Below are 442,685 nucleotides of genomic sequence, written 5' to 3'. Positions count from 1 at the left end.
GATTACGCGGATTTGCACGGATTGCGAGCAGGGGCATAAGAGCGGGGCATGTCTGTATGGCGGCATCGGATTGCAAAGATCAGTGCCATCAGTGTACTTTTGTCCTGTGTGGCGTGAGGGAACACTGATTGGACTGATTACGCGGATTTGCACGGATTGCGAGCAGGGGCATAAGAGCGGGGCATGTCTGTATGGCGGCAGCAGGATTGCAGAGATCAGTGCCATCAGTCAGATCAGTGCCATCAGTGTTCTATTGCGTTACGCGGCGTTTGGGGGACACAGATTAGACTGATTTCACGGATTTTCACGGATTGCGAGCGGTGGCATGCTAGTATGGCGGCACCGGATTGCAAGATCAGTGTGATCAGTCAGATCAGTGCCATCAGTGTTCTATTGCGTTACGCGGCGTTTGGGGGACACAGATTAGACTGATTTCACGGATTTTCACGGATTGCGAGCGGTGGCATGCTAGTATGGCGGCACCGGATTGCAAGATCAGTGTGATCAGTCAGATCAGTGCCATCAGTGTTCTATTATGTACCCCCGCTTTCCAAAAAATTGCCAACGGGTTTCCTATTTTTACGAGGAACCAGCATTTACGCTTATGCCCAATACCATAACCTACCGTGCCGCCACTGGCGATAATGACTTGCAAGCCATTATGCAACTGCAAAAGATCAACCTTCCGGCAAAAATTACGGCGGAAGAGCTGAAAAAGCAGGGCTTTGTCACCGTAGATCACGATATGGAGACGCTGCGGGATATGAACACGCCCTTTGGGCATAGCACAGCATGGGATGGAAACACCCTGGCAGGCTACGCGCTGGTGATGGAGACTCGCTTTCGCGACCGCATTCCGATCTTATTCCCTATGTTTGAACTGCTCGACGGGGTTGTTTGCCAAGGTAAGCCACTACAGGAATGGGCTTACTTTGTGATGGGTCAGGTGTGTGTGGCTAAGCCCTACCGGGGCAGTGGCGTTTTTGCCGGATTGTACCGGGATATGCAGGAGCGCCTGTCCGGGGATTTTGATTTTATCGTTACTGAAATCTCTACCCGGAACCCCCGGTCGATACGGGCGCATGAGAAGGTCGGGTTCCAAAACATACACGAGTATACCGACCCGTGGGGGGAGCATTGGGTGGTGGTTGCTTTGGGGTTAAGAACTAAGACTTAGCCGCCGGGCTCTCCTTAGCCGGGCGCAACAGGAAGAATAAGCCTACCAGCATAAAGGGAATGCTCAGCAGCTGTCCGGTGCTCAGGCCTGCGTTCACCGCCGACTCAAATCCGCCCTGACTCGTCTTGAAGTACTCCAGCCCAAAGCGGATGACGCCCAAAACCAGCAGCAGGAACAACCCGAACATGCGGCCCAGGCGGTTCTTCGCATCGGTTTTCCAGTACACCCAGTAGAGCAGGAAGAAGGTGAGCAGGTAACTGATGGATTCATACAGCTGCACCGGATGGCGGACCGGCACCTCGCTGAGCTCCACGCAAAACTTACCACTCGCCATTTCTGCCACTTCCACGCAACCCTGGCCGGCACGCTCAATGCAGGCCGAGCACTTTTCCCAGAGGTTGGTCTCGTTGCGGGGAAATTTAAAGCCCCAGGCGACGTCAGTAGGCTTGCCTACAATTTCGGAGTTCATCAGGTTGCCCAGGCGGATGAAGCACCCGGCAAGGGCAGTGGGGACCACCACTTTGTCCAGTACCCAAAGAACGGAGCGCTTTGACTCAAAACGGGAGAAAATCCAGAGGGCGAGGATGATGCCTATCGCTCCGCCGTGGCTGGCCAGCCCGCCTTTCCACACCATAGGAATTTCGGTAAGATGCTGGGAGTAGTAGTCCCAGTCGTAGAAGAACACATGCCCCAAACGGGCGCCCACCACAGCGCCCACGACCATGTAAATGAAGATACGGTCCAGCCACTCTTCGGGCGCATTTTCGGCTTTGAACATCGCCTTCACAATGTACAAGCCTGCCAGGAAGCCGGCAGCGAAGAGCAGCCCGTACCAACGCAGGGTTAGCGGGCCAAGGTTAATGATTTCAGGGGAAGCCGTCCAGGTGATGTAGGCCAAAAGATCTTGCATAGGTATTGACTTGTGCCCCAATATTAGGCATGTTTTAGCGGTTTTTGGGCGCTTATCGGTTAATTTTTTGATAATTTGGATGCCCACGGAACGGAGCGGTTCCACTGTTTATACTGACGATTAAGTGGTTTGCCACAGCAAACCTACTCAATGTCAGCATTTACGCTGGGAAGTGGCTTGCTCCAATGTCGCAAACCACTTCGTATCGCGTATAACGCATCAAACCCTTTCAAATGCCTGTGATTGACAAAGAACGCCCTGTACTCGTCACCGGAGCTTCCGGCTACATCGCTTCCTGGATTGTCCGCTTCCTGCTGGAGGAGGGCCACGTGGTACACGCTACCGTAAGGGATAAAACCCAAACGGAGAAAGTCGCTCACCTTACTGAAATCGACAGCCGGGAATCGGGCCAGCTCAGGCTTTTTGAGGCAGACCTGCTGAAGCCCGGGTCATTCGCAGAGGCGATGAAAGGTTGTGCGTTGGTGATACACACGGCCTCGCCATTCCAACTCAACACCAAAGACCCGCAGCGCAGCCTAATCGACCCGGCACTGAAGGGCACCCGCAATGTGCTGGAAACGGCCAAACATACTCCCGGAGTGCAGCGGGTGGTACTGACTTCAAGCGTAGCAGCAATCTACGGGGATGCGATAGAGCTGGAAAGCGCTCCCGGGCAGGTTTTTACGGAGGACCAATGGAATGAAAGCAGCTCCCTCAGGCACCAGCCTTATTCTTACTCCAAGACGGTAGCCGAACGGGAAGCCTGGAAAATCGCTGGTACGCAGTCTGAGTGGGACCTGGTCACTATCAACCCAGGCTTTGTGATGGGACCATCCCTTAGTCAGCGTACCGATGGCACAAGTACACAGTTTATGCAATCTATGGCCAACGGGCAGTTCAAAGCAGGTGCACCGGACTTATACTTCGGTGTGGTAGACGTCAGGGAAGTAGCCCGGGCACATCTCCTGGCAGGATTTATATCCGAAGCGGAAGGCCGGCATATCTTGTCTGCTTCAGAGCATAGCATACTGGAAATGAGCCATATGCTTCGGGAAAGCTATGGCGATAAATATCCCTTCCCGAAAAAATTACTCCCCAATATCTTCCTTTATCTGTTTGGTCCCTTCCAGGGCTTTTCCTGGAATTTTTTGCGCCGCAATCTCGGCTACCCCCTGCGTTTCAACAACCGAAAAAGCCGGGCAAAGCTGGGGCTGAAATACCGTCCGGTGGCGGAGACCCTGCGCGAGCACATCCTACAATTGGAAAAAGACGGGTTACTGTAAGCTTAAGCCAGCTTTTTCATACGGACATAGCCATTGACGGTCAGCAAAAGGATAGCTCCAATGAATAACCAAATAAAAGTAGCGTTTAGTCCCGTCTGATGCCCCAATCCAATCTGCAAAATACCCCAGTGAATATATGCCAACAGCAGGTTAGTCACGAACATGATGGCAGAGACCAACAGCCTCGACTCCCCGATCAGCGCTACCCGGTTCTCGTCAGTGACCTTAACCGGGAAGTTGTAATTGTTGGGGTCGCGCCCGATTAGCCCCACCAGCACAGAAGTCGCAATAGCAATCCCCGGCAACAAGAAAATCATAGCTCTGGGGCCGTAATCATCCGCCTGCCCACCCGCATTAAAGTGTATTGGCATTTGTTCCGGCAGGGAGCCATAGTAAAATAGCCCGGTAGCCAGCATGAAAGCGATGCAGGCCAGGCTTAGCACATCCAACGTAAAAAACAGTTGCCGATTCATAGGTTAAGTCTTCATTGTAAAAAGGGTATCCGATTAAAATTACTCAATCCTTGCATCATGACGCCTCCCGGGGATTGACCCTCAGCCCCCGCAGCCGGTTCAGCGCAGCTGCCAGCTCCAAGGGGCGGAATGCCGCATAATCGCCATGTGGCTCCTTCTGCAAAACGCCAAGCCCCTGCTGTTCGATATCCTGCATGATCCGGTTTAGAGCTTCGGGCAGAGTTGCTTCGCCCAGGTAGCGCCGGAGGTAAAGCAGGGCATCCGCAACAGCGTTCAGTTGCCCGTTGTCTACCAGTTGGGCGACAGCGGACAGGTCGATGTCATGTTGCCCAAACTGAATGCTGCGGGTGTCAAAAGCCCGGACTTTCTCCCGTTTTCCTTTTTGGGCATTCAGGCTTTCGGGCAGGGGTATGCGCCGGGATTGAGTGGGAAAGGCAGCGGGCGTTTCCACTGACCGGGGCTGGGGGAACTCCTGCGCGACGGACCTGGCACGCGCGGTCAGGTCTTCCGGCCGGTAGGCATTCATGCCGATGACGGTGTCTGCAGCATCGAGGTAGAGCCCGGAGCCGCCGAGCACCAGCACCGTACTGACGCTCTGCTCCTCGTACAACTGCCGGATGCGGTCCACAAAAGGCGTAATGGGTTCCCGCTGCTGCGGAATAAGCGCCTGCATGCGCTGATCTCGGATCATAAAATTGGTGGCGGAGGTATCTTCGTCAATAAGCAGTGCCGTTGCCCCGGCTTCCAGGGCCTCCATCACATTGGCGGCCTGGGAGGTGGAGCCGCTGGCATTAGGGGTGGAAAACTGCTGCGTGGATTGTCCGCCCGGCAGGTTATTGATGAAGGGGGAGATGTCTACCCGTTCAATGTAGCGCCCGTCCTCTGCCCGTATCTTGGCGGCACCTGGCTGACTGACTACAAAGGAGCGGCCGTCACCGGGAATATGGTTGTAAATGCCGAGCTCTATTGCGCGCAGCAGGGTAGACTTGCCGTGAAAGCCACCACCGACAATGAGGGTGATGCCTTCAGGAATGCCCATCCCTGTTATGGTGCGGTTGGGCAGCGCCACTTCCACCCGCAGGCTTTCGGGCGATTGAAAAGGCAGCCCGCCGGGCATAGGGCGGTCATCCACACCGCTGGCCCGGGGCAGTAGGGCACCATCGGCTACAAAAACGACAAGCCCTAATTCCGGTAGGCGGACCCGAAGCGCATCGGCATCCTCATTGGTGAAGATATGCTCCTTCAAAATAGTTTCGTCCTGCACGGCAAAGGGCAGGCTGTGGGCTACGATTTGAGGGATTTCCTCCCCAAAGATAGCCGCTGCCTGCCGTCCGGCAATACGCCGCCCAAAGGCTGGCAACCCCACCCGGAAGCGGGCTTCAATCCAGTCTTCGCCGAGCACCACCGCCGTACGTTCCAGAATTTCCTGTCCGGGCTGAGCGATGAATACCGCCCCGCTTTTGCCACTGCCCCGGTTGCCTTTGCTGAAGCGCCGGCACGCCCGGCTAAACTGCCGGTTGAGGTAGTCGCACAGGGCGATCCTTCGGCTTTTGTTGACCTGCGCCCAATCGGGGAAGGTGTTCCGGATGCGCACCCGCACGCGGCTTGGAGCCGCAAAGGGATCGCCCTGCACCTGATCGATGGACAACTCAAACCCTTCAAAGGCATATGACCCACGGATGTCCTTGTAGGCTTTGTAGCTTTTGCCGTCGAGGTGTTGGAGAGTGGATTGTAGTTGTTGGGCGGTTTTCATGTGCACAAAGTTAAGAATTTGGCGCACTACCCTACTCCACCTTCACCACCTTCTCCTGCTGCAGCACCCGCCCGGCAGAGGAATACTGCAAAATATACAGCCCGCTGGGCAAGCCGCTGGTAGACAGCTCTGCGGATTGTGCCCCGCGCTGTAAGCGTTGGTGCAAGACCTGCTGCCCCTGTAGATTGAATAAGCGCAGCGCTGGCTCCTCGTAGCGGATGGCGTTGAGGAACTCCACTTGTATAGGGCCCCGAGCCGGATTTGGGTAGGCTTTGAAGAAGACTTCCCTGAGCGCCGTTTCTCCGGTGCCTGGTATTTCTTCTACGCTGACGTAAATCAGGCTGTCCTGACAGCCGGGGGTGATGCAGCCATCGGCATCGGTCTTGACCAGCCATACGTCGGGATCGGGGATGGGGGTGATGCTAAAATCTTGTATATCTGTACAGGCAGCAATTCCGCCATCAGAAGTTTCGACTACAGCGTTGAAAGGCTTCGTATGAGTAGGCAGGTTTAGCCCACGATAGTATCTTCTCCACAATAGTTCCCCTTCGGATGTTACCCGGGCAAGCCAAGCCCTTTCTGCATCATCGGGGCCGATACTCGTAGATGGTGCGGATCCGCACATAATGATGTCGCCGTTTTCCGCGATTGTCAAATTAGTGATCTCCGCACTGCGGTAGTCTAAATACCGGTATTCCCAAATGATTTCTCCGTCTGCGTCAAGGTATCTGAGGAAAGGTCCTTCGTCAGGGTGTACCCCTGGCTGTCGCAATGTATCAAATGCCCAGCCAGTAATAACCCCTCCATTTGGATGAGCGGCGATTAAAGAAGGATGAGTGCTAGAATTTTCAAGCACGTCATATTCCCGCCACCATTCCTGCTCGCCATCCGCATTTAGCTTGGCTACAGAATAGGCACGTTTTCCCTCGCCTAGAGGGGGGGCAAAGTAGTTCGCCATCATAATGGAATTGTCCTCTAACACGGCAATTCTTCCATAATAGGTATAATCAATAGTGTCCTCTATGGTCGTGCTCCAAAGCATCTGCCCGGCTGTATCTGTTTTGATGACTGACCAGTTGCCAAATTCTCCAAAACTCCCGCCGTTGATACTTACAACAAGGTTGCCGTCGTGATCTTGTTCTATGTCAAAGGCAACATCCCAATAGGGCTCATAGTAGGTCTTTAGCCATAAGGTATCCCCCCATTCGTTCATTTTCACTATAAATGGCAATTGGTCTTCATCTGCAATCCTTCCACAGGCATATAGATATTCTTCATTGGGGTCAATAACATAATCCCAAATAGAATAATCCGCAAGATTATGATCATACTGCCTATGCCAAAGGCTATCCCCATTATTATTGACTTTAAACAGGATAGGACAAGATTTAAAATCTTCGCTGCACCAAGTGCCACAATTTAAATAAAGGCCATCCTGTACTACGACCATATTGAATGCATTCTCCGAAAAACCGTTCGTAATGTCGTAAATGTTATGGAAAGTAGGTTGTCCAATTAAAAGAAGGCTCGTAGCGACAGAAAAGAACAAAAAAATAAGCTTTTTCATTTTTTTATGGAATTAAAAAAGCTCCGCCCTTAACTTGAAAAGTAAAAGCGGAGCGTTTTATTAATTAAAACTTATTGTATGATCAAAGATTGCTGAATTTGGAGCGGTTCAACTTTGTTGATGGCTCTGACTACATAAAATCCAGCGGGTAGCCCCTCCAGGTTAAAGTCAACCTGGTTTGAATTGATGTCATGGGACTGAATAATAGCACCGGTAGAGCTCCAAAGTTCTACCCGCCAATCAGGTTCAGCATTTACAGGCAGTATTGCTGTCGCAATATCCTGTGCAGGATTAGGCAGGATAGAAATTGTTTCCTCAAGACTTTTATGGCTCTGGGGAACTGCCCAGCCAGGTTGTTGTTGGACCAGGCCGTCAATAGGAGAATCTGGAGGAACAGGAGGGGCAAATTGTGCTCCGGTAATTAATCTAAGCAAAGCACGGCTAAAGGTATAGGTCGAAGATAATGTGTCTTGGCTGAGCAATTGGAGATAAGCCTCATCTCCGCCTGATAGTGAATAATCCACAGGATTAGAACGGTAGGCTACTTCCAACGCTAATAAATCAGCGATTGTAGACTCCTCATCATTTTCAGTTGTCATTGCTTGCACGTAAGCATCGGCCTCGTCAAATTCCCCCATTCGCAGCTTTAGGCCAACGAGCTTACGCATGGAGGAAAAGGAGCCCTCTTCAATTAATAGGCTTTCGGCGGTTGCCCAGTCTCCTTCTATGAATGCAGTGCTGTAAATATGGTTAAATGCCTTCGCCTTTTTTGATTCTAGTCCACTGATTTCTGCAATCAAGACTTCCATAGCCGAATACCCTTCAGATGCTCGGATATCTAGCAGCGCATGGTAAGTATCATCGGTAATCAAACTTTGGGCGGCACTTAGTACCGAAGCAGAGACTGGAGCATTTTGTAATAAAATGGCTTCTTTTTGCGATAGCTCCATGTCAACCGAAAGCATGGTTAACAGGACTTCATTTGAAAGGTAGGGTGCTGCACCTGATAAAGCCCCGTAGGTATCTGGTACAGCTGGAGATTGTAAAAGAGCATTAACCAATTCTCCTGTATCTCCGCCATCAATAAAGCTACGCTTGTCAGCTAAAAGGTTGTTTAAGGAGTCCAAGCATTCTTCTGTTTTGCATTCTCCTTCACGTGGACGGTCACCTACACCTTCGAGTTCAAGGCAGCCGTCGTCATAATCTGCAAAACTTAATGTATACCCTATATTAACAAAATTCTGCCCAGTATTATCGGGAATGAAGGTAAGGGTTGGGAATGCAGTAGTAAGGTTAGACCCAGGGTGGAAGTAAGTAAATGAGTTTGTTTGTGGGGCGGGTGAAATAATATGCTGGGTTCCGGAAAATAGATTGAGTACAGGATCCCCTAAGCCGCCTTGTGCTCCATTGATTTCACCTAGTGTCGCTCCAGAATTAGCTAATAGCATATCCTGCCCGGAAGGAATGTTGAAAGTTTCCTTTTCGAATAAAAAGTTACCATTATTCCCCCAAACATATACTCCTCGGGTCAAGCCCAGATCATCATAGTGATTACAATTGTAGTCTGCTTCAGATAAGTTATCAAACGTGTTTTGCAGTATATTCCCCCAAATGAAGTTATCAAACGTATTTTGGGTAACTGTATACTGACTAGGCCCTGCAATAAATATTGGATTATAAGTCGAATTGAATTGATTGTTGTGCACTTGCAGTTTAACTGCATTATCCGCCCAAATACCTATTGGCCTGCTAGCTCCTAATGTGGCAAATTCAAACAGGTTTCCTTTTGAGGCGTCGTTCTCATCGCCAATAATGGTTTGAAATCCTGTTGTATGCCCAGCTGTGTTATCAATTCTTATCCCATAAACAAAATCCTTAAATTCACATTCATACACCCTTCCGGTTGCATCATCAAAAGATAGAGAGTAACCAATGATATCTAGGAAATTTGTATTGTCAAAAATTACATTTTGACTGCCCCAAACTGAAATTCCTTGAGTGCTGACATTTGCAGGGTCGTCAATAACACAGTCTATAAAGCGGGAGATGTTTGGAGCGTTGGGAGGTGCCCCAGTAAGGTTTGCTGGGAATGCGGCGATATGTGCAGCTCTCTTATTGTCTGTAAAGTTAGACTTCAATGCGTATACGATCCCACCGTAGTGCTTGCCCCAGGTCCCATAAGGCTGCCAGTAGGTCTCATGCCCATTGTTAGCCAAATTATCCGTCAGTACACCAATATGTGCTTTAGTAATATCACAGTTAGCTAAAATAACAACACCATGGTGATCTGGCAAATAGGGATATATAGAAGATGTAATCTGAGAAAGAGGAGGATGGCTGACGAGCCCATTGCCCCAGACTTCAATACCACTCCAATATTTGCCAGGTTGTGTACAACCAGTTGTCAGGGTGCTTTTTATTGCTTCTAACTTTGCGCCCCTTTCCACATAAATTTTACAATCGGGGGCCATGTTCAGTGTCATTAGGTCAAGCTCCAGGGTTCTTCCTGTCCTGATAATCAGATTATGGTTCACCGCCTGATCAGAAGTCCAGGTCTGGTCAGCATTGATTTCAAGCGGGTCATCCAGGCAATCACAGAGTGGCTGGGCGACAACGCCCTGACAGTGCTTCGCTGTACATCCGTTCTCATCCTTGATAGTAAGGCAAACGGTGTAGGGCTGGCTGTCCGGGAAAGTGTGTACCGGGTTTTGGGTATAAGCATAGGTGCCATCGCCAAAATCCCAGCACCATTCTACGGCACTATTGGTGGCGGTAGTAGAGGTCAAGTCGTTAAACTGATAAGTGAAGACTCCAACTTCATTGGCTACAAAGCCTGGGTTGAGGTCTGATTCGCATACCTCAACCGTAACCAAGTCAATCAATGTCCGAAAGTTGATGGAAGAATTAGTTGAAGTGGCGAAGATGACCAGTTGATCATCACCCGCTTCGGCAGGGATATTAAAGCTATACTGGGCCCAGGTAAAAGAATTAATCGTATGCGTTTCCGCATCCATAGGGGCGCTGAGGCAGCTCTGAGGGCCGGTTGCGCCCACCGCATTCGTTATTCCGGAAGTAAAATAGACGGTCAGCTCTGAGGACTCACCTGTAACTAGGGGCTGGTCGTAAATCCTTGACCAAAGCGTAATGTCGTACGAGCAGCCCGGGTCTAGCGTAAGGTCTAAGACCAGCGCTTCGTGTTCGCACAGTGGGGGCGTATTGTTCGTTGTAATAGAGTGAAGGTCCGCATAGTAACTGCCACCGCCCGATGGCGTGTTGATCACTCCGGAGTTATCCGAAACAGTACCGGTCTTAATTAAAGTTGGTGTCCCTTTGCCGGCAAACCAATCGCCCATGCAGCCATCGTTAAAGGCCTCGTTGTACTGATTTTGACCCGGCGTGCAAGGCGATTGAATAGATTCGAAACTGCCATCGCTTACTGTTGTCGGGCTATCGCACTGCCCGGAGGCGCTCCAATAGCTAAACATAAGCAATAACATTGTCAGAAAAAGCCCGCGGGGAGGGGGGGTGAAAAAGCGTAAAGATTCATGTTCAAATAGTTTATTAAGGTAAATAATTGGTTGAGCGGTGTAATTGAGCTTTTGCGTAGGCTAAATTAAGCGCTTGTCTTTGTCTTGCTTAAAGGTACACTAATTACAGTGGCATTTCAGGAATGGGGCGCTGTTTATTTTGCTCACCCTGTGTTTTGTCACGAGGATGACAATGTTAAAAAGCAGGTTGAGCACAGATTGGTTTATTCAATCTTTCGGGAGATACTCTCTGACGAGGTTCATGGCTATCTCTTGCCGATTTTTCCTATCTTCCCCACAAAAATGCTCGATCAGCCCAGCCCAATCCGTGAAGGGGAAGCCCTCGATCAGGAAGCCCTGCAAACCTACCTGCGTCAGCATTGGGATGGCTTCCGGAAAATTGAGGGCATCCAACAATTCCCCGGCGGCTATTCCAACCTGACCTACCTGCTAAAAACTAATGCGGGGGAAGCGGTTCTCCGCCGCCCGCCATTCGGTGCCAATATCAGGAGCGCCCACGATATGGGGCGGGAGTATCGGGTACTGTCCAAACTCAGACCTGTACTGAAAACCATTCCGCAGCCCATCGTCTACTGTGAGGACGAGGCAATCATCGGCGCACCCTTTTACCTGATGGAGCGGGTGGAAGGCATCATCCTGAGGGGCAATTTAGCCAAACAGTTGCAATGGGCACCCAAACAAATGCGGCAAGTCTCGGAATCGGCAGTAGATACACTGGCAGCCCTTCACCAGATTGATATTGAAGCGACCGGTCTCATCGAGCTGGGCAAACCCGAGGGCTACGTCGGCCGGCAGGTAGAGGGGTGGATCAAGCGGTACTACAAAGCCGAAACGGACAAGGTGCCTGCTATGGACGAGCTGGCACAATGGATGCAAAAAAATAAGCCTGCAGAGGGCCCCGCAGGTCTGATCCACAACGACTTCAAATACGACAACCTGGTGCTCGGCCCGGACCCACCCCATAACATCCGCGCCATCCTCGACTGGGAAATGGCTACGGTGGGCGACCCACTGATGGACCTGGGCACCACCCTCGCTTACTGGACCGAGCCGAAAGAAGCCCGCCTCATGCCCCTCGCTGCCGCCAACCTCACCTGGCTGCCCGGCAATCTCAACCGGCAGGAGGTGCTGCACCGCTACGCACAGCAGCGGGAAATAACGATCACCAACCCGGTCTTCTACTACGTCTTTGGCGCCTTTAAGATCGGGGTGATTGTGCAGCAGATTTACGCTCGCTACCAAAGAGGGCATACGCAGGACCCGCGTTTTGCGAATTTGCTGCAGGCGGTGCAGTACTTTGGGCAGCGGGGTGCTGCAGCACTGGGGAAAGGCAAAATTTCAGGGCTGGATTAACATCAAAATATTAATAAAATGATAATTAGCCCTATCTTTTAGACGTTACCGGCGACTTTCGCGTTTACAACACAACCTTTACCCCAAAACAATTTGGCTATGAACCGATCATCATTTTTTCTCCTCTTCTCCCTGAGCCTGGCCTTTTGCCTGCAGGCACAAGGGAATACGCATCAGGAATACCTGGAGCGTTTCAAGGAAATTGCCATTCTGGAAATGGAGCGGACCGGCATCCCGGCAAGCATCAAACTGGCGCAGGGGCTCCTGGAGTCTGGTGCAGGTACAAGCGACCTGGCCCGGCGTGCCAACAACCACTTTGGCATTAAATGTGGCAGTGGCTGGAATGGCCGGACATACTACAAGAAAGACGATGATGTCAACGACCGGGGGGAGCTGATCGAATCCTGCTTCCGCAGCTATAAAAACCCCGATGCCAGCTACCGGGCGCATTCCGAATTCCTGCGCGACCCGAATAAGCAATTCCGCTATGGGTTTCTTTTCCGGCTGGACCCCACCGACTATAAAGCCTGGGCACGAGGGCTCAAGCAGGCCGGCTACGCCACCAGCGCGACCTACGCCAGCAAGCTTATCGATATTATTGAGCGTTATGAGCTGCACCGCTACGACCGCATGACCTCCACCGGTATTATCGCGGGCGGTGAGACGGGTGTGCCACAACTGGGCGGCGACGGGACCGATGCTCCTAACACAGTGGTGGCCGGGCAGGTCTTTACCAACAACGATGTGCAGTACGTGTTGAGCATGTCCGGTGAGACCCTGCAGGAAATTGCTCTTCGTACCGACTCCGACCTCACCGACCTCGTGCGCTACAACAACAACCAATACAGCCGTAACCGCCAACTGGAGCAGGGCACGGTCATCTACCTGCAGTCCAAGCGTAACAGCTTCAGGGGGCAGCGGCAGTGGCATTATGTGAAAAAGGGCGAAACCATGTTCAGCATTTCCCAAATCTACGGTATCGACCTCGACCGCCTGTACCGGCGTAATCAGTTGGAAAAAGGTCAGATGGCAGCCGTTGGCGAGCGCCTGAAGATACGGGGCTGGAATGTAGGCGATCCTCCCAAATTGGGCCGGGAAGTGGAAGCGCCATCCTCGGTGCCCGACCGCGACGACGTGATGGACTTCCCGGAACCTGAGCCACCATCCATTGACGAAGGCCCAGTTAATCCTATCGTAATCGAAGATGAAATCTTTGAGCCCGATAGTGACTTCGACTTTGATGATGACTTTCTGGACCCCATCACCCCGCCACCGGGCAACCGCCCTGACCCCAGGCCCGATAACCGTCCGACCTGGAATGACCGGCCCAGCCAGCCAGATACCGATAATGGGTTTGACAGGGATGACTGGTTCAACTCAGATGATGATCCGGCGCCCAATCCGCCTCAGCCCGATCCACGCCCCGTACAGCCTTCCAATAGCTTGCATACTGTTGTGAAGGGGGATACGCTCTTCAACATCAGCCGCCGCTACAATCTGACAGTTGACCAGCTCAAAGCACTGAACGGGCTGACCAGCAATACCATATTCATTGGTCAGCAGCTGAAGGTGCGGTAAGGCAATGCAAGTGACCGGAGCCCTATTTCCTGTATGGCGCTCCGGTTATACGCTTAACAAAGTGGTTTGCTGTGGCAAACCACTTAATCGTCAGTATATTTCGTAATAATTCAAGACCTTTGCACAAAACTGGAATGATGAAGCAACGGATACTCATGATGATAATCGCCGCGCTGAGCGTGGCAGGACTACAAGCCCAGGGCACCGTATACGGCATCAAGGGAGGGTTCACCCTGGCTACCCAACAGTGGGACGCCATTAACACCAATGCCCTGTTTTTGCCTCAGGGCGATTTTTTTATTGAAGATGTGCCGGAAAGCAATGCCTTCTCGCTCTTTGCTTCTCTGGGCTACCACCCAAAGGGCAGTGCCCTGCGGAACCGCTTTTTCAATAACGTCCTCAACGGGCAGCTCACCCGCGTGCCACCGGAGCGCTTCATTTTCCACAATGCTTCTCTGGTGCTGGGCGCCAAGCAAAAGTTTGACATCGGCAGGGGGGAAAGCCGTTTTTTCTACTCCATCGGGGTACGGGCAGATTATACCTTTGATACCAACCTGAATGAATTTGATGAGATTAACAATTTCTTCTTTTCTACACTTCCGGTTAATGACCCCACCTACATCCGGGAATTCAACTATGGTGTGACCATTGGTGGCGGAATGGAGTATAGCCTGGGCGATTTTGTTGGCATGTCTCTGGAGCTCAACCTTCACCCAGACTTTTCGTTCCAATACGAGCAGCCGGAAATCGGGAATGTAACTGACCCCTTCACCGGCAACCAAACTACGATACCGGAGCGGCAAATCCGAAATATAGCCTTTGAAGTGAGCCTTGGGTTTCGCTTCCTTCGTGAGGTCATTTATATCGACTAACAGATTCTTCCATTCAACCATACACATGCGACTTAGAAGCGACGGGCTGGAAAAAATTTACGGTAAGCGGAAAGTAGTCAAGGGCGTTTCCCTGGAAGTCAATCAGGGGGAAATTGTCGGGCTGCTGGGGCCCAATGGTGCCGGGAAGACGACCACGTTTTACATGGTGGTGGGTTTCATTAAGCCTAATGTCGGACAGGTTTTCCTGGAGGGGGACAACATCACAGACCTGCCCATGTACAAACGGGCACAGCGGGGCATCGGCTACCTCCCGCAGGAGCCTTCCGTTTTCCGCAAACTTAGTGTGGAAGACAATATCGCCGCCGTACTGGAAATGATGCCCTACCCCAAAGCAGAGCAAAAGGAACGCCTGGAAAGCCTGATCAGTGAGTTTGGCCTGGAGAAGGTCCGCAAAAGCCGGGGGGACACTCTTTCTGGCGGTGAACGCCGCCGTACCGAAATAGCCCGTGCCCTCGCTACCGATCCTAAGTTTATCCTGCTGGATGAGCCTTTTGCCGGTATTGACCCCATCGCCGTGGAGGACATTCAGTACATCGTAGCCAAGCTGAAGACCAAGAACATCGGCATTCTCATCACCGACCACAATGTGCAGGAAACCCTCTCCATTACCGACCGGGCCTACCTCATGTTTGAGGGGAATATCCTCAAGGCCGGCACAGCTGAAGAACTCGCTGCCGATGAGATGGTCCGTAAGGTCTACCTCGGTAAAAACTTTGAACTCCGAAGAAAAGTCATCGACCTCAATGAAGAACGCTAACCTGGTCTTCCTACTGTTGGGCGTTTTGCTATGGCCGTCCTGCGAGTCTCAGGAAACGGGCATCCGGCTGACTTCCAGTGAGCGCATCCGTATTGACAGCCTCGCCAAAAAGCAGATTGACAGCCTTGTCCCCGTACTGGACAGCCTGTGTACGGCAAATAAGGACAACTTGATTGAGCAGGCGCTGGATTCCATCATTGAGTTGCGGCAACAGGAAGAGCAGACCCTTCGCGAGCGCATCATGCGAAAACAGCAACAGCAATGAGCAGACTTTCCATTCTCCTCGCCCTAATTGCCTTCCTGGCCTCCTCCTGTGGCGAGGACAACCGCAACCGAATTGCCGTAGAAAAGATGATTCAGGAAGAGGTCACTCAGCGCGTCGCCACTTACCGGGGCAACCGAACCCAACGCTGTTATCAGGATGCCGTTAAGGAAGCCAGCTCCCTCGCGGATTCTATCTTGTTACTGCAGGCCCGCCTCAACCGGGATACCGCTTCCAAACCTCCGCGGCCCACCCGCCCGGAGCGGCCCGCTGCCAAAAAACTGCGCGACTCCCTATTGAAGGTCGCCCCACTGCTCTCAGAAGACAGTATCCTCAAGCTCCTGAGGCTGGATTCACTGCAGCGGGACTCCCTGCAGCCTGATACCATCGGGGCGCCTCTCAATCAGTAGGGCCCGCGTTCCGGTAAAAGTATTTGTATAGCTTTTCATTCAGCTTGCCCACAAGGCGCAGTGCATCAAACTCATCCTGATCTTCCCGTGGAAAAATACTGCCCCAGAATTTCTGAAAGTCATTCAAACGCTGATAGTAGGGAAAAGGCGGAGGCGGGCTTTTCAGTTGCTCGCCCAGTATAACCATCGCTTCCACCCCGTCGGAGTAGTCCTTGTTGGTCCTGCCAAAGCTGAGGATGAATGCCGGTTTTTGCGCCAGCGTAATGCTCGCGTCCGGCTCCAGGTCTGCATTCAGCAGGTGCCCCTGAAAATTACCGGCTTTAAGCTCAGGCGTGAAGTAATCGTAGGTGAACCGAATGTCCGAAAAATCATACGACTCCCGGAATGCCCGGTACATGTTATTGTTGAAAGTCCGGGTCTCTTCCCGGGTGGCCGCCAGTTCTTTTTCCAGCCATTTGGCCCGCCGGTTCGTATTGTCATCATTTTCCAGCGCATCCTGCAGAGCTGTCATTTTGCGCTGATTGGACGGCAGGCGGATGATCAGGGTGCCGTTGCGCAAGTCTTTGATAGCCGCAACCGGAGCACTTACAGGAACGGCTGTGGTATCCTGAGCGTACGCAACGATGCCAAAAGCCAAAAGTGCAAGCAGTAGCGTCAATCTGGAAAGCATAGTGGAATGTTTAATGTTAAAAAAGTATTATTTGCCGGACAAAATTGAGCCTTTTCGCTTAAGTAATTGTATTAAGTGGCTGATGTTGCGAATTTAGGGCAAGGACCCGAACACCCTGCCCAATTGTGTGAAAAAATTAGCAACTTTGCAGACCTGAACAACGAAATGACCATGCAATCAGTAGACATTGAAGCCCTCAATCAGCAAATTTACCTGGACAGCGCTTTTGTAGACCGCCTGAACCAGGAAACCGCGCAGGTAATCGTGGGGCAGAAGCATATGCTGAACCGCCTGCTCCTGGGGCTGCTCACCAAAGGGCATGTCCTCCTGGAAGGCTTGCCGGGGCTGGCCAAAACGCTGGCGATTAAGACCCTTTCTCAGGCTATTGATGCCCGGTTCAGCCGTATTCAGTTTACGCCCGACCTGCTGCCGGCCGATATCATCGGTACCATGATTTACAATCCGCAGCAAAATGAGTTCACCGTGCGTAAAGGCCCGGTCTTTGCCAATTTTGTGCTGGCTGACGAGATCAACCGGGCGCCTGCCAAAGTACAGAGTGCCCTGCTCGAAGCCATGCAGGAACGGCAGGTCACGATCGGCAATCAGACCTTCAGCCTGGAGGAGCCTTTTCTCGTACTGGCCACCCAAAACCCCATCGAACAGGAAGGGACGTACCCCCTGCCCGAGGCGCAGGTCGACCGTTTCATGCTCAAGGTGAAGATTTCCTACCCCAACAAGGAGGAGGAACGCGAGATCATCCGTCGGGTACTGGGCAGCGACACCTTCGGCAAAGTCAGCCCGGTCGTAAAGCCGGAGGAAATACTGAAGGCGCGGCAATCTGTGCGCAAGATTTACATGGATGAGAAAATCGAGCGCTACATTCTCGATATCGTTTTCGCCACCCGTGAGCCCGACAGCTATCAGCTGGGCCGGCTGAAGCCCCTGATCAGCTACGGAGGCTCGCCCCGGGCAAGCATCAACCTGGCTCTGGCTGCCAAAGCCCAGGCTTTTCTCAACCGCCGGGGCTACGTTATCCCTGAGGATGTGCGCAATGTATGCCTGGACGTCATGCGCCACCGTTTGGGACTGACTTACGAAGCGGAGGCTGAAAACATCACACAGGAGGACCTGATCAACAAAATTCTCGATACCGTAGAAGTACCCTAAATCATGGAAACCAGCGAACTGCTGAAGAAAGTCCGCAAGATTGAAATCAAGACCCGGGGGCTGAGCCGGCATCTCTTTTCCGGAGAGTACCACTCAGCTTTCAAGGGGCGGGGCATGTCTTTCAGTGAGGTTCGAGACTACCAATACGGGGACGATGTCCGCAATATCGACTGGAACGTAACCGCACGCACCGGCACCCCTCACGTCAAAATCTTTGAGGAAGAGCGGGAACTGACCGTGATGCTGCTGATCGATATGAGCCCTTCCTCCTTCTTCGGCACCGTCAATCAGCTCAAAAACGAAATCATCACGGAAATTTGCGCCGTGCTGGCCTTTTCCGCCATCAACAACAACGATAAAGTGGGCGTGGCCTTCTTCGCCAATGAAGTAGAGTTGTTTATTCCGCCCAAAAAAGGTAAGCAGCACATCCTGCGCATTATCCGGGAGCTCATCAATTTCGAGCCTAAAGGCAAAGGCACGGAAATTGGCGCTACCCTGGAGTACTTCAACAACCTGGTCAAAAAGCGGAGCATCTGCTTCATTATTTCCGACTTCCTGTCGATGGAGTACGAACAGGCACTGCGGGTGGCTGCCCGCCGCCACGATGTGATTGGTGTGAATATCATCGACCCCCGGGAGGAAAACCTGCCGAATGTGGGGCTGATCCGGGCACAGGACGCCGAAAGCGGAGCCATACGCTGGATTGACACCTCTTCCCAACGGCTAAGGGAGGAGTACGCCCGCTGGCACCAAAACCACCTGAACTACTTCACCCAGACGTTCCGGAAAAGCGGGGCTTCAGTGGTCAATATCCGAACCAACGAATCATACGTGGATGCGCTGCACCAGTTTTTCCAACAGCGCTCCTGATCAAAAAACGCAGGGTAATTTATGATCAACCGACACCGAAATCACTGGCTGCCCCTTTTGACCCTCCTGCTCCTGGGCTGGTCTGCTTCGGCTTGGGCTCAACCCAGCATTTTGGTGGTCCTCGAACAGGAAACCGCCCTGTTTGGCGAAGCTGTTCCCTTGCAGATTGTAGCGGTGGCCGAAGCCGGTACCACGATTGATGCCTTCGACTACCGGGCATTGGAAAATCAGGACAACATGGAAGTCCTCGACGCCAAACGCCTCGATAAAGCAGGCGAAGGCAACAGCTCCATCAGTACCCTGGACCTGAAGCTAATCTTCTGGGAAGAAGGCCGCTACACCATCCCCCCCGTCACCCTGACCTACACCACGAACGGTCAACAGGAACAAATACAAAGCGACAACGCATCCATTCTAATCCGCACCATGGATGTGGCCAGCGACACCACCCGCCTGATGCCGATCAAGGATATTATTGAAGAACCACTGGGCTTCAGGGACTTCTTACCTTACATATTGGTGGGGCTTGTGGCAATCATCATTATAGCGCTGATTTTCTATTGGATAAGCCGGGGAAAAAAAGGTAGACCGGCTCCATTGTCACCTGAGAGAGAGGTAGCCTTACGTGTGTATATGGAGGAAGAGCTCCAACGCTTAGAGCAATCAGAATCTTGGGCTAATGGTAACGAGCATGGCTTTCAGATAGAGTTGAACCACCTGCTCCGTTTCTATCTTGACTGCTTGTATGACCTCCACACCCGAGAAAAGACAAGTCCACAAATTGTCCAGAGCTTACGTGAACAGGCTTTTCCACATGAGCTATTGCCAAAGCTGAATGAGCTATTGCAAAAGGTCGATTTGGTCAAATTTGCGAAAGCAATACCGTCTGAGCAATTCCATCGGGATGCCCTCCAGCAAATACGGGAAGTGATCCAACAAACAAAGGATGAACAATTATTCCTCCGCTTTTATCCGAATAACAGCGTTACAATACACCGTAAACAACAGGAAAAACAAGAAGGAACATACACAAATCAAGCTCCAATGGAGCGAGTCGTATTGGAAGGCACTCGCCAAGCATTATATACGCTGTCTAACAAGACTACTGCAACAGAACGTATAGCGACAGGCAGCCTGAAGGGCAAAAGCAGCAAACCCAGCACCGGTTCTATTGCCCCACGTTTAGACCTCGCCCGATTCTGGCCACGTTTCTTTGCACGCCTCATTGACATTAATTTAATTCCGCTGCTCTATCTTGCTATTTCATTCGGGATTGGGGAGTTAGTCTCAGCAGCTGAGCTCGAAACCGATAATAATTGGTTCTTACCTACATTCATCGTTTTTTCGATAGTCTTCTTTTGGCTGTGCTACGCTTATATGGAACATCGATTTGGAGGCACTATGGGAAAATTGATCCTGGGAATACGGGTAGTGGATAAGCAAGAGCAATACCCAAGCCTTAAGACAGCATCAATCCGCTTCATTGGTAAACTCATATCCGAAGCTACATTTTGGCTAGGCTATCTGCCTTATTTCTTCGACAAGCAAGGCAGGCAAACGTTGCACGACCGTATGGCTGGCACCTATGTCATTCGAAAGCCAGATATAAACTGGAGCAAAGACACTCTACTAGACAATGATCTGAACGCATGATATTCAGCCCCAACATAGAATTTGTCAATCCGGAGTTTTTCCTCCTCTTGCTGCTGTTGCCTGCAGTAGGCTGGCACTATTTGCGCAAGCGCCGGCAGCACTATGCAACGCTGCGTATGCCCAGCCTGGCGAGTGTGCAGGGCATGCAGTCGTGGCGGGGCAGATTGAGAGGGCTGCTGCCGGTATTCAGAGCGCTGGCTTTTGCGTCGCTTGTGATCGCCATGGCCCGGCCCCAGGAAGTCCTGAAAGAGGAGGAGGTGAATGCAGAGGGCGTGGACATTATGCTTGCCATCGACCTCTCCAGCAGTATGCTCGCGCAAGATTTCGAGCCCAACCGCCTGGAAGTCAGCAAAGCGGTGGCCAGCGACTTCGTTGATAAGCGCCCGTACGACAGGATCGGGCTGGCCATTTTTGCCGGCGAGGCCTTCACCAAATGCCCCCTTACCGTTGACCACCGCATCCTGAAAGGCTTTTTGGGTGAACTGGAATGCGGAGAGTTGCAGGACGGTACAGCTATTGGCATGGGGCTAGCTACGGCCGTGCGCCACCTGGAAAGCAGCGAAGCCAAGAGTAAAATCGCTATCCTTCTAACCGATGGCGTCAATAACGCAGGGTACATACAACCAGAAATGGCCGCCCAAATCGCCCAGAAACTCGGCATCAAAGTCTATACCATTGGCGTGGGCTCCACCGGCGACGCCCTGACCCCCATCAGCCGCCGCAGCGATGGTCGCTACATTTTTGGGCGGGCCAGGGTGGAAATTGACGAAGCCCTGCTGCGGGATATTGCAGAAATGACACAGGGCGCTTATTTCCGGGCTACTTCTGCGGAAAGCCTGCAGCAGATTTACGCTCAGATTGACCAACTGGAGAAAAGCGAAATTGAAGTGACGGTGATCAAGCGCTACAACGAGGCTTTCCACCCCTTCGTTTTTTGGGGGCTCGTTATACTGCTGATGGAAGCCCTGCTGCGGTATACCGTACTGCGCACGATCCCGTAAAGCCCATTTTTTTGGCAAAACAACCAAGGCATGCTACAACTCGAACATCCCGAACATTTATACGCACTGCTGCTGCTACCGCTGCTGGGCCTGTTTTTTTGGGCGGCATGGACGGCCAGGAAGCGGGCCATCGGGCGTTTTGGCAACCACAGCCTTATGGAGCAGCTCATGCCACAGGTCTCCCGCTACCGGCAGTACCTGAAATTCGGGCTGCTGATGCTCGCTGTAGCCCTGCTCGTCGTCGGCTGGGCCAATCCTCAGTACGGGGCCAAACTGCAAAAGTACAAGCGCAAGAGTGTCGATATTATCATTGCCTTTGACCTCTCCCAGAGCATGCTCGCCACCGACATTACTCCCAGCCGGTTGGAGCGGGCACGGCGCTTTGGGCAGGAACTGGTGGAAGGGCTGAGGGCCGAACGCCTTGGCATGGTCGTCTTTGCCGGGAGCGCCTTCCTGCAATCACCAATTACCACCGACTACAACGCCATTCAGCTATCCCTGCGGTCGGCCAGCCCCGATATGATTGGCAATCAGGGCACCGCTATTGCGGAAGCCATTGAGCTGGCGGGAGAGTCTTTCGAAGACAACAACAAGAGCCACAAGGCGTTAATTATCATTACAGATGGCGAAAACCACGAAGAGGAAGCCCTGGCTGCTGCCGAAGCTGCTGCAGAGGAAGGGCTCATTCTCTACACCGTGGGAGTAGGCACGACTGAAGGGAGCTTTATTACCATCCGGGAAAATGGGCGGGAGATGTATAAGCGCGACCAACAGGGCAACCCGGTACGCTCCCGCCTTAATGAAGCGGTCCTCCGGGACATCGCCAAAGTCGGCAATGGCAATTATTTCAACCTCTCTGCGGGAAGCGACGCCGTAGTCAATGCCCTGAAGGAACGCATTGACAAGATGGAAAAGCGCGCCTTTGAGCAGCGCAGTTTCTCGGAGTTTGAAAGTTCTTTTCAGTGGTTTGTCGGCATCGCTATACTGCTGCTCGTGTTGGAATTCCTGATGCCGTACCGGAGCAGCGGCAAAGGCAGAAATCAAAATTTATTTGGAGAAAATGCGTAGCACCATGAAATGGCTTATTGCAATAATTCCGGGGCTCTTTTTGGCGCAAGCCACCCTGTCTGCGCAGTCGGTGCACCGGCTGCTGCGCGAAGGCAATGAGGCCTACAAGGAAGAAGCCTATGCCGACGCGGAGGAAGCTTACCGGAAGTCTCTGGAAGCCAACAGCACCGCCCGTGGACATTACAATCTCGGCAATGCCATCTACCAACAGGGACGGTACGACGAGGCAGTACGGCGCTATGAGCATGTGATCGAAAATGCCGACAATGCCGAGGTACGGGCGCAGGCCTACCACAACATGGGCAACGCGCACTTTGAGGCCCAGGAATACGAAAAAAGCGTGGAAGCCTTTAAAAACGCACTCCGGGAGCGCCCCGGCGACCGGTCCACACAGTACAACCTCGCTCAGGCGCAGCGGCAGCTGAAGATGCAACAACAGCAGCAACAGCAAAACGACGAGCAGAACGAGGACCAGGAACAACAGAAACAACAGGAACAGCAGCAACAACAACAACAGAACAATCAGCAGCAGAATCAGGACGAGCAGCAGCAACAAAGCCAACAGCAGGAACAACAATCGGAAGGCGAAGACCAAAACCCGAGCGAACAGCAAGCCGCCGAGCAACAACAGGGCGAAAGCGACCAGCAAAAGAATATGGAGAAACGGGAACTCTCTGAAGAAGAAGCCCGCCGCCTGCTGCGCATCATAGAGGAAGAAGAACTACAGGTACTAGAAAAGCTGCGCAAAGCCGAAAAGGGGCAACCCGTGAAAAAGGAAAAGGACTGGTAACAACCCTTTGGCCGGAAACGTTGTCATTGTAAATAAAACTATTGGAATCATGAAAAAGGTACTCTTTGTTACATTGGCATTGCTGAGCCTTTCCATGCTCCGCGCTCAGCAAAGTGAGGTGCGCTTCACCGTTGAAGTCAACACCGATTCTCTGCTCATGGGCAATATGCTGCAGGTCCGCTTCATTCTCGAAAACGGACAGGGGCAGGACTTCCAGGCGCCCTACTTCAATGGCTTTAGCGTAGTGAGCGGGCCCAATTACGCCTCCAGCATGAGCATCGTCAACGGCCGTACCACACAGCGGCTCACTTACACTTTCCATCTGATGCCCGAGGATATTGGCAACTACTACATCGAGCCGGCCAGCATCAAGGTAGGTGATCAGTATCTGGAGACGGCCCCACTCGAAATCACGGTCGTCTCTAACCCGGATGGCATTAAGCAAGGGCCCGCCCCCGGGCAGCAGCCGATGCTGCAGTTCAGTATGCCGGGCTTTGAGCAATTTGACATGCGCAGCTTTGGAAACTTTGATTTCCCTGGCTTTGAAAACTTCAACATGGAAGATTTCATGATGCCGGGCTTCGGCGACTCCTTCAACCTCGACAGCCTGATGCGCGAATTTCATCAGTTGCAGCCTTACGAACTGCCGGAAGGCGAGCAGGAAGGCCAGCCGGGCAAGAAGCGTAAAACTTTTAAATTGTAAATCATATCTGCCATGGCTATGATCCGAATGTATGTTACCGCGTGTTTAGCGATACTCCTGTCAACAGGTGCCCTGAGCGCACAAACTACATTTGAGGCCACTGCCGATGCCCGCCGCGTATTGGAAAACAGCTATTTTGAGGTCACCTTCACGCTTTCCAATGCGCAGGGCGGGCAGTTTTCACCTCCGTCTTTTGAAAACTTCCTGGTGGTTTCCGGACCGAGCCAGGCGGTCAGCACCTCCATGATCAACGGACAGGTAAGCCGCACACAGGCCTATTCTTACACCCTGAAGCCAAGGCGCACCGGTACGTTCACTATTGGCAGTGCGAGCATAAAAGTGAACCGCACCACCCTACAGACCAAGCCGCTGACAATAGAGGTCGTAAAGGGGCGAAAGGGCGAGCCCGGAGCAGCAGAACAGGTCTTCATCCGCGCAGAGCCTTCTACCGAAACCGCCTACGTGGGCCAGCAAATTCTGCTGGATTACAAGCTCTATACCACGCTTGATGTGGAAAGCTTCAACATCTTGGAAGAGTCCGGCTACCAGGGCTTTTTCGCCCAGGACGTGCGCCGCTTCAACGGAAGGGTAATGCGGGAAGTCATTAATGGCGTGCAGTACACCACGAAAGTACTCAAACGCATTGCCCTCTTCCCACAGCAGACCGGGCAGCTGACCATCGAGCCTATGAATGTTCAACTGGGCGTGGTCAAGGAAGGCGCCAAACGCAGCCGCAGCTTTTTCTTCACACCCGAAGTGCGGCCTTATCCGGCGGCTACCGAGACCGTCAACATCGAAGTACTGCCCTTGCCCGCCGGTGCGCCGGAAAGCTTCACCGGAGCTGTGGGCGACTACCAGATCCGCCCCGACCTAAGCTCCAAAACCGCAACCACTGATGATGCTCTCACCCTCATCCTTACCGTTCGGGGCTCCGGGGACATCAAAAGGGTGGAAGCGCCCGCGCTAGACTTGCCGGAAGGCTTCGAGGTATATGAGCCCAAAGCTGTGGAAGAAACCAATCTGGAACTCAATGCGTCTATCGAAGGAAAAAAGGTTTTTGAATACCTGCTGCTGCCCAAAGTACCCGGCGATTACGAGTTCACGCCCAAATTCACTTACTTCTCGCCCGACAGTGCAAAATACGTCACTCTCGCGGATCAGTCCTTTTCGTTATATGTGAAGCAGGGTACCGGACAGCCGGGCCGGGCAACAGCAAGCCTGAACGAAACCGAAGACATCGGCCCACTGATGCTCAGCCCCGTGCTGACTCAAACCCGTACGCCTTTTTTGGGAAGTGCGCTGTTCTGGGGGCTGCTGGCAGCACCTTTATTGCTGTTTGGCGGGCTATTGGGATGGCGCAGGCACCGGGCCAGACAAGATGATATCGATCCGAATGAGCGGCGGATGCAAGCTGCCCGGGGCGTGGCGCAGGAACGCCTGAGCCTGGCCAAATCTCATCTAAAGGCGGGCGACAGCCGGGCGTTTTACGATGAAGTGTCTAAAGCCATCTTGGGCTACGTAGGCGATAAATTGCAAATCCCCCGGTCTTCCATGAGCAAAAGCTCCCTGCGTCAGCGCCTGCAGGAGTTGGATTTGGACGAAAGCTTAATCGAAACCGTGATGAGCATCGTGCAGGACTGCGAAATGGCACTGTTTGCCGGACAGGCAGATGCCGGCAAAATGGAAACCGTTTACGAGCGGGCTACGCAGGCTATTGCGGGTATGGAGAAGGCGGTGTAGCTTATTTGCTATAGTACTCGCTATAAAACTCCGGCAAATGCCGCAGCGCTGCCAGCTCCCGGTACGCCATGCGCGCCTCCTTGGCCGGATAGCCAAAGTAGACTTTCTCTCCCTCCAGGTTTTTGGAAACGCCCGACTTGGCGAGGATGACCGCCTTTTGGCCAATGACCAGGTTTTGGGCAATGCCGACCTGCCCGTAGAGCACCACCTCGTCTTCTACTTTGGTATTCCCCCCTATGCCCACCTGCGCGGCAAACAGGCAGTGCTTGCCGATCACCACATCGTGCCCGATATGCACCTGACAGTCGAGCTTGGTGCCCTCGCCGATGATGGTGTCGCCGGAGACGCCTTTGTTGATGGTACAACCGGCGCCAATCCGCACCCGGTCTTCGATGATGACCCGGCCACCGGAGCGCCATGGCTGATAGCCAGCCTCCGTTTTCTTAAAGTAGAAGGCATCCGAGCCAATGACGGAGCCGGACTGAATCTCCACATGCGCGCCGATATGGGTATGCTCGCTGATCGTCACATTGGACTGTACGAAGGTGTGCGCCCCAATTTTCACATGGTGCCCGATAACCACATTAGGCTCAATGATAGCCGTGGGGTGGATCTCCGCCGTCTCGCTAATGGCCGCAGTCATGGGCTGCACCGGCCGCTCTGACAGCACCAGCTGATTGTAAGCCTCGAAGGGGTTTTCACATAGCAGCAGTGCTTTGCCCTCGGGGCACTTGGCGTGCTCGTTGACCAGAATGATCGTAGCGGCAGAGTTGAGCGCTTTGCTGAAGTACTTGCGTACATCCACAAAAGTGATGTCGCCCGGCTGTACCTGATGGATTTCATTAATGCCGGTAGCCTGCAGGGATTGATCGCCGATGAGCTCGGCTCCCAGGCGCTCAGCCAGCTCAGTTACGGGGATGGGCGTAGAGAACTTCATGGTCTATTGTTTACTTTTGTCAAAAGTAAAGATTTCCAACCTATGATAACCGGCGTGGTACAGTTTTTTCTGCAGGACAAAGGCTACGGCTACATCCGGGTGCCGGAGACCCGGGAGGAGTTCTATGTCCACCGCCGCAACCTCCTGCAGCCCGTCGAGCGTGGCATGGCAGTCCGGTTTGTGCTGCGGGAGAACAAGCAGGGCACCTATGCGGATGAGGTGCAGCCGGTGCCGGAAAAAGGTTAGCCTACCGGCTCCTCTCCTGCAAAGTACGCCTCCAGCTCCTCCAGCGTCCGTTCAGGCGCATCCTTGATATCGCGGATGACTTTGCCATCTTCCAGCAGTACAATGCGCTGACAGACCTCCGTGACGTGCGCCAGATCGTGGCTGGAAATTAGTACCGTTAGCTCCGGCGGCAACTCGCGGATGAGGTTTTTCAACCGGATTTGGGAGCTGGGGTCGAGGTTGGCGAAGGGCTCGTCGAGAATAACGAGCTCGGGGCTGCCCAGGAGGGCCGCCGCGATACCGATTTTCTTTTTGTTGCCCTTGGACATATTGCGGATGTACTTGCCGCTGTCCAGTATCTCCCCATTGAAAAACTCCGTGAAACGCTCCAGGAAGAGCTTCACATCCGAAGGGTTCATGCCGTACAGCTGCCCCACGAAGTTGAAATACTCCTCCGGCGTCTGATAGCCAATCAGGAAGCTTTCGTCAATAAAAGCGCCAGTGTAGTCCTTCCAGGCATCGGAGTTGCTCACGGCCGTCTCCTTGGACCAGACGGTGCCCGTAGTCGGGCGGATGAGGTCGAGGAGGAGGCTAAACAGGGTGGTTTTACCTGCACCGTTGTTGCCCACCAATCCGAAGCGCTCGCCGGCGGAGATATCCAGTTGTTCAATATCCAGGGCGACTTTGTCACCGTATTTTTTGCTGAGTTGTTCCAGATGTATCATTTATACTTCTTGTTTGTAAGCGTCAATCAAATCATATTTGCGCCGGCTCAGTTGCCGGACAACGGCTTGCATGATGGGGCGGTGGAGCAATATACCCACTATGCCAATCATACCCAGCACTGCCAGGCCCCATTGCCAGCCCAGTATCCACTGCAACAGCAAATGAATGACCACCGGCAGGAAAAACGCTGGCAGCACCAGCAAAAACTGTGATGCCCCTACGCCTTCCCAGTTCATAAACGCGCTCTTTTCCGGATTCACCGGTCGGCTGTTGTAGGTACTCAGGAAAAGAATAATATAAGCAGTAATCCCCATATTGACCAGGAAGGAAACCACCACAATCGGAATCATGCGGATATCTGCCAGTCCGTACAGCAGGCACACACAAAATGCAGCTACATTGAAGAGGGTAAAAAGGTAGTACTTCCCCTTCATGTATTCCATCAGTGGTACGCGGCGGGCCATCAGCATATTGAAGAAGCTGCTCTCCCAGGCGATGAGGAATTGCCCGTATGTGGCCATAGGAAAAGTAGTAGCCATGAGGGTGAACAGAAACACCATACTGAAGGACTCCCCGTTTTCCAGGTATTCCAGAGAAAAGAAAGGATAGAACAGAATGAGCACCGCCATCAGCAGCATCGTTTTCGGCCGTTTGTTGCGGGCGATTTGCAGCAGCTCCATTTGTACAAACTGCCCGGCCATGCCCAGCCGGCGCAGGGCCGCAATGCCCTGCGTGCTTTCCACCCGGCCTTTCCGGCCTTCCACTGTATCCAGGTAGGCATTGGAGCGCAAGGTCCGGAACGGCAGTTGATAAGCCAGCACCACCAGAGCAACCGGGATGAGCGACAGCACCGGATTGGTAAGTATCGCCATAAAAGTATTCGCGAAAGCATCTGACAGCGTCAGCCATTCCTGCGTGTCCGCATAAGCAATGCCACACAGCACCAAGAAAGCGCCCAGTATGGCAAATGGGCTCATATTGAACTGACGCTTGAGGTAAAAGCCCACGAAGTTATTGAACAGCGCCAGGCACATCACACTCACAATCCACGCCAACTGCGCCACTGCCCCGTATTCCGTAGACACGACCTTGAAGGTAAAGGGCAAAATGAAGACCAGCGGAAAGAGGTTGATGACATTGAACACCGAGCGGAACAGCAGGTAATGAAAGAGCTTACTGCGCCTGACCGGCAACAGTAAATAGGGCTGTATATCAATCACCGGAAAACTCTGCATCAGGAAACGAAAGAGCAGCCCGGCGATCCAGGTAAAGAAGAAAATACCGCTCAGCGCAGCGATAGGGTGCTCGTCGGGAACGGAGTTTTGAAGGATGACATCCAGGAAGTACCCTGCGAAGAGGAAGTTGGCCAGCAGATAGAGCGCCAGGAGCCCCAGTAGGATATTGACTACAAGGCCACGTTCCCAGAAGGGCGAGCGCACCTGTGCCTGCCAGCTTTGTAACAGTAAAGACCGTATCATGAATTGGGTGTTCTGATTTCCAACTCAAGATACGGTCTTCGATAGTTTTGCTGGCAATTTCCCGATTATTCAGGATGGAATTTCGACAAATGCCTAGTGCTCTGCCAAGTATGAAAAATGGATTAAGGTTTCAGCAGGTTTTTGTCCAGTTCAAGAAGCGCCCGGAGCCTGTTAGCCTAAGCTACCAAGGTGAGGACGTGACGCAGAAATGGGCAAAAAGATGCCACAGATTATACCCGTTATTTGATACTTGACAGAGCACTAATACAGCACCCGGAACCAGATTGTCGGCTCAATCTGCTTGAGTTCTTCCAGCAGGTCATCATCGTAGGCCCGGTCCACATCCGTAATCACATAGCCAATCTGCTCGTTGGTCTTGAGGTATTGGCTGAGGATATTGATGTTATGCTTAGCCAGAATCTGATCGATATGCGCCAGTACCTTGGGCACGTTGTGGTGGATGTGCAGCAGGCGATGTGCGTGGTGCACGGGCTGCAGCTGCAGGTTCGGGAAGTTGACGCTGCCTGCGGTGCTGCCGGTATTGATGTACTGTATGACCTTATTGGGCACAAAACTGCCAATATTTTCCTGTGCCTCTGCCGTAGAACCGCCAATGTGAGGCGTAAGGATGGTATTCGGCAGCCCCATCAACTCGGATTCGAAAGGCTCATCGTTGCTCTTGGGCTCGCGGGGAAAAACATCCACGGCACAACCCTTGAGCTTTCCGGAAAGGATATTCTCCCGAAGCGCTTTCACGTCCACGACCTTGCCACGGGCCAGGTTGATGAAGATCGCACCGTCCTTCATCATATCAAATTGCTTCGCACCGAAGATGTTATTGTTTTCCGGGCGGCCATCCACGTGAAGAGTCACTACGTCCACCAGCCCAAGCAGTTCTTCCATGCTGTCGCACTTGGTAGCATTACCCAGGGCCAGCTTTTCTTCCAGGTCATAGTAATAAACGTCCATGCCCATAGCCTCCGCGACTACGGAGAGTTGCGCACCGATGTTGCCATAACCCACGATGCCCAGCTTTTTGCTACGGACTTCCTGAGCACCGGCAGCAGATTTTTCCCACTTCCCATTGTGCATAGCACGCGCTTTATCCGGCAGGTTGCGCACCAGCATAATGATCTCAGCGATCGCCAGTTCCACCACCGAGCGCGTATTGCTGTAGGGTGCGTTGAAGACGGCCACGCCATGCCGGGTACAGGCATCCAGGTCGATTTGATTGGTACCGATGCAAAAGGCTGCTACATTGATCAGGCGCTTGGCACTTTTGATCACCTTTTCTGTAATATGAGTCTTCGAACGAATACCAATGACATTGACATCCGTGATTTTCTCGCACAGTTCGTCCTCAGAAAGCGAGGAAGTCATGTACTCCACCTGGTAGCCTTCTTTTTCGAATAGCTCTACAGCTTGCGGATGCACGCCCTCCAACAGGAGCACTTTGATCCGGTTTTTCGGATAGGATAGAGATCTGCTCATCTTCAGTTCGTATAAGATTTCATCTAAATTGGGCGCAATGTGGTCGGCTTCTGCCATGACCTTCTCGCGCTCTACATTTTCTGTAAACAAGTAAAATTTATTGGCATATCCGGCCTTGCGGATTTCCAGATCGTTGGCTCCGTCACCAATGACGTATACATCGCCTTTGAGGTCCAACTGCTTAATCACTTCTGATTTACCACCATTTCTGGACAGGGGGTTGTCTTTGTTAAAATCAATGATTCGGCCGGCCTCATCATAAATAAATTCGTTGGCAATAACGCGGTCCGGATTAAGCCCGTAGTGGGCCACCACAGGCTTGATAAAGTCCGTAAACCCATTGGAAACAATGAAGATGGACTCCCGCAGTGATTTAAAGTACTCCTGATTGCGCAGAAAGGAACGGGAAATCTGCCCTTTAAGGCGTTCGGCCAGCTCCTCAATGTCACGCCGGTCAGCCTGTAGCAAATCCAGCCGCTGCTCCAGAGAAGCCCGAAAATCAAGCGAGCCATCCATGCCCTTATTGGTGATGTCCTGAATTTTGTCCAGCACAAAGCTTTGCCTGGGGTCGCCCTCCAGGACGATCTCAGCCAGCACGTCCAGCGCTTCTACCCGTGTAAAAGTGCTGTCAAAGTCGATAATGAGGTTAATCGGCTTAATCATGCGGGCAAAACTAATACGCTTCGGGCAAGGATTACGTAATCCTACTCACTTTCAGCATTAATTTTTCATTAAGTCTACGATTTGTAAGTGGCGAATAATTTTTTTTGCCCAAAAGTGAAAGAAAACCCAAAAGGCCGCGTAGTACCCACAACAGCCTCAAACAACAATCACCACAAAAAACATTCAGCCATGAAAAAGCAAATTTTGAAATCCATGATGTTATCCACCCTTTTGATCAGTGCGGCCTTCTTCTTCACCCAGTGTGAGTCCGATGTCACCGGCACCTCCCCCGAAGACCTCACGGTTATTGAAACCCGGGATGCAGCCACTGACGTAACTGCGGACCAATGTACCTGCCTGAAGGACCAATTCCCGGTAGAGGAGTTATCTGAAGCTGAAGCGCAGGCCCTGACTTTTATGCGGGAGGAGGAAAAGCTCGCGCAAGACGTCTACCTGTACCTCTACAACCGGTGGAAAACCCGCATCTTCTCCAATATCGCGCAGTCCGAGCAGCGGCATATGGCTTCCGTGCTCTGCCTGATCGAAAAATACGAACTGCAAGACCCGGTCGGCAGCAACCCCGCCGGCGTGTTCCAAAATGAGAACCTGCAGGCGCTTTATACCACGCTCACAGAGACGGGCAGCGAAAGCCTGGAAGCCGCTTTTATCGTAGGTGCAACCATCGAAGACCTCGATATCAATGACCTGAATATGGAAATTGCAGCAGCGGACAACGAAGACCTCATCGCCGTATTCAACGAGCTCAACCGGGGCTCCCGCAACCACCTGCGTGGCTTTATGAAGAACCTCACCAATATCGGTGCCACCTATGCCCCTCAGTACATCAGCGCCGAATTGTTTGAAGAAATCACCAGCAGCGAGACCGAGCGCGGCAGCGACCTGAGTGCAATCTGCGGCATTCAAACCGGTAATGGCAGCGGCACCTGTGATGGTACCGGGCAACAACAGGGCGGCAATGGCAATGGTCAGGGCAACGGCAGCGGCACCTGTGATGGCACGGGCGGGCAGCAGGGCAATGGCAATAACGGCGGCGGTAACGGTAATGGCAAAGGCGGCCACTAAAAAACCATAAATTATAACATCAACCTCCCCGCCTTCCGTTTGGGAAAGCCGGGAGGTTGGCTTAATTTTCCACTTTGTTACTAATCAGGCTCCATGCTAATCGCCAGCAAAAAATGCAACGAACTCACCGACCAGGAAGTAGTCGACCGCGCCCTCCGGGAAGTCGACTACTTTTCCTGTCTGTACGAGCGCTATGAGCCGGCTTTACTGCGGTACGTACGCCGCATTACCGGAGCAGGCCAGGATGGTGCAGAGGACATCCTGCAGGATGCATTCATAAAAATCTGGCGCAACCTGAGAGGGTACGACCCTGGCATGAAGCTAAGCAGCTGGCTCTACCGAATTGTACATAACGAAGCTATCTCTGCCCTGCGCAGGCAAACTTCATTTGGCAAAAACAGGACGGTAGACTGGGCAGACGCAGAGCCCCTCTTGCTGCACTCCCTTCTCAGCGAGGTGGAAACAGAAGAAAAGAATATCCCAGCCGAACAGCTCCATCACTGGGTCAGCCAACTCCCCCAAAAGTACCGGGAAGTCATTCTCCTGCGTTACTTTGAAGAACTCGACTACGAAGCCATCTCCGATGTTTTGCAAATTCCGGAAGGCACCGTAGCCACCCGCCTCAACCGGGCCCGGAAAGCACTCGAAAAAACGGCACGTGCCACTCCCGCAACTAACCAGAAAAAAATAAGGCCATGAATACTGCTCATAAACTTGTGAAACAGATCAAATCCCGGCACATAGAGCCGCGCCCCCAATGGCAGTACACTGCACTCAAGTGGGCGGTATGGACGGGGTTTGGGCTCACCGTTCTCATTGGCGCACTGGCATTTTCGGTCATCCTGTTCACTATACAACAGGTAGACTTCCGCTTGCTGCAGCACTTTGGGCATTCCTTGCTCGAAGGGCTACTCAGTCTGTTGCCTTTGATATGGATATCCTTCCTGGCCCTGGCCCTGATGCTGTCTATGTACACCCTGCGCTACTCCGAACGGGGCTACAAATTCACCCTGGCCCGGCTGGCCGGCTACAGCACAGCCTTTAGCATACTACTGGGCACCGCTTTTTTCATCAGCGGTGGCGCACAGCAGCTTGAGCAGGCATTTGCTATTCGGGTCGACCTCTATCAAAGCGTACAGGAAAAAAAGGAGCAGCTTTGGAACCGGCCCGAAGAAGGCTACCTGGGCGGCACCATCGTCAGCGTTACACCAGAGGCTCTGCAAGTGGAAGACTTCGACGGACAAGCCTGGACGATTGACTACGCCAACGCAGATTGGCCACCCCGCATACAACTGGAGCCGGGTGAGCAAGTCAAGCTCAGTGGCGAAAAAACAGGGGCAGCCCGGTTTGAAGCGACCTTCATCCGACCCTGGGGTGGGCAACCGCTCAACGGGCCACGCCCCAAAATGAGCCCAAAGGAATAATTCTTATTTGTCTGGTTTCTGCCGCAACCTCCTTACCTTTGCGCAAAATTTGGAAAAGGAGCAATTCACGTGGCGAAGGAACTTTCTTATCAAGAGCGAAAAAGAGTCATCAGCGAACTCCCCCATGATACCTACTGGGTACTGGGCGTGGTGAGCATTTACGGGTACCCCCTGGCTAACTACAGCATCGAAAAAGCCCTGGATAAGGCTGGGTTCCGCCCCGAATCCCAACGGACGGTGACCCATACCTTCGTGCGCAACCAATTGCGATGGCTGCAGGAAAACGGCTACATTGACTACGAGTACAAAGACCCCTACACCAAACGGGAATGGCGGGATGTTGCCGCCCGGCACTTCTTTCTCCATGCCGGGAAAACCCTCAACCGCATCATCAGTCAGCTGCGGCGGGAAGAACGCCTCGACCGCCCGGTCTACTCCTTCCGCATGCAGGAAGCCGAGCTCCAACGGCAGTTCAAGAAACTCCGCCTGCTGCTCTTCGAAAAGAGCTATTACGACTACAGCCACCTGGCCGAACAGCTCAACAGCAACTTTACCTTCGACGAGCAGCAAAAAGAGCAAACCTTAAAGGCTACCTTATCGAATTTTTTGCCGCTTGACCCCGACTTCATCCTGGCGCTGCCCGCTCCTTTCCACGGTGAAGCCTGCCATTACATCTTCCATCACCCCCACCTTTGGGAGGGGGCTACCGCTCAGGATTTCAATAAACTGCTCAAAGCTCTGCTGAAGGAAACGCCCCGCCGGGAGGACTACTTCGAAATGCACTACGCTACCAATCTGGCCATGCAGGGCATAAGCCGGGAAAAACTGACGGAAGCCCTGCCCTTTCTGGACCGCACCCACCACTGGTACGGTTTACAGGCGATGCAGGCCCTGCTTCAGGGCAATACCGAAAGTGCTGGCGACCACTTCAAAAACCTATCGCCAAAAGCCCGGCAAGCCTTGCACAATGACTTCTGGGGTGCCATGTTCCTGGTTTGGCAGTGCCGCCATCAAAATATGAAAGGGCTGGAAGTCTTGCGACAGATGAACCATAAGGTGGAATCCAGCTTCCTTCCGGGCATTTTCAATGCGCTGCGGGTCTTTTTCCATTTCTTGCTGGAGGATGAAGACATAGCCATCGAAGGGCTGCAACAGTGCGCCCGCACTTCCACCCACCCTATGGAACTCCTGTTTGTGCTTTGGGTCGCCTACTGGATTGGGGCAGAGCTGGATATGCAAATGGCAGACGAACTCCACACTGTTTTTCCACTATGGGAACAAGCTGAGCTGAAGTGGATGTGCGGTGAAATGGCCAACGCTCTTGCCCTTGTCTTCCCTGATCACCCCAAACGCCGCGAGTGGGAAGTCCTCGCCCGCTACTATCAGGATGAAATGGGCTTCCAATACCTCATACAATTGCTGCCCCGCCAATCGGCATGGGAGCGCATCCTCAACTCCCTCGACGCACTAAGCAATGGGGCCAGCGACAACCACTACCCGCCCGGCAGCACCCGCCTGGTCTGGTTTGTGGATTTCGAAAAACGGGAACTGCAGCCCAAAGAGCAAAAGCGCAGCAAGCGCAACAGCTGGTCGGCTGGCCGAAAAGTCACCATCAACGATCTCTACGAGGGCAAAGTCGATAACCTGACCGAGGAAGACCAACGCGTACTTGATGCCGTTACCTCCGCTTATGACAATCGTTCCAACCCCATGTTTTACTATGGGCCCGACGACCTTCGCCTGGACTTCGACCACGCCCTGTACCAACTGACCAACCACCCTTTTGTTTTTCTGGAAGGCAAGAACGAAATCCCGGTTGAACTCGTCCGCTCCAAGCCAGAGCTGCTGATCACAGAAGAAGGCGACCAACTGCGCGTCAACTTCCGTCCTGTAACCAAATCCGGCACCTACGTCACAGAGAAGGAAACCCCAACCCGGTATCGGATCTACAAGCTGAATGACGAAGAGCGGAAGGTCGCCAAACTTATTGGCCGCGGAGCACTGATGCCGGAAGAAGCCCGCCCACAGATGGAGCGGATCACTAAACAGCTGCAGGGGCGCATACAGGTGCAATCCCCTAAAACCATGCTGGAGGAGGGGCTGGAATCCGTGCCCGGTGACCCCATGCCCTGCCTGCATCTCCTGCCTTTCGGCGAAGGCTTTAAGCTCGAATTTTATGTCAAACCACTTAAGGAGGAAGCCCACTACTTCAAACCGGGCGAAGGGCTGTCTATGCGCATCCTAAGTACAAAAGAAGGACGGGTAGCCTGCGAGCGCCGGCTCGACAAAGAGCGGGCACTGGCGGCAGAAGTTATTGAAGCTTGCCCTACGCTGGCAGAGCAACCTGCTCAGAGCTACGAATGGCAAATCGAAGACACACGAGCTTGCCTGCAAATCCTTCTTGAGCTACACCCTCTTCGGGAAGCCGGCCGCATCAAAATGGAATTCCCTAAGGGGGAAAAGGTCAAGCTGCTGGGCATTTCCAATACCGATCAGTTGTCGGTACGCATTCAGGAGGAGTCCAACTGGTTTGCTGTGGATGGCAGCCTGAAGCTGGACGAAGAAGAAATCCTGCAATTCCAGCAACTCCTGGACCACGTCCGCGAAGACGACAGCCCATTTGTTGAACTCGGCGAAGGGACTTTCATCGCCCTTACCGAAACTTTCAGGGAGCGCCTTCGCGAACTGGACGGTTTGCTCCAAATGCGGGGGCAACAATACGAGCTCAACCCACTGGCCGGGCTCCGCATTGATGAACTCGCCGGGGAGCTGGCGGAGCTGGAAGCCGATCAGAGCTGGGCTAAAAGCATGCAGCGCATCCAACAGGCACAGCGCATCCGTCCGCGGGTGCCCAATACTTTTCAGGCCGATCTGCGCGCTTATCAGAAGGAAGGTTTCCGGTGGATGATGCGGCTGGCGGAATGGGGTGTCGGCGGCTGCCTGGCTGATGACATGGGCCTGGGTAAGACCGTACAAGCACTGGCTATGCTCTCAGCGCGCAAGGAGGAAGGGCCCGGACTGGTCATCGCACCGGCTTCCGTTACCCGCAACTGGGTAAGGGAGACCGCGCGTTTTGCTCCTGACCTGACGCCAAAGCTACTGGGCAACAGCAAAGAAGTGGACCTCATCGACGAGGTTGGGCCCGGCGACTTGCTCATTATTAGCTACGGCTTGCTGCCTTTTGTAGAAGAAGCGCTGACGCGAAAATCCTTTGGCTCACTTGTCCTGGATGAAGCCCAGGCCATCAAAAATGCCGCCACCAAGCGCTCAAAAATTGCGATGGAGCTCCGGGCAGACTTCCGGCTGGCTACCACTGGTACGCCTATTGAGAACCACCTGGGTGAACTCTGGAACCTGTTCCGCTTTCTCAACCCCGGCTTACTGGGTTCACAGAAACGCTTCAACGAAAAGTTCACTAACCCGATCAGCAGGGGAGACGAGCCGCGCCGGGAACAGCTCCGGCGGTTGATTCAGCCCTTTATTTTGCGCCGCCACAAGCGGGACGTACTTACCGAGCTGCCGGCTAAAACGGAAATTATCCTCTCGGTTTCCCTTACCGAATCGGAGCACTCCTTCTACGAAGCCATACGCCGCAGTGCATTGGAGGTTGTGGAAGCTGCAGATGGCGCATCCAAACGGTTTGCCATCCTGGCGCAGCTCACCAAGCTCCGGCAGGCGGCCTGCCATCCCCGTCTCGTGATGCCCGACAGCCGGGTGCCCAGTTCCAAACTCGACCTTGTGGGAGAGACCATCCTGGAATTGCTCGACAGCGGGCATAAAGCGTTGGTGTTTAGCCAGTTTGTGAAACACTTGCGCATCGTAGAGCAGTGGGTCAAGGCACAGGGTATTCCCTATCAATACCTCGATGGGCAGACACCGGGCAAAAAACGGGAAGAAGCTGTGCAGGCGTTCCAAAACGGAGAGGGTCAGCTCTTCCTCATCAGCCTTAAGGCCGGGGGCACAGGCCTCAACCTTACGGAAGCCGATTACGTCCTCCACCTCGATCCCTGGTGGAACCCCGCCGTGGAAGATCAGGCAAGCGACCGTGCCCACCGTATGGGGCAGCAGCGCCCGGTGACCGTTTACCGCTTCGTCAGTGAAGACACCATTGAGGAAAAGATCGTACAGCTACACCAAAACAAGCGCGAACTGGCGGATCAGCTCCTCTCGGGAACGGATGTAAGCGCCAAGCTGTCAGTGGATGATATGCTGAGTTTGCTCAAAGGAGAGGCCTGAAAATATACGCAATAAGAAGTGGTCACCTACTGGCGCTGACGGCCAGCACGGGGAACGATAAATGTCGGGTCTTGGATCCAGACATTCATCGTCTGGAATCTTGGATTTGTGACATCGGCCCGTGACGAAGCATAGCTTATCAGGGCAAGCGCAAGCCACTTCCCAGCGTAAATACTGATATTGAGTAGGTTTGCTGTGGCAAACCACTAAATCGTCAGTATAACAAAGCACAGCTGCGTATTTATAACGGCTGTGCTTTGGAAGGTGGCAGGATGTAAGTGTTACTGCTTATGGAGCCGCTGAGTAGTCAGTACGTTATCGTTTGAACCCTTGATCTGTACGAGGTACATGCCTTTTGGCAAATCCCCAACATAGAACTGCTGCTTGGCATAATCGAGTTGGAAGCGCTTCATCGCACGCCCAACAAGGTTAAAAACGGTGATTTCTGTAACGCCTTGCGCCTCAGTAAGGCTGATATAGTCCACTGCGGGATTAGGATAGACTTTCAAATCTGCAGGGGTAGACGCTACTGTGTAGGGAGGAAATGGCTCAATATTATTTTCCAGACCGGTCGAGGCAGAGAGGCTAAAGGTGGCTAACAGTAAAAACAGCAGGGGTAAAGTATGCTTCATATCGTGGGATTTCTAAACGTGCGTCGGGATAAAAGTCGATTTTGATAAAAATAAGCGAAAATCTATTAAAATTCAAGCGATATGTTAAAATCGCTTAATTTGTTTATGCTTTACACAATAAACCGAAATCAGCGCCTGCAAGTTCAGCCGGCAGTCCGGGATTAAAGTAATTTTAAAGCTTTTGCCGTGTTTCCGGCATTTCTGACCGCCCGCCCGGCTGAAGACAGTACTTCAGCCGGGGAGGAACGATCTATGTTATACGCAATACGAAGTGGTTTGCGACATCGCAGCAGGCCACTTCCCAGCGTAAATGCTGACATTGAGTAGGTTTGCTGTGGCAAACCACTTAATCGTCAGTATATTTAGTACAGATGCTCCTGGAAGTACTTTGCGAACTCAGCGACAGACATGGAGCCGACATCACCATCGCCCTGCTTCCGCACGGATACAGCACCTGTCTCTGCCTCCTTCTCACCTACGATGAGCATGAAGGGCACTTTCTTCACCTCGGCGTCCCGGATTTTCCGGCCCACTTTCTCACTGCGGTCATCCACCGTGCCGCGGATGTCATACTTCGCCAGTTCCTGCTCGATCTCAGCCGCGTAGTCATTGAAGCGGTCGCTAATGGGCAGGATGGTGTATTGCTCCGGTGCGAGCCACAGCGGAAACTTACCGCCGGTATGCTCAATCAGTATACTGATGAAGCGCTCCATAGAACCAAAAGGCGCCCGGTGGATCATTACCGGCCGGTGTGCCTGATTGTCGGAGCCGATGTACTCCAGCTCAAAGCGTTCGGGCAGGTTGTAGTCTACCTGAATAGTACCCAGCTGCCAGGAACGCCCGAGCGCATCCTTGACCATGAAGTCAAGTTTAGGGCCATAGAAAGCTGCTTCGCCCAGCTCGGTTGTGGTCTTCATGCCCGCCTCAGCAGTAGCCTCAATAATGGCCCGCTCAGCATTGTTCCAGTTTTCGTCTGAACCAATATACTTTTCAGGCTTCTCCGGGTCACGCAGGGAAATTTGCGCTGTAAAATCAGCAAACCCCATCTTAGAAAGTACCGTCTTGGTCAGGTCAAGCACGTTCAGAAACTCGTCCTTGAGCTGATCCGGCGTACAAAAAATATGGGCATCATCCTGCGTAAACCCGCGTACGCGTGAAAGGCCGTGCAGCTCACCGCTCTGCTCGTAGCGATAGACCGTGCCAAACTCTGCAATACGGAGCGGCAGATCGCGGTAGGAGTGCGGACGGTGCCCAAAAATCTCACAGTGGTGCGGGCAATTCATCGGCTTGAGCAGGAACTCCTCGCCTTCCTTAGGCGTAGTGATAGGGTGGAAGCTGTCCTCCCCGTACTTTTCCCAGTGGCCGGAAGTCACGTAGAGGTCCTTTTTGCCAATATGTGGCGTGGTCACGAGTTGGTAGCCGCGCTTCTCCTGCTCTACCCGCAGGAAATTCATCAGGCGGTCGCGCAGCTGATTGCCCTTGGGCAGCCACATCGGCAGGCCCTGCCCCACACGGTCAGAGAACATGAAAAGCTCAAGCTCTGTGCCCAGTTTACGATGGTCACGCTGCTTGGCTTCCTCAATCATCGTTTCGTATTCAGTCAGCTCCTTCTGCTTGGGGAAGGTGATGCCGTATACACGGGTCATCTGCTGACGGTTCTCATCGCCCTGCCAGTAAGCGCCCGCCACTTTGGTGATTTTGATGGCTTTGATGTAGCCGGTATCGGGCACGTGCGGGCCACGGCAGAGGTCGGTGAAATTGCCCTGCTCGTACAAGGTAATTTCCGCGCCTTCTTCCTTGCGTTTCTCCAACAGCTCCAGCTTGTATTCGTCTCCTTTTTCCTGGTAGAACGCAATGGCATCCTCTATGGAAATCGGCTTGCGGACATAGGCATTCTTCTGGCGGGCCAGCTCCAGCATTTTCTGCTCAATCTGAGGGAAGTCATCGCTGGAAATGGTATGCTCACCGGGATCTACATCATAGTAAAACCCACCGTCTGTAGATGGCCCTGTACCGAACTTCACGCCTGGATAAATGTCCTCCAGGGCTTCAGCCATCAGGTGGGCGGAAGAGTGCCAGAAGGTCGCTTTCCCGTCCTTGTCGTCCCACGTCAGCAACTGCACTGTAGCGTCTTCGGTAATTGGGCGGGTGGCATCCCACACCTCACCGTTTACTTTTGCAGAAAGGACTTTTTTGGCCAGGCCGTGGCTGATCGACTTTGCGATGTCGAGCCCGGTTACGCCAGCTTCGTACTGTCGGACATTACCGTCCGGGAAAGTGATGTTAATCATGGTGATTTTAATGATTTTGTTACTGCTCCTTACGATTGGGCAGCAAAATTAGTTTCCGGCACTCAGAAAAAGTGCGTTTTAAGGTGCGCAAAATTAAGGGATTTTGGGAGAGCGCCTAAATTTTACAGTGCTGGATTTTTACCTATTTTCGCCTTGAGCAATGGGGCAAAAAGAAAACACACAACTTTCGAGCAGCCCTAGTAAAAACCCGTGAATCGGCATGCGCAAAAAAGATGGGCTCCTGATTATTCTGGTCTTGTTGCTGCTGGCAGATACGGTCTACTCCTTCCGGCAGCACCTAATGGCGCCGCTCGATGGCGATATGCCGAGTATTATCCTGCCTGCCCCACACTACGAGCCTGTGCTGTCGGCACCCTTTGGCTGGTCTGCTGCAACCGGCGAGGCTACTTACGCTTCCCCCAACCGTTTCTTTGTACACCGGGCGATGTACCACTATTTCCGGTGGGCACCGGCTGCGCTGAATAACTTCGTGGAAAAAGTGGACAGCATCACGCTGAGCTCGGCTATAGCCAAAAGCGGGGCGCATATTTTGTTACTCCTGCTACTCGCAGGGGTTGCTTCCCGTGGCAAAGGGTGGTCCTCTTTTTTGCTTGCCGCCGTGCTGTTGGTTCCACTCTTTCAGTCTGCCGGGTACTACAATCCTGTGATGGGCATCATTGAGCCTTCGCCCACTTACACTTTCTTCTACGCCTGGCCTTCTGTTTTACTATTGAGCTGGCTGGCTCTGGTCCGGCGGGCTTACGACAGGGGTGGAGCAGCACCAGCTTGGGAGACACTCAGTTTGTATGCACTAACGCTGATCCTGCCCTTTACCGGCCCGTTAATTCCGGGGGTTATTGCGGTCGGATGGCTCACTGGTGCGGGTTATGGCTTTCGTCAAATCCTGGGGCACACCTACGAAACAAGCGTGGGACGTATGCGGGCCAAACTGCCACTCAGCCACTGGGCAGCCATTGCCCTTATTGGCATATTAGGGGCATACAGCCTTTATCTTGGTACCCTTAGCACCGAACAGCAGCACAGCTTTGGGCTCTGGGAACGCTACCAAAAACTGCCGGCGGGCCTGTGGAAGATGCTGACCAATAAGCCGGGGCTGTCCATCCTTATCTTGGGTATACTATTACAATTTGGGCTGTTGCGCTGGCTACAGGTGGAGGCCCGCAAGCCATGGGTGAAGCAGGAGGTCCGTTTCCTCCTGGTGTTTATCCTTCTCTATCTTTTGCTGATCCCACTGGGCGGCTACCGGGATTACCGGCCAGATGTCGTACGCCGGGATACACTCCAACCGGTATTGCTGATCCTTTTTTACCTGTGGGGAAGGAGTAGCCTGCTGCTTTTTGAATCCGCCCGGAATAAAGCAGCCCACGTCCTTCCTGCGCTGGGACTGCTGCTCCTTTTCACCATCGCGGATGTAACGGAAGTTGGGCACCCGTCTTGCCAGGAGCGCACCCTGAGGGCGATGTCACAGTCAAAAGAAGATACCACTGCAATAAGCCCTGACTGCCGGATACTGACCTGGCCCGCAATTCCCGGTCAGGACACCCGCCTGTCCAGTGAATTGCTGGTGATGTGGGGCATTTTGGAGGAAGGGCAGCACTTCAAATACGAAGACTAATTTTTCTTCTTGAACTCCTGCAAGTTGGTAGCGATGCTGATGTGATTGAGCCCGCCCCCCAGGTGGAAGCTCTGATGCCCGTAGTCGATGCGGAAGCGGCTGATTTTCACGCCCACTCCGAAACTAAAACCAGCCAGGCTGCCGAAGTTATCCAGCCCGAGCTCCCGCCGCATGAAGTGGTTGTACCCAAAACGCAAGCGGAAATTCTCCCGAGCGCCCAGCAAAAACTCCCCGTTGAAGACCAGGTGGCGGAAAAAGTTATCAAACCAGATGCTCGTTGGGCTCTCTTCTGTTTGCTCTTCGCCAAAAAACAGAATAGACGGCTCTGCATTCGGGTCATCGTAGCGGATATTCCAGCGGTCGAGGAACCGGTAAATCACCGAGAAACGGAAGGGCAGGTACTTCAACCGCTTGGAAATCCCAAACTGCATCTCAAAGGGCAGGGGCTCCAGGTTGTCTTCGGTATAGTAGGTCACCTGCCGGCCCATATTGCGGAAAACCAGGGTGGCGGTCAGGTTGCGGGCGGTATCAATGTAGGTAGCCGCTGCGTCTGCCCCCAGCCCGAAGGAAGAGTAGCCGGCCATTTGAGAGGTGATGACTTTCAGGTTGGCCCCGATCGCCAGGCGGTCGTAGACTTGTTTGCCCACGCCAAAGTTGATGGCATACTCGGCGGCATCAAAGGTGCCCAGCACTTCGCCCCGGTCGTTGGTCTCATCGAAGGTGCCGTAGCTAATGTACTGTACGCCCAGGTGGGAAGTCAGCCCCAGAGAATCGAAATGATGCCCAAAGGCGGCATACCCATGGCTAATGCCCGCCACATGAAAGCTGTGGTTAATGGCAATCTGCTGATGCATATCGGGATTGAGCGCGGCCGGGTTGCCCAGGGCCAGGTTGACATCGTCATCGCGCACCGTAATCAGGTTGCCACCCAGGGCAGTGAGCCGGGCGGAAGGCGACAGGTTGAGGAATTCGTAGGTATGCAGCCCGCCCAGCTGCCCGTGCGCATGCTGCGCAAGGAGCAGAAAAGCCAGAGCCGTAAGGGCGTTGGGTAGAAATCTAAATTGCATGCTGTTGGTTTATCTCCAAAGTCCGGTTATTCTTCTCCTTCTCGTTTCCAGATGGTGCGGCAGATGCCCTGCTCGCAGTTCATTTTCCGCTTGAGCTCGCCCTGCTCATCGTAGAGCTTGAGTAACCCGTGCTCGTTATCACCATTGAGGTAAGCGCCTTCTGCTTTCAGGTTGCCATTCTCATGGTACTCTATGAAAGGACCATTCTCGGCATTGTCTTCGAAGCGGACCCGCTCCATGAGCTGCCCGTTTTCGTAGTAGCGATCCCAGTCGCCTGTCATTTCGTTGGCTTCGTACTGACCGGAAAGGTTGAGCTGCCCGGACTCGTAATAAGACCGGTAAGGACCATCAAAAATGCCCTGCCGGTAGGTCTCTACAATTTGGGTATCTCCCGTTTCAAAGTAAAGAACCCGGAGCCCGTTAAGCGTATCGTTTTCGTAGGTCGCTTCCTCCATCAGGCGGCCCTGTTCGTCAAACTTCTGGTAGAGGCCCTGTTTGGCAAAGTCCTCCTTACTGCGCTGATAGCGCTCGGTGTAGCCATAGCTGTCTATATTTTCAACTTGCTCAATCTTCGACTTGCACCCTGTGGCAAGGAGGAGTACGGCAGCGATGGCTATCCAAATGTGCTTCATAGGTGTCTCTGTTTTTATGTATTCACCCTCCAAACAAACGCAAAATCGCAGGCTTCATTTTCGCCGGCCGAAAAATAACACTTTTAACTGTCTTGGACCATTCGTAACCGATCTGTAGAAACACTGGCATCAGAACAAGGAATTCCGTATTTTGGAAATACCATGATGCAAAAACTCCGCAACGTTTACCATTCTTTTCCCGTACAGCTCCTGGTGTTGCACATCCGCAGCAACCACCTGCTGCTGGCGATGTGGGTGGTTTTCTTCCTGCTCGTTTCCGGTGCATTGGCCAGTAAGCTCGGCTTTCAGTACCTTTTCCTGGATCCGGAATACCTTGGGGCCGTTAACTTTTGGAGCTTTTTCTTCGTGGGTATCGGATTTGGCAGCTTTTTCATGAGCTGGAACCTGGCTCTTTACCTCCTGAGCGCCCATTATTTCCCATTTCTGGCATCGCTTGCCCGGCCTTTTACCAAGTTTGTGATTAACAACCTATTATTACCGCTGTCCTTTCTGGTGGTATACCTGGGCATCATGGTCTACTTCCAGCGCTACTACGAAGGGCTTGTCTTCCGGGAAGTCACCCTGAATGCCGTAGGTTTTCTCAGCGGGATGTTCCTGCTGATTATCTTGTACTCCATCTATTTCCAATTCACCAACCGCGATATCTCGTACTACGAAAGCCGGTCCGAGCGCCCGCCCCACCTCACCCGTGCCTATACGCCCGGCCGCCGGCAGGTGGACCTGGAGTACATCAAGCTGGACAGTACGCGGTGGCGGGTAGATACCTATTTGTCGGAATCGCTGGAACCCCGTCTGGTCAGAAGTGTGGCGCACTACGACACCAAGATGCTGATGAGCATTTTCAAACAAAACCACCTCAATGCGCTCATCCTTCAGCTCATCAGTATGCTGGTGCTTTTGGTGCTCGGCTATTTGGTGGATTATCCGCCCTTTCGGATCCCGGCCGGTGCCAGCCTGTTCATTCTGGCCAGTGTGCTGACGGCCCTCATCGGTGCGGTTATCTACTGGTTCGGAGAATGGAGCATGACAGTCATCATTGCCCTATTGCTAGGCTTGAATATCCTGACCCGCAACGACAACTTCAACTACACCAATAAAGCCTACGGCCTCAATTACGAGACTGCCCCCGCCGAATATTCTCTAAAACGCCTGCAGGAGGCCTCCAGCAGTGCCCGGATTGAAGATGACAAAGCCGCCACCACGGCCATTCTGGAAAAGTGGAAAGCCAAAACCGGGGAGGAAAAGCCCTGGATGGTCATCCTTTGTTCCAGCGGGGGCGGGCTGAAATCGGCCACCTGGAGCATGCAGGTGGTCCGTACGGCAGACAGCCTGCTCAACGGGCAATTGCTGGATCATACCGTGCTCATTACCGGCGCCTCTGGCGGCATGATGGGCATGACGTACCTGCGGGAGCTTTATTTGCAACAGCAGCAGGGGGAATGCGTAGATGTCCACGATCCACGTTACATTGACGACATCGCCAAAGACCTGGTCAATTCTATCGCTTTCACCATCGTTTCCAATGACCTCTTTATCCCCTGGGCACCCTTTGAGATGAATGGCTACACTTACTACAAGGACCGGGGCTATGTCTTTGAGCAGCAGCTCAATGAAAACACCAATGGCATACTCGACCGGCGCCTGGAGGAATACCGGGAGCCGGAGGCATCGGCCACAATCCCCATGCTTTACCTGACCCCCTCCATCGTCAATGATGCCCGTCGCCTGATCATTTCCCCACAGGGCGTTTCCTACATGATGAAAGCGCCGGTGGGGCAGCGCTACCCCAAAGCGGTGGAAGTGGACGCAGTAGACTTTCGGTGGATGTTTCAGGATCAGGATGCCGGCAATCTGCGCATGCTCTCGGCAGTGCGCATGAACGCAACCTACCCTTACGTGCTGCCCAATGTACACCTGCCCAGCCGCCCCGGTATTGAGGTGATGGATGCCGGGTTCCTGGATAACTACGGTATCGTTTCTGCCACCCGGTTCATTCAGGTTTTCCGGGAGTGGATACTTGAAAACACCCGCGGGGTAATGCTGTTGCAAATCAGTAGCTCGGATAAAGTGGAGGAAATCACACCAAGCGGTGGGCAGGGTATTGTGGAGTCCATGTTCAACCCGCTCGGTATTGCCGGCAAGGTACTCGTGGTTCAGGAGTTTGAGCACGACAACAGCTTAGGATTTATGTATGACCTGCTGGGCGAAGAGCGCTTTGTGCAAATCCCGTTCTTCTACCGCCCTATAGAAGAGAATAAGTTGGAAGCCTCCATTTCCTTCCACATCACGCAGCGGGAAAAAGCGGATGTGATGCGCGCCATGAACCATCCGTCCAATTTGTCGAGCCTGGAACAATTACAGCAACTCCTCAGCCCTCCTGCAAAACAAAAGTAGGGGTTAAGCGCTTCCCTTTACTACATACTTGAATCGGAGCGGCTAAAGCTACAGGCCGGACTCCTTAGAAATCGAAAAGTTAACCAGAAAAAATGAAGACGATACCTGCCTCCACCCTGGAGCAAGCAATGCACTACAACAAATACCGCCAGCTTATTGAAGAATTGCGTGCCGATGGTAAAACCACAGGTTCTAACCACAGCGAGGCGATGCTGAACTATACGGATCTCAACCGCACCCGCATGAACCGCCTCGATAAGACCACCCGGCTTACGCCCGAAACGCTTGAAGCACTGGAACAACTGGAAACGCCCATGACGATGCTCGTCCTGACCGAAGCCTGGTGCGGGGATGCAGCGCAGGTCATTCCGGTGCTGAATAAAATAGCAGAAGCGACCCCCAACCTTTCTCTACGGCTTATCCTAAGGGACGAATATCCCGATATCATGGATGCCTTTCTCACCAACGGCGGGCGTTCCATTCCGAAAATCATTTTCCTAAAGGGAGCCAACAGGGCCGTAACAGGTAGCTGGGGCCCCAGACCTGTAGCCGTACAGCAAATCGTCATGGATTACAAAACAAAACTAAAAACACTGGAAGATGAGGCCGCTAAAAAAGCGCTACAGCAGACCACTATGACAGAAACCCAGAAATGGTACGCCCGCGATAAGACAAAAAGCATACAGTCAGAGGTCATCCAGGCCCTTTTCCAACATCAGGAAGCCCTGGCCCAATAGACTTACTGCCCCTTGACCATTCCCGTAATAGCCCGATGAAAGCCATCCCTTGTATTTTTTTAAGGAATAAGTCGGAAATCCTTGGCTCGTCCTGTATTTTCGCATCATATTCCAATCAAACGACTTTAAAACCGCTTATATGATCAACGTTGAGCTGCTCAAGAAAATATGCGAAACACCCGGCGCACCAGGGTACGAACAGCGTATCCGGGAGTTTATCCTTGCTGAAGTCACGCCACTGGTAGACAAAGTAGAAGTGGATGCCATGGGTAACGTAGTCGCCATCAAAAAAGGGCAGCAAGACAAAAAGGTCATGGTAGCTGCTCATATGGACGAGATTGGGTTCATCGTTACGCACATCGACGAGGATGGGTTCATCCGATTCCACACCCTGGGCGGTTTTGACCCGAAAACGCTGACCTCTCAGCGGGTCATCGTGCACGGCCGCAAAGACTTCATCGGTGTTATGGGCAGCAAGCCTATCCACCTCATGAAACCAGAAGAGCGCAACAAACAGCTTCCCATCAGCGAGTACTACATTGACCTGGGCATGCCGCGGGATGAAGTGGTAAAGTATGTTGCGGTCGGCGACTCCATCACCCGGGAGCGGGAGCTCATTGAGATGGGCAATTGTGTCAACAGTAAATCCATGGACAACCGGGTATCAGTGTTTATCCTGCTGGAAACCCTGCGGGCGCTGAAAGACCAAACCGTACCTTACGATATTTATGGTGTGTTCACCGTACAGGAAGAAGTCGGGCTGCGCGGCGCCATCTCTTCCGCCCACCTGATTGATCCTGATTTCGGGTTTGGGCTTGACGTGACCATCGCCTTTGATGTGCCCGGTGCCCAAGCGCATGAATACGTCACAAGCCTTGGCAAGGGTGCCGCTATTAAGATTTTGGATGGCATGACCATCTGCGACTACCGCATGGTCAATTACATGAAAAAGACGGCTGATGCGCACGACATCCCCTGGCAACCCGAAGTACTGCCTGCAGGAGGTACCGATACGGCCGGTGTTCAGCGCTACGGCAAGAAAGGAGCGATAGCAGGTGCCATTTCCATCCCGCTCCGCAATATGCACCAAACCATCGAAATGGCCAACAAGGCTGACATCAGGCACTGCATCGACTTGCTGACCCATTGCCTGAGCGAACTGCAACAATACGACTGGAGCTTCGAAAATGTGGACGGCAATCGCTCCAAACCAGCAGCTGATGACAGCTATGACTTTCTTTAATCCACTATGAGGGCAAAACAAATCTTTATGGGCACCGTCATTCTAGGGGCGGGCATATACTTTGGGTCCAAGTACATGGACACGGTGGAACGGCTTTTTGATGATGCGGCTTCCGGGTTCTTCGTTATCCTCATTCTACTGCTGTTAGGCCTGATGGTTTATCGGGTGTTGTCCAATTAGTAACCCATGTGGCAAACACAGGTTCACCAATTCGGGAGTCACCGTTTTTGAAGGATTTTAGCCTTAATCAGAAAGGGTGTAAGCCATCAGGACGATACCAGCCCTGAACGTTCGGCTACTGCCAGCAATTCACTAACCATCATAGCCGTAGCGCCCCATAGGATTTTGCCCTCCACATCAAAATAAGGTACGCCCTTGAGCGTAATGTTAGCCGCCAGTTGCAGGTTCGTTTTGCGGCGGGTGGCAGGATTGGACAGATGCCTGAATGGGACTTCCAGGATGGTGCGCACCTCCTCGACATCCGGCACAAATGCCGGGCGGCTATCCGTGAAGCCTACATAGGGGTGCACCTGAAAATTGCTGACCGGGATATACAGCTCCGTCAGCTTGCCCAGGACTTCAATTGTACCAACAGGGACGCCCACCTCTTCCTCGGTTTCCCGCAGCGCTGTTTCCTCCAAAGAGGCATCCGAGTCTTCAAACTTCCCGCCCGGGAAGCTAATCTGCCCCGCATGCCGGTCGTGCCCGTGGTGGGGCTGCCGTTCGATAAAAACCAGGTGCCAGTCGGACTGATGAGGATAAAACAAAGCCATAACGCCGGCCTGCCGGGCCCCCTGAGGTGGCGTCACCGCCTGCTGCCGTACAACATGCGCCATACGAAACTGCGCCTCCTGCCCGGGCAACGGATGCCTGAGCTGCTCTGCGATCGCCTGAATAAATGAATGCTGCATATCCATTTAACTCTGAAGGGCATTGAATAGTTGCGCAACAGCACAGCCCCAAAACACAAGTTATGCTTTGGGGCTGTTCAGCGTTTTTTCCGATCAGGGAAAAGCCTTTATGATTAAAGGTCTTTATTGGAAATTTCCAGATACTTCTCCAGAGCGGTAGCCATGGAGGTGATGCCCGGTGCAGGTACTTTGATATTGATGGTCAGGCCCTGCTTTTCTACCTCCTTGCTGGTGGAATTGCCAAAGACTGCCATGCGGGTATCGTTCTGCTTGAAATCCGGGAAGTTTTCGTAGAGCGATTTGATGCCAAGCGGGCTAAAGAACACGAGGACATCGTAGGTCACATCGCTGAGGTCAGACAAATCGCTGCTGACCGTTTGGTACATCATCGCATCCTGCCAGTCGAAGCTGTTTTCCTTCAAATACGAACTGACCTGCTTAGCCCCTAAATTGGAGCAAGGCAGCAGGAACTTTTCTTTTTTATGCTTCTTCAGGGCAGGTGCCAGGTCCTGAATGGTGCGCTTGCCCACAAAAACTTTTCGTTTGCGATAGACGATGAACTTCTGCAGGTAATTCGCTATTGCCTCAGAAAGGCAGAAGTACTTCATGTCCTGTGAGACCTTGATCCGCATCTCTTCGCAAATACGGAAGTAGTGATCGATCGCATTTTTGCTGGTCAGGATCACCGCAGTATACTCATTAGGTTTTATTTTGGCTTTGCGGAACTCCTTAGCCGAGACGCCCTCTACATGAATGAACGGCCGCCAGTCGATGGTCAGTCCGTATTTCTGTTCTAAATCATAGTAGGGAGATCGCTCCGGCTTAGGCTGGGATATCAGGATGGTTTTTACCGGCTTGTAAGTCTCTTCTTGTACTTTGCCATTTGCTGCCATGCAACAACAATTTTTGGGTTTTGCCCACTGTGCGTTTGATCTAAAGCAAGCTGTAGCACAGTTCCTGAACGAGGTTTTTAAATTAGGAAGTTGTTAATCCTTTTACCAAGATCAGGACAGGAGCGATTTCAACGGTGCAAATATACAACAAAAAGTGAAACTTATGAAAGGAGAGAAAGCGGCCGGCAGAAAACAGGCTACGTAAAAACATGAATAAATAAACGCCGGCAATGACTGCAAAAATCAGATAAAGTATAGGCATTTTCAGGCTGTCGGGCCCGTAGGCAAAGAGCCCGTTGCCAATGATGAGGGCGATACCCAGGATCAGATTGAAGACCACAATCGTCATGTTGTAGATCCGGACTTCCTTTTCTACGGGAAACACCACACGAATGTAAGTCAGCAGCAGGTGCTTGCCCATCCAAAACACAGCAATGCCCAGCACGCACATCAGCAGGCTACGCCAGGGCGCTACCGCAACCGGGACCTCAAAGTACTCCGTCAAAAGAAAAACGAAAAAGCCGGCAGACAGCATGAAAAGCGCGTAGAAAAGGTAATACGGCAGGCCGCCGCCCCCTTCTCTTTCCCGCTGTAGCTGGTTGAGCAAATTATCATTTAGAAATGCCCGGTATGCCCGGCCCAACTGCGCCCGGAAGAGCGTTATCAAAACGGTGAGCAGCAACAGGCTTGCAACGGTCGTAATAAAAACAACCCGGTTAAAACGGCTGTCAATCGTCACAACCGGCTTGGAAGAAAAACCTGCATCAGGAGGAGGCAACACCGGTTCAACGGCCTGCTCTTCGGGGCTGGTGGGCACTATATCGAAGGGGTTGCCGGTCACCGGCACAACACTTGTCAGGGTATCTGCCCCTACCTGGGCAGAGAGCCGTGGCGTCAGGTCAAAGGGGTTGGCTTGCGCAAAAGCACCTTTAGCTATCAGCACTGACAGCAGGCTAACAAGCAGAAAACGGGTCGATATGTGGAGCACCTTATTCACAGTTCTTACAAAGGTAGCGCACTGACTGGAATTATCCATAGCTTTTCTCCGGACATTATGCCTCCTCTGCCGTACGGAACTGAACCCGCCCGGGTTTGTTAAAGAGCTGTTAAGCGTTTTTTTATCCCCTACCGGACTGGTAACTTGTACAGGATTTTATTTTAGCCACCATCTATGAAGAACAGCCTGATCTTCCGGGTCATCCTTTTGGGCGCCATCGCCATTGCCGGCATCATTGGCATGCAAGCCTATTGGGTGATCAATACCTGGAATATAAACGAGGAGGAGTTCAGCAAAAAAGCAAGCCTTGCGCTTTACCGTACGGCCTGCGGGCTGGCTGACCTGAGCGGGGGCGATCTGCCGCCCCGCAATATCGTCAATCAGCGCACGACCAACTACTATGTCGTCAATATCGATAGCGAAATCGACGACGACCACCTGGAGTACTTTCTGCAAAAAGAGTTTGAGCGCCTGGCCCTTTACGTCGATTTTGAATACGCCGTTTACGATTGTACGACCAATGAGATGATGTATGGCAACTACTGCAGTTTCAACCCTGGCAAACAGACGGACCTGACCGAGCTTGGCGACCTGCCCAAGGACGATAAGTTCACCTATTACTTCAGCGTTAAATTCCCCAACCGGTCCGGCTATCTGCTGGGCAAAATGCAGCTTTCCATTTTCTTCTCAGCCATCCTGATGATCGTCCTGATCTTTTTTGCCTACTCCATGTATATCATGCTGCGGCAAAAGCGGCTGTCTGAACTGCAGAAGGACTTTATCAACAATATGACACACGAGTTCAAGACCCCTATTTCCACCATAAAAATTTCGGCAGATGTGTTCCAAAACGCCCCTGAGGTGCAAAACAACCCGCGCCTGCTGCGCTATGCCACCATCATCAAGGAGCAAAACAAACGCCTCAACAGCCAGGTGGAGAAGGTCTTGCAGCTGGCCCGGATCGAGCAGGGGAACTTTGAGCTCAAACTGGAGCAGTTTCCCGTTGCAGAAACCCTAAATGCCATCGTCAACAGCACGGCGGTACAGGCAGAAAAGCAGGGCGGCACGCTGGAAAGCGACATCCGGCTCGGAGATATTCATATTGAAGCTGACCGCCTCCACTTTACAAATATCCTCCACAACCTGCTTGATAACGCGATCAAGTACTGCTGCGAACGGCCGGTAATCCGTCTGTCGGCCTATGCCTCCGATCAGCAGGTTACCATTAAGATCGAAGATAAAGGTGTGGGGATTTCCAAAGAGCATATGAGCCGAATCTTTAGCAAATTTTATCGCGTACCCACCGGCAACGTCCACAAAGTCAAAGGTTTTGGGCTTGGGCTGTACTATGTAAAAAGCATCTGTGATGCTCAGGGCTGGCAGTTGGATATGGAGAGTACCCCGGGCGAAGGCACTAGCGTTTATTTGCACATTCCTGTTCTGCAGCCAGGCTTCCAAAGCTGGTGGTATCAACTTCGTACCTATTTTTCTAAGTATCTTCGCAAGACTGCCACCCGGCTGACCAATGCCTAAAAGCCAATTGCATTTATGAAAGCACACCTTCTGTACGTTGAAGATGACGAAAGCCTGAGCTTTGTGACCCGCGACAACCTGGAGCTTCAGGGGTATCAGATCACCCATTGTGCGACCGGAAAGGAAGCCCTGCACCTGATCGATGCCCAAACGCCTGACATAGACCTCTACATTCTGGATGTGATGCTGCCGGACATCGACGGTTTTGCCATTGCTCGTCGTATCCGCGAGCAGGACACCCACACCCCGATTTTATTCCTGACTGCCAAATCGCTGAAAGAAGACCGGCTCAAAGGGCTGCGCCTGGGCGCTGATGATTACATTACCAAGCCATTCAGTATTGAAGAACTCCTGCTTAAGGTCGAAATTTTTCTGAGGCGCAGTCAGATAACGCTGCCGGATAATGCTTCAGAGTATGCATTGGGGCAGTTCCGGTTCGATTACCAAAACCTGCTGCTCAAAGGGGATGGGGAGCCGCGGCAGCTTACACAAAAAGAGGCAGACCTGCTCAGGCTTTTTGCAGAGCAGCGCAATCAGGTGATCCGCCGCTCCGATATCCTGAAAAAACTGTGGGGCGAAGATGACTACTTCCTGGGGCGCAGTCTTGATGTGTTTATCTCCCGCCTACGTAAATACCTGCGCAAGGATACGCAGCTCAAAATTGAGAACATTCACGGGGTTGGATTCCGGTTGAAGGAAGGAAATTAGTGGCCAGTCATCGCAAAATGCCCCGAGCTACTTCAGGCGTACACGGGTGCCAATCAGAACCGACAGCGAATTAATCCGGTCGTTGTTTGGCCCCAGGCCATCAATATTCTTGAAATAGTGTACGGAATGCTGATAAACCGGCTGCACAAAAAGGCTCCACCGCTCTGAGAAGTAGCGTTCGGCTCCAAAGCCGAAATTGACCGTCAGATAGGCATTATCCTTAAAGCTGCCTCCTTCAAACCACCCCTGCCCATTGCGCCGGATGCGGTCAATTTCAGACTCACCACCCGCCGGCCCATCAGTCACCGGTGGCGGCATAGCCGGCAGGAAGTCAAACTGAGGCGCTTCTGCTGTATAGTAATTGGTTTGGAAAGCGACCTGTACAGAACCGCCGCCCAAGACGTAAGCACGCCATTTGTTATGCTGGAAGTAATCATAGCGAACATGCAGCGGAATGCTAAGCATATTCAGCTCTGTAGTGCGCAGCTCGTCCCCACGCAGCCCCGACAGCAGGCTACCCCTTACGTAAACAATACCCACCGGATAGTAACGCGCGGCGTAAATGGCTCCGGTTTCAACCTCCAGACGGCCGAAATCAGCACTAAGAGATAAGCCTCCTCCATATCCTATTGCTGCCCGTTCCAGGCTTTCCGTCAATCGTTTTTCGGAGCTTGCCGGTACCAGGATGTGGTTGTAATCCGCACTGCCAAACATACCGACCAGTAAAGCAGGGCGCTTCTTTATGCGCCTGACCTTGGTGTCTCCCAAATCAGCTTCAGGCACAGCCAGGGTTTCAAAGGGCAATCCCGGAAGCAAGGCAGAGGCAGCCAAACCGAACGGAGGGCCTTCTTCCATTGCAGCCACAGGGCTCATGAGGGAAGAGACCGGCAACTCTGAAGTCTCTGCCATGGTATTGGAGCGTAGGCTCTTCGGGCGTTCTGAACCCAAAAGCGGGGGCATGGGAGCCCAGACTTGGTTTTTCACGCCTGTTAAAGCTTGTCCAGGGGCTTCTTTGGCCGGTTCGGGCAACGCGCTTGCCGTTAGCAGGTTGTTGCTGTACTTGTCTACCTCCCGGGATGGTTGCCCCTCTTCTTCTGCCAACCGGTTCGGGCCAGGCGTTGCGTTATCTGTAGAGGGCTCCTGTATTTCGGCAGGTGTTACATTTATGGACTGATGATCGGTGGCAACCTCGGTGTAATCAGACTGACCGGCAGGCTGACTGCCCGCGACCGGTGCACCCAGTTTCGGCAGGTACTGCCAGCAGGTGATGAAAAGTAGCAGGAAAAGCGCCAGTTCCATCGTCTTATAGCGCAGCACGTACTGTGGCCAGGTAAACCACTCATTAAGCATCGCTTCCATTCTGAGCCAATGGGCTGGCTCGTAGGGCACCTCATACTGATGCATCTTGCCAAAGATCACCTCATCCACCTCACGTGGGTCTGCTTCTGCCGGGCCTGCATCAAGGGCCTCCGCCGCATCGAGCTGCTCCTCAAAAGCCGACCAATCTGGCGCACCGGTTTCAGGCCGGAGATTGGTCATCTTCTGGCGGATTTGCTCATCAAACTGGTGATCTTCTCTTTTCTTCATATCCTCTATAGTCGTTCGCTCAGTATTTCTTTCAGTTTTGACCGAGCTTTTACCAGGTTCGACCTGGAAGTGCTTTCTGTTATGTCAAGTAGCTCCGCAATTTCCTTGTGTGCGTACCCTTCGATCACATACAAGTTGAAAACAGCACGGTAGGAAGGCGTAAGCTCCTGAATGGCTTCAAGTATTTCCTGTTCCGAGCAGCGGCTGATCGCATCCGGGTCATTGGTACTGATGTCATACGCCTCGTCCATGTCCTCAGTGCGGCGGCGGCTGTTTTTACGGAAATAGTCAATCGCCGTGTTGACCATAATGCGCCTAATCCATGCAGAAAGTGAAGTCCCCGGCTTATACTTGCCGATGTGGCGGAAAACTTTGATGAACCCTTCGTGCAGGATATCAAGTGCTTCTTCCTCATCGGTAGCATAACGGAGGCATACGCCCATCATCCGGCTGTAGTACTCTTCGTACAGCACCTTCTGAGCCCAGCGCTCCCGGCGAACGCAGGCCTGTATTAAGCCTTTCTCATTGTTTTCTAAGGGCAAAGCGATATCCATGTATGTTCAATTAGCCCAAATTACCCTAATTCAGCAAAAGATACAACCGGGAAAGCGCGAACACTTTGTCTTTTCTTGTGCTAAATAGAGGCAGATGATGACGTATATTTCAAATATTCAGGCGTAGTGTAGCTAACCTACAGCTAAGAACGCTTTGCAGATCGGATCCGCTGCCCGCTGCATCAATTTCTGCCGCCTTTTGCGAGCCTGTGGAATTTAAATTTGTTTTAAATATGTTTTTATGTAAATTTTTTGTTTATTTTTTTGGCGGTATTTTTGTACTTTTGAGGAAAATACATACAGGCAATAAGCCAGTCAAAATATGAGTGAGACAGCTGAACAGAACGGTCAGGAGAACATCATCACCCTTAAGGGGATGTATGAGGATTACTTCCTGGACTATGCTTCCTACGTTATTCTGGAGCGCGCCGTACCCGGCATTATTGACGGATTGAAGCCCGTACAGCGGCGGATACTCCACGCTATGCGGGAAATGCACGACGGGCGTTACCACAAAGTCGCGAACATCATCGGGCAGACCATGCAGTACCACCCGCACGGAGATGCTGCCATTGGCGATGCCCTGGTCAATCTCGGGCAAAAGGACCTGCTCATTGACCCGCAGGGCAACTGGGGCGATGTGCGTACCGGCGACAGCGCAGCCGCTCCCCGTTACATTGAGGCGCGCCTGACCAAGTTTGCACTGGAGGTGGCCTTCAACCCTCAGACCACTGACTGGCAGCTGAGCTACGATGGCCGAAAGAAGGAACCGATCGGGCTGCCGATGAAGTTCCCCATGCTCCTGGCACAGGGTGCTGATGGTATTGCCGTGGGGCTTTCCACTAAAATCCTGCCGCACAACTTCAACGAGCTCATCAAGGCTTCCATCAAGCTGCTGCAGGGGAAGAGGGTCAAAATCTACCCCGATTTCCAAACCGGCGGCATGATAGATGTATCGGACTACAGGAGCGGCAAACGGGGCGGCCGGGTTAAAGTCAGAGCCAAAATCGAAGCGGTGGACAAGAGTACCCTCGCTATTCGGGAGCTGCCTTACGCCACGACTACACAGTCCCTTATTGACAGCATCCTCAAAGCTAACGACAAGGGCAAAATTAAGATCAAAAAGGTGGTGGACAACACCGCCGAGCATGTGGAAGTGCTGGTCGAACTCGGCAGCGGCGTTTCTCCTGACCTCACCATCGATGCGCTTTACGCCTTTACCAACTGTGAAATATCCATTTCCCCAAACGCCTGTGTGATCATTGAGGACAAGCCCCACTTCATGACCGTGGAGGACATCCTGGATATTTGCACGCAGCAAACCAAAGCCCTGCTGAAGCGGGAACTGGAAATCCGCAAGGCGGAGCTGCTGGAAAAACTGCACTTCGCCAGCCTGGAAAAGATCTTCATCGAAAACCGCATCTACCGGGACATCGAGCAGTGCGAAACCTGGGAGGCCGTTCTTGAAGCGGTAGACAGCGGCCTGCGGAAGTATGTGCGTGTCCCCGGCGAAAAGCCAAAGAAAAACGACGACCGGCTGGAACTCCTGCGGGACATCACAGAGGACGATCTCGTGCGCCTGACCGAAATCCGGATCAAGCGGATTTCCAAATACAATACCTTCAAAGCCGAGGAACAAATCAAAAAGCTGGAAGAGGAGCTCAAAGAGGTACAGCACCACCTGGACAACCTCACGGACTACGCCATTGCCTACTACGAAAACCTGCTGCAGAAATTCGGCAAAGGCAAAGAGCGGCGCACCATCATTACCACCTTTGAGAACATCGAAGCGACAGAAGTGGTGGCCAAAAATGCCAAGCTGTATGTGGACCGGAAGGAGGGCTTCTTCGGCACGGGCCTGAAGAAGGACGAATTTGTCTGCGAATGCTCGGATATTGCGGATATCATCGTCTTCCGAAAAGATGGTAAATATCAAGTATCCCGGATTGCGGATAAAGTCTTTGCCGGCAAGGATATCATCCACATCGACGTCTGGAAGAAGGGCGATGACCGGACCACTTACAACGCCATATACGTAGACGGTAAGACCGGGCGGACGTTCGCCAAGCGCTTTCAGGTACAGTCCATTACCCGTGACCGGGAGTACGACATGACCACCGGTGAAAACGGTTCAAAACCGCTGTATTTCACCGCCAATCCAAACGGAGAAGCCGAAGTCGTCACCGTGCAGCTCACACAGGGCAGCCGGGCGCGCAATAAGGTCTTTGATTATGACTTCAGTGAGCTGGAGATCAAAGGGCGAAGCTCCAAAGGTAATACTGTAACCAAGTACCCCGTACGTAAGGTTTCCCTGAAAGAAGAGGGAGAATCAACGCTTGGCGCAATCAAAATATGGATGGATGAAGTCAGCGGCCGGCTGAATACCGATGAGCGGGGGCTGCTTCTGGGCGAGTTCAGCTCCGGCGACCACCTCTTTGCCATTTACAAGGAAGGGGCTTACGAAGTGATAGAGCTCGACCTCAATAAAAAATTTGAGCCAAAAGAGATTGTTTCCATCGGCAAGTTTGACCCGGATGCTGTCATTAGCGCGGTCTACTACGAGGGCGAACGCGGCTGGTCCGTGGCCAAGCGCTTTCAGGTGGAGACCACCTCTACCAATCAGCGCTTCCTGTTCATCACGGAGCACAAGAAGAGCAAGCTGTTGTTCGCTTCACCTGAACCGGGCGCCGCTATCCAATATCAGATCAAAGAGGGCAGCCAGAAAATTGACCAGGAGCTCGACATTGAGGATTTTATTGACGTCAAAGGCTGGCGCGCCATGGGCAACAAAGTCGCCGATCAGCGCCTGCTGTCCGTGAGTCCTCTGAAAAAAGAAACGGCTGCCTCCTCAAAGGACGACGGTGGGGAAAAACTCAAGCCGGGGGACAGCATCGACTTTGATGTGGAAGACGATGGGCAAACGAAGATGTTTGATTAATCTCTGATCAACAGCCCGAAAGCGAAGTCTTCCAGTAATTCCTCGACCTGGCTCAGGTCCCCCTCCTTCACTTCGATGTCCGTGAGGGAGGGCAGGTGCTGGGCGAAGTAGATGTGGTTGTTCGCCATTTCCAGCAGGGTGCTGGCCAGTGCTCGGGGGTAAGGGTAGTTGGGATTGACTTCTTTGATGATTTTTGCGATGCGCTTGGCCAGGCTTTTATAGGTCAGGAAAAAGCCCTCCTTATTTTCTTCGTCCACCTGTTTGGTGTGGTATGCCTTGGTGGCTTCTGCTACTACGATGCGGTGCAGCACGTCTTCATCCACAAACTGAATGGAGGTATTTCGGCGGGAGGTATCCACGATAGCGGAGATGGCAATTTTCAGTTTCTGCTTCGGGTCTTCAATATTCATAGTATTGTAATCGATGTGGAACTTCATCCACTCCCAATACCAGCACAGCAGGTAGACCAACAAGCGGTGCTTATTCTCAAAGTAGCGGTAAACGGATGCCTCTGTGGAGTTGATCCGCTCTGCCAGCTTTTTGAAGGTAAAAGCCTCAAACCCGATCTCATCAATCAGGATAATGCTGTACTGAATGATCTTTTTGCCCAGCTTGGTGTCCTGCGGGTTTTTGAGATACAACCTTTCGTTGAGCTGCATCTGAATGAAAATTGACATCGCTATTGCAGTTTTTGTAGGTGTGGTCAACCACCTGTGTAATTGTGCTTTCAGGGCTGCCTGTCCTGTTCTTCAGCCAGGTCGCCGAGTTTTTCCTGCTCAAGGTAAGGCTTCAGCCAGCAAAGGCAGGATTCAAAATCTTTAAAAATATAACTTTCGTTGATAAGGCCCGGAATCACGTTGATCCGTTCCAGCATAAGCAGAGGCTGATCCTGTAACCCGGAGAAGGCCACTACGATGCCTTCCTCCCGTAAGCTACGGATCGCATCATCCATCGCATACAGGCCCGATTGGTCCATGTAAGGCACCCGCTCCATGCGCATGACGACTACTCTAATACCGGGCAGGGCCTGCATGATCTCCTGGAAGCGGTCAACAAAACCAAAAAAGATCGGCCCGTCAAAGTGCCTGATGTATACCGAGTCCCCCAATTTTCCAATATGGGGCGCTTCATCTTTCCAGGGTACCTCAGGACCAAACGCATGCAAAGGGGCAGAGTTCATTTTATGCTCTACAACGTCTGCAATTTTCTTCATAAAGAGCAAAGCGGCAAGTATCATGCCGGCAGCAACCGCCACAAGCAGGTCTACAAATACCGTCAGCAACAACACAGAGACCATAATGAGAGCATCAGAGCGGGGGACGCTCCGCAGGTGCCGAAGCCCTTTGTAATCAATAATCCCAATGCCTACAGCAATGAGAATACCTGCAAGTACTGCACTGGGAATGTAAGCCACCACCTGGCCAAGCCCCAGTAAAACAGCCAGAAGGAAAAGCCCGGCAATAGCACCGGAGATTTTTGTCTTCCCACCCGACTGGGCATTGATCACAGTGCGCATGGTAGCCCCTGCACCCGGCAGGCCTGCAAACAGCGCAGCCCCCATATTGCCCAGCCCCTGCCCGATGAGCTCCTGATCACTATCGTGCTTTGTCTTGGTGATATTGTCCGCCACTACGGAGGTAAGCAGAGAATCCAATGCCCCCAGCGCCGCCAGAGTTATGGCGAACTGCAGAATAGTACCCAGCATGCCCATATCCGCATAAACGGAAAAGAAGCCCAGGTGGATGGGCGGCAGCCCGCTTTCAACCGCCCCGATTACTGGCACCTGACCGGGCAGCAAAAAATAGGCTAAAGGTGTCAGCACCAGCAAGGCAGCCAGCGAACTGGGCACCGTGGTCGTAATACGCTTAAAGCCAAAAATGATGATGACCGTAAGTAGGGTCAGACCAAGGTTGAACCCGTTGATGAGCCCGGGATTGCTGAAAGGCCGGTGCAGGTTGTTGATAGTACCCACCGTACCGCTCGCCTCCCTTGCTGCCAGCAGTTTTGCTTCCGCCCGAATTTCCTGAGGCGTAATCGCCTGAGCACGCCGGGAAGTCTCATCCAGGTCTTCCTTGCTCATCACTCCGCTGAGCAGCCCTTCGGATTCTTCCTGACGGAGTATGCCCTCCAGGATTTGTTCTTCAGCATGTGGCATAAGCTGCTCTACCAGTACCTCATCTGCTGACGGATTATATCCCAGAGCCGGAAACAGCTGCGTGATAATAATGATCACCCCGATTCCACTCATAAAGCCGGATACCACCGGGTAGGGAATGTACCGTATATACCGCCCCAACCGTAGTATGCCAAACACAGCCTCAATCAGCCCGGCCAGAAAAAAAGTAGCCAGAATAAAGGGCAATGCTTCCTCCACCGTAGAGACGCCAGCTTCCAGAATGGCGCTGGAAATGACTGCCGTAGACACCACCGTCATCGGAGCGGTAGGGCCGCTGATCTGAGTGGGCGTACCCCCAAATAATGCTGCCAGTATGCCTATAACGATTGCACCGTACAGACCAGCCATTGCGCCGAGAGGAGTCTGAGCCCCAAACGCCAGCGCCAGAGGCAGGGCTACGATGCCTGCTGTAAGCCCCCCGAAGAAATCTCCCTTGATATTGGAGAAATCAAACTTAAGTATGTTATGCATTTTTGCTGCTTAATCGATGTGCAAAACGCTTACCCGGCAAAAGTAAAGCTTTGATGGAAGGAGGTTGGTGCTGAAAATCACTGTCGTCTGTCGGCAGGATCATACAAACCTGACCTGCTTGTAATCATCGCAAAAAATCAGACGTTACAATACCATTCGCTGGTTGAAAAGCCCCGGAGCGCACAAGACCATAAAACCGATAGAAAAGCTATCAAAAAAAAACAATAAAAAAGGAGAGGCAATGCCTCTCCTCCAAAAGCCTCAGTCACCATGTAAATTCAATTCCAGTGGATAACCGGAATGAACTACAACAGAAATTCTTGTCACTATCTTTTGAGTAATTCAACTCGAATCGATAGTAAAACTACCAATAAACAGCGTGTTCGAATTTTTGTTTGCAGCGGTGACTTATTTTTTTTGTGCTTACCAGCCGTCCCCGTCGAGCAGGTCGCCAAGGCCGCCGAGTACACTGCCTTCGCCCTTTTTGCCACCACCGTAGTGTTTGGACGCCCGCAGGACGCGGTCAGCCAGGCGGCTAAATGGCAGGGATTGTACCCAAACGCTGCCCGGGCCCTGAAGGCGGGCATAAAACAGGCCCTCGCCACCAAAAATAGCGTTGCGCACACCGCGCACCATCTCAATATCATAGTCTACATCCTGCGTGAAGCCCACGAGGCAACCGGTGTCTACCCGCAGCGTTTCGCCTATGGCCAGCTCTTTGCGGGTAACGGTACCTCCGGCATGCAGGAAGGATAAGCCATCGCCTTCCAGCTTTTGCATGATGAAGCCTTCACCCCCGAAGAAGCCACGCCCCAGGCGCTTGGAAAACTCAATACCGACAGACACCCCTTTGGCAGCGCAAAGGAAAGCATCCTTCTGACAGATGACTTTGCCGCCGTGCTCTGACAGGTCGAGGGGGATAATCCGCCCGGGGTAGGGCGAAGCAAAAGAAACACGCTTCTTCCCGGTCCCGGCATGCGTAAATGCCGTCATAAACAGGCTCTCCCCGGTAATCAGGCGCTTTCCTGCTGAAAGGACTTTGCCCCAAAGCCCGGAATTTTCTTCCCGGTGGCTGCCATCGCCAAAGATGGTGGCCATCTCGATGCTGTCGTCCATCATCATAAAGCTGCCAGCTTCTGCGATGACCGTTTCATAGGGGTCAAGCTCAATCTCAACGTACTGCATTTCTTCACCGAAGATCTGAAAATCTATCTCGTGTGCATTCATGGATAAGGTGTGGTTTATTAGAATTAATGCCTTAAAATAAGTTTTCTCGCTTAGAAGCCCCTAATCCTTTCGAGGGATACGCGCAAATTAACGACAAGCGCCCCACCGGAAAACTCCAGCGGGGCGCCTGATTGAATGGAAAACCCATTCGGGTTTTTAGTTATACACTACTTGGCAGTAGATTACTTCTTCACAAATGGCATCGTCTGAATACCCTGCTCTGTGCGGATCATCAGGAAGTACTGACCGGCAGGCAGTGCCTCTACATTGAACTCTGCCTGCTCGCGCTCACCTACACTGCTGTCGCGCTGACGCAACAGCACCTGTCCGTTAGCAGAAGTGATGTTGTACTCTACGAAGCTTGTGCTCTCCTTGAAAGTAAGATTGGTAGTCAGCTTCTCCGCAGTTGGGTTCGGGAAGATGTCCATCTCAAAGGTTTCTGCACCGACCACGTCCTCTGTGCTGCTGGCGATTGGAGCGGTTTTGATGGCCAGCGCCAAACCTGCAAATACATCTGTAAACAAACCTGCTGTCTCAAAGTCAGGGGAGTTATTACCCGGATCGAAGGAACTAACTACGAAGTAAGGGAAGTCTGCATCTGTCAATGCTTCATTAGCAGTCAGGAATTCAATGTACTGTTGATGGCTGTAGCTCTCATCCACACCAATGAAGGCCTGACCTTCTCCAGTGTAACGGATGCCAACGAAGTAAGAAGTTGCATCTGGATTAACAACCGGGCCTGGCTCAGAGAAGGTGTTAAAGTCAATGATAGGCAATGTCAGTTCGCCAACCTGGTCTGGGAAAGTGTCTGGGAAGGCAACGGTAGATACACCCACAGTCAGCACTTCGGTATTTGCAATGAGCCCATCCTCATCAGCATCGTTCCACTCATATACATAAGCTTCGAACGGCTCGCCAGCCAGTGTGGAACCAGATGGAGAAAGTACATCGACGATTATCGTATCAATACGCAATCCGCTGCCGTTCGGGAATTTGAAGGAGGAAATCATCTCAAATACACCACCCCCACCAACAGAGTAGTAGATTGTCACATTAGGACGACCAGCAGCAAAGTCCCATCCACCTTTGCAGTAGATTGAATCGGTCACTGCGAATGTAGTGGTAACGGAGTTGTCAAAATTAAGCTGATCTGTGCTATCACTAGCCACCTGGTAAGTAGTGGTATAACGACCAATACCGTTGGCAGGCGTAAATCCAGCAAGCGTCAGCAGGCTGGAAGTAGAGTCCGGATCAATGGTTTCATCCAGCATACCTGCTTCGCTGTACACTTCCGTTGGGTTAGAGCCGTCAAGCTCTGCGTACTCGATCGTAGCCGATACGTTGAGATTAGAAGCAGCATTGGAGCCGTTATTCACCATATTTGCACCAGGTACGAACGTAAAGTTCTCAGCAGTCACCTGATCAATAGGCACCACACCGTATGGGGCTACCATTACGTTTGGTGCACCTGCACCGATATCGTTTGGCAGTACCAGGTTACCCATTGTGATGTTCACCGCACCACTCTCCAGAGCAGTACGGATGGCCTGACCAGCTTCGTAGTCCAGCATAGCCACAGGCACAGTCACCATGCCTCCGTCATTACCACCTGCCATGTTGATGACACCAACACCCGGCTGATTATTAAAGATGATGACACCAATGGCACCTGCCATTTCAGCGTTCAGGCACTTTGTACCAAACTGGCAGCTACCGCGGTCCACCAGTGCGATTTTGCCTTCCAGCTCGGCACCGTTTACAGCAGCGCCACAGCCCTGAGTAGCCGTCTCACCACTGCCGTCATCTACGAATACCGCATCAGCAGTGATCACAGTATCCGTAAGCTGCGTACCGAAGTCACCCGTGCCAAAGGTGTACCCCCCCACCAGCTCAGCCGGTGAGTTGACATAAACTACCTGCGCATTGGCCATAGTGAGGGCCAGGAACAGGGAAAGGATTGTAGTCGTAAAAATTTTCATAGAAGCAATTTTGATTACTAAAGCGTTTTAAACATACGATATAAAGACCGCCGGAGCGGGCTAATCCAAGTCTGATTTTGGTTGATGGGGCTTTCGGAAAACTTCAGTGCGTAGTATCAAACTGCCGACAAAACAGGCTCGGCTTCGAATTTCAGGTTGCTAAATTAATCATTTTGTCATACTGTCCGAAATGAAATCTTTTTCAACCCCAAACTCTTTTGACAGCAAAGGAGAAACGGGCGAATTGAACACCATTAGAATAATCGTTTAAGCCATTCGGTTCGCTGCGGGGCTCGCTTTATATTTTTCCGCGAAACGTCAGGCTGCTGACATTTAACGCTGCGACCAACGGCTCTCCTTCCCGCTCCATCCGGCTCAAAAGTTGCAAACTCTGCCCAAGCTGCAGATTGTCTAACTGACGATAGGCTGGCTTAGACCGGTTGAGATGGTTGTACCAGCAATCCTGAAACAAGTCGTCCAAGACCACGCGTTGCAGGCAATGGTCTTGCTGAATAGGCCATTGCTCCACTTGTGCCTGCTGCGGCAGTTTCTCCCGGGTAAGCAAAAGGTACCATTGCTCCAAAAGCTGCCGGTGGCTTTTAAGTGCTTCGAAGGGCACCGGCCGCACCTGTAGGTAATCGGTTTTGCTATACGCCACGTACAATTTCCCGGTAGGTTTATCAAAATCGGCAGCTGTAATCTGATAGTGGTTTTGCTGCAGGCCTTCTTTTTCGGGCGTTAGTGTTGAGAATTCCTTCCAGTCTTCAGTTGCTTCCGCAAAAAGCAACGGAGCTTTTCCACTGGGATGAAAAAGCTCCGCGCCCTGCTTTAGCAAATGCTGGAGTTGTTTAGTGAGGTCAGCCATTCGAAGGTTTTTACTATCCAAATGGCTGGGTTGCTGCTTTGTTTAGCTACCCTTCCGCGTAGATGGCTTCGATGTCTTGCTGGTACTTGTCACGGATGACCCGCCGCTTGAGCTTCATCGTTGGCGTCAGTTCAGCAGCTGTACCGTCTGTACGGCTGGGCTCCCAGGAAGCTGCAATCAGGCAGAACTTCTTGATCTGCTCTATTTTGCTGAAATTCGGATTGTACTGATCAATGATCGATTGGTATTTGGCAATAACTTCAGGTTGCTGTACGGCGTCCTGCATGCCTTTCCACTCCACCCCATGACGGGCGCACCAGTCTTTGAGTGCGTCTTCGGCGGGCAGAATGATGGCAGAAACAAATTTGCGCTGCTCACCGACCACCATGACCTGCTCCACGAGGAAGTCTTCCTTGAGCTTATTCTCGATCGGTGCCGGCGCTACGTACTTGCCACCGGAGGTCTTGAGCAGCTCTTTCTTGCGGTCGGTGATTTTCAGGAATGGTTTGCCGCCCGGACCAGGCACCAGGGTACCTACATCGCCGGTACGGAACCAACGCTCCCCGTCAATATCTTTAAAGACCTCGGCGGTCGCTTCGGGCTTGTTGTAGTAGCCCATCATCACGTTTGGCCCTTTGGCCAGGATTTCGCCCTCACCGGGGTTGTAGGTGCCTTCGGAGTCGTCAATGCGCAATTCCACGCTCTTCAAAGCCGGCCCAATCGTGCCCAACATGCCTCCGCCCGGTGTGAAGTGCCCGATAGCCAGGCCCGGTGAAGTCTCCGTCAGCCCATACCCTTCACGGATCGGCACGCCGGCAGCCGAGAACACCTTCGCCATTTTGACCGGGCAGGGGGCTGCCCCGGTAATGATACCTCTGACGTTGCCGCCGAGCGCTTCCCGCCATTTGCTGAAAATCAGCTTATCGGCGATCTTCATTTTAATGGCTTTTAGGCCACTGTAGGATTTATCGTATTCATAGTCCTCCGTCAGGCTGAGCGCCCAGAAGAAGAGGGATTTTTTTACGCCCGTTAGTTCCAGGCCTTTGTTGTAGATTTTTTCGTAGACTTTTTCCAGCAGGCGGGGCACTGTAGTAAAAAAGTGCGGCTGCACGGCTTTCAGGTCGCCCTCGTCCCCACCGAGGTTGTCCGTACCGGTAAAGGTGATGCTCGCGCTCAGGAAAGTATAGGCGTAGAGTGCAGCCCGTTCGAAAATATGGCACAATGGCAGGAAGCTCAGCACTTTGTGCTCATTGTCTATCGGGAAGATGTCCATCACATCCATCACGTTGCTCACGATATTGCGGTGCGACAGCATGACGCCCTTGGGCTCACCGGTAGTGCCTGAGGTATAGATGATGGTCGCCAGCTCGCTGGGCTTGATTTTAGCCATGATCGCTTCCACTTCCGCCTGCCCTTCATCGGAGAAGATATCTTCCCAGTAGGGCCGCCCATCCTGACGGTCAAAGGTGTAGATATCCAGGAGGGAAGGGACATTAGCCTTGGCCGTGTTTACCTTATCGTACAGGTCATCTTTGCCCACGAAGGCGTACTTCACTTCTGCGTCGTTGAAGATGTACTCATACTCCGCAGGGCTGATCGTTGGGTAGACCGGCACGTTGATGGCCCCGATTTGCTGTATGCCCAGGTCCAGCACCGCCCATTCCGGCCGGTTTTGATAGACCGCCATGGCAATTTTATCGCCTGGTTTCACCCCAAGCTTGAGCAAGCCCCGGCTGACCTTATTGGCTTTATCCACTGTTTCCTGAGTGCTGTAGTACACCCATTGCCCGTTTTGGCGGTACCCGTAAGCCTTGTCCTGAGGACTGTGCTTGAGCTGGTACTGTATGAAGTCAAATAGCCTCGTTGGATGGTCCATAATGTCCTGCAAGTTTTGGTTAGGTATCCGAAAGATAATTGGCAGAAAGCAAATGTGCGAAATAAAGCAGCAAAAAAACGACTGTCTGCCAACATTCTTTTAAGCCAAACAATCAACCCCGAAGGGCGGCACCCTGTTCGTAGAGGGCATCAATTTCTTTTTGGAATTTTTCTGCTATACGTTCCCGGCGGGGCTTTAGCGTTGGCGTAAGGTCGCCACTTGCTGCGGTCCAGGGCTCGTGGAGCAGGTGGATTTGACCGACCTGTTTGTAATGCGGCAATTGGGCATTCACAATAGCCATTTGCTCCTGCATGAAGTTGACCACCTTGTGGTTGTGCACCATAAACTGGGGGGCGGTCCAGTGTACGTTGTGCGCCTCGCACCATTGCTTCAGCAATCCAAACTGAGGCAGGATGAGTGCAACCGGAAACGGCCGCTGTGCACCAAGCACCATGCACTCCTCTATATAAGGTGTGCTTTTGGCCAGGTTTTCGATTTCTTCCGGAGCGACGTACCTGCCGTTGGTGGTTTTGAAAATGTCTTTTTGCCGGCCTGTTATTTTCAGGAACCGCTTATGCACCCATTGCCCGCGGTCGCCGGTTTGCAGCCAGCCATCTTCCGATAGCACGCGTTGGGTGTCCTCCGGCCGGTTGTAGTAGCCCAGCATTACATTGGGGCCGCGCACCAGTATCTCGCCCTCTTCCTCCCCTTGCCCTTCAATTTTCACTTCTATGCCCGGAATAGGCCGCCCCACGGTGCCAAAGCGGGTGCCGCCCGGCTCAAACCGGTTGAAGGCAACCACGGGCGAAGTCTCGGTCATGCCATAGCCCTCATGAATGGAAAGCCCGGCAGCCGAAAACAGCCGTGCCAGCCGGGGCTGCAGGGCGGCAGCGCCGACCATGATGCCCTTTACGCGCCCACCCAACAAGCGCCTCCAGACGCTAAACACCAGCAGGTTGGCCACGCCCAGTTGCATACGGTACAAAAGATGGCCACGATGCCGAATCCGGTACTGCATCCCTAACCGAATGGCCCAATGCGCCACCCAGCGGGGCAGCACGGGCAATTGCCCTATGCGTTCCTGAATTTCGTCGTAGGCGCGTTCCAGCAAGCGGGGTACTACCGTAAAGTAATGCGGCTTCACTTTGCGCATCAGGTAGCGGGTTTCTTCGGGGTTGTTGGAGTAGTACACCGAAGCGCCGCAGGCCAGGTAGGCGTAGTTGACCATGCGCTCGAAGATGTGGCTTGGCGGCAGGAAGCTGATCACCCGGCTGTTCGCATTGACCGGTACAAGGCTGATGGTGGCTTTGATGTTGCTGACGATATTGCGGTGGGAGAGCATGACGCCCTTAGGCTCGCCGGCAGTACCGGAGGTGTAGACGATGGTCGCCAGGTCTTCTTCGTGGATAGCGGCCCGGAGCACCTGCAGCTTTTCCTGATCGGAGGCGGTAGGCTCGGTCAGCAGGTCGTCCCAACTCGGATGATCGGGCAGGGGCTGCATGCAATACACTTCCCTCAAATCCGGTAATTGCTCCTTGATCTGCTGTACTTTTTCGGTAGCCTCCCGGTTGGCCGTTACGACGTAGCCTACACCGGCATCTCTGAGGATGAACTGTAACTCCCGGTCGCTGCAGTGGCTATGTACAGGCACAGAGATGAGCCCGGCCTGCATCAGGGCGATATCCATGAGCAGCCAGCGCGGGCTGCAGCGTTCGGCCAGGAGTGCCACACGGTCGCCCCGCCTGAGCCCCAGCGCCAGCCAGCCGGCACTAATACGGGCAGCAGTCTGCTCGCAGTCTTGAGTGCTAAAATATTGCCAACCTACGCTTTCGCGAATGGCAAGGGCTCTCTTGTTGGGAAAGCAGTCCTGTTGATAAGGCAAGATGTCGAATAATCGCCGGAAGTCCATATCAGGGGGCTTAGGTATAGGTTTCGACTTGGGGCTCCCTGAAAGATAGGGTTTTTTGTAGACTTCACGGTGTTTTGTAAAGCTTGAAATGGGTAGCTATTTTTGGGGCTGCCGCGCCATTGGATGCCCATCGCTGAACCATGCGGAGCTGCTGCCCCTTCAGGGGCAATATATCGGTAACCCAAATGCCAACGCACAGGTGCCGCGCCGTTAGGTGCGGAAGGTAAGCTACTGAACCTGTAGAGGCGACTGCGCTCCATAACTTTTTCATGCTGATCGGGCTTGGCATCAACCCCTTGGGGAAAACACATTCCGCACCTATGGCGCGGGGAGAGACTTTAGTAGATTGGAGATTACCCACATATAGTCCCCAAAGGGACTCGGCACCCCTCTGTCAGCAAAGCCGATCGGGCAAGAATCTAACTACTGCATCGAGCCGAACGCTCTTTGCCTTTAAAGCTCAGGCAACACAAGCTATTTCCTTCCACGGATGGAGTAACCTGTAGCTTCTCTGAATTCTTATTGCCAATACAATTTGCCCTTAGCCTTCATCCACGGTTAACAAAGCTCTAGCAGCCTGTCGGAGATATGCTGCTAGGATTTCGGCATAATCCAGCGGATCAGCAACGGGATAAGCAGCAAATCGCTAATCAAGGCGCTCAAAAGGGTCAGGCTGATCAGCAGCCCAATCGTCACACTCGGCGGGTGGATGGAGAACAGCATCACCAGGAAGCCAAAAAACAGGATAATGGAGGTCAGCACGATGGCCTTCCCCGTTTCCAAAAAGGTGATGCGCATAGCGGGCTCCAGTTCCAGCCCCTTGTTTTTAGCTAGTTTGTATTTACTTAGGAAGTGTATGGTATCATCTACAGCGATGCCAAAAATCACGGCAAAGACAATGGACACACCAGCTTCCAGCTCAATGCCCAGGAAACCCAGCAGCGCCCCCGCCAGTATCAGGGGGAAAATATTGGGCAACAAGGAAATCAGCAGCATCTTGATATTCTGAAAAAGTATGGCCATCAGCACGCTCACAATCAGAATGGCCATGCCGAGCCCATAGAGCAGATCGCGGCGCACATACTCGGCATTTTTATCGATAATCAGCCCGGTGCCGGTCCGCTGAAAGGCCACCACCGAAGTATCCGTATTCATGGTGATCCATCGGTCGATGTCCTCGCCTATGGCTTTGATGCTGTCTGCGCCGATGTCCTGCACCCGTGAAGTGATGCGGGCTTTGGTCTCATCTTTGCTCAGTAGCACATTTACATTCAGCTTGGGCACCCGGCGGGCCATCCGCTGATAGCGCTCGAAGTCTGCCTCCGTTTCGGGCATGGCGTAGGCCTCGGGCGCGTTATTTTTCATCATCTGATTGATGCTCTTGTAGACGGCGGTAATGGAAGCTACGGCTTGCACGGAGGGATACTCCTTCAGGTGGTTTTCCACTTTGGCAATTTCCCGCATCACAGCCCAGTCGGTGGCTTTGTAGCCCTCTTTGGCAAATACTGCGAATTCCATGGGGCGGAAACCGGTCAGGTTTTTCTCAAAAAATTTGAAATCCTCAGTAATTTTCTCACCAATCGGCATATTGTTGATGATGCCGTAGTTGGTCGTAATGCGGGAGATGCCCCAGAAGGCAATGCCCAAAGTCACCACGGCAGCCAGTGCAATGCGGCTGGGATGGCGCAGGGTGAAGTGGTATGCCCAGTCCATGGATTTTTCCCAAAAAGCCTGCCCCTTGCCCAGTTTGATAATCTGATCGGCACGGAACCAGGAAAGCACCGCTGTGGTGAAGAAAATTACGGTCACGTAAGCCACCATTACTCCGATGGCTGCATTGATCCCGAATTCACGAATAGGCCCCACCTTGCTGGTAAGCAGGGAGGCAAATCCGATCGCCGTAGTGATGGAAGTCAGGAGCGTGGCCAGCCCGATTTCCTTGATGGCGGTTACGATGGCTTTGTCCTGCCGCTCGCCTTTCCGCAGTTCATCGATGTATTTGGACATGATGTGGATGACATCCGAGGTCCCCACGATAATCATCAGCACAGGGTAGAGCGCAGCCATAGCATTCAGCTCCCGCCCGGTAGCGCCCAGCAGCCCCATAAACAGCAGCATGCCCAGCCCGATAGATACCAAAGCCACGAAGATGCCCCAGGGCTTGCGGAAGATGACGAACATGATCAGCGTGACCAAAATACCCGAAATGATAGCAGATACGGTGATTTCCCGCTTTTGCATATCCACCAGTTCCTTTTGAAAATAGGGCCGCCCGAGGTAGTGGTATTCTTCGAAATCGTAGGTATTGATCTGCTCATCCAGGGCGGCCATGAGCTCGCGTGCCTGATCGAGTTGTATGCTGGGAATGGTCTTGAGGAAGACCACTAGCGTTTTCCCGTCCTCTGAAATCAGGTTGTGCACAAAGCGCTCGTCCGAAAGAATACGGGCACTATCGGCCGGGAGGCGTTCCGGTTGATCGATGTGAATGGCTGGTACGGTAGTGATCGCGAATGGCGTACGTACCGGGTAGGAAAACTTAGTCAGCGACTGGCTTTCTTCGATATAAGGCAAATCGCGGGTAGATAGCGTAAAATCGTGAAACCGCTCCAGGAAATCCTGTTCAAAGACGCCCTGCTCCCGGCGTACTGCGACGAGCAGAAAGTTGTCATCCCCCTCGAAGTTCTCCACAAAGTCCCGGAAGAACTCCAGGTCTTCGTCCCCTTCCGGGAAGAACTGTTCGAAATCGAAAGAGAATTGCAATTGGGTAACGTAGTACCCGCTGATGGCTGCCAGTACCAGAAAGGTGGCGACAGAGATAATCCGCAGTTTGCTTTTCATGCGAGTTTGATGCTCAATTTTTGACTTGTTCGACGGTATATACTGACGATTGAGTGGTTTGCCACAGCAAACCTACTCAATGTCAGCATTTACGCTGAGAAGTGGCTTGTTACGATGTCGCAAACCACTTCGCATTGCGTATAACCACGCCGGGCAAATTTAGTTGAGCACATCAGGCAGGTGAAGGAACACAACAGGCCGTATGCATCTTTTTGCACACGGCCTGCGGGTTCATTCCTGCTGAGGTTTTACACTACACGAAACGCTGCATGTGGTAAGCCACCAGCGTATGCAAAGCAGCGAGTGCCAGTGCTTTGGCTTCTTTGGGCTTATACCCCTTGTCCATGAAGTAATCTTCAAGCCGCACCTGGCTTTGGAAATACATCGCCTGGAAAGCCGTACCCAGCTGCTCCGTAAGCGGGTCTTTTTTTGACCAGTTGCTGACACCTTTCATCAGGTTTTCGTGCCAGTTTTCCACTGATTCCCGCTCCTTGTCATTGAGGACCTTGGGGGCGGTGTATAAACGGGAGCGCTCTGTAGCCGCTTGCGCCAAACGCTTCTGGTCGAATGAGCTCCGGGCACCCAAATCTGCAGCCAGCGTAACCATAATGCGAACCTCCGGCCAGCTTTCGAACTGTCCGCAGCCCTGTAACTTCAATTCATCTCCGATCAAAGTAGACAATGAGGTGTAGGCTTCTGCTGATTCTGCCGGATGGCGGGCTGCCAGCCAGCAGGGAGCCGCTTCTTCCGTACCTGGTGCGGCGTGTACAAACAAGAGGTGCTGAATCAACTGTCCGTTATTCTCGTAAGCATAGGTAAAGCTGGGATCAAAAGCCACGCCTTCGAGTTTTTTGCCCTGGAAAGCCTCCCGGATGGCGGTGTTCATACGCTTGTTGACTTCCTGGCCCGGGCCAAAATTCTGGAACAGCTGGTAAGCCTGGTAAGCCTTAGCCAGCGGGTCGGCGCTGTAGTCGTCCAGGCGGGCAGCAGCGGCAGCGCTGTAGCCCATTTCATTGATTACCTCCTGTAGCTCACTATCTGCGCCTTCCTGTCCGGGCAGTGGCGATTGTTCGGCGACAAGCTGATACTGCTGCAAGGTGCGGTTTTGAGCAAAGTATTTTTCATACCCTGCCTGGGTGCCCGGCCCGTAGTAGCCATCCAATGATCCGGTATAAGTTTTGGCGGCCTTGAGGATACGTTGCAGATCAAGAGCAGAGCCTCGCTTTACGCTGCCATCAATGGCTGGAAGCGCGGGGGCGGGTGCTGTTCCTGTTGTCGGGGCGACATCCCCTGCGTAGTAATCGTAGCTGGAAGGGAGGTCAGGCACAGCGGGAGGAGGGGGCGGTATGGTGGGCTGACGAGCCTGAAGCACTTCATTGGCATCGGCAGGTGTAGTATAGGGTTGAGTGGAATTACTGTTGTTCGGCAGGCGTTCGCCTTTTGTCTGGTCATAGCTCTGCGGTGGTGCAGCGGAGCCAGGGTTTTCGTTCATTGACAGAGGGATGAGCGGTTTTTTTGTACCGGTTTCGAATTCGGTAAGAGGAAGCAGGTATCCACTGGGCACATTTTTGACGAAGGCATCTTTGTAGCCTAATTCCTGAATACCAGGCAGCACCGCCTGAGCAGCCGCTTCGCTGGTGAAGGGGCCGGTGACGATTTTTATCAAATTGCCCTGCAGTATGCCATATAGCGGACCTGCTTTCATCAGGCTTTCCCACTCTATGGGACGGTTGATTTGGCGAGTCGCCATTTGCACAATTGCTGCCGGGGCATTGGGGTCAATGGTACGCTCCTGCACGAAAGCATTGGCGTAGCCATTCTGGCGGACACTGGCGGCAAGCTGTTCGGCAGGCGGCCGGCTCTCAAACCCGCCAACATAAACCTCCATCAAGTTACTCCCCAAGTCTTGAGCGTGGACAAAGCCCAATTCGCGCAGCGCACTGAAGTCTTCTGGTTTTGCGTCAATAAATGTCCCGACCTGAACCGTGTAGAAGGATTCATTTTGAGCCTGTGCCAATGAGAGGGCGAGGAACAAAACGGCTAAAGTGGTTTGCCAAAGTTTCATCATGGTTTTCTTATTTTTTGAAAAATGGCTGTACGCGTTCGTTGTTCTTTTTTTGCGTACACCGGTGCATATGCTGCGGGATTGTTGCCCGGTACATCTCCAAAACGGAAATCAGGCTATGCAAATTTTGCATTCTCCTGATTGATCAGCCCATTGCATCCAAATTTCAATAATTTTTCCCTCTTTTTCACTATTTTGTTTAAAACAAATTCAGCGCCCGGTACGAACCATATCCATTAAGCCGGGTTTATCTCCTAAATGCCTACCAATATGAGCCAGGAAAAACCCATAGTAAAAGAGTACAGTAACGGGGAAATCACGATCGTATGGAAGCCTAAGCAATGCATGCATTCCAGGCTCTGCTTTAATGGTCTTCCGGAAGTATTTGACCCTAAAGCCAGGCCATGGGTAAATGCGGAAGGGGCTGATAGCGAACGGATCGCTGAGCAAGTCAAAAAGTGCCCGTCGGGAGCATTGACCTTTTACTACAACGACGAGAATAAGCAAGCCGTACAGGCTAACAAACAGGCGCCTGCAGGAGCAACCGAAGCTGAAGTGATCCCTAATGGCCCGCTAATGGTCAAAGGGACAATCGCGCTCAAAGATGGGCAAGGCAATACTTCTGTGCAGGAAAAGCTAACGGCCTTTTGCCGCTGCGGTGCTTCCTCCAATAAGCCATTCTGCGATGGTTCTCACAAAAAAATCGGGTTTGAGGGCTAATCCTGTTGTATTCCAAAATAGAAAAGGCTGACAGTACATCACGACTGTCAGCCTTTTCTAATTGAAGTTCGGACCGATTAGGTCTTTCTAACAAAATTCATGATCAGGGATACGACTAACAGTACCAGGAAGATGTAGAAAATGACTTTGGCTATCGCTGCGGCTCCGGCAGCAATACCACCAAATCCGAACACAGCTGCAATTAAGGCAATAATGAAAAAAATCAAGGCGTAACGTAACATAATCATTTGGTTTTGGGGAAGGATTACCCCTCCTGTTTTTGAATCACCTTTTAAACGGGCGCTTTTATGCCATGTTCGCTACTGCAATGCCTGCAACTCCAGGGCTGGCAAAAGTGTTTTCTAAAGGAACCCATTCCACTGTACTATGAAGTATCGTTCTGTCGCTGCCATACTGCCAGGTGAGCCCATCGAAATGGGCAATATTACGGTAAAACAGCCCTTGCCCACCATTAAAGTAGAACGAGTAGACCCTTTTCTGCTCCTGCATCATTTTGGCCCATATGAAGTCGAGCCCCCGTTCGATCCTCTCGATATCGGCCCGCACCCTCACCGGGGGTTCATTCCTGTCACCTTTCTTTATCAGGGCGAGCTAAGGCATAAAGATAGCCGGGGCAACAAGGGTGTACTCCGTAGCGGTGATGTACAGTGGATGACGGCCGGCATGGGCATCATTCACAGTGAACGCACCAGCCGTGATTTCCTGGAGCAGGGCGGTATATTGGAAGGCGTTCAACTTTGGATCAACCTTCCTAAGAAGTACAAGATGGTACAGCCGGATTACCAAAATATCAGATCGTCAGATTTGCCACTGATAGAATATGATGATGCGAAGGTCCGTATTAAAGTGGTGGCAGGGCCCTTCAATGGCATAAAAGGTGCAGTACGCTCTCATACCGAATTGACAGTGCTACAGGTCGCCCTTTCCAAAACAGGATATGTGCAACTACCTGTCCCCCGGGAGCACAATACCATGATCTACATCGTCAGCGGTAAAGTTCAACTCAATGAGAACTGGTCTTATGCAAAAGAACATGCGATACAATTCCGTTCAGACGGAGAGGGCATTGCACTCCAAGCTGAGGCGGATAGCGAGGTGCTCTTCCTCTCAGGCCTGCCCATCAACGAACCGGTCGCCCAGTGGGGCCCCTATGTGATGAACACTCAGACCGAAATCATGGAGGCCATGCGGGATTATCAAATGGGTAAAATGGGCTTTTATACCGAATATTGAAATATGCCTGGCCCTACGTAGTATTTGTCCGAGCCCGGTGAGTAAAGTATGTAGACGTAATGCATGCGCGATGGGGTAAACACAAAAGCCCCGAAGCTTTACGCTCCGGGGCTTGGCGCCTCAGATAGGACTTGAACCTATGACCTACGGATTAACAGTCCGCCGCTCTAACCAGCTGAGCTACTGAGGCAACTTTATTTCAAAGCTCTTTTGCTGGTGGTTACAGGACTTGAACCTATGACCTGCGGATTAATCCCGGTTTACCGGGACCGCTCTAACCAGCTGAGCTACTGAGGCAACTTTATTTCAAAGCTCTTTTGCTGGTGGTTACAGGACCTGAACCTATGACCTACGGATTAATCCCGGTTCACTAGGACCGCTCTAACCAGCTTCCCGATAGCTATCGGGAATGAGACAATTTAATCTGACTACCTCAAAATCCATTAGTTTTTGAAGCAACTGCCTATACTTAAATCCTCTTTCTTTCAAAAGGCGAGTGCAAAGTTATACCATCTAAAATAAATGTGCAATCTTTGTAACAGAAAAATTTTAAAAATAATTCAGATGAGCCTATTAGCCGTTGGAACTGTAGCTTTTGACGACATCGAAACCCCTTTTGGGCGAGCCGAAAAGGTGGTGGGCGGTGCTGCAACCTACATTACACTCGCTGCTTCTTACTTTACAGACCACCTCAAAATCGTATCTGTTATCGGGGATGACTTCCCGCAGCAGGAACTGGACTTTATGGCATCAAGGGGCATTGACCTTGATGGACTGCAGGTAAAAGAGGGGGAGAAATCTTTCTTTTGGGCTGGTAAGTACCACGACAACCTGAACGACCGTGATACCCTCGACACCCAACTCAACGTGCTGGCAGATTTCAAGCCGGTCCTCCCGGACAACTATAAGGACGCAGAATATCTGATGTTGGGCAACCTGACACCATCTGTACAGTCAGAGGTGATCGACCAATTGAATAACCGGCCGAAGTTTATCGCGCTGGATACCATGAATTTCTGGATGGACACAGCGATGGAAAGCCTGTTGCAGGTTCTCAAGAAAATTGATGGCCTGATCATTAACGACGAGGAAGCCCGGCAACTATCGGGAGAACACTCCCTGGTGAAAGCAGCGGAAGTGATCCACGGCATGGGGCCTAAGCACCTCGTGATTAAGAAAGGAGAGCATGGTGCTCTGCTCTTTGAAGGCGGGAAGGTCTTCTTTGCACCGGCGCTGCCACTAGCAGAAGTTTTCGACCCCACCGGTGCCGGAGATACCTTCGCGGGTGGCTTTATGGGCTACATTGCCCGTACCGGCGACCTTTCCTTCGAAAATATGAAGCGTGCCGTGATCTACGGTTCTGCTATGGCTTCTTTCTGCGTAGAGAAGTTTGGCATCGAGCGGATGAAAGAGCTCAACAACAAAGCCATCAATAAGCGCATCGCCCGGTTTGTCGACCTGGTCAACTTTGATGCCGATATCGAACTCTAATCAGCGTAGTTCTGAGCCTGTAATACAAAGCCCCTGCAAGCAACAAATGCCTGCAAGGGCTTCCTTTTTTAGGAAAACACAGAGTTTTACCCTTCCATTTCCTCCAGAATTTGCTCCGTGTGGGCTTTGGTCTTCACTTTTTTGAAAACCTTCTCAATTTTACCCTCCTCGTCAATAATGAAGGTAGTGCGGTGTACTCCATCGTAGGTCTTGCCCATGAACTGCTTTTCGCCCCATACTTCGTAGGCGTTCAGTACTTGCTTTTCAGTATCTGCCAGCAGCGGGAAAGGCAGGTCGTGCTTTTTGATGAAGTTTTGGTGCTTTTTGGCACTATCCGGGCTCACACCAAGCAACTCGTAGCCTTTAGCTTTGAGGTCTTCAAAGTTGTCGCGCAGGTTGCAGGCTTCTGCCGTACAGCCGGGCGTATTGTCTTTGGGGTAGAAAAACAGGATGAGCTTCTTTCCCTTGTAGTCGGATAAGGAAATGGTATTTTCATTCTGGTCAATACCCGTGAAATCCGGTGCCTTATCACCTTCCTTCAAAGTTGTCATTTTTGATGCATTTTGGTTTGCAATGCCATTACAACAAAGGCGGTAGATGGAGGTTCAAAAGACCGCTTAAAGCCGGTGGTACAGTTGCCGCAGGCTCTCCACACTATGCCCGGGCGCAAAAACATCGATGTACGGCATCGCCGCCTGCATGCCCTGTGTTTTGGCCTCATATTGGGCACTGCCCGCCAGGGGATTGAGCCAAATGACTTTTGCGGCTTTGTGCTGAATGCGGCGCATGCTGTTTTCCAACTGCGCAATATCGCCCGTATCCCAGCCATCGCTCATGATGATGACCACGGTCTGCCGGTTGAGCAGGCGGTTGCCATACTGCCGAAAAAACTGATGAAGGCTGGCGCCGATCTTTGTCCCTCCGGACCAGCCGCTGACCTGAAGGGCCACCTCCTCCAGTGCCGATTTAAAATCACGCTGCCGCAAGGCAGGCGTCACCCGGTACAATTGGGTGCTGAATGCAAAAGCCTCTATGCGCCGGTAGTTAGACTGAAAGGCATACACGAATTGCAGGAGAAAACGGCTGTACAAATCCATCGACTTGCTCACATCGCACAACAGCACGATTTGCTTCTTTTGACGGACCGGTTTGAAGTGGGCGAGTTCCAGGAGCTCCCCTCCACGCCTCATATTTTGGCGAAGGGTGCGGCGCAGGTCCAGCTGAAGCGGTTTGTTGGAAGCTTTGCGCCGCCGGCTTTCCCTTAGGGCGAGGGTGCGGGCAATGCGGTGGATCATCGCCGCCATTTCACTCAACTCTTCCTCGGCAAGGAGGGAAAAATCTTTACGGCTCAGCACTTCCTGCGTGCTGTACGTTGCCATCTCAGTCTCTTCTGTGGAAGTGTTGCCCTGCAGCCAGCTTTTGATCGACTGCAACCCTGGCGTGCCGGTCTTGCGGGTGCTTTGATCGCGCTTCTCTTTTGCATGTTTTAGCTTAGAATCTACAGCCTTGTCCAGCTCCCGCCAGTACTGCATGTACAATTCATCAAAGACCCGAAGCTGAGCGTAGGTGCGCGCAAGGGTGGCCCGAAGGCAAAGCTGCAATTGCTCCGGCGCATCGAAAGCGCCCAGCGTGCTTAATGCCCGTAGTGCATCAGCTTCTTCTCTTGATCCTATAGTAAAGCCTTTTTGCCGGAGAAAACGGCAGAAAGCCACAATATTCGCCGAAAGGGAAGTCTGTCGCTGAATCAAGGGCGTGCTCATTGCAGTGCTGTTTCCAGTTCCACCATAAAATCCTGAGCATCCCGGAAGCCCTTAAAGCGGCTAATGGTCTGCTGCTGTTCATCAAGGATGACGTAGGATGGGTAGCTGATGTCGCCTTTCATGAGCGCATAAGCCAGGCTGTGCAGCGATTTCCGACCAGTGCTTACCAGTTTAAATTCTTTCCCGTTGATGTCGATAGGCGGGGCCTTTTCTGCGTTGAATTTTACCGGATAGAAATTTTCCTGCAGGTACCCGGCTACTTTGGGATCGGCAAATGTTTTCTGGTCCATCACCTTGCACCAGCGGCACCAATCGGTGTATAGGTCAATGAATATGGGTTTGGGGCGGTGGCGTTGTTGTTTTAAAGCATCCTCTAAATCGAGCCAGGTGACTTCAGCCGGTACGACGCTTTCAGGCTGGCTAGTTTCTTCCTTTGGTGCCTCTTGAACGCAACCGGGTAACAAAAACAGGGCAAAAAAGGCGTAGATACTGTACTTCATCTTATCGGGCAGGTTGGTGGGTAGAAGGCAGTGTTTTTTCTTTGGGTTGACTGCTCATCGGGCAGCCGCAGTTATAGGCTTTACAACCTGATAGAAGGGAAAGCCCCAAAAATAGCAGCCCGGCTTTGAAGGTGTTGCGCATAGATTTACGATATTGTTGTTGTGGAAAATTAATCAAAATCTTTCGTAACGCCATGCAAGACCGCCCCCGTGTTCTTATCGCCTGCCTGGATTGGGGGCTGGGGCATGCCGCCCGGAGCCTGCCGGTAGCGGATGCCTTGCTGGAACTCGAGGCAACGCCTATCCTGGCATCAGCGGGCAATGCGGGGGCTTTTCTGCGGGCAGAACGACCGGAACTTAAGTATCTGCCGCTGCCGGCTTACAATATTCACTACCGTAGTAAAAGTATGGCGGCCAACATGGCCTCGCAGGGGCCCAAACTCGCCTACACCGCCTGGCGTGAGCATCAACTACTACAGCGCTACATTAAAACGCACCACATTGATGCGGTCATTTCGGATAACCGCTTTGGCTGCTTCTCCGGTAAGGTGCCGGGGGTGTTCCTCACTCACCAACTTCACCCGATTGTACCGATGCCTCTGCTGCAACCTGTTGCCAATGGGCTCAACCGGGCGTTCCTTTTCCGCTTTCAAGAATGCTGGGTGCCTGATTTGACGGTTGACCACGGGCTGAGCGGTGCACTGAGCCATCCGCCCCTTTATGGTATTCCAACCCACTACATAGGTTGGCTTTCCCGGTTTAACGGGCAACTTCCAGCAATTTCTCAAGAGGTACATATTGGCACCCTCGCTGTCCTTTCCGGCCCCGAACCACAGCGCACCTACCTTGAGCAGGCTTTACTGGCACAGTACCCTCAACTACCGGGCCGGCATACGCTTGTACGGGGCATACCGCAGGAGGCGCCTCCCCGGCAGGAAGGAAGGGTTACTATCATCAATTACTTAAAGGGAAAAGCCCTTTGGGAAGCCATTCAACATGCAGCGGTAGTGATTGGAAGGCCCGGTTACAGCAGCCTTATGGACTGGGGTCTGGCACGCAAAAAGGTGCTTTGCATACCTACGCCCGGGCAAACCGAGCAGGAGTACCTAGCACAGCGCCTGTACAAAAAAGGCAGGATTGCCATGCAACAACAAAGCACCTTGCAGTTGATCCGGGGCATAGAGGATGCCAAAGCATCGTCAGGCCTGCAGGCCGCAGACTCCGGAAAATTACTCCAACAAAATTTAAAACGCTTTTTGGCTACCCTTCCTGCTGCTTCAGCAGATTGAGCAGGTACTCGCCGTACCCACTCTTGAGGTATTTGTGCCCCAGGCGCTCTAGCTGTTCGGCATCAATAAAGCCGCGCTCATAGGCGACTTCTTCAATACAACCGATCTTCAGCCCCTGCCGGTCTTCAATAACCTCAATGAACTGTCCGGCCTGCATGAGCGACTTGTGGGTACCGGTATCCAGCCAGGCAACGCCCCGGCCCAATACCCCCACCTGAAGCGCTCCTTTGCTTAGGTAATGCTTGTTGACATCAGTGATTTCGTACTCGCCCCGGGCGCTCGGTTCCAGGTTTTTGGCGATGTCAACTACCTGATTGTCGTAGAAATAAAGGCCCGGAACGGCATAGTTGGATTTAGGCTTTGCTGGCTTTTCCTCAATGGAAATGGCAATACCGTTCTCATCAAACTCGACTACGCCATAGCGCTCAGGGTCAGCTACCCAATAGGCGAAAACCACCCCGCCTGTAGGGTCATTGCTCTTGCGGAGCAGTTCTTCCAGCCCGGCACCGTAGAAAATATTATCCCCCAGGATCAGCGCTGCCGGGTCGCCATCAATGAAGGATTCGCCCAGGACGAAAGCCTGTGCCAGCCCGTTGGGCTCGTGCTGCGGGATGTAGGAGAAATTACACCCCAATTCACTACCATCACCAAGTAGCTTTTGGAAATTAGGCAAATCCTGGGGCGTGGAAATGATGAGGATATCCTTGATGCCCGCCGACATCAGGGTCGATAGCGGGTAGTAAATCATTGGTTTATCGTAAACCGGCATCAGCTGCTTACTGACAGCCATGGTGAGCGGGTACAACCTCGTGCCGAGGCCGCCAGCCAGAATGATTCCTTTCATGGGTATATTTTCATTTGTTTAATGTTCAAGTGCTTGAAAGATACAACGAATTCTCAGAACGAGCTCTACCGGCTTGAAAGGTTTGGTGACAAAATCGGTGGCGCCCGCCATTTTAGCTTTCAGGATGCCTTCGCCTTCTTCCATCGGGGCAATCATAACGATGGGGATATCCCACTCCAGATCCTGCCGTATGAAATCGACCAGTTCCAGCCCATTTTTAACCGGGACATCGATATCTGTGACCAGCATATCTGGTTTTTCCTTTTTGAGTAAGGTTTCGGCTTCAGCACCATCTGCAGCGAGGAAGAGTTCATACCCTTGTTTTTGCAATCGGAATTTGAGCGCGGTAAGCAGGATTTCCTCGTCTTCACAAATGAGGATTTTTTTGATATCTTTCATAGGAGCATTTTGGGTAGGTATGAACCAAAGATAGTAAAACAAAAATTAACCTTTCCCGAGCTCCTCCTGTACTTCTGCCCGCACAGCCTGGCAGAACGCCTCTACCTGGCTTAGCTGTTTGGGTAGTTCGGCACGGTTAATGGCATCTTTTACGTTCTGATAAACGGAATGATGGGTTTGAATCAGCGCTTCATAACCCGTAAATGGCAGGGTAGACTTGAAATAATGAGCCTGACGCTCCAGCTTTTGCCAGTCTTCCGCCTCCAGCGTCTGCTGCATGAGGCGCGGGTATTCCGAAAGGTCTTTTTCCAGCATTTCGAGCAGGCGCAGCCGGTCGGTTTGATCTCCGCCGGACATGAGCTCCAGGTAATCCAGGTTTAGAAATTGGTAGGCCATTTTGAGGCTTTAGTTCGTTTTTCGGAGATTTTGCTTTAGCTGGCGTTCCACGGCCGCAAACAGCTGATCCGGTTCGAAGGGCTTGAATACGTGGTCATTGAAGCCAATTTGCTGGAACTGGGCCTGCTGGGCAATATTCGCATGAGCGGTGATGGCCAGGACCGGCAGGCTTGCCACTGGCTCTGGCATCTGACTGCGGATAATCTTAATGGTTTCTATACCATCCAATACCGGCATTTGGATATCCATAAGCACCAGGTCGATCGATTTTGACCCCAGGATGTCTAAGGCCACCCGCCCATTATCAGCAACTTCAACCTGCACATTAGGCCATTTTTTCTGAATGGTCCGCTGTGCCACCATCTGGTTCATTTTATGATCCTCTACAATTAGCAAGTTAAAGGACAGGTCTTCAGGCACCTTCACCGCTACATTTTGGGGCACGGAGGGCTTTTCTGTGTAATCCAGCCAAAGCTCAAAGAAGAAACGGGAGCCTTTACCCTGCGTACTTTCTACCCTAAGCTGCCCTCCCTGAAGCTCTACCAGCTCTTTCGCAATGCTCAGTCCCAGACCGGTGCCTTCATAAATCTTGTCAGCGACCGGTACACGGACAAAAGTCTCGAATATTTTGTCCTGCTGCTCTTCAGGAATGCCAACTCCTGTGTCCCGGACTTCAAACAGCAGTTTCACACGGCCTGGCTGCTGCTCGCGATTAGCAACCCGGAGCTCGACTTCGCCCCGCTCTGTGAATTTTATAGCATTCCCAACCAGATTGTACATAATCTGATTGAGCCGCAAGGCATCTCCTATCAGCGTCTGGGGCACATCCGCATCAATATTTAATTCGAACTTTAACTCCTTTTCACGAGCCTTATATCTTAGTACACTCATCAGGCTGCACAGGAGCTCCCCCGGGCTGAAAGACTTGCGTGCAATGACCACTTTGTCATTCTGAATGGTAGACATGTCCAGAATATCACTGATAATGCCAAGCAATAAATCTGAAGACCGCTTGATCGCATCTACATATTCAAACTGCTCTGTATTAAGTGGGGTCTCAATGAGCAGATTACTCATGCCCAAAATGGCGTTCATGGGCGTACGCATTTCGTGGCTTATGCTGGCAATGAATTGTTCCCGGACCTTAGCAGCCTGCTCTGCCACATCCCGCTCTTTCTTGAGCTCCTGTGCCTGCTTACGTTCTGTGATATCCTGTATAATCCCATTGAAAAAAGCTTCTCCGTTGGAAAGCATAGCGGACGTACAAATCATGGTTACAAAACGGGGACTGCCGTTTTCAGGGCGGATCCAGGTATCAATTTGAGCTTTTTTATCTTCCAGTGCCTGGTTTTGCAACGTCATGAAAATAGTGAATACCCCTTCCTTTTCCAATAGGTCTCCGCAGGTGATTTTTTGGTGGAACGGCCGGCAGAAAATCCGGTATAGCTCTTCTGACCCGGAGAAGTAATGCTCACTCGGGCTGCACTCCCAATGGCCGATTCTTGCCATCTGCTGGGTCTCTTCCAGGCGGTTGAGAATGCTGCTTCGTTCTATCGAAAAGCGCAGGGACTTGGCCAGTCCGTCTTCATTGAATTCTCCTTTCACCAGAAAGTCCTGAGCGCCGGCTTTGACCGCCTCCACACCAAGCGATTTGTCATTTTGCCCGGTCATGACGATGACGTTCAGCTTGGGAAACTGGTACAATAAAGTCTCAAGGGTAGTGAACCCACGGCTGTCTGGCAGGCTCAGGTCAAGAAGAACAGCTGCATAGTTATTGGGGTGTTGCTGAAGCTCAGCGATACCGTCTGCCAAATTGCTAACATGGGTGATGGTGCAGTTGAGAAGCTCTACATCTGAAAGGTAGACCTGCACCAGGCGCGCAAAAACCGGATCATCTTCAATCAACAGAATCTGATGTGTCTTTTCGATTTTGGCGCTACTGTCCATACATTCTGTTTAGCGGGAAATGAACATAAAGTTAGCACCCAGATCGCTAAGGACAAAAAGGCAAAGGTTTTCTCTTGGATCTTTATAAACTTCCCGAAAGTTATCCACTTTATTCATTTCTATCACTTTCTTGGTGGCAAGCTCTTCAAGCGTACTCGCATGCACCGACCACGCGGGGCCATCCTGCGCTTCGTGGCTTAGCAGGGCAATGCCAATATCCACCGCGTCCATCTGGTGTACGATAAATATGGGATAAGACGAGACATCCTGATCAAGGATGGTATCCGCAGCCTTACCAATAACGGGAAGGTAAGGCTTAAGCTCCGTTTCCAGACGCTCTATTTTGGCGTGAATAAATTCCTTGTTCATAACAGCACTAATTAACGCAGCTCCAGCAGGGCTACATTTTCAATATGATGGGTATGGGGAAACATGTCCACCGGCCTGGCTTTAACGACCCGGTACTTCTCGCTCAGCAATTGCAAATCTCGGGCTTGTGTGGCCGGATTACAACTCACGTACACCATGCGCGGGGCAGCGAGCTCCAGCAGCATGTCCACCACCTTAGCATGCATACCGGCACGGGGTGGGTCGGTAATGAGCAGGTCAGGCTTCCCATGCCGTTCGGCAAAGTCAGCGGTCAGTATGTCCTTAACATCCCCTGCGTAAAACACCGCATTCTCAATATCGTTGAGGCGGGCATTGACTTCCGCATCCGCGATGGCTTCCGGAATTTCCTCAATCCCAACTACTTGTTTGCAGGCCTGAGCCACGTACAGTGCAATGCTACCGATACCGGTGTACAGGTCATAGACGTTTTCCGTGCCACTTAGGCCAGCAAATTCCACTACGGTATCATACAGCTCCTTAGCCTGATAGGTATTGGTCTGGAAAAAGGACTTGGGCCCTACTTTGAAGCGGACATCGTCTAGCTTTTCTTCTACATAGCCTTTGCCTGCATAGGTGTGCATCTCCAGGTCGTAAAGGAAGTCATTGACCTTGGTATTGATACAGTAGCAGACCGTTGTGATTTGTGGGAAGCGCTCCATCACAGCATCCATGAATGGTTGATACTTCTTAGGCTCGTCTTTATGGAAGCTGAAGAGCACGAGGATTTCACCCTGCGTGGTAATCCGGAACATCACCTGCCGCATGAAGCCCTTGTGCTCCCGGGCATCATGGAAAGTCAGGCCCTGCTCCAGAGCAATTTCCTTAATACCGTTGCGCAGGTCATTGGAAGGGTCGGGCTGCAGCCAGCATTTATCAATATCAATGACCTTATCGAAAGCGCCGGAACGGTGGAAGCCCAGCACATCGGCTTTATTGGGGATGCCTGATTCAATTTCGGCCCGGGTCAGCCAGCGCTTGTTGGAAAAGGAAAACTCGAGCTTATTGCGGTAGAATGTGGTCTGTTTGGCTGCAAGGATGGGCAGGAATTCTTCGATCTCCACTTTGCCAATGCGGCTAAGGGTATCGCGTACCACTTTTTCCTTTTCGCGTGCCTGTGCCTCGTAGCTCAGGTGCTGCCACTTGCAGCCACCGCATAGCCAGAAGTGCTCGCAAACCGGCTCTGCCCGGTCAGGAGAGAAGGACTTGATCTCCTGAGCCGTCCCCATGAGCACGCCTTTCTTTTTGCGCTTGACCAGCACATCGGCCACATCGCCCGGTGCTACCCCATCTGCAAAAATGACTTTCCCCTCGGCATCTCTGCCTACCGCCCGGCCTTTATCGGCTATGCCCGTAAAGCGGACGTCGGTATATACTTTTGGCTTTTTTCTCCTGCCCATTTTTTCCTGATTTTCGGGGCAAAGGTAGGCAAAATGATGAGCGTAGCTAAGGATAACTTTCTGAAAGGCACGAAGGTCTGAGACAAGTATCGTATATTTATTGCAATTAAAAGTGCTCACTCCAAAAAAAACATATCGGTATGCTCACGCGCTTACACCACATTGCTCTTTTTCTATCCGGTCTCGGTCTTACCGCCTGTAGCTCCTTTTCCAGCGTTCAATCCAACCATCCCAGCTACAGTGAAAAGTATGCAGACCGAATAGAAGACGGGTCGACACACCTCATTAGCAACTACTACACTTCCTGGGAACAAACGTTGGACGGAGTCTTTGTTTTCAAACAATATTACCCATCCACGGGTGTCATGACAGATTATGAGACCTACCTGGATCGCAGCCGGGAGACCGCTCAAGGCCCTTCAAAGCGATGGTACGATGATGGTACACCCTGGTGGGAGGGTCAGCATTTTCAAGGTCAGGCCGAAGGTCAGTGGAGATATTATTACAAGAGTAATGGCAAATTAGAAAAAACTGGAAACTATAAATCCGGGAAGAAAGAGGGCTCATGGGAAACCTACAATAAAGAGGGAAAGCTAGCGTCTGTTTACCATTTCCGGGAAGGGAAGGAAGATGGCGACTTTCAGGTATATCATGACAATGGGAAACTTTTTAAAGAAGGAGAGTACCAACAGGGAGAGCTGCTCTGGCGTACCACCTACGACAGCACAGGGCAAGAGATAGACCTGCCGGAAATGGAAGAGCAAATGCCCATGTACATGGATGCGGCATGCCTGGAGCTCGAAGGAAAGGAGCGAAAAAGGTGCGCAGATAAACAAATGCTCGGGGTCATTTACAGAAGTATCCGCTATCCTGAGTTTGCAGTGAAAAGAGACATTGAAGGCACCGTGATTGTACGGTTTGTGATCAGGAAAAATGGTCAGGTTAATGATATAGAAGTACTCCGGGGGCTTTGTGACCCTGTCCGGGAAGAAGCCATCAGAGTAACTCAGCTACTGAACGAATGGCAACCCGGTCAGCAGAATGGTGAACCTGTAAATGTCCAGTTTATGCTCCCGATCCGGTTTAAGCTCAGATAATGATCAGGCCACCTCGCTCCCTTTCCTCACCGGGGGCAACTGCGCCAGTTCTTCATCCGTAAAAAGACGGGAGCGGATGATAAACCGAATGCCCAGGGGGATTTCCAGTGAAAAGCTGGAGCCCCTGCCCCTGGTGATGCCTACAGTAAGCTGTGTGTGCTTCCAGTATTCAAACTGGTCATTAGACATTAGGAAGGGGCAGCCGTGGATCTCTCCAATCCAGACATCATTATCGTCCAGTAGCAATTCGCCCCTCGCAAAGCACATGGGCGCAGAGCCATCACAACAGCCGCCACTTTGGTGGAATAGGAGCGGGCCGTTTTGTTCCCTCAATTGATCAATGACGTCCCGGGCCTCGGGAGAGACCAATACGCGATGTACCATTTCTTTAGCTTTTCTGGTTAGGAAAAAAAGACAGGCTCACCATACACGAATGCCTGGTAAGCCTGCTCTAGTTTTATTGATTTACGTCCTAAAAGAAGCCAAGGGCTTTCTTGTCATAGGAGATCAGCATATTCTTAGTCTGACGGTAGTGGGCGAGCATCATCTTGTGCGTCTCCCGGCCAATACCTGACTTTTTGTAGCCGCCGAACGGGGCGTGAGCCGGATAAGCGTGGTAGTTGTTCACCCATACGCGTCCTGCTTCCACAGCACGGGAAATCTGATAAGCCTGATGCATATCACGTGTCCAGACACCAGCGCCCAGCCCGTAGAGCGTATCATTGGCAATCTCGATCGCCTCCGCTTCGTCCTTGAAGGTGGTCACACAAACCACAGGCCCAAAGATTTCTTCCTGGAATACCCGCATTTTGTTATTGCCTTTCAGGATGGTTGGCATGATGTAGTAGCCGCCCTGCAGCCCTTCGTTGTAAGCCGCTTCGCCTCCGCAGAGTACTTCTGCGCCTTCCTCTTTTCCGATTTCAATGTAGTTGAGGATCTTCTCGTACTGATCGCTTGAAGCTTGTGCGCCCATCATAGTGGATGGGTCAAGCGGGTGCCCCAGTTTGATAGCCTTAGTGCGCTCCACGACCCGCTCGATGAAAGCGTCAAAAATGCTTTCTTCCACCAGCAAACGGGACGGGCAGGTACAGACCTCACCCTGATTGAGGGCGAACATAACGGCACCTTCCAGGCATTTGTCAAAGAACTCATCGTCGGCATCCATGATGCTCTTGAAGAAAATGTTGGGCGACTTGCCACCCAGCTCCAGGGTAACCGGGATGATATTCTTGGATGCGTACTGCATAATCAACTGCCCCGTGGTGGTTTCTCCCGTAAAGGCCACTTTGTTGATGCGGGGGTTAGATGCCAGAGGCTTGCCGGCTTCGATACCAAAGCCGCTCACGATGTTGAGCACACCAGCTGGCAGGATATCCTGAATCATTTCCATCATTACCAGAATACCGACCGGAGTCTGCTCGGCAGGCTTCAGCACCACACAGTTGCCGGCAGCAAGTGCAGGGGCCAGTTTCCAGGCCGCCATCAGGATGGGGAAATTCCAGGGGATGATCTGTCCGACTACTCCGAGGGGCTCCTCTACGTTGATACAAACCGTATTAGCGTCGAGCTCGCTCATACTGCCTTCCTCTGCCCGGATGACTCCGGCAAAGTAGCGGAAGTGGTCAACAGCCAGAGGCATGTCCGCAGCCATCGTTTCACGGAGTGGCTTTCCGTTGTCCCAGGTTTCCACGCGGGCGAGCGTTTCCAGGTTTTGCTCCATCACATCAGCGATTTTGAGCAAAAGGCCGGATCGGTAAGCAGCAGCAGAAGTGTTCCAGGCTGGAGCAGCTGCCCAGGCAGCATCAAGTGCCAGCTCAATGTCTTCTGCCGTGGAACGGGCAACCTTAGTAAAGGTGTTGCCATCTACCGGTGAGGTGTTTTCGAAGTATTCTCCTTTTACAGGGGCCGTCCATTTGCCTCCTATGAAGTTATCGTATTGCGCTTTAAACTTTGGCGGGCTCAGTTTATCCTGAGCAATAGTGGATGCACTACTCATAATTTTAATTTCATTTTCTGTTTTTGTAATACCTGAATTCAAAATCGAACCATGCATTTTCCGGAGCAACGCCGGTTTGTCGAATTCAAATTTTCAACCTTACAGCTATTCCGGAATTTTTTTACGGAACAACTTCCTGAAAGCAAAATTATGAGGGTTTTCCTCCGTAAGTTTGACGTATTCTCTCACAAACTTGTACTATCCTAGCAAAGAAGGTATGATATACCGCCTAAATCGTAATTTTATTTGGTATGTCCGGTTATGAATAGGATATTTGAAGAAGATCAGGGAGGATAAAAAATTTACTTCGGAAATAACGGCGGCGAAATTACTTAGGCTGCTGAAACTAGAAAAATACCTCTTCCCCAGCATAAAAACAGCGACTTAGTATGCAGTTACCTCAAAACTTCTCCTTGTACCGCCGCCTCGATACGTTGGTAGAGAACAAGACTTCCTTCACCATGGAACAAGCTGAAGTCAATGTTTTTGAAACCCATCAGCAAGCCGAAGAGGTATTGCTGAAGTTCCACCAGCCGGTTTTTGCCAGTATGATCCGAGGTAAAAAGGTAATGAAACTGCGGGAGCAACCGTCCTTTGAATTCCTGCCCGGCGAGTCGCTGCTACTGCCGGCAGATGAGACCATGTGCATCAATTTTCCGGAAGCCGAAATTGACAACCCCACGCATTGCCTGGCTATGACACTTTCGGAGGATCAAATCCGGAAAACCATTCAGTCCCTCAACGAGTCAGCACCTAAGGGGGATGGGGAAGAATGGGCTTTCACCCCCAGCAGTTTCCATTTTACGAATACGGTGGCGATCAAGCAAATCATTCAGCGACTGCTGTTCCTATGTACGGAAGACCACCCGTCCAAAGACCTGTTTGCCAATCTGATGCTACAGGAGCTGATTGTACGGATACTACAGGCGGAAGCACGGGCCAACTACATTGAGCAGGGGCAGGTAGATGACAACAACCGCTTGTCCTTCGCCATAAGGTTTATACGCGAGCACCTGGGGGAGTCACTGACCGTGGAACAAATCAGCCAGAAAGTCTACATGAGCGAATCCAACTTTTACCGGGTGTTCAAAGACCACTTCGGGGTCACGCCAGTGGAGTTCATCAACAATGAGCGGATAAAACTGGCGCGTCGTATGCTGGAAGACCCTACCCGAAAGGTACAGGACGTCTATCTTTCTGCTGGTTTCAACAGCGGGTCGTACTTCAACCGGGTCTTCAAGCGCAAATACGGGCTGTCGCCAAAAGCCTACCGGGAGCAGGTGATGGGGAAATGCTAGGGCCTGATCTAAAGCCTTAGTAAGCGCTTCATATCCAGCACCAGCCCTTCTTCCAGGCTAATTGGACCTGCTCAGTTGTAGATTTGCCCTGCTTTTGTGGCTATCTCAATTTAAGGGAATAAACTTGAAATGGCAACAAAAGACGAATGGCCAGCCCATCACAGGCGGCCATTCGAAAATATGTAGTAAAATTACTGTCTTCCTTACTCAGGCTTGATCAGCTCGGCCTGCTTGGCGTAAGCACCGGACTTCAGCTTCTCAGAAATCGCGGTAAAGGCTTCAATAGTCTGATCAATATCGTCCTGGTTGTGCGCTGCCGTCGGAATGAGGCGCAGCAGGATCATTCCTTTCGGAATCACGGGGTACACGACCACGGAACAGAAGATGTCGTAGTTATCGCGCAGGTCTTTCACCAGCACCATCGCTTCTTCCACAGAACCATGCATGTAGACCGGCGTCACACAGCTGGACGTATTGCCCAAGTCGAAGCCGCGGTCGCGCAGGCCTTTCTGCAGGTTGTTGGCATTTTCCCAGAGCTTATCTTTGAACTCCGGTCGGGTGCGCAGCATCTCGAGGCGCTTGATATTACCGATGGTTAATGGCATCGGCAGCGACTTCGCAAAAATCTGAGAACGCAGGTTGTAGCGCAGGAACTCAATCACTTCGCTATCGCCACCTACAAAGGCACCGATACTGGCCATAGACTTCGCGAATGTGCTGAAGTACAGGTCGATGTCATCCTGCACACCCTGCTCTTCACCCGCACCGGCACCAGTGGCACCGAGGGTACCGAAACCGTGCGCATCATCTACCAGCATACGGAAGCCGTACTCTTTTTTGAAGGCAACGATTTCCTTCAGGATACCCTGATCGCCGCGCATACCGAATACGCCCTCTGTGATCACGAGGATACCGCCGCCGGTTTGCTCCTGGAAGATCTTCGCCTTCTTGATTTGCTTCTCGAAGCTTTCAATATCATTGTGCTCAAAAGGCAGCCGCTTGCCGATGTGCATGCGAATGCCATCGTAGATACAAGCGTGGCAGTCTTTGTCGTACACCACGATATCCTTGCGCGTCAACAGGGAGTCTACGATGGACATGATACCCTGGTAGCCGAAGTTGAGCAGAAGGACTTCCTCCTTGTCAACAAATTCTGCCAGGTCCTGCTCCAGTTTTTCGTGGTAGGAAGTCTCGCCCGACATCATGCGGGAGCCCATCGGGTAAGCCAGGCCCCAGTCGCGGCTGGCCTCTTCGTCCACTTTTCGGATTTCCGGGTGGTTGCCCAGCCCCAGGTAATTATTAACGCTCCAAACGATTTTTTCTTTGCCCTGGAATTGCATACGGCTGCCCAGCTCGCCCTCGAGCTTTGGGAAGGTATAATAACCGTGCGCCGTACGGGACCACTTGCCCAGCGGCCCTCTGTCTTCCAAAAACTTTGCAAATAAATCCATAAAGAATTTGATTTGATGATGATTACCAGACTTTTTCAGCCTGTTTTTTGTCCACCCACTTGCCCCATTTAGCATTGTAGGTATGGACTTTTTTGGTTTGTTCGCCGGTGGTATCCACAACGGGGTATCCCTGATTCACCCACTCGAAAATACTGCCGTACAAATTATAAACCTTGGTAAAGCCCCGCTCCCGGAGCTGTTCCGCCACTTTTTCGCTGCGGTAACCAATAGAACAGTACAGTACCACCGTGCTATCTTTGGGCACTCCGTTGAGTGCTTGTTCGTCTAAATTTTTATAGCCGAGAAAACGGGCGCCCTCAATATGGCTCACCTCATATTCTTCCCGGTTTCGAGCGTCAAAGATATAAACTTCATCCTGAATATCCCTAACCTCCTGAACGCCAATTATTGGGACCGTAAAGCTCAGCATGCTGCTGATCGTCTCATCAAACTTCGGATTGCCTACTGGCGGGCGGTCCTCCGGCGGTTGTGTACAGCCCGGGCGGCCCAGCATCAGCACTCCAATGATTACGGAAAAAAAACGCATGGTTTTTACTTTTAATTGACGAAAATCAGAGCTGAAGCGGGCCTTTACCGACCTTATCAGCAATCCAGCGCCCGTCTTCACAGTATGGTACCAATTCGGCATGGATAAAGTTTTCAACTTCTTCCTTTATTCGGTCCGGGAAGAACAAATGCAGGTTCGGCCCGGCATCCAGGCTGAAGTACAGCGGATGCCCCGTTTCCTTTCGGTACGCCTGCACCTTATTAATAAGTGTAATGGTATGAGGTTGCATCAGGATGTAAGGTGGGTTGGAGGCCATCATGAGAGCGTGCAGGGTGAGCGCCTCGCTCTCCAGAATGCGCCCAAAATGGTCCTCATCGCCCGTACGGAGGGCGCTTAGCAGGTCGTGCATGTGCTGACGAGCCTGCTGATAGCGGTTGGTGGCGTAGATATTGCTTTCCATCAGGCCGTGCCCGGCCCGGCTTGACACTGATTTCTCTCCTTTGCTCACAATCAGGATGGCATCGTGGTAGGTCTTGAACACCTCATGCACCTGATTGGCCATAGGGATGGCGTACAAGTCAGAAGACCCAGGCACTTCGCCCATTTCCCCCCACAAGGCCAGCCCTGCGTATACCGAGCGGCTGGCACTGCCGGAGCCCAGGCGGGCTACATAGGAGGCTTTTTGCCGAAAGGTGTCATCGTCACTGAGCGTGCCGAAGAGTTCATCCTCTATGGTACACAGGCACAGGGCCAAAGCACTCATACTTGATGCTGAAGAGGCAATACCTGAAGAATGAGGAAAGGAATTCGTGGAACGTATCGTCCAATCCAGCTGGTTCAGAAAGGGAAAAATCTCCGTGATGCTTTCCAGGAACGCTTTGACTTTTTTGGCGAAAGCTTCGTTGGGGCTTCCATCAAAGTAGAAATCAAGAGCGATACCCCGGTCCGCACCCTTTTTGGGCGCATAGGCTACCTCCGTCTCGGTATAGGCGCGGTCCAGGGTGAAACTGATGGAAGGGTTGCGCGGCAACTGCCGCCCGTGCTTTCCCCAGTACTTGACGATGGCGAGGTTGGAAGGGCTGCGCCATACACTACGCCCAGGCTGAACCTTGGCCGTTTCGAGTACCAATTTTGGGTTTTTATAATCCATTGACATGCGTTGCGTTTTGGGTCTCACAAAAGTAAGGTTTAAACCCTTACGATAAGAAAGTCGGAGAGGAGATACTGGAAATTTAGCCTGACCTGTACTTAGCCTGACCTGTAGCCGACCAATCAGAATGTTTTCGTTTGATTTCCTCAACCAAAATGGCATTTTAGTGTCTCTTGTTTACCAATCGGCGCTTTATGCCTGATTGATTTCAATCGGGACAACCAACCTGAGCAACACCTTATTCCGAGGCACACCTATTAATTGACCTAATAATCATCTCAACAAAATGAAACCACTCTACTTATTTATTGCCCTATTTGTTTCGCCCTTCCTACTGTTGGCTCAGTCGGAATGGGACACCATAGCTCCCTTACCAAACAACCTGGTGACAGACCACTCTTATGCCTTTGCGCTGGATGGTAAAGGATATCTTGTTGCCGGCGCGGATGAATTCAGCTACCTGGATATTTTCTTTCAGTATGACCCCGAAGCCGACACCTGGACAGAGCTGGATGACTTTCCCGGTGGGTTCCGGGGCTTTGGCATTGGCGATACCTGGGACGGTAAAGCCTACTTTGGATTTGGATTTAGCGGTTCATCCTACATGCGCGACCTTTGGGTCTTCGATCCTCAAACCGGTGAATGGACGGAGCTGGCACCATGCCCCTGCCAGGCCAGAATACATCCGGCATTTATTGCGCACAACGATAAGATATTTGTAGGCATGGGTGGTTCGGCCAATGGCAACCTCCGGGACTGGTGGGAATATGACATGGCTACAGACAGCTGGAGCCAGAAGCCTAGCTTCCCTGGTGCACGCAGGCACCACCCTTTTCAATTTGGGCTGGGCGACTATATCTATACCGGCTTTGGGCATGGCGACAACTTTATCTCCAACCAATGGTATCGGTATGACCCGGCAACAGAAGAATGGACTGAAGTGGCCACGCTGCCCGCTGAAGGGCGCGTAGCCGGCACTCAGTTTTCCTACAACGGCAAAGGCTATGTGCTGAGTGGGGACGGAGGAGACCATACTTCTATGGAAGAAGGTGAGTTCTGGTCTTATGAGCCGGAGTTGGACCTTTGGGAAGAATTGCCGCCGCACCCGGGCGTTTCCCGCTGGGCCCCTGCCTCTTTCCTGCTTGATGGATGGGTTTATCTGCTGGGCGGCCCCTCAAATGTAAATGGTACACTAAATTATTCCCCTAGCGATAACTACCGCTATCAGCTGGAAGAAATCAGCAATACGCCCGAAGAGCTGCCCACTCAGCCGGAACTGTTTGAAGCTTTCCCTAATCCGTTTTCCAGCCAGGTGCAGCTCAACTGGCTGACCAACGAAACAGAAGGCCTCGTCCGCGTACTGAACAATCAGGGGCAGGAAGTTTATCGTGCCAGGGAACTACTCCCCAACCTGACACTCGACTTTTTGCCTGCCGGCATTTACACTATTGAGGCGACTATTGGGCAGGAGCGTACCGTAAAACGCATCACTAAGCAGTAGAAAAACAAGCCAGCCTGGAGGTAATGCCGGGCTGGTATTTTTCTTTTTTTGTACAGAAAAGGGGCATTTGCCCCTTTTTTTTATGTCAAATTTAAATATTATCGAGCATTTTTTCGACTACACTTATGACAAAAAACACTAACAAATTAAAATATTAAATAATATAATATCATTTTGAAGGGTTTTAGAATCTAGTTCACAAAAAATACATTTTTATTGTTTTGACAAATCACTCTTTTTGTAGTTGTGAGGGTGTTTTTCTGCCTGCATCTTTGTATCGTAATCAAAAGGGAAATACAATCCCGACCAAAATTCAAATCTTTATCAACTTAATTTGTGCTATGAAAAATTTAATGTTTGGAGCCCTTGCGCTCATCACCGCCCTCACACTTGGAAGCTGCAACCTGCTTGACGACAACAGCTCGCCCGGTGGCAACCCTTTTAGTACTGTTTTTAACCCAGATGCTGTTTTCAGCCCATGCGATGACGGTGTGGACGCCAGCTACAGCGATCTGCCCGCTGCCGCTCAGGATTATATTCAGGCCAACTTCGCCAATTGGGAGGTAGACGATGTGGACCGCTACCTGGAAAATGGCGATGTACGCTTTGGTGTAGAACTCGACAGCCTCAACCTGGAATACGAACTGCTCTTTGATGCCAATGGCAGCCTCATCAGCTCAGGTCCAGATGATGACGATACCTATATCAGCATCAGCGACCTGCCACAGGAAGTACTCGACTACCTGGAAGCCGAATTCCCGGGTATGGCAATCGACGAGGTCAGCATCGACGTGGAGTACGGACTCGAGTTCTTCGAAGTTGAACTGTACGATAACCTGGAAGTCTACTTCTCTATCGATGGCATCTTCGTATGCAGCGAAAACAGCGATGGCAATGACGATGATGGTAACGATGATGACAATGGTAACGATGATGACGACGACGATGACAACGGCAATGATGATGACGACGATGACGATGACGACCAAGTTAATAACCTGCCTGCAAGCGTGACCGAGTTCATCAACAGCAACTACCCAGGCTACCACATTGACGAAGCGTACACTGAGGAGTTCTGCAACAACACCAACATCCTTGAAGTCGAAATCGAAATGGGCAGTCAGGACATTGACCTGTACTTCGACCTCAACGGTAACTTCCTCTTTGAAGGAGACGATATCAGTACGTCCTCCCTGCCCGCAGCAGTAGTGGCTACTCTAAATGCGGAGTACCCCGGCTACCACATCGATGATGCAGAAATACTGACCCTGCCTGATGGCAGCATTCAGTACTGGGTAGAAGTGGAAAATGGCAACGATAATGACGAGGACGAGGACGATGTGGTACTCACTGCAGATGGCAACATCATCTGTAGCTTCGAAGACTAAGCGACACAAAATGCTATAAAAACGAAGATTTAGTTTTCCCCCGTATTCAATTGCAGAAGGAGTCATCAGAGATGGCTCCTTTTTTTTGCTTTTTTAAGCCCTTTTTCTTTGGCGCAGACAAGCCCCTTGTACAGGCTGATTAAAAATATGCGAATTATTTGGGCTTTAAATAAACCTAAAACAGCCTATTACAACAAAAAACCATTCAATACAAAATACATAAGCATCTAACAATCAAAATAAAAACAAACCACTTTAATAAAAAACATAATACATAACGCCATCCCCAAAAATTCACATCTATGAATCCATTCTCAGCCCAAATTTTAACATTTATCTATAAAAAATGGGAGGAAAGCTGAAAAAACAGCCCGCCTCCCATTCAAGGAGAAAAACCAATAGAAAAGGTTGATTAATTCGTGCCTTCTTCTTTTTCCTTTGCCCGGCGGGCACGCTGCATCGGATTTTCACCACCGCCCCAACGGCTTGTACCCTGACGCTTGAACATTTCGAAGCGGTTCAGCTGGGTACGCGGCGGATAATAATTGTTGCCGGTATCAACATCAGCAGTTTCCAGGTAGGGATCGAGCACTACCTGCGCAATCTCTTTGTCCGTAATGAAAACTTTTTTCACCACCTCATCATTCATTTTCCAAATCTCAGCGGGGATGTAGTGGTCTTCAGTGGTGCCATCTTTAAATTGCAACTGAACGATAATTGGCATCACCAAACCACCTGCGTTCCGGAAAGACATTTGGTAGAAATTCTGACCGGCTTTTAGCATTTCCTGCTCCTCAGCAGTCAGGCTATTGAGGTAACGATCGTAGGCTTCTTTATCAAGGATATCGAAATCCAGCGGGTCGTAGTCAGTGTAGAAATCCCTCAGAGCAGGGTCGATCTCATCCTGTGTCTGTTCAATATCGCGGGCATTCCGGAGGCTGCTGATGTACTGTGGAGACTCGCTACGCTGCTCTTTAGAAATCTTACTTTCCACCAGTGGGTCTTTGGTATCCATGCGGTAGTACTTTACATCATCCAATGCAATATCCACATGATCGGTCGTAAAGAACCAGCCCCGCCAAAACCAGTCAAGATCAACTGCAGAAGCATCCTCCATAGTCCGGAAGAAATCAGCAGGAGAGGGGTGCTTAAACATCCAGCGATTGGCATATACCTTAAAGGCATAGTCGAAGAGCTCGCGCCCCATGATGGTCTCCCGCAGGATATTCAAAGCAGTAGCCGGCTTGCCATAGGCATTGTTTCCGAACTGATAAATGGACTCCGAGTTGGTCATGATTGGTGAGATCTTCGACTTGTCCCCCTTCATATAATCAACGATTTTGTAGGCAGGCCCACGGCGGCTAGGGTAGTCACGTTCCCATTGCTGCTCGGCAAGGTACTGCAGGAAGGAGTTCAGCCCTTCGTCCATCCAGGTCCACTGCCGCTCGTCAGAGTTGACGATCATCGGGAAATAATTGTGCCCTACCTCATGGATAATCACACCAATCATGCCATACTTCACACGCTCGCTGTAGGTCCCATCGCTCTCGGGGCGGCCGAAGTTGAAGCAGATCATGGGATATTCCATGCCAATAGACTTCGCATGAATAGACCAGGCCACCGGATAGGGGTAATCAAAAGTATAGTGCGAGTACCACTTCAGGGTATGCGCAACTGCTTTGGTCGAATAGCGTTCCCAAAGCGGGTTGCCTTCTTTAGGGTACATCGACATCGCCATGACTACACTGCCATCGCTTTGCTCTACGCCCATAGCATCCCAGATGAACTTCCGGGAGGAAGCAAAGGCAAAGTCACGGACATTCTCGGCAGCAAAAGTCCAGGTCTTCTTCTTATCAGACTTCGTTTTTTCGTTTTCGCGGGCTTCCTCCTCCGAGTAGATAATGACCGGTGTTTCTCTTTCCGCACGCGCCTCTTCCAGCTTTTTGCGCTTATCACGGGGAAGGACATCATTGGCATTTTGTAAGGTGCCTGTAGAAGCTACCAGATGATCAGCCGGCACCGTGATATTCACTTTGTAGTCGCCAAAGGGCAGGGTAAACTCGCCACGGCCCAAAAACTGTTTATTCTGCCAGCCCTCTACGTCGTTGTAGACGGCCATACGCGGGAAAAACTGAGCGATGGTGTACAGGTAATTGTCATCCTCTTCAAAGTATTCATACCCGGAACGCCCTCCAATTTCCATACGGTCATTAATATTGTACCACCACTTCACCTTGAATACGAACTGTTCGCCCGGCTGAATAGGAGCGGGGGGGTCGATGCGCATCATTGTTTTATTGACGATATGCGGTAATGGCTTATTACTGGCATCCCGTACATAGTCCAGCTTAAAGCCACCATCAAAGGTAGGCGTCAGGCGCTTCAGTTGCCCGGAGGACATCCGGTCATCCATCTCACTCTGCTGAATTTTGTAAGTATCCGAGTCTTTGGCACGCATATTCTGATCGAGCTGCACCCAGATATACTCCAGTGGGTCCGGAGAATTATTAGTATAGGTAACTGTTTCCTCACCGTATATCCGCTGCTGCTCATCATCAAGTTCTATGTCAATGACATAGTCTGCTTTTTGCTGCCAGTATTCATGCCCGGGCGCGCCTGCTGCATTCCGGTACACGTTAGGTGTCGGCAATTCAGTGTAGAGCTGCCTAAACTTATTGGTGTTGGTATTTTCTTGCTGCGCCCATGCCCCTAATACAAGGCAAGACAGGAGCGGCAGTAACAATAGCTGCTTCATACTAAGTCTGTAGTTTGAATTTAATATTATCGTATGCATGCAAAGGTAGGGTTTGCAATAGTTTTCTAACAGCCTAAAGGAAAGCTTAGTTGTACAAACGCTAAATGTTCCACGTGGAACAAAAATGCCATTCGATAGTACATTCATCGAACGGCATTTAATATATGTTGCAATTGACGTGTCACCCCAAGTGCTCCAGGAGCCACTTCTTCACCGGACCGTACTCAGGCGGCATTAGGTCGGCTACTTTTTCTTTATCGCTCAGCACAGCCAAACGTTCCGGCACGGTTATCGTTTGCTCCAAAATAGCTTCAACATCAGGCAGGAATTTAGCCGGGTGAGCCGTCTCCAGGATGACACCGTTCGCTCCTGGGTTCTTTTCCTGATACTCCTGAAGTGCCAGATACCCCACAGCCCCGTGAGGGTCAATCACGTAACCATAACGGTCATACACTTCCTTAACCGCTTTACGGGTAGCTTCATCTGTGTACGCGTAACCACTGATAGAAGCTTTCATATTGTTCCACGTGGAACGTTCCTCCAGATCATGGTAAAGGTCCTGCATACGCGCAAAGTTGGAAGGGTTGCCTACATCCATTGCGTTGCTCAGGGTGCGCTGAGAAGGGCGGGGTGTATACGCGCCGGACTCCAGGTATTCTGGTACGACATCATTGATATTCGTCGCAGCGATAAAGTGCTGCACGGGCAGCCCCATGCGTTGTGCCAAAAGACCGGCGGTGAGGTTGCCAAAGTTGCCACTGGGTACGCAAAAAACGACGTTTTCCTGATTTTCTAATTGCTTAAAAGCTTCGAAATAGTAGAAAGACTGTGGTACCAGACGGGAAATATTGATGGAATTGGCGGAGGTCAGGCGGATACGGCTCGTGAGCTCTTCATCCAAAAAAGCCTGCTTCACAATCGCCTGGCAATCGTCGAAAGTGCCTTCCACTTCAAGGGCACTAATATTGTGCCCGAGGGTTGTGAGCTGCTTTTCCTGCAGGTCAGAAACTTTGCCCTTAGGGTAGAGAATGACTACCCGCGTACCGGGAGTTTGATAAAAACCAGCTGCTACTGCACCGCCGGTATCGCCGGAAGTAGCCACCAGTATGACCAATTCCCGGGATTCTCCCTGATTGAAATAACTCATGAGCTGCGCCATGAAACGGGCACCAAAGTCTTTGAAGGCTAGTGAGGGCCCATGGAATAATTCCAGTATATGCTGATGCTCATTCAGAGATACGACCGGCGCTTCAAAATTCACCGCATCATCCGTAATTTTCCGCAGATCTTCATCCGGAATAGCGCCCTGAAAAAGGGTCTTCGTTATGGTGAAGGCGATATCCTGAAAAGAATAATCCTTCAGGTTGCGGATGAAAGGCTCGGGCAGAGCGGGGATAGACTCAGGCATGTATAACCCATTATCAGGGGGCAGCCCGCGCAGTACGGCTTCCCGGAGGCTGGTAAATTCGCTTCTGTTTTTTGTGCTGTATAGTCTCATCGCTAAGCTAGTATTTTGGCGCCTTCCTTATTGATAGGGGAGACGAATAAATCACAGGGAATGTCCTGAGTCAAAAAGGCTTGCTGCATGGCAGCCCCGGCTGTCTGAGCTACCTCACGCCCTTTGCATAAGGCAAATACAGATGGGCCGGCTCCGGATATGCTGCATCCCAGCGCACCAGCTTCCAAAGCAGCGGACTTGACGGTGCTGAAACCGGGAATGAGCTGAGCGCGCTGCGGCTCAATGATCACGTCCTGCAAGGACCGCCCGATTAATTCATAGTCTGATTCGTATAGGCCAACAACCAGTCCGCCCAGGTTACCGGTTTGTTGAATGCACTGGGGCAGGGTAGTGGTGGGACTGAGTACATCACGGGCATCTTTGGTAAGAATACTTACGTGGGGATAGACCACAGCGGCATGCAGTTCGTCCGGAATAGGCAGGCTGTGGACGTCTAAGCCCTCATTGGCCCGTATAAAAATAATGCCGCCCAGCAAAGAGGGGGCTACATTATCCGCATGGTAAGCTCCATCTGCAATTTGCTCCCCTAGGACAGCACAGTGCAGAGATTCCATCTTGGGCACAGGCATATCCAGCAGGGCGTTAATCGCCATTACCCCGGCTGCGGCACTTGCGGCACTTGACCCCAGTCCGCTACCGAAAGGCATTTTTTTGTGAATCTCCAGTTCTACGCCGAGCCCGGACTTGCCCAACTGCTCCAGCAAACGAATGGCGGCAAAACCTGCCGTATTCTTTTCTGCCTTTAAAGGCAACTTGCCACCGTCACCGGAAATACTGGTAATCCGAACACCGGAGCCTTCAGCCAGCCGAGCCACTACCTCATCCCCCGGGCCATCAATAGCAAACCCAAGAATATCAAACCCCACCGCTACATTCGCTACAGTAGCCGGTGCAAAAACGCGTACTTCCTTATTCATTAACTGAGGTAGTTTCCAATAGTGATGATTTCAGCAAAAACCCCGGCAGCTGTTACTGCCGCTCCGGCACCAGGGCCTCGTACCACGAGTGGGCGGTCTTTGTAGCGCTCGGTGGTAAATACAATCATGTTGTCACTGCCGCTCAGGTTGTAGAATGGATGATCGGAGTCAACCGCTTCCAGCCCAATAGTGGCTTTAGCCCCTTCCAGCTTCGCAATCATCCGCAGGGCTTTGCCCTCCGCTTCCGCCTCCGCCCTCAACTGCTCAAAATGCGGATCCGAATTAGCCAAAGCACCAAAGAAGGTTTCCACTGTATCCGCTTCCCGGCAAGCCGTGGGCAGGATATTCTCAATCTCAACATCCTCTGCTTCTAAAGGCAAACCTGTTTCCCGGGCCAGGATGATTAGCTTGCGCTGTACATCCAAACCGTTGAGGTCGACTCGTGGGTCCGGCTCGGTGTAGCCAAGCTCCTGAGCTTGCTTTACGATTTCGCTGAAGCTTGTACCTGCTTTAAAGTTATTGAAAATGAAAGATAAGGAGCCCGAGACGACCCCTTCAATCTTCAAAATCTGATCACCGCTGATAATGAGGTCGTTTAAGGTCGAGATAACCGGCAAGCCTGCACCCACATTGGTTTCGTACATAAACTGTACGCCCCGTCGGGCAGCAATCGCTTTCAGGCGCTGATACTGTGCGAAGCCGGAAGAGACGGCAATCTTATTAGGCGTTGAAATGCTGATACTCGAGTTGAGAATGTCCTCATAAAAGCCGGCTACTTTTGCACTTGCTGTATTATCGATAAAAATGGTATTCGACAAATTCAACTCTTTCATCTTACCGATGAAGATGGCAGGGTCCATATCCATACCTTTCTCCTGCAGGGCAGCCTTCCAGTTGTCCAGATCAATGCCCTCTTCCTGGAAAAGCATTTGCCGGCTGTTAGCCATACCCACGATGCGGACTTCCAGGCCCCGCTTCTCTTTAAGGTAAGCCCCCTGATTCTTAATCTGTTCAATGAGCGTACTACCGATGAGCCCGACACCGATCATAAATAAATGCAGTTCTTTGGTGTCAGAAAGGAAGAAAGACTCGTGCAGGGCGTTCAATGCTTTAGCCTCATCTGTCCGGTTGATCACCACCGATACATTCAGCTCAGAAGATCCCTGGGCGATGGCGACTGCATTAATACCATTGTGGCCAAGAGCTTGGAAAAGCCGTCCTGAGATACCCGGCTGATAACGCATATTCTCACCGATGATAGCGACCACCGAAAGGTCCGCCTCTATCTTGACAGGTGAGATGACTTTCATACTCATTTCATACTCAAACTCCTCCTCTACACGCTTGCGGGCTTTATTGGCCACAGCTGGCTGAACAGCAAAGCTTATGGAATGCTCCGAAGAGCCTTGTGTAATGAGGATGATGTTGATGCCCGCTGCCGCCAAAGAAGAAAACAGGCGGCCCGCAATGCCCGGTACTCCAAATAGCCCACTACCCGACAAGGTCAGCAGCGCTACGTGGCTGATAGAGGAAATCCCTTTTACGGCGTGCCCGTCGGGATCTGCATGATCGGAAATCAGCGTACCCTCAAAAGACGGATTAAAAGTATTTTTAATGTAAAGTGGTATCTTCTTGAGCAACGCCGGCTGCAGGGTAGGCGGATAAATGACCTTGGCGCCGAAGTGGGACATCTCCATCGCTTCTGCGTAGGTCATGCTCGGGATGGTAAAAGCCCGTTTCACCTTTCGGGGGTCAGCCGTGAGTACGCCATCGACATCTGTCCAGATTTCAATCACGCTCGCATCAAGCCCGGCGGCAATCAGGGCTGCGGTGTAGTCTGACCCGCCACGTCCCAACGTAGTCGTCAGCCCCCCTTTGGCAGAAGCCACAAACCCAGTGACTACCTGCACATCCGGGTGCTGCGCATAGTGCTCGCGGATTTTCTGATAGGTCAGTTTGAAATCCACCCGTGCCGAGCCGAAAGCTTTATCCGTCTTAATGACCCGGCGCGCATCCAGATAGCTTGCACTAATCCCACTTTGACGCAGAACATTTGCGATGATGAAAGCCGAGTTGCGTTCTCCAAAGCTAAGTACATAATCCATCGTGCGTAAAGACGCCTCCCGGACCAGAAAAACACCATAAAGCAAATTTTTGAGTACTTCGTGGCTACGCTCCAGCTCCGGTAACACAACCGCCCTGAACTCATCCTTGAGCAGTTCTTCCACAGCATCTATATGCCTTTGCCGAAAAGCATCGAATGCAGCCTCGTAGGCTTCATCTCCGCTTGCGGCCAGGGCGCTCATTTCGATGAGTGCATCCGTAACTCCACCAAAAGCAGAGAAGACCACTGTAAATTTTTCACCCTTGGTGTAGTATCCTTTCAGGATGTCCACAATACCTCGTATGCGCTCAGGCTTAGCGACAGAAGAGCCGCCAAATTTTAATACTTTCATGGGTTAACTCAGTTCATAAATCTGTAGATGATGAAGTTTTCCTGGTGCCATCGGAATTCACCCCGATATGACAGCAGCCTGGTATTGGCAAATGTATGCAGGTTTGTTGGATTGTTGGGCAGTCAGGCTATAGAAATGACTCTGCCTTAGCTGTTTGATTGAAGGTTGGCGGCCGTAATTTTTAAAAAATTCGACATCAGCTTGTTAACCGCCTCCAGCCATTCACAATAGTTAGCACAATGATAACAGCTACCACTGCGAATATCCAGGTAAAAGAAAGATTGGCATCCAGAAGTACACCAAAGCTGATGGGCCCGAGGGCCGTACTGATTACCATGATTGTGGTAAAGACACTGCGTACTTTTCCGATAACCTGAATGCCGTAAATTTCTGCCAGCATGGCATTCTTAACCGTACTCCCCGAGCCGTTTGCCAATCCCAGGAGCAGGAGCGCTACAGGATATGCAATAGGCTGATGAAAAAAAACCAGCACGAGCAGGCCGGCCACATAGGGAATCATATAGCCCGGAAATAACTGCCGCCCCGAAAGCCGGTCTACCAGTGGGCCTGCCCCTGCCATCCCCAAAGCACTGGCCAGTGCAAAAGCTGACAAAGAACCGGCTACCCATTCCGGTGTCCACCCCCTCGCTTCTCCCAGCTTGAGCTGGAAGAAAAACAAAGCCGTATTCGTGTAGCCGGTCATGAATACCAAAGGCGTGATAATCCAGAACCGGCGCTCAGCCATCAGCCGCCAAATGCTTTGGTGTGGCATAGCTGCAGCATCCGTATCGCTGGTGGCTTCAAATTTTTTCAACGTGGACCGGGCTCCGCTAAGCAACAGCAGAGTGGCAGGCAACACCACCACAACAATACTCAAAGCGGAGAATTGCAGGGTTGAGCGCCAGCCAAAGCCCCCTATGAGCAAGGTCACCAGCAAAGGCAAGGTCGCCTCGCCGATGGGGTGCCCTAGTGTGGTAATACCAATGGCTTTGCCCCGGTTGGCCTCAAAGTAACGCGCCATAGCGGAAACCGCTGTATGGCTCATCAGCCCCTGCCCAAATAAACGAAGCCCGTAAAAGGCGATCACTACTACCACGAGGTGACGAGCTGAAGAAAGCAACAAAAGCGCTGCCACCAGCCCTGCTAAAACCATGAGCGTGTAAGCACGGATAGGCATATGGTCAAACCGCCCTCCCAGCCAGGGCAGGGTAAATGCACTCGAAAGCGTTGCCACCGCGTACAGGCTACCAAAAACGGTATTACTGATACCCAGCAAAGCTTCAATAGCAGGCACATAAAGGGAAAGCAGAAAGGTCTGCCCAAAACTGGAGAAAAAGGTAAGCAGTAATCCGAACGCTAAAAGTGGCAGGCTGTCACGGAGCTGTCGGGTATGGCGCATGAATGGCGTAGCTTCTGAATGATGGAAATCTGCACAAAGGTACAACGCCAAAGCAGCCTGACTAAAGCATCAGACTTTTTAATCCACTGAAAATCCGGAATTAAGCAGTGCCAGGGCCTCGTCTTCTTTCGAACGCATCTTCCGGGCTTCGGCTTCCGACTTATCGGGATAGCCACAGAGATGGAGTACCCCGTGAATGATCACCCGGTGAAGCTCTTGCTCAAAGGGAATCTTTAGTGTGTCTGCATTTTCGCGCACCCGTTCCACGCTGATGAAAATATCCGAGTGGATGATCGGTATCTCGGTGTAAGGAAAGGTAATGATATCGGTGTAGGTATCGTGATCCAGGTATTCCAAATTAATTTGGTGGAGGTACTGATCGGAACAAAAGATATAAGAGAGCTGCCGGAGCTGACCGCCTTCCCGGTTGATGACTTCTTCAATCCAGGTGTATAGCTTTTCAGGATGGGCAGGCATAAAACCGGCATCTTCATCATAAAAGGAAATACCTGTTTCCAGTTCAGCGTCCGTATCGAAAGGCCAGTCTGTAGTCATTAAAGATTGAAGTGCATTTCAACGGTGGAGCCGTTGTTGTGAAAATACACGCTATCAGAGAGCTGCTGCATGAGAAACACGCCACGCCCGCCTACCTGCAACAGATTTTCCGGGGCGGTAGGATCAGGTACCGCGGAATGATCGAAACCTTCCCCTTCATCCGTTACGCGTACGGACAGGCAGTTATTTTTGCGCCTTAGCTGTATCTGTACTGTTTTGGATTCGTCATTACTATTGCCATGAATGATAGCATTATTGACGGCTTCGGTGAGGGTAATCAGAATATTGCCGTAAATATCCGGGGCTATCTGGTACTGTTCGACCGCACGTTCTACGAAGGATTCTACCAGGGCGATGTTCCTGGTATCAGAGGAAAGTTTCAGCATAATAGGCTCCAAACTCATTGTTACTTCCTGTAATGTAGGTCAAATTTCAGTAAAAAGCAAGTGTACCTGAAAAGCAGGCGGGCTAAAATAGCCTCAGCCTGGCACAATTACCAGACTGAGGCTACTAGTTTAGTCCGTTTTCAGGGTTTTGAAATATTCTTCAACGATAAATTTGTAGTACGGCTTGAGGGAAGGGTTGACCGTTTTATACAAGTCGATTTCAGCTTCCCGCTTTTTGATGTACTCCTCGAGCGAAGGGGGCACTTCCCGTTCCTGCTGACTAGCCTGCTCTGCTTTACGTTTCTCCTCGTATTCGCGTTCGCGCTCGGCTTTCTCATGCTCAAGCAGGCGGGTAAGGATATCCTGCTGCCGGGTCATCATTTCATTGGACAGCCGCTTATTGACCAGGTCTTCTTCAATTTTGTCCATTTGATCCATGATGTTCTCAAGCTCGCGGCTTCCTTGGCCCTGCTCCTTCAGTTTTTGCTGTTTTTCTTTCAGGGCTTTGCGAAGGGCGGCCTGCCGGGCGGCCATCTTAGCAAACTCTTTGGCACCGGGGCCACCCTTGCCCTTGCCCTCCTCCATCTGTTTTTTCATCTGCTGCATCATATCGTTTAGCGACTGCTGCCCCTGACTGATTTTATCCTTAGGCTTACCGCCCGGACCGCTTCCGCCCGGATTGTCGCACATCTGATTGCCCGCCATCTGACCGGCCATTTGCTGCTGCATCTGATTCATGACCTCGCTGAGCATGAGAGCCAAATCATTCAGGTTTTTCATACTGCGCTGCTGATGATTGGCAGCCTGTGGCTTATGGCGCTCTTCCAGCTCGTCGAGGCTTTCCTTGAGGTTGCTCTTGATAGCTGTTACCTTCTCTGTTACGAAGGATTCGATTTGGAACACGCGCTTACTCAGTGCCTGAAGGCTGTCCTCCACCAGGCGGAAATCATCCTCCAGCTTAAATTGTTCCTGCACCAGCTCTACATAGCGTGGCGTATTGATTTCTGCCGCCTCAAACTGATCGATGAGGTCTTCCTGCTCAAAGGACAGGCCTACGATATTCTCTAATAACTGACGTAGGGCATCCATGTCCTCCTCCATCTGCTGCATCTGCTGCGACTGCATTTCCATCTGCATGGAGTTGGCCATGTTCTTCATCTTCTCAGAGGCTTTCTTCTGAGACTCCGATGCCTTTTTATTTTGTTTTTGCTCCAGGCTTTCCTGGCTTTGCTCCATATCCTGCTTGACGTCATCCATCTCCTGCTCCCGGTCTTCCATTTCCTGGGGAGACTCCATTTCTTCGTTTTTCTGCTGAATGTTCTCCATTTTTTCCTGGAGCTTCTCGAAGTCTTTATTGAGTTCTTCCTGCTTTTGCTTCAGCTCTTCCTGTTTGGCTTCCTGCTCTTCAGGAGATTGTTCAGCTTTTTCTTCTTCTGCCTGCTCCGTTTCCTCGCTGAGCTTTTCCTGTTCTTCCGCCATTTTGTTGAGCTCGTCAATGGCCTCGTTCATTTCCTGTTCCAGCTCCATTTGCTTGAACAGCTCCAGCATCCGGTCGAGCTCCATTTCCATTTCCTCGTCTGACATTTCCATGTCTTCCATCATTTCCAGCGCTTCGTCCTTGTTGAGTTCCTGCATCAACTCCTCAAGCTGCTTCATGAGCTCTTTCATTTCCTCGCTCATGACATCTTCCATCATTTCCTGCAGCTTCTCCTGCTTTTCGAGGATTTTTTCATCCTGCTCGCTGTACTCTTCCTGGTTTTTGCGGTTTTCTTCGAAAGCTTTTTTCGCTTCTTCTATTTTATTTTCCAGATCTTTCTGGCGTTCCAGCAGTTTTTCCAACTCTTTGCGCTGCTGCCAGTCCAGTTCTTTTTCCTGCAGGAGTTTCTCCCGCATTTTACGCATTTCGTCCTGTATCTTTTTGGATTCCTCCAATGCCTTTTTCAGCTCGTCCTTGATCTTATTGTCGTTCTGCTCCGCCATCTCCTTGTACTCCTCAACGGTGGGCGTAGCGTAGACCATAAGGTTAGTCCGTGCGGTTTTACTGCCATTAACCCCATCATTATCAGCCACTTCAAAGTAGTAGGTAACTTCATCGCCCGGCTTGAGTCCAAGGGTATTGATATCGAAAACATGATCGTACTGAATCTGCTTACCAGCCGGCTTGTCCAGCACAACGGTTTGCAGTTCCCCCTGCTCTCCTTTCGCAGGCTTAATGCGATAGTTGAACGTCAGGCTGCGCAACCCGTAGTCGTCCGAAGCTTCACCAACGAAGAAAAGCACCTTTTGCTGCGTGCTGTCGATAAACTTTTTGGCAGAGATATTGGGATGAAGGTCCGGCACCACTGAAATGGTGTAGGAAATGGAATCTGCGTTGGGAAGCGCTTTGTTCGAGACGTAGAGCTTGTAGCTTTGATCTTCCATCACCCGTTTTTGGTAGGTGAAAAGGTCATCAGAAAAGCGCTTGGCTTCCACCCGGTCATCAGAACCGGTGAACTTAAGGTCGATTGCATCGGTATGTTCGGCATTGAAAACCCAGTCGATATTGGTGCCCTGCGGAACGACAAGATCGCCGATGCTTGACAGCTTTTCATCTTTGCGCTGTGTGTAAGCCGGGAAGTCAAGTTCCACGTCAAAGCCCAGCACATTGGGCTTGCGGAGTACATTCAATTCGTAAGGCTTAGACTCCACGCCGCTGGAGAACAGCTTAAATTTTGTACTCTTCTGTACATTACTGAAGCGGTAAGAGAAAGTATTTGGAGACTCTTTCACCAGCCGGTACTGCACATTGTCCACATCGATAAAGACCTCATTCGGCAGTTGCTCCCCATCGATTTTTACCGTCAGCGGATAATCCTCGAACTGTACGACTGAAGGGGCTTCTTCCTCCAGGATAAAACTAAAGGGAGCAGGCTTTTCGAACTCCTCATTGTTCTTAATCAAGCGGGTAGTACTATCGGTAATGAGGTTGGCATTGACGAAAAGGATGATAAGCAGCAAGGCAAGCGGAGGCAAAGCGTAACGAAGGTACTTGCGGTTTTTCCGCAGGTCGATAGCTTTTTTGAAAGGGACCGGTTTGATCTCTTCCGACTTTTGGTTCACACTCGCCATGATGAGCTCACGGCTACTGCCTGCTTCTGCCTGTGAACGGAGCTGCAGCACATTGAGCAGCTTATCCTGCACGTTGCCAAAGTGCTGGCCAATGATCTGAGCGGCCTGCTCATGTGAAATCACCTGTCCAAGCCGGAAATAACGGGCCAGCGGCAAAGCCACCCAAAAGCCCACGGCCAGTGCGCTCGCTCCGATAAAGGAGAAGAACATCAGCTTGCGCACACCAGAACTGAAATAATAATAGTATTCCAGGACACTAATGGTCAGGAACAGGAACAAGATCAGCCCCACGCTATACAGCGCGCCCCTGATCAGTTGATTGATATAGTACTTGCGGATAAACTGGTCCAGCTTTTCAATGAGCAGCTGATAATTGTCTTGCGTTGCCATGTTGCTTTTTTCCTCAAAAATCTAATCGTGAACAGACCCACTAATAACGAGCCAAGACCTTAAAAGATTGACAAACAGCCTGCTTTAACAGACTTTTACTTGTCAGAAGGTTGCTTTTAAGCAAAAATACGCTGGTCTTAAGGGGATAATGATGCGTGCTAGTGAATACCAAGGGCCCCGGTGCGCCGGAGCCCTTGGCAGATGAGGGTAAAATAAGCTGCTTTTGTGGAAAAGTCAAGAGATAAAAAAAGCTTACGGCTTTATATCTGATAACATCTGATTGTAGAAAGAAATCAGCTGCGGGTTTTTCTCACTGGCTTTTATGGTTTTGAGCCTTTCCAGCAGGGTTTCAGCGTAGGCCTGTTGTTCTTTTTGTTCTGCCTGTTCAAAGGCTTTGCGCATTTCATTCAGCCCGCGGGTAGCCCCGAATTTAATCCATGGGGAAATGCTTTCACCGAGCGCGAGGGTATTCAGGTGGCCCGCAACAGTCTTCGATGTTTCCAGGTCACTGTTGACAGCCAGTTCCACGCAGGCATCCACAAAATAGATGGCAGAAAACCCACTGACTTCGGTCAGGTTCTTTTTGAAGAACGGCAGGTATTTGGCATCGCCGGTACTGGCGTACAATTCCCCAACCGCCAGGAGGATATCGCTGGAGGAGTGCTGCTCCAGGTCGTCGGCAATTTCCAGGGCCGCCTCCGGATCGAGCACCGTAAGGTACTGAAGTGCAGCTCCAATCACGCTGTAGGCGGAGTCTTGCTGAATAGCTTGCTGGGCAAAGCTGACGGCGCTTGCATCTTCCAGTTCAGCCAGCATAGAGAAAGCCATGGCACGGACCTCAGAATGGGGGTCTTCACTGCCCATTTGCGAAAGCATAGCACCTGCATTAGCAGCAGTCTCTGGCGAAAGGTTTTGCATGGCGGCTACCCGGATAGCCCAAAACGGGTCTTCCAGTGCAGCGGTCATGACTTGCTGTGCCTCCGGGCTCTGCTCGCCACGCAGTTCAAGCACGGCCTCATAGCGGTCCAGGAACAGCGGGGCATTTTTATACTGGAACAGGTATTGTGCTGAAGATTTGTTGTCCTGCATCTCTGCCAGCAGCACCCGGTCTGCATCAAACTGCATCAAAGCGGGCGCTTCTTCCAGCTCGAAGGTGAACGTCTGAGTGCGTTCGTTCACCATAACTTCGTGCCTTACCTTTTCACCATTGGCTTTGTAGATATCGATGGCAGCAGGCAATTGGAAAATAGCGGGCATGATTTCCGGATTCTGTATCTGTTCTACCGTTACGTTTGCTTGCCCGGTTGCTTCGTTGAAGTCGTAAGTAACAGACAGGTCCGGGTGCCCCTGCTCAAAGTACCATTGGTTGAAGAACCAGTTGAGGTCTTCGCCGGTCACTTCCTCGAAAGCCAGCCGAAGGTTATGGGCTTCCACCGCAGTGTAAGCATTCTCAGTCAGGTAAAGATTGAGGGCAGCAAAAAAGGCATCATCGCCCACGTAGTTGCGCAGCATGTGCAGTACAGCACCACCTTTATTATAGCTATGGGCATCAAACATGTCTTCCTTATCTTCGTACCCAAAATGAATCAGCGGGTGGAGGTTACCCCGGGCGGAGCTCAGATAACCTGACCATTCGCCCAACAAATGGTGATCGGCATAGTCCCGGCCGTACTTGTGCTCAAACCAGAGGTACTCGCTGTAATTGGCAAACCCCTCGTTCATAGTCAGGTTAGACCAGCTCTCGGTGGTCACCAGGTCACCAAACCAGTGGTGGAACAGCTCGTGGGCAACAATCCGGTCATTGCCATCGTCGATGAGCTCCCGTTTGTGGCGCTGTACGAAGTCACCGAATATGACAGCAGTGGTGTTCTCCATAGCTCCGGAAACATAGTCGCGCACCACCACCTGTGCATACTTTTGCCAGGGGTACTTTACGCCTAATTTATCCGAAAAGAAGGAAAGCATTTCCTTAGTGTGGGCAAAAATGGCTTCAGCATCCGCCTCGTACTCCGGTTCAACGTAGTAGGTTACCGGCTTGCCTTCCCAGGTGTCTTCCACCACAGCAAACTCCCCAATGGCCAACATGAAAAGGTAGGGCGCGTGTGGCTGATCCATCACCCAGTGCCAGGTTTTCATGCCTGCTTCCTCCTCCACGCTTTCCAGTACGCCATTCGACAGCACCTCGTACCTGTCCTCTACGGTGACGTACATTTCCTGCGTGGTCCGCTCATTAGGCTTATCAATGGTTGGGAACCAGCGGGAATTGTGCTCGGTCTCCCCCTGTGTCCAGATTTGGGTAGGCTTGTCCGGGTCTTCATCCCGGGGGTCAATAAAGAACAGCCCTTTGTCGGAAGTGATGGCAGAACTGCCACCGGAAGCTGCCGGCGTAGCTACGTATTTGATCTCCAGTGTATAAGATTCACCTTTTTTATAGGTTTTCCCCAGATTAATTCTCACCTGACGACCGTCGTAGCCATATTCCAGGTTACGGTTACTGCCTTTCAACCGGATGTATTCGAATTCAAAGCCTTTGGCATCAAGGGTGACCTCATCAGAAGGGTAGAAATAGGGAGACAGCGTGAGTGTAGCTATGCCCAGGACCTGTTCTGCTTCCCAGTCAAACTGCAGATCGAGAATGGTATGCATCAAATCGTGCGTACGGGTATGGCTGGCCCGGTAGGTTGGCAGGGTGAAATTCTCCGGCTCCGGCTCACGGGATGCAGAGACGAACATAGTGTCCAACTGCCGGAATTCTGTTTCTATAATGGGTTCCCCGGCAGGCTGCACGGCTTTCTGCTGGCTGCCGCAGCTGCCTAACAGCACTAGCATGCTGCCAATAATTAAGGTTCTTAAGATAGACATGTATGGTTGTGTTTTACAATACAACAGATATACAGTGCTGACATACAGCATTGCATTCACTTCCCGTAAAGGTAAAGGAATCAGAAGTTAACAGAGCTTTAGTCCCCCTGTAACGCAAAAATTGGCAAGATAGTCTCCCCTCTTTAATTTAAACAGCCTGCTTCTAAGCGCTTTCTTTAGCAACTACTTCAGCCAGAAAGTCCTCCAGGTGCTTATTGAAAACCTCCGGGTGCTCCATCATGGGCGCGTGCCCGCATTCTTCAAGAAAGACCAGGCGGGAATTTTCGATCAGCTCGTGGAACTTCTCCCCTACGAAAGCCGGCGTAATATTATCCTGACGCCCCCAAACAAGAAGCGTAGGCGCTTCAATCTGATGGAGTTTATCCCCAAGATTATGGCGCACGGCTGACTTGGCAGTGGCGATCACACGAATGGCTTTATTGCGATCATTGACGATATCGAAAACCTCATCCACCAGTTCTTTTGTGGCTACTTCAGGGCGATAGAAGGTCGCTTCTGTTTTGGTTTTGATGAAGTCGTAATCACCCCGCTTGGGGAAGCTCGTCCCCATCGCACTTTCAAATAAGCCCGAGCTGCCGGTGAGAATGATTGAACTGATCTTATCCGGCTGAGCCAGCGCGTACAACAGTGAAATATGCCCACCCAGGGAATTTCCAAGCACGTTCACCTTTTCGTAAGCTTTGTAGTTTACGAAGTCCACTACATAATCGACGAGCCCGGTGACAGATACTTTCCGGATGGGAAGTTCAAAAATAGGGAGTATGGGCACGATGACGTTGTGCGTTTTCTTGAAATGCTCAATGATGCCCTCAAAGTTGCTTAGCGCGCCAAAAAGCCCGTGCAATAACAGAAGGTTTGGCCCCTCACCCTGGGTCTCAATGTATTTGAATTTACCTTCTTCCTTAATCCGGTGTTCCATTTAACTATTTCTGGTTAGACAGTAATATAGGCACAAAAATAGGTAATTACAGAAAAATAGTCGTTTTTTGAAGCCTGAGGTATGTCATGCCATAATACATACCAAAAGTAAGGGGCAATATTATTGCGGCTTTATCCCCAATAAGCAAACAAACTGCCCGGCATGACGTTCCACTTTTGAATTTATATGGCCAACCTGGTAATTTTCTAACCCCTTCAGCAATTATTCGAGCCCCTGTCACCAATCAAATCGTAGTATTTGTAAAATATTACAAGCTTTTTTTACCTTTGAGCCATGTAATTCGTCCATTGAGCGGGCAAACGTTAAAACCAATATAATTCACTAATCAAACCAAACGAACATGCGTCTGATAGTAAAATTACTGATCTTCACACTTGCCATTGGCGCGCTGCAGTCTTGCGTTTCTAAAAAGAAATATGACGAACTGGCAGCCGCTAAGGAAGCAACTGATCAAGCACTCGCTGAAACTCAGGCTAACCTGAAGACCCTCGAAGAGGAAAAAGCTGCACTTCAGGAAGAGTTTGAAGCTACAAAAGCAGAAATGGAAGGCAAGATTTCTGACATGGAAGGCAAAATGGCAAACATGGAAAGCCAGATGTCTCAGGTACAGGAGAAGCTGAACATGACTGAGAAAGAACTGAACGCCATCAAGGAAGAAATCAACGGTATCTTCGGTGCTTATGCGGACTCTGGCCTGAAAATGGAAGAGCGCGACGGCAACCTGTACGTTGTCACTTCTGAGGCAATCACCTACAACAGCGGTTCTACTGCACTGAGCGCTGATGAGCGTGGTGCTTTGGAAGAGCTTGCGATGACGCTGAAGAACAACCCTAAGCTGAAAATGATGGTAGTAGGCCACACTGACGACGAGAAGATGATCGAAGGTGCTGCTTACCGTGACAACTGGGACCTGAGCGTTGCTCGTGCCAGCCGCGTTGTACGCTACCTCATCAGCAAAGGTGCTAACCCTGATCAGCTGACTATTGCTGGTGCAGGTGAGTACGAGCCAGTAGGTGACAACGAAACAGCTGAGGGCCGTGCTGAAAACCGCCGCACTGTAATCCAGCCAAATGCTAAGCTGGGTGGCCTGATGAAAACGGGCAACTAATCCCGGACTTTCTAAAAGCCTTTAAGTAAAAAACGAAGCCGGTAGTGTCCTCTTGGATGCTACCGGCTTTGTTATTTTGCGCTCTTCCTTCCCTTTCTAATTTCTCATCACTATATCATTCCGCCTAAAGCTCACCAGGGCAGTGAAAATACCCAGCGCATTGGCCGTGCCCTCCAGGTTGGAAATCACCGGGCTGGGCTGCCCGAAAGGATTGCCATTTGCCGCCGCTGCTCCATCAACACTCTCCAGAAAAGTAGCGTAGTCTTCAGAAATATGGTACAGTGTGGTAATCAGGGTGTCTCCTGCCTTATAGTTAAACCCGGTGCCAAAAGCGATGGTACTGTCTTCCACCAGCCGGTCATCTGTAACAAAGTCCTGCTCCGGCAGGCTATCAAGCGAATTAAGCTGAAGCATGCGCCGGTAAAAATTGTCCGTATTCGGATTGTCCGTAAAGTAAGTCAGGGCACGGGCCAAAGTATCGGCGGGATTACCCGTTTCCGGAAATTCGATCACTACACTGTCTATTTCCACCTGCGGCAGCAAACGGGTTTCGGCCCTGATGGTCTCCCCATTTGGCAGCGTAATATTTAGCTCAAAAGGTAAATCACTTTCGGTAGGTACCAGGTCGTTAGAGCCTGCAGCGTAATTATAAATTTTCTGGGTTGTGGGGTCAAACAGCAGGGTGTTTTCCAACTGATAGGTCACCCCATCGTGAGTAATGCTCACTTCTGCGCTGTCCAGCAACAACTCTTCCAGTAAATTGTCCAGTGAAGGCAGTGGAGCAAAGTAGCCCGCACTTCGTGTGAGGAGCAAACGATAGCGTTCACCAGGTTCTACGTAGGCTTCAAGCACAGGGCGTACCTCGTAGTCGGGCAGGTTGATCTCGACTTCCTGCTCCAGGTTGCAGGCACTTAAGGCAAGCAGGCCCAGCATTAATTTAAGATGTAATTTATTCATAGCACTAAAGGTTGGTCAGGTGGTGGTTAAAATTGGAAATTCCAGGTCAGTGAAGGCAGGATCGGGAACAGGGAAACCTGATTAGCGGCAATCCGGGTCGGAATATTGATGCCACCAGTGTTGGATTCCTCGCCTTCAAACTCTGGTTCAAAGAAAATGAAAAAGGCATTGCGGCGGTCATATGCATTGACTACGCTAAGCGTGAGGTCACTCTCTCCCCATTTTGGGAAAAATTTGTATACCAGTCCCAGATCTAACCGGTGATAGGCTGGGAGCCGGAAATTATTCCGCTCCCGGTAATCAGGCACCACCGCCTCGAAGCCTGCCCCGGGTACATCCTGAAACGTAAACCGACCCGGAGGCAGCCACGTCAGGTCGCCCGAACCATAGACAAAGGTTGCTGAAGCCGTCCAGCGTTTGCTCAATTCATATAATGCGACCACGGAAATATCGTGGCGGCGGTCGTAAATCGGATTGAAGGGGCCAAAGCCTTCTGACTCCTGCGCAAAACGCCCGTTGGGATCAAGTGTCTCAAAATTCTGCAGGCGGGTTAGCGCAAGGGTGTAGCCAATCCAGCCGGTGAGCCGCCCTTCTTTCTTTTCTATGCTAAATTCCATACCGTAGGCACGCCCCTCTCCTACTGCAAATTCGTCCTCCAGCTCATCGTTGACAAAAATCTGCGCACCGTCCACAAACTGCAGTTGATTGTCCAGCCATTTGTAGTATAGCTCGAAGTTCAGAAAGTACTGACTGCCCAGCAGATAAGATGCGCCCGTTGCCACCTGATCAGAACGCTGCGGCTGTACGCGCTGAGTGGAAGGGTACCAGATATCAGTAGGCAGGGCTACCCCGGCATTTGCAATAAGATGCAGGTACTGATACATACGTGCGTAGCTCGACTTCAGCGCCCAGCGCTCTGAGAGTTTATAACGGGCTGCCACCCGGGGCTCCAGCCCCACATACGTTTTGCCATCATTATTAAATCCGGAAAACCGGAGCCCGGCATTGATACTCAAAGCTTCTGAAAGCTCCATCTCATCAGAAACATAGGCACCGAATTCCACCCCCTGAAACTCCTGCCCTGCCGAGAAGCTGACCACTCCGTCATCGCTTCCTGCCTGCAGGCGGCCTACGGTAAAGGTGTGGTGCGTCGCCATCGCGCCAAAGCGGATGGTGTGCTGATTATTGGCGGCATAAAAAAAATCCGTTTTAAGACTGGCATCGGCAATATTGGAGCCCAGCCCGAAGGAAAAGCCTGTAATTTGATTATTGATATTGTACTGGTAATCTGAATATGTGAAAGTGGTATTGGCAAACAATTTGGGATTGAAGACGTGATTCCAGCGCGCCGTGCCTGTAGCATTCCCCCAGTCAAAGTCGAAATTGAAAAAATCACTGCTGAAGCCAAAAACATCCCGCCCAAAGTAACCACTCAGAAAAAGGCGGTCTTTATCGCTCAGCTGGAAGTTGACTTTCGCATTCAGATCATAGAAGTAATAGTCCGGGATGGGCGAGAAGTCTTCGTTGTCCTCATTCGCACGGTTGACCTGCCGGGTCAGCAGATCCACATAAGTACGGCGTCCGGAAACGATGAAGCTGGATTTGTCTTTCTGGATTGGCCCCTCCAGGGTCAGGCGGGAGGAGATGAGCCCCAGCCCACCGGAACCGGCAAATTTCTGATTGTTGCCGTCCTTCAGCTTTACATCAATGACAGAAGAAAGGCGGCCACCGTATTCTGCCGGGAAGCCGCCCTTGTAGATTTTGAGGTCCTTGACTGCATCCGTATTGAAGGTGCTGAAAAAGCCGAAGAGGTGGTTGGCGTTGTACACCACCGCCTCATCCAGCACGATGAGGTTTTGGTCCTGTGCCCCACCCCGCACAAACAGCCCGGTACGCCCTTCGCTGCCCGAGGGGATACCCGGTTTCAGTTGGATCGTTTTCAGGATATCGCTCTCGCCCAGCAGCACCGGCACCAGCTTGGCTTCCCGTGTGGTGATCGCTTCCACGCTCATTTCTGTGGAGTTAATTTGCTCTTGGAAAGAATTGGCTTTGACTACCACTTCATCCAGTTGTACGCCCGTGGTCAGGTTAATATTAAAGGTGGTATCCTGCCGGGGCAGCAAGGTGAAAGCCTGAGACTGAAAGCCCACATAACTAAAAACAACTTTCAGGGTATCCCCCGTGGGTACAGAGAGGGAGTAGAAACCGTAAGCGTTGGAAGAAGTGCCGAGGCCAAGCTCCGGTACTGCAACGGTAGCGCCGATGAGGTCTTCCCCGTTCTCTCCATCCTTGATGGTGCCACTTATGGTGACATCCTGTGCCTGAAGAAAAAAAGCAAGCATTAGTCCCGAGAACAGGAGTAGCAATCGTATCATGGAAAAGCAATTGTATAGTTGAAGGTGCAAATGTACGAGAGCGCCAGCGATTGGCTTGATTTAATCAACCAATAGAGTTTTAAATCCGGCCACCGTATCGTTTTGCTCAACTAAGTAATCCGGTAATGGCTACCAATTGTTTTGAAGAATACGATAAATTTTGTGAAAGGTCCGACAGAGGTTAGTTTTCGTCCTCAGTCAGCACCTCATCTTCCCCTTCAATATCGGCTGGTTTTTGCAGGTCCCTCATGGCATTTTCGTGCAACTCCAGGTATTGTTTACGGTTGCGGGCAATATCTATAGCCTCATAGACAGCCTGCCGGAAAGAGGCAGGGTCGGCTTCATCTTTGCCTGCAAGGTCATAGGCCGTACCATGGTCCGGGGAAGTGCGGATATGGGTCAGCCCAGCGGTGTAGTTCACCCCATTGCCAAAGGAAAGCGCTTTGAATGGCGTCAGCCCCTGATCATGGTACATAGCCAGTATGCCATCAAATTTTGCATGGTGGCCGGCACCGAAAAAACCGTCTGCCGGGAATGGCCCAAGTACCATCATGCCTTTCTTTTTGAGCTCTACGATAGCCGGGCGGATGAACGCCTCTTCTTCTGAGCCAATCACGCCACCATCGCTTGCATGCGGGTTAAGCCCCAATACAGCAATGGTGGGCCGTTCTATGCCGAAGTCCACGCGGAGAGACTCTTCCATCACCTCGACTTTGCGTTTGACCACATTTTTATCGATGGCATCCGCCACATCCCGGAGCGGCAAGTGGTTGGTCGCTAAACCAATGCGGAGGCCATCGTTGACCATCAGCATGAGGTGCTCGCCCCGGTCGAGTTCCCGCGCCAGGTATTCGGTATGCCCCGGAAAGGGGAATTGTGCAAGCTTCATCGCTTCCTTATTGATCGGAGCGGTAACGAGTGCATCAATCTCCCCGGCTTTCAGTGCTTGAACGGCGGCTTCCAGAGAGCGGCCGGCGTACTGCCCGCCCAGCTCTGTGGCTTTGCCTAGGGTGATGTTGACATTTTCGTTCCAGCAGTTCACCACATTGAGCTTACCCTCCTGTGGGCGGTCGCCCGGGCGTAGGGCATGAAACTCAATATTACCTTCGATGATGTTCTTATGGTAGGAAACGACCTTGGATGATCCATACACCATTGGAGTGCATTGATTGAACATCTGCCCGTTGAGAAAAGTCTTCAGGATTACTTCCAGTCCGATGCCATTGATATCGCCTATGCTCAGGCCTATTTTAAGTTTGCTCATTCCTGCAGTTGTGATTTATCCGTGCTGTCTTCGCTCTTCCGCTTCATCGTCGTACCTTTAGGGCACAACAGCACAGCGGTGAGGGACTCACTGAGTAGTTTGACGGAAATAAATGATGCCATTTTCTTTTAGTATTCACTAATATTTTCACACAACCTCCCTCTGTCCTGTTGCTTAGAAAATTTTAGCGAATCATAATGGCATCATTTATTTTTGCTCTGTCCTCAAGATGCAAAAATATAAATTTTATTCACCAATAGCAGCCCTCATTTGAAAGCGAAGAAATCCTACGGCCAACACTTCCTCAACAGCGAGCCCATCGCGGAGCGCATTGCACTAAGCCTGCAGCTTGGGGGCGAAGCGTATAAAAAACTACTGGAAGTGGGCCCGGGGCAGGGTATGCTGACCAAGTATCTGTTGCAGCGCCCGGAAAAGCTCATCGTGGTTGAAGCAGACCGCGACATGGTCTTGTACCTCAAAAAACACTACCCTGACCTGAAGGGGCATATCGTAGAGGGCGATTTCCTGCGGGCAGACCTGCCTGCCCTGCAGCAGCAGGAGCCCTTTGGCCTAATCGGAAATTTCCCGTACAATATTTCTTCACAGATTTTATTCAAAATGATCGAAACCCGGTCCTACATCCCGGAAATGGTGGGCATGTTCCAGAAGGAAGTGGCTGAACGGGTCGTGGCCGGGCCAGGCAGCAAAACCTATGGTGTAATCAGTGTGCTTGTGCAGGCTTATTACGAAGGCGAGTACTTATTCTCCGTTGACAAAAGCCAATTCACGCCGCCGCCTAAGGTCCAGTCGGCGGTGATACGCCTTACCCGTAAGGCAGCGCAGGGCCTGGACTGCAACGAGCGCATCTTCCGGGCAGTGGTCAAGCAGGCGTTCAGCCAGCGCCGAAAAATGTTGCGCAATACAATGAAAAGCCTGCTCAAAGGGTCGCCCCTGTTACAGGAGCCTTTGTTTAGTGAGCGCCCGGAGCAATTGGGGCTGGACGACTTTGTGCAGCTCTCCAAATGGGTGGAAGACTGGCAAAATGCCTAGTGGATTGAGCCGCAAATACCTAACCGTTTACAATCCAGTGCCAGCAGTTAATTCAGCCTGGTCGCACCAGGATTGAACTTTCCGGGCAAAAAAATGATTGTCAAGCAAAACAGAACTATAATATGAGCCTTGAAAAGACCATCATGACGGACCTCAAGAACGCCATGAAAGCCAAAGACCAGGCTGCCCTGCGCGGCATCCGGGCTATCAAATCTGCCATCCTTCTGGAAAAGACAAGTGGCTCCGGCAAGGAAATCACAGAAGCAGATGAAATTAAGATGCTGCAAAAACTCGTCAAGCAGCGCAAGGATTCCGAGCAAATTTACCTAAAGGAAGGCCGGGAAGACCTCGCCGCCAAGGAAGCCGAAGAAATTGAAGTCATTCAGCGCTACCTGCCCGAGCAAATGTCAGACGAGGAGCTGGAAAAAGAAGTCAAAGCCATTGTGGAGGAAGTAGGCGCCACGTCTATGAAGGACATGGGCAAAGTCATGGGACTGGCTTCTCAGCGCTTTGCAGGCCGGGCAGAAGGCAAAGCCATTTCTGCTAAGGTGAAAGCTATTTTGGGATAAGCCTCGTGTCGATAAATATCGCAAATCCCCCATCCAGACAAGTGCGCTGAATGGGGGATTTCTAGTGGAAAAAGAGTCTGAAATCAGGCATTTACTTTTCCACAAACTTTTCCACACTTGTTAATTGCTGGTTTTCAGTACTTGATAATCTACAAATAAAACGATGCTTAAAAATAATAATGCGCCGGCCTGATGATATACGCCAAGGCCGACCGGAACAGTGCCCACGCAGTTGATCAAAGTAAAGATACCGAGGCCAACTTGTATTATCAACATACTTACCAACAGGTATAAACCGGTACGGAAATGCGCCGTTGTTTGTGCTTTCAATCCGCGGTAGGCAAACCACAAAACCAGTGCTGTCAGTACATAAGCCGTGGTCCGGTGCATAATTTGTACCAAAGCCGGCATGAAGAGCGTGGCATCGTAATCCACAAAGTTTTCCACAGTCCAGTTGGAAGCGGCGAGCAAAACCTCCGGTACCGCCATGCCATTCATATCGGGCCAGGTGGGGAAATAAAGCCCGGCTTTCATACCCGACATAATGCCGCCCAGGATGATCTGCACAGCTGCAAGGGCAGTGATGGCAATAGCCCCCTTTTTCAACATTTTATTGTGGATTACTTCCGGATTGGGCTGCATAACCTTCAAAGTGGTCCAGAATAAATAACTGAACAGGATCAGCGCCAGCGACAAATGCATGGTCAGTTTGTACGCATTGACCCAGGGGCGGTCAATAAGCCCGCTGGCGACCATAATCCAGCCGAAAGAGGCCACAAGCGCGGCCAGCAGGAAGACGACGCCAAGGCGTTTTAAAAGCGGTCTGTCGACCATTCCGCGCGCCACAAAGAATCCAAGGGGTATAATAAAGACAAAGCCCATGAGCCGCGCCCACAACCGGTGGATATACTCCCAGAAGTAAATGAACTTAAAGTCGCTCATGGACATCCCTTCATTGATCTTCTGGTACTGCGGGGTAGCGCGGTATTCTGCAAACTCTGCTTCCCAGGCGGCTTCATTCATAGGCGGCAGGGTGCCGGTGACAATTTCCCATTTGGTGATGGACAGGCCGGAGCCAGTCAGGCGGGTGATACCGCCCACGACCACCTGCACGAAGATCATGAACAGCCCGATACATAGCCAAACCTTTACCGCTCTAGGGTAACCTTTGGTGGTGCCCGGGGAAGTGCGCCGGGACGAAGGCGGTGTTGTTACTGCTTCCATTTTTATTGCTTTATAAAGTAGAGCACTGCGCTCCAAATCGTATTTTCAATTGAGGAACAAATATACACCCAATTGTTTGGCCATGCAGAAGTAAACTAAACCGGAGCTGATCCCCTTTAATAGTTTTTATTATAATTTTTTTAAATCTCCCTTATTATCATTAGCAGTGTGGAAAGGTGGATAAAAATCAATGTAAATTCTAGGTAAATCCATTGCTAACATCAGGCCTTCGAAGTTTACACCTGTTTTACACACTGCTTATCTCTGATCTGTCAGGATTTTAGGCCATTTGTCCACAGCCTGTTAAAAAGTGCAGGCCTCAGTAACTTTTATTTCCACAAGCCCTCCTACGGCCTTATTTAAATGTCTAAAACTGGTGTGGATATCCCCAAATCTGGATTAGTATAAAGCTAATTTATATATGGCAGATGACCATTCTTGGCCAGTGTGGGCCATTGGGGCACTTACTAAGGCCACGGCCCACAATTGATGTGGAAAAGCGTTTTTGTGAACCCTTGGTTTTCTTACCTTTAGGCAGGGTCTGAAAAAGGGGTGTGGAAAACCTTGGAAACAAGGCGGCCCAACGCTGTGTTCCAATAATGATGCCTTGTCCAACGATCTGAAATAGCATAACCCTGTGGATAACCGTGGATAAAACCGGAATACGCTGATAAAGTGATTTTTACAACCCCGGGCTCCAACTCCATAGCGAACAAAAAAGTGCAAACATGTGCGGACGTTTCTCATTTGTAACCTCCCCCGAGAAGCTCAGGCAGCAGCTGGGCGATATTAAGACCGGGGAAAACCTGAAACTGAGTTTTAACATCGCCCCCACGCAGCATGCCTATGTGCTGACGAACGAGGAGCCCGACCGGCTCAACTATTACCGCTGGGGCCTGATTCCGCACTGGGCAAAGGACAGCAGTAATGCTTCCAAGCTGATCAACGCACGCATGGAGGGCATTGGCGCCAAGCCTTCCTTCCGGGTGCCTGTTCGCAAACGGCGCTGCCTGGTCATTGCGGATAGTTTCTACGAATGGCGCACCGAGGGCAAACAGAAAACGCCCTTCCGGATACTGCCTAAAGATGATAGCCTGCTTGTGATGGCCGGGATATGGGATATCTGGCACGATGGCGACTACGCGGTTAAGACCTTTTCCATTATCACGGCGCCTCCTAATGCCGAAATTGCGCCCGTTCACAACCGTATGCCCCTGGTCCTGCCCAAGGCTAAGGATCAGCAGCGCTGGATTTCCGACCTGAGCGTGGAGGAAGTCATGAATATGCTGCAGCCGCCACCGGATGGCCTGCTCAAGAAGTACCAGGTATCCGACCGCGTGAACAACGTGCGCAATAATACGCCAGACTTGCATGAGAAGGTTGGGGAGCAGGGGCGGTTATTTTAAAGCTTGCCTATCTGGATATCACTACTTTCACCGTTTTTGCTGCACCTTTTTCATCGCTTGTCCGGATGAAGTAAAGCCCGGGCGCCCAGCCCGAAGTTCGGATGACTACAGGATCAATCTCTGGTACTTGCGTATGCACCCATTGCCCCTGTGCGTTGAAAATATCCACTTTCCGGATATTCAACCCCTCTGCCTGCATTTCAAAATAAGCGCTGGCGGGATTTGGGAATACCTTGACTGCCTTTCCGCTACCGGGTGCCTCATGAGTTGGTACCGGGCCCATTCCATTGGCAAAAATGCGCAGGGTGCGGTCGTGTTCATGCAAGGTGATAAGGTCTGGGGCCGTGCTGAAAACAGGGGCGTGATGGGCCACTGAAGCATACCCTAAAGAATCAAGCGTGATGGATTGGAAATCCAGGCTGTTCAGGTCAGCCGGGCCCATTAGCCAATACAGGGAAGTCGTCTGACCGGGATTGAGGGCAAGGAAAAACAGGTCCGTTTCTTCATCCCCATTGAGATCAGCCGAAAAAAAGCGCCCGGTATCTGTGCTGAAGGGAAGGTCAAGCAACAAGGTATTAGATAGTGCTCCGGGCGGCTCATGCTCCCAAAACCGGATTTCAGAAGTAAAAGAAGCGACAAGCTCCGGCATACCATCTCCATTGATATCGAAGGGCGCAGGTAATTCCGGTGCTCCGGTGCCTGCAGGCGTAAGAGGTATGGCTTCATCAAACCCATCTCCATTCCACCGGTGCAGGGTCACCTGATCAAACGGGCCAACAGGTCGGGCAATGAGGTCTTGGCTACCGTCCCCATCCCAATCGGACAGCATGGCAAAACGGTAACTTGGCGTGGTACTTACGGTGGTGCGCTCGCCAAAATTCCCACCGCCCAGATTTTGGTAATAAATCACCGCATGAACGCCACTGCTGGCAACAATATCCAAATCGCCATCCCCGTCCATATCCTGAGGTAAAAGGAAAGGCAAAGCATACTGCTCCTCATCAATTGGGTGTTCTTCCCAGGTCCCGTTACTTCGCTCCATCCAGTAGACTTGCCCATCAGGCAATGGACGGGATTCGCTTACCAATAAATCGAAGTCTCCATCATCATCAAAATCGCCCCCGCTGATGTAAGCGGGTAGCGGTAGGTTGGCCCGCTCAATGTGCACAGACCGGAGCGTTCCTGCTTCCTGACGGAAGCTGAAAAGGGTATTCGCGATAATATCGGAAGCGAGAAGATCGGTGTCTCCGTCCCCATCTGCATCACCTGCTACGAAGTGGTCAGGGATGAGGCCGGCTGGAAAATACCGGTTGTTCGACCAGCTGCCATCAGCCAGGCTGGACTGATAGCCGGGGCGCAGTTCGTCTTCGTAGTAAAACAGCAGGTCAGGGAGCGTGTCCCCGTCAATAGGTTGAAAATCGAACACCGCATTACTTGGTACCCCAGCTGTAAGTGGCTGTATGATACCAAATTCCAGAGGTGCCGTCTGCCTGACCCAGGACAGCCGCTCCGGTTGAAAAAATGGCGGATTGGTCAGGGTGTCCAGCCCGAAAACGATATCCGTCAGCCCATCAGCATCTACATCATGGAATTTGGAGCCCCAACTGTTGGCCAGCGGACTGCTGTAGACTGTACGCCTTTCCCATACACCATCAATAAAGGTGTAATAGAAAATCCCCTCCTGAAAGCCCGAGCCCAGTAGTTCGGGACTGCCATTCTGATCAATATCTGCCATATCCCGGATTTGGAAGTTCACATCATCAATGGGCATAAAATCAGCAAATGATAAATCATCGTAATTAAAGGTGATTCGGGCCGATTGCATGTTCCCTCCGTCGGGCCTAAATCGCCCGTAGATATGTAGAACAGGCTGTGTAACTTCCGGCTGGAAGAAGAAGTAAGGAGGAAATTCGGCTAGCCCAATTGGCACCCGGAAAGGGGCACTGACTGCCGGGCTGTATGTCCCAGGCCCTGTCCCCATCATGATATGGAATGCAAAATCAGGTGGCACATCATTCAGAAAGCCGGTAAAAATGAGATCCGACCAGCCATCGGTATTGAGGTCAGCGAGCTGTAGCCCTTCCATGGATTCGCCTTGCAAAATGGTGGTCTCCTGCCCGAAACGCTCCAGCCCCTCCAGTCCGGTGTTTTCATACCACACCAGGCGGGCGGGATTATCGACAGAAGCGATGATATCCGGATCGCCATCCTGATCAAAGTCACCGGTGGTGGCATCATTGACGGTGGCTGTAGTAGATAGTACCAGTGCCAGTTCGTACGCTTCCGGGTTGTTCAGGCTGATTTGCCAGGATAGGCGGTTGGGCGATTCTGACAGAAGCACAAGGTCCTTTTTTTTATCATTATTCAGGTCTGCCGGCATGGCCTTTACTGTTATCAGGTTGAGGGGGTGCAGGATTTGGCGGGGCATCCACTGTGCCTGTAAGGAAGAAAGTAAAGACAGGGCGCAAAGAACGGTGAGATATTGACGGTAGTTCATAAGGGCAGATTTGGATGTTGAGTCGAACCAGAACTATCCTAAAATTAGCCTGTTCAAACAAAAAGCTTACTTAATTTATGCGAATTATTCTGCAACGTGTTAGTGAAGCATCGGTAACGGTAGACGAAAAGATCGTCGGTGAAATTGGGCACGGGCTGCTCCTGTTTGTAGGCATTGAGGACGAGGATACGGATGAAGACCTGGAGTGGCTTGCCAGTAAGATTGCCAAAATGCGCATCTTCAGCGATGAGGAAGGCAAGATGAACCACTCCGTTAAAGATGTGGACGGCGATATTTTGGCAGTCAGCCAGTTTACTCTGCACGCCAGCGTGAAAAAAGGCAACCGCCCTTCTTTTATGGGAGCTGCCCGGCCGGAATATGCCATACCGATGTACGAGAAGTTTATAAAAATACTGGAAATCACTTCCGGCCGTACGGTGGAGACGGGTGAGTTTGGTGCGGATATGAAAGTGCGCCTGCTCAATGATGGACCGGTCACCATTTTCATTGACAGCAAAAAACGCGAATAACCCTATGCCACAAGAACTGACCCTGCGCGAAGCCCAAGCCACCGTAGACGAGTGGATCAAGACCATCGGCGTGCGCTACTACAATGAGCTTACCAATACCGCAGTGCTTATGGAAGAGGTAGGAGAAATGGCCCGGCTGATGGCCCGGCTGTACGGTGAGCAAAGCTTCAAGCGCCCGGAGGATGCCGAGGCTGCCCCGAAACAACTGGCAGATGAAATGGCGGATGTACTCTTTGTACTGATCTGCCTTGCGAATCAGACCGGCGTGGACCTCACCGAAGCGCTACACCAGAACCTTGCCAAAAAGACGAAGCGGGATGCCGACCGGCACGCGAATAATGAGAAGCTGAGATAAGGGCATTACTCCTGGCGGGGAATTGTAAAATAAAAGGTACTGCCTTCCCCGGGTGCTGACTTCACCCAAATATCGCCATTGTGAAGATCCACTATTTTTTTGCAGTTAGCCAGTCCGATGCCGGTCCCTTCATAGTCTTTGCGGCTATGGAGCCGGCTGAAAATCTCGAAGATCCGTTCCTGGTGTTCTTTAGGAATACCTATACCGTTGTCCCGCACAGCAAATAACCATCCATTCTCGTGAGGCTCGGCACTAAGGTGTACCAAAGGTTGCTCGTCCTGTTTCCTGAATTTTATCGCATTGCTAATGAGGTTCTGTATGAGTTGCCGGAACTCAATAGGATAACCCCGTATTTCGGGTAGGCCGGAGAAAGTGATTTTCGCGTTGGTTTCCTGCAGGATCGTATCATAGTCTGACATAATAGCCCGGACCACAGATTCGCAATTGATATACTCCTGCGTACTGTTTTTACCCAACCGGCTGAAATCCAGCAAGCTATCAATCAGTTTGCTCATCCGTATACTTCCATCAGAGATAAACTGCAGGTATTCGTTAGCATTTTTGTCCAGTTGGTCTTTATACTGTTTTTTGAGTAGCCTGCTAAAGCTGCTGATAGTCCGTAGCGGCTCTTTGAGGTCATGAGAAGCGATAAATGCGAAATTTTCTACTTCGTTGTATTTGTCTTTGAGTTCGCGGTGCTGATTCTTGATTTGTTCCATTTCTTTTTGCTCAGAGACATCAAGCACAATACCGTACCAGGTGATGACGCCATTGGGCTCCCGCTCCGGGCGCATATCAATACGGTGCCAGCGCAGCGTTTCAGCCTGAGCCCTAACCCGGTATTCCATATAGAACTTGGAAAGCTGCTCAGAGGAAATCAGCAGGTTATGGTAAAAGCCGCTGAGATCTTCGTGGTAGATATGGAGCAGGAGCTCTTCAAGGTTGTTCTGTACCTGGTCGAGGTTTAAATTGGGGATAAGACGGCGGGCACCTTCACTGAGGAATGGTACAGAGAACTTGCCTTCCGGCGTCATTTGCAACTTCAGGATAGCGCCAGGTACATTCTGGGTAAGTTTTTGAAGTTCCTGCTGACTGTCCAGCAGCTTGGCGCGTTCCTCTGTATAGGAAAGGATATTGACCAGTACCTGAGCAGAAAGGCGAAGAAATTCCATTTCCTGCTTGGTATAAACGTGGTAGCTTTTTACAGAATCAAATCCCACGAAACCGGCGCAGCGGTCGCCCTGATACATGGGGACTGCCAGCAGGCTTTTGATGCCCTGTGGTTCCAGTACCTCCCTGAGCCCGTTATGAGGCAACTGCTGTACGTTCGGAATGTGCATAACCTCACCGTTGAGATGCGCGGTAAGCCAGTCCGGGAAGAGGCTCATGGGGACATCCTGAAGATTATCAATTTCAGGTTCGGTACCCTCCGCGCACCACTCATACGTATTGCTGGTGGTTTGCTTTTTGAAGTCGTAATCAAAAATATAGACCCGGTCTGCGTTGACGAAGCGCCCGATGACATCCAGTGCCTGATTGATGGTCACACCGGCATCTTCCAACGGCTGGCTGATGTGCTGTGTGGAAATCTCACGCAGGGTTTCCTGCATATGGAGCTGTGTATGCAGTGCCGCTTCTGCCTTTTTACGGTCTGTAATGTCACTAACAAAAACATACCATTCTACGCTGCCGTCATTGTTTTTGTGAGGCTGTGCAGTTGTACTGATCCATTTGGTGATCAGGTTTGTACGGATGCGCCATTCGAGCTGGAACACACTCAGATTGTCAGCCGAGGTTTGAATAGCTGTTTCCAGCTTGGTCACATCTTCGGGATGTACGGCCTTCCAGATTTCATGGGTTTCTGTGATGGTATTAATATCATCAGGGATCCCGAAGATTGCTTTAACACCCGGGCTGAAGAACGAAAACTCATCGCTGCCATCCGGGTAAAGGCGGTATTTGTAAGACTCACCGGGAAGGTTGGGGAGGAGATGATGCAAAAAGTCTTCTGGTAGTTGAAGCTTTGTGCTGTCAGGGACGGCACCGAGGTAGCGGTGGCCGCCTAGCATACGTGTATTGTTGCCTGCTTCGTCTTTCAGAACAATCCCGAAGCACCTGACTCTAACCCAGTAGTCTTTTTGATGCCGGTAGCGGACATTGCGCTCAAATTTGAACAACGGGTCTTTTAATGCTTTTTCTGCATCATCCAATAATGGGGAGAGATCATCAGGGTGCACCAGCTGCTGCCAAGACCGAGGAGTGTGGCTCATTATATTTGGATCATAGCCAAGGGTACGCCAAAACTGGGCATTCATCCATTCTTCCTCCGGGTTTTCAAGGTCCCAGTACCAAATTCCATCGGATGCTGCTTGTTCAATAAATTGGAACAGGCCGGGATTAGTGGAAAAGTAAGAGCGAAGCTCTGTCTCTAAATAGTAGTTCTCCTGGCGCATATTTGACGTTGTGCAATCTTAATGAGCCGTAAAGATACAGTTTCAGTCAGTAAAACCGAAAGTTAAAGCGCTATCTCCAGACCATTGTTGAGGCTATACATTGTATTGGGTACAGGTATCGGCGGGCGCTCGTCATACATCAGCTGGAAATAGGTCCGAAACGCTAGTTTTTCACTGATTTTGAAGGTTAAACTTGTTTCGGAGGAGATCCGGAAGTCGCCAAGGTCAGCCAGGTTGGGCTGAAAATAGGTGACGTGGTTGATGTTAAAGGTCTCCGTGACCTGAAAACCACCGGACAGGTAGGTGCTCAGGCGGTGGTCATACAGGTAGACATTCACGCTCCTCTCTTCCGGTACTTCAAAAACATCCGTGGAGGCTTCGTGCTCATACATATACAGTAGCCCAAAGAACAACTGACTGCTATCCGTGCGCAGCAGTTTCACCCTGGGGCCTGTACCGGTCAGCACCCTTGCATCAATTTGCTGGATTTGGTCGTATTGAAACTGCGTGAAGGCCTCCCAGGTCAGCCAGTCATTGGCGAGGTAGTTGTACCGCAGGTGCCCGAAGGCATTGTTGGCAAAGTTGCGGGGCACGCTGCCCGGGTCTTCCACGTTTCTGAACTGGGTAAGGTTGTAGGCACCCAGTACCATCCAACGGCTTTTGTCTGTATCGTATTCCAACCTGAGGCGGCTGCCCAGGCTGAGGGTTTGCCCGGCTTTGTTGCGGGTGAGCCCGAAATCCAATCCTGCTTCTGCCAGCCAGCCGTCTTCATTGGTGGAACGGAGCTTTTCGGTATTGACGACCTGGGCAGAAAGGAAAGCAGGCATAAACAGTAAAATGAAAAGGCAGTTTCTCATCAGCAGCAGTTTTCGGGGTCCGGCTGCAAAAGTAAGGAATAGGGTTTACAGTCTGAAACTCCGGTATGGGCGGATACTGGTTATACCAATTCGGCTTGTACTTGTTCAGGTATACCCTGATTTATCTCTGAAACTCGTTTTGGTGCCTTGCCCGGGACGGACAGGCTACCGAAAGGCCCATTTCCTGTTGAAAGAGGGGCGAAGAGCGCCATGTACAGCTTGCCCATGGTTGTATTAAGGCTTACTCATACGTGACCAAAAAGGCAGCTGTCCCATTTTTAAGGGTTAACGCTGCGTCCGTTTTGAAGTGCTCTGTTACAGGAGTCAGCGCCGGATCGTACAGCCCCAGTTTGCCCTCAAAAGAGCAGTGGACCAACAGGCCCTCTACCTGTCCCTCAATGGGGTGCAGGTAGCTGTAGTCTTCTGTACTGACTATCTGCAGCTGACCTTCCGGTTCTTCCAGATAGGAGGCCCGTGAACGCTGATCGACATGGGTAATCCTGCCTTCGTGGGCAAAACTGATGTCTACCCTGCCCGCGCCTTTCCCAAACAGAAAGACCCGCCCGGGTTCAAACATATTTTTGAGGTGGCCTGCGGTCCATAGGCTTTCCTCTTCTGAGTCTGCCCAAAACCTAAACCCAAATAAATAAGTCACAAACCAATTGGTGTCATGTGCGATGTTTATTTGCATCGCGGGGCCTTCCGCTGTTGTTACAGGTCCGTCGTACCAGCCATAGTTATAGGTATCGCCAATAAAAGGGAGAGATAGGCGGAATTCCTGAGCGGAATAATCAATCTGCCCGGTGTCCCGGTATTCCAATTGGGTATACAGGGGAGGTATGTAGCTGGATTCGTGTACTATGAGCTCCGGTTCCTGCTGACAACTCCAGGCCATAGCCAATGATAAGATCAGTGATGTAGTGTAAAGCAAGCTTCTCATAATGATTTAGTTTGATAGAGCCGCAGGGCGAGCCCAATGGAAAAGGTGGTCACATACGTTGTAGGCCCTGCGAACCCTTCAAAGCTTTCCCATTGATTAAGAAAGCCCTGATAAGCTTCTGCTTCCAGTGAGAGCCTTTCCTGTAATTTATAATAGCCCGCAATCCGAATACCCAAATCGTGGCCCCGGAGTACTTCTTCCCCCAGACCCCGGCGACTGACCGTTGTAGCTCCTCCAATACTGTAAATATTCCTGAATTGGTAATTCCCGGTGCCCGTTACGCCGAAGCTGTAGCGCATGCCCGCTTCCAGAGTCAGGGGGCTGTTCTCGTTCCAGGCTTGTTGCCCAAAAGAGAGGTCGATCAGCCACATCTGCAATCTTTTCAACCGGGCTGTTTCTTCAAGCCAAGAGATGCTCCCTTCCGGCAGTACCCGGGTATCCAGAATTTCCACCGCGCTGTTATAGCCACGGATTTCCTGCCATCCCAACTGTAGTGCCAGGCCTTTGCCATCGTCCAGCTCAATCCTCGACCACACTGCTGCGCCCCATCCCTGCCCTATTGTTGCATCCGTTACAATTGGAGCCATCAGGCGGGGAGACAAGCCAGCGGAAAAAGATTGGGCGACTACAGGGACAGAACCCAAGAGCAGCAACAAAAGAGCGGTCAGTTGCTTCATAGTTTAAAGTTTCTATTAAGATAAGGCTTTTATCTGACATTGTCCAGGCCTGTGCATTCATTTGAATGCCAAATAGGGCCGAAGAAGTAGTACGGTCTCATCTCTAAATACTTTACAAACGGGCATAAAAGTAGTTTGTATACCATCATCGGTAAGCGACAAAAAAGGTAGCTTTCCCCTCCCTGATTTCCAGTGCCGTATTGGTGGTAAAATCATCAAGCCAGGCCCCTTCAAACCGGTCATACTGTCCGATGCTGCCTTCAAAAGTGCAGTGCACCAGCATGCCCCTAACCGTTTCCTGTCCGGGCGAGGTGTAGCTGTAGTCTTCGGTTTGTGTAACGGACAATTGCCCGTCAGGCTGCTTCAGAAAAGAAGCTTTTGAGCGCTCATCCTCGAAAAAATCCGGGTCCCGGTGCGCAAAACTGAGGTCTACTTTTCCAGGCCCCTCTCCGAATGAAAAAGTACTGCCCGGTTCAAACATTTTCTTCAAATGGGCTTCCGACCACAGGGCCTCTTCCCCCGGTGTTGCCCAAAACTCCAGCCCAAATCGGTAAAAATTATTCCAGCCCAACCGTTCTCTGATGTCGACTAAGAGCGCTGGGCCCCGGCTGGTGACTTTGTCCCATTCGTTCCATTGGTAGACCGGGGTGTCCGAATTCAGAAAGCTGCCCAGTCGGTATTCCTGAAGGGTGTAACCGACCTGTCCCGTATCCCGGTATTCAAACTGGGTGTAAACAGGAGAGACATAAACTTCTTCAAAAGTGATCAGGGGTGGTTCCTTTTCACAGTTTGAAGCAAGCGCAGCAATCACAAGTGTGAGCGAAAAGTAGCATAGATTCTTCATGATTAACTTGGTTTAGAACAGCCGGAAAGCCAGCCCGACAGATAGCGTAGTGACGTAAACAGTAGGGCCTTCGAAATCCTCAAAATCCTTCCATTGATTGAGCAGCCCCTGATAAGCTTGTGCTTCCAGCCAGCATCCATCGAAGAGCTCAAATGCGCCGGAAAGGTGGAGCCCAAAGTCATGCCCTCTGAGCATCTCTTCACCAAAGCCTCCACTGAAGAACCGCCCTGATCCAAAGCCCAGGGATTGCCTTAATTCATATGGTCCCCGGGCCTGGGTGGAAAAACTATACCGTGCCCCCAGCTCAAAGGACCATCGGCTTTTGATGTCCCAGGTATACTGCCAGAAAGAGAGGTCCACATACCAGGTCTCCAGCCCCTTTATTCTTGCGGACTCTGTTTGTCTAATGGTGCGGTCAGGAAAAACATAGGTGCGCTTCGTTTCCACCGCGCTGTTATAATCGCCAATCTGCTGGTAGCCCAATTTCAACTTTAGTCCGTTGCCGGGGCCGATTTCGACTTTGGACCAGGCTTCTGCCGCCCAGCCCTGACCGATTTTAGCGTCGGTTACAACCGGTGCTACCAGCCGTGGGGTAAGCCCGAAGGAAATGGGCTGGGCGAAGAGCCCAAAGGCTTGCAGAGCAAGTAGTATTGTAATTAGAAATAGTCTTGTCATAACTCTTGGTTTTATGGTGCGCATCTGATGGAGGTGGACTACTCGTATGGCATGAAGAATACGGCTTCCCCGTTTCGAAGGTCAATGGCAACATCGGTATACGAAATAGCATCTACAGATGGTTGAGGTTCGTATACCCCAATGCCCCCTTCAAAGGTGGAGGTAATACGCTTGCCTCTGCGTACCTCTTCGGGCCAGGTGCGGTATTGCATTTCATAGTCTTCCACCTCCTGAATCACTAGCTCACCGTAGGGTTCATATAGAAATACCGTTTGGGAAGGGAGACCAAAGGCAGGATTACCAATCTGCAACCTTAAAAGGGTATTTACTTTTTCAGGCCCCAGACCAAAGGGGATGCTACGGCCCGGGTAAAAAAAGTCCTCAAGTATTGCTTCCGAGGGTATTTTCCCTGGCTCCAACCCAGGAATTGCAAAACCAAAGCCAAAAAGAGGTTCGCTAACCGAGAAAGATCGGACCTCTGACACTCCCGTTTGGAAATAATGGGTGCTGTTTATGTTTTCAAGTTGATTGTGCCAGGTGATATAGTGGTAGGCGGTATCGAAGCGGTCGGATATCCATATCGAGTCTCCCAGCGTATAATCCACATATTGATAGTCTTCGGATATCGTATCCTTTACTTCAAACCGGAAATAAAAGGAATCCCTTTGCTGAGTCATTCGTACCTCAAGAGTAGGTTCCTGGCAGGTTGTGCAACTCAGTATGGCTAAAAATAGCATTAGCTTTTTCATAGATTTCAGGTTTAAAAAATCCGGGCAGAAAGCCCCAGGTTGAATGAGGTGATGTGAAGTTTTTTCAGGTCGCTGTAGTTGTCGGACCACCGATTGATTAACCCCTGGTAAATACCTGCCTCTGCGGTCAGCCCTTTTACAAGCCGGCACCTTAGTGCAGCCTGCAGCCCGCAATCGAAAAAATTCAACTGTTCTTCATTAAGGGGGGCTGCAGCCTGAGTGTGGCCTCCACTTTGATGGTTCTGATCTATATCAACATTCAACGAGTTGATGAATGAACTGGACTGTATGCGCTGTTGCTGGTACCTGGTACTGATCTGCTGAAAGCCTTCCGAGCGAATAAGCCTGGACAAACGAACTCCTGTAAGAACAGACCATCGGCTATTCGGCAGTTGCTGCTCATAGCTGATGCCTGCTGTGGAAAAAGTCATACCGTCAAGTTGCAGATTATGGGTAGCACGCCAGTACTCTAATGGAGTAATGATTTCATTGATCGTGACCAAGCCACGCTGGTAGCCACTGAAATGCTGATAGCCCAGCGAAAACTCAAGGCTGCCCTGGGTGGAAAGTGGAATTGCTGCCCATGCTGCAGCCCCAGAGCCCTGCCCAAATTGCAGCCAATGGACCACCGGAGCATGTACCTGAAGGCGCAGCCCTGCACTAGGTTCTTTTTGGGCAAAGCTGGAATTAGGCAGAATAAAGCTCCATATTATGAACAGCAGGAATAGATGTTTTTCCATCATTCAAGGTTTTACAGCCGATAGTGAATTCCTATCAGGAGGTTAGAAAAATAAAAATTGTCGAACCAAAATGTATCTGTGGGGGGCTGAAGTGCACCTTGCAGAGCGGGGCTGTCAGGCAAGCGTTCGGCCGACCGGGCGTCCAGGTTCAGGTATTCCCCACTCCGTGAAGTGAACAGCTCATAGTTGACGGATACCGCAATGCGGGCGGTAGGCCAGTAGGTATAGCTTAGGCGCCAGGCTTCTGCAATAGCGGTTTGCCAGTCGTAGCTGAAGCGTTGTGCGTACCCTGTGTTGTTTTGTACTTGCACCGATTGAGTGTAAGTAAGCAATCCCATGCGGTATTCCAGCCCCAGGTCCCCCTGCCCTATCCGTACCTGAATCCTTGGCCCTGCGGTGAGGTGCAATGCTGGCAGACGAAACTCCAGGTCATAAACGCCCACCCCCGAATTGAGCCCAGCCAGTTGGCTGTACCGGGCCGGCTGATAGCTAAAAGCGCCCTCCATGCTTAGCCATGGGAACAACCGATAAGAAGTACGAGCTGCAACCGGTACGGCATCACCCAGGTGGTCATGACCATCGAATGGGCATTCCGGACAGCTTACTCTGAAATTAAGCCCGGTCTCCAGGCCTACTGTCCAGCGGGATAGGGCTGCTTCCTGGCTGAAACCGATCCCGGATAATAGAAAGAAGTAAAATAGCAATTGGTATCTTTTCATTTCAGGTCATGTTTAGTACGGGATACTAGTGGTCTGTCAAGGCTAAAACTAGGGGTTGCCTGCGGCGAATTTTGAGGCTACTCTTCGTTGGACAACCCCTTACGTAGCGCTGCTATGCGCGGGAACATCCGCCTCGATTAGCCTCAAAATTCGCTCCCACTCAACCCATAAATTAACACTTGACAGACCACTAGTGGATTGAGCCGTAAATTTTTGACAGTTAAAGGCTACGCACCCGACAAGGCTTAAGCGTGGAAATACTATCAATTAATTCGGTCTAGTCGCATTAGTAGCTTTCAAAAATTTCCGGGAACAGGGCTTTTCGGTTGCGCTTTCTTTTGAACCCAACTTCCATGGGCTCTTGCTTTACGGTCGTTGGCATCAGAACTTTTGGCAGCTGCCGTGCGGGTAACAATGGGAGTTCCGGAGGAAGTACCCGTTGTACTGCAGGCAAGCCAGGGTCATAGGTAGCTACGATACGAAAGGGTGTAACCGGGATGGTCCGAACAGGCTTTATGTAAGTTATGCCCGGATTGAGGTTGTTTTCCCGCTCTGGTATTTCTGAAAGGGTTGCATCGTTCTCCCTGTCTTTATCAGGCTGAATATCCTCCTTTCCGGTGCTTACCGGCAAGCTCCCCTGCAATGAAGGCGCCACTGGCCGGTTCACCATCCACCACACCCCCCCTGCCAGGATCAAGCCGGCCGGCAGCAGCCATTTCCAGACGCTTGCCCACCAATTTCCAGCATGGCTACCTGCGGCGGGCGGAGTGCTGTCCAGGAGCTGCTCCATACCCGCCCAGGCTGCCGGGTCGTAGTCAAATTCGTGCGTCTCGACCACCCGGCGCACTTGTGCTTCCCAAGGTTGTTGTGCTTCGTCTTTCATGCCGACTGATCGTTGTTTAAATAATCTTGTTCCAGGGCAGCCTGCAAAAGTTGGCGGGCCTTGCGCAGGCGCCATTTACTGGTATCGGCAGTGATGCCGATCATGGCTGCAATGTCTTTGTGTTGGTAGCCATCTATGACGTACAGGCTGAATACTACCCTCAGGTAATCGGGCAGTTGTTGTATGCAGCGGAAGATATCGGCTGCCTCAAGCTGTCCCTCAATACGGCTGTCAATGGCGGTCCGCTCAGGCACTTCCATACGGTAGCGTTCCCGGTAGCGTTGCTCCATGCGCAGGTGGTCCATCGTCACCCGGAAGGTAATGGTAGACATCCACCCCGCAAAGCTGCCGGAATCGGTGTAGTCTGGCAGGCTCCGGAAAATCTGAAGGAATGCCTGATTGAGCAAATCTTTAGCTTCTGCCTGATTGCCTGTATAGCGCATCGGGATACCCAATAGCTTGCCATAGTACTTTTGGTACAACGCTTGCTGCGCCCGCCGGTCGCCCTTCAGGCAGGCCCGCCGCAGCTCTTCGTCCGTACTGTTAGCACTGATTGGCATAGGTGGCTGTTTTACCTATACTATCGTTTGGCAATGGGAAAGGGTGAGTGGGAAAGTGGAATTTTTTTACTTTTCCTGAAAAGTAAGGGTAAAAGTGGTGCCCTGTTTGAGCTTGCTGCGCACTTCCACTTCGATATGGTTCAGGTCTGCAAACCGCTTGACGACATACAGCCCCAGCCCGGTACCTACAATATTTTTGACGTTGTCTCCCCGGTAAAACTGCTGAAACAGGCCCTCGATATTATTTTCAGGGATACCCATGCCAAAATCGGTTACAGCGGCTTGTACTTCACCTGATGGTGCTTTCCATATTGTAATTACAGGGTCTGCTTTACCGGGAGAGTATTTAACAGCATTTTCTAAAAGGTTTTTGAGGATATGTTCCAGTAGGGTACGGTCGGCTTTTACAGTTACGTGCTCCAGCGCAGTGTCCAGCTCTATGGAGCGGTCACCGAGTCCGGGCAAAAGCTGCTGAATCAGGTTTTCCACCAATTCGATGAGGTCAACGACTTCAGGATTGGCAGTTTCACCTTTAGTATCCATTTTGCTGACCAGGAGAACGTCGTCAACCAGCTTGATCATCCGGTCTGACTCAATAGACATCCGGTCCAGGATGCGCCTGACTAACGGGTCTTCTGCCTGTTCCATGCCCTGAAGTATTTCCAGGTTGGCTGCGAATACGGCCATAGGTGTGCGGAACTGATGGCTCGCCATAGAGACAAACTCTGATTTGAGCTGGTTGAGGGCCTCCCGCTCTTGCTGCGCGGTGCGCTGTTCGTGGATATCCTTGCAGTAATTAATGATTTTTTTCGGTTTGCCATGTTCGTTATAAAAAAAGCGGAGGAATATATTAAACCAGCGCATTTCTCCGGATTTTACTATGAACTGGGCCGTATATTCGGCTGTATCAACTTGGTTGTTGATCCATTGCTGAAACAGGAGTGTGATTTCCTGCTCCTGCTGCGGGGGGATAAAAGCCGAATAGGGCTGACCGAAGATCTCACCGGGCTTATACCCAAACCGGTGCTCAATATTGTTGGAGACCCAGGATATACGGAAGTACTCATCATAAATGACTACGATGTCCGCAGAGTACTCGATCAGGTTAGCATATTCTTCCTTTTGAGCAGCAAGAGCCTCATTGGCTATTTTCGCTTCGTGGATATCCTTGCAGTAGTTGAATACCCGCTCAAGCTGCCGGGTTTCGTTATAGAAGAAGTGCAGAAAGACCTCATACCATCGGTATATGCCATCTTTGTTAAGCAGCCGGGCGGTATTAAGTGGCTTCTTCCTCTTTATTGCTTGCAAATGATGTTACCTCTGCCAGCACCCGGTCCTGGTCATCGGGGTGCAGATAGCCAAGGAAGAAACGGTTTTCCTGAACGGCTGCCGGGGTATACCCCAGTTGCCGCTCCACATTATCCGAAACCCATTCGATTTGCCCCTGGGGCTGAGGTATTCGTAGTTGGTGACCATATTCCAGTCCCAAAAACCAGCCATAGACACCTCCAATAGCTCCTCGTACAGCTCGCTGGACATCGGATAATGGGACAACTGCCCGGCATTGTAACTGGAAGCCTAATTTGTTCTGCCCCATACAAAAATCTGAAAAGGGGTTTCCCTTTCCTTGTACCGAAAACTACGCACGGTGAATTGTAGCCCATTCTTTAGTTCAATGCTGACGGGCTTGTTGTACAGGGTAGAGGCAGGGTCAAGCAGGCGTTGTATTTTGCCGCGGTATTCCGGTTTTATTTTTTTAATAAGGCAGCTGCATCTGTGATTTCTGCTTCCCCGGGCTGAGCCTTAAACAGATCAGACAGAGCGGTTTCCCAAAAGTGCTGTCCGGTACTGGTGCAGAGCAGGCTAACGTATTGCCCTTGGGCGCTGTACATATCATTGAGCAAACGAACTAACGTATTGGGAGAATCTTTTATTTGTTGGGTTTGCTCGTGCATAGCTAGGTGTTGTTAAAGGTCAAGGAGAAGGTGGTGCCTATATCCTCTTTGCTGTTAACTGCTATGTGGATATTGTTGGCATCAGCAAAACGCTTGACAATATACAGACCCAGACCGGTACCGGCAATTTTTTTGGCATTAGCCGCCCGGTGAAATTGCTGGAAGAGGTTTGGGCGGTCCATTTCAGGAATGCCAATGCCATGGTCTTTGATGTTGATCTGAATCCTGCCATCTGTTAGTTGGCAGGTGTGGACCTCTGGCGGGTCGCGGCGCTCAGAGTATTTAATGGCATTAGAGAGCAGGTTTTGCAAAAGGTGAGTCAGTTGCTCTTCATCAGCTATAATTTCTCCACTTTGTATTTCGCTACGGAGCACAATCGGAGCTTCTTCAAAATAGAAAGATTCATCAGCGAGAATCTGGCGCAGGAAGCTTACAATTTCGACAGGAGTCTTATTGGCCTGTAGTTCTTCATTGGAGTTGAGCTTACTTACCGCAAGTACATCATCCACCAGGCTAACCATACGGTTGGATTCCCGTTCCATGCGGGAGAGGATACGCTTCAAGAAAGGGGATTGTGCCTCTTCTGCTTCCATGAGCATTTCCAAATTGGCAGCAAAAACAGCCATGGGGGTACGAAGCTGATGGCTGGCCATGGAGACAAACTCGCGCTTCAGGCGGTCCATTTCGGCTCTTTTTTCCTGTAGTTCGACCTGTACCGTAATGTCCCGGCTGTAGGTGATACCAATAGGCTTACCTTCGTCATCAACGGTGCGGATAGTATGGTTTTCCAGCCACAGATAGTGCCCGTCTTTATGTTTGTACCGGGCAGTATAGGTAAACTCAGGTTGATCCTGCTCAATTTGTTGCAGGAGGTACTGTGTAGCGGCACGCAGGTCTTCCGGGTGTATCAGGTCAAGTAGTTTGGTGCCAATCATTTCATGAGAAGCATAGCCTATTTTACTTTTTATATTGTCTGACACCCAAAGTATCCGGAATGCTTTGCTGCTGATAGAAATGACATCGCTGGAGTATTTGATGAGCTGCCGGTATTGCCGTTCCCGTCGTTCTGCCCGCCGTTCGGCTGCCACAAGCTTGGTTTTATCTGAGAAGATAGTCAGCCGTGCCGGTTTCCCATAGTGGTCAATAATGGTCTCTGAAATCTGCGTATCTACCAATTGACCGCTTTTCGTCCGCAGGGTGAATATCAAAAAGGAATGAGCGGTACTGTCACTATTAAATTTCGCAAGCCCTTCGTTTTTGTGACCCTCAGGAAGAAGTATAGTGAAATGCTGCCCGGTTAGTTCTTCCGGTTCGTAGCCAAGTTTGTCTTTGACGACTCGGTTGCAGTTGATTATTGTCCCGGTTTGTTTATCTGCTATGAAGACCATCTCAGGTAGGGTATCAAACAAAACCTGAAACCGGTATGCCCTCAGTTCTGCTTTCTCGGTGACCCGTTTTAGCGCTTTGCGGAGAGCCGCAGACTCTTCCACACTGTGATAAGTGCCAAGGTATCTTGTACCCTCAGCATGGATGGTGAATAAAATGGGGATCGAAGATCCTGATTTATGGCAGAAGTTAACTTCTATCTTATTGTCTTTAGGGGCGGGATACTGAATCATGGCTTCTAAAATGACCCGTACCAGGTTATAGTCAGTGGGGGATATGGCTTCTACAGGAGACTTGAGCTCACCCGGTGCATATCCCAGCAACTTGTATATGGCATCTGAAAAATAGACTTGCCGGGTTTGCCTGTCAAATTGCCAGAAGCCTATGTCACTGGATTGGAGCAGGGGCTCAAAGTCGGTGATGGGTGGTGGTACAGCAGGGGCAATACCTGCTTTCGGGCGATCTGTAAACTGGCTTGGGTACAGTATGCCCAGCCAGTTGGGCCCGTCATGGTAAAAGAGTTGACGAATAGCAAGCAGGGTATGGTCTAATGGAGGCAGTAGCGGGATTTTCTGGTCAAAGGTAGCGGCCAGCAGCCGATAGCGGTCATGGACCAGAGGCTCAAGTATATTGCGCTGAGGCTCTGGTAAAAACCGGGTGAGTTTGTGAATTGAAAACTGCTCGCCCAGTACAGGATATTCTGAAGCCAGGGCAGGGCTTACCCATATGTGCCCGCAGGAGAGCAACAGAAAAGCGGGTAAGGATTGGAGGTAGGGGTATGTCTCCAGGAGTGCCCGCTCTTCATTTGGTGGAAGAGTGATTTCATGTTGGGGAAGGTGCATCGTTGTTTTTTTATAGCGTTGGGACGATTAGTTCTATCCTGGTGCCTTGCTTGATTTGGCTGTCCAGGTTAATTCTGATGTTGTTTTGAGCAGCAAACCGGTTGACTATATAAAGGCCTAGCCCGGTACCAGGGATATTGGCCGTATTTTTAGCTCTGAAAAACTGACGGAAAAGCTTACTTTGATCTTCCTTAGGGATACCTATGCCATAATCACGAACAACTATTATAGCTTCGCTGCGCTCTTTGTCCACCCTGAGGATTAATTCAGGTTTTGGATGATCTTTTGGCGTATACTTAAGTGCATTGGAGATCAGGTTCATCAGGATATGTTCAAACTGGCTCTTGTCGAGCCGGGCATATACTGGCTCTTCAGGTAGAACTGTTCGGACCTGATTAACACTGCACATTCCATTTTCACAAAAATTTCTGATTACAGAAACGAGGTCAACTTTCTGCAGAGTTGCTTGTTCCAGCCTGCCGCTTTCAAGGCGGCTTATGAGCAGCACTTCGTCCAGCAGGTGGACCATACGATCAGATTCCTTTTGGAGCCGGGTGAGAATGCGCCGGGCAGCCGGATGCTCTTCATTCAGCAGGCCGTCCAGCAGTTCTAAATTGGAAGCAAATACTGCAATCGGTGTCCGCAGTTGATGACTGGTCATAGACACAAACTCGCTTTTAAGGCGGCTGATTTCGATCTGTTCATCCGCAATGGCTTTTTCCCGGCTGATGTCCTGGCGATAAGTATATATTCTCTGTTCGCCCTGTTCGTCCGTTAGTAAAACGGATTTGCTCTTCATCCAAATATATTCGCCCTTAGCAGTATGGAACCGCCCCTCAAAATTGATGACCTTTTCCCCGCACTCCATTGCTTTTTTGAATACCACCTTCACTCGTTTGTTGTCCTCTGGATGAGCAAACGTATTTAGCTGTTTCCCCAAAAGCTGCTTTTGGGGCACTCCCAATAATTTAGAAAAGTTATCCGAAGACCATAGCACAGTAAAGTCCGGGCGCATAATGGTGATGTATTCACTGGAATATTGGATCAGTTGCCGGTAGAGGGATTCCTGTTGTTTGAGCTTTTTTCGCGCCTTTATTATCTCTGTTATATCTGCAAAAGTCATGATGTAGACCGCTTTGCCTTTAAGCTGGGCTTCAGTATAGGTGAGACTAAGGTGCATAGAAGACCCGTCAGGCCTGAAAAAGGTATAAGTATCAGATATATTGGATTGCCGCTTAAGAGTTTGACTAATGGGATTATCCTGCCCGGTAGCCTGTAAGATGGAATGGTGTTTTCCGATGAGCGCCTGTTTGCTGTAGCCAAATTTATCGGCCGCGGCCTCGTTACAGTCCATAATGGTTTCGGTATGCTGGTCCAGTACCACGATGGCTTCCGGTACTCCGTTCAGCAAGCGGTCCAGGTAGTCACTTGTAGCTTGCTTCTCCAAAACGGCAACTTCGAGCTTGTGCTTCAATTCTTCCTGTTCAGTCACATCCACCCACAGTCCAAACACCTCGCCGGAGGGGCTGCCGTCGAAGGTGGTTCGGCACTGGGCAACAGCCATGATGTGCGCGATATGCCCGGCCTGATGCCGATGCCGGAAAATCGCTTTATGAGGCTGGCCCGTGGTATCCTGGGCTATCTTTTCTAAATATGCCATGGCAAGTGGCATATCCTGTTCTAAGATCGACTCCTCCCAGGGAACGGGTACGGTTTCTGCGCTGTAACCCCGGAATGTGTTGAAAGCCGGGCTGATATAAGAACGGCTCTGATTGGTATCAGTAAAGAATATACCTGACAAGCCGCTGTCGATAAGAGGGCCAAAACGGAGTTGCTTAAAAACAGCCTCAGGTGCAAGTGGATAGCTCGTGGTGATTACTTCAGGCAGGTTAAATTCTACTTGTAAAAGCCCAATCCTACAGTTCAGTGAGCCCAAATGAAATGATGTCAGATTCAGGCTCGTCAGCTTAAGCGGGGGGGAGGTGTCTTTTATTGGAGTGCTGTACTCCTCTGGCAGGGCACTCGCTTTTGAAGCTGGTATTTGTCCTTTTATCCAGTGGCTTACCTTTTCATCGAAAAAAGCCAGGAAAGATGTAGCGCCAATCCAATGAGATGAAGCTGAAAGAGCTTGCTGCAAATTTTGGCTAAGGAAAAAGGTATCCTTGTCAGGAGCGATGAAGTAGTACGGAGTTTTGGCGGTGCGGTCCATGAGCTGAGCCAGAGCTATTACACCGCCTTTATTGTTGGTTTGCATATTTGTTCAGCGATTTTTAAGTATGCTCCCTGGTGCCTTGTATCCCAGGTAAGCAACAGACCTTAGCCTGTTACTCAGAGCTCCAGGCCTGAATGCTTCCGCTGCGTTCGGAAGACGGAGCAAAAACCTGCCTGAGTTTTTGGCCATCAATAGGCTTTTGCAAAAACTGATAAATATTCTTGTACTGCATAGCCCTCTCGATATCAGTAGCATGCATGCTGCTGGTCAGGATGAAAACGGGTAGGTGAATCTCTTGCTGCACCAACTGTTCTACCAGGTCAAAACCACTCATGTCTCCCATTTGCAGGTCGGTGATCAGGAGGTCAGGGCGCGTCGCATCAGAAGTGATGCGTTCCAGAGCTTCTTCCGGACTGCTGTAGCAGGTAAGATTGGCATCAGGCAGGTGTTTCCTGAAAAGGAATTTTAAGAGCGTCAGTTGCATAGGGTCATCATCCACAGCAACAATGTTTACTTCCGGCGAGGGGAGCCGGAAGTCCCGGAAGCGGAAACTTCCACTTGCCCGGTAGCCATTGACCTGAGCTGCTACCGCTTTGAGCATTTCGTCCAGTGTTTCCAGCTGGGCACGCATATATTTGAGCTCCTGGTCTTTGATAGGCTGTCCTTGTTCCTCTGCTACATTGAGCAGGGCAAAAATATTGGTCAGCGGAGCCCGCACCCAGTGGCTGTTGATGACCGCTATACTTTCGAGCAGCTCGTCCTGCACATCAACGGTATCTTTGATGCGTTGCTGTGAGGTTCTGAGTTTCTTATAACGCTCCAGTTGTGTAGCAATCGATGCGTATAAGTGTTTGGTTTTGAAAGGTTTGCGAATATAGTCGTCTGCGCCTTTTTGAATCCCTCTCCGGACATCCTCCTCTTCGACTTTGGCGGTGAGCAGAATCACGGGTATGAGGTCAAAATCAGACCGGCTCCGGATACTGTCCAGCATATCCAGCCCGCTTCGGCCCGGCAGCATAATATCACTAAGGATCAGATCAATATCGTGGTTGTTCATTAAGTAGAGGTAGGCATCTTCGGAGTTGTCAAAGCTGACATAATCATAGCCCCGGGCAAGCATTAAATCTTCGAGTGTTTCTCGTATGGATGTTTCGTCCTCAATGAGGAGAATTTTGTCTTTTGGTTGCATAGAATTTGTGCATATCAATTATAAACAATATAAGTAAAGTTTACCTGGCGTAATCGTAAGACACTTTACTTAAAGAAACATTTAGTTTTGGATGATTGGGGAGGGATAGGTGTAAGCGGATGGAGTCCAATTCTGATGTCAAATATACAAAAAAACAGGAAGGCTAAAAAATAGCTGTATTTTTGTTATAAAACATTGTTTCATAGTTATTTATACTTGCCCTGCTCGGCATAAGCTCCGGGCGACATCCCTGTAGCTTTTTTGAAAGCCCGGTAAAAGGTAGACCGGCTACTGAACCCGGAAGAATCAGCAATGGCCTCCATGGTAAGCTCTGGTTGCCGGAGCAGCAGTTGTTTGGCATGTTCTATGCGGTAAGCATTAACAAACTGGAAGAAGTTGCCCCCATGGTGCGTATTGATGCTTTCACTTACATACTTTTGATTGCTGCCAATAGCTGAGGCAAGCGTATTTATGGTCAGATCGGGGTTGGCGTACAGCTTTTTGTCTTCCATGATGCTATGGATGTCCTGGAATAAGTCGCCGTGCTTTTGGTAAGCCTTCAGATTGCTGATCTTCCACTTTTCGGTCAAATCCTGATTTAACTGGAAGAGCGCCTTGTTTTGGCTGCGCTGTTTACGCCAAAGCAGATAGATAATCAAAGTGGCTATGGTGATCAGGCTTAGAATGATCAACAGCCCCTGATTCCACCTCTGGTGCAGTTGGGTTTGAGCTTCCTGCAGTTCCAGGTTTTTTTCCAGTATAGCAACGTCAAACTCTACCTTCGCTTTACTGAGGTTGGAAGCTACCTCCTGGGAGAACATCTCTGATCTGATTCTACGGAATTCATTCATGTAGTTTTTGTACCCGGGTAATTGAGCTGCTGGTACGAAAGACTTAAGGATGTTGTCCAGGGTTTCTAATTGGAAGTTTTTGATATCGGTCTGCTTCAATAGGTGCAAAGCTTCCTCCAGCTTCACCCTGGCCTTTGCCCCGTTTCCGGTTTCCAGCATCAACCGGCCATGGTACAATTTGTAAGTGCCGCTGAGCAGGATATCAGAATCAATGTAGCTCTTAAATGGTTGGGCCTGGTTGAGGTAGTATTGGGCCAGATCCAGATTTCCTTGCTGCAAATGATTAACTACAGTGTTGAATAGTATTTGGAGATAATCAAACTTAAGGTCTTGTTTCAGGTAATAACTGAGCGCCTGCTGATTATAAATCATTGCCGAGTCAAACTTCTGCTCCATTGTGTACGCAACACCAAGGTTTTGATGGCAAAGCGCGATTTGTATACTGTCCTGGCGGCTTTCAAAATACCGCAGGGCTCCCCTGGCATACCGTTTAGCTTCTTTAATATCGTTGATCTTCGCAGATAAGATACTTAGATTGATCCATGTCATATACTTCCCGTCCATATTCCCAATGGATTCTTCGGCGAGGATAGACTGTAGATAGGTATCGATGGCTTTATCATACTCATCCAGGATTTCGTAATTGATACCTATGTTATTGTATACAGACGCTGCTGCCTGAGGGTGGGTCGCTATGTACTGGGTGCCCAGGGTTTTTTCATAAAAAAAATTTGACTTTCTGTAATCACCCTTGTAGTAGTAGGCGTATCCCAGTAACTGATTGGATTTAAAGAGTAAAGAGTCTACGTTATCATCTATGGCAATCCTTAGTACAGCTTCAGCATAAGCCGCGCTGGAGTCTGCATAGTCCGGGAGCAGGGAAAGTGCCCGGTTCAGCAGGGTATCTGCCGGTAAAGGCTTTACCTGTCCTGGGGTAAGCCCCCAACTGTGGGGGATCATTAGGAATAGCCCTGATGCGGTCAGGAGTACCTTGGTTATGTGGTGCATATCTGTAATAACGGGATATTAGTTATGCCAAAAATAGGGTTTATCAGGCATATTTTGGTCAGACGGATATGAATTTTGACACCTATCTGGGAAACGTATCTTCCACGCCGTATGGCTTCGTTACTATACTCGGAACGGAGAGGTTTGGGCGTAGTGCACAAACCCGATGCACGATTATGCCGGTACGCACAGGTATGCCGACCCGAAGTCATGTTTGGTCCCAAACTACTTCGTCGTCGGTATAACCAGCGTGAAGTCCCGGGAGTACGGCTTTCAGTGGTTGCGAAATGCTGGCTGCCATTTTGATCAGGAAAAAAACGGATCATTCCTCTTGAAAATAACAGCATTTTAATATGCTGTAAATCAGGAGGCTTCATGGTGTCCCACTTTTTTTTCAGGTATTGGGACACCCGTTTTCAGGTATTAGAATACTTTGTTTCTGTATTTCAAATACGTTTGTTCACAACGTTATCCACCACCCCCCCCGATAACCAGATACAACAAAAAACACCAACTCAGACACGACCGGGCAACACTAAGTTTTTATCACTAATCTCATTAAGATAAGACATGAAACGAATATGTACAATTCTGCTCAGTTTTGGGCTGGGCATGGCCCTGCTGGCGCAGGAAGGGCCGCTGCTGAATATTCAGGGCACCCTGAAGACGATGCAGGGCGCTTCCGTTCCTGATGGCCTTCAGACGATCACCTTTGCCCTGTTCGATCAGGCTGAAGCAGGCAACCAACTCTGGTCAGAAACGACCGAGGTCAACATAGTACGCGGCCTGTACAACCATAATTTGGGGAGCGCTACTCCGCTTGACCCCGCCATCTTCAACCAACAACTCTATCTGGCTACGATTTCCAATGGGATGGAACTCTCCAACCGTACTCCCATGACAGCTGCGCCTTATGTACTTGAAATCCTGGGCTGCAAAGGGACGGTGGGCGATGTCAAAATGTCCATCCTGGAGCCGGATGACTTTATCGCAGAAAATGGGGATTGCTGGGTATTGATGGATGGGCGGGGCATAAACAGCAGCGACCGCCTCGCACAGATCAAGGGCTGGCAAAACATACCCGATGCCCGGGGCAGCTTCATCCGGGGTTACGACCCCACCGGGGCCAACGACCCGGACCGGGGGCCCAATCCGCCCGTTGGCTCCTTTCAGGGGGATAGCTTTGGGGCGCATACGCATGGCATCGGCGCTTCAGATCGGGAGAATGTACCTACAAGGAATACGTCATTCCAAGATATCCAAAGTCAACGTCTAAAAGCGGTTGAATTATCTATAGGTTATAAATCGGATTGGAAACAGTTCATAATGCTTCTGAGGAGGACGACTACTCAATTACCTTTTTTAACGGAAATAAACAAGCACCCTTTTTATCACACACACAATATGGATTTAGGACCTGGATCGGGAAGTGAAACCCGCCCCAAAAATACCAGCTATTATACCTATATCCGTATCCGATGAAGAACCCTATCCTTACACGAGCCAAACTCAATTGTACCATGAAGTTGACTTTTCTAATCCTAAGCATGAGCAGTGTGCTGATGCTCTCCGCTCAGTCTCCGTATCTGCTGAATATACAGGGTGCATTAAAAACATCCAACGGTACCGTCCTCCCGGATGGGCCACAGGTGATGGCCTTCCGGCTGTACGAGCAGGCGCAGGGAGGCAGCTCAATATGGGCGGAGACCGTAGAGCTGAACCTGACCGGCGGTATTTACAATCACTATCTGGGCAGTGAAAACCCCATCAATGCCGGTATCTTTTCCAAACCGCTTTACCTGGGTATTGCGGTAGGCGGTGTCGAACTGACGCCCCGCAGCGTACTGACGGCTGCACCCTACGGGCTGACGCAGGTTGGCTGTAAAGGTGCCCTGGGCGATATCAAGATGTCTGCCCTGCCGCCTGCCCAGTTCATAGCCGAAAATGGGGATTGCTGGGTGGAATTGGATGGGCGGGAACTGAGCCAAAGCGACCGCTTGCTGATCACAACGGGCCGGCAGGAAATACCGGATGCAAGAGGTACCTTCCTACGATCGATAGATGAAAGAGGTAGCAACGGGTTGGACCCGGACCGGGGAGCCAATCCCGTTGTCGGTTCTTTTCAGGCAGATGTAATACGTGGCCATAATCACACAGTAGGACAAAACAAAAATTTGTTAGACGGGACGTTTAAAATGCCGGTACCCTTCGACTGGTCTATGCCAAATTTAGGCGGATACAGTGAAAGTGTTGAAATACTTGACGTTCATGTAGATGCAACGAACTGTTATGGAAACGTTAATGGTGGTAATTTCACTATGCTGTGGGGTCCTGCATGGAATGGTGATGGTGCGGTGCCAGCTAATTATCCCCTGGCAGAAACTTTTACAAAGGAGACGAATATTCTGAACCACAGTCATGAAATCTCTGAAACAGGCGGTAGCGAAACCCGACCTGATAACGTCAACCTATATACCTATATCCGTATTCGTTAATGCAATCATCATTATCGCGATTAGCTGGTGTTTTTCCAGGCGCTTGCAGCAAGTGTCTGTGAATCTGCACACAAACCGGCAAATTGTTGTCAGTCCTCTAACTCATACAGCCCGTTGCGGGCTCCAAAAATAACAGAACATGAAGGAAATATTGACCTTGTTTTTTGTAACCCTTACCCTGAGCCTTTCCGCTCAGTTTCATCCCATGCTGGATGCGCAGGGCGTACTGAAAGATGCCGATGGTTTCCCGGTGGAGGATGGGCCACAGGAACTGACGTTCCGGCTGTACCCGGATGCGGTCAGCAATGACGCCCTATGGTCAGAAACCGTCACCCTTCAGATATCTGGTGGCGCTTACCAACACTACCTGGGGAGCCTCACGCCTATTGATCAGCGGATTTTTGAAAATACGGTCTATTTAGGCGTGAGTGTGGAAGGCGTAGAGCTCACCCCCCGCAGTACATTCACGGTCACGCCCTATGCCATTGCGCTCACGGGCTGTACTGGTGCGGTGGGCGATGTGAAAATGTCGGTGCTCAATCCCGAAGAGTTTACTGCCGAAAACGGCGCATGCTGGGAACTGATGAGCGGGCAGGCGCTACCGGCGGAAAGCAAACTGGCCGGGCTGACCAACTGGCAAAACCTACCGGATGTCCGGGGCCGCTTTTTGAGGAGTTTTGATAGCCGGGGTGTGGATGGTAATGATTCAGACCGTGGGAATAACCCACAAGCGGGGACCTACCAAAACAGTGTTTTCAAACGGCATAATCATAATTTAGCACTAGACGGTCAGGTCAATGATGGTGACTTCAATGGATCCTTCGATGTTACCGATGGTCCTAGAGTGTATAATCTTTTTTCTACATCAATTGCTACTTCTGGAAGTACTAATGCATTTTCAACTACTTCACTGCATGCAATAAGAGGAGGTAATTATGGGTGTGGGGCAGGAGGTATGCATTTTGTACTTATTCCAATGTCAAATGCTGAAGGCAATACTTTCAATATACTTTCCCATACCCATGATATAGGTATGTCCGGCGGCACCGAGACCCGCCCCAAAAACATCAACCTGTACATCTACATGCGCACCCGCTAAACGATTAAAGCACAAAAACGATGAAAAAAATAACCATAGTATTGCTGTGCCTATGGGGCATAGCCATTCAGGCAGCCTACGGGCAGCAGCAAGAGACGGAGTGTAACCCCCTCGGTGATACGGCTCCCGCATCGGGGGAAGTCTTCCTTTCCTACGGCGGTATGGTCAACGCGGTCAGCAGTTCCCGCCGCATGGATTTCACCTTTGGGCAGTTGCTCACCGGGCAGGCTTTTTCTCCCAACCGCTCCACGGAGGGCGGCTTCTGGGCCCGCTACCTGCTGCCGCCCTTACCCACTTTAGTGCGGGCTTCAGAGGGCGACTTCGCAGACCGCATCGAATTATCCTGGGCGCTCGACCCCCTGAGCTCAGGGGTGACCGAGGGCTTCAATATCTATCGCAATGGCTCCCTGTTGGCGGTTATCGGCCCCAATGCCCGAAACTACATTGACTTTAATGTACAGGCTGGTGAGTTTTACGAGTATGAAATCGCCGGGATTAATGCTTTTGGAGAGGGGCGCCCGGGTGAGAACGTCGGTTTTGTCAACCCTAACGGAGTGGTCACCGGTTCAATTCGCACCACAAGCAACAATCCGGTAGCTGGAGTGGAAGTCGCCCTGCAGCCCACCAAGGGCTATTCCCTTAGCTTCGATGGGGAGGAGGACTACCTCTGCGTATCTTATCAGGATACCTTGCCTCAGTCAGACTTTACCGTCATGGCCTGGGTGAAGATAGGCAATCAATACGACCGCAGCGGCATCATTGACCTGGGGAGCGATCTCAATCACAACTGGTGGATAGAAACCACAGCGGCCGGGCAAAACAAAGGCGTTATCGTAGGCTTGGGTAACGGGACCGGTCGTGCTGAACTCGCCTATGAATATCCGACCGGGCCCGATATCTGGCACCAAATCACCTTCACCTACGGTAGTGGCAGGGGCGTACTTTACGTTGACGGGCAATTCGCCGGCACGCTAAATGGTGCAATGGCGCATCAGCCTGCCCTGTTTAACATCGGCAGCGACCGCACGCAGTCGAGACGCTTCAAAGGGCAGCTCGATGACATCCGCATCTTCAACCGGGTGTTGAAGCAGTCCGAAATCATCGCCTACCAAAAAATTACGTTGTCTTCCAATACAGAGGGGCTGATTGCCTACTGGAAGTTTGATGAAGGCATGGGGGGAAAAACATTTGACGTAACCGCTAATGATTTTGACACCCCGGTTGGAGGTGCCACGTTCACCACCGACAACCCCGGCATCTTAAATGCGGGCATTACGGATGCCGGCGGGTTCTACACCATTGAGAGTATCAACTACAGTTCGGGGCAATCCTTTACGGCGGTCCCGACCAAAAAGTTCTACAGCAACTATGCGCTGGAGTTCAACCCGGTATTCAACAGCCGGGTGAAGCTGACAAAATTCAATCTGCCGGATACGGCCACGATTGAAATCATTGCTCAACCTTTTGATGCACAAACCCGGCAGACGCTCTTGTACCACGAAAGCGGCGCTATGGAGTGGTATGTACACAACGGACAGTATCATATACAGGCGAACGGGCAAACCCACGCCCTTGGAACTGTGGGGCAGGGCTATCAGGGGCTGGCGCTGCACCTCAACCGGGCCACCGGCGCTGCTGCGTTTTTTATTGATGGGGTGGAGTCTGCCACCTTCAACATCGGCACCTTTACGGATGACCTCGCACAACAGTTTTGGCACGTAGGCGCTCAGCCCAATCCGAACGACCCCTACACCTTGTTGGGGCTGGTAGACGAAGTGGCTGTTTTTGATGAATTACTGACGGTCAATGAGCTGCAGGTACATGCTTCTCCGGCCAGTGCCGGCATTGACCCCGGCACGCCCTCCCTGCTGCACTACTTCAGTTTCAACGAAGGTGGCGGAGTAGAAGTCCGGGATGCCGGTATTGCCATGACCGGTTTTGGGGCAGTTGAGGGTGCTATGTTCACCCCCCTGGGAATCCGGCAGGAAGAAGACAACCGTCTTTTTACACCGGAAACCCGTATTGTCAATTTGAACAACAGCAATACCGCAGTCAGTCAAATCGACTTTACCGACAACTCCGCTGTCCCGGTATCCGGAGTAGTCCGTTTTGCAGATACCGATTGCTTTGAAGCAGGAGCGGAGATCCTGGTCAATGGGGCCGGGGCAACCCCACCTATTTATACGGATGAAAACGGACGCTTCCTGGGGGATTTTGAGCCAGGCTCCAACATCCGACTTTCCGTGACCAACTTGGGGGGGACGACCTTCGACCCCCTGCAATTTGAAGCTTACAGCTTACAAACCCCTCTGGCTGGCGTACAGTTTTTGAATAAGACCAAACGCACCATCCGGGGGCAGGTAGCCGGTGGACTGTGCAAGAAGTCTGTCATTCCGGAGACTGGAGCGGTGGAAGTGACGGTGGAGACTCTGAATGGCTGTTATAAAGAAAAAGTCGTAATTGATAACGAAGCGGGGTGGTTTGAATTCGATAATGTGCCCCCCGATTCTGTGACAATTGCTGTGACCGGGCACCCAGTCGATACCATACTGCAGTATTTTGGCAATCAGGGTGGATTGACCCTCGATATGCGGTCAACCGAGCTGGACTCCGTGGAATTTATTTACAGGTCTGCCCCTCAGGTAGTCATACAGGACTACTTCGGTACGAATGCGCTGGGCGATAAATTTGCTAGTTTTGCAGAGCCTACTTTTGTAGACATTAGGGTACAAGAGGTGTATTTAGAACCCACAGAAGTCTGTTACCTGGACTCTGCTGAGCTAACCATCAAAAACGGTATTGCTGATTTGGGCGATATTGATACCGTGATGACCAACGGCGTGCTGCGGCATCATTTTACAACCACCTTTCCCAATGTGGTTGCCCCTTACAAGAAAAACCTGGAAGTCCTGGCTGTGGCGAATGGAGCGAATTCTAATACCGTATTTGATATGGTGATTTTGGGACGCAAGCCCCGGGCAGCTACCTCGGTGGCTACGACTCCTAGTATTCCCTTTTTGATTTTAAGGGACCCACCGGGCGATGGCAGCTACTCTTATATAGAATCGGGTCAAACGTTTTGTCTGGGCATGACGCTTGGAGCTTACGCAGGGGTCGATGCAACGAAATCCATTACGGCGCATTTAGGGCCTGATTTTGATGCAGGGCCTGTCGTTGCGCAGGTTCCTGTAGATATTACCCAAGATTACGGAGCTAGTCTTTCTTCAACGCTCACAGCCTACACCGAATCATCTTTAAATGCCTGCTTAACCACAACTAACACTATTTCTACCGATGATAGTGACCTGATTGTGGGTAGCGAAATGGGAGGAGATGTGTATGTAGGTGCAGCCTTAGCCGTCACCTACGGGGTTACCGACGAACTCCAATACCTGGAGGACGAGCAGGGGCCAAGGTATCAACTCGATAACGGGATATGGGCCAACCCCTTTGGCATCGCATCCACTTTCCTGTACACGGAAAACCACATCAAAAACAACGTCATTCCACAGCTGGAAACCCTGGGCGATGAGACCAGTATTGCGATGTGGGAGAGCATTATCACTTACAATGAAGTTTTGAAGGCAGCGGCGGTATTGCCTGTTGGTGCTGGTTCTTACCTTTACGGGAATGGCGTAACTTATGAAGAATCATCCACCATTGAGGGAAGTGCTGAAACCACTATTGGGCTTGAGCGTGAAGTTAGAGTAGGGGCATCAGTGGGATTAGGAGTAACCGTTGCTGGGGTAGGTGCTGTTGCAGAAGTAGATATTGGCATCACGACAGGCGGTCGTATTGAAGGATCTGCTTCTTCATCCACCTCCAGTACCGTGGGCTATGTACTGGCAGATGATGATGCCTTTGACAATATGAATGTGCGGGTCACCAGAGACCTGATGTACATGACGCCAGTCTTCAAACTGCTCAGCGGGCAGACTTCCTGCCCGCACGAACCGAATACGCAGCACCGGGAAGAGGTGCAGCTGCAGGCCAACACAACGATTGCCACCAATGTGGAGGCTGATGAGGGCGCTTCCTTCAACCTACTGCTTGGCAATGCGGCCCCCTCCGGCGATATTGGATTTTACACTCTGGCACTCGTACCGGAGAGCAATCCCAACGGTGCTGCCCTGTTGCTGAACGGAGATGGCTTGGCAGGCGATGGCGAAGTCTATACCATCCCTGCCGGGGAAAGCATCCCGGTGACCCTGACCATTGAGCGGGGGCCGGAGGCTTATACTTATGAAGGGATCAGAGTAGCCCTGTTTTCGCAGTGCGAATACGAAAGAGCAGTATCCCTGGGCATGTCCCGGGAGCAGATAGACCCCAAATTCTACCGGGAGCTGGAGTTTAATGTCTATTTCCGGGAGCCTTGTAGTGAGGTCCAGATCACTGACCCGGGGGAAGGTTGGGTCATCACGCCCAATGATAACAACGAGTTGAAACTCATCCTTGCAGGCTACGATGCAGATGAAGAAAGCCTTGAGCTCATCCGCGTGCAATACCGCCTGAGCATGGGCGATGGTAACTGGATAAATATCACCGAAATTCCCCGACAGCAGTTGGGCAATTTGTTCCAGGAAGTCACCTGGAATATGTCTCAGCTGGCTGATGGCGAATACGAAGTCCGCGCCCTGACTGTATGCACAGATCCGACCCTGGCATCCGGGTATTCTAAAATCATCAAGGGGCGGAAAGAAACAGAGCCTCCTAAGGTATTTGGTACGCCTCAACCTGCCGATGGCGTGCTGAGCCCCGGAGATGAAATCTCGGTCATGTTTACCAAACGGATCAACTGTAATAGTATCATTCAGGCGGCAGGCACCGGAACAGGGATGATTGACAATAATAACCTGGGGCTGTACGATGCCACTACTGGTGCGCTGATTGACGCCATCGTAACCTGTGTGGATGATGAAATCCGGATTGTCCCTAACGTCGCCAATCAGTTTATCGAAAACCGCGTACTGCGGGTAAGGCTGGAGGAGATCGAAGACCTGGTCGGCAATCAGATTGAGGCGCCCATCGTCTGGGAGTTCCTCGTCAACCGTTCCACCCTCTTTTGGGAAGGCGGGGACATCAACACCGTTGCCATGGAAGGCGAGTCGGTCACGGTCACCCGCAATATCCGCAATCAGGGGGGCTTCTCAGCAAGTTTCAACCTGGAGGATATCCCGGACTGGGTGGATGTATTCCCCACTGCCGGGCTGATTGCGCCGGGGGCCTTTGAAACCATTACCTTTGAGTTCCCGGCTGACCTGGTCGGAGGGCTATTCAATGGTACGTTGCGCATGGAAACGAGTGAGGGTAACGAGCCCCTGAACATTGACCTGAGGGTAGCCTGCCCGCCGCCGGCCTGGAATATTAACCCGGCAGATTATTCCTACTCCATGAACCTTGCCTTACAGCTTAATATTGAAGGGGTGCTTTCTACCGACAAGCTGGATATTGTCGGAGCATTTATCGACGGGCAACTGCGCGGCTACGCTAAAGTAGAAGCTGTGCCGGAGCTAAATACCCACATGGCGTTCCTTACGGTTTACAGCAATGCACCAAACGGACAGACGGTCGAGTTCAGGGTCTGGGATGCCTCTGCCTGTCTGGTTTACGGGCCGGTAGCACAGTCCTTCCCGTTTGTAGCCGACAGTTTTGTAGGCTCCCTGCAAAACCCGGAAGTCCTCACGACCAATAATCTGGTCTTGCGGCAAATCCCAATTTACCCGGGCTGGAACTGGATTTCTTATAATGTCAACCTGCCCGACCCATCTATAAATGCTGCCCTGGGCAGCTTGAGCAATCCGGCAGGGGCTACGATCAAAGGGCAAACGGCATTCAGCCAGTATTTTGCCGAAGCTACAACCTGGGCGGGCTCATTGAACACGCTGTCTCACGAGACCATGTATCAATATCAGTCTACTGTCTTTGATTCCATCCTGCTTGCCGGCCAGCCGATTGACCCTTCTGCCAGCCCCCTGGCCCTGCAAGCGGGCTGGAACTGGATCGGTTATTTGCCGCAGCAAGGCATGGGTGTTAATGAGGCACTGGCTTCTCTCAGCCCACTCAACGGTGACCTGATCAAAGGGCAAACCGGCTTTGCACTCTACGATGCCGGGGCTGGCTGGCTGGGAAGCCTCGATTTTATGAGCTTCCCACGTGGCTACCTCTTATACCTGAGCAACCCCGGGACACTGACTTACCCTGCTAATTTCACGGGCGGAAGTACAGCGCAGTATCGGGGGCCGGCCATCGCTGAACGTAGTGGTGCCTTAGGCCATTACTGGGAAGTGGACCCCTTCGCTTTTGAGTACACCATGAACCTTGTGGCCGTGGTGGCCAGTGAGGAGGTGGACAATTGTTTGTCTGCTGACCACGAAATCGCCGCCTTTGTTGGCGAAGAGGTTCGGGGCAGTGGCAAGCCAGTCTATATTGAAGCCCTTGATGCTTACCTGCTGTTCCTGACGATTTATTCCAACGAGCAGGGCGGAGAACCTATCACTTTCAAAATGTATGATGCTGTTGCTGAGACTGAAACGGGGCTGAATGAGAGCTATGTATTCATTGCCAACCGGCTGGAAGGCAGTATTGAAGCGCCGGAAGTCCTGACATTCAGCACACCGGTATCTGCCAGGGAAGAGAGGCGCAGACTGGACGGGTTTAAGGTATTCCCTAATCCGGCAAAAGAAGAGGTGTTCTTTGAATTTGTATTGTCTGAGCCTGGGCCGGTACAACTGTTGATAACCGATGCGCTCGGCCGTCAGATAGGGCGTGTGGAGGCAGAAGCCGGAGCCGGGGCTAACCTGCTGAACTGGCAGGCCGGGCAATGGCCACGAGGGTTATACACTGTAACCCTGCTCCATGGGCAGAAGGCCGTGTCAAAGTTGCTGGAACTGCGCTAACCCATCAGTATCATTGCTCCTTGCGGCTAAAATGCCGCAAGGAGCACTAAAAAATACCAATGCGATATTTTCTACTCTTATTGTTGAGTATACCGCTCTGGGCCAGGGCACAAGCCCCTCAGTGGTCTGCCCCCAATGGCAGTGCATTCAGCTACTCTGCTAACCTCACCGCCGTCTTAGAGCTTGATGGGCAGGTGAGCCTCAGTGCCAATGATCAGCTGGCTGCTTTTGTGGGGGACGAGATCCGTGGTAAAGCCATGGCCGTTGACCTAAATGGGAAGGTCCTTCATTTTATGACGATTTTTTCAAATGTGCCAACCGGTGAGGAAATAGAGCTCCGGGCTTACATCGCTGCTGATGACGAAGTCTATACTTCAGTTTCTTCTTTTGTTTTTGATCAGTCATCGGTTACCGGCAGCGCCAGTACGCCCTACAGCGTGCAGCTGAGTTCAGACGGGGACCTGCTGATCAGTTTGGACAGCCTCCCCACTCAGGCCCGCTTGCAGGGATTGAGCTTTTTTCCTGTTCCGCTCCGGGATTACCTGAATCAGGCAGACACGGACCCGGTTAGCTGGTCAGTCAGCAATAGCCTTTATTTCCAGCATTCGATTGCTGGAGATACGCTTTTCCTTTCGGTTGCGGACCCTGACTGGACCGGTACAGATACACTGACCATAACGGCCACTGAACAAACAGTCAATGCTTACAGTGCATCACAAAACCTGGTATTGACCGTGGAGCCGGGGTTGAACGGGCCCGCTTTCGATTCGATTCCTGTTCAAAGCGTGATGACCGGTCAGCCTTTTCCTTCCCTGATGCTTGGGGACTACGAAAGCAGCTATACCGGTAATTGCCTCAGCTACAGCTACAAGCCAGTGCCGGCTATTGGTATGCCGGAACAGCAGGCTTCATGGGTCATTGGAGGCGGCGGCTGGCCTTTTACGATGAGTGTACTGGCTACGACAACGTACAGCCCATCTTTCCTGTTCCAGTCAGATGAAGATAAGCTTGGCGCATTCATCGGTGGAGAATTAAGGGGGGCGGCCTCCGCGCAGATAATCAATGGGCAGCGCCTCTTTACCATGCAGGTCTACCATACGGCCATTGATGGTGAGATTGAGTTCCGTTACTTCAGCGATTCTCTGAAACGGGTTTTTGTCTTGCCTGATACTTTTGATTTCGTCAGTGGTGGCCAATTGGGCACCCCTTCTCAACCTCAGATTCTGGACTTTTCCCCTCTGTCCTACACCCTTGACAGTCAGACGGGCGCGCTGTCGGTAGGCCTGCGCGTGCCAGGCTGGGAAGGCGTGGAGGAGGTGCAGTTCCGTGCATCAGACTGCAGCTACCCTGCCGAGCTTCAGGATACGGTCACTGTATTGTTTTGCTCGGGCCCTGATACGGATGGGGACGGGCTGTGCGATCAGTTGGACCCGGATCCTGATGATGCCTGTAACCCTGATGCCCTGAACGGGAACTGCGATGCAGATGGGGATGGGGTATACGCGGACGTAGACCCTGATGATGGGGACCCCTGCAACCCGCTCATAGAAGTGGAGGTGCTGAGCGCAGCGGGCCCGTCCTGCCCGGAAGCTACGGACGGGCATGTGGAGATCGGCCTGACAACGCCCTATTGCAGCGGCGGCCGTTTTGATATTTATCTGGAAGAGGCATCGCTGCCGGTTCAGCAACTGGGCAGCGGGCAGTTGCTGCCGGACACATTCCGGGTAGAGTCGCTGGGAGCGGGTACATATAGCCTCCGTATAGAACTGTCAGAAGCGGGCAGCTGCACGTACAGCAGCAGCTGTTTCCCATTTATTACAGACAGTTTGGCGCAGTTGGTGAGCCAGGACAGCCTCAGCCCCGCTCTTTTTGTGGATGCAGGCAGCGGGGCTCTGCCGGCTTCTGACACGCTGCAGTATTTCGCTGGCCCCGAGGCCTGCGGGCTGTCGTTATCGTGGCAGGCAGAGGTGTCAGACAACTGCACTGCGCCACCGCTGCAGTACAGCGTATCCTGTGAAGGGTGCAGTGAAATGCCCGAAGCAGCCATAGCGGGCAGCACGCTGAGCCTGTTTGCGGGCGTAGGGGCGAACCAACTGGAGCTATGGGCCACGGACGCGGACAGCAACAGCATCAGGCATACCTATGTGCTGATGGTCCAGGATACGGTGCCCCCGCATATGTTGTGCACAGGCCACACTATCTACCTGGATGAGGAGGGCATCGGCAGCATAGCGGTAGGCGATATAGACGGCGGCAGCAACGATGCCTGCGGTCTGGACACGCTCTTTCTGAGCCAGACGGTTTTCGGTTGCAGCGATGTGGGCCCGAATACGGTTACGCTCACCGCAGTGGATAAGAACGATAATGAAGCTTTCTGCACGGCTACGGTGACCGTGCTGGACAGCATTGCCCCGCAGTTGTTGTGCACGGACCACACCGTCTACCTTGATGGAGATGGTATTGGCAGCATAGCGTTAGGCGATATAGACGGCGGCAGCAACGATGCCTGCGGCCTGGACACGCTCTTCCTGAGCCGGACGGTTTTCGGTTGTAGTGATGTCGGGGAGCTGCCGGTCACGCTAACGGGCGTTGATGAAAACGGCAACAGCGGCACTTGTACGGCCACCATAGCGGTAAGGGATACTGTGGGCCCTGTAATGCTGTGCCAGAGCCGGACGGTAACACTGAGCGTCTTCGGTACGGGCTCGCTGTCAGCAGCTCATGTGAATGCCGGCAGCAATGACGCCTGCGGCGCAGTGAGCCTGAGCCTGAGCCAGTCATCTTTTGATTGTGGTGATGTTGGTGTTCAGTCCGTTACCTTAACGGGCACAGACGTGAACGGTAACAGCAGCAGTTGCGAAGCACTGGTCACAGTAGAGGATTTGTCCCCGCCCTCGGTATTATGCAGCTCGCCGGAGGTGCAGGTGAGTTACGATGGCACTTACGAGCTATTGCTGAGCGATGTTTATGCAGGCGGGTTTGATGCCTGCGGTATAGATACAATACTGTACGACGCCGCCATTTACACCTGTGAAGACATCGGGGGCACGTACGAAGTGCAGGTCACGTCGATAGATGTAAATGGGAACGAGTCGTCCTGCACCTCCACGGTGAGCGTACAGCAGAGCCCGGGGCTGCCACCGGAGTGGTCGGTGACGGGGCTGAACGGTTCACCGGGCAGTGCCACGTGGGACATCTGTACGGATAGCGGGACACTGAACCTATGGTCAGGGGGTTATCATTCAGGCAGTGGCGGCAGCCCAGACGGCTACCTGTTTGTGCACCAGCCGTTTTGTGCGAGCAAAGGTGGGCTGCAGTTGGACCTGGGCGCGGTCTCCGGGGACAGCTATATTGGGCTGAGCGTGCGGAGCAGCCTGTTGCCGGATGCGGCTATGGCCGGCTTATATTGGAATGGCAGCGGGCTGTTGCGCTGGGAAGTCCGCGAAGCAGACGGTGCCCTGCGTGAAGTTACGCTGCTGGATGCGCCGAATGCGAAAAAGATCCGCCTGGAATATTCCAACGGGACGTGGCGCGGGCGTTATCAGATACTGGGCGCAGGGTGGCTGAACCTGGCGGCGGTATCGATGCCACAGCCATTGGGGAGCTGTTTTGAAGTGGGAGTGGGGGGCTTTACGGTGGACCCATCGGGCAGCATGTCGGGTTCGGTGAGCAAGGTGCGGGTCGTGGTACTGGAGCAGCAGGTGTGGTCGCCTCCGGTCACGAGCCATACATCCGGCCCTGGCAACGGGCTGATTATCTGGCCCAACCCAACGGCTGGCGCTGCGGTACTGGAATGGGCGGTACCTCTGGAGGCAGGAGCGGAAGTACGGATATATGGCCCGCTGGGGCAGTTGGCCCTGCCGGTTCAGCAGGCGGTGGCCGGGCAGCAGCAATTGAAACTGGATATGGAGGGGCTTCCGGCAGGCGTATACACCGTCCAGTGCAGGTCTGCCGGAGCGCAGGGGCGCCAGACGCTTAAGCTGGTAAGGTACTGATCGCATTCGACATTGCCCATCCTCTGAAAGGTGTCCCAAGTCCTGAAAAACAGGGTGTCCCAACTTTGTTTTCAGAACTTGGGACTACCCCAACCTATCTTAGCCTTTACTTTAGCACAGCAGTTGGCGCCTCCGGGTTAACACTTGGTGGGGCAACGACGGTATCGGCTGGGCTGCTTATCAGTCCGTTCAGCTTATATCCCCCTCTTGCACGAGTATCACTTATTTGTTAATCATTATTCAAAATTGAACATCTTATGAAAACATGTAAATTATTTTTCACATTAGGTCTTGTGGCTGTGATGTCGGTTTCGGCCCTGGCGCAGACTGCTTCGGCGACAATGAACGTCACCGCAGAGTTGTTGCAGGGCTTACAAATTGTTAACCAAGTTGATCTCAATCTAGGGAGTTTTGTACTATTGGATGGTAGTAATCAAGGGGATTTGACCATTAATACTGTTGATGGGGAGGTAACTTCCAATGGGCTAGCTCTTGTATCGAATCCGACTTTAGGTTCATTTAGTGTATCCGGCTCTAGTGGTACCGTAGGTATAACTATAGATGGGAGTGTAGCACTAGGTGACGGTAGTATATCAGAGTTTACATTTTCACCAGCTGCGCAAAGTGGTTTAGGGGCTTTTACGGCTAATGGTGATGACATCGTAGGGAACGCAATAATCTCAAATGGGGTCAGCGAAACTATTCTTATAGGAGGTACTTTAGCAGGAATAGAATCGTATGATTCCTCTGGCAGCTATTCAGGAACGATTAATATCACTGTAACCTATCAATAAGCTCACAGCAGTGGAGTCAGGGGTGTTTTCATGCCCTTGGCCCCATACTGCTGTTCTGCTCTCTGTGCGTGGGTAGGAAGAGCCATATAACCGGGATTATTTCGGGCTCTATTTTTGGACCTAAAAAAGATTCCTTCATGAGCAAACCGGCTGTAAATCTACTATACAGTGTAATACCTCTTATACTTTTTATAGGATGGGCAGGGACTGCCATAGCACAAGGCGGGCTGCTATTGACTCCCAAGCGTATAGTCCTGGAAGGTCGTAAAAACGTAGGGGAGCTCAATCTGCTCAACGTAAGCGATGAGCCCCTGACCTATGTAGCCTCCTTTGTGGAGTACGCCGTAAGCCCGGAAGGGCAATACAGGACTATAGACACGCTTCGGGAGGAAGACCGGGCCGCTTCTCCTTATCTGCGGCTGTTTCCCCGCCGTTTCACCTTGCAGCCCGGTGAGTCTCAAACTCTGAGAGTACAATTCCGTAGCCGGCCCGACCTTGCGCCGGGGGAGTACCGTTCTCACCTCAGCTTCCGGCAGGTGGATACGCAGCAAGAGGCTGCGGCCCGCAACCCCGGCACAGGCCAGGAAGAAAGCGGAGAAATAGGCGTATCCATTAGTATGCTGTTCGGTATTACGATACCGGTCATCGTACGCCATGGAGAAACCAGTGCCAGTGCAGCCATCGACAGCCTCCGGTTGATCCCCGGAGAAGAAGATGAACCTTCAAAGCTGGGCTTCCGGGTCAACCGAAGTGGCAATCAGTCACTACATGGTGATTTCCTGGTGGAACTGCTGCAGCCCGATAAAAAACCTGAAGCAATCATCAAGCGCAAGGGGATGACCTTGTTTACGCCCAATTTGTTCCGCAACTTCACTTTCCCCCTTGATTTGGCTGAGGGCACTGCACTGCCGCCGGGCAGCCAGCTGCGCATCCGTTTTATGGAAGATATGGACAAACGCAAGCCCACGGTTTATGCGGAAGCCCTCTACGATATACCAAAGTAACGGACAGGTCTATGACAAGGAAGACCGCACAAAGCAGCGTAGAGAAAAAGGGTATCCGATCGCCCTTTTTCATCCTGTTGCTAATCTGTTTTGTGCTGTTCCATCCTGTTGCAAAGAGTTATGGACAGCCGCCAGTCCCCGAGCGCCAGGGATATCCTGAGAAATACAACATGTCTAAGTCTGGTTTTAAGCCCAAGGCGGCTCCTAATGAGTTGGAGCGCCTTCCGGCTGAGGCTAGCAGTTACGGGTCATGGCCGACTACTCATCCGGCCCCGGTTGAGGATGCAGGGGTGGAGGGTCCTTTTTCGCTATCGCTCTGGGTTACTCAGGAACTGGACTTTGGGCAATTGTACGCTGAAGAAAACGGAGGCGTACTGCTGCTAACCCCCAGAGGTCAGACCTCTGTGTCCGGCGGGCTTATTTCCGTTGGAGCGCGCGCCCGGCCGGCTATCCTCAGTTTGCAAGGGCTACGGTTGTCGGAAGGGCAGGCCCCAATCATATCAGTTAGGGCAAAAGAAAGCTTCAGTAATCATGGTGCCCGCTTTGAGCCAGAGTGGGAATTGGACTGCACAGGGGCCCATACGGGCGAATGCGTGCTGCGCATCGGTGGGCAATTGTTTATCCCACCTGGTGTTAAACCAAGTGAAGTCATCCAAATTTCACTGTACATCACAGCCACCAACTAAGCGACTATGAGATGTCCTGCTCCTGCTGTTCTCAGTACCGGGCTCGTACTGCTGCTGTTGGTGGCGCTGCAGGTGGTGAGCCGGGCGCAGTCTGCGGAAGAAGAATTCGTGCTGCGCCTGGAGGTCGAGGAAGCTGGCGCATTCAATGTTTCTGCCCTGATTGACCTGGAAACCAACGCCGTCAAATTGCCGGTACGGGCGCTGCTGCAGGCCTTCAGCGTTAAGGTAAGCCCTGACACTCTGCCACAGGAACTTAGCGGGTTTTATCTGCAGGAGGACAATCCTTACCGGCTTTCCTTTCCCGAAAAGTCCCTGTTCGTCTTTGATACCCTGTTCCGGCTGGAAGCTTCCGCGCTCACTATGCACAGCGATGGAAGCTGCTACTTAGGCCTGGAATATTGGGGCCGTGCTTTCCGGCTGCCCACCACTTTTGATCTGCAGGCGCTAACGGCAACCATGAAGCCAGAGGTGGAGTTGCCAATAATCCGCAATGCCCGGCTGGCAGAAAAGCGTAACAGAGCTGGGGAAGGCAAGAAAACGGAGGGGTCTCCACCGGATACCGTTTTTTCCAGGCATCGTCATTGGCTGAGGGGCGGAAGTGCAGACTATCAAGCCAATTGGCGCGGCAGTGGTAATGGAGCAGGGCTTTGGCAGGCGCGCGTGGATGCCGGGTTTGAGCTCCTTGGTGGCAGCACGACTATCAGCCTGCAGCACGCATCCGAACAAGATTTTCGTTGGGAACGGCAACGCCTGCAGTGGCTGTATACCCCGCAAGCTAACCCTTACCTGAGTTCCGCAGAAGTGGGAACGCTCAGTAGTGGCGGCACCGGGATGATACGGTTGATTCGGCCACGGGCGGGCGTACGCTTGCACAAAAATGCAACCACCAGAGATGCATCTGCTTCCATGTACACCATCAGTAGCAATACTACGCCCGGCTGGGTGGTGGAAGTATACGAAGGCCGGCAATTGCTGGATTGGAAAAAATCAGGCCAGGATGGCGCTTACCGCTTCGATATCCCACTTAAACGAGGTATTAATGAATTTACCGTACGTGAGCTCGGGCCTTCCGGGGAAGAGCATACTTACAAAGAGGTGTATTACCTTCCGGGCCGTATTCCCAAACCCGGACAATGGACCTATTCTTTGGAAAGCAGCCGAATCATACAAGGCTCAGATGGTCGCTTTCACAAAATTGACATAGGAATGGGCGTGACGCCTCATTTTATGGTGCGGGGCGGACTGGAAAGTTTCAGCAGCCTAAGGGGCGGGCTTCCGGTGTATTACCTTGAAGGCCTGTTCCAGCCATCCGCAGGTTTGTCTCTGGAAGCAGGTATTGCCCCGGGCTTCCGGCAGTCTCTGCGCCTTTCTGTCCAACCTTTCAGGCAGTTGTCAGTGCAGTATCAGGGCGAACGCTACACGGAGGACCTCGAAGGGGCGTTCATCCCCAATCAGGAGGAGCACCGGGTGCAGGCCCGGACAAGCCTGAAGCTTGGCCGTCACCGGATTGGGGTGAATGCCCAAGGCACTTGGATCCGCAATGGCGGGCCGTGGCGGGGGCAGTATCAGCTGGGCCTCTCCTCTAACCTAAAGGGGACGGCCCTGCGCGCGCAATTGCTAGCTATGCCTTCTGGTTTACGGGATATAGGTTTGGGCAGCAACTTCAGTCTATCTCGTCAGTTGTGGAAAGCCATCTCCTTTTCCGGAGTTGTTCAGGCGAGCCTCCATCCCTTGAGGCTCAACGGGCTACAGGCGAACTTGTCAAAACAATTCTCCAAAGGTGCCCGGCTTGGCATCAACTACAGTTATGGCGTTGATCAGGGGCGGCATTCCTTCGGCATTAATTACAGTTTGGTTGTCGGTCCTGTACAATTATCCGGTAATGCCTCCCGCTCGGATACCCGCTTGTCACTGGACCAATCGGCATCCGGGCACCTTTTTTGGGTAGGGTCAGGCGGCGGGCTACAGCTCAATGCCCAGCCTGTCCCCGGTGAAACTGGTATTCTTTTGCGCCCGTTTGTGGATGCCAACCATAATGGCCGCCGGGATGAATTGGAATACGCTGTGCTTGGCCTGGGCGTGGAGGCCAAAGGAGGGCGGGTAGAAGAGCAGCCCAGGGATAGTGTAATCCTGGTCAAAGGGCTGCAGGCTTCCCGGGAGGTACGGCTGGAATTTTCACCAGGCTTTTTTGAGGATATCTTCTGGGAGCCTGCCTATCAATCCGCAGCTGTCGTGCCAGACCCCAATCAGTACAAACGGATTGATATACCGGTGCTGCCCTATCACGAAATCTACGGTTACTTGCAGCCTGATGGCGCAGATGCACAAGCCCGTATCATGGCCGCTGTGGTATACTTGTATGACCGGGACGGCAAGCTGCTTGCACAAACCTATCCGGAGCGGGATGGCTACTTCTCCTTCACTCAGATACGCCCAGGCAGGTATTGGTTGACAATGAACCCACGGTATACTTTAGGAAAGGAAGACGGCTGGCTTATAGAGATAAAGCCCTCAAGGTACGGACAGTCAGTGAAAGTCGCTTTTGATGTTCAGTAGACCTTGCCCGGGTACTTATTCTAAGCCATCTGCCTTAAAAGAATCAGCTATTCCTGTAACAGCAACTCGCGCAGGTACTGCTCAATGCTTTCCTCTTTATCGAGCCCCAGCTTTCCTTTTAGCCGATAGCGCGCCATCTTTACAGCATGCTCACTAACCCCCAGTGTCTCTGATATCTCTACCATAGAAGCACCCAGTGCAATGAGAATGGCGTAACGGAGCTGCGATTGCGTTAAGTCGGGTGCTATTTTGGTGAGCGCTTTGAAAAAATCAGGATAGGACAAAAGGAAAAGCTCCACGAAGTTGCTCTGTTCAGCATACTCGTGCAGAAGGATGCTTAACTTGCGCTTCAGCATTTTGGCTTTAGGGGCGTAACGGCCGACTGCATCCATGATATTGGTCTTGAGTTGTGCGGCTCCAATTCCACTTTGAAAGGCGTTTTGGCGTTGTACCTTAAGTTGCTTCTCCAATTGCTGACTGTGCTTTTTAGCGGTCTGAACGCGGATTTGCTCTTCCAGCACGCGCTGCTTATTGCTTTTGAATAAAAAACCGAGCACAACGAGCCCTGCCATGGCAAACAGTAAGGCAGCTCCCAGGTATAGATAATTACGCTCCAGGAGCTTTGTGCGTTCCTCTGCTAATTTGGCGATACTTTCGGCGCGGTCCCTGGCAGCTTTGTAAGATTCCAGCTCATAGATAGCAGCCATTTCCTCCTGATGTCTCTGCTGCTGTTCTTCTTGCAGGGCCTCGCTTTGTTCCTGCAGGTTTTTTGATTCGCTGAGCGCTGAGGCTTCGTCACCTTGTAAAAGGTAGGCGTTCAGCCGGCTGCGAGATAAGTAAATGAGGGTTTTCCGGTCCAGATCTGCCAGAGATGCCGCCTGCTGTATATCTTTTAAAGCCTCTTTGGCCTGCTTAAATGCCAGGTGGTAGTCAATTTGCATGGCGAAGTAGTCTGCTGGCTTTTCAATATCTTTCTTCAGAATATAGGCTTCAAAACGATTGATCATAGCCCGGGCCTTCTCATAGTCCCCGGCTCCCAGGTGGAGATCGAAAGCTATCTTGGCATAAAATGGAAAGAAGTATTCAAATTCACTGAGATAAGGGCCTAGTTTCTGTTGAATTGCAGCTGCCTTTTCCCATTCCTCAAGGGTTATTGCAATATCCATACGATTGAGCAAGCTCAATGCAATCGGATAGGCCCCTTCCTCTGAATGCAGCATACTTTCTTCAACTTTCCGGAAAATGGAATCTGCTTTTTCATACTGCTTCCTGCGCAGGTGCGTCACGCCTATGTTGTTCCTCAAAATAGCGCGTTCCAATTCACGAACCAGCCCTTCCCGCTCATTCATCAGTTTTTCAGCCATAAGCAGGTACTGATAGGCGGCATCGTACTTCTTTTGATCCAGATAAACACTGCTCAGATTACAGTATATAAGATAGAGCTTGTGCTTGTCCCCGTTTTCAATATAAAGAGCAGCTGCTTTCTGATAAGCATAAATAGCACTGTCCAGCTGTTCGGCCACGACCATCCAGTAATAATTGCCGGTAGAATACCAATACCCGGCCTCGCAACTCTTGTCCTCGGCTGCGAATGCAAAAGATCTGAATTCCTGAAATACCTCTTCTGTTTTGGAGCTATTACCCTGATAGAGTAACGCTTTGATGATCAGCTGGTAATAGTTATAGCGATCCAATTCCTCTGAGAAGTGCAATTCCCGGTACAGCTCGTCATAACAGCCAAATTCAGGGCTGCCTGTATTGAATCTGGCAATAACAGTATCGAGCAGTATTTGGGGAGAACGGCCTGACCAGTAGTCGTGGCTTATGGTGTCACAGGGCGTGTTAATTTGGCCAAACGCATTGGAGGGGATTACCAGGGGCGCAACCAGCGAAATAAAAAAGGTCAGGAATATTTTTTTATGCAATCTGCCTGCTATGCCAGTGCAGAGCAGCTGGCGGGCCTGTTTATTGATTTTTGGTAAGTGCATATTTTGTTGTAGGCTATACAAGCGCAAGCCGCTATTTTAGTAATGGCTTAGTCTTTAATGACAGGGGGTTAGACTAAAATTGGTCCGGCTAAGGTATAAAATATATAGCTCTTTTTTTATATAGTCTAAACCGTTCACTATAAGTGGCCTCAGGCACTGTAGGTCAGCATTTTGGGTTGAGCTATGAATTTGGGGTGTCGTAGTTGATTATGTTAAGAAAGTCAACCTCATTCAATCGGCACCCCATTCTCATCCGTCGTCAGTACCTCGCTCATATAATCGAAGAAGGGGCGCATGGCCTGAAAGACCCGGCTCAGTTGTTGTGCGAAGCCCGGTGCGAGCACTTCCTCATCAGTGAAAGGGTGGGTCAGTAAAAACTGTTTATAGCGCAGCAGGTCGATGGCCGGGTGGTCCTTGGTGAAGCCGCGGGGCGCGGTCTTCACCTGATCGCCTTCCAGCCCGTTAAAGTATTGTTGGAGCTCCGGGTGCTGAAGGACTTCGCGCATTTCTTCGGGGTGGTTGGCAATTTCTGTCCGGATCCGCTTCAGATCATCCGTATTGGGGTCCCAAAATCCACCGCCGGCAAAGGAGCCACCGGGAGAAATATGGAAGTAGTAACCGCCGCGCCGCCATTTGGTCGCCCGTACCATACTTCCGCTGAAGTGAGGCTTGTAAGGCGATTTGTCTTTGGAAAAGCGCACATCGCGGTAAATACGGAAGAGCTTGAGGTTTTCAATTTCGTCGTGGTGGGACACTTCATCCAGCAGTACATTGGCGAAAGCCTTGAACTCCTTATGCGCCTTTTGATAGCGGGGCTTATGTTCGGTGAACCAGTCGCGGTTGTTGTTGGCTTTCAGGTCGAGGAGGAACTCAAAGGTAGGCGGGGTGATCATGGCGGCACTCATTTTATTCCAAAGATAAAGGTTCTTTTTTGATCATGCGTATGGTCTCGATTTTAGTATCGCTGACGAGCTCCAGCACAAATCTATACCCGCCAAAAATCAGCTCATCGTTTTGCTCGGGTATGGTGCCGGTTTGGGTGACGATGTAGCCGGACAGGGTGTGGTATTCGCCTTCCGGCAAATCCAGATCGTACTTTTCATTGAGGTAGTCGACTTCCAGGCGGCCGGAAAAGATGTACTCCTGCCCTTCCTCAATGACGCGCTCCACGTGCTCTTCCTGATCGTGCTCGTCTTCAATCTCACCAAAGAGCTCCTCCAGAATGTCCTCCATGGTGATGAGCCCTGAAATGCCACCGAATTCGTCGACCACCATGGCTATGTTGATGCGGTCGCGGATAAACCGGCTCAGGAGATCCGCTACCGGCATGGCTTCCGGAACATAGGGCAGCTCCATAATCTCCCGGCTGATGGACCTGGGCCGTTTGAGCAGTTGTTGGTGGTGGATATACCCAAGTACATTGTCGATATCCTGATTAGTGATGATGATGCGCGAGAGCTTGGTTTCCCGGAAGAGCTGTTCCAGGTCTTCCACCGTGGCAGTCACATCAATATTTTCAATCTCAGGCCGGGGGATCATGCACTCCCTTACCCGTACGCCCCTCAGGTTAAGGGCTTTGCCAAAGAGTTCCCTGTCGATATCTTCTTCCTCATTTCCCTGCGTGCCTTGTATGAAATGCTCCAGGTCCAGGCGGGTAAAGGCATTGTCGACCTGTTCCACCGGCGTGCGCAGCAGGCGCAACAGCTGATTGGACAGCTTGGTCATGAGCCAGGAAGGGGCCAGTAAAATCCACTTGAGCAGTTGCAGGGGCACGGCCAAAAAGTAAAGCACCTGATCGGCAAAAAGGCGGAATAGGGTTTTGGGCAGGAACTCGCCGAAAATGAGCACCACGATGGTAATGACGAGCGTCTCCAGCAGTAGAAGGGCCAGTGGACGCTCCGCCAGAAAGGGCATCCACTCCAAAAAATAGGGCTCTATGAGCTTGGTCATAAGAGTGGTGAACAGCACGAGGGCAATATTATTGCCTACGAGCATGGTGCCAAGGAAACTGGCCGGGTCATTGTAAAAACCGGAGATGATGCTGCCCCGGCGGGCGCTTTTCTTTTTCTTGATTTCTACCCGTAGCTTATTAGCCGAGACAAAGGCGATTTCCGTACCGGAAAACAGCGCAGAGAGCACCAGAGATAATATGATTAGTCCAATCAGCATTACGGGTTATCCTGTTTATCGGGGTTGTCTACCTTGATGCGCCCTTCTATAGCATTAATGCGGGAGTAGGAAAAGTCCTGGTCGGCTTCAAAGCCATGGCCATAGATGACCTCATCGGGCCGGGTGATGACGACGAACTTATTGGAGTAGATCTTTTCCCGGCGTTCATCCCAAAAGAGCTCTTCAGTCTCCAGGGTATCTCCTTCCACGCTTTTCCAGACCACGCTGTCGCGCACCACTACTTCTTTCTTGTTCTGCCGGCGCAGCCCGTACAGTGCCGTTAGCTGGCTCGTCACCTCGCCGTCTGGCCCGAAAAACTCTACATTGACCCCATCCGGGAATTCCTGCTCCGGCTCTGACCGGTTGAGGTGGTAAAGCATGGTAGGCCCGGTGACCCGTACCCGTACCTGCGCCGAATCGCTGTACAGGATTTCCACTTCCTTTGCTGTTTCCACATCTACGCGCAGCTGCTCATTGAGCGCTTCAATTTCTGCAAGGTCGTTCTTGCAACCCGCCGCAAGCAGCAAAACCATACTTACCCAAAAGGCTCTAATCATAAGTGCGATTTGATATCATAATACAAATATAGGAGCTTCTGCTTCATGATACAGATTTAGAGCCTGCTAGTTGCTTAACACAAGGTTAATATCGACATAGTGCGTATGACAAATGTCACCTGCTGTCCGGCGGTTTCCCCCGATCTTTGCAGGCTGAAAATGCTACCGGAAAATGCAAAAACTGGAATTGCTGGCCCCCGCCGGGGCTTTTGATAGCCTGACCGCTGCGATAGACGCTGGCGCAGATGCGGTTTACTTTGGGGTGGAGCAGCTGAATATGCGTGCCCGCTCTGCCAACAACTTTACGCTGGAAGACCTGCCGGAGGTGAGCCGCCTGTGCCGGGCTGCCGGGGTACGTTCCTATATCACGCTCAATACCGTACTCTACGACCACGATCTGCCTATGATGCGCCGTATTGTGGGCACAGCAGCCGAGCATCAGATTGACGCTGTCATTGCTATGGAGCCTGGTGTGATGCAGTATGCCCGCGAGCTGGGCGTGGATGTTCACCTGTCCACGCAGGCGAATATCACCAATGTGGAAGCGGTGAAGTTCTATGCGCAGTTTGCGGAGGTGATGGTGCTCTCCCGGGAACTTACCCTTTCTCAGGTGGCGCAAATTTGCCGGGCTCTTGAGCAGCAAAATATCTGCGGCCCTTCTGGTAAACCGGTACAAATTGAAGCTTTTGTGCATGGTGCGCTTTGTATGGCCGTTTCCGGCAAATGTTACCTCAGCCTGCACACCCACAACTCCTCTGCCAATCGGGGTGCCTGCAAGCAAAACTGCCGCCGCACGTATACCGTAAAGGATGAAGAGGGGCACGAGCTGCTTATCGATAACGAATACATCATGTCGCCCAAAGATCTGAATACCATCGGCTTTCTCGACAAGCTGGCAGAGGCTGGAGTGGGCGTTTTCAAAATAGAAGGCCGCAGCAAAGGCCCGGAATACGTGTACGAAGTGACCCGCTGCTACCGGGAAGCGCTGGACGCTATACAGGACGGTACCTTCAGCAGCACAAAAGTAGATGCATGGATGGAACGCCTGGAACAGGTCTACAACCGGGGCTTCTGGGGTGGCTACTACCTGGGGCAGAAGATGGGTGAATGGACGGATGCACCGGGCTCTGTGGCCAAAGAACGCAAAGTCTTCCTGGGCACGGGCATCAAATACTTTAGCGGTATCGGTATAGGTGAGTTCAAATTACAGTCGGGCGACCTGCGCCTGGGCGATGAGGTCATTATCACCGGGCCTACGACCGGCTACCTGCGCACTAAAGTCACCTCTCTGCATCTGGAGGCACAGCCGGTGGAAGTCATCAACAGGCGTGGTGCTCATTTCTCTATGCCGGTAGGTGAAAAAATCCGCCCATCCGATAAATTGTACAAAGTTGAGCCAAATACAAATTAGTTTTCTGCGGCACAAATGTATTGGCTGCAATGCCTGCGTGGAAGCCGCGCCCGAGCACTGGGTCATCTCTAAAACAGATGGCAAAAGCTACCTGCGCAAAAGCCGGCAAAGGGGGCAGTACTTCCTCAAGGAAGTCAATTGGCTGGAATATGATGCCAATGCCCGTGCTGCAGCCAACTGCCCGGTGAAGATTATCCGGCTAAAAGAGGTTTGAGTGGGTTTGACACTTTCCTGCGTTATCCATTGTATTTATTCATGGCATGCTGTAGACCGATCGCTCCAAATGCCACACAGGCTTCCGCCGCCCGCTTGATGAGCTTAGGGAGTTCGTCCTGCTGCTCAGAAGACCACTCGCCCAGCACGTAATCGACCTGCTGCCCCTGATGGTAATCATTGCCAATGCCGATGCGCAGGCGGGCATAGTTATTTCCCCCCGTCACCTGATCGATATCTTTCAGCCCGTTGTGCCCGCCGTCGCTGCCTTTGCCGCGCAGGCGGATTTTGCCAAAATCGAGGTTCAGATCGTCGATCACCACTAACAGGCGGTTCTTGTCGATCTTCTCCTTTTGCATCCAATAATGGACCGCTTTGCCGCTGCGGTTCATGTAGGTGGAGGGCTTGAGCAAAACGAAGGTGCGCCCCCGCTGCTTGATCGTTGCCATATCGCCCAGCTTTTCAGTCGCCCACTCGCCCCCGTACTTTTCTGCAAGGGCATCCACTACGTCGAAGCCGATGTTGTGCCGGGTGTTGTCGTATTTCGCCCCAATATTGCCGAGGCCCGCAATCAGATACTTCATAGGATCCGCAGGTATGGTCTCTTTTTTCCGGAATAAATCGAATAGCCAGTTCATTAAACGGCTACATTGAACTCGCGCAGGGCATCGTTCAGAGACGTTTTCTTGTCTGTACTCGGTTTGCGCTGCCCGATGATCAACGCGCAGGCTACCTGATAAGTGCCTGCCGGGAATTCCTTGGGATAAGTACCAGGGATAACAACTGATCGCGCCGGTACCCGGCCTTTGTAAGTCACGGGCTCCTCTCCGGTCACATCAATGATGCGGGTAGACTGGGTGAGCACCACATTGGCGCCCAGCACCGCTTCTTTTTCCACGCGCACGCCTTCCACTACGATACTGCGGGACCCGATGAAGCAGTTGTCTTCAATGATGGTCGGTGTGGCCTGCAAAGGTTCCAGTACGCCCCCAATGCCTACACCCCCGCTCAGGTGTACATTGCGGCCAATCTGAGCGCAGGAGCCCACAGTAGCCCAGGTATCCACCATAGTACCGCTGCCTACCCATGCCCCAAGGTTCACGTAGCTCGGCATCATGATAACACCTTCTTCCAGGTAGGCACCGTAGCGCGCAATAGCATGAGGTACGACGCGTACGCCCTGTGCCTTATAGTTCTTTTTGAGCGGAATCTTGTCGTGAAATTCAAACGGCCCCACTTCGATGGTCTCCATTTGCGCCAGCGGAAAGTAAAGCACCACGGCTTTTTTAACCCACTCGTTGACTTTCCATTCGCCATCTTTGGTGGGCTCGGCTACGCGCAGCTTGCCCTGATCGAGCTTGGCCATCACATGCTGAATAGCTTCCTGTACCGGCTTTTCCTTAAGCTGGGAGCGGTCTTCCCAGGCATTATCGATGAGTTGTTGCAGATTTTCCATATCGGGATGTTTGAGGGCGCAAAGGTAAGGAATTATTGGGGGAGGGGCGCTATAAGTGGGCTACCTTCCAATCTAAAGCCGTCCGTTGGTCGGGTTTGAAGTTAACGCCTATGCCGGTGATCTTTTTTTTAGAGCTTCGGTATCGGTCAGCGTATGCATTTGAAAGTATTTGCTCAAGGGCTGCCTCTGCAGATTGATCAAACTTGAATTCAAAAATATATACATGCGTTGGGGTTTCCACTATGGCATCCGCCCGGCCTTTGGAGGAATGCACCTCACTTTGGGCATAAATCCCCAGGTAATTGAAAATCAGATGAACCAGGCCATGGTATAACCCTTCAGATTTGCGGTCAAAAACTTCATAGGGAAGGTCAGACAGGATAGCTTCCAAAATATTGCGTACCTCATCCAGTTCATTTCTTATAAAAGCACGCTGCATGTCCTGAATCGTTCGGCCGGTATTTAGCCGGCTCGGATTATGCGCCAGCTCATCGATCAGATGCTCGTACATGCTTTCCTGCACCTCGAGATTGGGGTAGCCCAGAATGTATTCTCCCGTCATCCGGTTGGAAGATTTTACCGTAAGGTAGCCTGCCTGAAACAACAGAGGGACAAGTGTCAAATTTTCAATATCAAAGCGCTCCAAAGCCGTATTGCTGACTTCGATATCCTCTACCTGATAAACCCCCTGCTCTTTCATCTGCTCGATCAGAAACCTTGGGCTACCTGTTGAGAACCAGAAATTGGAAAATGCTTTGTTGCTGAAGAAGTTGAGGATTCCAAATGGATTGTAGACTTTATGCTCGCCGTCCCAGGAATAGCCATTGTACCAGTCCTTCATGGTTTTTAGAAGGGCTGCCTCGCTGATTTCCAGAGCTGTTTTTGCAGCTGTTATGTAATCTGTAAAGTAATGTTCCAGCTCTTCTTGCGTGTATCCAGTAAGCGTTGCGTATTCGCGGTGTAGCGTAAGGTCATTGAGGTTGTTGAGGTGAGAAAACACAGAAACCTTGGCAAATTTGGATACGCCAGTGAGTAAAACAAACCGCAAATCGGCATCTGAACCTTTTATGATACCATAAAATTCACGCAAAATATGACGATTCGCTTTCGCAGTGTCCAAATCCTCTTCGCTTAGATAATCGAGAATAGGTTTATCGTACTCATCAATCAGCAAAACTACGGGGCCGTTCTTAGCAGCCAATTTTTCCAGGAGTTCTACAAACAGCGATTTGTAATCTGTTGCAGCAAGGGTAAGTCCGTAGTGCTCCGCCTTTCGGTTCAGGTCGTATACCAATGCATTGGCGAGGCCTTTCTGAGCGTAATTGATCTTGTCAAAATAGAAGTGCAGCACTGGAGATGTGGCAGCCCAGTCCCAATGATCCTCAATCCACAGCCCCTCAAACAGAGACTTCCTGCCTGCATACAAGTCGCGAATAGTGGTGAGCAGCAAGGACTTTCCAAACCGTCGTGGCCTGGACAGAAAATAGTACTTCCCGGTAGTCGCCAGCCGGTGGATGTGTTCTGTCTTGTCTACATAGATGTAGTTGCCCTCCCGTAGTACCTTGAAATCTTGTATGCCGATGGGTAACTGCTTCATGTGGACAAGATAACGAAAATTGGCAGACGTGGCCTCAACAAATATTTTAGAAAAATGAGGGTAAACCCCGAACTGCATTTCTGACCGAAACTAAATGGGGGCGTGCAACAGTAACGAACGCTTCTAAAGGTGCATACGGGTATTCAGCCAGTTAGGGTCAATCAGATACCTCTACACTTCAAAGTTAAGATACACCCAAGCGTGTTCTCCGATCATCCGAGTGGATCATTTCCCAATGACCGACACCTTAAAAAGAAATGCTGAAACGTCCTTCCGTGACAGTGACAACCTCTGATGGGTCCTCCCGGTTAACCAACTGCCCTTCGAAGAATCCCTCCATACGGCCCTGCAAGGTGTCAAATACCGGAATCTCCAGGGTGATTGGATGGTCAGCAGTGGAAATAAAAAGCTTGTCTTGCTTTTGATCCTTTAGCGTCCAGTACCGGTTTGAAGTACTGTCAAGAACAAACACCCCGGGTAATTCAGAAAGGACAATGTTGTTCAGCTCAGCATGAATGGTTTGATCCAAAATGATATCGTTGTCTGTGGCAATACGCATAGCAGATAAGATTTCGAAAGCGTATCCGCCCGGCGCTTCCTGCCGAAAATTATAATTAAAAGTATTGGGCTCAGGATTGAAGAAACCAAGCCCGGCAGACCAGCCAAAGGGTATCCACAGTAAATCCTCCAGGTAAAAAGCCAGGGTGTCTGTGGTCGCAAAATCCTCCTCCGAAGGGTAAGTCGTCTCATTGTAAAGCTGAACATTACGGCAGGCGGAAAAGAGGAGAACGAATAGAAAAGAAGCAAGCAGTACGTTTTTCATGTGAGTAGGTTTTAAAAAGCATAAACCAGGCCTACAGCAAGGCTGACCCCATTGGATTTCATCCGGAAACTTTCCATGCGCTCCTGCCCGTCGACCGATAGCACCTGTAAATCTTGTTGGCTCGAAGCATGCCAGCTGCTAATTTGCAAAACACCACCAATGGGCGACTCCTGAGGGCAGACCTCAACAACAATACCGGGCATAAAAACCCATCCACCCTGTTGTTCAAATTGGTAGGTCCGCTGCTCTTGCTGGTAAGTGACCGTGCTAATGTAGGTTTCGGTCTGCTGCCCAAGTGAAAGGCTACGGTACCCTCCCAAAGCCCGAAGCTCAATTTGCACAGGCTTGCCTTCCGGAAACACATGGTAGCTCACACCGGTCATGCATTCAAAACTACGGTCGCTGTTGCCCTCTGCTTCATGCCGTAGCTCCTGCAATTCATCGTAGTATCGGTCGTCATTATTTGAAAGGGTCTGCCAAATTACACTGGCAATGGCGCCAATCCGGCTTTTGGAAACCCACTGTGCAGACACCTGATTGCCATAACTCTGGCTTCGTTCCGGTCGGTAGCCCATGACTTCAGGGGACAGCTCAAACCGTTCCGACGTGGTTAAGGCCATGGCGTGAATGCGAAAAGAAGATTGTGCCTTCAGGGAAGGGCATAAGCCCATAAAGATTAGAGCAAGCGCAATGAATTTTGACATGGTCAGGCGGAGTTAGTGTCTTTAATAGACGTGTGACAATGGCAAAATGCTGCCCGGTTTCTGGCATTTAACAGTTCTCTCCAGCAGAATCATTTACAAAAAATGAATCAAAAACTTGACTGGTATTACCTAATCAGGTAAATTTGTCAAAAATTACCCAATCAGGTAAAACTTATGGAACCCACCGCAGAGGAAAAAATACTGGACGCCGCCCGTGAAGTCTTTATGACCAAAGGCTTCGCTGCAGCCCGTATGCAGGAGATTGCCGACCGGGCGGAGATCAACAAGGGGCTGCTGCATTACTACTACCGCAGCAAGAACAAACTCTTCCGGGCAGTCTTCGATGAGGCTTTCGCCAAATTCTCGGCAGGTATCAATCAGGTGTTTGAAGCCGACATCCCCCTGTTTGATAAGATCGAACAGTTCGTGGACCGCTACATCAGCCTGCTCATGCGGAATCCGGCTATGCCGGCCTTCGTCATAAGCGAGCTCAACCAAAAGGGCGAAGCCTTTGCGCAGGAATTGCTGAGCCGGCAGACCCGCCCCAACCCCCTGCCATTAGTCATGCAGATTCAGCAGGAAGTAGCTGCGGGTAACATCAAGCCGGTCAATCCTGTTGGACTCGTGCTCAACATGCTGTCGCTCTGTGTTTTCCCGTTCCTCGCCCGCCCTATGTTTCAGGGCATGATGCAGGTGAGTAGCAAGTTATACGATGAAATGATGGAGCAGCGCAAGCAGGAGGTGGCGGAATTTGTCATCAGCGCCATACGCAAGGCGTAATTTTTTTTGGACTCAGTTTACCCAAATGGTTAAATTTTAAAAATATGAGATACCTGCCTTTTTTATGCTTGCTTCTGGCCTTGCCGGCTCGGGCTCAGGAGCCCATCCAGCTTGAGCAAGCCTACAGCATGGCTGAACAAGCCCACCCACTCTCGCAACAGGCCGGATTGCTGCGCTCGGCAAGCACACTGCGGCAAGAGCAAATCGATAAGGCGCGCCTGCCGCAGATCAGCTGGAATGCGCAGGCGAGTCTGCAGAGCGAGGTGGTGGAATTCCCCTTTGAGCTGCCCATTCCGGGCGGCGCGGGCCTTGACCTGCCGCTCTATCGGTTTCAGACCACAGCCGATGCACAGTACAGTCTCTACGATGGCGGGCGCATTGAGGCCAAACTGGAAGCAGAAGCAGCGCAGCTGGCTGTATCGGAAGCGCAGTTGGAAGTAGAGCTCGAACCGCTCAAAGCTCAGGTCAATCAATACGTCTTTGGCATACTGCTGCAGCGGGAGCGGATGCACATTCTGGAAAGCGGGCTGGAACAGCTGCAGGGCCGGATCTCACAGGTAGAAGCCGGCGTGGAGCATGGTGTCCTGCTGCCGGGTGAGCTCAGTCGTTTGCAGGCAGAACAACTCCGGCTGCAGTCGGAAATAATCCAGGTCAAAAGCAAGACGGACGCACTGAGGGGAGGGCTCGCGGTACTCCTCGGGCAGGACGTTCCGGAAGGTGTGGAATTTGAACTGCCTGCCCCCGCTGCCGAAATGCTGCCGTCTGATTTGCAACGTCCGGAACTAAAGCTGTTCGAGCAGCAACAGCAGCAGCTCATGGCGGGCTTATTGGGCATAGAAGCCGATCAGCGGCCTACTGTTGGGGCTTTCCTGCAGGCGGGCTTTGGCGCGCCCAATCCGCTCAACTTTTTCGACAACAGCCTGAGCCCCTTCGCCATGGGCGGCGTCCGCTTTTCCTGGAACTTTGTAGACTGGGGAAAGGCCGACCGCAGCCGGCAATTGCTGAGCCTGCAGCGGGAGATGATTGGTCAGCGGCAGGCGGCTTTCACCACACAAATTGAGCGGCAGGAAGTGCAAATCCGTACAGAAATGGCTGCAATTGACCCACTCATAGCGCAAGGCCAGGACATCATACAGCTTCAGGAAGAAGTGCTGCAGCAAATCGACGCGCAGCTCCGTGAAGGCACCGCTGTGGCCGCCGATTACATCACCCAATCGGCAGCCGTACGGCAGGCGCAACTGCAGGTGGAGCAGTACCGCCTCCAAAAGCAGCAACTGTACATCCAATTACTCACCCTCAAAGGAATACTCTGAATATGAATACCAAAATAATCATCTACCTGCTGGCCCTCCTGCCCCTGGCCGCCTGTCAGGACAACGAGGCCACCTCCGACGCCTACGGCAAGTTCGAAGCCCGTGAAGTCATCATTTCGGCGGAAGCCAGCGGCAAGCTTATCCAATTCGATGTGGAAGAAGGGCAGCAGCTCAAAGCCGGTGAGCTTGTGGGCTTAATTGACACCACCTTGTTGCACCTGCAGCGCGAACAGCTCCGGGCAAAGATCCGTGCTGTGACCGGCAAAACACAGGATGCAGAACCTCAGGTGCGCGTACTGCAGGAGCGCAAGCAAAACCTGCTCCGGGAAGAGCGCCGGCTCAAGGCGCTCATCGCTGACAAGGCGGCGCCCGCTAAGCAACTCGATGACCTGCAGGGGCAGCTCGAAGTGATTGATAAGGAAATTGATGCCATCCGCGCCCAAAGCCAAACGGCCAACCGGGGTATTTTGTCCGAAATTGCTCCCATCGAGGCGCAGATTGAGGTGGTGGAAGAACAAATCCGCCGCAGCTACATCTACAATCCCGTATCAGGCACCGTCCTGCTGCAGCTGGCGGAGCCCTACGAGATGACTGCCGCCGGCAAGCCTCTCTACACCATCGCGCCCCTGGAAGAACTGGAACTGCGCGCCTACGTCAGCGGTGCCCAATTGCCGGAGCTGAAACTGGGGCAGGAAGTCACCGTCCTTGTTGATCAGGATGCGGAAAGCAACCGCAGCCTCTCGGGTACTATCAGTTGGATTGCCGATGAAGCGGAATTCACGCCTAAAACCGTGCAGACCAAAGAAGAGCGGGTCAACCTCGTTTACGCCTTTAAGGTGAAAGTGAAAAATGACGGCCGCCTGAAGATGGGTATGCCGGGAGAAGTGGTTTTCCAAAACAGCCAACAGTAACGCCTGACCAAACCACTAGACAAACTGGATTTCATGAGTAAAAGGGATTGATTTTTGCGGGCTGTAGTTCCCGCCTTTAGGGGGCTAGGGGGCGTGCGGAGGCTGAAAAAATTAATCCCTTTTGAAAAATGTCTAGTAGTGTAACGCCTGACTTGATAAGTTTCCCCAGCCCCCCAAAGCCCTTGTCAAGTCTTAAAAAACAACCATCATGATCCAAACCCAAAATCTCCGCAAGTCCTACGGCACCACCCCTGCCCTGCGCGGCATCAACCTGCAGGTACAGCCCGGCGAACTCTTCGGGCTCATTGGGCCGGACGGGGCAGGCAAGACCACGCTCATCCGCATCCTGGCTACGCTCTTGCTGGCAGATGAGGGCAGCGCGCAGCTTGATCACAAAGATGTGGTCGCAGACTACCGCGCCATCCGCCGGAGCATCGGGTATATGCCGGGCCGCTTCTCCCTCTATCAGGACCTGACGGTAGAAGAGAACCTGACCTTCTTTGCGACCATCTTCGGCACTACGATCGAGGAAAACTACGAGCTCATCCGGGATATTTACGTGCAGTTGGAGCCCTTTAAAGACCGGCGGGCGGGCAAGCTGTCCGGAGGCATGAAGCAAAAGCTCGCCCTATGCTGTGCGCTGATCCACAAGCCCACGGTGCTCCTGCTCGATGAGCCCACCACCGGCGTAGACCCTGTCTCCCGTCAGGAATTCTGGGAAATGCTGCAGCGGCTCAAGGCCAAAAACATCACCATCCTCGTCTCCACGCCCTACATGGACGAAGCGAGCCTGTGCGACCGCGTAGCGCTCATGCAGGACGGTGCCATTCTGCAGGTAGATGAGCCAGATAGTATTGTCAACAGCTACGACAAACCGTTGCTGGCCGTCAAAACAGCGAATATTTACCAACTCATTCAGGACCTGCGGCAGTTCGAACCGGCCCATACCGTATTCCCCTTCGGCGAGTACGTGCATCTTAGCCTGAAGTCGGTGGTTTGGCCTGAGCTGATCCACGGCTACCTGCTGGACAGGGGGCATGCGGATATCGAAATTAAGCAGGCTATGCCCACTATCGAAGATATTTTCATGGAAAAAAGCCAGGTATGAACCACGCCATCACTGCCAACAATCTAACCAAGCGATTCGGTGACTTCACTGCTGTGGACGCCATCTCTTTCGAAGTGGACAAAGGAGAAATCTTCGGCTTTCTCGGTGCCAACGGAGCGGGCAAGACTACGGCCATGCGCATGCTTACCGGGCTGTCGCGCCCTACGGAAGGCGAGGCAATGGTAGCCGGCTACGATGTCTACCGCGAGCCTGAGCAGATCAAGCGCCGCATTGGCTACATGAGCCAGAAATTTTCACTCTACGAAGACCTGAAGGTGCGGGAGAACATCCGCTTCTACGGCGGTATCTACGGGCTGCCCCGCAAGCAGGTGCGGCAGGAAGCCGACCGGCTGATCGAAGAGCTTGGCATGTCGGAATTTGCGAATAGCCTGGTGTCCGGTATTCCGCTGGGGTGGCGGCAAAAGCTGGCCTTTTCCATTGCCATCCTGCACCGGCCCGCTATCGTCTTTCTGGATGAGCCCACTGGTGGCGTAGACCCGGTGACACGGCGGCAGTTCTGGGAGATGATCTACAAAACGGCGAATGAGGGCACTACCGTCTTCGTCACTACCCACTACATGGATGAGGCGGAGTACTGCAACCGGGTGTCCATTATGGTGGAAGGGCGGATTGCGGCACTTGACACCCCGCAGGCGATGAAGGCTTCCTTCGGCGTGGAGACGATGAATGAGGTGTTTTTACGGCTGACGCGGCCGGGGGGGGGAAACACATAGGCACATAGGGGCATATAGTGAGTGTGCAGTGTTGGGTTGAAACACATAGGCATATAGGGGCGCGGGATGTGGGGAAATAGATAGGAGGAAGTGTAGATACAGTGGGGAGGGAGTAGCGAACATGGGTATACAAAGCAGCGAGTAAAAGACTATGTGTCCTATGTGCCTATGTGTTTAGGCAACCCGGGCAAAAAGAGCTATGTGCCTATGTGTTTAAAAAGGAAACAAGACTACAAATTTTTTAAAATCAACCCAATGGGTACGAACAAAAAGCTGTCCATCTTCATCCGCAAGGAGTTTTACCACATCCTGCGGGACCGGCGGACCCTGCTCATTCTGCTGGGCATGCCGGCGGTGCTCGTGCTGCTCTTTGGCTTTGCCATCAGCAACGAGATTAAAAATGCGGACATCGGCGTGCTCGACTATGCACAGAATGACCAAAGCCAGCGCCTCACGCAGCGCCTGAGTGCCTCCGAATACTTCACCCTGGCTTTACCCCTGCACAGCACACAGGAAATAGAGGAGGCTTTCCGGGCGGGCAGCATCAAAATGGCAGTGGTCCTGCCGCCTAAGTTTGGGGAGGAAACCGCCCGGGGCCTTCCGGGGAGCCTACAGCTCATTGCCGATGGCACAGACCCTAATACCGCTACGACTTTATCCAACTACGCCTCAGCCATCATCGGCGATTTTTTGCAGGAGCAACAACCCCTGCAGCAGCAGCCTATGGTCATACAGACCGAAGTGCGGATGCTGTACAACGCCGGGCTCAAGAGCGTATTTATGTTCGTGCCCGGCGTAATGACGGTCATCCTCATGCTGGTCTCCGCTATGATGACTTCCATCGCTATTACCCGCGAAAAAGAGGTGGGGACGATGGAAGTATTGCTCGCCTCGCCCCTGCCGCCCCCGCTCATTGTAATCGGTAAGGTCATCCCGTATATCTTGCTTGCACTGGCCAATACCGCAGTGATTCTACTGCTGGGAACGGAAGTCTTCGGCATGCCAATCCGGGGTAATTATGCCCTGCTCTGGCTGGAGTGCTTTTTGTTTGTGCTTACGGCCCTGTCGCTCGGCATCCTCATTTCCACCCGCACCGACAGTCAGCAGGTGGCTATGCTCTTCAGCCTGATGGTGCTGATGCTGCCGACGATTTTGCTGTCCGGTTTCATCTTCCCGATTGAGTCGATGCCTCTTCCCCTTCAGGTAATCAGCAATATCATCCCCGCCAAGTGGTTCATCATCATTCTGAAGGATGTGATGCTCAAAGGCGGTGGGATGGAACTGGTCTGGCAGGAGACGCTTATCCTGCTGGGCATGACTGTATTTTTCATTGCGCTGAGCGTGCGCAGCTTTAATATCCGACTCGCATGAAAACCGTACCCTACATCGTACAGAAAGAATTCCGGCAAATCTTCCGCCATCGGGTGATGCTGCCGCTGATTTTCCTCATGCCGGTCATACAGCTGCTGGTGCTGGCTTTCGCTGCCGACTACGAGGTGGATAACGTCAAGCTGCACATCGTGGACCTGGACCACTCGCAGGCGTCCCGGCAGCTCGTAGGGCAATTTGAGGCTTCTGAGCACTTCATCCTGACTGGCGCCTCCGCTTCAGGCAAGATTGCATCAAATGAGATACAACAGGGCGAGGCCGATCTTTACCTGGAAATCCCCCCTGACTTTCAGCGGCAGCTGCTACGCGATGGCAGGAGTCAGCTGCAGGTGGCAGTAGATGCCATCAACGGGGTGAAAGCCGGGCTGTCTTCGGCTTACGCCAATGCGATTATCCGGGATTTCAATGCGGCCTTTCGGCAAAATTACGGGGGTGGGATCGCACAGCCCGCTGCTCTGCAAATCGAGACCGCTAACTGGTTTAACCCGGAGCAAAACTACCAGACCTTCATGGTGCCCGGTATTCTGGTAATCCTCGTGACGCTAGTGGGCATGTTCCTGGCGGGCATGAACATCGTGAAGGAAAAGGAGATCGGTACTATTGAGCAGATCAACGTGAGCCCCATCCGCAAGCACGAGTTCATCATCGGTAAGCTACTGCCATTTTGGATCATTGCGTTGGTGGAGCTGGCGATCGGGCTGGTGGTGGGCAAGCTGGTCTTCCACATCCCCTTCGTGGGCAGCCTATGGCTCATCTTTGGCTTTGCCGGCTTGTACCTGCTCGTCGTCCTCGGCTTCGGGCTGCTCATCAGCACCGTGACGGAGACGCAGCAACAAGCCATGTTCATTGCCTGGTTTTTCCTCATCATCTTCATTCTGATGAGCGGCCTGTTTACGCCCATCGAGAGCATGCCGCCCTGGGCGCAGGACATTACCCGCTTTAACCCGGTGGCCTACTTCGTGGATGTGATGCGGCTGGTGCTGCTGAAGGGTAGTGATGTCTGGGATATCCGTCAGCATATCGCGGTGATGGGCGGCTACGCGCTGGCGGTGAATGGGTTGGCGGTGTTGAATTACCGGAAGGTGGGGTGATTGCTACGAAGTTCCAGCCTGCCACTTGCAACATCTCGTCTAGTTTAGTATTTTTATAATTATGAGCACAGAAGTCAGCATACCAACCTCGCATACCGAACGCTTAGAGCTAGGGCCGGAAGCACTACGGTTTCCGGCTACCTTTGAGGAGTTTGTGGGGCTGTTGGAAAAGGCAGAGTACCCGGTAGAGTACGAGCGTGGAGAAATTATTATCATGAGTATCGCAACGGATGAACACGAGCGCATTGTCGCCAATCTGCTGGGTGCCCTGTACGTAGAGCTTAGAGACAAGCCAGGCTACGGGCGATATGGCAGCAACCGTCACATCTATATCCCGGAATTGCAGAAAGCCTATGCCCCCGATGCCTCCGTGGTGCGAGGACAACCCTCATCTTATGAGTACGCCAAAGGAAAAAATGCTTACACCAACCCCTGGCTGGTAGCAGAAGTCATATCGCCTTCCAGCCGCAACCGCGACTTCGGCGAAAAGCTACAAGGCTATAAGTCCATACCCGGCTTGGACCATATCCTGTACATTGAGCAGGCACAGCCTTTTGTCACCCTGTTCGAGCGTATCCCCGATACCTACCGCTGGAAAAGCACGGACTACGACGATGGGGAGCAGCTGCTGGAGATGGGGGTAGTGCGGTTTAGGGTGGGGGATTTGTATGTGCAGGTTTGAACAGCTCACCAGGTAGGTCCTTTTATTCGTGAGTCGCTTTGACCGTCTTTCCCGGCTGCATTCCTCCTATCAGCATTTTCTGCAAAAACAAGCCTACCACCCCTCCTTTTCCGCCTGCAAGACCACTTTCGTATCACCGCCCAAATGGACAAAAGCGATAATCGAGCAATCGTCTGCTTTGTATTTTTCCTTAAGGGTAATGGCAAAAGACTGCTGCACAAAACTGCCGGCAGTGACCTCATCCTGAATTAGATTGCCCGCCGCACTGGTGAGCACATCCCTGAAAACATGCTTGTGCACGTAATTGGGGTCAGGCTCTGAGCTTTCCGGAGTAAGCTGAAGGTCGACTACATTATTTTCCAGGAGCATTACGGTCAGGAAAACCGACTCCTCGACGCTAAGGTCGTCCATCATCTGCAGGGTAACGCAGGTTTCCAGTTCACGGGTAGCTTCGTCGTAGTTATTTTTGATGTCGATCAGGACGCGCGGGTCTTCCTGCAACTCCTGTTCGATAGCGCCCGGCCAGCCATTACGAGGCAACTGCAGGTTGAAACCACCGGGAAATTTCTTGCGGTTGACCACTGCGGTAGGGTAGCCCAGGGGCTCTCCTACAAAGCTTAGGATTTCTTCCCCCTTGGCCGTACGCAAAGTATCGAAACTCTCCGGATAAGGCGGTGCAAAAGAACCGGCATGAATAGATACTGCAACTAATTGGTCGCCGTGCTGTCCGATAAGCTCCTCAAGAGCGGCACTACCGGCCGGGCAGTTCACGCAGCGAACGCCGGTGAATTCCTCAACCAGTACCTGACGCTGCTGATCAGTGATCGGTGCAGGTTCATCACAAATGCTTTCGACCTGCATGACCGGAGTGATAACCGGAGGGATTTCTTCACAGCCAAATGAAAGAACGACGATTGCGAGTAGGGTACTTAATCTTTTCATATCTTCAATTTTTAAAAACTGGAATTAACCGTAAAACGCACGCCACTGAAAGCTGGTTCAAGGCGGCAAATCCCACCAGTACAAACCACGCCTTCCACCTGCTTGATGTAACTCAGGGAGAAGCGGTTAGCTCCGTGCGTATAAAATACATCAAAACGGGGATAATGCAAAGCTGCTTTCTCCCCACTGTCGTCAATTGGCGAAGCTTTGCCTGGATCAATGTTGTACATATCAGAAACCGTGAAGGTCCAGCTTGGGGCAATACTAAACTCCACCAGCCCAAAGAGCCAGCTACCGTAGTCATGCCCCTCTCCTTTGTCGTCCTTACCGGCAATCATGTACTGCCCTTCAAAACGGATAGACTTACGGCGGGAAAACTTGTAGAGAATATCGAAGTAAGGCGTGACCGTTTCCACGATCGGCGCATCTGGCTTGAATTCGAAGACTTCCTGATTGTACCGCTGTATTTGCAGCCCGGCCAGGAATTGCCAGGTGCGCTTATACTTGTAAGTAAGCTCCGTGTACAGCTCCCGGTACAGGAGGTTGTTGTCGAGGTCTGTAATATTGGAGACGTTGACGTTGACTCCAAACTTACGCTTATAATTGTAGCGTATATCTGCCTGCACTGCCATCTCACCCAAAAATTGGGTAGCTGCGTTATAGCGGGCTGTCATCCGGTAGGTATTGACCCGGGCCATAGGCGGGAGAAAATTCACCAGTCCCCGGTTGAGTTGTTCCTGCGGGCGTACCCGGAAGTCAAAGTTCTCCGTACGCTTGCCCTCCACGGAAATGCCCAGGCCGCTTTTGGCGTAGCTCAGGCTGCTGTAGAATACCGTGCCCGGCGCTTTGTACAACTTATCGCCTACCACCACGCTGGAGTCTGAAAGCACAAACTCCCCGAAGGGGTCGCTCAGGTTGTCATCTGTCTTGTACGCTGCCTCTACATACCAGGTCCAGGGACCGGCAGAGAGTGTATTGTATGCCGAAAAGGCATAGGTGTTGTACACGGGCACAAAAGCATCTTCAGCAGTGTAAGTATTGACTGTAGCCACGATGGAATTCATGGAGGGGTCGTCGAGGGTGCGGTTCACCACGCCCAGGCCAGGTGCCATTGCCCAAAATCTGCCTTCTTCCCCAAAGCTCAGATAGCCATCGATGGCACCGCCTTTAATTACTGGCTCGTATATATCGAATTGCTGCTTTTGCCTTCCGGTGAAGCCTTTGATCTGCCAGTTTTCACCGAGGTCATAAGCCAGGCGGGCACCGTATAGGGCGTTGTCAATCAGCAAAGGGCGCTGCTCAAATGCCCGGAAGATGATCCCACTGCCGATTTGATCGTAGAGGTAGCCCACTGAGATATCGAATTTGTCCACTTTCTTATGCACATACCACCGGCCAATCCCCTCTCCGGTGAAAGACCCGGTAGGGTTGAGCAGGTTGGAATTATTGAAGAGGTCGAAGCGCAGCCCAAAGTCGAAGCCCCAATTATTATAAGAAAGGTTGAGCCATGCATCAGCGCCGTACAGTTGGCGGTCGTACTGCGGGGTATTGGCCGCTCCGATAAGGCTGTCGCGGATGAAGAAGTTGCCGTTGGCTTCAAGGTTGCCGGAAAGCGTCCCTCCATTATTATTCTGGCTAAAGCTAATGACTGTCCCGAAGACGAGCAGTGCGCCAGCGGTGAGTGTTTTTCGAAAAATCTGCAATAGGTCCATTCGTTTCGTTGTGTACTGAGGGGTGTGTATTCCTAAAGTTGCGTTAAGGTTGGCCTTTGGGTATACCAGATGGTGGCCATTTGGTAGTTTTACGTCTGGATGATACCAACCGTTTCCTAAAATTGGCAGCAAAAATCCTGCGAATTGCCGGTATAATGAAATTTTATGCAAAAAAAGTCATTCGACTAACAAATTGGAAGCTTCTGAGGGGCTACTCTCCTCAATTCGGAAGTTTTATCTTTGTCCACCAATATCGAAAAATATCAACTCCATGAAAAAAGCCTTATTACTGACCATCGCCGCTTTATTTGCTTTCAGCCTGGCTACCTTCGCACAGGAAGGCAAGAGCATACCTTCCGTTGAAGTGAAGACCCTCGACGGGCAGACGCTGGATATCAGGCAGTATGCTGAAGACGGCAAAATTACCATTCTGAGCTTCTGGGCTACCTGGTGCTCTCCCTGCAAAAAGGAACTCGATGCCATCGCTGATCTCTACGGCTTTTGGCAGGAAGAATACGATGCTGAGCTTGTGGCCATCACTATCGACACACAGCGTGCCCTGGCAAAAGTGAAACCTATGGTGGAATCCAAAGGCTGGACTTACACCATACTTTCGGACCCCAATCAGCAACTGCGCAATGCGCTGAACTTCCAGACGATCCCGCAGACCTTTGTGCTCGACAAGGAAGGCAACATCGTCTATAACCATAACGGCTATGTGCCGGGCGATGAGTACGAACTGGAAGACAAGCTAAAAGAACTGACAGGCAAGTAATTACTGCTCCAACCTGAAGCGGATGTACTTGATGGTCTTCTGAGCCGCCAGGTGCATCCGCTCATAATAGGTTTTGATTTCCAGCTCCGGCATAGGAAGTTCTTCTAGGCTGTAGATGTCGTCGCTGTGGTAGAGGACCTGAGCACCCTCGTATTCCTGCAGGGTTTCCAGCGTGAACTCGTACAGATTTGGCTCATCGGTTTTGAGGTGGATCAGCCCGTCTTTGCGTAACAGCTTTTTATAAACATCCAGAAAGCGAGGTGCCGTCAGTCGGCGGTTGGCTTTACTTTTCTGTAGGAAAGGGTCAGGGAAGGTGATCCAGATTTCGCTGATTTCACCGGGTTCAAAAAACAAGTGCAGCTGCTCAATCCGGGTGCGGAGAAAAGCAACATTATCGAGCTCTTCCTCCAAAGCGATGCCCGCACCTTTCCAAATTCTGGCCCCTTTGATATCCACCCCGATAAAATTGCGGTTGGGGCTAATGCGGCCCATGCCCAGGGTGTACTCCCCACGCCCGCAGGCCAGCTCCACCACGATGGGGTTGTCATTGTGGAAATGCTTTGTACACCACTCCCCCTTCAGGCTAACCGGTGCCCCTTTCAGGCCATGCAGTTGTGGCTCCTTCGGGTTGAAGTTTTCGTATACATTCGGGAAGGTCAGCAGCTCCGTAAATTTCTGGAGCTTATTTCTTTTGCTCATGCTTGAGGTGGTGTTGTCGCTTATTGCGGCAAAGATACGAAATCCGTCAAGGCAATAGCAAACGGTCTAATTCAAAATGATAGGCTTGGAATGCCGATAAGTTGTGGTGCCCGGCGCCCTGTATGATTAGAAAATCTGAAGGAGAACGGAGCAGCGGCTTTAGTTCGAGGGGCAGCCGAAGTGGAATGAGCCGGTCATGGGTCCCTGCAAGTATATGAATTGGGCACCTTGCTTTTGAGAGGTAACGGATGGTTGGAAAGTGGTGGCGGAAAATGCCTCCTGGCAGTGGCAACATCACCTGATGCTGAATGACATTCGGCAAAACATCATAGGGTGTTTCCAAAATAAGCGATTTCGGGGTATGCCGGGAAGCCAGATAAGCCGCCACGCCACTGCCAAGAGACCGTCCATACAATACGACTTCCTCCAGCGTGTGATGTCGCAACAGCCATTGCAGCGCCGCCTCTCCATCCTTATAAAGCCCGGTTTCTGATGGCTTTCCGGTACTCTTGCCATACCCCCGGTAGTCAATCATCAGGACATCATAGCCCCGGCTGGAAAAGGGGCGGTGCAGGTGCCCCCACCGGCTTAAGTTGCCCCGGTTGCCGTGGAAGTAGAGTACCGCGCCTCTCTTGTCTCCATTGGCGCGGAAAAACAGGCCGTTAACGGTCTCTCCATCGGCGGTGGGTATGCGGAGTTCCTCATAACTGACGTCAAAAGTATAGCGGTAATCCAAAGGCAGGGAGTGAGCCTGATAGATAAACCGTTCCTGCCCAATCCATACCAGGAGTACAACAATCAGGTAAAGCGCAAGGCCCGCGGCAAAAATCACCGCCCCCGCCTTAATCCACTCCGCCATGCCTGCTGTATTTTGGGAAGAATCCCGTTTTACGAAACATATTGCTAAATTTCAGTATTTTCATGGGTAGGGCTTACAGTAACCCTTCCAAGTAGTGGGGCAAAAATAAGTTTTCCAATTGCTCTGGTAGCTTTTGCCTCGATAAGGCACAAAACCGCCCGATGGTTGGTTTTGTGCCTCATCAAAGCAAAACCCAATTAGAAAACTTATTTTTCGAGAAGCCCTAACCAGAGACCAAACAAGATTTAAAGCTATGAAAAAAATAATCAGCCTGCTGCTCTTCCTGACCACCGGAGCGGCCCTTTATGCACAAACGGTTACCTTGTCGGAGCCTATCGTGCTGCGCAATGATATTGCCTATCATCTTTTGGGAGAAATGGGCAGCCATACCCTGCTTTTTCGTGACCGTAGTACCACCTTTGAGGTGGTTGGTCTCAACAAAGCCATGAAGGAGTCCTGGACCAAAGAGCTGGAGTTGGACCGCCGCCTGCCCAAAGTAATTGATATTTTGCCCGATGATGGGCACTTCAACTTATTCTACCAGTTTAAAGACCGGACACATACCAAACTGAAAGCCCACCGGTATGGCCCGGGCGCCAACCTTTTGGATTCTATTACTATCGTAGACCTGGGCTACCTTTTTTATACCCCAAAGTTCATACCGGTTTATTCGGAGGACAAGAGCAAGACCCTCTTCTTTTTTACCGAAAAGCAGGATATGATGCGTGCCGTTTGCTTTGATAATAACCGGTTGGAGTTGCTCTGGCAAACGGTGGTTACGCCCCAGGATTTTAACTTCTACCAGAATTTCCTGGAGGTCCTGGTCGATAACGATGGCGACATGACCATTGTGGCTGAGCGCGATAACTACCGCACCAAAAGGGAAGACCACCATTTTGAATTTTACCACTACGATGGCAGGACCGACCGCCTGACCCGGTTTGACCTGACCATGCCGGAGAAGCTGACCTTCGATGTGATTTTCTCCATTGATCCGCTCAACAAAAGAATCGTGGGGGCAGGGCTTTACTCTGAGAAAAACCTCGGGCGCTCCGACGGGTTTTTCTACCTGAACATCAACCCTGACCGGCCTGATGATTTCGTGAAGGCCAGCCATCCCTTTACGGAGGAGTTTATCGTGAGCCTCCTTGGCAAAGAAGCCGATAAAACCAAAGGTGTACCGGAGGGCCTGCTGCGTGATGTTGTACTGCGTAAAGACGGGGGCGTGCTCCTTATTGGAGAGCTTAGCCGGACCTTTGAGCGTAATGGAGCTAACATGACCCGGAACTTTTACGATGGGACGGGGCGGTTTTCAGTAGACTATTACTACGACGAGATATTTGTGCTGTCCATTCATCCGGATGGTGATTTGCACTGGTCAACGGTGATGCACAAAAAGCAATACTCACAGGATGATGATGGGATTTACTCTTCCTTCTTCGTTTTCAAGACGGCCAGCAGCCTGCGGTTTTTATTCAATGACGAAATCAAGTACGAGAACACCGTGAGCGAATATGTGCTGCGTGGCAACGGCCGTTTTGACCGCAACAGCCTCATGAGCACAGAAAATCTTAAATTGCGGCTCCGGTTCCGCGACGCCATGCAAGTCGATGCCAATACCCTCCTGATCCCGAGTGAGCGCCGCAACCGGTTGAAAATCGCCCGCCTGGAATACAACTGACCGGACGGATAACCAAATCATACCTATGAATCAAGCCCAGCTTCAGCAGATGGCACAGGTCGTACTGGACCAAAACTGGAACGGCCAATTTACCAAACCTGCCCCCAGCCTTTATCCGCACCAATGGAACTGGGATGCCGGCTTCATCGCTATTGGCAACGCTTACGATAACTTCGGTCGGGCGATGGCTGAAATGCGCCACCTTTTTAGTGCCCAGTGGAAGAATGGGCTCGTCCCGCAGATCGTTTTTGGCGATGACCCGCAGGCGCGGTACTTCCCGGGGCCTGGCTTTTGGCAGGCCCACCGTTCGGCTCAGGCGCCTGAGCATATCCAAACTTCGGGTATCACTATGCCTCCGGTACATGGTTTTGTGCTTTGGAAGATGTACGAAGTGGCTGCCGATAAGGCGCAGGCCAAAGCGTTTCTTAAGGAAATGTACCCCAAGGTGCTCGCACTCCACCGCTACCTTTACGACTACCGCGATCCGGAGGAGGAAGGCCTGGTCTACATCCGCCATCCCTGGGAAGGGGGTACCGACAACAGCCCGATCTGGGACCGTACCTTGTCACGTATGCAGATTGACCGTGATCAACTGCCTGCCTACGAGCGCAAAGATCTCCAAAAACCCAAAGCTGCTGAGCACCGCCCTACTCAGGAGGATTACGACCGCTATGTCTACCTCGTTGATCTCTTCCGGCAGCACGACTACGATGACCAGAAAATCTACGAAGAATGCCCGTTCCTCATACAGGACCCGCTGTTCAACGGTATCCTCTCCTGGTCCAATGAAGCGCTCATTCAGATTGGCAGCCTCATTGGCGAGGATATTACGGAACCCATGCAGTGGCACGAGCTCACCGTCTGGTCAATGAACGAAAAACTCTGGGACGAAGACCGGGGTATTTACAACGCCTTTGACCTGCGCGCCGGTGAAATCATACCCGTCCATACGTCCTCCGGCCTCATCCCGCTATGCGGCGAGGTACCTACACAGGAACAGGCCGAGGCCATGTTGCGTACCCTGGAAAGCCCCGCTTTTGGCGGGAAAGACTCCGGGATTCTGCTCTGTCCCACCTACAGCATGGAGGCCAAAGACATCAACTACAAAAAATACTGGCGTGGCCCGGTGTGGATCAACCTCAATTGGCTGCTCTACCACGGCCTGATGCGGTACGATATGACCGAAATGGCGGATCGTATCCGGAAGCATAGCCTGGAGTTACTCTCCAGGCACGGGTTTTATGAATACTTCGACCCCCGTCGGCCTGCAGAAGGAGAAATCGGCTGCGGTACCGATCAGTTTTCATGGTCGGCCGCCCTGTGTCTCGACTTTTTGCAGGGTGAAATGTCCGGGTAAAATCCATCCCAATCCTTACTTCGTACACTTTATTGCTAATTCATCTGCTCAGGAGGCTGTTTATCGAAAAAAGCGTGCCCCTGTGCAGCTATTGTCAGATATTTGTCTCCATTACACTGAAAGGTGGATTGAACAGAATTAACTTTTTGGTTTACACTCCTATAGTTTTGAACACCCGGCTGTGAAAGCAGCGCCATACAACTGCGATACCATGAAAGCTTTATTATCACTCACCCTGTTACTTTTTTCCATCACCCTTTTTGCCCAGGAGGGCAGCATCAAAGGCCAACTGCAGGATGAATCCGGGGAGCCGGTCTCCTTTGCAAATGTAGTCCTTCACAATCCGGCTGACACCACCATCCTCAAAGTGGAAGTCAGCGATGAATCCGGGGTATTCCGTTTTCAGAATATGCCAGCGGGCACTTACCTCTTCAAAGCGTCCTATGTGGGCGCTGCCGACCTTTGGCTGCCGGAGGTCACCCTTGCCGCTGATGAGCAAAAGGACCTGGGGGCCCTGCAATTCGGCAGTACTTCCATCGAACTGGCCGGCGCTACCGTAACGGCACAGCGCGCTATGGTGGAAATCAAGCCTGACCGCACAGTTTTCAACGTACAAGGGACTATCAACAGCACTGGTTCTGATGGGCTCTCGCTACTGCGCAAAGCGCCCGGCGTGACCGTAGACAATAATGATAACATCAACGTGCTCGGCCGTTCGGGCGTACTCGTATATGTGGATGGCAAACGCCTGCCGCTCGGCGGGCAGGACCTCAGTAACTTTCTGCAAAACCTCCCGGCGGATCAGATCGACCGCATTGATATCATTACCAACCCGGGCGCAAGGTACGAGGCAGAAGGCAATGCAGGCATCATCGATATTCGCATGAAAAAGGACGACAGTATCGGCGCTAATGGCTCCTTGAACGGCACCTTCAGTCAGGGGCGGTTCAATAATTCTAACCTGAACGCCAGCGGCAATTTCCGTAATGGCAATATGAATATCTTCGGTGGCGGCGGCTACGGCGAAGGCGAGGGCTTCAACAAAATGAACTTCGTGAGCTTCCAAAACGGGTTGCGGCTGGATGAGGTCAACAACCACCGCAATGAGCGCGAGTTTTTCAACTACCGCCTCGGGGCCGACTTTTTCCTGTCCGATAAGCACACCATTGGCTTTTTGACAGATGGGCGGGGTTTCAACGGACAAAATAATGCCTTCAACCGCATCGAAATCTTCAACCTGGCTTCCAGCAATACCCTGCCGGACAGCATCCTCGTAGCCCGCAATGCTTCCGAGGATACCCGTACTCAAAATACCTTCAACCTCAACTACCGCTACGATGGCGGCAACGAGCGTACCTTAAATATCGATGCCGACTACGGCCGCTTCCGCAATGAGAGTGAGCGCTTCCAACCTAACCTTTACTTTGATGCGAATGAAGAGGTGCTGCTCACCGAAATCATCAACAGCTTCGATACGCCCACCGATATTGACATCTACACTTTCAAGGTGGACTACGAGCAACCCCTTCAGGGCGGTAAATTCAGTATGGGTACCAAGCTGAGCAAGGTCGTGTCTGACAATACCTTCCTGTTTTTTGATGTGAATGATGGCGTGCCGGTGCGCAACGACAACTCCTCCAACCGCTTTGAGTACGATGAGAATGTCTATGCAGGTTACCTGAACTTTGCCCGGCAGCTCGGGGAAAAGTGGAACGTCTCGGCTGGTGTACGTGCTGAGCAGACCGATGCCACAGGTGACCTGCAAGCTTTTAAAGATGAATTGCAGGAGCCACCGGTGGAGCTCAACTACCTCAACTGGTTCCCGAGCGCGGGCGTCACGTACCAGCTTTCGCAAAAAAACAGCCTGTCGCTCAACTACGGCCGCCGCATCAACCGGCCCGACTACAACGTGCTCAACCCGTTCAATAATCAGATCAGCCAGCTATCCTACGAGAAAGGCAACCCCTTCCTCCGCCCGGAGATCGTCAACAACCTGGAGCTGGGCTACACCCTGGCTTACCGCTACAACTTCAAAGTGGCCTACAGCAAAACGACCGACCAAATCACCCGGCTGATGGCACCGGATGAGAATGACCCGCGGGCAGGCTTTATCACCTGGGACAACCTGGCGAGTCAGACCATCATCAGCGCCAACATCAGCGCACCGGTGCAAATCACGGAGAAGTGGAATGCTTACTTCAATGTTAGCGCTTCCCATCTCGATAATCAGGCGGATTATGGCAACGGAGCTGTCGTAGACCTGCAAGCCTTCACCTACAACATCTTCCAGCAGCACACCATTACCCTGCCCTGGGGCTTTCAAGGGGAAGTATCCGGCTACTACAGCGGGCCCGGTGTGTGGGGCGGTGTTTTTGAATACGAAAGCAACTGGAGCCTCAACCTGGGGCTGCAGCGCAAATTCCTGGATGACAAGCTTAATGTGCGGGTAAGCGGGCAGGATTTATTCTACCAAACCGGATGGGATGGGGAGTCTAACTTTGCTGGCCTAATCTCACAGGGCAGCGGCCGATGGGACAGCCGCCGCATCAGCATGAGCGTGAATTACCGGTTTGGCAACCAAAACATCAAATCGCGTAAGCGCAAGACCGGTCTGGAGGATGAAGCGGGCCGCCTGGGCGGGAACTAATTGCTATTTGCTACGTTTGAAGAAGCAAGATAAAATACAGGGAGTTGCGGATCGGACTGCAACTCCCTTCCTGTTTGCTTGATTCCTGCGGTTAAGGAACGTTTAAATAATAACTTCACCATTTATGACTGCTTCTTCTTGCACTGGTCTGCGTTGCTCATCAGTCAGGTAGCTCTGGCTATCTTCCTTCTTCGCGCCTTGCCCAGCACAAGAATAACCGACTCAAAATGGCGAATCTATTTTTTTAACGTTCCTAAGCTTCTTATTTTTGCGCCGTCAAAAAATACCCTGAATGGAAAATACACTCAAGATTTACAACAGCCTCACCCGCGACAAGGAAGTGTTCACGCCCCTGAATGAAGGGCGCATCGGCATGTACGTATGCGGGCCTACCGTCTACAGCGATGTCCATTTGGGGAACTGCCGTACGTTCACCAGCTTCGATGTCATCTACCGGTACCTCATGTACCTGGGGTATAAGGTGCGCTACGTCAGGAACATCACCGATGTAGGCCACCTCGAAGGTGATAGCGATGAAATCGGTACCGAAGATAAAATCTCCAAGAAAGCGCGCCTGGAAGAACTGGAGCCCATGGAAATTGCTCAGAAGTACACCAACGGCTTCCACGAGATGATGCGCATCTTCAACACCCTGCCGCCAAGCATTGAACCACGGGCCACCGGGCATATCCCGGAGCAGATCAAGATGGTGCAGGACATCATCGATAATGGGTATGGGTATGAATCCAATGGGTCTATCTACTTCGATACCTTAAAGTTCATCGAAGAGACCAAAGCCTACGGTAAATTGTCCGGCCGCAAGATTGAGGACCTGATGGCTGAGAGCCGCGACAACCTCAAGAATCAAAGCGAGAAGCGCCACCCGGCTGACTTCGCCATTTGGATGAAAGCAGCGCCTTCCCACCTGATGCGCTGGAGTTCCCCATGGTCGGTGGGCTTCCCGGGCTGGCACCTGGAGTGCTCGGCCATGAGTACGAAGTACCTGGGCGAGACCTTTGATATCCACGGTGGCGGTAATGACCTGAAGTTCCCTCACCACGAGAATGAGATTGCTCAGAATATGGGCTCCTGCAACTGCAGCGGTGCCCGCTACTGGATGCACGCCAATATGCTGCTCATGAACGGCCGCAAGATGTCCAAGAGTGATGGCAATACCATCACGCCCGTGCAACTCTTCACTGGCAACAGCCCACACATTAGCAAAGGGTACAGCCCGATGGTGGTGAAATTCTTCATGCTGCAGTCGCATTACCGTAGCACCCTTGACCTGACGGATGAGGCACTGCAAGCCGCCGAAAAAGGCTACAAGCGCCTGATGGAAGGGAATAAGTTGCTGCAGGGCATGAAGCATCCCGGCAACGGCAAGCCTGGTCCCCTCGACGAGGAGCTTAACAAGCTTATCGATCAGGTGCATGCAGAGATGAACGACGACTTCAATACACCAAAGGCCCTGGCGGTCTTGTTTGAAATCGTGACCAAGGTCAACAGCCTCAACGCTGGCCACCTGCAACTGACCGACCTGACCGACCTGACCCTCACCCGCCTTCAGGAGACCTTCCGCGGTTTTGTGGATGAGATATTTGCCCTTGAAGATGAGGGCTTAGCTGGTGAGAGCAACGGAGACAGCCCGATGGATGGCCTCATGGACCTGATCATCGATATCCGTGCCGAGGCGCGCGCCAACAAAGATTGGGGCACTTCTGATAAAATCCGCGATGTGCTGCAGGAAGTAGGCATCGTGCTCAAGGATAGCAAGGAAGGGACGAGCTGGACGAAAGCGTAAGGCTTTTCCAGCCCACTTTTACAACAACGGCCCTGTAGCTGATAAGCAACTGCAGGGCCGTTTAGTTTCTACCTGAATGAAAGTACTTCTTACTCCGGTACCTGATTTGGGTTCAGCAGGTCGTAGAACTGATCCAGCTTTGGCAGAATGATAATGCGGGTCCGGCGGTTCATGGCCCGGCCCTCCGCTGTATCATTGGTTGCCAGTGCGTTGAACTCACCCCGGCCAGCAGCGATTAGGCGGTTGGGGTCGATGCCGTGATTGGTCTGCAGCGTACGCACCACGGAGGTGGAACGCAGCACGCTCAGGTCCCAGTTGTCCTTGATACAAGCGGTGTTGATGGGCTGACTATCGGTGTAGCCTTCCACCATGACCTCCAGGTTGGGGCGGGACTTGATGATCTTAGCAATTTTGCCCAGCACTTCATTCGCCCGGTCAGTGATTTGAGCACTGCCGCTTTTGTAGAGCATTTTATCAGACAGGTTCACAAAGACCACGGTCTTGTCCACTTTTACTTCCACATCCTCGTCCTCAATGCCTTCGCTGAGTACGCCTTTGAGGTTGACCGCCAGGGCCAGGTTGATGGAGTCGGCACGCGTTTTGGCCGCTTGCAGCATTTGAATGTACTTATCTTTGGTTTGTAGTTGAGATAAGGTCTCGCGGATATTTTCGCTGGCTGACTGGGAAAGCGTGGTCAGGTCGTCCACTTGATTCAGCTGGGCATCGCGTTGCTGACGCAGGTCTGCTACCAGATCCTTCAAATCACTGACCTGCTCCTCCCTAAGCACCATATTGCTCTCAGCGGCCTGCAGGCGGGCCTTGAGGTTCGCTTTCTCCCGGTCACAGTCGGAAAGGCGTTTCATGTAGTCGTTAAGGCTTTCGCCCAAACGGGCCACATCCTTATTTGCAATCTCCAGCTCGGACTGGAGGGCCATGTACTCCTTTTTGCTCACGCAAGAAACAGCCAGCACAGCAAGCGTGAACAGTAACGGCCAATAAATTTTGGGTTTGTGATTCATAGACGGAAAATTTTTGCTCTAAATTAAGGGATTAATCCGGTTTGTAACAATTTATACTGACGTTGAAGAGGTTTGGAGCTACTGATGCTATCGTTCGGGGCATGCCCAAACCTCTTCAAGTACAACATATAATGACCTAACAGGTCTGCCCAAACCACTTTGCGTCATGTATAGACGCCCTTTCGGGAAATGGTAACCTAAACTATCCAGGCAACCCTCTGTTTCTTTTTTGGAAATTGAATACTAGCTGCTGAATGCCCTTTGGAGTGCATTCGGCTTTCAACCGTTACAGCAACTGTGGAGAACAACCTCGACCGCCTTCAGGAATTATACCGAAACGACAACCGTACACAACGTATCAATAAAGCCCTGGGTGGCGAAAAGCCCTGCCGGCTTCAGCTTAACGGGCTGGTGGGGGCACAGACTGCCTTCCTACTTACAGCGGTCTACCAAAACGACCCGCGTAACCATCTTCTGATCGCAAATGACAAGGAGGAGGCCGCTTATTTGCAAAACAGCCTGGATAACCTGCTGCAGGGAAAGGCTGTCCGCTTTTTCCCCGACTCTTTTAAGCGCCCCATGTACTTCGAGGAGCTCAATAATACCAACGTCCTGCAGCGCACGGAGACCATCAATAAGATTGTCAACTCGCCCGCCGCTGGTGAAATCGTGGTGACCTATCCGGAGGCACTGTTTGAACAGGTGGTAGCTCCGGAAGTGCTCAATCAGCGCCGGATTGATATCAAAAAAGAAGAAGAACTGGATGTGGACTTCCTCATTGAGGTGCTGGTGGAGTACGGTTTTGCGCGGGAAGACTTCGTGTACGAGCCCGGGCAGTTTTCCATTCGGGGCGGCATTGTGGATATCTTCTCCTTTGGAAACGAATATCCCTACCGCATTGAGCTGTTTGATGAAGAAGTGGAGAGCATCCGGACCTTCAATCCGACCACGCAGCTATCGGTACAGAATATCGGGGCGGTGACCATCATCCCCAACATCAACACCCGCTTTTCTCAGGAGCAGAAGGTGAGTATGCTGCAGATTCTGCAGCCCAATACCGCCGTGTGGGTAAAGGACTTTCAGTTGCTGGTGGACCGGCTGACGCAGTGCTTCGACAAGGCAGAAGAGTTTGCCAAGGGCATCGCGCTGCTGGAAGAGGAGGAGCTCAAGGAGATCTTCCGCGACCGCGCCTTTATCCGCCCGTTTGAGATCGTGGAGGATGTGAAAGACTACCGCATCCTGGGCATGGCTGCCTCCGCACAGCCTATTGAATTTGACGAGCAGGTGGTTTTTTCCACCCGCCCGCAGCCGAGCTTCAATAAAAACTTCAAACTGCTCATCGAAAACCTGGATGAGAATACCGCAGCCGGGCTCCAAAACTACCTCTTCGCCGAGAACCCCAAGCAGATTGAACGCTTCTACTCCATCTTCGAAGACCTGGAAGCCAAGGTGGATTTTCACCCCATCCCCAAGTCGATCAACGAAGGCTTTATCGATATGGATTTGAAGGTCGCTTGCTATACCGACCATCAGATCTTCCAGCGTTTCCACCGCTACCGCCTGCGCCGGGGCTTCACCCGCGATCAGGCGATCAACCTGCGTATGCTGCGGGAGTTGCAGCCGGGCGATTACGTCACCCACATCGACCATGGGGTGGGCAAATACTCCGGTCTGCAAAAAATCGACATCAACGGGCATGTGCAGGAGTCGGTCCGTTTGATTTACAAGAACAACGACATTCTCTATGTCAGCATCAACTCCCTGCACAAAATCTCCAAATATGTAGGCAAGGAAGGCACAGCCCCGAAGGTAGACAAGCTGGGCTCGGATGCCTGGAAGAACCTTAAGCGGCGCACCAAAAAGAAAGTCAAGGATATGGCCGGTGAGCTGATCAAGCTCTACGCCAAGCGCAAAGCCTCTGATGGGATCGCTTTCCCAAATGATGGCTACCTCCAAAACGAGCTGGAAGCCTCCTTCATCTACGAAGATACGCCCGATCAGCTCAAGGCCACCAATGACATGAAGGAGGATATGATGAAAAGCTACCCCATGGACCGCCTTATTTGCGGGGACGTGGGCTTTGGCAAGACCGAAGTGGCCATCCGGGGGGCCTTTAAGGCGGTGGTCGGTGGCAAGCAGGTGGCGGTGCTCGTTCCCACAACAATCCTCGCCCTGCAGCATTACCGGACCTTCAAAGAACGGCTGGAAGAATTTGGGGTGACGGTGGATTATGTCAACCGCTTCCGGACTACTAAAGAGAAGAATGCCATTTTCCAGCGGCTGAAAGACGGGGAGATTGATATTGTCATCGGTACCCACGCCATTCTGAATAAAAAGATTGGCTTCAAGGACCTTGGCCTGCTCATCATCGACGAGGAGCAGAAGTTTGGGGTGGCAGCCAAAGAAAAACTGCGCAATATCAAAGTCAATGTTGATACCCTCACACTGACCGCCACCCCCATACCGCGTACCCTGCAGTTTTCCCTGATGGCCGCCCGCGACCTGTCTATTATCCGTACCCCACCGCCCAACCGGCAGCCTATTCATACGGAGGTGCGGGTATTTAGCGAAGAGGTGGTCAAAGAGGCGATCTACTATGAGGTCAACCGGGGCGGGCAGGTCTTCTTTGTGCACAACCGGGTGAAATCCCTGCCGGATATCACCGCCATGGTACGCCGCATGTGCCCGGACGTGGAAATCGCCAGCGCCCACGGGCAGATGGACCCCAAGGAACTGGAAAAAACGCTGATCCACTTCATCGACGGGCGCTATGATGTGCTGGTTTGCACCAATATTATCGAGACCGGGCTGGACATCCCGAATGCCAACACCATGATCATCAACAACGCTCAGCAATTTGGCATGAGCGATCTGCACCAGCTGCGGGGCCGGGTGGGGCGTTCTAATCAGAAGGCCTTCTGTTATCTCTTCAGCCCGCCTATGTCGACCATCACAAGCGATGCCCGCAAGCGCCTCAAAACGCTGGAGGAGCACTCCGAACTAGGCAGCGGCTTTAACATCGCCATGCGCGACCTCGACATCCGGGGGGCGGGTAATTTGCTGGGCGGGGAGCAGAGTGGCTTCATCGCGGATATTGGGTACGAAACCTACCAGAAAATCCTTGAGGAAGCTATTCAGGAACTGAAGGAAAACGAGTTCAAGGAGCTGTTTAAGGAAGAGCTTGACAAGAACCGGCAGTACGTGCGGGAGGTTCAGATCGATACCGATGTGGAGATGCTTATCCCCGATGAGTACATCAGCAGCATACAGGAGCGCCTTAATCTTTACACGCAGCTAGACGGGCTGGAGACGGAGGAGGAACTGCAAAAATTTGAGGAAGCCATGAAAGACCGCTTCGGTGCCCTGCCCGAACCCGTGTACGAGCTCTTTGACGGGCTGCGCCTGCGGTGGGTCTGCCGCCGCCTGGGCTTCGAGCGCCTCATTCTCAAAAATAATAAGTTGCGCTGCTACTTTGTGGAAAACCCGCAATCGCTTTTTTATGAAAGTGCGCAGTTCCAGGCAACCCTGATGTTTGTGCAAAAGGAAGGGGCTAAACGCGGGCTCAGCTTCAAGAAAACCAACCGCCACTTTATGCTGATCAAGGATGGAGTGCGAAGCTTGCAGGATGCCCTGCGCGTGCTGCGCAAGGTGGATGAGAAGGTGGAGCAGGAGGCGTTGCCGGCTGCGGGATGAAGGGGAAAGTACAGCGCATAATTTAATCACCAAAGCCAGGCTCTTCCAGCGCCTGGTCAATCTTCTTGTAATCTGCTGGTTTTTGAAAGTATTCGTAAACCAGGCCGGTATCTAAAGCCTCCTGAATCTCCTCGGTAATGGCATAGCCTGACAACATAAAGTACTTTTTATTCGAAAACTGCTTTTTCGCTTCCCGGACGAACTCCAGCCCATTCATCCCGGGCATATTCATATCGGTGATGACCAATTCGATTTCCGGGTCTTTTCCAAGCACCAATAGTGCCTCTTCCCCATGCTTGGCAGTGATGACTTCGTACTTTTTTCCAAGGATTTTCCTGAGGATTAAAAGGTTGATCGTCTCGTCATCTACACATAAGATTTTCTTTTTACTCTGCATGCTTTCTTTCTTTAGGGAGGCTGATTTTTACTTTTGTTCCTGCGTCTGGTGTTGATTGCAGTGTAAGGCTTCCCTCATGTTCCTGAATGATAGAATGCGTGATCGACAACCCCAATCCTGTCCCTTCTCCCGGAGGTTTGGTCGTAAAGAATGGGTCCATTACCTTTTTGAGGTTTTCCCCTGATATTCCGCATCCGTTGTCGCTGATAATGATGTTTAGTCTGTCTTTCTGGGATTTCGTTTCAATTGTTATTTCACCCTTTTCTGAAATAGCGTCTACGGCATTAGCTAAGAGGTTAAGAATAGCTTGGTGGAGTTTTCCATTGTTGCCCGGTACTTCAGCCGGAGTATCCGTATATTCTTTTGTAATGATGATCCTGTCTTTGAATTTGTTTTGAAGGATCAAAAGACAGTCATCGATAATCAGATGGATGTCGCAAACTTCAGTGTTGTCTTCGTTGCTTCGGCTGAAAAGGTTTAAACTTTTTACGATTTTCGTGGCTCTGTCAGAGCCGGTTTTAATCCAGTCAAGGTATTCTTCGATTTCCGCTTTATCGAGCAACTCCTCTTCGTTGAGGTGATTGTGAATAGCGGTATAGCCTCCTACGATGTAGTTTAAAGGGTTATTCAATTCATGCGCTACGCCGGCAGTCAGAATACCCAGAGATGCCATTTTTTCGGATTGAATAAGCTGGGCTTGAGCTTCTTTCAGTTGGTCTATTGCCCGCTCCCGCTCAACGGCAAGGTTCATTTCTCTGGTCACATCCCAGTTTGTTCCAAAAACGGCAACAGTGTTCCCTCTGTCATCAGTCTCGGCTTTACCCTTTCCACGGATATACCTGATTTCGCCTGATTTTCGGTGGTTGATCCGAAATAGAATATCAAGATCTTTTTGCCCCGCAATAGTCTCTTGTAAGGCCCTAACGTTTCTTTCTTTATCCTCTGGGTGCAAGCTGGTTTCCCATGCTTCATAGGCACCGCTGAAATCCGCTTTATCAATGCCATAAAGCTCGTACATTATGTCGTCCCATTCCAGTTTATTGGATTGTACGTCATAATGCCACACTCCGGATTTGGCGTGCTCAGCCGCCAGCCAGTAAAGCTCCAGCTCCCTGGACAGCTTTACGGCTTTTTGGGCGCGCTCTTCCACCAGCTTCTCCAGATTTTTATTGATCCGCTCCAGTTCCTTTTCGGCTTCCTTTTGTTTGGTGATATCCAAACCTATAGAATTCCAAACCACACTTCCATCAGTGTTTTTAACAGGCACACCTCTCACATCAACCCATTTTATTCTTCCGTCAGGAAACTGTAGCCGGTGCTCAAACTTCCAGGGCGTGAGTTCCTTTGCTGACTGCTCAATAGAAGGCTTGATTTTTTTTACATCCTCTTGGTGGACTATATCCCAAATCAACTGAATATTTCCCAGGGCTTTCTCCGGGGCTACTTCGTATAACTGATGGGCGCCTTTGCTCATGTAAAGCAGTTCATCGCTACCGTCAGTATTCAGTTTGTACTTGAAGATGACGCCAGCCAGGTTGTCCGCTATATTTTGAAACTCCTGCTGGCTTTCCCTTAGTGCGTTTTCCGCTTTCTTTTGCTCCGAAATATCAAACAGGACTCCTGTGTGAACAATATTCCCGTCTCTATCAGCTGACCCGGTGGATTGCCCTCTAATCCACACCGCCTCATCATTCTTGTCTAAAGCTCTGAATTCTTGGAACCAGTTGGCATTATCACGATTGGCTTCAAGAATAGCGCTCATGGTGCTATCGTAATCATCCGGGTGGATACGGGAAAAGAGAAACTCCGGGTCTTTCATTTTTTCGCTTCCAAACCCCAGTAACTCCTCTGCCCGTGAATTGATGTAGGGCATGGTGATCGCCCCATCATTGTGGAATACAAACTGGTAAATTATTCCCGGGACTGAATTGGCAACATCAAGGAGTTGCTGTTGGGCTTTCTTTCTGGCTTCTTCGTTTTTTCTGCTTTCGGTGATATCCTTAAAAACACCGGACAACCTTACACATTGGCCGTTGGCCATTTCAGGTTCGCCAACAGCCAGCACCCATTTCAGGTTGCCCTTTGCTGTGATTAAGCGAGCTTCAAAATTAAAAGGCCTGCCGTTTTCTACAGCGTCATTGACATACTGAGTCACCATTGCGCGGTCGTCGGGATGGTAAAAATTGATAGCGTCTTCGGTAGTAAGTTCATAGTCCTCTGGCAATTCATACAGGTCTTTGACGTTTTTAGTCTGAATGACGAGACCACCAATCATTTGCCATTCCCCCACTTTGGCGATTTCTCCGGTTCGTTCCAACAGGTTCTTACTTTCTTCAAGCCTTTCTTTTGTTAATTTTTCATCGGTTATATCCCTTCCTATGCCAATCATGTACGCAGGCTCATCGTTATCAGAGAAGGTCACCTCACCAAAAACCTTAGCCCACCGGATCTCACCGGTATCCTTTTTGATAATCCGGTGTTCAATGTCATAAGGTTCTTTTTCGGCTAAAGCTCTGGCAAAGGCTTGATTGATCGCAGGCACGTCATCAGGATGAGCCATCTGCATCAATTCCGCCTTTCCAATACCAGACTTTTTAAATCCGTGGATATTCAGCCAATTCTCAGAAAAGGTCCATTCATCCTTTTTGATATCCCATTTCCAGGAGCCTTGACTAGACATGCTTTCTGCCTTGTTAAGGAGGTCTGCAGTCTCCTCGAGCTTCTTTTGCAATGCAATTTCTTCGGTGATATCTTTTCCGGTCGAAATGAAGTACTCGCCCATTGGAATGCTCGACATACTGAGGTACTGATGGGTGGGTGCAAAGTATTCCACCCACTTATGCGGTTTGCCGGTATTGAAAATTTGCCTGACGATAGGCATGAATTGTTCCGTTGTGCCTTTGCCAAAGATTTCATCTGCAGTTTTTCCTATTATCTTTTCTTTTTGCTTTCCCCAGGTAATGAGCGCTGCAGGATTTACATCAGCCAGTTCCCATGTTTTTATGCTGCCTTCCTTTTCTCTTATTAGCTTCCACATGTGCACTTCATCGGCAAGATGATTGAACAGGTTTTGGTATAATTCCTCCAGCTGGCCTAATTTTGATTCTGCTGCGAACCGAAGGTCCTCAGACGCTCTCAGCTTGCTTTGCAGGGTTTTGAGGTTGTCATTAGTATCTTTTGTTTCCATCTGGTTTAATCATTACGATAGTATAATACTTTGTTCTGCGAAGGTCATGCGCAAAATAGCACAACATCCTGCTTTCGGAAAAAATATGCTCTATTCTTCCTGTACGCCAATACAAAGGGCAATGGCTAAAGAGCAAATCAATTTTTTTCATAATAAACAGGCCGCAATGGGCCCCTCGAAAAGTGACTGCTCTCGATCCCCTTTCCCATCAGGGTTTTCCGGGGAAGCAATCCGAGCATAATCAGAAAAGGGGGCTGTTATCTAAATCTACGGGTATGTAATCATGGACTGATTAACACTCGTTGTTAAGGTTGGTCATAATGAATGTAGGACTGGCAATATACTCCATTCTGGTGTTGAGGACAAACATTTGAGTAAGTAAAGCTATGCTATTTTAAGCACCACATTTCCTTTTTTCCTGCCTGAATCCACGTACTTATGGGCTTCCGGAACCTGCTTTACAGGATAGACTTTAGCAATAACAGGATCGCAAACTTTGCTTTCGAAAAGTTGGGACAAGAACTCCAGGTATTCTTTTCGCTCATCGGCAACATCAGCCCTTTCCACCGTAAAAAACACACCACCGGATTTTAGTTAGCTGTGGCTTACAAACCTTGTTACTGGTTTTTCCAACGGCATCCAGAATGATGCGCAATTTATATCCCTAATGTTGGCAAGTGCTTTACCTTATGATAGGTTAAGGCCGCCTTGATGCAATGTTTAAGCGCTTCGGTGGGTACCTCGTCATCTAAACGAAAGACGATTGCTCTGTTCCCCTCAAATTCAAAGGTATGCTCAAACCGCACCCTGAAAGTTTCCACCAATCTGCTGGTGCATTTAAAATACATCGCATATTGACCTGGGTTTTTGGATTTCCAGTCCACCCTTAACGTACTTCCGATTTTGGTCAGGTAACTGGGCTCGCCCCACTTCAGGGTTTCTTCGAGTTCTTCAATGCCATCGGTGGCTTTAGCGGTTTCAATAACTAAGTGCCGGAGGAATAGTATTTTATCCCGCACTGGGGCGGGATATTCATTGAAAACGAATTCAACCTTTGGATCTGTTTTAATCTTTAGTTCTTTAATCAAGGCGAATCTGGATATAATATAGGTGTACTTGCAGTAGGTCAACTCAGTAGTGCCTAAGATACTTAAACCCAGTATTTTTTAAGTCCAATGGCTCCTTTTTCGATCACATAGGTTGCAAAAGCATGGAGTTTTCACCAGTCGGCGCATCTACCCGGCAAGAACAAAAGTATTTTACGTTCAGTTAGATACACAAATAGAACGATATGGCTTGGTTAAAGCACACCTATGCAACGCAGCTGCCACCCAATTTGTATGCTGAACAAGCACCGGTGCCGGTCAGCAACCCTCAAATGGCTTTGTTTAATGAGGCTTTGGCCAGGGAGTTAGGCATAGCGGAACACTTAAAGGATGAGCAAAAGGCCCTGGCTTATCTTTCGGGCAATGAAAAGGTGCCCGGAAGCCAGCCCATCGCTCAGGCTTACGCCGGGCATCAGTTTGGGCATTTTACCCGCCTTGGTGATGGTCGTGCTATACTGCTGGGGGAGGTGGAAACCAAGCGGGGACTCTGTGACCTGCAACTCAAAGGCTCTGGTCAAACGCCTTATTCCAGGAGGGGAGACGGCAGGGCGACTTTCTACTCCATGCTGAGAGAATACCTGATCAGTGAAGCTATATACGCTCTTCATATCCCCACCACCAGAAGCCTGGCAGTGGTCAAAACAGCGGGCCCGGTCTACCGGGAGCAGCGTCACGAAGGGGGTATCCTGACCAGAGTGGCAGCAAGCCATATCCGTGTAGGCACTTTTGAGTATGCGCGGTTTCTTGGACAACCTGGAGACCTGGAGGCTCTGCTGAAATATACCATCCAACGCCATTACCCAGCCCTAAAAGACCATCCAAACCCCGCCCTGGCTTTGCTGGAGGCAGTAAGGCAAAAGCAAAAAGACCTGATCGTAAACTGGTTGCGCGTTGGTTTTATACATGGGGTCATGAATACCGACAACATGGCTATTTCCGGGGAAACCATTGATTACGGGCCCTGCGCATTTATGAATGCTTTCCATCCCAGGACGGTATTCAGCTCTATCGACACAGATGGTCGGTACGCCTTTGCTAACCAGCCCAATATTGCCTACTGGAACCTGGGTGTTTTAGCCAATGCACTACTTCCTTTGATTGATGAGGAAGAAGCAATAGCCAGTGCTAAGGCAGAAGAGGTATTGGATCGGTTCCCGGAAGACTTTACCGGGGCTTACTTTGAAATGATGGGCAATAAGCTGGGCATTGTGAATCAGGTGGAGGAAGATCGGGATTTAGTCAATTCTGGTTTGAAACTGCTGGCGAAATGGCGGGTGGACTACACCAACTTCTTTACTGAACTGAGGCGTGGGGGGGATTTGATCAATAAGCTGAGGGAGGAAGAGGCTTTCGAAAATTGGTATTCAAGATGGGAAAAAGCGCGGTTGAGAGGTACATCTTTGACTGAAAGCAATGCACTGATGGCGCAAACCAACCCAGTGGCTATTCCGCGGAACCACTTGGTGGAAGAAGTGCTACAGTCCGCTGTTGCGGGAGATATGCAGCCTTTCCATTCGTTCCTGCAGGAACTGTCTTCACCTTATGATGACGGATTGTCCCTGCAAACGGTCCCTGCTGACTTTGATGCCAGCTATCAGACCTTTTGCGGAACCTAATAAGCTTAGTACGAAATCAATTTGGCCTTCCGGATGGAGTCTTTCTGAGCCGGTGTCCAATTGTAGCTGCCTTCATACAATCCATCTGTTTCCCAGTCGCCGTACATAGGGTTGGGCAAGACGATGAACTCCGTGCCGAACTTGTCCTTGAGGTTTTCAACTATTTCGTTTCTTTCGTTGGTGGACTTATCATCAAATACCTCTGCGAAATCTGAGAGGTTGTCACCAAGCAGCATGATTACCTTGTTTTCTTTTGAAACGGCTTGCCTTCTCTCTTCTTTTCCACTAGTTTTTTCCCTTAGCAGAAAATGCTGCTCGTCAATAAAAGGGAAGCCCAGCTTCTCAAGGTTGGCTTTAGTCTCTTTGTCCTGAACAGCATACCGGTTGGAAATATAAAACACCTGAACACCCTTTGACTCAGCGTATTTCAGGAATTCCAGGGCGCCAGGCACAGCTGTTGCCTGCTCCAAAAGCCCCCATTTGATCCAGCCTTCTTTTGAGTATTCTTCATCCGTTTCTATCATTTTGGCATTGTAGGGGCTGTTATTGATGAGCGTTTCATCAATATCAGTAATAATCGCCAGTGGTTTCCCTTCCCGGTTATTGCGGAGTAGGATTTCATCAAGTTGGAATTTGGCTAAATTGAAGGCCTGATGGCACAGCGCTTTGTATTCTCCGGAATGCTGTTGCCATAAAACGGCTTGTACGGAGTGTTCCCTGACGGGGATGTTAGCTTCAGAACGGTAGGGATCAGCATTCGTTTTGAGGGCCTGGCATCCACTAAACAGGACAAACAAAAGCATTAGGTAATAATATTTCGACTGCATATTCCGTCAAATTTTATGAGAGTCAAAAATAATAATCCATTCCAACTGTAGCGCCTGGGCTTCGGTCTTTTTCCATTCCCGGAAGGTGGCTTTTCTAAGCTTCAATATGTCAGTTTTTGCTTATTGGTAGTAACCTGCCTTGCCTTCATATCCCTGCGGCTTACCATAAAAGTAAACGATGTCGATGTAGGTGCTCATTGACATTCCTCCAGGGTTTAATCCGGGTTGTCCTTCCGGAACAGGAACATTTAACTCCTGGAAGTAATCCTCCCAAATGGGGAAAATGCTGTCGGTTTCCGGGTCCACATAGGTCATTGCTTGCAGCTGAAATATGGGCCGGTCATTGTTGGCATATTTGAAGGCATTGTAAATTAACTCTGAGCAGTAGTACTTATCGTTGGAAATATCAAATACCTCGTCGTAGGCAGCCCCTAGTCTTTTCCTGGCAAAATCAATGGCTTTGGGAATCAGGTGTTCGTATTTCTTTTTCATCCTCCCTACGGCCACTTTACTGTTGTTTTCCTCATCGAACGAGCGCATAAAGAAACTATCAAGGGGTGTTTCGACTACTCCGGCGGTGATGGCCTCTAAAACCACAAATTCACCTTTTCCCTTTGGGGCGACCATGCCCACATGCGAAAACTTTGAGCCCTGAATACCGAATGTGACTTTTTCTATGGATTCACAAAATGGGCCACAATCACTATCCTGAAATAAGATATCCCCGGCCTTTAGCTTAAATACCGTGTAGTCGAATGGCGTTGCTTTGCCATTGGGTTCAGCAGGTGGGGCTTTCTTTTCGGGTTCACATGAAAAACTAAGCAGCAATAGCAAACAACAGAAAAGTACTCTGTTCATAAGTTTTATCAGTTGTCAATACTCAAATTACCTTGTTCGCTTTCAGCCGTTATGGTAGTTGGCATTTATCAATTGATTGTGGCTTCCTCGTCATTTTGAAGTTCCCTGTGGCGGCTTTTCAATGGGTCCTTTCTGCCCGTTTTGGAAGCGATGTTCCTCTTTTGTTGAAGGCGGGCAATACCGCCAGCTTTTTATTTAGTGGCATCTACTTCCTTCCCATCATCCGGTTCCACAATTTACTAAACGCCTGATCCATATCCCGGGGCTGCTCCCGTCCCTGACGGGCATGCCATTCTCCGTCTTCGTCCTGCTCCAGAATGAAGTGGAAGACAAAGTCGGAAGGCTTCTCAAACGACTGATTAAGGGAGCCAAAGCGGAGGTCGTTGTACTGCAGTGCGGTATCGCCCCGCTCGAATACGCAGTAGTAGCCATCGGAAAACCACTGCAGCACCTCAAGGTCACGGGACCCTTCGGCAGGACGGAGCAGCTCATGCTGTTTGGGAATAACAGTAAAGCCTTTAAACACGGCCTCCTCATCCAGGATAGAGTACAGGCTGTGGTAATAAGCGGTGTCTCCCTCCGCAATCCCCTGCCAGAGCAGGTTGTTTAGGATGGTCGGGGACGTCATATAGCGCTCGTAGGGAATGTCTTCCCGTTGGAGAGAAGCTTCGAAGGTCCGGTTGATGTGCCATTTGTTGGCAAAGGTGAAGGCCAGATACAAGCTGCTCACTACGAGTCCGGCTATATTGAGGCGGGTGCGCAGCGCCTGACGTTTTCTGCCCGCAATAAATGCAGTGAGCAACAAGAGCAGGAAAGGTAAGGTATAGGCGGGGTCCGCTACCGAAATATTATTGAAAGCCACCCTGTAATCCCAAAAGGGCCGAAAAAGCTGCGTACCGTAGGTGGTACAGGCATCCAGTAGCGGGTGAGTGAAAATCGCCCAGAAGAACAACCAGCTCCAGTCGCGCCAGGTAGCTGCCCAGGGGTGGTCTGTGGTTCCCCGGATAGCCTGTACGCCCCAGCTGGCCAGCGGAAAAAACAGGATTGCTGCCGTGATGGCACCGGCCACTTTCAGAATTTCGAGCGGTGGGGCAGGCATCGTCACAGACCCTAGTGCAATCATGAGAAAAATAAGGGCGGTAGACAGCCCAAGTGCCTGCCCGATCCGCTGCCTTTTATAGATATGGTGCACCAGCCCCCCCAAAATAATAGGCGCCAGGGCGGCGAAGGCAAAGGAATGCGTGATCGCCCGGTGGAAAGCCAGCGCGCTGATCTCATCTGTGACCATATTGGCGAAGACATCAAGATCAGGGACGGTACCCCCAATTGCGCCCCAGAGCATAGCCCGGTTGCCGACTTTTTTGCCGAGCACCACCTCGCCTACGGCAGCGCCCAGCGTGATTTGTGTAAGTGAATCCATATCAGCAAACAGGAGCTGCGGCGCAGCTCCTGTGTCGTATTTTTTGGTTATGCCTTACAAACACCCTGGTAGGACGTTAGTTGTTAAAACCACCTAAAGCCAAGAGTAAATACGATTTGCCCAAGGTTGGCTTGCTGTTCTACCAGTTGCTCGGGGGCATCAAAAGTGAGGTAAGGTGCGTAGAGGGCTTCATTCATTTGCCGGCGGTAGGCCATATCCAGGAAGAAGGTCTTTTTGTGCAGCCCGAGGCCTGCGCTGATGATGCTGTTGGTGGTATCGTCGCCCTGCAACGGTGATTGCTGCAAAGTGTAACCGGCGCGCACCCGGAATTGGTCATAGGCATACTCACCGCCCAGGCGGAGGTTCCAGGCGCTTGTCAGCTCTTCAGCAATTGCAGCATTGACTTCCCTTTCAGCATCGCCAAAGCCATCATAGCGAAACTGGTTTTCGCCATAGTTCAGGTATTCAATCTCAGCAGAAATAAATCCGCCCCGTGGCACTCTTACCATCAGCTCCCGGTTACCATTGGCAGGCTTAAGGCTGCCATTATTGATGATAAACCCGGCACTGCCTATAAAGCGCCAGGGCGTCTGCAGGCGGTATTCGAAGCTGCCATCCGGCGACTGTGAAGTGAAATTAAAGTCGCCTTCCTGATCCGTATAGTTGTACCCCATACTTGCCGTGTATACATCATCCAGCCGCATAAAGGTGGGCGAATGTACAGCCATACCCAGGCGCAGCATTTGGTTGGCCCGGTAAATGGCGCCCAGTTTCAGGTTGATACCGGTACCACTTGTGGACAGGTTTTCATTATACGTCAGCGCGTTGAAAAATGGAATATTGCCATCCGCTTCCATTCCCCGGTCTTCCTCCCGGTATTCCTTATCGACTTCGTAGCGGATGATGGGCACACCAATTGTACCACCGATCATGAGCCGATCTTTGTAGTTGCCGGCAAAAGACAAGACAAACTCGTTGATGGCTCCACTCGTAAAGACATCCTGCCGCTTGAAGACGTTGGCATTGGGGGTGTTATCAAAATCAGAGGAGTAGAAATCATCACCACCAATTTGATACAGTGCCCCTACATCAAAAGCCAGTCCGGACTCAAAATCAGAAAACCCTGCTTCACTGTTAGCCTGCTCCTGGAACCGGTTGACGATAGAGCCGGGCGAGGAGCCTTCAAAGTAGAAGTCCTGATGGAAATTAGCCAGCCGGTTCACGCCAATGGCGAAGTTAGTTGCCCGCCAGTCGCGGTTAGTATTGGCATTAGCGAATACCACGCCGAAGGTATTCAGATTGAAATTAGCGCGGTTCTCTTCAATGCCTGTGCTGTTGTCATCATTGAGCAGCCTGGAAGTGGTGCTGGAATTGAAGACGCCCGGAGAAATAACAAATTCTGAGCCCCGGTACCAGCCTAGTCCGGCAGGGTTGGTGCTCATGACGGAAAAATCAGAGCCCATAGCGCCCATTGCACTGCCGGCTCCGATGGAGCGGGCGGTGCCGCCTACCTGAAAATTGGAAAGGCGCAGCGCGTCCGAAAAGTTTTGTGCCCACATCGTTCCGCTAAAGCAGAAGAGAAGGGCTGCAAAAGCGATCGTATACTTCATTAGGATAGTTTTTATTGGTCAACAAGTAGAGAGGGACGTAAGTGCGGTGCATAAGAAAAGGGGTGGGACCAGTTCATCGGTATGCTCCACCCCTTCTCTCGCTCGTCAAACGAAGTCAATATTGGTCAGACTAGTTTCCCCGGCTCCGGCTTGGGCTGGAAGACCGGCTGCTGCTGCCGCTGCTTCGGCTGCTGCTACTGCTTCGGCTTGGAGAGGAGTAGCTTCTGCTGCTGCTGCTCCGGCTTGGCGAAGAGTAACTCCGGCTACTGCTTCTGCTTGGCGAAGAGTAACTCCGGCTACTGCTTCTGCTTGGCGAAGAATAGCTTCTGCTCGGAGAGCTGCTGTTACTGCGGGGCGTGTAGGAGCGTGAGCTCCGGTTGTTGCTTGGCGAGTAACTGCGGCTGCTGCGCGAGCTGGAATTGCTGCGCGGCGTATAGCTCCGTGAGGAATTGCTGCGGTCGGAGCGTGGCGTATAAGTACGGTTGCTCCCACTGCTGCTATTGCCCCGGTCGTAACTTCGGCTACTACGTGGTGTGGAATAGGTCCGCGAGTTGCGGCTATTGCCCGAGCCACGGTCGTAGGTGCGTGGCGTACTGCCACTGCGGTCATAAGTACCACTGCTGCGCGGTGCGTTATAGTCGCGAGGCGTTGCCGTACGGGTTCGGGTGGAAGTCCGTGGTGCATTGCTACGGCTGGTTACGGCTCTCGAACGCTCCGGCGTCACGGTAGTCGTAGGTGACCGGTCATAGGTGCGCGGACGCTCGTAGGTACGGCTGACCTGCGCTGCATTAGGATTCTGATCGCTCCGGCGGTTGGGAGTTGTTTCCGCAGTGCGGGGAGATGCTCCTGCCCGGTTTACCGTTACATCTTTCGGTGTTGCGGTAGTCGGCGTACGGCCATCCTGCTGCAATCCGATGTCCCGGCGGGCCTGGCTTGGCCGGTTCACAGAACCATTGGTACGCGGACCATAGTAGGTACCCCTGCCATCGTTGTTATTATTATTGATGGTCACATTATTTACTGTATTGTAGGCGAAGCCGTTGCCCCAGGTTGGTGGGCAGTAGACACCGCCGCCCCATGCCCATGGGTTGTTCCAGCTGTTGAAGCCCCAGTCATTCCAACCCCATGGAGAATTCCAGCGGTTGAAGCCCCAGGGGGAATTCCAGGCATTAAAGCCCCACGGGCTGCCCCAGCCCCAGGTGTTGCCGAAACCAATACCAACATTGATGTTGATACCCGGGCCCCAGTTATTCCATCTGTTCCATCTGTTCCAGCGATTCCACCTGTTCCAACGCCAGGGCGAATCATAGATCAGTAACGTAGTGGCTGGATTAAAGAAAGGATCAAAATAGGCGTAGTCTACGTAGACCGGATCAAAGAATCCAAACCCTTGATAGGACCGGTGGAAGCGACGAATCCGGGAGGTGTATTCATAATCATAATACTCATCGTCGTAGTATTCGTCGTTATTCCGGTCGGAGGTGGAGGCATTACCATCATTAAAGCTGTTGCCATAATCATAGTAAGCGCCGTCCGTATCCGGATTGTAGTAAAGATCGTCGTACTGCGCGCCTATATCGCCCATACCCCAGACCAGGAACAGGGCGATCAACAAAGGCGATATCTTATAGCTTTTCATAAAAATTGTTTTTAATGTAATTACCGTTGCGCTCTTATTTCTTACAACACGTAATTTATTACTTTTGTGCCTAATTTTTAGTTAAAGCCCCTTTAAAACCGCGTTTGCACCTTGTTAAATAAAGGCTAATCGCGAATTAACAACTGTTAAAACGGGCTTTTGCGGAACAAAAGTACGGTATACAAACGGTTAAATCCTGTTAAAACAGCGGATAATAAGACAATTTTATGGCTAAAGCAATTACTCAGCGAAAAGACAACTACTCTCAGTGGTACCTCGATATTGTGAAGCGGGCAGGCCTGGCTGACCACTCTAAAGTGAAAGGCTGCATGGTGATTAAGCCCACCGGCTTCGCAATTTGGGAAAATATGAGGGACGAGCTCGACCGGATGTTCAAGGAGACCGGACATGTGAATGCCTATTTTCCGCTGTTTATCCCCAAAAGTTTCCTCAGCCGCGAGGCGCAGCACGTTGAGGGTTTTGCGAAGGAGTGTGCGGTAATTACCCACCATCGCCTGATGAATGACCCTAATGGCAACGGTGTGGTGGTCGATCCGGATGCGAAGCTGGAAGAAGAGCTCATTGTGCGCCCCACCTCCGAGACTATCATCTGGGATACCTACAAGGACTGGATCAACTCCTACCGCGACCTGCCTCTGCTGATCAATCAGTGGGCCAACGTAGTGCGCTGGGAAATGCGGACCCGCCTGTTCCTGCGCACCACAGAGTTCCTGTGGCAGGAAGGGCACACCGCTCACGCCACCCGCGAAGAAGCGATGGAAGAGGCCTTGCAAATGCAGCGGGTTTACGCCGAATTTGCGGAAGAATATATGGCCATGCCAGTTGTCAAGGGCATTAAGACCGCCAATGAACGCTTTGCCGGAGCGGATGAGACCTTCACCATTGAGGCGCTTATGCAGGACGGCAAGGCGTTGCAGGCAGGTACCTCCCACTTCCTGGGGCAGAACTTTGCCAAAGCTTTTGATGTGAAGTTTCTCAATAAGGAGAATCAGCAGGAGTACGTTTGGGCGACTTCATGGGGCGTTTCCACTCGTCTGCTCGGTGGCCTGATCATGACCCACTCCGACGACGATGGGCTGGTAATACCGCCGAAACTTGCACCTACGCAGGTGGTCATTGTCCCTATTCCAAAGCCCGGTCCGGAAATCGGCGAGGCGGCAGAAAAAGTAATGAAAGCGCTGCGCGGCCGCGGCATTCGCGTCAAGTTTGACGATGACGAAAAGAACCGTCCAGGCTTTAAGTTTGCTGAGCATGAGATGAAGGGCATCCCAGTCCGCATCGGCATCGGTAAGCGCGACCTGGAAAAAGGCCAGGTGGAAATCGCCCGCCGCGATACCAAAGAGAAGACCTTCGTGCCTATTGACGAGGCAGCGGCATATATCGAGAATCTGCTGGCCGAAATTCAGAACAACCTTTTCGAACGGGCGAAACAGTTCCGCGACGACAATATCACGAAGGTGGACAACTTCGATGATTTTAAGGAAGCGGTTTCCGGCAATGGCAACGCTGAAATCGAATCCTGGGGCGGCGGCTTTGTCTCTGCTCACTGGGACGGCACTACCGAAACAGAGCTAAAGATCAAGGAGCTGACCAAAGCTACGATCCGCTGCATCCCACTCGATAATGAAAAAGAAGAAGGGCAGTGTGTCCTCACCGGTAAGCCTTCCGGGCAGCGGGTACTGTTTGCCAAGGCATACTAAAAAAACGTTTTATCCGTCAAACAGGGCGCTTTTCCAATGAGTGGGGAGGTGCCCTGTTTTCATTTATTTGCCATCCATTTTTTTCTTCTTATTTTCGAGAAGCCCTTAATACTCAGCGCAGCATTGGCTAATACATTCAAAATTGCTCAATGGTGCCTTTCAAGCCATACTCATGCCCGGTTCACTCCATAATTTCCTTTCCCTTCGCCCGATTGCACTAGTCCTCCTTTTGGGCATTGCCCTGAGCGCATGCAGCCCCGGCCCACAACCCGTAGTCACCGTCAGCAAAGGCAGCCGCATCGCCATCATTGGCGGTAATATTTGTGCCCGTATGCTGCACTACGGGCACCTTGAGGCGGCTTTCCACCTGCGGCACCCTGATAGCCTTTTGTTTATACGGAACCTCTGCGACGGCGGTGATATGCCGGGGTTCCGTCCTCATCCGGCACGCAATACGCCCTGGGCTTTTCCGGGGGCTGAAGCTTACTACGAAGAGTTGGCCAACCCATCCCACAGCGAGGGGCACTTTTCCTATCCTGATGAATGGCTCGATACCCTCAATGCTGACATCATCCTGGCATTCTGGGGGTATAATGCGGCACAGTTTGGTCCGGACCGGTTGCCCACTTTCAAAGCGGAGCTTCGGGCCTTTATCCGGCACACCCTCGGGCAGGCTTATAACAATATCCACCCGCCCCAGCTAATCCTGGTGACGCCCACTGCTATTCAGGACCTTTCCGCTACCGCTGATTTGCCGAAAGGCCACCGCCAAAATGCCATGCTGTCGCTGTATACCGATGCTATTCAGGAGGTCGCAGTGGCAGAAGGCGTACCGGTCGTCGACCTTTTTGAGCCTTCCAAAGCATGGTATGCCGAAGGGCAGCCCCTGACCATCGACGGGCTGCAACTAAATGATGCAGGCAATCAGCGCGTAGCCAGCTACCTGGCCGATCAGCTCTTTGGCAAAAGCCCGGAAATCAGCGTCGAGCCCGACACCCTCCGGAAAGCCGTGCAGGACAAAAACTGGTTTTGGGCTAACGACTACAAAATTCCCAACAGCGTGCATGTGTACGGCCGCCGCTACGAACCCTACGGCCCGGACAATTACCCGGCAGAAATCCGGAAAATCCGGGCGATGACGGCAGTTAGAGATACGGCTATCTGGAAGCTGTTACAGGGCGAGCCCTATGACCTGAAAACCGCAGATGCCCGTACGCCCTACCTCCCGCTGGTAGAGACCAATTTTAAACCAGCCGATGGGCTAATGCCTTACCAATATGGCGCTGATGCAGAGGCTACGCTAACGGCAGCCCCTGGCTATAAAGTAGAGCTATTTGCCTCTGAAAAGGAATTCGAAGATCTCGCTAACCCTGTACAATTGTCTTTCGATAACAAAGGCCGGCTTTGGGTGGCAGTGATGCCTTCCTACCCCCACTACAAGCCCGGCGACAAGCGACCCAACGACAAAATTCTCATTCTGGAAGATACGGACGGGGATGGGAAAGCCGACCGGCAGACCACCTTTGCGGATGGGCTACACTTGCCTATTGGGTTTGAAATCGCCCCGGAAGGGGTGTACGTTTCTCAAGGCAGCAGCCTGGTATTACTGACGGACACGGATGGGGATGACCGGGCAGACCGAAGGGAAATTTTGCTTGGCGGTTTCGACGACCACGATACACATCACGCCATTAGTGCGTTTTGTGCGGACCCCTCCGGCGCCATTTTCATGGGGGAGGGCACGTTTTTGCACACCAACGTAGAAACAGTGTACGGCACTGTCCGTGGCACTAACGGCGGCTTTTACCGGTACAATCCCGCCCGGCATCGCCTGGAGCGCACCGCGCAATTGGCCATTCCCAACCCATGGGGTATTGCTTTTGATGCCTGGGGACAGCCCTTCTTCGCCGAAACCTCCGGACCGGACGTGCGGTGGATGTCACCGGGCACTATTGCACCGGTATATGGAAAAGCCAGCCCCAAGGCCGCTAATATCATTGAGGCGGCTCACCGGGTGCGCCCCACCTCGGGCCTGGAATTTGTATCGAGCCGCCATTTTCCAGATGAGGTACAGGGCGATTTGCTCATCAACAATACTATTGGTTTTTTGGGCACCAAGCAGCACCAAATGCTGGAAGCCGGGACCGGGTACAGCAGCCGCCACCGGCAAGACCTGTTGCAGTCTTCTGATCCTCACTTTCGGCCTGTCGATATGGAATTTGCGCCCGATGGCTCCCTCTATCTTGCGGACTGGCACAACCGCCTTATCGGCCACATGCAGCATAATGCCCGCGACCCCCTGCGCGACCATGCCCACGGTCGTATTTACCGGGTGACCTACCCGGGCCGCCCCTTCGTCAGCCCCGCCGAAATCGACGGAGCAGCTGTACCCACCTTATTGGATAACCTCAAGCTGCCGGAGTACCGCACCCGCTATCGGACCCGCCGCGAGCTTAGAGGCAGAAATGCCGCCGATGTCCTGCCCGCCCTGCGCAGGTGGACAGTAAATTTGGACACATTGGATGCCGGGTACGAACGACATCTACTCGAAGCGCTTTGGGTCAGTTGGGGGCTCAATCAGGTAGAGGAGCCTTTGCTGCGGCAGTTGCTCAAAGCCAAAGATTACCGGGTGCGGGCAGCAGCGGTGCGCGTTTTGCGTTATACCGGGCATCAGGTAGCCGATCAGGCAGACTTGCTGTTAGCATGTGCCGGTGACCCAAATGGGCGGGTGCGCCTGGAGGCTGTCGTAGCCGCTTCCTGGCTGGAGCCTGCCGTTGCCCGGTCTGTGCTGGAACGTGCCGAACAGGAAGCCGTGGATGAGTGGATGGAACCGGTATATGCCATCTTGCGCGAACGCCTCTACACCGATAGGCCCGTTGCATCAGCGGGCCTTGAAGCTACCCTTAGCCCCGGGCAACAGGTGTACGAACGCGAAGGCTCCTGCATTACCTGCCATCAGCCGGATGGTAAAGGGCTTACCGCTTCCGGATTCCCGCCCCTGGCCGGATCAGAATGGGTAACAGGCAGCAAGGAGCGCCTGATCAAGCTAACGCTGAAAGGGCTGCACGGCCCCATTGAGGTCAATGGGCAAACCTATCCCGGGCAGGTGCCTATGACCGCTTTTGAGGGCTTATTGAGCGACAAGGAAATCGCAGATGTGTTATCTTACGTACGCAATGCCTTTGGCAACAGCGCTACGCCCATAGCTCCGGCAGAGGTTAAAAGGGTACGCACTGCAGTTGCGGAGAAGGAAGGCTTTTACCGCCCGGCAGAGCTGCTGGGCCAACACCCAAAATAGAAACAAACCATGAAGCATACGCTGCTGTTATTGTCCACCCTGCTGCTGCTTTGGAGTTGTGCCGGGGAGCAAACCCCTAAAGCGCCAGAAGGCCCACCTCCTTCCTATGCGACTTACGGGCCGGCATCTGAAACAACGGAACGCCTAAAGGTCATACTGGTGAGCGGGGATGAGGAGTACCGCTCGGAGGAAGCCCTGCCCCAACTGGCCCAAATCCTCGCACAGCGGCATGGCTTTGACTGCACGGTGCTCTTTGCGCAGCATCCGGAGCAGCCCGGTATCATCAATCCCAACTACGTTTACCATATTCCGGGGCTGGAGCAGCTGGAAGAGGCAGATTTGCTGGTGCTTTTCACCCGGTTCAGGGAGCTGCCCGATGAGCAGATGGGGTATTTCAAAGCTTACCTGGAGGCAGGGAAACCGGTTATTGGGCTTCGTACTGCCACCCATGCGTTCCGGTTCAGGGATACGCTCAGCCCGTGGAGTCATTGGGGCAATTATTATCAGGGAGAGAAGGAGGCCTGGCACGGAGGGTTCGGGCAACTGGTGCTGGGCACCAACTGGCACAGCCACCACGGGCACCACAAGCACCAAAGTACACGGGGTATCATTCCACGGGAGGCGGCGAAGCATCCCGTGCTCAATGATATTCAGTCGGGTGAAATATGGGGCCCTACGGATGTGTATGGTTTGTCCGGGCCATTGGACAGTACAGCCACACCCCTGGTTTACGGGCAGGTGACAGATAATACCAGGAGTTACGATGAGTCTGATGTGATGTACGGCATGCGGGAAGACCAATGGGCGATTGCCTCTACCAATCCGGCGAGCGAGCGTTTCTACAATCCCAATCAGCCGATGATGCCCGTAGCCTGGCTGAAGCCCTACCAGTTACCGGGCGGGCAAGCTGGGGAAGCCTTCGCCTGCACGATGGGCGCCTCTACGGATATGCTCGACGAGGAGTTTCGCCGCCTGTTGGTGAATGCTGTTTTTTACCTGACCGGGCAGCCGGTGCCGGAAGCCTCGAATGTGGATACCATAGGCGATTACCAGCCCACAGCTTTCCAATTTCACGATGATGCGTACTGGCAGGAGCGGCAGCTTAGAGTGCCCGCTTCAATGCCATAGCGTAGCCCAGGTGGAGGGCTTCGTGCAATGCGTTGAAAGCAACCGCTTCTTCAATATTAGTGAGTTCTACCCCATAGCTGGTAGGATAGGATTCGAATGTTTGGAACAGGCCCGCCTCCAAGTCGGCTTCAAGCTGGTCCAAGGTGCTTTCGGCAAGCCTTTTGAGCCCTTCCAGTTCGGCCGTGGTATGCACTTTTTCCGGTTTTGTTCCTTTGCGGAACGCTGCCAGTATTTCCTCTCCTACTTTGGGCTCCAGCCCGGATAAGCTATAGGTGAGCAGCTGTTGTGTGGCAATGATGTGCCCGAAATTCCAGATCAGGTTATTATTGAAGCCTTCCGGGATGTGGTTAACAGCTTCAAGGCTCATGCCGGAAAGCAGCCGGATGAAGTTGGCCCGGGTTTGGCGGGTGGTGGACAAATTCATAATTGGTGGTTCGTTTTTATTAATGAGCTTCCCGCCAGTTCTTCCCTTCACCCATTTCTACCAGGATAGGCACATTAAGGTTAGGGATGGCGTTGACCATATGCTCTTCTATGATCGGCTTGATGGTGTCGAGCTCTGACTTGTGGGCATCAAAGACCAGTTCGTCATGCACCTGCAGGATCATCTTTGACTTGAATTGCTCTTTTTCAAAAATATCGTTGATGCGCACCATGGCGATCTTGATCATGTCCGCGGCCGTACCCTGTACCGGGGTGTTGATGGCGTTGCGTTCGGCGTGGCTGCGGAGTACTCCATTTCGGGAGTCGATATCGCGCAGGTAGCGGCGGCGGCCCATCAGGGTTTTGACGTAGCCGTCCTTCCTGGCTTTTTCCACAATACCGTCCATGTAGCCTTTCAGGTCCGGGTAGCGGCTGAAGTACTGATCGATCAGTTCTTTGGCTTCACTGCGCTTAATGCCCAATTGCTGGGACAGGTTCGTAGCGCCCGCCCCGTAGATGAGTGCGAAATTGACGGTCTTAGCCCGGTAGCGCTGCTCTCTTGTGACCTCCTCATAGGGGACGTCGAATACTCGGGCGGCGGTGGCAGAGTGGACGTCTTTCCCCGACTTAAAGGCTTCCAGCATGGCTTCTTCCCCGCTCATCTCTGCGATTAGGCGCAGTTCGATCTGAGAATAGTCGGCGGCAAGAAGGACGTGGTCTTCGTCGCGCGGGATAAACGCCTCCCGCACCCGGGCCCCCTGCGGTGTCCGAATTGGGATGTTCTGCAGGTTAGGGTTGTTGGAGCTCAGCCGGCCAGTAGCGGTCAGCGCCTGATTGAAGGAGCTGTGGATGCGCCCGGTAAGCGGATTGATGAGTTTAGGCAGAGCGTCTACGTAGGTAGATTTCAGCTTGGTCAGGCCTCTGTAGTCCAGTATTTTCTGAACGATGGGGTACTCTCCGGCCAGTTCTGCCAGCTTCTCTTCACTGGTGGAGTATTGTCCGGACTTGGTTTTTTTGAAACGGTAAGGCAGCTCCATCTTCTCAAAGAGGACTTCCCCAACCTGACGGGGGGAGGCCACGTTAAATGCGGTGCCTGCATCCTCATGGATTTCCTTTTCCAGCTGATCGATTTCCTTCGCCAATTCTTTGGAATAAGACTTGAGGTAGTCGGCATTGAGCCGTATGCCCTCGTGCTCGATATTGACCAGGGCGCGCACCAGGGGCGCTTCAATTTCTTCGTATAGTTTTTGAAAGCCTTCTTTCTCCAGTTTAGGCGCCAGGTAATCTCTGAGCTGAAGGGTGATGTCGGCATCTTCGGCTGCGTAGTCTTTCACCTCTTCCGGCGGCAGGTCGCGCATGGTCTTTTGCTTCTTGCCCTTTTTGCCGATGAGGCTTTCGATCTCAATCGGCTGGTACTTGAGGTAGGTCTCCGAGAGGTAGTCCATATTGTGGCGCAGCTCGGGCTCCAGCAGGTAGTGGGCGATCATGGTGTCGAAGTAGGGCCCTTTGACTTCCACGCCGTACCTACGGAGCATGAGGGCGTCGTACTTGAGGTTTTGGGCGACCTTTTCGATGTTTTCGTCCTCCATCACTGCTTTGAACTGTTGCACCAGGCGGGTCGCTTCTTCATAGCCTGACGGCACGGGCACATAATAGGCTTCGTGGGCCTTCACAGAAAAGGACATACCCACCAATTCTGCCTGTGTGGCATCGATGCCGGTCGTTTCTGTATCGAAACAGATGCTACTGGCTTCCATCAGGAGCTGAAGGAGCTCAGCCCGTTTTTCTTCGCTATCTACCAAGTGGTAAGCATGCTTGGTATTGCCGATATTTTTGTCGGCTACAGAATGAGCTGGTGGTGCTTTGACCTCCGATTTGATTTCGCTCTGCTGATTGAAGAGGTCGCCCTGTGCATTTTCCTGCGGTACTTGGTCCTCTCCCAGTATCTGCCTGGCCAGGCTTCGGAATTCCAGTTCTTTGAACAGCTCGGCGAGGCGGTCATTGTCCTGCCCCTCGATTTTGTAGGCCTCCGCATCAAACTGAATGGGTACCTGGGTTTCGATAATGGCCAGCTTTTTGGACAGCAAGGCCTGCTCCCGGTGTTCTTCCAGGCGTTCCTTTTGTTTGCCTTTGAGCTGGTCTGTGCTGTCCAGCAGGGTTTCCATGGAACCAAATTGTGCCAGGAGCTTGGAGGCGGTCTTTGGGCCAATGCCCGGTACGCCCGGAATATTGTCCACAGCATCGCCCTGCAGCCCCAGCATATCGATGACCTGCTCGACCCGCTCCACATCCCACTTCTTGAGGATCTCCGGCACGCCCATGATATCCACGCCATTGCCCTGACGAGAGGGTTTGTACAGGAAGACATTATCAGATACGAGCTGTCCAAAATCCTTGTCCGGCGTCACCATATAGACTTTGAAGCCCTCCTTTTCGGCCTGCTTGGCCAGGGTGCCAATCACATCATCTGCTTCGTACCCATCTACGGTGACGATAGGGATGTTGAAGGCTTTTACAATGGCTTCGATATATGGAATGGCGACGACGATATCCTCCGGCTGTTCCTCCCGGTTGGCCTTGTAGGGCTCATACATCTCATGCCGGAAAGTGGGGGTGGATAAATCAAAGGCAACAGCGATGTGGGTCGGCTTCTGATCGCGCATGAGGTCCCAAAGCGTCCGGGTGAAGCCCATGACGGCCGAGGTATTGACCCCCTTGGAATTGATCAGTGGGCGGTTGATGAATGCAAAGTGCGCCCGGTAGACCAGAGCGTGACCATCCAGTAAGAAGAGTTTTTTTTCGTCTGCCATTCGTTTTCGTCTGCGTTTTTAGCTTTTCAGTTTTCCCTACACTTCTTCCAGTGCCTTGAGTTGTTCCTCCCGCTTGGTGCGTTTGGCTTCTTTGCTGGAAAGATAGGAATAAATGGCCGGAATCACGTAGAGTGTCAGTACCGTCGAAAAGACCAGCCCGCCGATGACAGCGATACCCATAGAGACCCGGCTTTCAGACCCGGCACCCAGCGCCAGGGCAATCGGCAATACGCCCAATATGGTGGACAGGCTCGTCATGAGAATGGGCCGGAAACGTGCCTCGGCAGCCTCCTTGATGGCTTCCAGGCGGCTCAGCCCGGCTTCTTTCCGCTGATTGGCAAACTCCACAATAAGGATACCGTTTTTGGCCACCAGCCCAATGAGCATGATAATGCCAATCTGGCTGAAGATGTTCAGCGTTTGCTCATAAAGCATCAGGGACAAAACGGCGCCTGCCAGCGCGAGGGGCACGGTAAACATGATGATAAGCGGATCGATAAAGCTTTCGAACTGTGCTGCGAGTACCAGGTAAATGAGTACCAGTGCCAGCGTAAAAGCAAATACAAGGCTGGAGGAGCTTTCCGCAAAATCGCGGGAGGTACCGGTCAGGGTAGTGTAAAAGCCATCGTCCAGTGTTTCCGCTGCGATGCGGTTCATGGCTTCGATACCGTTGCCCAGGGTATTGTCGCCCGCCAGGCCAGCGGATACAGTAGCAGAAGCAAAGCGGTTGAAGCGGAACAGCGTCGGTGGAGTGGTTTGCTCTTCCAGGGTGACGAGGTTATCCAGCTGTACCATATTGCCAGCATCATTGCGCACGTAAAGGGAGCGCACATCAATGGGTTCGTCCCGCCCCTCGCGCTGTATCTGCCCGATGACCTGATACTGTTTGCCATTCATAATGAAGTACCCGAAGCGCTGCCCGCTGAGCCCCAGTTGGAGCGTCTGAGCAATATCCAGTACAGAAACACCCAGGTCCCGGGCTTTCTGCCGGTTGATTTCGATGTTGAGCTCCGGTTTGTTGAACTTCAGGTCGACATCCACGAAGCTGAAGGTCGGATCCTGCTTCACTTTCTCCACAAAGCGTGGCAGGGTCTCTTTGAGCTTTTCGAAGTTGGGCGCCTGCAGTACGTACTGTACCGGCAGCCCACCCCGTCCGTTGCCGATGCTCTGCTCTTCGCTGAGATAGGTAAGAGCGCCGGTGAGTTCGCTGACTTCAGGCTGCAACGCATTGAGAATTTCGGTCTGACTGCGTTCCCGTTTCTGAGGATCTTCCAGGACGGCAAAGGCAAAAGCGGAATTCACGGAAGTGGAAGCGCCAAAGCCGGGAGAGGTAACGGAAATCACCCCTTCGCTCTCGGGTATGGCCTTGACCATTGTTTCCACCAGGTCATTGGTATAGGCATCCATGTATTCAAAGGTGGAGCCTTCCGGAGCACGGGCAAAAGCCCGGATACGGCTCCGGTCCTCCAGGGGTGCCAGTTCCTGAGGCAGCCCGCCCCCGATGGTGTAGATGGCCCAGCCTGAGATTGCCATGATGACCAGTGCCAGCCAGCGGACCTGCATGAAACCATTCAGGGTGTTGCGGTAGCCTTTGGTCAGGGCAACGAAAAAGGGCTCGGTAACCCGGTAAAGCCAAGGCTGCCGTTCGCGCTTTTTCAGGATACTGCTCGACAGCATGGGCGTAAGGGTGAGGGCTACAAAGGAGGAGATGACCACGGCTCCGGCGATGACGATGCCGAACTCCCGGAACAGGCGCCCGGTAAGGCCCTGCAAGAAGATGACGGGCATAAAAACGGCAACCAGCGCTACGGTAGTGGCAATAACAGCAAAGAAAATTTCTTCACTGCCTTTCATAGCCGCTTCAAGGGGCGTCATGCCATTTTCCACTTTCGTGTAAATATTTTCGAGGACGACCACAGCGTCATCCACCACCAGCCCGATGGCGAGCACGATGCCCAGTAGTGTGAGCACGTTGATGGAGAAATTGGCGGCATACATCACAAAGAAGGCACCGATCAGGGCAATAGGGATAACAATGACCGGGATGATGGTGGTCCGCCAGTCGCGCAGGAACAAAAAGATAATCATGACCACCAGCCCGAATGCGACATAGATGGTCTGCTCCACTTCATCGATGGAGTCGCGGATAAACTGCGTTTTATCGAAGCCGATACCCAGTTGGATATCAGCGGGCAGGTCTTTTTTGATTTGCTCCAGGCGTTCGTAGAAGGCATCGGCAATCTCGATATTGTTGGCCCCAGGTTGGGGTACGATGGCGTTGCCCACCATAGGCACGCCATCCCGCTTGAGTACGGTACGGAGGTTTTCCGGCCCCAGCTCAGCGTAGCCAATATCGCGGAAGCGGACAATGCGGCCGTTTTCTTCTTTGAGGATGAGGTTATTGAATTCATCAGGGGTGGTGAGCCGGCCTTGTGTACGTACGGTGAGTTCGGTATTGGCCCCTTCCACCCGGCCGGAGGGGAGTTCTATATTTTCACGTTGCAAGGCTTGTTGTACATCCAGTGGGGTAAGCCCGTAGGCCGCCAGCCGTTCTGCCTCAATCCACAGGCGCATGGCATATTTCTTCTGGCCCCAGATGCGGATTTCGCTCACACCATTAATAGTCTGAAGGCGCTCCTTGAAGACATTCTCCGCGATATCGGTGAGCTCAAGCAGGGAGCGTTGGTCGCTTTGTATATTGAGGAAAATGATGGGATCGGAATCGGCATCAGCTTTGGAGACCACGGGCGGATCAGCATCCGGCGGCAGATCACCCACAGCTTGGGAAACCTTGTCGCGCACGTCGTTGGCCGCAGTTTCCAGGTCGACCTCAAGGTCAAATTCTACAGTCAGTGTGCTGCGCCCGTCCCGGCTGACGGAAGTGATGGAGCGGATACCGGCAATGCCATTCACGGCTTCTTCCACCGGTTCAGTAATTTGAGACTCAATGATGTCGGCGTTGGCGCCTACGTAGTTGGTGGTCACGGTAATGATGGGCGGGTCCACACTCGGGTACTCGCGCACGCCCAGGTAGGTCAGCCCGATAAGGCCAAAGAGCACGATGACAATAGACAAGACCGATGCCAGGACCGGCCGCTTGATGCTTAGAGATGACAGGCTCATAGGTGCGTTTAGTTTAGCTTGGAAATGCGGACTGGCGCGCCGGGCTGAATCTGGAGCAACCCTGTGGTAATGATGGTATCACCAGCGTTCAGCCCCTCCAGGATTTGAATGTTTCGTTCCTGCCGGATGCCGGTGGTTACGACGACCGGCTGCGCCTTGCCATTCTCATAGCGGAATACCTTTTTGTCGTTGAGCTCCGGGACAATCGCCTGTGTGGGCACCAGGATAGTGCCGGCGTATTCTTCGAGTTCCACCTTCACATCCGCAAAAGCGCCCGGCAGGATACGCCCGCCCGGGTTGGGGGCTTGGGCTTTGAAGCGCAGGGTGCGGGTCTCCGGGTCAATATTTGGCTCTTTGGCGATAACGGTAGCCTGAAAGCTATCCGCTTTGCCATCGAGGCGGAAGTCCACCCGGCCGCCGGTTTCGATGGACCGGCTGTATTTCTCCGGCACATCAAACTCCAACTTTATGGGATTAATGCTCACCAGGCTGACAATAGGTGTACCCGGCGAGAGATAGCTGCCTTCAGAAACCATCCGCAGGCCAAGGCGCCCTGCGAAAGGCGCACGGACCACCCGTTTCCTCAGCTGCGCATCGACCAGGGCTATATCGGCCTCTGTTTTTTCGACTTCAGCAGCGGCCACTTCGTATTCCTGTAAGCTTACGCCTTCTTTGTTGTAGAGGGCTTTGAGGCGCTCGGCGATTTTCTCGTTCAGTTGCCGTTGGACGACGAGGCGTTTGCGCTCGGCCTGCAGCTCATCGTCATCTAATTGTACCAGCACCTGCCCGGCTTTGGCATAGTCTCCTTCCCGAAAGTTGATACTGATGATTTTGCCAGCGACTTCTGAGGTGATGGCGACCTCTTCGTTGGGCACGGTAGAACCGTTGACGGAAATGGCGTCGCGCAGCGAGGTTGCCTGCGTGACCATCGCTTCAACCGGAGTCTGAGGGGGGGCTTCCGGTTGGGCCGCAGTTTCAGCAGCAACTGTTTTTTGAGGTTGATCTTTACCCAGGATGTCGTCCTGGAAAAAGAAAAATAAGGCGGCTAACAGGGCGATGGCCAGCAGGGCCGCGATGCGGGTGGCTTTTCTTGACATAGCAACAGGGCATTCTTAGGGTTGTGCCTTTTCAGCACAATGTGTTAAGTTGTTTTAGGTTAACCCATTCCCCGTAGTATTAGTTGTGGAGGTGCGGGAGATTACGCAGGTTGTATGTAAGCAGGCGGCACCTGTTCCGTAAGCCACACCCCATTTTCTGAACAAAAAAACGAATACCCTTCTGCAAACATACGGGCCGAATCGACCTTCAGTAGCGCTAATTTGCCATGCCGGACGCCCACTTTTGAGGCGGTCTCTATATCTGGTGACAAATGCACATGATGCCGCTGTTGCTTTAGCAGCCCTTTTTCATAGATGCTGCCAAGGAAACGGGTGGCGGTCCCGTGAAAAAGTACTGCGGGCGGTTCCTGAGGTGCATACTCCAGCTGCACGGCAACGGAATGCCCCTGATTGGCCCGGATGTGTGTTCCATCCGGGGAAAAGGCAAAGCGCTGTTTATCATTTTGAGTAACTACAGCTTCCAGCGTCATCCGGTCGAGCGGGTGCCCGTTTTTACGGAAGGCGGCGAGCAGAGCGTCCACTCCACACCAGCCCTGAGGGTCCAGCTCAAGGTGGTAAAGTTCCGGTTTATGGCGTAGGAGCAGGCTTAGTTTTTTGCTGATTTGCTTGTAGTCCTGAGGTGTCATGGCCGGGTTTCCTGGTTTTTTACGAAAGTTAAGGTTTGGTCGGTGAGGTTGAAGGCGGTGAGTGTATGTGTATGTCGCTAATGGCAAATTGGGGCATTATTTTCTTACTTTTGGAAAGGAACCGCCCACGAGGGTGAAATCGTTCCCGAAATGATTAGACTTTTTTGGAATTTGCTGTTGGAGCGAATTTCAAAAGTAGTCTTAGAAAAGCAGTTTTATGACCGATATACAATTGCTACACACGCCACTTCAGCCGCAACAGTGCATTAATTTTGTAGGTAGCCACAGCGCCGGCGCTATTGATGTATTTATTGGTACGGTGCGCGATAACACGCAAGGCAAGCGCGTGCTCCGCCTCGACTTTGAGGCCTACGAGCCTATGGCTATTAAGGAAATGCAGAAAATTGCCGATCAGGCCAAAGCGCGGTGGCCGGTGGAGAAAATCGCCTTTCATCACCGGGTGGGCACATTGGAGCTGGGCGAGATTGCCGTGATCATTGCTGTTTCCACCCCTCACCGCAAAGCCTCCTTCGAAGCCTGCGAATTCGCCATTGATACCCTAAAGCAAACGGTGCCCATCTGGAAGAAGGAAATCTTTGAAGACGGGGAAGTGTGGGTGGCAGCGCATCCGTAGCGGGGTATTCCGGGGTGTGGCAAGGGGATAGGTATTATGGTGTTGTGGTACGTGGGCTGGCACTTGAACCTTAACCTTGAATTGGTGAATTGGTATTGTGGTGTTCCGGCGGAGTGGCAGGTGGATAGGTTTTTTGGTGTTGGCTTGGCTATGGCGGGCGGTGGGTATTGTGGTTTGTCCCTGACCCGTCTACCCGTTATTTTACTTTACAATTTCAAATTCCGTACGCCGGTTCAGGGCGCGGCCTTCGGGCGTCTCATTGGTGGCAATGGGCCGGCTTTCCCCGTAGCCTTTGTAGCCCAGGCGGATAGGGTTGATACCATGGGAAGCCAGGTAGTCGCGTACGGCTTTGGCCCGGGCTTCGGACAGGGCGAGGTTGTCCGCTTCCTCTCCCACATTATCGGTATGGCCATTGATGATAATGCCCCGTTCCGGGTTGTCCTCCAGGAAAGACTTGAGCTGGTTGAGCTCTGGAATGGACTCCTGCTTAAGCTCTGCGGAGCCGGAAGCAAAGAATACATTGCGGAGCACCACAGGGGCGCTGGGTTTTTCCACTGAGATATCCGTCTCCGGCACGGGGCGCAGTTCGATAATAAGTTGGTAAGGCTCCGTCAGGTCTGTCAGCTCGCTAAGGGCGAAGTTTTCCGAATGGAAGAGGTAGCCTTCCCTGCTCACATTGAGGGCATAGTCCTGCCCCATGGGCAAGACCACGAGGAACTGCCCGCGCTCGTCGGTTAGCCCCTGTTGGTGTGTTTTTTGAGTGTTGAGGCGGACAAACTCCAGCTTTGCCCGGAGCGGTCGCTTGGTTGATGCGTCCCGCACTGTAGCTTTCACGTAAGTGGCAGGCTGTGGGCGGGCATCCGGGTAAAGGTCGAAGGTGTAGAGGTCTGCATTCCCCATTTCCTGAGTGCGGGCTGTGGGACCGAGCTGGTCCGTATCGAAGTAGGCGGTTTTGCCGTCCAGGCTTACAATCAGCGCTCCTTCGTTATTAGCGGTGTTGATGGGATAGCCCAGGTTGTAGGGGCGGCCCCAGGAGCCATCGGGTTTGAGGCGGGCGAGGAAAAGGTCGTACTGCCCCATGCCCGGGTGGCCTTTGGACATGAAGTATAGGGTTTGCCCATCGGGGTGGAAGAAGGGCGCCTGTTCGTTGAGAGGCGTGTTGATCATATCGCCCAGGTTTTGCGGGTCGCGCCAGGAGCCATCGGGATTGCGGCGGGTGGCCCACAGATCGAGCCGCCCAAAGCCACCTTCCCGGTCACTCACAAACAGCAGCAGGTTGCCATCGGAAGAAAGGGCGGGCTGAGATTCGAACCCTCCGGTATTGACGGGAGCGGGCAGGCGTTCGGGATCCTGCCAGGTGCCGTTCTCCTGACGGGCATAGTAGAGGTCAAAATTGCCACTTCGGTCGTTGCGGGCAAAAGCCATGGCGCGGCCATCGGCGGAGAGGCTGGGGCTGCTGTCGTTGAAAGGCGTATTGAGGGCGTCGAGGGGCTGGCCAGGGCCCCAGGTAGAGTCCTGCCGCTGGCTGATGAAGATGTCTTCGTTGCGGGGTGTGGTGCGGGTGGTGTACACCAGGAATTCGCCATTGGCATTCATGGAAGGCAGGTACTCGGGCCGGTCGGTATTGATGGTAGCAGGCAGGGGTTGTGGGGCGAAGGGTACAGGGTTTTGAATCGCTTCTGCGGCGAACTCCGCGCTTCGGAGCAACTGCCGGGCTTCGGTCATGCGCTTTTGGGGTACCTTGCCGGTAGCGAAGTAGACCTTCAGGTGGGTTTGGGCTTCTGCATATTTTTGTTGTTCAAACTCGGCTTGGGCTAACAGGTAGTAGGCCAGTGGTGCATAGGTACTGTCGAGGCGCAGGGCCGTTTCAAAGCCCGATTCTGCTTTTGCGAAAGCGCGCTGCCTGAGGTGGAGATCGGCCTGCATGAGGTGGCCATCGATGAAGGAGGGCTCCTTTTGCAAAAGCTTGTCAAGCACCTCGATTGCAGCGGTATTTTGACCGGCATTGATGTGGCTTTGAGCAGTTTCGTATTGTTTTTCCGCTTTTTTATTCAGGTCCTTTACGGTCAGGTAGTCTTGTCCGTAGAGGGAGACGGTCAACAGTATCGGCAAGGTAGCGACAAGCAGGCGCATAGAAATATTATTTTGGCTCTACTTACTAACGTTGTAAAAGAAGGTATGGTGCGGTTCCCTGCAAATATTAGGGCAACAGCCCTGCTTTTTCAATCACCCGGTGCAGTTCCTGATACGTTTGGTCCGTCAGCGGTACAAGTGGGATACGGGTCTCCTTACTGCAAATGCCGATCATTTCCAATGCCCCTTTGATGCCGGAAGGGTTACCATCCACGTAGAGGTAAGGATGGATGTCATGCAGGAGGTCGTTCCACTTCCGGGCGGCCTGCAGTTCACCTGCTCTCGCGTGGCGCACCATGCTGGAAAATGGCTGGGGAAAAGCATTGGCAATTACTGAAATCACCCCGGTCGCCCCGCAGGCGATCATGGGGAGGGTCAGGGGGTCTTCACCCGACCACACCTGGAAGTGCGCTGGTTTATCCTTGAGAATGGAAATGGCTTGCGCCAAATCGCCGGAAGCCTCCTTCACTGCCAGGAACCGGTCGCTGCTGTGGGCAAGGCGGAGGGTCGTCTCCGCCTCAATATTGGAGCAAGTCCGCCCCGGTACATTATAAATGATAACCGGCACCGGTGAAGCCTCCGCCACAGCCATATAGTGCTGATAGATACCCTCCTGAGAAGGCTTGCTGTAGGCCGGGCTGCTCGACATAATAGCGGCGATGCCTTCAAAGTCGTATGTTTTGAGGGCGTTGACCAGTTTTTCGGTGTAATTGCTACCAAAGAGCCCCGCTACTACGGGCACACGGCCCTTGACTTCGCGGACGGTAAAGGACAGGACCTCCCGGCATTCTTCCGGGCTTTGCGTGATGGCCTCTCCGGTCGTACCAAGGGAGACGATGAAGTCGACGCCCCCCTGAATGGTATGCTCAATCAGGCGGGACAAGGCGGGAAAGTCAATAGTTTTATTGCGAAAAGGCGTAACAAGGGCAACGCCCGTGCCACTAAGTTGCAGTTGCTGCTTCATAGGGCGTATTGGTTTTGCCGAGCAGGTTTTCCATTTGAGTGATAAATGCGGGCAGGCCCGCTTTTTCCGGCACCTCAATCATGAGGTCGTAAGCATAAGTATGATCTGTAGAAGGGCCGACCCGAAGTTTGGCTTTAGAGAGCGCAGCAACGTATTCGCTCCAAAGGGTGCTCTGCAGCCCGAGGAAGAAAAGCAGGTCGAAGGATTGGCTCATAAATTCGCCTATTTCCTCACCTCTGGGGCAGTAGCGCCAGTCCTGGTCTTTGGGTGAGAAAGTGCGGAACGGGAATTCCTCGCCTTCCTGCTGCTGACTAAGGTAACCCAGCAGGCGCACCTGTTTGTCCTTTTTCCGGAGCTCGTCGGCGTATTTCAGAATGCGCTTACGGTGGTCAGGCTCATTGGCATCAAACAGGATACCAATGGATTTCGCTCCTTTCCAGGTTACGGCACTGCGGTCTTTGGAAGGTTTGCGGTTATTCAGTTCATTATGTAAAGCCTTGAAGTGGAACTTCAGGCGCAGGTTTTTCAGCATACCCATAGTGGTTTATTTGTGGTGGGTAGTCGTTGGCTGCTATTTGGCATCTTCTGTAGCCACCCGTTCATAAACACCAATCTGACTGTACTTGTTGATGCGGGCATCGATCCGGTCTTCCGGTGTCATGTCCTGCACCTCAGCAATCGCTTTTTTGATTTGGCGCTTGAGGAGTTTAGCCATTTCTTCGGGAGCAGAGTGTGCGCCACCGAGCGGTTCCTTGATGATGCCATCGATGATCCCGAATTCGTGCATGTGGTCGGCGGTGAGCTTCAGGGCTTCCGCAGCCTGTTCCTTGTAGTCCCAGCTGCGCCACAGGATGGAAGAGCAGGACTCCGGAGAAATCACAGAGTACCAGGTATTCTCAAGCATATAGACCCGGTCGCCCAGCCCTATGCCGATAGCGCCGCCCGAGGCTCCTTCGCCTATGACCGCACAAACCACGGGTACTTTCAGCTGAGCCATTTCAAAGAGGTTGCGGGCTATGGCTTCCGCCTGTCCGCGCTCTTCTGCTTCCAGTCCAGGGAAGGCACCCGGGGTGTCAATCAGACAAACTACGGGGTAACCAAAGCGTTCGGCCAGTTTCATGAGGCGCAGGGCCTTGCGGTAGCCCTCCGGGTTAGCCATGCCGAAGTTGCGGTACTGCCGCATTTTGGTATTCACCCCCTTTTGATGCCCGAGGATAACTACCGTTTGGCCGTCGAGCGAGCCCAGCCCGCCCACGATGGCCTTATCATCGGCGTAATAGCGGTCGCCGTGGAGCTCAACAAACTTGCGGCACATCTGCTCAATATAGTATAAGGTGTAAGGTCGCTCCGGGTGGCGGGAGAGTTGTACCTTCTGCCAGCCAGTGAGATTGCTGTAGATTTCTTTGCGTTTATTTTTGATCTTGTTTTCCAGCTCGCGCGTCATTTCGGAAACATCGACATCGCCTTCTTTTCCGACCTGCTTGATTTTTTCGAGCTGTTCGTAGAGGCTTTCTAAGGGCTTTTCAAATTCGAGGAAAACCATAGTCCTAGTTTTTGTTAGAGTGGGGTACGAGTTGTGCTCTCCGTAAGGCTATGCGTGTACCTGTAAGTCACTCCTTTGGCGTATTGATCAACTAAAGTGGTATTCATCCGGGGCATAGAGACCACAAAAGTAGCAATAAGGGCAGAGAGTCGGAGTGTGAAATATTTTTTTTCACTTTTTTTTAGCGAAAGGTTGCATCGAATTAAAAACACGTTTATATTTGCACTCGCAATGACGCAGTAGCGGCGTTGGTTAGTAAAAAACAAGAGCCGAAAGCGGCTTTTAATTAAGAAATAAAGGTCCGGTAGTTCAGTTGGTTAGAATACATGCCTGTCACGCATGGGGTCGCGGGTTCGAGTCCCGTCCGGACCGCTCACATTGTTGAGACTTTTACAGTCAATCAATGACAAGTTTAGACAAATAGCTCTGATTTTATCAGGGCTATTGTCATTTTAGGGCTTGACATGAGTGGACAAATACGGACAAACAAGGACGTTTGATTTTTGCACTCATATTTGCACCAAAAAAGGTATGGATGGGCCACCGTCTGTCAGTTGATTCTTAATTAAGATTGATGGCAGATGAAATCTATTTCTTTTCGGGCAATACATAGCTCAGAGCGCAAGAAGCGCATGAATAAGGATGGCAATGGGGTAGTCTGGATCTACGCCTATCAGTGTAGCGAAAGCGGAAAGCCACAGCAGAAGTATTTCCCCACTGAGGTTTACGTACGCCCCGATCAATGGGATAAGAAAAGCAGGCAGGTCAAAGACCATCCTAACGCCCTGGCTTATAATTCCCTCATTAACCGGAAATTGTCCGAGCTTATGGAGTACCAGGTTGGCATGGTTAATGAGCGTCACGGCGCACATGTGCCGCTCCGGGAATTCCACGAGCAGTTTACTGCTACCGGTGGTCAGAAGCTTTCTTTTACTGCTTTTTATAGGATGACTGCTCAGCAACGGAAGGAAATTTCCAGCGCGACCAGGCAGACCCAGCTCAATACGCTGAATCACTGGCGGACAGCAGTAGGGGAAGTTTCCTTTAACGAGCTTGACTACCAGGTTCTGGATGCATTCCATCAATACCTGCTGGGTGAAGAAAAGGAGCTTACGACGATCGACAAGTACCACCGCCATGTTAAGACGTACATCAACATAGCGATCAATAAAGGGTACGTTAAATCAGGCATCAATCCTTACAACCGTTTCAAATACGATAAAGGAAGCCCTAGACCCAAAGACTTCCTGCGGTTAGAAGAGCTGAAGCTACTGGAAGAAATGGATACCAGCAGGATCACTAAAGAGCAAGAAAAAGCCAGAGATATCTTCCTGGTGATGGCATTTACAGGCCTCCGATTTAGTGATGCAGTTACCATGAAGCCTAAGAACATCACCAAGACCAGAAAGGGCTACTATTACAGCGCCCTCATGGTGAAAAACCAGCGTCGAAAAAAGAAGGAAATTAACCTCCCACTTTACGCATTTTTCCATTTCGTGGGCGAAGAAGAAAGCCGGGCGCAACGATGGATGAAGGCCTGTCTGGAAAAATACGGAAAGAAGCCAAATAAGCCGCTATTTGAGGGGTTAAGCAATACCGTTGTAAATGAGAACATCAAAAAAGTGGCTGAAGTAGCGGGGCTCGATAAGCATCTGTCGTGTCATGTCGGGCGGCATTCCTTTGGGACCAATATGGCCGTAAAAGTGCCGATTCCCACCTTACAAAGTTACATGGGGCATTCCAAGATTGACACTACGATGCAGTACGTAAAGATGAGCAAGAAAATTCAGGATGAAGTCATAGAGCGGATCCGCTGGGAAAAATAAGCAGGTATGAAATCCAAGAAAGCGAGAAAAGTCAGCTTCAAGCTATTTCTTCACAAAACTGCCTCTCGGGAAGAGAGTGGGTTCTACCCAGTATATTTGAGGATCACCTACAACCGGCAGAATACAAAAGTCCCAGATGTATTATTGAACGACCACTATTTGATGTGGAGGGAAGAAGACCTGGAAAATTTCCAAGAAAACAACATGACTCCTCAAATCAGGGAGCAGTCCAAATACCTTAATCGGTCTCTGGAGTTTTATGAGAAAATCATCAGGCACGAAGACCCCGACAATAATGAAGATTATACCGTAATCGGAATAGGCGATCGTGCCCGGGTTTACAGGAAGAATGTGTTAAGTGACTTATCGTTTCTCCTGGAATATTTAGAAAGAGTGGAGTTCGAGCAGCTTTTTAGCGCCCGGCAAATACCCGAAGTATATCCGGAATGGGCTTTCCCAGACAGGATCCTGGAGCTCAAAGAACGTGTTTCGGAGGGCTTTAAGAGGCTACACGAGCTTTACGCTCTGCTTTCTTTATATGAAATGGATTATTACAACGGCTATAAGACCGATTATATATTGGGGGGTACTTATTACCATTGGCTTATTGATGATGGGATGGACCGCTTCAAGCAATTTCTGAAGGCTTACTTTGGCTCCAAACAGCGTCTGGATGAAACCTATTTATCCGGAGTGCTCAACCGGGAGGACAAAACAATCGTTGAGAGGCAGCTTGCAAACGCATTAGAGCATTTGCCACCACAGGAAAAATATACCCCTCTGTACCTCTCTATCCTGGCGAACCATTGTGAGAAGATTGCCAATAGGGACTTGCAATAAAGCCCCTTATGTAGCTTCAGGGTGAGATGGTGTAGTATGATCAAGTGTGTAAAGTGCGGTATTGAATTAGGTTTTGTTAGCTTAGATTAAAGAGAATAATAGAATGCAGAACCGCTACGTAGGAGACATCGGAGATTTCGGAAAGTACTTGCTGTTAAAAAATCTGTGCAGCAATGATTTACAACTCGGTGTCAATTGGTGCCTTGTTGAAGACGAGACACATAATAACGATGGTAAGCAAGTTGATTATCTCCAAAGTGAATCAGGCGTATTTTTTGAATCGGACGCAGATCTTTTCCGAAAATTAAAGGAGATCGTTAGCAGTCAAAACAGAAGTGTCTCTCATTTACAAGATATACATGTCTTACCCCTTAAGACGCTTTTTTTCTCTGAAAAAATTCCGAAAAACATAGGCCGTTTTCACTGGCATGATGACAGCCTAAAAGCCTTAGAGGCTTGCGATGTCATTTTTTACGACCCTGACAATGGAATTGAAGTACAGTCTTATGGTAAATTACATCCCAAGGCTATCAAGTACGTATATTTTGACGAAATCCGGGACGCTTACCGAGCTGGAAAATCAATCATCATCTATCAACATGCAAATAGAGGAAGTAACGTAAAAGAGCAAATAAAGGTACGAATTAAGCAGTTGACTGAATGTTTAGACATTACCGACACATGCGTAAGAATTGTTTACTCCAGACAAGGGATAATTCGGTTTTATCTTATTGTTAGGCAATCAAAGCATGCTAAAACAATCGACAAAAACCTCAACTACATCAAAAAAAATAATGCACATCAAATATTAAGGATTTATCCCTAGTTATTGATAAACACCCTTGAAACCTTGGGGAAGTATATCCCCCCTTGGGTAATTGGTCTTTTATTGGGCATTTTTACCCCTTGCTACTCTCAATAAACACCTCCAACTCAGGATACTGCTCCTCCACATAACCTAACGCTTCCGCTACGACATAGTCGATAAAGCCTTGCCTGAAATCCTTATCCGTATACAGTTTTTGAATAGTACGATGGTCCGCTAAGCTGGGTTCGTATCCCCTATAACTGCCTAATTGCTTTTCGTTAATGATATAGTTATTAAAACTTAGGGTGTTCGGGGGTTTGGCAAAGTCAGAGTTATGGGGAGGTGGATTCAGGATTCCAAGATAGAGTCTATTATCGTTATTGGGAGAGTCGCCACTGAAGGAGCTAATAAAGAAATAAAGCGCTGTACTTTCTTTATCCAAACGGTTATCGAAAATGAAAATCTGGGTGTATTTGTCATATACAGAGTTGTTTTGCCTTACACGTAGAGTAGGATGATTCCGGTACTTCTCGTCCAACCTTTCAAACACAGCATCAAATACTTGCTTACAGACTCTTTTCCTGGCATTGGTAATGTTATCTGCCACGGTCTTGGCTGCCTCAAAATTGGTCAATATGCTATCTATGAGCTGCTCATTATGCCGGTTTTCCATTCTTCCCGTTAGTTTCTTGATTAGTATTTTGTACTGATTGATGCTTTCTCTTAGGATGGGGCTATCAACCGCAATCCGTTGGCATTCTTCAAGCCAGTCCATTATGTGTTTCCCGTAGCTGATGACCTTGTAGTCTTCATCAGGGGTCAAATTACAGGCACTTTCTTTACTTGTCTCCTTACCGTCAAGGGTCAGGTAAAAAACGGTATTTTTCCCTTTGTTGTAGTTGTGGTACCGAACCACTTGATGCTTTTGATCAAGGGCATAGATCTTATTTTCAATGCAAAGGCTGTTGTTGTTACGGTCTTGGAGCAGGATGTCTATTCTGCCTCCTCTGCTGTTTGCTGGTTCTTCCTCGTCGATGTGAACTTTTCCGATGCTTTTTTCTAAGGTTACGCTCGTAGTTTGGTGATCCAGCGAATCATGCTCTATGGCGGATAAAAAAGCTACCAGGAAGCGCCTTCCCATCAGGTGCGACCCATTGGGATTTAGAAGTTCTCCGATGAAGTTGGAGTGCGTTTGGTTTTCTTTGTATTCTGCTTTGAGAATAGAGAAAATATTAAAAGTCTCCCCTTTTAGTTTGGCTTCTCGTTTTTGATTTTCAACAATGAGGGCAACCTGCCCAAGTAGATTTTTTACTGCCATCTTTTCAGCTGGTAATATTCGAAACCTATTGAAATCCTATATCTCCCCCAACCCCAACTCCCTCAAAAACGCATTATGCTCCTCGGTATGCTTCTTAATACGCTTTTCGATGGATTCCAGCTCCTTATTTACCTCCTCCAGATCAATCTGCTTCTCCGGCTCTGCGGTGCTCACGTACCGGGTGATGTTTAAGTTGTAGCCATTTTCCTCGATCTCCTTCATGGACACCTTACGGGAATAACGCTCCTCCTCTTTCCGGTGCTTGTAAGTCTCCACAATGCTTTTGATGTGCGACTTATTCAGGGTATTCTGGCGCTTGCCCTTGACAAAATGCTCGCTGGCGTTGATGAAAAGTACATCATCCTCTCTTTTGCATTTTTTCAAGACCAGGATGCACACGGGGATTCCCGTAGAGTAAAACAGGTTGGAAGGCAGCCCGATCACCGTGTCGATATTGCCGTCTTTCAGCAGCTTGGTACGGATCCGTTCCTCAGCTCCGCCCCGGAAGAGTACGCCGTGTGGCAGGATGATCGCCATCGTGCCATCATTGCTCAAATAATGGAAACCATGCAGCAAAAAGGCAAAGTCGGCAGCAGACTTGGGGGCAAGACCGTAGCTCTTAAAGCGAAAATCCTCACCTGTGGTTTCTGAAGGTGTCCAGCGCAGGCTGAACGGCGGATTGGCTACGATTGCGTCGAACTCTAGCTTCTTGGCAGGATTCATTTGATTCAGCTCCTCCCAGTTATTCCTCAGGGTATCGCCATGGAAGATTTCAAACTCGGTATCTTTCATGCCGTGGAGCAACATGTTCATCCGCGCCAGGTTGTAGGTGGTGATGTTGTTTTCCTGACCGTAGATTTTGCCGATGCTGCCCCCGCTGTCTTGCAGTTGCGTCCGGACGTTGAGCAGCAAAGAGCCGGAACCACAGGCGAAGTCAAAAACCTTATTCAACTTAGGTTTGGGCCCGCTCTTGGGATCCTGGCAGTCGAGAATGACGATCTTGGAAAGGATGGTTGAGATTTGCTGAGGCGTATAAAACTCTCCCGCTTTTTTGCCCGAGCCCGCTGCAAATTGGCCGATCAGGTATTCATAGGCATCACCCAGGGTGTCGGTATCTGTGGAGAATTCGGCAATGCCTTCCGCGATTTTCTGAATGATGGTACAAAGCTTCTTGTTTCTATCCTTTGGGGTTTTGCCCAGCTTTTCAGAGTTCAGGTTGATCTCTGAGAATAGCCCCTGAAAGGAGTTTTCGAATGACTCATTCTCGATGTACCGAAAGCCCTCCTCCAAAGTGATAAGGAGGTCGTCACTCTGCGTACGGGCAAGCTCTGCGATATTGCTCCATAGGTGTTGCGGCTCGATGACGTAGTGTACCTTGCGCCGCATCTGCTTCTCGAACATGGGCACGTCTTCTGCATTATTGGCATACCAAATGCCCATCGGCGTACGATTGTCCCCTTCTTCCAGTTGTGGATAATCAGACCCGAGTTCTTTTTCGGCTGCCTCTTCGTAGTTGCGGGATAAATACCGAAGAAACAGAAACGACAGCATGTAATCGCGGAAGTCGTCGGCATTCATGGCGCCCCGCAGTTCGTCCGCTATTTTCCAGAGGGTTTTACCGAGTTGTTGTTGGCTCTTTTGTGTCATTCGATCAGTTCTTATGCAAATATTTCAGGGATTTGGAATTCGTATCGATCAGTGAACGCTTTAAGCATTCGTTTGAACAGGTCTTTATTATCGTCATTCATCTCAACCGGGTTATAGATAGAATATTTCCCATGACTCAGTAGGTTAAGTGCTCTGGAGTACAGCAAATCGTCATCAAATTCAGTCAGGCAGGCCGAAAAATCGCTGTAGCCAAAAAATACTGCTGTCTTCTCTAGCACACTGCGCAGTATGTTGAAGTGATAGGTGTTGATTTGATTGGTGTCAGAGGCCTTTTGCAGTTCACTTAACAAAGCAACATGATGAAAAAATGGAGTGTCGTCAGTCGCTTGCAGATTATAGCCACCATCATTGTCTTTGTTGAGGAAGTAGCATTTGTTACTAAGCTTTCTGAGCTCGTTGTACATGACATTGAAGAACAAAGAGTGATGAGAAGAAATCACAAACTTAATTTTGTCTTTCCCTCTTCTGAGAAGCTTTGCCAGATCACTAGCTACAGCAATGGCATTATTATCATCGAGCGATGAAATGGGGTCATCAATGTAGATGTACCTAACAAAGTTATAAGAACCAGTACCGTCATCATCAATGGCCAGCTCGGCAATAGCCAGGAAAATGCACCAGATAAAAATATTTTCCTCTCCCCGGGAAATCTTTATCCCGGTTTCTTCTCCTTTATTGAAGCTGATGGTCCAGTCATCATAATTGATCCGAAAGTCGAATCCTGCATATCTTTCCAGAAAGGAGAAAATCTTTTCTTCAAGGGCTAACTCTTTGAACCCCTGAAGAAACTGCGAATCGCTATTGATGATTAGATGCCTCTCCGAATCATTCTCCAGGTCATTGTTCCAGTGGAAGAGGTCTTCAGTGAAGGCATTGTAGTACAACGTATCTGCCCCCGGGTCTTGCCTTCTTTTTTTGGCTCTATCCTTAAATTCCATGGAAAGCCGGGTCTTTCCTGTCCCATTGTGAGCATATAGGAGGACAAAATGATGGTCGTTTAAATCGGACCTCAATCTGATAGCGACCTTTTGGAGCGTCTTGTAGTTATGAATTTTCCGCTTTTTACTCATACAAGCATTTAGTCTACTTTCGGAAACAACCCCTGCATCAGCCCCCGCTTATGCTCCTGCAGCTGTTCTATCCGATCGGCCTGCGCGGCGATCAGCTCATCTACTGAAGAGAGGCAGTCAGCGATTTTTTGTTGTTCCTCTAGTTTGGGAACAACAACTTTAAATGCAGCTAGACTAGCTTGAGACAATGTGGGGATTGCACCACCAACCACTGCTTCCCCAATTTGCTTTTGTATTGATGCATTTGACACCATAAGAAATAGAAATCTAGGGTTAATAGTCTCGGGCTTCATTACCACTAGCTGAGGATTGATGGTAGCCTTTTCCTTTAAATCAGCTATGTAGGCAGCCTTACCAAATGAAGAACCTGTTTTCACAAGAACCGTGAAGCCATCTTTTAGCATTATCTCGGGAGATTCCTCATACTTATGCCAACTGATATATGTTGACTTTTCATAGTTTAAGTTTCCGTTTTCATCTATATTACTAGGGCTCATTGATATTGCTCCTTCTCCTTTATTTACAATATCCTTCCTCGTGTAGCCTCTGTAACCGATCCTGCCTTTTACGTCAATTAAATTTCCAAGCACTTGTTCCTCCCACTCCCCCACAAACCCCTCAAACCGATACCGCGGCACCCGCTCCCCCTCCTGCGGGAAGAGGTTTTGCATCAGCCCTTTTTTGTGCGCCCGCAGCGCATCGAGCTTGTCGCGGTGGGCGGCGATGAGTGCGTCGAGGGAGGAGAGGCAGTCGGCGATTTTTTGTTGTTCTAACTCATTATCAGGATAGAACACATTGATCGTCAATAATCTTGTGCCTGAAATCCCTAGTACCTTTGCGCCTTGAGCTTCACGTTTGATCTGGGATCTAATTCCAGGAGATTTAAACAAGTAACCTCCAAACCCAATTATCAGCTTTTGAGGCGAGTTTTGTCTTGCCAATAGAGTATGCAGACCTGCAAGTAATTTCTCTTTGCCTAAATTGATAATTTCAATACTTTTCCCAACATCATCCAAATCTTCCGACGCATCTGCAAAAACTATATCACCAACCTCACAATAGGTTTCTTTTTTAATTTTTCTCAAGGATATGTCGGGGTTTACGTATGGAACATCTTCTGTTGAGACATCGAACAAGGTTGAAAACTTCGTGTGAATATCGCCATAATGTATGTTTCTGACATTACCCTTTTCATAATTTAATTTTGCACGTGAAAATGAATTGGTCGTTAGGAACGAGTAGATTTCGCTAAAAGGCTCATACACCCAGTCTTTTCCGAACCCCGGAAAACGCAATTCCGGCACTACACTCTTCTTGTTACTCATAAGCAGCCAATCCAGATATTTCACGCCCTTCGGCTAGTTTTTTCAAATGGGGTACCAGGTCTTTCATCAATGCCGTTTCGGCTTGGCTCCGGGCTTTCCAGCCCAGCTCCAGCGGTTCGAGCAGGTCGGTCAGCTTCTCGCCATCAAAGATCATGCGGCTCATGACCTGGGCGACGAAGTTTTTCAGGTCAGCCGTCTCCAGGCTGTGCGCCTGAGCGATAGCCGCAATTTCCTGCTCGTACTTTGCTTCCTTGAAATCTTCAAAGCTTTGCTTTAGCGCTTCGGCCGTGTAGCCCTTGCTCCAGTCCAGGCTGTTGATGAAGTCGGTCAGGTCTTCCTCCTCTTCCATCAGGTTGGAATTGGACTTGAGCAGGCTGATCACCTGCGACTTGGTCATCTTTTGCTTGGTGGGCTTCTGCTGCGTGCTGTCGGCAATCAGGTTCATGATGTAGTCGTAGTCGATCACCGCCGAGGCAAAAAGGACAAACTCGAAGTCCAGTTGCTGTATTTCTTCCGGAGCATTTTCTCCTTCTTCCTGCTGTATCTCTCGGAGCGCCTTCGCCGTTTCCAGGTAGGAGCTGCGAAATTGCTGCAAGGTGTCCTCGGGCAGGATGGCTTCGATCATTTCCTGCTGCTCTTCATCCAGGTCGGTATATTGGTCAAGCTGGGTTTTGAGCCGCTGCACTTCCTTGAAGTTTTTCACAAAAGCGATCTTGGCCGCATCACCGCGCAGGTTGTAGACCTCCTGCGGCTCATTGACGAGATTGTGCTCCCGCATGAAGTCGCCCAATGCTGCCACAGCTTCCTGATACTTATCAATCACGACCGGAGCCGGGTCGACCATCCAAATTTCCTTAGGATTCTGGCCAGACTCACCTGAGAATAAGGCAATAGCCTGGTTGACCGCATCCTCCTGATGCCGGAAGTCCAGAATATTGCCGTAAGGCTTGGTGTCATTCAGTACGCGGTTCGTCCGTGAGAAGGCTTGAATGAGCCCGTGGTACTTCAGGTTTTTATCCACGTACAAGGTGTTCAGGTACTTGGAGTCAAAGCCGGTAAGCAGCATATCCACCACAATGGTCAGGTCAATTTTATTTTTGTGGGGATAGTCTTTGTTGCTGTATTTTTGGTCTTTGATACGCTGCTGCACATCCTGGTAGTAGAGGTCAAACTCGTTGATGGAGTGGTTCGTGCCGTACTGCTGGTTGTAATCGGCAATAATCTCCTCGAGTGCCTTCTTCTTCTCTTTAGGGTTTTGCTTGTTGTCTTCCTTTTCCTGTGGCAGGTCTTCCTGCAGCTGTTTGATGTCGGTTGCGTTCTTTTGGCTTTGCTCAAGCTGGGCTGGAGGCGAAAAGACACAGGCGATATTTAGGGGGACAAAATTGGGGTCTTCCTCCTGCCGTTTTTGCTGCACTTTTTTGAACAGCCGGAAATAGGCAATCGCGTCATTGATAGAGGCTGTTGCCAGTACGGCATTGAATTTCCGTTGGTTGGTGGCGGCGTTGTGCTTTTTAAGAATGGCATTGACTACCGCCTGCTGCGCGATAGGCTCACCGGGCTTCGGCTTTTGGTCCCCTTCCCCTTTGTAGTAATCTATGCGGAAGCGCAGCACATTCTTATCGTCAATGGCGTGCGTAATGGTATAGGCATGCAGCTCCTGCTGAAAGAGGTACTTCGTCGTCTTGTACTGCTCAAATTCCCCCTCCCGGACTTTGTAGTTAGCGTTGGCATCGAAAATAGGCGTGCCCGTAAAGCCAAACAATTGTGCATTAGGGAAGAATTCCCTGATGGCTTCGTGGTTTTCACCAAACTGCGAGCGGTGGCACTCATCAAAGATGAAGACCATGCGTTTGTCGCTCAGTGGCTTCAGGCGCTCCATGTAGTTGCGCTTGTGGGTGCCGTCCAGCGCAAGCCCCAGCTTTTGGATGGTCGTCACGATCACCTTATCGGCATAGTCGGTAGAAAGCAAACGCCTGACGAGGGTCTCCGTATTAGTATTCTCCTCCACGCTCCCCTCCTGAAATTTATTGAACTCCTCGCGCGTCTGCCGGTCCAGGTCCTTCCGGTCCACCACAAAAAGACACTTCTCAATATCCGGATTGTCTTTGAGCAGCGTGGAAGCCTTGAAGGAAGTCAGCGTCTTGCCGCTTCCCGTCGTGTGCCAGATATAGCCATTGCCCCGGTTTTGGTGTATGCAGTCTACAATTCGCTGCACCGCATAAATCTGATACGGCCGCATGACGAGGATTTTCTGCTCGCTCTCCACCAAGACCATATACTTGCTGATCATTTCCCCAAGCCTGCACTTATTCAGGAACTGCTCAGTGAAGGCCTCCAGCTGATTGATCTTTTTATTATTGACATCCGCCAGCTCATAGACGGGCAAAAACTGCTCGTCTGCGTTGAATTGAAAGTGCTGGTTTTTATTGTTGGAAAAGTAAATCGTACGGGAGCCATTACTGACAATGAACAGCTGCATGTAGCACATCAGGGTATTGGAATAGCCATTGCCCGGGTCATTCTTGTAGTCCACAATCTGCTGCATGGCTTTCCGGTGCGAGACATCGAGCCTTTTCAGCTCAATCTGCACCACCGGCAGCCCATTGATCAGCAAGATTACATCATACCGGTGATGGCTACTCTCGGTATTGATACGCAGCTGATTGACGACCTCGTAATCATTCTTACACCAATCCTTGGTATTGACTAACGTATAATTCAAAGGAGTACCATCCTCCCGCTGGAAGTACTGCCGCTCCCTCAGTTTTTTGGAAGCCGCAAAGACATCCGTCTCAATGATGTCCTCCCGCAGCCGCAGAAACTCATTCTCTGTCAAGCGCACACGGTTGAGCGCTTCAAACTTGGCTTTGAAGTTCTGCTCCAGCGCCCTGCGGTCAGTGATATCCGGCCGGTAGTGGTATTTGAGCGCTTTGAGGTTCTCGATCAGGGTTGCTTCTATTTGGGCTTCTTTGGTCATTCATGTAGACATTTGGCAATGTTTGTCTCCCGGTCGAATATATGGAATCTCGGGTTATTTTTTAGCTGAAGTCAATAGTTTCTTACCTAGTTATGGTTTCCTTTGGAACTTCACCGAAATGAACTCATACAGTTGGTTAGGTGCTTTTATACGTGCCTAAGACTAAGGCATGGTCGCTCGTAGCCTCCAATGCTTCTTCGTACAAGTATTCTAGTTTCTTTACAATCCATTTTTCTGATCTGTAAATGAAGTCATATCGTCTAAATGTTTTCCCGGTCTTATATGAAACAGGCAATTCAGTTAGCTCATGTTTTATCGATTGAATACTGTCTGTCAGTTTGTGGACTTTTTCAGTTCCAAATATTAGACTTGGAAATTTCCCTTTATCACCATTGTCCCAAAATTCGAGCTCAGACAGTTCAAAAGAGTCTGTTCTTGGTTCATTTGCATCACAGCAAAAGAAGTCAACTTCGTTTTCCATTAGGTATTCTGCAATAGATGCGAATTGACTAGACTTTCCACGTTTGTAGTCCACTCCTGTTAGAGAATGGAAGCTTAGAATTTTGATTTTGATTTTCTCAAATTCGATGGTTGTTGCCAGAGTTCTTTCAGGTAAAAGAGATCGTTCCAAAAGGTGTGAAATAGAGATTGTTCCACCGAAACTCATTGTTAATAGTCCTAGTTTTCTATTTCGTCCCTCAAGTTTGCCAGGTTTCCTCAAGTCTAAACTGAATTTGTAGTCAGTTGGATTCAACTGTTCAACAATATCATTTTTAAAAGACTCGAGGACTTCTTGTAGACAGATTATGGTATGACCTTCTATTTTTTCATTTAGGAAAGCTGAGATTTTATCTGTTTTGCAGTTATACGAAATGTTCCATTGAATGACTTTGATTTCCATTTTTTAATTTTTTCTGAAGTCGGTGCACCTAAATGGCAATCTCCCGCAGAGCGGGACAGGCTGAGTAAAAAGCACCTTCGTAGGTTGCTGGTTTTTGATTTAAGCCGCCAGGAGCCACTGTGGTGCCGTCTGTGCAAGCCGCATTTTGCAGCTGTCCACAGCCCACGCCATGCACCAAACCTCCAAAACACGGTTTTTAGCCCTTTCAAGCGCTGAATGAGCACTTTCACACAAGTCGTATAGCCATGATCAAAATAAAGTTTTTGATCTGTACTCAAGCCTGACCAACCAAGGGACAGTAACACCGGAGCATGCAGCTTCACATTTGCAATTTAAGCAAATAGAAGATAGCTTTAGCATTCTGTCCAAAGCAAAGAACTATGCAATCCTACCTTCAGTCTATACTTCCCCGGTTGCAGCGATACAGCAAACAACTGAATGATGAAGCAAACTTTGTGGAAATTCCCTGGGCTTACATGGATGATGATGAGGCAAAGGTCACTTATTTATTCCGTCGCAACAATGAGCTACTCGTCACAAAGCAAGGCGAGGTAGCAACCGGTCGTTGGGAGTACCTCCCCTCTATGCAGTCATTGCTTATTGATTATGAGGGAAAAAGACGGATGTATAATCAGGGGTTTCTGGATAAAACCGTGCTGCTGCTTCGGAAAGAAGGTACAGAGCAGCTTCTGCCACTGGCAAATGTGAATCTTCTGCCAGATTTGAATATTGGAAGGTACCTAGAACAACGCATTAGTGAAAAGGAAGAAGGGTCAACTTATTCAGATTCAAAGTATAGTGATGCCAATAAAGCCAGGAGGTCTTATCGGGAACTGATAACTAAAACAGGTTCGAAGCTCATTATTTGGGAAAACAATCAATTTCCAGGAGACTATACGATCCCAGGCTTAAAAGTAACTGCAGAAGACCATCAAACTCCCATTCCTGATGGAGAGTACCCAACTACGAATGGAGATATTATTGTTGTTTTAAGCGGCAAAATAAAGGAAGTTACTTCTGACGAACCCGTTCCTATTGACATGGTGATATTTTTTAGTCTCGCTTTCCTTCTCCTTTTTCTTTACTTTCTATGGACTTATATAGAGGGTTAAATGTAACCAACGAAGAAACTTAATTACAAAAGGATAGAAGCAAAGCGCGACTAAAAACAGAAAGACCGTTCACATGATGGAGAAACAGTGGGGATTAAAGGCCAACATCTGGTTTCCAGAATCCAGCCTTCTGCAACCGCTCCCCCACTTTCGCCATCTCCTCTTCCCCATTCCAGGCTAACAATAACGGGCCAGCTTCCCGCACAAGCGCCTTGCCCAACAGTTTGTACATATACTGGGACAGAGCCGTGTAGAGCTCTTCATCGGCATCCAGTCCTTTTCGGACAAGGAATTTGCGGATTTGAGCCATGTCTTCCGCTTCAAATTGCAGGATCAGTTCGTGCGCCCCTTCCTCGTCTTCGGCTTCTTCATTCGCATCTCCGGAAGCCTCTCGCAGCAGATTAGCCCATTGGAGGAAGAAGGATTTCCGGTCGGTGAGATCGTCCGCTTCCTTGGTCAGATCGTACAACAGTTCTTCCAGCGCTTCTTCCAAATCTTTGGGTAGTCTTGGCATTGTTCTGAGCCTGTCTTCTGTATCAACTCCCTCTTCAACAAGGGCTTCTGTACGGTCAGCCAGCTCAGAGCAAAACTCTTGAACGGAAGGTTCTCCTGACCATTCTTCATACTCCTCTGAAATGCTGAAAAATAGTTCCTGTACCCAAGAGGTAGGGAAATAGCCGTACAGGAAGTGGAGGGAACTCGGTCTTGCGTAATCATTATTTGAAAGCCCATTATTGAGCAGCCTGCTGACCTCTTCAGACAATGTCACACCCTTTTTTATTGCTTCCTGGGTGATAGCGGAGTAAAGATCGGGTTCAATTCGTGCTCCGATGTGAACTTTGCGTGCCATAATTTCTAGATTTTGTTTACCCCAATTTAGGAGCGTTCACTTAGCGTTCACAAAAGTGCACACTGCTGTCACGGCAGTTTCTGTTTTTCCTTAAAGGAATCAGCAGGGCGCTTGTCACGGCAAAGTAGCACTTCGTTCGCCAACTGTTTTATTACGGGTACGAGTTCTTCCTGATGGCTTATAAAAAAAGTAAGTGCTTTCTCCCGTTTGCGTTCTGCTTGTTTCCGGCACAGAGGATCACAGTATTTTGCGCGAGCCTTTTTCGAAACAATTTCTTGACAGTTGAGGCATTGGAATGTATACCGCTGTGATCGGCTCCCTGCTTTCCTGTTTTCACTTGGGTCAACACGATCAATAAGGTAGTGTACGGTACGCCGTTCGTTCACGAGGACGTTCACCAGGTTCTGTAAGGATTCCAGGAATCTGCTTTCTTCTTCCATCTGGCCTATTTTGAAGTTGAGAACTCTTGGATCAGCCGGGTATAATGTTCCACCCATTTCTGATTATTGTCGATTGCGTCTAGTGTACGCTTACCAGCTTGTTCACCTTTTCGCTCAGCCGCCAATTTTTTCTGCATGTGACGTCCCAGGCGCTTTTTGTAGTCTTTTAGCCGTCGCTTCCACTGCCGGAGGTCAGCATGCGTTGGTGTACCCTTAATAGCATAGGAATCTTCCGTGTGCGCAGCTGGTGTGTCCGCCGTGTGCTTGTCCTGCTGGAAACCTATCTGTCTTCGTTTACTGGGGATAATGACGACCTTCTCTTTTTGATCGTCCGACTCCTGATCGAGCTTAAGCGTAATGGTTAGGTTATTGATTGCCGTTGGGTCGTACAGTTCTTCTTTGTTTGCAGGAAGCGGTGCAGGGGGTGTAGCGTCCTGGAAACGCTTGATGCGCTCCTGGACTTGATAGTTTATCCGTTCACGCAGTGCTTGCCAGGCGTTCACCCAAACGGGGGGCATGAAATCGTACTGGCTGATCTCCACCTTTTCTACAATTCCGGAGCCTTTTGCGTGTACACGTTCAAGAATAACTGCTGTCAGAAATATGAGTAGGCAAACAAGTGTAAACCATCCCAGCCCCAGACCATACTTATCTACATTCTGTGATCTTTTTTGACGGTTTAACAAGTTCAACCTGTGAATACTATCGACCTGGGCGGTATACGCAGTGTTTACAAGGGTTAACGCTTGTTTTTTCTCCTGCTTTAGACCTGTTAACGCTGAATTTTTTTGCTTTTGAAGTGCAGCCACAGCTTGAGCGTGTTCTGCCTTTAATTCGTCCTGTTTTAAATTCAGTTGATCCTTCTTAGTGGCGAAACTTAGCCCGGTCCGGATCTCCCGGCGGCGAAAATTGGTCAGTTCACGCGATGTAGCGGCAATGCGTTGATCGAATGCATGGGTTATGGTAGCCAATTCCTCGTTAAACTGCCGTACGATGTCCGTACTGTCCTGCGCAAACTGTGTACGCTGCTCCCGTTCTGTTTGTGCGTACACGCTATCAATAGGGGAGGTTGACACCTGAGCAGGAACGGGTGCAAACCGGTCAACGATAACCTTTGAGTTTTTGAACGACAACACTCCGGAAGTACCCAGGAGAACAACCGTTATCAGGCATACCAAGATGGTCATTGGGAGGTGCATACTGGTGTACCGTTTGTACAGAATAGCGTCAACGGCTTTAGGAGCGAAAACCCTCAGTCCCATTTCAATAATTAGCGTACTGAGGACGGCAATAGATAAAGCCCCTAAGAAGGCTAGATTCGGAAAAAGAGGCACTAGCAGCGAAAAGGAGGCCGTGTAGATGATCCCCACCTCTGTGAACCCGCTCACCACCTGGGCAGCTGTTTTAATCCGGGAGAGGGTCGCGATAAGAATGGCGTACACTGCGAAGAACTCGGGGTTCTGGGGTAGTGTTTTTAGTTGTTTCATAAGTCTTGATTTTCAGCAAAGCCGTTTCGTTTATTTTATTCTTTCATGAGTTTTCCAAAATCCTGTAACAATTGTCACAACTGCTTAATATGCTGAAAAACAAAACATTAAGTTGTTACATGTCCTGTCACATCCTGTAACGTCTTTTGTAACACCGTCGAAGTGGTTTATTGACTTTGTAACATTTGTAACAACTTGTAACATTTTGTAACAGCTTTTAAAGTGCTGAAATACAGAACTATATAGTAGATTAGGTAACTTGTGACAATTGTGACAAAAACCTTAGCTTTTATCGCTTAAAAAATCTGATCGTCGGAATATGTATGGCCGACCGTTGAACCCTACCCATTCGACTTTAGGCGAGTAACTCTCTTTTTGATCGCTTTCCTCTCCATTGTACTGCTCGATGATTCTAGGGTATTTTCCACGTGTAACTTTCGTCGTCCCATCTTCGGTCAATAGCTTCTCCACCTTTAAGTGATCCTTCAAAATCTCCCTAAGCCAGCTTGATTGAAATCCACCATGGAAGAACTCCTTTTTAACACTGTTGAGCGGCATCATAATCTCGTCAACTCCCTCATCTTCCAGGGCGGCAAACAACTCCTCAAGTTGAGTGCGCAAATGCCGAGCGTCACCAGGTTGATTAAGCTCAACGGTATCCTCGAAAACGTCAGTGAGGTAAAGGTCTGGATGAAAATACATCCGCCCTTCATGGGGGGCGAGGAGTTTCCGGTGTTTCAGGAAGTGGATAAAAGCGGGGATTTCAGCCTTCAGTTTATCCAGGAAGAAGGGGTCTTTTTCCTTCAGCTGAGGGACACGAAGAATCCAGAACCGATCATCGTGCTCGGTTACGTAAATCATTCTTTTATTATTGGAGTAGAACTGGAACTTGGTGAAGAAATCGAGGGAATATTGCCGCTGATTCTTGGCGTTTACGGTAATTTGGTGGGCCGTACTGAGTGCTTTGATACGCTCCACATCGACCTTTCGGTCGAGTAGGGTCTCCTCACATATTGCCAAAAGTTTTCCGGCAAAGGGTTCGTTGAAGTCGGACTTCAAGTCGCTATTGCTGATTTGTATGGCGTTGTCACCGAAAATATCGAGCAACAGATTTCCGAAGGTGGACTTCCCAGTGTTGTTTTCTGGCGAGTAGAGGATCAGTACGGGCAGGTGCTGAGTGGGGCGGGTAAGCAGCAGTTGCACATAGTCCAATCCCAGTTCGTACATGGGGTAAGACTTTCCATTTCGTTCCCGTTTATCCTCACCAAAAATATGCTTGAAAAGCTGAAGGATAGAAGGCACTTCCCCTGGCTCAGCTTTGTGCCTGAGAGGGAAGTATTTGTTAAAGAAACTCTCATAAGACAGCTGAAATTCAAAGTGATCTGGCATACAGCAAAAGCCATCAAAATACTCAACGTACTGGGCGAACTTTGGGCCAAACTTCATTTTCAGCGTGCCTACATTCCTTTTTACCAGCTCTTTTCTGAACTTTGGACCATCTTCATTACCTCGATTAATAATCGGTTTGTCGATATGCTCAAAGTATTCATCGCCTATCCGGAACACCCGCTTAGCCCAGGCAGGTTTACGAAGTTCAAGGCAATCGGTCTCTGTGCTCCACTCATAGATATCGCCCCCAAAGTTGAACGGCCGATCATCCCCAATTTTCGCCATGTGCAGTGGCCAAAAATCATGAATATCCCCCAACCCGAAGTACCGAAGTAAGCTTGAAAGTGACGACGTTATGATCTGTTTGTGAAAATATACACTGTTCTGCTGACCAACATTCAATAGCTCTTTCATCACTTCATCTAGCTGCCCCGCTGCATCTGCACTATTGACCAAATCATCCAAGCCTTTCGGGCGATCTGGAAAGCAATCAGATTTCACATGATAAAAATGAATTGCCAGCTTAGAACTGTGCTCTAGTGCAAGCTCGCGGATTTTCTTGGCAGCGTTATAGAAAGTTCTGGGTCTTTGAGAGAGATCCCCTTGTACCTCCAGTTCCTTTTCGCTGATATCCCGGCAGTCTCCGTCCCATAGAACCACAATATTTTCAACCTCACAGGTATCAATGATTCTCAGAATATCGTGGTGAAGCTTCTTGGTTTCCCCATCGCGGAAGTGGGTGATACTGGTCAGCCCAACACAAGCTACCTCACTGGAAGCCAAGGAGACCCGCCAAGCCTTCTTTGCCCCCTCTGTGAGAAAAAGGGTCTTGATTTTTTTCTTTTGTTCAAAGGCCTCGCATAGGGGAGGAGGAAAATAGGGGTAAGTCCCTTGCCCATTCGGGATAATGTATTTCTGATCGCCCTTTGGCTCTTTTAGCCGGATCTGATGGAAGAAGGCCAGTTTGGAATTAACATGGCTCATCTTTCCAGTTCCCTCTTTATAATAAGGTATGAGCTCCCTGTCGATCGTCCAGAAGTTGATCTTCAGATTACCTCTCCGGTCTGCTTCGAAGCAGGGGATGGTTTTGGTTCTAGGCTCCGGGTGTTCTGCTTCCGGGTTATGGACGGTTATTTTGTTATTCTCGTCATTGAGACCTAGTTCACGGAATTGGTCTTGGATGAATTGATTTAGTGTTTCCATAGCTAATTATGACCCTGATATAGCTCTTTACTTTTCCGATGAGCAGTTATTTGCAAGCCGCTTGTAAATATTAAGCACGTCCCTTATTGACAAGGCTTCCTTGATCCTCCCGCTAAGGGAAATTGCTGATGGAAGCCCCTCCATTGAATGGCAAGTTGGGGCGGTTCTGCTTCTAATATCTGAATCACGTTTGTACGACTCCGGACAGTCTGCAGATTTGCATTTTAGTTCAGAAAAAGCTATTTTCAGGTTGTTATTATTCATAAAAAGATTGACTTAGAGGGAGCACCAATTAGGGTTGGTGCTCCCTCTTCATTTAGGGCTTAATGGTTCGAGTATCTTTTCGATATCCTCCTCTAACTCATCCTTTTTGGCAAATAATTTGCCGCCCATGCGGTACAGCCTTATCTTACCTTCTTGATGCATGCGAACTACTGTACGTGTACTGACATCGATTTTGATCGCCACAGTTTTTAGGCTGAGTAACAGCGGATTAGGGTTGGTTTGATTCATTAAATTTCATTTTAGAATGACTTGTCATTCTTTCGGTTCAAAAAATATAGACGGGCCAACGTCCATTGCAAATATATACAAAAAGAGTGACATGTCCAACAATTTTACAGAAAGTCTGTATCTGCCGCATTGATAGCCCGCTCAATAGGAAGATAGTCTGCAGGAATTATGGCAGTGATCAGGGTAAAAAAGAAAGCTTTTGGAAGCTGTCAGGTTCAAACAATCGGCTTGAGCTTAGTATGGTTTCCACATTCAACTTATGAACCGGATAATCGCTCCAAGCCGGAGGTGCCAATCTTACTAGACTCAATTATGACAAAATCTCATAATATTTCCAAAGCGCTAAATCTATCTGCTGTACAGTAAAGCTCCATTTATGGGCGAGCGCCCTAAGGTCGGTTAGGTATAAAATATAGTCGTTGTGGGTAAAGTAGTTCTTGTCCTCTCCATATAATACCTTCCAGTTCCTGGTATCTATTACACCATAGGACTCCGGAAATACCATAGCCAAAATTGCAGAGGCGACTGGAACGCCCACTCCAGGTAGAACAGTAAGGATGAGTATTTTGGATTTTATTTCAAGACTCTCGCTTGCATTGGTAAAGCTGAAAGTCGTTTGGGTAATTAACCTTGCATTCTCGTTTGTGATGAGAGACCGTTGGCTTTGTTGCCGGCCATACTGCCCTCTTAGCTTCCAGCGGAAAATCTGATCCAGCTCAGCCAAGGTTAAAAAGAAAGGATCCCTTTCCTGCTTTATGCTCTCAATCATACTCAGCAGGCCCTGGGTCGTAGTCGTGCTGTAAGCATCCTTAAGCAGGGCTTCAATCTGATCGCGGCTTTTGAAGTTAAAATCACCCATTGCAGTACATCGGGTCTTGTTCGGTGGTGGATCAATAGATAAAAAGAAGTAGGGTCACTAAAATTCCTTGCAACTCACCCCATAAACAGAAATCCGGGTTTTATTGACCTCCTCTCTATTGTTATATATGTGCCTCACGCTGGACTTTGGAAGCCCCATAGTACCATTTCCACTGTCCATTCCACCTGGTGCTTTCCATTTGTAGGAAACGGTATAATTATTAGGGGAGCTATTGACTGCCAGGTACGCCACATAGTTGCCGATCCCAGCCACCACAAAATCTACACAGTACTGGTCTTTGGACACATACGAAACATCAGCCCTTACTCTTTGATTCGCTAAATGGAATTCCGATATACTTGGAAGGTAGTTTGCACAATTCCCTACGGCTGCAATGAACTGTTCCAAGGCTTTTGCTTCCTTCTTTAGCTGTCCGAGTTGACGCATCTCGGCATCGGAATACTCGTCGTCTTCCTCTATTGCGTCTTCAATTTCGTTAGCGAGATCCCCGGCATCTCCTTTCAGCCGCTGACACTGATACTCATCCATGATATCATTTCTGAAGGACCGGGCGATGTCAGAAAGCTCGCTGTCGAAATCATACGGGGATTGGGCAAAGGCTGGAAGGGCGAATAGAAGGGTCGCAATTGCCAGGATGGGTAGTTTCATTTGGGTTGGGTTTTTATCTAAGAGGGATAAAGACCATTGAAGATGTACAGTATAGGTTTTTATTCTCTACTAACTAATCCAGATCAATCTCTGACTTTTGCAGCATATTCCTAAGACTGGCATTGATCTCATCTTTAAGTTGCTCTACACTTTTCTTATTGGGGGCTGCCTGTTTGTCCTTCTTTTGAACCATGCTTTGGTTCTTAAGAAGAACTTCATTATTATCATTGCCATTAGATTTGGAATCCTGAAGGAGTTTGTAGATCATACCACGGAAATGATAGAGGTTTTCCTTGGCAGGGCCAGGCATAAAAACACCATACCCTTTATTGAAGAAGTTTTCAGAAAGCGCTAAAATGTATTCGCGCCCCTGCTCTTGGCGAAAGTACCAATGGTCTCCACGCTTTACAAATACGCTCTTGTCATTTTCCCACAAAGAAAAGTAGGCTAGCAAAGGCCATACCCCCTCTGCCGCTTTCAATTCATGTTCATACCGCTGCTTCTCAAATTGGAGCTTGATTTCAAGCTTTCTCTGTTTGTGCTGAAGCTCTAATTCTCGCTTTTTCTGTTTTTCCCAAGCCCCAAAAGCACGCAAATAGCCCCAAGCTGCTAAACTGATAGTCACACCGATGCCTATGAATTCAAACCATAGCGGTTTGTCTTTTGCGGGGCCGGTCAAAATGTTTATCAAAAGCGTCCCTTCATCCATGATCGTTCTGTTTTTACTGTCGCATTAATTTACGCATTTTCTGGTAGTAGCCCTCTGCCACATCAAAGACTCTATCCGCGTATAGAGCGGCACTCGCCTTTTCTACCTCTGGCAATAACCAGTCGAAATAGGGGAATTCATTGTGGTGGAACTTGTTACGCAATTGCATAACTTTCTCTTTGAAGAGTTCATTAAAATGAGTATCAGCAGAGTGCTTTACCGCAACAGCTACGTACTCCCAATGACTGAAGTAAGTACTCTCACCTTTCGGATTTTCGTTTCTAAGTTCTGCGGCATAGCGGTCATATACTTCTTTTTCAAACTGATAAACGTGCTCAAAAAAGGCCACTCTACGGCGATCGTACTCTTCCAGTTCTTTCTTCACAAGATCATAGGGGATTTCGGATAAACCTGCAACATGGTAGTAAGAGGCGAGATTGACCAGTCTGCGATCTTTAGCTACACGGCGCAGATCTCCATATCTACGGAGCGGAAGCTTATCCGTAATATCTACTTTGGTATCCGGTATTCTGAGTCGGGCATCAATAGACTCTGTTAGGATTTTAGTGATGTTTTTAAGGTCGAGCTGATCAAAGGCGATTTCCTCATGTTCAGCTTTCTGCTTTTGCCGCTCTTGTATCATTAGCCATAGTGCACGATCTTCGGCTTGTACAGCCCGTAGGTATTGTTCCCGGTCTAGTAACCTCCGTTTTGCTCTTTTTAGATCTATAAGTTCATCCTTGATTTTTTGTTTCGCCTTGTTCCCAAGCTTATTGTTCTTCTGCTTACCTTCCAGTGTCTTAATTGTACCTAATATTTGCTCTGCGTAGGGATGGGCGAGGACAAGCTGGTTATCAGTTTCTTTTTCCGTTAGCGCAGAGCGATAGTACCGTTGCCAATTATAGAAATCTTGGGTATCGCCATCCAAGAGCTGGTCCAGACAGAAAATTACATTGTCTTCCTCTGGTTCGACCTGGAAATCGGCATGTGCAGCTAACGCTTTGACAATTGCCTTTTTAAATAAGCCTCTTGGTAGATAAACAGGCAGGCGGGTGTAGTCTAATTCAAGAGGAGTCTTATGCTGAATGGATGAGGGTAGATATTTTTCATACTTTTTAGCCTCCTTCTTGCCATGTTTACGATTATCAACTTTTTTGATTGCATCATCTAGCCAGTCCATTTTGTATTTCAGGTAGCCCGTGTAGAAGTCTAAAATACCCCTGCACCTCCCAACGTCGATCCTATACAGAAACGGATGGCTTGTTTCTCTATTTGACAGACCGATCCCCGTCTCCTTCTGAAAGAACTTTTTAATTGCTTTCTTATTTACGGAAAAGTACGCCAGGGAAGATTGCATGATCCGGAACTGATCATTATTGAGCTTCTGTGGGTGTTTGGTAGTTTTCCTTTCAGGCGTGTGCATCTTTGGCGGAGTCAAAAAAACGATATCCTCTGCGAGCCAGGTTGCCTGTTCACCTACTCTGGGGGTGCGCATTTTTTCGATATCCTTGATCCTCTTTTTGACTTCCTTACGCTGCGCTCTAAGTTTCTGAAGCGCTAGCTTTTCATAGGGGACCTTTTTATAACCCAACAAGTATTCTCTAAGCCGGCTGGGAATGTACTGAATAGACAGGCCATACCTATTCTGAAGCAGCGTATTAAGTTCTTTCCTTCTTTCTTTAATTTCCTTCTGCCGCTCTCGATACTGAGCCCGCTCTTCCTGGGTCTTCTCTTTATCTCCGCGCACATAGGGTAAGGGTTCATTCTTTTGGTAGTTGGGCGGATCGGCAATAGGTTGTAGTTCGCCTGATTTGATATCTTCAAAAAACAGTTTGATCGTATCTATATACTGCTTTATAAAAGTCTCCGTATCTACCTGAATAAACCTTCTCTCGTCCCCTGCTGAAATAGGCTTTTTACTTAGGTAGTGGTATAAAAACAAGCTACGGATCTCATGGGTGCTAATTATTGCATCTGCTGTTTCATTAACGAGTTTTGCATCTTTATCTTTCTTCTCCTCTCCTGGTAGCTTTGGAAATACATTTTGAATAGCGGCATACCGATCAGGATTGATAAACTTCAAACCGATGACCTGATCTCCGAAATTATAATGAGGCGAAAAGTGCTCAATTCTGTCTGAGAGGAAAGCACGATCATCACTTTCTATTTGGATCCAGCTTTTGTGAAACTGGGATGTTACATCGGGGTTTACCAATTTGCCATCCTCTTCATTCTGTCGGACAGCATCATGCTTTACGTTTTCGTAGATAGGAAGAAGCCGGCTTAGTCTTGTAAAGGTTCGGATAGATTGGGTAAGCACTCTATCCCGCTCTTGACCATAGATCCGTTTCTTATAAACCGGTTTGGTCCTCCACCTGCCCAGGTATACATCAAACCGTAAGGTTTGAAAAGCCTCTGTATCATCAAAATAGCGAAGTGCAAAGTAAGGGAAACGGTCACTGTGCCGTTTTAATACAATCTCTTGTTCGAGCTCTTCGTCAGGGTCTTCTTCAAAACCGGTTATCTCCTCTCGCTTGATGTGAAAGCGTGCTTGATCTTCTTCTGACAACAAGTTGTACAAAGCACTCGGGCACCGCCCAAGTTCATTGACCATGTCTAGCAGAATATCACTGCTTTCCAGTTTCGGTTGTGGAAGCCGGCAACAAAACATAGTATAGCACTCATGGCTTGCTTTCCGGATTAGGGGATCTCCTTCTGCTGCATCATTAGTACTTCTAAAACAATCCAGTCTGCTCAGAAAAGGAAAGGCGTATTTGCGTTCCAGGAAGAGACAGGTGACAAAAGCAACCGTGTTTTCATGATCTGGAGAGTTTGCAAGGCTTCTGGGCCTATACTCACTATTGTTGCTTTCAAGGTGCCTTGTATGCTTACTTTCAAAGACGTCAAACCTTTTAGTGTGTTTTCCCCTATCGAGGAGCCTGAAAATAGCGGCTTCGTAAATATCTTGTACGGGGAGCTTGTCAAACTTACCGTAGTCTGTGTTAGAAATGTAATGCGAGTAGTTGTTACGCATTTGGTTGAGCAACCTGAAAAAGCCTTTAAGCGTAAACTCTATATCTTCAGGATTGATGTCATAGGTAGCAGCCTGTTCCGCGTTTTGCTGCTTTTCTAGGTGTAGGAATAGAGGGTAATTAAGGAATGGGAAGTATCTTCTTAAGTCGCGCGAGACACCTTCTGTAACATCTGGCTTGCCATATCTTTTCTTCAGGCAGCCAAATAGTTTGGCATTTGGGAGCTGAGCTTCATCCAGGGTGTTTTTGTCCTCCATATCATATTTGGTAGACAAATGCTCCATGATCATAAATGCATTGTGACGTGCGATATTCAGAAAGGCCCCAAAGTAGGATGGGTGTCTGTGAAGCGTTCGGCGTTTCGGCGTATTTGTCATTTCAAAAATTTGGTTTGGGTAAAAATTAGACTGTATCCTTACAGCTGCGCAGGTTAGGAAACCGGATACAAGCCACTTTCCGTGCCATACAATGGTAGTCAGGAGGGTGCGGTATTCACTGATAATGTGATTTTGGTAAATATATATTTTTTATGTGCATTTTTAGAAAAATCTCAGGTATTTGATTAATTTTCTCTACTCTGGAGCGAAGGCTTAGAGTTAAACCAGATTGGCAAGTGAGCCATAGGGAAGTTGGCGACAGGCCTCTGTTTTTACCAAGTGAGAATTTTGAAAATTATTCTTAGAATTTAAATTTTTCAGTAATTAATTCTATCGAGTATGGAAAGTGTAAAGTTAAGTATTGGAAGTACTCACTCTTACTACACGATTTTCATATTAGACATTTTACCTGTCCGATAGGCTCCCGGTTTGAGGAGTGACTAGGACTAATATTCATATACCCGGCTGGATTCCAAGGCTTTAGGTCCGATAGGCTCCCGGTTTGAGGAGTGACTAGGACACGAAGTGCAGGTACTTCGGGGCGAAGACTATCAATATGTCCGATAGGCTCCCGGTTTGAGGAGTGACTAGGACAACTACATGGGCACAACTCAACGCTGTTGTACTTAGCGTCCGATAGGCTCCCGGTTTGAGGAGTGACTAGGACCGTCTTTGTTTGCGCTCGGCATCGTCACCTCTTCGAGTCCGATAGGCTCCCGGTTTGAGGAGTGACTAGGACGGAAGCCGTACCGGATGAGCACTGCCACCAGATTGAGTCCGATAGGCTCCCGGTTTGAGGAGTGACTAGGACTATTGGGCTCTTTTTTATCGTCGCTTTTAGATGAGGTGTCCGATAGGCTCCCGGTTTGAGGAGTGACTAGGACGCCAATTCTTTTTGTGTCTTTTTCAATCTTTATTGGTCCGATAGGCTCCCGGTTTGAGGAGTGACTAGGACAATAAGTTTCACGTGCCAATAGCTAACTCAAAAGGCTGGTCCGATAGGCTCCCGGTTTGAGGAGTGACTAGGACGGATATGCGCCAGTGCCTTCTCTACCACATCATAAGTCCGATAGGCTCCCGGTTTGAGGAGTGACTAGGACGCATCCTATCAAAAAACGCTGCGACATATTGAATTCGTCCGATAGGCTCCCGGTTTGAGGAGTGACTAGGACTCTTTTTCATGTACTGTGCAGCCTTCGCACTCTTTTTGTCCGATAGGCTCCCGGTTTGAGGAGTGACTAGGACAATAATTAGTTCTATACCCTGACTCGAACAGGTTGGTCCGATAGGCTCCCGGTTTGAGGAGTGACTAGGACAATAATTAGTTCTATACCCTGACTCGAACAGGTTGGTCCGATAGGCTCCCGGTTTGAGGAGTGACTAGGACTAACCTGGTTCACACGGAGGGCCAGCTTGTGGTTGGTCCGATAGGCTCCCGGTTTGAGGAGTGACTAGGGCACTTTTGATGTACGCTCTAGTAATAATCGCTCTCAAGTCCGATAGGCTCCCGGTTTGGGGAGTGGCTAGGACAGTAATATTGTCTTGATCGTCGGGGTATTCTGAAAAGGAAAGATGGGACTTTGGGTTCGGGTCCTGAGTCTTCAGAAAGGTTTGACGGGAGATGTATACCAGAATAGGTCAAATCGCAATTCCAGATTCGACCAATCTGGGATAGTTTCGCAACGGTTAAGAAAGCAGGAAGCGAGAGTACCAATTAGTTGAACTCAAAAAAAGAGGGCAAGTACAAATGGAACTGTACTTGCCCTCTTTCTGTCGTAGTCACCTCTCGAGCCAGAGGCCTCTCCGACAGTACGCGGTAGCGAGGCTGTAAGAGGATTCGGAGTCGTAGTCACCTCTCGAGCCAGAGGCCTCTCCGACGTCCAAATTCGCCCGTGTGGTTCGAGAACTATAGTCGTAGTCACCTCTCGAGCCAGAGGCCTCTCCGACATCGCTTACGTAGCGATAGATTGGCCAGATTTTGTCGTAGTCACCTCTCGAGCCAGAGGCCTCTCCGACCCGTGAAGTGCTTTTTTTCTTCAAAAGACATTGGTATACAGCAGGATGTAAAAATTGCATTTGTATGTATCTTTTGATAATGTATTCTACTAGGACAAAAAAACGGTTAAAACTTCAACCGTATGCCGGTTTGATACCTGCCTCTAAATTACAAAATTGAACTTTATCCCCACGTGATGTGACTATTTTGAGTGCAATAGGGCAATGTGATTGACGCATTAATGGGTTTCCCTTTTTGCAGTTTTTTGCACCAATCTTTGCACTACGCTTCATATATTTAATCCTTTTCAATTGATAGACAAAGGCTTAGGTGTGTTTTCCGGCTTTCCCGTCCGGACCGCAAAAAGCCTCGGATTTAATACTCCGGGGCTTTTGCATTTACCGCTACTCCAGGAGCCGGTCTTCAAATACCTCCAAAACTCCTCCCCATTCTACAGAGTAGTCAAAAAAACCATTGGCGTCAGCCTGATACGTTTTCGCCTGTGTGATGCCCTGACTGACCGCGTCTACAGAAAAAATATAGTCGAGAAAGCAGCTTCTCAGAAAATCAAATTGATAACAGATATGCTCTTTTACCTCAGCAATATGATGGCTGCCGGGTTCTTCGGCGTTCTCCCAATCGACGTTGGTGCCTTTTTCGATAATACGCAAATAGCTTAGGGCTGAGCACAAATCTCCCGTGCGGCAAGCTACTTCCATTTTTAGCTGATAGGGTCCTATGATTTCCCGGTCGATGAGGTCCGTAAGCTCTGAACTGTACTCATCCGCTACAGGGTCCATCTCAAATAGAATATCCCAGGGGTAGTGCAGCGTCTTTTCCTGCATTTTGGCTATTTCGGCAGACAGCGCCTCGACTTCCACTATACTGCTTTGTGGTAGTGGGTTGATAAAAGCCCAAAAACTTGCACATAGGGAAGCGTCTCGTTCAAACAATTGCCGGAGGAACGCTTCTTGTTGGTCTTTTTCTGCGCGAGCGAAGATTGTATCGTAAAATTGAGCGGTTGGTGAGTACGATGTCATAGTGAGGTTTTATGGGTATGGAATGAAAAGATATTTAGGCTGGTCTGTAATAGCCTTCCCCTCAACATTTATTCACCAGACAGGCCAACATAGTAAATAAAATCCGTCCTGGGAGGGCTGCCCAACCTTGCCTGCCGCCCCATCGTGATCAGCTGCCCCCGGTGGTAGGTGCTGTGGTTCATGCAGTGATGGATCATATCGGCAATGACCGTATAGCCCTCTCCGCGCGACTTCGGGCGTTTGGCTTGCAGGTCTTCAAGAGACATAGTTTGTACGTGGTTGTTAAAGTTTTCGGAGGCCTGTAACCAGCCCTTGAGCAGGTCCTCTTTGCTGCCATTAAAATGCTTGGCAGGGTTGTTCTCCGCGGATTCATCTTTTACAATCTGCAGCCAGAGGTGCTCAGCGCTCCAAATGTGCAGTACCGTTTCCTGTAGGCTGGAAAAACTGGATTCGATTTCCCGGTGCAGGTCTTCTTCTGAGGCGGTGCGCAACCACTCCGCAAGCTGCTGATTGGCCCAGTGGTTATAGGCGGTATAACGCCGCATCATGGTCGTAAGGTCATCCCCGGTGGGTTCGGCAGGCTGCGTATGCGTACGCGTATTGTTTTTCATGTCTTCTCCTGTAATCCTTTCATTTGGCAGCACAGCCATCGTCAGTAAGGCCTGAAAACCAAGCATAATGTGTAGCAACATGATTCATCTTTTAATGGCTCTAAGCTAAAAAATAAAACCTGATGAAGGGTGGAAAATGGAAAGCTTCCCATCGTTTTACCTTCCTTGAATGCGGTAGCCGCCGAGACGGCGTTTGCGGAATCGCTATTGAGGCTTTATAACGGTCATCTCTTGGCTGGTCGGTCCTTTTTCACATTGGTAAAGTGTGAAATCGGCCTTATCTTGAACTCTGCGTTCGCGATGCACCCGGAAGAACATCAAATCGTCTTAGAAAGAGTAAAAACAAAGCCATACAAACCTTCAAACACCGGACAAGCATGAAAAGCAACAATCGCCTTGTATACTTCCTCCAGGAAATTGGTATCGTAGTCATTGGGGTGCTGATTGCCGTTTCCATCAACAATTACAAAGAGAAGCAGGACAATGAAGCCTACCTCGAAAAGACCCTGCTGGCCATCGAAAATGAGATCAATTCAAATAAAACGGCTCTGGATTCGGTGCTGAACCGCCACATTGAAATCTACGATTTTTTTGAGCGCGACAGCATGGATAAAAAGCAGTCCCTTGGGGAAATCCTTTACAGCCTCGGGGGCTTTCAGGTCGCTACGGTCAAGAACATCAGTTTGCGGTTTTTCGTAGCGAATAAAGCAGAACTGCTCGACTTCGAGCTTATTGCGTATTTGCTGGAAATCGAGCAGGTCACTGATATCCTATCGGCTAAAATAAACCGGTTGGCTGATTTTGCCTATGGGCACGTCAATGACAGCAGTGCAGAAACAAGAACTCGTTTTACGTACCTGCTCATGGACATTATCGACAGCGAGAGCAACCTCCTGAAAGCCTACGCTGATTTCATGGAGGAGAATGAAGCTTATTTGGAACAGATAGGAAAATGACTTGTAGCTTTCGCCAATCCTCATTACGCCCCATGGCTTTGCCCCTGTTCACAACGGTTAGCTTGCTACACTTCAAACGCCTTGGGGAATAGTATTTTCGCCTCCCCATTCAGTAACAGCTTGCCTCTGGAGTTGAAAGCCTGGCAGGAGAACACCCCCTGTTTTTTCTTATCCTCAAAGCTGGTCAGCGTTGCTTTGGCGGTAAGCTCATCGCCTATGTAGGCGGGGCGGAGGAATTCAGCGCTTTGTGACATATAGATGCCACCCTGTCCCGGGTATATCGTGCCAAATATCTTAGAGAACATGCTAAGCAGCAGCACCCCGTGCACTACCCGGGCTTTGAAAACTGTATCTTTTGCGTAGGCTTCATCAAGGTGGATGGGGTTGTCGTCCTGGGAAAGCCCGGCAAATAGGGCAACGTCTTCGGCGTGGAAGGTTTTGGTGAATTCGTGGGTGCTGTTGAGCGTTACTTTTGGCATGTGGCGTATTGATTTGGCGGAAATATAATGGTTTTTCTCCTTGTCAGGCGGGGCTTTCGTAAGCTCTTTCCACAAATAGCCTGCTTCCAGGTGCATCGTACCGGTATGGAAACCACCGAATCGCACCCTTTTTTCGCCCTGGCATTGAAAAACCTACCCCGAAAAGGAATTAATCTCCATGTAAGTAGTTTTAAGCCAAGTTCTTAGCGTACTTTTGCCCCCAAATTTGAAAACCGAAGTTTTTGGACCGCAATACAGAACGCTACCAACGCTGGCTTTACGGGCTCATCCTTTTACTGGTACTGCCCGCCCTGCTCATCAACCTGGGCGTGCTTACCCTCATCGATGATGAGGCGCTTCGGGCCTGGGTGGCTTTGGAAATGCGGCTGTCCGACAACTATATCGTACCACAGCTGCACGGGGCGTTTTACTACAAAAAACCACCGGTCTACAACTGGATGCTGCTGGGTGTTTTCCAGCTGACCGGCAGTATGGACGAATGGTCTGTCCGCATCCCTACCGTGGCCTTCCTCCTGCTGTATTGTGGTACGATCTACTACTTTGTGCGTAAGCATTTCAGCCACGAGATGGCTTTCCTGAGCGCACTGGCGTTCCTGACCTGTGGCCGTATCCTCTTCTACGATTCCTTTCTTGGGCTAATCGACATCAGCTATTCCTGGGTGACTTTTCTGTCATTTATGGTCTTCTACCACCTGGCGGCGCGGGAACGGTGGCTGGCGGCATTTGCCGGTTCTTACTTTCTGGCCGCGGTGGGTTTCCTGATGAAAGGGCTCCCGTCGGTGGTTTTTCAGGGGTTTACAATCGTGGCATGGTTGGTGTACCAAAAGCAGTTCCGCCGTCTGTTTCAGTGGCAGCATATCCTGGGCGGGCTAGTCTTTTTGGCGGTGGTAGGCAGCTACTATGCGACTTATTTGCAGTATAATAGCCTGGAGGAATTAGCTTCGGTTTTGTTCAACGAGTCGGCCAAGCGTACCGCCGGGCGTTATCCGCTCTGGTTCACGCTTTTTCACCTGTTCACCTACCCCTTTGAGCTGCTGGTTTACCACTTCATGCCGTGGGGCTTACTGGCGCTGTACCTGTTCCGCAGGCGGTCCTGGACACAGGTCTGGCAGCACCCGTTTATCGCCTTTATTTTCCTGACCTTCCTGGTCAACATCACCGTGTACTGGACGGCGCCCAAGGTGCACCCCCGCTATGTTTTCATGATCATCCCCTTGCTGTTCATTACCCTGCTGTACCTGCATGAACAGCAGAAGGAAGACCGGCCCTGGCCCTACCGGGTGACGATGAAGCTGCTGCTGTTTTGCTGCCTCATTCTACCTCCTGCGGCATTGGCGCCCCTCTTTCTGGAACGCCTGCAGGCCACGCCCTGGCTGTGGGCCAAAAGCCTGAGCCTGTTTGTGGCCTTCAGCGCGCTGGCATACGGAGCATGGAAGTTCCGCGAGGCCCGGCTACTGACTATAGCGGCTGTCTTGCTGGTGGTGCGCATTGCCTTCAACTGGTTTGCCCTGCCCGACCGGCATGCCAATGATTTTGGGGATGTGGTGCGGAAAGATGCCTTGCGCGTGGCGCAGGAATATCAATCGGCCGACTTACGCGTTTATAAAGATACCGAATGGCAGCCGATGACCTCCTTCTACATGACTCGTGAAGCAGGGCGCATCATTCCCATCGACCGGGAAACGCCCGACACCTCGGCTTATTACATCATTGATCCCAAAGCATATCCCTTCGTGCCCTATGAAAAACAGGACGAGCTCCTGATGCGGCACGGTGGGAAAGTCTATGATATTGTGAAATTCTAGTTTTATGTCTATAAAAATATCAGCCGTCGTCACGGTTTATAACGAAGAACTGAACATCAAACCGCTGGTGGAGCGCATTACCGCTGCACTCGATGGGATGGACTACGAGATTGTCTATGTAGACGATGGCTCTACGGACAATACCCTGCGGGAGCTGTACAGCATTGACCACCCCCGACTAAAGGTGGTCGAGTTCCGGAAAAACTACGGGCAAAGTGCCGCACTAATGGCCGGCATTGAAGCCGCCGAGGGGGAGTACATCGCGACCATGGATGGAGACCTGCAAAACGACCCTTCCGACATTCCGGCCATGCTTAAAATGGCAGAAGAAGGAGATTATGATATGGTGGCAGGGGAGCGGGCCAAGCGCAAAGACGGCTGGATACTCCGCAAAATCCCGAGCATGATCGCCAACTTTATCATCCGCAACTCTTCCGGGGTACACTTGAAAGACTATGGCTGTGCGCTCCGGGTTTTCCGGTCTGAGATTGCCAAAGATATGGGCATTTACGGAGAGCTTCACCGTTTCATACCGGTACTGGCCCACCTGGAAGGTGCGCGTATCATTCAGATTCCCGTCAAGCACCACGCCCGGGAGTTTGGGGAGTCCAAGTATGGACTGGGGCGGACCTTCAAGGTGGTGAGTGATCTGCTGCTGATGCTCTTCCTCAAGCAGTACATGCAGCGCCCCATGCATCTCTTTGGCAATACGGGGGTCCTCCTGTTGCTCGTTGGCCTGCTAATAAATGGCTATCTTGGGGTGCTGAAAATCCTGGGGCAGGACATTTGGGGCAAGCCCCTGCTCATACTCGGCCTGATGCTGGTCCTTGGCGGCATTCAGCTCATTACCATCGGTATTGTGGTGGAAATACAGATGCGGACTTACTACGAGTCCCAGCAAAAACGACCTTACAAAATCCGCCGCATCACCAAAGGCGGCACTGAACAAAAAACAACGGCCAATGCCACAACCTGAATTCGACATCGGTGAGCTCGTACTTTACAAGAACAATCAGCTCATCGCCTTCAATAAACCCGCCGGGCTGCCGGTCGCAACCGACAAAACCGGAGACAAAGCCATGGACCAGCTGGGTGAAATCTACTGCAAATCCAAACTGGGGCTGGTACACCGGCTGGACCGTCCGGCAAGCGGGGTCGTGCTCTTCGCCCGTTCTGAAAATGCCCTGGCCCACCTCAATGAGCAGTTCCGCGAACGGCAGGTGGAAAAAGTTTACCTCGCTGCCGTTGCCAACCGACCGGAAGCGATGGAGGGCAAGCTTATCCATTACCTCAGGCGCGACGGTCGAAAAAATAAAACTATTGCCTATTCAGGTCCTCAGAAAGATGCCAAGCGGGCAGAGCTGTCCTACCGCTATCTGGACAGCAGTGATCATTACCACCTGCTGGAAATCCGCCTGCATACCGGTCGCCACCACCAAATTCGGGCACAGCTGGCGGATATTGGCTGCCCCATCAAAGGTGATGTCAAGTACGGCTTCCGGCGGAGCAATCCCGACCGGTCTATCCACCTGCATGCCTGGAAGCTGACTTTCCGCCACCCGGTATCCAATCAGGAAGAGACCATCACCGCACCACTGCCCCCGCAGGACCCGGTATGGAATGCCTTTAACTTCAACGATTAATATGGAAGCTTTACTCGAGCACTTTCCAAAGCTGACGGAGCAGCAGATCGCTCAGTTTGAACAACTCGGCCCGCTTTACCGGGAGTGGAACGACAAGATCAACGTCATTTCCCGTAAGGACATCGACCAACTGTACCCCCACCACATCCTGCACGCCCTGGCGATACCACAGGTGGTGAAGTTCCGGACGGGCGCCAAAATCCTGGACCTGGGTACCGGGGGCGGGCTGCCGGGCATCCCCCTCGCCATCCTTTACCCCAATGTGCAGTTCACCCTCATCGATGGCACGCGCAAGAAAATCAAAGTCGTGCAGGAAATCATCGACGCCATCGGGCTGGAAAATGCCGAAGCCAAACACGTCCGGGCAGAGGAACTTAAAGACCGCTTTGACTTCGTAGTCTGCCGGGCCGTTGCCAGCCTCGATAAGCTAGTGCCCTGGACACAGCGCCTGCTCAAACGGGAAGAACGCCACGCCCTGCCCAACGGCTTGCTGACCCTCAAGGGGGGCGACCTCAAAAGTGAGATCAAAGCCCTCGGCAAAGGCCACTATGTGGAGCTGTTCCCGATTACGGATTACTTTAAGATGGATTATTATATTGAGAAGTATGTGGTGTATGTTCAAGGGTAGGGGTTGATAAATCAGTAAGTAAACACTATTTTAAAATCAAAAAATGGATAAAATAGCCCGATACAGCCACTATATCACCACTCTGCTCAACCGTTACGCACAGGAACCAGTCGCTAATCAGGAAGGGGTTGGCTATCAGGTTGTTTATGACCTGAAAAGCCATCATTATCTCCTACTTAGGCTTGGGTGGACTGAAGATGCTTACATTCATTATTGTACGATTCACCTGGATATAATTGATGAGAAAATCTGGCTCCAGCAGAATAACTCGGACTTGCTTATAGCTGATGAACTAGTCGGAATGGGAGTAGACAGGAATGATATTATTATGGGTACAGACCCAGCCTACATTCGCAATCCATCCGATTTTGCTGCGGCATAGCCCCCAAGATTTCTTACCTTTGCTCATCTACTATTAAACCACTTAACAACGCCATCCTATGTCATTCGAAGTAGAAGGAAAGCTACATAAGAAATACGAAACGGAGCAAAAGACCGATTCATTCCAGGCCCGGGAGTTCGTCATCGAGACCGAGGGCAACTATCCGCAGTTTGTGAAATTCCAGCTGGTGCAGGACCGCTGTGCCCTGCTCGACCCCTTTGAGGAAGGGCAGATGATCAAAGTCCACTTCGACTTGCGTGGCCGGGAATGGAATGGTAAATACTTCACCAACCTGAATGCCTGGCGCCTGGAGCAGGGCGGTGCAAATGCGGCTCCAACAGCACCTCCAAAGTCTGCAGACTCCGGATTCCCGGACTCAGAATTCCCATCTGCCAACGATGAACCAGCCAGTCAGGCGGATGACGACCTGCCGTTCTAAAAATGGTACGCTCAAAAAAAGCCCCCGGAACTTCCAAGTGAGAAGCCGGGGGCTTTTTTACGCCATCAACTCCACGGTTTACCTCAATAGCACCACTTCACCGCGGCGCTCCACCGCCACTTCTTCCTGAAGGCAATTGATCACCTTCGCCTGAATCGACCAGGCAAAGACACCTCCGTTGCGCAAGGTGCCATTCATGACGCCGTCCCAGCCACTGTCCGGGTCGGTACTTTCAAAAACCTGCACGCCCCAGCGGTCGAAGATGCGAAGCCGGTAGTCCAGCACCCCTGCGACTTCATCGCTGGTGAAGGCCCGGAACACATCATTGTTGTTGTCACCATTGGGGGAAAATGCGTTCGGTACATACATCCAGTTTTGGCCTTCCATGAGGGGCGGTGCCAGCATAATGCTTTCACTGAAGGTTTCGCAACCGTTGTCAATCTCCAAATCGTAAGTCCCTGCGGTACCGATGACCCGGTCGAGCGTTGCGGAACCGTCTGACCAGGTGAAAGCCAGGTCAGGCGTTTCCCCGGAAGTAATATCGACGGTGATGATGGATTCCGGGTTTTCACAGCTTAGGGTATCCCAGCGTACCATTACTGCCAGGGATTCAAAGGCTTCTACAAGGCCATCGAAGGTCGTTTCGCACCCACTTCCATCGGTGATTGTCACGGTGTAGTTACCTGCGGACAGTCCCTCAAAGTCGGGTGATGCCTGCGGGCTGCCCTGACCGATAGCATAGGTGTAGGGCGGATTGGGCGCGCTGACCAGATTTACTGAGAGCGTGCCGGTTTCCTCGTTGGGACAGGCCGCCTCGGTCGAGATATCAGCTATCACTTCAGGCGATAGTTCTACGCTCAGGTTCACGATAGAGTCACAACCCGCCTCACTGATGAGCATGACCGTTCCGGATTCCCCGGGCAGCAGTTCTTCGCCATGGAAGAAATAGGTTTCGCCATCGCAGATTTGCACGGATTGTTCTGTAGTGACCGGTTCGAGTAAGGCAACTTGTATCTGTAGCACCGAGTCGCAACCGGCACTGCTGCTGAGGATGATTTCATTCAGGCCTTCATTCAGTGCCATCCCGTCGTGCTCGAGTATTTCACCTTCGCAGAAAGAGAGGTCAAAGGCATTCGTGAACACCTCAAGTTCCTCCACCAGCACATTGACCGTAGAATCGCAGCCATCGGTATTGGTGAAGTGGAAAACGTCCTGACTACCAGCGGCTATTTCCACTCCGTTATAAGTAATACTGCTGCCCTCACAGGCTGAAAAGGTGAGCGTGGTGTCGCTCTCCGTCGGGCAGTTGATGCGGATGAGCCAGTCTGTCACGACGACCTGATCACAGCCCACAAGCGTGGTGTCTGTATTGACCCAAACCGCTTCCAGGAAGCCCTCAAGATTGGCAGTATCTACGGCGAGGGTGTAGTCTTCATTGGAGGGCTGATCGATAAAGCCATAGCCGCCATCCTGCGTGGAGGTGCTCTGATCCAGTATGCTGCCATTCTGTAGCAGCAGGATATCAATACCGCTCATGAGGGTATCCGGCGCATCGATGATTCCGTTGTCATTCACATCAAAGTAAACCTCCCCGGCAAAGCTGCCGAACCCATCGAACAGTTCGAGGCTGAGCGGGTCAGACTGCAGCACACAGCCATTGGTGCCCACCATTTCCAGGTAGTAATCGCCGGCATCCTCCACGATCAGTTCGGGCATCGTACCCTCCGGCGGTGCCACCGGGCTGCCATTGAAGTACCACTGATAGCTCGCTACATTGGGAATGTCGGGCAGGCAAATCGTGTCCGGGCGGCAGCGGGTGTAGCAGCCGTTTGGTACACGGGCAATATCCGGCCCGGGGAGCAATTCAAAAGCTTCGCTTACCTGTGTGCAGCCTTCTGCATTGGTGGCCGTCACGGTGTATTCGCCCCCTTCGGAGACTTCAATAGCCGTACCTGTTTCCCCCGTGCTCCAGACATAAGTCAGCCCGGGCAGCGGAGCGTCCACGGATAGGGTCGCCATCGTGCCCTCACAAATCGGCGCAGGCTGATCCGCCAGGATGACCGGCACATCGGGCAGTGGGTGCACAATGACTTCCAGTACGGCAACCGCGGAACAGCCCGTAGCCCCATCCACCGCAGTGACTTCAAAGGTATAATTGCCCGCATCAAGCAGGTTGTCCTTGTCTTCGGAGAATTCGATAGCCTGGCCGTTCTGACCGGTACTCCAGGTGTAGGCATAACCAGGGTACAGTTCGCTATTAGGCACTTCGAGGAAAACATTCTCCCCCTGACAGGTACTGTAGCTTTCGTAGTAATAGGCCGTAGCCTGCCCGTACTCGTCGTAGTCGGTAGCCCGGATATCCACAAGTGGGGCGGGCGTAATGCCTACGTTTGCTGCGGGCGGCTCGTAGGTGCAGCCATTGGCGTCGGTGACGGTAAGTTCGTAAATGCCTTCTTCGATAAGCGTGAGCGACTCTGTGTCCGCTCCGGTGCTCCACTGCCAGCTAATGCCACCACCGGGCGATTCGGCATTGATCTCCACACCCTGGCAAACAGGCGGTATGGGGTCCAGCGTAATGTCACCACTCAGGTTGTTTGGGCTAATGGTGACATTTTGGGAAAAGGACTGTGTGCAACCCTCAATGTTGGCCGCCGACAGGGTCACTTCATAAGTGCCCGGCAATTCATAATGGTGGTAAGCCTCGCGGCGCTGAGAGGTGTTAGCGGCACCACTGCCCGGGTCGCCAAAGTCCCATTCGTAAAGCGCAAAGCCTCCGGCGGGCACTACAAATGCCGTAGGGCTGCTGGCGCAGTTGGTCTCGGGCGGATTGAAAGCTACCGGCGGAGGGGCCACTACTGATACCGTTTTCGTGGTACTGCTTGTACACCCGCTGATTGTCGTAATCGTCAACGTGACCAGATAATCGCCAGTCGCACTGAAGACGTGAGTGGGATTGACCTGCGTAGAGGTATTATCCGCCCCACTGCCCGGATCACCGAAGTCCCAAGACCAGCCGACAATGCCTGAGGAGGGCAGAAAGGTGGACAGGTCTTCAAATGCCGTAGGGCTGTTGGCACAGGCCGGTGCCACATGAAAATCAGCCAGCGCTTCCACCGAGTCTACTGCGGAAAAACGGCAGGTCAGAGTTGTTCCGGGATCGTCAGGGTTGGGAAAGCTGCCGGAAAGCACTACCCGGTAATAGCCCACTTCCTGATGCTCAATAGTGGGGTTCTCATCGTTGCTGGCATCGGTCTGAACGCCGTCCCGGAAGAAGAAACGCCAGTAAGCGGTACCTGGCAGCATATCTCCTGACTGATTGGTGTATAGCTTCGTTTCGCACTCGGCACCATCGGTGATTTCGAAGCCCATATCCACACCTGAGCAGGAAGGGCCGGGCGGGTTACCACAGATGACATCGTTGCAGTTCTCCTCTACCTCAAAGGGCGCACTGAGGAAGGTACAGCCATTTTGATCTGTAATACCGACCGTGTAGATGCCGAATTCAGTCGCGGTATACTCCGGCGTATCTGTGCCCACGGGCGCCCCATCCTGAAACCACTGATAGGAAAACCCGGCAGAGGAAGCCTGAGCAACGAGGCGGGTGGAAGGCGGGAGGTTGCAGAAAATCCAGGGGTCGGGGGTGGAAATACTCACCTCGGAGCTGGGATAGGGCTCGATTTGGAAGGTCTCTGTACCTTCACAACCAAATTCGTCGGTCACCACCAATGCATAACTGCCGGGTGCCAACTCAGGCGTCATGCCGGTAGCCACCGCCACATCATTGGTATTGTACCAGGTGTAGGAGTTGAAGCCCGGAGCCGCGGAGACGGGGGCTGCTTCATTGGGGCAGAAAAAGGCAGGCGCGGCAACGGTAGGCTGTGGCAGGGCGTGTACTTCAACGTCAAAAACCGCAGTTTCGGCGCAGACCGCAGCTTGTACCTGTACATTGCCCACTTCATGCCAGAGGATATCCACCGTGCTTTCATCCGATTCCGAAACAATGGTTCCGGCCGTGGCAGGAATGATGGTCCATTCATAGTCGAGGTGCTCCGCGTCGGTCGCCGTGAAGGTACTGATGCCGTCAAAGCAGGCATTAGGGTCACCGCTGATCTCTAAATTGTCGAAAGCTTCGGCAGTTAAGCTAACCGAAGAGGAAGCACAAGGCGGTCCTACTGTATTGACTTGTACTACACTTAGCTCGTAGGGCGGTGCAGCACCCCAGGTTACATTGATGGTTTCGCCCATGCGGGTGGTGAGCGTCCCCCCGTTGTTGACGGTCCATTCCAGCGCGACATTATCGCCAACCGGGGTGGCACTATAGGTTGTTGTGGCTCCCAGGCAAATCACGGTATTGCCAGCGATGGCATCCACCGGATCGGGAGGAGACAGCACCTGCACCCGGCGGGTCGCCTCGGGCGTACAGGATGAATTGGCATTGCCTGGCTCTGCTGTGAGCAGATAAAATCCAGGCGCTACGTTCATAGGAATTTCCACAGAAGCGGTACTGCCCGAGGACTGCCAAATCACTGCATTCGCTGCATCCGTCAACCGCCAAAGGGCAGGGATGGGATTACCGGTATTGGCCTGAATGGCATCGTAGGTGGCAGGAGTATTGGGGCATACCTCGATTGGGCCGCTCAGATAAAAGGCCGGCTGAATCTCGACCTCCAGCTCAGCACTGCCTCCGCAGCCCAGGTAGCAGTTATCAAAAGTTACGCTGACGGTTTGCGTGGGCGCAGGGATGGTGTTCAGCCATTCCACCTCGATTTCATGAGTGCCCTGCCCGGAAACGATACTGCCGAAGTTGGTCACATCCCACTCAAAACTGACACCTTCGTAGGCTGGTATGCTATAAACTGCCCGGCTGCCGGGGCAGACTAAAGCCGGACCTTCCACCTCCGCCTGATCGGAAATAACCGGTACCACCAGGGTTGCCGGCACCGGGCAATTGGTGCCCGGGCAATCTTCCGTTAGCAGCTCTACGGTGCCCTCAGGGCCCGTTTCCCACAGCACACTAATATAGTCATCGGCGGTGCCGCCCCCGTCCACAATAATACCGCCCTCACTGACCGACCACAGGAAGGTACTACAGTCACTCTGAGCGGTATAGGTGCCGAGCATGCCTTCGCAGACCGTACCCACGCAGTCGACAATTGGTGTTTCTGTTTCCTCAACGTTTATGGTGAGCAGGGTGGTGTCATTGCAGGCGCAAAAGCGGGAGGCAATCAGCATCAGCTCGTAAGTGCCCGCCTCCGGGTAGGTATAATCGACTTCTCCGCCGGTAGCGGTAACGCCATTGCCAAAGTCCCAGTATAAGCTATCGGCATCTTCGCCGGTGTACTCCAGGTACAGAGGCTGGCTCTGGCACAACGTCACCGTTCCTTCTACTGCTTCCGGCACACTACTGACCGCACTTTCCGGAGGAGATACGACATTCACACAAGTGTAGCCCTGCGCGTCACAGAAGAAGGGCGGCTCATTGACGATACCGCTTTGATAGATGGAGTAAATACCCGGCTGAGCCCAGGCCACTTCGATGATGTTGTCTTCAATCGTGGTATAATCTGCAGGTTGACCAGTGTTCTCGTTGAATACAGACCAGCTGGAGCTAAGGCTGTCCAAACCACTGATGCCAGAAGAATATCGGATGGTGCTGCCCACACAAGCCTGCTGACAGACCACGTAGTTGCTGTCCACCAGAATGGGCTCCTGAGAAGCCGGGCAATCAGGGGAAGCCTGTATGGTGGGGAAGGGGTCAAACACCAGGTCGAGGCAAAGGGTGCTATCCACTGATATCCCACTCTCTCCGGTGATAGTGACAGAGTAGCAGCCCGGCTGACAGATGGTGATGTTATTCGAGTTTTCGCCGGTATTCCATTGGTAGGTTAATGGTTGCTGCAGCCCTTCTGCTTCAGCATACATAACATAGCAATCAAGGCCACATACAAATGGGCTGGGCTCGAAAAAAACCGTCTGAGCCGACAGGGTGCAGGCACTCAATCCAAGGACGAGTGTAATAACCCGCAGCATAATACTTTTCTTTTTCATACGATGGAGGTGTTTTAGGAGATGAAGACTATGTTGGGATCTCGCCCTTTGAGCTGCATTCGCTTCAAGAGCGAATTCGCTGCATAACCGGAAAATGATCATCTGACCATTAGCAGCTGCTTTCAAAGCCGTTGTGCAAACCTTCACGTACGAAATTAGGCCATCGTTGGGTGGGATATGGCTTTTTTTCTTCGGTTACCCTTTTGGTCTTGTGAATGGGGGCTTTGAGTACGTTAGTCTGCCGATGCCCATTTGTAAAAAGCGACAACGGAATGGTGATCAGAGAGGCGCTCGGTACGGATATCCTGATCGAGGGCCTGCAGGGCAGGGCTGTAGAGTTGGTAGTCGATGCGCAAAGCAGGGATCTTGCCAGCGTAGGTGGTGCCCAGGCCGGTACCGGCTTCCCGGAAGGCGTCTTTCAACCCCTGAGACAACTGCCGGTAGGAATAAGACTGAGGGGTGGCGTTAAAATCGCCGCAGACGAGGACCGGGTGGGGGCTTTTTTGGATTTCTGCTACCACAGCTTCCGTTTGCTCTACACGCCGCTGCTCAGCCCTTTTGAAACGCCCGGCCATGCCTTTGACCTTGTTCCAGGTTTTCTTATCCTGCAGGTTGCCCTCCTTGGCCACTTCATTGGCCATGCCGGAAACGCCGTTGGACTGTAGATGCAGGTTGAAGACCCTGACCAGCTTTCCTTCCACTTTAATATCCGCCCACTGAAAGCCATTGAAATGTTTAACGAAGTAGTGCGTGTGGGTCTTCTCTATGGGATATCGGCTGAAAATGGCCAAAGCACCATTAGGGATGGCATGTACATATTTGAAGCCCGCTTGATTCCTAAAGTAGTCGATGAAGTAATTCCTGGGGTAGTAGGTTGGAAATTCCTGCAGGCACAGCACGTCAATGCCTTCCGTTGGAAAATACCGGGGCATTTCTTCCGCCGTATACCGCTTGCCGGTAACCGCTTCTTTTCGAAACCCGTAAGCATTAAAGGTCTTCACGGTAAGTGCAGCTTTATCGACAGGGCCGGGTAAATTGAGCCCTACGAAACCAGTCAGGTGAGTCCACCCCAACAGTAAACAGCCAAGGGAAAGCAGCGCCTGATATTTTCTAATAAAAGCCCAAAATCCGATGAACAACAGATTGGCTAGCAGCAGCCAGGGAAAAGGCAATGCAAAGAAGGAAAGAGGCCAGAAAGTTTTAGGGTTTACCCATGCTGCCGAATAGCTGACCAGAGTAATCAGAACCAGAATAATGTTCAACCATCTCAGCAGCTTCAACATAGGTTTTGTTGGGTGTTAAGTGCATACTGCGAAGCCAGGGCGAAGCAACTAATGGATACCAAAATATCCCCTTCTCACTAACGCTTACTGGCATTGAAGAGGAACTCTTTCTCTTCCTTAGTCAGGCTGTCGTAGCCGGAATCCTTTATCTTATCCAGGATTTTATCCAGCTTTTCCTGGTAGGCACTGCTGTTTCCATTATTGGTATCAGAAGCCGCCTGCCCTTTGCGGGAGCCAGTGCTGCGCTTCCGGTTGGGGTTACGGTAGACTACCGTTGGGCGTTTGCTGCTGCGCTTTCCGGAGGTTATCCGGTTGTAGAGATCACTAATTCTGTCGAGGATATTGTTGACAGGTTCGGAGAAGTCATTACCATTCCGCAGCTGTGTGACAAACAGCCAGCCAAAGAAAGCTCCGCCCAGGTGAGCGAAGTGCCCCCCTGTATTGCCTCCGTTAGGAATCAGGATCAGGTCCAGAAATACAAGTACCGCTACGATGTACTTCAGTTTGACATCACCCAGCAGCAAAAGCCGCATAATGTAGTCCGGAGAGATGGTCCCCGCCGCCACTACGATAGCCATGACACCAGCTGAAGCCCCCAGGGCAAACCGCCCTCCCATACCATAGGGTAAAAGGTTAGCAGAAATAAAAAACACCACAGCGCCCGTCAGTCCGCCCAGCAAATAGAGCGGCAAGATGCGCTGATCACCAATAAAATCCCCTACAATCCGTCCGAACCAATACAGGAACAGCATATTCCAGAGCAAGTGCCAGAAGCCCTCGTGAAGGAACATACTGGTAAACATGCCCCAGGGGTGCGTCAGGAAAAATTTCCAGTCGGAAGACATACAAAAGAAGTGCAGTATTGTACTGTACAACTCCGGTACGGACCCACCATTGCCCAAAAAGAGAAACAAGCGGACCAGGTTGATGATGACAAATACCGCAACGTTTATGATGATCAGCTGGGTTATCATGTTCCCCCGGCTGAGTTCTCGTTTAGCATCGTCCCAGATTGACTGTAGCATGCATTATCGGTTCTAAATAATTATTAATATTTGGAGCTGCTTGAGCCCGGGACCCACAAGGTACTAGCTTCTGCTGATTTAGTCCAGTCCCCGGGACTAATCTGCCCAGCCTTTAGGCCAAAGTCATAACCTTGAACCAAACTTCCGCCAGTACAGGATGAGCAAAAAGCCAAACAAAGCCCCTCCCAGGTGCGCATAGTGCGCCACACCGGTATTTAAATTGCCGAGCCCCATGAATAGTTCAACCCCCGCGTAAATGAGCACAAAGTACTTTGCCTTAAGCGGTATGGGCGGGAACAGCAGCATGATACGGTTGTCCGGAAATAACATACCGTAACCTACCAAAAGGCCAAAAACTGCACCGGATGCTCCCAGCGAAGGCACATTTGCGGCAAAAACAGACTCTCCAAACCAGTAAATTTCCACGCCTCGTACCAGGGTGTGCAGCAATACAGAGCCGAACCCGGTCAGCAGATAGTAAAACAGGAACCGCTTGGGCCCCCAAACATCTTCCAGTGGCGGGCCAAACATGAACACCGCAAACATATTGAAGAACAAGTGCCCGATATCTGCATGCATAAACATATGCGTCACAATCTGAAACGGCCGAAAATAGTCTGAGGTCGGAAAAAACATCGCTAACCGGTACCTGCCCCAAAGGGAAAAATCGGTTAGCCTCTCATTGACCAAGTCTATGGAGGTCCCGTGAGAGGGGTCTCCCAGCAGCATGCTGCCCAGGTACATCAGGACATTAATGATGAGCAGGTGTTTGACAACTTCCGTTACTCTGAACATAGGCAATAGCGTAGATGATGATTAGGCTGTGAGCAACTAAACAACGCTTTACTACTCAAATCGTTTGGCCAGTTCTTCCAATTCCATGGTAATGAAGCATCGTTTGCCAGAGGGGCTCAGGTAAGGTACTTCGCACCCAAATAGCTGATCAATAAGGGTTTGCATTTCATTGGGCTCCAGCATTTTGCCTTTTTTTATCGCTGCGCTCCGCGCCATGGCCCTTGCAATATTTTCATGAGTGCCCAGGTTGAGCTCCAGGTTGCCCTTGTACTGCTCCAGCAGGGATTCTATGGTTTTGAGGTCGTCCTGCTTACCAGCCAGTTCGGCAGGCACCCCATTGATCACGAAGGTGTTGGCTCCGAATTCCTGAATATCAAAACCCAGCTGATTGATCGGCTCCAGGAGTTCCTTGAGCAGTTCAGCATCAGCGGGAGGCAGGGAAAGGGTGCGAGGGAACAACTGCTTTTGGGTGGTGCTCTTCTGCTGCGACAGTACGTGAAGGTACCGCTCGTAAAGGATGCGCTCGTGGGCAGCCTGCTGATCGAGCAGCATGATACCGGACTTGATTTGCGTGAGAATGTAACTGTTGTGAAGCTGTGTGGGCTTTTTCTTTTCCTGCACCGGTTCGCCCGGCGTACTGCTCTGTTCTTCTTTCCAATCGCTCTCCAGCGTCAGGGGTTCTTCATGCTCCGATCCCGGAGTGGCCTGCGCTTCGGGTTGAGCATCGAATTCGTCTAGCCCCTCATACACATCCTGCCAGTGTTTGAGGTTACTTGCGTGGCGGCTTGCATCCGAAGACGCTTCCCCCTGACCGGCAGCCGGGCTGCTCCCGCCACTTGGTTTTACACTGCCTGTGCCCGTAGGGGCTTCTGAGCGTGGCCTTATGGGCGCAGGCTGACTGAACGTCGGATCCTGTTCAAAATCGAGGCTCGGCATCACATTGTACTGCCCGAGCGCATGCCGTACCGATACGCGGAGGTAGTTGTACACCAGGCGCTCATCTTCAAATTTGATCTCCTGTTTGGTGGGGTGCACGTTGATGTCTATCCGTTTGGGATCAATATCTATGAAAATAACATAGAGCGGGTAAGTGCCCGTTGGCAGCAGGTCTTCGTAGGCCGAGACCAAGGCATGGTTCAGGTAGTGGCTTTTGATGAAACGGTTGTTGACGAAGAAGTACTGTTCGCCCCGGGTTTTTTTAGCGAATTCCGGCTTGCCCACGTACCCATTGAGGCGGAGCACCTCCGTTTCTTCCGCTACCGGCACCAGCTTTTTATTGGAATGGCTACCGAAAACGCCAATCAGGCGCTGCCGGAGCTTTCCTCCAGGCAGATGGAAGATTTCACTGCCGTTGTGATGAAGGGAAAAAAAGATATCAGAGTTGGCAATGGCAATCCGTTGAAACTCGTCATTAATATGCCGCATTTCCACCGGGTTCGACTTCAGGAAGTTCCGGCGGGCAGGCACATTGAAAAAGAGGTTCTTAATAGAAATCGTAGTCCCCTGCGGGCACTGACAGGGCTCCTGAGCCTTGATTTCTGAGCCATCAATGACCAGGCGGGTGCCCAGTTCATCGGAATGACGGCGGGTCTTAATTTCGACCTGCGCGATGGCCGCGATGGAGGCCAGTGCTTCACCGCGAAAGCCCATGGTCCGGATGGCGAATAAATCCTGTGCCGACCGGATCTTGGAGGTTGCGTGCCGCTCGAAGGCCATTCGGGCATCGGTTTCAGACATGCCACAGCCGTTGTCGATCACCTGTATCAGCGCTTTTCCGGCATCTTTAATGACCAGCTTTACTTCGGTGGCACCTGCATCGATGGCATTTTCCATCAACTCCTTCACGGCAGAAGCAGGGCGCTGAATAACTTCTCCAGCCGCAATTTGATTCGCGATTGCATCGGGCAAGAGCTGAATGAGATCAGCCATATAGGGAACTCCTCGTTTTATTCATCAATGAGCTGCTATTCTCCGATAGCTGCTGCTATTTCAGGCAAATATACGCTGATAAACAGGTAAGAAAAAAGTAACAGCAGTGCGATTACCCCCAGCAAAACCAAATTGGAGCGCTGTACCTGCCGCTGCCGGAAGCGGTTGTCCTCCGCTTTCTGATAGCCCCGGCGGAAACTTCCGGAAAGGCGCGCCTTAACGCCTTCTGCCTCACCGGCTTTCAGCTCTTCCACCCGTTTGAGCCGCTCTTCCAGGTCCTCTTTTTCAGGGTTCCAAAAGCGAGGCTTATACTGGTACTGCTGGTGCCTCGGTAACTTTGAAAATTTAATAAACGCCATAATTACAGTGTGTATTCGTAAGAGCCTGCGGCGGAGCGCAACAAACAAACAGGGTTCACTTATACTCGTATTAGCTGCAGCTCTTTTGGTAAAATACAATAATGTTACTAACAAACCTATTCCGGAAATAGTTATTTGTTACTGATGCAGGGTTCCCTACTTTTGGTGGTTAGCCTCATCGTCAGAATACAGGCATTCAGCTAAAAGAAGTGCGCGCTTATCCTGACTGGCCGTTATTGCACCCTGATTGACCGAACAAACCCAATGCTATGAAGCTCATATGGACTACCTTTCTTTTGACTTTTTCCACTGCCGTACTTTTTGCACAATCCGGGGGGCTATCCGGTAAAGTGACCGGTCCGGACGGTGCGCCGCTTTCCTACGCCAGCATCTTCGTTCAGGAAACGGGCACCGGCACCACTACTAATGAGGAAGGGTACTACGAAATCAGACTGCCCAAAGGCAGCTACCAATTGGTATTTCAGTTTTTGGGCTACAAAACGGTAGCAAAGCCTGTTGTTGTTGGTAACCGGATGGAATTGCTCAACATATCACTACAGGAGCAGCCCGTACAGTTAGAGGCCGTGGATGTCATGGAAGGCGCTGAAAACCCCGCCTACACTATCATGCGCCGGGCGATTGCGAAAGCCAGCTACCACCGTCAGCAGCTCGATGCCTACTCTGCCGAAGTGTACATCAAGGGTAGTGGAAGGCTGAAGAAAATCCCCGGGCTGCTTCGCGGGACGCTCGAGAAAGAAGGACTAGATACTGCCACCGCCTTCACCTCCGAATCCGTGAGCATCGTAGAGTACGAGCGACCGGCTACCTTCCGTGAGCGTGTCATCTCGGTATACACCAATGGGGACGACCGGTCCACTTCGCCCACCAATTACATCAACGGCAGTTTTTACGAGCCGGAAATATCGGGTGCAGTTTCTCCGCTTTCGCCCCGTGCATTCGCCTACTACCGCTTTGATTTGGAAGGCTTTTTCATGGACCGGGGCTACGGCATCAACAAAATCAAAGTCACCCCCCGCAGTGCCGGCGATGGCACGTTTGAAGGGTACCTCTACATCGTGGAGGACTGGTGGAGCATCTACAGCCTCAATCTGAGCACCCTGCAGCAGGGCATTCGGTTCCAGGTTGAGCAAATTTATGCCCCCATTGAAGAAAAAGCCTGGCTCCCCGTTAGCCATCAGTTCAATGTAGAAGGTCGATTTCTCGGCTTTGGCTTTGAATACCGCTACCTCGCTACAGTCAGCAATTATGATATCACTTTAAATCCTGACCTGGATGGCGACTTCACGGTCATTGATGAAAAGCTCAACAAAGAACTGGCCGAACAGCTAAAGGGAAGCCGCAAACAGGAAGAGACCGCTACTCCTGAAGAACGCCTGATCGGGGGCGAAGAACTCACCCGTAAGGAACTCCGGAAGCTCATGCGGGAGTACGAGCGGCAGGAGCAGCAGGAACAGGACGAACCCGAAGTGGTCGAAAATCGGGAATACATCATTGACTCCACAGCCTACGAAAAAGATTCGGTCTACTGGGCCACCATACGGCCGGTGCCGCTCACAGAAATCGAAGCCCGCAGCTACGAAAAATTAGACAGCCTGGCTAAGAAGGAAAAAGCAGAGGAGGAAGCAGACTCACTGGCATCCAACAGCAACAGCGGCAAGTTTGGCTTTCTGGGTGATATCCTCCTGGGTAGCTCCTATAAAGTGGGGGAAAATCAGTTGGTCTCCCACACAGCACTGCTACCCCGCCTCTACTTCAACCCTGTGGAAGGATTCAGCCTCCACACCGATATCGGTTACGCTTATAAAAAGGACGACCGCCGTTTTTCTGCTATTGTGACGCCCCGCTATGCTTTTGCAAGGCAGAAGTTAACCGGAAAAGCTGCGATTGGTTATTCCTACGGCGACCACTACACTGGCGTCGATGTTGGCCGGTATATCCACCGCTACAACGGCGACCGGCCTATCGGGTTTTTTTTCAATACCTATGTCAACCTGTTCACCGACCGCAACTTCATCCGCTTGTATGAGAAGGACTACCTGCGGCTGTCCCATCATCAGCAGTTCAGGGAAAACCTCTCCCTCGACCTCTCGGCAGAGTGGGCCAATCGCTACCAACTCTACAATCAAACCCGGCAGGTGTGGATCGACTTCGACGACCGGACTTACGCCTCTAATTTCCCAGTGAGCCGCGAGCTGGGCAATTCCCTCCCTGAAGAAGAGCGCGCTTTCATCCTGAGGGCCACCCTTACCGCACGCCCCTGGCAGAAGTATAAAATCTACAACGGAGAGCGGGAGCCTGTCGAAAACAGTTCGCCCACCCTGCACCTTACCTACCGGCAGGGGCTGGAAGGCATTGAGGGCAGCCAAACTGACTTTTCTTATCTTGAAATGGGCATTAAGCACCAAATGAATATCGGGGTGCGCGGTCGCCTTGACCTACGTGCAGAAGCGGGCCTGTTCCTTAATAACGACTACGTTGGCTTTGCAGATTACCGTCACTTTACGGGGAATCAGCTCACTCTGACTACCGCCACGCCTGCGGGCAGTTACCGCCGTTTGCCCTACTACGAGTTCAGCACCATGGACCGGTTTGCAGGTGCCTCAGCCCATTATCAGTTCAGAAAGCTATTGGCTACCCAACTTCTGGAAGTCCGCCTGATGGGCATTAAGGAAAACCTGTTTGCCAATGTGCTGACCACACCGGCTTCCGGCACCTACTACGAGTTTGGGTATTCCCTGGACAACATCCTGAGGTTTTTCCGGGTGGAAGTCGTTGCCGGTTTTGACAATGGAGGCTACCGTGACTGGGGCATACTCGTAGGTATAGCTTCTGGCATTAGCGGCGGCACTTTCAGTATTGGCGACTAAACAGGGCTGTTTCAAGCCTGGCCCGTGATAAAAGTCAGGGGCCAGGCTTGATATTTCTCATCTGGAATACCGTGGAAATAATGCTGTTTTGAAAGACAGTACTAAAACCTGATATTATGCAACAGGGCTTGTCTTTCCACAGTATGTTATTGGTAGCCGACCGGGCAGGGGCCGTTCCCGAAAAAGCCGAATTAGCACCACCTTCGGGCACAAAGCCCGGTGTACCAAAAATGGCCATTGAGGTAGAAGAAGCTATCGAGCTCAAGGGGCAATCCGCCTTATGGCTCTCGATTACTGGTATTATCGCTTTCCTGCTGGGGTTCTTTGCCATAGGCTGGATACTGGCCTTCGCAGGTTTTATAACAGCCGGCACTCAGCTCATTTCACCGGAGCGAGGGCGCTACTGGCCCGCCCGCCTGGCCTTAAGCCTGAGCCTGTTCTTTGTGATCAGCCTGCTGGGGTTCATCTTGTACTACGGTTAAGCCCTTTGCCCTTTCTGACCAAAACCAAAAGCCATGGATACCATCAATAAAATACTTGTACCTACAGACTTTTCCGACACTGCTCTGAATGCGTTCCGCTATGCGCTCATGCTGGCCGATAAATTCGAAGCGGATATAGAGCTACTGCATGTAATTTATCCGGAATATGAAGCCCTGGACTTGCCGGTAATGGCAGCTCAGGCCACTAAGGAAAAAGCTGCTGCTGCTGGTGAAGCTATTAAGGAATTTGTTGAAATTGGCTTGACACAGCTGCACGCCACCGGGCAGCTGTCGGGTGTCCCCAAAATCAACTCTGATGTGGAAATCGGTACGCCCGCCAGCCTGATTGCAGATGTAGCCCGCCGGGACGAAGTGGAGCTCATCGTCATGGGCACCCGCGGCGAGCATAACGCACTGGACCGGTTCTGGGGCAGTGTGACTACCGCTGTTGTAGAGCATACTGACTGCCATGTATGGGTCGTGCCGGAGCATGCCTCCTACCACGATATCAACGTAGCGGGCTTTGCCACCAATTTAGGTGACGCAGACCCGTACCATATCTGGGAGTACGGCAAACTCCTGGCCCCCTTCCATCCTGTACTCCGGTGCGCCCATGTCAATCTGGACAGCTCTGTCGAGAAGACCCTGGACATCGCAGGCTTATCCACGTTTTTTGACAACCACGCGCCCGCCCTGCAGATTAGTTTTCACTCCCTGGAAGGCGCAACCGTTACGGATGGGCTGGAAGACTTCATACAGTCTTTTGAAATCGACGTACTGGCCATGTATGTACCCAAACACAGCTGGTGGGACCGGCTGTTCCGACGAAGCGAAACCAAAAATATGGCTCTGCATTCCAAAATCCCATTGCTCATGCTTAAACATTAAACCGATCTGCACCTGAGACCTTAAAACCATGCCGGCCCTGAGCCTGCGCATACAAACCCCTGCATCATGGGAGACCTAGCCGTTAAGCCTGCCACAGAAAATCGTGCCGCCTACTTACAAAGTTTGATCAGGGACGTACAGGCCCTGGAGCGAATGATCAAAGAAGACCGGTTCGAAAAAGGGCATCAGCGTATTGGTGCCGAACAGGAGCTTTGCATGGTTGACGCTGCCCGTCAGCCTTCCTCACTGGCTTTTAGTTTGTTGCCCGATCTTCCTAAAGATTTCACCTTCGAAATAGGGCAGTTCAACCTGGAAGCCAACCTTTCTCCCTATGAGCTTAACAATAGTGCGTTAAAAAAGACCGAAGACCAGCTCCGGGCCTTGCTCAAAAAACTCAAAGAAGTAGGAGCACCACAGGGCATTCAGCCCATTATCACCGGCATACTCCCTACGATCCGCAGGCATCACCTCGACCTGGAGCACATGACTCCACTGGAGCGGTTTGATGTCCTTAACAGGGGCTTGACAGAGTTGCGGGGCGGTGCTTTTGAGATTAATATCCACGGAGCCGATGAGCTGACCACCTCCTTGCCATCGGTGATGTACGAGGCAGCCAATACCAGCTGGCAACTCCACCTACAGCTCGATCCCCGGTCTTTTTCAGAAGCGTATAACTGGGCTCAGTACATCGCTGCACCTGTCTTAGCGGCCACGGCCAATTCCCCTCTTTTATTTGGGCGGGAACTGTGGCACGAAACCCGTATTGCTGTATTCCAGCAGAGCATTGATACCCGCCGGTCGGCCAATCAAATTCGGGACCGCCACAACCGCGTCAACTTTGGACGGGGGTGGCTGGAGGAATCGCCTGTGCAGCTATTTAAGGACAACATCACCCGCTTCCCCCTTATCCTCACCGGCGACATTCAGGAAGATGCCTTGCAAATGCTCGATGAAGGCCGTACACCTAATCTCCGGGCCTTGCGCCTGCACAATGGCACCATCTACAGCTGGAACCGCCCTTGCTATGGTGTAGGCGACGATGAGCAAGCCCACCTGAGGCTGGAAAACCGGTACATTCCAGCCGGGCCTACTATTAAAGACCAAATGGCCAACTTCGCTTTTTGGGTCGGGCTGATGAAAGGGCTGCCCCCTCGATACCTTAATCTGCACGAGACGGTTTCTTTTCAGCATGCCAAGAGCAACTTCTACCGGGCTGCCCGGTCGAGCCTGTATGCTTCCCTTGGCTGGAATGGCAAGCACCGGCCGGTCCGCAGGATTATCCTGGAAGAACTGCTGCCCCTTGCTGCCGAGGGGCTTCAAAGGTGCGGGTTTACGAGCGGACAATCGGCATCCTACCTGTCCATTATTGAGCGGAGGGTTGCGGGGCATGCCAATGGCGCCTGCTGGACCATCAGGAATTTCCGCAACCTCAGAGAACGTTACGGTGCCGGCGTGGCCGTGAGGGAAGTGACTGACGCTATGATTCAGGGGCAGGAGGCTGATATCCCGGTACACGAATGGCCGGATATTGATGCTGCGCAGATCTACGTGTTCAAAAAAGAGACAACGTCCATCGGACGGGTCATGAAAACCGATTTGTACACCCTCAACGAGCAGGAGCCCATTGGGCTGGCCAAAGCTATTATGGAGTGGAAACGGATCCGCCACCTGCCCATTGAAGATGACCACGGCAATCTGAAAGGGTTAGTAACCCGTACCAATCTCGAAGCCGCTGCCGGAGTGGACGATCACGAAGTCGTCAGTGCGATTATGACCCGGGAACTCATCACGGCTACCCAACAGACTACTCTGGAGGAAGCCGCCCGGCTGATGAAGCAGCACAGGATTGGCTGTATGCCCGTAGAGCGGGAAGGGCAGCTTATTGGCCTGCTTACAGATTCCGATTTCAGAGTATTATTTGGCAACCTCTGGTAAATCTATTACCTTAAGACCGGCGCCCGGGCGTCCGGCAACGCAAACGAAAAACCACCTTTTATGAATATTACATCCGGTGCCTTCGCGCCTCCACCGCACCCCGATACGAAACCTATGCAGCTAATTTATAATCCTGTTGTGCTGGAGCACGATACCGGGCTGCACCCGGAAAACAGAAAACGGTTCGAGGTGATGGGCGAGTTGCCGGAGACAGAACTGATTGACGGGGCCCCTTTTTTGCCGCTGGTTCATACCAAAGACCATATCAAAAGTATTAAGTCTGCCTGCGAGTTCGGACAAGCCCTTGATGGGGATACCCCCACTTCTCCAGGTAGTTTTGAAGCGGCAAGGTTTGCGGTTGGAGCCACTGTCATGGCCTCTGATACCAATGGATTTGCCCTGGTCCGTCCTCCCGGGCACCACGCTTACGCCCACCGGGGTAGTGGCTTCTGCCTGTTTAATAATGTGGCGGTGGCTGCACAGCGGCTGGTGGAAGAAGGCAAACGGGTGGCAATCTTCGACTTCGACGGGCACCTCGGCGATGGCACTTCTGAGATTTTTTACAATACCGATAAGGTCCTGTACTGGTCGATGCACCAATACCCGGCCTATCCCGGGCACGGCTTCGTCGAAGAGATTGGTGTGGGCAAAGGTAAAGGCTTCAACATCAACGTACCCCTGCCGCCCGGCTCTGCAGATGATATCCTGAGCGAAACCCTGGATTACTTCTTTCCCATTATCGAGCAATTTCAGCCCGATGTGCTGGCTCTTTCTGCCGGCTTCGACATGCATCAGCGCGATATGCTGCTCGATCTGAAAGCCTCATCCGGCTTCTACTACAAACTCGGGCAGCGGTTGCGCAAACGCTTCAGCAATATGTTTGCCACACTGGAGGGCGGGTACAATACTGATGAAATGCCCCGTTGCCTGTTCAACTTCCTGGCTGGCATGAACGGGCTCGACAAGCCCTACCACGAGGAGGAAACGCTCTCCGGCATGCGCGTTTGGGAAACTTTCGAAATCTACGTGCACGCCGTGATGGGCAACTTACGTTCTTACTGGAAATTCTAATCATGCGCAAGCAACTCAAAAAGCTGTTTCAGCCCCGCTCTATTGCCGTTATCGGCGCCTCTGATAAAACCACGTCTATCGGCTTTACGGTGATGCGCAACCTGCTGGAAGGCGAGTTCAAAGGTGTCATTACCCCGGTCAATATCCGGCACAGGGAAGTCTTTGGGCTCAAAAGCTATTACCATATCGGTGATGTGCCTGAGGCGCCTGACCTGGCCATTATTACCGCGCCTTCGTACGCCGTGATGCGCATTGTGCGGGAGTGTGGCAAAACCGGAGTAGGCGGCATTGCCATCCTATCCGCCGGATTCAACGAAACAGACGAAGAGGGGCTGCACCGGCTGGAACGCATTAAGAAAATTGCGCGGGAGCATAATATGCGCGTGCTTGGACCCAATTGCATGGGCTTCATCAATCCTTATCTGGGGCTCAATGCCAGTTTTTCTTCCCGCATAGCTAACCCGGGTAACATTGCGTTCATTTCTCAAAGCGGCGCACTCGGTATGTCTACGCTCGATTGGGCAATGGAGCAGAATGTGGGGTTCAGTTACTTCGTATCCGTGGGCGCTATGGCAGACGTTGGCTTTGCGGACCTAATCGATTTTTTTGGGACCGACAACCACACTTCCTGTATCCTGGTGTACATGGAGACGGTGAAGGAAGCCCGGCGGTTCATGAGCGCAGCACGTGCCTTTGCACGGCACAAACCGATCATTGTACTGAAAGCCGGACGCAGCCGGGAGGGGCGACGGGTAGCCCGTTCCCATACCGGGGCACTGGCGGGGAACGACCGGGTGTTTTCTGCTGCCTTTCAGCGGTCGGGTATTATTCGGGTATCCACTATCGCACAGCTCTTTAACAGCGCGCAGTCGCTGGCGATGCAGCCCCGGCCCAATGGCAACCGCATGGCCATTCTTACCAATGCCGGTGGCCCCGCCATTCTGGCAACGGACTATCTGGTGGCCAAGGGAGGCGAACTGGCCCAGCTTACCGAGAAAACTTATGAAAAACTCAGCGAAAGCCTGCCCGTCAACTGGAGCCACAATAACCCGGTGAATGTACGGGGCAATGCCTCCGCAGAGGTCTACCAAACCGCCCTTGAAATACTGCTGAAAGACAAAAATACGGATGGGGTACTCCTGATCCTGACCTATCAGGCGAATACCGATCCGGAGGCTATAGCCGAAGCTGTTGTGAAGGTCAATAAGCGTGCCCGCAAGCCTATCCTGGCGACCTGGATGGGCGAACAGGCGGTAGTGGAAGGGCGGGAAATTCTGGAGTCGGGAAAAGTGCCGCATTACCGCTACCCGGAGAGCGCGGTGGATGTCTTCCTGCGCATCTTTGAGTACAACCGCAACCTGGAATTACTCTACGAGACGCCGCCCGAGGAGCCTATGGAGTTTAAGCCCGACCGGGAAAAAGCGCTGGCGCTTATCCGAAAAGTGCTGGGGGAAGGCCGGCAGCAGCTCATGGAAAGTGAAGCCAAGGAGCTGCTCTCTTTTTATGAGATGCCTGTCACCAATTATCAGCTGGCGCATTCGGCGGATGAAGCCGTGGCCTTTGCGGAGCAGTGCGGTTATCCGGTGGCTCTCAAGGTGGCCAGCCCGGACATTTACCACAAGTCCGATATCGGAGGGGTATGCCTCAACCTGCCGGATGAAGCTGCTGTGCGCGAGGCTTATCAACAGGCGTTGGACAACACCCGTAAGCACGCTCCTAAGGCGGATATCCGTGGGGTGGTGATCGAGCGGATGGTCAACAAACCCTTCGAATTGCTGATCGGTTCCCGAAAAGATGCCTTGCTGGGTCCTGTGATTGCGGTGGGCAAAGGCGGTATTGCAGTGGAGGTCTACCGGGATACCCGGCTGGAACTGCCACCAATGAACATGGCGTTGGCACAGCGCATGATTGAGCAGACCAAAATTTATCCGCTGCTTAAGGGTTACCGAAACCGCAAGGGGGTGGACCTCGACCTGCTGGCCTTCACGCTCTGTAAGTTTGCCTACCTGGTGATGGACTTTCCGGAAATCCAGGAAATTGATATCAACCCTTTTGTGATGGACGACAAGGAAGGCGTGATGCTGGATGCCCATGTCGTCCTCGACCCCAATGTCAGCCGGGCGGAGCGCAGGCCCTATTCGCACCTGGTTATCCCTCCTTATCCCGGGCGTTACCGCCGGACCATAAAAGCGAAAAACGGTACGCCGGTTTTCTTACGCCCCATACGCCCCGAGGACGAGCCTATGGAACTCGAAATGGTCAACCGTTTATCGAAGGAGTCGCTTTACTTCCGTTTTTTTGGCTATGTGCCCAAAATGACGCACGAGCTAATGACCCGATTCACCCAAATTGACTACGACCGGGAAATGGCTGTTGTGGCCCTTATTGAACAAGATGGGAAAGAGGAGATGATTGGGGTAGTGCGTATCATTGCCGATCCATGGGGGGAGGCCGCCGAGTATGCCATCCTCATTGCGGACGAATGGCAGGGGCAGCGCCTCGGCAGTCAGATGACCGATTACATCATCGAAATCGGACGGGATATGAAGCTAAGCGAAATCTACGCCACGGTTCTCTCTTCCAATAAAGGCATGCTCACCCTTTTTGAGCGGAAGGGCTTTGACATTCAGCGGGAAGACTTCGAGACCTTCCACGTCAGCCTGAAACTCAGGGAATCCTCCTAAAACGGGAACAGCCAGGGGATCAGCAAGCTCGCCAGCACCCAAAACATCAGATTGAGGCCCACTCCTGCCCGGAAAAAATCGCGGAACCGGTAGCTGCCCGCACTGTAGACCATGGTATTGGTCTGATAGCCAATCGGCGTCATAAAACTAGCCGAGGCAGCAATGGTCACGGCCACCAATAGCGGTGTGGCGCTGACGCCAAGTTGAGTAGCTGTTGCGATGGCAATGGGCGCAAGCAGCGCAGCGGTAGCGTTGTTCGACATGATTTCCGTAAGCAGGGAAGTGGTCAGGTACAGCCCCGCCACAATAGCTACCGGCCCATAGGCCCCAAGGTAACCAATCAGGCCGCCGGCGATCATCTGGTCCAGCCCGGTATTGCCCATAGCGGTGCCCAGGCTAAGTGCTCCTGCCAGCAAGAATACGATCTTCCAGTTGATGGCCTCATAGACTTCCTTCATACTCAGGCTGCGGGCGAGCACCAGCGCTAATACGCCCGTCAGTGTGCCGACCATAATGGGCAGCAGGTTAAAGGTAGCCGTGAGGATTACAAAGGCAATCACCGACATGACGATAGCAAACTGCCGTCGGTTAAAGTCCGAGAGGCGGTCCTCAGAAAGCATGACAAAAGGCGCGTCTTGCTCTGCTTCCATCTGCTTGAGGTTGGTGATGTAATGCTGCTTGACTTCAGCCAGGATGACATCACCGGGTACCAGGGGAACGCTGTAGAGATGGTCGTGCAGGATCTCGTTGCGGTGGCGGATGGCGAGTGGGATAGCCCGGTAGGTACGGCGGAAGTCCAGGCTTTTCAGGGTGCGGTTGGAAAAAACAGAGCCTGCGGTGACGACCAGTTCCACGAGGCTGGTATTTTTTTCGCCCAGGAAGTTATCGCCTACTTTTAGCGTGTTATCGGCTATAATTTTTACCCGTTCCTTGAGCGCTTTGACCTTGGCCACATCACAGCGCACCTTGAGCAGGTCGCCTGCCTCCAGCGTGAAATCGCCAGGTGGGAGCGTGAAGCGCTGCCCATTGCGGACCACTTCGATGATGTCCATTTCCAGCTCCTTCACCAGGGCGGAGTCCATAATGCGCTGCCCGGAAAGTTCATTGCCCTCCAGCAGTTGCAGTTCGGTAAGGTAGTCGCCCAGCCCAAAGCGCTCGGTGAGGTTTTCCTTTTGCCGTTCAGGCAATAGCTTGCGCCCGATGAGCATCATGTAGGCCATGCCGGCCAGCATGAGCGGCACCCCTACTGCCCCTAGTTGGAACATTCCAAATGCCGGCAGCCCCTCCTGCTCGGCGATACCACTGACCAGTATGTTGGTGGACGTTCCGATGAGGGTGCACATCCCGCCCATGATTGAGGCATACGACAAGGGAATGAGCATCTTGCTTGGCGCCTGCCCGGAGGAGTAGGCAATCTGCACTACTACCGGGATGAATACCGCCACTACAGGCGTGTTGTTGATAAACGCGGAAATGAGCGCGATCAGGAGCATCATGAGCACCAGCCCGAGGCGGAAATTCTGCCGGAAGATGGCCGAAAGCTGATGAGCAACGGACTGCAGGGCCCCGGTTTTAAGCAAGGCGGCACTCAGCACAAACATAAACGCCACGGTCATGGTCGCCGGATTGCTGAAGCCGGCGACGCCCTGTTCCGGGGAGATGACCCCCGTCAGCACCAGGCTGATCATGATAAGCATAGCGACCAGGTCGATAGACAAAGCCTCGGTAGCAAAGAGCACCACTGCAACTGCAATAACAACAAGGGTAATAATCGCGCCTGTAGCCATAGATAAAAATGAAGAGCAAATAAAGCAAAGGGTAGTGAAAAACCCTACAAAAACAATAGGCTTTTTAGCAGCCTTATCAGGGCAACCCTATGCGCCCCCGAGCCGTTTATAGGAGTGAATCTACGACATTCGGCATGAAAAGTTTTTTCAAAACGCTGTTTATTCTGCCTATCCGCTTCTACCAGGTGGCGATTTCACCCCTGCTGGGGCCAAGCTGCCGCTTCACGCCAACCTGTTCGCACTACATGGTAGGCGCTATAGAAGAATGGGGCCCTATCAAGGGAATCTGGCTGGGCCTTAAGCGTTTGTTCAAATGCCACCCCTGGGGCCCGCACGGCTATGACCCGGTGCCGAAAAATCCAAAAAAACACAAATCTTCCTAAATGCTCAGAAGACCCAGACGTAACCGCCGCAGTGCCGCCATTCGTGGCCTGGCTCAGGAAATCCACCTTACCCCTCAGCACCTCGTACAGCCGCTTTTCCTGGTGGAAGGCAGTGGCCTACGCGAAGCCATACCCTCTTTGCCCGGCACCTTCCGCCTTTCTGTGGATGAAGCCCTGAAAGAAGTTAAAGCCTGTATGGCATTGGGGCTGCAATCGTTCATCCTTTTTCCAAAAATACCGGACAACAAAAAGGACAAGCGGGGTACTTTCAGCTATGACGATGATAACTTCTACCTGAGCGCTGCCGCTGAGATTAAAGCCGCCTTTCCAGAAGCATGCCTGATTAGTGACGTAGCTCTTGACCCCTACAGCTCGGATGGGCACGATGGCATCGTGCATGACGGTAAAATTCTGAATGATGAGACCCTGCATGTGCTGCAAAAAATGGGATTGGCACAAGCCAAAGCCGGCTTCGACATCCTCGGCCCTTCAGATATGATGGATGGCCGGGTGGAAGCCCTCCGCGTCGCACTTGATGAAGAAGGCTTTTCGGATACCGGCATCATGTCCTACACTGCTAAGTACGCAAGCGCCTTCTACGGGCCATTTCGCGATGCCCTCGACAGCGCCCCGGTGGAGGGCGAGGACATCCCCGCCGACAAGAAGACCTACCAAATGAACCCTGCCAACCGCCGGGAAGCTTTGATTGAGGGGGAGCTAGATATGCTAGAGGGGGCAGATTTCCTCATGGTCAAGCCTGCCCTGCACTACATGGATGTCATCCTCACCATGAAGCAGCACTTCGAGGTGCCCATTGCGGCCTACCACGTGAGCGGCGAGTGCGCCATGCTCATGGCCGCCTGCCAAAACGGCTGGCTGGACTACGAACAGGCGATGCCGGAGACCCTGTTGAGCCTGCACCGGGCCGGGGCGGACGTGATCATCACTTACTTTGCTAAGGATTTTGCGGAGCGATGTGGGTGAGGTATGGGTTGTACAGCCCGGCTAGCCGCAGTGCGCAGCGCAGTATTGTCGGCTAGTCTTTATGTGTGCCGTATCCACTTTTAACCAGTTTTCTTCAATAAGTCTTGAAGACTGTATTTATCGTAATCTTCTTTTTTATTTTTTGTTTCCCCGATCAGCTCATTCTTACTTTCGAGATGTAACCAAATTTCGGGATTCATCTTGAAAATCTTACCTAATTTAAGTGCGATATCTGTATTTATTTTCCTTCGTCCTTTTAGTAATGCGCTCAGATTTGATTCTTCATAATTTATGTATTTAGCAAAGTCTTTCTTTTTGATCTTAATGACTTTTAAATATTTTTCAATAAACTCTCCTGCAAGTATTATTTTATCAGTGGCTGAATTCAAATAAGATTCCATTTGAAATCTTATAGACAGAAATTCATTTTTTATTCTTTCTTCCTCATTTTGATCTGCAGAAAGTTCTTTTATCATCGATTTCAATTCCTTAAAGTCTTTGGCATTCGTATTTATAAGTCCCTCTCCAAGACCATTAATCCCGCCAATATTCACTTCTTTATCTTTTGCCATTTTTTCCTTATTTATCAAGTTCGATCAATAAATATTTCCTCATTAATTCTTTTCCTGCTTGGGGGCTAAAAAACATCTTTTGTCCCATAGCATAAGTTGCACCATATTTTTCTTGATACAATTCAATAAGTTGGGTTTTACTATCAAATGATAAAAAACCTAAATAGTTTTCCTTTCCTAATTCAAAGCTCTTGTAACATCCAAAAGCTAGTAGGGATCCAGCGACATTTTCAAATTTTCCGTCCGACCCATAATTATGAGGTGCCACTTCAATGTTATTCATATAAAGGATTTCTCTATTTATCAAAGTCAGCATTAGAATTCCTTCAACTATTTCAGGCTTGTCAACCGTAGTAAGCTTATAGAATTGTGCCCCCTCTATTTTTGATAGTTTTCTCCAATTGAATTGCCATCCGTCTTTTTTCAGAGGCATACCTTCATTATCAGCTTTTTCAATTATTGCTTCTACTAATTCATCCTTTTCGACATCTTGTAGATATACTTTCATTTAAGGATTCTTCGTTTCTATAAAATTATCTTTTTTTGATAATATTAACAATTAATTATCGATTGTTGATGTGTTAAAATTGGAGGAGGCTTTTATATGGTACCCAACTTGTATATGAACGAATACCAAAGCGATACTGTTTTTCGCGGAAAATCAGAGCTGCTGTTAAAAGAAAAAGTCCTTGAGATCTTACAATCACTCCCCGATCAGTTTCCGCTCGATGTGTTAGTGGAACGGCTCATCCTGTTGGAAAAAATTAACACCGGACTGCAACAAGTTGAAGAAGGTAAAATTATAAGCCAGGAAGAGGCGAAAGCAAGCTTGAAAAAATGGCAGAAGTAATTTAGATGGATTGCAGTTTGCCGATTTTATGAAGGAACCTTATGGTTTTGTATTTTGTTACGTAGAAAACTTAATTATGAGTACAGCCCACATTAAAAACGATCTACACAGAATGATCGTCGAGACGGATGACCCTGACTTGCTTGTACAGATTCGGGCGATCTTTGCTTCGCTTTTGGACGATAAAGACTGGTGGGATACCCTCTCTGAAGAAGAAAAAAGAAAAATTGAACAAGGACAACTAGACTTAGAAAAAGGGCATGTCGCTCCCTACGAAGCTATAAAGGTCAAAGTGAAAAATCGGCTATAGTTCTTTTCTCCTATGGTTACCGTACAATTTACTCAAACTGCAGAAGATGACTATCTCGCCTTAATTGACTATTTATCCCGGCGGTCCATAGACGACGCGATTGCTCTGGATCAAAAAATGGACACCCTTGTCGAAAACCTAAAAAAGTATAAGCACTTCTGTCCTCCTTCCAGACAATTTCCAAAGTTTAGGAAATGCGTTATTACACCGAGTATTTCATTGATATATGAAATTGGTAAATCATCAATTACGATTATCTCAATTTTCGATAATCGATCAAATACTCCGTTTACCTAAATCAATCCCCGCGACTTCAGCTCCAAATATTTATTCACGGTATTGACGGATAGGTCCTCCGGGCGGGTCAGTACCGCCTGAATGCCGTACTGCCGTAATTGCTGCACCATCTGCGCTTTTTCGTTCAGGTATTTCCGGGCGACGGTCTGCAGGTAGATATCCTCAATGTGGGTGGCCTCCTCCTCGATGAAGGTGCGGATTTCGGTGTTCTCAAAGAAGATGACTACGAGCAGATGGGTACGATTGATGCGGCGCAGGAACGGTAACGCCCGCTCCAATGCAAACCGGCTCTCAAAATTGGTGTACAACAAAATCATGCTCCGCCCGGCAATCAGCTTGCGGGCAGCGTAGTACAGCAGTTCGTAGTTGGCCTCCACCTGCCGCTCCTGCTCAGCGTACAGGGCGTTGAGGATTTTGTTGAGCTGCGTGGCTTTGCTATCGGCCTTAACGGTGGCGCCAATCTTATCTGAAAAAGTGATCAGCCCGGCCCGGTCGTACTTTTTGAGCGCGATATTGGAGATCGCCAGGCTTGCATTCACAGCGTAATCCATCAGGCTCAGCCCCTCGAAGGGCATCTTCATGACCCGGCTCTTGTCGATGATGGAGTAGATTTGCTGGGAGCGCTCGTCTTCGTACTGATTGACCATCAACGTGCCGCGCCGGCTGCTGGCTTTCCAGTTGATGCTGCGGTAGTCATCGCCACGGACGTAATTTTTGATTTGTTCGAATTCATAACTATGCCCAATGCGGCGTATTTTCTTGATGCCGGGATGCTGGGCGATGCGGTCGAGGGCACGCAGTTCCAGTTGTTTCATCTGTAGTACCGACGGATAAACCGGGACAGCGGCTTCTGCCGGCGCTACCCACCGGCGTTCTAATAGCCCGATCTGAGAAGACAAAAACAGGTTGAGGTCCCCAAACGTATACTGCCCACGCTCCACCGGCCGGAGGTCGTAGTGCAGCGTTTCAGATGCGCCCGAGCCAAGACTAATCCGGTATTCAAAATCCCGCCGCTGAAACTGTACGGGCAGCTCATCAATCAGTCGGATGGAAAGCGGCAGGTTGGAGGCATTCTCCATCCGGACTTTTATGGGGTTATTGTCCCCGAGGCCCATGATTTTGGGTGTTTGACGGGCAGCACTGACCTCCATGTTCTTACCAAACAGCAATAGCCCATCGAGTATGACCGTAGCCAATAGCAGGACGAATATCGCTTGCGCCCCAGGCAATAGCACAGGCACCCAAAAGCAAATGACAAACAGGACAACCAGCCCGCCAAATGCCCAAAAGAACCGGTCGGTCAGATGGATAGCTTTCATTAGCGGGGGACTTCGATCTTCTGAATAATGGCCTGCACGACTTCGCGGGTCGTATAGCCTTCCATCTCCCGTTCCGGTGTCAGCATAACCCGGTGGTTGAGCACCGGATAGGCCACGTACTGAATGTCATCCGGGGTCACAAAATCCCGCCCGCGCATAGCAGCTATAGCCTTCGCCATTTTCATAATCGCGAGCGAGGCCCGGGGCGATGCGCCCAGGAAGAGATCGCCGTTGTTGCGGGTGTCGTGCACAATAGCGGCAATGTAGTCCAGTAGTTCATCCTTGATGTGCACCTGTTGCACCAGTGCCTGGCACTCTTGAATTTCCTGCGCATTGAAAACCGGCCTGACCGTGCTGCGCTGCGCCATGCCGAAGTCCGACCGGAAGCGGCGCAGGATGAGCTTCTCCTCATCGAGGCTGGGGTACTGCAGGTTGATCTTGATGAGGAAGCGGTCGAGCTGTGCCTCCGGCAACTTGTAGGTACCCTCCTGCTCAATCGGGTTTTGGGTGGCAATGACGAAGAAGGGCAGCTTCATAGGATAAGTCTCCCCGTCTACCGTCACCTGGTATTCCTCCATCACCTCGAACAGGGCGGCCTGTGTCTTGGCCGGCGCCCGGTTGATTTCATCGATCAGGACGACATTGGAAAAGACCGGACCGGCGTTGAAGCTAAAGGAAGACTGTTGCATATTGAAAACCGTGGTGCCTACCACGTCGCTCGGCATCAGGTCGGGGGTGAACTGTATGCGGGAAAAATCAACTTCCATTGCCTGCGCCATCAGTTTGGCGGTGAGGGTTTTGGCAATACCCGGTACGCCCTCCAGCAGCACATGCCCGCCGGAAAACAGTGCTGCAATCAGCAACTCCAGCATTTCATCCTGCCCGATAATCAGCTTGTGCAGTTCTTCCCTGACCCGGCTTACTGCGATATTGATCTGTTGCATGGCCGGATTGGGCGGCTGCCACTCGGTATCTGCCTTAGGCGGCAGGGGCGGTATGCCCTGCGATTCCTCATTGGGCTGCGGTGTTTCGCGTTCAGCGCCCTCATCCGGAGTATTCATGGGGTCATCGTGCTCGTCCAGGTGCATCTATTTACTGTTTTGGTAGAAATGTTCGATTAATTGGTGAAAGTCCGACAGCGTCTTGCCCGACATAAAAGTAGAGCTTTGAATGTTGCGGTCAAAGGTCATCAGGCGTTTCAGGTGGGCTTCCTCCACTCCTGAGCGCTGTGCCAGTGTTGGCGCGGTCTCTTCGCTCAGTTCCTTAATGTCATACCGGCGCCGGATGTGCTGCTTCAGCATACTGATTTGCTGCAGGGCCAGCTGCCGGTGGTTGTTTTGCAAAAAGTACAACCGGCCAATCATATTGAGAAACTCCAGTGAGGTGTTCCGGTTAGGCTCCAATACGGGAATGACGCGCTGTTGCCGCTTGGCCCGGAAAACGAGGTAGAGTATGCCCATGCCCAGCAGGAGGTACCATGCCCAGGTCAGTGCAGGCTCACTCAGAATAAAGCTCAGCGGCCCATCGGCATTCAGGCGTCTTTGACCAGTGGGCGGTTGAAAGCCATCTGATTTTTCAGGCACCTGACTGTAGCGGTCCCAGTAGACCGGTCCTGCGGCATCGAGGTGGGTCAGCACCCGGCGCAGGTATTCCACACCATAATCTTCTATCAGATGGTAATTGGCGAAAGCCAGCGGGGTGGTGTGGAGATAGACGTACCCGTTGCCATAGGCCTGACGGGTGAAGTTGTACAGCGTGTCGCTAATGATACCCAGGGGCAGAAAGGCTTCCTCCTGTGCACAAAACAACGCCGGCGGCAGACCGGTCCAGTAGTAATTGGCCGGATAGCCCCGGTCAATAAAAGTAAACTGCATATTGTTGTCTACCGCCAGATTGGGGTGAACGAAGTTTAAGCCTGCGGTAGAATCCACGACCAGCTGATATTGATCCCAATCTGTCCCCGGACAGTACGCCCGGGTGGCGAACAAAGAAGCCCCCAGGTAATCCGGCAGCGATTTAGTAGCCATAAAAGCCGTATTTCCGGCGGCAATGAAGTCCATTAATGCCTGCTGATCCGCAGAATCCTGGTACATGGCTTGCCCAAAAAACAGGTATACCGCATCAGCGGGCAGGGTGTCGAGTTGTCCCTTTAGGCTATCCTGAAGGACGAGGAGGGTATCCGTTTGAAAGTGCCCTTCCAGCAAGGTCTTCAGGATGGAAGTGCCATAGGGTGCCCGGCTTTGCCCCTCGTAGGTCTCCCGCCAGTCCACAGGCTCCTTCCGGTCACTGCGGAAGAGCAGGGTCAGTAGCAAGCCGATGATGGCCAGGGCTACTGCGATGGTTATGGTCCGCCGCTTATTGAGCATAGTCTGGTTTTAAATCCTGAATGCGTTGCGCAAAAGCCTGAAACCGGGGCGTGATTCGTTCAAAAGCAGCTTCGTCGAGCGCCTGATCGCCGTACCAGACCCGCTCGAACAGCAGGGTCACGCTACGGAAATCCTGTTGAAGCGGGGTACCGCCCAACTCCTGCACATACTGATTGTTGGTTTTGTCTTTTTGCCAACTGACCATCTTTTTATTGGTAAGCCCCTGTAACAGGACCAGGTAATAGAGCCGTACAGCCAGCGAAAACTGCTTGTTGTTGATGGCTTGCTGCAAAAAATCTTCCAGTTGAGCTTCGGGCAGGTCTTCTTCAATAGCTTCCAGGTCAATACCGGAACTCAGCCCCCGCTCAATGCGGGTATTCTTTGGCGGCCGCTTGAGCCCCAACAGATAGCGGAGAAGTACGGCTATAACAACCGCAATAATGATCCAGAAAAAGATGCGCAGCAGTAAAGCCGCTGTATCGCCACTCACCCAGGGCTCTGGCGCAGGGCTCAGTTCCGGCTGCGGGCCTTCCCGCTCCCCACCGCCCTTTTTACTTTGGCTCTGTTCGTCAGCCTCCCGGCGCTGACGGTTCTCCGGTGTTGGATAGCTTAGGCCTTCCTTTGCAGATTCCCAGCGCTCCCGGTCGATTTCAGCCGGGGCGACCTCCCGTTCCAGGTAAGTCTGGGCGCTAAGGCAGGGGCTGAAAAGCACCATTGCCAGGAGTACGGCCCGAATATTTATGGATATGCTATGCCGTTGCTGCCTCATCTCCGCTCTTTTTCCAGTCCTCTAATCCGGGTTTGCAGCCCGATTTCCTGTATGCGCTGCCGCAAGCCGGGCGCTTCCTGTATTTCCAATAAGGTATAGTACAACAGCCCACCACCCAAAAGCAGCATGGCCGAGACCAAGTAAAGCAGCCATACACTCAGAAAGGCCAGCAATACCACGCTCAGTTGGTCCATCCCAGCCTGATCGAGCGAGACCACCCAGGTCACCAGATCCAGGAAAAACCAGGCCAGCACCGTATTGACCAGCGAGTAAAACAGCAGCCCAACCAGCAATAGCGTAAACGAGAGGCTGAATACCCGGCTGAAGTTGGGGCTCCACAACGACAGGCTTTTGCTGAAGGCCGAAAGGGAATTGCGCCCTTCGCGGTAACTGCAGTAGCCCCAGATGGCCGGTACAACAGCAAAGAGGACGACCAGGAAAATGGTGTACCAGTCATTGGTATACAACAGGGCCGTCAGTGCGCCCATAGGTGGCATGAGGTTTATAAAGGCAATGCCGGGCGACCTTTTATAGTCAGATCGCTCTTCCTGCCCCAGCTTTCTGAAAACCAACAGCCCGATAAAGGAAAAGCTTAAGACATGCGCAAAGGGGATCAGGGGAGCGGCGGGATTGTTAAAAAACTGGCCCATATTCTCCAGCCCCAGGTAAATACCCGGTGGAAAACTAAACCGGTCCTCAGGCAGGGCATTCCCCGGCAGAAAGGCAAATGCGATAAACAAAAAGGCACTGGCCACACTGCCTATCAAAAAGGTTCCAAAGTGACGCTTGTAGACCACAAACAAATCGGTGAACAGCTCCCCGGCCGACCGGATCTTCGTGAATGACAAGTCGAGTTTCGCATCCGGTGTAAGGCGGGTATCGCGTACCGGCTGATCAAAACCAATCCGGGCTTTAATGCGGGGGTACCATACGAAGTACAGCAGCACAAAGGCGAGGCATAAAAAAATGAACAGCCCCCGTATGATATCCGGTGTTTCGGTATGCCGGGTCAGGTAACCCTCTATAAAGCCCGCCATGATGATGATGGGCGCTATGCCGACCATGATTTTTATGCCCCGCCGGGCCGACTTCTGAAAGGCTTGCATGCGGTTGAAGGTACCAGGGAAAACCAGCCCTTTGCCCATAGTGATGCCCGCTGAACCAGCAATAATAATGGCTGAAATCTCCAGTGTCCCGTGAATCCAAACCGTCAAAAAAGATTCCCAGAATAAGTCCCGCTCAATGAAGAAGTATTGGAAAGCCCCCAGCATGACACCGTTGCGGATCAGCACGGCAATGGAGCCGATGGTGAAAAAAGCACCCGTCACAAAAGTCAGGAAAGACACCCACAGGTTGTTGATGGTAATGCCAAGGGACATCTCAAATGCCCCCTTTTCCTTGTAGACGGCCATGGGGTCACCTGCCTCGATATTTTCCAGGGTCATATCCACATAGGAATCGCCCAGTATGACCCGCAGGAACTCTGGCTCGCTGGCACTGGAGACCATGCCTATAAGCATAGCCAGGGCAAAAATGAGAAAGGAAAACCGAAACTCCCTGCGGGCCTCGTACACCAGCTGCGGCAGTTCGTCCGTCCAAAACGTGACTAGGCGGTGAGCAGAAGAACGGCGGTTGCGGTAGAGTGCGGTGAAGACGCGCTGCGCCAGGCCATTGAGGTAGACCCGCACCGAGCGGTTGGGGTAGAATGTCCGGGCGTAGGAAAGATCGTCCGTCACCTGCACGAAAAGATCATCCAGTTTTTCCGGGTCACGCCCTTCCTGGCCCAGGGCCTCGTCAAAAGCCCGCCACTTGTCTTTATTTTGCTGAATGAATTTTGTCTCGCGCATTCGGTGAGGTTATAACTCCTTTACAGGAAGCTCTATTTTAGGAAAAATGTTGCAAACCGTGAATTATTTGCGTTAGTTTAGAAAGTAAATTGACCAATTACTGTGAAGATCATCGAAATACGGACCGCCCAGAACGTCGTTATTGAGTACGAGCTGGCCCTGCTGCGGGAGCGCGCCATGGCGTTTATCATCGATTTTTTCATCATCATGATGATCTTCTTTGTCGTGGTGGTGCTCATCTTTGGCCGCCTCCTGGGCAATGCCATCGCGGGGACCATGCTCGCCGGGGTGCTCTACGGACTTTTCCCGCTGATCCTGTTTATGGGTTATCACTTGTTTTCGGAGATTATGACCAACGGGCAGACCTGGGGGAAGCGGGCCATGGGCATCCGTGTAGTGCGGGTCGACGGGCAGGAACCGGGGCTGAGCGATTACCTGCTGCGGGCGGTATTTCATATTGTAGATTCGGTGTTTTCTTCAGGCATCCTGGCGGCCGTCTTCATCAGCTCCTCCAGCAATAATCAGCGCCTGGGCGATATGACTGCCAACACTACGGTCATCCGCCTGCGCCATCAGCTACAGTTTGGGCTGTCAGATATTCTTGGGATCAACTCTCTGGACAATTACGAGCTGACCTATCCGCAGGTACAGCAGCTGGCCGAGGAAGATATGCTGCTCATCAAAAACATGCTGGCCCGCTACCGCAGTCACCGCAACCCTGCTCATGAACAGGCACTACGGGAGCTCACCGGCCGTCTGCAAGAGCTTCTAAATATAGAGGAGATGCCCCGCGACCGCATAGGCTTTCTAAAAACACTGATCCGCGACTACATCGTTATTACGCGGTAGGCTACCTGACGGCACAAGCCTGTTATTCTTAATGCTTCCTTAACAGCAATGGTACAACATATACGCCCCTTTGCGCATTTAATATAGGCGAGGCTTGCTCATCGCGGGCCTCAGTGCCTTATTAATTTGTGCTTGCCAAACGACGCAGCTTATTCTCGCCGCGCTAAGCACAGAACTAAAAGCGAAACGATGAAAAAAACATTCATGATAGAATTTGATCTGCCACAGACTTTTGATGAGGAATTTATGGCGCTAATTCCCAAGCAGCGCTACATCATCAACACTATGTTGGCAGACGGAAGGGTCAAAGCCTATTCTCTGTCTATGGACCGGTCCAAACTTTGGGCCATCATGACTGGAACTTCTGAGTTTGAGGTTATGGAAAATATCGCCCAGTTACCACTGAGTGAGTACATGAGCCCTAATATTTCTGAGCTGATGTTCCACAATACCTCAGACGCAGTCATGCAGTTCTCTTTGAACTAATTTGAATTACGTTGAAAGAAAAAAGCCGCTTTGAGCTAAATTATTGCTCAGGCGGCTTTTTTCATTAGGACAGGGTTATTCCGGAGCGGTTTTACTGCTGCACGACATCAGCGCGCAGGGTCTCCAGGAGCGCCCCTACCTCTCCAATCAATTCTTCAGGCACATTATTTTGCATGGCACCCTCGGCTACTGCTGCAATGAAGGCATCATAGGCCGCATCGGTTGATTTCTGTTCCATGCGTGGGTTTTGTGCCGGATCGTGCGCGCTCACCATATCCATACCGTCGTAGGTATAGTTTTCTGCACCGGTAGCGACACAAAAGAAATCAGTCAGGTTTTCGCTCAGAATAGCGAGATTGGTGGTGTTCCCATTTCCAACTTCTGCCAGTAGCGAAGCAAAATAAGGGCTCAATACCGGATCAGCAGCAATCACAAAAATGGAGCTGTCGACCACTGAGCGCAAGCCAAGCCGGCCCTGTTCAATCATACCCCCGGCAGGATCAGTCACCATCGTGGTGCCGCCCAGCTTCTGATAAAGGGTGTCTTCGGTCATCATCGGCTCTTCGTCGTCGTTGTCACAGGCCGTGAAAGTCAGGCAAGCCATGCCCAACAGCAGGATCAATAATCGAGTGTTCATGTTTTAAGTTTTAAATTATTTTGAAATGGAATTGGGTTGAATACTTGGCAGCGCACTAAAAAGGCCAAATCTGGCTGGCGTAGGCAAGCACTTTTTTTACCGGTGAACCTGCCCCCGTTACCGGGCAGCTTGAAGCCTTTGCAGATTCCGATACCTGATACAGTCGGGCATCTGTAGCCGCGGTCTGCTGTACGGCAGCCAGGACGACCTCGTTTTGTTGCTCGCGCAGGTCGTAGCTAAAAGTCAATGTGCCGGCTCCGGCATTGAGATAGCAATGTTTCACGCCTGCTGTGTTCATGACAGCGTGCTGAATTGCCTTTGCTTCCTGCTTGTCCAGAGGCGCTTCGAAATCGATTCGGCTCAGTTGGACCTGTGCGTTAGGGACAGGGTCCTGCCGGAGTGCCAGTGCCACAAAAGCGATAATGCCAAGCAGCAGCGCACCACCTAATAAAAGGTTCCTTTTTGATGAATTTGCCATAGTGCTTTTAAAAGAGGTACGGGGCTTTTCCAGGGGGCGGATCAAAAAGCGGCTCTTTTTTTTGACAATTTTCTGATTTTCGTGTTCCGCAACCGAGCGCAACAAAAAAATATCACCTTCACTAAACTAAATACACCATGATGCGTTCTCGTTGCAAATGCAACCAATTGAATGAGCCAAGCTGTTGAATTTCCTGTTAATTCCCTTGTTTTTCTGACCAACCGCGTCGGGCGGCTGCTGGCCAATGAGATCCGGAAACGGACCGCATTGGACGAGTTGGGATTATCAGCACAGCATATGGGCATTCTGGTTGACCTTTGGGTAAAAGAAGGTGTACGGCAGCAGGACCTGGCCGTTTCCAATATCAAGGACAAAGGCACGATTGCCCGCGCCCTGCAAAGCCTGGAAGCGGCGAATATCGTAGTCCGAATACCTGATCAGGAAGACAAGCGCAATAAGCTCATCTACCTGACGCACCGGGGCCGGTCCCTTCGCGAAGAACTCCTGCCGGAAGCACAGCAGACGGTACAGGAAGCAACGGAAGGCATTCCGGAAGAAGACCTGGCTATCTGCAAGCGTGTGCTGTCACAGATTTACCAGAAATTCACCTGCAATCATAAGTAAGTTGCAGATACAACTAAATATTAACAGCCATCAATAACGCTGATTTATGAGCATCACCGCCAGAAGAATTATCATGTTTGCAGGGCTCGTCCTCCTCATCGGTGCATTTGCCCTGTCTCGCTTCCTGAGCAATCAGAAACAACCGCCCCGCCCCAAAGTGGCTGGCACCAAAGTGAAAATGGTCGATACTATGCATGTGCGCCTGGGCAGCATTCCCACAACCCTGAATGTACAGGGGGAACTGTCGGCCTATGACAAAATTGACCTTTTCTCAGAAGTGACAGGCACCCTCGAAAAAACGGAGCGCTCCTTCAAAGTCGGCACTTATTTCCCGAAAGGAGCCTTACTGATCAAAGTCAATCAGGAGGAAGCTAAACTTTCCCTGCTTTCGCAAAAAAGCAACCTCCTCAACGCCATCACTCAGCTGATGCCCGACCTGAAGATTGACTACCCGGAAAGCTATGAGCACTGGAAGGACTATCTCGATAATTTTGAGGTGGAAGCCCCCATCAAAGCTTTCCCGGAGGCTTTGAATGATCAGGAAAAGTATTTCATTGCTTCCCGCAATCTGTACAGCCAGTACTACACCATCAAAAGCCAGGAGGAGCGGCTGGACAAGTATACGCTGTACGCACCTTTTAGCGGGGTGATTACGGCTGCCTCCATCAACCCGGGTGCGGTGGTGCGGGCCGGGCAGAAACTGGGCGAACTGATGAGCACCGGCAGCTACGAACTGGAAGCCACCGTTGCCCTGCGCGACCTGAAGTACCTGGCCGTAGGCAACCCGGTGGAGCTATACTCAGAAGATATTGAAGGCAGCTGGAACGGCAAAATCCGCCGCATCAGCGATCAGGTGGATGCAGGTACGCAGACGGTACGGGTGTTCATCGCCGTGAGCGGCAGCGACCTGAAGGAAAATATGTACCTGCGCGGCGATGTGGTTGCCAGCAGTATTGACAATGCTTTTGCGCTGCCCCGCAACCTGCTCAATGATCAGCGGGGGGTCTTCGTTGTACAGGATTCTATTCTCCGAATGGAAGAAGTACAGGTGGTAAAAATGACTGATGAGTCTGCGATTATCCGGGGATTGAAAGATGGTACGCCCATTCTGGCGCAGCCCATACCGGACGCATTTGATGGCATGAAAGTCCGCATCAGCACGCAACAAAAATCTAAAAACGCACAATCGGCAAAGACCGGGCCTAAGGACCAACTGGGCAGCGCAGAATAGTCTCTACCATGCAAAGATTTGTCAACTACTTTATCAAATTTCCGGTAGCCGCCAACCTGATCATGGTCGGGCTTTTTGTGCTCGGCATTGCCGGGCTATTCAACATGAAGTCCACCTTCTTCCCTGAGGTGCCCAGCCGGATTATCAGCATACAATTGGTCTACCCTGGTTCGTCCCCGGAAGAAATGGAGGAAGGCGTCGTTAAGCGCATCGAGGAAAACCTCAAAGGGGTGACCGGTGTGGAGCGCTATACTTCCGTTTCGAGCGAAAACAGTGGCAGCATCACAGTGGAAGTGCTCAAAGGCTTCAATACTGATGACGTGCTCGTGGATGTGCGCAATGCTGTGGACCAGATCAGTTCTTTTCCTGTAGGGCTGGAGCCACCGGTGGTGTATATTCAGGAAAACCTGGGCTTTGCCATCAGCTTTGCACTTAGTGGGGATGTGAACCTCAAGACCCTGAAGCGCTACGGCCGGCAGGTAGAGGAAGACCTCCGGCAGATGGAGGGCATCTCTAAGGTGAGCCTGAGCGGTTTCCCGGAAGAGGAAATTGAGATTGCTTTCCGTGAAAAGGACCTGCGGGCTTACGGGCTGACTTTTCAGCAGGCGACACTGGCGGTACGGGCTGCCAATATTGAAATCACCGGCGGTACCATCAAGGGGGAAGACGAAGAGCTGTTGGTGCGTGCCCGCAATAAAGAGTACTATGCCGAAGGGCTGCGCGACATCATTGTGAAGACCACGCCTGAAGGCAGTGTGGTGCGCCTCTATGAAATCGCCGACCTTTCAGACCGCTGGGCCGACTCGCCCAACCGCAGCTACCTGAACGGAGAACCTTCGGTGGTCGTCACGGTACAGAATACCCTGGAAGAGGACATGATTTCCATCACGGATAAGGTGCAGGAATACGTCCGGGATTTTAATGAAAAAAATGATATCATCGAAGCCACTGTCATTCGCGATGGCTCCGATGTGCTCCGGCAGCGGATCGACTTGCTGATGGAGAACGGGCTGCTGGGCTTCGGTATCGTGCTGGTGCTGCTGGCCATGTTCCTGCACTGGCGGCTGGCGTTCTGGGTGGCCATTGCCATTCCAATCTCCTTTGCCGGCATGTTTGTGGTGGCAGGAGCCCTGGGCGTGACCATTAATGTTATTTCCCTGTTCGGTATGATCCTTGTGATCGGTATCCTGGTGGATGACGGGATTGTAATTGGCGAAAACATCTATCAGCAGTACGAAGCGGGAGTACCTCGCCTGAAAGCTGCCCTGGAAGGCACCCTACAGGTACTGCCTGCCGTCTTTGCCGCCATCGTCACCACCGTACTTGCCTTTTCCTCCTTCCTGTTCATTGACGGGCGGCTGGGCGACTTCTTTTCACAAATGGCGATTGTGGTGATCTTTTCTCTCATCTTTTCCCTTATTGAAGGAGCGGTGATCTTGCCTACTCACGTAGCCCACAGTAAAGCCCTCAGCCCAGACCGCGACACCAACAAGGTACAGCAAGCCTTTGAGCAAGCTATGAACTGGATGCGCCACAAGCTCTATGGGCCTACCCTGAAGTTTGTCATGTACAACAAATTTTTTACCATCGCTGTCCTGGTCGGCCTTCTGGTCATTACCGGCGGCGCTATTGGCGGAGGGATCATCAGTACGACCTTCTTTCCTATTATTGAGCGGGACGACATTACCATACAGCTGCAAATGCCCGCCGGCACCCGGGAGCATATCACTCTGGACAAACTGCAAATGATTGAGGACGCCGCCTGGCGCGCGAATGACTCCCTGAGCCAGCACTACTTCAATGGCGACAAACAGGCCATCGAGCGGGTAGAGGTCAACCTTGGCCCCACTACCTATCAGGGCAACATCAGCGTAAACATACTGGATGGTGAAAACCGGGACAGCCTGACCGCCCGGGCCGTCACCAATACGATCCGGCAAATGGTAGGCGATATTCCCACCGCGGAGGTGCTCACCTTTGGCGCTGCCTCCGCCTTTGGCAAGCCGATTTCCATTTCCCTGATCGGGGAGGATTACACTCAGCTCAAGGCGGCTACCGAAGAAGTCAAAGCAGCCATGCAGGGCCTTTCTGAACTGGCGGATGTCGTCGACAACAATCAGGAGGGGCTCAGGGAGGTCAATATCCAACTTACCGAGAAGGGTAAATACCTGGGGCTGAAGCTGCAGGATGTGGTCGGGCAGGTGCGTAGTGGTTTCTTCGGCAGCGAAGTGCAGCGCCTGCAGCGCGGTCAGGATGAAGTGCGGGTGTGGGTACGCTACGACCGGGAAGACCGCGACAACATCAACAAACTAAAAGACATGCGCATCCGCTTCGAGGACGGGCGGGAGTTTCCCCTTTCGGAAATTGCTACCCTGGAGCTGAAGCGGGGCGTGATCAACATCAACCACATCGATGGTAAGCGGGAGGTGAAAATTGAGGCCGATGTGTCAAATAACGACGTTTCGGTAAGCGATGTCACTGCCAGCTTACAAGACGAGATCATCCCGGAAATCCTGAGCGGTTACAGTTCCGTTTCTGCCATTTACGAAGGGCAGAACAGAGAGCAGCAGAAATCAGCCAAATCTATTCAGACCGTATTTAGCATTGTGCTTTCCCTCATGTTCTTTGTGATTGCGCTGACGTTCCGCTCCGTCGGGCAGGCGCTGCTCGTCTTCCTGCTGATTCCGTTTGGGTTTATCGGGGTAGGCTGGGGGCACTGGCTCATGGGGCTCCCCATCAGCTTGTTCTCCGCCCTGGGCATTATCGCGCTGATCGGTATTCTGGTGAATGACGCCCTGGTTTTTGTGAGCACCTACAATACGATGATTGAAGAAGGGCGCTCGCATATGGACGCGGTGTACGAGACTGGCCTGTCGCGTTTCCGGCCCATTGTGCTGACCACCGTGACCACCTTTGCCGGACTGGCACCGCTATTGTTTGAGAAGAGCCTGCAGGCGCAGTTCCTCATTCCGATGGCGATTGCGGTCTCCTTCGGCCTTTTGGTCATTACGGCGGTTATTCTGGTGTTGCTGCCGGTGCTGCTCATTATTATGAACCGCTTCAAGGTTTATGCTTCTTATGCCTGGAACGGCGTGAAGCCGAGCTACGAAGCGGTAGAGCCTGCGGTACGGCGGGAGACTGGATATGAGTTCCTGTGGTATGTGCTGGTCACCGTCGTGGTGGTGGTCGGCGCGCTGTCCTTTATGCTCGGTTGATTTTAAAGGCTACCTTTGCCGCCAAAAGGAGAACCCATGGGGCTGAACAAGGAAACGCTGGCGCAGCTGGTAAAAATGAAAGCCAAATTTGCCATGTCGGGCGCAGTGGCCACCTCGGTGGACTTCCTGCTCTACCTCTGGCTCGTGGATTATCAGGACTGGGCGCCGGTGCCGGCCAATATCGTGTCCTATTCCTGTGCCGTTGTGCTGAATTTTATGATGCAAAAGCGCTTCGTATTTCAGCTGCAGGGCTCAGCCCGCCGGGCTTTTTTGCTCTCGGTCCTGGTCTCCGTGGTGGGGCTCAGTATCAACACTGGGATTGTTTATGCATTGACCCGGTTTGCCTTTTTTATGGAATACCAGGCCCTAACCAAGCTGATCGCTACGGGCATCGTATTCTTTTACAACTTTTACCTCAAGCGATATGTCTTTGAACGCAAGTTTATATAAGCGGCGGAGAAAAAATAGCATTATGTATTCCTGTCTATCCGTGAAGCCACGGCCGGGCGGGCAGATCCGTCAAACTACCATGTCAACTATGAAAGTACAACTCGCACTACTGCCCGCCCTGCTGCTTTTTGCCCTTACGGGAAAGGCACAGGAAAACCTTAGCTTGTCCGATGCCATTCAAAAGGGGCTGGAGAACAACTTCCAGATCAAAATTGCGGAAGCCCGCGCCGATATTGCGGAGCGCAATGACGACTGGGCCATCGCCGGGAAAGTCCCGACCATCAACCTGACGGCCAATTCTCAAAACAACTACCGCAACCTCAGCAACCCGGCGGGCCCGCTGACGGCTGCCAACACCTACAACACCGGCATCACACCGGGCATAGAGGCCAGCATGATCCTCTTTGATGGCTACCGGGTGCAGATCACCAAAGAACAGCTGGAAACACAGGCAGAGCTGAGCCAGAGCAATCAGCAGCTGGCCGTGCAAAACAGTATTCAGGCCATCATCAATGCCTATTACAATGCCCTGGTGCAACAAGAACAACTCGACGTGCTGATGGAAGTCCTGGAACTTTCCCGCGACCGCGTGGCGTATCAGGAAGTGCGGCAGGAGTTTGGGCAGTCGAGCACCTTCGATATCCTGCAGACGCAAGACGCCTACCTCAACGATTCCACCAACTACGTGCTGCAGATCAATACTTACGAAACCGCCATCCGCAACCTTAACCTGGCGATGGGCATCGACGATATGGGCACTTCCTACACCCTCACCGACACCCTTTCCTACGCAGCCGAAGACTATCAGCTGGCCGACCTGCAGCAGGAGATGGAAAGCAATAATGTGCAGTTGCGCAACGAGTACATCAACCGGGAGCTGTCGTCCATCAACACCCGTCTGCAGGAAGCAGCCTTCAAGCCTACGGTACAGATAAACGCCGGTGCAACCTACAACGTCGGTATCTCCTTTGGCGAACAAACCCTGAGTTTCGGCCCGAATGAGACCATTCAGGAAATCCCGCAGATTGCCGCCAAGACCTTTCAGCCGTTCCTCAACCTCTCGGCTTCCTACCCGATCTACGATGGTGGGGCCCGTAAAATCCGGTTGGAGAATGCCCGCAAGGAGGAACTCATCGCTCAGCTCAACATTAGCGACCTCAAGCGCACCCTCAATAACCAGTTGGCCAACACCCTGGCGACCTACAACACCCAAAAGCGCCTGGTGGAAGTAACCACAAGCCTGGTGAGTAATGCCCGCCGCAACCTGGAAATTGCCGAGGAGCGCTTCCGGGGGGGCTTGATTAACAGCTTCGATTATCGTACTATACAGGTGAGTTACATCAATGCTTCCCAGCAGCGCCTCAATGCGGTCTTCAACCTCAAAAACACAGAGACGGAGCTGATCCGCCTGATTGGGGGGCTGGTGCGATAAAACTTTACAGCATGGTACAACAATACGAATTCGCCCTCCCTGCTTTCGAGCGGGGCTACCACATCATCACCGCCGAAGTACAGCGGCAATTGAAGGGTGCCCTGCCCGACCGCGGCATGCTTCACCTGTTTATCAAACACACTTCCGCTGCCCTCACCATCAATGAGAATGCCGATCCGGATGTGCGTACGGACTTCGAAAGCATCTTCAACCACGTTGTGCCGGAAAACCTCCCCTTTCTCACCCACACCATCGAGGGCCCTGACGATATGCCCGCCCACATCAAAGCGGCAATGATCGGCTCTTCTGTGACTATTCCAATCACCAAAGGCCGGCTCAATCTGGGCACCTGGCAGGGGATTTATCTCTGCGAGTTTCGCAATCATGGGGGTAGCCGACAATTGGTGGCTACGGTGTATGGTTGAATTTTAAAAGGATAGAGGTTCGATTATTCCAAAGTGGCTTCAAAATACCCCTCTCGCACCTGAATCGTATCGGGTAAATCATTACCGCCAACGAATACCGTATCACGGATAGCCGTAAACTGAAACGTACCTTGTATAAACTGTGTTTCTTCGTTATACTGGATAATATTGACCCAGTTGTCTACAGCGGATGTATCCAGGTAATACCAGTCCAGAATTAAAAAGTCATGACCATCATCTGAAATGGTCCGCACACTTGCAGCAGGACTATTATTATCTGTTGACCCTAATTTCCTGATACCACTAATTTCCTGAATGCCTTCTTTTATTAACAAATGATCCAACGATATCGTCCTTTTCACCAATCCTTTTTCGGAGGCCTGAATGCTTAGGTCAAAGGTATCTTTTAAGTAATATGATTGTCTTGCACTAGCTCCTTTCCAGAGCGCTCCATCCAGCCCATTCAGGTGGTAAGAAGCATTAGACCTATTTTCAGGCTGGGGGCTGATTTTCTCACAGGAGGTAAAAAGAAAAATAGTAACAGAATACAGGAAGGTTGTTATAAAAACGGCTGAATATTTCATGAGCGGGTGTGGATTTTACAAGGAGGAAACCGAAATATCAGCTACCTCTTTGCTCAGTAAGTAAGTCTTCATCTCAGAGAGTATTTAGAGAGATTTAAAATAATAGAGTATTCCAAATAAAGATAATGGTTTCTTTCGAAAGATGAAAGTAGGTGAGGTAATTAGGTCTTAACTCTGATTGGGCAGGTCCTTCATGGTTTTAGTTTTTGACGGTGGTCAAAGATTCCTGCACAACACCACAGATTTTCGTAGTTTACAACCCCAAAACTCGAAACGTCTATGGCTTTTTTCGGAAAACTCATCAAGCGTAGTCTTACTGTAGGCGAACAATTGCAGAAACGGCGCCGCGCCGCGCCCATCCAATTGCAGAGGCGGACCCTTCGCCGCCTGCTCAAGCGGGCACAGGGCACTGCCTTCGGGCAGTATTACGATTTCAAAGATATTCTGCAGGACGAGCACTGCATTGACACCTTTCGGGAAAAGGTGCCCATTTTTGATTACGATACCATGTACGAGCAGTGGTGGCACATGGCCCTGCGCGAGGTGGAAGATGTAAGCTGGCCGGGCAAGGTGACGCACTTTGCACTCAGTTCCGGCACCTCCGGGGCACCAAGCAAGCACATTCCGGTCACGGACGAGATGCGCCGGTCCATGAAGCACGCCGGTCTCCGGATGTTCTTCGCCCTAACCAACTTTGATGTCGACCCCGACCTCTTCACCAAGCCCATGCTAATGCTGGGCGGCAGCAGCGACCTGGACAATCAGGGCGGTTACTTCCGGGGCGACCTCAGCGGCATCAATGCCAGTCAACCGCCGTTTTGGCTGCGCCCTTACTACAAACCGGGGGGCAAAATATCACGTATCAAAAGCTGGGATGAGAAGATTGCGGAGATCTCCCGCCATGCACCGGAATGGGATATCGGCTTTCTCGTGGGCATTCCTTCCTGGCTGCAGCTCATGATGGAGCGCATTATCGAAGACCACCAATTGGATACCATACACGATATCTGGCCTAACCTGGAAGTGTGTGTCCACGGCGGCATTGCTTTTGAGCCGCTGAAAAAGGGCTTCGAGCGCCTGCTCGACCGCCCGCTCATCTACATGGACTCTTACCTGGCCAGCGAAGGCTTTATTGCCTATCAGCAACGGCCGGAGACCAATGCCATGCGCTTGTTGTTGCACAACGGCATCTTCTTTGAGTTTATCCCCTTCAACAGCAGCAACTTCGACGAAGATGGTAAGCTGATCGGTAATCCGCAGACACTGACCATTGCAGAAGTGGAGCCCGGGGTAGACTACGCTCTCCTCCTCACCACCTGTGCCGGTGCCTGGCGTTACCTCATAGGGGATACGGTGCGCTTCCCGGAAGCGGGCAATCCCGAGATCATCATCAGCGGGCGGACCAAGCACTTCCTCAGCATCTGCGGAGAGCACCTCTCAGTAGACAATATGAATCAGGGCATACAAGCGGTGGAAGAAGCCCTCGACCTGAGCGTGCGGGAGTTTACAGTGGCCCCCGTGCAGGAAGGCAACCGGTTTTTGCACCACTGGTACATTGGCACAGAGCGGGAGGTGGATAAGGAACAGGTCACCCGCCTGCTCGACGAGGCCCTGAAGCAGGTCAATGATGATTACAAAACAGAGCGGGACAGTCTGCTCGGGATCAGGGTGGAAATCCTGCCTATTCAGCGCTTCTACGACTGGCAGGCGGCTAAGGGTAAGCTTGGCGGGCAGAACAAATTCCCCCGCGTGATGAAGGGCAAGCGTTTTGCGGAATGGTCGGCTTTTGTGCACCGGAGTCTGCGGCAGGAGGGTGGGGGTTAATATCGGGAACTACAAGACTGCAGCATGTGTTATTCATGTATTCTGAAAGCTTAATTTTCAATAGTATGGGTATACAAATTTCCTCAAAAATGCTTCAGGAGCTCAACATGACTCCACAAGAATTCCTAATTGAGATGGCTACTCATTTTTACGACCTGGGCAAAATGACTATGGGACAAGCCCGCAATTTTGCCAGTATTGACCAGATAACTTTCCAGAAAGAACTGTCGAAACGAAATATCAGTATCAAATACGAAGTAGAGGATTTAATGGATGATTTGAAAGCAATGGAAGCTTACAAACAAAAGCTAAACAAGTAAAATTCGGTTATGGTCGTTATTAGCGACACTACTACAATTACCAATCTTATTCAGATTAATCTGCTTGATATACTTCCAAAGTTATATAATGAGGTAATCATACCGTTGGCAGTTCACAAGGAGCTTTTAAGGTTTGAAGAGCAAAAAACAATTATTAATTCCAGCAATTGGCTTAAACCTCTTGAAGTTGAGAATAATCCGTATTTAGGATCTCTGTTAGAAAGCATTGATAAGGGGGAAGCAGAAGCCATTGCCCTAGCTATAAAATTACAACCCGATTTTTTAATCATAGATGAAAGAGCTGGAAGGAAGATTGCGAAAGAATATGGCATACCCATTATTGGATTGCTCGGTATTCTAATGCTTGCTAAACAACAGGGTCTGATTGAAAATGTAAAAACACCTCTTGATTCTCTGAAGGATGAGGTTGGGTTTAGGGTCTCTAAAAGCCTCTATGAGTTTGTCTTATCTGAAGTGAATGAGAGATAGTAAACCACATAATCTCTCGTCAGGAAAAAAGTATTTCTCAACAGGCGCTAGGAGTAGTCCGCTCAATTCTGACAAGCTCTCGGAAATTTTCCCGCGTAATGACCTTTGCCTCCGCAACATAATTATCCAAACAAGTGCGGGAGAACTTCACCTCGCGCCGGTCATTCCACTTGAATTCAAATGCAAAAGGGACTGCCCTTGCAAATCCCAAAGCGGTGCCCGCCCTGATCGACTTCCTGCACCCTGCACTCGAACCTCTACCCGGCAGATTCGTTCAAAAGGCGCACTAAAACCACCGCTCCTATGAATGTCGCGCAAAAACTGATTGACGCCCACCTCGTTGAAGGTGAAATGAAACCCGGCACGGAAATTGGCCTGAAAATCGACCAGGCACTGCAACAGGATGCCACAGGCACGCTCGTGATGCTGGAACTGGAAGCCATGGGGCTCGACAAAGCCCAAACGGAGGTCGCTGTACAGTACGTGGATCACAATCTGCTGCAGGGCGACCACAAAAATGCCGATGATCATCTCTTTCTGCAATCCGCTGCTGAAAAATACGGTTACTGGTTTAGCCGGCCCGGCAATGGGGTTAGCCACCCGGTGCACATGGAACGCTTCGGCAAACCTGGCAAAACCATGGTAGGCTCGGACAGCCATACGCCGGCCGCCGGCGCCCTGGGCATGCTGGCCATCGGTACCGGAGGGCTGGACGTAGCGGCAGCTGTGGCAGGCAAGCCTTACTTCGTCAAAATGCCAAAGGTGATGGGCGTGGAGCTCAAAGGGCAGTTGCCGGACTGGGTGAGCGCCAAGGATGTAATCCTGGAAATGCTGCGCCGCTATGATGTCAAAGGGGGCGTGGGCTACATCCTGGAGTACTATGGAGAAGGACTGAAATCCCTCTCGGCTATGGATCGCCATGTCATTGCCAATATGGGTACGGAGTTGGGGGCTACGACTTCTGTTTTTCCGGCGGATGAAGAGATCAAGCGTTTTCTGCGTGCGCAGGGCCGGGAGGAGGACTTCTCGGAGCTGAAAGCCGATGCAGATGCCAGGTACGATGCCCATGAGGTCATTGACCTTTCCGAACTGGAACCCCTGATCGCCAAGCCCAGCAGCCCGGGCAATGTAGTGCCGGTACGGGAAGTGGCTGGTCAATCGGTACATCAGGTGGTGATCGGTTCGAGTGCTAATCCGGGGCTACGCGACTTTTGGGTCGTTTCCGAGATTGTGAAAGGTCGGATGGCACACCCTGATGTGTCTTTTGATATCAACCCCACTTCCCGGCAACTTACGGAGAACCTGTCGCGCACCGATGGTTTCTTCAACCTCCTGCACGCCGGAGCCCGCTTTCATCAGTCGGGCTGTATGGGCTGTATCGGGATGGGGCAGGCACCAGCCAGCGGGAAAATCAGCCTGAGGACTATGCCCCGCAACTTTCCGGGCCGATCGGGCACCCTCGATGACCAGGTGTACCTCTGTAGCCCGGAGACGGCCGCCGCTACCGCACTGACAGGCAAGATCACCGACCCCAGAGACCTGGAAAAAGATTTGGGGATTACTTATCCGAAATATAAAGCTCCGGATCAGCAGATCATCAACGAGCAGATGCTGGTCGCCCCCTCCCAAAACGGACAGGGTACCGATTTGGTCAAAGGGCCCAACATCAAGTCCCTGCCCACCTTCGACCCCTACCCGAATGCCTACGATGCGCCCGTGCTGCTGAAAATGGACGACAATATTTCCACCGATGAAATCCTAAAAGCCGGAGCAGAAGTGCTGCCCTTGAGGAGCAATATCCCGGAGATTAGCAAGTACAGCTATATCGTAATTGATGACTCTTTTTATGAACGGGCAAAAGATGCCCAGGCTGCCCATCCGGGGCATATCGTGGTAGCTGGTGAGAATTACGCACAGGGCTCCAGCCGGGAGCATGCTGCACTCGCACCTAAGTACCTGGGGCAACTGGCGGTGATTGCTAAAAGTTATGCCCGGATTGGCTGGCAGAACCTGGTCAACTTCGGCATTCTTCCGCTGGAATTCATCAACCCTGAAGACTACGAAAAAATCGGGCGGGGAGACATGCTCGCCGTAACTTCTGCCCGTGAGTCGATTCAGTCAGGCGATGACATACACATCCGCAACCTCACGAAAAATACGGATATCGCCTGCCGGCATAGCCTGAGTGGGCGTCAGGTGGAGGTCTTGCTGAAGGGTGGGATTATCAATCACTTCAAAGAATAACAGGGTGCAGGAGCCTTCTTTTAAGCCCGGCAACGTATAGTTAGCCAAAAAGAGAGGACGGGCATGGAACCGACTGTTAGCAGTAATCTTCTTCCACGCCCGCTACCCTCCTTATCTTGCAATAACCAATTTCTTCATTTGAATGCCATACCGGGTGCGTACTGACAAATAGTAAAGCCCTGCTGGCAGGTGGTGCAGATGGAGTGTGTGGCTGCCTGTGCTGCCGGGCAGGTGTTCATCGTGCAACAATTGCCCGTTCTGATTAAACAGGGAGACCTGACCAGCTTCCTCAAAGCGCAGCTCAAAGGTGCCCTCTCCCGGATTTGGGAAAAGCTGAAAGTCAGGCATATGCCCCATTTCAGTCGTACTGCTCAGAAAATCTATTTCTGCCGTAACTTCCGATAAACAACCCGAAGCATCCGTAACCGTCACCGTGTAAGTACCGGCTGGCAGGTCTGGGAGGTCTTCCGTGGTGGCCCCTGTGCTCCAATCAAAGGTGTAGGGGGGTAACCCACCGGTTACGATCAGATCAATGCCGCCCAGGGTGTCGTCCACCTGCGGCAGAGCATCCACTACGATATTGAGGCAGGCCGCGAGGCTCCAGATTTCACTGCCGCGCAGCCCGTCATTGGCGGCGAAGTAGAGCTTGTCGTTGAAAAGCGTAAGTGAGGTAGGATCACCATCGCGTACCCCCGGCCGTATGTCGGCAATAATTGCGAAGGTACTGTCAGCGGCATCGTATTCCCAAAATTCGCGCCCGTACTCCTCCGTATAAGCGGAGCAATACAGCTTATCATTGAAAACGACCAAGTCTCTGGGATTGCTTGAGCCGGAGGTGATGTCCTGAGTGAGGTTCACCTCGCCCGTTGCCGGGTCGAACACGAGCAGCTCTGTGCCCTGACTGCTGCTGAGGCGGCCGGAGAAGTAAATCTTATCCTGATAAAAAGTGATGTACTCGGGGTATAAATTCCCGCTAATGTCCGTGAGGAGCTCTATTTCATCCGTGGCCGGATCGTAACGGAACAGCTCGAAGCCGGCGTCCGGATGATTAGCCCGAAAGTAGAGCACCCCATCCTTTTCAACGATGTCTTCCGGGCTCCCATCAGGAGCCCCTGGCCGGATATCGGCAACAAGCTCCACGGCATCCGTATCGCTTTGATAGCGCCATAGTTCGTAGCCCGACACGCCATCCTCTGCCCGAAAGTAGAGCGCACCCGCACAAACGATCAGCCCTTCCGGGTTAGCGTCTTCTTCGCCGGGGTAGAGGTCGGCTATGACTACGAAAGTATTGGTTGCCGGGTCGTAAGCGTGTAGTTCATCGCCTAGTTCCTCGTTGTAAGCTTTAAAAAACAACCGCCCGTCGTAGGCGACTACATCTGTGATATGCCCCGTATGGCTGGGGGTGGAAAAGGCCGTGGCTGCAATCTGCCCGGTGGCATCGTCATAGCTCAACAGCCCGTAGCCGCTATCCGGGTGAATACCGGAGAAGTAGAGCTTCCCAGCCTGTACTGCAAAATTATCGGGCCGCAGGCTGCCCGGGGTATCGGAAAGAAGCTCAGTAGCACCGGTAGCCGGATTGTAGACCCAGATTTCCCGCCCGCTGTTGGCTTCATCGGCACCGAAATACAGTTTGCCGTTGTAAGCAGTAAAGCCATAGGGGTTGGAGCCGATGGTGGTGGTATTGATATCGGCAGCGACCTCAATTTCCGTACTGCCAGCGGTATAGGTGAGTAGTTCATCGCCCACCTCAGGATGAAGCCCGGAAAGGTAGAGGGTGTTGCCGGTATTGTACTCGATGGTTATATAGGTAGGAACGCCATCTCCGTCTAACTGAGCGATTTCTGACACCATGTCGGTGCTCTTGTCATACGCATAAAGGTAGCGGCTGCTGAGGTCCTGCCCGGCAATGAAGTACAACTGCCCGTTGAATGCCGTGAAACCGGCCGGGGAGGCATTGCCATCCGGGTTGAGGTCGGTCACAAGCTCTACCTGATCAGTTTGCGTATTGAAACGGCGCAGCTCCGTGCCCCAGGCCAGGTCACGGGCGGAGAAATACAGATCGCCTTCAAAAGGGGTGAAACCAAACGGGCTGCTGCTTGCCGGTCCGGTGTAAATCTCCGGCAAGTCCAGCAGGGTATTGCTGGCGATGTCGTACGCATAGAATTCATCGCCCATACCCGACACGAAGCCTCGGAAAAACAAACGCCCGTCCATGTGGGTCAGCAGGTTGATGCTGGGGTAAAGACCGTTGGGGCTTTCGTAGGCGATGTTCTCCACTATCCCGCTCACCGGGTCGAGCCGCCACAACCGGCTATCGCTGACCTCGTCATTGGCAGTAAACCAGATGTGATCGCCCACTACATTGAAGAAATTAGGGGAGCTGCTGCCATCGGGATTGAGGTCCTGCACTATTAATTCTTTGGTGGCCAGATTAAAGCGCCCCAGCTCGAAACCCGCCACGGGGTCTTCAAAAGAGAAATAGAGCCACCCCTCGTATGCCATAAGGTTGGCGGGGTTCCTGATCAGGTTGTTCATAGTATCGAACACACGCCCCAGCGAGTCCGTCGCCGGATTGTATTCATATAGATAGGAATCCCCGCCACTGGAGCGGGCTCCAAAGTAGAGCCGCCCATCGTAGGCTAATAGTTGGGAAATATTGCTGCTGCCATCAAGGGGGCTGATGTCTGCAATGAGTACGCTGGCACCCTCAGCCGGGTCGTACCGGTGTAGCTCCCGGCCAAACTGCCCATCGTCAGCGGTAAAGTAAATCTTGCCTTCGAGTTCTGCAAAGTCGCGGGGGTCCGAGCTGGCAGGCTCCTGATTGATATCGCGCTCCAGGGCCAGCTGGGCGGAGGCCGATAAAACGATCAGGCAAAAAACGGTGCTCAATAGTGTCTTCATCAGTTCTTGGGGAATGATTAGACGCCAAAGATACCGCCTGCTGCGCTGCCCTTTCTATAGGAATTCATAGAGGTGCTGGCCGGGCGGGTATTTTTTGTTGGGCACTACCAGCCCCAGGTGCCGGGGCCGCCTTTGAACGGGCCTACAATTTTGGAAGTGATCCACCCGCCGTAGAAGTCGCCTTCCTGTGCCTGTACCCGCTCATCGCCAACGTAGCACTCGTCTACTTTGCTGGGGTAGAAAGCCAGGTAGCCTTTGATGGGCGCAAAGGGCGGCCGGGGGTCCGGATAGCTCCAGGCCACCTGCTGAACGCTGCTTTCGCCAATCTTTAGGTCCCAGTACCGCGCTTTGCCTTTGAACTCGCAGTGGGTTTGAAACTTCGGAGATTGTTTCAGCACCCCTTCTTTAATATCTTCCGGCGGCAGGTAATACACTGGCGGATGGCTGGTTTCCAGCACCCGGTAAGCCCGGTTGGTGGAGGCGATGACCTCGCCCTGGTGTTTGATGGTGATGTGAGCGGAGACCGGTTCCAGCTTAGGCGGGCGGGGATAGTCCCAGACGCTTTCCTGACCGGGTTTGGGTGGTATGCGTTTCTTATTCATACGCTTGAAACGGGAAAAACAGCCGTTGGTTGGCCATCGCATGATCATCCCATGAAAATCACTAGCTTTGCAGGCATCATCATAAGCCGTCGCCCGTGTCCCTACTCAAAAAACTGGCAGGTGAGACCGCCATCTACGGTACGAGCAGCATTCTGAGCCGCTTGCTGCACTTCGTCATCCTGACGCCCTTCCTGACGTACTACTTCACGAAGCAGGAATACGGTGTGGTGACGGACCTCTACGCCTGGGCCGCCCTCCTCCTCGTCATCTACACCTACCGGATGGAGACGGCCTTCTTCCGATTTGGCAGCAAGGAATCGGATATGGAGCGCAGCTTTTCCACCGCCGCCATCTCGCTCCTGGCTTCCACGGCTGTGCTGACGGTGCTTTTCCTGATTTTTGCCCCCGAAATTGCCCGTTGGCTGCACTACCCCGACCGCCCGGAGTACGTCCGCTGGTTTGCGCTCATCATTGCTTTTGATGCCCTGGCAGCCATTCCCTTTGCGCGCCTGCGCCTGGAAAACCGCCCCATCCGCTTTGCGGTGATCAAGACGCTGAATATCCTCGTGAATATTTTCTTTATTTTTTTCTTCCTCAAAATCTGCCCTTGGCTCCTGGAGCAAGGGTACGAATGGGCTGGCTGGCTGTACAATCCTGAGCGGGAAATCGGCTACGTCTTCCTGTCCAACCTGCTGGCCAGCGGGTCGGTCCTGCTTTTTTTGGCGCCTCTGCTGCTTAAAGCACAGTGGATCTTTGAGGCCGGTCTCTGGAAGCGGATGCTCCGGTACGCTGCCCCGCTGATCGTGGTGGGCGTCGCCGGTATTGTCAATCAGTTTGTGGGCATCCCCCTGCTGAAGGAACTCGCTTCTGATGATATGGACTACAATATCGCTCAGGTCGGTCTGTACGGGGCTGCCGCCAAACTTGCCGTATTGATGAACCTCTTCACCCAGGCCTTCAACTACGCCGCCGAGCCCTTCTTCTTCCGCAATGCCGCCCGGGAGGACAAGAGTACGCTCTATGCGCAGGTGGGGCAGGGGTTCACCCTCGTGGGCTGCCTGGCTTTCGTGGGCATTATGCTGTATATGGATGTCATTCAGTACTACCTCGGAGCCGACCTGCGGGGCGGTCTCGCTGTGGTGCCATTCCTGCTGATGGCCTACCTTTTTCTCGGGCTCTACTACAACTTCAGCATCTGGTACAAACTGGCGGACCGTACCATTATCGGCGGGTACATTGCCACTGCCGGTTCTGTGATCACAATTGGGCTGAATGTCTGGCTCATCCCCCGGTACGGCTACCTGGCACCTGGCTTAGCTGCTTTGGCCTGCTACAGCTTCATGGCGGCTGCCAGTTACCTCACCGGGCAGCGGTATTACCCTATTCATTATCCGGTGGGCCGCATGGCGCTGTACGTGCTGGGGGCAATCGCCGCCTACGGGCTGAGCCTGCTGCTGCAAAAATCCTACACACCAGGCTTTGTTGCCGGGCTGGCGCTGAATACCGTTTTATTGCTGGGCTATTTGTCCTTCCTTGCGGTTTTGGAACGGCAAGGGCTCCGGCGATTAGTACGACAGTTGCGAAAGTGAGAGAACAGGAAGTAGCGCTTGGCGCCATCAACGGCAGCCTGAGTATGGAAGCTATCTACAGCGGTGTGGAACTATAACTTCGGCGTACTGTGGTACACTACCAGGAACCCCAGCAACATCCGCATCGGCAGAGGTACTTCATCAGACAGTTCGTCCACCACGATCCAATCCCGCAGGTCCCCCTCGTAAGCGGTGTACATCTCAAACCAGCCGTGGCGTTCGCTCCCGATCGCCCAGTCCTCCGCCAGGTTCTGATAGCGGGTGCGCAGGGTGACGGTGTGCGTGCCATCGGTGACCCGCCATTCCCGAAAGTTATTGCGAAAAATGGTCCGGGCGGTAGCGATGGCATTATCCCCCCGGGCTTCCCACTCGTTGGGGTTGTCAGGCCACTTTTGCCGGATGGTGCCTACCCCTTCCCCGATGCGGTACTGCCAGCGGCTCCAGTCGTCCTGTGCCACGGAGGTCAGGCGCAATTCGCCCCGGCTCTCCGATTCGGTAGTGAAGATGTCCCATTCGGCAAAGCTATCGTTCCAGCGGGTGGCCATGCCGGTTAGGGCAGCGGTGTCGACGAGGGGCTTGGTGAGGGGCGTTTGGGCGGGGAGAGCAAAGGGGATGCTGATTATAAAAAAGAGGATCTGAAGACGCTTTATTCTGATTGCTTTTCAAAAGAACGCAAGATACGTATACTCTATTTCAAAACATATCCAGCTCCTCAACGAAACACTTGTCGCCTGTTTTCGTAAAACAACCTGTTTATCAGTGAATTACCCCCTTGCCAGTTGTAAAACAATTGGTAGTCCGCTCCTACTAAAGTATCTTTGCGCCCACAATCAAAAAGCCTATGCTCCGTCAGTTCCTGGCCGGGATATTTGAAATCACGCACGGTATTATGCTCACTCTGCTCTTCGCTGGAGCTGTGATTGCAGGGCTCTATGTCTATCAGAACCGCTGGGACGAGGTGTCGGAGCTGCCCGTTATTCGGGAAATCACCGGCAACTACCAGCAGGGGCTGCAAGCGATAGGCGGGCTCTCCGGACTGGCGCTGGAACGGTACGAAATGGGCGACTTCCAGGCGGTTGGTGGGGATTTAAGCGGACAACTACCCCAACTCGCCCGCGCCTGGAATGCGGATGATATCCTGCACAAGCTGCGCTTCTCCAAATCCAAAATGCGGCAGGCGGAAGTCTTTACTCAGTATATCGACCAACATGCGGAAAGCGCCCTGCGCGATATGCTGCTGCGCCAGGTACCCGCAAGCGTCAAACTGGCACAGGCACTGCTGGAATCCCGGGCCGGTCAATCCGGCCTCGCGCGAACTACCAACAACCACTTTGGCATCAAAGCCCGCCCCAACGCCCAGGCCCGCCGAAAAATCCGCGAGCGCCGCTACGCCGACCTCCACAATCATGAGTTCATCCCGGTAGCCCCGGCCATCGGTGCCTGGCGCTTCCACGACGATAATACCTACGACCGGTTTGAGACCTACGAAGCAGTTGGCGACAGCTACGCCCGGCATACGCAGTTGCTCACGCGTGACTGCACCTTCGGGCATACCGGGTGCTACGCCTGGATCTGGGCTGCTTATCCGCCGGGGCAGGAACATGACATCCGGGAGGCGGCAGCCGCTTTTTACCATCGTTCCGGTATCGCCGCTGCCGACTTTTTTGACGGAGACACCCGCGTCCCTTACTACGCCGCCTGTGCCGCCGGGCTGAAGATGGCCGGCTACGCCACAAGCCCCACTTACCATAAAAAAATCACTTATCTCATCGAAACCTATGAGCTATGGCGTTTTGACCTCGCCCTGCTCAAGGCTTTCGAATAATTTTTTCACGCATCAACACCAACATCATGAGTAATCAATACCGAAGCAATAGCAGCCTTAGCAGCCTGCTCAAATTACTGGGGGCCACCTTCGCCCTTATTCTCCTCATTGGCGCGCTCGACAAGGCCGGCGTCAAAGTCATTATGGGGGACAAGCCTGCCGGCAACGCCTACGAAAGCAGTATGCTGCCCCGCACTACTGAACGGGCAGCGGAAGAGCATTCCGATTACGCTCCGCCCCGCACGCCTGAACGCTACCGGCGCTCCGCTGCCCGGGAAGCAGCAGCCCCGGACTGGGAAGGCCTTTCTGCCACAGACATTGATAACTTCCTCGATCAGTTTGCGGCTACGGCCCGTAAGCAGGCGCTGGAAAATGGTGTTCCCGCCGGTATCGCTCTGGCTTACGGCATAGAAGAACTGAAACGTGGGCAGCGCATTGATTCCTGGGATGCTTTTCAGGAGAAGGTAACCGCTCCACTCTCCCGCCTCAAGCAGGAAGTACCACGGGATGCCCTCGGCCGCTATTTCAAATACTCTGCCAACAGTCAGCGCTGGGCGCAGGGCCTTGGCCGCTACTCCCGCCATTCCGAACAGCAATTGATGAGCAATCTGCAGCATTTTAACCTGGAAGCTGAGGACGAAGCTGTGACCGAAATCTTGCTGCAACAACCCGAAGACGCCTCCCGCGTACAGGAAGTCGCTGATGAAGTGACCGCAAAGATTGTACGCCGTCAAAACAAAGGTCATCGTAGACAGACGGAAGCCGAACAGACGCCCGAAACCGGTACCAAGGCCTGGCGCAATTTCTACGAAGAGGAAGTCGGCCAGGAGGTAGCTAAAGAAATTGCCCGAAAAAAATTACGCAGTGGCCAGTACATCGGCGAGGATGATATGGAAGCCCTGATTGAAGAGACCAATCAGGAAACAGAAGCCACTATGCAGAGCAATATCGGACTGCTGGGCCGGAAGATCAACCGCGGCCATCAGAACGCTGGTCAGAAACTGGACATCACCGACCCGCGCAATGCACAGGCCCGGGAAGAACTATACCAGAAAAAACTCCGGGAGCAGGGCTATGTGAAGGGGCACAGGAAATAGCGGATCGGCCATTGTGGAACTAATGGTGTTAATATTTTTAATTTCCGCCACTTCCAGGAAAATAAATATAGGATAAATCTTATATTTGTGCCTGTTTCCACACTAGACGACCTGATTAGAAGCGCAAAAGCATGGCAATACGCCGTATTTATGCTTCAGCCTGGATAAACACTTCAAGTTAGTAAACCAACTTAACAAGCCAGGTTCTTATGATTCAAATAAATCCACCCGACACCCGGTGGATATCAGGCGGCGCTACGCTTTCCCTTTGCTGAAAGACAGCAGCGCTTATCAAGATTGAGAACATCCATACTTGTGCCCTGTGGGGTACCGGAGAAACTAAAATGCCCGTTTTTGCGTATAAGTCGTTTACAGGGCTTTTCTAAGGAGAACGACCTGGGCCAGATGGTCGGGTCGTAAGCAATTTTGATTTTCAGGCGCTAATTTGCCTTAATTATAGCTACTCGATATGAATAAAACATTGATCTACCCATTGGCCATGATCGCCGCCCTTTTCCTTGGGCCGGTAAGCAACTATGCACAGGACATCTTTGACGGGCTCTTTGAAAAGGAACAGCCCCGGTTTTTCGCGCAGGTCAACCCCACTTCGGTACCTGGCGAAGTCGAAATGATTTTTCACTTTACGCACAGTAAAGCCAGTGAGGTGGAAGCCTCCGTATGGCTCACTGACCTTGGTGGTAACCTGCAGGACCCGCAAAGCAAAGAGATGGTTAGCGGATTGCGGACACTTGGCAACCGAAAGCGGGACACCCTCGTTATTTCAGGCCTGACTCCACGTCACTTTTACAATATTGGTGTCGACTACCGGGTGAAGTCTGCTATTCCCAGAAAATTTGAGTCTGCTGTGGTTCGGGAACATTTCCGCTATGAGGGCAGCCTGTCACAGCCTGTAGCACAGCAACAGCCCCAAACACAGCGGACTGCGCCGGCTAATCCGGACTGGCAGGCGCGTTCGGTTCAGCCAATGCAGCAGTCTGCCGCACCAAATAGCAACACCCCGGCACAGCAACCCTGTAAAGAACCACAGCTCAACCTTCGTGTAGACCCTGCAGGTTATTGCGACCGGCTCAACCGCCCGGCCGTCATCGTCTCCTGCTCCAATTGCCAGGGCACGACCTGGGACTTTTTGGTCGAAGTAAAAACCAGCAACGGCAAATGGTTTCCCACCCGCGCTGATGGCCGCCCACAGGCAGCTCTTGGGGTGGCACCACGTACCGAGCCTCTTTGCCTCATACCGGATAACAACTATCAGCTCCGGGTCCTGGCATGGGGCGAAAATTGTAATTTACCAGTGGTAAAAGAATTGGGTACGACGATTCAGGTGGGCAATTCCGTTGCTCAGCAGCCTTTGGCCCAATCTTATGGTGCACCTACCTCCAGCCCTTACCGCACTCAACCTGCAGCACCGGTTAATGCCCCGGAGGTTTGCGGCGTCTCTGGTACAGCAACGCTTATGGGCAAAACTATTCGGGGGAGCCTACAGCTACCCGCTAATTCTGACTGCTCTGCCCTCAATCCCTACGCTGAAGTAGCTTATGTGCACCCTGGCTACCGGGATATCAATATGGGCAAGGTCAGTCTTTATCCTGGTTTGGACATGCCCTTTGAGCTCGACCTTGATCAAAGAGACTTACAACGCGGTATCCACACCCTGAGGGTTACAGTCTATATGCCACTGCCCGACCTGCCCCGCCCGGTAGCTGCCGAAACTTTCTGGATTCGCGCAGAAGAGCAGGCAGCAACAGCCAACCGGAGCAGTGTCATTCCGGATCTGGAGAACCGCCTGCAAAATGCGCCCAACGCTTACGGATCGACCCCTGAAAGCTATAGCCAAACACCGGATGCTCCGATGCGCGGCACCATCGGCACCAAAGGTATTGAGCGAACTGACGATGACCTGTATATCGATGAAGCCCTGCTGGAAGAACAAGCCAATACCATTAGCGTAACAGCCACTGACCCCAATTGCACGCCCATTCAGGACCTGCAGCTGGTGTACAGCCCCACGCAGCCTGACCGGCCGCTTTACCTAAGCTGGCTCAGCCCGCGCTGCTGTCAGGAAGAAGGCTGTAAATACACCGTTTGGGCCGGCCCCACACCGGAAAAGCTCAGCCTTGTGGTTACCGGCCAGAAAGCTGGGGCGCAGGTGAGTGAAATCCTGAACAACCTGCCCGCCCGTCACAACTACTTCGAGGTAGCTGTGGAAACCACCAACGGTGTACGCAAGGCCGCTTATGTACCGGGCAGTGGCCCGATCTATGGCATCGAAGCCGTACTGGACTACCACGATCAGTTCAAACCACAGAAAAGTGACCCCATACAGGGACAAATGAGCTCCGATACGCAGCGGAAAGGTGGTGTAAACGGAGGCCTTTCTGACCGAATGAGCCCTCCTGCCCTGCCGGTAGCTATGGAAAGCAATCCACTGCAGCCAAAGCTGCCAATTTCCAAATTCCGCCCCTGCAAATATCAGCGGGAAACAACGGTGACAGCAGATTACCCGATTCAGGCGGGAGAGACCGTAACAATCGACTACGCCTTTACGGAGCCCGACCATCAGTTTACGCTCTACCATCAGCCTTTCGGCAGCACCGAATGGCAACTGGCGCCTGGCACGACCGAACTACAGTCTCAGCCAAGCTTTGAATTACAAGCTACCGACTACCACGCCGGTAAGTACCTGGTGCTGGTGTATAAAGATACTAAGAACTGGGGCTGCCTTTCGGCCCCCCTTAGTGACCCGATTGAGCTGAATGTAGTTCGGTAAGAGCTTCCCGAAAGTTTTGCCCCGCTACTAAGGGTGCATCCTGCAACGGGTAGGTTCATTACCCGTTGCAGGATAATATCCTCCCAACAGCAACGCTGCTCCACCCCAATCTTGAAAAACAAACGATTATGAGAAAAACGAGCTTCGTCCCTGCCGGGATGCTGCTACTCTTATGCCTTTTGCCTGCTTTTGAAGCTGCGGCCCAGCGCCTGGCTGTCCGGGGTACCGTCACCTCTTCCCTCAATGGGGAGCCCGTTAAAGGGGTGAAAGTCAGCCTCAATACCAGTGCAGAGACCGCACAGTCGGAAAAGGACGGGAGTTACATCATCTATGTAGACCAGAATTTTTTCAATCCCACCCCTACGCCCACCCTGACTTTTGCGCATCCCGACTACGAAGCGCAGTCCATAGCCGTGATTGGGCGAAAGCGGGTCGATGTATTGCTCCGCCCTGTGTATGCACCGGGAGCGGCGTCTTTTTCCACCGGCCTGGCGCAGCCCCGGGCGGCCCCTTTACTACCTTTTGGTGGGACTTTGCTCGACGGTGCCACGCTACAGCAAAACCGCCCCAACCGGTTGAGCACCGCCCTTGCCGGACGGGTGCCGGGGCTCCGTCTGTTGCAGCCCGGAGGACAGGCAGGGCAAGGCTATCATTTACAGCTTCGGGGCATCAATCAGCTATCCGGCACCCAACAGCCGCTGGTTTTGATTGATGGCATTTTCATGGCTGATGCCCAACTCCTGGATATCAACCCGGAGGATGTTGATAAGGTGGAAGTTCTCAGAGGAGCCGCCGGAGCCGCCGCCTTTGGCGCGCAGGGCGGTAATGGTGTCATACAGATTTTTACGAAAAACGGATACGAGCTGGCAGATGGGCAAACCCAGGTGACCTACCGTACCGATTATCAGGTGAGTGACGTGCAGGAAGCCTATCCCACGCTTGGTTTTACCAACCGGGAAATCCTGAACCCAGCCGGGCCGCAACCTCTGCTGGGTGGCCCTCTGCCTGCCAATACTTTCACCAACGCCCTGCCCAACCTTCAGGACTACGAAAGCAGCCACCTGTTCGAGCGGCGCAGCCTGCGTTCCAACTCCCTCACCGTGACCGGGCGGACAGGCGGTACCTCCTTCCGGGGCTCTGCGCAGCGCTTCCGGGACGAAGGCGTCATTCCGGGGCGCGAAGGCTACACCCGGCATGCCTTCCGAGCTAACCTTGGGCATCAGGCGGGCGACCGGCTGAAGGTAAGGGGCAGCGCCTATTATGTGAGCAGTCAGAACGATGCGGGGGCAGCATTGGGCGCCACACCCAACAACCCTGTTGCCAATACCCTGCTCATGACTCCTATGTTTGACCTTGATGCCCGAAACGAAGAAGATGGGACGGCCTTTGACTGGGACATCGACAATACCGGTGCACGCATCACCAATCCGCTTTACCTGCGGGAACAACTACAGACTGAGGAGCGCCACAGCCGGCTGATGGGCATGTTTGGAGGTACTTTTGAGGCTGCCAAATGGCTGGATATCGACTACGCTGCCACCCTTGACCGTAGCACCACACAGCGCCAATTGTTTATCGACAAAGGCTACCTGAGCACGAACGTACCGGTCGGTTTCAGCCCGCTTGTGACCTCGGGCGTGCAGGGCAGCAACGGCGGCGGGCTGGAATATGCCGAACGCCTGCAGCAGTACTTCACCTCCTCACTCAGCCTTCTGCTGCACAAAGAATGGCTGGGTTTCAATACCGCCTTCCGGGCGGGGCTGCTGTACGAGGACCTCGACCGGGACTTTTCCCTGGCAAGGGGCGAAAACCTGGCGGTGGGCGGCAACCGCTCCCTCGATAATCCGCAATCCGAAACTAATATTTCTTCCCTGGCGGAGGAGATGACGACCTACAGCGGCTTTGCGCAGGCCGATGTGGACTTCCGCGACCGCTATGTGTTCACTGCTGCAGCCCGGGCAGAACAGTCGACGCTTTTTGGCGAAAGTGTGGACTGGCCCGCCTTCTACCGCATCGGTGCCGCTTACCGTATGAGTGAGGACGTCAACCTGAAAATCTTCCAGGAACTGAAATTCCGGGCGGCAATGGGGACAGCTGGCGTGCGCCCCGCCTATCAGCAGCGGTATGAGACCTACGAGCTGGTCAACGGCAGCCTGAGCCGGCAAACCATTGCCAACGACGCCCTGCAGCCGGCCCGAACGCAGGAACTGGAAGTGGGCGTGGATATGACAATTTTTAAGGCATTTACCCTTTCCGGGACCTACGTGCAGTCCACAACCGAAGATCAAATCCTCTTTCAGCAGCTGTCCGGGGGTGCCGGTTTTGAAGGGCAATGGCGCAATGCCGGGACGGTGGAAGCCGATATTTACGAAGGCAGCCTTACCATTGATTTCAAAAAGCTGTTCCGCATACCGGGCGCTAAGGTGCGCTGGAACGTACAAGCGACCGGGCAACGGGTGGAGCAGCGGGTAGCCGCCCTTGCCATACCTGCTTACGAAACGGGCCCTGGCTGGGCGAATACCAGTCTCTTTCGCATAGAAGAAGGGCAGCCCCTGGGCATAATGGTGGGCCAGGCCTTTGCCCGTACCCCCGATGATTTATCGGACAATCCCGATTTCAACCCCTTTGACTATACCACCAATGAGCAGGGTTTTATCGTGCAGCAGGACCTCCTCGGGACGCCTGCAGAAGTCCCCCTGCTGATTACAGATGAGAATGGCGCGCCCGTGCAGCATGTCATCGGCGATATTAACCCCGACTTTCAGCTTGGCATTGCCCATACCTTTGCCTACGCAGGCTTCGAGCTCTTTGCCTTGTTCGACTGGCGCAAGGGCGGGGATATTTACAACTATACCAAACAGTGGATGTATGCCAATGAGCGTCATGCCGACCTGGCCGCCTCTCCCGGACTGCCTGCCACTTTCTACGGGGAGGAGGGCTTGTCCAACGACTTGGTCCCCAATGCCTATTTTGTGGAAGACGGGTCCTACTTCATGCTCCGTGAGGCTGCCATCAGCTACACTTTCACACCGGAGCGCCTGCCTGCGCTGAAGAATATTTTTGAGGAAATCCGCTTCAGCCTGATCGGGCGAAATCTGTTTACCCTGACCGACTACAGCGGCTATCACCCGGCGCTAACCACCACCACAGCCGGCAATCCCCTACAGCGGCGGCAGCCTGGAACACCGGGCAGTCAGCTGGCGAGCCCCGGGGGCAATCCCGCCCTGTTTGCCGTGGATTTCTTTAACCACCCGCTGCGGCGCCACCTGGGCTTCAGCGCACAAATAACGTTTTGATATGCTACGTAAATTTACCTTTTCCGTTCTAACGGTGCTGTTGGCCGGGCTTTGGTCCTGTGAGTCGCTGGACAATGCACCTCAACTTACGCCCGATGGGCAGCAGGTGATCAGCAAAGGCACGGATTTGCAGGAAGCCCTGCGCCGCGGCTATGCCGTCTGGTGGGGCAGCATCCATAGCCCGGAGTCCGCTGTGGCACTCGGTGTTACCGCGGATGCCTTTGCCCTGCCCTGGGATGACTTTGGTGCGGCTGCCATGGGGCAGGAACCACGCCTTTCCTACCGTAACCTCAATTCCGAGCCGCTGGATTACCGGGCGATTGTGGAAGTACCCTGGTACGGGTGCCTGCAGGCGGTGGCCGATGCGAATGATGTGCTGAATGCCCTGTCGCAAGGTGTGAGCATTGATCAGAACGGCCCGCAGGATCAGTCGGTACGGGCAGCCGCCTATGCGCTGCGTGGACTGAGCTGGGGCTATTTATCGCTTTGGTTTGATCAGGCGCCGGTAGTGGATGAGAATACCAAGCTGGGCGGCACGATTGAATTTCTGCCCTACACGATGGTTAATGCCCGGGCAGTAGAGGAACTGGAAGCCGCCATTCAATTGGCTGAGGCGAATGGTATCGACTTCATCCACAACTACTTCAACGGGCTGCCACTGGACGGGAGTACTTTCGCAGAGCTCGCCCACAGCTACGCTGCCCGTTTTTTGGCGCAAGCCGCCCGCACCTTAGATGAAAATGAGACGACCAATTGGCAGGCTGTCCTCCAACACGCGGAGCAGGGGCTGACTTTTGACTTCGCCCCCATCGCCAATGGTAATCAGTGGACAAGCTATCAGCAGTATACCCTTGCTGATACGGAAGCCGGCCCTTTCTGGGCGCGCCTCGACCAACGCCTGGTGGCTGCCTTCGACTCCAATCAACCCGCCCGCTACCCGCAAGTAGAAGCCAATGGAGAAGCCCCGCTGTCAGAGACACAGGCGACCTCCGGGGATGCCCGCCTGACTTCCGACTTTGTGTATAGCCCGGTGGTGGGATTCCCCGCCGATCGGGGGGAGTGGCACTTTTCGCACTATCAGCATAAACGTCAGCTGAGCCAGCCTGGCTTGTTCGGTGATGGCCTCACCGGTCCTATGCCTGCTTTTCTCAAAGCCGATAATGAACTGCTCCGGGCAGAAGCGCTCCTTCGCACCAGCCAAACTGCTGCCGCTGCCAGTGTGATCGACGGTGGTTCCCGTACCTCCCGGGGCAATTTGCCGCCCCTTACTGCTACGGCCTCCTATTTTGAAGTGGAAGAAGCCCTGCTCTACGAGCGCGCCATCGAGCTGTTCAATACGGCCCCAGCCAGTCTTTGGCTCGACCGCCGACGGATGCGCCCCCGCGAAGCCTCCACCGAGGTGACGGCCCTGGGCGGCCTGCAATTGGGTACACCGGCACAACTACCAGTGCCTGCTTCTGAGCTGCGCATTAATGGTATGGAGGAATACAGTTTTGGGGGTGAGCAGGACCCGCAGGGAATAGAACGTTTTTTCTATTAGTCAGCTATATGGAACAGATTATGCACTAAAACCGTTATCTTTAAGCGTAAAACAATGCTTATGAGTGCTGTAGAAATTAAGGGTGAAATTTTGTCCTACCTGGAGCAGGTGGAAGACGAGCGCTTTTTAAAGGTGGTACACTCCATGCTGAATACTTATATCAATGAGCATGAAGATCCGGTTATTGGCTATGATGCAGATGGTGCACCGCTCTATGCCAGTGTAGCTAAGCAGCGCTTTAAAGCACAACTGGAAGGCATAAAGCACGGTGAGTATCTTACCATAGAAGCACTTGAGAAAGAAATGGAATCATGGTAACCTATAAGGTTGTTGTGACTCCATTGGCTCAGGACAGCCTGCGCCGTATAAGCGATCGAATAAAAGAAAAACAATCTGCTCAGATTGCAGCTGAAGTACGAAAAGCTATAGCAAAAACCATCAAGAGTTTAGCTCATTTTCCCGAATCTCACGAAAAAGAACATTATCTCTGTGATGACCAGCAAATTTACCGCAGAGCCCTTCAATGGGATTTTAGAATTATCTTTTCTATTGACTATGAAGAGTTGATGGTCGCTGTTGTTGAGGTCGTCCATAGCAGCCGAAGCAAAGAGGTGACGATCAAAAAAATAAAGGGTTAACAGGCAGAGGTTTGTTAGTTCGTAAAACCCGTTTCACTCAGTTCCACGAATCAATTCTATAGAAGTACCTCTATCTACCGCATTGGGCTTTTGCGGATAGCCGCACGCAGGAAAAAGCGTGTTTTTTCCATTGATGTGATCCAACCTTCCAAAGAATACCGTAAGTCAGAATGTAAGGAGTGAAACGCCCGCTTTTCCAAAGCGCGTGCATTTTGTGTGAATCTTTCGGCACCGGCAGTTAGGAGCGCGCCGGTCCGATGCTAAGCAAAATTGCTATTGTGAAGATTTTGCTTAATCGATGCAGTGGTGCAATTTGTGCCACTGCTTTTTCTACTTTAAGGCTTCTGCCCATTCCGGGAGTGGCGCTTCCACCAACCGGCGGTCCTTCTTCCGCTCGTCGAAGAACTCCAGTTTCCAGGCATGCAGCATGATGTGGTGGTCCTGATAGGGCTGAGCGGCACCATAGTGGACATCACCAGCTACCGGGCAACCTTCGAAGGCCAGCTGTGCCCGGATTTGATGGTAGCGGCCCGTGAGGGGTTCTAATTCCAGAAGGGTTCGGTTGTCCGAAGTTGTAGTCAGGACTTTGTAGTTGAGCAGGCATTCCCGTGCTTTGCCGATCGGCTCTTTATGCACAATGGCCCGCTTTGCAGCCCGGTCTTTTTCGAGCCAGTGGTGGAGGGTGCCCTGCTCAGATGGTGGGGGCTGGCTGACCGCAGCGAGGTAGGTCTTGCGCACGTCTTTCTCCACAAACTGCCGGTTGAGCTTCCGCAGGACGCTTCTGTGCTTGGCAACGAGCACGACGCCGGTCGTTACCCGGTCCAGCCGGTGCACAATTCCCACGTAGGGGTTGCGGCGCTCTGCTTCCAGGTGCGCATAGACCAGGGACTCTACCGATGGGCCAAAGGGATTACGCTCTACCTGAATACCGGCCGGCTTGCTGATGACCATCCAGTCTTTAGTTTCTTTTATGATGTGTATTTGCAAAATAATCGTTTTAAGTCTGCTTTATGCCCCTGGCTGCAAACAAGCTCTGAGTGTTATGTAGCCACTATCTTTATCAAGGTTTCCCCAGTTGCTGACTGGTCATTTTTCTTTATCAGGACATTACTTCCGGACTCTCGTGGAGTGCAGTTGCTGAAGCTTCCACCTGCCCTCGTCTCTTATGGCGATAGCGCTTTCCAGCCAGTGAGCAGTGCCCAGAGTATCCTGGCCCTTTACCCACGTACCGTAGTTGTGATAAGCCACCCAAATGGTGTGCTCATGGTGTTCGGACTTCAGGAAATCAAAACGGTTCAGCCTCTGATATTGTTGGGCTTCCATTCTTTCCTGCTCTTTGATTAAATAATGGGCTACGGAATCGTTGTTCCAAACTACGCCATTCTCGAGGAGCATGAAGTCTAGGGTATGGTGCACACCAATCTTTTGGGTGTCGAGGTCAGACCAGATGTCTTCGAAGGACTGTATGACCAGGCTTTTTACCGTCTCTATATCATGCTGTATCTGCTGGCTGTCGATTGGGTTCTTTTGCTGGTCGGCAGGCTCGGAGCTTTCACTGCAGGACAATAAGCCAGAACAAATTAAGGCGAAGGCAATAGTTTTTCTCATGCGATCATAATTTAAAGTTTAACACCAGGAGAGGTACACGATTTGTAGCTTACTGAAAGCCGATAAGGATTGAAGCAGTCAGGAACTACTGATTCTTTCGCCTCTCATGCTTTACCCAGTCCACTTCCATCACCCATTCGCCCGTCATAGGCGAGTCGGTGATTTTGGCGTAGTTCAGAATGGCAAACATCGGCTCCGGGTATTTGTCGCCTTCCCCTTCGTTGCGGTACACTTCCTTGCCATCCAGGCGGTAGACCAGGTCGCTCCCTTCCCATTCGACAGAATACTCGTGGAATTCATTCAGGGTGACCGGGAAGTTTCTGCGCATGCTTTCCCAGTCGCCTTTGTCGCACTCCCCAAGGCTAACGATAGCGCCTGTGGTAAACTCGTCTTTCATATGGTCACCATGGTGCTCAAAGATGTCGATTTCGCCGGACCCGGTCAGTGGCCAGCAGACATTTTCGTCTTCCTCCTGTACCGGGGGCTCATCATTTTGAGCGCCCAGCAGCCACCATGCCGGGAACATACTGGCTTCCCCGTTGCTGGATAACTTCAAACGGGCAGTCCACCTGCCTTTGATAAACTCCTTTCGGTTTTTGGAGCAAATCCGGCCGGCTACATACTCGGTAGGAGGATGCTGATTGCCGTGTTTATCAAAATTGTCACAGGGGCGTTTTTCTCCGATGTTAACGACCCTGAGCTTCAGCGTACCATCGCTGACTTCACGGGTACGATGCTCCCCATCGGGTACATAGCAGTGGTTTTCATTGTTCACCCAAATACGTTGGTCTTGCCAGTTATCGGGATTGAAAGTCTCGAAATGGTCTTGAAAGTCGACTTCCCAGGTTTCGTCAGACATGGTTGGAGTGGTATTGTTTTTTGGGTTGCTGTTCTGGCAACTGAAAATCAGCTGCATAAGGGTCAGCAGTGCCATTGTTGAAAGGAGTCTCATTTTTATATCCTTTTGATTGGAGTTATACAAGGTACCACTTATATGGTAATTCTTAAGCATGATTGTAAAAGTCTGGCAGGGCTACCCTAACCCGGCACCATGCTTCTGATGATGCATTTTACCTAAAGCCATTCGCTACTGCCCGCTCACTTTTGGTACCCCAACTGCTCAAAAAGCGCCTCCGACTGTTTCAAATACCGGTCTTTACTGGTTTCTTTAAACCAGGCCTTTGCAACCTGTGGGTTGTTCTGCAGCCGGCTGTCCTGCCAGGCGGCTATCCCTTCAATGTTCAATTGAGTCCAGTCTTCATTGATGAAGCTGATCGCTTTGATATTCTTGTTGTAAGCGAAGGAGAAGAAGTTTACAAACCATACAGTAGCATCAAGGCTAAGCCGCAAACCGGTATAAGGGTGCGTTTATAAGACATATCTCTCATTTGAGCAGCTTTGGTGTGATCATCGATACTCCTCTCAGCAGCAGCGTTCGCTTCTCTGAAGGTACAGGAATTCCATATCACCTCAAAAGGCCGTACCTTTATCCCTCCCAAAACCAGCCCTAAGCCTCGCATATGCCTACAGACCGGAAAACGCAGATCATCAGAATCGCCCTGCTCATCGGGACAATCATCTCTTTGTACTTCGTGCCCTGGCCTATGCTTAAAGCGTGGTTAAAGCCGCTGCCCGATACGGTACAAGAGCAGGTGGAAGACGCCCTTGACCACGGGTTCGACGGGGTCATCGTTTACATAGATCAGGCGGGGCAGCCTCCGGCATTTCACGCAGCGGGCTGGCACGATCCCAAAAAAAACATCCCTGCTTATCCGGAAGCTTTATTTAAAATAGCCAGCATCAGTAAGCTGTATACCGCTGTAGCCATCACCAAATTGGTGCACGATGGCCGTTTATCTTTGGATAAAACCCTTGCCGATTACTTTCCTGAACTGGTCGGGCGAATGAAGTATGCCGACAAAGTGACGCTGTCTATGCTGGTGCAGCACCGCAGCGGTATTCCCAATTACACCAATACGCCTAACTACTGGATGGCCCCAAAGGAAACCAACGAGGAAAACCTGGAGCTCGTGCTCGACCTGCCCGCTAGTTTCGAACCCGGTACCAGCTATGAATACAGCAATACCAATTACCTGCTGCTGGGGGAACTGATGGACAAAGTGCTGGGCTATCCCCACTTTCAGTTTATTCAGAAAGCCATCCTGAACCGACTCAATCTGAAAAATACGTTTGCATCAGTCAGTGACGTTGATCCTGACCGGGTGATGAGTGGTTATTATGTGGGCTATCCTCATGATTTAAAAGGAGAAGACATGGGCATGCTCGCCACAGCCGAGGATGTCGGCATCTTTTTGAGGGCGCTAAACGACGGGTCTGTCTTTGATGGTGAAGAGCAGGAAATTTATTCGTCGATTTACGTTTACGAACATACCGGGCTGATCCCCGGCTATCAGAGTATTGCCAGGTACCACAGGGATATTGATGCGGTGGTGGTACAGTTTACGGGCCCAACCGACTTTGAGGGCTACAACTGGGGCTTAGCGGATATCGTTTATGGCCGGGTTTTGAAGATACTGCGTAGGAACAAGTAAATTGTGAGGTAAATAGCTTTCATCTCAGGCTGAATTCATTATCCACCAAGATACATCATTATGCGATTAAAACTGCTTTTTTACTTTTGGGCAATGCTTGGGCTTTTTGCCTGTCAGTCCGCTCCTGATGCCGGGCAGGAAGCGGCTGAAGTAGCCACCGATACGCTGTCATCCATGCCCCAACCGGCTGCCCAAAAACCGCTGCCGCCACCGCCGCCCGATTACGATACCGCAGCGTGGACAGAAGTCGCCCGCCTCGACAGCAGCATCGTTATCGATATGAAGTATGCGACCACGGAGAATTTTGTGGAGGAAAAAATGTACGATTGCAGCCGTTGCTTCCTGCGGCCTGAGGTCGCCAAGGCGGTGGTAAGGATACATCAGCGTCTTCAAAAACAAGGGCTGGCCCTGAAGTTACTGGACTGCTTCCGCCCCCGGCCTATTCAGTGGAAGCTCTGGGAAAAAGTGCCCGACCCACGCTACGTAGCTGACCCACGGGAAGGCTCTATGCACAATCGCGGTGCTGCCGTAGACCTCACCCTGGTCAATGCGCAGGGGGAGGAGCTGGAAATGGGGACGCCGTTTGACTTTTTTGGCCCCGAGGCCCATCCGTCCTACACCAACCTGCCGGACAGTGTGCTCGCCAACCGGGCTACCCTGCGGGACGCTATGCTCAGTGAAGGCTTTCACCCCATCACCACTGAATGGTGGCACTTTTCCCTGAGCGGTAAAAACTATGCGCTTTCCGATATGTTATGGAAGTGTTATTGAACAGGTAAGCGCTTTCGGCTGTAAAAAGAAAGTTTATTTTCGCCTGTTCTGTAACTTGCGCTGCCCAAACTGCACGCATAGACGATCAAAACTAATATCAACGAATGGCAAATACAGAATTTCAGTCGGAAGCTAAAGCGATCGACAATTTAGCGGCTTCTTACGAAGAGCTCAGGAAGGAAATTGGTAAAGTGATTATCGGGCAGGAAGATGTGGTCCGGGCAGTCATTATTTCACTTTTCAGCAATGGCCACAGCCTGCTGGTTGGGGTGCCCGGACTGGCGAAGACACTGCTGGTGAGTACCATTGCCGAAGTGCTTGACCTCGACTTTAAGCGTATTCAGTTTACGCCTGACCTGATGCCTTCTGATATTACCGGCTCAGAAATTCTGGATGAAGACCGTCATTTTAAGTTCACGCCTGGTCCGCTGTTTGCCAATATCGTGCTGGCGGATGAGATCAACCGTACGCCACCTAAAACACAGGCAGCCCTGCTGGAAGCCATGCAGGAACGCTCTGTAACCGTAAGCGGGGTGCGCCATAAGCTGCCTGCACCGTTTTTCGTACTGGCTACGCAAAACCCGATAGAGCAGGAAGGTACTTACCCACTGCCCGAGGCGCAGCTGGACCGTTTTATGTTCAACATCCCACTTGACTACCCTTCCTATGAAGAGGAAATCAATGTAGTAAAGGGCACCACTACGGTCCAAAACTACGAGCTCAGGCATGTGCTTACCAGTGAGCAAATTCTGCACTATCAGCAGCTCATCCGCAAAGTGCCCATTGCTGATAATGTGCTGGAGTATGCGGTATCACTGGCTACCAAAACCCGCCCCAATACCGAACGTGCATCCGACGCGGTGAACAACTACATCTCCTGGGGAGCCGGGCCGCGTGCCTCTCAATACCTGGTGCTGGGCGCGAAGTGCCACGCTGCCATTCATGGCAAGTACTCTCCGGATATTGAAGACGTAAGGGCAATTGCCAAGTACGTACTGCGCCACCGTATCGTTCGCAATTACAAAGCCGAAGCGGAAGGGATTACGGAAGAGAAGGTCATCGAGGGCTTGTTCTAAGCCTGAACCTTCGCGACAGCAAACAACGCCCCGGTTTTCCAGTTTAGGAGAGCCGGGGCGTTGCCATTTCAGAATAGCGGATAAACTGCTTTCCTGGATTTCGGGCTTACCTTTAGAAAGGGCTCCAGATCGTCAATTCGCCCACCGCCCATTACGATGCTGGTTTCTGCTTCCGAAGCGAGGTAGAGCTTTGTACCTACAGCATAGCGGCGGGTGATTTGCGCGCCCGGGGCTACCGTCAGCTGTTCCGTGCTATTGCCAAAGCGGAGAGGACTGTACCAAATGAGCGTGATGGCTTGTGCCTCTGCGCTGTTGTTTTCCAGAGTGACGGGCACGCTTAGGGAAGGGGAGCTGCTGAGTACGATGGCGGTCAGATAAGTGTACAGTATAGTCATGGCAGAGAATTTTGAAGGTGGCAGGGAACTTCTCTCCGGGTATACTTGTTTGACCTTATGTTAACTCAGCGTTAATTAAAAGTAAACTTAAAGTTATTATGCCAAATCAACATAAAGAGGTACAGCGTTTTCGCCGGTGGGAAATCCTGCTGCCACTGGTACTGTTAATGATATTTACGATTTACAACATTTACGAATCCACGGTGCTTTCGGATGTCCGGCCGGAAGCCTATTTCTGGAAAGGCGTATTGGCGCTCTTGCTGCTTGGGGGGGCACTGGCTTACCTGCTCTCCATCCGCCTGCTGGTCAAAGTGGATGCGGAGAAGATCAAATTCCAGTACTTTCCCGTACACCGCAAGAAGCAGAAAATTTACTGGGAGGAAGTAGATCGCTGTGAAGTCCTCAACCTGCCACTTTCCGTACAGCTCAGTGGCTGGGGCGTGCACGTGGGCGAGCGTATGTTTTGTGTCAAGCCGGGTTCAGGCATACGGCTGCACCTGAAGGACGGTCAAAAATTTTTCATCAGTTGCAAAGACCCGGAAGCGGTAGCCCAAATCCTGCGCGAGCGGGAAGCGAAGGCATAAGTTGGGCGGCAGGCACGCCAAAACTTGACTGGAAAGCATCTGTTTTACGAATCCAATGATTAATATTTTACCTTTATTAGCGATTCCGTAAATACAGACTTTTTTATGAAAATATATCTGAGAATTCTGGCTTTTGCAATGCTGCTGCTTCTTCTGTCTACCTTACAGAGCTGTTCGGAGGATGTGCAGCGGAGCATGAAAGCCATCCCTACTGCTTTTGGGCAACTCAACGAGATTGTGATCGTCATGGATGATGAGCTTTGGGAGAGCCCGGTAGGTGACACGATACGCTATTACTATTCTTCCGCTTACCCACTGCTGCCACAGCCGGAGCCTGTCTTCGATCTGCGCCACTTCACGCCGCTTGAGCTAAAAAAGGACCCGCTGCGAAAAGAGCTGCGTACGTATATGTTGGTCGGCAACCTTTCTGATGAAGACTCTCCTACCGCACAGATGATTCGAAAGGATATTGGCGAAGAAATGAGCGAGAGTGCCCGGGGCGACATCACGAAAAACAACGCTGCCGGCCGGGACAAGTGGGCCAAGGGGCAGCTACTGCTTTATCAGTTTGCTTATTCCAATCAGGACCTGATCAAGGTACTCAAGGAAAATTACCCGGCTATCAAGAAACGGGTCAATAAATTCGATGAGAAAAAGCTGGAGTCCTACGCTTACCTGAATGGCGTCAATAATAACCTGATCAATGAAGTAAAGGAATCTATAGGAATAAGTATCCGGATGCCTTCTGATTACTTCATGGCCATCAACGATGGGGAAGTGATATGGATGCGAAAGGAGACGGACAAGACCTCCAGCAATATCATGCTGCGCAAGGTGAAGTATGAAGATCAGGAACAGCTGAGCAAGGAAAACCTGATCGCCATGCGGGACTCCCTGGGTAAGAAGTATGTCTCTTCTACTATTGAGGATACCTACATGCAGGTGAATGACGAGGACCTGCCCGTGATTTTCAATACCACCAAAGTAAATGGTAATTATGCAGTTGAAGGCCGGGGGGTTTGGGAAATTGTCAATGACTTCATGGGCGGTTCCTTTATCAGTTATCTGATTCTGAACCCCAACAAGGGCGAATTGCTTTTTGTAGATGGGTTCCTGCACGCCCCCGGAGAGGATAAGCGGGACTTTATGGAGCAGTTGGACTATGTGATCCACACCATTAAGTTTCAATAAAAAACAGCTCGGTGATCTGGCGGACGTGCATACTGCGTTAGAACAGTACAGGTAAGGGTTCTGGCGTTCCAGGGTTGGTTTAATGGCTTGATTATTAGTGGTTTGTTTTAGGGAAATACCGGGTATCGGGTAACGATTTTAGTGTTGCTCCGTATAACCTTCCTGAAAACTAAACCTCAGTGTATGAAAACCCCAACATTCATCCATAATATGTTATTGACCGGCTGCCTGCTTAGTTCGTTAGTAAGCCAGGCAGAGCAGTCTGATTGGAAAGAGGTCGTCACTCACGATATCCCTTACCGGCTGCTTTGTGTTCAGGATCAATGGCCCTTTGAGGTGCACTATAATGCACAGGTACAGGAGGAGCTATCGAGCTACCTGCGTACCGGTAGGCGGGAAGCCGAAGCCATGCTGGGGCGTACGCCACAGTACTTTCCCATCATTGAACATTACCTCAAGGTATATCAGTTACCTGAAGAATTGAAGTACATTCCCTTGTTGGAGTCTCGCCTCCACCCTGCTGTAGAATCTGCGGCAGGGGCAGTTGGGCTCTGGCAGTTTATGCCGGGCACAGCTACAGGGCTTGGGCTACATATCAACGGGTACATCGATGAGCGGCGCAGCCCTTACCAGTCTACTGAAACGGCAATGCGCTACCTCAGTCGGTTGTACCGGCAATTCGACGATTGGGCGCTCGCACTTGCGGCTTACAACTGTGGCCCCGGCAGAGTCAGGCAGGCCCAACAGCAAACCGGCTGTTCTTCCTTTTGGGATATCGAGCACAAGCTGCCCCTACAGACCCGCCGGTACCTGCCCCGCCTAATTGCAACCATCTATGTAGGCGAATTTTTTGAACAACATGGCCTCCAACCCAAGCAGCATCAATTCCATGCCGATCATTTCCGGGTCTTCCGCATACACCACAGTGTGGAACTGGATGAAATCGCACGCTACTGTGAAGTCAGCCTTCCCTGGCTCCGGGCACTCAATCCTGGCTATTTGGGCGACTACGCTCCGAGGCAGAAAACGCCGCACTATCTCATTTTGCCCGAGCAGGCGCTGCCTTATTTTGCCCGGTATATTGATAAGGAAAGCCGTAAGGTTGGTACCGACTATGCGATAGCAGTGCTGGATTCCCAGTGGAAGCGTCGTGCTGCAACCGGTGGGTAAGTATATCGACTGTGAGTTGGCTTGCCCTCTCTGTATAAATAAAGCCCCCGTATGCCATTATGTAAGTGCATACGGGGGCTTTAAAATTAGCTTACTGAATCTTGTACCGCATACCGGCATACAGGTTGCGGCCAAAGATGGGCCCCCACACCATAGAGGCATCGAAGTAGTTGCCGAAGGGGTCATTGCTGCCCAGAATGGGGTTGTCCTGCCGGAAATTGAGGAGATTCTCCCCACCCAGGTAGAGCTCAAACAACCCGTCTTTCCAGGATTTAGTGATCTGCCCGCTCAGCAGGAAAAAGTCGGGCGATGTGGCCTCCAATTGGTACTCCTCAGGATTAGCCGTGGTATTGGGCAGGCGTTTTTGCCCCTGCCAGTTGAGAGTGGCATCAAATGCCCAGCCGCTCTCCGTTTCGTAGGCCGTGTTGAGGAAGGCGCGGTTGCGGGCGATCAGCGGCTTTTGCAACTGCTCGCTGCGGTAGTCCACGCGCACATCATTGAAGCGGTAGGCCAGGCGTACATCAAAGCGGGTGAAGAGTTCGTAATCGAGTTGGGCCTGCAGGCTGTTAGAAAAGGAGTTTCCATCCAGATTGTAAAAGAATAAAGCTTGCGGATGGGCATCAAAGTCGGCTACAATCTGTTGCTGAAAGCGGGTGTGGTAGGCATCAAGGCTCAGCAGAGCCTGCCGCCCGCCCCAGATGAACTCCTGAGCGTAGTTAAGCCCGAAATTCCACGCGATTTCCTGTTCCAGCCCGTAGGGCAGATTAGAGTCACCTCCCTCAATGATGAAGTTCCGGTTGGAAGCCATCGCGCCGATCTGCTCAATCAGGATGTTGGCGGTACGCTGTCCACGGCCGGCAATGGCGCGCAAGACCGCCGTTTCGCTAAAGTTGTACTTGAGGTGAAGGCGGGGCGTCACGAAAGCGCCAAAAAGATTGTGGTAGTCCGCCCGTAAGCCGGCGACCAGCGTAAAATCTTCCCGTCCGGTCCAGGTGTACTCCCCGAATACGCCGGGTACCGATTCGATGCGGTCAAAGACCCGTCCTTCGAAGACCTCATCGTAGTGGTCCCATTGCCAGCTTGCCCCCGTTTTGATTTGGTGGCGGGTGTCAGTGATGATGGTTTTGTAAATCCAGTTGGCATAGAAGCTTTCCTGATCGCCATCGTAGGACCGGTTGCCGAAGGTAGATTCCTGATGGTGGATATTGCCGGAGAGCTGTAGCCCCATGCTCGCGTAGGGGCGGTTGGGGAATACCTTTCCCACCTTTACCCAGGCTTCAGCACGGCGGGCATCGTGGGTGGATCCCCAAAGGTCGGTATCCTCGGACTGTCCCCGTTCGAAGTCGAACTGCCCACCGGTTGATTCCAGGAGGGTCCCTTTAATGCCAAACTGCCCCATCCAGCCATTTTTGCCCATAAAACGCCAGCGGTGTACACCTATCAGGGCTTCCGAGAGCGGATTGTCCAGAAAGCCATCCCCGTTTTGGTCGAACCGGCCCTTTTGGTGCTTGCCGTGGAGGAGCAGCCCGGTATGCGCATTTTTGCTCAGCGAGTGGCGCAGGCTGAGGTTACCCTCAAAACGCTGCATGGCGTTGGCAAACAGGTTGAGGTAGAGGCGTTCGCCCTCCTCCGGCTTATGGAGCTCTACGTTGATCTGCCCGGCAATGGCTTCGTACCCGTTCACAACAGAACCGGTACCCATATTCAGCATGATGCCGTCAATCCAGGCGCCCGGGGTATACTCCATACCGTGCATGGAAGCCAACCCGCGCACATCCGGCATGTTTTCCCGGGTAATTTGTACATAAGGGCTGGCCAGCCCGAGCATTTGGATCTGCCGGGTGCCCGTCACAGCATCCGTGAAGCCTACATCCACCGAAGGCGTGGTCTCAAAGCTCTCGCTGAGGTTGCAGCAGGCAGCTTTCGCCAGTTCGTCTTCACCAATGCGCTGCACTTTAACAGGGTCGATAAAGGACACCTCGGTAGAGCGGCGGCGGCGGGTAACCTCTACTGTATTCAAATTCACAGCATCGGCGAGTACCAGTTGAACCGTGCCTTCCTGATTAATGGTAACGGTATCCGTAGCAAAGCCCACGTAGCTGACAATGAGCTGCCCGTATTCGTCTGCGCCTTCGAGCTCAAAGAACCCATCGGCATTGGTAACCGCTCCTTCCGGGCTGCCCAGCCAGCGCACATTAGCGCCAACAAGGGGAATGCGTTTTTGGCCTTTGCCCCGCTCGTAAACGTACCCATGGAGATGGTCGTGATGTTCTTCTTCTTTTAATTTTCCGCCTTCATGCTGTGCCACGATGGCCGCATCCCGGTATTTGCAGCAGCCGTGGAGGGCCTCGTAGGCGTCATCTGTAGCTTTGATACGGCGGGTATCATGCCCAACGCTGGCGATTTGCTGGTGCAATTGGTTTTCATCCAGAGGCTCAGGGCTTTGGGTAATGGTAAGGGTGCGGGAAGCTACGTCCCAGTCGGCGAAAGCCACACCGGGTACCTGGTAGACCGCATCTTCAATACGGTCTTTGCACATGCCGCAGATGCCGTCTACCCAAAGCTGAAGGGTGTCACCGGCCTGCGCTTGCAGATGGGTGGTAAGGAGGACCAACAGGGCAATGCCCGGCAGTCCTTTGGAAAGCTTATTCATAAGAAATTTTAGTCTTGACAATTAGAAAATTGGTGCTTAGGCGTCAAGACCAAAGGGCGGCGGCTGCCAGATGAGTTGTGGGGATTCGCGCCCGGTTTCGGGCAGGTAGGCGAGCTCGGCGCGTGCAATGGGGGACCATTCGACAGCGCGGTGCTCAGGTAAGATTTGTAAAAAGATGGTACCGCAGCACTGACAGGAACAAAAGGTGCTGCATCCGTCTGCACCGTGCTCATCACCACATCCATCGGACGCTTCCTTTGGTGGGGCTTCCGCGGCACAGCAGTGATGAGCGTTACTATTCGCCACTACCATCGGACAAGCTTCCCGGGTTTCTTCCGGCACGTGCCCGTCCTGACAAGGCTGCAGGGCAGACCAGGTCACGAATATGGCGAGTAGTATGGCGAATGTGCTTTTCACAGGTGCAAAGGTATGGATAATTGGGGTGGGAGGCAAGTGCCGACCTGCACAGCGACAACAGTATGGGATACAGGATCCTGGCCTGGGCTGCCCTTGCTTACCATTTCACCAGCTTTTGCACGCCTGCTTTACCTCCTGCAATTAATTGAACCAGGTAAATCCCTGCCGGAAGCCCGTCAAGATTAAGCATTGCTTCGCGGGAGGCACTTCCATCGGGAACCCTATACTGCCGGAGCAGTCTGCCTTGAAGGTCCAGCATATTGACCATAGCCTGTTCAGTGCCTCCGCCTTTGAAGGCCAGTGTCACCTTCCCGCTAAGTGCCGGGTTGGGGAAGAGGAGAAAGTCAATTGCTGTATCTGTTTTTTCAGAGGTCCCTGTGGGAGAGCTGTTATTTATATAGAGTTTGGAGATGGGTTTACCGGACATATTCAGGCCAGTAACCATGACGTCAAGGTCTCCATCGCCATCAATGTCTGCAGCTTTGGCAACGCCGTAATTTACATCTTCAAAAGGTGGGTACGGATATTCTTCAAAATTCCCCATTCCATCATTGAGGTACAAATCTGTCGTTGGGTTGGGCGGTAGTCCATAGGTGCCGGTAAGCAACAGGTCTTCATCGCCATCATTATCTACATCAGCAAAAACCACTGACCCGGATTTAACCCCTTTGAAAGGGGTATCCTGGACTTCTGTGAAGTGGCCGGTGCCGTCGTTCCTGTATAATTTGGATATGCCAAATGGATAGTCAGCATTCGTCCCTGCTATGAGTAGGTCCTGATCCCCATCGTTATCGATATCTGAGAAATCCATAGCACTTTGGTATACGGGCGCAAATGGAGTGTTGTCAAGAAGGGTGAAATGACCTGCTCCGTCGTTTTTATACAATTTTGATATTCGGCCATCAATAGCTAAGGACGTCCGCCCTGAAATCAAGAGGTCCTGATCTCCGTCATTGTCAATATCGAAAAATTGTGCGTCACCTCTATCCACCCCTTCGAAAGGGACATCTGTTATTTCAGTGTAGCTCCCACCGCCATCGTTCCTATAGAATATTGTAACGGGTAAGTACAAGCTGTTTTCCCCGGTGATAAGCATATCCTCATCCCCGTCTCCATCTACGTCTGAGCTAGTCACGGTAGAGTAAGCCAAGCCAGTAAAAGGCGTATCTGACAGCTCCCCAAAGTTCCCGGATCCATCGTTGATGTACATCTTTGCGACAGAGGTCTGACCGCTTATGTTACCAATCAGGAAGACATCCTGATCGCCATCCATATCGAAATCGGATACCTTCAAATCACCATTGCAGATGCCAGATAAAGGCATATCCGCCTGCAGTGAAAAATGGCCGGTGCCATCGTTTAAGTAGATTCCTGCCAAGGAGGCTCCCTCACACCCTGTCAGTATCAAATCTTTGTCTCCATCGCCGTCAAAATCTGCAAACTCCATAGCGTTAGAGCCTGCCTGCTCAAATAAGGAGGACGGGATTTTGATCAATTGGCCTGTACCATCATTCGTGAATAGATCCGAAAAGGGTTCCAGGTCTCCAGTTTCACTACCGTTGCCACCTATGAATACATCAATGGTGCTGTCTCCCGTGATATCTGCAGTGGCTAGTATATCAGCTCCCTTGCCTATGGCAGGCATCTCGGTGAAGCCTTCGTTTTCTTCGTAAAGGAATAATGTGGTGACGGATTCCGATGCCCCGTTGATCCCTCCAATCAAGAGGTCGTGGTCTCCATCGCCATCTGCGTCAAAGAAAGTCGCTGCATAAGCACGCCAGTCTTCAAAGGGTGAGTTCTGAAGTACTTCAAACTGCCCGCTCCCGGTATTGGTGTATAATCTGGATTCTTTATCTCCTGCGGAATTAGTACCGGAGATCAAAAAATCCACATCTCCATCGTTGTCCAGATCTGAAAAAGCTAACCGGCTGTACAAAATGCCTGGAAAAAGGGCCATCGAATCCTCATTAAACTGACCGGTGCCATCATTGGTAAACAAGGCACTTCCCTGGCTATTGCTGATCAGCACGTCGAGATTGTCATCGTTGTCAATATCGCATAGGGCCACAGCCCAGCTTTCCATACTTTCAAAGGAGGTGCTTAGTGGACTGAAGATACCGGTCCCGTCGTTTTGATAAACCAGATTAGAATAGTTGTTCAAGGTGTCTTTTCCGGAAACCAGGAGGTCCTGGTCCCCATCCTGATCTATATCCCCGAAAAATACAGAACTGCCGGCAACCCCTTTGAATGTATTTTCTGCCGACTTGGAAAAGCCGCCCACTCCATCATTGATATACAGCTCGGAAACCCTTGAAGCGCCTCCGGCCTGTCCGGAAATAAAAACATCCTGATCATCATCCCCGTCCACGTCGGCATGCGCAATGCTGCCCCAAATTACATCCGTGAAGGGGATCTCCGTATCCTCAGTCAAATGGCCTGTACCATCATTGATATAGAGTTGGGTTTCCGTTAATAAGCCATTGAAGAGCAAATCCATATCCCCGTCATTATCCACATCGAGAAACAGGGCCTGCCCTTCAGTGACGCCGCCAATCATTTTGGGAGGTAAAACTTCTGTGAAAGGTTGAGCAAAAGCAAGATGAGGAACAAGAAAGGAACAGAGCAGGGATAGGTATAGGTGACGCATAGTTGATGGTTTTCTGTGGCTTTGCGTAGCTGCACAAAACCTTTGGTGACGTAGGTTTTGGTACTCAAAATAGCAATAATGCAAGCTTTTGGCAATTCTTGCTCCAGTTATGTCAGCCAAATGCGCAAATGATGTATTACAAAAGAGCGATCGAGGGCAGGGCGGCTTCCAGTACCGCGTTGTAGACACATCTGCACCATTTTCCCAGCCTGAGGCAACGATTACCTGGGAGGACTTCCAGCGGGGAAACGCCGGGTAACCTCCTGAACCATCTACTTAGGTGTTGCAGTTAGTAAGCGTTCCACTTCCGCCTGCGCCTTCCGCTCATCAAAAAAGGCAGGAATGGGTAGGCTTAGACCTGGCAGGGCTTGCACTTCTACGTCCCCGTTATTCGATTTTTTGTGAAGCTGGTAGGTCGTATCGCCCTGGGGCAACAGGTATTGTTCTAAAGTCCGCTCCCTGGGATCGACGATCCAGTATTCGGGTATACCGTGGTAAGCGTAATCCTGAAATTTGACGCCCCGGTCACGAGCCTCTGTCTTTGGGGAGAGCACTTCCACCACCAGTCGTGGAGCCGGGAACAAGCTGGTCTCTTCGTTGAATTCAGCGACTTGTGCAGTGTCAAAGTAACAGATATCCGGTTCGTAGTCATTGCGGGTGAGGCGTATCATGGCTTTCTCGAAAAATACTTCCCCCAATCCGTTTTTTATCACAAAAGTCTTAATCATCGAATAAATGTTACCACTGATGAGACCATGATGCCTTTTTACAGGAGACTGTACCACGATCTCTCCATTAATGAACTCCACTTTGTTTTCTTCTGCTGAAAGAGAATCATAAAAAGCCTGGCGCTTTTCTTGTTCCTTGCGTAAACGTTGCTGAAGTTCAGAAGCAATGATTGGGGCTTCCGGGCTTTGCATGAGTTCATCCACAATATTCGATTCGACCATAGGGTTTGTAATTTACATTATCAAGATAAGCAAATATTTTAACGTTGAGTATTATCAAAACGTTCCTGCGCCGGGCCGCCCTCTTCCTCATCCTTACCGTATTCACCCAGGTCGGAGGGGGGCTCTACCTGCTCTATCAGCCCATCCGGTGGCCAATCAGCCAGCGGGTACCTGGCAAGTGGCGTTCGCGTGGGTACCGCCTGATCGCGTTTGCCACTGTTTATACTATCGGCAGCCTGCTGCTTGTGCCTCCCCTTGCCCGATTGAACGGGCGGGTGCCTTTGCCGGTCTTTTCCGAAGCGGCCCTCAAGCCAGCCAACTATTTCTTTGTAATAGCCAACCGGCACTATGTCAAACCGGCATTGCTCAAAGCCACATTGGATGTCGCCAATCAAATGGATACTTCCGTTACCTTATTTTATTTGGATGCCAACTTTCCGTTTTTCGATGGTTTCCCGCTACTGCCCCACCGCAGCCACGATGACGGCGGCAAATTGGACCTGGCCTTTATTTATGAAAAGCCGGCAACGGGCCAGCTCCTGTCCGGCAGCCCTTCCTGGCTCGGCTACGGCTACCTTGAAGCACCAAAAGCAGGCGAGCATGATCAGCCAGCGAATTGTGAGGGTCGGGGTTATTGGCAGTACAGTTTATTATCCCGCCTTGTCCCGCAAGACAAGAATCTTGATTTTTCGGCTTCACTAAACCAGCAGCTGCTCCTCCGCCTGGCGCGGCATCCTGCAATAGGCAAAATCTTCCTGGAGCCTCATTTGAAAACGAGATTAGGGCTGGAAGGGCAGAAAAAGGTCCGCTTCCACGGTTGTGCAGCGGTTCGTCACGACGACCACATCCACATTCAATTGTGAATTAGGCGGTAAAAACCGTACCTTAATTTTTTCATTCAATCTGTTTTATGTCTTTTCTACTCCTCCTTTTCAGCTGTAGCCTTGCCTGGGCCACGCCTGCCGTTGTCCCAACTTCTTCCTTTGAGCTTGTTGATGAAGAAAGCGGTATCCAACTCTACGAACGCTGGCACAAAACGGTCGAAGGCAACGCCTACCGCGAACTCAAAACCGTACTGAAAGTAAAAGCCCTAACCCTCACCTTACTGCGTACCCTGCGCGAAGAGCAACAAGCTGAAAAGTGGATGCGCCGGGTGGATGAGGTCCGGTCTTTCCCCGGGCAACATGAGCGCCACTGGTACGCCTACGTGCACTACGGGCTGCCCTGGCCGGCACGCGACCATGACTGTACCATAGCTTACCGGCAAACCGGCAGTGCTGCTGGCAGTACCACCATTCAGTTTGAGTCCGTAGCACTGAAGCAATACCCCATCAAAGATGGGATTGAGCGCATCACTGGATTGTCCGGGCGCTGGGAATTTGAAAAGCAGGCCAATGGCTACACTGAGGTCCGCTATTTTATACAGACGACGAAGGCCTCTTCCCTGCCGCGCTTTATCACCGACCCCATCGTGCGCTCCAATATGATGCGTACCATGGAGGGCTTCCGGGAGGTGGCGGAAAAAGGCTAATCCCTGTTCTACTGCCGGGGCTTGACCACAATCGTTTCCCAACCATCATAGGCACCGCCCAGCCCTTCCGCCAGTTGAGTCAGGCCCCAGGTGAGGTCGTGAATGTATGGGGTGTGAATGCTGTCCTGCCGCACAAAGTGTATTCCATAGGGCATTTGGCTTTGCGCAAGCGTATCGTAAGCGATGGGCTCAAAGCTGTACCGTTTCAGGGAGTCCTGAAAGACGCTGCGGGCTTTGGTGGATTTGAAGTATGCCCAGTGCTCAATCGACCGGGGCTGAGACAGCGGGTCGCCGGCTTCCTGCAGGCGGATGAGCACGCCATCGTTGTTGATTTCTGCCTGTTCGCGCTGATTGGGGAAGAGCTGTTCTGTGTAGGCAGACCAGGTATCGTCGGGTGCAATGGCCGCTTCTACTTTTCGTTTGGTGTAGGCCGCTACGGTTTCCTGTGCCAGCTCGTCGGCTTGGGGTTCTGCACGCAGGTAGTAGTACAATTGCTTCTCACCCGGTACAACAATACTCCCCACAAAGACTCCAAAGTTACCGCGCTCGAGCTTCTGCAACAGCTGGTCCTGTAATTCATTGGCCATCCGGGTTTCTGCTTCGGTGGGGAAGCCGGTGGGCAAAGTCTCATTTGCTTTTACGGTAACTTTCAGCAGGCGTGGGTGGGTCTGCAGCGGGGCCTGTTCTGACCAGCCCTGATCTACCGTAACGACCTGAGGCCCGGCAAGCTGCTGCCGTAAGAATACCGACCAGCGCTCTTCGTGGCCAGGCAGGGGCGGCGCTTCACTTTTTTGCTGCTGAGGGCCTACATCTCCGCACCCTGATAAGAGCAATAACAGCATCGGGAACAACCAATTTGAGTATCTCATAACTTTGTTTTAATCAACCGTAAAGGTAAGCCCATCGTAGCCGAGGGCTACATTTTCCGGCAATTTTCGGGAAACTTGCTGATGCAGCCCCATCCGGTGGCTCATATGAGTGAGAAAAGTGCGCCCGGGGGCCAGTTGTTGGACCAGTTTAAGGGCTTGCTCAAGATTGAGGTGCGAATGATGCTCACTATGGTGGAGCGCACTTAGCACCAGGGTATCCAGGCCATTTAGCTTCGCCAGCTCCTCCTTAGCAATCGTTCTAACATCGGTCAGATAGGCAAAGTTGCCAAACCGGAAGCCCAGCACAGGCATACGGCCGTGCATCAACTCTATTGGAATCACTTGCTGTCCTTCCACCTCGAAAGGCTGGCTTTTGGAAATGCGGTGGATTTGTACCTGCGGCGCGCCGGGGTAGCGGTTCTGGCTTTCAAAGATATAGGCAAACCGCTGCTTCAGCTCTGTCTCTACCGGTGCGGTACAGTAGACCGGCATGTCCATGTTATTGCGAAAGTTGAACGGGCGTACATCGTCCAGCCCGATGATGTGGTCATTGTGCTGATGGGTAATGAGAATCGCATCCAGCCGGTCAATGCCCGTTCGGAGCATCTGTGCCCTGAAGTCCGGACCGCAGTCAATGGCAATATTCTTCCCACCCACCTGCAGCAGAGCCGCTGTGCGCAAACGTTTATCCTTTGGGTCTGCTGATTGACAGACCGCACAGTCGCAACCGATGACCGGTACGCCCTGTGATGTGCCAGTGCCAAGTAAAGTAATGCGTTTCTCGATGATCGTTGTTTTTTACTGAGTGGTGGCGTTCTGGTCCGGCAGCTTGTAGCCGTATTTCAAAAAGATTTTCTGAGCAGTTTCCGAAAACAAAAAGGTAAAGAAAGCCAGGCTTTCCCTTGCGTGGCGCTCATTACCGTAGCGGGTAATCACCACTCCCTGCTCAATGGGGGTATAACTGCTATCGGGCAGCTCCAGCCAACGCCCCTGGCCTTTTACCTCAGGCGACAGCACAACCGATTTGGCGGTTAGCCCCACATCTGCCGCTTTGGAAGTGATGTATTGATTTGTTTGTGCAATGCTTTCTCCGTAAACGAGCATTGGCTCTACTCCTTCAAATACACCATAATACTTCAAGTAGTTGATGGCTTGCTCACCGTAGGGCGCATTTTTGGGGTTGGCGATGGCAATTTTTGTAAAACCGTCCTCCAAAAGATATTCCGGGGTCACCCTTATGTTTTTTTCGGTCATACTCCAGGCCACCAGGGCGCCGTAAGCATAAACACTGACACTACCTATGGCCTGATCTTTTTCAAGCAGGTATTGTGGGTATTTCATATTCGCAGATACCAATATGTCGTAGGGTGCACCTTCCATAATTTGCGCGGTAAGCTTGCCTGAAGAGCTGATTACAGAAGAGACGCCAATGCCGGTCTGTTCCTGAAATTCATGAATCAGCTCCTCCATAGCAAACTGCACATTTGCAGCCGTTGCAACAGTGAGGGTTGGCCGGGCAGCTTTTGTTGGTGCAGTTGCTTCGGAACCGGAGGCCTCAGCAGATGGGGCACCACAGGCCGCAAGAATAACCAAAGCCGCCCAACAGAGATGGTACGTTAAGTGGTTCATTGTTCATTGAGTTTGTTCGCCGCTGAAGATACGGCTATTCCTCAAATTTTGCATTTGCCGCCATAAGGTCTTCATCTTCCGGCTCCGGGGCTTTTTCCTGGTTGAACGATCTCGTTGTAAACCTGAAATGCAATGAATACAGGAAAGTGATCAGACCCGATCGACTTCAACCGGCGCAACTGACGGAGCTTAAAGTGGCGGGAACAGAAAATATGGTCTAACGGAAAACGCATTACCGGCCACTTTACCGGAAAGGTATTGAAAAAGCCTCTGCCTTTCCTGGGGTCCAGCAGGCGGCTCATTTTTTGGAAAAGTTCGGTGGTATAGCTCCAGGCTACGTCGTTGAGGTCGCCTGCAACGATGACAGGTTGCCGGGAGGATTTAGCCCGCTCGGCTACGATCAGCAGTTCCCTGTCTTTTTCCGTAGAGGTCGTACTCTCGGAAGGGGCCGGAGGCCGGGGGAGCACACCAAAGAAGTGGACTTTGTGCCCTGAACCCAGTATCATCCTGCATTCAATAGAAGGCACATCGGGCTTAATCAGGTAGTGAACTTGAGCGTCTTCCAGCTTGATCTTGCTGTACAACAACATGCCGTAAGTATTTTCCCTGGGCACCAGCACCGTATAGGGATAAGTTGCTTCTAAAGCCTCCATTTGTGTTTTCCACCAGTCGTTGGTTTCCAGCAGGAGCACGACATCCGGGGACAGCTTTTCTGCTAACTCCAGCACCCGCTCTGCTTTCCGGTTAGGCTGATACACATTGGCAATCAACAGGCTAAGGCGTTGCCCCCCACTTGCTTCATCAGATGCGCCATCCTCCAGTACTTCTCGCCTGGCCAGAGGCAGATAAGGATAAATCTGATAGCTGAGGAAAGCAAAAGACAGGGCAAAAGCGCCCAGCCCGGCCCAGAATAGCCAGCCCGAATAATCACCCCAAACCAGGCAGGCGACCATTCCAATGCCTGCGAGCACCCATTTTTGCAGCCGTGGGTACTCCATAGACCTGAAAACCCAGTAGTCCGACCGGATCAAGGGCAGTAACACCATAGTCAAAACAAAGGATAGTATAGATGATAAGGGCAATAGGCATAGCAAGCAATGTTCTACTTTGTGAAAGAGGCTCCGTGGCACTTGCCGTGCCACGGCATTCTCTTATAGAACCCATTCCCAATTGCGGTGTTTGGTGCTTTAGGCTTGTGTAGCCGTAGCCGGCACTTTAACGTAAGGTTGCCAGCTATAAGCCCGGGCGCCTTCCTGTACGCCCGGCTCCCGGTTAACCGCTTTCAGGTAGAACGTCCCTTCGGGTGGTTCCACGCTCGTAGCCTGTTGCCCGCGGTGCAGCATTTCATAAGTTGCGTAATCCAACGCCCGGCGCTCTGCCAGCTTGCGGTTTAGCCCGAACTGCTCTGCCACAGCTTTCCAGTTGCTACCCACTGTGGCGGCAAAAACCTTGGATTTAGAGCCACTACCGTAAGCAAAGAAGCCTATTTTTTTGCCAGTCAGGTCTTGTGCTTCCTCCAGGTCAGCCTCTAAGGTGCTCATCAGGCTCAGGAAAAGCGAGGAGGTGTAGAGATTGCCAACAAGAGAGGAAGCCCGCTCTCCTTTTTCAATCTTTTCCGCCACAAATTTCCGGTAGCGGTCTGTCTTGGTTACGGCGCGCAGGTATTTACCTACGGCTTTCTGATAAGCGGCATCGGATTCGAAGTCTGCGGCCTCTGGCCAAGGCTGATCAATCAGGGCAGCGGTGCGCTCCCAGTCGCCCCGTTTCAGGCTTTCTTCCCGGAAAATTTCCGAGAACATGCGCCGGGCCTGATAGGCATAGGGCAGGTGAAAAACCATGCGGTGCCAGTCATCTGTGACCGGTTCTTTTTCGGGTAGGTTTTCCTGTTCTGCGTAATGCCGCATGGCTTCCCCGATTCGCTGCTGATAGCAATCATTGGAGTAGGGACCGTCAAAGACAGGGGTATCGCGGTGGATGTCCACGTGGGCATCATTGTGGTGGAGTATGGAGTTGGGGGCACCCGTTTCGAGCTTTGCCAGAAGGGCCTCGGCGTCCACACCTGTCACTCCGGCCAGCTGAAGCACCTCTTCAATAATCTGCTTTTTGGAAAAACGGCGCACCGGCTTGAAGAAATCATGCACCGGGCGGGAAGCTACGCCCCAGGCATCTTCAAAAGCCAGCAGCCGGGGTTGCTGACGGACCAGCACAGCGACGGCTCCGGCGCCCTGCGTGTACTCGCCACCGGAGTTTAGCTCGTACCTGGCCACATCTGATCCCACCACAATACCTATGCGGTCATCTCCGCCCTTCACCCAGTCGAGGGTGTTTTGAAGGGCATCTACGGCGCCAATACAGGCGAAGGTCATGTCTACCACATCGCAGTTCAGAAATGCACCTTCGCCATGCGTAGGCTCGAAGTACTGATTGAGCATGTCCTGCACATAGGTTGCCATGGGCTTAGACCCATCCAAAGCGCTTTCCGTGCCCATGTAAACCCGGCCAATCTGTTCTGGTTGTAGTGCATTGCGCTGCAAGAGCTCAAGTACGGCATTCGCGGCCATGGTGGCCACATCTTCATGGGCATCGGGCACCGACATAGCAGTCAGCCCCAGCCCTTTGTTGAGCTTCGCGTATTCTAAATCTCTCGCGGAAGCAAGGTCTTCAATCGGTAGATACAGATTGGGAATGTAGGCGGCTATATCGTCAATGCCTACGGTGTTCACTCCATGCATAATCCCTTGGTTTTTAATTGCTTTGGTGCCGAGAGCTGTGCCGTGATCCGGAAATGGTCCGGCGGGGATGCCCTCGGGCGACCGAGTCTGATGATTTGGTTGGCTTGTGGCTAGGGTTGCCTTCTGCATTAGAGGCAAGAGGGTTACAATATTAGTAAACCCGTATAAAACAAGGGTTCAAACAAAAAGGGATCATTATGGTTTGAGGCAGCTGTATTTTTAGTGCCACCGTTTTTCCGACCGGCCTATTTGAAGCGCTCAAAAATCTCATCAATAGCTTTGGCCAGGTCCCTGTCCTTGCCGGTCACTTTATTGCCCGCATCGTGGGTGCTCAGGGCGAAATCCACGGTATTGTAGACGTTGTGCCAATCCGGATGGTGCTGCATTTTTTCAGCGTGGAAGGCGACTTCGGTCATAAAACTGAAAGCCTGTGTAAAGTCTTTAAATTTGAAGGTTGCTTTGAGTTGGTCATTTTCTTCTTTCCACATAGGTTGATTAATTTTCTTCTTTCAAGCTTATGGGGCGCTAAATGTTCAGAGATAATGAAGGAAAATTGAACAACACTTGTAAACCAATGGAAAAAATGATTATTTCTGCCAGGCCAGGGCATTCCCAACAGGCCCGTATGGCTCGAAAACAGTGCTGGCGGTCACGAGGGCGTTAAAATCTTCTTAACTTCTGCGGTTTTTTGTGGAAAAAATGCGACTTTAAGATCCTGAATCAAGTCAACATTGGAAGAAGGCCAGGAAATAAACAGCCTCCGCCATTCATTAATACAATCAGAAAAAAAACCTATTTGAATATGAGAATGCTATTTCTGACTGCAGTATTGCTCTTTGCCTTTGGTACTTCGGTAACAGTACAGGCGCAAGAGTTATCCAAAGAGGAGAAAAAAGAATGGAAAAACAAAGCCAAGGAATACAAGCGTAACCCTGCGGCTCTAAAATCCCTTTCTGAAAGTGTAGACCGTTATAAGCGGGAAGCCAATGAGTATGCTTCACAGATCAACGAAATGGAGGCAGAAAAGGCGAACCGCCGTGCCCGTATCGCCCAACTGGAACGCGACAACGCCCAAATGCAGGACAAGCTGGCTGCCACGCTTAATGAGCTCGATCAGCTGAGAATGTCTGCTCCGTCATCACCGCCACCTATGGGCAACGCTATGCAGGGCCTTGTCTTCCGGGTACAAATTGGTGCCTTCGAAAAGCTCAACGTGCCTTCCACCTTGGATGGCGAAGATGACAACATGGACCTGGAAATGGTCGATGGGCTCCAAAAAATTATTATCGGTAAATACCCGGATGTGGAAAGTGCAGAGGCGCTTCGAAGCTATATGCAGCAACTAGGCATTTCTGATGCCTGGGTGGTGGCTTACCAGGATGGCATGCGCATACCGGTAGAAAGCGTAGTGCCTGGATACGGCCAGTAAGAAGGGTTGAAAAAAATCGGAATGGGTTGTTGATTCAACAGTCAGAACAGACGATGTGATCAGCAACCCATTTTTTATCTCCTCTTTCCTCCACCTTTACCACGGTGGCTTCCGCCTTTTTTCCCTTTTCGGAAATTGCCTCCCCTGCTGCCACCACGGCCTTTTCGGGGTTGGGGTTTGGCATCTTTCAATTCTTCAGGCAGCGGCAGGCGTTGTACTTTCCGCTCGATCAGCTCCTCGATGCGCTTGAAGCGGTACATATCTTCCCCGTTGATGTAGGTGAAGGCCATACCGGAAGCTTCCGCCCGGGCGGTACGCCCAATGCGGTGCACGTAGTCCTCTGCATCGCCCGGTACGTCAAAATTGATGACTGCATCAATACCTTTGATATCGATGCCCCGCGAAAGCACATCCGTAGCCACAATCACAGGGGTATTCCCGCTTTTGAAGCCGTGCAACTGTTTTTCCCGTTCTTCCTGCGAAAGGTCGGAATGGATAGCGCCAGCTTGTATGCCTTTGCGTTGCAGGGCCTGCGCCAGGTCTTTGACTGTTTTTTTGCGGCCCGCAAAGATGATGACGCGCTCCAGCCGTTTGTTCGCTTCCAGTACCTTTTCGGTCAATGCGATCTTGGCGTGGTCTTCCACTTCATAGACCAGCTGCAGAATATTCTCTGCCGGTTTGGAAATGGCAATATTGATCTCCTTTGTGGGCCCGTTCAGGATTTGCATGGCAAACTTCCGGATTTGGGCAGGCATGGTGGCGGAGAACAGCAGGTTTTGCCGTTCAAGGGGCAGCTTATGCACAATATTCATAATGGCTGGTGCAAAACCCATGTCCAGCATTCGGTCTGCTTCATCCAGGATCAGGTACTTGAGGCCGCTAAAGTCCACATACCCCATATCCATGTGGGAGGTGAAACGCCCCGGTGTAGCGACGATAATGCTGGCGCCCCGCTTCAGGGCGCGCTTTTCCTGCTCCATGGCATGGCCGTCCCGCCCACCGTAAATGGCAATGGAGCTGATCGGCGTGAAGTAGGAGAGGGCTTCCAGTTGCTGGTCCACCTGCATCGCTAACTCCCGCGTAGGCTCAATAATCAGTGCCCGGACTTTGTCGTCGGACGATTCTTTGCTCAGCTCGTTGAGGACAGGCAGCAAAAAGGCAGCTGTTTTTCCGGTCCCGGTTTGGGCGCAAGCCAGTACATCCTGCCCTTCCATAATTGGAGGAATGGCCTGTTCCTGTACCGGAGTAGCCTCTTCAAAACCCATCGCGTAAAGGCCTTCCAGAAGGGAAGGCTCAAAACCAAATTCGTTAAATTTCAATGTCTCTGTATTATTTAGTATCGCTTTATACGCAAATTTGCGCTAAAAACGACTGAAAATCACGATTTCTTACATAATAACGGCCACAAAGGTACGCTAATGCAGCCAAACCGCTGGAATTACTTTCACCTGCTGCCTTTTTCTTCTGTTTTTCGTCGACAACTCTTTCGATTCAGTCTATAGAACAGCTCATTCCAGCAACAAATAAGGACAGTAGCAGGTTCTTAACGTAAATTACGCATTGTAAGATTATCCACCATGCAGTATCGTAAATCTTTTCAGACTTCCAGTAATAACCCCTTCAGCTCCATCATTGGCGTGGTGCTGGGTGTCCTTTTTTTGCTCGGGCTCTTTTTTGTCGCCCGGATTATCTTTACCATCCTGTATTACCTTTCGCCGGTTATGCTGATTGCCGCGCTCATCATCGACTATAAATCCGTGACGGGTTATGGCAAATGGCTGGTGGATAAAGTAAAGACTAACCCGCTCTTGGGTATCGGTGGCATTTTGCTAACGGTCCTCGCCTTTCCTCTGGTGAGCCTGTTCCTACTGGGCAAAGCCTTGTTCAAAAAGAAGGTACGGGAGGTCGAGCAGGAAGTGGAGCGGCAGCGGGAAGGTGAGTACGTCGATTTTGAAGAACTCGACAGCGAGCCCATGGACCTCAAACGATTGGAAGAGCAATTTCGCGAACAGGAAAACCCCAAACGCCGCAGCAGCAATTACGACGATTTCTTCGATAGCCAGTCCTGATGGCAGTGGGGCTGATCATTGGCGGAGCCAGCCTGGCTCTCGGTGCTGCGTACTTGTTGTTGATTCAATGGGTAATCAGGCAGTGGCATAAGCTCCCTGTATTTGAGCCCGCCCCTATTGAGCCCGCCCCTTCCGTAACGATTCTTGTGGCCGCCCGTAATGAGGCTGCCAATATCCGGCATTGCCTTCAGGCCTTATCCCAGCAAAACTACCCTGAGCTGTCCCTGCAAATCGTCGTGATTGACGACCACTCCACAGATGCCACCGCTGAAATGGTGGAAGCCTTTCCACATCCTAATCTCACCTTGCTCCGCTTGCCCGCAGGGCAGTATGGGAAAAAGCGGGCGCTGGAGCTGGGGGCAGCTGCAACACAAAGTACATACCTGCTCACCACTGATGCTGATTGCCAGCCGCCGCCACTTTGGGTGCAGGAGCAGGTACAGCATTTGGAAAGCGCGGCGCTTGCTGCTTCGACGGGCCCTGTACTGCTCACCGGCACAGATAGCCTGCGCTACCGGTTCCAGGCGCTTGACATGGCCGGCATGATGGTGCTAACGGCGGTGGGCCTGCATACCGGCACCTGGATTTTGGGCAACGGAGCGAGCCTTGCCTACCGCCGGGCGGCTTTTGAGGCAGCAGGCGGGTATGCGGATAACCGGGGCACGGCTTCGGGAGACGATATTTTTTTAATTGCTAAAATCACCAGGGGGCAGGGGCTTCCGGTCCGGTTTTTAAAAAGTGCAACTGTGGCAGTGCCCACGCCGGCGGCTCCGGACTGGGCGGCTTTTTTACGGCAGCGGCTGAGGTGGGGCACCAAAAATGCAGCGGCGCCGGCAAGTGCAGGCACGACGCTTGCATTAGGTATTGCTTTCCTGCTGAGTTGGTCTATTTTGCTGTCGCCCCTGTTGTTTCTGGCCGTAGGGCACTTCTGGCTGGTCTTTCTGGCGCTGTTGTTACTGCTCAAGGCTCGGGCAGACTACGGGCTGCTCAAAACAGCCTGTCAGTTTTTCCATCAGGAACACTTACTGAAATCCTTTGCCCGCTCGGAGGTGCTGCACATTGGCTACATAGCATTCATTGGGCTGGCCTCCTTATTTGTGCGAAAGTATCAGTGGAAGGACAGGTATGTGAAGTAGGGTTGAGGGCTAAGGTCAGGCTGAAGCCTGGAGTGCTTCGAGCCGGGTTTTGAAGAGGTACTTCGGCGTGGAAGCGTAGAGCTCTTCGTACCGCTGCAGGGCAGATTTCCGGTATTTTTCCACCTCTGGCAGCAAAAGAAAGAGTTCGTAGTAGATGGCCGCTTCCTCTTCAAGTTCTTCCACTTCCTGTAGCAGATTTTCCAGTGATTGTAAGGCTTTTTCCTTTGCGCCATGGGCGTGTTCCTGCTTAGCCAGTAACATCCGGGTTTCAAATACCAGGTCCGGGTTGCCCAGAGCTTCGGCGATGGCCTGAGCTTCTTGAGCTACAGGCTTAAGCTCTTCAAGCCTGTTAAGGGCAAGCAGCACGAGGCCTTTTTCCGCAAGGCTGGCCCCCAGGACAAGGCGGTTGTTGATCATCCGGGTTACCTCAATGGCACGGTTGTAGTAATACAGGGACCGGTCGTAGGCTTGAGTAAAATAAAATACATCGCCCAGGGTATTCAGTGCTTTGGCAATCCCTTTCTGATAGCCTAGTTCCTCGCAGAGCATCAGGTTCTTCTGCAGGTACTCAATAGCTCGCTGGAAGTGGCCTTCAATACTGTACAGCTCTCCGATCAGCCCCAGCGCGATAGCAGTCCCCTGCTTATCGCCTAGTTCCTCACAGAGTTCCAGGTCATGCTGGAAGTTCTCCATGGCCCGCAGGTAATCGCCCTTGCGTTCATAAACACTGCCGATACAGCCGATGGCAATAGATGTGAGTTGCTTGTTGCCAAGTTCTTCGCTCAGGGCCAGCCCTTTCTGATAGCTTTCCAGAGCGGCATCGTAGTCGCCTTTCTCAAAATAGACGATACCGAGATTGGTAAAGAGGTTGGCCATGCCCTGTTTGTCGTTGAGCCGCTCGCTGACTTTGAGCTGAGCCAACTGGCAACGGATACCCTCATCGTAGTTGCCCTGGTTCATATGAGTCAGCCCAAGGTTGGCGGCCACCTGTGCGCTTCCTGTGGGGTCAGACTCCCTGTTTTCTGCACCAAGGCTTCTTTCGAAGTAGCCCTTTGCTTCATCGTACTTTCCCTGCCGGAAGAAAAACTCGCCCAGGCTACCGTAGGCTTTGGCTTTGCCTACTTCGTCCTCTATAGATTCGAACAAGCCTGCGGCGACCTGGAGGTACTGTTGTGCCCGGCTGTAATCGCCTTTGAGCATGAGCAGCCGGCCCAGGTTATTGTTGGCCTGGCCCAGCAACAGGACATCGCGGGTTTGTTTGGCCAGGCTCAGGGCTTCTTCGTAGGTTCTTTCGCACTCATCCCAGTTACCGATCAGCTCAAGGACTTTGCCTTTATTGAGATAGGTTTGAATCTGATCAGCATTATCTTTTTGTTTACCAAGCTTGGTGAGCAGCTTTTCGTAGTAGTCGAGTGCCTGTTGATTTTGATAGTTGCTGCGGGCATAGTCGGCAGCTTTTTGAAGGTATTCACAGGTTTTGTCAAAAACATTAGCCTGTTCGTAGTGAAACGCCAGATCGGCATAACGTTCTTCGATGTTATCGGCGTACAGGTCTTCAATCGCTTCCCCAATGAGGCCATGAAGTTGCTCCAGGCGAGTGCGGAGCTGCATGCCGTACACGGCTTCCCGGAGTAGGGAGTGCCGGAAGATGTAGCGCAGCTCATTCATAGCGTGCCAGATCTGCCCCTTCTCTGCCCGCTTAATCTGATCGCGGAGGACTGCGGAGGCGGCGCCATTCTTTGCCGCAAAGCCATCCTGTTTGCGCATGACTTGCGTCAAAATGGGGATATCAAACTCGCGCCCAATCACCGCAGCGGCTTTTACGGTTTCCTTCACCAGTTCGCTCAGCCGGTCGATGCGAGCGGTGAGAATGGCATTAATGGAGCTGGAAAGCTTCACATCTTTATCGTGTATGGTCCAGCGCCCGCCCTCCTGTACCAGCAAATCCCGCTCTGCAAAGTATTCCAGCATCTGCTCCAGGTAAAAAGGGTTGCTGTTGGAGGTCCGTAGCAGGGTATCCAGAAATTCCGGGTGGATGGTGCCGCCCAGGCGCAATTCGGCAAACTCCTGCACGGCATCAGGGCTCAGTGTGTTCAGGTCCACTTCAATGTGGGGCAGCCTGTACTGCTCCAGCAGGGCGGGCTCCAGCAGTTTTGGTTTGGAACCATCGTCAAGGTAGCGGGAAGTCAGGACCACTGCAATCGGATAGCGACTCAGCTGACGGACAAATTCGGTGAGTAACTCCCGGCTGTTTTCATCCATCCAGTGGCCGTCTTCCACTTCTACTACCACCGGCTGTATGAGCGACTCCGTGATAAGGAGGTTGATGATAGAGGATATCGTGTTTTGGTAACGGCCTTTAGCGTCAAGTACATCCCAGATAGAATCCTGGTAATTAAGCCCGATGAGCGCAGCCAGTACCGACTTGGTCCGTACCAGTTCGCGGCGGGCAGTTTTGGCTTCGGGGCGGTTGAGTTCCTCCAGGTCTTCCAGTAGTTGGTGATAGCGCTCCTCGAAGTGCTGGAAATTAGCCATGGAGGTGCTCTCCGGATATTGCTCGAAGTAATTTTTCAGGAAGGTAATGAAAGGGTTGAAGGGCTTGCGCAGAATCTGATCGGCCTGGCAGGTATGCCATTGTACCAGCCCCTCCTCAAAAAGTAGTTTTTTGAATTCATGCATCAGGCGGCTCTTGCCCACGCCGGCCTCTCCGAATATATAGGCCACGCCTGCGGTCTGCTCCCCGAAGATAGGCTGAATGAAAGACAGCAGCTCGCTCAGCTCCTGATTGCGGCCGACCATCTGACTGGAATAGGCCGGGCGGGATTCATAGTTGCGCCCAATCAGCTTGTAGGTAGGTACATTGCCTTTGATACCTTTGTAGCGGATGTCCCCCCGGTGCTGAAAGTTGAAGTGGTGGTTTTTCTGTATCTCACTGTCCACCAGCACATCGCCCCACTTGGCATGTGTCATCAGGCGGGCAGCCAAATTGACCCGGTTGCCTACAGCTGCATACTGACAGCGCTCCCGCCCTCCGACGATGCCGGTATAGGCGGTGCCAATGGTGATGCCGGCCCGGTACTCCAGCCCGGTGTCCAACTGTAGTTGCCGCAGGTTTTCCCGTACACTGAAAATGAACTCCAGGGCCCGGTCGTTGCTGTTCTCAAAAGAAACAGGAGCCCCGAAAAAGCCCACCATCACACCTCCCTTGTCTCCAAAGTCCACTTCCTTGAAGTAGCCGGAGAAGTTGTGCATTTCCTCGATCACAATTGTCGCAAATTCGTCCAGCACCTCATGGCTTTCCACTCCCTGAAAGGATAAAAAGATGGAAATAACGGTGCGGAACTCTCCGTCTTGCTGATAACTGGCCACAGACTCTGGTAAGAACTGCCGTACAATGGCTTTATCCAGCTCCGGCAAATTAGCGCGTTCCGGCAGGGTGCGTTCCACTTCCGGCAGCAAGCCCCAGACTTTATAAAAGCCCTCTTCCAGTTTTTTGAGGTAGAAGCCTTCCTGCTTGAGCTGATGCCCCAGCTCGTCATCCACCACAATATCCTGGTCTTTAGCCTTCACCTGGCACTCGGCGCACTGATCAATCGGCTTACCCCGGAAGTAGAAGGATTTATGGTCTGTTTTGCCTACAATCCCCCATTCCACGTTGCCATAGGAAAGCCCAAACTTGATGCCAATGGTAAAGTTGTTGAAGCGGAATTCCCGCTTACTGAACAGATAGCGGGCGAGCATGGCTACTTTTATGATATCCTGCCCTCGCTCCTCAGAACGGTCGGCAGGGAAAATAGCTGTAAAGGCGTCGCCGGCAAAGTAGGGGATGAAACCGCCCCTGCTATAGACCAAATGGACGAGCGGCTCAAATATTTCATTGAGGACATTTGTCAATTGCTCCGCCCCCTGGCTACCCTGTTGCATAAGGGCTTCGGTCAGCGGTGTAAAGCCAGACAGGTCCACAAATAGCGTGTAGGCTTGCAACTGCCCCTGGGCGTGCCCTGCCTTGAACCGGTCCTGAATGAAGTGTGGAATTAGGTTTTTCACAGATCGTTTGTCCTCGTTCCGTTATCAGTGTGGCAAATTACAAATTTTCCGGTTGGCGGACTAATCCGTGGGCGGACTGTGCACCGGTAAACCGGATAGGAGGTGGGTAAAAGGGCAGGCAAGATGTGATCTGGGGGCGTGATAATAATCGCTCAATAGATTTTGAGATTGATTTCGCGGGGTATAACGCAGATGTTTTTAACTAAATTATGTTGGAGTAGATTAATTCGTATTTCAACACAGGAAGTCTCGTTCTTTTTTTATTTTCCAGCCTAAAAAGTGCCAAGTTTATGCGCCGATTGCTAGTCGCTACTGATTTTTCTCCCGCTGCCCGTACAGCCTTTGAGTACACCTTGCAACTGGCCGCCCACCTGCAGGCTGAAGTCCATCTGCTTTTTATTAACAAAGTGGTGAGCGCGGAGACCTCGCTGCCGGAGCAGCACAGACGGGCACTTATTGAACGCGATAACCGGGAGTACGGCAAGAAGCTGCAACGCTGGGCCCGGCACTACCCTGATCAGCCCCGGGAGTATGTTGCCGCGCCCAATCTCCATTTTCATGTGAGGCCAGGAAAGGCCGCTTCCGGAATCATTCAGGCTGCCAGCGAACTTCAGGTGGAAGCCATTGTGCTGGGCGGGCGCGAAAAGCACAACATCCGCGAGCATTTGTTTGGCAGTGTCACCACCCAGCTCATTGGCCGCAGCCCCTGCCCTATGCTCATTATTCCGGAAAAAGCACGGTATCAAAAGCTGCAAAGCATTGCCCTCGCGGTTGACATCACCCTCAGCGAAGAACGTGTGTTTCAACAATTGAAAGAAGTGGCCAAGCCGCTAGAGGCCTCCGTACAGCCTTTTTTTGTCAATATGCTTCCGGGTGAACAGGACAAGATTAAACTGGAGCAGCTGGATGCAAACGGGCAGCGCATCGACATGGTACGCGACCGGGAGATAACGAGCGGTATCACCTATTATCTGGAGCAAAACCAGGTACAAATGCTCGCTATGTATATTCCGCGAAGGGCATTTCATGAACACCTGCTGCATGGGCACCTCCTTCGGTATATGGCCTGGCATACGCCACTGCCTTTGTTGCTGATGCGGGAGTAACCACCCTATTCAAACGACCAGTACGGCTCCATCTTTTTCAGGACCTCTGCCGGGATCGACCGGATTTTGGCCACCTCCGCTGCTGAGGTAAAAGCACCGTGCTGCCCCCGGTAAGCGATGATAGCGTTGGCGTGCTTCCAGGTCAGGTAAGGGTGCGCCTTCAGGCCGGTAGCATCCAAATGGTTGATCCGTAAGCGCTGCACCGGTTGGTCAACCACCAACTGTGGACGGATGCGCTGAAAGGTGCTGTCGGGCAGCCCGTAGGTCTCCCCAACCTGGTCCACATGAGCAAAACCGCCCAGCTTGTCTCTGAATCCACATATGCGGCGGGCTAAAGCCGGGCCGATTCCCTGCAAAGCCTGCCACTCTTCCGGGGCCGCGGTATTGATGCGGATGGATGTGGGTGGCTCAGTGGCTTCAGGGCTCGGCGGGGTGGCTTGGGCTTCTTCATCCGCTGCCTGGCTTTCGGGCCTGGGCTCACCTTTGGGGATCGATACATAAGGCATCAGTGCTTCAGCCTGATCAGGTGGTAAGCCGTATATCTTTTTCAGGTCTTCGGGTTGCCGGAACTGCCCCCCCTTTTCCCGGTAATTAATCAGGGTGCGTACTGTGCGCCCGGAGAGCCCCAACAGCATCAGGCTATCGCCGGAAAGGGTGTTGGGGTCGAAGGCAAAGCGTTGGGGTGCAGGTGCTTTGGCAGCACGGCGGGTTGTGCCCTGAGGCTCGGTCGGGCGATTGAGTATGCGAACGTAAGGGGCGATCCGGGCATAATCTTCCTCGGATAGGGTGTAAATGTCCTGCAGGTCTTCGGTTTGCCGGAAGGGCCTGACCTTTTCGCGAAAGCGGACAATAGTATTGGCGGTCTTTCGCGATAGCCCCAGCAGCTGAAGGCTGTCCAAAGGCAATGTGTTGGGGTCGAAATGGAATAAGGCTGGCTCCGGGGCAGTGGTCGAAGGGGCGTCTTCGGGGGCAAGGAAAGCTTCCAGCTCCGCCTCAAAGCCATCAAATTCAACAGAAGTTGGAGGAGATAAAATAGGGTACACCAATGGCAGCAGTGCAAAGATGAAGATTAAGATAGCCAGTACCCATGCTCCGTTGCGCTCTGATTTGGTGTAGTAGAAATAGTCTTTTAGCCAGTCGTTCATTCTGCCGGGTTTTTAATCCATGATTCAATGATACCGTTTTCCAGCGTTACCGCTCCTGTCTGGGCAGTGTAGTAAAAAGCAAGGCCTAGCGCCTTCGCCTCCTCCGACCAGCCTGCTGCCCGCCAGGGTGGGTTGGAGCCATCAGCGATAAAGCATGAGGTGTTTATGCGCTCCAGGACTTTGGCAAGCCTTACTTTGGGGCTTTGGCTCAGAACCACGGCATCCACCCGGAAGCTTCCCGTTCCTGTCAGTTGCGCTGCGTCTTCGAGGACCAGCAACCGGGTTTCCCCTAGCTGCCAGTAGCCCTTTTGCCCTGCCGCCGCATCCACCTTTGCGGACTGTCGGGGGGAGAGGAGGGTGTCCACACTAGCCCGGCGGCGCCAGCGGTGTGCCTCACAGGCGAAAGCCAGCCGGTCCTCCTTCATTGCAGGGCTGGTGATTTGAGTGATATGGTTGCCGTGAAATACATCTACCGCAGTATGCTTATACACCTGGTATATCACTATCGATTGTTGTTGCGAGCTTACCCATTTTTCCCAGGCATATCCACCCGCCATTAGCGCCCCTAACAACAAGCTGCCCAGCACCCATCGGAACTGTCGGGTCCGGTGCCCCAGTACCAGCCCCACCAATAACGCATAGAGCCCCCAAGCGCCTGCGGACCCCATCCAAATGCCTTCCAAAAGCCCGCCGGGCAGCTGCTGAATGACAAAGATGCCCGCATTGACCAAATAGATAAGGCCGTAGAGTACTTTGGCAATCAGCGCCCCCAGAACAGGCACACTGTGAAAAGCCAGCAGCAGAAGTGTTAGGGAAAGGATAAGCCCGGCAGCGGGCACTACAATCAGGCCCGAAAGCACAAAGTAGAGGGGGAACTGATGAAAGTAATACAGGCTGATGGGCAAAGTGCCGAGTTGTGCCGCCAGAGAAACAGCAGACAGCTGCCAAAGATAGTCGCCAATCCGGTTTTCGATATGCCAAAGGCTGTAGATGCGGGGCTGAAAGTAGACGATGCCCAGCACCGCCAGATAAGACAGCTGAAAACCTACATGGTACAACAGGTTGGGATTGGTTGCCAGCAGTACAAGCGCTGAGGCCGCCAGGGTGTTGTAGACATTTGTAGTCCGCTGCAAAGCAAGGCCGACTGCCAAAAAGCTAAACATAGTGGATGCGCGGAGCACGGAAGGGGCGGCGCCTGTCAAAAGCGCAAAGGCCCAAATGCCAGCAATGATTAGCCCGGTCTTGACTATTTTCCACCAGGGCTGTCTCAGCGGGACGCGCCCCAGCAACCACATAAGGATGAGCTGTACCAGGCCTACGTGCAGCCCGGATACGGCCAACACATGCATGGCACCGGTATTGGCATAGGCATTTTCGATTTCTTCCGTCAGAGCCGATTTGTATCCCATAGTCAGCGCGGCGCCTACGGCATATTCGTTTGGGGTAGGCAGGTATTGTTTCAGTATTTCAAGGGCCTTGGTGCGCAGGTGCCCGGCAACACTCATCAGCCCGGGCTGATGCTCCAGCCGTACCCAGTTTGTATCTGCAAAAACCTGATGATGGATATCCCGGGCAGCCAGGTATTTTCTGTAGTCAAACTGATCCGGGTTGAGTGGAGGGGCTACAGACTGGACTTTTCCACGTACCATGATACGGTCCCCCGGAACCAGAGACGCATCAGGCAGCGGCCGGTCCAGATAGGCGAGCACTTTCCCGGCAGAGGGGCGGGCATGTCCGGTTGTGTCTGAAGTGGCGGTAGTACGTAATGTCACTTTCAGCCTTTGACCGGCGGGTACCACTTCTGTGACTGTACCCATAAGTACGGCAGGGTGGTCTTCCCGGAGTTGGTTTTGGAAGTGATGGGCGTAGCTACGGGTATCATGCAATACAGTCAGCACAAGCCCCAAACCAGTAAAAACCACCGTAATTATTGCGCCGGGCAACCATCTGAACCGGAATGCCCACTTTCGGTACCGGGAAAAGCCCAAAGCAATAATGCCAACGAGTGCGAGTCCCAGCCCCAGCTTCCAATAGGGCAAAATGCGAGCCAGGCCGACCCCCAGTATAGTGGGCAGCAGTAGTCTTAGCATGGGGGTCTCTCTCCAGTTCATAATGGCGGAAGAGCTTTTATGTCAAAGTTATCTAACCTGTTGTTTTTCAGCCAGAGTTCCTGTTTTGCTGCCCAACGACTCAAACAGTGCGCTTTGTCAATACCAGTGCGCGCTTGCTTTTTTATTTTTGCATTTTAAGGGCCCCGGCAAATAAAAATAGAACATTTTTTAAAAAACACCTTAAATTCTTATCAGTCGGTGGTCTGCAGTTGATTATCAATAGCTTAATTCGATCTGTAAATTGTGTACAATATACACTAAGCGTGCCCTGTTTAATTTGGTAAGGATTGAAATATTTCTTTATTTTCCACCTGTATACTATAATGACTGGCTATAATGAACGAATTCAACGAATATTTTAAGTCTGCTTTTACAGTTGATAATGTGATTTTTGGATTTGATGAGGGCGACCTGAAGGTATTGCTCATCAAACGTGGAGAAGAGCCCTATCATGGCAAATGGGGCCTGCCGGGCTATTTTGTGTACCCTAATGAAGACCTTGACACGGCTGCGAAGCGGGTGCTGGAGGAGCTGACAGGGTTGCGCAACGTCTTCCTGGAGCAGGTCAAAACGTTTGGTACCGTTAACCGTCACCCTTTTGGGCGGGTCATCACGGTAGCCTATTTTTCGCTCATAAAAATCAGCCACTATACCCTCCAACCTTCTTCCATTGCACGTAAAGCGAAGTGGCACTCTGTAGCCGAGGTGGAAGACCTGGCGTTTGATCACAATGACATCCTTAATGCTTGCTTCAACCGCCTGAAGTGGCTGGTCCGCTCCCGGCCGGTGGGGTTTGAGCTGTTGCCGCCTAAGTTCACCCTGACGGAGCTGCAGCACCTCTACGAAGCCATTCTGGAAACCAAGCTGGATAAGCGGAATTTCCGGAAAAAGATTCTGACGATGGATCTGCTGGTGGATCTGGAGGAAACCCAGGAAGGCGTGGCACACCGCCCGGCCCGATTGTATCAGTTTGACCGCAACCGCTATGAACAGCTACTTGCCGAAGGGCTCAGCTTCGAGCTTAAGGAAAGCAAGCGAAAGGAACCCACAGAGCGCAAGCCCCGTACAAGAAGGAAACCTCAGCAGATGGCCTAGTGGCCTGCCTTTACCATGCTTCGCCGTAAGTATTGCCGATTACAAGGCGCAGCTCTTCGTATGTCTCCCGGTAGGTATTGATGAGTTCGATTACAGCGCCTTTTCGGTCGGCAGTAAGCGTCCGCTGAAAGGCAAGTGTTGTGGATACAGATGCCGCTATCTCAGGAAAGAAGATCTCATCTCCATTATTTCGCGACTCGAAGAAACCGTAGTGCCCGTCAGTTAACACCTGTCTTTCCGTGATCTGTTCCAGTTCGGCATAGAAATCGGCAGCAGCATTGCTCAGGCTATCAATACCCTGATGGTCAATGTACCCCCAAAGGGTATGCTCAGGCATACGGAACAACCGCTCACGTAGTGGCAGTACCCCTCCCCCGGACTCAATTTCAATTTGAAAAAATGAATCGCTGACCCTCAGCGTCCCTTCCCGTTCCAGCGTTTCCCGAAGGGCAATCGAAACCGGATAAAAACCATTGCTCAGCGTTCCAATCTCTACCAAAGCCCGTGCCGGCTCATCTGCCGGGTCGCAATCACTGGACGTCAATACCTGATTGATGCTTAAAACGAGCGTCTGCCCTTCCTGCCAGTGAAAGGTATAGTCTATACCGGCATCTTCACAACCAACGGATTCAATAGTGCGCAGCTTCCAGTTTAAGGAACGGTTGCCGTTTTCAAAGTCCTCAGCGAGCTCCAGATAAAATTCGTCTTCCACATCAGGCACCACAACCGTATCTGAATCAAGGTTGCAGCCAGCAGCCAGCAATAGTACACCAATAAGCCCCAGGTAAAATTTTGTCATCTTCATTTTTTCCTTCCGGAAGTCAACGTTTGTCTCTTATCATAGGTATTAACGCACGGTCATTCAAAATGCTGCCTGCAAATCTAATAATACTGATAGGGGAATCCGACTTTAAAACACATCAATAAGGTAATACACCAAAACCAGCACTATCTACATCTAGTATTTGCAGGCTTTTATCCAAAATAAGTGCCTGTCTGGCAAGGGGCGTTAACTTTGTCAGTCGCCTGAAGTACCGATCAGGCCGTACTACTGCAACCCGACTGTATATGATACAACTGAAAAACATTCGTAAAGCCTACCAAACCGGGTACAACCGGTTGGAAGTCCTCAAAGGCATAGACCTCCACCTCAAAGAAGGCGCTTTTGCCTCTATCATGGGCTCTTCCGGTTCCGGCAAGTCTACGCTCCTCAACATCCTGGGTATTCTGGACGAATACGATGAAGGGGAATACCGCCTCGATGGCAAACTCATACAGGGGCTTTCGCAAACGGAAGCTGCTCAGTACCGCAACCGGTTCATCGGCTTCGTTTTCCAGTCTTTCAACTTACTCCCTTTTAAGACCGCTGCGGAGAATGTAGCGCTGCCCCTATATTATCAAAAAGTAGACCGCAACGAACGCCACAAACGTGCTGTCGAATACCTGGACATGGTCGGGCTGGCTGATTGGTCTGATCACTTGCCTACGCAATTGTCTGGTGGGCAGCAGCAGCGTGTTGCCATCGCCCGGGCCTTGATTACACAGCCTAAAGTCATACTGGCGGATGAGCCGACAGGCGCCCTGGATTCCAAAACCTCCTACGAGGTGATGGAGATTTTCAAAAAGGTGAACAACGATGGCATGACTGTTCTGATCGTCACGCATGAGAATGACATCGCTGCCATGACCCGGCAGGTCATCCGCCTGCGGGACGGACTCATCGAATCCAACGGAAGCCCTGTAGCCGCTACACCAAATACCCCGGGCCATGATTGATACCGATAAGTGGATAGAAATATTCAATTCCATTCAGCGGCATCCGCTGCGGACCATACTTACTGCCCTCGGGGTGTTTTGGGGCATTTTTATGCTGATCATACTACTCGGTGCGGGAGATGGCCTGCAGAACGGTGTGGAGTATGAATTCCGCGACGATGCTATCAACAGCATGTGGATTCGGAATGGCACCACCTCTATGCCCTACCGGGGACTGCCCAAGGGCCGGCGCATTGAGTTCACCAACGAAGACTACGACATGCTGCGCGAGCAGTTTGACGATATCGAGCACCTGACCGGGCGTTACTACCTTTCCGGCGATCAGATGACGGTCTACAAAGACAAAAGGCTCTCCTTTACCACCCGGGCGGTCCACCCCGGTCACCGCTACCTGGAGAATACTCTGATTGATGCCGGCCGCTACATCAGCGAACAAGACCTGAAAGAGGTCCGCAAGGTAGCCGTCATCGGTAAGATTGTGAAGCAGGACCTCTTTGGGGAAGAGGATGCTATTGGCAAAGCCATCGAAATCGGAGGTATTGTCTACACCGTCGTGGGCACTTACAGCGATACCGGGGGCGATAATGAGATGCGGATCATTTATATTCCGGTCACCACCGCACAAAAGGTATATGCCGGCACTAACCGCCTGCATCAGCTCATGCTGACGACGAAGGACCTTACCCTTGAAGAGACCAAAAAACTGGAAAACAAGATACACGCTGCCTTTGCTGCCAGGCATGACTTTAGTGTGGAGGACCGCCGGGCGGTATCCATCTTTAGCGCAGCGGAAGAGTACCAGGACTTTATTAATCTTTTTGCCGCCATCAAGATTTTCGTTTGGTTCGTTGGTCTTGGCAGCATCATTGCCGGGGTCATCGGTATCAGTAATATCATGTTGATTGTGGTGAAGGACCGGACCCGGGAAATCGGGGTCCGCAAGGCGCTGGGCGCCACGCCCTACTCCATTATATCCATGATCCTGCAGGAGGCCGTGCTCATAACGGCTGTAGCGGGCTACCTGGGGCTTTTGGCAGGTGTTGGCGTCATTAGCCTGATGGAGTCGATGGAAGTCGATTTCTTCCGCAACCCTCAGGTTGACCTGGGAGTGGGGCTGGCCGCTACCCTGGTGCTGGTCATTGCCGGTGCACTGGCCGGCTGGATGCCTGCCCGTCAGGCCGCCCGAATCAATCCTGTTGAAGCCATGAGAAGTTAACGATTATGCTACTAGACCGCGACAGCTGGCAGGAAATCCTTGCCACCCTAAAAAAACACAAGCTCCGCACCGGGCTCACCGCCCTGGGCGTATTCTGGGGCATCTTCATGCTGGTCTTTGTACTGGGCATGGGCAAAGGCCTGGAGAATGGCGTCTTCCGGGGCTTCGGAGAGCGTGCCAAAAACATCATGTTCGTCTGGCCGGAACGCACAACCATGCCCTATCAGGGCTTTCAGCCGGGCCGGTACCCTACCTTCCGTTTGGATGATATTGAAGCCATTCAGGAAACGCTGGGCGATGTGCAGCACGTTGCGCCCCGGTTGTCCATGAATAATGTCCCCGTTTACCGGAAGGAGATTGGCGAGACCCGGGAAATCCGGGGCGAACTGGACAATATGATCAAAGTCGAAGCCCTGAAGCTCTTCACCGGCAGGTACATCAATGAGCGTGATATTGAGGAGGCCCGCAAGGTTGCAGTAGTCGGGCAACGAACGGCAGAGCTGCTCTTTGGCGAGGAAGAGCCCATTGGGCAGTACATACGGGTGCAGGGCGTGGAATTCCAGGTGGTGGGCACCTTTGGTCCGCAGCAAGTGAAGCCCTGGACCGAGAGCGATATGGAAGCGATTGTCATTCCGCTAACGGCCATGTACCGGACCTTTGGGACCGGCGAGCGCATCGACTACTTCGTCTGCATGGCACAGCCCAATGTGCTGGTCAGTCAGGTGGAGCCACAGGTCAAGGACTTGCTGAAAAAGCGCCACCACATCCATCCGGAGGATCCGAGAGGCGTAGGCTCTTTCAACCTGGAAAATGAATTTTTGAGCATCACCAACCTGTTTGGGGGCATACAGGCTTTCCTCTGGTTTGTCGGTATCGGCACCCTGCTGGCGGGTATCGTGGGCGTGGGCAATATCATGCTTATTACCGTCAAGGAGCGCACCAAGGAGATCGGCGTGCGCAAGGCGCTGGGGGCACCGCCATCGAGTATCGTTCGGATGGTGCTGGCAGAGTCGGTCCTCATCACCGCCACATCGGGCTATCTGGGGCTTATCGTCGGGACTTTCCTGATCTGGGGCGTCAGTTCGCTGATGCGAGCCAATGATGTGGTACTCGACAATTTCCACAATCCGGAAATCAGCCTGTCGGTAGGCATAGGGTCCGTGATCCTGCTAACGCTTTCCGGGGTTATCGCCGGGGCCATACCCGCCCGGCATGCGGCACGGGTCAATCCGGTGGTCGCACTCAAAGATGAATAAGTTGAAGTCACCCATAAAAAACAGTCATTATTATGAACAGAGGTTGTCTAATTGGTTTCGGTGCATTCCTGATTATTGCCACCATTGGCCTGGGCATCTACTTTTACCAGCGCAATACCAAAGAAGCAGAAAATTACGAGGTCGTACAGCCTGAAAAGACGGACATCATTAAAAAGACTGTGGCAACCGGCGCAATCCGGCCCCGCAAGGAAGTGATGGTCAAGCCGCAGGTCTCCGGTGTGGTCGATGAAATCTACGTCGAAGAAGGCGAACTGGTGACCAAAGGGCAGAAACTCGCCCGTATCAAGCTGGTGCCTAGTGAGGTCAATATCAACACGGCTAAGTCCAACGTGGAGCTGGCCCGCCTGCGCCTGCAGGAAGCGCAACGCGAACTGGCCCGGCAGCGCAATCTGAATAAGCAGCAGCTCGACGTAGAGGAAGCCCGTGCTGGTTTTGAGAATGCCAAGCAAGAGGAGGCCCGGCAGCGTGGCTTATTCGAGGAAGGGGTGATTTCCGAACAGGACTACAACCGCTTCAAGCTCGACCTGGAGCTGGCGCGTGCGGCTTTTGAAAATGCCAAAGTGGTGGCCCAGAACAGCGTAAAGCAGTTTGAGACGGAGGTTGATATCCGCGAGCAGGAACTACAGGCCGCCATCAACAACCTGCAGCTGCTGCGGGAGGGGGCGAGCGCCAATTCCCGGCAGGTAGCCAACATCGTCACCTCTACCCTCGATGGCATGGTGCTGGACATCCCGGTGGAGGAAGGCACTTCCGTCATTGAGCGCAACAACTTCAATGAAGGCACGAGCATCGCCATCGTCGCCGACATGAACGCCCTGATCTTTGAGGGCAAAGTGGATGAATCGGATGTAGGCAAACTGAAGGAAGGCATGCCCCTGTTACTGACCGTGGGCGCCATCGACAATCAGAGCTTTGACGCCACCCTGGAGTTCATTTCCCCAAAGGGCGAAGACGAAGAAGGCACCGTGAAATTTGAGGTACGGGCAGCGGTCAAACCCACCGATGATGTGTTCCTGCGGGCGGGCTACAGCGCAAATGCCGACATCATTCTGGACCGCCGGAAGCAAGTGCTGGCCATACAGGAGCGGGATATTCTTTACGAAAGCGATACCACTTACGTGGAAATCAAAACCGGCGACCGCTCTTTTGAGAAGCGGCAGGTGGAGCTGGGCCTCTCGGATGGTATTAAGGTGGAAGTGCTGGGCGGACTGGATGGTTCGAGTGAGGTGAAGGTGCAGACGAAGGGGTAGGATTGGGGTTTTGTTAGTGTGGTTTTCAGACTTCGCCCGTACGGGCTACGGCGGGCAGGGGTGTTGTGTTTTTTGGTTTCTTGTTTGTTTGTGATCGGTGCCGTTCTGCTGCATTTGGCAATCTGCCCCAAACCCCGTTCTTTTGCAGGAAAGCTAAGTACTATGCCCAAGCGCCAACAAAAGCACCGGGTCCGGAGCATTACGCCCGGCACTTCCCTGACCGACTACTGCCGGAAAGCCTTTCCGCTGCTGGGCAGTAAAACGGCAGTGAAGAAAGCCATTGCCGATGGCCGGCTGCTGGTCAACGGACAACCGGCACAGTTGCAGACGGTTCTCCAAAAGGGCGATCAGTTGCAGCTCAAAGGCGCGGGGCTGCCGAAAGCCCGCAAATTTGATCAGGACCTGCCGGTAGTGTGGGAAGACGACCACCTCGTCATCGTCAATAAGCCCGGGGGCATTGCCACCAACGGCGACCGTGTACAGACGGTGGAAAATGCCCTGGCCGGCAGCATACCGCCACCGCCCCTGCCTGATGCCCTGCCTCGGCCAGTTGCCGTACACCGCATTGATTTGCCAACTAAAGGGCTGGTGCTCCTGGCTAAGACCAAAAGTGCCCTGATGAGCATGAGTCAGGCTTTTGAAGACAATCAGGTGAAAAAAGCCTATCAGGCGGTGGTGCACGGGCAACCGCCGGCTTCTGGCACCTTTGATGCGCCCATTGATGGCAAAACGGCAGTTACCCATTTCCAAACCCTGCGCACGGTGCCTTCGCAGGTCTACGGGCACCTTTCCCTGGTGGAACTACAGCCCGTTACCGGGCGCACGCATCAGCTGCGTATCCACCTGCAGCAGGCCGGGCACCTAATAGTGGGGGACAAGCACTACGCCAAAGACAAGGACACCATCCTGGGTAAGGGGCTCTTCCTCTGTGCCTGCCGGCTCTCCTTCACACATCCCCACACCGGAGAAAAGGTGGAAGTGCGCATCCGTCCGCCCCGGCGTTTCCTCAAGACTTTGGACAGAGAAGAAGGACGAAGCTAACCGGCTCCTCACCAAAGAAAATTACGATTCTACGTTAATTGCCGTCATTAATTCCATAAGTCCGGTGTGTTTTCTTAAATTTCTCCCGTGGGAAATGGGTGCTTATTGTTTGAATAACACTATCTTTCCGCTATAAAACAATCAACGACGCATCACTGCCCTTTGCCAGCTACGGCATGGTTGGGGCAAAACAAAACGAAACCATTGGCTGTGCTCCACCACTTTAGCAAGGGTACTGCCGAAAACCAAAACAACATGGAGAGTCAACCAAAAAAAATCAGTCTAATTTTTATCAGTGGAATTGCCGCGCTCGGCGGTTTCCTCTTTGGGTTCGACAGCGGAGTCATTAACGGCACCGTTGATGCCCTTCAGTTAGCCTTTGATTCGGATGCCGCGGTTACCGGGTTTAATGTGGCCTCCGTTTTGCTGGGCGCTATGGCCGGTGCCTTTTTTGCCGGTACAGCTGCCGATAAGTTTGGCCGTAAGCCGGTCATGATCGTTACGGCGATCGGCTTCACGATCAGCGCCTGGGGCTCGGGCATTTCCGATGGCTCGGTAGAGTTTGTGCTTTACCGTATACTGGGTGGCGTATCCATGGGAGCAGCGAGTGTGCTGGCACCGGCCTACATCAGTGAGATTGCGCCGCCTAAAATTCGGGGCAGCCTGGCTACCCTGCAGCAACTGATGATCGTGATCGGGCTTTTCATGGCCTTTATGAGCAACTACTGGCTGGCCGGACAATCGGGTGGCGCATCAGAGGTCTTCTGGGGCGGCTTCCAAACCTGGCAGTGGATGTTCTGGGCGGAAATTATTCCAGCGGCGATCTTCTTGTTTGCCTTGCTGACCATCCCGGAATCGCCCCGCTATCTGGTGGCAGCGGGCCGGGAAGCCGAGGCAGCACAGGTCCTGGCGGGCATTGCACCCGATGAGGATGCCGAAGAAAAGGTAGCGGATATCCGTTCCACCCTGCGCGAAGGCACCAAGCCCCGCCTGAAGGACGTGATCAGTTCTTACACCGGTAAGATACACCCGCTGGTCTGGGCAGGGCTGGGCCTGGCGGTGCTGCAGCAGTTCACGGGCATTAATGTGATTTTCTACTACGGGGCTACCCTGTGGCAGGCAGCCGGCTTCACAGAAGCGGATGCCCTGTTGCAGAACGTGATCACTGGTAGCGTCAATATTTTCTTCACCATCGTGGCCATCGTTTTGGTAGACCGGCTGGGCCGGAAGCCCCTCCTTTTGGTTGGCTCCATCGGGCAGGCGGTGATGCTGGGCATCATGGCGTACATTTTCTCCAACGCAGCTTCCAGCGGGCCGGACGGGATAGAGCTGTCTTCCAGTCAGGGCACTTACGCTCTCCTGGCGGCCAACGGATACATTGCCTTCTTTGCCTTCTCCTGGGGCCCGGTGATGTGGGTGATGCTGGGCGAGATGTTCCCCAACCAATACCGGGGCGCAGCACTGGCCCTTTGCGGCCTGGCGCAATGGGGTGCCAACTTCCTGATTACCATCAGCTTTCCCATCTTGCTTGCCGGCATCGGACTGGGGCTGTCCTACGGTATCTACGCTTTCTTCGGGCTGGTCGCTTACTTCTTTGTGAAATTCTACGTGAAAGAGACCAAAGGCAAGACGCTGGAGGATATGTCCCGGGAAGAGGCGGCGCTGGAGCGTGGCGGCGCGCAGGCGTAATGCCAAACCATCCCGTATAGCTTCCACAGCAAGAGCTTGTCTGATCATACCCTGTTTAGACAAGCTCTTTTTTCTACTAACCTAAATCATCAAGATGGAAGCCATCCTGAACCACCTGAATGAGCCCCTGCAGCTCACCGCTGCCCAAATCGGGTTCTACCAAAAGTTTAATTTCATCAAAATTAAGGAAGTACTGAATGCGGAGACCATTCACTACTTCAATGAGGTCATCAGCCGGAAAGTGAATGAATTGCGAAAAGCGGAACAGCCATTGGAGGAGCGGGACACTTATGGTAAAGCTTTCCTGCAGTTGTTCAACCTCTGGCAGGAGGATGAAGCCATCAGGCTACTGGTATTTAGCAAGCGGTTGGCGAGCCTGGCAGCACAGCTGATGCAGGTCGATGGGGTGCGCTTGTACCACGATCAGGCGCTCTTCAAGGAAGCCGGTGGAGGCATTACTCCCTGGCATGCCGATCAGCATTACTGGCCCCTGTCTACCGATAAAGCCATCACGGCCTGGATTCCGCTCCAAGCCACTCCGCTCGATATGGGCCCGCTGGAATTTAGCGCCGGCAGCCAACAGATCAAGACAGGCCGGGAACTCTCTATTTCCGATGAAAGCGAACAGCAGATTCGGGAAACCCTCCGGGTAACAGACTTTGAACACATTGTAGAGCCGTTTGACCTCGGGGAAATCAGCTTCCATTCCGGATGGGTATTCCACCGCGCAGGTGCTAATCAAAGCTCCTACATGCGTAAAGTAATGACCATCATCTACATGGACAAAGGCATGCGGTTGAAAGCGCCGGCCAACTCGGGCCAGGAAAACGACTGGAAAACCTGGTGCCCGGGTGCAGAAATCGGAGCGGTCATTGAAACGCCGCTGAACCCGGTGCTGATTTAGCGCCCCGTCACCCTATCACAAAAAAGGCAGCAGTATCAAATGTGGTACTGCTGCCTTCACTTTTTAAAATTGAATGCCTGCCTGTGGACCGACTGGGAGTTAAAAAGGCTGGCGCTGCCTCATTTCTCCGTCCTACCTTAGAAGGCTGACTTCCCCCTGGTCCTGCTGTACCCGCCCGTCCGGCCATTCGACCTCGATGTAATAGGCGTAGACTTCAACCGGGGCAGCCTGCCCCTTGAAGGTACCGTCCCAGGGCAGGCCCGGGTCGCCAATGGGCAGGTTTTCCCGCTCGTGCAGCATTGCGCCCCACCGGTTGAACACCATAAACCGCCGTACCCGTAGCTCCTGCATGGCAAAGACCGGTCCTAAGGCATCATTGCGCCCGTCGCCATTGGGCGAAAATGCGTTGGGCATAGCAAAGCCCTGCCGCTCCTCTACCGTTACCAGCACTTCATCTGAGGCGGTGCAGCCCAGGCTATCTGTCACCTGCAGCTGGTAGAGCTGCGTCTGCGCCGGGCTGGCTTGGGGAGTCAGGCAGTCCGTACAGGACAGTCCCTCCGGGGGCGACCATTGCACTATGGGTACCAAAAGATTGGTACTGCCCAGCAGGGGGGCAGCTTCCCCCGGTACGATAGAGCGGGCGGGCCCGGCATCTGCCGTAACCGGTACTGGGCCTGGCAAAACCAATACAGTGTCGAGCCTGCAGCCGTTTGAGCCGGATATGCCCAGCTCGTAACTGCCCGCGGGCAGCCCGGCAAAGACAGGGCTGGATTGCGGCGCACTGCCCGACAGCTCATACTGGTAGGGCGGGCTGCCGCCTTCCAGGCCTGCTACCGTAATTTCACCGTTCTCTTCCCCAGTGCAGCCTGGCGGCAGGAGGCTGAAGGCTGCACTGAGGGGCGGCACCAGGAGCACCTCCGTGGAGCCATTGCCCACGCAGCCATTATCGCCCGTCAGGGTAACGCTGTACAGGCCAGGGCTGCCCACTTCAATGCTGCTGCCCTGCGACCCGTCCAGCCAGGTGTACCCGGCGGCGGGCCCGGCCTGCAAAACGGCTGTGCTTCCCCCGCACAGCAAAAGGCTGTCGGGCAGCCCGGCATCAGGGGCAGGCAGGACGGCCAGCGTCAGGCAGTGCGTGGAGTCGCAGCCGCTGCTGCTGGCGTAAGTGATGCAGGCCGTGGTATCTTGTGAGAGCAGCTGCCCCTGCCAGCTGTAGGGCTCGCCTTCGCAGGCGGTGGCTTCTTCTTCTATCAGGATGGCGCTGGTGAACACGAGCTGTAGCTGATAAGCAGAGTCGCACCCTTCCGCTGTAGTGTAAAGGGTGGTGAGCAGCGTATCTGCTGTGTAGGCTACCCCCTGCCAGGTGAAGGTGTCGCCGCTGCAGAGCTGAAGGCTTTCCTGGGAAAGGACGGGCTCTGCCGGCTCGGTGATTTCGGCAGTAGCCGCTTGTGTGCAGCCTGCTGCATCCGTTACGGTAAGGCTATAGGTGCCTGCGGGCATGCCGCTGAGCGGGTTGCCCGCAATGCCGCCCGTCCAGTGGTAGCTGTAAGGGGGCAGCCCGCCCTGCGGCGCTGCGAGGATGCTGCCGCTGCTGCCCCCCCGGCAGAGCGCCGGGCTGGGCTGCAGGCTTACGCCTGAAAGGTCAGAAAAGGCCAGCTCGATGGTATCGGCAGCGGCACAGCCTGCTGAATTGGCTGCCTGCAGCCAAAAGCTCCCCGGGCCTTGTGCGAGCAGGGAGGCCCCGCTGCTGCCGTCGCTCCATGAGTAATTTTGCAGCCCGGCGGGTGCTTGCAGCAGCAGGCTGCCACCGGGGCACAAGATGGTATCCGCGCCCAGGCTGAAAGCGGGCGCATCCGCAATTTCTACGGTGGCCACAGCGGTATCCGATGGGCACCCGGCGCTGCTCTGTATGTAAAGGTAGGTGCCGGGGGCGTCTGTTGCCGGGTCGAAGGAGCCGCTGCCCGGCTGCCACTGCCCGCCGGGGGCAGGGCTGCCAGCCAGGCTGTCCAGCAGCTGGAATGGGGCGGCGCCCGGGCAGGCGGTAACCGAAGCGTCTTCTCCTGCGGAGGGCGTACTGCTGAATAAGGGCAGCCGGGCATGGGCTGTGTCTGATACATTATTTGCAGCGTAAGCGATGAAGCGGACTTGACGCTCGCCCGCCTGAAGCGGCATAGCGGTATTGCTGTAGCGCAGGGCCTGCAGGGCTTGTTCCCAAGCCTGAATGCTTGGGCGGAGGGGCGCGCTGAGCAGGAGGGCGCTGCCGCCCCCGCTGACTTGTATGCTGTCCTGGCCGAGAAAACTCAGGGACTCGGCGGCGCCGTCTAAAGTGCCCTCAAGCAGTACGCGGATGGAGTCCACATAACCGAGCTCAGATTCAATTCCGGCATCACCGTCCACCACCGGCAGGGCACCTGGTGCACAGGCCGTATCGGCAGCGTAAGACAGCAATGGGGCGGTGCTGTCGTCCAGGTCGGGGTCTACAACTAGAGTGCAGGCAGGCGGTGTAAGCTCAAGCGGTGATGCAGCCGATCTTATGCGAAATGGCAGTTCGCAGCCGATGTCTATCCTTTGTTGGTTTTCGAAATCTATAATGTCCATGAAGTACCGCTCTTCAAAGGGGACCCACCTAAAGCCATAGGTGATGGTGCTGTCGCAGGATAATTGTAGCGTGACCATATCGTCAATGGCTCCTTCTTCAAAAATGTCTAGCGGGATGACCATTTCGCTATTTTGGAAATTCTCCCGGTCCATGTAATGAATACCAAAACCATCTCCGTAATACAGGCTGTCGTTCCTGATGGTCAAGCCAAACCCATAGCCGACAGGGTCAGTCTCCGTCGTAGTTAAAATTTCAGTCTCTCCGGTATTTACATTGGCAATACCTACCGCACCAATCATCCCTTCGAGTCTTATAGCGTAGAAGATACTGTCGTTAACGAACTGTATTTCTCCAAAATTCGTGTTAAAAGAGCCGATGTATGATAAGGAGCCATCGTTTAAATTGACAGAATAGAAGTCGCCGCTCTGAAGACTTAGGGCGTACAATTGTCCCGAAGGTGTATAACTAAAAAAAGGAGCGTCTATACCAGATGCAATTGACGTATCAACCACAGAGAATGCACATTCAGAAGGATTTAGAATACCTACATTAGTAGGCCCATTTATCCCATTCCGATAAGTCACCAGGATTTCCTGCCCTAAAACAGGAGTTGCGTAGGCCATAACAATGAGTGCACAGACAAAAAGATTTTGGAGGCGTATGCTCTTTTTCATGGTATTATGTAGTTGGCAGAAACAATGCAAAGGCCAAGCTCGCTGGGGCGCGAGCCTGGCTTTTGAATGAACGCTTTAGGGGTGAAGGTCTACTGTTTGATTATTTTCTGAGTTGACGTACTGCCATCATCGCTTACAATCCGAAGCAGATAAGTACCTGAGAGCAGTTGGGAAACGTCAGTAAGTATCAGGTCGTTCCTGCCCGAATGTAATATTCTGCGCAGTTGTAGAACCTGCTCTCCATTCAAATTTAATAATTCTATGTTCGTGGCAGCATCAACCTTCGAAGTAACGCTGAAACGCAGCTCATCGTGGAAAGGGTTTTGTACCTTGTGAAGGTATAACCCACTCTCGCTAGTTCGGGCTTCACTTTGTACAGATACCTTTAGGCTGATCGGGTGTCCTACAATAGTACCATCCGGGTAGACCTTATTTCTGTCAGGAAGGTTTTGTAAATTAATCGCGCTACTCCATTCCACAGGCAGGGCATGCACTTTCATCTTCAGTATAACCAGCGGTTTATCACTATCGACTGTAGCGCCCCCTTCCAAATCATTGAACCACAGCATGCTGAGCCGGTCTGGCTCATTGACAGTATATAGGAAATATTGATGCTCGGGCAAATGAGCTGGTGTCGCCTCTTCAAAGGTCAGATATGAGGGATCTGCCCACAAATGAAGCCCCATTACACCCTCTGAAGTAAAGTCACTGGCATATAATGGTACTTCAATTGTGCCTCCTAAGTTCACATTGGCAGGAAAGCGCAATTCGAACTTTTCCGTATCTGACGTTCCGGACAAAAGCCGCAGATCGACTGACCGGCTACCACTTTCTGCAGGGGTATAACACGCTGAACAGGTTAGGTTAACGTCTCCAATTTTTATGCCAATAAAGGATACAGAAGCGTTAAAATTTAAATTGGAGAGGGTATCGCTATTGCTCACGGAGTTAATTGCCGATGTATCCAAAGGCGTATCATCTAGCGAAAGGTATTCTTCTAATAGGATAAACTCCCAGCCTAAATAATCAAAGAATGTAGTATCGCCGACTATTGCACTCGCAATAAGTATCAGGTCACTAGTGTTAACTGTCCCATCTTGACTGGCATCCGCGGCGATGAACTCATAAGGATAGTCAAAATGGTCAGTGCCTAAAATATGTTCCCTTGTCCTAGCAACATCCACTTCAGTTACTCCGCAAGTATCGATATATCTGGAGGTGTCTATGGTCGGGGTAACCACATAATCATGGCCCGGCGCCACGAGCACACCGTAATCGCCCTGGTTTGTCGTCCGGCCACTATCATAAGGAGCCGAGCTTAAATCCTGATAAACAGAAACAATTACATCTCTCATGCCAAAGTCATTAGCTACGGAATCCTGACAATCAACGAGCGCCTCTACCACTCCGGAAATTTCTACACTTGGAAAACACAATGTAGTTGCACAATTCACGAGAGCCAGTGAATCTGGTGCGCATCCCTCAAATCCATTTTCAGCTGAAACAAGTGAATTAGTAAATCCAAAAGATACGTCAATACAGCCGCCCGGAGGACCATTGGCTGTGAAAGAGTACAATTTTATGGTATCCTCTGTTACAATTTTAGGGTCATCAAAATAAGTGTTCTCTGAGCGAAGCTCATCTTCCAATGATCCCTCAACATAAATAGGAGTACCTACGAGCAATACAGTATCAATATCAAAAGCGGTAACATCAAAGGCTTCTGAGGATAAATCAACCGTAACTCTTAATCCCTCTATGGAATCCGGCGGATTGAACAGCAGCACGTCAATTATCGTATCGCCATTACTGTCTACCCTTTTTTCAAAGCATAAAGAGTAATCCGTACAATTACCCGACTGTGCCATTACCAAATGATTAGAGAAAAGAAAAGAAAAGAAAAGAAAAAACAATGTTGTATTTTTCATATCAACAGTTTTTGGGGTTGTCCTGGTGTTTTTTGAACAACGGTTGTTTTCAGATCACGCGGTTGGGCTTGGAATTTGCAGCTGCCTGTATTTTTGTGTATTACGCGTTATTTTCTTAAAAATATAAAATTTAGGTGATAGCTCCAAGCCGTTTACGCAGATTTAACATTGTGGATTTGCAGTGAGGGGTGAATACGCCTGCCGCCGCCTGGCACGGGCGAAGTCCGCTTCCATTCCGGATGGGTATTCCACCGAGCCGGGGCTAATCAAAGCCCATACATGCGCAAAGTGATGACCATCATCTACATGGACAAAGACATGCGGCTGAAAGCCCCGACCAACTCGGGCCAGGAAAACGACTGGAAAACCTGGTGCCCGGGTGCGAAAATTGGAGCGGTCATTGGTACGCCGCTGAACCCGGTGCTGATTTAGCGCCCCGACCTCATATCACAAAAAAGGCAGCAGTACCACATTTGATACTGCTGCCTTCGCTTTTTTACGCTTCAGGCTTATTTAGCCATAGAGTAGGTTTAGTATCCCCGGTTCTGTACCAGGAATCCGTCCAAAACAGAAGCGCCGTCAATCGCGCTCTGCGGGATAGGGAACAGGCGCTTGTTCACGTCTGTGCTGTTCTTCTCAGTCCAGGTGTCCTCATATTTGCCAAAGCGGATTTGGTCATTACGGCGGTGGCCTTCCCAGTATAGTTCGAAACCGCGCTCGTCGTAGAGGCGCTCAAGGTCAATATCACTGAGTGGTGCAGGTGTTTGTTCCGGGCGGGCATTTCTGGCCGTGCGTAGGGTGTTGATGTCTTCCAGAGCGCCGGCCACGTCCCCTTTGCGGAATTTGGCTTCTGCCCGGTTCAGGTACACTTCTCCGAGGCGCAGCAGGACGATGTCCACACTGCTATTGGAGGTGCCGTTGGGCGAAGTACGGCTGAACTGATGCTTGGCGTAGCGGTAGCCGGTGTTGTGGAAGCTGCCTTCCGTGGTGAAGTTGATGTCTACCACGTGGGTAACGTACACTTCTTCTTCGGCTTCTCTCACGGAGCTTGTCGCGTCTTCCCGTACCGGATAAATGCGGGCGGAACCATCAGCGCAAGCCAGGAAGTTGCCGTCCGGGCCTTCTCTTGGGCCCCACTGAACGCCGCGTAGAATACCCCGGTCCATCTGGAAATCCAATGGGGGCACGCAGAAAAAGTGGTCTTCGTCATTGGCCGGAGAAAGACCCGTCAGGTCCTGCAATTCCTCAGGGACCATCACATTACGCTTGTAGAAGCGGGCATCGGCATCCGCCGGGTCGATATCGCCATAGGCATCCACCCAAGTCTGATAGAAGTCCGGTGTCATAGCCGGCCCGTTGGTGCCGTCAGGGTTGCCGTCTGCAATCCACTCCGGGCGCGCCAGGTAAGCGCCGGAAACCGACCAGTAGGCCCATCTGCCTTGCTCGTTGGACAACTGCCCTCTTTGGTCCAATGCGAAGATCAGCTCAGGGTTGCCGTTGTTGTCGTCATTGAACAGGTCAAAGTACTCCGACTCCAGTGCGTAGCGGCCGGAATTGATGATGAGATCAGAATACTCAATCACCTTGTCCATGTCCTCCGCTGTGAAGTTAGGCGTACCATAAGGGTCACGGTACACGGCCGCATTCAGGTGCAGCCTTGCCAGAAGCCCCCAGACAGCGCCCTGTGTGAACCGGCCTGTGCCTTTATCGGTGTTGATCACGTCTACCACAGACTCCAGTTCGCTTTGGATGTAGTCAATGGCTTCCTGCCCTCTCAGGATGCGGGAAGTTTCTGTGGAGTTTTCCTTCTGGAACACCAGGCCCCAGCTTTCCAGCATGAGCATATTCAGGTAAGCGCGCAGGGTAATCATCTCGTACAGTGCACCCTCGGCTTCTGTGTCTCCTGCATCCGCAAGCGGGCGGAGCACTTCGATAGCGGACAATGCCCGGGAGATGTTGGTCGTCACGCCATTCCAGGAATCTGTGATGACCTCATTGGTAGGGGTCACCTGATGAGCGTGCAGGGCGATGTATTTTCCGCCGTCAAACCAGTCTGTTCCGCCCCGTGCCGGAAGGATGGCTTCATCAGAAGAGACTTCCTGCAGGCCAAAATAAATGGTGTGCCTCCATACGCCGTTCCTAATGTAGCCATAAGCCGGCGCAATCGCACCGCTAATGATTTCTGCCTGGCCAGTGCCGGCGAAAGATTCATCCAGTACATTCTCCTCCAGGTCGGTACAGCTCCACTGCATGCAGAGCAGTGCCGTCAGGAAAAGGGTTTTATAAAAATGTTGCTTTTTCATTATTGTTGGTGTAAAAAGTCAGATAAAAAGTTGAATACGGCTGATTAGAAAGTGATATCCAGGCCTACCAGGAAGGTCCTTGCTGAGGGGTAAGCAAACCGGTCGATACCAAAGGTCTGAATACCGCCGGCGACACTGCCTGCGTTCACTTCCGGATCAAAACCAGAGTAGTTGGTGATCAGCAGCAGGTTCTGCCCGGTCAGGGACAGGCGTGCCCGCTGAATGGCGTTTCCAATGCCCAGCCGCTGTGTATTCAGGTTGTACCCCAGCGTGAGGTTGTTCAACCGGAGGAAGTCGCCGTCTTCCAGGAAGCGGGTGGATACTTCGTTGAAGTTGGTAATCTCCTCTTCCGGGAACTCTACTGCAAAGTCGGTGGTATTGGAAGATACCGCCAGCTTGCCTTTGATGAAGCTGCTCATAGCAGTGTGGTTGTACACCTTGTTGCCGGCAGCACCGTTGAAGTTCACGCCGAGGTCGAAATTCTTGTAGTTCAGGTTCAGGTAGAAACCGTACAGGGTGTTCGGCAGTGCAGACCCGACCACCGTCCGGTCATCATCCAGAATAGCACCATCGCCATTGGTATCTACGAAGCGGTTGAGCCCGTCTTCACCGATACCGTCGAAGGTTTGCATATAGAAAGCACCGATGGGCTCTCCGTTAATGTAGCCATTGATGGTGGCGCCCGTTTGCCCGGCACCGGAAGCCGTACCCGTTACGAGCACGGAGAATGGAGAATCGATGATTTCATTATCGATCAAAGAGATATTGCCACCGATGTTCCAGCGGAATTCCTTTGTCGGGTCGCTGCCCAAGTCCAGCGACAGCTCAAAGCCGCTGTTGCGGATCTCCATGTTGGGGATGTTGGTCCAGAAGGTAGCCGTAGGCTGAATCGGGTCAGCCGGTGAGATTTCAAGCAGGATGTTGTCTGACACCTTGTTGAAGTAGTCGAGGGTACCGGTCAAGCGGTAGTCAAACAAGGCGAAGTCCAGGCCAACGTTGGTCTGCGTAGACACTTCCCACTGAATATTTGGGTTGGCTAGGCGGGTGAAGGTCACCCCGAATGGGTATTGATCCAGGGTGAGCTGATCGGGCTCCAGCGGATAGGTGTTGTTGGATGCGCCGCCACTCTGGGCACGGGATTCATTGAAGCTCTCCTGAGTGATTTTTGAAGGGATTTCCTGGTTGCCGGTCTGTCCCCAGCTGGCTCTCAGCTTCAGGTTATCGAAAGCCGTATTGGAGAAGAAGTCTTCCCTTGTGATGTTCCAGCCCACCGCCAGAGAGGGGAAGTAGCCGTACTTGTTGTTGCCGCCAAACTTTGAAGAGCCGTCTGCTCTCATGGTACCGGTAAACAAGTATTTGCCGTCGAAGCTGTAGTTAACCCTTCCGAAGAAGGACTGCAGCTCATTTTCTTCAGCGGCCGCATTCACGGTCGTTCTCAGGTCGTCCGGGCTCGTGTGGTCCTGGTAAACGGGGTCGATGCCGTTGTCCACAAACCGCTCAAAGGACGTAGACCGGGAAGTAACGAATAGGTTCTGGTAAGAATGGCCTGCGAGAATGTTGAAGCTGCTTCTGCCGGCTTCAAACTGGTACGTCAGGGTGTTTTCCACCAGCTGGTTTTCGTTTTCCACTTCAATGGAGTTCAGGGAGCCTTCAAAGCCCGCCAGAGGCGCGTAGGGTTTCCACTGCACGTTTCTGGAAGTGGTGGAATAGTCCACACCGAAGTTCAGCTTATAAGTCAGCCCTTTGACGATTTCAAGAGACGGAGCGATATTAGCCAGGATCCGGTTGTTGATGGAATTGTCGGAATAGATGTCATTGCGTACCAGCGGGTTCAGGCGGTTTTCGTCCAGCAGGCGGGGGTTGCCATTTTCGTCTCGGGCAGGTAGGGTGGGGTTGAACTCCAGCATGTCGACCAGTGTGGAAGAGATGTTGGGGCGCAGGTTCTTGGTATGCGCAGCGGTGAGGTTCAAATCGATGCTGAGGCGGCCGCCCAGCCCTTTCTGCGTTACGTTAAGCTTGCCGGAGTAGCGCTCCAGGTTGCTGTTTTGCAGGATACCCTCCTGGTCCTGGTAACCTAGGGAAGCGTAGTAGGAAAAGCGCTCATTGGCCGCTCCGTTTACCGACAGGTTGACGTTGTTGGAAATTCCGGTCTGCGTCAGCTCATCCTGCCAGTCCGTGTTGCCGCCAAAGTCTTCCAGCCGGCCGCCGATAGCTGTGACCTGCTGCCGGAACTCATCTGCACCAAAGACCGGAAGCTTGCGGGCGATGGTGGAGACTGCTCTGGACGTGGAAAGGGTAGTTTCGGCTTTGCCTTCCTGCCCTTTCTTAGTCGTAATTACGATAACACCGTTGGAAGCCCGGGCACCGTAGATCGCTGCTGCCGAAGCGTCTTTCAGGACATCGATGCTTGCGATATCATTCGGGTTGATGAAGTTCAGCGGGTTGTTGGCCACACCGGTACCGGAGTTGTCCAGTACGAAACCGTCGATCACGTAGAGCGGGGTCGTACCCGAGCGCAAACTACCAATACCCCGGATGATCACATTTTGGGCTGCACCCGGCTCACCGCTCACATTGGAGACGTTGACACCAGCCACTTTGCCCTGCAGGAGCTGTCCGGGGTTGGTCACTACGCCCCGGTTGAACTCGTCGGAGTCCACCCCGCCAATAGCGCCGGTGACATCTGATTTCTTCTGCGTACCGTAGGCAACTACGACAACATCGTCCAGTTGAGTAGCATTGGGCTTCAGCTGTAGCTGAATGTTGGATAGCCCGGCTACGGAAACTTCTTCTGAAATGTAGCCGATGTAGGAAATGATAAGCACCGCATCATCCTCCACCTGAATGGTAAACTTACCGTCCACATCGGTAACGGTACCGGTAACGGCACCTTTGACCTGTACGGTTGCGCCAACGAGGGGTTCCCCTGATTCATCTGTAACCTGGCCGGAAATGGGCCTGGCTTCAGTGACGGAAGCGGTTGATTCGACAAGGTAAGCCTCCCTGCCTTTTAGTTGTACACCAGTTTTAATGTTGCCTGGTGCAGCAACGGCTTGCAGGAAGCTCCCGCAAATGAGTAAGCCTGGAATAAAGGCTTTTAGTCGCATAAATCTCATGGACTGTATGGTTTTAAGTTAATAAAAGTGAGTGTCGGCAGCGGCACTTTTCCGGCTGCAACGTAGACGATCAGGACACCGCAAGGCATTTGCAGTGCATTTCTTATTGGGACAGGCTATTTGGGGGCTTACGGGTACACGGTGATCCTGTCACATTAGTTCAGCACTAATGCTCACCAGGAGACCGGCGCAGCAAACCACGCCGGAGGCAGTGCCGTGAAGGCCCGACTTAGATCAGGAAAATAGTTGTGTGGCCTGCCTGTGCATACAGGGTATACTTCCCGGCAGGCTAACTAGCGAATTGATACCCAAAGGTAGATACCAATTGTTAAGTGAAATGGGCTGTGGTGTTAAGAGGAGATTAAGAGTGGGCTGGCCTCATTTAAATCTAAAAAGTTAGCACAACGCTTCCGAAGTGTTCTCTTCGAGTTACAGCATTTTGTCAAATCAACAACTAAACCCATTTAGTTGTTAAACTTAATAAGAAATCTTAATAACTTACAGCACAGGATAATTTGATTCAAGCACCAAAACCACCTTACTTTCAATCATGCAAGACAACAGAACCGCAGAAACTACCCACATTTTCAAAATCTTTGGCAGAGCTTACCCCAAACCCAACTTCCTTTTAGCACTGCTTTGCCTTGCGTTCGTTATTCCCTCCGTATTGCCGGGGCAATCTCAGGACCGTCTTAAGCTCTTCATAGACTGCAACTGCGACCGTAACTATCTGGTGCAGGAAATCACCTATCTGGACCACGTGCGTGATCAGGGTCAGGCCAATATTCAGTTGTTTATTTTTGATATCTGGACAGGAGCAGGTGGCCGCTCCTTTACCCTCAACTTCAAAGGTCAGGGGGCATTTGAGGGATTAGAGCAGGAACTCAAGTTCGAGTCTAACCCCAATATGACCAATTCGGAGGTCCGGGACGGTTTGCTGAGAACAGTGAATCAGGGGCTGCTCCATTATCTGGTGAATTCTGAGTTGGCCAGCCATATCGATTTCCAGGTTAATGTGCCGGAAGGGACAGGTACTGCCGGTGCTGAGGAAAACAAAGATCCGTGGAATTACTGGATTTTTGAAGTTTCGGGCAACGGCCGGTTGTACAAGGAGTCCTCCCGTGAAGAATTTAGTGTGGACCTGGGCGTAGATATAGACCGGGTTACGGATGCCTGGCGGGTGCGGATTGATGGTCAGGTCAGCCACGCGGAGAACCAATTTGAGAGCGACGATGAAATGCTGGTGAGTGTTCGAAAATGGAAGGTTTTATCGGGGAGTATCGTCAAGAGTATCACCGATCATTGGTCTACCGGCGTGTTTAGCGGTATACGCCAAAGCACCTTCAATAATATTGCTCAGGCCTACAATTTTCACCCTGCCCTGGAGTACAACATCTTCCCCTACGAGGAAGTCCTGCGCCGGGAGATTACCTTTGCCTACCGGATTGGGTTTCAGCATCAGCAATACTTTGAGCGTACGGTTTTCGGGCAAATTGAGGAAAACCTCCTGAACCACTCTCTGGATATTCAGCTGCGCTTCCGGCAGCCCTGGGGTGATATTTTCACCACTTTGCAGGCCTCTTCTTTCCTGCACGATATGTCCAAAAACCGGGTAGAGTTCGACAACTGGATAGCCGTACGGCTGTACGAAGGGCTCGCTCTCCGGTTTTCTGCTAATTTCGACCTGGTCAGCGATCAAATCAATTTGCCGGAAGGGGACACCTCTGTGGAGGATATCCTGCTGCAGCAACGGCAGATCGCGACGGACTTTGCGGCGAGCACTGGTCTGGGGCTGAGCTATACTTTTGGCTCTACACTGAATAATATTGTGAATACGCGCTTGTAAAGCTACACTACAGCCCGACAACTGGAGGTACGCCTGGCTTTAGATAGGCAAAACCAGAGATTGCAGTATCCGTTCAGACGCTATGCCAACGAGCTTAAAGGGCTGTTTTGGGAAGCTTTACGCATGGAGTGACCTATGATGGGCAGGGCTTTTTGCTGATTTGGTAGTGCATTCCCCCTTTACGAATAGACGAAGACGAAGACCTGGGCGCCTATTCAGTCCAGGCATTGGCAAGCTCCACAACTACGGTATCTGACCAGCCATCATCAACCGCGACTGAACGCTCTCTATTGCTGATTCAACGGACAGACAAACCGTTGCACCCATTTGGTAAGGTTATTTGGGCTGGCTACTCCCATCTTTGCAGCATCAGTTCTTCACTTGGTGAACTTAGGATTTGATCCACGGCAATAGCCGTTCTTCTCCACTGGGATTTTTTTCACCGGTAAGGAGTAACCTATGCTTTCATCAGCAAATAAAAGGACAAAATATAAACTGATCATGAAACAAACTCCATTCTTGCTTCTTGTTTTCCTGGCCCTGTTTTTCATTCCACAGCTTGGCAGTGCACAGTCCTCCGGCCACAAGGTGATTGTGCCGGCCTAATTCTTCCCCTACGATAATGACGACCCTGGTCAGCATAATGTTGGCCCCTACTGGTCTACCCTCATTGAGGCGGCTTAGCAGTACGGCGACCGCCTGGTGGTCATTGCCAACGTTAATAGTGGTCCGGGGGATGGCAATAATGTTTGGGCCGTACAAAAGTATCAGGAAGCCATCACAAAGGTGCGCAATGCCGGTGGCGTCATATTAGGCTATGTACACCTGTGTTACGGGCTGGATCACAGTTCAGCCGCCTGCAGTGGCCGTAATCTGCAGCAAGTACAGGGAGAAATCTCCAGATGGCACAACACTTACAATGTAGACGGTTACTTTTTTGATGAGGCTCCTACGGATGCGGGTAAATTGCAGTGGCTGAAAGACCTGGACAATTACGCCAAAAATTACGTAGCCCTGAACTTTGACGCCGGGCGAAAGCTATACCGGGTCATGCATTACGGCACCACGCCAGGGTCGGGTTACCTCAGCACTCCCGACTGGATTCACTCCGTATGCGAACGGCCGATCAACTTGTACCCTTCCGGCCCCGGAACGAAACCCAATGTCAATGCTGCCCTGCAGCAGGTGGGATATAACGCACAGTTGATGCAAGGTAAGCCGGCCGCCGCTATGCTCTATCAGAAGGGAGGGCTTACCGTCGGACAGCGGGACGCGCACATTCTGTCGCAATTACAGCAGCAACTTCGCAGCGGCGCTGCCTATAGCGCCCTGGACTTTACCTGGGACGATGCCAAAGCCGGATTAGCGCAAAAGGGTTTTACCTACCTCTACGTCACCGATGACGGGGCGGATGGTAACCCCTGGGACAAATTGCCGGATTTCTTTTGGCGGTTGTTCTGAATTTTTTAGACGGAGGTCGCTTTGGAAGTGCCTTCCATATACCATAACATGCCGGGAGCGGCATGTTGTATGAGCCTGTATTCCTAATTTGATTCACTGGTACAAAGAGCACTGGGACATAAGCCGCAATTTTTTTTAGAACTGGTTGGATGCTAACATAGCATCTCTTAGCTCCATAAATCCTGAACGGGGCGCTAAAACCGGTTTCTATAACTAAGCCATTAGCATACAGGCCTCAATAACATGAAAAACGACATCTACAGAGACTACTTCGCAAGGAGTTGGCTGATCCAGAGATGAATACCAGATGGAGAGTATCGGCACTAAGATGGCTTTGAGCCCTTGTAGTGCTGATACTCCTTCGTTAGCGATTAAGCTTTCTGTAACTGTACGTTAATGGCGATGGGGCCTTTGGGGCCAGACCCGATTTCAAAAGCGACTTTATCTTCCGCATCGATCTCTTCTTCCAGATCGTTCGCGTGTACAAAGTAACTCTCCTGAGTGTCCTTTTCAATGATAAAGCCATAGCCCTTTTCGGCGTTGAAGAACTTTACTTTGCCTTCTCTTTCGTACTTAGACTTTCCGTCATCTTCGTGCTTGGGGACGCCAATTTCAATGTCTTCCAGCTTGACCTCTTTCTTTGGCTTGTCGGGAGGAGTAGTAGAAAACTGGCCGTTTTCATCCACATACATGAATTCGATCTGGCTCTTGTCCTCAAACTTTTTTTGTTCTTTTCGCTCCTGCTTCTCTTTCCTCTTTTTACGTTTTTTCTTTTCCCGTTCTTTCTTTTGATAGCTATCCGCCATTCAGATTTCTGTTTTAGTGAATAATTTGACTACATCCAAATCAAAGCAAATAGCCGGTCTTAACGTTCTATTTCAGTAATATTGAATTCATTGCCGTACACTTTTATTTTACGGGAAGTTCTTTGAAAATTGGAAAGAAAGATTTAAAGCATGCCTAGCATAAAATCGGACAGCCCTCAGTCCAATCTGAAACACGGACAAGCTATCGATTCGGTCTTTACGGCAGAATTTACCCAACTGGGCTGAGGTTCGGGCATCAAACTCGAACAAGATACAGATGATGAAAGCCAGGCTAGCCACGATCAAGAGATTGAACAAGGTTTGAGGCTCTTCAATCCTGGTTTTATGAATGTGGAATCCGCGAGATTTGATATCGCCGAAAAAGGTTTCAATGTGATACCTCTTTCGGTAATATGTTTCGGCTTGCGGGCCATATTCCAAGCTGGTCAACAGATACAAAGGTCGGTCATATCGGGTCCGGTCATGCCAGAACAAGACATTGACTGGCCCAAACCCTTGCTTAGTCACATACATTTGGGGCAGGAACAAGCTTTTTTGACCGATACTTGCGGCCAAATGGCCAAAAGCCGAAGCATTCTCCATGTTCGGATGATCGGCTACCAAAGTATCCTTCGCCGTTTTTAGCACGTACTCCCAACCGTGAGCCAAACAAGACTGTTGCAACTCGCAGCCGTCGAATTCGGCATCTCCCAGCAGGAAAATCCGGCAATCCTGTTCCAGGATACTGTCCATAAGCATCGCCACTTGACCGATAATGGCCACGTGCATGTGTTCCGGGAAATGGCCTTTGGGAGCTTTACGAACTACCCAACAAATGGGAATGGCTCGCCTGCGCCAGATTACACTGACCATCAGCGCCATGCAGTCTTTGCCCACACAGGAGCCATCGATGGCCAGAACTAACTCTCCAGCCTTGCTCAGAGAGTGGAGAATCGGAAGAAGGTAGGGTATAAAGTGTACCGTGACATCGGTCCACTTATTTTGCAACCAACGCTTGGCCTTCTTGACCCGACTTTCCAGGTCAGTGGGGTCTTCCATATGGCGGCCCAACTCTGATAGAGATGCCCGGCCACCTTTGATTAAGGCACCTAATAAACCAGATAAGACGGTTAATCGACGCAAGGCGTTGCCTTGTGGAACCTCAGATTGATGCTTTATCAACCATTTTTTAGATCTTTGCAGAACGACATTTTGAAAGGGTTTTCTGCAAAGATTTTTAAAATCTCAGAAAACCCTTATTTTTTCTGTCTCTCTTTCCAAACTTTCAATGAACTTTTTGCCGAGCTAAAAGTGTACGGCAATGAAATATTGAAAATAGCTCAGTTTCTTAAGGTACACTTTTTTAATGGCTTTTGTGCGTATTCTCTCTTTAATTAGGTCAAATCATGACAGTGAGGGGAGTATTCGGCTTCATTTTCTCAGAAACCGGGTAGATATGGGGCAGGGCTGCTTTTTCGTTTGAGTCGATAACAAAGGGGGCCATCTCCTGTCAAAGTCATGCTGCTTTAGAAGGTGGCCCCCTCCTGTCGGACTGTGGTTTGAACGCGTGTGCGGCGCCCGCTAATTCAGGAAAGACACCTTCCCGTTATCCATGTCGTAGACGCCACCGACAATTTTGATCTCACCATTGTCTTCCATCTCCTTGAGTATGGGGCTGCGCTCCCGGATTTGCGCCATGGCATGCTGCACGTTGTTTTCGCAGACCTCATGGACAAAGGCTTCGTTTTTCGAGCTTCGGTCCCCTTCATATTCGGTCGCCTCCACGGCTGGCCTTATTTTGGAAAGCATTGGCGTAATATTGCCCAGTTCTACCCCGTCCACTGCGGCTTTGACGGCACCACAGTGCTCGTGCCCTAAGACCAGAATCAGCTTAGAACCGGAGACTTTGCAGGCGAACTCCATACTGCCCAGGATGTCCTCGTTAACGAAATTGCCTGCCACACGAGCGACAAACACATCGCCAATACCACGGTCGAAGACGTCTTCCACCGGAACCCGGCTGTCGACGCAGGATAAAACAATGGCTTTAGGATATTGCGCATTGGTGCTCTTGCGCACTTGTTCTGAGTGGTTCCGGGTGGTCAGGTCATTGCGCATGAAGCGCCCGTTGCCTTCCTTGAAGGACTGAATGACCATATCGGGCGTGAGCGCTGCCTGCTCTTCGGCGGTCAGTACATCCTCAACCAGGCCCACAATTGATTCTTCCTCAGTATTTTCAGTTGCTTCTTCCGCCTTTTCAGGCTCCGTGGGCGGGCTGCAGGACAGTAGGAACAGGGTGAAAAATGTTAAGATAATAACGAAAGGCCGTGAAGTATTCATAGTGTTCAGATTTTCAGGTAAGTAATATTTCAATCCGCAAGCATTGCTGATTGGATAATTAACACCGGCCGGGAAACCTGGTTCGCACTTGTTTTAAAGCGTAGCTTTGCTGTAGTATGGAGATGCTATTCCGTTTACCGATTTAAAGTCTTAGTCCGTTGCTAATGCGGTATCGTTCCATTGGCGAAAACAAAGGATAATTCCTGGTAAGCCAACGTTTACTTCGAACGTTCAAATTCCTCCAGGCAATCGTCTAAGGACTGCCCCTCCACATGAATACATTCGCAAAACCTAAACCCAATCGCTTCCTGCCCGGTATCGGCAAACTGTGTTTTGCAATCTTTTAGGGAGTTTCTTGGCATGACTTCATGGCCAAATTCCGCAAAGGCAACGGCGGCCACTACGGTGAAAAATACGAACGCGAAAAACAAGAGCGGGAACTTCGTATTATACTTCGCCGGCTTTTGAAGAATCCCCATTTCTGAAAATTCCTTCAGCGGCAAGAGGTACCTCAACCGGTCATAATTCCAAACGAGGAGGTACAAATTGGCGAGGACCATCAGGGGGGAGGTCACATAAGAACCTTCAAAACGAACGGCATAGGAAAGCAGCCATATATTCACGATGATGGGGAAGTACAGGAGTGCGCCCAACGCTGCTGTCCTCGGGATGAGCAACAGCATAGCCGCTGCTACCTGCGCAATCCCAATAAAAGTATAGTAGTATCCGGTATGGTGCAGGGCTTCCAGGTAAGCGCCCATGGGGTGGAGTTCGGATAGCCCGCTGGCGAAGCGCTCCCCTACGATTTTGACCATTCCGGCAGCAAAGAAAGCAAAGGCCAGTACCACCCTGCAAAAGATGGAAAAGAGCCAGTACCACCGGTTCTGCCTGGCACTGAGAAAGTGTTTTTCAAATGTGGATACAGCGTTCAAAAGTTTAGTTTTTACCAAAAAAGGTGCGGCAGGGGCAAATACAGCCGATTAAAAGCTGTGAATGTAGCAAAATTTGCTATTTGTTGTAGTTGCTTACCAGTTCTGCGCAAGAAGTGTAGTCCAAAAAAAAATGAAAATCAAGCAACTATTTGCGAACAATTGCTAAGTTTAACCTTCGAATAAAATGAAGTGATGGAACCAAGTTTCGATATTCGAGGCAATTTGAGACCTTATAAGAGGATAAAGTTAGCTGTCCAGCATTTTAAATCTGCCTTCATAGATTCATTTGACGAAGACTCGACTAGACACGATTTGTTCGATAGATATTTAGGCTACACAGAGAATTTTAGAAATAAAGTAACCGGCAACTTTACCCAATGGATCAACGGGAGTTTTGTCACAAACAAGAAGAACCCGAATGATATAGACTTCGTCAACCTGGTGAATTTTTCAGTGGTCGAAGAAAAAGAGGATCTTATCCGAAGAGAATTTATCAGGAATGATGCCCTGAAAAAGTACGGATTAGATGCATTCCTGTTGATTGTCTACCCGGAAGATCATAAATTGAGCATCTATACAAAATCTGATATCCTGTATTGGAACGACTGGTTTACGAAGAGCCGAAAAGACAAAAGTGGGAAGAGGTATCCAAAAGGGTATGTTGAACTTGAATTCAGAGAAAACGATTAGAGTAGATGGAAAATGTAGAAATCAAAGACGAAAGAATAGCGAGAGTATCCGATTTATTAGAGCAAATTAAGTCGGTTGACGAGATCATCTCCTTGCATGAAGAAAAAGAAGATCAGGAAGATTTGATGCTAATTCAGTACAAGTACCGGAGAGCACAATTTTTAGGGGAACTGAAAGACAAGCTCCAAGAGCTTAATATAACCCCTACCGATTTAATTGCTGCATGAGATTTGGGTGAAATATAATATAGATGAGCTTTGCGCGGAGCAATGTGTTCAAAATCTTTATCTTAGCAAGGCTAACCAATGCAGCCTACGATGCCAGGTTGCTCAAAATGTCCATGAATTTAGCAAATCCCCATCTTTGTCATACTGCTCCGTCAATTCCGGCATGGCATGCCCACACCGGTTCATTAGCGCTTGCTGTCCGGTGGGATAGTACAATTTCCTGTACCTGCCGTTTGTTTCGTACTCCGTCCAAATGCCAGTCCGGTAGCCCATCCAATAGGTTCCTTCCGCTAGTTTTTCACCGGTCTTGTAGTGGTGCTGCACGAAGGGGCCGTTCAAAAAACCGTTAACGAGATAAGTGCTATTACCTGGGTCACTTACGGTGTAGGCTCTTGACTGGACATACCGCAATTCCCTGCTGAGGGTGCCATCTGTATTGAAGAAAATGCTGGTCCCGGACAGGCGCCCGTGCTTGTAATGCTCCATGCTTTTTATGTTGCCGGACTGGGCAAAAACCGTTTTCCAGCCATGCTGCAGGTTGTTGGCATAGGGTGTGTATTCAAAGCCACCTGTTCTGTAAAAGCGGGTCTTGGAAAGCAAATTTCCATCGGAGCTGTACATTTCTTCATGCTCCAGCTGCCCATCATAAAAATACTGCCATACCCCTTTTCGTTTACCATCTGTGTAGGTGCCGCTTAGCCTGACCTGCCCTTCCTCATCAAAAATTTGAAGAGTAGAAGTATCAGCTGGAATATCCGGATACGTTTTGGTTTCCAAGATTGCACCCGCCTTGTTAAAAAACGTCCATTTGCCCACTCTCATGCCACGAAAATAAGCACCTTCTGCCAATGGGCTGTAGCTGCTGGAGTCCCTGCCTGATTTAAGGAGGTAGTACCCGTGCCTGAACCGGATGGGGTAAAGTGGGGGCTCGCTGTCATACCACAGCTCAACCTGTGCAATGTGCTTGCGCTTTTGCCCAAGGGAATCTGTAAATGCTGCAACCATTGTTCTTCTTTCATCACTGTTGTACGCATACCTGACCTGCCCTTCCACTTCATGCATTTCTTTTAGCAAAAGCCGGCCACCGTGGTATACTTTGCGCTCGGTAACGAAGTTGTCTTCTTCCGCTTCACGATAAATGCGATATTCGCCATGAAGCGCCCCCTTCCGGTAGGCAATTTCACTTCTCTTGATCTTCTTTTCGAAATAGTCACGCCTGCTGTAGTGCACCCATTCGCCATGAGGCTCTCCAGCCAAAAAGTGCCCTTTGGCAACAAGCCTGCCATCACCGGTGATGTGTTTGCTTCCCGAAAATTTATTTTCCCGTACCGATTCGTAAGCCTCCAATACGTCAAGATAAGTGTTGCCTAACGGGCTGAGGGACCGGGAACAGGCCTGATTGTTCCCTGCTTTAATCCGTGCCGACAAAAAATCGCAAACTGTTGCCCCATAGTGCAAGCTATCCTTTGTCGTACTGAAAACCAGCCAAACTTCGCCCGGATATAACTTTTGTCCGCCTGCTGTGGTGCCCCCTCCCGTATTTAAAAAAATGGTATCCGCCGGGCTGCCTCTAAATCTTCTTTTCACCACAGCAACGCTCTCGAAGCTATGCCCTCTTTTGTAAGTCTCCAGCACCTCACAAGTGAAGATATGATGGTTTTTGGGGTCGTGGTTAAGCAATTCCGTAATGGAGAAATATTCCCCGGCGCATGAGCCGGGCAGGCTTACCGGATTGGCAAGGAGGATAATCGCCAGTATGGCTTGTGAAAGCTTCATTTATGAGGTATTAACTTGAGGTTGCTGCACCTCAGGTGTTAAGATACAAAACCCCTTCATGATTCATAAAGGTGCTGTCCCTCCGGTTCAGGTCCAGCGGCCCTCCATCGACATTCGTAGCAGGTCGCCCCATTGCCTGGAAAATACAGGCCGTAGCCGCAAAGTCCCAGATGCTCCCGCCGCCTTGCTCCTTTTTGGGGAACTTGAGCATACAGGCCGGCCCATTTTCAAGCACGCGTATGGCATTCAGCACCGCACCTCCACCGGAGATTTCCTGCACACCGCTTAACCCGGATTTTTCCACCTGCTGCTGCAAAAACTGCTGGATTTCAGCTGCCCGGGGCGTATCCTTCAATGGACGATCGGTCACGTAGGTCAGGTGGTCGTTGGTGTTTTGGATGGCCCAGGGCGTGTTGTTTTTCCAGGCCCCTTCGCCACGTATGGCGTGGTAGAGGGTATTGGTGCTGGGGTCAACCACCACACCAATATGGGGCGTCCCGTCTTTGCCAACCAAGGCAATGGATACGGAAAAACCGGGCTGCTTCCGGATAAAAGGCAGCGTGCCGTCCATGGGGTCAACGCACCAGAAAAAGTCTTTTTCAAACCGGCTCCCATCATCTTCGGTCTCTTCTGATAAAAGCGCCAGGCCAAATGCCTCACAAGTAGGCAGGAGGCAGGAAAGAATAGTGGCTTCAGCGGCTTTATCTACAGCGGTGACTACCTGAGAGGCATAACTCTCGCCGCCCTGCTTTTCCTCCACCGGTACCTCTTCACCAATTGCCTTTTGGATGACCTGACCGGCAGCGATTGCAGCCTCTGTGGCGACTTGGGTAAGTTGCGAAAGGTTCATGGTGTAAGGCTTTTAATCACTGCTGCAGTGACGCGCTCGCTGTAGCTGTTGATTTTCCAGTGGCCAGGGCTCCACCCTTTCAGAAAACGGTGGAAATCTGCCCAGGCGACCCGGTACAAGGGCCGCCACTCTTTTTCCAGTGCGTCATTGGGCTGTTCAAGTGCGGCTTGCAAATGGTCAAAGTACGTATCCAGAATTTGCCCTTCCAGGCGCTCGCATTCACGTTCGTCCAGGCAGCTTCCAATAAAATACGCCACGTCTTTCATCCCACAGCCACCACCCACATACTGGAAGTCGACGCCCGACACCTTACCGTCCCCGGCAAAGCAAAAGTTGGCCAGCTTCGCATCCCCATGCACAAAGGTTTTGAATTGGCAGGCATTTAGCTTTTCGTCGATGAGGGGAGCCGCTTCCTTCAGCGCCTGATCGTCCAGCGCTTCCAGTTCCTGAGGGCGGGTACCCAGATGCCAGTAGGTGCCGGTTTCCCAGAGCCCGTCCGGTGTCTTTCCCAGGTAACTGGCGTGAAATTGAGCCAGCCATTGCAGGCAGGCATTGATTTCCTCCCAGGAGGCCGCTTGTTTGCGCAGGGCGTACCCGGCTCCGTCCAGATCCTCGAGCACCATCAGGACTTCATCGCCCCGCCTGCCAATGGCGAGGCAGTGGGGAAGGCGGGCCGCACTATGCTCACTGTAGGTGTCGTACCACCGGGTTTCCACCTGATAGGATTTTACTTTGCGTTGGTGCCCCAAATCAGTATTCCACCCCCGGGGATGGTTTTGCTGCGCCGGGAGTTGGACATGCTTGACAACGACACTTTTAACGGCCGCATCTGCTAATTTAATGCGTAGAATTTTACCATAGCCGCTCCATAAGGCTTGCAGGGTTTCCTGCTCCTTTAATGCCGATGCACCGGTCTTTTGCTGAATGATTGATAGAAAGTAGGGATCCATAGAGCGGTAATATAAAGAGGATGCTACAAATGAACTTTACCCTGCGTAAGGAAACCTGCTTTTCTAACCTCATAGCATTTGGTGGAGCAGCCCATGCACAATTAAAACAGGGTGTTAACCCCGCTCATGTATCGTCCCCGAACGGTGCTTCAGGAAGCCCCCCTGCCGCCTGCTAAAGTACGCCCGGATTTCTGCCAGCACGGACAACGCAATTTCTTCCGGCGACAGCGCTCCGATGTCCAGGCCTACCGGGCTGTGGAGGCGTTCCTCATCGGGTTCGGAAAGCGTGATGCCTTCTTCCGCCAGTTCATCCAGCATTTTGTTGGTCCGCTTGCGGGGGCCGAGCATACCGATGTAGGGCACCTCCGTTTGCAGCAGCCGCCGAAGGTTGTTCAGGTCGGTTTTATAATCGTGCGCCATGAGGATGCAGGCCGTGTATTCGTCCACTTCCACCGGGTCCTCCTTGGCTTTAACTTCGTCGGCCTGTTGAAAGACGGAGCGGCTTAGCTTGTGCGGATTGGCATAGACCGTCACGTGGCGGCCCAGGTCTTTGGCGAGTTGGACCATGGGGAAAACATCGTAATTGCCGCCAAAGAGTAGCAGGCGGATCGTAGGCGTCAGGAATTCAATGAATGCGCTGACGGAGCCACCATTCTCCAACTCATAATGCCCGGTGACAGACTTTTGCCGGTCCAGGGCGGTTTCCACATCTTCCTGCAAGGCCTCTACCGGAGCGCCTTCCGGCAAAACCGCTTTTAGTTGTTCAGTACTTTCGTACCGGAACATACGGCCCGGGTACAAAGCCTCCGGTCCATCCTCGTTATGCGATATCGTGATTAGAATGTTAGGCTGCCGCTTGTCTGTGCACCGCCGCAGCACCTCCAGTGCGTTATCCGGCTCGTCTTTGAGCGGGGCAATGAGTACATCAATGATCCCATTGCAGCCCAGCCCCACCCCAATCGACTGCGCGTCATCATCGGTGGTATCGTAGGTGACCAGAGAGGGTTTATCCTGAAACATCGCCAGTTGAGCTTTGCGCAAAGCGTCCCCCTCCAGGCAGCCTCCGCTGATGCCTCCAATCCAGTTGCCATCTTCCATGACCAGCATTCGGGCACCGGCACGGCGGTAGGAAGACCCCTCCACACGTACGACCGTAGCGAGGGCCAGCTTTTGGTTGCGGTCCAGTTCGTCATAGGTTTTGATAATCGACTTGATTTCTTTCATAGCGGAAATGCGGCACAGTTTTAAGGTTCATAAATGCTAACAAATAAGCATTGTACTTAGGTTTTTCTTTTGTAAATTTTAAGAGGTGTGCAAAAAACAAATTTTTATTCTTAGTTATTTGCTAAAATAGTACTTAAATTTATAACTTTAGAGTCCTTGTAAAAGGATGAACCGATAAACGACAAACACACCCATGCATCTTAAAGGATCACACCAATTCAATGCGCCTGCGCACCAAATTTTCAAAATGCTGATGGACGCGGACACGCTTGCGCGGATCACGCCGGGCGTTTCTGAGCTCGAAGCAACCGGGCAGGATACTTATAAGGCGATCGCCAACGTCAAAATGGGCCCTGTTAGCGGTTCCTTTTCAGGTAACCTGGAAGTAGCCGAAAAGCACGAGCCGGAAAGCTTTGTCCTCAAGATTCAGCAAAACAGCAAAATCGGTAACGTCGCCGCAGATGTGAAAATCGACTTGGAAGAGACCAGTTCGGAAACGACCCGGCTTTCTTTTGATGGCAAGGCCCGTCTGTCCGGTCTGCTCGCCCGCACCGGGCAGCGCGTCCTCTCCGGCGTAGCCAATACCTTGAGCAAACAGTTTTTTAAAGCACTGGAGGAAGAGCTGGAAAACCTGGCCCATCAGCCTGCCTGATGGCACACAAGCTCTGAACCACCGGATATATTTCCAATTGATCAAAAACTCAGAATACCCTATGCCAACTAAAATCACCATGACCGTCAATGGGCAGTCTGTTACGAAGGAAGTAGAAGCACGTACTCTTTTGGTGCACTTCCTCCGCGACAACCTGCAGTTGACCGGTACCCACGTGGGCTGCGATACCAGCAATTGTGGTGCCTGTACGATCCTCGTTGATGGCAATGCTGTCAAATCCTGCACCATGCTTGCCGTTCAGGCGGATGGCTCAGAAGTGACGACCATCGAAGGGCTTTCGCAAAATGGCGAAATGCACCCGCTTCAGGAAGGCTTCCGTGAAGAACATGGCTTGCAGTGTGGCTTCTGCACGCCGGGCATGATCATGGCTGCTGTCGCTTTACTGGACCGCAACCCTAATCCTTCCGAGCAGGAAATCCGCGAAGGGCTGGAGGGCAACTTCTGCCGCTGCACTGGCTATCACAATATCGTACGCTCCATTCAATATGCTGCCAAAAAAATTAACGAACCGAAAAAAGCTGTCGCATCATGACCAATTATATAGGCAAGGCCGTCAAGCGCGTAGAGGATAAGCGTTTCCTCACAGGCAAAGGCCGCTACACCGATGATATTGTGCTGCCGGGCATGCTGTACGCTTATATTGTACGCAGCCCCTACGCACACGCCAAAATTAATAATATAGACACGAGCCGTGCTGAAAAGATGGACGGTGTTGTCAAAATTTATACCGGAAAAGATATTGCCGAGTCCGGCATCAATGGCATCCCAACCGGCTGGCAGGTCAATTTCAAAAATGGCGATACCATGAAGGAGCCGCCCCACCCCCTACTGGTTGCCGACAAGGCCCGGTATATGGGCGACGGCGTGGCTGTGGTGATCGCAGAAAGCAGAGAAGAAGCCCGGGATGCTGCTGACGAAATCGATATCGACTGGGAAGAGCTTCCCGCTGTAGCCAGTGCCAAAAAGGCTACTGAGGACGGCGCCCCTCTCGTACACGACGAAGCGCCCAACAACAAGTGCTTCGACTGGGAACTGGGCAACCCTAAGGAAGAGGTCGATAAGGCAATGAAGCAGGCGCATCATATCACCACCCTAGAGTTCACCAATCAGCGGGTGGTCCCGAATGCGATGGAAACGCGGGCTGCTATCGGGCAGTACGAAGAAGCGACCGGAAAGTATACCCTGTATACCACCTCACAAAACCCACACCTGACCCGGCTGCTGCTTTGTGCTTTCGTGCTGGGCATCCCCGAGCACCGTGTCCGCGTGGTGGCGCCGGATGTAGGTGGCGGCTTTGGCAGCAAAATCTTTCACTACGCCGAGGAGGCATTGATGATCTGGTGTTCCGAGCGTCTGAAGCGCCCGGTAAAGTGGACTTCCGACCGCAGCGAAGCGTTTATGACGGATGCGCACGGGCGTGACCATATTTCCAAAGCCGAAATGGGCTTCGATAAAGAGGGTAATGTGTTGGCGTTGCGGGTCAAAACCCACGCTAATCTGGGCGCCTACCTGTCTACGTTTGCACCTTGTGTGCCTACCTGGCTGCACGGCACCCTCTTGCAGGGGCTGTATGTCACTCCCAAAATCAATGTGGACGTAACCGGTGTCTTTACCAATACTGTAATGGTAGACGCCTACCGGGGCGCCGGCCGGCCGGAAGCGACCTACCTATTGGAGCGCCTGATGGATACGGCTGCTCTGGAGATGGATATGGACCCTGCCGAACTCCGCCTGAAGAACTTTATCCCTCCCTTTGATGGGGTAGAACAGCCGGGCTATCAGACACAGGTCGCCCTGCAATACGATAGCGGTAATTACCATGCGGTGCTTAAGCGTGCCCTGGAGATGGTCGGTTACGAAAAATTCCGCAAGGAGCAGGCGGAAGCCCGCAAGGAAGGCAAGCTGCTGGGCATCGGGTTTTCCACCTATATTGAAGCCTGCGGTATTGCGCCATCGGCAGTAGTGGGTGCCCTCGGCGCCCGGGCCGGCCTGTACGAAGTCGGTCAGGTACGCGTGCAGCCAACCGGTAAAGTCAGCGTGTTTACCGGAGCTCATTCCCACGGGCAGGGGCACGAAACGACCTTCGCACAAGTGGTGGCTGACCGCCTGGGCATTCCGCTGGATGACGTGGAAATTATACATGGCGATTCCGATTCGGTAGCCTTCGGTATGGGCACTTACGGGTCGCGTAGCTTGGCAGTTGGAGGCAGTGCTATCGTGAAGAGCCTGGATAAGATCATCGAGAAAGGAGCCAAGATAGCCGCCCACAAACTGGAGGCTTCCGAGGAAGACCTGGAATTTGCAGAAGGCAAATGGACGGTAAAGGGTACTGACAAGAGTATTGCCTTTGGGGATGTAGCCCTGACCGCTTACGTGCCTCACGACTATCCGGAAGGAGTAGAACCGGGCATGGACTTCTCCAGCTTCTACGATCCGGCCAACTTTACCTACCCTTACGGTGCCCACGTAGCGATTGTAGAGGTCGACAAGGATACCGGCCATACGAAACTCAAGCGCTTCATTGCAGTGGATGATGTAGGCAACGTCATCAATCCTATGATCGTGGATGGGCAAATACACGGCGGGCTGGCGCAGGGTATTGGACAGGCCCTCTTCGAAGGCGCAATGTATGATGAAGACGGACAGCTCATCAATGGCTCCTATATGGATTACACTATGCCACGGGCGGACGATCTGCCAAGTTTTGAGATCGACCGCACGGTGACGCCCTGCCCACACAATCCACTGGGTGTGAAAGGCGCCGGGGAGGCGGGCTGTATCGGGTCCACGCCGGCTGTGGTCAACGCTGTGATGGATGCTCTCCGGCCGTTCGGTATCAAGAAAGACCTGGAGATGCCACTGACGCCCGAGCGCGTATGGCGGCACATGCAGAGTTAACCTATACGCAATACGAAGTGGTTTGCAACATCGGAGCAAGCCACTTCTCAGCGTGAATGCTGACATTCAGTAGGTTTGCTGTGGCAAACCACTTAATCGTCAGTATATTGTCAGACTTTCAAACTTAACAACAACCATGGTAACCAATAAATTTGATTACATCCGCGCCGAGTCCGTTGACGACGCCATCACCCTGATGGTCAAGCACGGCATGGATGCCAAACTGCTGGCAGGGGGGCACAGCCTCATTCCTGCCATGAAGCTGCGGCTCAATGCGCCCGGCGTACTTATCGATATCCGAAAAATTCAGGAGCTACGCTACATCAAGAAGGATGGCAATAAACTGGTCATAGGTGCTGGTGCCACCCACCACGATATCGCGACTTCCGAACTGGCGCACCAAACCTACAGTATGTTGCCGGAAGCTGCCGACCTTATCGGTGATCAGCAGGTGCGCAACATAGGGACAATTGGGGGCAGCCTGGCCCACGCGGACCCTGCCGCCGACTGGCCCGGGGTGATGATTGCTGCCGGGGCTTCCGTCCACCTCAAGGGGCCGGATGGAGAGCGCAGTGTGCCCGCTGAGGACTTCTTCACCGGATTCTACATGACCGAACTGCAGGAGAATGAGCTGCTGACGGCAATCAGCATCCCTTTGCCACCGGAAGGTACACGAAGTGCTTATAAGAAGTTTATGCAGCCGGCCTCTCGCTTTGCAATTGTTGGTGCGGCTGCAGCCGTGACGGTCAAAGGTGGGAAGATAGAGCGCGTCAAGGTCGGCATCAACGGCCTGGCGGATGCCGCTTTTGCAGCCGGCAATATCGAAAAAGCCCTGGTGGGCAAGGAGCCTACGGAAGCCAATATCGATGCTGCCGTGGAAGGCACAGGAGCGGATGCAATGGTCATGGCAGACCACTTTGCCTCCGAAGAATATCGTTTACATTTGGCGAAAGTCTATGCCAAACGGGCATTGATGGCCGCTACGCAATAGCCACTTTTCAGAGTAGTGTATGAAACTTGAATGATTGGAGACTGCCGGGTGGTGATGCCGCCCGGCAGTACTGTTTAACTGAACCTTTCCACGCCGTTATGATCAAAAACGAGGGCTTACAGCACATTCAGCAAATGCTATACGAGCAGGGCTATATCACAGAGCCTTCTATCGTAATGTCCGTATTTCTGGCCAAGGAACTGCGCAAGCCCCTTCTTATTGAAGGGCCGGCCGGCGTAGGCAAAACGGAAATAGCCAAAGTGATGAGCCGGGCGCTGAATACCGACCTCATCCGCCTGCAGTGCTACGAAGGGCTCGATGCCACCCACGCCATTTACGAATGGAATTATCAGCAGCAGCTGCTCCACCTTAAGGTGGATGAGCATAGCGGAAAAACGCTGGAGGAAAAAGAACGCGATATCTTCAGCGAACGCTTTCTGCTCAAGCGCCCCCTGCTTCAAGCCATCACCCACCACAAAGCCCCGGTCTTGCTGATTGATGAGATTGACCGGGCTGATGAGGAATTTGAGAGTTTCCTGCTCGAAGTCCTCTCCGACTGGCAGATCAGCATCCCGGAAATTGGGACCATCAAAGCCAGCCATATCCCGCAGGTAATCGTTACCAGCAACCGGGTGCGGGAACTTTCGCAAGCCCTGCGCCGCCGCTGCCTTTACCTCTACATTTCTTATCCTGAATTTGAAAAGGAACTGCAGATTGTGCGCAGCAAAGTACCGGGCATAGATGATGACCTGAGCCGGCAGATTTGCGCCTTTATGCAGGAGGTCCGTCAAATGCGCCTGGAGAAAGTGCCCGGCATCGCTGAAACCCTGGACTGGGCCATGGCCCTCTCCGCGCTCCACATTGACCACCTCGATAAAAGCATTGTGGAGTCCACCCTTGGTATTGTCCTCAAGGACTGGCAGGATATCCGGCATGCTCAGGATTCCCTGTCGGAGTTATTTGAGAAGGTGGGAGCGATTTCGAAACTGGAAGACCTGTAAAGGTGTGGCGTCTCCACACAATGAAGGCAGGACTGTAGAAGGATGTAGATCGGTGTTTTAAAGAGCCATAATAGGGAGGCAGTTGCACTGTATTTCCTCAGTATCAGCTAACAAGCCACTAATGACTGAAAAAATAAGCCACCCCTGCGTCTGCTGCCAGGCAATTATTGGTATTTAGACCGGATAGGGAGTTGCAGAACGCACAAAAATTGTATTTTAGCCCAAAATCAAGTTAGTTATGAAATATATCGTTGTTATCGCACTCTTATTGGGCGCATCCATCCACCTTCAGGCACAAGCTGTCGGCAAAGCCCAGGTGAATGCGGTAGCGGAAGATTTGATTGCTACCTATCAGCTGACAGAAGCACAGGAGGCCGGGGCGTATACTATTGCAGAACGGCGCCTTCGGAATCAATCGGAAATAGCCCACCTTGCCTCTTCCGACCAAAAGCTCTACCTGCAAAAGAAAAATGCAATCCGAGAAGGAGAAATCGTCTCTCTTGAGCGGCTGCTCAATCAGGAACAACTCCCTATTCTGAGGGAACAGATGATCGAACGGCGAAAAAAAGAGTCGGAGCTGATCAAAAAAATGAAAGCCCAGGGCGCTACACGTGAGGAAATACAACTCGCAGTCTGGGAAATGGAATAAAAAATAAGCGGTTCGTCAAGGGCCGCTTTTTTTATTTGCCAACAACTATTCTTCGCTTATTGATGTAATATTAGCGGTGCCGTAAAATAATATGTATCATCAAACAGGGTCTTCCCAACATAATCCCTGATTTCAATGACCCTCTTCAGCAGAATACCTACGAACAGGATTTGCTGTCTTGTGTTTTACCTGTACGGTTACCTTTTTACATGACACCATAATAACTATAAAGCATTAATGGATCCTTTAAAAACGAAATTCAACGAAAAAGCGACCGCTCTGCGGACTGAAATTCGTGCTATGCTCAAAGAGCATGGCAACAAGAAATTTGACGAAGTCACCCTGAAACAGATTTATGGTGGTGCCCGCGGTATCAAAACCATGATTTGGGAAACCTCACAGCTTGACCCCATTGAAGGGATCAGGTTCCGGGGTTATTCCATCCCTGAACTTCGGGAGGTGCTCCCCAAAGGCCCGGACGGCAAAGAGCCTCGCCCTGAAGGCTTGTTCTGGCTGATGTTGGTTGGTGAAATCCCAACGGAGCAGGAGGTGAAGTGGCTGACTGAGCAGTGGCTGACCCGCAGCCATGTGCCGGAGCACACCTTTAAGGTGCTGGACAGCTTACCTGTGAATACCCACCCAATGACGCAGTTTTCTCTCGCTATTGCTTCCATGCAAACCGAGAGCTGCTTTGCCCGCCGTTATGATGAGGGTATCGATAAGGCAGACTACTGGGATCCGACTTACGAAGATACGATGAACCTCATCGCCCGGTTGCCGCGCATTGCGGCTTACATCTACCGCCGTACTTATCACAATGGTGATCACATCTCGCCTGATGTTTCTCAGGACTGGTCCGGCAACTTTGCCCACATGCTGGGTATTGAGGGGGATGACTTCAAAAACCTGATGCGGCTTTACCTGACGATCCACGCTGACCACGAAGGTGGAAATGCTTCTGCCCATGCCACACACCTGGTAGGGTCCACCCTTAGCGATGCTTACTACTCTCTCGCAGGAGGTATGAATGCTTTGGCTGGCCCATTGCATGGCTTGGCGAATCAGGAAGTCATCCGCTGGATTTTCAAGATGCTGGATGCACTGGGTACCAAGTCGCCTTCCAAGGAGCAAATCGCTGACTACGTGAATAGCACACTCTCCTCGGGGCAGGTGATTCCTGGATATGGGCATGCTGTATTGCGGCAGCCAGACCCCCGCTTCATGGCGCAGAAGCGCTTTGCGGAAGAATACATCAAGGACGATGAGGTGGTAAAGGTGGTCTGGAAAATATTTGATGTGGTGCCGCCAATCCTGGAAAGCCTGGGCAAGGTGAAGAACCCATGGCCTAATGTGGATGCTCACTCTGGTGCCCTGCTGGTGCATTACGGGTTGAAGGAATACAGCTTCTACACCGTCCTGTTCGGCGTGTCGCGTGCATTGGGCGTACTATCTGCTCTATGCTGGTCCCGTGCACTGGGCTTCCCACTGGAACGGCCAAAATCCGTTACCACAGAATGGGTGAAAAGCACGCTTGCTAAAATGGAGCAGGAAGCTTAAACGGACTTGAAAAAAGGCAGTTGTCTGACAGGGCAGCTGCCTTTTTCAGTTCCTTGGGGCCAGCTCCGTTCAAACTTCCCGGCTATAAAATTCTTTATTCCTAAAATTCCTTTATTTTTGACCGCGCCGGGTATTCCCCCTACCGCTGAGTAGGTGCAGCCTGGCAGTAAAAAACGAAAATAACTCAAAGAAATATGGAATTTCCTGATACGCTCAAATATACGAATGAGCACGAATGGGTCCGCGTAGAAGAAGGCAACATCGCTTATGTTGGCATTACGGATTTTGCGCAGGGCGAGCTGGATGAGCTGGTTTACGTCGAAGTAGAAACGGTGGATGAAACCCTGGACAAAGACGAAGTCTTTGGAACCGTGGAAGCCGTAAAAACCACGTCTGAGCTTTTTATGCCGGTCTCTGGCAAAATACTGGAATTCAATCCTCAGATTGATGAGGCGGATGGTGATAACCCTACCCTGGTCAATGAAGACCCCTACGGAGAGGGCTGGATCGTTAAGATCGAGATGACCAACCCTGCTGAACTCGAAGAACTGATGGATGCAGAGGCCTATAAAAAGCTGGTCAGCTAAAAAAAATAATATTTTTTCTTTCTTCACACACCAAAAACTCAAAGCGCTGCATCTTCCAGATATAGACAACAACAAAATGATGTTGTTGCCTGCCCTAATCTGGGCAGGGGCGCTTATTTTTTTCTCAACCGGAGGGCAAGTCTCTCCGCCGAAGTTAACCTCACTACTGGAGCCCGATAAGCTCGCACACGCAGTCGCCTATTTTATACTGGCGAGTCTGCTTGCTTTCGGATTTGCCCGGTCTGGAATGAGGGGGCTGCAAAAGCACCCCATTCTATGGGCCATAGGGATCAGCAGCCTGTTCGGTTTTTCATTAGAAGTCGTACAATATTTGTTTTTCCCGGGGCGGCTTTTTGAGCTTTACGATATTCTTGCTAATATTATCGGCTCCGTAGCATGTGTATTATTGTCTAGTTTTTTGATAAAATAAACCTTGTCAGTATGGATGTTTCAATTACTGGTGGGGGATTAGCCGCCGCGCTGGCGTTAATCACTGTAGGCATCGTTGCATTTATTGTAGTAATGCGCAGTATTTATTCCAAGCGTGCGAAAGAAGGATTACAGCAATCCGATTCCGGCTCATCGCTTACCTCCAGAACCAAGTACGCTGGTGCTGATGCTTTTAAGTACAGCGGTACGTACTTCAACCTTGGCCTTGCTCTTGCAGTGGGCCTTACTGTGCTCGCCTTTGGCTGGACGCAGTACGAAGAGGAAATTTACATTCCGGATGATGCGCTTGAGCTGCCGGATGAGATTGAGGTAGAGCCCCCACGTACGGCTGAACCCCCACCACCGCCACCTCCACCACCGCCACCGGTGATCGAAGAGGTACCGGATGAAGAAATTCTCGAAGACGAAGAAGTCACCTTCGAGGACCAGTCTATCGACGATCAGACGATCGTAGAGGCGCCCGTTGTTGATGACGCGCCGCCACCCCCACCACCGCCGCCACCCCCACCACCCAAGCCAAAGGTGGAGGAGATATTTAAGGTAGTGGAAGACATGCCTCGTTTCCCGGGCTGTGAAGACCTCCCCACCAAAGAGGAGCGTAAGCAGTGCGCGGACAAGAAAATGCTTGAATTCATCTACAAAAACATCAAGTATCCGGCTATAGCCCGGGAAAATGGTGTGGAAGGCACTGCTGTTGTGCAGTTCGTTGTAGAGAAAGATGGCTCCATCACGGATGCCAACGTAGTGCGTGACCCCGGTGCTCAAACCGGTGCAGAAGCGTTGCGAGTGGTTAACCTGATGAAAGAGCAGGGAATACAGTGGATTCCAGGTAAGCAGCGTGGACGCGCCGTTCGCGTACAGTTTAACCTGCCGGTCCGTTTCCGCCTTGAGTAGTATACTACTTTGGTTGTCTTATAAAACGGCTGATGGCTCTGAGGAGCGGTCAGCCGTTTTTGCTTTTATGGCCGCCTGCCCAACCAATCCTGCTGCTCCTCCGTTATTTGAGGAGAAAAAGCATACCTTTTCCTCTGGAAAAACGTTTGGGATATAATAGCTACAACGATACATTGATGAAGAAGAGACACTTGAAATGGGTTTTCGCTTTGCTGCTCACGGGCACCCTCACCACTTTAACCTTCGGGCAGGACCGGCAGCTGGCCAATCAGTATTACCGGGACGGGGAGTTTGAAAAAGCCTCTGTGTTATACGAGCAGCTGTACAAGGAATCAAACTATAATGACTTCTATTTTGACCGCTACATTGAGTCGCTCATGGCTATGGATGACTACGACGCCAGTGAGAAAGCCATTAAAAAGCACTTACGGCGCGACCCGGAGAATGTACAGACTTACGTTACCTACGGAAAGCTGCTGGAGCGGCAGGTGAGAAGTGAAGAGGCAGAAGACATGTACAAGACGGCTATTGAGAAGCTGCCTAAAAACCAGATACAGGTCACGAGGCTGGCCAATGCCTTCATGACGCTTACGAAATACGACCTGGCTATTGCCGCCTATGAGCGGGGGGCGGAAATGCTTAAAAACAGAGATGTCTTTGCCTATGACCTGGGCGAATTATACCGCCGAAAGGGAGATATTCCCAAAATGATCGAAAACTATCTGGTCAGTATAGAGGCAGACCCCAACCGTATTACCCGGGTGAAGTCCATTCTGCAGCGTTACCTGAATGCAGAAGATTACCTGGAGGTGCAAAAACAGCTCTATGCCAAGATTCAGGAAGATGCAGACAACCCCCTTTATCCGGAGCTCTTGTCCTGGGTGTTCATTCAGCGTAAAGATTATAACGGGGCGCTTCGTCAGATGCGTGCCCTCGACCGGCGCTATAATGAAAACGGCGGCCGGGTGTTCGCCCTTGCTGATATCGCTGCAAATGATGGTGACTACGCAGCGGCTATTAAAGCCTACGAATACATCGTGGATGAAAAAGGCCCGCAATCGCCCTATTATCTCGACGCCAAGAGGCAGTCTTTGCGCTCCAAGCGTAAACAGCTCGTTAGTGGGTACGATTACACTATGGAGGAACTCCGGGAGCTGGAAAAAGAATACGAAGAGTTCCTGACTGAATTTGGCCGCTCTAAAGTGACCGCCAGAATCATCCTTGAGCTCGCTGAGCTGGAAGCCCTCTACATCAATGACCTCGACAAAGCCATTGAGCTGCTCAATCAAATGATTGCTTACCCGAACGTCAACCCAAATGTTCAGGCCAGAGGGAAGCTGTCACTGGCTGATTATAACCTAATGCAGGGCGAAGTCTGGGAAGCCACGCTGCTGTATTCCCAGGTAGATAAAGCATTTAAGGAAGATCTGCTTGGCCATGAGGCGCGCTTCCGGAATGCCCGGCTGTCTTACTACGCCGGCGATTTCCAGTGGGCTCAGGCACAATTTGATATTCTGAAGTCTTCGACATCCAAGCTGATTGCAAATGATGCACTCGATTTATCCGTATTCATTATGGATAATCTTGGGCTGGATACCACAGAAACGGCACTAAAACTATATGCTGATGCCGACCTTCTGGTATTCCAAAACCGCTTCGGGGAAGCATTTGCTAAAATGGACTCCCTCAAAACCAGCTTCCCTAACCATTCTCTGGGAGACGATGTGCTCTATCTGAAAGCACAAATTCAGAAGAAAAAGCGCAACTATGAGGAAGCAGCAGCATTGCTACAGGAAATAGTGGACAATCATCCGGATGAAATCCGGGCAGATAATGCCCTTTACCAACTGGCATCGCTTTACGAAAATCAGTTGGAACAGCCGAGCAAGGCACAAGAGCTTTACGAAACGCTGTTTATCGATTACTCCAATAGTACACTTGCTGTGGAAGCACGCAAGCGTTACCGCATACTCAGGGGAGATGATATTCAGTAGATGGTAGCAGTGTTATTTCCACCTTGCCAAACTTGTGATATAAATACAAAAGATGGAGCTAAGTACAGGGCAATTCCTGCTTAGCTCCATCTTTTTTCGCAGTGTACATCTCAATACTGTACACCGCGCAAGCGTAATAAGTGAAAGGGGCGGGATGGCCCCTGTTATTACTTCAGGCGAGTCTCGTTAGAAACGGTCAGCTTCTTCCGGCCCTTCTTCCGGCGGCTTGCCAGTACTTTACGACCATTTTTCGTTGCCATCCGTGAACGGAAACCATGCTTATTCTTACGCTTTCTTCTTGAGGGTTGATATGTACGCTTCATTGCGGTATTTTCTTTATCCTTCTGTGTAAATTCTACCTTTTCTCAAAAGTGCGACAAAGGTAGGGCATTTGGTTGGAAAGACCAAGCCAAATCTTTGATTATTAATAACAGGATATGCCAGCGGGGTGCCTTAAAGCGGCACTTTAGATGGTCATGATGTCTTTTTCCTTGCCTTCGACGAGCTTATCGATCTTACTGGAATAAGACTTGGTCATGTTTTCGACTTCCTCTTCCATGCGTTTGCCCATGTCTTCCGGGTAGCCGTCTTTCACTGCTTTTTTGATCTGTTCCATAGCATCGCGGCGGGCACTTCTCAGCCCTACCTTCGAATCTTCGGCAGCAGCTTTTGCCTGCTTTACCAGTTGTTTACGGCGGTCTTCGGTAAGGGCGGGGATATTGATGCGGATCACCTCTCCATCGTTTTGCGGGGTGAAGCCGAGGTTGGCTTCCATAATCGCTTTTTCGATTGGCTGAATCATGCTTTTCTCCCAGGGCTGAATAACGAGCGTACGGGAGTCAGAGGTGCTTACGTTAGCGACTTGATTCAGTGGCGTCTGCGAACCGTAGTACGGTACAGTCAGGCCGGAGAGCATATCCGGGGTAGCTTTGCCTGCACGGATTTTGAGCAGCTCTTTTTGCAGGTGTTCCACGGCATGGTCCATACCTTCTTTTGCCGCCTCAATATAAATATCAACTTCTTCCTGTTGCATGAGCGTAAGTTTTAAGCAGTGGATGAATTTGGTTGCCTTCTGGCTTCGGTCAACGTATACCGGTAGCCAAAGCAGGGCAAAAATACATAAAATTCGAGCGATTTATTAAGCAAATTCGCTTTACGGAGCCTGTAACGATGGCTAATCCCGTGTGGCCGCAGAGTACCGCATGAGCAGGTAAAGCAGCATTACAAGTGCTGACAGCGCCGCTGAAACGTAGGTCATAGCCGCCCACCAAAGGGCATCCTTGGCGCCTGCCTGCTCTTGCCCGGCGGTTACGCCACTACTCTCCAGCCAGGCCAGTGCCCGCTTACTGGCATCAAACTCTACAGGCAGGGTAATAAAGCTGAATAAAGCCGTTACCCCAAATGCTGCAATCGTGATCAGCATAATTGAAGGCATGGACGACAAGGTCATGAAAGCAATGATTAACAGCCACTGCTGTGCCATAGCCGAGATATTGACCATTGGCACGAGGGCAGAGCGTACCTGTAGCATACTATAGGCTTGTGCATGTTGCACAGCGTGCCCGCATTCGTGTGCAGCTACTGCCGCCGCAGCGATCGTATTGCCCCGGTACACGTCCGGGCTAAGGCTTACCGTTTTGCTCACCGGATTGTAGTGGTCAGTAAGAAACCCCTGCCCCTCCACAATCTTGACATCCCGAATGCCATAATGATCAAGCATCCGCTGAGCAATCTGATAACCGGGCAGGCCGGAGCGCAGGGGAATTTGACTGTAATGGCTGAACTTGCTCTTCAGTCGCTGGCTAACGAACATGCCGATCAAAGACATAACGCCTGCCACAATCATATAGCCCATATCAAAGACCATAGCTTCGCAATTTTAAGATTCTGTCTGCGCGAATCATTTTGGTTAATCAATCAGGTCAAAGCCGGTGTAGCTTTGCAATACTTTAGGAATAATAATTCCATTTGCAGTTTGATTGTTCTCCAGCAAGGCTGCAAAAATACGCGCCAGTGCCAGTGCAGACCCATTCAGGGTGTGCGCCAGCCGGGTGGACTTGCCATCCTTAAACCGCAGCTTCATCCGGTTGCTTTGGTAAGTCTCAAAATTGGACACAGAGCTCACCTCCAGCCACCTTTGCTGCGCGGCAGAATAGACTTCAAAGTCGAATGTAAGTGCAGCCGTGAAGCCCAGGTCGCCCCCGCAAAGGCGCAGTATACGGTAAGGCAGCCCGAGTTTGTCGAGCAGCCCGCCTACGTGTGCGAGCATCTCCTCCAGCGCCTCGTAGGAACGGTCGGGGTGTTCGTAGCGTACAATTTCCACCTTGTCAAACTGATGTACCCGGTTTAGTCCCCGTACATGCGCACCATAGGAACCGGCTTCGCGCCGAAAGCAGGGGGTGTACCCGGTTAGCTTTACCGGGAAATCATCTTCCGACAGAATCTCATCCCGGAAAATATTGGTGATGGGTACCTCACCGGTGGGGATGAGGTAAAAGCCATCCTTTTCTATATGGTACATTTGCCCCTCCTTATCCGGTAGCTGACCGGTAGCGCGGGCAGAATCCTCGTTGACGATGAGCGGTGGCAGAATTTCTTCATAGCCCGCCCGGTTGGCTTCATCCAGAAAAAAGCTGATGAGCGCCCGCTGAAGGCGAGCCCCTTTGCCCCGGTACAGCGGGAAACCGGAACCGGTGATCTTGGTACCCAGTTCCAGGTCAAAGAGGTTGTATTTTTTAGCCAGTTCCCAGTGCGGCAAAGCATCGTCGCCCATCTCTGGCAGATCTTTTGCCCATGCTTTATAGACTTCATTGTCGTCCTCGGTAGAGCCCTTAGGGACAGAAGGATGCGGGATATTGGGTACCTGATACAAGGCTTCGTCCAACTCGGCTTTTATCGATTTCAGAGCGTCTTCCAGGCTTGCTGCCTCCTCCTTAATATCGTTGACCCGGCTGCGTTTTTGTTCGGCTTCGTCCTTCTGGCCTGACTTGAAAAGCTCCCCGATTTCCCTGGAGAGCGTATTGCGCTCCGCCAGCAGGCTGTCCAGTTCAGTCTGTGTGGCTTTACGGCGGTCGTCAAGATTAATAATGTCGTCTACAATGGATAGTGCTTCATCTGAGAAGTTGCGGACCCTAAGGCCTTCTTTTACACGTTCTGTATTGACTCTCAGAAAGTTAAGTTCCAGCATGATGCGGTTTTCTTTTACAGATTTTGGCGGGTGGCAGTTCCCGATTGAACTTATGGAAGAATAATCAGTTTAATTTTTGCAAAGATACTATTTGAATTCAGAAAATAAACGTATTTTTGTAGCACCAAAGCACAAATGCACGCCAATACAGCCTCTGTGAGAGCGTTCCAAGGCGCACAAATTCTATCCTGCTTATTCCTGCAAGTTTATAAAGGTTAAGATTTTAAGTGACACGTCATGTGTTTTGGATGTTCCTGAACATCTTAATTGAAGCTTGAATGAACTCGCTCGCCCCCTGTCTTCAGGAGTGGTTTCCAGGGTCAAACCTAGGAGTTCATCCATAGGAATAGCAAGAATTTTTTCATGCCTCCGCTTTTACTATTTCCCCAAACTCATTCATTTCATTAACCACACAAACCGTCCTTAAGCGACACACAAATCAAACTCTAAGTAACACAGCGATACTATGTTAGATATATCACAGTTAAACTACATGCTGGTTCCAGAGCTCCGGGAACTAGCCGAAAAACTTGGGCTTTCCGGGTATAAACGCCTGAACAAGCAAGAATTGATCTACAAAATTTTAGACCATCAGGCTGCCTCCGGCGAAGGTACAGATACTGATTCCGGCAAAGCAGAAGAAGAGGAGGATAGCAAGCCCCAACGCCGCTCTTTTGACAAAAAGCCTAACCGACGGACCAATGATTCGGAGGAGGACGATGACAACGGCAAAAAAGATGGTGGCCGCCGCCGCTCTACACGTAGGGTAGTAAAAGTCGCCAATGATGATAATTCAGGGAACAAAAAGCCGGAACCGGCAGATGATGCCCCGGAAGAAATGCCTGATGAGCCAGAGGAAAAGCAAAAGGAGATGGCGCCCCGCTCTGACCAAAGAGAGCAGAACCGAAAAGAGGATAAAAGAAAAAGAGCGGATAGCCCTCCCCCTTCCAAGCGTAAGGAGAAGGAGCCCAAAACTGAACCTGAAGAAAAGTTCGATATTGAACTCGATGGAATTATCGAGGGCGAAGGCATCCTGGAAATGATGCCGGATGGATATGGCTTCCTGCGCTCCTCCGATTATAACTACCTGACTTCACCTGACGATATCTATGTCTCTCCTTCTCAGATCAAGCTCTTCGGCTTGCGTACCGGGGATACGGTACGAGGTGCTATTCGCCCTCCAAAAGACGGAGAAAAGTACTTCGCGCTGTTGCGGGTGTCCCGTATCAATGGTCTTGAGCCACAGGATATCCGTGACCGGGTACCTTTTGATTACCTCACGCCACTGTTCCCAACGGAGAAGTTCACTCTTACCAGCTCGCCTACCGGCCGAGATATTGGCAACCGGATGATTGATCTCTTCACGCCGATCGGCAAAGGACAGCGTGGATTGATCGTTGCTCAGCCAAAAACAGGTAAAACCTTCCTGCTGAAGGACGTTGCCAACGCTATCGCAAAAAACCACCCAGAGTGCTACATGATCGTATTGCTGATCGATGAGCGCCCGGAGGAAGTAACTGATATGAAGCGCAGTGTGAATGCAGAAGTGGTCTCCTCTACCTTCGATGAGCCTGCTGACAATCACGTGCGTGTAGCGAATATCGTGTTGGAAAAAGCCAAGCGCCTTGTGGAAAGCGGGCACGATGTGGTTATCCTGCTGGATTCTATCACTCGTCTTGCACGGGCTTACAATACCGTAGCACCTGCCAGCGGCAAGGTGCTTTCCGGTGGTGTTGAAGCAAACGCCCTGCACAAGCCTAAGAAATTCTTCGGTGCCGCCCGTAATATCGAGGACGGCGGCTCTCTGACTATCCTGGCAACTGCCCTGATCGATACCGGATCCAAGATGGACGGTGTGATCTTCGAAGAATTCAAGGGTACCGGCAACATGGAGCTGCAGCTTGACCGCTCACTGGCGAACAAGCGCCTCTACCCTGCGATCGACCTGACCAAGTCGAGCACGCGCCGGGAAGACCTCCTGTTGGACAAAGATGCTTTACAGCGGATGTTTATCCTCCGCAACCACCTGGCCGATATGAAGCCGGACGAGGCATTCGAGTTCCTGCGTAAGCACATGGTCAATACCTCTTCCAACGAAGAATTCCTGACTTCCATGAATGGCTAATTAAGCCATCGGTTAACATAAAAATCCCCCGCACCGGCTTTCCTGCCGGGCGGGGGATTTTCTTTTTCCCGGGTTGCACGCGCGTCTTTAATTTTGGCTATGCTGTTTCATGAAGTCCTGTAGGCGCCGGTCCAGTTCATTGGGGTCTGTATTGTAGTGCGGCGTAGTTGGCGTGGTGCCCGGCATTTCTTCAAGGTGCAGGGTTTGGGTAGGAAAAGCAAACCGTACGCCAAGGGCTTTCGCCAGCTTGAGCACTTCGAGCAGGATTTCGTGCCTGCCTTTTAATTCCTCCGACCAGCTGGGTGCCTCAAAAAAGATATAGAATAAGATATCCAGGGAGTGCGCCCCCATGCCATTCAGGTGGATCTCGTAGTAGTCCTTGCGTGTAAGCGGGTGGCGGGCGACAATAGCCTTCAGCCCTTCCACAAATTTCTCAATCAGCTCCGGTGGGGTGTCATAGGTCAGCGCCAGCGTGGTACTGTAACGCCGGTACTGACGCAGCCCGTAGTTGTTCACCACCATATCAGCCACTTTCCCATTGGGTACATACACCAGGGAGTTGGCAAAGGTCCGTACTCGGGTAGACCGGAAACCAACTTCCTCCACCGTACCGTCCACACCAGCAAAATTGATCCAGTCACCGATCTGGAAAGGCTTGTCCATGAAAATAGTGAGGGAGCCGAAGAGGTTTTTTATTGTATCCTGAGCTGCCAGGGCAATGGCTAGGCCACCAATGGAAATACCGGCAATAAGCGTGGTAATGTCCACCTGAAATACCCGCAGCATTTGTATGATGGCGCCCGCAAAAATCAGGAACTGCACCCCGCGTTCGATGACCGGCAGCAGCTGCTCGTCCATTTTGCTCTCGGTCTTTTGGGCGCCCTTTCCGGCATACAGGATAATCACATCCAGGATGCGCAGCAAAATGCCTATCACCAGCCCAATCGTGACCAGCTTAATGGCCACAATGGTGAAATTGGCCGCTTCAATGGGAAGCTGTAAGGTGGGCACGAACAGCTTAAGCATTCTTACCACCACCAGCACACTGATAAGACGGGCGATGGTCCAGACCAGCCTGGGCGGCACCAGTGATGGGTAGAGCCGGGAGTGGGAAAGCTTTCTGACCACAGGTTTGAGCAGCCGGCTAAGTATAAAATGGACCACAACTGCCAAAATCAGGAGCAGGAGCAAGCCCACCAGTTGCCAGGCTTTCAGCCCCAGTATTTCGCGTTCACCAATATGCGGTATGAGCTGTAGCAGGAGGTCGGTGCCGAAGGGGTAGACCTCTTCGTGCAGGGTGTTGATCTGACTGACGGTCTCCTCTGAGTAGTACCATCGGCCATCCACTTTTTCCAGGTAAACCTGAGGCAGCTCGTTGGGGAAGGGCGTGAACACCGATTGCGCAACCGTGGAATCGACGTAATCGGCTTCCTTTGGTATGCGGTTAAGGCGAACGTACAAGCCAAGCCCATCGTAGACCTGCTTGAGCTTTATGGCAAGGCGGCTTGCCTGGGTGCTGTCAGCCACACCATAAAGGGTGCGGGCAGCAGTAGCTGGATCATAGGTAGCCGGCTGCAGGTAGTGAAGGTGCACCAGTGCTGTATTATGAGGAGTTTCCAATGTAACGGATACATTGTCGCTATTTTGCGCAGACAGCCAAAATGGTGTCAGAAGCGCGGCTAGCAGCAATTGGTAAACAGGCTTTAGCAATCGCATGATTTCATTTTGGTTGGTTCTCTGCAAATCTAAGGAATCACTTACCTTTGAAAGAAAAATGAAAGCCCAAGCCCTCGGTATTTTCCTGCTCTTCTTACTGAGTACCGTTCTTAGCGCCCAGCCTGTTAATGTGATGACCTTCAATATCCGCTACCCGAATCCGGACGATGGGGTCAACTACTGGCCCAACCGCAAGGAAAAGGTGGCCAGCATCATCCGCTTTCATCAGGCAGACATCATTGGGGTGCAGGAAGCCTTCCGTGCACAGCTGGATGAAATTTCAACTATGTTGCCCGAATACGAATGGGTTGGGCACTGCCGTACGGATGGCAGTGCCCAACCGGATCCTGATAATGAGTTTTCTGCCATTTTGTACCGGTACGCACGTTTCGAGAAGCTCAATGGCGGTACTTTCTGGCTTTCGCCCACCCCGAATGAGGCCGGCAGTAAAGGCTGGGATGCCGCCCTGCCAAGAGTTGCTACCTGGGTGAAGTTGAGGGACAAACGAAACGAGGGCGTGTTTTTTGTTTTCAACACCCATTTTGACCACCGGGGCGATACGGCCCGCCTTGAAAGCGCAAAGCTAATCCTACGGAAAATCCGTAGTATCGCAGGCGAAGCACCGGTAATGCTGACAGGCGACTTCAACTGTGGGCCAGGGTCATTACCCTACAATGCGATCACGGCTGCAAACAGCCCGGTGGAAGACGCCATGCACCGTTCAGAAATGCCCCATCATGGTCCGAACGCGACTTGGACGGACAGCTTCAAGGTGCCTGGCACCGGAGAGCGGATTGATTACATCTTTGTGACCCGGGGAGTTATGGTGCACCGTCATGCTGCACTGTCGGAAAGCTGGGGTGGACGGCTACCGTCAGACCACCTGCCTGTATTTGCCGAGCTGGAACTGCCAAAGGATTAAACAAACCCTGCCGGCCGGCGTTCAGCTTCTGTCAAAACGATAATATGAATCTGAAGCTCACAACTATAGTCAGCGGGAATTACAAAGTGGTGATGAGCCGCTTTGACCGTGATCTGTTTGAGGCACTTACCCCAAAACAGGGCCAACTTGAAATCGTGGAATTCACAGGCTCCAAAAAAGGCGACCGGGTGCATCTCCGTTTCCTAAGCCCCATAAAAGCAGATTGGGTCAGCCTGATTACTGAAGATGGGGTGAATGGGCAGCAGGCCTACTTTGTGGATGAAGGGGAGACACTGCCTTTTCCGCTCCGGTACTGGCACCATCGTCACGTGGTGGAAAAAGTCACAGAGGATACCTCCCGCATCGTCGATGATATTACTTTCAAAGGCCCCAATGCCCTTGTTACGCTACTGATGTACCCGGCTATTTTCATTGGTTTCTACCCCCGCAAACGGATTTACCGGGCCTATTTCGGACAGCCGGATTAATACATCGGGTTGCCGTTTTCTGAATGGTCGGGTATTTGTTGGATGGCATCCCAGTGCTCGACAATTTTCCCTTGCTCGTCAAACCGGAAAAAGTCCATAGTGACATATTCCTCCTGTCCGGGCCATACTTGATGGGTGTGTAAAGCGACTAAGTCTCCCTCAGCAACCGCTCTTACGAAATTCACTTGCTTATCCGGGTATTCTTCAGCCATGCGTTCGAAGTATTCTATGAACCCTGCTTTCCCGTCTTTTACCAATGGGTTGTGCTGAATATACTGATCGCCTACATAGCGGTCAACGGCTTCCTTTGGGGCTCCGTTAAAGGCCGTTTCATAATAAGCTATAGCGTTTTGTTTGTTTTGATCGGCATTTTGCGGCATAACATGTTTTTTATTACAACCGATCGCCATGTAGAATGGTTTGTAATCAAAAAAATGACAAAGTGAATAAAATACGCAAAAAAGTTTTTATCTTACTGCTTTGTCACTATCTTGCTGCCCTGATAAAACCTGATGTGTTTTCAAACTAAACCCTGGTAACCCCAAATGGATGATTCCATAATTTATACGGATGCGCGCTCTGTTTTTCTTCTAAGTATACTACGTTGAACAACTTGCTGGTGGTTTGTGTCAAGTTCATTATATTGCATAGACTTACAGCATTGGTATGAAGCTCTTCCTCCGCTTTGCTCCACGCAGGCGATCAGACTGGACCGACGAACAACTGCTTGCCGCCTGGCAGGAGCAGCGGGATGAGGCTTGTTTCAACGAAATTTACCAGCGTTATCACCACCTGGTCTATAAATTATGCTGTACCCACCTGCAACAGGTGGCAGACCGTCAGGATATTACCCTGGAGGTCTTTGCTGCTCTAATGGAATTACCTGCCTCCAAATCAATTGATTCTCTGCCGCGTTGGCTTAACCGGACTGCCCGAAACCTTTGTGTCTCGAGGTACAGAATAGAGGCTGCTGGTCCCTTTTTAAACGGGGAAGAAACTTTTTTTGAAAAAAATGCCGGTGAATTTGTGGAAAATGAGGGTTTACTGCGACATATAAGTAGAGAACACCCTCATTTAACCGACTTGCTACCGCAGGCGCTGGAACAACTGGAGACGAAACAGCGCCAATGTATTGAGCTTTTTTACCTCGAAGAAATGACCTATAAGCAGGTCAGCGAAACATTGGGGTATGATCTTAAAGCGGTAAAAAGCTATCTACAAAACGGGCGGCGAAAGCTGTCTGTGCTACTGCGGGAGCTACTGTCGGAGAGGTCTTAGCGGGTTCGGTACCGGTACCGGCCGCTTAAAATCTGGAGTATGAAATCATTTTTTAAGGAGCGGCGCTGCCTGTCAGCGCGGGAGCTTCAAAGGTATGCCAATCATGAGCTTAGCCCCCGGCAGGCGCATGAGGTGGAGGCGCATTTGCTGGACTGCCCGCTGTGCGCTGCTGCTGCTGAAGGGTATACGGATCATTCTTTTTCTGCAGCAGATGAAGCTGCCCTGGAAGAGCTGGGGGCAATACATTTTCCGGCCCGGGGGCGTTCGTTCCCACGGGTGTGGATGAACCAGGCGGCAGCAGTCCTGCTGATTGTTGCGGGAGCATATGCGCTTTGGCAGTATGAGTCCGCTACCCGGCATCAGGCAATATTTGCAGCTTATTATGAACCCCTTCAGCCGGCTTACCTCAGCTTGCGTAGTGCAGCGATAGTAACAGGTACTGCAATGGACGCCGGGCTCAAAGCCGCATTGCAGCTTTACGATCAGGGGGACTTCAAAGGGAGCCTTGTTTTTTTGGAGCGGTACCTGAATGAGCATCCCGAAGATGTTCAGGCCGGACTGTTAATGGCGAGTGCTTTACTTGGAGACTGGCAGCCGGAGCGGGCCATCAATATCTTACATCAGATGGAAGAGACAACGGTGGAAAAGGGAGATTTGTACTGGCTGCTGGTCTTGGCGCATATCCAAAACGATGAGTTGGGCACTGCTGTGGCATTGCTTAACCAAACCGCTTTTCAGGGGGCAAGAGCTGAAAAAGCGGCCCATCTGGAAGCGGAACTGGAGCCCTGAATGGGCAGCGCTGACAAACAAAAAAAGCCCTCAGCAGGCATTTATAGCGGCTGAGGGCTCCTCTGTTTTGCTATTTCCTCCTGCTTACTTCAGGAAGTCGAGGCTCTTATTGATAAAGGCAGTAAGGTCTGCGCCCTTCAGCATTTGCTGATTGAGCATAGCCAGTTTATAGAGATAGTCGGCTACCTCCTGCTGTTTGCCTTCATCCTCTTCCTTGAGCAGCTTTTGCGCCACAAGCGGGTGGTTGGTGTTTACGACCACGTTGACGCTGTCGGGGAAATCGCCAAAGCTCATACCCTGCAGGCTCTGCATTTCCTTCATGCGGCGCATAAACTCCGGGCGGGTGATAGTCACCGGCTGATCTTCCGGCGATAGAGCTTTAGTAATTACGCTGCTGCCTTTGTCTGTGACGATTTTCTCGAAGACCCCTTTTACGGTATTTTGTTCGTCTTCGTTCAAAACGGACTCGGTGGCTTCGTCTTTTTGTACCAGATTATCAACGGTATCCGAGTCTACGCGCACGAAGGTCACGTCGCCAAGCTTTTGCTCCAGGTGCTGCATGAAGTGGTTGTCGATGACGTTGTCGAAGATCAACACGTCATAACCTTTGTTCTTAGCCGCTTCCGTAAAGGTGTTGTGCTGGTCCGGAGCGTGGGTGTAGAGCATGACGATTTTATCGTACTTGTCGGTCTGCTGCTCTTTTACTTTCTCTTTGTACTCGTCAATTGGCGTAAAGGTGCCGTCCAGGCTTTTCACCAGCGTGAAGGGGAGGGCACGGTCGTAGAATTTCTCATCGGAAATCATACCGTACTTAATGAAGACGCCGAGGTCGTCCCACTTGCTGATAAAGTTGTCCCGCTCCTTTTTATAAAGGTCCGCCAGTTTGTCGGCTACCTTTTTGGTGATGTAGCCGGTGATTTTCTTAACATTTGAATCGCTCTGCAGGTAGCTGCGCGAAACGTTGAGGGGAATATCCGGTGAGTCGATTACGCCGTGCAGCATCGTCAGGAATTCCGGTACAATATCCTTCACATCATCAGTGACATAGACCTGATTGCTGTACAGCTGTATCTTGTTTTTCTGGACCTCAAAGTTGTTGCCCAGCTTGGGGAAGTACAGGATACCGGTCAGATTGAAGGGGTAGTCGATATTCAGGTGGATCCAGAACATCGGTGGGGTGCTGAATGGGTAGAGCTCGTTGTAGAAGGCTTTGTAGTCCTCATCCGTCAGGTCAGCAGGCTGTTTGCGCCAGGCCGGGCTGGGGTTGTTGATGATGTTGTCAACCTCCACCTGCTTTTCCTCTGCGTCATCGCCTTCGCCCTCGGTTACGGTTTCAGTCCGGGTGCCGAACTTAATCTCAACCGGCAGGAACTTGCAGTACTTGTCGAGCAGCTGCTGTATGCGGTGGTTTTCCAGAAACTCCTTATCCTCATCATTGATGTGCAGGATCACATCGGTACCGCGGAAGTCTTTATCATTTTCCTCAAGGGTGTACTCCGGGTTGCCTTCGCAGGTCCAGGTAACCCCCTGTGCACCTTCCTGGTAAGAAAGGGTTTTGACCTCCACTTTAGAAGACACCATAAAGGCAGAGTAAAAGCCCAGGCCAAAGTGCCCAATGATGGAAGCATCATCTTTGTACTTTTCTAAAAATTCGGATGCGCTGGAGAAGGCCACCTGATTCAGGTATTTTTGTACTTCATCAGCGGTCATGCCGATCCCTTTGTCCCGGATGGTCAGGGTTTGGGCGTCCGCATCCAGCAGGATTTCAATCGTGGTATCGCCAATATCGCCTTTGACTTCACCGCGTTTAGCAAGGGTGCGCAGCTTGTTGGTGGCATCTACCGCATTGGAAACGAGTTCCCGCAGGAAAATTTCGTGATCAGAATAGAGAAACTTCTTGATGATCGGAAAGATGTTCTCCGTTTGTACAGATATGTTGCCTTTCTGCATTGGTCAGGAATTTTTTAGTTTTTTTGATTGCAAGTGTATTCAAATAACTATCAGGAATACAGCACCTTACAACAGTGCCCGGTGCAGGGATGCGTGCAAACAGCGTGCCAGCCGGAAAAAAACTGACAATTTGACGTAACCTTACTGTTTGGAGGGCGTACAAGTAGACAGAAAGAGCAAAAAGAGAGTAACAAACAAAAGCAACAGTTGACCTTTATTAGGATTTTTTCTAATATTGTGTCATCAGGGCGAAACGATTTTCGCCTGTTCCGAAGGAGCTATTCAAAAAGAGAGGTGCATCCGCATTGTTTGGGTGGTACCCCCCTATCTACATACCAATTTTTATTTACCAAGACATCGTTTGCACGGTAGCCCCAAACAGGTGGTAGCTGTGTATAAACAACAGGTTATGCGCCCCTGCTTCGCATACCTGGATAAAAGCCGATGTAGGCTGCCTTGTGTAGCTTACAAAGGTCTATTGTTGTGAGCAGCGTGGTCAATACTGGGGGGTAGTTGACCCGTTGCTCGCGCAATAGGACCTTTTAGAGACCAATGCCATCAGGCATTTAAAAAGTGCGTGCTTGCTCGTTATTGGGGGGTAAGGGCAAGTGCCACACAAAGACTGGGTGGAAGGTTATCCTTCCGCCCTTTCTTTTTGCGTAGAGTACACACAAGTTGCCATCACAAGGCCACGCTGTAAGTGCTCCGGCCCGTTGCCAGGCAAGGTGTGAACTCCATGAGTACCGCTGTATGCTGTATTGGCTCATCGTAACAGGGTGTTTGCAGAAAATCAGTATTCCTTCCCGTTGGGTTGCTTTTTATCCTACCAAGTTCTTGCCCTATTCCGGAATGTAAATACAAGTCATTCCTTATCTTGTGGCAGGAGAAGTTCCGTTCAAAACACTCCGATAGCCTCATATCCTGCAAGCAGAGCACTTGGTATCTCTTATTTTGCCTTTTTGGCACCTCAATTGTAATCCCTATGAGAAACTTAAACCTAATCCTTTATTTTATTTTGTTTGCGCTGCTCGGGCAGGGCTGCCATTCTGATCCTGGTATTGCGAGTTACGAAGAAGAATACGAGGAGGAAGAACCCAGCGACTGGCTATTCCGGCAGCGGGCGTATCCGGATGGTATTAACCACAAGGTGTACACCCGCAGCGCGCGACAGCACCAACAGGCCATGGCGCAATTGCTGGCCCGCAGCCCGCAAAATGCCGGTTGGAATTTTGAAGGTCCCATGAATGTTGGTGGCCGGATCACTGCTCTTGATGTACATCCGGATTTCCCGGATACCATCTGGGTCGGGGCGGCATCAGGGGGCGTATTCCGGTCCTATGACCGTGGGGACACCTTTGAGGCCGTCTTTGATGATCAGATCAGCCTTTCCGTTGGTGACCTTGATATTGCCCCTTCTGATCCCTCTATCATTTATGTGGGTACCGGTGAAGCGAATGCCGGGGGCGGCTCTATAGCTTACGATGGCGTTGGTATGTACAAAAGTACGGATGGCGGTGCTTCTTTCGAGCCCATTGGGTTGGAGCAAAGTGGTAGTATCGGGCGGCTGGAGGTGCACCCGCAAGACCCCAACCGGGTCTACGTGGCAGCCATGGGCCGGCTGTATGCCGATAATCCGGAGCGGGGCGTGTACCGTACCGATGATGGCGGAGCGACCTGGGAGCAGGTTTTATATCTCAACGATTCCACAGGGGCGATCGACCTGGTGCTGCACCCGCACAATCCTGATACCATTTATGCGGCGACCTGGGAGCGGGTACGCACGCCTGGCTACTATCGCTATGGCGGCAATAGCTCTGGCATCTATCGCTCTTATGATGGCGGCGATACCTGGGAACATCTCACCAATGGGCTGCCGGGCGGAGCAACCGGTCGTATCGGCCTGGCCTTGTCTCCCGCCAATCCGCAAGTGATCTACGCCCAACTGATTGATACGATTGGATACCTGGAGGCAGTTTACCGAAGTGACGACGGTGGCGATAGCTGGTATAATGCCGGTATAAGTGGTGTCAACGGGGTCGACTTTATGTGGTGGTTTGGCCGCCTGTTCCCTCATCCGCATTTACCGGAAACGGTATTCCTGCCTAGTCTCAGGCTCTACCGCACGGACAACGGTGGTGGAAGCTGGGCCAATATCACGGGCACTTCCGTACATGTTGATCAGCATGATCTGTATATTGACCCGAATAACCCGGATTACATGGTCCTTGGCAATGATGGAGGACTGTACATTTCAGAAGACGATGGCGAAACCTGGACGCATAAGCCTACTTTACCCATCACGCAGTTCTACACCTGTGAGGTCGCTAACCTCAATCCTGACCGGCGCTTCGGTGGCACACAGGATAATGGTACCATACGCACCACTACAGCGGGGCTGGATGACTGGGGCCTGATCTGGAGTGGCGATGGTTTCCGCTGCCTGGTTGACCCCACCAATAATAACTTCGTCTATCTGGAATCTCAGCGTGGACGACTCCGGCGTTCCGTAGCCGGCGGTATCCCTTCTTTTGCTGCCCTGAATGGTATTATGAGCGGGGACCGGCGCAACTGGAGCACCCCCGTGGCCCTCAATCCGCTTAACCCGAATAGCCTTTACTATGGCACTTATCGCCTCTACAAGTCGACCAACCGCGCAGTGTTCTGGAATATTCTGAGCGATAACCTGACAGGTCCCGATGAACCCGGCAATCTGGTCTATGGTACGCTTACAGACATCGCTGTTTCTCCGGTGGATACAAATATTATCTTCGTAGGGACTGACAATGGCTTTGTTCAAAAAAGCACCGATGGCGGACTGACTTTTGAAGATGTCTCCGGCAGCCTGCCTGACCGCTGGGTGACGCGTGTTGCTGCGAGCCCCGTGGACAGCCTGACGGCTTACGTCACCTTCTCGGGCTATCGGTTTGACGACTACCTGCCCCACGTGTTCAAAACTGAAGATGGCGGGCAAACCTGGCAGGACGTTTCCTTCGGCCTGCCTGAAGTACCGGTGAATGAGATCATCATTGATCCTGAAAACCCGGAACACCTTTACCTGGGCAACGACGTGGGTGTCTACATCAGCTACAACGGAGGGCTGACCTGGCAGCCGCTGGGCTTTGGCCTGCCCCCTGTGGTGATTGGCGATCTTTGCCTGCATCAGCCTACGCGTACGCTTTATGCTGGTACCTACGGCCGGTCCATGTACAGCATCAACCTGGAAGATTTGCCTCAAACCGCTGGTACGATTTCAGGCGCTATACGGACTGCCTTTGGTGATGCTACTGACGCCACCGTTTCCATAGACGAAATCGGGCTCAACCTGGATGCCGACAACGGAACTTACGCCATCAGCGGGCTGCCCTTTGGCCAAAACTTCACCCTGAGTTTTTCTAAAGACGGGGATGATATCAACGGTGTTTCTACCCTCGACCTTATCCTCATCAGCCAGCATATCCTGGGCATTAGCCCCCTGGACAATCCCTACCTACGCATAGCAGCGGATGCCAACAACTCTCAATCCATTACCACCCTTGACCTTATTCAGTTGCAAAAACTCATCCTCAATCTGGATACGGAGCTGCCCGATCAGGACAGCTGGCGCCTGATACCCGCTAACCATACCTTCATCAACCCGGAAAATCCCTGGGCAGAGCCACTGCCCGAAGTGCTAATGGTGGATGACCTGCCCGCCCAAGCGGTGCAGTTGCCGGATATGATTGCTGTAAAAATTGGTGATATTAACGGAAGTGCGCTTCCATAACCTTCAAAATGACACTTAAAATGATTGGCTTGACTCGTTTTTTCTTCCTCGGACTGACGTTTGCCTTGCTCCTGCCCGGTTGTGCGATGCGGCAACTGGACCGGGCTCAAAAAGCGTTCAACGAAGCCGCTACTATTGAGAATCAGCAGCGTTTTTCTCCTCAGTCGGGCGTGTTTGTATCACCGACCTTGTCCTATGCAGTTGCCTACCGGCATGTGAGCAAGGCGGTAAAAAAGCGCGGCCAGCTCTCGCGAAATAACCTGGAAGGCAACGCCCTTGCCTTAAAAGCGCTTTGCGAATGGAAGCTGAATGACTTCGACGCCTCAAAGATATCAGCCCGCACAGCTTTACAAGCCCTTAAAACGCTTGAAAATCAGGTAGGAATCCGCATGTCCCGAGACGAGGCACTGATGAGAGCCTTACCCGATATTCTGGTACTGGATCAGGTACGCAGCGACCTGTTTTCTTTTCATAAAGGCGCTGTCAATTTTGCGGCAGCAAAGCAGCAGTATCAGGAGCAGGTGTACCATAATGCCGAAGATACGGAGGCTGATCTGGAAGAAGCCCTGAACCACCTCCGGGACCGGGAACCCACGGCCGGCATCAGTACCGAAATGGAGACCTATCTGGTATTGGTGCAGCTTGCCGGTCTAAAGAGCTGGGCAAAGGGCATCGACTTCCTGCGGGAGAGTATCACTGAAGACCGCAGCCTTTCGGACGAGGGGCGGCGGACCGCAACGGACTTCTTCCTGCAGGAGCGGCAGCAGCACTTGGCTCCACGCAAGGCACTTCTGTTGGCTAAACTCTCGGCCCTCCTGCCTGGTGGTACTGGTCATGAGCTTTACCAATTCTGGGACAGCGCGCTTTAATAATTATTCCAGGCCTGGGAAAAAGGCATCCTCGATGTGCTTCACGCTGTACGATTGCTCATCAAGGTACAGGATGGCGATGATATCGAAGCGGATTTCCCAGTCGTGGTCGATGTGCTCCATGTACGCATGGGCTGCCGCGATCAGCAGATCCTCTTTTTTCCGGGTCACAAAGTCTTCAATTTCCCCAAAGGCGGTGGTGTTGCGGGTTTTGACTTCCACGAAAACCAGAGTCTTTCCATCCATAGCAATGAGGTCGACCTCTGCACGGCGGTAGCGCCAGTTGGTTTCCAGAATGCGGTAGCCGCGTTCCTCCAGGTAGCGCCTGGCAATGGCTTCCCCGGCATGGCCGATGTCATTATGGCGGGCCATAACTAGGCTTCCTCCAGTTCTTTTAGCGCCAGCCAGGCCATAAGGCCAGTGCTCAGCGCCAGGCAGTCCTCGTCCACATCAAAGGTATTGGTATGGATGGGGGAGGTGATGCCTTTTGCCGGATTGCCGGTGCCCAGTCGATAGAAGCAGGCGGGCATTTCCTGAGAATAGTAGGCGAAGTCCTCTGCCGTCATTCGTATGGGGAGCTCCACTACATTTTCTTTGCCCAGATAAGCCTCGGCCCGGGCGCGGGTTTTATGCGTCAGCGCTTCGTGGTTGTGCAGTACGGGGTAGCCAACCTGTATGTCCAGTTCGCAGCGGCCGCCCATGCCCTCAGCAATGCTCTCGGCCATCTTCTTCATCCGTTGGTGGGCATCGAAGCGCCACCGCTCATCCATAGTGCGGAAGGTGCCTTTGAGCTTGACTTCATTTGGGATCACATTGGTAGCGCCCCCGGTGGAGGCAATCTGCCCGAAGGTGAGCACCGTTGGGGTCCCCGGATTGGCATTGCGGCTCACAATCTGTTGTAAAGCCGTGATGATGTGGGCGGTGATGACGATAGGGTCGATGCAGTCCATTGGCAGTGCCCCGTGCCCGCCCTTACCGGTAACGGTCATATAGAGCTCATCGGCGGAAGCCATGTACTGCCCGGCTTTGATGCCGATTTTGCCCGCTTCCAACGGAGGATGCACGTGTTGCCCCAAGATACTTTCGGGTCTGGGGTTCTCCAGCACGCCTTCCTTAATCATAATGGAAGCACCGCCCGGCAGCCGTTCCTCCGCAGGCTGGAAGATGAGCTTGATAGTGCCATCGAATTCCTCCCTGAGCGTATTGAGTATGCGGGCTGCGCCCAGCAGGGAGGAGGTGTGCACGTCGTGCCCGCAGGCATGCATCACGCCTTCGTTTTTAGATTTATAAGGTACCTCGTTGGCTTCCGTGATGGGCAGCGCGTCAATATCGGCACGTAAGGCCACCACTTTGCTGCTGCCATTACGGCCGTGGATAAGCCCCACTACACCATTGTCAGCTACCCCATGCTCATAGGGGATGCCCATCGCCTCCAGTTGGGCAGCGATGTATTGCCCGGTCTGCACTTCCTCATAGGAAAGCTCCGGGTTTTGGTGGAGGTGCCGGCGGATAGCCACCACATCGGCATGAAAATCTTTGGCCAGTTGCTGTATCTTTTCCTTAAGGGTTGTCGCGGTCTTGAGGGCGGTCATATTGATCTGATTTGCGACTAAAATAGGGAATTGGCAGCTGTAAGCCGAACGCCACCCTTATTTATGACGGAAAAATCGGAAAGCAGCCATGCCCAGCCCCAGCATAAACAACCCGGCAAGGGCCTGTACCGGACGCTGGTAAAGGGTGTTGAGGACAAAAGCCGTACTGATGAACACGAAAATGCCCGGCACCAGCGGATAGCCCCAGCAGCGGTATACCCGATCCCGCTCGGGCTGTTTCCGGCGGAAGTAGAAGATGCTGCCCCCTGCCAGCGCCATAAAGGCAATATCCATGAAGGTGACGTAAGTGATCAGGTCGGAAAAGGTGCCCCAGAACAGCAGCAACAGTACCGCCCAGGCGGCCTGTACCAACATAGCTGCCGCCGGGGTGTGAAAACGGGGGTGCACCTTAGCCAGTTGCGGGAAGAACACCTTGTCCCGAGCCATGGCAAAGTAGATGCGTGGAGCAGACATGGTGTAAATTCCTATCGTGCCGAAGATGGAAATGGCAATTGCGACCGTCATGATTTGCCCGCCTGCCGGCAGAACTACCGCCGCTGCATCCCCGGCTACCCGGGTCGTTTGCGCAATCGCCTCCACCGGAAGGAGCAGCATGTAGCCGATATTGACCAGCACATAGGTTAGCGTGACAATCAGCGCGCCCAGCACCATCGCCCGGGGCACGGTACGCTGCGGCTCTACGGCTTCCCCCGCCAGATAAGAGGCATGGTGCCAGCCGCCAAAAGACCAGAGAACGCCAACCAGTGCCAAAAGGGAAGCAGAAAGGATATTGTCAGGTAGGTTATGCGTGGTAAAAGGGTCAAATGTGACTTGCTGCGCATCATAAAACCAAAAGCCCAGCCCAATCAGCCCGGCAATAGCCAGCAGCTTCAGCCCGGTGAAGACATTCGACAGCCACTGACTGGCACTGACGCCGACCAGGTTGAACAGGGTCAGCCCGGCAATTACCCCAATGGCTATCCCGATTTTGGCGGAAGCCGAAAAAGCGTAGAAAAAGGAAAGATACTCCGCAAGGGCAATGCCCAGCGCCGCCAAAGCGCCGGTGTTGATGACCAGCAGGATGGTCCAGCCGTACAGGAACCCGGCAAAGGGGCCGTAAGCTTCCCGAAGAAAGACATAAACACCGCCTGCAGTGGGGAACATGCCGCCCAGCTCCGCGAACGTCAGCGCACCGGTTAGGGCAATCAGCCCGCCCAGTATCCACACCAACAGTATAATGCCCTGATGGGGCACCGCCGCCGCCACCTCGTAGGGCGTTACGAAGATACCACTGCCAATACAGGAACCCACCGCAATCATGGTGAGCCCGTAGAGGGTGAGTTTGCGGTCGAGCCCCGGCATGGGTTACTTCGAGCTCAGTTGCTGCTTCAATTGTAGTTCTTCAACCACATATTCGCCCACTTTCTCGCCCTGCGCCACTCCGTAGTCAATGGCCGGCCGGTAGTGAATGCCCCCGTACAGGCGGCTCACGGCTGCTTCATTGGAGGCATGGTAGAAAGACTTGAATTGACGGGCGGGCAGGCCATATTCTTCTTCGGTGGTGTCATTAAAGGCAAAGTCATCGCCAAAAATCGAAGTCAGGGCTACAGCGGCAGCGCGCGAAATCACGCTATGCCCGCTTGTGTGTTCCGGGAATGGTGGCGTTTGGAGCGTTGGCACCCAGTCTTCGTCAATGTATTTGTTGATGACCGTCTCAGGCCGGATTAGATTACTCCGGTATTTCTCGTCCCAGCAGCTAATGAAACCATCAAACAGGGCGATTGAGGTCAGGGTATACGCCTCCACGCTTTTCATAAAGCTGGCCTCATCCTGTTCACAGGCGATTTTGGTGATGCCGATCCAGTGACCGCCCGGAGTGATTTTTTTGGTGGCAAACATCACGTGGCCAGTGTGGTGGGACACGTAGGGATTACAGTCCCAAAACTTAGCGATTGACCGGCGTTCCGTTTGCTCAGCGGTATCGGCAACAGCGAGGGCGTTGTAGACCTCCATGGTCTCCTGCATAAATTTGCTGTCTTTTTCCGTACTGAACTCAGTGGGCGGCGGCGGTGTAAATTGCTGAGGAGATTCCAGGACCAGCGTCCGGATTTCCCGCCAGTGGGGCTCAATGCCGTCCATATAGTCAGGGGGCGTGGGCTGCCAGCGGGCGGGGTCATCGTTGATGGAAAACTTGGGATACGTCCGCGTTTGCTTGTACATATCCTTGTCTGCCCAGGCCAGAATGTGGTCGGCTACCGCCTCTCCGTACAGTAGGGAACGGTCCCAGACATCCTCTGGTACGTGGATGCTGTCCAGGCGCTGATAAAGTTCCTGTTGGTAAGCATCCATTTTGTCTTCTGAGAATGTCAAGGCTTTGCCGACTTTCAGAAAGGCATGCAGGGACGCCAGCGGGTGGCAGTAGACCTGCCCTTCCTCGGGCTGCGGCAATGCTTCCAGACCATTGATTTGGCCGGCCAGCGTTTGGTATTCCGGATAGTCCGGCTGCAGGGCCTCGTAGCCCGCAATGCTCGCGTAGGCATAGATGCGGCTCGCGACCGGTGGCGAAAAAATATCGTACACAATCACGTCGCTCAGCTTCTTCATAGACTCATGGAAGTAAGCCGCGTCATTGATGTCCTCCCTATAATTGGGGTTTGTCGGTTGGCAGGACCAGGTGATGGCCGCCAGTACAATGAGGTACAATCCAACTTTCCAATGCATAATCAACCGGGTTGTGGTTAAAAGTTCATCAAAAGTAACAACTTAATCCCCAATCTTGATGGGGAAAAAGGGATTCATTTGCAAAGCTTGACTTTGGAAGGGCCTAAACCGCCTGACTAAAGAGCTGCCCCTCGGGCTTCTTACGCCAGTAGCGGGCATCAAGCGCCATGCAAATATTGCGGATGAACGGCTTGCCGATATCGGTCACCTCGAGTTCGAAGGGGCGCCGGATGATAAGCCCGTCGGCTTCCAGCTCGTCCATGCGGTTCAGCCCGGCGTAGAGGGCCTCGCACTGCAGCCCGGTATCCGACCAGTTCGTCCGGTAGCGGCACATGATATTGAGGATGTGCTGCCGCAGGATGCGGTCTTCTTCCGTCAGCAGGTGCCCCTTTACGATGGGCAACTCCCCGGCATTGACCAGCTCCTGATAGCGCTCGATCTTTTTCTCATTCTGCACAAAAGCGCCCCAGCTGTCGCTAATGGAGGAAGCGCCCAGTGCCAGGTTGAGGTGGGTGGTGAATGGGGTGTAGCCCATGAAACTCCGGTGCAGGGCGCCCTCCTGCATAGCCTGATAGAGGCTGTCTTTGGGCAGTGCGAAGTGGTCCATACCGATTTCCACATAGCCCGCTTCTTCCAGCAGTTCCCGCCCCAGCTCGTAGAGTGCCCGTTTGTCTTTGCCTTTCGGTAAATCATCCTCGGAGTAGGCTCTTTGGGCAGGGCTGATCCAGGGCACATGGGCGTAGCTGTAGAAGGCAATGCGCTCCGGTGCCAGGGCTTTGGTCTTGCGGATGGTCTCCATGATGTGGGCCGGGGTTTGCAGGGGCAGCCCGAAGATGAGGTCGTAGTTGATGGATTCATAGCCCAGTTCCCGCGCCTTTTCGGTTACGAAGCGTACGTCCTCAAAAGTCTGTTTGCGGTTGATGATATCCAGAATCTCCGGTGCGAAGTCCTGAATGCCGATGCTCAGGCGGGTAAAGCCGAGATCGCGCAGGGTGGACAAGTGTTCGGCAGAGGTCGTGCCCGGGTGGGCTTCGAAGCCAAACTCATAGTCCTCCGCCAGGTCTACATCCTTCAGGATATTGGAAAGCAGGTAGTGCAGGTTCTCCGGCGCAAAGAACGTCGGTGTGCCCCCGCCCAGGTGCAGTTCCCGGAGGATGGGGCGGCCCGGCAGCAAGTCGCGGTACAGGGCCCACTCTTTGAGCACCGCCTCGATGTAAGGCGACTCCACGGCGTGGTTTTTGGTGATGCGTTTATTGCACCCACAGTAGGTGCAAAGCGCTTCGCAAAAGGGCAGGTGAAGGTAAAGGCTGATTTCGCGGCTTTCGCCAAAAGCCTGCAGGACACTCCCTTGCCAATCTCCGGTGGAAGGGCAGGAAGCATCCCAGTAAGGCACAGTAGGATAAGACGTGTAGCGGGGAACGGCGACATTGTACTTGTCGAGCAATTGCTGCGCGGTCATGTGTGTCTTGTTTGTGAGGTCAATTCAATGGGGCAAATTTAGGGCAGGCTCACCTCGTTTTGGGTGATGGGGGTCATTGGGGGTGGGTGATTAAAGTCAGGTTTTGCGCGCGCCTCAGCGAGTGTACCAAGCCGAGCCACTGCCGGGGCATTCACCCGGTGTTTTTTGCTTTACCAGGGATCAGCACGTCGGGCGAAAGGAGAGCACCCGGCGCGGCAGCCTCACCGGGTGTACTAAGCCGAGCCATTGCCGGGGCATTCACCCGGTGTGCTGTGTTAGGGAAGGCCAGTACGCCCGGCGAAAGGAGTGCGCCGGGCGAGAGGACCGACCTCGTTTCCAAACTACGTCGGACGGCGAGAGCACCCGGCGCGGCAGCCTCACCGGGTGTACTAAGCCAAGCCACTGCCAGGGCATTCACCCGGTGCGCTTTGTTAGGCAAGGCCAGTCCGCCCGGCGAAGGGACCGACTTCCCATAATTTGTCCGTATGGATGAGCCAGTCCATACGGATAGATATTGGAGTCTCAAACAGCGTAAGACGGAGAGAGCGCCGGGCGAGACCGCCTCACCGGGTGCACTAAGCCCAGCCATTGCCAGGGCATTCACCCGATGTGCTGTGCCAGGTTATTGAACCAGCAACAAGCCCTCACAATGTTAAAGTTTTGATTTGGCAATCAAGCTTTGAGCTAAAATGTTATCTTGCAGTATACGCTTGATAAAAAATGTACTGCGCTTTTCTGTGGCTAACCATGTTACTATTGATATAGCGTACATAAACCTTCAGCCGCTGTCTATCTGTATTCTAAATCTTTTAAAATAGCTTAACATGTTCTATATACATTCAGCACCCGAAAGCAGTTACGCCCGGGCTCTGCTGGGGCTGCTGCTAGACCGGCAGTTTTGGCCGGATTATCAATTACCGCTTGGGGTTGAGCTTCCGGGAACAGAAGCAAACAACACGGTTCCTGGCCTAAGTATCGCACCCAACCCATCTTCCGGGGCATTCACTTTAGACCTTGGCCAGTATTGCGCTGAGCCCATCCTGATTGAAATCAGAGACTTGGCAGGACGTAGTATCTATAGCCTGGAATTCCCGGAAGGACAGCGTTTTGAGATTGATTTGAGCAGGCAGCCTACAGGCCTGTACTTCTTTGAAGCGGTATCAGAAGGGGAACGAATTGGTACGCTAAAAGGAATTGTCAAGTAATTATTTTAATCTATCTAGGGTCTACCCTGAAAATCACTTTCGGGAGTCCCGATCAGAATAAAATTTGGTTACTTTGACCTTATTGTCAAGCCTAGCTGGAGATTTTTTTGCCGCGGCTGTGCTATTTTTTGGGGCCGGGCATTGCCTTTTGGCTGTTTTTTTTATGTCAGAGCCCAAGAGGTTGAGGGCATCCTTAGGCTATTTCCTTAGAATGCAAGATGTCTTGTCCGCCCTTGGCTTAATCATACTGTTGCTCTAAGCAGCGCGGGGCTTCCTGCTGCGGCTGAGCTTTTTATGCTTGCGCCTTGCCACTTTCATCGCATTAGCCGTCATCATCCCAAAGAAGATCCATATTGTTTCGGTATGCTCATTGCGGGCTTTGATCTTGCGCAAGCCGTAGTGGTTTTTGTCATTGCCATAGCTCCCTTCCAGTTCTGTTGACCGCGCTTTGCCAAGCTGCGCCCGCTGCTGGTCTTCTTCCTTGCGCAGCTGTGCATCCGATGTGCGGCGGCCTTTAGGCTTAAAGCTTGTGCTGATGCCCTCTTCCGAGCAGTACGAGCGGTTGCTGTTCGTGGCATATATTGCGTCTGCAGCAAGCCTGTCCAATTGCCCAAAATGCTTGCGGTGGAAGGCAATGGCTTCTTTGAGCCTAACCCCTTCATGGAAAGCTTCGAAGCTGAAGTGCTCTATGAAGTTCAGCCCGCCGGCCTGCCAGGTGTTTACCTTGGCACCGAACTCTGTGCGGCTGTTCTCCTTGCCCCGCACGATCGGCCGGATGTATGGCTTGTGCAGGCTTACGATGCGCCCGGGCACGGGCTCGCCGGGGTGGTCATAATGCCATTGCTGCTGCTCATAGACCTGAGCAATTGTGCCGTAGCGCTCCAGGGCCGCCTCATCGCACAGCTCCCGCTGGCCCGCCGCACGGTACTGCTCAAAGAGCAAAGCTAGTTGGCCCAGCAGTTTAGCGCACAAGTGCAGCAGCTGCCGACGGCGGCGGCGCTCCAGCTCATAGGGCTTGCGCCGGCGGCGCGAATAAGCCATTTGCTTTTTGCGCTGTTCGTTATACTTGCTGCGCGGGCGGGGCTGCCCCAGCTCCTTCGATATCAGGGCAATGCGCTCATGCAGCCATTCAGCGCTCTGCCATAGCAGTTTTACGTCTGTCGGGTAGCGGATGTAGGATTCATAACAAGTCGCGTCGCACATGCCACGGCTCAGGTCGCCCATCCAGGGCTGCCAATGTCTGGCCAGTATTGGCTGTGCCTGTTCTATGGTGAGGTGGTTAGCCACGTAGCTGCGGGCTTTCCAGATAATGTCTTTGTCCTTGATCCATTCGCTCTTGCCAAGGCGGATGCCACAAAACAGCTGCATCGACCAGTTTGTATTGATATGCTCCAGCAGCTTAGCGTCGCTGCAGCCTTCATAGGCCTTGAGGAATTGCAAGGCGACCTTGCCGTAATTGTCAAACCAAGGCTTGGCGCCTGTGCTATTTTGGGGCTCCGGCAGCAATGCTGCCAGCTCAGCTATCGGTAGCGTGCTATGCAACTGCCCAAGGCGGGTGCGCTGAAAAACCAGGCTGTGGTGGATGTGCCCCAAATTGGAACGGAAAAATTGTAACTGCAAAACAAAATTGGGTTATATTGTGAACGCAAAACAAAGTTTGACCCGGAAAATACGCCTTTTTTGGCTTTTTCCGGGTTTTTCATGCCCTTTTTAATACTTCCATCCCTCTACAGTCTTGATGTGGCTTTAATTTCAGGGTAGACCCTATTTAATATCGTTTCGGTAAGTAGAAATTCTAAATCCAAGTGGTCATCTATATAACACAGTAGTGAATAATCCTTATTGCGACTAAAATAATTTTCATTGCCGTACACTTTTATTTCACGGGAAGTTCTTTGAAAATTGGAAAGAAAGATTCATAGCATGCCTGACATAAAATCGGACAGCCCTCAGTCCAATCTGAAACACGGACAAGCTATCGATTCGGTCTTTACGGCAGAATTTACCCAACTGGGCTGAGGTTCGGGCATCAAACTCGAACAAGATACAGATGATGAAAGCCAGGCTAGCCACGATCAAGAGATTGAACAAGGTTTGAGGCTCTTCAATCCTGGTTTTATGAATGTGGAATCCGCGAGATTTGATATCGCCGAAAAAGGTTTCAATGTGATACCTCTTTCGGTAATATGTTTCGGCTTGCGGGCCATATTCCAAGCTGGTCAACAGATACAAAGGTCGGTCATATCGGGTCCGGTCATGCCAGAACAAGACATTGACTGGCCCAAACCCTTGCTTAGTCACATACATTTGGGGCAGGAACAAGCTTTTTTGACCGATACTTGCGGCCAAATGGCCAAAAGCCGAAGCATTCTCCATGTTCGGATGATCGGCTACCAAAGTATCCTTCGCCGTTTTTAGCACGTACTCCCAACCGTGAGCCAAACAAGACTGTTGCAACTCGCAGCCGTCGAATTCGGCATCTC

Annotated in this window: 353 protein-coding genes, 2 tRNA genes, 1 pseudogene and 1 CRISPR repeat array; of the genes and pseudogenes, 160 read left to right on the top strand and 196 right to left on the bottom strand. The window is 51.6% G+C overall.

Annotated features, from left to right (window positions below; genetic code table 11):
- Positions 1-604 precede the first annotated feature (604 nt).
- Positions 605-1,177, top strand: coding sequence for a GNAT family N-acetyltransferase (locus IX84_RS08520; protein ID WP_044218806.1), 573 nt, complete (start codon positions 605-607; stop codon positions 1,175-1,177).
- Here the strand turns inward: IX84_RS08520 and lgt are convergent.
- Entirely contained in the window at positions 1,167-2,087 is a 921-nt protein-coding gene (lgt, locus tag IX84_RS08515; protein ID WP_044218654.1) for a prolipoprotein diacylglyceryl transferase, read from the bottom strand. The genes IX84_RS08520 and lgt overlap by 11 nt on opposite strands.
- A gap of 233 nt (positions 2,088-2,320) precedes the next feature.
- Between lgt and IX84_RS08510 the strand changes: the two genes are divergently transcribed.
- Positions 2,321-3,370, top strand: a complete 1,050-nt coding sequence (locus IX84_RS08510; protein WP_044218651.1) for an SDR family oxidoreductase — start codon at positions 2,321-2,323, stop codon at positions 3,368-3,370.
- A gap of 2 nt (positions 3,371-3,372) precedes the next feature.
- Here IX84_RS08510 and IX84_RS08505 read toward each other — a convergent pair whose 3' ends face one another.
- The 4 genes from IX84_RS08505 to IX84_RS08490 all read right to left on the bottom strand — a co-directional run bounded on the left by IX84_RS08505 (position 3,373) and on the right by IX84_RS08490 (position 10,516).
- Positions 3,373-3,843: a DUF1648 domain-containing protein gene (locus IX84_RS08505; RefSeq protein ID WP_044218649.1), complete on the bottom strand. Its 471-nt coding sequence runs from the start codon at positions 3,841-3,843 to the stop codon at positions 3,373-3,375.
- Between the two features lie 55 nt (positions 3,844-3,898).
- Positions 3,899-5,596, bottom strand: coding sequence for an ABC-ATPase domain-containing protein (locus IX84_RS08500; RefSeq protein ID WP_044218648.1), 1,698 nt, complete (start codon positions 5,594-5,596; stop codon positions 3,899-3,901).
- Positions 5,597-5,627: 31 nt separating this feature from the next.
- On the bottom strand, positions 5,628-7,163 hold the full coding sequence (locus IX84_RS08495) for a T9SS type A sorting domain-containing protein (RefSeq protein ID WP_044218645.1): 1,536 nt from the start codon (positions 7,161-7,163) through the stop codon (positions 5,628-5,630).
- 71 nt (positions 7,164-7,234) lie between these two features.
- A complete protein-coding gene (locus IX84_RS08490) occupies positions 7,235-10,516 on the bottom strand; it encodes a PKD domain-containing protein (RefSeq protein ID WP_044218643.1) in 3,282 nt (1,093 codons plus the stop codon).
- A gap of 393 nt (positions 10,517-10,909) precedes the next feature.
- On the opposite strand from IX84_RS08490, the gene IX84_RS08485 reads away from it, so the two are divergent.
- The 6 genes from IX84_RS08485 to IX84_RS08460 all read left to right on the top strand — a co-directional run bounded on the left by IX84_RS08485 (position 10,910) and on the right by IX84_RS08460 (position 15,964).
- Positions 10,910-12,064 carry a phosphotransferase family protein gene (locus IX84_RS08485; RefSeq protein WP_238578249.1) on the top strand — a complete coding sequence of 385 codons (1,155 nt, stop codon included), beginning with the start codon at positions 10,910-10,912 and terminating at the stop codon, positions 12,062-12,064.
- A 99-nt stretch (positions 12,065-12,163) separates the two neighbouring features.
- Positions 12,164-13,642, top strand: coding sequence for a glucosaminidase domain-containing protein (locus IX84_RS30835; RefSeq protein ID WP_052515876.1), 1,479 nt, complete (start codon positions 12,164-12,166; stop codon positions 13,640-13,642).
- Positions 13,643-13,776: 134 nt separating this feature from the next.
- On the top strand, positions 13,777-14,514 hold the full coding sequence (locus IX84_RS08475) for a porin family protein (protein WP_152604963.1): 738 nt from the start codon (positions 13,777-13,779) through the stop codon (positions 14,512-14,514).
- A gap of 25 nt (positions 14,515-14,539) precedes the next feature.
- Positions 14,540-15,292, top strand: a complete 753-nt coding sequence (gene lptB, locus IX84_RS08470) for an LPS export ABC transporter ATP-binding protein (protein WP_044218635.1) — start codon at positions 14,540-14,542, stop codon at positions 15,290-15,292.
- On the top strand, positions 15,279-15,557 hold the full coding sequence (locus IX84_RS08465) for a hypothetical protein (protein ID WP_044218633.1): 279 nt from the start codon (positions 15,279-15,281) through the stop codon (positions 15,555-15,557). Before lptB ends, IX84_RS08465 begins: the two co-directional genes overlap by 14 nt.
- Positions 15,554-15,964, top strand: coding sequence for a hypothetical protein (locus tag IX84_RS08460; RefSeq protein WP_044218630.1), 411 nt, complete (start codon positions 15,554-15,556; stop codon positions 15,962-15,964). The genes IX84_RS08465 and IX84_RS08460 overlap by 4 nt, the downstream gene beginning before the upstream one ends.
- On the opposite strand, the gene IX84_RS08455 is transcribed toward IX84_RS08460, so the two are convergent.
- Entirely contained in the window at positions 15,954-16,634 is a 681-nt protein-coding gene (locus tag IX84_RS08455; RefSeq protein WP_044218627.1) for a hypothetical protein, read from the bottom strand. The genes IX84_RS08460 and IX84_RS08455 overlap by 11 nt on opposite strands.
- Positions 16,635-16,805: 171 nt before the next feature.
- Between IX84_RS08455 and IX84_RS08450 the strand changes: the two genes are divergently transcribed.
- Genes IX84_RS08450 through IX84_RS08415 form a run of 8 tightly spaced genes read left to right on the top strand, consistent with a single transcriptional unit; the run spans position 16,806 to position 25,626 of the window.
- Complete coding sequence (locus IX84_RS08450) at positions 16,806-17,801, top strand: AAA family ATPase (protein ID WP_044218799.1); 996 nt, start codon at positions 16,806-16,808, stop codon at positions 17,799-17,801.
- A 3-nt stretch (positions 17,802-17,804) separates the two neighbouring features.
- Positions 17,805-18,671, top strand: coding sequence for a DUF58 domain-containing protein (locus IX84_RS08445; RefSeq protein ID WP_044218625.1), 867 nt, complete (start codon positions 17,805-17,807; stop codon positions 18,669-18,671).
- A gap of 21 nt (positions 18,672-18,692) precedes the next feature.
- A complete protein-coding gene (locus tag IX84_RS08440) occupies positions 18,693-20,324 on the top strand; it encodes an RDD family protein (protein ID WP_044218622.1) in 1,632 nt (543 codons plus the stop codon).
- Positions 20,321-21,325 (top strand): vWA domain-containing protein, encoded by a 1,005-nt coding sequence (locus IX84_RS08435; RefSeq protein WP_044218620.1) that lies wholly within the window; start codon positions 20,321-20,323, stop codon positions 21,323-21,325. The genes IX84_RS08440 and IX84_RS08435 overlap by 4 nt, the downstream gene beginning before the upstream one ends.
- Before the next feature lie 30 nt (positions 21,326-21,355).
- Positions 21,356-22,393, top strand: coding sequence for a VWA domain-containing protein (locus tag IX84_RS08430; protein ID WP_044218617.1), 1,038 nt, complete (start codon positions 21,356-21,358; stop codon positions 22,391-22,393).
- A gap of 4 nt (positions 22,394-22,397) precedes the next feature.
- Positions 22,398-23,183, top strand: coding sequence for a tetratricopeptide repeat protein (locus IX84_RS08425; protein ID WP_044218796.1), 786 nt, complete (start codon positions 22,398-22,400; stop codon positions 23,181-23,183).
- Positions 23,184-23,232: 49 nt separating this feature from the next.
- Positions 23,233-23,886, top strand: a complete 654-nt coding sequence (locus tag IX84_RS08420) for a BatD family protein (protein WP_044218615.1) — start codon at positions 23,233-23,235, stop codon at positions 23,884-23,886.
- A gap of 12 nt (positions 23,887-23,898) precedes the next feature.
- Positions 23,899-25,626 (top strand): BatD family protein, encoded by a 1,728-nt coding sequence (locus tag IX84_RS08415; RefSeq protein ID WP_044218613.1) that lies wholly within the window; start codon positions 23,899-23,901, stop codon positions 25,624-25,626.
- A gap of 1 nt (position 25,627) precedes the next feature.
- Here IX84_RS08415 and IX84_RS08410 read toward each other — a convergent pair whose 3' ends face one another.
- Positions 25,628-26,563 carry a UDP-3-O-(3-hydroxymyristoyl)glucosamine N-acyltransferase gene (locus IX84_RS08410; protein ID WP_044218611.1) on the bottom strand — a complete coding sequence of 312 codons (936 nt, stop codon included), beginning with the start codon at positions 26,561-26,563 and terminating at the stop codon, positions 25,628-25,630.
- A 42-nt stretch (positions 26,564-26,605) separates the two neighbouring features.
- Here IX84_RS08410 and IX84_RS08405 point away from each other — a divergent pair, with 42 nt between their 5' ends.
- Complete coding sequence (locus tag IX84_RS08405; RefSeq protein ID WP_044218608.1) at positions 26,606-26,809, top strand: cold-shock protein; 204 nt, start codon at positions 26,606-26,608, stop codon at positions 26,807-26,809.
- Here the strand turns inward: IX84_RS08405 and IX84_RS08400 are convergent.
- The 3 genes from IX84_RS08400 to serA form a co-directional block, all read right to left on the bottom strand.
- On the bottom strand, positions 26,806-27,513 hold the full coding sequence (locus tag IX84_RS08400) for an ABC transporter ATP-binding protein (protein ID WP_044218605.1): 708 nt from the start codon (positions 27,511-27,513) through the stop codon (positions 26,806-26,808). The two genes, IX84_RS08405 and IX84_RS08400, sit on opposite strands and share 4 nt — an antisense overlap.
- Positions 27,514-28,992 (bottom strand): DUF5687 family protein, encoded by a 1,479-nt coding sequence (locus IX84_RS08395; RefSeq protein ID WP_044218602.1) that lies wholly within the window; start codon positions 28,990-28,992, stop codon positions 27,514-27,516.
- Positions 28,993-29,253: 261 nt separating this feature from the next.
- Positions 29,254-31,146 carry a phosphoglycerate dehydrogenase gene (serA, locus tag IX84_RS34500; protein ID WP_044218600.1) on the bottom strand — a complete coding sequence of 631 codons (1,893 nt, stop codon included), beginning with the start codon at positions 31,144-31,146 and terminating at the stop codon, positions 29,254-29,256.
- 189 nt (positions 31,147-31,335) lie between these two features.
- Here serA and IX84_RS31845 point away from each other — a divergent pair, with 189 nt between their 5' ends.
- The 4 genes from IX84_RS31845 (at position 31,336) to IX84_RS08370 (ending at position 37,889) form a co-directional block, all read left to right on the top strand.
- A complete protein-coding gene (locus IX84_RS31845) occupies positions 31,336-32,229 on the top strand; it encodes a DUF2202 domain-containing protein (RefSeq protein WP_063978262.1) in 894 nt (297 codons plus the stop codon).
- 93 nt (positions 32,230-32,322) lie between these two features.
- Positions 32,323-32,928, top strand: coding sequence for an RNA polymerase sigma factor (locus tag IX84_RS08380; RefSeq protein ID WP_044218597.1), 606 nt, complete (start codon positions 32,323-32,325; stop codon positions 32,926-32,928).
- Positions 32,925-33,653, top strand: coding sequence for a hypothetical protein (locus IX84_RS08375; protein WP_044218594.1), 729 nt, complete (start codon positions 32,925-32,927; stop codon positions 33,651-33,653). Before IX84_RS08380 ends, IX84_RS08375 begins: the two co-directional genes overlap by 4 nt.
- A gap of 69 nt (positions 33,654-33,722) precedes the next feature.
- Positions 33,723-37,889, top strand: coding sequence for a DEAD/DEAH box helicase (locus IX84_RS08370; RefSeq protein WP_052515874.1), 4,167 nt, complete (start codon positions 33,723-33,725; stop codon positions 37,887-37,889).
- A 281-nt stretch (positions 37,890-38,170) separates the two neighbouring features.
- Here IX84_RS08370 and IX84_RS08365 read toward each other — a convergent pair whose 3' ends face one another.
- Both IX84_RS08365 and thrS read right to left on the bottom strand, forming a co-directional pair.
- Positions 38,171-38,521, bottom strand: a complete 351-nt coding sequence (locus IX84_RS08365; protein ID WP_044218592.1) for a T9SS type A sorting domain-containing protein — start codon at positions 38,519-38,521, stop codon at positions 38,171-38,173.
- 362 nt (positions 38,522-38,883) lie between these two features.
- Positions 38,884-40,812, bottom strand: a complete 1,929-nt coding sequence (thrS, locus tag IX84_RS08360) for a threonine--tRNA ligase (protein WP_044218589.1) — start codon at positions 40,810-40,812, stop codon at positions 38,884-38,886.
- A gap of 220 nt (positions 40,813-41,032) precedes the next feature.
- Between thrS and IX84_RS08355 the strand changes: the two genes are divergently transcribed.
- Complete coding sequence (locus IX84_RS08355; RefSeq protein ID WP_044218587.1) at positions 41,033-42,448, top strand: hypothetical protein; 1,416 nt, start codon at positions 41,033-41,035, stop codon at positions 42,446-42,448.
- Here IX84_RS08355 and porQ read toward each other — a convergent pair.
- Both porQ and IX84_RS08345 read right to left on the bottom strand, forming a co-directional pair.
- Positions 42,445-43,515 (bottom strand): type IX secretion system protein PorQ, encoded by a 1,071-nt coding sequence (porQ, locus tag IX84_RS08350; RefSeq protein WP_052515873.1) that lies wholly within the window; start codon positions 43,513-43,515, stop codon positions 42,445-42,447. The two genes, IX84_RS08355 and porQ, sit on opposite strands and share 4 nt — an antisense overlap.
- A gap of 26 nt (positions 43,516-43,541) precedes the next feature.
- Positions 43,542-44,147 (bottom strand): toxin-antitoxin system YwqK family antitoxin, encoded by a 606-nt coding sequence (locus tag IX84_RS08345; protein WP_044218584.1) that lies wholly within the window; start codon positions 44,145-44,147, stop codon positions 43,542-43,544.
- 162 nt (positions 44,148-44,309) lie between these two features.
- Here IX84_RS08345 and IX84_RS08340 point away from each other — a divergent pair, with 162 nt between their 5' ends.
- The 4 genes from IX84_RS08340 to IX84_RS33300 all read left to right on the top strand — a co-directional run bounded on the left by IX84_RS08340 (position 44,310) and on the right by IX84_RS33300 (position 48,722).
- Positions 44,310-46,562, top strand: a complete 2,253-nt coding sequence (locus tag IX84_RS08340; protein ID WP_044218582.1) for a hypothetical protein — start codon at positions 44,310-44,312, stop codon at positions 46,560-46,562.
- Between the two features lie 92 nt (positions 46,563-46,654).
- Positions 46,655-47,299 (top strand): thioredoxin family protein, encoded by a 645-nt coding sequence (locus IX84_RS08335; RefSeq protein WP_044218579.1) that lies wholly within the window; start codon positions 46,655-46,657, stop codon positions 47,297-47,299.
- Positions 47,300-47,438: 139 nt separating this feature from the next.
- Positions 47,439-48,542, top strand: coding sequence for a M42 family metallopeptidase (locus IX84_RS08330; RefSeq protein ID WP_044218576.1), 1,104 nt, complete (start codon positions 47,439-47,441; stop codon positions 48,540-48,542).
- A gap of 27 nt (positions 48,543-48,569) precedes the next feature.
- The gene (locus tag IX84_RS33300) at positions 48,570-48,722 is read left to right on the top strand and encodes a hypothetical protein (RefSeq protein WP_160213694.1); all 153 of its coding nucleotides are present in this window, start codon (positions 48,570-48,572) and stop codon (positions 48,720-48,722) included.
- Positions 48,723-48,808: 86 nt separating this feature from the next.
- On the opposite strand, the gene IX84_RS08325 is transcribed toward IX84_RS33300, so the two are convergent.
- From IX84_RS08325 to IX84_RS08315, 3 genes are all read right to left on the bottom strand, one after another.
- Positions 48,809-49,453: an NUDIX hydrolase gene (locus IX84_RS08325; RefSeq protein ID WP_044218782.1), complete on the bottom strand. Its 645-nt coding sequence runs from the start codon at positions 49,451-49,453 to the stop codon at positions 48,809-48,811.
- A 113-nt stretch (positions 49,454-49,566) separates the two neighbouring features.
- Positions 49,567-50,346, bottom strand: coding sequence for a uroporphyrinogen-III synthase (locus tag IX84_RS08320; protein WP_044218573.1), 780 nt, complete (start codon positions 50,344-50,346; stop codon positions 49,567-49,569).
- A gap of 82 nt (positions 50,347-50,428) precedes the next feature.
- Positions 50,429-51,382, bottom strand: a complete 954-nt coding sequence (locus IX84_RS08315) for a DUF4271 domain-containing protein (protein WP_044218570.1) — start codon at positions 51,380-51,382, stop codon at positions 50,429-50,431.
- A 135-nt stretch (positions 51,383-51,517) separates the two neighbouring features.
- On the opposite strand from IX84_RS08315, the gene IX84_RS08310 reads away from it, so the two are divergent.
- Both IX84_RS08310 and IX84_RS08305 read left to right on the top strand, forming a co-directional pair.
- A complete protein-coding gene (locus tag IX84_RS08310) occupies positions 51,518-52,876 on the top strand; it encodes a sensor histidine kinase (protein ID WP_063978261.1) in 1,359 nt (452 codons plus the stop codon).
- Positions 52,877-52,891: 15 nt separating this feature from the next.
- Positions 52,892-53,584: a response regulator transcription factor gene (locus IX84_RS08305; RefSeq protein WP_044218568.1), complete on the top strand. Its 693-nt coding sequence runs from the start codon at positions 52,892-52,894 to the stop codon at positions 53,582-53,584.
- 27 nt (positions 53,585-53,611) lie between these two features.
- On the opposite strand, the gene IX84_RS08300 is transcribed toward IX84_RS08305, so the two are convergent.
- Both IX84_RS08300 and IX84_RS08295 read right to left on the bottom strand, forming a co-directional pair.
- Positions 53,612-55,171, bottom strand: coding sequence for a PX domain-containing protein (locus IX84_RS08300; RefSeq protein WP_044218566.1), 1,560 nt, complete (start codon positions 55,169-55,171; stop codon positions 53,612-53,614).
- 5 nt (positions 55,172-55,176) lie between these two features.
- Positions 55,177-55,725, bottom strand: a complete 549-nt coding sequence (locus IX84_RS08295; protein ID WP_044218563.1) for an RNA polymerase sigma factor — start codon at positions 55,723-55,725, stop codon at positions 55,177-55,179.
- A gap of 322 nt (positions 55,726-56,047) precedes the next feature.
- On the opposite strand from IX84_RS08295, the gene IX84_RS08290 reads away from it, so the two are divergent.
- Positions 56,048-58,663, top strand: a complete 2,616-nt coding sequence (locus IX84_RS08290; protein WP_044218561.1) for a DNA gyrase/topoisomerase IV subunit A — start codon at positions 56,048-56,050, stop codon at positions 58,661-58,663.
- Here IX84_RS08290 and IX84_RS08285 read toward each other — a convergent pair.
- From IX84_RS08285 to IX84_RS08245, 10 genes are all read right to left on the bottom strand, one after another.
- Entirely contained in the window at positions 58,660-59,340 is a 681-nt protein-coding gene (locus IX84_RS08285) for a TetR/AcrR family transcriptional regulator (RefSeq protein WP_044218558.1), read from the bottom strand. The genes IX84_RS08290 and IX84_RS08285 overlap by 4 nt on opposite strands.
- Positions 59,341-59,390: 50 nt before the next feature.
- Complete coding sequence (locus tag IX84_RS08280) at positions 59,391-61,310, bottom strand: SulP family inorganic anion transporter (protein ID WP_044218555.1); 1,920 nt, start codon at positions 61,308-61,310, stop codon at positions 59,391-59,393.
- Between the two features lie 423 nt (positions 61,311-61,733).
- Positions 61,734-62,537: a TIGR00266 family protein gene (locus IX84_RS08275; RefSeq protein WP_044218552.1), complete on the bottom strand. Its 804-nt coding sequence runs from the start codon at positions 62,535-62,537 to the stop codon at positions 61,734-61,736.
- Between the two features lie 182 nt (positions 62,538-62,719).
- Positions 62,720-64,516 carry a T9SS type A sorting domain-containing protein gene (locus IX84_RS08270; protein WP_044218549.1) on the bottom strand — a complete coding sequence of 599 codons (1,797 nt, stop codon included), beginning with the start codon at positions 64,514-64,516 and terminating at the stop codon, positions 62,720-62,722.
- Between the two features lie 298 nt (positions 64,517-64,814).
- Positions 64,815-65,381, bottom strand: coding sequence for a hypothetical protein (locus IX84_RS32410; RefSeq protein WP_081968665.1), 567 nt, complete (start codon positions 65,379-65,381; stop codon positions 64,815-64,817).
- Positions 65,382-65,427: 46 nt separating this feature from the next.
- Positions 65,428-67,257, bottom strand: coding sequence for an AMP-dependent synthetase/ligase (locus tag IX84_RS08260; protein WP_044218547.1), 1,830 nt, complete (start codon positions 67,255-67,257; stop codon positions 65,428-65,430).
- 112 nt (positions 67,258-67,369) lie between these two features.
- A complete protein-coding gene (locus IX84_RS08255) occupies positions 67,370-69,166 on the bottom strand; it encodes an AMP-dependent synthetase/ligase (RefSeq protein WP_044218544.1) in 1,797 nt (598 codons plus the stop codon).
- 64 nt (positions 69,167-69,230) lie between these two features.
- Entirely contained in the window at positions 69,231-69,437 is a 207-nt protein-coding gene (locus IX84_RS32835; protein WP_152604961.1) for a hypothetical protein, read from the bottom strand.
- A 323-nt stretch (positions 69,438-69,760) separates the two neighbouring features.
- A complete protein-coding gene (locus IX84_RS08250) occupies positions 69,761-72,004 on the bottom strand; it encodes an efflux RND transporter permease subunit (protein ID WP_044218541.1) in 2,244 nt (747 codons plus the stop codon).
- A 253-nt stretch (positions 72,005-72,257) separates the two neighbouring features.
- Positions 72,258-74,072 carry a hypothetical protein gene (locus tag IX84_RS08245; RefSeq protein WP_044218538.1) on the bottom strand — a complete coding sequence of 605 codons (1,815 nt, stop codon included), beginning with the start codon at positions 74,070-74,072 and terminating at the stop codon, positions 72,258-72,260.
- Between the two features lie 267 nt (positions 74,073-74,339).
- On the opposite strand from IX84_RS08245, the gene IX84_RS08240 reads away from it, so the two are divergent.
- Entirely contained in the window at positions 74,340-74,789 is a 450-nt protein-coding gene (locus IX84_RS08240) for a (4Fe-4S)-binding protein (protein WP_044218536.1), read from the top strand.
- A 77-nt stretch (positions 74,790-74,866) separates the two neighbouring features.
- On the opposite strand, the gene IX84_RS32050 is transcribed toward IX84_RS08240, so the two are convergent.
- On the bottom strand, positions 74,867-75,031 hold the full coding sequence (locus IX84_RS32050) for a DUF1328 domain-containing protein (RefSeq protein ID WP_044218534.1): 165 nt from the start codon (positions 75,029-75,031) through the stop codon (positions 74,867-74,869).
- A gap of 145 nt (positions 75,032-75,176) precedes the next feature.
- Here IX84_RS32050 and IX84_RS08230 point away from each other — a divergent pair, with 145 nt between their 5' ends.
- A complete protein-coding gene (locus IX84_RS08230; protein ID WP_044218531.1) occupies positions 75,177-76,043 on the top strand; it encodes a pirin family protein in 867 nt (288 codons plus the stop codon).
- 113 nt (positions 76,044-76,156) lie between these two features.
- Here the strand turns inward: IX84_RS08230 and IX84_RS08225 are convergent.
- Positions 76,157-76,233 (bottom strand) — tRNA-Asn (locus tag IX84_RS08225).
- 374 nt (positions 76,234-76,607) lie between these two features.
- On the opposite strand from IX84_RS08225, the gene IX84_RS08220 reads away from it, so the two are divergent.
- Complete coding sequence (locus IX84_RS08220) at positions 76,608-77,534, top strand: PfkB family carbohydrate kinase (protein WP_044148892.1); 927 nt, start codon at positions 76,608-76,610, stop codon at positions 77,532-77,534.
- A gap of 86 nt (positions 77,535-77,620) precedes the next feature.
- Here the strand turns inward: IX84_RS08220 and bcp are convergent, their stop codons facing one another.
- The 3 genes from bcp to IX84_RS08205 form a co-directional block, all read right to left on the bottom strand.
- Complete coding sequence (gene bcp / locus IX84_RS08215) at positions 77,621-78,085, bottom strand: thioredoxin-dependent thiol peroxidase (RefSeq protein WP_044218528.1); 465 nt, start codon at positions 78,083-78,085, stop codon at positions 77,621-77,623.
- 66 nt (positions 78,086-78,151) lie between these two features.
- A complete protein-coding gene (locus IX84_RS08210) occupies positions 78,152-79,294 on the bottom strand; it encodes a vWA domain-containing protein (RefSeq protein ID WP_202965223.1) in 1,143 nt (380 codons plus the stop codon).
- Positions 79,291-79,794 carry a thioredoxin family protein gene (locus IX84_RS08205; protein ID WP_052515872.1) on the bottom strand — a complete coding sequence of 168 codons (504 nt, stop codon included), beginning with the start codon at positions 79,792-79,794 and terminating at the stop codon, positions 79,291-79,293. The genes IX84_RS08210 and IX84_RS08205 overlap by 4 nt, the downstream gene beginning before the upstream one ends.
- Before the next feature lie 194 nt (positions 79,795-79,988).
- Between IX84_RS08205 and IX84_RS08200 the strand changes: the two genes are divergently transcribed.
- Complete coding sequence (locus IX84_RS08200; protein WP_052515871.1) at positions 79,989-81,083, top strand: glycosyltransferase; 1,095 nt, start codon at positions 79,989-79,991, stop codon at positions 81,081-81,083.
- Here IX84_RS08200 and rfbA read toward each other — a convergent pair.
- The 6 genes from rfbA to rlmD are packed head-to-tail and all read right to left on the bottom strand — an operon-like array spanning position 81,055 to position 86,456.
- Entirely contained in the window at positions 81,055-81,927 is an 873-nt protein-coding gene (gene rfbA / locus IX84_RS08195) for a glucose-1-phosphate thymidylyltransferase RfbA (RefSeq protein WP_044218526.1), read from the bottom strand. The genes IX84_RS08200 and rfbA overlap by 29 nt on opposite strands.
- 18 nt (positions 81,928-81,945) lie before the next feature.
- A complete protein-coding gene (locus IX84_RS08190) occupies positions 81,946-82,326 on the bottom strand; it encodes a response regulator (protein ID WP_044218523.1) in 381 nt (126 codons plus the stop codon).
- A gap of 45 nt (positions 82,327-82,371) precedes the next feature.
- A complete protein-coding gene (locus IX84_RS08185) occupies positions 82,372-82,722 on the bottom strand; it encodes an Hpt domain-containing protein (RefSeq protein ID WP_044218521.1) in 351 nt (116 codons plus the stop codon).
- Between the two features lie 9 nt (positions 82,723-82,731).
- A complete protein-coding gene (locus IX84_RS30830; RefSeq protein WP_052515870.1) occupies positions 82,732-84,669 on the bottom strand; it encodes a hybrid sensor histidine kinase/response regulator in 1,938 nt (645 codons plus the stop codon).
- 9 nt (positions 84,670-84,678) lie between these two features.
- The gene (locus IX84_RS08175) at positions 84,679-85,038 is read right to left on the bottom strand and encodes a hypothetical protein (protein ID WP_044218519.1); all 360 of its coding nucleotides are present in this window, start codon (positions 85,036-85,038) and stop codon (positions 84,679-84,681) included.
- 11 nt (positions 85,039-85,049) lie between these two features.
- A complete protein-coding gene (rlmD, locus tag IX84_RS08170; RefSeq protein ID WP_044218515.1) occupies positions 85,050-86,456 on the bottom strand; it encodes a 23S rRNA (uracil(1939)-C(5))-methyltransferase RlmD in 1,407 nt (468 codons plus the stop codon).
- 140 nt (positions 86,457-86,596) lie between these two features.
- On the opposite strand from rlmD, the gene IX84_RS30825 reads away from it, so the two are divergent.
- The gene (locus tag IX84_RS30825; protein WP_052515869.1) at positions 86,597-87,553 is read left to right on the top strand and encodes an energy transducer TonB; all 957 of its coding nucleotides are present in this window, start codon (positions 86,597-86,599) and stop codon (positions 87,551-87,553) included.
- A 3-nt stretch (positions 87,554-87,556) separates the two neighbouring features.
- On the opposite strand, the gene IX84_RS08160 is transcribed toward IX84_RS30825, so the two are convergent.
- Together IX84_RS08160 and IX84_RS08155 are read right to left on the bottom strand one after the other, a co-directional pair.
- On the bottom strand, positions 87,557-87,937 hold the full coding sequence (locus tag IX84_RS08160; protein WP_044218512.1) for a DUF779 domain-containing protein: 381 nt from the start codon (positions 87,935-87,937) through the stop codon (positions 87,557-87,559).
- An 88-nt stretch (positions 87,938-88,025) separates the two neighbouring features.
- Positions 88,026-89,549 (bottom strand): aldehyde dehydrogenase family protein, encoded by a 1,524-nt coding sequence (locus tag IX84_RS08155; RefSeq protein ID WP_044218763.1) that lies wholly within the window; start codon positions 89,547-89,549, stop codon positions 88,026-88,028.
- 389 nt (positions 89,550-89,938) lie between these two features.
- On the opposite strand from IX84_RS08155, the gene IX84_RS08150 reads away from it, so the two are divergent.
- The gene (locus IX84_RS08150) at positions 89,939-90,847 is read left to right on the top strand and encodes an AraC family transcriptional regulator (RefSeq protein WP_044218509.1); all 909 of its coding nucleotides are present in this window, start codon (positions 89,939-89,941) and stop codon (positions 90,845-90,847) included.
- 203 nt (positions 90,848-91,050) lie between these two features.
- Here IX84_RS08150 and IX84_RS08145 read toward each other — a convergent pair whose 3' ends face one another.
- From IX84_RS08145 to IX84_RS08135, 3 genes are read right to left on the bottom strand one after another with little or no spacing between them, the layout of a single operon-like run.
- Positions 91,051-92,298 carry an aminotransferase class I/II-fold pyridoxal phosphate-dependent enzyme gene (locus IX84_RS08145; RefSeq protein WP_044218506.1) on the bottom strand — a complete coding sequence of 416 codons (1,248 nt, stop codon included), beginning with the start codon at positions 92,296-92,298 and terminating at the stop codon, positions 91,051-91,053.
- A gap of 22 nt (positions 92,299-92,320) precedes the next feature.
- Positions 92,321-92,845: a rhodanese-like domain-containing protein gene (locus IX84_RS08140; RefSeq protein WP_052515868.1), complete on the bottom strand. Its 525-nt coding sequence runs from the start codon at positions 92,843-92,845 to the stop codon at positions 92,321-92,323.
- A 25-nt stretch (positions 92,846-92,870) separates the two neighbouring features.
- Positions 92,871-93,956 (bottom strand): diphosphomevalonate/mevalonate 3,5-bisphosphate decarboxylase family protein, encoded by a 1,086-nt coding sequence (locus tag IX84_RS08135; protein ID WP_044218504.1) that lies wholly within the window; start codon positions 93,954-93,956, stop codon positions 92,871-92,873.
- 286 nt (positions 93,957-94,242) lie between these two features.
- Here IX84_RS08135 and IX84_RS08130 point away from each other — a divergent pair, with 286 nt between their 5' ends.
- Together IX84_RS08130 and IX84_RS08125 are read left to right on the top strand one after the other, a co-directional pair.
- Positions 94,243-95,457, top strand: a complete 1,215-nt coding sequence (locus tag IX84_RS08130) for a kelch repeat-containing protein (protein WP_044218501.1) — start codon at positions 94,243-94,245, stop codon at positions 95,455-95,457.
- A 341-nt stretch (positions 95,458-95,798) separates the two neighbouring features.
- Positions 95,799-96,845 (top strand): PepSY-like domain-containing protein, encoded by a 1,047-nt coding sequence (locus tag IX84_RS08125; RefSeq protein ID WP_044218498.1) that lies wholly within the window; start codon positions 95,799-95,801, stop codon positions 96,843-96,845.
- A gap of 412 nt (positions 96,846-97,257) precedes the next feature.
- Here the strand turns inward: IX84_RS08125 and IX84_RS08120 are convergent, their stop codons facing one another.
- From IX84_RS08120 to IX84_RS08075, 10 genes are all read right to left on the bottom strand, one after another.
- Positions 97,258-99,600 (bottom strand): M1 family metallopeptidase, encoded by a 2,343-nt coding sequence (locus tag IX84_RS08120; RefSeq protein ID WP_044218495.1) that lies wholly within the window; start codon positions 99,598-99,600, stop codon positions 97,258-97,260.
- A gap of 181 nt (positions 99,601-99,781) precedes the next feature.
- Positions 99,782-101,098, bottom strand: a complete 1,317-nt coding sequence (gene thrC, locus IX84_RS08115; protein WP_044218492.1) for a threonine synthase — start codon at positions 101,096-101,098, stop codon at positions 99,782-99,784.
- A 2-nt stretch (positions 101,099-101,100) separates the two neighbouring features.
- Complete coding sequence (locus tag IX84_RS08110) at positions 101,101-102,036, bottom strand: homoserine kinase (RefSeq protein ID WP_044218488.1); 936 nt, start codon at positions 102,034-102,036, stop codon at positions 101,101-101,103.
- Positions 102,036-104,492 carry a bifunctional aspartate kinase/homoserine dehydrogenase I gene (gene thrA, locus IX84_RS08105; RefSeq protein WP_044218485.1) on the bottom strand — a complete coding sequence of 819 codons (2,457 nt, stop codon included), beginning with the start codon at positions 104,490-104,492 and terminating at the stop codon, positions 102,036-102,038. The genes IX84_RS08110 and thrA overlap by 1 nt, the downstream gene beginning before the upstream one ends.
- A 196-nt stretch (positions 104,493-104,688) precedes the next feature.
- Complete coding sequence (locus IX84_RS08100) at positions 104,689-105,891, bottom strand: MFS transporter (RefSeq protein ID WP_044218483.1); 1,203 nt, start codon at positions 105,889-105,891, stop codon at positions 104,689-104,691.
- Between the two features lie 78 nt (positions 105,892-105,969).
- Entirely contained in the window at positions 105,970-106,446 is a 477-nt protein-coding gene (ybeY, locus tag IX84_RS08095; RefSeq protein ID WP_044218481.1) for an rRNA maturation RNase YbeY, read from the bottom strand.
- Positions 106,446-106,832 carry an ATP-binding protein gene (locus IX84_RS08090; protein WP_173426300.1) on the bottom strand — a complete coding sequence of 129 codons (387 nt, stop codon included), beginning with the start codon at positions 106,830-106,832 and terminating at the stop codon, positions 106,446-106,448. Before IX84_RS08090 ends, ybeY begins: the two co-directional genes overlap by 1 nt.
- A 129-nt stretch (positions 106,833-106,961) precedes the next feature.
- Complete coding sequence (locus IX84_RS08085) at positions 106,962-110,330, bottom strand: DUF4175 family protein (RefSeq protein WP_044218476.1); 3,369 nt, start codon at positions 110,328-110,330, stop codon at positions 106,962-106,964.
- A 252-nt stretch (positions 110,331-110,582) separates the two neighbouring features.
- Positions 110,583-113,192: a M1 family aminopeptidase gene (locus IX84_RS08080; protein WP_044218473.1), complete on the bottom strand. Its 2,610-nt coding sequence runs from the start codon at positions 113,190-113,192 to the stop codon at positions 110,583-110,585.
- Between the two features lie 163 nt (positions 113,193-113,355).
- Positions 113,356-114,132 (bottom strand): alpha/beta fold hydrolase, encoded by a 777-nt coding sequence (locus IX84_RS08075; protein WP_044218468.1) that lies wholly within the window; start codon positions 114,130-114,132, stop codon positions 113,356-113,358.
- Positions 114,133-114,493: 361 nt separating this feature from the next.
- Between IX84_RS08075 and IX84_RS08070 the strand changes: the two genes are divergently transcribed.
- A complete protein-coding gene (locus IX84_RS08070) occupies positions 114,494-115,261 on the top strand; it encodes an OmpA family protein (protein ID WP_044218465.1) in 768 nt (255 codons plus the stop codon).
- A gap of 96 nt (positions 115,262-115,357) precedes the next feature.
- Here the strand turns inward: IX84_RS08070 and IX84_RS08065 are convergent, their stop codons facing one another.
- From IX84_RS08065 to IX84_RS34320, 4 genes are all read right to left on the bottom strand, one after another.
- Complete coding sequence (locus tag IX84_RS08065; protein WP_081968663.1) at positions 115,358-116,218, bottom strand: DUF4249 domain-containing protein; 861 nt, start codon at positions 116,216-116,218, stop codon at positions 115,358-115,360.
- A gap of 26 nt (positions 116,219-116,244) precedes the next feature.
- On the bottom strand, positions 116,245-118,593 hold the full coding sequence (locus IX84_RS08060; protein ID WP_044218459.1) for a TonB-dependent receptor: 2,349 nt from the start codon (positions 118,591-118,593) through the stop codon (positions 116,245-116,247).
- Between the two features lie 181 nt (positions 118,594-118,774).
- Positions 118,775-119,857 carry a 4-hydroxythreonine-4-phosphate dehydrogenase PdxA gene (gene pdxA / locus IX84_RS08055; protein WP_044218457.1) on the bottom strand — a complete coding sequence of 361 codons (1,083 nt, stop codon included), beginning with the start codon at positions 119,855-119,857 and terminating at the stop codon, positions 118,775-118,777.
- On the bottom strand, positions 119,854-119,979 hold the full coding sequence (locus tag IX84_RS34320; RefSeq protein WP_262501622.1) for a hypothetical protein: 126 nt from the start codon (positions 119,977-119,979) through the stop codon (positions 119,854-119,856). The genes pdxA and IX84_RS34320 overlap by 4 nt, the downstream gene beginning before the upstream one ends.
- A gap of 148 nt (positions 119,980-120,127) precedes the next feature.
- Between IX84_RS34320 and rsmA the strand changes: the two genes are divergently transcribed.
- Complete coding sequence (rsmA, locus tag IX84_RS08050) at positions 120,128-120,907, top strand: 16S rRNA (adenine(1518)-N(6)/adenine(1519)-N(6))-dimethyltransferase RsmA (RefSeq protein ID WP_044218455.1); 780 nt, start codon at positions 120,128-120,130, stop codon at positions 120,905-120,907.
- A gap of 122 nt (positions 120,908-121,029) precedes the next feature.
- On the top strand, positions 121,030-121,476 hold the full coding sequence (locus IX84_RS08045; protein WP_044218452.1) for a GatB/YqeY domain-containing protein: 447 nt from the start codon (positions 121,030-121,032) through the stop codon (positions 121,474-121,476).
- A gap of 120 nt (positions 121,477-121,596) precedes the next feature.
- On the opposite strand, the gene IX84_RS08040 is transcribed toward IX84_RS08045, so the two are convergent.
- Positions 121,597-122,700 carry a COX15/CtaA family protein gene (locus tag IX84_RS08040; RefSeq protein WP_052515866.1) on the bottom strand — a complete coding sequence of 368 codons (1,104 nt, stop codon included), beginning with the start codon at positions 122,698-122,700 and terminating at the stop codon, positions 121,597-121,599.
- Positions 122,701-123,428: 728 nt separating this feature from the next.
- On the opposite strand from IX84_RS08040, the gene IX84_RS08035 reads away from it, so the two are divergent.
- Positions 123,429-124,106, top strand: coding sequence for an SOS response-associated peptidase (locus tag IX84_RS08035; RefSeq protein WP_044218449.1), 678 nt, complete (start codon positions 123,429-123,431; stop codon positions 124,104-124,106).
- A 7-nt stretch (positions 124,107-124,113) separates the two neighbouring features.
- Here IX84_RS08035 and IX84_RS08030 read toward each other — a convergent pair whose 3' ends face one another.
- A complete protein-coding gene (locus IX84_RS08030) occupies positions 124,114-126,603 on the bottom strand; it encodes a T9SS type A sorting domain-containing protein (protein ID WP_044218447.1) in 2,490 nt (829 codons plus the stop codon).
- A 77-nt stretch (positions 126,604-126,680) separates the two neighbouring features.
- On the opposite strand from IX84_RS08030, the gene dtd reads away from it, so the two are divergent.
- Both dtd and IX84_RS08020 read left to right on the top strand, forming a co-directional pair.
- Positions 126,681-127,133 carry a D-aminoacyl-tRNA deacylase gene (gene dtd / locus IX84_RS08025; protein ID WP_044218444.1) on the top strand — a complete coding sequence of 151 codons (453 nt, stop codon included), beginning with the start codon at positions 126,681-126,683 and terminating at the stop codon, positions 127,131-127,133.
- Positions 127,134-127,149: 16 nt separating this feature from the next.
- Positions 127,150-127,488: a nucleotide pyrophosphohydrolase gene (locus tag IX84_RS08020; RefSeq protein WP_044218755.1), complete on the top strand. Its 339-nt coding sequence runs from the start codon at positions 127,150-127,152 to the stop codon at positions 127,486-127,488.
- 5 nt (positions 127,489-127,493) lie between these two features.
- On the opposite strand, the gene IX84_RS30820 is transcribed toward IX84_RS08020, so the two are convergent.
- The 18 genes from IX84_RS30820 to IX84_RS30810 all read right to left on the bottom strand — a co-directional run bounded on the left by IX84_RS30820 (position 127,494) and on the right by IX84_RS30810 (position 147,028).
- Positions 127,494-129,941, bottom strand: a complete 2,448-nt coding sequence (locus IX84_RS30820) for an ATP-binding protein (RefSeq protein WP_052515865.1) — start codon at positions 129,939-129,941, stop codon at positions 127,494-127,496.
- A 62-nt stretch (positions 129,942-130,003) separates the two neighbouring features.
- Positions 130,004-130,798: a DUF481 domain-containing protein gene (locus IX84_RS08010; protein WP_044218442.1), complete on the bottom strand. Its 795-nt coding sequence runs from the start codon at positions 130,796-130,798 to the stop codon at positions 130,004-130,006.
- 241 nt (positions 130,799-131,039) lie between these two features.
- Entirely contained in the window at positions 131,040-131,738 is a 699-nt protein-coding gene (locus IX84_RS08005) for a hypothetical protein (protein WP_044218440.1), read from the bottom strand.
- Positions 131,735-132,415: a hypothetical protein gene (locus IX84_RS08000; RefSeq protein ID WP_044218439.1), complete on the bottom strand. Its 681-nt coding sequence runs from the start codon at positions 132,413-132,415 to the stop codon at positions 131,735-131,737. Before IX84_RS08000 ends, IX84_RS08005 begins: the two co-directional genes overlap by 4 nt.
- A 145-nt stretch (positions 132,416-132,560) precedes the next feature.
- Complete coding sequence (locus IX84_RS07995) at positions 132,561-133,259, bottom strand: hypothetical protein (RefSeq protein WP_044218437.1); 699 nt, start codon at positions 133,257-133,259, stop codon at positions 132,561-132,563.
- A gap of 12 nt (positions 133,260-133,271) precedes the next feature.
- Positions 133,272-133,934, bottom strand: a complete 663-nt coding sequence (locus tag IX84_RS07990) for a hypothetical protein (protein WP_044218435.1) — start codon at positions 133,932-133,934, stop codon at positions 133,272-133,274.
- A 38-nt stretch (positions 133,935-133,972) separates the two neighbouring features.
- The gene (locus tag IX84_RS07985; RefSeq protein ID WP_044218433.1) at positions 133,973-134,683 is read right to left on the bottom strand and encodes a hypothetical protein; all 711 of its coding nucleotides are present in this window, start codon (positions 134,681-134,683) and stop codon (positions 133,973-133,975) included.
- A gap of 11 nt (positions 134,684-134,694) precedes the next feature.
- Entirely contained in the window at positions 134,695-135,426 is a 732-nt protein-coding gene (locus tag IX84_RS07980; protein ID WP_160213692.1) for a hypothetical protein, read from the bottom strand.
- Between the two features lie 8 nt (positions 135,427-135,434).
- A complete protein-coding gene (locus IX84_RS07975; RefSeq protein WP_044218426.1) occupies positions 135,435-136,142 on the bottom strand; it encodes a hypothetical protein in 708 nt (235 codons plus the stop codon).
- Positions 136,143-136,428: 286 nt separating this feature from the next.
- Positions 136,429-137,025 carry a hypothetical protein gene (locus IX84_RS07970; RefSeq protein ID WP_044218424.1) on the bottom strand — a complete coding sequence of 199 codons (597 nt, stop codon included), beginning with the start codon at positions 137,023-137,025 and terminating at the stop codon, positions 136,429-136,431.
- Positions 137,022-137,585, bottom strand: coding sequence for an RNA polymerase sigma factor (locus tag IX84_RS07965; RefSeq protein ID WP_044218423.1), 564 nt, complete (start codon positions 137,583-137,585; stop codon positions 137,022-137,024). Before IX84_RS07965 ends, IX84_RS07970 begins: the two co-directional genes overlap by 4 nt.
- Positions 137,586-137,651: 66 nt before the next feature.
- The gene (locus tag IX84_RS07960; protein WP_044218421.1) at positions 137,652-138,893 is read right to left on the bottom strand and encodes a PAS domain-containing sensor histidine kinase; all 1,242 of its coding nucleotides are present in this window, start codon (positions 138,891-138,893) and stop codon (positions 137,652-137,654) included.
- Entirely contained in the window at positions 138,862-139,182 is a 321-nt protein-coding gene (locus IX84_RS07955; RefSeq protein ID WP_044218419.1) for a PAS domain-containing protein, read from the bottom strand. Before IX84_RS07955 ends, IX84_RS07960 begins: the two co-directional genes overlap by 32 nt.
- Positions 139,183-139,333: 151 nt before the next feature.
- Positions 139,334-139,540, bottom strand: a complete 207-nt coding sequence (locus tag IX84_RS07950) for an immunoglobulin domain-containing family protein (RefSeq protein ID WP_044218418.1) — start codon at positions 139,538-139,540, stop codon at positions 139,334-139,336.
- 2 nt (positions 139,541-139,542) lie between these two features.
- On the bottom strand, positions 139,543-141,768 hold the full coding sequence (locus tag IX84_RS07945; protein ID WP_044218409.1) for a PAS domain-containing sensor histidine kinase: 2,226 nt from the start codon (positions 141,766-141,768) through the stop codon (positions 139,543-139,545).
- A 10-nt stretch (positions 141,769-141,778) separates the two neighbouring features.
- Positions 141,779-144,022 (bottom strand): PAS domain-containing sensor histidine kinase, encoded by a 2,244-nt coding sequence (locus IX84_RS07940; RefSeq protein ID WP_044218407.1) that lies wholly within the window; start codon positions 144,020-144,022, stop codon positions 141,779-141,781.
- 70 nt (positions 144,023-144,092) lie between these two features.
- The gene (locus IX84_RS30815) at positions 144,093-145,169 is read right to left on the bottom strand and encodes a response regulator (protein WP_052515864.1); all 1,077 of its coding nucleotides are present in this window, start codon (positions 145,167-145,169) and stop codon (positions 144,093-144,095) included.
- 206 nt (positions 145,170-145,375) lie between these two features.
- A complete protein-coding gene (locus tag IX84_RS30810; protein WP_052515863.1) occupies positions 145,376-147,028 on the bottom strand; it encodes an AraC family transcriptional regulator in 1,653 nt (550 codons plus the stop codon).
- Between the two features lie 570 nt (positions 147,029-147,598).
- On the opposite strand from IX84_RS30810, the gene IX84_RS07925 reads away from it, so the two are divergent.
- From IX84_RS07925 to IX84_RS07885, 9 genes are all read left to right on the top strand, one after another.
- Positions 147,599-148,510 carry a hypothetical protein gene (locus IX84_RS07925; protein WP_152604960.1) on the top strand — a complete coding sequence of 304 codons (912 nt, stop codon included), beginning with the start codon at positions 147,599-147,601 and terminating at the stop codon, positions 148,508-148,510.
- A gap of 38 nt (positions 148,511-148,548) precedes the next feature.
- A complete protein-coding gene (locus IX84_RS07920; protein WP_152604959.1) occupies positions 148,549-149,523 on the top strand; it encodes a hypothetical protein in 975 nt (324 codons plus the stop codon).
- 139 nt (positions 149,524-149,662) lie between these two features.
- Positions 149,663-150,622 (top strand): hypothetical protein, encoded by a 960-nt coding sequence (locus IX84_RS07915; RefSeq protein WP_044218401.1) that lies wholly within the window; start codon positions 149,663-149,665, stop codon positions 150,620-150,622.
- A 20-nt stretch (positions 150,623-150,642) separates the two neighbouring features.
- Positions 150,643-157,518: a LamG-like jellyroll fold domain-containing protein gene (locus IX84_RS07910; RefSeq protein ID WP_044218400.1), complete on the top strand. Its 6,876-nt coding sequence runs from the start codon at positions 150,643-150,645 to the stop codon at positions 157,516-157,518.
- Between the two features lie 59 nt (positions 157,519-157,577).
- Positions 157,578-161,513, top strand: coding sequence for a T9SS type A sorting domain-containing protein (locus tag IX84_RS07905; protein ID WP_152604958.1), 3,936 nt, complete (start codon positions 157,578-157,580; stop codon positions 161,511-161,513).
- Between the two features lie 257 nt (positions 161,514-161,770).
- Complete coding sequence (locus tag IX84_RS07900; protein WP_044218396.1) at positions 161,771-162,307, top strand: DUF4402 domain-containing protein; 537 nt, start codon at positions 161,771-161,773, stop codon at positions 162,305-162,307.
- Positions 162,308-162,444: 137 nt separating this feature from the next.
- Positions 162,445-163,311: a fimbrial biogenesis chaperone gene (locus IX84_RS07895; protein WP_044218395.1), complete on the top strand. Its 867-nt coding sequence runs from the start codon at positions 162,445-162,447 to the stop codon at positions 163,309-163,311.
- A gap of 11 nt (positions 163,312-163,322) precedes the next feature.
- Entirely contained in the window at positions 163,323-163,997 is a 675-nt protein-coding gene (locus tag IX84_RS07890; protein WP_044218393.1) for a DUF4402 domain-containing protein, read from the top strand.
- 6 nt (positions 163,998-164,003) lie between these two features.
- Positions 164,004-166,553, top strand: a complete 2,550-nt coding sequence (locus IX84_RS07885; protein ID WP_044218389.1) for a fimbria/pilus outer membrane usher protein — start codon at positions 164,004-164,006, stop codon at positions 166,551-166,553.
- A 47-nt stretch (positions 166,554-166,600) separates the two neighbouring features.
- Here IX84_RS07885 and IX84_RS07880 read toward each other — a convergent pair whose 3' ends face one another.
- From IX84_RS07880 to lptC, 4 genes are all read right to left on the bottom strand, one after another.
- Positions 166,601-168,541 (bottom strand): tetratricopeptide repeat protein, encoded by a 1,941-nt coding sequence (locus IX84_RS07880; protein WP_044218388.1) that lies wholly within the window; start codon positions 168,539-168,541, stop codon positions 166,601-166,603.
- A gap of 227 nt (positions 168,542-168,768) precedes the next feature.
- Positions 168,769-169,434, bottom strand: coding sequence for a DUF2461 domain-containing protein (locus tag IX84_RS07875; protein WP_044218744.1), 666 nt, complete (start codon positions 169,432-169,434; stop codon positions 168,769-168,771).
- A gap of 13 nt (positions 169,435-169,447) precedes the next feature.
- Positions 169,448-170,710, bottom strand: a complete 1,263-nt coding sequence (locus IX84_RS07870; protein ID WP_044218383.1) for a hemolysin family protein — start codon at positions 170,708-170,710, stop codon at positions 169,448-169,450.
- On the bottom strand, positions 170,710-171,267 hold the full coding sequence (gene lptC, locus IX84_RS07865; protein ID WP_044218380.1) for an LPS export ABC transporter periplasmic protein LptC: 558 nt from the start codon (positions 171,265-171,267) through the stop codon (positions 170,710-170,712). Before lptC ends, IX84_RS07870 begins: the two co-directional genes overlap by 1 nt.
- Positions 171,268-171,439: 172 nt before the next feature.
- On the opposite strand from lptC, the gene IX84_RS07860 reads away from it, so the two are divergent.
- Entirely contained in the window at positions 171,440-172,678 is a 1,239-nt protein-coding gene (locus IX84_RS07860) for a peptidase U32 family protein (protein WP_044218378.1), read from the top strand.
- The gene (locus IX84_RS07855; RefSeq protein WP_202965222.1) at positions 172,659-172,892 is read left to right on the top strand and encodes a ferredoxin; all 234 of its coding nucleotides are present in this window, start codon (positions 172,659-172,661) and stop codon (positions 172,890-172,892) included. Before IX84_RS07860 ends, IX84_RS07855 begins: the two co-directional genes overlap by 20 nt.
- Positions 172,893-172,914: 22 nt before the next feature.
- Here the strand turns inward: IX84_RS07855 and pth are convergent, their stop codons facing one another.
- From pth to IX84_RS07830, 5 genes are all read right to left on the bottom strand, one after another.
- Positions 172,915-173,475: an aminoacyl-tRNA hydrolase gene (gene pth / locus IX84_RS07850; RefSeq protein ID WP_152604957.1), complete on the bottom strand. Its 561-nt coding sequence runs from the start codon at positions 173,473-173,475 to the stop codon at positions 172,915-172,917.
- 53 nt (positions 173,476-173,528) lie between these two features.
- The gene (locus IX84_RS07845) at positions 173,529-174,347 is read right to left on the bottom strand and encodes a 2,3,4,5-tetrahydropyridine-2,6-dicarboxylate N-succinyltransferase (RefSeq protein WP_044218372.1); all 819 of its coding nucleotides are present in this window, start codon (positions 174,345-174,347) and stop codon (positions 173,529-173,531) included.
- Positions 174,348-174,396: 49 nt separating this feature from the next.
- Entirely contained in the window at positions 174,397-175,944 is a 1,548-nt protein-coding gene (locus IX84_RS07840) for an ATP-binding protein (protein WP_044218369.1), read from the bottom strand.
- Positions 175,945-176,191: 247 nt separating this feature from the next.
- Positions 176,192-176,767, bottom strand: a complete 576-nt coding sequence (locus IX84_RS07835) for a hypothetical protein (protein ID WP_044218367.1) — start codon at positions 176,765-176,767, stop codon at positions 176,192-176,194.
- Between the two features lie 11 nt (positions 176,768-176,778).
- On the bottom strand, positions 176,779-177,471 hold the full coding sequence (locus tag IX84_RS07830; protein ID WP_152604956.1) for a hypothetical protein: 693 nt from the start codon (positions 177,469-177,471) through the stop codon (positions 176,779-176,781).
- A 174-nt stretch (positions 177,472-177,645) separates the two neighbouring features.
- On the opposite strand from IX84_RS07830, the gene IX84_RS07825 reads away from it, so the two are divergent.
- The 8 genes from IX84_RS07825 (at position 177,646) to IX84_RS07790 (ending at position 185,479) form a co-directional block, all read left to right on the top strand.
- Complete coding sequence (locus IX84_RS07825) at positions 177,646-178,251, top strand: TetR/AcrR family transcriptional regulator (RefSeq protein ID WP_044218361.1); 606 nt, start codon at positions 177,646-177,648, stop codon at positions 178,249-178,251.
- Positions 178,252-178,295: 44 nt separating this feature from the next.
- On the top strand, positions 178,296-179,564 hold the full coding sequence (locus IX84_RS07820) for a TolC family protein (protein WP_044218358.1): 1,269 nt from the start codon (positions 178,296-178,298) through the stop codon (positions 179,562-179,564).
- 2 nt (positions 179,565-179,566) lie between these two features.
- Positions 179,567-180,475 (top strand): HlyD family secretion protein, encoded by a 909-nt coding sequence (locus tag IX84_RS07815; protein WP_044218356.1) that lies wholly within the window; start codon positions 179,567-179,569, stop codon positions 180,473-180,475.
- Between the two features lie 205 nt (positions 180,476-180,680).
- Positions 180,681-181,583, top strand: a complete 903-nt coding sequence (locus IX84_RS07810; protein WP_394333424.1) for an ABC transporter ATP-binding protein — start codon at positions 180,681-180,683, stop codon at positions 181,581-181,583.
- On the top strand, positions 181,580-182,317 hold the full coding sequence (locus tag IX84_RS07805) for an ABC transporter ATP-binding protein (RefSeq protein WP_052515862.1): 738 nt from the start codon (positions 181,580-181,582) through the stop codon (positions 182,315-182,317). Before IX84_RS07810 ends, IX84_RS07805 begins: the two co-directional genes overlap by 4 nt.
- Positions 182,318-182,572: 255 nt before the next feature.
- A complete protein-coding gene (locus IX84_RS07800) occupies positions 182,573-183,688 on the top strand; it encodes an ABC transporter permease (RefSeq protein ID WP_044218738.1) in 1,116 nt (371 codons plus the stop codon).
- The gene (locus IX84_RS07795; RefSeq protein ID WP_044218350.1) at positions 183,685-184,797 is read left to right on the top strand and encodes an ABC transporter permease; all 1,113 of its coding nucleotides are present in this window, start codon (positions 183,685-183,687) and stop codon (positions 184,795-184,797) included. The genes IX84_RS07800 and IX84_RS07795 overlap by 4 nt, the downstream gene beginning before the upstream one ends.
- A gap of 61 nt (positions 184,798-184,858) precedes the next feature.
- Positions 184,859-185,479 (top strand): Uma2 family endonuclease, encoded by a 621-nt coding sequence (locus IX84_RS07790; protein ID WP_052515861.1) that lies wholly within the window; start codon positions 184,859-184,861, stop codon positions 185,477-185,479.
- 93 nt (positions 185,480-185,572) lie between these two features.
- Here IX84_RS07790 and IX84_RS07785 read toward each other — a convergent pair whose 3' ends face one another.
- On the bottom strand, positions 185,573-186,421 hold the full coding sequence (locus tag IX84_RS07785) for an Omp28 family outer membrane lipoprotein (protein WP_044218348.1): 849 nt from the start codon (positions 186,419-186,421) through the stop codon (positions 185,573-185,575).
- A gap of 11 nt (positions 186,422-186,432) precedes the next feature.
- On the bottom strand, positions 186,433-188,133 hold the full coding sequence (locus tag IX84_RS07780) for a DUF6029 family protein (protein WP_044218345.1): 1,701 nt from the start codon (positions 188,131-188,133) through the stop codon (positions 186,433-186,435).
- A 271-nt stretch (positions 188,134-188,404) separates the two neighbouring features.
- Between IX84_RS07780 and IX84_RS07775 the strand changes: the two genes are divergently transcribed.
- Complete coding sequence (locus tag IX84_RS07775) at positions 188,405-188,908, top strand: TlpA family protein disulfide reductase (protein WP_044218342.1); 504 nt, start codon at positions 188,405-188,407, stop codon at positions 188,906-188,908.
- Here the strand turns inward: IX84_RS07775 and trmB are convergent, their stop codons facing one another.
- Complete coding sequence (trmB, locus tag IX84_RS07770; RefSeq protein WP_044218339.1) at positions 188,909-189,607, bottom strand: tRNA (guanosine(46)-N7)-methyltransferase TrmB; 699 nt, start codon at positions 189,605-189,607, stop codon at positions 188,909-188,911.
- A gap of 46 nt (positions 189,608-189,653) precedes the next feature.
- Entirely contained in the window at positions 189,654-190,466 is an 813-nt protein-coding gene (locus IX84_RS07765) for an alpha/beta hydrolase (protein ID WP_044218336.1), read from the bottom strand.
- A gap of 253 nt (positions 190,467-190,719) precedes the next feature.
- Between IX84_RS07765 and IX84_RS07760 the strand changes: the two genes are divergently transcribed.
- From IX84_RS07760 to cysS, 4 genes are all read left to right on the top strand, one after another.
- Positions 190,720-192,147 carry a hypothetical protein gene (locus IX84_RS07760; protein ID WP_044218333.1) on the top strand — a complete coding sequence of 476 codons (1,428 nt, stop codon included), beginning with the start codon at positions 190,720-190,722 and terminating at the stop codon, positions 192,145-192,147.
- A 25-nt stretch (positions 192,148-192,172) separates the two neighbouring features.
- Positions 192,173-193,504 (top strand): MGH1-like glycoside hydrolase domain-containing protein, encoded by a 1,332-nt coding sequence (locus tag IX84_RS07755; RefSeq protein WP_044218330.1) that lies wholly within the window; start codon positions 192,173-192,175, stop codon positions 193,502-193,504.
- Between the two features lie 211 nt (positions 193,505-193,715).
- Positions 193,716-196,151 (top strand): TonB-dependent receptor domain-containing protein, encoded by a 2,436-nt coding sequence (locus IX84_RS07750; protein WP_044218328.1) that lies wholly within the window; start codon positions 193,716-193,718, stop codon positions 196,149-196,151.
- Positions 196,152-196,443: 292 nt separating this feature from the next.
- Entirely contained in the window at positions 196,444-197,955 is a 1,512-nt protein-coding gene (gene cysS, locus IX84_RS07745) for a cysteine--tRNA ligase (RefSeq protein WP_044218325.1), read from the top strand.
- An 89-nt stretch (positions 197,956-198,044) separates the two neighbouring features.
- On the opposite strand, the gene IX84_RS07740 is transcribed toward cysS, so the two are convergent.
- Positions 198,045-198,890: an OmpA/MotB family protein gene (locus IX84_RS07740; protein ID WP_238578247.1), complete on the bottom strand. Its 846-nt coding sequence runs from the start codon at positions 198,888-198,890 to the stop codon at positions 198,045-198,047.
- 381 nt (positions 198,891-199,271) lie between these two features.
- On the opposite strand from IX84_RS07740, the gene mfd reads away from it, so the two are divergent.
- The gene (mfd, locus tag IX84_RS07735; RefSeq protein ID WP_044218320.1) at positions 199,272-202,667 is read left to right on the top strand and encodes a transcription-repair coupling factor; all 3,396 of its coding nucleotides are present in this window, start codon (positions 199,272-199,274) and stop codon (positions 202,665-202,667) included.
- A 22-nt stretch (positions 202,668-202,689) separates the two neighbouring features.
- Here mfd and IX84_RS07730 read toward each other — a convergent pair whose 3' ends face one another.
- The 4 genes from IX84_RS07730 to IX84_RS07715 form a co-directional block, all read right to left on the bottom strand.
- Positions 202,690-203,064 (bottom strand): response regulator, encoded by a 375-nt coding sequence (locus tag IX84_RS07730; RefSeq protein ID WP_044218317.1) that lies wholly within the window; start codon positions 203,062-203,064, stop codon positions 202,690-202,692.
- Positions 203,054-206,251 (bottom strand): PAS domain-containing sensor histidine kinase, encoded by a 3,198-nt coding sequence (locus IX84_RS30805; protein WP_052515860.1) that lies wholly within the window; start codon positions 206,249-206,251, stop codon positions 203,054-203,056. The genes IX84_RS07730 and IX84_RS30805 overlap by 11 nt, the downstream gene beginning before the upstream one ends.
- Before the next feature lie 384 nt (positions 206,252-206,635).
- The gene (locus IX84_RS07720; protein ID WP_044218315.1) at positions 206,636-206,830 is read right to left on the bottom strand and encodes a zinc-binding dehydrogenase; all 195 of its coding nucleotides are present in this window, start codon (positions 206,828-206,830) and stop codon (positions 206,636-206,638) included.
- 77 nt (positions 206,831-206,907) lie between these two features.
- Positions 206,908-207,336, bottom strand: coding sequence for a DUF1801 domain-containing protein (locus IX84_RS07715; protein WP_044218732.1), 429 nt, complete (start codon positions 207,334-207,336; stop codon positions 206,908-206,910).
- A 206-nt stretch (positions 207,337-207,542) separates the two neighbouring features.
- Here IX84_RS07715 and IX84_RS07710 point away from each other — a divergent pair, with 206 nt between their 5' ends.
- Positions 207,543-208,973 (top strand): protein adenylyltransferase SelO, encoded by a 1,431-nt coding sequence (locus IX84_RS07710; RefSeq protein ID WP_044218313.1) that lies wholly within the window; start codon positions 207,543-207,545, stop codon positions 208,971-208,973.
- 5 nt (positions 208,974-208,978) lie between these two features.
- On the opposite strand, the gene IX84_RS07705 is transcribed toward IX84_RS07710, so the two are convergent.
- The 5 genes from IX84_RS07705 to IX84_RS30800 form a co-directional block, all read right to left on the bottom strand.
- Complete coding sequence (locus IX84_RS07705; protein WP_044218312.1) at positions 208,979-209,800, bottom strand: 5'-nucleotidase, lipoprotein e(P4) family; 822 nt, start codon at positions 209,798-209,800, stop codon at positions 208,979-208,981.
- Between the two features lie 120 nt (positions 209,801-209,920).
- Entirely contained in the window at positions 209,921-210,658 is a 738-nt protein-coding gene (locus IX84_RS07700) for a YiiX/YebB-like N1pC/P60 family cysteine hydrolase (protein ID WP_081968660.1), read from the bottom strand.
- A gap of 205 nt (positions 210,659-210,863) precedes the next feature.
- Positions 210,864-212,078: a metal-dependent hydrolase gene (locus tag IX84_RS33295; protein ID WP_044218308.1), complete on the bottom strand. Its 1,215-nt coding sequence runs from the start codon at positions 212,076-212,078 to the stop codon at positions 210,864-210,866.
- A gap of 83 nt (positions 212,079-212,161) precedes the next feature.
- The gene (locus IX84_RS07690; RefSeq protein ID WP_044218305.1) at positions 212,162-213,688 is read right to left on the bottom strand and encodes an OmpP1/FadL family transporter; all 1,527 of its coding nucleotides are present in this window, start codon (positions 213,686-213,688) and stop codon (positions 212,162-212,164) included.
- Between the two features lie 130 nt (positions 213,689-213,818).
- Entirely contained in the window at positions 213,819-215,327 is a 1,509-nt protein-coding gene (locus tag IX84_RS30800) for a hypothetical protein (RefSeq protein ID WP_052515857.1), read from the bottom strand.
- A 227-nt stretch (positions 215,328-215,554) separates the two neighbouring features.
- Here IX84_RS30800 and proS point away from each other — a divergent pair, with 227 nt between their 5' ends.
- From proS to IX84_RS07670, 3 genes are all read left to right on the top strand, one after another.
- Positions 215,555-217,048 carry a proline--tRNA ligase gene (gene proS, locus IX84_RS07680; protein WP_044218301.1) on the top strand — a complete coding sequence of 498 codons (1,494 nt, stop codon included), beginning with the start codon at positions 215,555-215,557 and terminating at the stop codon, positions 217,046-217,048.
- A gap of 172 nt (positions 217,049-217,220) precedes the next feature.
- Entirely contained in the window at positions 217,221-220,346 is a 3,126-nt protein-coding gene (locus IX84_RS07675) for a PVC-type heme-binding CxxCH protein (RefSeq protein ID WP_052515879.1), read from the top strand.
- A gap of 9 nt (positions 220,347-220,355) precedes the next feature.
- On the top strand, positions 220,356-221,474 hold the full coding sequence (locus tag IX84_RS07670) for a ThuA domain-containing protein (protein WP_044218298.1): 1,119 nt from the start codon (positions 220,356-220,358) through the stop codon (positions 221,472-221,474).
- Here the strand turns inward: IX84_RS07670 and IX84_RS07665 are convergent.
- From IX84_RS07665 to IX84_RS07645, 5 genes are all read right to left on the bottom strand, one after another.
- Positions 221,449-221,898 carry a DinB family protein gene (locus IX84_RS07665; RefSeq protein WP_044218296.1) on the bottom strand — a complete coding sequence of 150 codons (450 nt, stop codon included), beginning with the start codon at positions 221,896-221,898 and terminating at the stop codon, positions 221,449-221,451. The two genes, IX84_RS07670 and IX84_RS07665, sit on opposite strands and share 26 nt — an antisense overlap.
- Positions 221,899-221,917: 19 nt before the next feature.
- A complete protein-coding gene (gene polA / locus IX84_RS07660) occupies positions 221,918-224,707 on the bottom strand; it encodes a DNA polymerase I (protein ID WP_044218292.1) in 2,790 nt (929 codons plus the stop codon).
- A gap of 36 nt (positions 224,708-224,743) precedes the next feature.
- Positions 224,744-227,830: an efflux RND transporter permease subunit gene (locus tag IX84_RS07655; RefSeq protein ID WP_044218289.1), complete on the bottom strand. Its 3,087-nt coding sequence runs from the start codon at positions 227,828-227,830 to the stop codon at positions 224,744-224,746.
- A gap of 8 nt (positions 227,831-227,838) precedes the next feature.
- A complete protein-coding gene (locus tag IX84_RS07650) occupies positions 227,839-228,927 on the bottom strand; it encodes an efflux RND transporter periplasmic adaptor subunit (protein ID WP_044218286.1) in 1,089 nt (362 codons plus the stop codon).
- Positions 228,928-229,028: 101 nt separating this feature from the next.
- Complete coding sequence (locus tag IX84_RS07645; protein WP_044218284.1) at positions 229,029-229,574, bottom strand: RNA 2'-phosphotransferase; 546 nt, start codon at positions 229,572-229,574, stop codon at positions 229,029-229,031.
- A 217-nt stretch (positions 229,575-229,791) separates the two neighbouring features.
- Here IX84_RS07645 and IX84_RS07640 point away from each other — a divergent pair, with 217 nt between their 5' ends.
- Positions 229,792-230,208: a molybdenum cofactor biosynthesis protein MoaE gene (locus IX84_RS07640; RefSeq protein ID WP_044218283.1), complete on the top strand. Its 417-nt coding sequence runs from the start codon at positions 229,792-229,794 to the stop codon at positions 230,206-230,208.
- Between the two features lie 201 nt (positions 230,209-230,409).
- Here the strand turns inward: IX84_RS07640 and IX84_RS07635 are convergent, their stop codons facing one another.
- The 4 genes from IX84_RS07635 to IX84_RS07620 form a co-directional block, all read right to left on the bottom strand.
- Positions 230,410-232,341 (bottom strand): OmpA family protein, encoded by a 1,932-nt coding sequence (locus tag IX84_RS07635; protein WP_044218281.1) that lies wholly within the window; start codon positions 232,339-232,341, stop codon positions 230,410-230,412.
- A gap of 67 nt (positions 232,342-232,408) precedes the next feature.
- On the bottom strand, positions 232,409-233,305 hold the full coding sequence (gene dapA, locus IX84_RS07630) for a 4-hydroxy-tetrahydrodipicolinate synthase (protein WP_044218279.1): 897 nt from the start codon (positions 233,303-233,305) through the stop codon (positions 232,409-232,411).
- Positions 233,283-233,837, bottom strand: a complete 555-nt coding sequence (locus IX84_RS07625; RefSeq protein WP_152604955.1) for a DUF6913 domain-containing protein — start codon at positions 233,835-233,837, stop codon at positions 233,283-233,285. Before IX84_RS07625 ends, dapA begins: the two co-directional genes overlap by 23 nt.
- Positions 233,838-233,876: 39 nt before the next feature.
- Positions 233,877-234,848 carry an acetyl-CoA carboxylase carboxyltransferase subunit alpha gene (locus IX84_RS07620; RefSeq protein ID WP_044218273.1) on the bottom strand — a complete coding sequence of 324 codons (972 nt, stop codon included), beginning with the start codon at positions 234,846-234,848 and terminating at the stop codon, positions 233,877-233,879.
- A 298-nt stretch (positions 234,849-235,146) separates the two neighbouring features.
- On the opposite strand from IX84_RS07620, the gene IX84_RS07615 reads away from it, so the two are divergent.
- The 4 genes from IX84_RS07615 (at position 235,147) to IX84_RS07600 (ending at position 238,340) form a co-directional block, all read left to right on the top strand.
- A tRNA-Asp gene (locus IX84_RS07615) sits at positions 235,147-235,220 on the top strand.
- Positions 235,221-235,429: 209 nt separating this feature from the next.
- A complete protein-coding gene (locus IX84_RS07610) occupies positions 235,430-236,674 on the top strand; it encodes a site-specific integrase (protein WP_081968659.1) in 1,245 nt (414 codons plus the stop codon).
- 6 nt (positions 236,675-236,680) lie between these two features.
- Entirely contained in the window at positions 236,681-237,514 is an 834-nt protein-coding gene (locus tag IX84_RS07605; RefSeq protein ID WP_044218268.1) for a hypothetical protein, read from the top strand.
- 103 nt (positions 237,515-237,617) lie between these two features.
- Complete coding sequence (locus IX84_RS07600) at positions 237,618-238,340, top strand: hypothetical protein (protein ID WP_052515856.1); 723 nt, start codon at positions 237,618-237,620, stop codon at positions 238,338-238,340.
- Positions 238,341-238,413: 73 nt separating this feature from the next.
- Here IX84_RS07600 and IX84_RS30795 read toward each other — a convergent pair whose 3' ends face one another.
- From IX84_RS30795 to IX84_RS07570, 6 genes are all read right to left on the bottom strand, one after another.
- Positions 238,414-239,640 (bottom strand): PDDEXK-like family protein, encoded by a 1,227-nt coding sequence (locus IX84_RS30795; protein ID WP_052515855.1) that lies wholly within the window; start codon positions 239,638-239,640, stop codon positions 238,414-238,416.
- Positions 239,641-239,676: 36 nt separating this feature from the next.
- Positions 239,677-241,287 (bottom strand): type I restriction-modification system subunit M, encoded by a 1,611-nt coding sequence (locus IX84_RS07590; RefSeq protein ID WP_044218266.1) that lies wholly within the window; start codon positions 241,285-241,287, stop codon positions 239,677-239,679.
- A gap of 11 nt (positions 241,288-241,298) precedes the next feature.
- Positions 241,299-242,378 (bottom strand): AAA family ATPase, encoded by a 1,080-nt coding sequence (locus IX84_RS07585; RefSeq protein ID WP_044218264.1) that lies wholly within the window; start codon positions 242,376-242,378, stop codon positions 241,299-241,301.
- Positions 242,379-242,386: 8 nt separating this feature from the next.
- Positions 242,387-243,727 (bottom strand): restriction endonuclease subunit S, encoded by a 1,341-nt coding sequence (locus IX84_RS07580; RefSeq protein WP_202965219.1) that lies wholly within the window; start codon positions 243,725-243,727, stop codon positions 242,387-242,389.
- Complete coding sequence (locus IX84_RS07575) at positions 243,696-246,680, bottom strand: type I restriction endonuclease subunit R (RefSeq protein ID WP_044218259.1); 2,985 nt, start codon at positions 246,678-246,680, stop codon at positions 243,696-243,698. Before IX84_RS07575 ends, IX84_RS07580 begins: the two co-directional genes overlap by 32 nt.
- A 136-nt stretch (positions 246,681-246,816) precedes the next feature.
- Positions 246,817-247,581, bottom strand: a complete 765-nt coding sequence (locus IX84_RS07570; protein WP_044218257.1) for a hypothetical protein — start codon at positions 247,579-247,581, stop codon at positions 246,817-246,819.
- Between the two features lie 380 nt (positions 247,582-247,961).
- Between IX84_RS07570 and IX84_RS07565 the strand changes: the two genes are divergently transcribed.
- A complete protein-coding gene (locus IX84_RS07565; protein WP_044218255.1) occupies positions 247,962-248,693 on the top strand; it encodes a hypothetical protein in 732 nt (243 codons plus the stop codon).
- Between the two features lie 94 nt (positions 248,694-248,787).
- Here IX84_RS07565 and IX84_RS07560 read toward each other — a convergent pair whose 3' ends face one another.
- The 11 genes from IX84_RS07560 to IX84_RS07510 form a co-directional block, all read right to left on the bottom strand.
- Positions 248,788-249,543, bottom strand: coding sequence for a hypothetical protein (locus IX84_RS07560; protein WP_044218253.1), 756 nt, complete (start codon positions 249,541-249,543; stop codon positions 248,788-248,790).
- A gap of 68 nt (positions 249,544-249,611) precedes the next feature.
- Complete coding sequence (locus IX84_RS07555; RefSeq protein ID WP_044218250.1) at positions 249,612-249,983, bottom strand: hypothetical protein; 372 nt, start codon at positions 249,981-249,983, stop codon at positions 249,612-249,614.
- Between the two features lie 5 nt (positions 249,984-249,988).
- A complete protein-coding gene (locus IX84_RS07550) occupies positions 249,989-251,470 on the bottom strand; it encodes a hypothetical protein (protein ID WP_044218248.1) in 1,482 nt (493 codons plus the stop codon).
- A gap of 282 nt (positions 251,471-251,752) precedes the next feature.
- Positions 251,753-254,062 carry a DUF5906 domain-containing protein gene (locus IX84_RS30790; protein WP_052515854.1) on the bottom strand — a complete coding sequence of 770 codons (2,310 nt, stop codon included), beginning with the start codon at positions 254,060-254,062 and terminating at the stop codon, positions 251,753-251,755.
- 312 nt (positions 254,063-254,374) lie between these two features.
- Entirely contained in the window at positions 254,375-254,575 is a 201-nt protein-coding gene (locus IX84_RS07540) for a MerR family transcriptional regulator (RefSeq protein WP_044218246.1), read from the bottom strand.
- A gap of 310 nt (positions 254,576-254,885) precedes the next feature.
- Entirely contained in the window at positions 254,886-255,434 is a 549-nt protein-coding gene (locus IX84_RS30785; RefSeq protein ID WP_052515853.1) for a hypothetical protein, read from the bottom strand.
- Positions 255,435-255,491: 57 nt separating this feature from the next.
- The gene (locus IX84_RS07530) at positions 255,492-256,103 is read right to left on the bottom strand and encodes a DUF2059 domain-containing protein (protein ID WP_044218243.1); all 612 of its coding nucleotides are present in this window, start codon (positions 256,101-256,103) and stop codon (positions 255,492-255,494) included.
- A gap of 73 nt (positions 256,104-256,176) precedes the next feature.
- Positions 256,177-256,812 carry a type VI-B CRISPR accessory protein Csx28 gene (gene csx28 / locus IX84_RS07525; RefSeq protein ID WP_044218241.1) on the bottom strand — a complete coding sequence of 212 codons (636 nt, stop codon included), beginning with the start codon at positions 256,810-256,812 and terminating at the stop codon, positions 256,177-256,179.
- A gap of 13 nt (positions 256,813-256,825) precedes the next feature.
- The gene (gene cas13b, locus IX84_RS07520; RefSeq protein WP_044218239.1) at positions 256,826-260,221 is read right to left on the bottom strand and encodes a type VI-B CRISPR-associated RNA-guided ribonuclease Cas13b; all 3,396 of its coding nucleotides are present in this window, start codon (positions 260,219-260,221) and stop codon (positions 256,826-256,828) included.
- A gap of 411 nt (positions 260,222-260,632) precedes the next feature.
- Positions 260,633-261,751: direct repeats of the CRISPR family, unit length 36 nt; unit sequence GTCCGATAGGCTCCCGGTTTGAGGAGTGACTAGGAC.
- Between the two features lie 870 nt (positions 261,752-262,621).
- On the bottom strand, positions 262,622-263,257 hold the full coding sequence (locus IX84_RS07515) for a hypothetical protein (RefSeq protein ID WP_044218237.1): 636 nt from the start codon (positions 263,255-263,257) through the stop codon (positions 262,622-262,624).
- Between the two features lie 68 nt (positions 263,258-263,325).
- Positions 263,326-263,949: a DinB family protein gene (locus tag IX84_RS07510; RefSeq protein WP_044218234.1), complete on the bottom strand. Its 624-nt coding sequence runs from the start codon at positions 263,947-263,949 to the stop codon at positions 263,326-263,328.
- Between the two features lie 296 nt (positions 263,950-264,245).
- Here IX84_RS07510 and IX84_RS07500 point away from each other — a divergent pair, with 296 nt between their 5' ends.
- Complete coding sequence (locus tag IX84_RS07500) at positions 264,246-264,824, top strand: hypothetical protein (protein ID WP_044218226.1); 579 nt, start codon at positions 264,246-264,248, stop codon at positions 264,822-264,824.
- A 65-nt stretch (positions 264,825-264,889) separates the two neighbouring features.
- Here IX84_RS07500 and IX84_RS07495 read toward each other — a convergent pair whose 3' ends face one another.
- Entirely contained in the window at positions 264,890-265,303 is a 414-nt protein-coding gene (locus IX84_RS07495; RefSeq protein ID WP_044218712.1) for a MaoC family dehydratase, read from the bottom strand.
- Positions 265,304-265,545: 242 nt separating this feature from the next.
- On the opposite strand from IX84_RS07495, the gene IX84_RS07490 reads away from it, so the two are divergent.
- From IX84_RS07490 to IX84_RS07465, 6 genes are read left to right on the top strand one after another with little or no spacing between them, the layout of a single operon-like run.
- Positions 265,546-267,129 (top strand): ArnT family glycosyltransferase, encoded by a 1,584-nt coding sequence (locus IX84_RS07490; RefSeq protein WP_052515851.1) that lies wholly within the window; start codon positions 265,546-265,548, stop codon positions 267,127-267,129.
- 4 nt (positions 267,130-267,133) lie between these two features.
- Positions 267,134-268,105, top strand: a complete 972-nt coding sequence (locus IX84_RS07485; protein ID WP_044218223.1) for a glycosyltransferase family 2 protein — start codon at positions 267,134-267,136, stop codon at positions 268,103-268,105.
- The gene (locus IX84_RS07480; RefSeq protein ID WP_044218220.1) at positions 268,092-268,772 is read left to right on the top strand and encodes an RluA family pseudouridine synthase; all 681 of its coding nucleotides are present in this window, start codon (positions 268,092-268,094) and stop codon (positions 268,770-268,772) included. The genes IX84_RS07485 and IX84_RS07480 overlap by 14 nt, the downstream gene beginning before the upstream one ends.
- A gap of 1 nt (position 268,773) precedes the next feature.
- Positions 268,774-269,400: a 16S rRNA (guanine(527)-N(7))-methyltransferase RsmG gene (rsmG, locus tag IX84_RS07475; protein ID WP_044218218.1), complete on the top strand. Its 627-nt coding sequence runs from the start codon at positions 268,774-268,776 to the stop codon at positions 269,398-269,400.
- A gap of 43 nt (positions 269,401-269,443) precedes the next feature.
- Positions 269,444-269,782 (top strand): XisI protein, encoded by a 339-nt coding sequence (locus tag IX84_RS07470; RefSeq protein WP_044218214.1) that lies wholly within the window; start codon positions 269,444-269,446, stop codon positions 269,780-269,782.
- Positions 269,783-269,840: 58 nt separating this feature from the next.
- Positions 269,841-270,221, top strand: a complete 381-nt coding sequence (locus IX84_RS07465; RefSeq protein WP_044218212.1) for a DUF3127 domain-containing protein — start codon at positions 269,841-269,843, stop codon at positions 270,219-270,221.
- Between the two features lie 78 nt (positions 270,222-270,299).
- Here IX84_RS07465 and IX84_RS07460 read toward each other — a convergent pair whose 3' ends face one another.
- From IX84_RS07460 to IX84_RS07435, 6 genes are all read right to left on the bottom strand, one after another.
- A complete protein-coding gene (locus tag IX84_RS07460; protein ID WP_044218209.1) occupies positions 270,300-276,269 on the bottom strand; it encodes a T9SS C-terminal target domain-containing protein in 5,970 nt (1,989 codons plus the stop codon).
- Between the two features lie 233 nt (positions 276,270-276,502).
- A complete protein-coding gene (locus tag IX84_RS07455) occupies positions 276,503-277,552 on the bottom strand; it encodes an endonuclease/exonuclease/phosphatase family protein (protein ID WP_044218206.1) in 1,050 nt (349 codons plus the stop codon).
- 77 nt (positions 277,553-277,629) lie between these two features.
- The gene (locus IX84_RS07450; RefSeq protein ID WP_044218205.1) at positions 277,630-278,577 is read right to left on the bottom strand and encodes a rhomboid family protein; all 948 of its coding nucleotides are present in this window, start codon (positions 278,575-278,577) and stop codon (positions 277,630-277,632) included.
- A gap of 123 nt (positions 278,578-278,700) precedes the next feature.
- The gene (locus tag IX84_RS07445) at positions 278,701-279,372 is read right to left on the bottom strand and encodes a rhomboid family intramembrane serine protease (RefSeq protein ID WP_044218203.1); all 672 of its coding nucleotides are present in this window, start codon (positions 279,370-279,372) and stop codon (positions 278,701-278,703) included.
- Between the two features lie 51 nt (positions 279,373-279,423).
- Positions 279,424-281,301 (bottom strand): DNA mismatch repair endonuclease MutL, encoded by a 1,878-nt coding sequence (gene mutL, locus IX84_RS07440; protein ID WP_044218200.1) that lies wholly within the window; start codon positions 281,299-281,301, stop codon positions 279,424-279,426.
- Positions 281,302-281,336: 35 nt separating this feature from the next.
- Complete coding sequence (locus IX84_RS07435; RefSeq protein ID WP_044218198.1) at positions 281,337-281,660, bottom strand: hypothetical protein; 324 nt, start codon at positions 281,658-281,660, stop codon at positions 281,337-281,339.
- A gap of 269 nt (positions 281,661-281,929) precedes the next feature.
- Between IX84_RS07435 and IX84_RS07430 the strand changes: the two genes are divergently transcribed.
- The 6 genes from IX84_RS07430 to IX84_RS07405 all read left to right on the top strand — a co-directional run bounded on the left by IX84_RS07430 (position 281,930) and on the right by IX84_RS07405 (position 291,608).
- Positions 281,930-284,548, top strand: coding sequence for a DUF5686 family protein (locus IX84_RS07430; protein WP_044218197.1), 2,619 nt, complete (start codon positions 281,930-281,932; stop codon positions 284,546-284,548).
- A 116-nt stretch (positions 284,549-284,664) separates the two neighbouring features.
- Positions 284,665-285,030 carry a hypothetical protein gene (locus IX84_RS07425; protein WP_044218196.1) on the top strand — a complete coding sequence of 122 codons (366 nt, stop codon included), beginning with the start codon at positions 284,665-284,667 and terminating at the stop codon, positions 285,028-285,030.
- Positions 285,031-285,063: 33 nt separating this feature from the next.
- Complete coding sequence (locus IX84_RS07420) at positions 285,064-285,918, top strand: universal stress protein (protein WP_044218194.1); 855 nt, start codon at positions 285,064-285,066, stop codon at positions 285,916-285,918.
- A gap of 66 nt (positions 285,919-285,984) precedes the next feature.
- Entirely contained in the window at positions 285,985-287,853 is a 1,869-nt protein-coding gene (locus tag IX84_RS07415) for a CBS domain-containing protein (RefSeq protein WP_044218192.1), read from the top strand.
- A 60-nt stretch (positions 287,854-287,913) separates the two neighbouring features.
- Positions 287,914-288,924 (top strand): histone deacetylase family protein, encoded by a 1,011-nt coding sequence (locus tag IX84_RS07410; RefSeq protein ID WP_238578245.1) that lies wholly within the window; start codon positions 287,914-287,916, stop codon positions 288,922-288,924.
- Positions 288,925-288,926: 2 nt separating this feature from the next.
- Positions 288,927-291,608 carry a bifunctional acetate--CoA ligase family protein/GNAT family N-acetyltransferase gene (locus tag IX84_RS07405; RefSeq protein WP_044218191.1) on the top strand — a complete coding sequence of 894 codons (2,682 nt, stop codon included), beginning with the start codon at positions 288,927-288,929 and terminating at the stop codon, positions 291,606-291,608.
- Here IX84_RS07405 and IX84_RS07400 read toward each other — a convergent pair.
- A complete protein-coding gene (locus tag IX84_RS07400; protein WP_044218189.1) occupies positions 291,605-293,395 on the bottom strand; it encodes an SLC13 family permease in 1,791 nt (596 codons plus the stop codon). The genes IX84_RS07405 and IX84_RS07400 overlap by 4 nt on opposite strands.
- Positions 293,396-293,529: 134 nt before the next feature.
- Between IX84_RS07400 and yidD the strand changes: the two genes are divergently transcribed.
- Complete coding sequence (yidD, locus tag IX84_RS07395) at positions 293,530-293,778, top strand: membrane protein insertion efficiency factor YidD (RefSeq protein WP_044218188.1); 249 nt, start codon at positions 293,530-293,532, stop codon at positions 293,776-293,778.
- Positions 293,779-294,762: a porphobilinogen synthase gene (hemB, locus tag IX84_RS07390; RefSeq protein WP_044218186.1), complete on the top strand. Its 984-nt coding sequence runs from the start codon at positions 293,779-293,781 to the stop codon at positions 294,760-294,762.
- 80 nt (positions 294,763-294,842) lie between these two features.
- Here the strand turns inward: hemB and IX84_RS07385 are convergent, their stop codons facing one another.
- Together IX84_RS07385 and IX84_RS07380 are read right to left on the bottom strand one after the other, a co-directional pair.
- A complete protein-coding gene (locus tag IX84_RS07385; protein ID WP_152604953.1) occupies positions 294,843-295,334 on the bottom strand; it encodes a helix-turn-helix transcriptional regulator in 492 nt (163 codons plus the stop codon).
- Positions 295,335-295,341: 7 nt separating this feature from the next.
- Positions 295,342-295,842 carry a hypothetical protein gene (locus tag IX84_RS07380; RefSeq protein ID WP_044218181.1) on the bottom strand — a complete coding sequence of 167 codons (501 nt, stop codon included), beginning with the start codon at positions 295,840-295,842 and terminating at the stop codon, positions 295,342-295,344.
- A gap of 114 nt (positions 295,843-295,956) precedes the next feature.
- On the opposite strand from IX84_RS07380, the gene IX84_RS07375 reads away from it, so the two are divergent.
- From IX84_RS07375 to IX84_RS34495, 3 genes are all read left to right on the top strand, one after another.
- Positions 295,957-296,184: a hypothetical protein gene (locus tag IX84_RS07375; protein ID WP_202965218.1), complete on the top strand. Its 228-nt coding sequence runs from the start codon at positions 295,957-295,959 to the stop codon at positions 296,182-296,184.
- A 112-nt stretch (positions 296,185-296,296) separates the two neighbouring features.
- Positions 296,297-296,494 (top strand): hypothetical protein, encoded by a 198-nt coding sequence (locus IX84_RS07370; RefSeq protein WP_152604952.1) that lies wholly within the window; start codon positions 296,297-296,299, stop codon positions 296,492-296,494.
- Positions 296,495-296,506: 12 nt separating this feature from the next.
- On the top strand, positions 296,507-296,791 hold the full coding sequence (locus IX84_RS34495; RefSeq protein ID WP_044218178.1) for a type II toxin-antitoxin system RelE/ParE family toxin: 285 nt from the start codon (positions 296,507-296,509) through the stop codon (positions 296,789-296,791).
- On the opposite strand, the gene IX84_RS07360 is transcribed toward IX84_RS34495, so the two are convergent.
- From IX84_RS07360 to IX84_RS31840, 5 genes are all read right to left on the bottom strand, one after another.
- On the bottom strand, positions 296,788-298,110 hold the full coding sequence (locus tag IX84_RS07360; RefSeq protein ID WP_044218174.1) for a DUF58 domain-containing protein: 1,323 nt from the start codon (positions 298,108-298,110) through the stop codon (positions 296,788-296,790). The two genes, IX84_RS34495 and IX84_RS07360, sit on opposite strands and share 4 nt — an antisense overlap.
- Positions 298,110-299,054, bottom strand: a complete 945-nt coding sequence (locus IX84_RS07355) for an AAA family ATPase (protein ID WP_152604964.1) — start codon at positions 299,052-299,054, stop codon at positions 298,110-298,112. Before IX84_RS07355 ends, IX84_RS07360 begins: the two co-directional genes overlap by 1 nt.
- A 144-nt stretch (positions 299,055-299,198) precedes the next feature.
- Positions 299,199-300,476 (bottom strand): DUF4350 domain-containing protein, encoded by a 1,278-nt coding sequence (locus tag IX84_RS07350; protein WP_044218171.1) that lies wholly within the window; start codon positions 300,474-300,476, stop codon positions 299,199-299,201.
- Positions 300,466-301,245, bottom strand: a complete 780-nt coding sequence (locus IX84_RS30780; protein ID WP_052515849.1) for a DUF4129 domain-containing protein — start codon at positions 301,243-301,245, stop codon at positions 300,466-300,468. The genes IX84_RS07350 and IX84_RS30780 overlap by 11 nt, the downstream gene beginning before the upstream one ends.
- A complete protein-coding gene (locus tag IX84_RS31840; RefSeq protein WP_063978260.1) occupies positions 301,242-303,092 on the bottom strand; it encodes a stage II sporulation protein M in 1,851 nt (616 codons plus the stop codon). Before IX84_RS31840 ends, IX84_RS30780 begins: the two co-directional genes overlap by 4 nt.
- A 102-nt stretch (positions 303,093-303,194) precedes the next feature.
- On the opposite strand from IX84_RS31840, the gene IX84_RS07335 reads away from it, so the two are divergent.
- Positions 303,195-303,941 (top strand): RDD family protein, encoded by a 747-nt coding sequence (locus tag IX84_RS07335; RefSeq protein WP_044218169.1) that lies wholly within the window; start codon positions 303,195-303,197, stop codon positions 303,939-303,941.
- Between the two features lie 189 nt (positions 303,942-304,130).
- Complete coding sequence (locus IX84_RS07330; protein ID WP_044218167.1) at positions 304,131-304,427, top strand: hypothetical protein; 297 nt, start codon at positions 304,131-304,133, stop codon at positions 304,425-304,427.
- 91 nt (positions 304,428-304,518) lie between these two features.
- Here IX84_RS07330 and IX84_RS07325 read toward each other — a convergent pair whose 3' ends face one another.
- Together IX84_RS07325 and IX84_RS07320 are read right to left on the bottom strand one after the other, a co-directional pair.
- Positions 304,519-305,064 carry a group I truncated hemoglobin gene (locus tag IX84_RS07325; RefSeq protein WP_044218165.1) on the bottom strand — a complete coding sequence of 182 codons (546 nt, stop codon included), beginning with the start codon at positions 305,062-305,064 and terminating at the stop codon, positions 304,519-304,521.
- A 55-nt stretch (positions 305,065-305,119) separates the two neighbouring features.
- The gene (locus tag IX84_RS07320; protein WP_152604951.1) at positions 305,120-305,542 is read right to left on the bottom strand and encodes a hypothetical protein; all 423 of its coding nucleotides are present in this window, start codon (positions 305,540-305,542) and stop codon (positions 305,120-305,122) included.
- A gap of 171 nt (positions 305,543-305,713) precedes the next feature.
- On the opposite strand from IX84_RS07320, the gene IX84_RS07315 reads away from it, so the two are divergent.
- The 6 genes from IX84_RS07315 (at position 305,714) to IX84_RS07290 (ending at position 312,919) form a co-directional block, all read left to right on the top strand.
- Positions 305,714-306,166 carry a MarR family winged helix-turn-helix transcriptional regulator gene (locus tag IX84_RS07315; protein ID WP_044218160.1) on the top strand — a complete coding sequence of 151 codons (453 nt, stop codon included), beginning with the start codon at positions 305,714-305,716 and terminating at the stop codon, positions 306,164-306,166.
- Positions 306,167-306,212: 46 nt separating this feature from the next.
- On the top strand, positions 306,213-307,397 hold the full coding sequence (locus IX84_RS07310) for an efflux RND transporter periplasmic adaptor subunit (protein ID WP_044218157.1): 1,185 nt from the start codon (positions 306,213-306,215) through the stop codon (positions 307,395-307,397).
- Between the two features lie 8 nt (positions 307,398-307,405).
- Complete coding sequence (locus IX84_RS07305; RefSeq protein WP_044218155.1) at positions 307,406-310,612, top strand: efflux RND transporter permease subunit; 3,207 nt, start codon at positions 307,406-307,408, stop codon at positions 310,610-310,612.
- Between the two features lie 36 nt (positions 310,613-310,648).
- A complete protein-coding gene (locus IX84_RS07300; protein WP_044218153.1) occupies positions 310,649-311,062 on the top strand; it encodes a GtrA family protein in 414 nt (137 codons plus the stop codon).
- 88 nt (positions 311,063-311,150) lie between these two features.
- A complete protein-coding gene (locus IX84_RS07295) occupies positions 311,151-312,494 on the top strand; it encodes a TolC family protein (RefSeq protein WP_044218150.1) in 1,344 nt (447 codons plus the stop codon).
- Positions 312,495-312,505: 11 nt separating this feature from the next.
- Positions 312,506-312,919, top strand: a complete 414-nt coding sequence (locus tag IX84_RS07290) for a secondary thiamine-phosphate synthase enzyme YjbQ (RefSeq protein WP_044218147.1) — start codon at positions 312,506-312,508, stop codon at positions 312,917-312,919.
- A 23-nt stretch (positions 312,920-312,942) separates the two neighbouring features.
- Here IX84_RS07290 and IX84_RS07285 read toward each other — a convergent pair whose 3' ends face one another.
- Entirely contained in the window at positions 312,943-313,503 is a 561-nt protein-coding gene (locus tag IX84_RS07285; protein ID WP_044218145.1) for a hypothetical protein, read from the bottom strand.
- Positions 313,504-313,782: 279 nt separating this feature from the next.
- Here IX84_RS07285 and IX84_RS07280 point away from each other — a divergent pair, with 279 nt between their 5' ends.
- The 4 genes from IX84_RS07280 to IX84_RS07265 all read left to right on the top strand — a co-directional run bounded on the left by IX84_RS07280 (position 313,783) and on the right by IX84_RS07265 (position 318,380).
- Positions 313,783-315,327, top strand: a complete 1,545-nt coding sequence (locus IX84_RS07280; protein ID WP_044218143.1) for a GH3 family domain-containing protein — start codon at positions 313,783-313,785, stop codon at positions 315,325-315,327.
- A complete protein-coding gene (locus tag IX84_RS34410; protein ID WP_081968656.1) occupies positions 315,279-315,647 on the top strand; it encodes a UPF0175 family protein in 369 nt (122 codons plus the stop codon). Before IX84_RS07280 ends, IX84_RS34410 begins: the two co-directional genes overlap by 49 nt.
- 9 nt (positions 315,648-315,656) lie before the next feature.
- Positions 315,657-316,136: a DUF3368 domain-containing protein gene (locus IX84_RS07270; RefSeq protein WP_044218139.1), complete on the top strand. Its 480-nt coding sequence runs from the start codon at positions 315,657-315,659 to the stop codon at positions 316,134-316,136.
- A gap of 303 nt (positions 316,137-316,439) precedes the next feature.
- Positions 316,440-318,380: an aconitate hydratase gene (locus IX84_RS07265; RefSeq protein WP_044218137.1), complete on the top strand. Its 1,941-nt coding sequence runs from the start codon at positions 316,440-316,442 to the stop codon at positions 318,378-318,380.
- A 111-nt stretch (positions 318,381-318,491) separates the two neighbouring features.
- Here the strand turns inward: IX84_RS07265 and IX84_RS07260 are convergent, their stop codons facing one another.
- Together IX84_RS07260 and IX84_RS07255 are read right to left on the bottom strand one after the other, a co-directional pair.
- Positions 318,492-321,281: a T9SS type A sorting domain-containing protein gene (locus IX84_RS07260; RefSeq protein ID WP_044218135.1), complete on the bottom strand. Its 2,790-nt coding sequence runs from the start codon at positions 321,279-321,281 to the stop codon at positions 318,492-318,494.
- Positions 321,282-321,385: 104 nt separating this feature from the next.
- The gene (locus IX84_RS07255; RefSeq protein ID WP_044218696.1) at positions 321,386-321,883 is read right to left on the bottom strand and encodes a DUF427 domain-containing protein; all 498 of its coding nucleotides are present in this window, start codon (positions 321,881-321,883) and stop codon (positions 321,386-321,388) included.
- 95 nt (positions 321,884-321,978) lie between these two features.
- Here IX84_RS07255 and IX84_RS07250 point away from each other — a divergent pair, with 95 nt between their 5' ends.
- Positions 321,979-323,472, top strand: a complete 1,494-nt coding sequence (locus tag IX84_RS07250; protein ID WP_044218132.1) for an oligosaccharide flippase family protein — start codon at positions 321,979-321,981, stop codon at positions 323,470-323,472.
- A gap of 71 nt (positions 323,473-323,543) precedes the next feature.
- On the opposite strand, the gene IX84_RS07245 is transcribed toward IX84_RS07250, so the two are convergent.
- Positions 323,544-324,017, bottom strand: coding sequence for a hypothetical protein (locus tag IX84_RS07245; protein WP_044218130.1), 474 nt, complete (start codon positions 324,015-324,017; stop codon positions 323,544-323,546).
- Positions 324,018-324,313: 296 nt separating this feature from the next.
- Here IX84_RS07245 and IX84_RS07240 point away from each other — a divergent pair, with 296 nt between their 5' ends.
- The 7 genes from IX84_RS07240 to IX84_RS07210 all read left to right on the top strand — a co-directional run bounded on the left by IX84_RS07240 (position 324,314) and on the right by IX84_RS07210 (position 334,656).
- Positions 324,314-325,297, top strand: coding sequence for a glucosaminidase domain-containing protein (locus IX84_RS07240; RefSeq protein ID WP_044218125.1), 984 nt, complete (start codon positions 324,314-324,316; stop codon positions 325,295-325,297).
- 26 nt (positions 325,298-325,323) lie between these two features.
- Positions 325,324-326,394 (top strand): hypothetical protein, encoded by a 1,071-nt coding sequence (locus IX84_RS07235; RefSeq protein ID WP_044218122.1) that lies wholly within the window; start codon positions 325,324-325,326, stop codon positions 326,392-326,394.
- A 469-nt stretch (positions 326,395-326,863) separates the two neighbouring features.
- Positions 326,864-329,182, top strand: coding sequence for a hypothetical protein (locus IX84_RS07230; RefSeq protein WP_152604950.1), 2,319 nt, complete (start codon positions 326,864-326,866; stop codon positions 329,180-329,182).
- 128 nt (positions 329,183-329,310) lie between these two features.
- Positions 329,311-332,478 carry a TonB-dependent receptor plug domain-containing protein gene (locus IX84_RS07225; RefSeq protein ID WP_044218116.1) on the top strand — a complete coding sequence of 1,056 codons (3,168 nt, stop codon included), beginning with the start codon at positions 329,311-329,313 and terminating at the stop codon, positions 332,476-332,478.
- A gap of 1 nt (position 332,479) precedes the next feature.
- Complete coding sequence (locus IX84_RS07220) at positions 332,480-334,018, top strand: RagB/SusD family nutrient uptake outer membrane protein (protein ID WP_044218114.1); 1,539 nt, start codon at positions 332,480-332,482, stop codon at positions 334,016-334,018.
- Positions 334,019-334,078: 60 nt separating this feature from the next.
- The gene (locus IX84_RS07215) at positions 334,079-334,336 is read left to right on the top strand and encodes a hypothetical protein (protein ID WP_044218111.1); all 258 of its coding nucleotides are present in this window, start codon (positions 334,079-334,081) and stop codon (positions 334,334-334,336) included.
- Positions 334,330-334,656: a type II toxin-antitoxin system RelE/ParE family toxin gene (locus IX84_RS07210; protein WP_044218108.1), complete on the top strand. Its 327-nt coding sequence runs from the start codon at positions 334,330-334,332 to the stop codon at positions 334,654-334,656. The genes IX84_RS07215 and IX84_RS07210 overlap by 7 nt, the downstream gene beginning before the upstream one ends.
- A 330-nt stretch (positions 334,657-334,986) precedes the next feature.
- Here the strand turns inward: IX84_RS07210 and IX84_RS07205 are convergent, their stop codons facing one another.
- The 4 genes from IX84_RS07205 to IX84_RS07190 form a co-directional block, all read right to left on the bottom strand.
- A complete protein-coding gene (locus IX84_RS07205; RefSeq protein ID WP_052515847.1) occupies positions 334,987-335,643 on the bottom strand; it encodes an RluA family pseudouridine synthase in 657 nt (218 codons plus the stop codon).
- 120 nt (positions 335,644-335,763) lie between these two features.
- A complete protein-coding gene (locus tag IX84_RS07200) occupies positions 335,764-336,264 on the bottom strand; it encodes a hypothetical protein (RefSeq protein ID WP_052515846.1) in 501 nt (166 codons plus the stop codon).
- 85 nt (positions 336,265-336,349) lie between these two features.
- Complete coding sequence (locus IX84_RS07195; protein ID WP_202965217.1) at positions 336,350-337,216, bottom strand: glycoside hydrolase family 16 protein; 867 nt, start codon at positions 337,214-337,216, stop codon at positions 336,350-336,352.
- A gap of 146 nt (positions 337,217-337,362) precedes the next feature.
- The gene (locus tag IX84_RS07190) at positions 337,363-337,614 is read right to left on the bottom strand and encodes a hypothetical protein (RefSeq protein ID WP_044218102.1); all 252 of its coding nucleotides are present in this window, start codon (positions 337,612-337,614) and stop codon (positions 337,363-337,365) included.
- Positions 337,615-337,784: 170 nt separating this feature from the next.
- On the opposite strand from IX84_RS07190, the gene IX84_RS07185 reads away from it, so the two are divergent.
- The 3 genes from IX84_RS07185 (at position 337,785) to IX84_RS07175 (ending at position 340,663) form a co-directional block, all read left to right on the top strand.
- A complete protein-coding gene (locus IX84_RS07185) occupies positions 337,785-338,816 on the top strand; it encodes a serine hydrolase domain-containing protein (RefSeq protein WP_044218100.1) in 1,032 nt (343 codons plus the stop codon).
- A gap of 60 nt (positions 338,817-338,876) precedes the next feature.
- The gene (locus tag IX84_RS07180; RefSeq protein ID WP_072013647.1) at positions 338,877-339,587 is read left to right on the top strand and encodes a M15 family metallopeptidase; all 711 of its coding nucleotides are present in this window, start codon (positions 338,877-338,879) and stop codon (positions 339,585-339,587) included.
- Between the two features lie 104 nt (positions 339,588-339,691).
- On the top strand, positions 339,692-340,663 hold the full coding sequence (locus tag IX84_RS07175; RefSeq protein ID WP_044218098.1) for an AAA family ATPase: 972 nt from the start codon (positions 339,692-339,694) through the stop codon (positions 340,661-340,663).
- Positions 340,664-340,731: 68 nt separating this feature from the next.
- On the opposite strand, the gene IX84_RS07170 is transcribed toward IX84_RS07175, so the two are convergent.
- On the bottom strand, positions 340,732-341,058 hold the full coding sequence (locus tag IX84_RS07170; RefSeq protein WP_052515845.1) for a hypothetical protein: 327 nt from the start codon (positions 341,056-341,058) through the stop codon (positions 340,732-340,734).
- A gap of 98 nt (positions 341,059-341,156) precedes the next feature.
- On the opposite strand from IX84_RS07170, the gene IX84_RS07165 reads away from it, so the two are divergent.
- The 3 genes from IX84_RS07165 (at position 341,157) to IX84_RS07155 (ending at position 344,003) form a co-directional block, all read left to right on the top strand.
- Positions 341,157-341,642 carry a hypothetical protein gene (locus tag IX84_RS07165; RefSeq protein ID WP_044218095.1) on the top strand — a complete coding sequence of 162 codons (486 nt, stop codon included), beginning with the start codon at positions 341,157-341,159 and terminating at the stop codon, positions 341,640-341,642.
- Between the two features lie 105 nt (positions 341,643-341,747).
- Entirely contained in the window at positions 341,748-342,833 is a 1,086-nt protein-coding gene (locus tag IX84_RS07160; RefSeq protein ID WP_081968655.1) for a DUF4837 family protein, read from the top strand.
- Between the two features lie 183 nt (positions 342,834-343,016).
- Complete coding sequence (locus IX84_RS07155; RefSeq protein WP_052515844.1) at positions 343,017-344,003, top strand: lytic transglycosylase domain-containing protein; 987 nt, start codon at positions 343,017-343,019, stop codon at positions 344,001-344,003.
- 91 nt (positions 344,004-344,094) lie between these two features.
- Here IX84_RS07155 and IX84_RS07150 read toward each other — a convergent pair whose 3' ends face one another.
- From IX84_RS07150 to IX84_RS07135, 4 genes are all read right to left on the bottom strand, one after another.
- Positions 344,095-346,656: a TonB-dependent receptor domain-containing protein gene (locus tag IX84_RS07150; RefSeq protein ID WP_044218091.1), complete on the bottom strand. Its 2,562-nt coding sequence runs from the start codon at positions 346,654-346,656 to the stop codon at positions 344,095-344,097.
- Between the two features lie 36 nt (positions 346,657-346,692).
- Entirely contained in the window at positions 346,693-347,073 is a 381-nt protein-coding gene (locus tag IX84_RS07145; protein ID WP_152604949.1) for a hypothetical protein, read from the bottom strand.
- A 97-nt stretch (positions 347,074-347,170) separates the two neighbouring features.
- Entirely contained in the window at positions 347,171-349,720 is a 2,550-nt protein-coding gene (locus IX84_RS07140; protein ID WP_081968654.1) for a T9SS type A sorting domain-containing protein, read from the bottom strand.
- 272 nt (positions 349,721-349,992) lie between these two features.
- A complete protein-coding gene (locus IX84_RS07135; RefSeq protein ID WP_044218084.1) occupies positions 349,993-350,670 on the bottom strand; it encodes a Uma2 family endonuclease in 678 nt (225 codons plus the stop codon).
- A gap of 44 nt (positions 350,671-350,714) precedes the next feature.
- Between IX84_RS07135 and IX84_RS07130 the strand changes: the two genes are divergently transcribed.
- Together IX84_RS07130 and IX84_RS07125 are read left to right on the top strand one after the other, a co-directional pair.
- The gene (locus IX84_RS07130) at positions 350,715-351,533 is read left to right on the top strand and encodes a hypothetical protein (protein ID WP_052515843.1); all 819 of its coding nucleotides are present in this window, start codon (positions 350,715-350,717) and stop codon (positions 351,531-351,533) included.
- A gap of 47 nt (positions 351,534-351,580) precedes the next feature.
- Positions 351,581-352,201, top strand: coding sequence for an SRPBCC family protein (locus IX84_RS07125; protein ID WP_044218081.1), 621 nt, complete (start codon positions 351,581-351,583; stop codon positions 352,199-352,201).
- A gap of 8 nt (positions 352,202-352,209) precedes the next feature.
- Here IX84_RS07125 and IX84_RS07120 read toward each other — a convergent pair whose 3' ends face one another.
- The 6 genes from IX84_RS07120 to IX84_RS07095 form a co-directional block, all read right to left on the bottom strand.
- On the bottom strand, positions 352,210-353,070 hold the full coding sequence (locus tag IX84_RS07120; protein WP_081968653.1) for a DUF695 domain-containing protein: 861 nt from the start codon (positions 353,068-353,070) through the stop codon (positions 352,210-352,212).
- 9 nt (positions 353,071-353,079) lie between these two features.
- Positions 353,080-353,751, bottom strand: coding sequence for an MBL fold metallo-hydrolase (locus IX84_RS07115; RefSeq protein WP_238578243.1), 672 nt, complete (start codon positions 353,749-353,751; stop codon positions 353,080-353,082).
- A 117-nt stretch (positions 353,752-353,868) separates the two neighbouring features.
- Entirely contained in the window at positions 353,869-354,699 is an 831-nt protein-coding gene (gene modA / locus IX84_RS07110; RefSeq protein ID WP_052515842.1) for a molybdate ABC transporter substrate-binding protein, read from the bottom strand.
- A gap of 71 nt (positions 354,700-354,770) precedes the next feature.
- Complete coding sequence (locus IX84_RS07105; RefSeq protein WP_202965216.1) at positions 354,771-355,697, bottom strand: endonuclease/exonuclease/phosphatase family protein; 927 nt, start codon at positions 355,695-355,697, stop codon at positions 354,771-354,773.
- 189 nt (positions 355,698-355,886) lie between these two features.
- Complete coding sequence (locus IX84_RS07100; protein ID WP_044218075.1) at positions 355,887-357,431, bottom strand: hydroxymethylglutaryl-CoA synthase family protein; 1,545 nt, start codon at positions 357,429-357,431, stop codon at positions 355,887-355,889.
- 245 nt (positions 357,432-357,676) lie between these two features.
- Entirely contained in the window at positions 357,677-357,919 is a 243-nt protein-coding gene (locus IX84_RS07095; RefSeq protein ID WP_044218073.1) for a 4a-hydroxytetrahydrobiopterin dehydratase, read from the bottom strand.
- A 314-nt stretch (positions 357,920-358,233) separates the two neighbouring features.
- Between IX84_RS07095 and IX84_RS07090 the strand changes: the two genes are divergently transcribed.
- Positions 358,234-358,860: a coiled-coil domain-containing protein gene (locus tag IX84_RS07090; protein WP_152604948.1), complete on the top strand. Its 627-nt coding sequence runs from the start codon at positions 358,234-358,236 to the stop codon at positions 358,858-358,860.
- A gap of 74 nt (positions 358,861-358,934) precedes the next feature.
- On the opposite strand, the gene IX84_RS07085 is transcribed toward IX84_RS07090, so the two are convergent.
- Positions 358,935-360,179: a DEAD/DEAH box helicase gene (locus tag IX84_RS07085; protein ID WP_044218068.1), complete on the bottom strand. Its 1,245-nt coding sequence runs from the start codon at positions 360,177-360,179 to the stop codon at positions 358,935-358,937.
- 258 nt (positions 360,180-360,437) lie between these two features.
- On the opposite strand from IX84_RS07085, the gene IX84_RS07080 reads away from it, so the two are divergent.
- A complete protein-coding gene (locus tag IX84_RS07080; RefSeq protein WP_044218066.1) occupies positions 360,438-360,929 on the top strand; it encodes a hypothetical protein in 492 nt (163 codons plus the stop codon).
- Positions 360,929-362,065, top strand: coding sequence for a glycosyltransferase (locus IX84_RS07075; protein ID WP_044218063.1), 1,137 nt, complete (start codon positions 360,929-360,931; stop codon positions 362,063-362,065). The genes IX84_RS07080 and IX84_RS07075 overlap by 1 nt, the downstream gene beginning before the upstream one ends.
- Positions 362,066-362,080: 15 nt before the next feature.
- Here IX84_RS07075 and IX84_RS07070 read toward each other — a convergent pair whose 3' ends face one another.
- Positions 362,081-366,112, bottom strand: coding sequence for a tetratricopeptide repeat protein (locus IX84_RS07070; RefSeq protein WP_044218061.1), 4,032 nt, complete (start codon positions 366,110-366,112; stop codon positions 362,081-362,083).
- A gap of 290 nt (positions 366,113-366,402) precedes the next feature.
- On the opposite strand from IX84_RS07070, the gene IX84_RS07065 reads away from it, so the two are divergent.
- Positions 366,403-367,218, top strand: coding sequence for a universal stress protein (locus IX84_RS07065; RefSeq protein ID WP_044218058.1), 816 nt, complete (start codon positions 366,403-366,405; stop codon positions 367,216-367,218).
- Between the two features lie 5 nt (positions 367,219-367,223).
- Here the strand turns inward: IX84_RS07065 and IX84_RS07060 are convergent, their stop codons facing one another.
- Together IX84_RS07060 and IX84_RS07055 are read right to left on the bottom strand one after the other, a co-directional pair.
- Positions 367,224-368,363 (bottom strand): ComEA family DNA-binding protein, encoded by a 1,140-nt coding sequence (locus tag IX84_RS07060; RefSeq protein ID WP_044218055.1) that lies wholly within the window; start codon positions 368,361-368,363, stop codon positions 367,224-367,226.
- On the bottom strand, positions 368,360-370,474 hold the full coding sequence (locus tag IX84_RS07055) for a ComEC/Rec2 family competence protein (protein WP_044218053.1): 2,115 nt from the start codon (positions 370,472-370,474) through the stop codon (positions 368,360-368,362). The genes IX84_RS07060 and IX84_RS07055 overlap by 4 nt, the downstream gene beginning before the upstream one ends.
- Before the next feature lie 336 nt (positions 370,475-370,810).
- Between IX84_RS07055 and IX84_RS07050 the strand changes: the two genes are divergently transcribed.
- On the top strand, positions 370,811-371,569 hold the full coding sequence (locus IX84_RS07050) for an NUDIX hydrolase (protein WP_063978259.1): 759 nt from the start codon (positions 370,811-370,813) through the stop codon (positions 371,567-371,569).
- 10 nt (positions 371,570-371,579) lie between these two features.
- On the opposite strand, the gene IX84_RS07045 is transcribed toward IX84_RS07050, so the two are convergent.
- Positions 371,580-372,368, bottom strand: a complete 789-nt coding sequence (locus tag IX84_RS07045) for a hypothetical protein (protein ID WP_044218052.1) — start codon at positions 372,366-372,368, stop codon at positions 371,580-371,582.
- Positions 372,369-372,637: 269 nt separating this feature from the next.
- Between IX84_RS07045 and IX84_RS07040 the strand changes: the two genes are divergently transcribed.
- From IX84_RS07040 to IX84_RS07010, 7 genes are all read left to right on the top strand, one after another.
- Positions 372,638-373,345, top strand: a complete 708-nt coding sequence (locus IX84_RS07040; protein ID WP_044218049.1) for an ABC transporter ATP-binding protein — start codon at positions 372,638-372,640, stop codon at positions 373,343-373,345.
- Positions 373,338-374,561: an ABC transporter permease gene (locus IX84_RS07035; protein ID WP_044218046.1), complete on the top strand. Its 1,224-nt coding sequence runs from the start codon at positions 373,338-373,340 to the stop codon at positions 374,559-374,561. The genes IX84_RS07040 and IX84_RS07035 overlap by 8 nt, the downstream gene beginning before the upstream one ends.
- A gap of 5 nt (positions 374,562-374,566) precedes the next feature.
- Positions 374,567-375,817, top strand: a complete 1,251-nt coding sequence (locus IX84_RS07030; protein WP_052515840.1) for an ABC transporter permease — start codon at positions 374,567-374,569, stop codon at positions 375,815-375,817.
- Between the two features lie 32 nt (positions 375,818-375,849).
- Complete coding sequence (locus IX84_RS07025; RefSeq protein WP_044218042.1) at positions 375,850-377,088, top strand: efflux RND transporter periplasmic adaptor subunit; 1,239 nt, start codon at positions 375,850-375,852, stop codon at positions 377,086-377,088.
- Positions 377,089-377,250: 162 nt separating this feature from the next.
- Positions 377,251-378,129 (top strand): RluA family pseudouridine synthase, encoded by an 879-nt coding sequence (locus IX84_RS07020; RefSeq protein WP_044218040.1) that lies wholly within the window; start codon positions 377,251-377,253, stop codon positions 378,127-378,129.
- A 255-nt stretch (positions 378,130-378,384) separates the two neighbouring features.
- Positions 378,385-379,818 (top strand): sugar porter family MFS transporter, encoded by a 1,434-nt coding sequence (locus IX84_RS07015; RefSeq protein WP_044218674.1) that lies wholly within the window; start codon positions 378,385-378,387, stop codon positions 379,816-379,818.
- Positions 379,819-379,912: 94 nt separating this feature from the next.
- Positions 379,913-380,722 carry a phytanoyl-CoA dioxygenase family protein gene (locus tag IX84_RS07010; protein WP_044218038.1) on the top strand — a complete coding sequence of 270 codons (810 nt, stop codon included), beginning with the start codon at positions 379,913-379,915 and terminating at the stop codon, positions 380,720-380,722.
- A gap of 132 nt (positions 380,723-380,854) precedes the next feature.
- Here the strand turns inward: IX84_RS07010 and IX84_RS07005 are convergent, their stop codons facing one another.
- Both IX84_RS07005 and IX84_RS07000 read right to left on the bottom strand, forming a co-directional pair.
- Positions 380,855-383,995, bottom strand: a complete 3,141-nt coding sequence (locus IX84_RS07005; RefSeq protein ID WP_081968650.1) for a T9SS type B sorting domain-containing protein — start codon at positions 383,993-383,995, stop codon at positions 380,855-380,857.
- An 89-nt stretch (positions 383,996-384,084) separates the two neighbouring features.
- Positions 384,085-385,923: a T9SS type A sorting domain-containing protein gene (locus tag IX84_RS07000; RefSeq protein WP_044218034.1), complete on the bottom strand. Its 1,839-nt coding sequence runs from the start codon at positions 385,921-385,923 to the stop codon at positions 384,085-384,087.
- Between the two features lie 210 nt (positions 385,924-386,133).
- On the opposite strand from IX84_RS07000, the pseudogene IX84_RS32825 reads away from it, so the two are divergent.
- Positions 386,134-386,355 (top strand): annotated as a pseudogene (locus IX84_RS32825) (phytanoyl-CoA dioxygenase family protein); the annotation flags it as partial.
- Between the two features lie 98 nt (positions 386,356-386,453).
- Here IX84_RS32825 and IX84_RS06995 read toward each other — a convergent pair.
- Both IX84_RS06995 and IX84_RS06990 read right to left on the bottom strand, forming a co-directional pair.
- Positions 386,454-388,226: a RagB/SusD family nutrient uptake outer membrane protein gene (locus tag IX84_RS06995; protein WP_044218032.1), complete on the bottom strand. Its 1,773-nt coding sequence runs from the start codon at positions 388,224-388,226 to the stop codon at positions 386,454-386,456.
- Positions 388,227-388,270: 44 nt separating this feature from the next.
- On the bottom strand, positions 388,271-391,342 hold the full coding sequence (locus IX84_RS06990) for a SusC/RagA family TonB-linked outer membrane protein (RefSeq protein ID WP_072013646.1): 3,072 nt from the start codon (positions 391,340-391,342) through the stop codon (positions 388,271-388,273).
- A 550-nt stretch (positions 391,343-391,892) separates the two neighbouring features.
- On the opposite strand from IX84_RS06990, the gene IX84_RS06985 reads away from it, so the two are divergent.
- Positions 391,893-393,188 carry a DUF481 domain-containing protein gene (locus IX84_RS06985; RefSeq protein WP_044218028.1) on the top strand — a complete coding sequence of 432 codons (1,296 nt, stop codon included), beginning with the start codon at positions 391,893-391,895 and terminating at the stop codon, positions 393,186-393,188.
- A 702-nt stretch (positions 393,189-393,890) separates the two neighbouring features.
- The gene (locus IX84_RS06980) at positions 393,891-394,649 is read left to right on the top strand and encodes a spherulation-specific family 4 protein (protein WP_044218026.1); all 759 of its coding nucleotides are present in this window, start codon (positions 393,891-393,893) and stop codon (positions 394,647-394,649) included.
- Positions 394,650-395,020: 371 nt separating this feature from the next.
- Here IX84_RS06980 and IX84_RS34490 read toward each other — a convergent pair whose 3' ends face one another.
- From IX84_RS34490 to IX84_RS06955, 4 genes are all read right to left on the bottom strand, one after another.
- Positions 395,021-395,455, bottom strand: coding sequence for a cold-shock protein (locus IX84_RS34490; protein ID WP_044218024.1), 435 nt, complete (start codon positions 395,453-395,455; stop codon positions 395,021-395,023).
- 108 nt (positions 395,456-395,563) lie between these two features.
- Positions 395,564-396,637 carry a transposase gene (locus tag IX84_RS06970; RefSeq protein WP_044217494.1) on the bottom strand — a complete coding sequence of 358 codons (1,074 nt, stop codon included), beginning with the start codon at positions 396,635-396,637 and terminating at the stop codon, positions 395,564-395,566.
- Between the two features lie 399 nt (positions 396,638-397,036).
- Entirely contained in the window at positions 397,037-397,795 is a 759-nt protein-coding gene (locus IX84_RS06960; RefSeq protein ID WP_044218019.1) for a carbonic anhydrase family protein, read from the bottom strand.
- A gap of 218 nt (positions 397,796-398,013) precedes the next feature.
- Complete coding sequence (locus IX84_RS06955; RefSeq protein WP_044218017.1) at positions 398,014-398,727, bottom strand: hypothetical protein; 714 nt, start codon at positions 398,725-398,727, stop codon at positions 398,014-398,016.
- 192 nt (positions 398,728-398,919) lie between these two features.
- Here IX84_RS06955 and IX84_RS06950 point away from each other — a divergent pair, with 192 nt between their 5' ends.
- Positions 398,920-399,417 carry a DUF6932 family protein gene (locus IX84_RS06950; protein WP_044218014.1) on the top strand — a complete coding sequence of 166 codons (498 nt, stop codon included), beginning with the start codon at positions 398,920-398,922 and terminating at the stop codon, positions 399,415-399,417.
- A 5-nt stretch (positions 399,418-399,422) separates the two neighbouring features.
- Positions 399,423-399,644, top strand: coding sequence for a hypothetical protein (locus IX84_RS06945; RefSeq protein ID WP_044218012.1), 222 nt, complete (start codon positions 399,423-399,425; stop codon positions 399,642-399,644).
- A 102-nt stretch (positions 399,645-399,746) separates the two neighbouring features.
- On the opposite strand, the gene IX84_RS06940 is transcribed toward IX84_RS06945, so the two are convergent.
- The 4 genes from IX84_RS06940 to IX84_RS06925 form a co-directional block, all read right to left on the bottom strand.
- Entirely contained in the window at positions 399,747-401,420 is a 1,674-nt protein-coding gene (locus IX84_RS06940) for a toxin-antitoxin system YwqK family antitoxin (RefSeq protein WP_044218009.1), read from the bottom strand.
- A 31-nt stretch (positions 401,421-401,451) separates the two neighbouring features.
- Positions 401,452-402,270, bottom strand: coding sequence for a 3'(2'),5'-bisphosphate nucleotidase CysQ family protein (locus IX84_RS06935; RefSeq protein ID WP_044218008.1), 819 nt, complete (start codon positions 402,268-402,270; stop codon positions 401,452-401,454).
- Positions 402,267-403,220, bottom strand: a complete 954-nt coding sequence (locus IX84_RS06930; RefSeq protein WP_044218005.1) for a phosphotransferase — start codon at positions 403,218-403,220, stop codon at positions 402,267-402,269. The genes IX84_RS06935 and IX84_RS06930 overlap by 4 nt, the downstream gene beginning before the upstream one ends.
- A gap of 114 nt (positions 403,221-403,334) precedes the next feature.
- The gene (locus IX84_RS06925; protein ID WP_044218002.1) at positions 403,335-404,444 is read right to left on the bottom strand and encodes an XdhC family protein; all 1,110 of its coding nucleotides are present in this window, start codon (positions 404,442-404,444) and stop codon (positions 403,335-403,337) included.
- Between the two features lie 193 nt (positions 404,445-404,637).
- On the opposite strand from IX84_RS06925, the gene IX84_RS06920 reads away from it, so the two are divergent.
- The 11 genes from IX84_RS06920 to IX84_RS06870 all read left to right on the top strand — a co-directional run bounded on the left by IX84_RS06920 (position 404,638) and on the right by IX84_RS06870 (position 416,138).
- Entirely contained in the window at positions 404,638-405,096 is a 459-nt protein-coding gene (locus tag IX84_RS06920; RefSeq protein WP_072013645.1) for a CoxG family protein, read from the top strand.
- Positions 405,097-405,157: 61 nt separating this feature from the next.
- Entirely contained in the window at positions 405,158-405,649 is a 492-nt protein-coding gene (locus IX84_RS06915; RefSeq protein ID WP_044218000.1) for a (2Fe-2S)-binding protein, read from the top strand.
- Positions 405,646-408,015, top strand: a complete 2,370-nt coding sequence (locus tag IX84_RS06910) for a xanthine dehydrogenase family protein molybdopterin-binding subunit (RefSeq protein ID WP_044217997.1) — start codon at positions 405,646-405,648, stop codon at positions 408,013-408,015. Before IX84_RS06915 ends, IX84_RS06910 begins: the two co-directional genes overlap by 4 nt.
- A gap of 136 nt (positions 408,016-408,151) precedes the next feature.
- Entirely contained in the window at positions 408,152-409,006 is an 855-nt protein-coding gene (locus IX84_RS06905) for an FAD binding domain-containing protein (RefSeq protein ID WP_044217994.1), read from the top strand.
- 98 nt (positions 409,007-409,104) lie between these two features.
- Positions 409,105-410,007 carry an AAA family ATPase gene (locus IX84_RS06900; RefSeq protein ID WP_044217992.1) on the top strand — a complete coding sequence of 301 codons (903 nt, stop codon included), beginning with the start codon at positions 409,105-409,107 and terminating at the stop codon, positions 410,005-410,007.
- Positions 410,008-410,245: 238 nt separating this feature from the next.
- A complete protein-coding gene (locus IX84_RS06895; protein ID WP_044217989.1) occupies positions 410,246-410,656 on the top strand; it encodes a hypothetical protein in 411 nt (136 codons plus the stop codon).
- A 237-nt stretch (positions 410,657-410,893) separates the two neighbouring features.
- Positions 410,894-412,213: a citrate (Si)-synthase gene (locus IX84_RS06890; RefSeq protein WP_044217986.1), complete on the top strand. Its 1,320-nt coding sequence runs from the start codon at positions 410,894-410,896 to the stop codon at positions 412,211-412,213.
- A gap of 194 nt (positions 412,214-412,407) precedes the next feature.
- The gene (gcvH, locus tag IX84_RS06885; protein ID WP_044217984.1) at positions 412,408-412,800 is read left to right on the top strand and encodes a glycine cleavage system protein GcvH; all 393 of its coding nucleotides are present in this window, start codon (positions 412,408-412,410) and stop codon (positions 412,798-412,800) included.
- Positions 412,769-413,230, top strand: coding sequence for a VanZ family protein (locus IX84_RS34485; protein ID WP_152604947.1), 462 nt, complete (start codon positions 412,769-412,771; stop codon positions 413,228-413,230). Before gcvH ends, IX84_RS34485 begins: the two co-directional genes overlap by 32 nt.
- An 11-nt stretch (positions 413,231-413,241) precedes the next feature.
- Positions 413,242-414,144 carry an energy transducer TonB gene (locus IX84_RS34315; RefSeq protein ID WP_044217980.1) on the top strand — a complete coding sequence of 301 codons (903 nt, stop codon included), beginning with the start codon at positions 413,242-413,244 and terminating at the stop codon, positions 414,142-414,144.
- A gap of 176 nt (positions 414,145-414,320) precedes the next feature.
- Positions 414,321-416,138, top strand: a complete 1,818-nt coding sequence (locus IX84_RS06870) for a tetratricopeptide repeat protein (RefSeq protein WP_044217978.1) — start codon at positions 414,321-414,323, stop codon at positions 416,136-416,138.
- A 167-nt stretch (positions 416,139-416,305) separates the two neighbouring features.
- On the opposite strand, the gene rpmH is transcribed toward IX84_RS06870, so the two are convergent.
- The 4 genes from rpmH to serS form a co-directional block, all read right to left on the bottom strand.
- Positions 416,306-416,461, bottom strand: a complete 156-nt coding sequence (gene rpmH / locus IX84_RS32045; RefSeq protein ID WP_072013644.1) for a 50S ribosomal protein L34 — start codon at positions 416,459-416,461, stop codon at positions 416,306-416,308.
- 143 nt (positions 416,462-416,604) lie between these two features.
- Positions 416,605-417,171 (bottom strand): ribosome recycling factor, encoded by a 567-nt coding sequence (frr, locus tag IX84_RS06865; protein WP_044217975.1) that lies wholly within the window; start codon positions 417,169-417,171, stop codon positions 416,605-416,607.
- A gap of 141 nt (positions 417,172-417,312) precedes the next feature.
- Positions 417,313-418,005, bottom strand: a complete 693-nt coding sequence (locus IX84_RS06860; protein ID WP_238578241.1) for a zinc metallopeptidase — start codon at positions 418,003-418,005, stop codon at positions 417,313-417,315.
- Positions 418,006-418,047: 42 nt separating this feature from the next.
- Positions 418,048-419,325 (bottom strand): serine--tRNA ligase, encoded by a 1,278-nt coding sequence (serS, locus tag IX84_RS06855; protein WP_044217973.1) that lies wholly within the window; start codon positions 419,323-419,325, stop codon positions 418,048-418,050.
- A 493-nt stretch (positions 419,326-419,818) separates the two neighbouring features.
- Here serS and rho point away from each other — a divergent pair, with 493 nt between their 5' ends.
- The gene (gene rho / locus IX84_RS06850; protein ID WP_238578240.1) at positions 419,819-421,450 is read left to right on the top strand and encodes a transcription termination factor Rho; all 1,632 of its coding nucleotides are present in this window, start codon (positions 419,819-419,821) and stop codon (positions 421,448-421,450) included.
- Positions 421,451-421,537: 87 nt separating this feature from the next.
- On the opposite strand, the gene IX84_RS06845 is transcribed toward rho, so the two are convergent.
- Entirely contained in the window at positions 421,538-423,166 is a 1,629-nt protein-coding gene (locus tag IX84_RS06845) for a mechanosensitive ion channel family protein (RefSeq protein ID WP_044217968.1), read from the bottom strand.
- Between the two features lie 58 nt (positions 423,167-423,224).
- Here IX84_RS06845 and IX84_RS06840 point away from each other — a divergent pair, with 58 nt between their 5' ends.
- Positions 423,225-424,088, top strand: coding sequence for an endonuclease/exonuclease/phosphatase family protein (locus tag IX84_RS06840; RefSeq protein ID WP_044218666.1), 864 nt, complete (start codon positions 423,225-423,227; stop codon positions 424,086-424,088).
- A 44-nt stretch (positions 424,089-424,132) separates the two neighbouring features.
- Positions 424,133-424,576 carry an SRPBCC family protein gene (locus IX84_RS06835; protein WP_044217965.1) on the top strand — a complete coding sequence of 148 codons (444 nt, stop codon included), beginning with the start codon at positions 424,133-424,135 and terminating at the stop codon, positions 424,574-424,576.
- Here the strand turns inward: IX84_RS06835 and IX84_RS06830 are convergent.
- A complete protein-coding gene (locus tag IX84_RS06830) occupies positions 424,573-424,956 on the bottom strand; it encodes a nuclear transport factor 2 family protein (protein ID WP_044217963.1) in 384 nt (127 codons plus the stop codon). The two genes, IX84_RS06835 and IX84_RS06830, sit on opposite strands and share 4 nt — an antisense overlap.
- 286 nt (positions 424,957-425,242) lie before the next feature.
- On the opposite strand from IX84_RS06830, the gene IX84_RS30775 reads away from it, so the two are divergent.
- Together IX84_RS30775 and IX84_RS06820 are read left to right on the top strand one after the other, a co-directional pair.
- On the top strand, positions 425,243-425,854 hold the full coding sequence (locus IX84_RS30775) for an RNA polymerase sigma factor (protein ID WP_052515838.1): 612 nt from the start codon (positions 425,243-425,245) through the stop codon (positions 425,852-425,854).
- A gap of 39 nt (positions 425,855-425,893) precedes the next feature.
- Positions 425,894-426,643: an anti-sigma factor family protein gene (locus IX84_RS06820; RefSeq protein ID WP_044217961.1), complete on the top strand. Its 750-nt coding sequence runs from the start codon at positions 425,894-425,896 to the stop codon at positions 426,641-426,643.
- Positions 426,644-426,727: 84 nt separating this feature from the next.
- Here the strand turns inward: IX84_RS06820 and htpG are convergent, their stop codons facing one another.
- The gene (gene htpG / locus IX84_RS06815; protein ID WP_044217958.1) at positions 426,728-428,593 is read right to left on the bottom strand and encodes a molecular chaperone HtpG; all 1,866 of its coding nucleotides are present in this window, start codon (positions 428,591-428,593) and stop codon (positions 426,728-426,730) included.
- A 982-nt stretch (positions 428,594-429,575) separates the two neighbouring features.
- Between htpG and IX84_RS06810 the strand changes: the two genes are divergently transcribed.
- Both IX84_RS06810 and IX84_RS06805 read left to right on the top strand, forming a co-directional pair.
- Complete coding sequence (locus tag IX84_RS06810; protein WP_052515837.1) at positions 429,576-432,356, top strand: VPS10 domain-containing protein; 2,781 nt, start codon at positions 429,576-429,578, stop codon at positions 432,354-432,356.
- A 20-nt stretch (positions 432,357-432,376) separates the two neighbouring features.
- On the top strand, positions 432,377-433,225 hold the full coding sequence (locus tag IX84_RS06805; protein ID WP_044217955.1) for a hypothetical protein: 849 nt from the start codon (positions 432,377-432,379) through the stop codon (positions 433,223-433,225).
- Between the two features lie 3 nt (positions 433,226-433,228).
- On the opposite strand, the gene IX84_RS06800 is transcribed toward IX84_RS06805, so the two are convergent.
- The 6 genes from IX84_RS06800 to IX84_RS06775 form a co-directional block, all read right to left on the bottom strand.
- The gene (locus tag IX84_RS06800) at positions 433,229-433,597 is read right to left on the bottom strand and encodes a YraN family protein (RefSeq protein ID WP_044217952.1); all 369 of its coding nucleotides are present in this window, start codon (positions 433,595-433,597) and stop codon (positions 433,229-433,231) included.
- 2 nt (positions 433,598-433,599) lie between these two features.
- Positions 433,600-434,817 (bottom strand): M20 metallopeptidase family protein, encoded by a 1,218-nt coding sequence (locus IX84_RS06795; protein WP_044217950.1) that lies wholly within the window; start codon positions 434,815-434,817, stop codon positions 433,600-433,602.
- 57 nt (positions 434,818-434,874) lie between these two features.
- On the bottom strand, positions 434,875-436,179 hold the full coding sequence (locus IX84_RS06790) for an APC family permease (RefSeq protein ID WP_044217947.1): 1,305 nt from the start codon (positions 436,177-436,179) through the stop codon (positions 434,875-434,877).
- A gap of 3 nt (positions 436,180-436,182) precedes the next feature.
- Complete coding sequence (locus IX84_RS06785) at positions 436,183-437,538, bottom strand: vanadium-dependent haloperoxidase (RefSeq protein WP_044217945.1); 1,356 nt, start codon at positions 437,536-437,538, stop codon at positions 436,183-436,185.
- 103 nt (positions 437,539-437,641) lie between these two features.
- Positions 437,642-438,997 (bottom strand): oxygen-independent coproporphyrinogen III oxidase, encoded by a 1,356-nt coding sequence (gene hemN / locus IX84_RS06780; RefSeq protein WP_044217943.1) that lies wholly within the window; start codon positions 438,995-438,997, stop codon positions 437,642-437,644.
- A 151-nt stretch (positions 438,998-439,148) separates the two neighbouring features.
- A complete protein-coding gene (locus tag IX84_RS06775) occupies positions 439,149-439,523 on the bottom strand; it encodes a hypothetical protein (RefSeq protein ID WP_152604946.1) in 375 nt (124 codons plus the stop codon).
- Positions 439,524-439,821: 298 nt separating this feature from the next.
- Between IX84_RS06775 and IX84_RS06770 the strand changes: the two genes are divergently transcribed.
- Positions 439,822-440,202, top strand: a complete 381-nt coding sequence (locus IX84_RS06770; RefSeq protein ID WP_044217937.1) for a T9SS type A sorting domain-containing protein — start codon at positions 439,822-439,824, stop codon at positions 440,200-440,202.
- Positions 440,203-440,457: 255 nt separating this feature from the next.
- Here the strand turns inward: IX84_RS06770 and IX84_RS06760 are convergent, their stop codons facing one another.
- Together IX84_RS06760 and IX84_RS06755 are read right to left on the bottom strand one after the other, a co-directional pair.
- Positions 440,458-441,822, bottom strand: coding sequence for a transposase (locus tag IX84_RS06760; protein ID WP_052515836.1), 1,365 nt, complete (start codon positions 441,820-441,822; stop codon positions 440,458-440,460).
- Positions 441,823-442,083: 261 nt separating this feature from the next.
- Positions 442,084-442,685: transposase (locus tag IX84_RS06755; protein ID WP_044217932.1), on the bottom strand; the 602-nt coding region annotated here is incomplete at its 5' end.

The sequence above is a fragment of the Phaeodactylibacter xiamenensis genome, from assembly GCF_000759025.1.
GTDB lineage: Bacteria > Bacteroidota > Bacteroidia > Chitinophagales > Saprospiraceae > Phaeodactylibacter > Phaeodactylibacter xiamenensis.
This window is presented reverse-complemented; position numbering and strand designations above follow the sequence as displayed.

Excerpts from the sequence above, each read along its gene's own strand:
- IX84_RS06925 (WP_044218002.1), bottom strand. The coding sequence starts at position 404,444 with ATGAAAGAAATCAAGTCGATTATCAAAACCTATGACGAACTGGACCGC.
- IX84_RS07065 (WP_044218058.1), top strand. The coding sequence starts at position 366,403 with ATGCGCCGATTGCTAGTCGCTACTGATTTTTCTCCCGCTGCCCGTACA.
- IX84_RS07965 (WP_044218423.1), bottom strand. The coding sequence starts at position 137,585 with ATGCCAATCAGTGCTAACAGTACGGACGAAGAGCTGCGGCGGGCCTGC.
- IX84_RS07915 (WP_044218401.1), top strand. The coding sequence starts at position 149,663 with ATGAAGGAAATATTGACCTTGTTTTTTGTAACCCTTACCCTGAGCCTT.
- IX84_RS07610 (WP_081968659.1), top strand. The coding sequence starts at position 235,430 with ATGAAATCTATTTCTTTTCGGGCAATACATAGCTCAGAGCGCAAGAAG.
- IX84_RS08000 (WP_044218439.1), bottom strand. The coding sequence starts at position 132,415 with ATGAAGCAACTGACCGCTCTTTTGTTGCTGCTCTTGGGTTCTGTCCCT.
- IX84_RS32410 (WP_081968665.1), bottom strand. The coding sequence starts at position 65,381 with ATGGCTGACCTCACTAAACAACTCCAGCATTTGCTAAAGCAGGGCGCG.
- IX84_RS08400 (WP_044218605.1), bottom strand. The coding sequence starts at position 27,513 with ATGATACATCTGGAACAACTCAGCAAAAAATACGGTGACAAAGTCGCC.
- gcvH (WP_044217984.1), top strand. The coding sequence starts at position 412,408 with ATGGAATTTCCTGATACGCTCAAATATACGAATGAGCACGAATGGGTC.
- IX84_RS07020 (WP_044218040.1), top strand. The coding sequence starts at position 377,251 with ATGCCCAAGCGCCAACAAAAGCACCGGGTCCGGAGCATTACGCCCGGC.
- IX84_RS07045 (WP_044218052.1), bottom strand. The coding sequence starts at position 372,368 with ATGACAAAATTTTACCTGGGGCTTATTGGTGTACTATTGCTGGCTGCT.
- IX84_RS08375 (WP_044218594.1), top strand. The coding sequence starts at position 32,925 with ATGAATACTGCTCATAAACTTGTGAAACAGATCAAATCCCGGCACATA.
- IX84_RS07225 (WP_044218116.1), top strand. The coding sequence starts at position 329,311 with ATGAGAAAAACGAGCTTCGTCCCTGCCGGGATGCTGCTACTCTTATGC.
- IX84_RS07945 (WP_044218409.1), bottom strand. The coding sequence starts at position 141,768 with ATGCACCTTCCCCAACATGAAATCACTCTTCCACCAAATGAAGAGCGG.
- IX84_RS07010 (WP_044218038.1), top strand. The coding sequence starts at position 379,913 with ATGGAAGCCATCCTGAACCACCTGAATGAGCCCCTGCAGCTCACCGCT.
- IX84_RS07890 (WP_044218393.1), top strand. The coding sequence starts at position 163,323 with ATGACAAGGAAGACCGCACAAAGCAGCGTAGAGAAAAAGGGTATCCGA.
- IX84_RS08245 (WP_044218538.1), bottom strand. The coding sequence starts at position 74,072 with ATGATGAAACTTTGGCAAACCACTTTAGCCGTTTTGTTCCTCGCCCTC.
- IX84_RS07650 (WP_044218286.1), bottom strand. The coding sequence starts at position 228,927 with ATGTCAAGAAAAGCCACCCGCATCGCGGCCCTGCTGGCCATCGCCCTG.
- IX84_RS07290 (WP_044218147.1), top strand. The coding sequence starts at position 312,506 with ATGGTACAACAATACGAATTCGCCCTCCCTGCTTTCGAGCGGGGCTAC.
- IX84_RS08315 (WP_044218570.1), bottom strand. The coding sequence starts at position 51,382 with ATGGATAATTCCAGTCAGTGCGCTACCTTTGTAAGAACTGTGAATAAG.
- IX84_RS08190 (WP_044218523.1), bottom strand. The coding sequence starts at position 82,326 with ATGAAAGATATCAAAAAAATCCTCATTTGTGAAGACGAGGAAATCCTG.
- IX84_RS07355 (WP_152604964.1), bottom strand. The coding sequence starts at position 299,054 with ATGCAACAGATCAATATCGCAGTAAGCCGGGTCAGGGAAGAACTGCAC.
- rlmD (WP_044218515.1), bottom strand. The coding sequence starts at position 86,456 with ATGGGCAGGAGAAAAAAGCCAAAAGTATATACCGACGTCCGCTTTACG.
- IX84_RS30800 (WP_052515857.1), bottom strand. The coding sequence starts at position 215,327 with ATGAAAAGCTATAAGATATCGCCTTTGTTGATCGCCCTGTTCCTGGTC.
- IX84_RS08310 (WP_063978261.1), top strand. The coding sequence starts at position 51,518 with ATGAAGAACAGCCTGATCTTCCGGGTCATCCTTTTGGGCGCCATCGCC.
- IX84_RS08200 (WP_052515871.1), top strand. The coding sequence starts at position 79,989 with ATGCAAGACCGCCCCCGTGTTCTTATCGCCTGCCTGGATTGGGGGCTG.
- IX84_RS07790 (WP_052515861.1), top strand. The coding sequence starts at position 184,859 with ATGAGCACAGAAGTCAGCATACCAACCTCGCATACCGAACGCTTAGAG.
- IX84_RS07305 (WP_044218155.1), top strand. The coding sequence starts at position 307,406 with ATGCAAAGATTTGTCAACTACTTTATCAAATTTCCGGTAGCCGCCAAC.
- IX84_RS08395 (WP_044218602.1), bottom strand. The coding sequence starts at position 28,992 with ATGATACGGTCTTTACTGTTACAAAGCTGGCAGGCACAGGTGCGCTCG.
- IX84_RS30835 (WP_052515876.1), top strand. The coding sequence starts at position 12,164 with ATGAACCGATCATCATTTTTTCTCCTCTTCTCCCTGAGCCTGGCCTTT.
- htpG (WP_044217958.1), bottom strand. The coding sequence starts at position 428,593 with ATGCAGAAAGGCAACATATCTGTACAAACGGAGAACATCTTTCCGATC.
- IX84_RS30805 (WP_052515860.1), bottom strand. The coding sequence starts at position 206,251 with ATGGAAACAAAAGATACTAATGACAACCTCAAAACCCTGCAAAGCAAG.
- IX84_RS06820 (WP_044217961.1), top strand. The coding sequence starts at position 425,894 with ATGAAATCATTTTTTAAGGAGCGGCGCTGCCTGTCAGCGCGGGAGCTT.
- IX84_RS07450 (WP_044218205.1), bottom strand. The coding sequence starts at position 278,577 with ATGCTACAGTCAATCTGGGACGATGCTAAACGAGAACTCAGCCGGGGG.
- IX84_RS07295 (WP_044218150.1), top strand. The coding sequence starts at position 311,151 with ATGAAAGTACAACTCGCACTACTGCCCGCCCTGCTGCTTTTTGCCCTT.
- IX84_RS34320 (WP_262501622.1), bottom strand. The coding sequence starts at position 119,979 with ATGGCATCATTTATTTCCGTCAAACTACTCAGTGAGTCCCTCACCGCT.
- IX84_RS07105 (WP_202965216.1), bottom strand. The coding sequence starts at position 355,697 with ATGGAGTACCCACGGCTGCAAAAATGGGTGCTCGCAGGCATTGGAATG.
- IX84_RS08355 (WP_044218587.1), top strand. The coding sequence starts at position 41,033 with ATGCGCAAAAAAGATGGGCTCCTGATTATTCTGGTCTTGTTGCTGCTG.
- IX84_RS08440 (WP_044218622.1), top strand. The coding sequence starts at position 18,693 with ATGATCAACCGACACCGAAATCACTGGCTGCCCCTTTTGACCCTCCTG.
- IX84_RS07040 (WP_044218049.1), top strand. The coding sequence starts at position 372,638 with ATGATACAACTGAAAAACATTCGTAAAGCCTACCAAACCGGGTACAAC.
- rsmG (WP_044218218.1), top strand. The coding sequence starts at position 268,774 with ATGGAAGCTTTACTCGAGCACTTTCCAAAGCTGACGGAGCAGCAGATC.
- IX84_RS08405 (WP_044218608.1), top strand. The coding sequence starts at position 26,606 with ATGATAACCGGCGTGGTACAGTTTTTTCTGCAGGACAAAGGCTACGGC.
- IX84_RS07445 (WP_044218203.1), bottom strand. The coding sequence starts at position 279,372 with ATGTTCAGAGTAACGGAAGTTGTCAAACACCTGCTCATCATTAATGTC.
- IX84_RS07510 (WP_044218234.1), bottom strand. The coding sequence starts at position 263,949 with ATGTTGCTACACATTATGCTTGGTTTTCAGGCCTTACTGACGATGGCT.
- IX84_RS06950 (WP_044218014.1), top strand. The coding sequence starts at position 398,920 with ATGGAACCAAGTTTCGATATTCGAGGCAATTTGAGACCTTATAAGAGG.
- IX84_RS08415 (WP_044218613.1), top strand. The coding sequence starts at position 23,899 with ATGGCTATGATCCGAATGTATGTTACCGCGTGTTTAGCGATACTCCTG.
- IX84_RS07840 (WP_044218369.1), bottom strand. The coding sequence starts at position 175,944 with ATGAAGCAGTTACCCATCGGCATACAAGATTTCAAGGTACTACGGGAG.
- IX84_RS08005 (WP_044218440.1), bottom strand. The coding sequence starts at position 131,738 with ATGAGAAGCTTGCTTTACACTACATCACTGATCTTATCATTGGCTATG.
- IX84_RS08465 (WP_044218633.1), top strand. The coding sequence starts at position 15,279 with ATGAAGAACGCTAACCTGGTCTTCCTACTGTTGGGCGTTTTGCTATGG.
- IX84_RS08490 (WP_044218643.1), bottom strand. The coding sequence starts at position 10,516 with ATGGGCGATTGGTTTGCCGGCAAAGGGACACCAACTTTAATTAAGACC.
- IX84_RS07710 (WP_044218313.1), top strand. The coding sequence starts at position 207,543 with ATGGCTTGGTTAAAGCACACCTATGCAACGCAGCTGCCACCCAATTTG.
- IX84_RS07270 (WP_044218139.1), top strand. The coding sequence starts at position 315,657 with ATGGTCGTTATTAGCGACACTACTACAATTACCAATCTTATTCAGATT.
- IX84_RS07200 (WP_052515846.1), bottom strand. The coding sequence starts at position 336,264 with ATGAGAAAAACTATTGCCTTCGCCTTAATTTGTTCTGGCTTATTGTCC.
- trmB (WP_044218339.1), bottom strand. The coding sequence starts at position 189,607 with ATGAGCAAAAGAAATAAGCTCCAGAAATTTACGGAGCTGCTGACCTTC.
- IX84_RS08160 (WP_044218512.1), bottom strand. The coding sequence starts at position 87,937 with ATGGTACATCGCGTATTGGTCTCTCCCGAGGCCCGGGACGTCATTGAT.
- mutL (WP_044218200.1), bottom strand. The coding sequence starts at position 281,301 with ATGGCTGATCTCATTCAGCTCTTGCCCGATGCAATCGCGAATCAAATT.
- IX84_RS07160 (WP_081968655.1), top strand. The coding sequence starts at position 341,748 with ATGAAAATATATCTGAGAATTCTGGCTTTTGCAATGCTGCTGCTTCTT.
- bcp (WP_044218528.1), bottom strand. The coding sequence starts at position 78,085 with ATGACAACTTTGAAGGAAGGTGATAAGGCACCGGATTTCACGGGTATT.
- IX84_RS07060 (WP_044218055.1), bottom strand. The coding sequence starts at position 368,363 with ATGAACGACTGGCTAAAAGACTATTTCTACTACACCAAATCAGAGCGC.
- IX84_RS06945 (WP_044218012.1), top strand. The coding sequence starts at position 399,423 with ATGGAAAATGTAGAAATCAAAGACGAAAGAATAGCGAGAGTATCCGAT.
- IX84_RS08145 (WP_044218506.1), bottom strand. The coding sequence starts at position 92,298 with ATGGATTTATTTGCAAAGTTTTTGGAAGACAGAGGGCCGCTGGGCAAG.
- IX84_RS06930 (WP_044218005.1), bottom strand. The coding sequence starts at position 403,220 with ATGGATCCCTACTTTCTATCAATCATTCAGCAAAAGACCGGTGCATCG.
- IX84_RS07990 (WP_044218435.1), bottom strand. The coding sequence starts at position 133,934 with ATGACAAGACTATTTCTAATTACAATACTACTTGCTCTGCAAGCCTTT.
- dtd (WP_044218444.1), top strand. The coding sequence starts at position 126,681 with ATGCGAATTATTCTGCAACGTGTTAGTGAAGCATCGGTAACGGTAGAC.
- IX84_RS08500 (WP_044218648.1), bottom strand. The coding sequence starts at position 5,596 with ATGAAAACCGCCCAACAACTACAATCCACTCTCCAACACCTCGACGGC.
- IX84_RS07140 (WP_081968654.1), bottom strand. The coding sequence starts at position 349,720 with ATGCGTCACCTATACCTATCCCTGCTCTGTTCCTTTCTTGTTCCTCAT.
- IX84_RS07495 (WP_044218712.1), bottom strand. The coding sequence starts at position 265,303 with ATGCCAAAAGTAACGCTCAACAGCACCCACGAATTCACCAAAACCTTC.
- cas13b (WP_044218239.1), bottom strand. The coding sequence starts at position 260,221 with ATGACAAATACGCCGAAACGCCGAACGCTTCACAGACACCCATCCTAC.
- IX84_RS06985 (WP_044218028.1), top strand. The coding sequence starts at position 391,893 with ATGCAAGACAACAGAACCGCAGAAACTACCCACATTTTCAAAATCTTT.
- IX84_RS07360 (WP_044218174.1), bottom strand. The coding sequence starts at position 298,110 with ATGAAAGCTATCCATCTGACCGACCGGTTCTTTTGGGCATTTGGCGGG.
- IX84_RS07700 (WP_081968660.1), bottom strand. The coding sequence starts at position 210,658 with ATGAACAGAGTACTTTTCTGTTGTTTGCTATTGCTGCTTAGTTTTTCA.
- IX84_RS07035 (WP_044218046.1), top strand. The coding sequence starts at position 373,338 with ATGATTGATACCGATAAGTGGATAGAAATATTCAATTCCATTCAGCGG.
- modA (WP_052515842.1), bottom strand. The coding sequence starts at position 354,699 with ATGAACCACTTAACGTACCATCTCTGTTGGGCGGCTTTGGTTATTCTT.
- hemN (WP_044217943.1), bottom strand. The coding sequence starts at position 438,997 with ATGACCGCGCAGCAATTGCTCGACAAGTACAATGTCGCCGTTCCCCGC.
- IX84_RS07820 (WP_044218358.1), top strand. The coding sequence starts at position 178,296 with ATGAGATACCTGCCTTTTTTATGCTTGCTTCTGGCCTTGCCGGCTCGG.
- IX84_RS06790 (WP_044217947.1), bottom strand. The coding sequence starts at position 436,179 with ATGCCGGGGCTCGACCGCAAACTCACCCTCTACGGGCTCACCATGATT.
- rpmH (WP_072013644.1), bottom strand. The coding sequence starts at position 416,461 with ATGAAGCGTACATATCAACCCTCAAGAAGAAAGCGTAAGAATAAGCAT.
- IX84_RS07015 (WP_044218674.1), top strand. The coding sequence starts at position 378,385 with ATGGAGAGTCAACCAAAAAAAATCAGTCTAATTTTTATCAGTGGAATT.
- IX84_RS07860 (WP_044218378.1), top strand. The coding sequence starts at position 171,440 with ATGCAAAAACTGGAATTGCTGGCCCCCGCCGGGGCTTTTGATAGCCTG.
- IX84_RS08425 (WP_044218796.1), top strand. The coding sequence starts at position 22,398 with ATGAAATGGCTTATTGCAATAATTCCGGGGCTCTTTTTGGCGCAAGCC.
- IX84_RS08060 (WP_044218459.1), bottom strand. The coding sequence starts at position 118,593 with ATGATACGATTGCTACTCCTGTTCTCGGGACTAATGCTTGCTTTTTTT.
- IX84_RS07090 (WP_152604948.1), top strand. The coding sequence starts at position 358,234 with ATGAGAATGCTATTTCTGACTGCAGTATTGCTCTTTGCCTTTGGTACT.
- IX84_RS07740 (WP_238578247.1), bottom strand. The coding sequence starts at position 198,890 with ATGGCCCTCCAGTCCGAGCTGGAGATTGCAAATAAGGATGTGGCCCGT.
- IX84_RS07240 (WP_044218125.1), top strand. The coding sequence starts at position 324,314 with ATGCTCCGTCAGTTCCTGGCCGGGATATTTGAAATCACGCACGGTATT.
- IX84_RS08085 (WP_044218476.1), bottom strand. The coding sequence starts at position 110,330 with ATGGCAACGCAAGACAATTATCAGCTGCTCATTGAAAAGCTGGACCAG.
- IX84_RS08345 (WP_044218584.1), bottom strand. The coding sequence starts at position 44,147 with ATGAAGCACATTTGGATAGCCATCGCTGCCGTACTCCTCCTTGCCACA.
- IX84_RS06890 (WP_044217986.1), top strand. The coding sequence starts at position 410,894 with ATGGATCCTTTAAAAACGAAATTCAACGAAAAAGCGACCGCTCTGCGG.
- IX84_RS07155 (WP_052515844.1), top strand. The coding sequence starts at position 343,017 with ATGAAAACCCCAACATTCATCCATAATATGTTATTGACCGGCTGCCTG.
- IX84_RS06940 (WP_044218009.1), bottom strand. The coding sequence starts at position 401,420 with ATGAAGCTTTCACAAGCCATACTGGCGATTATCCTCCTTGCCAATCCG.
- IX84_RS08045 (WP_044218452.1), top strand. The coding sequence starts at position 121,030 with ATGAGCCTTGAAAAGACCATCATGACGGACCTCAAGAACGCCATGAAA.
- IX84_RS33295 (WP_044218308.1), bottom strand. The coding sequence starts at position 212,078 with ATGGATTCACTTACACAAATCACGCTGGGCGCTGCCGTAGGCGAGGTG.
- IX84_RS07310 (WP_044218157.1), top strand. The coding sequence starts at position 306,213 with ATGAGCATCACCGCCAGAAGAATTATCATGTTTGCAGGGCTCGTCCTC.
- IX84_RS07430 (WP_044218197.1), top strand. The coding sequence starts at position 281,930 with ATGAAGCTCATATGGACTACCTTTCTTTTGACTTTTTCCACTGCCGTA.
- IX84_RS30830 (WP_052515870.1), bottom strand. The coding sequence starts at position 84,669 with ATGGACAGTAGCGCCAAAATCGAAAAGACACATCAGATTCTGTTGATT.
- IX84_RS07675 (WP_052515879.1), top strand. The coding sequence starts at position 217,221 with ATGCCCGGTTCACTCCATAATTTCCTTTCCCTTCGCCCGATTGCACTA.
- IX84_RS06800 (WP_044217952.1), bottom strand. The coding sequence starts at position 433,597 with ATGGCCCGCCATAATGACATCGGCCATGCCGGGGAAGCCATTGCCAGG.
- IX84_RS30785 (WP_052515853.1), bottom strand. The coding sequence starts at position 255,434 with ATGGGTGATTTTAACTTCAAAAGCCGCGATCAGATTGAAGCCCTGCTT.
- IX84_RS07625 (WP_152604955.1), bottom strand. The coding sequence starts at position 233,837 with ATGCTGAAAAACCTGCGCCTGAAGTTCCACTTCAAGGCTTTACATAAT.
- IX84_RS08140 (WP_052515868.1), bottom strand. The coding sequence starts at position 92,845 with ATGCGTTTTTTTTCCGTAATCATTGGAGTGCTGATGCTGGGCCGCCCG.
- IX84_RS07765 (WP_044218336.1), bottom strand. The coding sequence starts at position 190,466 with ATGGCGGAGTGGATTAAGGCGGGGGCGGTGATTTTTGCCGCGGGCCTT.
- IX84_RS07885 (WP_044218389.1), top strand. The coding sequence starts at position 164,004 with ATGAGATGTCCTGCTCCTGCTGTTCTCAGTACCGGGCTCGTACTGCTG.
- IX84_RS07460 (WP_044218209.1), bottom strand. The coding sequence starts at position 276,269 with ATGAAAAAGAAAAGTATTATGCTGCGGGTTATTACACTCGTCCTTGGA.
- IX84_RS07425 (WP_044218196.1), top strand. The coding sequence starts at position 284,665 with ATGCAACAGGGCTTGTCTTTCCACAGTATGTTATTGGTAGCCGACCGG.
- IX84_RS07195 (WP_202965217.1), bottom strand. The coding sequence starts at position 337,216 with ATGAGACTCCTTTCAACAATGGCACTGCTGACCCTTATGCAGCTGATT.
- IX84_RS07645 (WP_044218284.1), bottom strand. The coding sequence starts at position 229,574 with ATGACACCTCAGGACTACAAGCAAATCAGCAAAAAACTAAGCCTGCTC.
- IX84_RS08250 (WP_044218541.1), bottom strand. The coding sequence starts at position 72,004 with ATGAAAAGCAAACTGCGGATTATCTCTGTCGCCACCTTTCTGGTACTG.
- IX84_RS07375 (WP_202965218.1), top strand. The coding sequence starts at position 295,957 with ATGAACGAATACCAAAGCGATACTGTTTTTCGCGGAAAATCAGAGCTG.
- csx28 (WP_044218241.1), bottom strand. The coding sequence starts at position 256,812 with ATGGATGAAGGGACGCTTTTGATAAACATTTTGACCGGCCCCGCAAAA.
- IX84_RS07560 (WP_044218253.1), bottom strand. The coding sequence starts at position 249,543 with ATGGCACGCAAAGTTCACATCGGAGCACGAATTGAACCCGATCTTTAC.
- IX84_RS07405 (WP_044218191.1), top strand. The coding sequence starts at position 288,927 with ATGCGCAAGCAACTCAAAAAGCTGTTTCAGCCCCGCTCTATTGCCGTT.
- IX84_RS07905 (WP_152604958.1), top strand. The coding sequence starts at position 157,578 with ATGCGATATTTTCTACTCTTATTGTTGAGTATACCGCTCTGGGCCAGG.
- IX84_RS07515 (WP_044218237.1), bottom strand. The coding sequence starts at position 263,257 with ATGACATCGTACTCACCAACCGCTCAATTTTACGATACAATCTTCGCT.
- IX84_RS08230 (WP_044218531.1), top strand. The coding sequence starts at position 75,177 with ATGAAGTATCGTTCTGTCGCTGCCATACTGCCAGGTGAGCCCATCGAA.
- frr (WP_044217975.1), bottom strand. The coding sequence starts at position 417,171 with ATGCAACAGGAAGAAGTTGATATTTATATTGAGGCGGCAAAAGAAGGT.
- IX84_RS07455 (WP_044218206.1), bottom strand. The coding sequence starts at position 277,552 with ATGTTGAAGCTGCTGAGATGGTTGAACATTATTCTGGTTCTGATTACT.
- IX84_RS07620 (WP_044218273.1), bottom strand. The coding sequence starts at position 234,848 with ATGGTTTTCCTCGAATTTGAAAAGCCCTTAGAAAGCCTCTACGAACAG.
- IX84_RS08090 (WP_173426300.1), bottom strand. The coding sequence starts at position 106,832 with ATGCTGAAACTTTCCTCTGATACCAGGAACATCGCCCTGGTAGAATCC.
- IX84_RS07530 (WP_044218243.1), bottom strand. The coding sequence starts at position 256,103 with ATGAAACTACCCATCCTGGCAATTGCGACCCTTCTATTCGCCCTTCCA.
- IX84_RS08040 (WP_052515866.1), bottom strand. The coding sequence starts at position 122,700 with ATGGAAGCAGTAACAACACCGCCTTCGTCCCGGCGCACTTCCCCGGGC.
- IX84_RS08075 (WP_044218468.1), bottom strand. The coding sequence starts at position 114,132 with ATGGAACACCGGATTAAGGAAGAAGGTAAATTCAAATACATTGAGACC.
- IX84_RS07150 (WP_044218091.1), bottom strand. The coding sequence starts at position 346,656 with ATGAATAAGCTTTCCAAAGGACTGCCGGGCATTGCCCTGTTGGTCCTC.
- lptB (WP_044218635.1), top strand. The coding sequence starts at position 14,540 with ATGCGACTTAGAAGCGACGGGCTGGAAAAAATTTACGGTAAGCGGAAA.
- IX84_RS07925 (WP_152604960.1), top strand. The coding sequence starts at position 147,599 with ATGAAACGAATATGTACAATTCTGCTCAGTTTTGGGCTGGGCATGGCC.
- IX84_RS07845 (WP_044218372.1), bottom strand. The coding sequence starts at position 174,347 with ATGGAAAATCTGCAACAACTCATCGATAATGCCTGGGAAGACCGCTCC.
- IX84_RS06805 (WP_044217955.1), top strand. The coding sequence starts at position 432,377 with ATGATTGGCTTGACTCGTTTTTTCTTCCTCGGACTGACGTTTGCCTTG.
- serS (WP_044217973.1), bottom strand. The coding sequence starts at position 419,325 with ATGCTGGAACTTAACTTTCTGAGAGTCAATACAGAACGTGTAAAAGAA.
- IX84_RS07940 (WP_044218407.1), bottom strand. The coding sequence starts at position 144,022 with ATGCAAACCAACAATAAAGGCGGTGTAATAGCTCTGGCTCAGCTCATG.
- IX84_RS08305 (WP_044218568.1), top strand. The coding sequence starts at position 52,892 with ATGAAAGCACACCTTCTGTACGTTGAAGATGACGAAAGCCTGAGCTTT.
- IX84_RS07825 (WP_044218361.1), top strand. The coding sequence starts at position 177,646 with ATGGAACCCACCGCAGAGGAAAAAATACTGGACGCCGCCCGTGAAGTC.
- IX84_RS07100 (WP_044218075.1), bottom strand. The coding sequence starts at position 357,431 with ATGCATGGAGTGAACACCGTAGGCATTGACGATATAGCCGCCTACATT.
- IX84_RS08290 (WP_044218561.1), top strand. The coding sequence starts at position 56,048 with ATGAGTGAGACAGCTGAACAGAACGGTCAGGAGAACATCATCACCCTT.
- IX84_RS08155 (WP_044218763.1), bottom strand. The coding sequence starts at position 89,549 with ATGAGTAGTGCATCCACTATTGCTCAGGATAAACTGAGCCCGCCAAAG.
- IX84_RS07050 (WP_063978259.1), top strand. The coding sequence starts at position 370,811 with ATGAACGAATTCAACGAATATTTTAAGTCTGCTTTTACAGTTGATAAT.
- IX84_RS08320 (WP_044218573.1), bottom strand. The coding sequence starts at position 50,346 with ATGGCAGCAAATGGCAAAGTACAAGAAGAGACTTACAAGCCGGTAAAA.
- IX84_RS07300 (WP_044218153.1), top strand. The coding sequence starts at position 310,649 with ATGGGGCTGAACAAGGAAACGCTGGCGCAGCTGGTAAAAATGAAAGCC.
- IX84_RS08455 (WP_044218627.1), bottom strand. The coding sequence starts at position 16,634 with ATGCTTTCCAGATTGACGCTACTGCTTGCACTTTTGGCTTTTGGCATC.
- IX84_RS07230 (WP_152604950.1), top strand. The coding sequence starts at position 326,864 with ATGAATAAAACATTGATCTACCCATTGGCCATGATCGCCGCCCTTTTC.
- IX84_RS08240 (WP_044218536.1), top strand. The coding sequence starts at position 74,340 with ATGAGCCAGGAAAAACCCATAGTAAAAGAGTACAGTAACGGGGAAATC.
- IX84_RS08430 (WP_044218617.1), top strand. The coding sequence starts at position 21,356 with ATGCTACAACTCGAACATCCCGAACATTTATACGCACTGCTGCTGCTA.
- IX84_RS07285 (WP_044218145.1), bottom strand. The coding sequence starts at position 313,503 with ATGAAATATTCAGCCGTTTTTATAACAACCTTCCTGTATTCTGTTACT.
- IX84_RS08175 (WP_044218519.1), bottom strand. The coding sequence starts at position 85,038 with ATGAACAAGGAATTTATTCACGCCAAAATAGAGCGTCTGGAAACGGAG.
- IX84_RS07500 (WP_044218226.1), top strand. The coding sequence starts at position 264,246 with ATGAAAAGCAACAATCGCCTTGTATACTTCCTCCAGGAAATTGGTATC.
- IX84_RS06990 (WP_072013646.1), bottom strand. The coding sequence starts at position 391,342 with ATGAGATTTATGCGACTAAAAGCCTTTATTCCAGGCTTACTCATTTGC.
- ybeY (WP_044218481.1), bottom strand. The coding sequence starts at position 106,446 with ATGACTACAGACTGGCCTTTCGATACGGACGCTGAACTGGAAACAGGT.
- IX84_RS07605 (WP_044218268.1), top strand. The coding sequence starts at position 236,681 with ATGAAATCCAAGAAAGCGAGAAAAGTCAGCTTCAAGCTATTTCTTCAC.
- IX84_RS07030 (WP_052515840.1), top strand. The coding sequence starts at position 374,567 with ATGCTACTAGACCGCGACAGCTGGCAGGAAATCCTTGCCACCCTAAAA.
- IX84_RS08450 (WP_044218799.1), top strand. The coding sequence starts at position 16,806 with ATGCAATCAGTAGACATTGAAGCCCTCAATCAGCAAATTTACCTGGAC.
- IX84_RS34490 (WP_044218024.1), bottom strand. The coding sequence starts at position 395,455 with ATGGCGGATAGCTATCAAAAGAAAGAACGGGAAAAGAAAAAACGTAAA.
- IX84_RS08340 (WP_044218582.1), top strand. The coding sequence starts at position 44,310 with ATGATGCAAAAACTCCGCAACGTTTACCATTCTTTTCCCGTACAGCTC.
- IX84_RS30820 (WP_052515865.1), bottom strand. The coding sequence starts at position 129,941 with ATGCGCCAGGAGAACTACTATTTAGAGACAGAGCTTCGCTCTTACTTT.
- polA (WP_044218292.1), bottom strand. The coding sequence starts at position 224,707 with ATGGCAGACGAAAAAAAACTCTTCTTACTGGATGGTCACGCTCTGGTC.
- IX84_RS07570 (WP_044218257.1), bottom strand. The coding sequence starts at position 247,581 with ATGGAAATCAAAGTCATTCAATGGAACATTTCGTATAACTGCAAAACA.
- IX84_RS08070 (WP_044218465.1), top strand. The coding sequence starts at position 114,494 with ATGCGTCTGATAGTAAAATTACTGATCTTCACACTTGCCATTGGCGCG.
- IX84_RS07075 (WP_044218063.1), top strand. The coding sequence starts at position 360,929 with ATGGCAGTGGGGCTGATCATTGGCGGAGCCAGCCTGGCTCTCGGTGCT.
- IX84_RS07600 (WP_052515856.1), top strand. The coding sequence starts at position 237,618 with ATGCAGAACCGCTACGTAGGAGACATCGGAGATTTCGGAAAGTACTTG.
- IX84_RS07465 (WP_044218212.1), top strand. The coding sequence starts at position 269,841 with ATGTCATTCGAAGTAGAAGGAAAGCTACATAAGAAATACGAAACGGAG.
- IX84_RS07950 (WP_044218418.1), bottom strand. The coding sequence starts at position 139,540 with ATGCACGAGCAAACCCAACAAATAAAAGATTCTCCCAATACGTTAGTT.
- IX84_RS07910 (WP_044218400.1), top strand. The coding sequence starts at position 150,643 with ATGAAAAAAATAACCATAGTATTGCTGTGCCTATGGGGCATAGCCATT.
- rho (WP_238578240.1), top strand. The coding sequence starts at position 419,819 with ATGCTGGTTCCAGAGCTCCGGGAACTAGCCGAAAAACTTGGGCTTTCC.
- IX84_RS08080 (WP_044218473.1), bottom strand. The coding sequence starts at position 113,192 with ATGTCTATCTTAAGAACCTTAATTATTGGCAGCATGCTAGTGCTGTTA.
- IX84_RS07000 (WP_044218034.1), bottom strand. The coding sequence starts at position 385,923 with ATGAAAAATACAACATTGTTTTTTCTTTTCTTTTCTTTTCTTTTCTCT.
- IX84_RS08220 (WP_044148892.1), top strand. The coding sequence starts at position 76,608 with ATGAGCCTATTAGCCGTTGGAACTGTAGCTTTTGACGACATCGAAACC.
- IX84_RS07895 (WP_044218395.1), top strand. The coding sequence starts at position 162,445 with ATGAGCAAACCGGCTGTAAATCTACTATACAGTGTAATACCTCTTATA.
- IX84_RS07800 (WP_044218738.1), top strand. The coding sequence starts at position 182,573 with ATGGGTACGAACAAAAAGCTGTCCATCTTCATCCGCAAGGAGTTTTAC.
- IX84_RS08510 (WP_044218651.1), top strand. The coding sequence starts at position 2,321 with ATGCCTGTGATTGACAAAGAACGCCCTGTACTCGTCACCGGAGCTTCC.
- IX84_RS07540 (WP_044218246.1), bottom strand. The coding sequence starts at position 254,575 with ATGAATCAAACCAACCCTAATCCGCTGTTACTCAGCCTAAAAACTGTG.
- pdxA (WP_044218457.1), bottom strand. The coding sequence starts at position 119,857 with ATGAGCAAACTTAAAATAGGCCTGAGCATAGGCGATATCAATGGCATC.
- IX84_RS30810 (WP_052515863.1), bottom strand. The coding sequence starts at position 147,028 with ATGCACCACATAACCAAGGTACTCCTGACCGCATCAGGGCTATTCCTA.
- IX84_RS07870 (WP_044218383.1), bottom strand. The coding sequence starts at position 170,710 with ATGCTGATTGGACTAATCATATTATCTCTGGTGCTCTCTGCGCTGTTT.
- IX84_RS07690 (WP_044218305.1), bottom strand. The coding sequence starts at position 213,688 with ATGAAGTATACGATCGCTTTTGCAGCCCTTCTCTTCTGCTTTAGCGGA.
- IX84_RS08260 (WP_044218547.1), bottom strand. The coding sequence starts at position 67,257 with ATGGACCATCCAACGAGGCTATTTGACTTCATACAGTACCAGCTCAAG.
- IX84_RS08520 (WP_044218806.1), top strand. The coding sequence starts at position 605 with ATGCCCAATACCATAACCTACCGTGCCGCCACTGGCGATAATGACTTG.
- IX84_RS06935 (WP_044218008.1), bottom strand. The coding sequence starts at position 402,270 with ATGAACCTTTCGCAACTTACCCAAGTCGCCACAGAGGCTGCAATCGCT.
- IX84_RS07705 (WP_044218312.1), bottom strand. The coding sequence starts at position 209,800 with ATGCAGTCGAAATATTATTACCTAATGCTTTTGTTTGTCCTGTTTAGT.
- cysS (WP_044218325.1), top strand. The coding sequence starts at position 196,444 with ATGGAAAATACACTCAAGATTTACAACAGCCTCACCCGCGACAAGGAA.
- IX84_RS08285 (WP_044218558.1), bottom strand. The coding sequence starts at position 59,340 with ATGTCAATTTTCATTCAGATGCAGCTCAACGAAAGGTTGTATCTCAAA.
- IX84_RS08420 (WP_044218615.1), top strand. The coding sequence starts at position 23,233 with ATGAAAAAGGTACTCTTTGTTACATTGGCATTGCTGAGCCTTTCCATG.
- IX84_RS07325 (WP_044218165.1), bottom strand. The coding sequence starts at position 305,064 with ATGAACACTCGATTATTGATCCTGCTGTTGGGCATGGCTTGCCTGACT.
- IX84_RS08065 (WP_081968663.1), bottom strand. The coding sequence starts at position 116,218 with ATGAATAAATTACATCTTAAATTAATGCTGGGCCTGCTTGCCTTAAGT.
- IX84_RS06905 (WP_044217994.1), top strand. The coding sequence starts at position 408,152 with ATGGTAACCAATAAATTTGATTACATCCGCGCCGAGTCCGTTGACGAC.
- IX84_RS08300 (WP_044218566.1), bottom strand. The coding sequence starts at position 55,171 with ATGAAGAAAAGAGAAGATCACCAGTTTGATGAGCAAATCCGCCAGAAG.
- IX84_RS08010 (WP_044218442.1), bottom strand. The coding sequence starts at position 130,798 with ATGAGAAACTGCCTTTTCATTTTACTGTTTATGCCTGCTTTCCTTTCT.
- IX84_RS33300 (WP_160213694.1), top strand. The coding sequence starts at position 48,570 with ATGGGCACCGTCATTCTAGGGGCGGGCATATACTTTGGGTCCAAGTAC.
- IX84_RS08365 (WP_044218592.1), bottom strand. The coding sequence starts at position 38,521 with ATGAAGCATACTTTACCCCTGCTGTTTTTACTGTTAGCCACCTTTAGC.
- IX84_RS07470 (WP_044218214.1), top strand. The coding sequence starts at position 269,444 with ATGGATAAAATAGCCCGATACAGCCACTATATCACCACTCTGCTCAAC.
- porQ (WP_052515873.1), bottom strand. The coding sequence starts at position 43,515 with ATGCAATTTAGATTTCTACCCAACGCCCTTACGGCTCTGGCTTTTCTG.
- IX84_RS07635 (WP_044218281.1), bottom strand. The coding sequence starts at position 232,341 with ATGCGCCTGCTTGTCGCTACCTTGCCGATACTGTTGACCGTCTCCCTC.
- thrC (WP_044218492.1), bottom strand. The coding sequence starts at position 101,098 with ATGAGACTATACAGCACAAAAAACAGAAGCGAATTTACCAGCCTCCGG.
- IX84_RS08135 (WP_044218504.1), bottom strand. The coding sequence starts at position 93,956 with ATGGATTATAAAAACCCAAAATTGGTACTCGAAACGGCCAAGGTTCAG.
- IX84_RS07835 (WP_044218367.1), bottom strand. The coding sequence starts at position 176,767 with ATGAAAAACGTACTGCTTGCTTCTTTTCTATTCGTTCTCCTCTTTTCC.
- pth (WP_152604957.1), bottom strand. The coding sequence starts at position 173,475 with ATGAAGTATCTGATTGCGGGCCTCGGCAATATTGGGGCGAAATACGAC.
- IX84_RS07280 (WP_044218143.1), top strand. The coding sequence starts at position 313,783 with ATGGCTTTTTTCGGAAAACTCATCAAGCGTAGTCTTACTGTAGGCGAA.
- IX84_RS07265 (WP_044218137.1), top strand. The coding sequence starts at position 316,440 with ATGAATGTCGCGCAAAAACTGATTGACGCCCACCTCGTTGAAGGTGAA.
- IX84_RS07260 (WP_044218135.1), bottom strand. The coding sequence starts at position 321,281 with ATGAAGACACTATTGAGCACCGTTTTTTGCCTGATCGTTTTATCGGCC.
- IX84_RS07485 (WP_044218223.1), top strand. The coding sequence starts at position 267,134 with ATGTCTATAAAAATATCAGCCGTCGTCACGGTTTATAACGAAGAACTG.
- IX84_RS07370 (WP_152604952.1), top strand. The coding sequence starts at position 296,297 with ATGATCGTCGAGACGGATGACCCTGACTTGCTTGTACAGATTCGGGCG.
- IX84_RS07245 (WP_044218130.1), bottom strand. The coding sequence starts at position 324,017 with ATGGCCACCCGCTGGAACGATAGCTTTGCCGAATGGGACATCTTCACT.
- IX84_RS08475 (WP_152604963.1), top strand. The coding sequence starts at position 13,777 with ATGATGAAGCAACGGATACTCATGATGATAATCGCCGCGCTGAGCGTG.
- IX84_RS34410 (WP_081968656.1), top strand. The coding sequence starts at position 315,279 with ATGGTCGGCTTTTGTGCACCGGAGTCTGCGGCAGGAGGGTGGGGGTTA.
- IX84_RS07920 (WP_152604959.1), top strand. The coding sequence starts at position 148,549 with ATGAAGTTGACTTTTCTAATCCTAAGCATGAGCAGTGTGCTGATGCTC.
- IX84_RS06840 (WP_044218666.1), top strand. The coding sequence starts at position 423,225 with ATGAAAGCCCAAGCCCTCGGTATTTTCCTGCTCTTCTTACTGAGTACC.
- IX84_RS08205 (WP_052515872.1), bottom strand. The coding sequence starts at position 79,794 with ATGAAGTACAGTATCTACGCCTTTTTTGCCCTGTTTTTGTTACCCGGT.
- IX84_RS08110 (WP_044218488.1), bottom strand. The coding sequence starts at position 102,036 with ATGAATAAGGAAGTACGCGTTTTTGCACCGGCTACTGTAGCGAATGTA.
- IX84_RS32050 (WP_044218534.1), bottom strand. The coding sequence starts at position 75,031 with ATGTTACGTTACGCCTTGATTTTTTTCATTATTGCCTTAATTGCAGCT.
- IX84_RS08100 (WP_044218483.1), bottom strand. The coding sequence starts at position 105,891 with ATGCGCCATACCCGACAGCTCCGTGACAGCCTGCCACTTTTAGCGTTC.
- IX84_RS08505 (WP_044218649.1), bottom strand. The coding sequence starts at position 3,843 with ATGAATCGGCAACTGTTTTTTACGTTGGATGTGCTAAGCCTGGCCTGC.
- IX84_RS07970 (WP_044218424.1), bottom strand. The coding sequence starts at position 137,025 with ATGAAAGACGAAGCACAACAACCTTGGGAAGCACAAGTGCGCCGGGTG.
- IX84_RS07025 (WP_044218042.1), top strand. The coding sequence starts at position 375,850 with ATGAACAGAGGTTGTCTAATTGGTTTCGGTGCATTCCTGATTATTGCC.
- IX84_RS06920 (WP_072013645.1), top strand. The coding sequence starts at position 404,638 with ATGCATCTTAAAGGATCACACCAATTCAATGCGCCTGCGCACCAAATT.
- IX84_RS07330 (WP_044218167.1), top strand. The coding sequence starts at position 304,131 with ATGAAAAAAACATTCATGATAGAATTTGATCTGCCACAGACTTTTGAT.
- IX84_RS07955 (WP_044218419.1), bottom strand. The coding sequence starts at position 139,182 with ATGGGGCAGAACAAATTAGGCTTCCAGTTACAATGCCGGGCAGTTGTC.
- IX84_RS07005 (WP_081968650.1), bottom strand. The coding sequence starts at position 383,995 with ATGAAAAAGAGCATACGCCTCCAAAATCTTTTTGTCTGTGCACTCATT.
- IX84_RS07180 (WP_072013647.1), top strand. The coding sequence starts at position 338,877 with ATGCGATTAAAACTGCTTTTTTACTTTTGGGCAATGCTTGGGCTTTTT.
- IX84_RS07080 (WP_044218066.1), top strand. The coding sequence starts at position 360,438 with ATGCAGTATCGTAAATCTTTTCAGACTTCCAGTAATAACCCCTTCAGC.
- IX84_RS07730 (WP_044218317.1), bottom strand. The coding sequence starts at position 203,064 with ATGCAGAGTAAAAAGAAAATCTTATGTGTAGATGACGAGACGATCAAC.
- IX84_RS07135 (WP_044218084.1), bottom strand. The coding sequence starts at position 350,670 with ATGGTCGAATCGAATATTGTGGATGAACTCATGCAAAGCCCGGAAGCC.
- IX84_RS30815 (WP_052515864.1), bottom strand. The coding sequence starts at position 145,169 with ATGCAACCAAAAGACAAAATTCTCCTCATTGAGGACGAAACATCCATA.
- IX84_RS07400 (WP_044218189.1), bottom strand. The coding sequence starts at position 293,395 with ATGGCTACAGGCGCGATTATTACCCTTGTTGTTATTGCAGTTGCAGTG.
- IX84_RS06995 (WP_044218032.1), bottom strand. The coding sequence starts at position 388,226 with ATGAAAAAGCAACATTTTTATAAAACCCTTTTCCTGACGGCACTGCTC.
- IX84_RS31840 (WP_063978260.1), bottom strand. The coding sequence starts at position 303,092 with ATGCGCGAGACAAAATTCATTCAGCAAAATAAAGACAAGTGGCGGGCT.
- IX84_RS06915 (WP_044218000.1), top strand. The coding sequence starts at position 405,158 with ATGCCAACTAAAATCACCATGACCGTCAATGGGCAGTCTGTTACGAAG.
- IX84_RS06910 (WP_044217997.1), top strand. The coding sequence starts at position 405,646 with ATGACCAATTATATAGGCAAGGCCGTCAAGCGCGTAGAGGATAAGCGT.
- IX84_RS06830 (WP_044217963.1), bottom strand. The coding sequence starts at position 424,956 with ATGCCGCAAAATGCCGATCAAAACAAACAAAACGCTATAGCTTATTAT.
- dapA (WP_044218279.1), bottom strand. The coding sequence starts at position 233,305 with ATGAAGCAGCAACTGCAACTTAGTGGCACGGGCGTTGCCCTTGTTACG.
- IX84_RS07210 (WP_044218108.1), top strand. The coding sequence starts at position 334,330 with ATGGTAACCTATAAGGTTGTTGTGACTCCATTGGCTCAGGACAGCCTG.
- IX84_RS07255 (WP_044218696.1), bottom strand. The coding sequence starts at position 321,883 with ATGAATAAGAAACGCATACCACCCAAACCCGGTCAGGAAAGCGTCTGG.
- IX84_RS06810 (WP_052515837.1), top strand. The coding sequence starts at position 429,576 with ATGAGAAACTTAAACCTAATCCTTTATTTTATTTTGTTTGCGCTGCTC.
- IX84_RS07590 (WP_044218266.1), bottom strand. The coding sequence starts at position 241,287 with ATGACACAAAAGAGCCAACAACAACTCGGTAAAACCCTCTGGAAAATA.
- IX84_RS34485 (WP_152604947.1), top strand. The coding sequence starts at position 412,769 with ATGCAGAGGCCTATAAAAAGCTGGTCAGCTAAAAAAAATAATATTTTT.
- IX84_RS30795 (WP_052515855.1), bottom strand. The coding sequence starts at position 239,640 with ATGGCAGTAAAAAATCTACTTGGGCAGGTTGCCCTCATTGTTGAAAAT.
- IX84_RS07575 (WP_044218259.1), bottom strand. The coding sequence starts at position 246,680 with ATGACCAAAGAAGCCCAAATAGAAGCAACCCTGATCGAGAACCTCAAA.
- IX84_RS34315 (WP_044217980.1), top strand. The coding sequence starts at position 413,242 with ATGGATGTTTCAATTACTGGTGGGGGATTAGCCGCCGCGCTGGCGTTA.
- IX84_RS30775 (WP_052515838.1), top strand. The coding sequence starts at position 425,243 with ATGAAGCTCTTCCTCCGCTTTGCTCCACGCAGGCGATCAGACTGGACC.
- IX84_RS08495 (WP_044218645.1), bottom strand. The coding sequence starts at position 7,163 with ATGAAAAAGCTTATTTTTTTGTTCTTTTCTGTCGCTACGAGCCTTCTT.
- IX84_RS07830 (WP_152604956.1), bottom strand. The coding sequence starts at position 177,471 with ATGTCAAAATTCATTGCGCTTGCTCTAATCTTTATGGGCTTATGCCCT.
- IX84_RS08335 (WP_044218579.1), top strand. The coding sequence starts at position 46,655 with ATGAAGACGATACCTGCCTCCACCCTGGAGCAAGCAATGCACTACAAC.
- IX84_RS07565 (WP_044218255.1), top strand. The coding sequence starts at position 247,962 with ATGCAATCCTACCTTCAGTCTATACTTCCCCGGTTGCAGCGATACAGC.
- IX84_RS08035 (WP_044218449.1), top strand. The coding sequence starts at position 123,429 with ATGTGCGGACGTTTCTCATTTGTAACCTCCCCCGAGAAGCTCAGGCAG.
- IX84_RS07185 (WP_044218100.1), top strand. The coding sequence starts at position 337,785 with ATGCCTACAGACCGGAAAACGCAGATCATCAGAATCGCCCTGCTCATC.
- IX84_RS07480 (WP_044218220.1), top strand. The coding sequence starts at position 268,092 with ATGCCACAACCTGAATTCGACATCGGTGAGCTCGTACTTTACAAGAAC.
- proS (WP_044218301.1), top strand. The coding sequence starts at position 215,555 with ATGGCTAAAGCAATTACTCAGCGAAAAGACAACTACTCTCAGTGGTAC.
- IX84_RS07980 (WP_160213692.1), bottom strand. The coding sequence starts at position 135,426 with ATGATGGAAAAACATCTATTCCTGCTGTTCATAATATGGAGCTTTATT.
- IX84_RS06845 (WP_044217968.1), bottom strand. The coding sequence starts at position 423,166 with ATGCGATTGCTAAAGCCTGTTTACCAATTGCTGCTAGCCGCGCTTCTG.
- rfbA (WP_044218526.1), bottom strand. The coding sequence starts at position 81,927 with ATGAAAGGAATCATTCTGGCTGGCGGCCTCGGCACGAGGTTGTACCCG.
- IX84_RS07220 (WP_044218114.1), top strand. The coding sequence starts at position 332,480 with ATGCTACGTAAATTTACCTTTTCCGTTCTAACGGTGCTGTTGGCCGGG.
- IX84_RS32835 (WP_152604961.1), bottom strand. The coding sequence starts at position 69,437 with ATGAAAAAGTTATGGAGCGCAGTCGCCTCTACAGGTTCAGTAGCTTAC.
- IX84_RS07880 (WP_044218388.1), bottom strand. The coding sequence starts at position 168,541 with ATGCACTTACCAAAAATCAATAAACAGGCCCGCCAGCTGCTCTGCACT.
- IX84_RS07055 (WP_044218053.1), bottom strand. The coding sequence starts at position 370,474 with ATGAACTGGAGAGAGACCCCCATGCTAAGACTACTGCTGCCCACTATA.
- IX84_RS07380 (WP_044218181.1), bottom strand. The coding sequence starts at position 295,842 with ATGAAAGTATATCTACAAGATGTCGAAAAGGATGAATTAGTAGAAGCA.
- IX84_RS07640 (WP_044218283.1), top strand. The coding sequence starts at position 229,792 with ATGACCGATATACAATTGCTACACACGCCACTTCAGCCGCAACAGTGC.
- IX84_RS06860 (WP_238578241.1), bottom strand. The coding sequence starts at position 418,005 with ATGGTCTTTGATATGGGCTATATGATTGTGGCAGGCGTTATGTCTTTG.
- IX84_RS07780 (WP_044218345.1), bottom strand. The coding sequence starts at position 188,133 with ATGGACCTATTGCAGATTTTTCGAAAAACACTCACCGCTGGCGCACTG.
- IX84_RS07415 (WP_044218192.1), top strand. The coding sequence starts at position 285,985 with ATGGGAGACCTAGCCGTTAAGCCTGCCACAGAAAATCGTGCCGCCTAC.
- IX84_RS07385 (WP_152604953.1), bottom strand. The coding sequence starts at position 295,334 with ATGGCAAAAGATAAAGAAGTGAATATTGGCGGGATTAATGGTCTTGGA.
- IX84_RS06770 (WP_044217937.1), top strand. The coding sequence starts at position 439,822 with ATGTTCTATATACATTCAGCACCCGAAAGCAGTTACGCCCGGGCTCTG.
- IX84_RS08120 (WP_044218495.1), bottom strand. The coding sequence starts at position 99,600 with ATGAAGCAGCTATTGTTACTGCCGCTCCTGTCTTGCCTTGTATTAGGG.
- IX84_RS08275 (WP_044218552.1), bottom strand. The coding sequence starts at position 62,537 with ATGAATGCACACGAGATAGATTTTCAGATCTTCGGTGAAGAAATGCAG.
- IX84_RS07665 (WP_044218296.1), bottom strand. The coding sequence starts at position 221,898 with ATGAATTTGTCCACCACCCGCCAAACCCGGGCCAACTTCATCCGGCTG.
- IX84_RS08130 (WP_044218501.1), top strand. The coding sequence starts at position 94,243 with ATGAAACCACTCTACTTATTTATTGCCCTATTTGTTTCGCCCTTCCTA.
- IX84_RS08185 (WP_044218521.1), bottom strand. The coding sequence starts at position 82,722 with ATGGCCTACCAATTTCTAAACCTGGATTACCTGGAGCTCATGTCCGGC.
- IX84_RS06835 (WP_044217965.1), top strand. The coding sequence starts at position 424,133 with ATGAATCTGAAGCTCACAACTATAGTCAGCGGGAATTACAAAGTGGTG.
- IX84_RS08295 (WP_044218563.1), bottom strand. The coding sequence starts at position 55,725 with ATGGATATCGCTTTGCCCTTAGAAAACAATGAGAAAGGCTTAATACAG.
- IX84_RS08255 (WP_044218544.1), bottom strand. The coding sequence starts at position 69,166 with ATGGACTTCCGGCGATTATTCGACATCTTGCCTTATCAACAGGACTGC.
- IX84_RS06795 (WP_044217950.1), bottom strand. The coding sequence starts at position 434,817 with ATGACCGCCCTCAAGACCGCGACAACCCTTAAGGAAAAGATACAGCAA.
- IX84_RS07095 (WP_044218073.1), bottom strand. The coding sequence starts at position 357,919 with ATGTGGAAAGAAGAAAATGACCAACTCAAAGCAACCTTCAAATTTAAA.
- IX84_RS30790 (WP_052515854.1), bottom strand. The coding sequence starts at position 254,062 with ATGGAAACACTAAATCAATTCATCCAAGACCAATTCCGTGAACTAGGT.
- IX84_RS07760 (WP_044218333.1), top strand. The coding sequence starts at position 190,720 with ATGAAAAAAATAATCAGCCTGCTGCTCTTCCTGACCACCGGAGCGGCC.
- IX84_RS08330 (WP_044218576.1), top strand. The coding sequence starts at position 47,439 with ATGATCAACGTTGAGCTGCTCAAGAAAATATGCGAAACACCCGGCGCA.
- IX84_RS07215 (WP_044218111.1), top strand. The coding sequence starts at position 334,079 with ATGAGTGCTGTAGAAATTAAGGGTGAAATTTTGTCCTACCTGGAGCAG.
- IX84_RS07815 (WP_044218356.1), top strand. The coding sequence starts at position 179,567 with ATGAATACCAAAATAATCATCTACCTGCTGGCCCTCCTGCCCCTGGCC.
- hemB (WP_044218186.1), top strand. The coding sequence starts at position 293,779 with ATGCTCAGAAGACCCAGACGTAACCGCCGCAGTGCCGCCATTCGTGGC.
- IX84_RS07755 (WP_044218330.1), top strand. The coding sequence starts at position 192,173 with ATGAATCAAGCCCAGCTTCAGCAGATGGCACAGGTCGTACTGGACCAA.
- IX84_RS07785 (WP_044218348.1), bottom strand. The coding sequence starts at position 186,421 with ATGAAAAGATTAAGTACCCTACTCGCAATCGTCGTTCTTTCATTTGGC.
- IX84_RS07975 (WP_044218426.1), bottom strand. The coding sequence starts at position 136,142 with ATGAAAAGATACCAATTGCTATTTTACTTCTTTCTATTATCCGGGATC.
- IX84_RS07550 (WP_044218248.1), bottom strand. The coding sequence starts at position 251,470 with ATGAAACAACTAAAAACACTACCCCAGAACCCCGAGTTCTTCGCAGTG.
- IX84_RS07125 (WP_044218081.1), top strand. The coding sequence starts at position 351,581 with ATGTCTTTTCTACTCCTCCTTTTCAGCTGTAGCCTTGCCTGGGCCACG.
- IX84_RS08125 (WP_044218498.1), top strand. The coding sequence starts at position 95,799 with ATGAAAAATTTAATGTTTGGAGCCCTTGCGCTCATCACCGCCCTCACA.
- IX84_RS07750 (WP_044218328.1), top strand. The coding sequence starts at position 193,716 with ATGAAAGCTTTATTATCACTCACCCTGTTACTTTTTTCCATCACCCTT.
- IX84_RS07420 (WP_044218194.1), top strand. The coding sequence starts at position 285,064 with ATGGATACCATCAATAAAATACTTGTACCTACAGACTTTTCCGACACT.
- IX84_RS07410 (WP_238578245.1), top strand. The coding sequence starts at position 287,914 with ATGAATATTACATCCGGTGCCTTCGCGCCTCCACCGCACCCCGATACG.
- IX84_RS08030 (WP_044218447.1), bottom strand. The coding sequence starts at position 126,603 with ATGAACTACCGTCAATATCTCACCGTTCTTTGCGCCCTGTCTTTACTT.
- IX84_RS07350 (WP_044218171.1), bottom strand. The coding sequence starts at position 300,476 with ATGCTCAATAAGCGGCGGACCATAACCATCGCAGTAGCCCTGGCCATC.
- IX84_RS08150 (WP_044218509.1), top strand. The coding sequence starts at position 89,939 with ATGCAGTTACCTCAAAACTTCTCCTTGTACCGCCGCCTCGATACGTTG.
- IX84_RS08460 (WP_044218630.1), top strand. The coding sequence starts at position 15,554 with ATGAGCAGACTTTCCATTCTCCTCGCCCTAATTGCCTTCCTGGCCTCC.
- IX84_RS07235 (WP_044218122.1), top strand. The coding sequence starts at position 325,324 with ATGAGTAATCAATACCGAAGCAATAGCAGCCTTAGCAGCCTGCTCAAA.
- IX84_RS06785 (WP_044217945.1), bottom strand. The coding sequence starts at position 437,538 with ATGCATTGGAAAGTTGGATTGTACCTCATTGTACTGGCGGCCATCACC.
- IX84_RS08445 (WP_044218625.1), top strand. The coding sequence starts at position 17,805 with ATGGAAACCAGCGAACTGCTGAAGAAAGTCCGCAAGATTGAAATCAAG.
- IX84_RS07315 (WP_044218160.1), top strand. The coding sequence starts at position 305,714 with ATGAGCCAAGCTGTTGAATTTCCTGTTAATTCCCTTGTTTTTCTGACC.
- IX84_RS07795 (WP_044218350.1), top strand. The coding sequence starts at position 183,685 with ATGAAAACCGTACCCTACATCGTACAGAAAGAATTCCGGCAAATCTTC.
- lgt (WP_044218654.1), bottom strand. The coding sequence starts at position 2,087 with ATGCAAGATCTTTTGGCCTACATCACCTGGACGGCTTCCCCTGAAATC.
- thrA (WP_044218485.1), bottom strand. The coding sequence starts at position 104,492 with ATGAAAGTATTAAAATTTGGCGGCTCTTCTGTCGCTAAGCCTGAGCGC.
- IX84_RS06900 (WP_044217992.1), top strand. The coding sequence starts at position 409,105 with ATGATCAAAAACGAGGGCTTACAGCACATTCAGCAAATGCTATACGAG.
- IX84_RS08435 (WP_044218620.1), top strand. The coding sequence starts at position 20,321 with ATGATATTCAGCCCCAACATAGAATTTGTCAATCCGGAGTTTTTCCTC.
- IX84_RS07585 (WP_044218264.1), bottom strand. The coding sequence starts at position 242,378 with ATGAGTAAAAAGCGGAAAATTCATAACTACAAGACGCTCCAAAAGGTC.
- IX84_RS08325 (WP_044218782.1), bottom strand. The coding sequence starts at position 49,453 with ATGCAGCATTCATTTATTCAGGCGATCGCAGAGCAGCTCAGGCATCCG.
- IX84_RS07320 (WP_152604951.1), bottom strand. The coding sequence starts at position 305,542 with ATGGCAAATTCATCAAAAAGGAACCTTTTATTAGGTGGTGCGCTGCTG.
- IX84_RS07165 (WP_044218095.1), top strand. The coding sequence starts at position 341,157 with ATGCCAAATCAACATAAAGAGGTACAGCGTTTTCGCCGGTGGGAAATC.
- IX84_RS07170 (WP_052515845.1), bottom strand. The coding sequence starts at position 341,058 with ATGACTATACTGTACACTTATCTGACCGCCATCGTACTCAGCAGCTCC.
- IX84_RS07805 (WP_052515862.1), top strand. The coding sequence starts at position 181,580 with ATGAACCACGCCATCACTGCCAACAATCTAACCAAGCGATTCGGTGAC.
- IX84_RS06895 (WP_044217989.1), top strand. The coding sequence starts at position 410,246 with ATGAAATATATCGTTGTTATCGCACTCTTATTGGGCGCATCCATCCAC.
- IX84_RS30780 (WP_052515849.1), bottom strand. The coding sequence starts at position 301,245 with ATGAGGCAGCAACGGCATAGCATATCCATAAATATTCGGGCCGTACTC.
- IX84_RS08270 (WP_044218549.1), bottom strand. The coding sequence starts at position 64,516 with ATGAAAATTTTTACGACTACAATCCTTTCCCTGTTCCTGGCCCTCACT.
- IX84_RS07435 (WP_044218198.1), bottom strand. The coding sequence starts at position 281,660 with ATGGCGTTTATTAAATTTTCAAAGTTACCGAGGCACCAGCAGTACCAG.
- IX84_RS08280 (WP_044218555.1), bottom strand. The coding sequence starts at position 61,310 with ATGCATAACATACTTAAGTTTGATTTCTCCAATATCAAGGGAGATTTC.
- IX84_RS07175 (WP_044218098.1), top strand. The coding sequence starts at position 339,692 with ATGGCAAATACAGAATTTCAGTCGGAAGCTAAAGCGATCGACAATTTA.
- IX84_RS07775 (WP_044218342.1), top strand. The coding sequence starts at position 188,405 with ATGAAAAAAGCCTTATTACTGACCATCGCCGCTTTATTTGCTTTCAGC.
- thrS (WP_044218589.1), bottom strand. The coding sequence starts at position 40,812 with ATGATTAACATCACTTTCCCGGACGGTAATGTCCGACAGTACGAAGCT.
- yidD (WP_044218188.1), top strand. The coding sequence starts at position 293,530 with ATGAAAAGTTTTTTCAAAACGCTGTTTATTCTGCCTATCCGCTTCTAC.
- IX84_RS07875 (WP_044218744.1), bottom strand. The coding sequence starts at position 169,434 with ATGATCACCCCGCCTACCTTTGAGTTCCTCCTCGACCTGAAAGCCAAC.
- IX84_RS07120 (WP_081968653.1), bottom strand. The coding sequence starts at position 353,070 with ATGAGATACTCAAATTGGTTGTTCCCGATGCTGTTATTGCTCTTATCA.
- IX84_RS08410 (WP_044218611.1), bottom strand. The coding sequence starts at position 26,563 with ATGAAGTTCTCTACGCCCATCCCCGTAACTGAGCTGGCTGAGCGCCTG.
- IX84_RS07670 (WP_044218298.1), top strand. The coding sequence starts at position 220,356 with ATGAAGCATACGCTGCTGTTATTGTCCACCCTGCTGCTGCTTTGGAGT.
- IX84_RS08380 (WP_044218597.1), top strand. The coding sequence starts at position 32,323 with ATGCTAATCGCCAGCAAAAAATGCAACGAACTCACCGACCAGGAAGTA.
- serA (WP_044218600.1), bottom strand. The coding sequence starts at position 31,146 with ATGATTAAGCCGATTAACCTCATTATCGACTTTGACAGCACTTTTACA.
- IX84_RS08210 (WP_202965223.1), bottom strand. The coding sequence starts at position 79,294 with ATGAGCACGCCCTTGATTCAGCGACAGACTTCCCTTTCGGCGAATATT.
- IX84_RS34495 (WP_044218178.1), top strand. The coding sequence starts at position 296,507 with ATGGTTACCGTACAATTTACTCAAACTGCAGAAGATGACTATCTCGCC.
- lptC (WP_044218380.1), bottom strand. The coding sequence starts at position 171,267 with ATGATTAGAGCCTTTTGGGTAAGTATGGTTTTGCTGCTTGCGGCGGGT.
- IX84_RS30825 (WP_052515869.1), top strand. The coding sequence starts at position 86,597 with ATGCTCACGCGCTTACACCACATTGCTCTTTTTCTATCCGGTCTCGGT.
- IX84_RS06960 (WP_044218019.1), bottom strand. The coding sequence starts at position 397,795 with ATGAATACTTCACGGCCTTTCGTTATTATCTTAACATTTTTCACCCTG.
- IX84_RS31845 (WP_063978262.1), top strand. The coding sequence starts at position 31,336 with ATGAAAAAGCAAATTTTGAAATCCATGATGTTATCCACCCTTTTGATC.
- IX84_RS07985 (WP_044218433.1), bottom strand. The coding sequence starts at position 134,683 with ATGAAAAAGCTAATGCTATTTTTAGCCATACTGAGTTGCACAACCTGC.
- IX84_RS07555 (WP_044218250.1), bottom strand. The coding sequence starts at position 249,983 with ATGGAAGAAGAAAGCAGATTCCTGGAATCCTTACAGAACCTGGTGAAC.
- IX84_RS07995 (WP_044218437.1), bottom strand. The coding sequence starts at position 133,259 with ATGAAGAATCTATGCTACTTTTCGCTCACACTTGTGATTGCTGCGCTT.
- IX84_RS07900 (WP_044218396.1), top strand. The coding sequence starts at position 161,771 with ATGAAAACATGTAAATTATTTTTCACATTAGGTCTTGTGGCTGTGATG.
- IX84_RS06870 (WP_044217978.1), top strand. The coding sequence starts at position 414,321 with ATGAAGAAGAGACACTTGAAATGGGTTTTCGCTTTGCTGCTCACGGGC.
- IX84_RS07655 (WP_044218289.1), bottom strand. The coding sequence starts at position 227,830 with ATGAGCCTGTCATCTCTAAGCATCAAGCGGCCGGTCCTGGCATCGGTC.